At 66.4% G+C, this 395,575-nt stretch carries 360 protein-coding genes, 8 tRNA genes and 6 pseudogenes; 200 read left to right on the top strand and 174 right to left on the bottom strand.

All coding sequences use genetic code 11. The features are described 5' to 3' along the window. Positions 1 to 35 precede the first annotated feature (35 nt). Positions 36 to 635, bottom strand: coding sequence for an NAD(P)H:quinone oxidoreductase type IV (gene wrbA, locus KHC24_RS01850; protein WP_213358797.1), 600 nt, complete (start codon positions 633 to 635; stop codon positions 36 to 38). A gap of 223 nt (positions 636 to 858) precedes the next feature. On the opposite strand from wrbA, the gene KHC24_RS01845 reads away from it, so the two are divergent. The 6 genes and pseudogenes from KHC24_RS01845 to KHC24_RS24910 form a co-directional block, all read left to right on the top strand. Then, positions 859 to 934 (top strand) — tRNA-Lys (locus KHC24_RS01845). A gap of 246 nt (positions 935 to 1,180) precedes the next feature. Then, a complete protein-coding gene (locus tag KHC24_RS01840; RefSeq protein WP_246545988.1) occupies positions 1,181 to 1,846 on the top strand; it encodes a hypothetical protein in 666 nt (221 codons plus the stop codon). A 39-nt stretch (positions 1,847 to 1,885) separates the two neighbouring features. After that, positions 1,886 to 3,421: a type I restriction-modification system subunit M gene (locus KHC24_RS01835; protein WP_213358795.1), complete on the top strand. Its 1,536-nt coding sequence runs from the start codon at positions 1,886 to 1,888 to the stop codon at positions 3,419 to 3,421. Further along, positions 3,418 to 4,629: a restriction endonuclease subunit S gene (locus tag KHC24_RS01830; protein ID WP_309299339.1), complete on the top strand. Its 1,212-nt coding sequence runs from the start codon at positions 3,418 to 3,420 to the stop codon at positions 4,627 to 4,629. The genes KHC24_RS01835 and KHC24_RS01830 overlap by 4 nt, the downstream gene beginning before the upstream one ends. Positions 4,630 to 4,635: 6 nt before the next feature. Beyond that, the gene (locus KHC24_RS01825; protein WP_213358791.1) at positions 4,636 to 8,058 is read left to right on the top strand and encodes a DEAD/DEAH box helicase family protein; all 3,423 of its coding nucleotides are present in this window, start codon (positions 4,636 to 4,638) and stop codon (positions 8,056 to 8,058) included. Positions 8,059 to 8,532: 474 nt separating this feature from the next. Beyond that, a pseudogene (locus KHC24_RS24910) lies at positions 8,533 to 8,741 on the top strand (DoxX family protein); the annotation flags it as partial. Positions 8,742 to 8,932: 191 nt separating this feature from the next. Here KHC24_RS24910 and KHC24_RS01815 read toward each other — a convergent pair. The 3 genes from KHC24_RS01815 to KHC24_RS01805 all read right to left on the bottom strand — a co-directional run bounded on the left by KHC24_RS01815 (position 8,933) and on the right by KHC24_RS01805 (position 10,930). Next, positions 8,933 to 9,565, bottom strand: coding sequence for an FAD binding domain-containing protein (locus KHC24_RS01815; RefSeq protein WP_213358787.1), 633 nt, complete (start codon positions 9,563 to 9,565; stop codon positions 8,933 to 8,935). Positions 9,566 to 9,568: 3 nt separating this feature from the next. Then, positions 9,569 to 10,207 (bottom strand): (2Fe-2S)-binding protein, encoded by a 639-nt coding sequence (locus KHC24_RS01810; RefSeq protein WP_246545987.1) that lies wholly within the window; start codon positions 10,205 to 10,207, stop codon positions 9,569 to 9,571. Between the two features lie 387 nt (positions 10,208 to 10,594). After that, positions 10,595 to 10,930 (bottom strand): hypothetical protein, encoded by a 336-nt coding sequence (locus KHC24_RS01805; RefSeq protein WP_213358785.1) that lies wholly within the window; start codon positions 10,928 to 10,930, stop codon positions 10,595 to 10,597. Positions 10,931 to 11,636: 706 nt separating this feature from the next. Here KHC24_RS01805 and KHC24_RS01800 point away from each other — a divergent pair. From KHC24_RS01800 to KHC24_RS01790, 3 genes are all read left to right on the top strand, one after another. Next, positions 11,637 to 11,885 carry a hypothetical protein gene (locus KHC24_RS01800; RefSeq protein ID WP_213358783.1) on the top strand — a complete coding sequence of 83 codons (249 nt, stop codon included), beginning with the start codon at positions 11,637 to 11,639 and terminating at the stop codon, positions 11,883 to 11,885. A 747-nt stretch (positions 11,886 to 12,632) separates the two neighbouring features. Further along, entirely contained in the window at positions 12,633 to 12,941 is a 309-nt protein-coding gene (locus tag KHC24_RS01795; RefSeq protein ID WP_213358781.1) for a hypothetical protein, read from the top strand. A 96-nt stretch (positions 12,942 to 13,037) separates the two neighbouring features. Next, complete coding sequence (locus KHC24_RS01790) at positions 13,038 to 13,313, top strand: DUF1488 family protein (protein WP_213358887.1); 276 nt, start codon at positions 13,038 to 13,040, stop codon at positions 13,311 to 13,313. 34 nt (positions 13,314 to 13,347) lie between these two features. Here the strand turns inward: KHC24_RS01790 and KHC24_RS01785 are convergent, their stop codons facing one another. Continuing rightward, positions 13,348 to 14,208 carry a transglutaminase family protein gene (locus KHC24_RS01785; RefSeq protein WP_213358885.1) on the bottom strand — a complete coding sequence of 287 codons (861 nt, stop codon included), beginning with the start codon at positions 14,206 to 14,208 and terminating at the stop codon, positions 13,348 to 13,350. A gap of 349 nt (positions 14,209 to 14,557) precedes the next feature. Here KHC24_RS01785 and KHC24_RS01780 point away from each other — a divergent pair, with 349 nt between their 5' ends. The 4 genes from KHC24_RS01780 to KHC24_RS01770 all read left to right on the top strand — a co-directional run bounded on the left by KHC24_RS01780 (position 14,558) and on the right by KHC24_RS01770 (position 24,441). Next, entirely contained in the window at positions 14,558 to 14,770 is a 213-nt protein-coding gene (locus KHC24_RS01780) for a cold-shock protein (RefSeq protein ID WP_213358779.1), read from the top strand. Positions 14,771 to 14,974: 204 nt separating this feature from the next. Beyond that, the gene (locus tag KHC24_RS25375) at positions 14,975 to 15,106 is read left to right on the top strand and encodes a hypothetical protein (RefSeq protein WP_271180591.1); all 132 of its coding nucleotides are present in this window, start codon (positions 14,975 to 14,977) and stop codon (positions 15,104 to 15,106) included. 6 nt (positions 15,107 to 15,112) lie between these two features. Continuing rightward, complete coding sequence (locus KHC24_RS01775) at positions 15,113 to 15,373, top strand: hypothetical protein (protein WP_213358777.1); 261 nt, start codon at positions 15,113 to 15,115, stop codon at positions 15,371 to 15,373. 488 nt (positions 15,374 to 15,861) lie between these two features. Next, on the top strand, positions 15,862 to 24,441 hold the full coding sequence (locus KHC24_RS01770; RefSeq protein WP_213358775.1) for a GH36-type glycosyl hydrolase domain-containing protein: 8,580 nt from the start codon (positions 15,862 to 15,864) through the stop codon (positions 24,439 to 24,441). A gap of 132 nt (positions 24,442 to 24,573) precedes the next feature. Here KHC24_RS01770 and KHC24_RS01765 read toward each other — a convergent pair whose 3' ends face one another. Continuing rightward, positions 24,574 to 25,203 carry a tyrosine-type recombinase/integrase gene (locus KHC24_RS01765; protein WP_213358773.1) on the bottom strand — a complete coding sequence of 210 codons (630 nt, stop codon included), beginning with the start codon at positions 25,201 to 25,203 and terminating at the stop codon, positions 24,574 to 24,576. Positions 25,204 to 25,782: 579 nt separating this feature from the next. On the opposite strand from KHC24_RS01765, the pseudogene KHC24_RS01760 reads away from it, so the two are divergent. Continuing rightward, positions 25,783 to 27,168 (top strand): annotated as a pseudogene (locus tag KHC24_RS01760) (transposase). A 215-nt stretch (positions 27,169 to 27,383) separates the two neighbouring features. Here the strand turns inward: KHC24_RS01760 and KHC24_RS01755 are convergent. The 6 genes and pseudogenes from KHC24_RS01755 to KHC24_RS01735 all read right to left on the bottom strand — a co-directional run bounded on the left by KHC24_RS01755 (position 27,384) and on the right by KHC24_RS01735 (position 30,544). Continuing rightward, positions 27,384 to 27,854, bottom strand: a complete 471-nt coding sequence (locus KHC24_RS01755; protein WP_213358771.1) for an IS5 family transposase — start codon at positions 27,852 to 27,854, stop codon at positions 27,384 to 27,386. 37 nt (positions 27,855 to 27,891) lie between these two features. After that, a pseudogene (locus KHC24_RS25590) lies at positions 27,892 to 28,056 on the bottom strand (DUF3102 domain-containing protein); the annotation flags it as partial. 41 nt (positions 28,057 to 28,097) lie between these two features. After that, a complete protein-coding gene (locus KHC24_RS01750; RefSeq protein ID WP_213358769.1) occupies positions 28,098 to 28,379 on the bottom strand; it encodes a hypothetical protein in 282 nt (93 codons plus the stop codon). Positions 28,380 to 28,964: 585 nt separating this feature from the next. Further along, positions 28,965 to 29,531, bottom strand: a complete 567-nt coding sequence (locus tag KHC24_RS01745; protein WP_213358767.1) for a hypothetical protein — start codon at positions 29,529 to 29,531, stop codon at positions 28,965 to 28,967. Between the two features lie 211 nt (positions 29,532 to 29,742). Further along, entirely contained in the window at positions 29,743 to 30,237 is a 495-nt protein-coding gene (locus KHC24_RS01740; protein ID WP_213358765.1) for a hypothetical protein, read from the bottom strand. Positions 30,238 to 30,307: 70 nt separating this feature from the next. Next, complete coding sequence (locus KHC24_RS01735; protein ID WP_213358883.1) at positions 30,308 to 30,544, bottom strand: helix-turn-helix domain-containing protein; 237 nt, start codon at positions 30,542 to 30,544, stop codon at positions 30,308 to 30,310. Between the two features lie 68 nt (positions 30,545 to 30,612). Between KHC24_RS01735 and KHC24_RS01730 the strand changes: the two genes are divergently transcribed. The 4 genes from KHC24_RS01730 to KHC24_RS01715 all read left to right on the top strand — a co-directional run bounded on the left by KHC24_RS01730 (position 30,613) and on the right by KHC24_RS01715 (position 32,095). Then, entirely contained in the window at positions 30,613 to 30,849 is a 237-nt protein-coding gene (locus tag KHC24_RS01730) for a hypothetical protein (protein WP_213358763.1), read from the top strand. 13 nt (positions 30,850 to 30,862) lie between these two features. After that, a complete protein-coding gene (locus KHC24_RS01725) occupies positions 30,863 to 31,300 on the top strand; it encodes a hypothetical protein (RefSeq protein WP_213358761.1) in 438 nt (145 codons plus the stop codon). Beyond that, the gene (locus KHC24_RS01720; RefSeq protein WP_213358760.1) at positions 31,297 to 31,515 is read left to right on the top strand and encodes a hypothetical protein; all 219 of its coding nucleotides are present in this window, start codon (positions 31,297 to 31,299) and stop codon (positions 31,513 to 31,515) included. Before KHC24_RS01725 ends, KHC24_RS01720 begins: the two co-directional genes overlap by 4 nt. A 97-nt stretch (positions 31,516 to 31,612) precedes the next feature. Next, entirely contained in the window at positions 31,613 to 32,095 is a 483-nt protein-coding gene (locus KHC24_RS01715; RefSeq protein WP_213358758.1) for an NUDIX hydrolase, read from the top strand. Positions 32,096 to 32,182: 87 nt separating this feature from the next. Here the strand turns inward: KHC24_RS01715 and KHC24_RS01710 are convergent. The 6 genes from KHC24_RS01710 to hisD form a co-directional block, all read right to left on the bottom strand. Next, a tRNA-Phe gene (locus KHC24_RS01710) sits at positions 32,183 to 32,258 on the bottom strand. Between the two features lie 356 nt (positions 32,259 to 32,614). Next, positions 32,615 to 32,830: a DNA gyrase inhibitor YacG gene (yacG, locus tag KHC24_RS01705; protein ID WP_213358755.1), complete on the bottom strand. Its 216-nt coding sequence runs from the start codon at positions 32,828 to 32,830 to the stop codon at positions 32,615 to 32,617. Then, entirely contained in the window at positions 32,827 to 33,450 is a 624-nt protein-coding gene (locus KHC24_RS01700) for a Maf-like protein (RefSeq protein ID WP_213358753.1), read from the bottom strand. Before KHC24_RS01700 ends, yacG begins: the two co-directional genes overlap by 4 nt. Before the next feature lie 94 nt (positions 33,451 to 33,544). Beyond that, on the bottom strand, positions 33,545 to 33,949 hold the full coding sequence (locus KHC24_RS01695) for an arsenate-mycothiol transferase ArsC (protein ID WP_213358881.1): 405 nt from the start codon (positions 33,947 to 33,949) through the stop codon (positions 33,545 to 33,547). A gap of 72 nt (positions 33,950 to 34,021) precedes the next feature. Further along, positions 34,022 to 34,519, bottom strand: coding sequence for a UPF0262 family protein (locus KHC24_RS01690; RefSeq protein WP_213358751.1), 498 nt, complete (start codon positions 34,517 to 34,519; stop codon positions 34,022 to 34,024). A gap of 10 nt (positions 34,520 to 34,529) precedes the next feature. Next, entirely contained in the window at positions 34,530 to 35,822 is a 1,293-nt protein-coding gene (gene hisD, locus KHC24_RS01685) for a histidinol dehydrogenase (protein ID WP_213358749.1), read from the bottom strand. A 355-nt stretch (positions 35,823 to 36,177) separates the two neighbouring features. Between hisD and KHC24_RS01680 the strand changes: the two genes are divergently transcribed. Further along, positions 36,178 to 37,077 carry an SHOCT domain-containing protein gene (locus KHC24_RS01680; protein ID WP_213358748.1) on the top strand — a complete coding sequence of 300 codons (900 nt, stop codon included), beginning with the start codon at positions 36,178 to 36,180 and terminating at the stop codon, positions 37,075 to 37,077. A gap of 199 nt (positions 37,078 to 37,276) precedes the next feature. Here the strand turns inward: KHC24_RS01680 and KHC24_RS01675 are convergent, their stop codons facing one another. The 3 genes from KHC24_RS01675 to KHC24_RS01665 form a co-directional block, all read right to left on the bottom strand. Next, positions 37,277 to 37,783 (bottom strand): DUF2948 family protein, encoded by a 507-nt coding sequence (locus KHC24_RS01675; protein WP_213358747.1) that lies wholly within the window; start codon positions 37,781 to 37,783, stop codon positions 37,277 to 37,279. 106 nt (positions 37,784 to 37,889) lie between these two features. Continuing rightward, complete coding sequence (gene murA / locus KHC24_RS01670) at positions 37,890 to 39,179, bottom strand: UDP-N-acetylglucosamine 1-carboxyvinyltransferase (protein ID WP_213358745.1); 1,290 nt, start codon at positions 39,177 to 39,179, stop codon at positions 37,890 to 37,892. 154 nt (positions 39,180 to 39,333) lie between these two features. Beyond that, a complete protein-coding gene (locus tag KHC24_RS01665) occupies positions 39,334 to 39,528 on the bottom strand; it encodes a hypothetical protein (RefSeq protein WP_213358743.1) in 195 nt (64 codons plus the stop codon). A 372-nt stretch (positions 39,529 to 39,900) separates the two neighbouring features. Between KHC24_RS01665 and KHC24_RS01660 the strand changes: the two genes are divergently transcribed. From KHC24_RS01660 to KHC24_RS01640, 5 genes are all read left to right on the top strand, one after another. Continuing rightward, a tRNA-Thr gene (locus KHC24_RS01660) sits at positions 39,901 to 39,975 on the top strand. A 947-nt stretch (positions 39,976 to 40,922) separates the two neighbouring features. Continuing rightward, the gene (locus KHC24_RS01655) at positions 40,923 to 41,915 is read left to right on the top strand and encodes a helix-turn-helix transcriptional regulator (RefSeq protein ID WP_213358741.1); all 993 of its coding nucleotides are present in this window, start codon (positions 40,923 to 40,925) and stop codon (positions 41,913 to 41,915) included. Positions 41,916 to 42,207: 292 nt separating this feature from the next. After that, on the top strand, positions 42,208 to 43,821 hold the full coding sequence (locus KHC24_RS01650; protein ID WP_213358739.1) for a Hint domain-containing protein: 1,614 nt from the start codon (positions 42,208 to 42,210) through the stop codon (positions 43,819 to 43,821). A 217-nt stretch (positions 43,822 to 44,038) separates the two neighbouring features. After that, on the top strand, positions 44,039 to 44,971 hold the full coding sequence (locus KHC24_RS01645) for a cyclase family protein (protein ID WP_246545985.1): 933 nt from the start codon (positions 44,039 to 44,041) through the stop codon (positions 44,969 to 44,971). 156 nt (positions 44,972 to 45,127) lie between these two features. After that, on the top strand, positions 45,128 to 45,421 hold the full coding sequence (locus tag KHC24_RS01640) for a DUF2218 domain-containing protein (protein ID WP_213358737.1): 294 nt from the start codon (positions 45,128 to 45,130) through the stop codon (positions 45,419 to 45,421). A gap of 3 nt (positions 45,422 to 45,424) precedes the next feature. Here KHC24_RS01640 and KHC24_RS01635 read toward each other — a convergent pair whose 3' ends face one another. Beyond that, positions 45,425 to 45,715, bottom strand: a complete 291-nt coding sequence (locus KHC24_RS01635) for a sulfurtransferase TusA family protein (protein ID WP_213358735.1) — start codon at positions 45,713 to 45,715, stop codon at positions 45,425 to 45,427. A 77-nt stretch (positions 45,716 to 45,792) separates the two neighbouring features. On the opposite strand from KHC24_RS01635, the gene mobB reads away from it, so the two are divergent. Continuing rightward, positions 45,793 to 46,314, top strand: coding sequence for a molybdopterin-guanine dinucleotide biosynthesis protein B (gene mobB, locus KHC24_RS01630; protein WP_213358733.1), 522 nt, complete (start codon positions 45,793 to 45,795; stop codon positions 46,312 to 46,314). A 6-nt stretch (positions 46,315 to 46,320) separates the two neighbouring features. On the opposite strand, the gene mobA is transcribed toward mobB, so the two are convergent. The 3 genes from mobA to recG all read right to left on the bottom strand — a co-directional run bounded on the left by mobA (position 46,321) and on the right by recG (position 49,531). Then, positions 46,321 to 46,932, bottom strand: a complete 612-nt coding sequence (gene mobA, locus KHC24_RS01625) for a molybdenum cofactor guanylyltransferase MobA (protein WP_271180590.1) — start codon at positions 46,930 to 46,932, stop codon at positions 46,321 to 46,323. Further along, the gene (locus KHC24_RS01620) at positions 46,929 to 47,324 is read right to left on the bottom strand and encodes a YbaN family protein (RefSeq protein WP_246545984.1); all 396 of its coding nucleotides are present in this window, start codon (positions 47,322 to 47,324) and stop codon (positions 46,929 to 46,931) included. The genes mobA and KHC24_RS01620 overlap by 4 nt, the downstream gene beginning before the upstream one ends. 110 nt (positions 47,325 to 47,434) lie before the next feature. Next, positions 47,435 to 49,531, bottom strand: a complete 2,097-nt coding sequence (gene recG, locus KHC24_RS01615; protein WP_213358731.1) for an ATP-dependent DNA helicase RecG — start codon at positions 49,529 to 49,531, stop codon at positions 47,435 to 47,437. 300 nt (positions 49,532 to 49,831) lie between these two features. Between recG and KHC24_RS01610 the strand changes: the two genes are divergently transcribed. Both KHC24_RS01610 and mfd read left to right on the top strand, forming a co-directional pair. Further along, entirely contained in the window at positions 49,832 to 50,128 is a 297-nt protein-coding gene (locus KHC24_RS01610) for an FAD assembly factor SdhE (protein WP_213358729.1), read from the top strand. Next, positions 50,125 to 53,682 carry a transcription-repair coupling factor gene (mfd, locus tag KHC24_RS01605; RefSeq protein WP_213358727.1) on the top strand — a complete coding sequence of 1,186 codons (3,558 nt, stop codon included), beginning with the start codon at positions 50,125 to 50,127 and terminating at the stop codon, positions 53,680 to 53,682. The genes KHC24_RS01610 and mfd overlap by 4 nt, the downstream gene beginning before the upstream one ends. 257 nt (positions 53,683 to 53,939) lie before the next feature. Here the strand turns inward: mfd and KHC24_RS01600 are convergent, their stop codons facing one another. Together KHC24_RS01600 and KHC24_RS01595 are read right to left on the bottom strand one after the other, a co-directional pair. Then, entirely contained in the window at positions 53,940 to 54,251 is a 312-nt protein-coding gene (locus KHC24_RS01600) for a hypothetical protein (protein WP_213358725.1), read from the bottom strand. Between the two features lie 163 nt (positions 54,252 to 54,414). After that, positions 54,415 to 56,121, bottom strand: coding sequence for an extracellular solute-binding protein (locus KHC24_RS01595; protein ID WP_213358873.1), 1,707 nt, complete (start codon positions 56,119 to 56,121; stop codon positions 54,415 to 54,417). 350 nt (positions 56,122 to 56,471) lie between these two features. On the opposite strand from KHC24_RS01595, the gene KHC24_RS01590 reads away from it, so the two are divergent. Beyond that, positions 56,472 to 57,239 (top strand): invasion associated locus B family protein, encoded by a 768-nt coding sequence (locus KHC24_RS01590; RefSeq protein WP_213358723.1) that lies wholly within the window; start codon positions 56,472 to 56,474, stop codon positions 57,237 to 57,239. 122 nt (positions 57,240 to 57,361) lie between these two features. Here the strand turns inward: KHC24_RS01590 and hspQ are convergent, their stop codons facing one another. Next, positions 57,362 to 57,691, bottom strand: a complete 330-nt coding sequence (gene hspQ / locus KHC24_RS01585; protein WP_213358721.1) for a heat shock protein HspQ — start codon at positions 57,689 to 57,691, stop codon at positions 57,362 to 57,364. Between the two features lie 189 nt (positions 57,692 to 57,880). Between hspQ and KHC24_RS01580 the strand changes: the two genes are divergently transcribed. Continuing rightward, positions 57,881 to 58,837, top strand: a complete 957-nt coding sequence (locus KHC24_RS01580; RefSeq protein WP_213358719.1) for an AEC family transporter — start codon at positions 57,881 to 57,883, stop codon at positions 58,835 to 58,837. A 12-nt stretch (positions 58,838 to 58,849) separates the two neighbouring features. On the opposite strand, the gene KHC24_RS01575 is transcribed toward KHC24_RS01580, so the two are convergent. Beyond that, entirely contained in the window at positions 58,850 to 60,139 is a 1,290-nt protein-coding gene (locus KHC24_RS01575; protein ID WP_213358717.1) for a UbiH/UbiF family hydroxylase, read from the bottom strand. A 167-nt stretch (positions 60,140 to 60,306) separates the two neighbouring features. Here KHC24_RS01575 and KHC24_RS01570 point away from each other — a divergent pair, with 167 nt between their 5' ends. The 9 genes from KHC24_RS01570 (at position 60,307) to KHC24_RS01530 (ending at position 70,584) form a co-directional block, all read left to right on the top strand. Then, positions 60,307 to 61,032, top strand: a complete 726-nt coding sequence (locus KHC24_RS01570; RefSeq protein ID WP_213358715.1) for a CDP-alcohol phosphatidyltransferase family protein — start codon at positions 60,307 to 60,309, stop codon at positions 61,030 to 61,032. Between the two features lie 28 nt (positions 61,033 to 61,060). Continuing rightward, positions 61,061 to 62,038: a quinone oxidoreductase family protein gene (locus KHC24_RS01565; RefSeq protein ID WP_213358713.1), complete on the top strand. Its 978-nt coding sequence runs from the start codon at positions 61,061 to 61,063 to the stop codon at positions 62,036 to 62,038. Positions 62,039 to 62,372: 334 nt separating this feature from the next. Next, the gene (locus tag KHC24_RS01560; RefSeq protein ID WP_213358711.1) at positions 62,373 to 63,950 is read left to right on the top strand and encodes an ABC transporter ATP-binding protein; all 1,578 of its coding nucleotides are present in this window, start codon (positions 62,373 to 62,375) and stop codon (positions 63,948 to 63,950) included. Further along, on the top strand, positions 63,940 to 65,016 hold the full coding sequence (locus KHC24_RS01555; protein ID WP_213358709.1) for an ABC transporter permease: 1,077 nt from the start codon (positions 63,940 to 63,942) through the stop codon (positions 65,014 to 65,016). Before KHC24_RS01560 ends, KHC24_RS01555 begins: the two co-directional genes overlap by 11 nt. Further along, positions 65,009 to 65,932, top strand: a complete 924-nt coding sequence (locus KHC24_RS01550) for an ABC transporter permease (RefSeq protein WP_213358707.1) — start codon at positions 65,009 to 65,011, stop codon at positions 65,930 to 65,932. Before KHC24_RS01555 ends, KHC24_RS01550 begins: the two co-directional genes overlap by 8 nt. A 107-nt stretch (positions 65,933 to 66,039) precedes the next feature. Further along, positions 66,040 to 67,125, top strand: a complete 1,086-nt coding sequence (locus tag KHC24_RS01545) for a BMP family ABC transporter substrate-binding protein (RefSeq protein WP_213358705.1) — start codon at positions 66,040 to 66,042, stop codon at positions 67,123 to 67,125. A 160-nt stretch (positions 67,126 to 67,285) separates the two neighbouring features. Further along, a complete protein-coding gene (locus KHC24_RS01540; protein WP_213358703.1) occupies positions 67,286 to 68,566 on the top strand; it encodes an allantoate amidohydrolase in 1,281 nt (426 codons plus the stop codon). After that, positions 68,563 to 69,801, top strand: coding sequence for an ArgE/DapE family deacylase (locus KHC24_RS01535; protein WP_213358701.1), 1,239 nt, complete (start codon positions 68,563 to 68,565; stop codon positions 69,799 to 69,801). The genes KHC24_RS01540 and KHC24_RS01535 overlap by 4 nt, the downstream gene beginning before the upstream one ends. Positions 69,802 to 69,813: 12 nt before the next feature. Beyond that, entirely contained in the window at positions 69,814 to 70,584 is a 771-nt protein-coding gene (locus tag KHC24_RS01530) for a bestrophin-like domain (RefSeq protein ID WP_246545983.1), read from the top strand. A gap of 54 nt (positions 70,585 to 70,638) precedes the next feature. Here KHC24_RS01530 and rimO read toward each other — a convergent pair whose 3' ends face one another. From rimO to KHC24_RS01515, 3 genes are all read right to left on the bottom strand, one after another. Next, on the bottom strand, positions 70,639 to 71,997 hold the full coding sequence (gene rimO, locus KHC24_RS01525) for a 30S ribosomal protein S12 methylthiotransferase RimO (RefSeq protein ID WP_213358699.1): 1,359 nt from the start codon (positions 71,995 to 71,997) through the stop codon (positions 70,639 to 70,641). A gap of 142 nt (positions 71,998 to 72,139) precedes the next feature. After that, positions 72,140 to 72,466, bottom strand: coding sequence for a heme-degrading protein HmuQ (hmuQ, locus tag KHC24_RS01520; protein ID WP_213358697.1), 327 nt, complete (start codon positions 72,464 to 72,466; stop codon positions 72,140 to 72,142). Positions 72,467 to 72,541: 75 nt separating this feature from the next. Next, complete coding sequence (locus tag KHC24_RS01515; protein WP_246545982.1) at positions 72,542 to 74,692, bottom strand: TonB-dependent receptor domain-containing protein; 2,151 nt, start codon at positions 74,690 to 74,692, stop codon at positions 72,542 to 72,544. A 246-nt stretch (positions 74,693 to 74,938) separates the two neighbouring features. On the opposite strand from KHC24_RS01515, the gene KHC24_RS01510 reads away from it, so the two are divergent. The 3 genes from KHC24_RS01510 to KHC24_RS01500 are packed head-to-tail and all read left to right on the top strand — an operon-like array spanning position 74,939 to position 77,844. After that, positions 74,939 to 75,904: a heme/hemin ABC transporter substrate-binding protein gene (locus tag KHC24_RS01510; RefSeq protein WP_246545981.1), complete on the top strand. Its 966-nt coding sequence runs from the start codon at positions 74,939 to 74,941 to the stop codon at positions 75,902 to 75,904. 17 nt (positions 75,905 to 75,921) lie between these two features. Further along, the gene (locus KHC24_RS01505) at positions 75,922 to 76,998 is read left to right on the top strand and encodes a FecCD family ABC transporter permease (protein WP_213358869.1); all 1,077 of its coding nucleotides are present in this window, start codon (positions 75,922 to 75,924) and stop codon (positions 76,996 to 76,998) included. 6 nt (positions 76,999 to 77,004) lie between these two features. Then, positions 77,005 to 77,844: a heme ABC transporter ATP-binding protein gene (locus tag KHC24_RS01500; protein WP_213358696.1), complete on the top strand. Its 840-nt coding sequence runs from the start codon at positions 77,005 to 77,007 to the stop codon at positions 77,842 to 77,844. Between the two features lie 11 nt (positions 77,845 to 77,855). Here KHC24_RS01500 and KHC24_RS01495 read toward each other — a convergent pair whose 3' ends face one another. Beyond that, positions 77,856 to 78,425: a hypothetical protein gene (locus tag KHC24_RS01495; RefSeq protein ID WP_213358694.1), complete on the bottom strand. Its 570-nt coding sequence runs from the start codon at positions 78,423 to 78,425 to the stop codon at positions 77,856 to 77,858. 524 nt (positions 78,426 to 78,949) lie between these two features. Between KHC24_RS01495 and KHC24_RS01490 the strand changes: the two genes are divergently transcribed. Continuing rightward, positions 78,950 to 79,219, top strand: a complete 270-nt coding sequence (locus tag KHC24_RS01490) for a hypothetical protein (protein ID WP_213358692.1) — start codon at positions 78,950 to 78,952, stop codon at positions 79,217 to 79,219. A gap of 168 nt (positions 79,220 to 79,387) precedes the next feature. Next, positions 79,388 to 80,131 (top strand): alpha/beta hydrolase family protein, encoded by a 744-nt coding sequence (locus KHC24_RS01485; RefSeq protein ID WP_213358690.1) that lies wholly within the window; start codon positions 79,388 to 79,390, stop codon positions 80,129 to 80,131. Positions 80,132 to 80,326: 195 nt separating this feature from the next. On the opposite strand, the gene KHC24_RS01480 is transcribed toward KHC24_RS01485, so the two are convergent. Continuing rightward, on the bottom strand, positions 80,327 to 81,103 hold the full coding sequence (locus KHC24_RS01480; protein WP_213358688.1) for a DeoR/GlpR family DNA-binding transcription regulator: 777 nt from the start codon (positions 81,101 to 81,103) through the stop codon (positions 80,327 to 80,329). A 560-nt stretch (positions 81,104 to 81,663) separates the two neighbouring features. On the opposite strand from KHC24_RS01480, the gene KHC24_RS01475 reads away from it, so the two are divergent. From KHC24_RS01475 to KHC24_RS01405, 15 genes and pseudogenes are all read left to right on the top strand, one after another. Continuing rightward, on the top strand, positions 81,664 to 82,212 hold the full coding sequence (locus tag KHC24_RS01475) for a TRAP transporter small permease subunit (protein ID WP_271180588.1): 549 nt from the start codon (positions 81,664 to 81,666) through the stop codon (positions 82,210 to 82,212). Beyond that, the gene (locus KHC24_RS01470) at positions 82,212 to 83,549 is read left to right on the top strand and encodes a TRAP transporter large permease (protein ID WP_213358686.1); all 1,338 of its coding nucleotides are present in this window, start codon (positions 82,212 to 82,214) and stop codon (positions 83,547 to 83,549) included. The genes KHC24_RS01475 and KHC24_RS01470 overlap by 1 nt, the downstream gene beginning before the upstream one ends. A 40-nt stretch (positions 83,550 to 83,589) precedes the next feature. Next, complete coding sequence (locus tag KHC24_RS01465) at positions 83,590 to 84,684, top strand: twin-arginine translocation signal domain-containing protein (RefSeq protein WP_213358684.1); 1,095 nt, start codon at positions 83,590 to 83,592, stop codon at positions 84,682 to 84,684. Positions 84,685 to 84,816: 132 nt separating this feature from the next. Further along, positions 84,817 to 86,223 (top strand): NAD(P)/FAD-dependent oxidoreductase, encoded by a 1,407-nt coding sequence (locus KHC24_RS01460; RefSeq protein ID WP_213358682.1) that lies wholly within the window; start codon positions 84,817 to 84,819, stop codon positions 86,221 to 86,223. Further along, positions 86,220 to 87,446 carry an NAD(P)/FAD-dependent oxidoreductase gene (locus KHC24_RS01455; RefSeq protein WP_213358680.1) on the top strand — a complete coding sequence of 409 codons (1,227 nt, stop codon included), beginning with the start codon at positions 86,220 to 86,222 and terminating at the stop codon, positions 87,444 to 87,446. The genes KHC24_RS01460 and KHC24_RS01455 overlap by 4 nt, the downstream gene beginning before the upstream one ends. Then, positions 87,446 to 88,843 (top strand): FGGY family carbohydrate kinase, encoded by a 1,398-nt coding sequence (locus KHC24_RS01450; protein WP_213358678.1) that lies wholly within the window; start codon positions 87,446 to 87,448, stop codon positions 88,841 to 88,843. Before KHC24_RS01455 ends, KHC24_RS01450 begins: the two co-directional genes overlap by 1 nt. Positions 88,844 to 89,204: 361 nt before the next feature. Beyond that, positions 89,205 to 89,294, top strand: a tRNA-Ser gene (locus KHC24_RS01445). A 90-nt stretch (positions 89,295 to 89,384) separates the two neighbouring features. Further along, complete coding sequence (locus tag KHC24_RS01440) at positions 89,385 to 89,954, top strand: ABC transporter permease subunit (RefSeq protein ID WP_213358676.1); 570 nt, start codon at positions 89,385 to 89,387, stop codon at positions 89,952 to 89,954. Continuing rightward, a complete protein-coding gene (locus KHC24_RS25365; protein WP_271180587.1) occupies positions 89,849 to 90,109 on the top strand; it encodes an ABC transporter permease subunit in 261 nt (86 codons plus the stop codon). The genes KHC24_RS01440 and KHC24_RS25365 overlap by 106 nt, the downstream gene beginning before the upstream one ends. A 27-nt stretch (positions 90,110 to 90,136) precedes the next feature. After that, a complete protein-coding gene (locus tag KHC24_RS01430; protein ID WP_213358672.1) occupies positions 90,137 to 90,568 on the top strand; it encodes an ATP-binding cassette domain-containing protein in 432 nt (143 codons plus the stop codon). Between the two features lie 78 nt (positions 90,569 to 90,646). Continuing rightward, positions 90,647 to 90,814, top strand: a complete 168-nt coding sequence (locus tag KHC24_RS25360) for an SDR family NAD(P)-dependent oxidoreductase (protein ID WP_271180594.1) — start codon at positions 90,647 to 90,649, stop codon at positions 90,812 to 90,814. Between the two features lie 158 nt (positions 90,815 to 90,972). Next, positions 90,973 to 91,308, top strand: coding sequence for an NAD-dependent epimerase/dehydratase family protein (locus tag KHC24_RS25355; protein WP_213358670.1), 336 nt, complete (start codon positions 90,973 to 90,975; stop codon positions 91,306 to 91,308). Further along, positions 91,296 to 91,610 (top strand): annotated as a pseudogene (locus KHC24_RS25350) (NAD-dependent epimerase/dehydratase family protein); the annotation flags it as partial. The gene KHC24_RS25355 and the pseudogene KHC24_RS25350, both read left to right, overlap by 13 nt. Before the next feature lie 580 nt (positions 91,611 to 92,190). Further along, entirely contained in the window at positions 92,191 to 92,385 is a 195-nt protein-coding gene (locus KHC24_RS01410; protein ID WP_213358666.1) for a hypothetical protein, read from the top strand. A gap of 240 nt (positions 92,386 to 92,625) precedes the next feature. Further along, a pseudogene (locus KHC24_RS01405) lies at positions 92,626 to 92,763 on the top strand (transposase); the annotation flags it as partial. Between the two features lie 9 nt (positions 92,764 to 92,772). Here the strand turns inward: KHC24_RS01405 and KHC24_RS01400 are convergent. Further along, positions 92,773 to 94,539 (bottom strand): cytochrome c biogenesis protein DipZ, encoded by a 1,767-nt coding sequence (locus KHC24_RS01400; protein ID WP_213358664.1) that lies wholly within the window; start codon positions 94,537 to 94,539, stop codon positions 92,773 to 92,775. Positions 94,540 to 94,832: 293 nt separating this feature from the next. On the opposite strand from KHC24_RS01400, the gene KHC24_RS01395 reads away from it, so the two are divergent. Then, positions 94,833 to 95,573, top strand: a complete 741-nt coding sequence (locus KHC24_RS01395; RefSeq protein ID WP_213358662.1) for a response regulator — start codon at positions 94,833 to 94,835, stop codon at positions 95,571 to 95,573. Next, positions 95,570 to 96,889 carry a sensor histidine kinase gene (locus KHC24_RS01390; protein ID WP_213358660.1) on the top strand — a complete coding sequence of 440 codons (1,320 nt, stop codon included), beginning with the start codon at positions 95,570 to 95,572 and terminating at the stop codon, positions 96,887 to 96,889. The genes KHC24_RS01395 and KHC24_RS01390 overlap by 4 nt, the downstream gene beginning before the upstream one ends. Before the next feature lie 64 nt (positions 96,890 to 96,953). On the opposite strand, the gene KHC24_RS01385 is transcribed toward KHC24_RS01390, so the two are convergent. The 6 genes from KHC24_RS01385 to KHC24_RS01360 all read right to left on the bottom strand — a co-directional run bounded on the left by KHC24_RS01385 (position 96,954) and on the right by KHC24_RS01360 (position 101,550). Next, entirely contained in the window at positions 96,954 to 97,694 is a 741-nt protein-coding gene (locus KHC24_RS01385) for an SDR family oxidoreductase (RefSeq protein WP_213358658.1), read from the bottom strand. 35 nt (positions 97,695 to 97,729) lie between these two features. Next, positions 97,730 to 98,698: a quinone oxidoreductase family protein gene (locus KHC24_RS01380; protein WP_213358656.1), complete on the bottom strand. Its 969-nt coding sequence runs from the start codon at positions 98,696 to 98,698 to the stop codon at positions 97,730 to 97,732. A gap of 54 nt (positions 98,699 to 98,752) precedes the next feature. Continuing rightward, positions 98,753 to 99,319 (bottom strand): TetR/AcrR family transcriptional regulator, encoded by a 567-nt coding sequence (locus KHC24_RS01375; RefSeq protein WP_213358653.1) that lies wholly within the window; start codon positions 99,317 to 99,319, stop codon positions 98,753 to 98,755. A gap of 77 nt (positions 99,320 to 99,396) precedes the next feature. Then, entirely contained in the window at positions 99,397 to 100,122 is a 726-nt protein-coding gene (locus tag KHC24_RS01370; RefSeq protein ID WP_271180586.1) for a response regulator, read from the bottom strand. A gap of 159 nt (positions 100,123 to 100,281) precedes the next feature. Further along, positions 100,282 to 100,824 carry a DUF1127 domain-containing protein gene (locus KHC24_RS01365; protein ID WP_213358649.1) on the bottom strand — a complete coding sequence of 181 codons (543 nt, stop codon included), beginning with the start codon at positions 100,822 to 100,824 and terminating at the stop codon, positions 100,282 to 100,284. A 126-nt stretch (positions 100,825 to 100,950) separates the two neighbouring features. Continuing rightward, on the bottom strand, positions 100,951 to 101,550 hold the full coding sequence (locus tag KHC24_RS01360) for a Urease operon accessory protein (RefSeq protein WP_213358647.1): 600 nt from the start codon (positions 101,548 to 101,550) through the stop codon (positions 100,951 to 100,953). Positions 101,551 to 102,050: 500 nt separating this feature from the next. On the opposite strand from KHC24_RS01360, the gene KHC24_RS01355 reads away from it, so the two are divergent. Further along, positions 102,051 to 103,262, top strand: coding sequence for an acyl-CoA dehydrogenase family protein (locus tag KHC24_RS01355; protein WP_213358645.1), 1,212 nt, complete (start codon positions 102,051 to 102,053; stop codon positions 103,260 to 103,262). 168 nt (positions 103,263 to 103,430) lie between these two features. Here the strand turns inward: KHC24_RS01355 and KHC24_RS01350 are convergent, their stop codons facing one another. Both KHC24_RS01350 and KHC24_RS01345 read right to left on the bottom strand, forming a co-directional pair. After that, positions 103,431 to 105,974: a two-component system VirA-like sensor kinase gene (locus tag KHC24_RS01350; RefSeq protein WP_213358643.1), complete on the bottom strand. Its 2,544-nt coding sequence runs from the start codon at positions 105,972 to 105,974 to the stop codon at positions 103,431 to 103,433. Then, positions 105,931 to 106,911, bottom strand: coding sequence for a cytochrome-c peroxidase (locus KHC24_RS01345; RefSeq protein ID WP_246545979.1), 981 nt, complete (start codon positions 106,909 to 106,911; stop codon positions 105,931 to 105,933). Before KHC24_RS01345 ends, KHC24_RS01350 begins: the two co-directional genes overlap by 44 nt. A gap of 643 nt (positions 106,912 to 107,554) precedes the next feature. Here KHC24_RS01345 and KHC24_RS01340 point away from each other — a divergent pair. Further along, on the top strand, positions 107,555 to 108,367 hold the full coding sequence (locus KHC24_RS01340; protein ID WP_213358639.1) for an alpha/beta fold hydrolase: 813 nt from the start codon (positions 107,555 to 107,557) through the stop codon (positions 108,365 to 108,367). Positions 108,368 to 108,474: 107 nt separating this feature from the next. Here KHC24_RS01340 and KHC24_RS01335 read toward each other — a convergent pair whose 3' ends face one another. The 9 genes from KHC24_RS01335 to KHC24_RS01295 all read right to left on the bottom strand — a co-directional run bounded on the left by KHC24_RS01335 (position 108,475) and on the right by KHC24_RS01295 (position 118,226). After that, positions 108,475 to 109,191 (bottom strand): HAD family hydrolase, encoded by a 717-nt coding sequence (locus tag KHC24_RS01335; RefSeq protein WP_213358637.1) that lies wholly within the window; start codon positions 109,189 to 109,191, stop codon positions 108,475 to 108,477. 5 nt (positions 109,192 to 109,196) lie between these two features. After that, a complete protein-coding gene (gene rpe, locus KHC24_RS01330; RefSeq protein WP_213358635.1) occupies positions 109,197 to 109,877 on the bottom strand; it encodes a ribulose-phosphate 3-epimerase in 681 nt (226 codons plus the stop codon). Between the two features lie 90 nt (positions 109,878 to 109,967). Further along, positions 109,968 to 110,900 (bottom strand): CbbX protein, encoded by a 933-nt coding sequence (gene cbbX / locus KHC24_RS01325; RefSeq protein WP_213358632.1) that lies wholly within the window; start codon positions 110,898 to 110,900, stop codon positions 109,968 to 109,970. Between the two features lie 219 nt (positions 110,901 to 111,119). Next, positions 111,120 to 111,539, bottom strand: a complete 420-nt coding sequence (locus tag KHC24_RS01320; protein WP_213358630.1) for a ribulose bisphosphate carboxylase small subunit — start codon at positions 111,537 to 111,539, stop codon at positions 111,120 to 111,122. A gap of 28 nt (positions 111,540 to 111,567) precedes the next feature. Next, on the bottom strand, positions 111,568 to 113,037 hold the full coding sequence (locus KHC24_RS01315; RefSeq protein ID WP_213358629.1) for a form I ribulose bisphosphate carboxylase large subunit: 1,470 nt from the start codon (positions 113,035 to 113,037) through the stop codon (positions 111,568 to 111,570). A 102-nt stretch (positions 113,038 to 113,139) separates the two neighbouring features. Beyond that, complete coding sequence (fba, locus tag KHC24_RS01310) at positions 113,140 to 114,225, bottom strand: class II fructose-bisphosphate aldolase (protein ID WP_213358628.1); 1,086 nt, start codon at positions 114,223 to 114,225, stop codon at positions 113,140 to 113,142. Positions 114,226 to 114,236: 11 nt separating this feature from the next. Beyond that, positions 114,237 to 116,192 carry a transketolase gene (gene tkt, locus KHC24_RS01305; protein ID WP_213358867.1) on the bottom strand — a complete coding sequence of 652 codons (1,956 nt, stop codon included), beginning with the start codon at positions 116,190 to 116,192 and terminating at the stop codon, positions 114,237 to 114,239. A gap of 83 nt (positions 116,193 to 116,275) precedes the next feature. After that, entirely contained in the window at positions 116,276 to 117,151 is an 876-nt protein-coding gene (locus KHC24_RS01300) for a phosphoribulokinase (RefSeq protein WP_213358627.1), read from the bottom strand. A 10-nt stretch (positions 117,152 to 117,161) separates the two neighbouring features. Beyond that, entirely contained in the window at positions 117,162 to 118,226 is a 1,065-nt protein-coding gene (locus KHC24_RS01295) for a class 1 fructose-bisphosphatase (RefSeq protein WP_213358626.1), read from the bottom strand. A gap of 184 nt (positions 118,227 to 118,410) precedes the next feature. Here KHC24_RS01295 and KHC24_RS01290 point away from each other — a divergent pair, with 184 nt between their 5' ends. Further along, entirely contained in the window at positions 118,411 to 119,352 is a 942-nt protein-coding gene (locus KHC24_RS01290) for a LysR family transcriptional regulator (RefSeq protein WP_213358625.1), read from the top strand. Between the two features lie 81 nt (positions 119,353 to 119,433). Here the strand turns inward: KHC24_RS01290 and KHC24_RS01285 are convergent, their stop codons facing one another. The 3 genes from KHC24_RS01285 to KHC24_RS01275 form a co-directional block, all read right to left on the bottom strand. Further along, positions 119,434 to 120,369 carry a RimK family alpha-L-glutamate ligase gene (locus tag KHC24_RS01285; RefSeq protein ID WP_213358624.1) on the bottom strand — a complete coding sequence of 312 codons (936 nt, stop codon included), beginning with the start codon at positions 120,367 to 120,369 and terminating at the stop codon, positions 119,434 to 119,436. Then, positions 120,366 to 121,322: a methenyltetrahydromethanopterin cyclohydrolase gene (gene mch, locus KHC24_RS01280; protein WP_213358623.1), complete on the bottom strand. Its 957-nt coding sequence runs from the start codon at positions 121,320 to 121,322 to the stop codon at positions 120,366 to 120,368. Before mch ends, KHC24_RS01285 begins: the two co-directional genes overlap by 4 nt. An 83-nt stretch (positions 121,323 to 121,405) precedes the next feature. Beyond that, positions 121,406 to 122,302 (bottom strand): NAD(P)-dependent methylenetetrahydromethanopterin dehydrogenase, encoded by an 897-nt coding sequence (locus KHC24_RS01275; protein WP_213358622.1) that lies wholly within the window; start codon positions 122,300 to 122,302, stop codon positions 121,406 to 121,408. 835 nt (positions 122,303 to 123,137) lie between these two features. Here KHC24_RS01275 and KHC24_RS01270 point away from each other — a divergent pair. The 12 genes from KHC24_RS01270 (at position 123,138) to KHC24_RS01215 (ending at position 135,545) form a co-directional block, all read left to right on the top strand. Beyond that, positions 123,138 to 123,518 carry a 4a-hydroxytetrahydrobiopterin dehydratase gene (locus tag KHC24_RS01270; RefSeq protein WP_213358621.1) on the top strand — a complete coding sequence of 127 codons (381 nt, stop codon included), beginning with the start codon at positions 123,138 to 123,140 and terminating at the stop codon, positions 123,516 to 123,518. A gap of 8 nt (positions 123,519 to 123,526) precedes the next feature. Then, a complete protein-coding gene (locus tag KHC24_RS01265; RefSeq protein WP_213358620.1) occupies positions 123,527 to 124,774 on the top strand; it encodes a molybdopterin-binding domain-containing protein in 1,248 nt (415 codons plus the stop codon). An 89-nt stretch (positions 124,775 to 124,863) separates the two neighbouring features. After that, positions 124,864 to 126,534, top strand: coding sequence for a formylmethanofuran dehydrogenase subunit A (locus KHC24_RS01260; RefSeq protein ID WP_213358619.1), 1,671 nt, complete (start codon positions 124,864 to 124,866; stop codon positions 126,532 to 126,534). Beyond that, positions 126,531 to 127,451, top strand: a complete 921-nt coding sequence (gene fhcD / locus KHC24_RS01255; RefSeq protein WP_213358618.1) for a formylmethanofuran--tetrahydromethanopterin N-formyltransferase — start codon at positions 126,531 to 126,533, stop codon at positions 127,449 to 127,451. The genes KHC24_RS01260 and fhcD overlap by 4 nt, the downstream gene beginning before the upstream one ends. Beyond that, on the top strand, positions 127,448 to 128,242 hold the full coding sequence (locus KHC24_RS01250; RefSeq protein ID WP_213358617.1) for a formylmethanofuran dehydrogenase subunit C: 795 nt from the start codon (positions 127,448 to 127,450) through the stop codon (positions 128,240 to 128,242). Before fhcD ends, KHC24_RS01250 begins: the two co-directional genes overlap by 4 nt. A gap of 209 nt (positions 128,243 to 128,451) precedes the next feature. Beyond that, a complete protein-coding gene (locus KHC24_RS01245; RefSeq protein ID WP_213358616.1) occupies positions 128,452 to 128,850 on the top strand; it encodes a c-type cytochrome in 399 nt (132 codons plus the stop codon). 192 nt (positions 128,851 to 129,042) lie between these two features. Beyond that, positions 129,043 to 130,032: a quinoprotein relay system zinc metallohydrolase 2 gene (locus tag KHC24_RS01240; RefSeq protein ID WP_213358615.1), complete on the top strand. Its 990-nt coding sequence runs from the start codon at positions 129,043 to 129,045 to the stop codon at positions 130,030 to 130,032. A 440-nt stretch (positions 130,033 to 130,472) separates the two neighbouring features. Then, complete coding sequence (gene xoxF5 / locus KHC24_RS01235; protein ID WP_213358614.1) at positions 130,473 to 132,278, top strand: lanthanide-dependent methanol dehydrogenase XoxF5; 1,806 nt, start codon at positions 130,473 to 130,475, stop codon at positions 132,276 to 132,278. Positions 132,279 to 132,590: 312 nt separating this feature from the next. Beyond that, entirely contained in the window at positions 132,591 to 133,148 is a 558-nt protein-coding gene (locus KHC24_RS01230) for a c-type cytochrome, methanol metabolism-related (protein WP_213358865.1), read from the top strand. 79 nt (positions 133,149 to 133,227) lie between these two features. Beyond that, positions 133,228 to 134,025: a substrate-binding domain-containing protein gene (locus KHC24_RS01225; RefSeq protein WP_213358863.1), complete on the top strand. Its 798-nt coding sequence runs from the start codon at positions 133,228 to 133,230 to the stop codon at positions 134,023 to 134,025. Positions 134,026 to 134,102: 77 nt separating this feature from the next. Then, positions 134,103 to 134,723 (top strand): PQQ-dependent catabolism-associated CXXCW motif protein, encoded by a 621-nt coding sequence (locus KHC24_RS01220; RefSeq protein ID WP_246546020.1) that lies wholly within the window; start codon positions 134,103 to 134,105, stop codon positions 134,721 to 134,723. Positions 134,724 to 134,945: 222 nt separating this feature from the next. Next, complete coding sequence (locus KHC24_RS01215) at positions 134,946 to 135,545, top strand: HXXEE domain-containing protein (RefSeq protein WP_213358613.1); 600 nt, start codon at positions 134,946 to 134,948, stop codon at positions 135,543 to 135,545. A 17-nt stretch (positions 135,546 to 135,562) separates the two neighbouring features. Here the strand turns inward: KHC24_RS01215 and KHC24_RS01210 are convergent, their stop codons facing one another. From KHC24_RS01210 to KHC24_RS01185, 6 genes are all read right to left on the bottom strand, one after another. Next, on the bottom strand, positions 135,563 to 136,183 hold the full coding sequence (locus tag KHC24_RS01210) for a hypothetical protein (RefSeq protein WP_213358612.1): 621 nt from the start codon (positions 136,181 to 136,183) through the stop codon (positions 135,563 to 135,565). A 56-nt stretch (positions 136,184 to 136,239) separates the two neighbouring features. Continuing rightward, positions 136,240 to 137,088: an ABC transporter permease gene (locus KHC24_RS01205; RefSeq protein WP_213358611.1), complete on the bottom strand. Its 849-nt coding sequence runs from the start codon at positions 137,086 to 137,088 to the stop codon at positions 136,240 to 136,242. Continuing rightward, positions 137,085 to 137,882, bottom strand: a complete 798-nt coding sequence (locus KHC24_RS01200; RefSeq protein ID WP_213358610.1) for an ABC transporter ATP-binding protein — start codon at positions 137,880 to 137,882, stop codon at positions 137,085 to 137,087. Before KHC24_RS01200 ends, KHC24_RS01205 begins: the two co-directional genes overlap by 4 nt. A gap of 106 nt (positions 137,883 to 137,988) precedes the next feature. Continuing rightward, complete coding sequence (locus KHC24_RS01195; RefSeq protein ID WP_213358609.1) at positions 137,989 to 138,420, bottom strand: cupredoxin domain-containing protein; 432 nt, start codon at positions 138,418 to 138,420, stop codon at positions 137,989 to 137,991. A gap of 26 nt (positions 138,421 to 138,446) precedes the next feature. Next, entirely contained in the window at positions 138,447 to 139,451 is a 1,005-nt protein-coding gene (locus KHC24_RS01190; RefSeq protein WP_213358608.1) for a PQQ-dependent catabolism-associated beta-propeller protein, read from the bottom strand. Positions 139,452 to 139,539: 88 nt separating this feature from the next. Beyond that, positions 139,540 to 140,769, bottom strand: a complete 1,230-nt coding sequence (locus tag KHC24_RS01185) for an ABC transporter substrate-binding protein (RefSeq protein ID WP_213358607.1) — start codon at positions 140,767 to 140,769, stop codon at positions 139,540 to 139,542. Between the two features lie 256 nt (positions 140,770 to 141,025). Here KHC24_RS01185 and KHC24_RS01180 point away from each other — a divergent pair, with 256 nt between their 5' ends. The 4 genes from KHC24_RS01180 to KHC24_RS01165 all read left to right on the top strand — a co-directional run bounded on the left by KHC24_RS01180 (position 141,026) and on the right by KHC24_RS01165 (position 144,159). Continuing rightward, a complete protein-coding gene (locus tag KHC24_RS01180) occupies positions 141,026 to 141,583 on the top strand; it encodes a DUF3280 domain-containing protein (RefSeq protein ID WP_213358606.1) in 558 nt (185 codons plus the stop codon). Further along, positions 141,580 to 142,617: an ABC transporter substrate-binding protein gene (locus tag KHC24_RS01175; RefSeq protein WP_271180584.1), complete on the top strand. Its 1,038-nt coding sequence runs from the start codon at positions 141,580 to 141,582 to the stop codon at positions 142,615 to 142,617. Before KHC24_RS01180 ends, KHC24_RS01175 begins: the two co-directional genes overlap by 4 nt. An 85-nt stretch (positions 142,618 to 142,702) precedes the next feature. Continuing rightward, on the top strand, positions 142,703 to 143,428 hold the full coding sequence (locus KHC24_RS01170) for an ABC transporter permease (protein WP_213358859.1): 726 nt from the start codon (positions 142,703 to 142,705) through the stop codon (positions 143,426 to 143,428). Then, a complete protein-coding gene (locus KHC24_RS01165) occupies positions 143,425 to 144,159 on the top strand; it encodes an ABC transporter ATP-binding protein (protein ID WP_309299337.1) in 735 nt (244 codons plus the stop codon). The genes KHC24_RS01170 and KHC24_RS01165 overlap by 4 nt, the downstream gene beginning before the upstream one ends. Before the next feature lie 281 nt (positions 144,160 to 144,440). On the opposite strand, the gene fae is transcribed toward KHC24_RS01165, so the two are convergent. Beyond that, positions 144,441 to 144,947 carry a formaldehyde-activating enzyme gene (gene fae, locus KHC24_RS01160; RefSeq protein ID WP_213358604.1) on the bottom strand — a complete coding sequence of 169 codons (507 nt, stop codon included), beginning with the start codon at positions 144,945 to 144,947 and terminating at the stop codon, positions 144,441 to 144,443. Between the two features lie 519 nt (positions 144,948 to 145,466). Here fae and KHC24_RS01155 point away from each other — a divergent pair. From KHC24_RS01155 to KHC24_RS01105, 12 genes are all read left to right on the top strand, one after another. Then, on the top strand, positions 145,467 to 145,676 hold the full coding sequence (locus tag KHC24_RS01155; protein ID WP_213358603.1) for a hypothetical protein: 210 nt from the start codon (positions 145,467 to 145,469) through the stop codon (positions 145,674 to 145,676). A 235-nt stretch (positions 145,677 to 145,911) separates the two neighbouring features. Continuing rightward, positions 145,912 to 146,379 carry a cupredoxin domain-containing protein gene (locus KHC24_RS01150; protein WP_246545975.1) on the top strand — a complete coding sequence of 156 codons (468 nt, stop codon included), beginning with the start codon at positions 145,912 to 145,914 and terminating at the stop codon, positions 146,377 to 146,379. An 87-nt stretch (positions 146,380 to 146,466) separates the two neighbouring features. After that, positions 146,467 to 146,736, top strand: a complete 270-nt coding sequence (locus KHC24_RS01145) for a histidine kinase (protein WP_246545973.1) — start codon at positions 146,467 to 146,469, stop codon at positions 146,734 to 146,736. A 119-nt stretch (positions 146,737 to 146,855) separates the two neighbouring features. After that, positions 146,856 to 148,586 (top strand): sensor histidine kinase, encoded by a 1,731-nt coding sequence (locus KHC24_RS01140; protein ID WP_246545971.1) that lies wholly within the window; start codon positions 146,856 to 146,858, stop codon positions 148,584 to 148,586. Then, positions 148,583 to 149,284, top strand: coding sequence for a response regulator transcription factor (locus KHC24_RS01135; RefSeq protein WP_213358602.1), 702 nt, complete (start codon positions 148,583 to 148,585; stop codon positions 149,282 to 149,284). Before KHC24_RS01140 ends, KHC24_RS01135 begins: the two co-directional genes overlap by 4 nt. 187 nt (positions 149,285 to 149,471) lie before the next feature. Then, a complete protein-coding gene (pqqA, locus tag KHC24_RS01130; protein WP_246545969.1) occupies positions 149,472 to 149,564 on the top strand; it encodes a pyrroloquinoline quinone precursor peptide PqqA in 93 nt (30 codons plus the stop codon). Between the two features lie 36 nt (positions 149,565 to 149,600). Next, positions 149,601 to 150,566 (top strand): pyrroloquinoline quinone biosynthesis protein PqqB, encoded by a 966-nt coding sequence (gene pqqB, locus KHC24_RS01125; protein WP_213358601.1) that lies wholly within the window; start codon positions 149,601 to 149,603, stop codon positions 150,564 to 150,566. Beyond that, positions 150,563 to 151,315, top strand: coding sequence for a pyrroloquinoline-quinone synthase PqqC (gene pqqC, locus KHC24_RS01120; protein ID WP_246545967.1), 753 nt, complete (start codon positions 150,563 to 150,565; stop codon positions 151,313 to 151,315). Before pqqB ends, pqqC begins: the two co-directional genes overlap by 4 nt. Beyond that, the gene (gene pqqD, locus KHC24_RS24895) at positions 151,316 to 151,618 is read left to right on the top strand and encodes a pyrroloquinoline quinone biosynthesis peptide chaperone PqqD (protein WP_246545966.1); all 303 of its coding nucleotides are present in this window, start codon (positions 151,316 to 151,318) and stop codon (positions 151,616 to 151,618) included. It abuts the gene before it with no gap. After that, positions 151,615 to 152,775: a pyrroloquinoline quinone biosynthesis protein PqqE gene (gene pqqE, locus KHC24_RS01115; protein ID WP_213358600.1), complete on the top strand. Its 1,161-nt coding sequence runs from the start codon at positions 151,615 to 151,617 to the stop codon at positions 152,773 to 152,775. Before pqqD ends, pqqE begins: the two co-directional genes overlap by 4 nt. Before the next feature lie 18 nt (positions 152,776 to 152,793). Then, positions 152,794 to 153,507 carry a hypothetical protein gene (locus KHC24_RS01110; RefSeq protein WP_246545964.1) on the top strand — a complete coding sequence of 238 codons (714 nt, stop codon included), beginning with the start codon at positions 152,794 to 152,796 and terminating at the stop codon, positions 153,505 to 153,507. Between the two features lie 188 nt (positions 153,508 to 153,695). After that, the gene (locus tag KHC24_RS01105; RefSeq protein ID WP_213358853.1) at positions 153,696 to 154,061 is read left to right on the top strand and encodes a hypothetical protein; all 366 of its coding nucleotides are present in this window, start codon (positions 153,696 to 153,698) and stop codon (positions 154,059 to 154,061) included. A 327-nt stretch (positions 154,062 to 154,388) separates the two neighbouring features. Here KHC24_RS01105 and KHC24_RS01100 read toward each other — a convergent pair whose 3' ends face one another. The 7 genes from KHC24_RS01100 to KHC24_RS01070 form a co-directional block, all read right to left on the bottom strand. Next, positions 154,389 to 155,219, bottom strand: a complete 831-nt coding sequence (locus tag KHC24_RS01100) for a quinoprotein dehydrogenase-associated SoxYZ-like carrier (protein ID WP_213358599.1) — start codon at positions 155,217 to 155,219, stop codon at positions 154,389 to 154,391. 129 nt (positions 155,220 to 155,348) lie between these two features. Next, positions 155,349 to 156,557 carry an MFS transporter gene (locus KHC24_RS01095; RefSeq protein WP_213358598.1) on the bottom strand — a complete coding sequence of 403 codons (1,209 nt, stop codon included), beginning with the start codon at positions 156,555 to 156,557 and terminating at the stop codon, positions 155,349 to 155,351. A 27-nt stretch (positions 156,558 to 156,584) separates the two neighbouring features. Beyond that, positions 156,585 to 157,409, bottom strand: a complete 825-nt coding sequence (locus KHC24_RS01090) for an aldo/keto reductase (RefSeq protein WP_213358597.1) — start codon at positions 157,407 to 157,409, stop codon at positions 156,585 to 156,587. Positions 157,410 to 157,430: 21 nt separating this feature from the next. After that, positions 157,431 to 157,658, bottom strand: a complete 228-nt coding sequence (locus KHC24_RS01085; RefSeq protein WP_213358596.1) for a hypothetical protein — start codon at positions 157,656 to 157,658, stop codon at positions 157,431 to 157,433. Between the two features lie 128 nt (positions 157,659 to 157,786). Beyond that, positions 157,787 to 157,948, bottom strand: a complete 162-nt coding sequence (locus KHC24_RS01080; RefSeq protein WP_213358595.1) for a hypothetical protein — start codon at positions 157,946 to 157,948, stop codon at positions 157,787 to 157,789. Positions 157,949 to 158,174: 226 nt separating this feature from the next. Continuing rightward, the gene (locus tag KHC24_RS01075; protein WP_213358594.1) at positions 158,175 to 158,777 is read right to left on the bottom strand and encodes an NADPH-dependent F420 reductase; all 603 of its coding nucleotides are present in this window, start codon (positions 158,775 to 158,777) and stop codon (positions 158,175 to 158,177) included. Between the two features lie 57 nt (positions 158,778 to 158,834). Next, positions 158,835 to 159,584: an SDR family NAD(P)-dependent oxidoreductase gene (locus KHC24_RS01070; protein WP_213358593.1), complete on the bottom strand. Its 750-nt coding sequence runs from the start codon at positions 159,582 to 159,584 to the stop codon at positions 158,835 to 158,837. Positions 159,585 to 159,691: 107 nt separating this feature from the next. On the opposite strand from KHC24_RS01070, the gene KHC24_RS01065 reads away from it, so the two are divergent. Continuing rightward, positions 159,692 to 160,636, top strand: a complete 945-nt coding sequence (locus KHC24_RS01065) for a LysR family transcriptional regulator (protein WP_213358592.1) — start codon at positions 159,692 to 159,694, stop codon at positions 160,634 to 160,636. Between the two features lie 33 nt (positions 160,637 to 160,669). On the opposite strand, the gene KHC24_RS01060 is transcribed toward KHC24_RS01065, so the two are convergent. The 11 genes from KHC24_RS01060 to KHC24_RS01010 form a co-directional block, all read right to left on the bottom strand. Then, positions 160,670 to 161,188: a gluconokinase gene (locus KHC24_RS01060; RefSeq protein ID WP_213358591.1), complete on the bottom strand. Its 519-nt coding sequence runs from the start codon at positions 161,186 to 161,188 to the stop codon at positions 160,670 to 160,672. Positions 161,189 to 161,322: 134 nt separating this feature from the next. Then, positions 161,323 to 162,360, bottom strand: coding sequence for an L-idonate 5-dehydrogenase (locus KHC24_RS01055; RefSeq protein ID WP_213358590.1), 1,038 nt, complete (start codon positions 162,358 to 162,360; stop codon positions 161,323 to 161,325). A gap of 60 nt (positions 162,361 to 162,420) precedes the next feature. Beyond that, entirely contained in the window at positions 162,421 to 163,701 is a 1,281-nt protein-coding gene (locus KHC24_RS01050) for a TRAP transporter large permease (protein ID WP_213358589.1), read from the bottom strand. A gap of 2 nt (positions 163,702 to 163,703) precedes the next feature. Further along, positions 163,704 to 164,279: a TRAP transporter small permease gene (locus tag KHC24_RS01045; protein ID WP_213358588.1), complete on the bottom strand. Its 576-nt coding sequence runs from the start codon at positions 164,277 to 164,279 to the stop codon at positions 163,704 to 163,706. Between the two features lie 154 nt (positions 164,280 to 164,433). Beyond that, a complete protein-coding gene (locus KHC24_RS01040) occupies positions 164,434 to 165,450 on the bottom strand; it encodes a TRAP transporter substrate-binding protein (RefSeq protein WP_213358587.1) in 1,017 nt (338 codons plus the stop codon). A 64-nt stretch (positions 165,451 to 165,514) separates the two neighbouring features. Continuing rightward, entirely contained in the window at positions 165,515 to 166,285 is a 771-nt protein-coding gene (locus KHC24_RS01035) for an SDR family oxidoreductase (protein WP_213358586.1), read from the bottom strand. 11 nt (positions 166,286 to 166,296) lie between these two features. Continuing rightward, a complete protein-coding gene (locus KHC24_RS01030) occupies positions 166,297 to 167,496 on the bottom strand; it encodes a mandelate racemase/muconate lactonizing enzyme family protein (RefSeq protein ID WP_213358585.1) in 1,200 nt (399 codons plus the stop codon). A 69-nt stretch (positions 167,497 to 167,565) separates the two neighbouring features. Beyond that, the gene (locus tag KHC24_RS01025; protein ID WP_213358584.1) at positions 167,566 to 168,591 is read right to left on the bottom strand and encodes a TRAP transporter substrate-binding protein; all 1,026 of its coding nucleotides are present in this window, start codon (positions 168,589 to 168,591) and stop codon (positions 167,566 to 167,568) included. Then, positions 168,569 to 169,396, bottom strand: a complete 828-nt coding sequence (locus KHC24_RS01020) for a FadR/GntR family transcriptional regulator (protein WP_213358583.1) — start codon at positions 169,394 to 169,396, stop codon at positions 168,569 to 168,571. Before KHC24_RS01020 ends, KHC24_RS01025 begins: the two co-directional genes overlap by 23 nt. Positions 169,397 to 169,567: 171 nt before the next feature. Next, the gene (locus KHC24_RS01015) at positions 169,568 to 170,866 is read right to left on the bottom strand and encodes a BNR-4 repeat-containing protein (protein ID WP_213358582.1); all 1,299 of its coding nucleotides are present in this window, start codon (positions 170,864 to 170,866) and stop codon (positions 169,568 to 169,570) included. After that, complete coding sequence (locus KHC24_RS01010) at positions 170,863 to 172,080, bottom strand: polysaccharide pyruvyl transferase family protein (RefSeq protein ID WP_213358581.1); 1,218 nt, start codon at positions 172,078 to 172,080, stop codon at positions 170,863 to 170,865. Before KHC24_RS01010 ends, KHC24_RS01015 begins: the two co-directional genes overlap by 4 nt. A 173-nt stretch (positions 172,081 to 172,253) precedes the next feature. Between KHC24_RS01010 and KHC24_RS01005 the strand changes: the two genes are divergently transcribed. From KHC24_RS01005 to KHC24_RS00985, 5 genes are read left to right on the top strand one after another with little or no spacing between them, the layout of a single operon-like run. Continuing rightward, positions 172,254 to 173,501 carry a polysaccharide pyruvyl transferase family protein gene (locus KHC24_RS01005; protein ID WP_213358580.1) on the top strand — a complete coding sequence of 416 codons (1,248 nt, stop codon included), beginning with the start codon at positions 172,254 to 172,256 and terminating at the stop codon, positions 173,499 to 173,501. Next, positions 173,498 to 175,093: a tetratricopeptide repeat protein gene (locus KHC24_RS01000; protein WP_338078384.1), complete on the top strand. Its 1,596-nt coding sequence runs from the start codon at positions 173,498 to 173,500 to the stop codon at positions 175,091 to 175,093. Before KHC24_RS01005 ends, KHC24_RS01000 begins: the two co-directional genes overlap by 4 nt. 35 nt (positions 175,094 to 175,128) lie before the next feature. Further along, on the top strand, positions 175,129 to 175,386 hold the full coding sequence (locus tag KHC24_RS00995) for an acyl carrier protein (protein WP_213358578.1): 258 nt from the start codon (positions 175,129 to 175,131) through the stop codon (positions 175,384 to 175,386). A 6-nt stretch (positions 175,387 to 175,392) separates the two neighbouring features. Beyond that, positions 175,393 to 176,259: a glycosyltransferase family 2 protein gene (locus KHC24_RS00990; protein ID WP_213358577.1), complete on the top strand. Its 867-nt coding sequence runs from the start codon at positions 175,393 to 175,395 to the stop codon at positions 176,257 to 176,259. Between the two features lie 40 nt (positions 176,260 to 176,299). Then, positions 176,300 to 177,178 (top strand): hypothetical protein, encoded by an 879-nt coding sequence (locus KHC24_RS00985; protein ID WP_213358576.1) that lies wholly within the window; start codon positions 176,300 to 176,302, stop codon positions 177,176 to 177,178. 63 nt (positions 177,179 to 177,241) lie between these two features. On the opposite strand, the gene KHC24_RS00980 is transcribed toward KHC24_RS00985, so the two are convergent. Continuing rightward, positions 177,242 to 180,262 carry a glycosyltransferase gene (locus KHC24_RS00980; protein ID WP_213358575.1) on the bottom strand — a complete coding sequence of 1,007 codons (3,021 nt, stop codon included), beginning with the start codon at positions 180,260 to 180,262 and terminating at the stop codon, positions 177,242 to 177,244. A gap of 308 nt (positions 180,263 to 180,570) precedes the next feature. On the opposite strand from KHC24_RS00980, the gene KHC24_RS00975 reads away from it, so the two are divergent. Both KHC24_RS00975 and KHC24_RS00970 read left to right on the top strand, forming a co-directional pair. Next, positions 180,571 to 181,593 carry an LLM class flavin-dependent oxidoreductase gene (locus KHC24_RS00975; protein WP_213358574.1) on the top strand — a complete coding sequence of 341 codons (1,023 nt, stop codon included), beginning with the start codon at positions 180,571 to 180,573 and terminating at the stop codon, positions 181,591 to 181,593. A 309-nt stretch (positions 181,594 to 181,902) separates the two neighbouring features. Further along, a complete protein-coding gene (locus KHC24_RS00970; protein WP_213358573.1) occupies positions 181,903 to 183,582 on the top strand; it encodes a B12-binding domain-containing radical SAM protein in 1,680 nt (559 codons plus the stop codon). Between the two features lie 30 nt (positions 183,583 to 183,612). Here KHC24_RS00970 and KHC24_RS00965 read toward each other — a convergent pair whose 3' ends face one another. After that, a complete protein-coding gene (locus KHC24_RS00965) occupies positions 183,613 to 184,608 on the bottom strand; it encodes a LacI family DNA-binding transcriptional regulator (protein ID WP_213358572.1) in 996 nt (331 codons plus the stop codon). Positions 184,609 to 184,760: 152 nt separating this feature from the next. Between KHC24_RS00965 and KHC24_RS00960 the strand changes: the two genes are divergently transcribed. From KHC24_RS00960 to KHC24_RS00940, 5 genes are read left to right on the top strand one after another with little or no spacing between them, the layout of a single operon-like run. Then, complete coding sequence (locus KHC24_RS00960) at positions 184,761 to 185,819, top strand: sugar phosphate isomerase/epimerase family protein (RefSeq protein WP_213358571.1); 1,059 nt, start codon at positions 184,761 to 184,763, stop codon at positions 185,817 to 185,819. Next, positions 185,816 to 186,976 (top strand): Gfo/Idh/MocA family protein, encoded by a 1,161-nt coding sequence (locus KHC24_RS00955; protein WP_246545962.1) that lies wholly within the window; start codon positions 185,816 to 185,818, stop codon positions 186,974 to 186,976. The genes KHC24_RS00960 and KHC24_RS00955 overlap by 4 nt, the downstream gene beginning before the upstream one ends. After that, on the top strand, positions 186,973 to 188,490 hold the full coding sequence (locus KHC24_RS00950; RefSeq protein ID WP_213358570.1) for a sugar ABC transporter ATP-binding protein: 1,518 nt from the start codon (positions 186,973 to 186,975) through the stop codon (positions 188,488 to 188,490). The genes KHC24_RS00955 and KHC24_RS00950 overlap by 4 nt, the downstream gene beginning before the upstream one ends. Further along, a complete protein-coding gene (locus KHC24_RS00945; protein ID WP_213358569.1) occupies positions 188,483 to 189,478 on the top strand; it encodes an ABC transporter permease in 996 nt (331 codons plus the stop codon). Before KHC24_RS00950 ends, KHC24_RS00945 begins: the two co-directional genes overlap by 8 nt. Positions 189,479 to 189,506: 28 nt before the next feature. Further along, positions 189,507 to 190,466 (top strand): ABC transporter substrate-binding protein, encoded by a 960-nt coding sequence (locus KHC24_RS00940; protein ID WP_213358568.1) that lies wholly within the window; start codon positions 189,507 to 189,509, stop codon positions 190,464 to 190,466. A gap of 44 nt (positions 190,467 to 190,510) precedes the next feature. On the opposite strand, the gene KHC24_RS00935 is transcribed toward KHC24_RS00940, so the two are convergent. Both KHC24_RS00935 and KHC24_RS00930 read right to left on the bottom strand, forming a co-directional pair. Continuing rightward, the gene (locus KHC24_RS00935; RefSeq protein WP_213358567.1) at positions 190,511 to 191,218 is read right to left on the bottom strand and encodes an LrgB family protein; all 708 of its coding nucleotides are present in this window, start codon (positions 191,216 to 191,218) and stop codon (positions 190,511 to 190,513) included. Beyond that, the gene (locus KHC24_RS00930) at positions 191,196 to 191,612 is read right to left on the bottom strand and encodes a CidA/LrgA family protein (protein WP_373878577.1); all 417 of its coding nucleotides are present in this window, start codon (positions 191,610 to 191,612) and stop codon (positions 191,196 to 191,198) included. The genes KHC24_RS00935 and KHC24_RS00930 overlap by 23 nt, the downstream gene beginning before the upstream one ends. Before the next feature lie 140 nt (positions 191,613 to 191,752). Between KHC24_RS00930 and KHC24_RS00925 the strand changes: the two genes are divergently transcribed. Then, positions 191,753 to 192,640, top strand: a complete 888-nt coding sequence (locus KHC24_RS00925; RefSeq protein WP_213358565.1) for a LysR family transcriptional regulator — start codon at positions 191,753 to 191,755, stop codon at positions 192,638 to 192,640. A 34-nt stretch (positions 192,641 to 192,674) separates the two neighbouring features. On the opposite strand, the gene KHC24_RS00920 is transcribed toward KHC24_RS00925, so the two are convergent. From KHC24_RS00920 to KHC24_RS00895, 6 genes are all read right to left on the bottom strand, one after another. After that, positions 192,675 to 193,499 (bottom strand): lytic murein transglycosylase, encoded by an 825-nt coding sequence (locus KHC24_RS00920; RefSeq protein ID WP_213358564.1) that lies wholly within the window; start codon positions 193,497 to 193,499, stop codon positions 192,675 to 192,677. Positions 193,500 to 193,753: 254 nt separating this feature from the next. After that, the gene (locus tag KHC24_RS00915; protein WP_213358851.1) at positions 193,754 to 195,010 is read right to left on the bottom strand and encodes an RNA polymerase sigma factor; all 1,257 of its coding nucleotides are present in this window, start codon (positions 195,008 to 195,010) and stop codon (positions 193,754 to 193,756) included. Next, a complete protein-coding gene (locus tag KHC24_RS00910; protein WP_213358563.1) occupies positions 195,010 to 195,381 on the bottom strand; it encodes a YciI family protein in 372 nt (123 codons plus the stop codon). The genes KHC24_RS00915 and KHC24_RS00910 overlap by 1 nt, the downstream gene beginning before the upstream one ends. A 26-nt stretch (positions 195,382 to 195,407) precedes the next feature. After that, complete coding sequence (locus KHC24_RS00905) at positions 195,408 to 195,716, bottom strand: ubiquitin family protein (protein WP_213358562.1); 309 nt, start codon at positions 195,714 to 195,716, stop codon at positions 195,408 to 195,410. Positions 195,717 to 195,727: 11 nt separating this feature from the next. Continuing rightward, on the bottom strand, positions 195,728 to 196,813 hold the full coding sequence (locus KHC24_RS00900; RefSeq protein WP_213358561.1) for a WD40/YVTN/BNR-like repeat-containing protein: 1,086 nt from the start codon (positions 196,811 to 196,813) through the stop codon (positions 195,728 to 195,730). A gap of 12 nt (positions 196,814 to 196,825) precedes the next feature. After that, a complete protein-coding gene (locus tag KHC24_RS00895) occupies positions 196,826 to 197,239 on the bottom strand; it encodes a VOC family protein (protein ID WP_213358560.1) in 414 nt (137 codons plus the stop codon). 331 nt (positions 197,240 to 197,570) lie between these two features. Between KHC24_RS00895 and KHC24_RS00890 the strand changes: the two genes are divergently transcribed. The 3 genes from KHC24_RS00890 to KHC24_RS00880 are packed head-to-tail and all read left to right on the top strand — an operon-like array spanning position 197,571 to position 200,848. Then, positions 197,571 to 198,059, top strand: a complete 489-nt coding sequence (locus KHC24_RS00890) for a winged helix-turn-helix transcriptional regulator (protein WP_213358559.1) — start codon at positions 197,571 to 197,573, stop codon at positions 198,057 to 198,059. 12 nt (positions 198,060 to 198,071) lie between these two features. Then, positions 198,072 to 199,250 (top strand): HlyD family secretion protein, encoded by a 1,179-nt coding sequence (locus KHC24_RS00885; RefSeq protein WP_271180583.1) that lies wholly within the window; start codon positions 198,072 to 198,074, stop codon positions 199,248 to 199,250. After that, the gene (locus KHC24_RS00880; RefSeq protein WP_213358558.1) at positions 199,247 to 200,848 is read left to right on the top strand and encodes a DHA2 family efflux MFS transporter permease subunit; all 1,602 of its coding nucleotides are present in this window, start codon (positions 199,247 to 199,249) and stop codon (positions 200,846 to 200,848) included. Before KHC24_RS00885 ends, KHC24_RS00880 begins: the two co-directional genes overlap by 4 nt. Positions 200,849 to 201,021: 173 nt before the next feature. On the opposite strand, the gene KHC24_RS00875 is transcribed toward KHC24_RS00880, so the two are convergent. The 10 genes from KHC24_RS00875 to KHC24_RS00830 all read right to left on the bottom strand — a co-directional run bounded on the left by KHC24_RS00875 (position 201,022) and on the right by KHC24_RS00830 (position 210,873). Further along, positions 201,022 to 201,936 (bottom strand): DUF2950 domain-containing protein, encoded by a 915-nt coding sequence (locus tag KHC24_RS00875; protein ID WP_213358557.1) that lies wholly within the window; start codon positions 201,934 to 201,936, stop codon positions 201,022 to 201,024. An 11-nt stretch (positions 201,937 to 201,947) separates the two neighbouring features. Further along, the gene (locus tag KHC24_RS00870) at positions 201,948 to 203,213 is read right to left on the bottom strand and encodes a DUF3300 domain-containing protein (protein ID WP_271180582.1); all 1,266 of its coding nucleotides are present in this window, start codon (positions 203,211 to 203,213) and stop codon (positions 201,948 to 201,950) included. Between the two features lie 359 nt (positions 203,214 to 203,572). Further along, on the bottom strand, positions 203,573 to 203,929 hold the full coding sequence (locus KHC24_RS00865) for a winged helix-turn-helix domain-containing protein (RefSeq protein ID WP_213358555.1): 357 nt from the start codon (positions 203,927 to 203,929) through the stop codon (positions 203,573 to 203,575). Between the two features lie 249 nt (positions 203,930 to 204,178). Beyond that, positions 204,179 to 205,702 (bottom strand): UxaA family hydrolase, encoded by a 1,524-nt coding sequence (locus KHC24_RS00860; RefSeq protein ID WP_213358554.1) that lies wholly within the window; start codon positions 205,700 to 205,702, stop codon positions 204,179 to 204,181. Positions 205,703 to 205,706: 4 nt separating this feature from the next. After that, a complete protein-coding gene (locus KHC24_RS00855) occupies positions 205,707 to 206,717 on the bottom strand; it encodes a zinc-binding alcohol dehydrogenase family protein (RefSeq protein WP_213358553.1) in 1,011 nt (336 codons plus the stop codon). A 110-nt stretch (positions 206,718 to 206,827) separates the two neighbouring features. Continuing rightward, the gene (locus KHC24_RS00850; protein ID WP_213358552.1) at positions 206,828 to 207,628 is read right to left on the bottom strand and encodes a transporter substrate-binding domain-containing protein; all 801 of its coding nucleotides are present in this window, start codon (positions 207,626 to 207,628) and stop codon (positions 206,828 to 206,830) included. 52 nt (positions 207,629 to 207,680) lie between these two features. Further along, positions 207,681 to 208,409, bottom strand: a complete 729-nt coding sequence (locus KHC24_RS00845; protein WP_213358551.1) for an amino acid ABC transporter ATP-binding protein — start codon at positions 208,407 to 208,409, stop codon at positions 207,681 to 207,683. After that, positions 208,393 to 209,046 carry an amino acid ABC transporter permease gene (locus KHC24_RS00840; protein ID WP_213358550.1) on the bottom strand — a complete coding sequence of 218 codons (654 nt, stop codon included), beginning with the start codon at positions 209,044 to 209,046 and terminating at the stop codon, positions 208,393 to 208,395. Before KHC24_RS00840 ends, KHC24_RS00845 begins: the two co-directional genes overlap by 17 nt. A gap of 10 nt (positions 209,047 to 209,056) precedes the next feature. Beyond that, entirely contained in the window at positions 209,057 to 209,740 is a 684-nt protein-coding gene (locus tag KHC24_RS00835) for an amino acid ABC transporter permease (protein WP_213358549.1), read from the bottom strand. After that, on the bottom strand, positions 209,737 to 210,873 hold the full coding sequence (locus KHC24_RS00830; protein WP_213358548.1) for a mannitol dehydrogenase family protein: 1,137 nt from the start codon (positions 210,871 to 210,873) through the stop codon (positions 209,737 to 209,739). The genes KHC24_RS00835 and KHC24_RS00830 overlap by 4 nt, the downstream gene beginning before the upstream one ends. A gap of 265 nt (positions 210,874 to 211,138) precedes the next feature. Here KHC24_RS00830 and KHC24_RS00825 point away from each other — a divergent pair, with 265 nt between their 5' ends. After that, positions 211,139 to 212,068: a GntR family transcriptional regulator gene (locus tag KHC24_RS00825; protein ID WP_213358547.1), complete on the top strand. Its 930-nt coding sequence runs from the start codon at positions 211,139 to 211,141 to the stop codon at positions 212,066 to 212,068. Beyond that, on the top strand, positions 212,065 to 213,000 hold the full coding sequence (locus KHC24_RS00820; protein WP_213358546.1) for a sugar kinase: 936 nt from the start codon (positions 212,065 to 212,067) through the stop codon (positions 212,998 to 213,000). Before KHC24_RS00825 ends, KHC24_RS00820 begins: the two co-directional genes overlap by 4 nt. A gap of 25 nt (positions 213,001 to 213,025) precedes the next feature. On the opposite strand, the gene KHC24_RS00815 is transcribed toward KHC24_RS00820, so the two are convergent. The 7 genes and pseudogenes from KHC24_RS00815 to KHC24_RS00785 all read right to left on the bottom strand — a co-directional run. Continuing rightward, positions 213,026 to 216,742, bottom strand: a complete 3,717-nt coding sequence (locus KHC24_RS00815) for an error-prone DNA polymerase (RefSeq protein WP_246545960.1) — start codon at positions 216,740 to 216,742, stop codon at positions 213,026 to 213,028. A 10-nt stretch (positions 216,743 to 216,752) separates the two neighbouring features. After that, the gene (locus tag KHC24_RS00810; RefSeq protein WP_271180581.1) at positions 216,753 to 218,354 is read right to left on the bottom strand and encodes a Y-family DNA polymerase; all 1,602 of its coding nucleotides are present in this window, start codon (positions 218,352 to 218,354) and stop codon (positions 216,753 to 216,755) included. Continuing rightward, a complete protein-coding gene (locus KHC24_RS00805; RefSeq protein ID WP_213358545.1) occupies positions 218,239 to 219,045 on the bottom strand; it encodes an ImuA family protein in 807 nt (268 codons plus the stop codon). The genes KHC24_RS00810 and KHC24_RS00805 overlap by 116 nt, the downstream gene beginning before the upstream one ends. Positions 219,046 to 219,177: 132 nt before the next feature. Then, complete coding sequence (locus KHC24_RS00800) at positions 219,178 to 219,729, bottom strand: DUF924 family protein (protein ID WP_213358544.1); 552 nt, start codon at positions 219,727 to 219,729, stop codon at positions 219,178 to 219,180. Continuing rightward, positions 219,726 to 221,555: a monovalent cation:proton antiporter-2 (CPA2) family protein gene (locus tag KHC24_RS00795; protein ID WP_213358543.1), complete on the bottom strand. Its 1,830-nt coding sequence runs from the start codon at positions 221,553 to 221,555 to the stop codon at positions 219,726 to 219,728. Before KHC24_RS00795 ends, KHC24_RS00800 begins: the two co-directional genes overlap by 4 nt. Positions 221,556 to 221,870: 315 nt before the next feature. Beyond that, the gene (locus KHC24_RS00790) at positions 221,871 to 222,827 is read right to left on the bottom strand and encodes a sulfonate ABC transporter substrate-binding protein (protein WP_213358847.1); all 957 of its coding nucleotides are present in this window, start codon (positions 222,825 to 222,827) and stop codon (positions 221,871 to 221,873) included. Positions 222,828 to 223,180: 353 nt separating this feature from the next. Continuing rightward, positions 223,181 to 223,442: pseudogene (locus KHC24_RS00785) on the bottom strand (ABC transporter permease subunit); the annotation flags it as partial. On the opposite strand from KHC24_RS00785, the gene KHC24_RS00780 reads away from it, so the two are divergent. Beyond that, a complete protein-coding gene (locus KHC24_RS00780; protein ID WP_213358891.1) occupies positions 223,360 to 223,545 on the top strand; it encodes a hypothetical protein in 186 nt (61 codons plus the stop codon). The pseudogene KHC24_RS00785 and the gene KHC24_RS00780 sit on opposite strands and share 83 nt — an antisense overlap. A 70-nt stretch (positions 223,546 to 223,615) precedes the next feature. Next, the gene (locus tag KHC24_RS00775) at positions 223,616 to 224,902 is read left to right on the top strand and encodes an aminotransferase family protein (RefSeq protein ID WP_213358542.1); all 1,287 of its coding nucleotides are present in this window, start codon (positions 223,616 to 223,618) and stop codon (positions 224,900 to 224,902) included. A gap of 235 nt (positions 224,903 to 225,137) precedes the next feature. On the opposite strand, the gene KHC24_RS00770 is transcribed toward KHC24_RS00775, so the two are convergent. After that, positions 225,138 to 225,222 (bottom strand) — tRNA-Leu (locus KHC24_RS00770). A 166-nt stretch (positions 225,223 to 225,388) separates the two neighbouring features. On the opposite strand from KHC24_RS00770, the gene lipB reads away from it, so the two are divergent. Continuing rightward, positions 225,389 to 226,117, top strand: a complete 729-nt coding sequence (gene lipB / locus KHC24_RS00765) for a lipoyl(octanoyl) transferase LipB (RefSeq protein ID WP_213358541.1) — start codon at positions 225,389 to 225,391, stop codon at positions 226,115 to 226,117. Positions 226,118 to 226,123: 6 nt separating this feature from the next. On the opposite strand, the gene KHC24_RS00760 is transcribed toward lipB, so the two are convergent. After that, the gene (locus KHC24_RS00760) at positions 226,124 to 226,408 is read right to left on the bottom strand and encodes an acylphosphatase (protein WP_213358540.1); all 285 of its coding nucleotides are present in this window, start codon (positions 226,406 to 226,408) and stop codon (positions 226,124 to 226,126) included. A gap of 133 nt (positions 226,409 to 226,541) precedes the next feature. Between KHC24_RS00760 and mgtE the strand changes: the two genes are divergently transcribed. The 3 genes from mgtE to KHC24_RS00745 all read left to right on the top strand — a co-directional run bounded on the left by mgtE (position 226,542) and on the right by KHC24_RS00745 (position 231,206). After that, positions 226,542 to 227,942, top strand: coding sequence for a magnesium transporter (mgtE, locus tag KHC24_RS00755; RefSeq protein ID WP_213358539.1), 1,401 nt, complete (start codon positions 226,542 to 226,544; stop codon positions 227,940 to 227,942). 223 nt (positions 227,943 to 228,165) lie between these two features. Then, positions 228,166 to 230,388, top strand: coding sequence for a putative bifunctional diguanylate cyclase/phosphodiesterase (locus KHC24_RS00750; RefSeq protein WP_213358538.1), 2,223 nt, complete (start codon positions 228,166 to 228,168; stop codon positions 230,386 to 230,388). Next, a complete protein-coding gene (locus KHC24_RS00745) occupies positions 230,388 to 231,206 on the top strand; it encodes a YdcF family protein (protein ID WP_213358537.1) in 819 nt (272 codons plus the stop codon). The genes KHC24_RS00750 and KHC24_RS00745 overlap by 1 nt, the downstream gene beginning before the upstream one ends. 18 nt (positions 231,207 to 231,224) lie before the next feature. On the opposite strand, the gene KHC24_RS00740 is transcribed toward KHC24_RS00745, so the two are convergent. Continuing rightward, entirely contained in the window at positions 231,225 to 231,518 is a 294-nt protein-coding gene (locus KHC24_RS00740; RefSeq protein WP_213358536.1) for a DUF3253 domain-containing protein, read from the bottom strand. After that, positions 231,515 to 232,228: a DUF599 domain-containing protein gene (locus KHC24_RS00735; protein ID WP_246545959.1), complete on the bottom strand. Its 714-nt coding sequence runs from the start codon at positions 232,226 to 232,228 to the stop codon at positions 231,515 to 231,517. Before KHC24_RS00735 ends, KHC24_RS00740 begins: the two co-directional genes overlap by 4 nt. A gap of 277 nt (positions 232,229 to 232,505) precedes the next feature. Between KHC24_RS00735 and KHC24_RS25345 the strand changes: the two genes are divergently transcribed. From KHC24_RS25345 to KHC24_RS00720, 4 genes are all read left to right on the top strand, one after another. Continuing rightward, positions 232,506 to 232,631, top strand: a complete 126-nt coding sequence (locus tag KHC24_RS25345) for a hypothetical protein (protein WP_271180579.1) — start codon at positions 232,506 to 232,508, stop codon at positions 232,629 to 232,631. A 174-nt stretch (positions 232,632 to 232,805) separates the two neighbouring features. Continuing rightward, complete coding sequence (locus tag KHC24_RS00730) at positions 232,806 to 233,480, top strand: glutathione S-transferase family protein (RefSeq protein ID WP_213358535.1); 675 nt, start codon at positions 232,806 to 232,808, stop codon at positions 233,478 to 233,480. 54 nt (positions 233,481 to 233,534) lie between these two features. Further along, positions 233,535 to 233,966 carry a DUF1489 family protein gene (locus KHC24_RS00725; protein ID WP_213358534.1) on the top strand — a complete coding sequence of 144 codons (432 nt, stop codon included), beginning with the start codon at positions 233,535 to 233,537 and terminating at the stop codon, positions 233,964 to 233,966. Positions 233,967 to 234,034: 68 nt separating this feature from the next. Then, positions 234,035 to 234,238 carry a hypothetical protein gene (locus KHC24_RS00720; RefSeq protein ID WP_213358533.1) on the top strand — a complete coding sequence of 68 codons (204 nt, stop codon included), beginning with the start codon at positions 234,035 to 234,037 and terminating at the stop codon, positions 234,236 to 234,238. Here the strand turns inward: KHC24_RS00720 and panC are convergent. Further along, a complete protein-coding gene (panC, locus tag KHC24_RS00715; RefSeq protein WP_213358532.1) occupies positions 234,235 to 235,086 on the bottom strand; it encodes a pantoate--beta-alanine ligase in 852 nt (283 codons plus the stop codon). The genes KHC24_RS00720 and panC overlap by 4 nt on opposite strands. A gap of 170 nt (positions 235,087 to 235,256) precedes the next feature. Here panC and KHC24_RS00710 point away from each other — a divergent pair, with 170 nt between their 5' ends. Then, positions 235,257 to 236,021, top strand: coding sequence for a vWA domain-containing protein (locus KHC24_RS00710; RefSeq protein ID WP_213358531.1), 765 nt, complete (start codon positions 235,257 to 235,259; stop codon positions 236,019 to 236,021). Then, on the top strand, positions 236,018 to 236,722 hold the full coding sequence (locus KHC24_RS24890) for a DnaJ domain-containing protein (protein ID WP_246545958.1): 705 nt from the start codon (positions 236,018 to 236,020) through the stop codon (positions 236,720 to 236,722). Before KHC24_RS00710 ends, KHC24_RS24890 begins: the two co-directional genes overlap by 4 nt. Positions 236,723 to 236,737: 15 nt before the next feature. Here the strand turns inward: KHC24_RS24890 and KHC24_RS00700 are convergent, their stop codons facing one another. Continuing rightward, the gene (locus KHC24_RS00700) at positions 236,738 to 238,483 is read right to left on the bottom strand and encodes an SPOR domain-containing protein (RefSeq protein WP_213358530.1); all 1,746 of its coding nucleotides are present in this window, start codon (positions 238,481 to 238,483) and stop codon (positions 236,738 to 236,740) included. Between the two features lie 337 nt (positions 238,484 to 238,820). On the opposite strand from KHC24_RS00700, the gene KHC24_RS00695 reads away from it, so the two are divergent. The 5 genes from KHC24_RS00695 (at position 238,821) to KHC24_RS00675 (ending at position 243,550) form a co-directional block, all read left to right on the top strand. After that, complete coding sequence (locus KHC24_RS00695) at positions 238,821 to 239,159, top strand: phasin family protein (protein WP_213358529.1); 339 nt, start codon at positions 238,821 to 238,823, stop codon at positions 239,157 to 239,159. 309 nt (positions 239,160 to 239,468) lie between these two features. Beyond that, the gene (clpS, locus tag KHC24_RS00690; RefSeq protein ID WP_213358842.1) at positions 239,469 to 239,804 is read left to right on the top strand and encodes an ATP-dependent Clp protease adapter ClpS; all 336 of its coding nucleotides are present in this window, start codon (positions 239,469 to 239,471) and stop codon (positions 239,802 to 239,804) included. Between the two features lie 31 nt (positions 239,805 to 239,835). Next, positions 239,836 to 242,283 carry an ATP-dependent Clp protease ATP-binding subunit ClpA gene (gene clpA / locus KHC24_RS00685; RefSeq protein ID WP_213358528.1) on the top strand — a complete coding sequence of 816 codons (2,448 nt, stop codon included), beginning with the start codon at positions 239,836 to 239,838 and terminating at the stop codon, positions 242,281 to 242,283. 170 nt (positions 242,284 to 242,453) lie between these two features. Continuing rightward, entirely contained in the window at positions 242,454 to 243,200 is a 747-nt protein-coding gene (locus KHC24_RS00680; RefSeq protein ID WP_213358527.1) for an AzlC family ABC transporter permease, read from the top strand. Beyond that, on the top strand, positions 243,197 to 243,550 hold the full coding sequence (locus KHC24_RS00675; protein ID WP_213358526.1) for an AzlD domain-containing protein: 354 nt from the start codon (positions 243,197 to 243,199) through the stop codon (positions 243,548 to 243,550). Before KHC24_RS00680 ends, KHC24_RS00675 begins: the two co-directional genes overlap by 4 nt. Before the next feature lie 18 nt (positions 243,551 to 243,568). On the opposite strand, the gene KHC24_RS00670 is transcribed toward KHC24_RS00675, so the two are convergent. From KHC24_RS00670 to KHC24_RS00655, 4 genes are all read right to left on the bottom strand, one after another. Further along, positions 243,569 to 243,991, bottom strand: coding sequence for an HIT family protein (locus KHC24_RS00670; RefSeq protein ID WP_213358525.1), 423 nt, complete (start codon positions 243,989 to 243,991; stop codon positions 243,569 to 243,571). Between the two features lie 47 nt (positions 243,992 to 244,038). Then, positions 244,039 to 245,250, bottom strand: coding sequence for a GNAT family N-acetyltransferase (locus tag KHC24_RS00665; protein WP_213358524.1), 1,212 nt, complete (start codon positions 245,248 to 245,250; stop codon positions 244,039 to 244,041). Between the two features lie 84 nt (positions 245,251 to 245,334). Beyond that, positions 245,335 to 246,096, bottom strand: a complete 762-nt coding sequence (locus KHC24_RS00660) for a glycerophosphodiester phosphodiesterase family protein (RefSeq protein WP_213358523.1) — start codon at positions 246,094 to 246,096, stop codon at positions 245,335 to 245,337. Between the two features lie 7 nt (positions 246,097 to 246,103). After that, a complete protein-coding gene (locus KHC24_RS00655) occupies positions 246,104 to 246,565 on the bottom strand; it encodes a RidA family protein (RefSeq protein WP_213358522.1) in 462 nt (153 codons plus the stop codon). 144 nt (positions 246,566 to 246,709) lie between these two features. Here KHC24_RS00655 and KHC24_RS00650 point away from each other — a divergent pair, with 144 nt between their 5' ends. Then, positions 246,710 to 247,534, top strand: coding sequence for a cell envelope integrity EipB family protein (locus KHC24_RS00650; protein WP_213358521.1), 825 nt, complete (start codon positions 246,710 to 246,712; stop codon positions 247,532 to 247,534). Here the strand turns inward: KHC24_RS00650 and KHC24_RS00645 are convergent. Next, the gene (locus KHC24_RS00645) at positions 247,491 to 248,828 is read right to left on the bottom strand and encodes a DNA polymerase IV (protein ID WP_213358520.1); all 1,338 of its coding nucleotides are present in this window, start codon (positions 248,826 to 248,828) and stop codon (positions 247,491 to 247,493) included. The genes KHC24_RS00650 and KHC24_RS00645 overlap by 44 nt on opposite strands. Before the next feature lie 40 nt (positions 248,829 to 248,868). Next, on the bottom strand, positions 248,869 to 249,168 hold the full coding sequence (locus tag KHC24_RS00640) for a DUF3572 domain-containing protein (RefSeq protein ID WP_213358519.1): 300 nt from the start codon (positions 249,166 to 249,168) through the stop codon (positions 248,869 to 248,871). Between the two features lie 124 nt (positions 249,169 to 249,292). Here KHC24_RS00640 and KHC24_RS00635 point away from each other — a divergent pair, with 124 nt between their 5' ends. From KHC24_RS00635 to KHC24_RS00615, 5 genes are all read left to right on the top strand, one after another. Next, on the top strand, positions 249,293 to 249,664 hold the full coding sequence (locus tag KHC24_RS00635) for a response regulator (protein WP_213358518.1): 372 nt from the start codon (positions 249,293 to 249,295) through the stop codon (positions 249,662 to 249,664). 317 nt (positions 249,665 to 249,981) lie between these two features. Further along, entirely contained in the window at positions 249,982 to 252,747 is a 2,766-nt protein-coding gene (locus tag KHC24_RS00630) for a xanthine dehydrogenase family protein molybdopterin-binding subunit (protein ID WP_213358517.1), read from the top strand. Continuing rightward, a complete protein-coding gene (locus KHC24_RS00625) occupies positions 252,744 to 253,256 on the top strand; it encodes a (2Fe-2S)-binding protein (protein ID WP_213358516.1) in 513 nt (170 codons plus the stop codon). The genes KHC24_RS00630 and KHC24_RS00625 overlap by 4 nt, the downstream gene beginning before the upstream one ends. Before the next feature lie 12 nt (positions 253,257 to 253,268). Beyond that, positions 253,269 to 253,889 carry an Isoquinoline 1-oxidoreductase subunit gene (locus KHC24_RS00620; protein ID WP_213358840.1) on the top strand — a complete coding sequence of 207 codons (621 nt, stop codon included), beginning with the start codon at positions 253,269 to 253,271 and terminating at the stop codon, positions 253,887 to 253,889. Between the two features lie 141 nt (positions 253,890 to 254,030). Continuing rightward, entirely contained in the window at positions 254,031 to 254,954 is a 924-nt protein-coding gene (locus KHC24_RS00615; RefSeq protein ID WP_213358515.1) for a ribokinase, read from the top strand. Positions 254,955 to 254,961: 7 nt separating this feature from the next. Here KHC24_RS00615 and rocF read toward each other — a convergent pair whose 3' ends face one another. Then, entirely contained in the window at positions 254,962 to 255,885 is a 924-nt protein-coding gene (rocF, locus tag KHC24_RS00610) for an arginase (protein ID WP_271180578.1), read from the bottom strand. 307 nt (positions 255,886 to 256,192) lie between these two features. Here rocF and KHC24_RS00605 point away from each other — a divergent pair, with 307 nt between their 5' ends. The 3 genes from KHC24_RS00605 to KHC24_RS25340 are packed head-to-tail and all read left to right on the top strand — an operon-like array spanning position 256,193 to position 257,492. Beyond that, positions 256,193 to 256,423 (top strand): hypothetical protein, encoded by a 231-nt coding sequence (locus KHC24_RS00605; RefSeq protein ID WP_213358513.1) that lies wholly within the window; start codon positions 256,193 to 256,195, stop codon positions 256,421 to 256,423. 15 nt (positions 256,424 to 256,438) lie between these two features. Then, entirely contained in the window at positions 256,439 to 257,356 is a 918-nt protein-coding gene (locus KHC24_RS00600) for a dihydrodipicolinate synthase family protein (RefSeq protein WP_213358512.1), read from the top strand. A 7-nt stretch (positions 257,357 to 257,363) separates the two neighbouring features. Beyond that, on the top strand, positions 257,364 to 257,492 hold the full coding sequence (locus KHC24_RS25340; protein ID WP_271180577.1) for a hypothetical protein: 129 nt from the start codon (positions 257,364 to 257,366) through the stop codon (positions 257,490 to 257,492). A 7-nt stretch (positions 257,493 to 257,499) separates the two neighbouring features. On the opposite strand, the gene KHC24_RS00595 is transcribed toward KHC24_RS25340, so the two are convergent. Both KHC24_RS00595 and KHC24_RS00590 read right to left on the bottom strand, forming a co-directional pair. Continuing rightward, positions 257,500 to 258,420, bottom strand: a complete 921-nt coding sequence (locus KHC24_RS00595; RefSeq protein ID WP_213358511.1) for a LysR family transcriptional regulator — start codon at positions 258,418 to 258,420, stop codon at positions 257,500 to 257,502. Positions 258,421 to 258,555: 135 nt separating this feature from the next. After that, positions 258,556 to 259,479: a LysR family transcriptional regulator gene (locus KHC24_RS00590; protein ID WP_213358510.1), complete on the bottom strand. Its 924-nt coding sequence runs from the start codon at positions 259,477 to 259,479 to the stop codon at positions 258,556 to 258,558. A 177-nt stretch (positions 259,480 to 259,656) separates the two neighbouring features. Between KHC24_RS00590 and KHC24_RS00585 the strand changes: the two genes are divergently transcribed. The 3 genes from KHC24_RS00585 to KHC24_RS00575 are packed head-to-tail and all read left to right on the top strand — an operon-like array spanning position 259,657 to position 265,026. Further along, positions 259,657 to 260,478 (top strand): alpha/beta hydrolase, encoded by an 822-nt coding sequence (locus tag KHC24_RS00585; RefSeq protein WP_213358509.1) that lies wholly within the window; start codon positions 259,657 to 259,659, stop codon positions 260,476 to 260,478. A gap of 18 nt (positions 260,479 to 260,496) precedes the next feature. Beyond that, positions 260,497 to 261,798, top strand: a complete 1,302-nt coding sequence (locus tag KHC24_RS00580) for an efflux RND transporter periplasmic adaptor subunit (protein ID WP_213358508.1) — start codon at positions 260,497 to 260,499, stop codon at positions 261,796 to 261,798. A 45-nt stretch (positions 261,799 to 261,843) separates the two neighbouring features. Then, positions 261,844 to 265,026, top strand: a complete 3,183-nt coding sequence (locus tag KHC24_RS00575; RefSeq protein ID WP_213358507.1) for an efflux RND transporter permease subunit — start codon at positions 261,844 to 261,846, stop codon at positions 265,024 to 265,026. Between the two features lie 114 nt (positions 265,027 to 265,140). Here KHC24_RS00575 and KHC24_RS25505 read toward each other — a convergent pair whose 3' ends face one another. Beyond that, on the bottom strand, positions 265,141 to 266,307 hold the full coding sequence (locus KHC24_RS25505) for a tetratricopeptide repeat protein (RefSeq protein ID WP_309299335.1): 1,167 nt from the start codon (positions 266,305 to 266,307) through the stop codon (positions 265,141 to 265,143). 180 nt (positions 266,308 to 266,487) lie between these two features. On the opposite strand from KHC24_RS25505, the gene KHC24_RS25500 reads away from it, so the two are divergent. From KHC24_RS25500 to KHC24_RS00555, 4 genes are all read left to right on the top strand, one after another. Continuing rightward, a complete protein-coding gene (locus KHC24_RS25500; protein ID WP_309299334.1) occupies positions 266,488 to 266,892 on the top strand; it encodes a hypothetical protein in 405 nt (134 codons plus the stop codon). Positions 266,893 to 267,291: 399 nt separating this feature from the next. Then, positions 267,292 to 268,377: a PLP-dependent cysteine synthase family protein gene (locus KHC24_RS00565; protein WP_213358505.1), complete on the top strand. Its 1,086-nt coding sequence runs from the start codon at positions 267,292 to 267,294 to the stop codon at positions 268,375 to 268,377. Positions 268,378 to 268,397: 20 nt separating this feature from the next. After that, positions 268,398 to 269,879: a pyridoxal phosphate-dependent decarboxylase family protein gene (locus KHC24_RS00560; RefSeq protein WP_213358504.1), complete on the top strand. Its 1,482-nt coding sequence runs from the start codon at positions 268,398 to 268,400 to the stop codon at positions 269,877 to 269,879. Positions 269,880 to 270,083: 204 nt separating this feature from the next. After that, the gene (locus KHC24_RS00555; RefSeq protein ID WP_213358503.1) at positions 270,084 to 270,860 is read left to right on the top strand and encodes an SDR family NAD(P)-dependent oxidoreductase; all 777 of its coding nucleotides are present in this window, start codon (positions 270,084 to 270,086) and stop codon (positions 270,858 to 270,860) included. 95 nt (positions 270,861 to 270,955) lie between these two features. Here KHC24_RS00555 and KHC24_RS00550 read toward each other — a convergent pair whose 3' ends face one another. The 4 genes from KHC24_RS00550 to KHC24_RS00535 all read right to left on the bottom strand — a co-directional run bounded on the left by KHC24_RS00550 (position 270,956) and on the right by KHC24_RS00535 (position 276,268). Then, the gene (locus KHC24_RS00550) at positions 270,956 to 272,590 is read right to left on the bottom strand and encodes an ABC transporter ATP-binding protein (protein ID WP_246545957.1); all 1,635 of its coding nucleotides are present in this window, start codon (positions 272,588 to 272,590) and stop codon (positions 270,956 to 270,958) included. A gap of 1 nt (position 272,591) precedes the next feature. Continuing rightward, positions 272,592 to 273,710 (bottom strand): ABC transporter permease, encoded by a 1,119-nt coding sequence (locus KHC24_RS00545; protein WP_213358501.1) that lies wholly within the window; start codon positions 273,708 to 273,710, stop codon positions 272,592 to 272,594. Next, positions 273,703 to 274,626: an ABC transporter permease subunit gene (locus KHC24_RS00540; RefSeq protein ID WP_213358500.1), complete on the bottom strand. Its 924-nt coding sequence runs from the start codon at positions 274,624 to 274,626 to the stop codon at positions 273,703 to 273,705. The genes KHC24_RS00545 and KHC24_RS00540 overlap by 8 nt, the downstream gene beginning before the upstream one ends. Before the next feature lie 67 nt (positions 274,627 to 274,693). Then, a complete protein-coding gene (locus tag KHC24_RS00535) occupies positions 274,694 to 276,268 on the bottom strand; it encodes a peptide ABC transporter substrate-binding protein (RefSeq protein ID WP_213358499.1) in 1,575 nt (524 codons plus the stop codon). Positions 276,269 to 276,563: 295 nt separating this feature from the next. Here KHC24_RS00535 and gloA2 point away from each other — a divergent pair, with 295 nt between their 5' ends. The 4 genes from gloA2 to KHC24_RS00515 all read left to right on the top strand — a co-directional run bounded on the left by gloA2 (position 276,564) and on the right by KHC24_RS00515 (position 281,290). Continuing rightward, positions 276,564 to 276,986, top strand: a complete 423-nt coding sequence (gene gloA2, locus KHC24_RS00530; RefSeq protein ID WP_213358498.1) for an SMU1112c/YaeR family gloxylase I-like metalloprotein — start codon at positions 276,564 to 276,566, stop codon at positions 276,984 to 276,986. Between the two features lie 90 nt (positions 276,987 to 277,076). Further along, complete coding sequence (chrA, locus tag KHC24_RS00525; protein WP_213358497.1) at positions 277,077 to 278,465, top strand: chromate efflux transporter; 1,389 nt, start codon at positions 277,077 to 277,079, stop codon at positions 278,463 to 278,465. Positions 278,466 to 278,597: 132 nt separating this feature from the next. Then, positions 278,598 to 280,064: a DUF1800 domain-containing protein gene (locus tag KHC24_RS00520; RefSeq protein ID WP_213358496.1), complete on the top strand. Its 1,467-nt coding sequence runs from the start codon at positions 278,598 to 278,600 to the stop codon at positions 280,062 to 280,064. A 2-nt stretch (positions 280,065 to 280,066) separates the two neighbouring features. Beyond that, positions 280,067 to 281,290 carry a DUF1501 domain-containing protein gene (locus tag KHC24_RS00515; RefSeq protein ID WP_213358495.1) on the top strand — a complete coding sequence of 408 codons (1,224 nt, stop codon included), beginning with the start codon at positions 280,067 to 280,069 and terminating at the stop codon, positions 281,288 to 281,290. A 45-nt stretch (positions 281,291 to 281,335) separates the two neighbouring features. On the opposite strand, the gene KHC24_RS00510 is transcribed toward KHC24_RS00515, so the two are convergent. The 4 genes from KHC24_RS00510 to KHC24_RS00495 form a co-directional block, all read right to left on the bottom strand. Then, positions 281,336 to 282,652, bottom strand: a complete 1,317-nt coding sequence (locus tag KHC24_RS00510) for an HlyD family type I secretion periplasmic adaptor subunit (RefSeq protein WP_213358494.1) — start codon at positions 282,650 to 282,652, stop codon at positions 281,336 to 281,338. Continuing rightward, complete coding sequence (locus KHC24_RS00505; protein WP_271180576.1) at positions 282,649 to 284,388, bottom strand: type I secretion system permease/ATPase; 1,740 nt, start codon at positions 284,386 to 284,388, stop codon at positions 282,649 to 282,651. Before KHC24_RS00505 ends, KHC24_RS00510 begins: the two co-directional genes overlap by 4 nt. A gap of 190 nt (positions 284,389 to 284,578) precedes the next feature. After that, positions 284,579 to 289,474: a Calx-beta domain-containing protein gene (locus KHC24_RS00500; RefSeq protein WP_213358493.1), complete on the bottom strand. Its 4,896-nt coding sequence runs from the start codon at positions 289,472 to 289,474 to the stop codon at positions 284,579 to 284,581. A 65-nt stretch (positions 289,475 to 289,539) separates the two neighbouring features. Next, a complete protein-coding gene (locus KHC24_RS00495; RefSeq protein ID WP_213358492.1) occupies positions 289,540 to 289,707 on the bottom strand; it encodes a hypothetical protein in 168 nt (55 codons plus the stop codon). A gap of 41 nt (positions 289,708 to 289,748) precedes the next feature. Between KHC24_RS00495 and KHC24_RS00490 the strand changes: the two genes are divergently transcribed. The 5 genes from KHC24_RS00490 (at position 289,749) to KHC24_RS00470 (ending at position 296,917) form a co-directional block, all read left to right on the top strand. After that, positions 289,749 to 290,855 carry a sensor histidine kinase gene (locus tag KHC24_RS00490; RefSeq protein ID WP_213358491.1) on the top strand — a complete coding sequence of 369 codons (1,107 nt, stop codon included), beginning with the start codon at positions 289,749 to 289,751 and terminating at the stop codon, positions 290,853 to 290,855. Continuing rightward, on the top strand, positions 290,852 to 291,553 hold the full coding sequence (locus KHC24_RS00485; RefSeq protein ID WP_271180575.1) for a LytR/AlgR family response regulator transcription factor: 702 nt from the start codon (positions 290,852 to 290,854) through the stop codon (positions 291,551 to 291,553). Before KHC24_RS00490 ends, KHC24_RS00485 begins: the two co-directional genes overlap by 4 nt. 114 nt (positions 291,554 to 291,667) lie before the next feature. Then, positions 291,668 to 292,744 carry a recombinase RecA gene (gene recA / locus KHC24_RS00480; protein WP_213358489.1) on the top strand — a complete coding sequence of 359 codons (1,077 nt, stop codon included), beginning with the start codon at positions 291,668 to 291,670 and terminating at the stop codon, positions 292,742 to 292,744. Positions 292,745 to 292,953: 209 nt separating this feature from the next. Further along, the gene (gene alaS, locus KHC24_RS00475; RefSeq protein ID WP_213358488.1) at positions 292,954 to 295,605 is read left to right on the top strand and encodes an alanine--tRNA ligase; all 2,652 of its coding nucleotides are present in this window, start codon (positions 292,954 to 292,956) and stop codon (positions 295,603 to 295,605) included. Between the two features lie 61 nt (positions 295,606 to 295,666). Beyond that, complete coding sequence (locus KHC24_RS00470; RefSeq protein ID WP_213358487.1) at positions 295,667 to 296,917, top strand: cyclic nucleotide-gated ion channel; 1,251 nt, start codon at positions 295,667 to 295,669, stop codon at positions 296,915 to 296,917. A 207-nt stretch (positions 296,918 to 297,124) separates the two neighbouring features. On the opposite strand, the gene KHC24_RS00465 is transcribed toward KHC24_RS00470, so the two are convergent. Then, positions 297,125 to 298,336 (bottom strand): NADP-dependent isocitrate dehydrogenase, encoded by a 1,212-nt coding sequence (locus KHC24_RS00465; protein WP_213358486.1) that lies wholly within the window; start codon positions 298,334 to 298,336, stop codon positions 297,125 to 297,127. Between the two features lie 244 nt (positions 298,337 to 298,580). On the opposite strand from KHC24_RS00465, the gene KHC24_RS00460 reads away from it, so the two are divergent. Both KHC24_RS00460 and KHC24_RS00455 read left to right on the top strand, forming a co-directional pair. Next, positions 298,581 to 299,444 (top strand): NHL repeat-containing protein, encoded by an 864-nt coding sequence (locus tag KHC24_RS00460; protein ID WP_246545956.1) that lies wholly within the window; start codon positions 298,581 to 298,583, stop codon positions 299,442 to 299,444. Between the two features lie 152 nt (positions 299,445 to 299,596). Further along, positions 299,597 to 300,394 (top strand): RNA methyltransferase, encoded by a 798-nt coding sequence (locus KHC24_RS00455; protein WP_213358485.1) that lies wholly within the window; start codon positions 299,597 to 299,599, stop codon positions 300,392 to 300,394. A 93-nt stretch (positions 300,395 to 300,487) separates the two neighbouring features. Here the strand turns inward: KHC24_RS00455 and KHC24_RS00450 are convergent, their stop codons facing one another. From KHC24_RS00450 to KHC24_RS00410, 9 genes are all read right to left on the bottom strand, one after another. Continuing rightward, the gene (locus tag KHC24_RS00450; protein WP_213358484.1) at positions 300,488 to 301,798 is read right to left on the bottom strand and encodes an L-fuconate dehydratase; all 1,311 of its coding nucleotides are present in this window, start codon (positions 301,796 to 301,798) and stop codon (positions 300,488 to 300,490) included. 34 nt (positions 301,799 to 301,832) lie between these two features. Beyond that, a complete protein-coding gene (locus tag KHC24_RS00445; protein ID WP_213358483.1) occupies positions 301,833 to 302,678 on the bottom strand; it encodes a fumarylacetoacetate hydrolase family protein in 846 nt (281 codons plus the stop codon). A 24-nt stretch (positions 302,679 to 302,702) separates the two neighbouring features. After that, the gene (locus tag KHC24_RS00440; RefSeq protein ID WP_213358482.1) at positions 302,703 to 303,434 is read right to left on the bottom strand and encodes an SDR family oxidoreductase; all 732 of its coding nucleotides are present in this window, start codon (positions 303,432 to 303,434) and stop codon (positions 302,703 to 302,705) included. Between the two features lie 27 nt (positions 303,435 to 303,461). Then, on the bottom strand, positions 303,462 to 303,791 hold the full coding sequence (locus KHC24_RS00435) for an L-rhamnose mutarotase (RefSeq protein ID WP_213358834.1): 330 nt from the start codon (positions 303,789 to 303,791) through the stop codon (positions 303,462 to 303,464). A gap of 27 nt (positions 303,792 to 303,818) precedes the next feature. Then, positions 303,819 to 304,661, bottom strand: a complete 843-nt coding sequence (locus tag KHC24_RS00430; protein WP_213358481.1) for an amidohydrolase family protein — start codon at positions 304,659 to 304,661, stop codon at positions 303,819 to 303,821. 8 nt (positions 304,662 to 304,669) lie between these two features. Beyond that, positions 304,670 to 305,671: an aldo/keto reductase gene (locus tag KHC24_RS00425; RefSeq protein WP_213358480.1), complete on the bottom strand. Its 1,002-nt coding sequence runs from the start codon at positions 305,669 to 305,671 to the stop codon at positions 304,670 to 304,672. Positions 305,672 to 305,738: 67 nt separating this feature from the next. After that, the gene (locus KHC24_RS00420; protein ID WP_213358479.1) at positions 305,739 to 306,695 is read right to left on the bottom strand and encodes an ABC transporter substrate-binding protein; all 957 of its coding nucleotides are present in this window, start codon (positions 306,693 to 306,695) and stop codon (positions 305,739 to 305,741) included. Between the two features lie 84 nt (positions 306,696 to 306,779). After that, positions 306,780 to 307,823 (bottom strand): ABC transporter permease, encoded by a 1,044-nt coding sequence (locus tag KHC24_RS00415; RefSeq protein WP_213358478.1) that lies wholly within the window; start codon positions 307,821 to 307,823, stop codon positions 306,780 to 306,782. An 11-nt stretch (positions 307,824 to 307,834) separates the two neighbouring features. Continuing rightward, the gene (locus KHC24_RS00410) at positions 307,835 to 309,400 is read right to left on the bottom strand and encodes a sugar ABC transporter ATP-binding protein (protein ID WP_213358477.1); all 1,566 of its coding nucleotides are present in this window, start codon (positions 309,398 to 309,400) and stop codon (positions 307,835 to 307,837) included. 245 nt (positions 309,401 to 309,645) lie between these two features. On the opposite strand from KHC24_RS00410, the gene KHC24_RS00405 reads away from it, so the two are divergent. Further along, a complete protein-coding gene (locus KHC24_RS00405) occupies positions 309,646 to 310,341 on the top strand; it encodes a FadR/GntR family transcriptional regulator (protein WP_213358476.1) in 696 nt (231 codons plus the stop codon). A 15-nt stretch (positions 310,342 to 310,356) separates the two neighbouring features. On the opposite strand, the gene KHC24_RS00400 is transcribed toward KHC24_RS00405, so the two are convergent. Beyond that, the gene (locus KHC24_RS00400) at positions 310,357 to 311,349 is read right to left on the bottom strand and encodes an alginate lyase family protein (protein WP_213358475.1); all 993 of its coding nucleotides are present in this window, start codon (positions 311,347 to 311,349) and stop codon (positions 310,357 to 310,359) included. A gap of 516 nt (positions 311,350 to 311,865) precedes the next feature. On the opposite strand from KHC24_RS00400, the gene KHC24_RS00395 reads away from it, so the two are divergent. Both KHC24_RS00395 and KHC24_RS00390 read left to right on the top strand, forming a co-directional pair. After that, positions 311,866 to 312,591: an FkbM family methyltransferase gene (locus KHC24_RS00395; protein ID WP_213358474.1), complete on the top strand. Its 726-nt coding sequence runs from the start codon at positions 311,866 to 311,868 to the stop codon at positions 312,589 to 312,591. Positions 312,592 to 312,678: 87 nt separating this feature from the next. After that, positions 312,679 to 313,389, top strand: coding sequence for a hypothetical protein (locus tag KHC24_RS00390; protein WP_213358473.1), 711 nt, complete (start codon positions 312,679 to 312,681; stop codon positions 313,387 to 313,389). Between the two features lie 148 nt (positions 313,390 to 313,537). On the opposite strand, the gene KHC24_RS00385 is transcribed toward KHC24_RS00390, so the two are convergent. From KHC24_RS00385 to KHC24_RS00375, 3 genes are read right to left on the bottom strand one after another with little or no spacing between them, the layout of a single operon-like run. Then, positions 313,538 to 314,275, bottom strand: a complete 738-nt coding sequence (locus tag KHC24_RS00385; RefSeq protein ID WP_271180574.1) for a DUF6270 domain-containing protein — start codon at positions 314,273 to 314,275, stop codon at positions 313,538 to 313,540. A gap of 11 nt (positions 314,276 to 314,286) precedes the next feature. Then, the gene (locus KHC24_RS00380; protein ID WP_213358471.1) at positions 314,287 to 317,502 is read right to left on the bottom strand and encodes a glycosyltransferase; all 3,216 of its coding nucleotides are present in this window, start codon (positions 317,500 to 317,502) and stop codon (positions 314,287 to 314,289) included. Between the two features lie 31 nt (positions 317,503 to 317,533). Next, positions 317,534 to 318,271 (bottom strand): hypothetical protein, encoded by a 738-nt coding sequence (locus tag KHC24_RS00375; RefSeq protein ID WP_213358470.1) that lies wholly within the window; start codon positions 318,269 to 318,271, stop codon positions 317,534 to 317,536. A gap of 501 nt (positions 318,272 to 318,772) precedes the next feature. Between KHC24_RS00375 and KHC24_RS00370 the strand changes: the two genes are divergently transcribed. Further along, on the top strand, positions 318,773 to 319,279 hold the full coding sequence (locus KHC24_RS00370) for a hypothetical protein (protein WP_213358469.1): 507 nt from the start codon (positions 318,773 to 318,775) through the stop codon (positions 319,277 to 319,279). A gap of 42 nt (positions 319,280 to 319,321) precedes the next feature. Here the strand turns inward: KHC24_RS00370 and KHC24_RS00365 are convergent, their stop codons facing one another. Beyond that, on the bottom strand, positions 319,322 to 319,744 hold the full coding sequence (locus tag KHC24_RS00365; RefSeq protein WP_213358468.1) for a VOC family protein: 423 nt from the start codon (positions 319,742 to 319,744) through the stop codon (positions 319,322 to 319,324). Between the two features lie 67 nt (positions 319,745 to 319,811). Between KHC24_RS00365 and KHC24_RS00360 the strand changes: the two genes are divergently transcribed. The 11 genes from KHC24_RS00360 to KHC24_RS00310 all read left to right on the top strand — a co-directional run bounded on the left by KHC24_RS00360 (position 319,812) and on the right by KHC24_RS00310 (position 328,618). After that, positions 319,812 to 320,573, top strand: a complete 762-nt coding sequence (locus KHC24_RS00360) for an SIR2 family NAD-dependent protein deacylase (protein WP_213358467.1) — start codon at positions 319,812 to 319,814, stop codon at positions 320,571 to 320,573. Between the two features lie 130 nt (positions 320,574 to 320,703). After that, entirely contained in the window at positions 320,704 to 321,306 is a 603-nt protein-coding gene (locus KHC24_RS00355) for a cold-shock protein (protein ID WP_213358466.1), read from the top strand. A 145-nt stretch (positions 321,307 to 321,451) separates the two neighbouring features. Beyond that, entirely contained in the window at positions 321,452 to 321,928 is a 477-nt protein-coding gene (locus tag KHC24_RS00350) for a DUF192 domain-containing protein (RefSeq protein ID WP_213358465.1), read from the top strand. A gap of 247 nt (positions 321,929 to 322,175) precedes the next feature. Further along, positions 322,176 to 322,252, top strand: a tRNA-Pro gene (locus KHC24_RS00345). Between the two features lie 91 nt (positions 322,253 to 322,343). Continuing rightward, the gene (locus KHC24_RS00340) at positions 322,344 to 322,649 is read left to right on the top strand and encodes an ETC complex I subunit (protein ID WP_213358464.1); all 306 of its coding nucleotides are present in this window, start codon (positions 322,344 to 322,346) and stop codon (positions 322,647 to 322,649) included. 69 nt (positions 322,650 to 322,718) lie between these two features. Then, positions 322,719 to 322,795 (top strand) — tRNA-Arg (locus tag KHC24_RS00335). 637 nt (positions 322,796 to 323,432) lie between these two features. After that, positions 323,433 to 324,824: an aspartate aminotransferase family protein gene (locus tag KHC24_RS00330; protein WP_213358463.1), complete on the top strand. Its 1,392-nt coding sequence runs from the start codon at positions 323,433 to 323,435 to the stop codon at positions 324,822 to 324,824. Positions 324,825 to 324,918: 94 nt separating this feature from the next. Then, complete coding sequence (locus KHC24_RS00325) at positions 324,919 to 325,836, top strand: LLM class F420-dependent oxidoreductase (protein WP_213358462.1); 918 nt, start codon at positions 324,919 to 324,921, stop codon at positions 325,834 to 325,836. Between the two features lie 23 nt (positions 325,837 to 325,859). Next, entirely contained in the window at positions 325,860 to 327,035 is a 1,176-nt protein-coding gene (locus KHC24_RS00320) for a M24 family metallopeptidase (RefSeq protein WP_213358461.1), read from the top strand. Between the two features lie 7 nt (positions 327,036 to 327,042). Beyond that, the gene (gene cofD, locus KHC24_RS00315) at positions 327,043 to 328,014 is read left to right on the top strand and encodes a 2-phospho-L-lactate transferase (protein ID WP_213358460.1); all 972 of its coding nucleotides are present in this window, start codon (positions 327,043 to 327,045) and stop codon (positions 328,012 to 328,014) included. A gap of 127 nt (positions 328,015 to 328,141) precedes the next feature. Beyond that, complete coding sequence (locus tag KHC24_RS00310) at positions 328,142 to 328,618, top strand: cupin domain-containing protein (protein WP_213358459.1); 477 nt, start codon at positions 328,142 to 328,144, stop codon at positions 328,616 to 328,618. 141 nt (positions 328,619 to 328,759) lie between these two features. Here KHC24_RS00310 and KHC24_RS00305 read toward each other — a convergent pair whose 3' ends face one another. Continuing rightward, positions 328,760 to 329,704, bottom strand: coding sequence for a nucleoside hydrolase (locus KHC24_RS00305; protein ID WP_213358458.1), 945 nt, complete (start codon positions 329,702 to 329,704; stop codon positions 328,760 to 328,762). A 245-nt stretch (positions 329,705 to 329,949) separates the two neighbouring features. Between KHC24_RS00305 and KHC24_RS00300 the strand changes: the two genes are divergently transcribed. From KHC24_RS00300 to KHC24_RS00265, 8 genes are all read left to right on the top strand, one after another. Next, on the top strand, positions 329,950 to 331,071 hold the full coding sequence (locus KHC24_RS00300) for an ABC transporter substrate-binding protein (RefSeq protein WP_213358457.1): 1,122 nt from the start codon (positions 329,950 to 329,952) through the stop codon (positions 331,069 to 331,071). Positions 331,072 to 331,180: 109 nt separating this feature from the next. Next, complete coding sequence (locus tag KHC24_RS00295; RefSeq protein ID WP_213358456.1) at positions 331,181 to 332,065, top strand: branched-chain amino acid ABC transporter permease; 885 nt, start codon at positions 331,181 to 331,183, stop codon at positions 332,063 to 332,065. A 4-nt stretch (positions 332,066 to 332,069) separates the two neighbouring features. Continuing rightward, entirely contained in the window at positions 332,070 to 332,942 is an 873-nt protein-coding gene (locus KHC24_RS00290) for a branched-chain amino acid ABC transporter permease (protein ID WP_213358455.1), read from the top strand. Beyond that, the gene (locus tag KHC24_RS00285) at positions 332,926 to 333,681 is read left to right on the top strand and encodes an ABC transporter ATP-binding protein (RefSeq protein ID WP_213358454.1); all 756 of its coding nucleotides are present in this window, start codon (positions 332,926 to 332,928) and stop codon (positions 333,679 to 333,681) included. The genes KHC24_RS00290 and KHC24_RS00285 overlap by 17 nt, the downstream gene beginning before the upstream one ends. A gap of 5 nt (positions 333,682 to 333,686) precedes the next feature. Next, complete coding sequence (locus tag KHC24_RS00280; protein WP_246545993.1) at positions 333,687 to 334,409, top strand: ABC transporter ATP-binding protein; 723 nt, start codon at positions 333,687 to 333,689, stop codon at positions 334,407 to 334,409. Between the two features lie 9 nt (positions 334,410 to 334,418). Further along, positions 334,419 to 335,306 carry a polysaccharide deacetylase family protein gene (locus KHC24_RS00275; protein ID WP_213358452.1) on the top strand — a complete coding sequence of 296 codons (888 nt, stop codon included), beginning with the start codon at positions 334,419 to 334,421 and terminating at the stop codon, positions 335,304 to 335,306. A gap of 84 nt (positions 335,307 to 335,390) precedes the next feature. Continuing rightward, entirely contained in the window at positions 335,391 to 336,500 is a 1,110-nt protein-coding gene (locus tag KHC24_RS00270) for a DmpA family aminopeptidase (protein ID WP_373878574.1), read from the top strand. 33 nt (positions 336,501 to 336,533) lie between these two features. Then, a complete protein-coding gene (locus KHC24_RS00265; RefSeq protein WP_213358450.1) occupies positions 336,534 to 337,061 on the top strand; it encodes an Lrp/AsnC family transcriptional regulator in 528 nt (175 codons plus the stop codon). 76 nt (positions 337,062 to 337,137) lie between these two features. Here the strand turns inward: KHC24_RS00265 and KHC24_RS00260 are convergent, their stop codons facing one another. The 6 genes from KHC24_RS00260 to KHC24_RS00235 form a co-directional block, all read right to left on the bottom strand. Then, positions 337,138 to 337,899 carry an SDR family oxidoreductase gene (locus KHC24_RS00260; RefSeq protein WP_213358449.1) on the bottom strand — a complete coding sequence of 254 codons (762 nt, stop codon included), beginning with the start codon at positions 337,897 to 337,899 and terminating at the stop codon, positions 337,138 to 337,140. A 267-nt stretch (positions 337,900 to 338,166) separates the two neighbouring features. Next, positions 338,167 to 338,904: a proteasome-type protease gene (locus tag KHC24_RS00255; protein ID WP_213358448.1), complete on the bottom strand. Its 738-nt coding sequence runs from the start codon at positions 338,902 to 338,904 to the stop codon at positions 338,167 to 338,169. Between the two features lie 80 nt (positions 338,905 to 338,984). Next, positions 338,985 to 339,821, bottom strand: a complete 837-nt coding sequence (locus KHC24_RS00250; RefSeq protein ID WP_213358447.1) for a transglutaminase family protein — start codon at positions 339,819 to 339,821, stop codon at positions 338,985 to 338,987. 69 nt (positions 339,822 to 339,890) lie between these two features. Then, positions 339,891 to 340,835: an alpha-E domain-containing protein gene (locus KHC24_RS00245; RefSeq protein WP_213358446.1), complete on the bottom strand. Its 945-nt coding sequence runs from the start codon at positions 340,833 to 340,835 to the stop codon at positions 339,891 to 339,893. A gap of 12 nt (positions 340,836 to 340,847) precedes the next feature. Further along, on the bottom strand, positions 340,848 to 341,471 hold the full coding sequence (locus KHC24_RS00240; protein WP_213358445.1) for a LysE family translocator: 624 nt from the start codon (positions 341,469 to 341,471) through the stop codon (positions 340,848 to 340,850). Positions 341,472 to 341,595: 124 nt separating this feature from the next. After that, positions 341,596 to 343,017 carry a circularly permuted type 2 ATP-grasp protein gene (locus KHC24_RS00235; protein ID WP_213358444.1) on the bottom strand — a complete coding sequence of 474 codons (1,422 nt, stop codon included), beginning with the start codon at positions 343,015 to 343,017 and terminating at the stop codon, positions 341,596 to 341,598. Positions 343,018 to 343,223: 206 nt separating this feature from the next. Here KHC24_RS00235 and KHC24_RS00230 point away from each other — a divergent pair, with 206 nt between their 5' ends. Beyond that, complete coding sequence (locus KHC24_RS00230; RefSeq protein ID WP_213358443.1) at positions 343,224 to 343,964, top strand: competence/damage-inducible protein A; 741 nt, start codon at positions 343,224 to 343,226, stop codon at positions 343,962 to 343,964. A gap of 104 nt (positions 343,965 to 344,068) precedes the next feature. Here KHC24_RS00230 and KHC24_RS00225 read toward each other — a convergent pair whose 3' ends face one another. Further along, on the bottom strand, positions 344,069 to 345,511 hold the full coding sequence (locus KHC24_RS00225; RefSeq protein ID WP_213358442.1) for a DUF1254 domain-containing protein: 1,443 nt from the start codon (positions 345,509 to 345,511) through the stop codon (positions 344,069 to 344,071). Positions 345,512 to 345,825: 314 nt separating this feature from the next. Between KHC24_RS00225 and gpt the strand changes: the two genes are divergently transcribed. The 6 genes from gpt (at position 345,826) to KHC24_RS00195 (ending at position 350,074) form a co-directional block, all read left to right on the top strand. Then, positions 345,826 to 346,329 (top strand): xanthine phosphoribosyltransferase, encoded by a 504-nt coding sequence (gpt, locus tag KHC24_RS00220; protein ID WP_213358441.1) that lies wholly within the window; start codon positions 345,826 to 345,828, stop codon positions 346,327 to 346,329. 11 nt (positions 346,330 to 346,340) lie between these two features. Further along, entirely contained in the window at positions 346,341 to 346,868 is a 528-nt protein-coding gene (locus KHC24_RS24885) for a hypothetical protein (RefSeq protein WP_246545955.1), read from the top strand. Between the two features lie 80 nt (positions 346,869 to 346,948). Next, positions 346,949 to 347,359: a DoxX family protein gene (locus tag KHC24_RS00210; RefSeq protein WP_213358440.1), complete on the top strand. Its 411-nt coding sequence runs from the start codon at positions 346,949 to 346,951 to the stop codon at positions 347,357 to 347,359. Positions 347,360 to 347,469: 110 nt separating this feature from the next. Further along, positions 347,470 to 349,179 carry a formate--tetrahydrofolate ligase gene (locus tag KHC24_RS00205; RefSeq protein WP_373878573.1) on the top strand — a complete coding sequence of 570 codons (1,710 nt, stop codon included), beginning with the start codon at positions 347,470 to 347,472 and terminating at the stop codon, positions 349,177 to 349,179. Between the two features lie 38 nt (positions 349,180 to 349,217). Beyond that, a tRNA-Leu gene (locus KHC24_RS00200) sits at positions 349,218 to 349,304 on the top strand. 74 nt (positions 349,305 to 349,378) lie between these two features. After that, positions 349,379 to 350,074, top strand: coding sequence for an HAD-IA family hydrolase (locus KHC24_RS00195; protein WP_271180572.1), 696 nt, complete (start codon positions 349,379 to 349,381; stop codon positions 350,072 to 350,074). A gap of 23 nt (positions 350,075 to 350,097) precedes the next feature. Here the strand turns inward: KHC24_RS00195 and KHC24_RS00190 are convergent, their stop codons facing one another. Then, positions 350,098 to 351,000, bottom strand: coding sequence for a LysR family transcriptional regulator (locus KHC24_RS00190; protein WP_213358439.1), 903 nt, complete (start codon positions 350,998 to 351,000; stop codon positions 350,098 to 350,100). A gap of 121 nt (positions 351,001 to 351,121) precedes the next feature. On the opposite strand from KHC24_RS00190, the gene KHC24_RS00185 reads away from it, so the two are divergent. The 13 genes from KHC24_RS00185 to KHC24_RS00125 all read left to right on the top strand — a co-directional run bounded on the left by KHC24_RS00185 (position 351,122) and on the right by KHC24_RS00125 (position 366,529). Next, complete coding sequence (locus tag KHC24_RS00185) at positions 351,122 to 351,799, top strand: L,D-transpeptidase (protein WP_213358438.1); 678 nt, start codon at positions 351,122 to 351,124, stop codon at positions 351,797 to 351,799. Positions 351,800 to 352,216: 417 nt separating this feature from the next. Continuing rightward, the gene (locus KHC24_RS24880; protein WP_213358437.1) at positions 352,217 to 353,404 is read left to right on the top strand and encodes a septal ring lytic transglycosylase RlpA family protein; all 1,188 of its coding nucleotides are present in this window, start codon (positions 352,217 to 352,219) and stop codon (positions 353,402 to 353,404) included. 101 nt (positions 353,405 to 353,505) lie between these two features. After that, complete coding sequence (locus KHC24_RS00175; protein ID WP_213358436.1) at positions 353,506 to 354,783, top strand: D-alanyl-D-alanine carboxypeptidase family protein; 1,278 nt, start codon at positions 353,506 to 353,508, stop codon at positions 354,781 to 354,783. Beyond that, positions 354,767 to 355,483 carry a dTMP kinase gene (gene tmk, locus KHC24_RS00170; RefSeq protein ID WP_213358435.1) on the top strand — a complete coding sequence of 239 codons (717 nt, stop codon included), beginning with the start codon at positions 354,767 to 354,769 and terminating at the stop codon, positions 355,481 to 355,483. Before KHC24_RS00175 ends, tmk begins: the two co-directional genes overlap by 17 nt. Next, positions 355,480 to 356,514 carry a DNA polymerase III subunit delta' gene (locus tag KHC24_RS00165; RefSeq protein WP_213358434.1) on the top strand — a complete coding sequence of 345 codons (1,035 nt, stop codon included), beginning with the start codon at positions 355,480 to 355,482 and terminating at the stop codon, positions 356,512 to 356,514. Before tmk ends, KHC24_RS00165 begins: the two co-directional genes overlap by 4 nt. 58 nt (positions 356,515 to 356,572) lie before the next feature. After that, positions 356,573 to 358,126 (top strand): methionine--tRNA ligase, encoded by a 1,554-nt coding sequence (gene metG / locus KHC24_RS00160; RefSeq protein WP_213358433.1) that lies wholly within the window; start codon positions 356,573 to 356,575, stop codon positions 358,124 to 358,126. Next, positions 358,123 to 358,896, top strand: a complete 774-nt coding sequence (locus KHC24_RS00155) for a TatD family hydrolase (protein WP_213358432.1) — start codon at positions 358,123 to 358,125, stop codon at positions 358,894 to 358,896. The genes metG and KHC24_RS00155 overlap by 4 nt, the downstream gene beginning before the upstream one ends. 19 nt (positions 358,897 to 358,915) lie before the next feature. Further along, positions 358,916 to 359,719 carry an MBL fold metallo-hydrolase gene (locus KHC24_RS00150; RefSeq protein ID WP_213358431.1) on the top strand — a complete coding sequence of 268 codons (804 nt, stop codon included), beginning with the start codon at positions 358,916 to 358,918 and terminating at the stop codon, positions 359,717 to 359,719. A 97-nt stretch (positions 359,720 to 359,816) separates the two neighbouring features. Continuing rightward, on the top strand, positions 359,817 to 360,641 hold the full coding sequence (gene mazG, locus KHC24_RS00145; protein WP_213358430.1) for a nucleoside triphosphate pyrophosphohydrolase: 825 nt from the start codon (positions 359,817 to 359,819) through the stop codon (positions 360,639 to 360,641). A gap of 241 nt (positions 360,642 to 360,882) precedes the next feature. After that, positions 360,883 to 362,163, top strand: coding sequence for a glycosyltransferase family protein (locus KHC24_RS00140; protein ID WP_246545953.1), 1,281 nt, complete (start codon positions 360,883 to 360,885; stop codon positions 362,161 to 362,163). Positions 362,164 to 362,166: 3 nt separating this feature from the next. Continuing rightward, on the top strand, positions 362,167 to 363,480 hold the full coding sequence (locus KHC24_RS00135; protein ID WP_213358429.1) for a glycosyltransferase family 4 protein: 1,314 nt from the start codon (positions 362,167 to 362,169) through the stop codon (positions 363,478 to 363,480). Further along, on the top strand, positions 363,477 to 364,613 hold the full coding sequence (locus tag KHC24_RS00130; RefSeq protein ID WP_213358428.1) for a glycosyltransferase family 4 protein: 1,137 nt from the start codon (positions 363,477 to 363,479) through the stop codon (positions 364,611 to 364,613). The genes KHC24_RS00135 and KHC24_RS00130 overlap by 4 nt, the downstream gene beginning before the upstream one ends. Then, the gene (locus KHC24_RS00125; protein WP_213358427.1) at positions 364,610 to 366,529 is read left to right on the top strand and encodes a glycosyltransferase; all 1,920 of its coding nucleotides are present in this window, start codon (positions 364,610 to 364,612) and stop codon (positions 366,527 to 366,529) included. Before KHC24_RS00130 ends, KHC24_RS00125 begins: the two co-directional genes overlap by 4 nt. A 12-nt stretch (positions 366,530 to 366,541) precedes the next feature. Here KHC24_RS00125 and KHC24_RS00120 read toward each other — a convergent pair whose 3' ends face one another. The 8 genes from KHC24_RS00120 to KHC24_RS00085 all read right to left on the bottom strand — a co-directional run bounded on the left by KHC24_RS00120 (position 366,542) and on the right by KHC24_RS00085 (position 378,009). After that, positions 366,542 to 367,042 carry a class I SAM-dependent methyltransferase gene (locus KHC24_RS00120; RefSeq protein WP_213358426.1) on the bottom strand — a complete coding sequence of 167 codons (501 nt, stop codon included), beginning with the start codon at positions 367,040 to 367,042 and terminating at the stop codon, positions 366,542 to 366,544. Between the two features lie 8 nt (positions 367,043 to 367,050). Then, on the bottom strand, positions 367,051 to 368,232 hold the full coding sequence (locus KHC24_RS00115) for an ABC transporter permease (RefSeq protein WP_213358425.1): 1,182 nt from the start codon (positions 368,230 to 368,232) through the stop codon (positions 367,051 to 367,053). Then, positions 368,229 to 369,227 (bottom strand): ABC transporter permease, encoded by a 999-nt coding sequence (locus KHC24_RS00110; RefSeq protein WP_213358424.1) that lies wholly within the window; start codon positions 369,225 to 369,227, stop codon positions 368,229 to 368,231. Before KHC24_RS00110 ends, KHC24_RS00115 begins: the two co-directional genes overlap by 4 nt. Positions 369,228 to 369,230: 3 nt before the next feature. Continuing rightward, a complete protein-coding gene (locus tag KHC24_RS00105; RefSeq protein WP_373878576.1) occupies positions 369,231 to 371,150 on the bottom strand; it encodes an ABC transporter substrate-binding protein in 1,920 nt (639 codons plus the stop codon). Beyond that, positions 371,134 to 372,966, bottom strand: a complete 1,833-nt coding sequence (locus KHC24_RS00100; protein ID WP_213358826.1) for an ABC transporter ATP-binding protein — start codon at positions 372,964 to 372,966, stop codon at positions 371,134 to 371,136. Before KHC24_RS00100 ends, KHC24_RS00105 begins: the two co-directional genes overlap by 17 nt. 64 nt (positions 372,967 to 373,030) lie before the next feature. Next, positions 373,031 to 374,653 (bottom strand): adenylate/guanylate cyclase domain-containing protein, encoded by a 1,623-nt coding sequence (locus tag KHC24_RS00095; RefSeq protein WP_213358422.1) that lies wholly within the window; start codon positions 374,651 to 374,653, stop codon positions 373,031 to 373,033. A gap of 128 nt (positions 374,654 to 374,781) precedes the next feature. Further along, positions 374,782 to 375,291, bottom strand: a complete 510-nt coding sequence (locus tag KHC24_RS00090; RefSeq protein WP_213358421.1) for a cyclic nucleotide-binding domain-containing protein — start codon at positions 375,289 to 375,291, stop codon at positions 374,782 to 374,784. Positions 375,292 to 375,321: 30 nt separating this feature from the next. Further along, the gene (locus KHC24_RS00085) at positions 375,322 to 378,009 is read right to left on the bottom strand and encodes an ABC transporter ATP-binding protein (protein ID WP_213358420.1); all 2,688 of its coding nucleotides are present in this window, start codon (positions 378,007 to 378,009) and stop codon (positions 375,322 to 375,324) included. Positions 378,010 to 378,214: 205 nt separating this feature from the next. On the opposite strand from KHC24_RS00085, the gene KHC24_RS00080 reads away from it, so the two are divergent. Continuing rightward, positions 378,215 to 379,120, top strand: coding sequence for a polysaccharide lyase family 20 protein (locus KHC24_RS00080; RefSeq protein ID WP_246545951.1), 906 nt, complete (start codon positions 378,215 to 378,217; stop codon positions 379,118 to 379,120). Positions 379,121 to 379,134: 14 nt separating this feature from the next. On the opposite strand, the gene KHC24_RS00075 is transcribed toward KHC24_RS00080, so the two are convergent. The 11 genes from KHC24_RS00075 to dusB form a co-directional block, all read right to left on the bottom strand. Continuing rightward, positions 379,135 to 380,472 carry a nucleotide sugar dehydrogenase gene (locus tag KHC24_RS00075; RefSeq protein WP_213358418.1) on the bottom strand — a complete coding sequence of 446 codons (1,338 nt, stop codon included), beginning with the start codon at positions 380,470 to 380,472 and terminating at the stop codon, positions 379,135 to 379,137. A 46-nt stretch (positions 380,473 to 380,518) separates the two neighbouring features. Continuing rightward, complete coding sequence (hflX, locus tag KHC24_RS00070) at positions 380,519 to 381,919, bottom strand: GTPase HflX (RefSeq protein ID WP_373878572.1); 1,401 nt, start codon at positions 381,917 to 381,919, stop codon at positions 380,519 to 380,521. Positions 381,920 to 381,921: 2 nt separating this feature from the next. Further along, the gene (gene hfq, locus KHC24_RS00065) at positions 381,922 to 382,173 is read right to left on the bottom strand and encodes an RNA chaperone Hfq (protein WP_213351732.1); all 252 of its coding nucleotides are present in this window, start codon (positions 382,171 to 382,173) and stop codon (positions 381,922 to 381,924) included. Between the two features lie 149 nt (positions 382,174 to 382,322). Further along, positions 382,323 to 383,183, bottom strand: coding sequence for a D-amino-acid transaminase (locus KHC24_RS00060; RefSeq protein ID WP_213358416.1), 861 nt, complete (start codon positions 383,181 to 383,183; stop codon positions 382,323 to 382,325). 13 nt (positions 383,184 to 383,196) lie between these two features. Continuing rightward, the gene (locus tag KHC24_RS00055; protein ID WP_213358415.1) at positions 383,197 to 384,645 is read right to left on the bottom strand and encodes a TrkH family potassium uptake protein; all 1,449 of its coding nucleotides are present in this window, start codon (positions 384,643 to 384,645) and stop codon (positions 383,197 to 383,199) included. A 13-nt stretch (positions 384,646 to 384,658) separates the two neighbouring features. Continuing rightward, the gene (gene trkA, locus KHC24_RS00050) at positions 384,659 to 386,035 is read right to left on the bottom strand and encodes a Trk system potassium transporter TrkA (RefSeq protein WP_213358414.1); all 1,377 of its coding nucleotides are present in this window, start codon (positions 386,033 to 386,035) and stop codon (positions 384,659 to 384,661) included. Between the two features lie 75 nt (positions 386,036 to 386,110). Then, entirely contained in the window at positions 386,111 to 387,478 is a 1,368-nt protein-coding gene (gene ntrX / locus KHC24_RS00045; RefSeq protein WP_213358413.1) for a nitrogen assimilation response regulator NtrX, read from the bottom strand. 13 nt (positions 387,479 to 387,491) lie between these two features. Beyond that, positions 387,492 to 389,696: a sensor histidine kinase NtrY-like gene (locus KHC24_RS00040; RefSeq protein ID WP_213358412.1), complete on the bottom strand. Its 2,205-nt coding sequence runs from the start codon at positions 389,694 to 389,696 to the stop codon at positions 387,492 to 387,494. A 202-nt stretch (positions 389,697 to 389,898) separates the two neighbouring features. Continuing rightward, complete coding sequence (ntrC, locus tag KHC24_RS00035; RefSeq protein WP_213358411.1) at positions 389,899 to 391,341, bottom strand: nitrogen regulation protein NR(I); 1,443 nt, start codon at positions 391,339 to 391,341, stop codon at positions 389,899 to 389,901. Between the two features lie 7 nt (positions 391,342 to 391,348). After that, entirely contained in the window at positions 391,349 to 392,434 is a 1,086-nt protein-coding gene (locus KHC24_RS00030; RefSeq protein ID WP_213358823.1) for a two-component system sensor histidine kinase NtrB, read from the bottom strand. Between the two features lie 122 nt (positions 392,435 to 392,556). Next, complete coding sequence (dusB, locus tag KHC24_RS00025) at positions 392,557 to 393,600, bottom strand: tRNA dihydrouridine synthase DusB (RefSeq protein ID WP_271180571.1); 1,044 nt, start codon at positions 393,598 to 393,600, stop codon at positions 392,557 to 392,559. A 225-nt stretch (positions 393,601 to 393,825) separates the two neighbouring features. On the opposite strand from dusB, the gene KHC24_RS00020 reads away from it, so the two are divergent. Further along, positions 393,826 to 395,040 (top strand): bifunctional 2-C-methyl-D-erythritol 4-phosphate cytidylyltransferase/2-C-methyl-D-erythritol 2,4-cyclodiphosphate synthase, encoded by a 1,215-nt coding sequence (locus tag KHC24_RS00020; protein WP_373878575.1) that lies wholly within the window; start codon positions 393,826 to 393,828, stop codon positions 395,038 to 395,040. Continuing rightward, a complete protein-coding gene (locus tag KHC24_RS00015) occupies positions 395,037 to 395,525 on the top strand; it encodes a CinA family protein (RefSeq protein WP_213358410.1) in 489 nt (162 codons plus the stop codon). Before KHC24_RS00020 ends, KHC24_RS00015 begins: the two co-directional genes overlap by 4 nt. Positions 395,526 to 395,575 lie beyond the last annotated feature (50 nt).

Below are 395,575 nucleotides of genomic sequence, written 5' to 3'. Positions count from 1 at the left end.
GTCGCGTCGTTAATTCCTGTCGCGTCGGCGGTCGATCACCCGTGCAGTTTGCCGGCGATGGTGGCAACATGCTTGCCCTGATAGCGGGCGGCGTCCAGCTCGATCTTGGAGGGCTGGCGCGAGCCGTCGCCATCGGTGATGGTGGAGGCGCCATAGGGCGAGCCGCCCTTGATCTCGTCCAGACCCATCTGACCCTGGAAAGCATAGGGCAGGCCGACGACCACCATGCCGTGGTGGAGCAAGGTCGGCACGAAGCCGAGAATGGTGGATTCCTGGCCGCCATGCTGCGTGGCCGAAGAGGTGAACACCGAACCGACCTTGCCGACGAGGCCGCCGGTGAACCACAGGCCGCCGGTCTGGTCGATGAAGGCGCGCATCTGCGAGGCCACGGTGCCGAAGCGGGTGCCAGCGCCGAAGATGATGGCGTCATAGTCCTTCAACTCGTCGACAGTGGCGACCGGCGCCTTCTGGTCGAGCTTGAAATGGTTCGCCTTGGCGATTTCTTCCGGCACGGTTTCGGGAACGCGCTTCACCACCACATCGGCGCCGGTCTCGCGGGCGCCTTCGGCGACGGCCTCGGCCATCGTCTCGATGTGGCCATAGCTCGAATAGTAGAGAACGAGAACCTTCGCCATATTCGTATGCTCCTTGCATCCTGGCTTTGCCGGCGGGCCGGCTGAGGTGTTGCCAGAAGCTAGCCGCTCGGGTGGTGCATCGGAAGCGCGATGATTGACAGCGTGCCCTTGCAGAATTGCAATGCAGAAGGGTGGTGTTGTCAGCAGGGTGTCGACGGCGGGGTGTATGCTGGTTCAGCTTCTTGCCATCCGGCGCCGAAACCCTTAAGCCCCATCCTCGTGGGAGCCCGTAGCTCAGCCGGTAGAGCACGTGACTTTTAATCATGGGGTCTCGGGTTCGAATCCCGACGGGCTCACCACTCAAATTCATGAAAATGCTCATGTTTCCATTTCGTCTCGGTTGAACGAAATGAGAGCGTGAGACGTTTTGAGGGCATCTTACGTCTCAGGTGAGACGAATCTGTTTTCCGATCCGTGCCACCTACAGTGTTCCATCGCCGATGTCGGTGCCCTGCGTGACAGACAGGGGCACGACTGCCTCGGGCGATTCGAAGCGGCTTGAGTTCATCGCCGGTGTCACGGCTCAGCGCTGAAGGAGCCCTTGGGTGACCGGCACGACGCGTGCCGGCTATCAGCGCGTTTTCGACTATCTCCAGCCGATCGAGGACACACCGCTTACCCGGTTCACATCGCCTTTTGTCGTGAAGCTGCGCGACAAGGTCGAGGCCAAGCACAAGCGCTGGTTCGCCAACTACCTCAAGACCGTGCTGTCCCTGCTGTTCGCCTGGGGCAAGGAGCGCGGCCATATGAAGGAGAATCCGGCCGAGGACATCCGAAGCATCCGCCGGCCGAAGGGCTTGCCCAAGCAGAATCGTCGCTGGACCGACGCTGAGCGCCATGCGGTGCTGGATGCGGCTCCCGCCCATATGCGGCTCGTCATCGCGCTGATGATGTTCACCGGCCTCGGGCCGAAAGATGCGCTGACACTGCCGCGCACGGCCTATGCCGATGGTCGAATCAATACCAGCCGCTCCAAGACCGACGAGGGCGTCATTTGGCCGGTGATCGGAGCGCTGCGCGACATCATCGAGGCGACGCCGGCACACTCCGCCATCACGCTCTGCGCCAACTCCCGTGGCCGCCCATGGACGGTGTCCGGCTTCAACTCGTCATGGATGAAGCTGCAACGCAGGCGCATGGAGGAACTGAGGCGGCGGATCGCGTCCGATCAACCCTCTCCATCGCTTCCGCGCGACCAGCGTGCTCGCTAGTGTGGGCCGATCCTTACGAGTCGAAGTGGAATTACGCGCGTGCTGACGGGTGAATTGAGAGCCAAGATAGATGCCATCTGGGACGCTTTCTGGGCGGGCGGCATCGCCAATCCCATCGAAGTGATCGAGCAGCTGACCTATCTCCTGTTCATCCGCGGGCTCGACGAGGAGCAGATCCGCGAGGAGAACAAGGCCAACACGCTCGGCCGGCCGATCGAGCGGCGCATCTTTCCCGAGGGGGTGGACGCCAGGGGCATGGCCTATGAGCGGATGCGCTGGTCGCGCTTCCATAACGCCGACCCGGCCGCCATGTTCACCATCGTCGGCGAGCATGTCTTTCCCTTCCTGCGCGAAATGGCGGAGGAAGGCAGCGCCCATGCCGAGCACATGAAGGGGGCGCGCTTCACCATCCCGACGCCGGGCCTGCTGGCCAAGGTGGTCGACATGCTGGCGAAGATCCCGCTGGAGGATCGCGACACCAAGGGCGACCTCTACGAATACATGCTCGGCAAGATCGCCTCCGCCGGCCAGAACGGCCAGTTCCGCACGCCGCGCCACATCATCAAGCTGATGGTGCAACTGACGGCGCCGACACCGCAGGACGTGATCTGCGATCCGGCCAGCGGCACCTGCGGCTTCCTGGTCGCCGCCGGTGAATATCTGCGCGAACACCACAAAGGGCTGTTCCGCGATGCCGCGCTCAACCGGCATTTCCATGACGGCATGTTCCACGGCTATGATTTCGACCAGACCATGCTGCGCATCGGCTCGATGAACATGCAGCTGCACGGTGTCGAGGGCGCCGACATCCGCTACCGGGATTCGCTCTCCTCCAGCCATGGCGACGACGCCGACCGCTATTCGCTGATCCTCGCCAACCCGCCCTTCGCCGGCTCGCTGGATTACGAGACGACGGCCAGCGACCTGCTCGCCATCGTCAAGACCAAGAAGACCGAGCTGCTATTCGTGGCGCTGTTACTCAAGCTCTTGAAGCCCGGCGGGCGGGCGGCGGTGATCGTGCCGGATGGCGTGCTGTTCGGCTCGTCGACGGCGCACAAGGCGATCCGCCGGATGCTGGTGGACGACCACAAGCTCGACGCCATCGTCAAGCTGCCCTCCGGCGTGTTCCGGCCCTATGCCGGCGTCTCGACCGCCATCGTGTTCTTCACCAAGACCAATTCCGGCGGTACCGACCACGTCTGGTTCTACGATGTGCAGGCCGACGGCATGAGCCTCGACGACAAACGCCAGATGCTGGTGGCAGAAGAGAAGTTCGGCCCGGTGCCGAAGGCGACGCTGGGCGAAGGCGAGCACGCGAAGAACAACCTGCCGGATGTTGTCGCCCGCTGGAAGGAGAGGGCAGGCACCGAGCGCGAACGGCCGCGCACCGGCCAGAGCTTCACCGTGACCCGCGAGGAGATCGCGGCGGCGGATTACGACCTGTCGCTCAACCGTTACCGCGAAGTGGTGCACGAGGCGGCGGAGCACCGGCCGCCCAAGGAGATCATCGCCGAGCTGCTGGCGCTGGAGGACGAGATTGCGGCGGGGTTGCGTGAGTTGGAGGCGATGCTGTGAGCCTCTCGTTACTCGTCCCTAAAAGTTCAATCAGATGGCCTCGCGTGCGCCTTGGTGATCTTGCGGATCATCGCTTGGGCAAGATGCTGGATAAGCAGAAAAATACCGGCTTACCGAGAAAATATCTCAGGAACCCGAATATCAGGTGGTTCGATGTTGATTTGTCGGACCTTCAGGAAATCCTCGTCGAAGAGAAGGACATTCACAAGTATGAGCTTCGGGACGGTGATATCCTCATTTGCGAAGGTGGAGAGGCTGGCCGCGCCGCCATTTGGAAAGGGGATAGCCGAGGCATAATATTCCAAAAGGCCTGCCACCGAGTGAGGGTCGGACCAAACCTGGATGCACGCTTCTTCGTGCATCGTCTCATGTTCGACTATTTCAATGGAGGACTTGAGGATTACTACACCGGCGCGACGATCAAGCATTTCACCGGGCAAGACCTGGCTCGTTATGAAATCCCTCTCCCGCCCCTCGACGAGCAGAAGCGGATTGCGGCGATCCTGGATAAGGCCGATCAGCTGCGCCAGAAGCGCCGCCAAGCCATCGCGCTGCTCGACAGCCTCACCCAGTCGATCTTTCTGGAGATGTTCGGGGACTTGGTTCAGAAAGGAAAGCGGTCGTCATCGTCACTGACTGTCGCGGATGTAGGGCGTGTCCAGTTGGGACGGCAGCGCGCTCCGAAGTATCAAACAGGAAAGTTCACGCGACCGTATGTTCGAGTGGCGAACGTATATGAAGATCGGATCGATCTTTCGGACGTCCTGTCCATGGATTTCGACGATCGTGATTTTCGCGACTACAGGCTTCAGAGCGGGGATATCCTTCTGAATGAAGGGCAAAGCACGGAGCTCGTCGGGAGGCCGGCCATGTGGCGGAATGAGATCCCGGATTGCTGCTTCCAGAATACCTTGGTGAGATTTCAATCCGATACGACCAAGCTGCTACCTGAATTTGCATTGGCGGTATTTTTGCACTATTTTCGAACAGGGGAATTTTCAAAGATCAGCAGTAAGACCTCAAGTGTAGCGCATTTGGGTGCAAGCAGGTTTGGTCGAATGCCATTTCCGTTGCCGCCTGTCAGCGAGCAAACAGACTTTGTGAAAAGAGCAAAACGGGTGAGAGAGGCAAAAGCTGCTTCCACACTTGGCGATGCTGGCTCCCTCTTCTCCTCCCTCCAGCACCGCGCCTTCTCCGGCCAGCTCTGAGGCGTCATGTCGAACTTCGCCTTCCTCGCCGCCGAGTTCCCGGAGATCTTCGACAGCGCGAAGCGGGCGGAGGCTTTGGCGGAGGGGGATCCGCGGGCGGCTGCCTTCTATGCAAGGCGCACGGTGGAACTCGCCGTGCAATGGGCCTACCAGCACGATCCAGGCCTCAAATTTCCCTATCAGAGCAACATCTCGGCGCTGATCCACGAGCCGAGCTTCCAGAAGCTCGCCGGCGAGGCGGTGTTCGCCAAGGCCCGCGTCATCATCAAGATCGGCAACCAGGCCGTCCATGAGAGCCGCGAGACCAGGGCTCCCGAAGCGGCCAATGCCGTGCGCGAGCTGTTCCATCTCTGCTTCTGGCTGGCCCGCACCTATGCCCGCCGGGATCGGCCGGCCGACGGGCTGGCTTTCGATCCCGCCCAGCTCAGCCGCAAGACCGACGTGGTGCGGCGGGCCTTCGCCGAACTCACCCGCATGAAGGGCGAGATGGAGGCGCGGGACGCCGCCTTCGAGACCATGCTGCGCGACAAGGCCGAGCTCGACGCCGAACTGCAGCGCCTGCGCACCGAGATCGCCGCCGCCCGCCGCGCCAACGAAGCGCGGCCCGACCGTCATGATTATTCCGAGGCCGAGACCCGCGACCTCTATATCGACCTGCTGCTGAAGGAAGCCGGCTGGACGCTCGACAGCCCGCGCGACCGCGAATTCCCGGTCGAGGGCATGCCGAACACTGAGGGCAGGGGCTTCGTCGACTATGTGCTGTGGGGCGACGACGGCAAGCCCTTGGGCCTGATCGAGGCCAAGCGCACCAAGCGCGATCCGCGCGCCGGCCAGCAGCAGGCAAAACTCTATGCCGATTGCCTGGAACGGCAATTCGGCCAGCGGCCGGTCATCTTCACCTCCAATGGCTACGAGCACTGGATCTGGGACGATACCGCCTATCCGCAGCGCGCCGTCTCCGGCTTCTACAAGAAGGACGAACTGGCCCTGCTGATCCAGCGCCGCACCAGCCGCCAGCCGATCGCCGGGCTCGCCGTCAACAGGAAGATCGCCGGCCGCTACTACCAGACCCGCGCCATCTCCCGCGTCGCCGAGACCTTCGAAGCGAACAGGCAGCGCAAAAGCCTGCTGGTCATGGCCACCGGCTCCGGCAAGACGCGCACGGTGATCGCGCTGGTCGATCTGCTGATGCGCGCCGGCTGGGTGAAGCGCGTGCTGTTCCTCGCCGACCGCGTGGCGCTGGTCAACCAGGCGGTCAGAGCCTTCAAGGCACACCTGCCGGACGCCTCGCCGGTCAATCTGGTGACGGAGAAGAATGCCGAAGGCCGCGTCTTCCTCTCCACCTATCCGACGATGATGAATCTGATCGACGAGCGGTCCGGCGGCGCGGCACGTTTCGGCCCCGGTCATTTCGATCTCGTCATCATCGACGAGGCGCACCGCTCGGTCTATCAGCGCTACGGCGCGATCTTCGACTATTTCGACAGCCTGCTCGTCGGGCTCACCGCAACGCCGAAGGATGAGATCGACCGCAATACTTATGGCCTGTTCGATCTCGAGGCCGGCGTGCCGACCGATGCCTATTCGCTCGAAAAGGCGGTGGAGGACGAATATCTGGTGCCGCCGCATTCGGTCTCGGTGCCGCTCAAATTCCAGCGCGAGGGCATCCGCTACGACGATCTCTCCGAGACCGAGAAAGAGCAGTGGGACATGCTCGAATGGGACGAGGAGGATGGCGACCCGCCCGACAGCGTCGATGCCCAGGCCGTCAACAAATGGCTGTTCAATGCCGACACCGTCGACAAGGTGCTGGCCCATGTGATGACGGAAGGCCTGAAGGTCGCCGGCGGCGACAGGCTCGGCAAGACGATCATCTTCGCCAAGAACCAGCAGCATGCGGAGTTCATCGAGGAGCGCTTCAATCGCGCCTATCCGCATCTCTCCGGCCATTTCGCCCGCATCATCACCTTCAAGACCGAATACGCGCAGAGCCTGATCGACGATTTTTCCAAGAAGGACGGCAATCCCCACATCGCCATCTCCGTCGACATGCTCGACACCGGCATCGACGTACCGGAAGTGATCAATCTCGTCCTGTTCAAGCTGATCCGTTCGAAGACGAAATTCTGGCAGATCATCGGGCGCGGCACGCGGCTCTGCCCTGACCTGTTCGGCCCCGGCCAGGACAAGGAATTCTTCCGGGTCTTCGACTATTGCCAGAACCTCGAATTCTTCCGCCAGAACCCCCAACCCGACGAAGGCCGCAACGCAAGGAGCCTCAACGAGCGCCTGTTTGCTGCCCGTTTCGATCTCGTCCGCGCGCTGGACGAGAAGCACAGGCTCGACGCGACCGGCATGGCCGAGCCGGAGCGGGATGGTTACGACGCTGGCGACGGCAAGCCGCTCGACGAGAAGGCCATCCGCAACGATGCGCTGGATGCCTTGCGGACCTACGTCGCCGGCATGAACCTCGACAACTTCATCGTGCGCGGCAAGCGGCGAGCGGTGGAGAAATACAAATCCGCGGACGCCTGGAACGAACTGACGGACGCGGTGCGCGGCGAATTGCTCGACGAGGTCGCGCCATTGCCGAGCGAAGTGAAGGGCGAACCGGAGGAGGCAAAGCGCTTCGATCTTTTGATTTTCGGCTTGGAGCTGGCGCTCCTCAAGGGTTCGAAAAGCTTCGACCGGTTGAAGAAGCAGTTGATTGAAATCGCCTCGGCGCTGGACGAGCAGACGGCGATCCCGATCATCGCCGCGCAGCATCCGCTGATCCTCGACATCCTCTCCGATCCCTGGTGGGAAGGCATCACCGTCCCGCTGCTCGAACTGGTGCGGCTGAGGCTTCGCGGCCTTGTGCAGCATATCGAGAGGGGCAAGCGCAAGATCGTCTATACGGATTTCGAGGACGAACTTGGCCAGAGTGCTGAGATCGATCTGCCGGAAGTGGGTGAGGTGGATTTCGCCCGCTTCAAGCGCAAGGCGCGGCACTTCCTGCGCGAGCATGAGGACCACATCGCTATCGCCAAGCTGCGGCACGGCAAGCCGCTGACGTCCAGCGATATCGTGCAATTGGAGCAGATGCTGCTCGATGCGGGTGTCGGGGGGCGTGAGCATGTCGAGAAAGCGGCAGAACTGGCTCACGGATTCGGCGCGTTCATCCGCTCGTTGGTCGGCCTCGATCGTGGGGCCGTGGCGGCGGCCTTCGGGGAGTTTCTCGGCGACAACGCCGTTACGCCACAGCAGATCGAGTTTCTCGAAATGGTCATCGAGCACCTGACCGATAAGGGCGTCATGGATCCGGCGCTGCTCTATGAAAGCCCCTTCACCGATCTGGCACCAAGCGGGCCGGAGCAGGTTTTCACCTTCGATCGGGCAAAGCGCCTGGTGGCCGTAATCAAGGAGATAAACGCCAGTGCGGTTGGCTGATCTGGATTGCAAGAGTCTGCCGCCTTCATGGCGTTGCGCGAGATGGCGGACGTACCGGCGACTGAGCATCACCGGTAGACGGGCTTGATACCTTACGATGGTATGCGGGAAGAGGCGCTATTCCGCAGGCTCCTTAGAACTCTCGGCCACTCCGATGTCCATTTTGAGGAGGTATGGCGTGAGGTCGAGGATGCTTTCGGATTTGGGCAAGAGGAGTGCGAGTTGGCCGTCACGTTCGACCGGGTGGATGTGCCAATGCATCTTCCCGCTGTCGCGCCGAACGGTGGTGTTCAGAGAGGGAAGCTGAAACCGGAGGATGTCGCGCAGAATAGCGATACCAAGTTCCTTATCCATGCACCCGAACACGACAAAGCCATGCTCAGTGGCGCCGAGGTACTCGTCCCGTTCGGGATGGTAGGCGTACCAATAAGGGAATGCGCCGCGCTCCTCATGGCGCTTAGACACGGTGACTGTAGCGCGCATGCCGAGCGCTTCTTCCCGGTGCTGCTCGTCATCGGGCTCGGCAGTCGCCTTTCTGCGCTGGCGCTTCTCGGCATGACGCTGGTGGTCGAGGTTTTCGTTTATCCGGATGCCTGGCCGACCCACGGTACCTGGCCACCTGCCTGCTCATCATCATCGCGCGTGGACCGGGGCGGGCGTCGCTCGATTACCTGGCCGCCAAGAGTCCACGATCCAGGCTCACGACCGTCGTGAATCGAGGATCCGCAACCACGCGGGGTGCTTCGCGAAGGCCTTCCCCCGCGATGCACATGCCCGCTGTCGCCGGATGATCAACACCGAGCCCGTCGGGCGGTCGGCCAGCTGGGCGAGGGGCGTCCGCCGAAGGTCGGTCCGAGCCACCTCGTCCACGAGGTCAGCGGCAGACATCCAGCGCCGTCACGGTCAGCACCCGCGCGACCTTCTCCATCTCGCTCAGCACCACATAGGCGCCCTCGGGCCCACCGGCGGCGAAGGCGGCGGTCGGAGCGTAGTTCACGGCGGTAATACCGGCCCTGCACAGCCACGAGGTGTCACAGGCGGAATAGGCCGTGGGCAGGATGGCGCCGATCGCGTGGCCCGCCTTGAGACCGCCGAGCGCAGAACACCCGGATCCTAGCGTGCGCTTGTTACAGGCGGCGTCGAGCATGCGGAAATAGGGGCAACGCACACGCTGAAGCAGGTTGCCGCCGATTGACGCCATGTTGCGGAGCTGCGGCGAGGCGCCTTCGAGGAGGCTTTCGGCTATCAACGGCTGACGGCGCCGAACTTCCGGATGCGCGGCGATCTCTGACATCCGAGTCAGCGCGCCGAACACCAGCGTATCGCTGTCGCTGCGCACGCCTCGCAGCGGCAAGCCGTTAATGTCGATGAGGCGCTCTGGCCTCTCGACCTCCTCGCGCATCAGGTCGATCAGGGTAGTGCCGCCAGCAATATAGCGTGCGCCCCGTGCGGCGGCAGCGATGGCCTGATCTGCGCTGCTGGGCTTTTCCAGTGCGAAGGAATGCATGGTTCAGCCTCGCTTTGCGGTTTCAGAGATGGCAGCGACGATGCCGGGATAAGCTCCGCAGCGGCAGATGTTGCCGCTCATCCAGCGTTGGATCTCTTCGGGTGTGCCTGCGTGCCCCTCGGAAATGCAGGCGACCCCGGACATGATCTGCCCTGGCGTGCAGTACCCGCACTGCAAGCCGTCATGCTCTATGAAGGCCGCCTGCAACGGATGGAGTTCGTTGCCCTTGGCGATGCCCTCAATGGTCGTGATCTCGGCGCCTTCGTGCATCGCTGCCAGCGTGAGGCAGGACACGATGCGCTGTCCGTTGACGTGTACGGTGCAGGCGCCGCAGGCTCCCGTGTTGCAGCCCTTCTTCGTTCCGGTCAGGTCGAGACGCTCGCGCAGGACGTCCAGTAGTGACTGCCGAGGGTCGACCGCGAGCCGTTGTTCCGCGCTGTTGACCTTGAAGTGCAGCGAGATCACGTCTGTTGCTGCCGGCGCAGATGCGCTGGATGTGTGGGCGTGCGCGAATGCGTTTGGAATGGCGACGGTTGCTGTCGCTGCCCCCGCCATTTGCAGCACCGAGCGCCGGGCAAGCGCTTCGCTTCCCGAGAGCGGAACGCTGGTAGGCTTGGTGTAGAACTGATCCTCTTCAGACATGCTGCACATGTCTCACCTGAGTTCGGTGATGAGCACTACGACGTGCCCATCAAAAGCGCTGCTGTCGCCATGGCTGCGACTGCTATCACAACCATTTTTATGCACTCGCCTGAAGGAGTGCCGTCCTAGTCGAACCAGCATTTCCCGGCTTGTCATCGCGCGCAATTCTGGTGGACGCGTCCACGTTTTCCGTCGCGATCCACAGTTTAGTGGGTCGGAACTTGGGAACCTGAATCCAACGCGTCTACCCGACCGCCCACCAAACCACTAACAACGTGACCATAGCGGCGAGCACGACGCAGACGATGTAGGTTGACGCCAATCCGTTTCGCGCAATCATGCTCAGCTCTCCAGCCCGCTCGGCCCGACGCCCAAAATACGAACTGCTCACTGAGGCTGCGTCAGACCAGATTTGTAGTAGACGGTAGTGATTTGGGAGCGCTTAGGAAGTGCGTGCTGATCTAAAAAGGTGACTACAATAAACGCCTCTGGCGGTTTGCCCGACGCAATAAATGAACTGCAGATTATCTGGGTAGCAGCGAGCCAATCCGTTTTGTCTCGTTCGACGACCGCCCACAGGCTAACTGACTGCGTCCAGAACGCTTGCTTTATCTTGGTAAAATTCATCGGCAGGTCTTGCGCGACCCGAGCTTGCCAAACAAGCGGTCGATGAATTTCGGCGGTGGCGGCGCCGCTGAACAAAACAATCGCGGTCGCGAGCACGTGGGTCACCCTCACCGTTTTGCTCGCCGACTTGCAGATACACGTATCGCCGCAACCTCTTCGCCATACTCATCGGTTACCGCGAACTCCATGTCCGAGCCGCTAGGGGTTGAAGAGTGCGTCCGGCCGAGATTGTCGAAGCACAGCCGGACAAGAGTTGCCCATGCGGCGTCGTCATTGGTCAAGGAGAGAGGGGGCCCCCTCATCCTCCCCTGTGCGCCTGAACAGATACGTCGTCATCACGCCTCCTAGTAGCGTCGGTAGAGGGAAGAATATGTTTTCTGGAGATTTTATCTGCCTCGCGACGATCTAGTGTCATGCATTCGCGCGACGTAGCGCCAATATCGTCAGAAATAAGTTGCCAATAAACATCAACGGCATTGAGATTATATATTTCAGATACGACGCCCCCTAAACGCAGATCAGGCTCACAAATCCGTCACGCTTTAATTTCATTTCCATTTTTCATTCCGAATAATAGCGCGGCGAAGGATAGGTGGCGGGGTTTAAGGCACGACATCATCGGCTTCGTGCCGATGATGTCGTCACTTGTTCTTATCCATGGCGGGTCTCCATGGCTCATGGAGCCATAACAATCTTGTTCTGGGACAATGTGCTGCAATGCATTGAGGGACGTCGATGGCTTAGCGATAGTTCTTTCTTTGTTCTCTCTGACAGCCCATGATGCCAACAACAAGGAGTCGTGATGGCCAAGAAAACCTTCTACGTCGTGCAGCCTTTCGAGGCCGGCAAGCGAGGCGCGATAAAGGCGGGCATTCCCATGGAGGTTCGAAACGCCGCCGACGCGGAACGCATCGCCAGGCGAATAAGCCTCGTAAAGCTCGGCGCTATTGCATTCTCGACTGAAGTTGAGCCTGAGAGCGGCGACGCCGACCCACCAGTGCTGATCGCTTCCTTCGGACAGGTCCCGGAGGGACTTCTCGACGCCATCTAGGCGGCAGTGCGCGGCATAGCGCATGGGCGGGAGGGAGACGGCTAGCCATCTCCATCATAGGCGAAGACTGATCCGCCTGAGGTGCTGACAGTTGCCTCGCCCGCTCCGTTTCAGACTGTGACGTTGTTAATCAGCATCAATTGCCATTCCACATTTGGAGGCAATTCGTTGACAGCAAGCTACGTCGGACAAGTGATCTGCGGGGCGCATACAAGGCTCTATGTGGAAGATATTCAGTTCGCCTCAGTGGCCTAAAATGTAGAATTAACCGGAGATAACATGAGTTAATTCGTGCATCCTCATCCGTTTTGTTTTTAAAAAGTGCGCAAAAAACGATCAAGTTTTCATTTATTTTCTAGAGTTGGCTTGCTTAAAATCCAGCGTAGGCATATTGGTAAAAGTCGTTGATTTGGCCAAACTGGCTTACGCGGCGCCGAAAACCTAGGCGCGTCATACACCACCAAGTTCTCAGCAACGAATGCGTGGCGCCGCTCAGGCGCGTTACGTGTAGTTCGATCTGGAATGAACCTTACGCTGACCACGGATGTACTGGCAGTGTAGGGGGCATTTCGGCTCGAACAATGCGGAAGGCGCGATCGAGCACCTGCCACGGTTTAATCCGCAGTTCATAGCGCGGTCCACCCGCTCAGAATCCAAGGGCGATCGCTCCGCAGCGTTCACTGCAGATGCCGGCGCCGAACAATCGGACGTGCCGCCATTCCACAATAGAAGAAGGGCCATAGTCATATGTCCACTACCAATGCACTTCGAAACAAGATGCCTACCGGGCGCGATGAGGCGACACATCTGTTTGCGATCGGACAGATCGTTCGGTTGAGAGGTGGATACGGGGTCTATCCCGCAAAGTCTGGCGACATTTACAGGGTGACCGGCACGCTGCCGCCGCGAGGAGGTTCACCGCAGTACCGCATCCGCAACGAGGGCGAGCACTTTGAACGGGTGACGACGGAGGACGACCTCGAACCGATCGTCGCCGCGCAGCCTGGCGAGGGCGCGACACTTCTTGCAAAGACCTTCGGTCATGGCCGTGGATGAGCTCGGCACCCGGACGCAGCGCGCGGCTGACGTTGATGCGGTCGAAAACCACGGCCAGTTCCGGCGCGATGCGCCTGAAATTCTGATGTGGCTGTCGTGACCTTAGCGTTTCCTAATCCGAGCCGCAGCTTCGACAAGGCGCGCAACGCTGTACGCTTTACCGGCTATGATGGCATGTTCGAGGTGCCGTTCTTTGTCGACGTCGGCGTACTCGCGATGTCGGATAATGAGCTGTGCAAGGCGGAAGCTTCGGAGACGAGTTTTCTAGCCGCCTTCGACGCCCTCCGAACCTCGATTCACGCTGCGGCCCACAAAGTCTATTCTAAAGGAAGCCACACCTCATACATGCTGACTGTCGCCGAGTTCCGTTAGGCAGGTAGTTCCTGGGCGGCACTTTTGCCCATGCCTATGACCGGACGGAGACCTCGACCGTCATCGCCTCGAAGGCGTCGCTCATCCCAATGAATTCGCCGACCACCGGCATGACCTGCCGGATATCGCGGCCTACCGCCACCGGAATCAGATTGGCCCCGCCAACGCTACGGTTGGTTGGATCGAAGGTGATCCAGCCGGCACCGGGTACATAGACCTCCGCCCAGGCATGGGTTGTTCCCGCACCGGCAGAACCCACGATCTCCCGGCCGGGATTTTGGAGATAGCCCGACACGATACGCGCTCCAAGGCCGAGCGTTCGCATCGCCTCGATAAAAAGCACGGCCATGTCGCGGCACGACCCCCAGCCACGCTCCAGGGTTTCAACCGGCGATTGCGTACCCTCGTCGTCGCGTTCCTGATAGGAGACCCAGGCCGCAACGCCGGCATTGATGTCCTTCAGCAGTGCGAGCGTGTCCGTCGGCGTGCTTCGAACAAAGGCTTGGCTCCAGTTCCGCAGGCGTTCCGCCGGATCGGCATATTGCGGCGCCGTCAGGCCTCCGAGATCGATCCGCTCATCCGTGCTGTATGAGAAGGGATGGAAGATCGCCGAAGCCGCGACATCGAAGACCGGCCATGCCACGGCATCGAGCTCGAGCTCGGCAAGGCTTTCAATGACTAGTCTGTCGGTCATGGCCTGGAAGGTCGCTGTTGCCACTATGTTGCCGGCAACGTCGTGCGCCCATGTCACGGTCGCCTGCGGCTCAACCGCCAGTTCCATCGAGCGCAGGCGAAGCTCGCGGCTCTCGCGTGGGCGCAGCATGAGGCGGTGCGGGCGCAGGCTCACCAGCCCGTTGTAGCTGTAGGTTGTCCGGTGGCGAATTCGCAACGTGATCCCCTATATCTTCCACACCGCTCGCCCGCACCGCCCATGCGTCGCGCCGCGTCTCTTGTCCGGGTTTCCCGAAAGCGCCGGCGTCGCAGAGCGCGAAGGTATCCGGGCCGCTTTCTTCAATGAACGAGATATCAGATTTAGAAATTCCGGGAGCAAATTATTTAATAATTCAGCGTTCTTGTAATATCCATATTAGAGGTGCATATTAATATGGTCGATAAATGGCAAGATGAACGTCTGTCTCGCGAATGCTTTTTCGGGTCAATATGTTCTTTTTTCCTGAAAATGCGATTTCGACGGCCTGCATTTGTGTAGGCAAGCCAGAATTATGATCACGAGAGGGTTGCCCATGACCACGGGAACCGTAAAATGGTTCAACTCCCAGAAGGGTTTTGGATTCATCGCCCCAGATGACGGCGGTAGCGACGCCTTCGTTCACATCAGTGCTGTGGAGCGTGCCGGCATGAGCGACTTGCGCGAAGGTCAGAAAGTGGGCTTCGAGCTCGTCACTGACCAGAGAAGCGGCAAGGTGTCCGCTGATAAGCTCCAGTCTCTGAGTTGATTGCCTAATTCGGCGGTCTCGGACTTCGGGGCCGCCGATAGCGCATTGCCTGATCGGTCGACCACGGATGTACTGGCGGCTTGAGCGGACGATGTGGATGCGGTCAGAAGGCGCCCGGCGCCTATTAGCCCCGCGCCTCGACGAGGACGCGGGGTTTTTATTTTCACCAGCGACGCAATCAACGCAACAGACAAGGACGAGGTCATGGCCAAAGGTCAGTTACGCGGCAATCGCGAAGCCAAGAAGCCGAAGAAGGTCAAGCCACCCATTGAAGCGACACCGGTCTTTGCCAAGGGAACGCCGGTGTCAACCGCAGCACCCAAGAAGAAGGGCTGAAGTGTCATGAATAGCCGGACCACGGAAACCACGGTTACCTTCTGGCATCCGTTCAAGCTGAAATCGCTTGATCGTCCGCACCCCGCAGGGACCTACCGGCTGGTGATCGACGAAGAAGAGATTCCAAACATCTCGTTTCTCGCTTACCGGCGTGCCGCGACAATGCTTCACACGCCCGCCATCGCCACGCCCGGCGGCTCAAGCCAGGTTTTCAAGATCAGTTCGGAAGAACTGGCCAAAGCACTGGAGGCGGACCTTCGAACTTAATCACCCGCTCGATACTTAGTGTCACGCGTAGCAAGGACACACAGGCCATGGACTATCTCGGCGGACTCCGCGGGACCGGCCTTCTCCTATGCGGGAACGCCTCGGTGGCTCCGGCACAGTATGATTTCGATGGCTACATCTCAAATTCAGGCCAAGTGACGAGTTGCGGTGAAATCCGCCTCCAGGCATCAACGCTCAGAGAGGTGTTTGGCCGAGACGATCTTCACCTCCGAACTGCCGAGGGACGTCTGCTCAGCGTCCGCTTCTCAGAAAAGCGTGTGTCGCAAGGCGGTGGCGCCGCGCATGTCGATGTGAATGGCGAGTTGCCGGCAGCGGCCGACTGGCGCCGGCGATCGGGAGCGCGCTCCCCCAAGTCCGCGCCGGGACCGAACCGGCTGCCAATCCTCCCCCTGCAGCCGCGCACCGCACAGGGGTAGACGGCGATCGGCAGGTCATGCCTCTCGCGCCACTCCGGACCGGAAGGCATTATGAATCTGATTGCTGATCTTCGCCGTCGCCATGGATCGCAGTTCTCCTCATGGAGACGTCGTGCGTGGAAAGGCTCGGTCTGGGATGATGCCTCGCCGATCCGCGAGGAGCTCTTCGGTGCAGAGCGGCTGGAACAGCATGCGAGAAGTCTGGCGACCGCGCAGCCCATCACGACGCGACCACCGCCCGTCCCCATGTTGCATGCGCGGCTGAAAGACAATGCAAGTGTCCTGCTCGCCGCCTATCGGGCGGCGGCTGCAGATGCAGAGGCTGGCTGCACCGTGGTTCCAGCCGCCGAGTGGCTGCTCGACAATTATCATCTCATCGAGGAGCAGGTCCGCGAGATTCGAGATGACCTGCCACCGGGCTACTACCGGCAATTGCCGAAGCTCGGTGATGGCCCATTTGCCGGTTATCCCCGCGTGCTGGGTCTCGCCTGGGCCTATGTCGCCCATACGGACAGCCACTTCGATCCCGAGATGCTGCAGCGTTTCATTAGGGCCTACCAGCAGGTCGAACCGCTCACGATCGGCGAGCTATGGGCGGTGGCGATCACGCTGCGCATCGTGCTGATCGAAAATCTGCGCCGGCTCGCCGACCAGATCACCGCTGGGCGCGAATGGCGTCGCGAGGCCGATGTGCTGGCCGATCGGCTGCTCGTCGCCGGTGACGCCCGCACCGCGCTCGACGCTGACATTCTCACCCGCTCGCCGATTCCGCTCGATGAGGTATTCGCCGCGCAATTGGTCAAACGGCTCAGGGATCAGGATCCCCGTACCACACCAGCGCTGGGATGGTTGGAGGCACGGCTCGGCGTACAGGGAGCCTCGGTCGACGGCGTTGTCCAGCATGCCCAGCAGAGGCTTGGCGCATCCAATGTCAGCGTACGCAACGTCATTACCAGCATGCGGCTGATCTCCGACATCGACTGGGCCGATCTGTTCGAAAGCGTCAGTCTGGTCGATGATAGGTTGCGCGCCGGCAGCGACTTCGCTCTGATGGATTTTCCCACGCGCAATCTCTATCGGAGCGGCATTGAGCAGCTCGCCCGCGGCTCCTCAACGTCCGAGCTCGATATCGCCCGGCTGGCGCTGCAATCCGCGGCAACGGCGGCACCGGTCGTCGAGCGCGGTCTACAGGCCGATCCAGCCGAAGATCCCGGTTATTATCTTGTCGGTGACGGACGGCACGCGTTCGAGCGGACGATTCATTTCCGGCCCCCAGCCCGGCTGCGCCTTAGCCGTATCAGCACCCGGCTTGGCATTGGCGGCTACATCGGCACAATTATAGGCTTCACTGCCTGCTTTATCGCGCTAGCGCTGTGGGCCCTTTCCACGGCTGGCTTGTCGGGCGGCTGGCTCGCATTACTCGCGCTCGTCGGCTTCAGTCCGGCAAGCGAGGTGGCGACCGCCCTGGTGAACCGCGGTGTGGCATGGATGTTCGGCGCCACCGGCCTGCCCGGTCTCGAACTTGCGGAGGGTGTTCCAAGCACCTTACGCACCCTTGTCGCAGTGCCGACGCTGCTCACCAGCGAAGCCGATCTTCGGGAGCAGATCGAACGGCTTGAGGTTCACTTCCTCTCGGGCGTCGGCGGCGACCTCATTTTCGCTTGGCTGTCTGACGGCATCGATGCCGACGTAGAGACCCTGCCGGGCGACGCCACGCTGCTGGAACTCGCCGCGGCAGAAATAGGGTTGCTAAACAAGCGCCACGGTCCAGGTCTTTCCGGCGACCGCTTCCTTCTGCTGCACCGCCATCGCCGGTTCAATTCGGGTGAAGGCAAATGGATGGGGTGGGAGCGCAAGCGCGGCAAGCTGCACGAACTCAACCGGCTGCTGCGCGGCGCAGACGACACCTCCTTCATGGCCATCGCCGGGCGGGCGCCGCAGGTCCCGGCGGATGTACGTTACGTCATAACGCTCGACGCCGATACGCGGCTGCCGCGCGACGCCGCATTGCGGCTGGTCGGCAAGATGGCGCATCCGCTGAACCGGCCGAAATTCAGTGCCGCCCAGCAGCGCGTGGTTGGCGGTTACGGTATTCTCCAGCCGCGCGTCACTCCTTCGCTGCCGATCGGGCGCGAAGGGTCTTTCTACCAGCGGGTCATTTCCGGCGGTGGCGGCATGGATCCCTATGCGGCGGCGGTGTCTGATGTCTATCAAGACCTGTTCGGCGAAGGCTCCTACACCGGTAAGGGCATCTATGAGATCGATGCCTTCGAAGCTTCGCTCGCCGGCCGCATCCCGGAAAACACCCTGCTCAGCCACGATCTTTTGGAAGGTGTGTTTGCCCGGGCGGGCCTTGCTTCCGATGTCGAGCTCATCGAAGAGTTCCCATCGCGCTACGACGTCGTCGCCAAACGCCAGCATCGCTGGATGCGCGGCGACTGGCAGTTGCTGCCGTGGATCATCGGTGTGGATACGGGGCAGCGCGGGCTCACCCGGGTCGGCCGCGGCAAGATGCTCGATAATCTGCGCCGCTCCACCCTCGGCCCGCTCACCCTGCTCACGCTCGGTCTGTGCTGGCTTCTTCCCATGCCAACGGCACTGATCGGGACGCTGCTGACGATCTCGACCCTAGCGATTCCCGCCTTCCTGCCGATCCTGTTCTCCCTGCTTCCTCGCCGTCCCGACATACGGATGCGCAGCCATTTCGGCCAAGTGCTCGCCGATATCCGGCTCGCTGCAGCCCAAACCTGGCTATCTCTCACCTTTCTTCCCGATCGGGCTTGGCGGGCCGGGGATGCTGCAATCCGCACACTGCTGCGGCTGCTGGTAACCCGCCGCCATCTCCTTGAGTGGACGACTGCCGCGACTTCCTCGGCGGCACCGCGTCTGGATCGCTTCGGCTTCTACCGACAGATGGCGGGCGGGACTGCCCTCGCACTCGTCGTCACCGCAACGGCGCTTGCGCTGGAGCGGTCCTCTTGGCCGCTTGTCCTGCCCTTCGCTTTGCTTTGGTTGGGCGCTCCGGCGATAGCGCAGTGGGTCAGCCGTTCGCCCAAAGTACCGGTACGCCTCGCCGTCGGCGAGCGGGAGGCACGCGATCTGCGGCTGATCGCACGACGCACCTGGCGATTTTTCGAGACTTTCGTCACGCCGGCCGAGAACATGCTGCCACCGGACAATTTTCAGGAGGTGCCGAAGCCGGTCGTCGCGCACCGCACCTCGCCGACCAATATCGGCCTTTATCTGCTTTCGGCCGTCACCGCTCGCGACTTCGGCTGGGCCGGCACGATCGAAACCATCACGCGGCTCGAAGCGACCTTCGCCACGTTGAAGAGATTGCCGCGTTTTCGCGGGCATTTTCTTAACTGGTACGGCACGCAGGATCTGGCGGCCTTGTCTCCTGCCTATGTCTCGTCGGTCGACAGCGGCAATCTCGCCGGCCATCTCATCGCGCTCGCAAATGCCTGCGAGGAATGGATCGATGCCCCCGTCGGCGTGAACGCGCGCGCCGGCGTCTCCGACGCTTTTGCACTCGCGCGCGAGGCGATGTCGGCGCTGCCCAGTGCCGGAGGCACGCAAGGGCAGGCGCTGGCGGCAATCCTTGACGAGATTGACGCCCAGCTGAACGGTGTGCAGACGCTCGAAGCGATAACCCCGGTTCTGAAGCGGCTCGCCGAAAGGGCCGGCCGGCATGCGCACGAGATCGTCCCGGCGACCACGGACGACAGCTCGCCGGACATCGCGTTCTGGATCCAAGCGATTGGCCGGGCAGTGAACGAGCATGAGCGCGACCGGCTCCAGCTTCTGGCCGCGCCGACAACCACGAAGACCCGGCTGCGCATGCTGGCAGATGCGGCGCGGACCATGGCAATGGAGATGAACTTTGCCTTTCTGCTCGATCCCGAGCGGAAACTGCTCTCCATCGGCTATTCGCTTGCCGATAACGGTCTAGACCCGAGCTGCTACGACCTGCTGGCATCGGAAGCCCGCCTTGCCAGCCTGTTCGCCATCGCCAAGGGCGATGCGCCGACCCGCCACTGGTTCCGGCTCGGGCGGCTCGCGACGCCGCTCGGCAGCGGCTCGGCGCTGATCTCGTGGTCGGGGTCGATGTTCGAGTATCTCATGCCGTCGCTGGTGATGCGCGCCCCAGCCGGCAGCGTGCTCGAACAGACCAACCGCCTCGTTGTCGAGCGGCAGCGATCCTATGCCCGCTCGCTCGGCATTCCCTGGGGTATGTCGGAATCCGCCTATAATGCGCGCGATATCGAACTCACCTATCAATATGCCAATTTCGGCGTGCCGGGCCTCGGCCTCAAGCGCGGCCTGTCGGACAATGTTGTCGTTGCCCCTTATGCGACTGGCCTCGCCAGCATGGTGGACCCCGAACAGGCGCGGCATAACTATGCCCGCCTCGCCGGACTGGGTGCGCAGGGGCGCTACGGCTTTTATGAAGCGCTGGACTTCACGCGTTCGCGTGTTCCGGAAGACGAAGACGTCGCCATCGTCCGCAACTTCATGGCCCATCATCAGGGCATGACCATCGTCGCCATCGCCAACACTTTGCGAGATGGCGAGATGCGTGCCCGCTTCCACCGCGAGCCTATGATAAAGGCAAGCGAGCTGCTGCTGCAGGAACGCTCGCCGCGAGACGTGATTGTCGCCCGTCCCCGCGCCGAGGAGGTGCGAGCGGCGGCCGGCGATGCCTTGAGTGATGGCGCGACGGTGCGTCGCCTCATCTCGCCCGCGCCGGGAGCGCCGATCACGCATCTGCTCTCCAATGGCAGCTATGCCGTGATGATGACTGCGGCGGGCGGCGGCTACAGCCATTGGCGCGACATTGCCGTGACGCGCTGGCGCGAGGATGCCACCCGCGACGACGGGGGGTCGTTCATCTTCCTGCGCGACACAAAGAGCGGGAACGTCTGGTCGGCAACCACCCAGCCGATGGCGGATGTCGCCGGCGAGACCGATGTCCTGTTCAGCGAGGACCACGCGGAATTCATCCGTCAAGATATCGGCCTGACGACGATGATGGATGTCGTCATCTCCGGCGAGCACGATGGCGAGGTTCGCCGCGTCTCGCTCACCAATAGCGGCCGGCGCGCCCGGGAGATCGAACTCACCTCCTATGCCGAGCTGGTGCTGACGACGTCGGCCGCCGACAATGCTCATCCGGCCTTTGCCAAGATGTTCGTCGAGACCGAGCACCTGCCGGAATTCGGCGCTGTTATCGCCACGCGGCGCCCCCGCTCGCCGGGCGAGCCACAGATATGGGCAGCACATTTCACGGTCGTGGAAGGCGAGATCACCGCTGATCCGCAATATGAGACCGCCCGTGAACGCTTTGTCGGTCGCGGCCGTAACATCGGCACGGCTCAGGCCATGTCGAGCGGTGCGTTGTCGAACACCGTCGGCACCGTGCTGGACCCGATCTTCTCGCTGCGCCAGAGCGTGCGCATCGCGCCGGGTAGAATCGCCCGTATCGCGTTCTGGACCGTGGTGGCGTCGTCGCGCGACGAACTCGTCGACCTCATCGACACTCATCACGACCGCAATGCCTTCGACCGTGCCCGGACGCTGGCGTGGACGCAGGCCCAAGTCCAGCTCCGCCACATCGACGTGAACATGGAGGAGGCTGCTGATTTCCAGCGGCTGGCCGCCCCGCTGCTCTACGCGGACCGGCGCCTTCGTGCGCCCTCCGAAGCCATCCTGCGAGGCGCCGGCCCACAATCGGGCCTCTGGCAGCATTCCATTTCCGGCGACCTGCCGATCGTTCTGCTGCGCATCGACGATATCGAGGACATCGCCCAGATGCGCCAGTTGCTGCGGGCCTGGGAATATTGGCGGATGAAGCGGCTCGCGGTCGACCTCGTCATCGTCAATGAGCGCGCCTCCTCCTATGCGCAGGATCTTCAGATTGCTATTGAGACGGCGGTACGCACGAGTGCATCCCGCCCGATTCCCCACGACGAGCCAGCCAAGGGATCGGTCCACGTGCTGCGCGCCGACCTCATGAGCGTGGACTCGCGCGCGATGCTGCAGTCCGTCGCCCGCATCGTATTGGTGGCGCGGCGCGGCACCATCGCCGACCAGCTCGCCCGCATGCGCCGCATGCCGGAGCTACCTGTTGTCCGTCGGCGCAGCCGTCCCCTCGCCACGCTGCCGAACCCCGCGCCGCCGCGCCAGCCGCCATCGCTTGAATTCTTTAACGGCCTCGGCGGGTTCGACAAGGATGGGCGTGAGTATGTGACCGTTCTCGACAGGGGTCGCACGACCCCGGCGCCCTGGATCAACGTGATCGCCAATTCCGGCTTCGGCTTTCAGATCTCGGCGGAGGGCAGCGGCTATAGCTGGGCGCAGAACAGCCGCGAGAACCAGCTTACCCAATGGTCGAACGATGCCGTTGTCGACCCTGCGGGCGAGGCGATCTATGTGCGGGACGAGGAGAGCGGTGAGCTCTGGAGCCCGACCGCGCAGCCGATCCGTGATGACGGCATTTATGTTGCGCGGCACGGCTTTGGCTATAGCCGCTTTGAGCATGAGGCGCACGGCATCGCCCTCGACCTCGTGCACTTCGTGCCGCTCGACAATCCGATCAAGATCTCGCGCCTGAAGCTCACCAACCTGTCCGGCCGGCCGCGCCGGTTCTCGGTGACCGCCTATGCGGAATGGGTACTCGGCAGGTCGCGTGGGGCCGCCGCCCCGTTCATCACCACCGAGATCGACGAACCAAGCGGCGCGCTGCTGGCGCGCAATCGCTGGAGCACCACTTTTGGCTCCCGCGTCGCCTTCGCCGATCTCGCCGGCCGCCAGACTTCCTGGACCGCGGACCGTACCGAGTTCCTCGGCCGACATGGCGGGCCCGCGTCGCCGCTCGGCCTCGCGGCCATCGAACCACTTTCCGGCCGGACCGGCGCCGGTCTCGACCCGTGCGCCGCCCTGCAAACGGTGATCGAGCTCGGCATAGGCGAGAGCGTCGAGGTCGTGTCATTCCTCGGCCAGTGTGATTCGGTGGACGAGGTGCGGGCGTTGATCGCTCGCTATCGCGAAGCGGACCTAGACGCTGTTCTCGGCGCCGTGACGGATCGCTGGAACACGATCCTCGGCACCGTGCAGGTGAAGACGCCGGACCGGGCAATGGACATCATGCTGAACGGTTGGCTGCTGTATCAGACGCTGGCCTGCCGCATCACCGCGCGCTCTGCCTTCTATCAGGCCAGCGGAGCGTATGGCTTCCGTGACCAGTTGCAGGACGGCATGGCGCTGATACTGGCGCTGCCGGCAGAGACGCGCGGCCATATATTGCACGCCGCCGGGCGGCAGTTCGCCGAGGGTGACGTCCAGCATTGGTGGCTGCCGCAATCGGGCCAGGGCGTGCGCACCCGCATATCCGACGACCACGTCTGGCTCGCCTTCGCCACCGCAACCTATATCGCCAGTTCCGGCGACGCGGCGATCCTCGACGAGCCCGTGCCCTATCTCGACGGTCCGCAATTGCGGCCGGAGGAGCACGAGCACTTCTTCCAGCCGATGCCGGCAGACGCGACGGGGCCGCTGTTCGAGCATTGCGCCAGCGGCCTCGACCATGCTGTTGCGCTCTCCGGCGCGCTCGGACTGCCGCTGATCGGCACTGGCGACTGGAATGACGGCATGAACCGCGTCGGCGAGGCTGGCAAAGGCGAAAGTGTCTGGCTCGGCTGGCTGCTGATCCGCACCATCGAGATGTTTGCTCCCTTCGCCGACGAACGCGATCCCGAGCGTGCCCGCCGCTGGCGGGCTCATGCCGCCTCGGTGCGGCGGGCGCTGGAGCGCTCAGCATGGGACGGCGAGTGGTATCGGCGGGCGACGTTCGATGACGGCACCTGGCTCGGCTCGAAGGACAGCGGCGAATGCCGCATCGACTCTATCGCGCAGTCCTGGGCAGTGCTGTCCGGTGCTGCCGACAGCCTGCGTGCCGCGAAGGCGATGGCCTCGCTGGAGCGTCATCTCATCCGCACCGACGACAAGCTGGCACTGCTGTTCACCCCGCCCTTCGATCGCACGCCCCTCGATCCCGGATACATCAAGGGATATCCGCCGGGCCTGCGCGAGAATGGCGGGCAATACAGCCACGCCGCCATGTGGGCGGTGCTCGCCTTCGCCAAGCTGGGCGCTGGCGACAAGGCGCATGATCTGTTCGCACTGCTCAACCCGATCAATCACGCCCGCACGATGGATGAAGCCGAACGTTACAAGGTCGAGCCCTATGTGGTTGCCGCCGATATCTATTCGGTCGCCCCCCATGCCGGACGCGGCGGCTGGACCTGGTACACGGGGTCCGCCGGCTGGATGCATCGGGCTGGCGTCGAAGGCATTCTCGGCATTCGCCGGGAAGGCGATTTCCTGCTCGTCACCCCCTGCATCCCCTTCGCATGGCTGGGATTCGAGGCGACGGTGACCTTAGGCAAAACCATTTGCAGGATCGAGGTTCGGGCTGATGGCGAGGCCGGCAAATCCTATTCCGTGCTCGACGGCGTTCGTCTGGCATCGTCCGGCAGGTCCGCCACTATCAGAATCGACAGCAGGGCTCACGACTTGCTGATTGTATTGGGCTGCCAGCGCGCGACACCTCCAGATCTCGCAACATCGTAATCTGGTTCACGAAGACAGGGCTGCGAAGCACATAGCACTTGAGCATTGCGTGCTTCTTCTAGCAGCGGATCTCCGGAATGTTGGCATTGGGTCAGCGGCACCGGCAGTCCCTAGAATAGCCAGTGCTAAACCTCAGATCTCCGTTTGCTCCGATAAGCTCAGGGCGTCGTCCACTTCGATCCCGAGATAGCGCACGGTGCTTTCGAGCTTCGTATGACCAAGCAGGAGCTGACAGGCACGCAGATTTCCGGTCCGCTTGTAGAGGATGGAGACCTTTGTTCGTCGCAGGCTGTGCGTCCCGTTATCAGCCGGATTTAGGCCGATCAGGCTTACCCATTGATCGACGAGACGTCCATACTGCCTAATCACATGTACTCCACTATGGCTGCGGCTCGGCAAAAGCCAATCGCTTCCCTTTGCGCGCCGGATTGCGAGCCACGCAGCGAGTGCACCCTTCGTCGGTTCGGTGATCTCGAAGGGAACCGGCTGTCCGGTCTTGTGCTGGACGACCACCGATCTCGTGCGAATACCGCTGCCGGAGAAAACATCGCCGACCTTCAGTGTGACCAGATCGCAGCCACGCAGCTTGCTGTCGATGGCAAGGTTGAACATGGCGAGATCGCGCACCCGATTGGCAATCTGCAGCCGCGTGCGCAGCGCCCAGATATGCTTGGGCTTATGGGGAGGTTTGGCACCGACGGATCCGGCCGGCGTTTCAAGGCTCGTGCTGTGGGTTGGTCTCTTGATTGACGTGCATGGCATCCTCCTTCCGAGAAGCAACCCCGTCTAAGCTAATGCCATAAGAGCTGGTCGCGAAGAGGTCGGTGTTGGCATGCCGGCGCCAAGAAGAGACATTAGATCGCTTCTTGGCAGCGGACATTCGGTTTCGCCTTCATCTGGTGGCCAAAGCGAGGTTTGCCAACCTCAAAAACCGGACTCAGGTCTCGTCCGGACGCTGGTCGACTATTTCGGTGTACGCGTTCGAATCTCAATCAGTCCGTCAAACACCGCTGATTTCCAGACAAAATCCCTTTATTCTTCTACTATTAGATAGATAGCATCTTGCTGTTGCGCTTCGGGCTGAGGTTCGCGCACGCCCCCCGAGCGAGATTCGAACTGCATGTGGACCTGGAACGTATATGGGACGTCGGCTTTCCCAGCCTTACTCTCCAGAAGCCGCCACTTTACCTTTGGCCCCATGCCGATCGGAAAAACCGACGCGACGAACGTGCCCAAACCAGACATCGCCAGCGTCGGTTAAGGGTCGATGTCGTTGAAAAAGTCGCGGTTGCTGGGGCAATGAAGTCCTGATTCAGTTGTCCTTGGTCGGAGAGCGGCGCGATGATGGGCGAACGGCGAGTGGCGCAAGAGGCGCTGTTTTACGAGTTTAGCCTTGAGCGTCATGTGCCGGACGATCATTGGGTGCGCGCCATCGATCGCTTGTCGATCTCTCCGATATCCGCGCGCATCTGCGACCGTTCTACAGCGAGATGGGGCGGCCCTCGATCGATCCGGAGCTGATGATCCGGATTCTGCTCATCGGCTATTGCTTCGGCATCCGCTCGGAGCGGCGCCTTTGCGAGGAAGTTCATCTCAACCTGGCCTATCGCTGATTATGCCGGCTCGGGCTGGAGGGCGATGTGCCCGACCACTCGACCTTCTCGAAGAACCGGCATGGCCGCTTCCGTGACAGTGATCTCCTGCGCGAACTGTTCGAGACGACCGTCCGGCGCTGCATCGCGGAAGGGCTCGTCGGCGGCGAAGGCTTCGCGGCCGATGCCAGCCTGATCAAGGCCGACGCCAACAAGCAACGCTCGGCTGAAGCGTCCGAGGCGGTCGATTGGGATGATCTCGCCCGAACACGGCGCTCGGTGCGCGAGTATCTCGAAACGCTCGACGAGGCCGCCTGGGGCGCTGCCAGCGAAGCCAAGCCGAAGTTCGTCTCCCGCTCTGATCCGGCGGCGCAATGGACCGGAGCCCTGAAGGGCCACGCCTTCTTCGCTTACGCCACCAACTATCTGATCGACCTCGATCACTCCGTCATCGTCGATGTCGAGGCCAGCCGCGCTATCCGGCAGGCCGAAGTCGGCTCGGCCCGAACCATGCTCGACCGGACGCAGGAGCGCTTCGGCCTCTGGCCGGCCCGGCTCGCCGCCGATAGCGCATACGGCTCGGCCGAGAACCTCGCCTGGCTGGTGCATGAGCGTGGGATCGAGCCGAATATCCCGGTCTTCGACAAATCCCAGCGCAGCGACGGCACCTTCAGCTGCTCCGACTTCGGCTATGACCACGACCGCGATCTCTTACATCTGCCCGGGCGGGAAGGAGCTGAGGCAGCGCCAGAAGGTCTATCGAACAGAGCGCCCGCTTGTCGATGAGAAGGGCCTGATGCGCTACCACGCCAGCAAATTTGCCTGCGATGCCTGCTCGCTGAAGCCGCAGTGCTGCCCCAACACGCCGGCCCGCAAAATCCTACGCTCGATCCACGAGGGTGCCCGCGACATGGCCAGAGACATCGTGCAGACCGACGCCTATGTCGTCTCGCGGCGGGAGCGGAAGAAGGTCGAGATGCTCTTCGCCCATCTCAAGCGCATCCTGAGGCTCGACCGGCTGCGCCTGCGCGAACCGAACGGCGCCAGAGACGAGTTCCATCTCGCCGCAGCAGCCCAGAATCTCAGAAAACTCGCCAAGCTTCTGCCAAACGGGCCGCAGATCAGGCCCGCATGAGAGGGCGAGCCTCGATCGGCTAAATTCGCTGCCCGGCGGCTGCGCTACAATGGCCGACTTTTTCAACGGTATCGGTCAACTCCGGCGGTTGGAGTTCGCGATTTCAATCGGTGCCACCAAAGGCGGAAGCTCCAAAAAGCCTGTGGTGCACGACATCGCCGGGAGGGGCGCCGGCCAACCAATCCACAGAGGGATCCCCTAGGTCGGATCGACATTCATTTGAGCCAGATCATGGCGCCAGCGAGATGAACGAAGCCTGTGAAGTGGATTGTTCGGCGGTCGTAGCGGGTGGCGAAGCGGCGGAAGTGCTTGAGCCTTGAGAAGCATCGCTCGATCCGGTTGCGATGCTTGTAGGTGTCGACGTCGTGGGGAATGACGATCTTGCGGCACCGGTTGGAGGGAATGACGGCCGCGGCGTTCATTCCGGCGATTGTCGCGCGCAAGGCGCCACTGTCATAGGCTTTGTCGGCGAGTACGGCCTGCCCCGGCTGCCCCTCGAGCAGCGCTGCCGCTTGCGGGGCATCGCCGGCCTGGCCGGCGGTGACGATGAAACGCAGCGGGCGGCCGAGCGCGTCGGCGAGCATGTGTATCTTGGTCGTCAGTCCACCTCGGGAACGCCCCAACGCCTGATCCTGGGCCCCCCTTTTCCGCAGGCTGCCTGCTGGTGGAGGGGGAAGAAAGTGCATAAAGTGTTGACGCCGGCAAATTCCAACTAGATTGGAATTTGTCACCTATTTCAGAAGCAACGCGCATCCATTTGCGCGCGGTTTCGTCGCTCATCCCGAACTCAGCTTCAATCCATGCCAAGAAATTCCCGTGCCCTAGGTCTTTCTTCTGCTGGATAAGCTCGCGGCCGACTTCAATGATGCTCTCGGCGGCAAGTTGCATCCGTCCCCGGATGCGCTCGGCAGCAGCCCGCGCAGAAGCGGCTAGATCCACTCCGCCGGGGGGATGGGCGGGCCGTCATACCGAGCCAGTGTGCGCTTGATGTCTGCGTACCCGTCCGCTTCGAGGGCGTGGGCAATGGCGCTCTTCTTCTCCTCCCACATGCCATGACCTTCAAGGTCGAACGGCGATCGCTCTTCGACCGTTCCCTGAGCGCGCCAGAAATCTGGGAATCCTCCACCCGCCGGGACGATCAAGGCATCGACCATGTACTCGACGCTACGGTGTGGCGAAATGTTCCTGAACTCGACAAGCTCCAGCTGCATGGCGCGCGCCTCCGACTAGCTGCAGGAACCACATCATACACTAGGTATGGTGGCGAAGCGAGAAGTGTGTGCGATATGTGGAGGTCACCCCAACTCCCCGCCGCCCTCACCTCGGCCTTGGCGGCCTCTGGCAGCGACGCAACCTGCGTGGCCCGGTACGCCGCATCCTTCGGCATCCCGAGTTCGCGGGCGGCTGCACGCGTACCGCCTTCCGGGCGGCCACCCTTGGGTTTTGCGTCAGGTTGACGCAAAACCTCCTTCGCTTTCTTCGCCGCCCCTCCCAACGGCTTTTCGGTCAGGAATATCCAGCGATCAACCTGCTCGTCGTGTTCCAGGGCGGTCAGCTCGGCGCGGTGCAGCCGACATGGCGGCGGTGAATGGTAGCGCATGCTTGCGGCCAATTTGGCCGTTAGCATCCTCGTCCCATCTCGCTGCTGCTCCGCTCCACCCGCCCCTTGGCCGTGGCGACAGTGAAGCGGTCTGGCTTGGCAGAGTCGCCATTATGGCGACTCTGGTCATGTCCGCCGCCTATAGCCCCGTGTTCCGTCTCCGGGTGCAGCAGCTCGTTCAGCGTCTTGGCGCGCTTTACGGCGTAGGCCTCTTCAGCGGGTGAGACGCCAGAGCTCTGTCAGAATCCGGAACGACAACGCCCAATTTTTTGGCGCGACTAACCAAATCGGCATAACGGGCGCCGGAATCCCTCCCGATCCAACCAAAATGGCGACACCATGCTGCGAGAAACGACATCTCCAAGTCGCTCTCTTTCGACTTGCGCAGGATGACGCAGATACGGAAGGGATAGTGAGGCGCTGGCAAGTCCCCAGTGACCACATATCGTGAGAACGACTTCTCAACGATTGAGATTTGTGCGCTCAGGTAATTCTCAATGGAATGCAGCATTTCGAGCGCATCCGGTTTTTTGAGAAAAGCTAATGGATCTGCAGTATCCTCAACGAGGATCGGATCCGGCCATGTCTCCTCTTCGGTTCCCTCCTCCGAAAAGATATGATCAAAATATTTCTGTCGCTCCTCGTCGCGCTTCTTTTGATGCTCTTGCCATAGCGCCCAGTGATCCACTATCGGATGAGCGAGCATAAGCGCAGAAAGAAGAGACAGTTCGGTTGCCAAAGTTGCGTCAACTGCAGTCCCCATGCTTCGCCCCTGGAATATGTCTTCAGCTCTCGCCGCCCGCGGCCTTAACCGGCACTCACTGCCTACTCCAGATGAGAAGCCTATAGGTTACGCGAGCGCCAGAAAACACGCCCAGTGTCAGATTGCGCATCCGCCGCCAATCCGACTTGGTCATGAGGTCTCCTCCGCCTGCATATCCCCATCCCCCCGCAGATTCTCGCCGCCGATGGCCCTATTCTAGGTCGCAATCCTTGATGAGCTTCGTGATCGCCTTCCCGCCGCCTCGCGCGTTGAAGGTAGTCTCATGGAAGTTCTGGCCCAACACTGTCACGACGGTCGAAACTGACGATTTGGCGTCTCGAATTTTCTTGAACAGATCAAGATCGCCGTCGGCCACGACCAATAGCTTCTCTTCGACATCGTCCACTGTCGCATCCAACTCCAATATCTCGCCCTTATCCACGCGGAGACGGAGTTTAGGCCCTGCGGCATTCATGATCGAAATCGTGCCGCTGTCATCGACCTTCTCGGGTGTCATGAAGACGATCTTGATCTCGCCCGGCTGGCAACGAAGACCAAGGCCGTAACGTCCCTTGGCGGTTAGAGCAATGTGCATCGCCCCGTCGTCAAACGCTCCGCCCTGGCTTCGAGTGATCCATTGTGCCGAGGCTGCAGTGCCTAGCAATGGGACCAAGATCGCCGCGACTACAAGTTTGGAAGCCGTCATGTGTCACCCCGCCCTAAGGTGACATGGTAGTGGCAACTGACACGAGCGCAAGGGGGAGATCGCAACCGATCTAGCGCACCTTCCTCAGCCGCACTCCCGGCCCCTCGCCATTCTCGTCGACGAAGATGACGCCAGCGGATTCGAGGGCTCGCCTCATGGTCGCGATGGCATCGGGGGAAACTCTCGCGCCTGTTCCGGTTTCAAATCGCTTGACGGTTGGCAACGACATGCCCGCGGCTTGCGCGAGTTCGGTCTGAGACCAGCCGATAAGCCCTCTGGCGGCGCGAGACTGAGCGGGTGAAATCATGCTTGACCAATTTTGGATCATTTCATATGATCCTTTTTGTATCACGCATCTCCCGCCGGAGCAAAGCCATGACCGCCGACACTGTTAACGAACCCCTAACCCCCGACAACGACGACGCCGACCACCGCTGGCAGCTCAACGACAAGCTCGTCACGACGGCGAGTCAGCTGCACGCCATGATTCGCTTCACCCAGGTGGCGTGGCAGCAGGGCCACGAGTGCGACCGGGCGATGATGGACACGGCGCTGGACGTGCTGCTGTCCATGGCGATCGACCTCGAGACGACTGCCTATGAAATCTACTGAGGGGGAGAAGCAGATGAACGCCCAACCGAACATCGACCGCATCGTCGACGAGGCCGTTGCCCTCGCTGACCTCACCGGCCCGCAGACCGGCACCGCACCCACGCCAAGGGTGCCGCGCTTCGTCGCGCCCGCCGATCACCCGCCGGTGGAATTTGCCGGCGAGGATGACGACAGAGGCGAGGTGACGCCGGCTCGGGCTCGCGTCCTCCTCGGGGAGTTCTTCAACGAGTTTCCCAAGGACCTACTTGCCGCAATGGCGATTGAACAGGTCGTAGGGAAGCGCTCCGCGACAATCAACGTGATGCTCGGAGAATGGGGCGAGGCCTATGCCAAGGGACTCGTTTCCCAGCCGATGAGCCCCGCGGCCTTCGCTCGTTTCGCGTCAGACCAGTACGATTGCGGTTTCGATGACGGCGCCACTGATCGTGCGCTGACCGGGAGGGCGTCATGAACATCGTCGAGAAGCCCGACATGGAAGCAACCGCCCGTCGAGCGGTTCTCGCGGCCAGGCTCGCCGAATTGGCACTCTCCGAGTTCATGGACAACCAAGAGCCCGGCACGCTCTCAGTGCTCCACTATGCGATAGAGAACTGCATCGAGGCCGCTGGACGAGCGCTGGAAGAGGCGATGGCGGTCCCGCTCGCGCCTTCGCGGCAACCCTGCTGATCGGCCGCCAGCCCCGTCGCGCTTCGGTGCGGCGGGACAACTGTGGATGCTCGGATTGAAAAGTCGCGGGCCCCGGCCGGTCCGCTAACATCGCCTGATGGCGAAGAAGAAAAAGAAGCTCACGAAACTGGCCGCCAGTGGCCGTACGCTGGAGCAGATCGCCGCGCTGCCGTTTCGGGTATCGCCGGAAGGGCAGTTGGAGATCCTTCTGCTGACGTCCCGCGAGACACACCGCGCGGTTATCCCAAAGGGCTGGCCGATCAAGAACCACAAGGACTGGAAGTCCGCACAGGTGGAGGCACGGCAGGAGGCGGGTGTGATCGGTGAGATCGGCCGCAAGCCGTTCGGCGAATATCGCTACTGGAAGCGGCTCGACCAGCACTTCGCACTGATCAAGGTCGAGGTGTTTCCGTTGGCGGTAACGCGCCAGCTAGCCGATTGGCCGGAACGACACGAGCGAGTTCAGCGCTGGTTCCAGGCAGAAGGCGCCGCCCTGCTGATCGATGAGCCGGAGCTCGGCGACCTGATTCGCGATTTCGCCGAATCCAAGGTCTGGCGGAAGCCTGCCGAGCGGAAGTGAGCGGCGGGGCATCACCACAAGGCGTTATGGCAAATTGCACATTGAACGGCTAAAAGCGCCGGAAAACCCAATGAAATCAAGGGTTGATGGTGCCCAGGGACGGAGTCGAACCGCCGACACTGCGATTTTCAGTCGCATGCTCTACCAACTGAGCTACCTGGGCGTAGCCGACAACGGCGTCAAACCGTGCGGATCGGGGCGGTTTATAGAGTCTCGCTCTCGGCATGTCCATAAGGGGCGAAGGAAAAATGACGCTATCCCCAATTCACGCTCGCCGTTAGCTAACCTCAATTTTTGAAAAGGCTTTTTGCAACGTTCGCGGAGGCCGGTCGCCTTGTGCAACGCCCATAGATGGGCTGCGGGTCGGTTTCGCCGTGCGGAAAGCGCAGCGGAGCCGCATCAATGTGAGGTAGGCGCCGTTCGCGGAAAACGGCATTGGGCCTGCTCACGTGGCAGGCATCGCCGGATGAACACCGCGCTTTTCCGCCGTAGCTGGCGCTTTCGTCGGATGGGCGAGGCTCAGCGCGCCTTCGGCGGCCTGGGTGCCAGCGGTATTTCCTCGCCGTCCTCGTCCTCAGCGTCGCCGCCGGGTATCGAATAGCTGCCGGATAGCCAGCGATGCAGATCGACATCTGCGCAGCGGCTCGAACAGAATGGCCGATAGCGGGTAACGGGCGGCTTGTCGCAGATGGGGCACGGCCGAGCTCCGGCCTTGTCGTTCGGCTCGTCCGTCACTTCGGGTTCCCCCAGCGCTCATGGACCGGGAAGCGCTCGCCGGCGAGCAAAGCGACCGTCTCGGCGAGCGGCAGGCCGACGACATTGGTGTAGGAGCCGACCATCTTGACCACGAAGGTGCCGGCGAGGCCCTGGATGGCATAGCCGCCCGCCTTGCCGAGCCATTCACGCGAGGCGATGTAAGCGGCAATCTCCTCGCCCGCCAGGCGCTTGAACCGCACCCGCGTTTCCACTAGCCGGGTGCGAACGCCGCCTTTCGGCGTCATCAGCGCCACGCCGGTATAGACGCGATGCGCGCGGCCCGAGAGCAGGTGCAGGCAGTCTTCCGCCTCCTCGCCGAGTTCGGGCTTGGGCAGGATGCGCCGCCCGACGCCGACCACCGTATCGGCCGCCAGCAGAAAGGCGCCGTCATATTCACTGGTTGCGCGACGCCGGGCATCGGCCGCGTCCAGTTTCTGGCGGGCCAGGCGCAGGGCCAGCCGGCGCGGCAACTCGGCGCGCTCGGGGGTCTCGTCGATGTCGGCCGGCAACAGCGCGTCGGGCTCGATGCCGGCCTGGGCGAGCAGGGCCAGACGACGCGGCGAGGCGGAGGCCAGGACCAAAGCGGGGCGGGGACTCACGCAGGAACTCCTTGTTCCGCCGGAGAATCCGACGGTCCGAACGGCCGGCACGCTACTGGAAACCCGCGCCGCTGTGAACGCCCGCCAGCGCCTCTCATGGTCGGAAACGCGCACGGATGCGGGTTTCCAGCTCGTCGCGCACCGTGCGGTAGGCATCGAGGCATTGCTCGCGATTGCCGGTGACGAGGGTCGGATCCGGCGTCGGCCAATATTCGACGTCGAGGGCGTTGCTGCGGGTCAATTCCAGCGCCCGGTGATGCGCGTCGGGAGAAAGGGTGATGACGAGATCGAAGGCAAGTCCTTCATTCTCCTCGAGTTCTTCGAGAGTCTGCGGCCGGTGCCGGCTGATGTCCAGCCCGATCTCCTCGATGGCGGCGGTGACGAACGGGTCGGGCTCACCTTTGATCACCCCGGCCGAGCCGATATAAATGGAGCGCCCGAACAGATGGCGGGCCAGTGCCGCGGCCATGGGCGAGCGCACGCTGTTCTGTCCGCACATGAACAATACCGCCTGCGGGCGCGCCTTGCTGCGAGCCGGGCCGAACGAGGGGTGAACGGTTTCCACCACCGCTCAGCCCTTCCAGTGCAAGGCGCAGACGAGGGTGAACAGCCGCCGCGCGGTGGTGAAGTCGCAGGCGACCTTGTCCTTCAACCGCTCGCGCAGAAGCTCGGAGCCTTCATTGTGAAGGCCGCGGCGGCCCATGTCGATCGCCTCGATCTGCGAGGGGCTCGCACGGCGGATGGCGTCGTAATAGCTTTCGCAGACAAGGAAATAGTCCTTCACCACCCGCCGCAGCGGGCTCAGCGACAGGTGGTGCGACACCACCGGCTCGCCGTCCTGGCGGGTGATGTCCAGCACCAGCCGGTTGTCGGCAAGCGACACCACCAGAGCGTAGGGGCCGGGGTGCGGATCGCCGAGCGGCGCGAAGCTGTTCTCGTCGATCAGATCGTAGATGGCGATGGCGCGCTCGTGCTCGATGTCGCGGGTGGAGCGACCGATCGAGGCGGGATCGAGCCGCACCGCCACCAGGCGGCGCGTATCGGCATGAGGGTCTTCGCCGTCCGCCATGCCTGATATCTCAAAGGTTTAGGCGGATGGCGACCGAGCGGGCATGGGCGCCTAACCCTTCCGCCTCGCCAATGGCGATGGCGGCTGGGCCGAGGGCGCGCAGCTGGTCGGGTCCGCATTTGAGGATGGAGGTGCGCTTCATGAAATCGAGCACGCCGAGCCCTGAGGAGAAGCGGGCGGAGCGGGCGGTGGGCAGCACGTGGTTGGAGCCGCCGACATAATCGCCAATGGCTTCCGGCGTGTGGGCGCCGAGGAAGATCGCTCCGGCGTGACGGATCTTCGCCGCCAGTCCCTCGTCATCGGCGCACAGGATCTCGAGATGCTCGGGGGCGATCCGGTCGACCAGCGCCGGGGCGTCGGCGAGTGCAGTGAGGTGGATGATGAGGCCGAAATCGGCCCAGCTGGCGGCGGCGATGTCGCGCCGGGGCAGGGTGGCAAGCTGGCGCTCCACCGCCGCCTCCACCGCGCGTGCCAGCGCCGGGCTGTCGGTGAGCAGGATCGACTGCGCGGCGGTATCGTGTTCCGCCTGTGCCAGCAGGTCGGCAGCGATCCAATCCGGGTTCTGCTCGCCATCGGCGATCACCAGCACTTCCGAGGGGCCGGCGATCATATCGATGCCCACCGTGCCGAACACCTGCCGCTTGGCGGCGGCGACATAGGCATTGCCCGGCCCGACGATCTTGGCCACCGGGGCGATGGTCTGCGTCCCATAGGCGAGGGCGGCCACCGCCTGCGCGCCGCCGACGCGGTAGACCTCGTCGACGCCGGCGAGGCGGGCGGCCGCCAGCACCAGAGGGTTCAGCACCCCATCCGGCGCCGGCACCACCATGGCGAGGCGATCGACGCCGGCGACCTTGGCCGGCACCGCGTTCATCAGCACCGAGGAGGGGTAGGCGGCGGTGCCGCCCGGCACATAGAGCCCGACCGCATCCACCGGGGTCCAGCGATGGCCGAGCTCGACGCCGATGGCATCGACATAGCGGCCGCTCTCCGGCAGCTGGCGGGCATGATGCGAACGGATGCGCTCATGGGCGAGGGTAAGCGCTTCCAGCGTCTTCGGGTCGGCGATGGCGACGGCGGCGTCGATCTCGCCCTCCGTGACGCGGATGCCGGCATCAGTGAGGTCGATACGGTCGAAACGCCGCGAATAGTCGATCAGTGCCGCGTCGCCACGGGCCCGCACCTCGGCGACGATGTCGGCGACCGCCCGGCTCACATCCTCCGACACCTCCCGTTTGGTGCCGAGGAAGGCCTCGAAGCGTTCGGCAAAGTCGGGCGAGCGAATGTCGAGGTGGAGCGGCATGAGCGAGGTCCTGCAAGCGTGGGCCGGAGGATCGTCCCGGCCGTGGGCATGGCGATGAGCGCCGGCTCCGGTATCGCAACCGTCTCGCCGGATGACAAGAGCGTCCGCGTCGGTTGGCGATCCCCAGCGAATACCGTTTCCATGCGGGCAGCCGCTGAAACGCTCCGGTGGCAGAAGGATAGGCCGGGAATGTGTCCGCCAAAGCCTGCGGGACCGGGTTCTGCTGCCTTCCTCGGCGCGCGATGCGCCGGTTGCATGGTTCCGCCGTCGTAAAAGTGGGATAACGTCAAACGCGTGATTGCTCGGGCGTTGCCGCCGGCGCTTCGCCTCCTCTTGATCGGGAACGAACACGACCATGACCGACGCCTCGTCGACCGAGCAGCAGCTGAACCAGATCGCCGACGCCAATGGAGTGAGCACGGACGCGGCGCGCACGCTGTTCAACGCCATATGCGCCGGCGGCGGCCGCATGGCGCAATTCAGCCATCCCGAACTCGGCGGCATGGGACAGTGGTCGTTCGGCGGCATGCTGATGATTGGCGACATGTTCAATAACGGGCTCAAGGCCAAGGTCGACCGGCTTTGCCATGAGCTGTCCGATCTCGCCGCCCGGCAGCCGCCACCGGTGGTGGGAGGCGGAGGCGGTCCCGGCGGCGGCTACCGCTGGTGGCCCGAGGGGCTCGGCAATCCCAGCACCACCGGCGCGCAGAACGACATGCGCTACGCCTTCTTCCCGTCCGATCGTCGGCTGGTGATCAGCCAGCATGGCGTGCTGACCGTCTACGACACCGACCAGCACATGATTTCCGGCGTGTCCCAGCAGCAGGGTGGTAGCTATAATCTGAGCTTTTCCAGCCAGTTCGGGCAGGTCGATCTCGCCTCGCTCCGGCGGGTGCCCGCGACGGTGGACGCAACGGAGTGGATGCCTGCGCCAACCGATGTGCCGGCCCCCGAAGCCGCCGGCGTCGCGGCGCCCGAGATAACCGCCATCGCGGTATCCGACATGGCCGGTGCATCGGTGGCTCCCGAAAGCACCGATACGGCGCCCCCGGCGGCCAGCATGCCGACATCCGAGACGCGGAGCGCACCTGCGACGTCCGAAGCCGCGGTTGCGGCCCCGTCGCGGCCGGCGTCGCCTGCCGGCCATGACGATATTTTCGACAAGCTGGAACGGCTGGGAGAGCTGCGGAAGAGGGACATCCTCACCGAAGCGGAGTTCCTGGCCAAGAAGACCGAGCTGCTGGCGCGCCTGTAAGGGCTGCCGAAGGCGGTGTCGCCAGACGATGTGTGAAGGCCAGTCGGCGTGATGGCAGGGTGTGGCCGCCCTGTCGTGTTCGCGGCAATTTGTCGGCGCTTCGGGCGCGGCGCGGCCGAGCGCAGGGACGGGCAGAGGGGCGAGTGAATTTCGGTGCCGGGCCGCCCCCGCCGGCCTCGTCGCCAAGGGGGCGTCAGCCTCAGGCGTCGTGGCAGGGGGTGCCCTTGGCGTCCCAGGCGGGGCCGAGATCCTCGACGCCGGCTTCCAGGCAATCCACCGTGAGCTGAAGCTGGCCGCCACCGGAGAAGGTGAAGGTCACGGTGCCGGACGGCGAGTTGCTGGGCTCGAAGGTGACGAGCAGCAGGTTCAGCACGTCGCGCTTGCGCTTCAGATCGATGCCGCGCACCCGTGCCGCCAGCACATGCTCGAAGCGGATGCCGGCGCGGCGGCGCACGCAACCCGACGGCGCCTTGCCGGAGGGGCCGAGATCGAGCGGGCCGGAGCCCTCGCCCGCTCCCGCGCCTTCCGCCAGCAACTCCTTCTGCACCGCGGTTTCCCAGTCGAACCGGCTGGCGAGCATGACGAAACGATGGTCGCCGGGCTGGAAGGTCATGTCGCCGACCGTCACCACCGCATCCTGGAGATGCACCGACAGGACGGCGAGATCTTCGTCGTCGAGCGCAATCAGCTTGAGGCCGCTGCCCATTTCTCGTTCTCCGTGTGGCTCACGGCGCACAGATGGCGCCGCCGCCCGCCGGCTTCAAGTGGGCATCGGCCGCAACCGGCGCCGCCGGGACGGCGCGGCTAACGGCTCAGCCGGCGATCCGCTCGATCTGCGCCCCGCAGGCGGAGAGCTTCTCCTCCAGCCGCTCGAAGCCGCGGTCGAGATGGTAGACGCGGTGGATCATGCTCTCGCCCTCGGCCGCCAGCGCGCCGATGACCAGCGACACCGAGGCGCGCAGGTCGGTCGCCATCACCGGGGCGCCGGTGAGGCGCTCCACGCCCTCGATGGTGGCGGTGTCGCCGTCGAGGTGGATCCTGGCGCCGAAGCGGGCCAGTTCCTGCACATGCATGAAGCGGTTCTCGAAGATGGTCTCGGTGATCTTCGAGGTGCCGGCGGCGCGGGTGGTGAGCGCCATCAGCTGCGCCTGAAGGTCGGTGGGGAAGCCGGGGAACGGCGCCGTCGAGACCTCGACCGGCGAAATGCCGGCGCCGTTGCGCTTCACCCGCAGGCCCTCATTGGAGACCGTGAGCTCCGCCCCGGCCTGGCGCAGCGTGTCGAGCGCCGAATCGAGCAGATCGGCGCGGGCGCCGGACAGCAGCACGTCGCCGCCGGTCATCGCCACCGCCATCGCATAGGTGCCGGTCTCTATGCGGTCGGGCAGCACGGCGTGGCGGGCGCCCTTCAGGCGCGGCACGCCGAGGATGCGCACGGTGGGGCTGCCCTGGCCCTCGATGCGCCCGCCCATGGCGTTGATGCAGTCGGCGAGGTCGACGACTTCCGGCTCGCAGGCGGCGTTCTCGAGGATGGTCTCGCCATCGGCGAGGCTCGCCGCCATGATGGCGGTGTGGGTGGCGCCGACCGACACTTTGGGGAACACGATGCGCGCGCCCTTCAGCCCCTTCGGCGCGCGGGCGAGCACATAGCCGGCGTCGATCTCGATCTCGGCGCCGAGCGCGCGCAGCGCGTCGAGATGGAAATCCACCGGCCTCGTGCCGATGGCGCAGCCGCCCGGCAGCGACACCTTGGCCTGGCCCATGCGGGCCAGCAGCGGGCCGATGACCCAGAAGCTCGCCCGCATCCGCGAGACGAGATCATAGGGGGCGGTGGTGTCGACGATGACGCGGGCGTCGATCTCCAGCGTCTGGCCGGCATAGGCATCGTCGCCACGGCGCTTGCCGTTCACCGTGATGTCGATGCCGTGATTGCCGAGGATACGCTGCAGCAGCGCGACATCGGCGAGGCGCGGCACGTTCTCCAGCACCAGCTTCTCGTCGGTGAGCAGGCCGGCGATCATCAGCGGCAGCGCGGCGTTCTTGGCGCCGGAGATCGGAATCGATCCGTTGAGCGGATTGCCGCCGACGATGCGGATGCGGTCCATCTATGTCGTGCTCCTCGCCGGGCGACGCAAAGGGAGCGCTCGCGGCGGCAGTGGTTCTCATGAGGGAGAGCGCGCGATTCACGCTGCGGCCCCCCGCGTTGACCGTCAGCCATAGCGCGTGCCGGGCGGCGAGACAATTCGCCGGAGGCCGGCGTCAGTCCTCGGCCTCGCCGGCGGGGGATAGCGGGGAGGGCGCCTCGGCGGTGGCGGGGGTATCGGAGGGGGGCGGCGGCGTGCCGGCGGCGTCGCGGCCGCGCGACTGCGCCTTGCGACGCTTGAGGTTTTCCCGCAGCGCGGCGGCGAGGCGCCGGGCGCGCTCCTCGGCTTCGGCATCGTCCTTGCGGCGCATCGGCGGCATTCCCACGGCAATGGATCGCCCTGGTGTTTCGCATCGCCGGGGCGGCGCTGTCCAGTCGGCGCTGGGGCGGGGCATGCGCGATCGAGGGGGATGTGGCGGCGGAGGCCGACGCGGCAGCGCGGGGGCAAGGGAGCGGACGGGTTGGTCCGCTGAAGGCGTGGGGAACAGCGGCCATGGTCGGGGAGGGGCGTTGGGCCGAGGCATGGGGGCGAGGCAGGGGGGCGAGGTGTCGGGAGCTGGTGGCGGGTGGGTGAATTGGGGAGGGGCGGCGAAGGGAGTGTGAATGACTGCACACCGGGCTTGCGCCCCGGGGCCGGCTGTGGCAAACGTCGCCCCGCTTTCGGGGAGCCACCTCCCCGGCGGGCTGCGGTAGCTCAGTGGTAGAGCACTCCCTTGGTAAGGGAGAGGTCGAGAGTTCAATCCTCTCTCGCAGCACCAGTCATTTGAAGCGAAGTTCGAAGCTTTAAAATATCTTCTCAATCGTCAGACCAGCTCTGGTTCTGCGCGAAGCGACGGATCGTGGTGCGAAATCATGCTGCGTGGGGACAAAATCCCACGGCGTAGCTCGTCTTTATCCATCCACGATTCCCTGTGTCGTTTCTCGCTCCGGGTTCGGCCTCCATCGTGATTCTTGCGCCGTCGCGCGTGGAGGGGCTGTGCGCCGCGTGAATATGCGCCGCCGCCGCGCAAGCCCAGTGCGTCGTCGTCCGGCGGTCCTCGTCGCGCATGTTGAAGAGGCTGGCACCTCCGGCTGATCGGCCCTGCACATGCGGGCCATTCAGCGAGCCGGCCGGAGCGGGCGGATCTTCAATGTGGGAGCGCGGCGGGCTGGAGGGTGGCGTCTTCTCGCAGCCCCATGCATGGAGGTCTTGAGCTAAGCCGAGACCGTGCGTGCCGGCCGCGGGCGCCGACCAGGCGCGGCGCGTGCGACGCTGATGCCAGGTCCGACGTCGCCGGCAAGCGGCGAGCACAAGAATGCGAGGCGAAGGCCAGCCGCAAGAATCAAGCTGCATTCCCGCGTCAGCCCTGCAATATTACCTCTCCATGCAAATCGTCGGCGATGCGGCCGGTGGTTGTCGGGCGTCGAAATCGGCACAGGCGCGTGAAGCTCGCTTTCCCGCCTTGCTGATCGGTCGCCCCGAAGGAGAAGTGGTGCGTACGGTGCCTCATCCGACGCGGCTCCCCGCAAGGAGTGGACAGCGCCGGTCCCTGCCGCAACGGCGCGGCAGCGGTCGTGATCCTGATCGCCTGGCGACCGCGGATGCGTTCGTCAGGCTGGAGCGGAGCGATCTGCGGTTCCCGAAGAACCGTGGCTGGCGTCGCGGTCGTGCCATACCGGCGCGGGAGGGCGCGCGGGCGACAGGCCGGCGCACCGGAGGGCGGGCATGACCGCAGCCGACGCCGACGCGCAGCACATTTCCGGCCTTGATCCGGTGAGCGACGCCCTCGACACGCTGTTCCCCTGGGAAACGCGGCATATCGAGCCGGCCGACGGCGAGCCGGTGAGCATGACCCTGCTGGCGCGGCAGGTCGGCGCCATCCGCCTGATCGAGACCGAGCGCCACTACAATGGCTGGTCGCGTACCGATCACCAGCCGGGGGCGGCGCCGCAGGCGCTGGCGGTGATCGGCTTCACCCTCGCCAAGGGGCTGGTGCTGGAGCCGCCCGGCAGCCGGCGGATGGTGATGGCCGAAAACGAGATGCTGGTCACTCCCTACCGGCCGGGCAGCCTGATCTGGCGCGGCTCCGGCTCGTCGACGCTGTTCCTGAGCTTCCCGGCGGAGCTGGTCGTCGACGTGCTCGGCCGGCATTTCCACCTGCCGGCCGATGGGCCGAGCTTCGATGCGCAATTGCTGTCGGAATTGCATCCCGGCCATGGCCTGCGCCATTTGGCCCAGCGGGTGATCGAGGATATCGGCGCCTTGCCGGAGACTACCCCGCCGCCGGTACGCGATCTGCTGATGCGGCAATATCAGGATGTGATGACCAGCCTGCTGCTGCTGCATGTGCCGCATTCGCTGAGCGACCAGCTGCGGCAGGCCAGCCAGGGCGGGCAGCCGCAGCATGTCAATCGTGCGCTGGATTACATACACGCCAATCTGGAGCAGCCGCTGACGCTGGAGGCCATCGCCATCGGTGCCGGCTGCAGCCCGCGCCAGCTGCAGCTGGTGTTCCGCAAGCATCTCGGCACCACGCCGATGGGCATGGCGAAGAAGCTGCGCCTGGAGGCGGCGGAAGCGCGGCTGCGCTCCGGCCATTACCGCAATGTGACGGAAGCGGCGGTGGCGCTGCATTTCAGCAATCTCGGCCGCTTCGCCGCCGAGTTTCGCGCGCTGTTCGGCTATGCGCCGCACCAGGTGCTGCCTTCGGCGGACTGACGACGTCGTCCGCAGGAGCCGACATTCCGCCACCGGCCGAGGCTCGCCACCGACTCAGGCGCTCGATTGCGCTGCCGCCCTTTCCGGCCAGTTTCATCACCCGATCATGCCGGAGCCGACGCTCAAAAAGCGTGTGGGGCGACCGTGCGGGTTAACCGCGCGGAAATAATTTCAAATTAAAATCAATTCATGCGTATTTTGTCTGCGTTTCTTCGCGATTTGGACGGCGATCACCCCGCGCGGCTTCTAAGACGGCGGTGGGTGACGAATTCCAGAAACGTGGGCGAGGAAAATGGCCGACCTGAATGTAGCCAGTGGCGCGACGACAACCGTCAACACCAATGCCTCCTACGGAGGTATTTTCCTTGGAAGCAGCTCGACGCTGATCGTTGATGGCGCTTCCATATCGACCGCTTATCTTGATCCAGGCAGCAATTCACTGATCAAGGTCACGGGTGGAGCGACCTTTACGAACACCGGCTGGACCGGCGGCTCGAATGTCACCTTCCAGATCGACGGCGCCTCGACGCTGGACTTCTCCATCGCCGCGGGCGGCGGCGGCGGCATCGACGGCCAGAAGGTCATTTTCACCGGCACCGGCGATGGCACCCTGCGGCTGCCCGGCGGCATAACCAGCCTCGACATCCAGGGCTTCGCCACGGGCGACGTGCTGCATTTCAGCGATGCCGACATTACCGAATTCCGCACCATCGATAATGGCGACGGCACCTTCACCCTTCAGGCGGTGCAGGTGCAGAGCGAGTGGTACACCGCGATCCTGTCCTCGGTGACGCTGTCGGGCAGCTTCAATCCCGCCGATTTCATCTTCGATCCCGAGACCGGCACCGTCGGCTATGCCTGCTTCCTGCGCGGCACCATGATCGCCACGCCGGAAGGAGAGACCGCGGTCGAGAACCTCAAGGCCGGCGACCTCGTGCTCACCCATGACGGCCGCAGCGTCGCGGTGAAGTGGATCGGCCATCGTACGCTGCGCGTCCGTGCCATCCCCGAGGCCAAGCGCATCGAGGCGATGCCGATCCGTATCCGCAAGGGCGCGCTCGGCAAGGGACAGCCGCATCGCGAGCTGGTGGTCTCGCCGCAGCACCACATGTATCTCGACGGTGCCCTGGTGCCGGCGGTGCTGCTGGTGAACGGCAAGACCATCGTGCAGGACTTCTCGATGGAGAAGATCGAGTATTTCCACGTCGAACTCGACCGCTTCGACGTCATCCTGGCCGAAGGCACGCCGACCGAATCCTATCTGGACACCGGCAACCGCGCCATGTTCGACGGCGAGAGCCGGGTCGTCACCCAGCTGCGCCCCAGCTTCCAGGAGGAGCGCCGGGAACTGACCCGGCAGGCCCGCGCCGCATGCGGCTTCGAGGTGCTGCGCAACGGCCCCCGGCTGAACAAGCTGCGCCGCCGCCTCTTCGCCCGCGCGGAAAGCCTGACCGGCCTGGTGCGCAAGACCGACAGCGGCCTGCGCCTGCTGTGCAACGGTGGCGAGATCCGGCCGGACGTGTCGTCCGAGGGGCGCTACAGCTTCACCCTGGAGACGCTGCCGGCCGGTGGCCTGCTGCTGCTGTCACGCACCACCGTGCTGCGCGACGGCGTCGACAATGCGACGCGCAGCCTTGACGTGGTCGGGGTCGGGGTTACCGGCATCGAACTGCGCGCCGGCGCTTCGGTCCGCGACATCCCGCTCGACCATGCCGCGCTTACCGGCTTCCACCCCATGCATCGGCATCAGGGCGGCCAGCGCCGCTGGACCTCGCAGGCGGCCCTGATGCCAGCCTCGCTGTTCACCGGGCTGAACGGGCCGGTGACGGTGACCCTCACCATCGATAGCGGTTCGCTGCGCTACTGGTCGAAGGCTGCGGCGAAGCGGATCGCCCGCGCCGCCTGAAAACGCTGACCATGCGAGCCGGCGGGGTCGTGACCGATCCCGCCGGCTTTTGCGTTTGGACGTGGGCGTTTGGACGTGGGGGTTTGGGCGCGGCGCCGGATTCGGCGCGCGCCCCACACATGGCAGGCCGCCCATGTCGCGCCGGCATGTCTTGTGCGCCGCGGCAAAAGGCCGGAGGTTGGGCGCGTCGATCGACGCTGACCGCTGGAGGCTGGACATGACGTGCATGAAGACCGCGGCATTGGTCGCGCTGGTCGTGCTGACCGGGGGCATCGCCGCCCGCGCCGAGGAGCCGCCGCTGTGGAAGCTCTACGAGCAATCGCTGAAGGGCGCCAAATATATCGACCTCACCCATGCCTTCGAGCCGGTGCAGCCGGTGTGGCCGGGCTTCGGCAATGCGGTGTTCAAGCCGGCGGTCGCCGGGCAGGACATCGAGGGCTATGTGAAGAAGGGCGAGGAATTCACCTATGAGAAGCACGGCTTCGTCGCCTCGGCCTATGAGCTGACCACCGACCAGTACGGCACCCAGCTCGACCCGCCCTCGCACTGGAACCCCAAGGGCGCCACCATCTCCGACCTGCCGGCGAGCTTCGCCATCCGGCCGCTGGCGGTGATCGACATCTCCGGCAAGGTGGCGAAGGACGAGGGCTACCACCTCGGCGTGGCGGATATCGAGGAATGGGAGAAGACCCATGGCCGCATCCCGGAAGGCGCGGTCGTGTTCGTGCGCTCGGACTGGTACAAGAAATGGGCGGACCGCGAGCGCTTCAACAAGAAGCCGTTTCCGGGCGTCGGCCTTGCGGCGCTGAAATTCCTGCATCTCGAGCGCAAGATCCTGTTCCACGGCCACGAGCCGCTGGACACCGACACCACGCCGACGCTCGAGGGCGAGCACTGGCTGATGCACAATAATTTCGCTCAGGCCGAGGGCGTCGCCAATCTCGACAAGGTGCCGGAGAGCGGGGCGCTGGTGACCATCGGCTTCGCCAAGCCGCTCGGCGGCTCGGGCGGCTATGCCCGCTACGTCGCCATCGCGCCGGCGGACTGGAAGGAGGGCGTCTCGGTGCTCGACGCGCCCGGCGCGCCGCTGCCGACGCAGGCGGCACCGCTGAAGCGCGACGCCAACGGGGTGTTCCGGCCGACGCCGTGAGCGGAGGGGCCGGAAGGCGGGCGCTGGCCGGCCCTCGCTTCCCGACCGCGCCGAGGTCGGCGCGGTCACGGTCCGGTGAGGGCGGTCCGTGCCAGTGGCTCATTTGGAATCAGCGTATTAGAGAGTTGCCTTCGATCCATATGTGAGCCGAAAGCCATGTCGATCAGTTCCGCCACCGTGCCGACCGCCCATGCCAGCCGCTATCTGCAGCAGCTCTGCAAGCACTGGGCGCACAAGTTCGAGGTCAGCTTCACCCCGGAGGACGGGCGGATCGTGCTGCCGGAAAACACCGTCGCCACCTTGCATGCCGATGCGGCGGGGCTCGGCGTGCGGCTGGAGGCGGTCGATGCGGAGACGCTGGAGCGGATGAAGGGCGTGGTCGCCCGCCATCTCGACCGCTTCGCCTTCCGCGAGGCGCCGCTGCCCTTCGACTGGCGCGACGCGGGCTGAACCTCAGGCCTTGCGGATGCGGAAGACCAGCTCGACGGCGCGGCGTTCGCTGGATTCCACGATATCGCCGAGCTGGCGGACCAGATGCGGGATGTCGATCACCGCCATCGGATCGGTGCAGACCACCTCGAAGCGCTGGCCCGGCGTGGCGCGCTCCAGCGCCCGGCGGGTGTGCAGCGCCGGCAGCGGGCATTTCAGCCCCTTCAGGTCGAGGAGCCGGGGCAGATCGGAATCAGGCTGATCGGAATCAGGCTGTTCGGAACCGGGCTTGCCGGGATCGGCATCGACAGGCATCAAGGTCACTCCTGCGGCTTCGCTTAAGGCGGGGGCGCGAACCCGGCAAGACTGAAGGCCGGGAAACGGAGGAAATCATGCGCGTAATGGGTTTCGCCGGCTGGAGCGGCGCGGGCAAAACGACGCTGCTCGCCCGGCTGATTCCGGTGCTGGTCGGACGGGGGCTGAAGGTCTCGACCATCAAGCACGCGCATCACGAATTCGACGTCGACACGCCGGGCAAGGATTCGCACACGCATCGCGTCGTGGGCGCCAGCGAGGTGCTTGTCGCCTCCTCGGTGCGCTGGGCGCTGATGCATGAGCTGCGCGGCGCGCCGGAGCCGGAGCTGCCGGAGCTGATCGCCCATCTCGCCCCGGTCGACCTGGTGCTGGTGGAGGGCTTCAAGCGCGACCGGCACCCGAAGATCGAGATCCACCGCGCGGAGGTGGACCGGCCGTTCCTGCATCCGGACGACCCGTTCATCGCCGCCATCGCCTCGGACGAGCCGCTGCCCGGTGTGAATCTGCCGGTGATCGAGCTCGATGCCACCGACACCATCGCCGATTTCGTCGAGGCCCATGCGGCAGCGGTGACGCTGGTGGACTGGCGCACCCGCTGAGCGCGGTCAGCCGACCGAGGCGATCAGCCGCTCGGCGGTCGCGAGGTCGTCGGGGGTGTTGATGTTGAGGAACGGGTCGTAGGGCTCGACCGGCCAGTCGACGGAGACGGTGCCGACGCGGGCAGTGAAGGCGCGCACGCGGCGCTCGCCCTCATCCAGCAGCAGCGCGCGCAGCCGCGGCGCGAGCGAGACATCCCACAGGCCGATCACCGGATGGTCGCGCCCGCCGGAGGCGGCGATGGCGGCAGCGGCTTCGCCTTTCTCCGCCAGCAGCCGGGCGACGAGATCGGGCGGCAGCAGCGGGCAATCGGCGGAGACGGTGAGGATGTGCCGCGCCCACGGCGCATGGGCGTGCGCGTACTCGAAGCCGGCAAGCAGGCCGGCAAGCGGGCCGGGGAAGTCCGGCAGCGGGTCCGCCACCACCGGCAAAGCGAGGCCGAAGCGCTGCGGGTCGCCATTGGCATTGAGGATGAGGGCATCGACCTGCGGCGCGAGGCGGGTGATCACCCGGTCGATGAGGCGGTGGCCGGCGACCGGGCGCAGGGCCTTGTCGCCGCCGCCCATGCGGCGCGACAGGCCGCCGGCGAGAATGACGCCGAGAATGCGGTTCCCGGTCACGCCGCCGGCCTTGTCAGCAGGAAGGCGGCGACGGCGAGCATCATCGCGCCGATGCCGGCCAGCACCAGGCCCGGGATGGCGGTGAAAGTCAGGATCATGAAGCTCGCCGCCATCGAGCCGGTGGCGACGAATTGCGCCCAGCGCGGCACCACACCCCGCGCGCGCCAGGCGATCACCGCCGGGCCGAGCTTGGGATGCGCCAGCAGCCAGCGCTCGAAGCGCGGCGAGGAGCGGGTGAACAGCCAGGCGGCGAGAATGAGGAAGGGCGTGCCCGGCAGCAGCGGCGCCACCAGCCCGACCACGCCGAGGCCGACGCAGACCCAGGCGAGGGCGAACAGCACCCAGCGTATGGGGGCGGCGGCGGTCGGGAAGGTGCGGTGCTCGTCGTTCATGGCGGCGGAGCTGGAGCCTCGTGGGTCTGGCGTCTCATTCCGGCCGGGGCGGGTGATCATCGTGGATCGATCATCCCGCGCTCCCGTCTGTGCGGGTGCAGCATAGCGGCTTATCCGGCGTCGAGCAGCCTCACCGCGACATCGCGCTCGAAAATGTGCAGCAGCAGGCGCAAGGCCCGGCCGCGCTCGCCTTCGAGATTGGGATCGGCGGCGACGAGGGTGCGCGCCTCGGAGCGGGCGCGCTCCAGCAGGTCGCCATGCACCTCCAGCCGGGCGACGCGGAAGCCGGGCAGGCCGCTCTGGCGGGTGCCGAGCAGGTCGCCCTCGCCGCGCAGTTCGAGATCCTTCTCGGCGAGATAGAAGCCGTCATCGGATTCGCGCAGCGCTTCCAGCCGGGCGCGGGCGATCTCGCCGAGCGGGCGGCGATAGACCAGCAGGCAGATCGAGGCGACGTCGCCGCGCCCGACCCGGCCGCGCAGCTGGTGCAGCTGGGCGAGGCCGAAGCGCTCGGCGTGCTCGATGACGATGATGCTGGCCTCCGGCACATCGACGCCGACCTCGACCACGGTGGTGGCGACCAGGATGCGGGTCTCGCCGCGCGCGAAGGCGCCCATGGCGGCGTCCTTCTCGGTCCCCTTCATCTTGCCGTGCACGAGGCCGACGGCGTCGCCGAAATGCTGCTTGAGGTCGGCGAAGCGTTCCTCGGCGGCGGCGAGGTCGGAGGTCTCGGATTCCTCCACCAGCGGGCAGATCCAGTAGACGCGCCGGCCCTCGGTGAGGGCGTGGCCGAGGCGGGCGATCACCTCGTCGAGCCGGTCCATCGCCACCATGCGGGTATCGATCGGCTTGCGGCCCTTCGGCTTTTCCCTGAGCTCGCTCGAATCCATGTCGCCGAAATAGGTGAGCACCAGCGTGCGCGGGATCGGGGTGGCGGTCATCACCAGCACGTCGACCGCCTCGCCCTTGGAGGCGAGGGCGAGGCGCTGGTGCACGCCGAAGCGGTGCTGCTCGTCGACCACCGCGAGGGCGAGGTCGGCGAAGCCGACGCCCTCCTGGAACAACGCATGGGTGCCGATGACCAGATCGACGTCGCCAGCGGCGAGGGCGCTGCGGATCGCCTCCCGCGCCTTGCCCTTCTCGCGGCCGGTGAGCAGGGCGACGCGGATGCCGGCGGCCTCGGCGAGCGGGGAGATGGTCTTCAGATGCTGGCGGGCGAGGATTTCGGTGGGCGCCATGATCGCCGCCTGATGGCCGGCCTCGATGACGGTGGCGGCGGCGAGCAGGGCGACGACGGTCTTGCCGGAGCCGACATCGCCCTGCAGCAGCCGCAGCATGCGGTTGCCCGAGCCGAGATCGGCGCGGATCGCGGCGAGCGCCGTCTCCTGCGAGCCGGTGAGGGCGAAGGGCAGGGCGGCGAGGATCTTCGCCGCGAGGGCGCCGGTGCCGACCACCGGGCGGCCGGTCTTGCGCACGGTGCGGGCCCGCACCAGGGCCAGCGCCAACTGGCCGGCGAGCAGTTCGTCATAGGCGAGGCGACGCCAGGCGGTGCCGGCGGGGGTGGCGTCGGCAGTGTCCTGCGGCTGATGGACCTTCGCGAGCGCGGCGTGGAACTCCGGCCCGCCGGGCAGGGAGCCCCAATCGGGCAGCAGGGGCGCATGTTCGGCGCCGGTACGCTGGACGGCGGCGGCAATGGCGCGGCGGAGGTGCCCCTGCCCGAGACCCTCGACCAGCGGATAGACCGGCTCGACGGGGGGCAGGCGGGCAAGGCCGGCATCGTCGAGCACGCGGTCGGGATGCACGATCTGCGGGATGCCGTCATAGAGCTGCACGGTGCCGGACACCCAGCGATCCTCGCCGACCGGCAGCATGTGCTCCATGCGGCCACGGTCGGCGGCGAAGAACACCAGCACCATGTCGCCGGTGTCGTCATGGGCGTAGACGCGGTAGGGCGCGCGCGAGCCGGGCGGCGTCGGCTGGTGGCGGTCGATATGGACGCGGACGGTGCCGATCTCGCCGGGCACCAGCTCGGCCACGGTCGGGCGGGCGCGACGATCCAGGGTGGAGGAGGGCAGGTGCAGCAGCAGGTCGAGCACCCGCGCGCCTTCCGGCTTGCCGAGCAGCCGGCCGAACGGGCGGGCGAGCTTCGGCCCGATGCCCGGCAGGTCGGTGAGGGCGGCGAAATAGGCGTTCAGGACGTCGGGGCGCATGGCGCGGCGAATGTGGACGAAGCCCGCGCGGGGTGCAATCCGCGACGCCCGGCTCTCCCCATCCGGGAGCGGCCAGGGGCAAGAACTTCCCGGCGTCCTGCCATCGGCGGGCCGTGCACCGGCCGGTTCTCGCGCCACCCTCGCCATCATGCGGGAAATTTCTCGCGCCGCCGGGCCGGACGGATGGGACGCCTCTTCCCGAAACCCCTCCCATTGCCTACCTGACAGCGGGACGGCGGCGCGCTAAGAGGTGCGCTTTCCTTTCGGGTCGCGCATGGCGACCCTAACGAGGCGCATTCGATGACCGGAACCACGCGGTCGAGCGCGGGGCTCGACCCTCGCCGACGGCGGCTTCTCTTCCGCTCCTGGCATCGCGGCACGCGCGAGATGGACCTGCTGATGGGCCGCTTCGCCGACGCCCTGCTGCCCGAAATGAGCGAAGAAGAGGTCGATGCTTTCGAGATCCTGATCGAGATCGAAGACCCGGACCTGCTGGGCTGGGTCAATAGCGGCGCCGCCCCGGCGCCGTTCGACACGCCGATGTTCCAGCGGTTCTGCCGCTTCCACCTCTCCGGGGAAGGCCTTCCCGAAATATGACCAAAGCCCATTCCGCCCCGATCGCCCGCGGCCTGATCGAAAATCTTGCTCCCGGCCGGACGGTGACCCTCGCCAATGTGCCGGCCGGCATGGAAGGTCTGGTCATCGGCGACCTCGCCCGCGCGCTCGCCGCCAAGGACGATGCCGCCTGGCCGACGCTCACCGTGATCTGCCGCGATGTCGAGCGCATGGCGGAGCTGGAGCGGGCGCTCGCCTTCTTCGCCCCCGAGGTCGAGCGGCTGTCGCTGCCGGGCTGGGACTGCCTGCCCTATGACCGTGCCTCGCCGCATGGCGACATCGTCGCCCGGCGCATGACCACGCTGGCCCGGCTGGCGCGGGTGAAGGGGCGCGAGGGCGGCTCGGTGGTGCTCACCACCGTGGACGCCGCCCTGCAGCGGGTGCCGAAGCGGGCGCTGATCGGCACGCATTCCTTCTCGGCAGCGCCGGGCAATGCGCTCTCCCTCGACGACGTCACCGGCTGGGCGGAGGTGAACGGCTTCATCCGCACCCCGACCGTGCGCGACACCGGCGAATATGCGGTGCGCGGCGGCATCGTCGACCTGTTCCCACCCGGCCTGCCGCTGCCGGTGCGGCTCGATTTCTTCGGCGACACGCTGGAATCCATCCGCTCCTTCGATCCGGAGACCCAGCGCACCGCGGCGCAGATGCGCGCGCTCGACCTGGTGCCGATGAGCGAATTGCAGCTCACCAGCGAGACGATGCGCCGCTTCCGCATGGCCTATGTGGCGCAGTTCGGCGCCGCCCAGCGCGGCGACATGCTCTATGAGGCGGTGAGCGAAGGCCGGCGCTATCCCGGCATGGAGCACTGGCTGCCGCTGTTCCATGACGGGCTCGACACGCTGTTCGACTATACCGGCGACAGCCCGGTGGTGATGGAGGCGCAGAGCGTCGAGGCGGCGGGCGAGCGGCTCGCGCAGATCCGCGACTATTACGACGCCCGCCGCGAGAGCCAGGACCTGGCGCATGCGCATTCCGGCCAGGGCATGCTGGGGAGCGGGGCGCCCTATAAGCCGCTGCCGCCGGAGGCGCTCTACCTCACCGAGGCCGAATGGGCGAAGCGTCGCGAGGCGGCTCCCGCCGTGGCGCTGACCGCCTTTGCGGTGCCGCCCTCCAAGCAGGTGATCGACCTCGGCGGCCGCGCCGCGCGCTCCTTCGCCCCCGAGCGCGCCGATCCGGAAGCCAACCTGTTCGAGGCCGCCGTCGGCTATCTGCGCGAGCTGTCGCCGCAGAAGCGCACCGTGGTGACCGCGTGGTCGGAGGGGTCGCTCGACCGGCTTACCACCGTGCTCGGCGACCATGGCCTCAGGGGCGGCCAGCGCGTCGGCACCCGCGATGCCGCCGAGACGCTGCCCAAGGGCGCCATCGGCTTCTCGGTGCTCGGCATCGAGAGCGGTTTCGAGACCGATACGCTGGTGGTGATCGGCGAGCAGGACATCCTCGGCGACCGCCTGGTGCGGCCCAAGCGCAAGGCGCGCCGGCCACAGGACGTGATCTCCGAGCTTTCGGCGCTGACCGCCGGCGATCTCGTGGTGCATGTCGACCACGGCATCGGCCGGTTCGTGGGCTTGAAGACCATCGAGGCGATGGGCGCGCCGCATGACTGCCTGGAAATCCACTACGCGGAAGGCTCCAAGCTGTTCCTGCCGGTGGAGAATCTCGAACTGCTGTCGCGCTACGGCTCGGAGGATACCGAGGCGCAGCTCGACCGGCTGGGCGGCGGCGGCTGGCAGGCGCGCAAGGCCAAGATGCGCTCGCGCATCCGCGAGATGGCGGCGGAGCTGATCAAGGTGGCGGCCGAGCGCCAGCTCAAGGAAGCGCCGCGGCTGGTGCCGGCGGAGGGCGTCTATGACGAATTCCGCGCCCGCTTCCCCTATGAGGAGACCGAGGACCAGGAAGCCTCGATCGAGGCGGTGTTCGACGATCTCGGCTCCGGCCACCCGATGGACCGCCTCGTCTGCGGCGATGTCGGCTTCGGCAAGACCGAGGTCGCGCTGCGCGCTGCCTTCGCGGTGGCGCTGAACGGCAAGCAGGTGGCGGTGGTGGTGCCGACCACGCTGTTGGCGCGCCAGCATTTCAAGACCTTCTCCGAGCGCTTCAAGGGCTTGCCGGTTGTGGTGCGGCAGCTTTCGCGGCTGGTGCCGTCCAAAGAGGTGAGCGAGACCAAGAAGGGGTTGGCCGACGGCACGGTCGATATCGTCGTCGGCACCCATGCGCTGCTTGGAAAAGCGATCTCCTTCAAGGATCTCGGCCTCGTCATCGTCGACGAGGAGCAGCATTTCGGCGTCGGCCACAAGGAGAAGCTGAAGCAGCTGCGCGCCGAGGTGCATGTGCTGACGCTGACGGCCACGCCGATCCCCCGTACGCTGCAACTGGCGATGACCGGGGTGCGCGAACTGTCCATCATCGCCTCGCCGCCGGTGGACCGGCTGGCGGTGCGCAGCTTCGTGACGCCGTTCGATCCGCTGATCGTGCGCGAGGCGCTGCTGCGCGAGCGCTATCGCGGCGGCCAGAGCTTCTATGTGTGCCCGCGCATCGAAGACCTCGGCGAGGTGAAGGAGTTCCTCGACAAGAACGTGCCGGAGGTGAAGGTCACCATCGCGCATGGCCAGATGGCGGCGACGCAGCTCGAAGAGATCATGACCGCCTTTTATGACGGGCAGTTCGACGTGCTGCTGTCGACCACCATCGTGGAGTCCGGCCTCGACGTGCCGAACGCCAACACGCTGATCATCCACCGCTCCGACATGTTCGGCCTCGCCCAGCTCTATCAGCTGCGCGGACGGGTCGGGCGCTCGAAGACCCGAGCCTATGCGATCTTCACCCTGCCGGCCGAGAAGCAGATCACCCAGCAGGCGGAGAAGCGGCTGAAGGTACTGCAATCACTCGACACGCTGGGGGCCGGCTTCCAGCTGGCCAGCCACGATCTCGACATTCGCGGCGCCGGCAATCTGCTCGGCGACGAGCAGTCCGGGCATATCAAGGAGGTCGGCTACGAACTTTATCAGGAGATGCTGGAGGAGGCGATTGCCAACCTCAAGGCCGGCATCACCGCGCCGGTGGCTGAGAAATGGTCGCCGCAGATCTCCATCGGCGCGCCGGTGCTGATCCCGGAAGACTATGTCGCCGATCTGCATGTGCGGCTGAACCTCTATCGCCGGCTCGCCGATCTGGAGACAGAGGAGGAGATCGAGGAGGTCGGCACCGAACTGATCGACCGCTTCGGCCCGGCGCCGGAGGAGGTCAAGCAGTTCCTCAAGCTGGTGGCGATCAAGGCGATGTGCCGTCGCGCCAATGTCGAGAAGGTCGATGCCGGCCCGCGTGGCGCGGTGCTCACCTTCCGCGAAAACCAGTTCCCCAATACCGCCGGGCTGGTCGCCTATCTTGGCAAGCCGCATGTGATCGCCAAGGTGCGACCGGATCTGAAGGTGGTGTTCTCCGACGACTGGCCGGAAGCCAATGCGCGGCTCAAGGGCGTCGGGGCGATCCTGAAGGAGCTGGCGAAGATCGCCGGCGGCACCGCCAAGGCGGCGTGACGGGCCGGTTGGGGCGTCTGGCGGTTAGGGCGGGGTAGGTGAGGCGGCGCGGGCCTGCGTCCTTCGAGGCTCGCTCCGCTCGCATCTCAGGATGAGGGTGTCCTGTGGGAAAGCACCGAAAGGCCGGCGACCACGCCTCGTCATTCCAGCTCGAGCGCAACTTCGCGCGGGAACCGCTCTCTCAATCTGCGCAATCCCGAATGCCCTTCGGCCGTCTAGGACGACGGAGCAAAGGCGGAGCGGAAGTCTCCCGTCTGCTACGGATCGGAATCGTAGGCGCCGTCGCCATCGGGCAGGTCGTCGGCGTCCACGTCGTTGCCGATGCCGACGCCCACGCCGCCCAGCTCATTGCCGCCGGCCTGGTTCATGTAGTCCATCGACTTGTCCGAACCGGGCCGATCCGGCATCGGGCCGGGATCGAGATAGTTCGGGTTGTTCAGCGGCGGAATGACGATTTCCTCGCCCTGCGCGCGCGGCTGGGGATGCACGGTGATGGACTGCTGGGCCCACGCAGGACCGGCAGCAAAGGTCGCGGCGGCAAGGCCGGCGGCGAGAAGCGCGTAACGCATGGTCGAACTCCGAAGGACAGCCAATCTCCGCGCCGCCCGCCCCCTAAGGAGCCGTTTCCGCCCGGCATGTCCAGCGTCAGGGCGTCGCTAGGTTAAGGAAATCGGCGGGTGTGGCCGCGGCGACCCGTCGCGGGTGCGGCGATGGTAACCGCGTCATGCCGCTTCAGCGCGTGCGTTCGCCCTGCCACCAGGTTTCGGCCAGCGTGCCGCGCAGCGACAGCGTCGCCGGCCGCTCGACATCGCGCCAGCGCGCCAGCCATTCGCCCGGCGTGTGGAACAAGGGCAGCGAGAAGCGGGCCGAGATCAGCACCCGGTCGAGCGCCCGCACGGCGGTGACGAACTCCTCGCGCGGGCGGGCGGCGAGCAGCGCCTCGATCATCGCATCCGCCGCCGGGCTCCTCAGCCCCATGAAGTTGCGGGTGCCCGGCGTGTCGGCGGCGGCCGAGCCGAAATAGAAGCTCTGCTCATTGCCGGGCGACAGCGACTGGTCCCAGATATAGGGCACGATATCGTAATCGTAGTTCATCTTGCGCGCCTCGAACTGGGCACCGTCGACGAGGCGGATCGACAGCTCGATGCCGGCGCGCTTCAGCATGCGCTGCCAGGCCAGCGCCAGACGCTCCTGATCATAGGTGCCGACCAGCACCTCGGGAGCGAGCGGGCGGCCATCGGCGCGCGAGACCAGCCGGCCGGCCCTGAGCCCGTAGCCGGCGGCCTCGAAATGCTCCAGCGCCCTTCTGAGTCCGGCGCGGTCGCGGCCGGAGCCGTCGGAGGCTGGCGGCTGCCAGGAGCCGGCCATTACCTCGGGCAGCACCGCGTCGGGATAGGGGGCCAGCAGCTTTCGCTCGTCGGCGGAGGCGGGGCGGCCGCGGGCGGAAAGCTCGGAGCCGTCGAAGAAGCTGCCGCAGCGCCGGTACAGGCCGAAATACAGCTTGGCGTTCGCCCATTCGGCGTCGAACAGTTCGGCCATGCCGGCGCGGATGCGCACGTCGTCGAAGGGCTTGCGGCGCATGTTGAAGATCAGCGCCGAATAGGGCTTGGGAACGCGGGTAGCGATGTCCTCGCGCAGGATGCGCCCGTCGCGCACCGCCGGGATGTCGTAGCCCGCGCTCCAGCGGCCGGGGTCGGTCTCGAAGCGGATATCGGTGAGGCCGCGCTTGAAGGCTTCGAACAGGCCGTTGACCTCGCGGTAATAATCGTAGCGCAGCTCGTTGAAATTATAGAGCCCGCGATTGACCGGCAGCGCGTCGCCCCAATAGTCGGCGCGCCGGCGCAGGGTGACGCTCTCGCCGGGGCGCACGGCGGCGACCTCGTAGGGGCCGGAGCCCAAAGGCGCCTTGAAGCTGGTCTGCTCGAAGGTCGCGGGATCGGTGGCGTGGCGGGCGAGGATCGGCATCAGGCCGAGGATCAGCGGCAATTCGCGGTCGGCGCCGGCGAAGTCGAAGCGGACCGACCGCTCCCCGGTGGCTTCGGCCTTGGCGACCTTGCCGTAAAAGCTGCGCAGATTGGGGCGCCCGCGGGTACGCAGCAGCTCGAAGGAGAACAGCACGTCGGCGGCGGTGACCGGGACGCCGTCGGCGAATCGGGCGCGCTCGTCGATCTCGAAGGCGACATAGGCGCGGGCGTCGTCGGTCTCGATCGAGCGGGCGAGGAGGCCGTAGACGGTGAAGGCCTCGTCGGGCGAGCGCGCCATCAGGCTCTCGACGAGGTTCCATCGCACGAACGGCGCCGGCGAGCCGCGCACGATGAACGGATTGAGGCTGTCAAAGGCGCCGACCGCGCCCTGCACCAGCCGCCCGCCGCGCGGCGCGGCGGGATTGACGCTGGCATAGTGAGCAAAATCAGCGGGATAGAGCGGGTCGCCATGCATGGCGAGGCCATGGCGCGCGGCGGTTTTTGCCGATGAGGCGGCGGCTGCCACGGTTTCGGCATGCCCGCGGGTCACAATGAGCGGCAGGCAGGCGGCGGTCCAGACTGCGCCTTTCGCGGCCACGAGGCCGTTGCGCAGGACGGCGCGACGGGTGATATCGGTCACGCTTGCTGTTTCCTTGCGACGGATTCGCTCCGGATTGGTCGCGCCACTGATAACAGAATGGACGCCGGCCGCGCCATGAGCCACTGTCTTGCCGCATTTGAACGGGAGACAGCCTCGTCTTCCCAGAGGCGCCAAGGCGTCCGTCGCCGTAGCCTATGCCGCGGTTCGCACGACAGGAACTTGATATGATCAGACGCTCGTTTCCCGCGCCGCAGTCGCGCCTCGCGCGCAAGGTCGCCGGAGCTGCCCTGCTGCTCGCTCTTGCCGGCGCCGGCCCGGCCTTCGCCCAGGCGCAGCAGAAGCCGGCGGCCAAGCCCGCCGCTCCGGCCGCCAATGCCCAGGCGCCGGCACCGCAGCAGCAGGCCGCCCCGCAGATCCCCGCCATCCCGATCCCGTGGGTGAAGCGCTGCGAGGACAATCCGCAGATCAACAAGAAGGTCTGCAACTACGAGCAGAGCATCATCACCGACACCGGGCAATTCCTGGTCCGCTTCGGCATCTTCGAAGTGAAGGACGACCCGAAGAAGTTCTTCACCGTCTCCTTCCCGACCGGCGTGCTGCTGCGCCAGGGCTTCCGCGTGGCGCTGGCCAACGAGCAGCCGATCCTCGGCACCTACATCATGTGCGACGAGCGCACCTGCCGCGGCGACCTGCAGGTTGACGACGAGTTCATCGCCCGCATGAAGAAGGCTCCGGGCCTGACCATCCAGGCCGCCAACGCGGTCGGCCGGCTGATCAATTACCCGATCGGCCTCGGCGATTTCGCCAAGGTCTATGACGGCGGCGATACCGATCCGAAGGTCTTCGAAGAGCAGGTCAAGAAGATCCAGGACCAGGTAAAGGCCCGCCAAGAGCAGCTGAAGGCCCAGGCGGATGCGCGCGAGCAGGCCACCAAGCAGGGGCTGGAGAAGCTCGGCGCCGAGAAGCTGAAGGGCGCCCAGCCGGCGCAGTGACGCCGGCGCTTCCGCACCCGGAAGGCGCGACGCCAACGAAAATGCCCGGCCTCTCGCGAGGACCGGGCATTTTTCATTGTCGAGGCATTCTTCGGCGAGGCGACCCCTGGGGAGGGGCGGGGCTATTGCAGCCGGTCGCTCTTCACCCGCCAGCCGCCATCGCCATCGGCGGCGAGCATTTCCTCGACCTGGGGATGGCGCACCGGCTCGCCGGAGGTGTCGGGTTCGAGATTCTGCTCGGAGACATAGGCGACATATTCGGTGTCGGCGTTCTCGGCCAGCAGGTGGTAGAAGGGCTGGTCCTTGGACGGGCGCATGTGCTCGGGGATCGATTCCCACCACTCGTCGGTGTTGGCGAACTCCGGGTCCACATCGAACACCACGCCGCGAAACGGGAAGTGGCGGTGGCGTACCACCTGGCCGATGCGGTACTTGGCGCTGCGTTCCTTCATATCCATATCGTTCGCCTTTCCGCGCGGGTGAGCCCTAAGCGCCGGGTGCGATGATGTCAACTTTAGCAGTACTCGTGCTGCGGAAGAGGATGCTACCTTAGGCCTAGTTCTGCTGTGGATGAGCAAGCAACCGGCGTGCCGGACGTTGTGGCGATTGACCGCGCCGCGGTGAGCCGATAGCCAACGCGCATGGCCGACGTCCTCGCGCTTGCGCTTCCCTTCTTCGGAGTGATCTTCCTCGGCCTCGGCTGCGGCAAGATCGCGCGCATCCCGGAGAGCGGGCTCGCCTGGCTGAGCTTCTTCATCATCTATGTGGCGCTGCCGGCGCTGTTCTACTCGCTGGTGGCGCGCACGCCGTTCCACGAACTGGCCAATGGCCGCTTCATTCTGGTGACGACGCTTTCTACCGCGACCTGCTTCGCGCTGTCGCTCGCCGTCGGGCTCTGGCTGCGCCGCAACCTGCCGGAAGCGACGATCTCGGCCATCGTCGGCTCCTATTCCAATGTCGGCTATATGGGGCCGGGGCTGACTCTCGGCGCCCTGGGGGCGGCCGCCTCGGTGCCTACCGCGCTGATCTTCGTGTTCGACAGCCTGTTCTTCTTCACCGTGGTGCCGCTGCTGATGGCACTGGGCGGGCGCGACAAGCGCTCGCTGGGAGCGACGCTCAGGTATGTGGTGCGGCGGGTGGTGACGCATCCTTTCAACGTCGCCACCTTTCTCGGCGTGCTTTCTGCCGCCATCGAGTTCCACCCGCCGGCGGCGATCGACCGCATGCTGGAATTCCTGAAGAACGCGGCGGCGCCCTGCGCGTTGTTCACCCTCGGCGTCTCGGTGGCGCTGCGCCCGATGGGCAAGGTCTCCGGCGAGGTGCCGTTCCTCATCGCCATCAAACTGCTGGTTCACCCGCTGCTGGTGTTCACCGTGCTGATGCTGGTGGGCGGCTTCTCTCCGGTATGGGTGGCGACCGCGGTGCTGATGGCCGGGCTGCCGCCGGCGCTCAATGCCTTCATCATGGCCAAGCAGTACGAGACCTATGTCGAAGGCGCCTCCGGTGGCGTGCTGATCGGCACCGTGGTGTCGGTGGCGACCGTCACCGCGCTGCTCTATGCGGTGCAGCACGACATGCTGCCGCATGGGTTCAACTGATAAATCAGCTTATTAAGCGACGTTGTTCGTGCCCGATGTCAGGCCGGAGGCAGCAGCGCGCATCAGCGGCGGCACGTCGCGGCTGGGGCCGACCCCCTCGCGCATGACGAGGCGGCGCAGCGTCGCCGACCGGCCGAGCGCCCACAGTCCCAGCCCGCGCACCCCCTGGACGGGCAGAAAATCGGTGAGCAGCGAGCGGTTGAACAGGTCGACGGCGAGGCTGCGGCTTTCCACATCCGCCGTGCGGCGGCGCTCATAGGCGGTGGCGACGTCGGCGCCGGCGATGTCATGCCCGGCGCGGCGGGCCTGGCCGGCGAGCTCGGCGAGGGTGGCGGCGTCGCGGATGCCGAGATTCAGCCCCTGGGCGCCGATCGGCGGGATGATGTGTGCCGCCTCGCCAAGCAGGAAGATGCGGCCGCTGGCGAAGCGCTCGGCGGTGCGGGAGCCGAGCGGGAAGGCGCCGCGCCGGCCGTCGAGCCGCATCTTGCCGAGCAGCGAATGGGCGCGGCGCTCCATTTCGCGCGAGAAACCGGCCTCGTCGAGCGCCATCAGCGCCTCGGCATCCTTCGGCGCGACGACGCAGACGATGCTGGTGCGGTTGCCGGGCAGCGGCACCAGCGTGAACGGGCCGGTCGGGGTGTGGAACTCGGTGGAGATGTCGCGATGCGGGCGGTCATGCGACAGCGTCGCGGTCACCGCGACCTGCGGGTAGTCCCGCGCGCGTAGGCCGATGCCGGCGGCGGCGCGGCAGGGCGAGTCGCGCCCATCGGCGGCGACCACCAGGGCGGCGACCAGCGAGCGGCCATCGTCGAGGGCAAGCGTCGCCGCGTCGGCGGCATCCGACACGGCTGTGACGCTGGCCTCGACGCGGGTGATTCGCGGCGCGGCGGCGACGCTCGCCTCCAGCGCCGTCAGCAGCGGCTCGTTCTCGACGTTCCAGGCGAAGGCCGGCAGGCCGAGCTCGCCCGCCTCGAAGCTCACCTCCGGGGCGCGCCACAGGCGGTGGGTATCATCGACGAGGCGCATGACCCGCAGCGGCGAGACCTTTTGCGCCGAGCCCCGGCCGGCGAGGCGCGGCCATACGCCGAGCGCATCGAGCGCGCGCACCGAGCCATCCATCAGCGCGGTGGTGCGGGCGTCGCGCCGGCGCGGCGGGCCGATCAGCGCCACGTCGAGCCCTTCGCCGGCAAGGGCGAGGGCGGCGATCATCCCCGCGGCGCCGGCGCCGACCACCGCCACCGGTGAACCTTCGACCAATGCGGGCGTTGGGTTTTGCGGCGCGGATGCGAGGTGCGGCTCCATCGAGGCCTCCATCTTGTGTTGTGCGGGGCTATAAGGCCGGGCATGAGTGTGGGATAAGCGAGGGCAACGCGGTCTGTCCATGCGGATCGGTACGGGCGTGATATATGCGCGACGTCGACGAAGAACATGCCGGCCGGTCTCGCGTCGCGGCCTTGGGAGAACCACCAGTGGCGGTGTCCGCTAAACCTTTTGCCGAGAGGCCGACGCGTCAGCAGACGCTGGCCTTCGCGGTTCATGTCTTCACCGCCACCGGCGCGGTGCTCGGCCTGCTGGCCCTGATCGCCGCCGTCGAGGGCAATTGGGCGCTGATGTTCGCCTGGCTCGGCGCCGCCTTGTTCGTCGACGGCATCGACGGCTCGATCGCCCGCAAGGTGCGGGTGGTGGAGGTGCTGCCGCGCTGGTCGGGCGAGACGCTCGACCTCGTGGTCGACTACCTCACCTATGTGCTGGTCCCGGCCTTCGCGGTGGCGACCGGCGGGCTGATGCCGACCTGGCTCGCCGTGCCGGCCAGCGCGGCGATCCTGCTCACCAGCGCGCTGTATTTCGCCGACACCAACATGAAGACCGAGGACAAGTATTTCCAGGGCTTCCCGGCGGTGTGGAACCTGGTGGTGTTCTACTTCTTCCTGCTGCCGATGAACGGCTACGTCATCGCCGCCCTCATCGCCTTCCTGTCGGCGGCAACCTTCCTGCCGATCAAGTTCGTGCACCCGTTCCGGGTGGTGCGGGGGCGGCTGCTGACCATCGGGCTGCTGGCGCTGTGGGCGCTGCTTGCGGCGACGGCGGTGATCGAGCGGCTGGCGCCGCCGACCTTCGTCAGCGTCGGCCTCTGCCTCGTCGGCCTGTATTTCCTGCTGTTCGGGCTGGTGCCGTCGCGGCGCCGGGCTTCGTGACCTTCTCGATCTTTCCGGAGTGAGTTCCATGGTGTTGGCGGTGCGCGTGCACGAGGTCGGCGGACCCGAGGTGCTGAAGGTCGAGGACGTGGAAGTCGGCGCGCCGGGGCCGGGCGAGGTGCGGCTGCGCCACACCGCCATCGGGCTGAACTTCATCGATACCTATTTCCGCTCCGGCCTGTATGCGCCGGCGGGCGGGCTGCCGTTCACGCCCGGCAACGAGGCGGCCGGCGTGATCGAGGCGGTGGGCGAGGGCGTCACCGGCTTCAAGCGCGGCGACCGCGTGGCCTATGGCACCGCGCTGGGCGCCTATTGCGCCGAGCGGGTGATGCCGACGACGACGCTGGTGAAGCTGCCCGACGGCATCGACGATGCCACCGCCGCCGCCATGATGCTCAAGGGCATGACCGCCCGCTACCTGCTGCGCCAGACCTACCCGGTGAAGGCCGGCGACGTGGTGCTGGTGCAGGCGGCCGCCGGCGGCGTCGGGCAGATTCTCTGCCAATGGGCGAACCATCTCGGCGCCACGGTGATCGGCACTGCCGGCTCGCCGGAGAAATGCGCCATCGCCCGCGAGGCGGGCGCCGCCTACACCATCGACTACACCAAGGAGGACTTCGCGGCGCGGGTGAAGGAGATCACCGAAGGTGCGCTGTGCGACGTGGTCTATGACGGCGTCGGGCAGGCGACCTATCCGGCGTCGCTGGACTGCCTGCGCCCGCGCGGCATGTGGGTGAGCTTCGGCAACGCCTCCGGCGCCATCCAGAACTTCTCGCTGTTCGCGCTGTCGCAGAAGGGCTCGCTCTATGCGAGCCGCCCGACGCTGTTTACCCATGTGGCGACCCGCGAGGCGCTGGAAGCCAACGCCGCCGATCTCTTCGACGTCGTGCTGAAGGGCGTGGTGAAGATCCCGGTCAACCAGCGCTACAAGCTCGCCGATGCCGCCGAGGCGCATCGCGAGCTCGAAGGGCGCAAGACCACGGGATCGAGCGTGCTGATTCCCTGAGGCGGTCTCCTTGCGGGCCAGCTCTTCCCGATGGGGAGAGGAAAACGGCGTGGAAACGTCTGATGGCGACGTCCTGCTGAAAAATACGAAATTGCCGTGAATTGGAGCAGATTCACGCAAGCCGCGATCAGACTTTGGACTTGCTCCGCTTACCCGGCATGCGATGCTTGTTAAAAGTGCATCTGCCGTGGAGCCCGGATGAGACATCGCTGCCCGCTCCGACCGGTTCCGCCAGGGATGGCTGCCGCGCGTTCGTCGACGCGGGGTGACAGCCGCCGGGACACGCGCCATGCCCGGTGAAGTGATCTCCGGTAAAGCTTTGTCCGGTGAAGCCATGCCCGATATCGCCACCTCCGATCCTGCCGCTTCTGGAGCCGTGCCGCCGGCGGTGCTGGAGGCGATCGGGCTCACCAAGCGCTTCGGCGCCCTTGTGGCGAACGACCATGTGAGCCTCGCCATCCGTGCCGGCGAGACGCATGCGCTGCTCGGCGAGAACGGCGCCGGCAAGTCGACGCTGGTGAAGATGATGTGCGGCCTGTTGCAGGCCGATTCCGGCGAGCTGCGCTTCGCGGGCGAGCCGATCACCTTTCCCGACCCGGCCGCCTCCCGCGCCAAGGGCATCGGCGTGGTGTTCCAGCATTTCGCGCTGTTCGACGCGCTCACCGTGGTGGAGAACGTCGCGCTCGGGCTGCCCGGCAGGGAGCCGCTGGCGGCGCTCGCCGCCCGTATCGAGGACTGCGTCGGCCGCTACGGGCTGGAGGTCGAGCCGCATCGGCGGGTCGGCGAGCTTTCCGTCGGCGAGCGGCAGCGGGTGGAGATCGTGCGCTGCCTGCTTGGCGATCCGCGGGTGCTGATCCTCGACGAGCCGACCTCGGTGCTCACCCCGGACGAATCCGAGAGCCTGTTCCGCACCGTGGACCTGCTCACCGCCGAGGGACGGGCGGTGCTGTTCATCTCGCACAAGCTCGACGAGGTGCGCCGCCTGTGCCAGCGCGCCACGGTGCTGCGCGGCGGTAAATTCATCGCCGAGGTCGATCCGCGCCGCGAGAGCTCGGCCAGCCTCGCGCGGTTGATGGTGGGTGCCGAGGTGCCGCGCACGCCGCGCGTGGCGACGCATGAGCTCGGCGAGCCGCGCCTGCTGATCAAGAACCTCACCCTCAAGGGCGACGGCTCGCGCGGCTCGGCGCTGCACGCCATCAACCTCGAGATCCGCGCCGGCGAGATCGTCGGCATCGCCGGGGTGGCGGGCAACGGCCAGACGACGCTGTTCGAGGCGCTGTCCGGCGAGCGGCGGGGCGAGGATGCGGAGGCGATCGTCATCGACCGCACGCCGGCCGGCGCGCTGGGGCCGACCGAGCGGCGGGCGCTCAAGGCCGGCTTCGTGCCGGAGGAGCGGCTCGGCCACGCGGCGGCGCCGGACATGCGGCTCTCCGACAACGTGCTGCTGACCACCCATGGCGACGGGCGGATCGTGCGCCACGGCGTCGTTCGCCACTCGGTGCTGAATGCGATGTTCGCCGACATCGTCAAGCGCTTCGACGTGCGCTTCGGCGGCAAGGACCCGAAGGCGCGGCGGCTGTCCGGCGGCAATCTGCAGAAATTCGTCATCGGCCGCGAGGTGCTGCGCGAGCCGGTGCTGCTGGTGGTCGACCAGCCGACCTGGGGCGTCGACGCGGCGGCGGCCGGCTTCATCCGCACCACGCTGCGGCGGAAGGCGGCGGAAGGCTGCGCGGTGCTGGTGATCAGCCAGGACCTCGACGAATTGCTGGAATTCACCGACCGCATCGCGGTGATGAGCGAGGGGCGGCTCACCCAGCCGGTGCCGGTGGAGGAAACCTCGCGCGAGGCGATCGGCCTCGCCATGGGCGGCGCGCACGGGGCTCCGGCGCAGGAGGATGCCGATGCCGCTTAAGCTCGAACGGCAGGAAAACGTCCCGCTCGCCGGCCTGGTGGCGGCGCCGTTCGTGGCGCTGGCCTTCACGCTCATCGTCGGCGCGGCCATGTTCCTCGCCATGGGCCACGACCCGATCGAGGCGTTCCGCATCTATTTCATCGAGCCGCTGGGCGATGCCTATACCTTGCAGGAGCTGGTGGTGAAAACCTGCCCGCTGCTGCTGATCGGCGTCGGGCTCGCCTTCTGCTACCGCGCCAATCGCTGGAACATCGGCGCCGAGGGGCAGTATGTCGCCGGCGCGCTGCTCGGCTCCTGGCTGGCGCTGGCGACGCACGGCACCGGTGCCGGGCCGTGGGTGCTGCCGGCGATGCTGGTGCTCGGTGCCCTGGGCGGTGCCGCCTACGGGCTGATCCCGGCCTTGCTGCGGGTACGCTTCGGCGCCAGCGAGATCCTGACCTCGCTGATGCTGGTCTATGTCGCCGAGCTGTTTCTCGACTATCTGGTGCGCGGGCCGTGGCGCGACCCGGCCGGCTTCAACTTTCCCCAAAGCGTGACCTTCGACGCGGTGGCGACCATGCCGCTGCTGCTCGACGAGGGGCGCCTCCATGGCGGCATCGTCATCGCGCTGATCGTGGTGGTGGCGGCGACCTTCGTGCTGGGGCGCACGCTGGTCGGCTTCTCCATCGAGCTGGGCGGTTCCGCCCCGCGCGCGGCCGCCTTCGCCGGCTTCGACGAGAAGCGGGTGACCTATGGCGTGTTCGCCGTCTCCGGCGCGCTGGCGGGGCTCGCCGGCATCATCGAGGTGGCGGGGCCGATCGGCAACATGCAGCCGTCGATCTCGCCGGGCTACGGCTTCACCGCCATCATCGCCGCCATGCTCGGGCGGCTGCATCCGGTGGGCATACTCGTCTCCAGCTTCGTGCTGGCGCTGACCTATATTGGCGGCGAGGCGGCGCAGATCTCGCTGCGCATGCCGTTCGACGTCACCCGCGTGTTCCAGGGCACGCTGCTCATCGCCATCCTGGCGGCCGACGTGCTGGTGCGCTACCGCATCCGCCGGGTGGAGGGCGTGCGCCATGCTTGACACGGTGATGATCGGCGCGGTTCTCGCAAGCGTGGTGGCGGCGGCGACCACGCTGCTGATCGCCTCGCTCGGCGAATTGGTGGCAGAGCGGGCGGGGACGCTCAATCTCGGCGTCGAGGGCATGATGATCATCGGCGCGGCGGTCGGCTACGCCACCGCCTACTCGTCCGGCAGCCTGCTGCTCGGCACGCTGGCGGCGGTGCTGGCCGGGGTGGCGCTGTCGCTGGTGTTCGCGGTGCTCACCGTGTGGCTGGCGGCGAACCAGGTGGCGTCGGGGCTGGCGACCACCATACTCGGGCTCGGCCTTGCCGGGCTGATCGGCGCGCCCTTCGTCGGCACCCGGATCGACGCCGCGCCGGAACTGCGCATTCCCGGCCTCACCGACCTGCCGATCATCGGCAAGGCGGTGTTCGGGCAGGACGCCTTCGTCTATGCCTCGATCGCGCTGCTGGTGCTGGTGACGTGGGGGCTGGCGCGCACCCGCACCGGCCTGGTGATCCGCGCGGTGGGCGAGAGCCATGTCGCCGCCCATGCGCTCGGCCATCCGGTGCGCCGGATCCGCACGCTGGCGGTGATGTTCGGCGGCGCCTGCGCCGGGCTGGCCGGAGCGCAGCTGTCGCTGGCCTACACGCCGTTCTGGGCCAGCGACATGACTGCCGGCCGCGGCTGGATCGCGCTGGCTCTGGTGGTGTTCTCCGCCTGGAAGCCGCTCTGGCTGCTGGCCGGCGCCTATCTGTTCGGTGCAGTGTCGATCCTGCAGCTGCATGTGCAGGGCTTCGGGCTCGGCATTCCCTCGCAGCTTTTGTCCTCGCTGCCCTATCTGGCGACGGTGGCGGCGCTGGTGCTGATTTCGGCGCTGAAGCGCGGGCAGGGCGCTCCCGCCTCGCTCGGCGTGCCCTTCGTGCCGGATCGCTGAGGCGCGACATTCATTCCGGCCGCGCCCAGCGGCCTCAAGCCCCCGCGGCAGCGGCCACGCGGGGGCGGACATCCAGGCCGCGACGGACAGGAAGAGCGGAGACGTTCATGCGGAAGATTCTCTCATTGGCGCTGGGCCTCGCCGCGGGCGCGGCCCTTGCCGGCGCCGGCGCGTTGCCGGCCTCCGCCGCCGAGAAGCTGAAGGCGGCGTGGGTCTATATCGGCCCGGTGGGCGATTTCGGCTGGACCTACCAGCACGACCAGGGCCGCAAGGCGGTCGAGGCGGCCTTCGGCGACAAGGTGGAGACCACCTATGTCGAGAGCGTGCCGGAAGGCCCGGACGCCGAGCGCGTGATCGAGCAGCTGGCCCGCGCCGGCAACAAGATCATCTTCACCACCTCCTTCGGCTATATGGAGCCGACGCTGAAGGTGGCGAAGCGCCATCCCAAGGTGATGTTCGAGCACGCCACCGGCTTCAAGCGCGACAAGAACGTCGCCACCTACAACTCGAAGTTCCACGAGGGCCGCTACATCCTCGGCCAGATCGCCGCCAAGATGTCGAAGACCGGCACCATCGGCTATATCGGCTCCTTCCCGATCCCGGAGGTCATCTCCGGCATCAATGCGATGATGCTCGGCGCCCAGTCGGTCAATCCCGACATGAAGATCAAGATCGTCTGGGTGAACTCCTGGTTCGACCCGGCCAAGGAGGCCGATGCCGCCAAGGCGCTGATGGACCAGGGCGCCGACATCATCACCCAGCACACCGACAGCCCCGCCGCCATGCAGGCCGCCGAGGCGCGCGGCGTGAAGGCGTTCGGCCAAGCCTCCGACATGATCAGCTTCGGCCCCAAATCGCAGCTGACCTCCATCGTCGACAATTGGGCGCCCTATTACGTCAAGCGCGTCAAGGAGGTGATGGACGGCACCTGGACCTCCACCGATACCTGGGCCGGCATCAAGGACGGCGAGGTGGTGATGGCGCCCTACACCAATATGCCCGACGACGTGAGGGCGATGGCTGAGGCGACCGAAGCCAAGATCAAGTCCGGCGAGCTGAACCCGTTCAAGGGCCCGGTCTATAAGCAGGACGGCACGCTGGCCGCCAAGGAAGGCGAGGCAGTGCCGGACAAGGATATCCTGTCGATGAACTGGTACGTGAAGGGCATCGACGACAAGGTGCCGGGGCAGTAAGCCCTGCCGCCTGACCGCGCTTATGCTGATGGCGGCGGCCCCTAGGCCGCCGCCGCGATTGCCAAAGCCGCGCCCATATGCGATGGCGCCAGACGATGCCGGGCCCGGTCACTGAAAGCAGCCATGCCGGCCGGCGGCAATTGGGGACGGCGACGCGCAGATGAGAATACCGGTGGACATTGCCGCGACAGGCGAACGGGCGGCGGCGATGCTCGAGGCGCTCGGCGCCATCTCGCAGTCCAGCGACAACCTCACCCGCTTTTTCCTGACGCCGGAACACCGCCGCGCCGCCGATCTGGTCGGCGATTTCATGCGCGCCGCCGGGCTCGACGTCTCCGAGGACGCGCTCGGCACGGTGCGCGGCCACTGGCAGCCAGCCGGCCCCGACGCGCCGCGGCTGCTGATCGGCTCGCATATCGATACCGTCGCCAATGCCGGGAAATATGACGGCACCATGGGGGTGGTCGTCGCCCTGCTGGCGCTGGAGGCGGTGGTGAAGGCGGGGCTGAAGCGGCCCTACGGCATCGACGTGCTGGCCTTCGGCGACGAGGAAGGCACGCGCTTCCCGACCACGCTGTCCACCTCCGCCGCCGCGGCCGGGCATTTCCTGCCTTCCTGGCTCGGCGCGCGCGACGCCGACGGCCTCTCGCTCGACGAGGCCATCCGCGCCTATGGCAAGGACCCTGCCGCGATCCCGGCGGCCGCCTACGACCCCGACAAGGTCATCGCCTATGTCGAGGCCCATATCGAGCAGGGGCCGGTGCTGGAGGCCGAGGGCGAGCCGCTCGGCATCGTTTCCGCCATTGCCGGCGCCTCGCGGCTGTCGATCACCGTCACCGGGGAGGCCGGCCACGCTGGCACCGTGCCGATGCGGATGCGCCGTGACGCCTTCGCCGGCGCCGCAGAAATGGCGCTGGTGGCCGAGAAGATCGCCCGCGCCGACCGCCACGGCATGGTGGCGACGGTGGGGCGCCTGCATGTCGAGCCCGGCTCGGTCAATGTGATTCCCTCGCGCGTTGTCTTCACCCTCGACCTGCGCTCCGGCTCCGACATCTCCCGCCGCGAGGCGCTAACCGAGTTCGAGCGTGAGGCGCACCGCATCGCCGATGCGCGCGGGTTGGGGGTGGTGATCTCCGCCTTCCACGAGGTCGGCACCGTGCCATGCTACCGCGACCTGCAGCTGCGGTTGCGCAACGCCGTCGCCGATCTCGGCCATCGCGCGCCGACGCTGCCATCCGGCGCCGGCCATGACGGACAGGCCATGTCGCGCCTGTGCCCGATCGGCATGCTGTTCGTGCGCTGCCGCGGCGGTATCAGCCATAATCCAGCGGAATATGCGGCGCGTGAGGACATCGGGCTTGCGGTGGCGGCGCTGGTGCGTTTCATCGAGCGGTTCGAGCTGCCGCAACTGACCGGCAGCGTCCAGGGAGCAGAGCAGTGAGCCAAGTCGAAGCGGGCGTCGCAGGTCACGACGGAGAGCGGCTCGAACGCGAAGTGGCGTTCCTGAAGGCGGTGGTCCGCGTGCCGAGCGACAATCCGCCCGGCGACTGCGCAGCGCATGCCGAGGTGACCGGGCAATTGCTGGAGGAACTCGGCTTCGTGGTGGAACGCCACCCGGTGCCGGAACCTTTCGTGAAGACCTACGGCATGAAGTCGGTGGTCAACCTGGTGGTGCGCGAGCGCTTCGGCGATGCCAAGGGGCCGGTGATCGCCCTCAACGCCCATGGCGACGTGGTACCGCCCGGCGAGGGCTGGACCTTCGATCCCTATGGCGCGGAAGAGAAGGGCGGCGCGATCTATGGCCGCGGCGCGGCGGTGTCGAAGTCGGACTTCGCCACCTACGCCTTCGCGCTGCTGGCGCTGAAGCAGCGGCCCGAGGGGCTCGACGGCACCGTCGAGCTGCATTTCACGTATGACGAGGAGGCCGGCGGCTTCGTCGGGCCGAAATGGCTGCTGGAGCACGGGCTTTCCAAGCCGGACTACGCGCTGTCGGCCGGCTTCTCCTATGCCGTCGTCGTGGCGCATAACGGCGCGCTGCACCTTGAGATCGTGGTGCGCGGCAAGCAGGCGCATGCAGCGATGCCGGAGACCGGCGCCGACGCGCTGGAGGCGACCACCGCCATCCTCACCGCCATCTATGCCGAGCGCAAGCGGCTCTACGGCATCACCAGCCCGACGCCGGGCATCGGCTCGCCGAAGATCACCGTCGGCCTGATCTCCGGCGGCATCAACACCAATGTAGTGCCGGACCGCATCTCCCTGCGCGTCGATCGCCGCCTGACGCCGGAGGAGGATGGCGAGGCGGTCGAGGCCGCGCTCACCGCGCTGGTGGAGAAGGCGGTGGAGGGCTGGGACGGCATCGACATCGAGTGTCGCCGCATCATCCTCGCCGAGCCGCTGCGCACGCTGCCGGGCACCGAGAAGCTGGTGGAGACCCTCCAGAAGCATGCTGCCGACGTGCTGGGCGAGGTGCCGCCGGCCACCGCCGTGCCGCTCTATACCGATGCCCGCCACTACACCGCTGCCGGGGTGCCGACCGTGCTCTATGGCGCCGGGCCGCGCTCGATCCTCGAGGCCAATGCCCATGCCGCCGACGAGCATGTGCGCATCTCCGACCTCGACAAGGCGACGCGGATCGTAGAGGGCGCGCTGCGGGACCTTTTGAAGGCCGGGTGATCGGAGCGTCGGATGATCACGCTCTTCGTGAACATGTTCATCAACGACTATTTCCCACTCTTCGTCGCGGCCGTCGGACTTGTTCCGCTGCTTACCGGCTGCCTCTGCTACTGGTGGGCGATGCGCCCGAAGCTGGTCGCGACCTTCCATCCACGCGACCTGCAAACCTCCTATCTCGGGGCGCTGACGCTGCCTTTCGCGCTGTTCCTCGCCTTCATGGTCAGCGACATCTGGAACCGCGAGACGCGCTACGCCCAGACCGTGCTGCAAGAGGTGCAGCGGCTCGACGCCATGCTCGACATCGCCAAGGTGTGCGGGCCTACCTGCGCGCCGGTCGACGATGCGGTCGGGGTCTACGCCCGTGCGCTGTCGAAATATGAATGGGACGAGGGCTGGGTCTACCCGGACACACAGGTTTCCAGGAGCTTTGACGGGGTGGTCGCGGCCGTCGCGGCCGCCGAGGCGGACACGACGGTGGCAGCCCACATGCGCAGCGCCCTGCTGAACGGGCAGATCGAGCTGCGGCGCCTGCGCACCGACCGCTATTTCATCCTGCATGCCGATCTCGCGCCGCATCGCTGGATCGTGGTGCTGCTGCTCGGGGTGCTGTCGCAGATCGGGCTGGCGGCGCTGCATGTCGGCAAGAAGCCGCAGCTCGTCCTTGGTCTGGCGACCTTCTCTGTCGCCTTCTCGGTAACGCTCGCCTACACCATCGCGCTCGCCTGGCCGACCGTCGACGAGAGCATCATCCCCTCCGAGGAGCTGCGGCGGATCCTCGAATGAAAACGGCCGGGTCGCGATGCCCGGCCGTCGGTCTGCTTGCTTGCCTGGAGTGGTTCAGAAACCCACCGCCGTGCCGTGCAGGTCGTAGGCGTCGGCGCGCTCGATCTTCACCGTGGCGATCTCGCCGACGCGCAGCGGGCGGCGCGAGGCGACATGCACGACGCCGTCAATCTCCGGCGCATCCGCCTTGGAGCGGCCGATCGCCACCGTCAGGCCGACGGAATCGATGATCACCTGCTGGCGGGTGCCGACCTTGCGCTTCAGGCGGCGGGCGGAGACGCGCTGCTGCACCTCCATGAAGCGGTTCCAGCGTTCCTGCTTCACCTCGTCCGGGACGGCGACGCCGAGGTCGTTGGCCGGGGCGCCGGCGACCGGCTCATATTTGAAGCAGCCGACGCGATCGAGCTCGGCCTCCTCCAGGAAGGCGACCAGTTCCTCGAACTCCGCCTCGGTCTCGCCGGGGAAGCCGACGATGAAGGTGGAGCGCAGGGTGAGGTCCGGGCAGGCGGCACGCCAGGCCTGGACGCGCGCCAGCGTCTTCTCCTGCGCCGCCGGGCGCTTCATGCGCTTCAGCACCGTCGGGGAGGCGTGCTGGAAGGGAATGTCGAGATAGGGAAGGATCACCCCGTCGGCCATCAGGCCGATCACCTCGTCGACATGCGGGTAGGGATAGACATAGTGCATGCGCACCCAGGCGCCGAGCGAACCCAGCTCGCGCGACAGGTCGAGGAAGCGGGCGCGGACCTGCCGGTCCTTCCATTGGCTCTCGGCATATTTCAGATCGACGCCATAGGCCGAGGTGTCCTGCGAGATGACGAGGAGTTCCTTCACCCCGGCATTCACCAGCTTCTCGGCCTCGCGCAGCACCTCGGAAGCCGGGCGGCTGACCAGATCGCCGCGCAGCTTGGGGATGATGCAGAAGGTACAACGATTGTTGCAACCCTCGGAAATCTTTAGATAAGCGTAGTGGCGCGGGGTGAGCTTCACCCCCTGCGGCGGCACCAGATCCAGGAACGGATCGTGCCGCGGCGGCACCGCGGCATGCACCGCGTTGACCACGCTCTCATATTGCTGCGGGCCGGTGACGGCCAGCACGCCGGGATGCACGTTGCGGATCTGCTCGGGCTCGGCACCCATGCAGCCGGTGACGATGACCTTGCCGTTCTCCTTCAGCGCGTCGCCGATGGCGGCGAGGCTTTCCGCCTTGGCGCTGTCGAGGAAACCGCAGGTGTTGACGATGACGAGATCGGCGCCCTCATGCTGGCGCGAGAGCTCGTAGCCCTCGGCGCGCAGCCGGGTGACGATGCGTTCGGAATCGACGAGCGCCTTGGGGCAGCCCAGCGAGACGAAAGAGATGCGGGGCGCCTCGCCGGCGGTGCTGTGCGAGGCGTCGAGCGACGCGTGGTCGGCCATGGATGTCGGGCTCAGGTTCGAAACCAAGCGCGAGCCGTTAATCGAGGTGGGGTCCGCCGTCAACTCACGAAGACGCCGGGCCGCCGCGCGCACGGCGCAGGACAACCCGGCGTTAAGGTGGTCAGACGGTCAGTCCGGGCCGTCAGGCGGCCTTCTCGGTGCTGCCGAGATCGATGGCTTCGAACAGTTCGACCTCGGGATGGCCGAGATAGAGCGGCTTGTTGCCGCCGGCATTCCGGTGCGCGGCGCGGAAGGCTTCCGACTTGGTCCAGGCCTCGAAATCGGCGCGGCTGCCCCAGATGGTGTGCGAGGCATAGAGCGTGTGGTCGTCGCGCAGCGGGCCGCGCAGCAGCTCGAACTGCTTGAAGCCGGGCACGGTGGACAGGTGGCTGTCGCGCTCGCGCCAGACGCGCTCGAACTCGGCTTCCGAGCCGAGCTGCACCTTGAAGCGGTTCATCGCGATGAACATGGAGAGTCCCTCATTGGTCCGAATGGGTGATGCCGGACGATAGCGCCCGGCATCGGGAGATGGAAACCGTCGCGCTCAGAAATGCGCGCGCAGGCTCATCAGCACGGTGCGGCCCTGGCCGGTGTTACCGGTGAAGCCGGTCGGATTGACCGACAGCGCCGGAGTGTAATCCTCGTCGAGCAGGTTGGTGGCATCGACGCGGAAGATCAGCTTGTCGTTGATCTGGTAGCTGCCGAACAGGTCGAACAGATTGTAGCTCGGCGAGGGCTCCGACTGGATTACGCTGGCTGTGAACGTCGGGTTGAAGCCGATCAGCGTCGATTGCGAGTAGAAGGAATAGCGGCCGCCGATGGTCAGCTTCTCGTCGAGGAAGCGCAGGCCTGCGGTCATCGAGAAGATATTGTCCGGCACATATTGGTTGGTGCCGAAGCCCTGGGTCTGCGGCGGCAGGTCGTTGTCGTTGTGGGTGTAGCTCGCCGAGGCGAAGAAGGTGCGCGCATCGTAGCTGGCCTCCAACTCGACGCCGCTGACCGTCGAGGTGCCTTCGACATTGCTGAAGTAGGTCTGGGTGCCACGACCGCCAAGTGTGGTGACGATGTAGTCCGAAATGTCGTTGTAGAAGTAGTCGGCTTTCAGGCGGAACTGGTCGTTGGCGGTGAACAAGCCATCCTTGCGGATGTTGACGCCGAACTCCCAGCCCTTCGAGATTTCCGGTTGCAGGTAGGGGTTGGCCGAGTAGTTGCCGGTGCCGCCTGGATGCTCGCCGCCGACCATGGTCTCGCTCGCGGTAGGCGCGCGCATGGTCTCGGCATAGGTCACATAAGGCTGCAGCCAGTCGTAGGGGTTGATGGCCAGAGTGAACTTCGGATCGAAGCGGCCGTCATTCTGGTCTACATCCCAAGGACCAACTGGCACCGCGCCACCGACGGCGGTCTCCACGCCGGAGCCATCCAGCGTATAGAAGTCGTAACGCAGGCCGAGGATGAAATCGAAGATGTTGTAGCTGAAGGTGGTCTCGGAGAAGACGCCGCCGACGCTGCTTTCACCTGCCGGATTGACGCCACCATACAGCGAGGGATTTACGCTGTTGGATGTGCTGACATCGTCGTAGAAATACTCGAAGCCGTTGATGGTCGAGACCGCAACCTCGCCCCACATGAAGTTCGAGGTGTTGGAGGTGTCGAAGCCCCAGCCATTGTCCTCGATGACGCGGCCACGCGAGCTCGACGTCGTGCGCGGCGTGTTGAGGTAGGTCATCGTCAGGTCGTTGTAATAGGCGTTGAGCCGGAAATCGATCAGTTCGCTGTCCGGGTCGTAGTGGTACTTCGCCGTGAAGGTGTTGTTGGTGATCTGCTGGTCGGCGGAGTTGGCGTAAAAGAAGTTGTTGTAGAACACCGCGCCGAGCTTCAGCGTCGAGTCGTCGGTGAGCTTGATGTCGCTCTTGAGCAGGCCGGAGGAGAGGTTCTGCCACGTATAGGGCACCATCTGGCCGGCGCCGTTCTCATAGTTCGACGGGCTGGAATTGGCGATGGCGCCCGCCACCGAGACGCGGTCGTTCAGCTTGGCGGCGCCGGCGAACATTTCCTGCCAGCCCTGGCCGTTGCTGCCCCAGGTCAGGTTGCCGATGGCGCCCCAGTTGTTGCCGGGCTTGATGATGTCGTCGACGCCGAGCGTGCGCATGTCCGCCGCACCGGCCAGCGCGCCGGCACCGCCGGCGGTGGAGACGGCGCCGCGGGCGATGTCGACGCCGGCCAGCAACTGCTCGTCGACATAGGCGAAGCCGCTCGCCTCATGGCCGACGAAGCGGAAATTCTGCCGCACGCCGTCGATCATCATGTTGACGCGGCCGAAGCCCTGGAAGCCGCGGATATTGATCGCAACGCCGGGATTTGAGGTGCTCTGCTCGGTGAAGGTGCCGGGCACGGTGCGCAGCACCGTGTCGAGGCGGCTCGACTGGTTCAGATTGTTCAGCATGTTGACGGTGCTCACCGCCGAAGGGGTGGAGTAGGGATCGCTCACCAGCCGCCCGTCGGCCCCCTGCACTGTAACCACCGGCAGCGTCTCGGCCTCGGCAACGGCGGGCGCAGCGGTCGCGGCGGTGGAGGCCGCCTGCTGCGCCAGTGCCGGCGTGGCGACGACGAGCGCCGCCATCGAAATGCCCAGCAAGGCGGAGTGGTGGGAGAGCGGGCGGCGGCTGGCGCCGGCGCGCGGGAAAGTCGCGGCCATGATCATCCTCGATGCGTAAGCCGCGAGGCCGGAGAGCTGTCAGTTCCGACAGCCGACTCCGCCTCGCATCTGCGTCACATCGGTCATATTTTCAGGTAAATATCGGAGTCAACAAAGTTTAGTTGCACTTTATAATAATTACATTTAAGGAATGTAGCCTCGTATTCGCTCCATCAATCTTTCGAAAATGAATTGAATCAACGCGATCATTGGTTCACATAGGCGCCATCACTGAGAGGTATCGCCATGGCCAATACGATTTATAATAGTTTAAAACTCGTGTTTCTGCTGTGCGTGACCATTTTACCACATGAATACATCCGTGCTGCCGAGGTTGCGCCGGTGGAAATGGTCGACAGCGCCGGCCGGCACATTGCGGTGAAGGACACCAGCCGCGTGGTCGCCATCGGTGGGTCGATCACCGAGATTCTCTATGCGCTCGGGCTTGAGGATCGCATCGTCGCGGTCGACACCACGAGCGTGTTCCCGCCGCAGGCGCTGAAGGACAAGCCGGATGTCGGCTATATGCGCGCGCTCTCGGCCGAGGGCGTGTTGGCGCTGGGCCCCAGCCTGGTGCTGGCGATGGAGGGCTCCGGGCCGCCTACCACCATCAATGTGCTGCAGCAGGCCTCGGTGCCGTTCGTCTCGGTGCCGGAGGGGCATGACGCCGCCGGCGTCGTCGCCAAGATCCGTTTCGTCGCACACGCCATGGGCGTGGACGAGAAGGGCGACGCGCTCGCCCGCGCCGTGGCCGAGGATTTCGCGGCGCTGGCGGCGATGCGCGAGCGCATCGAGCAGCCGCGTGGCGCGCTGTTCGTGATGTCGATGGGCGGCGGCTCGCCCATGGTGGGCGGGCAGGGCACCGGCGCCGATGCCGCCTTCAAGCTCGCCGGCGTCACCAATGTGATGAGCGCCATTACCGGCTACAAGCCGGCGGTGGGGGAGGCGGTGCTGGCCGTCGAGCCCTACGCCATCGTCAAGATGGGCCGCGGCGGGAGCGCCGATGACGCCATCCTCCAGCTGCCGGCCTTCGCGATGACGCCGGCGGCGCGCGACAAGCGGCTCATTCCCATTGATGGCGCCTATCTGCTCGGTTTCGGTCCGCGTACCCCGCAGGCGGCACGCGATCTCGCTGCGGCGATCTACCCGGAGCTCGATCTGCCGAAACTGCCCGAGCGGCCGTGGACGAAAGCGCAGGGGGCTGCGCCGTGAGCGCCGAGGCCATCATCATGGAAGCAGGGGCGGGGCCGACCGCGCGCGAGCGGCGGGCACGGCTGGGGCTGCTCGCCTGCGCGGCGCTCGCCTTCGCTGCGGCGCTCGCCTCACTGGCGATTGGCCCGGTCACCATCCCGGTCGAGCATGTGCTGACCATCCTCTGGCGGGCCGTCGGCGGCAGCGTGGCGGGCCCGGAGATCGGTTTGCGCGAGAGCGTCGTGGTGCTCGACATCCGGCTGCCGCGCACGCTGCTCGGGCTGATGGTCGGCGCGGCGACGGCGACCGCGGGAGCTATGATGCAAGGCATCTTCCGCAATCCGCTCGCCGATCCCGGGTTGATCGGCGTGTCGAGCGGGGCGGCGCTGGCAGCGGTGCTTTGGATCGTGCTCGCCGCGCCGCTGGCGGCGGCGCTGCCGGCGGCGATCGGCGAATTCGGCCTGCCGGCTTCCGCCTTTGCCGGGGCGCTGATGGTAACGATGGTGCTGCACGTGGTGGCGACCCGCGACGGCCGCACCTCGGTGGCGACGCTGCTGTTCGCCGGCATCGCCTTCGGCGCGATGGCGGGAGCGGGCACCGGCATTCTGGTGTTCATGGCGTCCGACCAGCAGTTGCGCGACCTGACCTTCTGGACCATGGGCAGCCTCGGCGGAGCCACCTGGGCGAAGATTGCGGCGGCGGCGCCCTTCGTGCTGGTGCTGCTCGCCCTGGCGCCGCTATTGGCGCGGGCGTTCGACGCGCTGGCGCTGGGCGAGGCCGCCGCCTTCCATGTCGGCATCGACGTCGAGCGGGCGAAACGTCTCGCCATCGCCGGCGTCGCGGCCGGAGCGGGGGCCGCCGTGGCCGCCGCGGGAGTGATCGGCTTCGTCGGGCTGGTGGTGCCGCATTTGCTGCGGCTGCTCATCGGGCCGGGGCACCGGCTGCTGCTGCCGGCCTCGGCGCTTGCCGGCGGGGCGCTGCTGCTGGGCGCCGATCTGGTGGCGCGCACCATCGCCGCGCCGGCGGAACTGCCGCTCGGCATCGTCACCGCCGCCATCGGCGCGCCGTTCTTCCTGTGGCTGCTACTGCGCCGCCGTGCCGAACTGTTCGGGTGACGTCCCATGTATGAAGCGAAAGACATCGACTACGCGGTCTCCGGCCGGCTCCTGCTCGACGGCGCCGACCTCGCGGTACGGCCCGGCCGGGTGACGGCGCTGATCGGCCCCAATGGCGCCGGCAAGTCGACGCTGCTGAAGGTGCTGTCCGGCGAGCTTCGTCCCAGGCGGGGCAGGGTGCTGGTCGACGGCCGCGACATCGCCGCGCTCGGCCCCGCCCGGCTGGCGCAGCGGCGGGCGGTGCTGCCGCAGGACGTGCAGGTGGCGTTTCCCTTCACCGTCGCCGAGGTGGCGGCAATCGGTCTGCCGTCGGGCGAACGGGCGCCGTCCCGCATTGCCGAGGCGCTGGCGCGGGTCGATCTCGCCGGGTTTCGCGACCGTCCCTATGCGGCGCTGTCCGGCGGCGAGCAGCAGCGGGTGCAGATCGCCCGCGCCCTCACCCAGCTGGCGGGCTGCGACGGGCCGGGCTATCTGCTGCTCGACGAGCCGACCTCCAGCCTCGACCTGTCGCACCAGTTGATGGTGGTCGATCTCGCCCGCCAGGTGGCGCGCGCCGGTGGCGGGGTGGCGGCGGTGCTGCACGACCTCAACCTCGCGGCGATGATCGCCGACGAGATCGTGGCGCTCAAGAACGGGCAGGTGGCCGCGCGCGGCGCGCCGGCCGAGGTGCTGACCGACGCCATCGTCGCCGATCTCTACGCGGTGACGGCGCGAATCGGCACGGCGCCGCCCTCCGGGCCGTTCCTGCTGCCGCAGGCGATGACGCGCCTGAGGGGCGGCCTCGCGAAAGCCGCCGAGGGAGGCGGGGGGCCTCCCTCGGCGGTGCATGAACCGACGCGCCAATAAGGCGCGGCGACTCACTTCAGCTTGTCGATATCGATGCCGAACGTGACGGCGCCGATCGCCTGCCCCTTGTCGGAAATGGTCACGCTGGCCTGGGCGATCTTCTTGCCGCCGTCCTCCTCGACCTTGTCGACGAAGATGGCGCCGGAACCCGCCGCATAGGTCTTCTGCCACTTGGCCTCGTCGGCCTGCCACATGTCGGACGTGCCGTCGGTCTGGCCGACATTGAGGCCGCGATCGTCCATGACGAAGGCCTCGGTGATGACGCCGCCGGAGGCTTCCTTCTTCTTGGTCAGGAACTCGGCCAGCTTGTTCTTCATGGTGCTGTCGCGCAGCGCCTGATCCTTGGCCTTCCACTTGTTGTCGAGTTCGTCGATGTCGGACTGCATGAGCTTGGCGTGCGCCTTGTTGGAGGCCGCGACGGCGGAGATGACGGCCTTGTCGCTGAGCCAGGGCTCGATGTTCTTTTTCACATAGGCCGTGACGGCCGCCGCATGGGACATCTCGTCCTGCGCGAGGGCAGGAGCGAAGCCGAGCAGGACCGTCGCCGCGGCCAGCGCGGCGATCTTCGTGCGGATAGACATTGGCGTTTCCTCTTTGAAGGGACGATCTTGCTGTCGTCCGATCGCAACGTAACATGAAGTAAAATTCAAAATACAGAGGATATTTCAGGTAAGATTGGCGATGTATATACGTTTATTCGGCGTCATATAAGTATGTTTATGTAATAATGGGCGTCACTTAATCATCGAGTTATGTCAGTATGTCTGTGATGAGTTTGTTCGGCCTGTCGTTCAACTCCGCACGAGCGTTGGAAATGGCCGGCGGTTAATTTCGCAGGTTGCTTTCACCACCCGTCGGCCGGCTTGTGCCCGAGGTCGGATGGACTGATCGCCCGCCTGGTATCCCAGATTCCATGTATTATGTTCTGTATTCTTCATGCCGAAGCGCGGCGGGCGTCGATCGCCGGATAAAAATCTGCCCGATCACCGAATGGTGTCGCGCCAATGATGCAAATTCGCGTTATACTTTAGGCAAAGGCGGTGGGCTGCAGCGGCTCCAGCCGGCCGACCAATAATAAGGGCCGCGCTTTGGGAGGATCAGCACCATGACGCTTACCGTAGCCGAGTTCCGACCCGACCCCATTCATGTCCATGTCGGCCGCGAGACGATCGAGGTCCGCTCGCTGGCTTGCGCGATCCATCTTCTGCGTTCGCTGCGCCATGACAGGCTCGGGCGCTACGCGGAAATGCTGCTCACTCAGCTTGAGCAGGCGCGGGAGCCCTCGCAGCAGGCTCATGCCTGGGCGGCGTTCCGCAGTTGGGCAATGGCCTGCGGACTACATGCCGGCGATGAGGGTCAATCGCACGCCGCCTGACGGTATCTGCCTTCGCCCGTACTCCTTCATGGATCAGGAAACGACACGCCGGGTTGGCGTGCCGCGATGACATTTCATGTCGGCGCGCCACGTCAGCGCACCGGTGGATGGTGTGCGCCGCAAAATCGCCGTTAGCCAGGCTTCATCCTGTCGGCTATCAGTCCGCGGATGAGCGGTTCCGCCGAGGGACCGGCAGGAGGCGCATTGTCGAGCGTAGGCGTGAGATTCAATGGCTTTGGTCTGGGTGCTCGGGCGGTGGCCGGTGCGCTGTGTGGTTGGCTTTGCCTGGCCGGGCCGGCAATTGCCCAGCAGTCTCCGCTCTGGTCGCCGTGGTCCAGCCAGCCTTCGCCGGCACGCCCGCCATTCGGGCCATCCCCGGCACCGCCCCCGCTTCAGCCTCCGCTGGTCCTGCTGCTGGATGGACTCGGCGTCTATGTCGAGAACGACTATGTCGGGGTTTCCGCCCTGTCGCGCCCGTTGCGGCAGCAGGGGTTCCGCACGCGGAGCGACACGCATTTCCTCAACAAGCAGGTGGGGGCGGTGCCGAATGTGGTCATCGGCCATTCGTTGGGCGGCTCGACCGCGCTGCGTTTCGCCGGCGACCTAGTGAGGCGAGGGAAACCCGCGCCGCTGGTGATCACCATCGACGCGGCGCCCGGATCGCCGTCCTGCCCGGTGGTCCGCTGCATCAACATTCATGGCCCGGGCTTCCCGGATGTGCGCGGTGCCCGCAACATCGACGCCTGGGCGGCGGGCGCCCGGTTCGTCGCCCATGCGCAACTGCCGACGCATCCGGCGGTAGAAGCGATGATCCTCGACCTCACTGCGACTTACATGACGCAGTGGTCGTCGGCGCAGGCGTCGCGGATGCCGGAGGCCGGCACCGCAGCGCCGCGGCCCAAGGGTGGATAATCGGCAGTCCCGATAGTCGTCGTCGCCGGTATGGGGCGAGCGGCCACTCATGCGCGGGAAACATTGGCCGAGTAGCTCAAGGCAGTGGTCTTGGCGTTCCGCCGCGGTGTCGTGCCTTGCCGCGGATATCACCGGGCAGGATCGGTTTTCCTTCAGCCATGCCGATGATCCGAAATGCTTCGGCCGGATGACGGATCAGGCGCTGGCGACGATCAGCTCAATGCCGGCAGCGGCGATCGCTCGTGCCATCGACTCGGTCGGGGCAAGGTCGGTCACCAGCGTGTCGATGCGGGCGAGGGGGGCGACCTCGAACACCGCGCGACGATCGAATTTGGAGTGATCGGCGAGCACGGTGACGCGGTCGGCGCGTTCGATCATCGCCTTGGCAACCTCGGCCTCCTGGACGTCGAAATCCATGACGCTGGCCTGGTCGATGGCGCCGATGGTGAGTACGGCATGGCGGGCGCGGAACTTGCCGATCTGCTCCAGGGCGAGCGGGCCGAGGCTCTCGCCGGCATCCACGCCATAGGCACCGCCGATAAGGAACACCTTGTGGCTGTGGCCGGCGGCCAGCGTCGCAGCGATGCGCGGCGAATTGGTGATCGTTACCAGCGCCTGGCTGGAGGCCAGCGCCTCGGCGAAGGCGATGGTGGTGCTGCCGGTGTCGATGAACAGTGAATCGTCGGGCTCGAACAACGGGGCGGCTGCGGCGGCGATGGCTTTCTTGGCCATCGCGTTCTGCGCCATGCGCTGGGCGAAGGGCCACTCGTTTTCCATCACCGCGGCAGGCACCGCGATGGTCTTGGCGCCGCCATGGAACCTCCGCAGGCGACCGTCGGTATCGAGCCGAGCGAGGTCACGGCGAACCGTTTCGCGGGAGACGTTGAGACGATCCGCCAGCGCCTCGACGGTCATTTCCCCGGAGTGGGCGAGCAGCGCAATGATCTCTTCAAAGCGCGAGGAAGGCTGCACGGTGTGTCCTCAACAGCATTCGCGGCAAAGCCACGACGGAAGGAATCGGTAAGTCAGTCCGCCTGAGCGGTCAATCATTGCGGGGCGGGGCGGATGGTTGCGCATCCGGGCTCTCGATGCCGCATCGTCATTCCACTCAGCACAGCATATGATGACCATATGGTCAAATACGCAAAGATAAATCGGTCATTCGGTCATATATGGATCTGATCGATTGCCCAAACGGTCAATAATGTCAAAAATCGGGCTTCCCTTCAGATGGAAACTCGGTACAGTGCGGAATATGCGAAGAAAGAAGGCATGCACAATGGTGGTGCATAGCCTGCGAGGGGAAGGCAGATGACCGGTTTCAGCAGGTGCATTGCGGGGTGCAGGCGCGCGAAATAGCCCGCGCCGGAGGGCTTTCCAGGCCCAGCCGTGCAGCTTCAAAGCATAGTCATCGTAAGCGCGCGGGCGTGACCCGATCGCGGGAGGGGTGCTGTGTGCCTGTGTCCGTGCCGCCTCGCGGCGGTGCGGCGGTTTCCCGGGCGGGATCTGCCCGGCGAGCAACGGAGCGATGTGTGACTTCGGAAGATGTGGTGAAGCGAAAGGGCGGTGGCGTCTGGGGTGTCATCGCCCGCTATGTGCGTGTGACCGACGCGATCTCCGATTATGTCGGCTACCTCGCGGCCTCGCTGGTGTTCTTCATGGGCGCGGCACTGATCTTCGATGCCATTACCCGCAACCTGATCAAGATGCCGGTGCACTGGGCGGTGGAGCTGACCCAGTTCCTGCTCGCGGCCTATTACTTCATGGGCGGGCCTTTCACGCTGAGGAATGGCGAGCATGTCCGCATGGATCTCTGGTATGCGACGCTCTCCGAGCGCGGCAAGGCCAAGATCGACCTCGCGACCATCGGCTGCCTGATCTTCTATCTCGGCGTAATGCTCGCCGGGTCGATCTCCAGCCTGCAATACGCCATCGCCACGAATGAGAAGCGCTTCTCGATCTGGAACCCCTCGGTGATCCCGATCAAGGCGCTGCTGACCGTCTGCCTCGTGCTGATGCTGATGCAGTCTTTCTCGCTCGTCTTCAAGCATATCGCCACGCTGCGCGGGGAGAAGCTCTGATGAGCTATGAGATGATCGCGCTCCTTATGTTCGCGTCGATGATCCTGGCGCTTCTCTCGGGGCAGCTCGTCTTCGCCGGCATCGGCTTTGTCGCGTCCGCTGCGGGCCTCCTGCTCTATGGTCCGGGCGCGATGGACCTGCCGTTCAACCAGGTCTTCAAGCTGTTCAACTGGTACGCGATGCTGACGCTGCCCATGTTCATCTACATGGGCTACATCCTGGCGGAGGCCGGGATCGCGGAGGATCTCTACAGAGCCCTGCATGTCTGGTTCGGCCGCTTCACCGGCGGTCTGGCCATTGGCACGATCTTCCTGATGGTCATCATCTCCGCCATGAACGGGCTTTCCGTGGCCGGCATGGCGATCGGCGCCACCATCGCGCTACCGGAAATGATCCGTCGCGGCTACGACAAGGTGCTGATTTCGGGCGTGGTGCAGGGCGGATCCTCGCTCGGCATCCTTATCCCGCCATCGGTCGTGCTGGTACTCTACGGCATGATCGCCCGCCAGCCGGTGTCGAAGCTGTGGTTCGCCGGCGTGTTCCCCGGCCTGCTCATGGCGGCGATGTTCATTCTCTACATCTATGTCCGTGTGAAGCTGAATCCCAAACTTGCGCCCGAGCTGACGGACGATGAACTGAACATGCCGCTTCGCGAGAAGTTGGCCCTGGCGCGGGCGGGCATCATTCCCTTCGCCATCTTTTTCTTCATGACCGGGCTTTTTGTCTTCGGCTACACGAGCCTCGTGGAAAGCTCGGCGGTTGGTGCCACCGCGGCTACACTTGCGGCCATTGCCAAGGGTCGGTTCAACTGGCCGGTGATCCGCGACACTTCGCTGAAGACGCTGAACGTCTCCTGCATGTTCATGTGGCTCATCCTCGCCGCGCTTGCCTTCGGCGCGATCTTCGACGGACTCGGCGCGGTGAAGGCGATCGAGTTCCTGTTCATCCGCCAGTGGGACCTCAATCCCTGGACCATCATCATCATGATGCAGCTCAGCTTCATCGTCATGGGGATGTTCCTCGACGATACCGCGATGCTGGTCATCGTGGCGCCGCTCTACATCCCGCTGGTGAAGGCGCTCGACCTCGGCTTCGACAACCAGCTGATCTGGTATGGCATTCTCTACACGATCACCTGCCAGATCGCCTACATCACCCCTCCATTCGGCTACAACCTGTTCCTCATGCGCTCGCTGGCGCCGAAGGAGATCACCCTCGTCGACATCTACAGGTCGATCTGGCCCTTCTCCGCGATCATGATGCTGACGATCATCATCCTGATGATATTCCCGCAGATCGCGCTGTGGCTTCCTGAGCAGATCAGGGTCAAAGGCTGATCAGTGCAGCAATAAAACCATCAAACCAGAGGAGAAGCAGATGACTGACGACGCAAAGAAGCAGAGTCCTTCGGATAAGATCCTTGCCACGCGCCGGAATTTCCTTGGAAAGGCAGGTCTCGGTGCGGGCGCCGCGCTCGTCAGCTCGACTGTCGCCGCGCCTTACGTGAATGCCCAGACCGGCCCGATCAAATGGCGTCTGCAGACCTATTCCGGGGCGCCGCTCGGCGCCCATGTCATCAAGCCGCAGATCGACGCGTTCAATGCGGCGGCCAATGGCGAGATGGTGATCGAGCTCTATTACGCCGACCAGCTGGTGCCAACCGCCGACCTGTTCCGTGCGCTGCAGGCCGGCACGCTCGATGCGGTGCAGTCGGACGAAGCGACCATGGCCTCGCCGGTCGATATCGCCGTGTTCGGTGGCTACTTCCCCTTTGCCACCCGCTACAGCCTCGATGTGCCGGCGCTGTTCCGCTATTACGGCCTCAAGGAGATCTGGGAAGAGGCCTATGCCGACGTTCCCAACGTCACCTGGCTGTCGACCGGCGCCTGGGACCCGCTGCACATCTTCACCGTCAACAAGCCGATCAAGAGCCTCGCGGACATGAACGGCCTGCGGGTGTTCGGCGTGCCGACCGCCGGCAAGTTCCTCTCGCGCTACGGCCTCGTGCCGGTGACGATCCCGTGGGACAATGTCGAGGTCGCCCTGCAGACCGGCGAACTCGACGGCGTCGCCTGGTGCGGTTTCACCGAAGCCTATGAGGTGGGTTGGGCGGACGTGTGCAACTACGCGCTGTCCAACTCCGTCACCGGCGCCTGGTTCGGCAGCTACTTCGCCAATTCGCCGAGCTGGGCGAAGGTGCCGCCGCATCTGAAGGAGCTGTTCCTGATGAGCATCGACCAGTCGCATTATTATCGCGACGTCTGGTACTGGGGTGGCGAGGCCAAGCTGCGCGTGGAAGGCGAGAAGATGGAGCTGACCGCGCTGCCGGCCGAGGACTGGAACAAGGTCGTGACCGATTCCAAGGGCTTCTGGGACGAGATCGCCGCTTCCAGCCCGCGTGCCGGACGGGTGGTGCAGGCGTTCAAGAAATACGACGAGACCATGCAGAAGGCCGGCTACCCTTATCGCTGAGCGATTTCGGGCAGACTCGCGCCCCACCCCGGAATCCGGGGTGGGGCTTTGACGACCGCCGCCCGGTGCGGCCGACAGGATGTGACGCGGCCGGAGTTCCCGGCCGCGGGATGACGACAGGAAGGGAGCGCCATGCTCCACACAACAACCCCGCCATCACCGGATCTGTTCGACGTCGCCATCATCGGTGCCGGCGTGGTGGGCTGTGCGGTCGCCCGGCGTTTCGCGCTGGAAGGCGCACGTGTGGTGGTGATCGAGAAGGGCAGCGATCTGCTGTCCGGCGCCTCCAAGGCCAACAGCGCCATCTTGCACACCGGCTTCGACGCGCCGCCGGGTAGCCTTGAGCTGGAGCTGGTGAAGGCCGGGCGGGCGGAATACCTCGCCATCCGCCATCGTTTGGGCCTGCCGCTGGTGGAGACCGGCGCGCTGGTCTGTGCCTGGAACGCGCTCGAGGCGGACAAGCTGGAAGCGATCGCCGCGCAAGGGCGGGATAACGGCATCGACGAATTGCGCCTGCTGTCCGGTGCCGAGGCGCGGGCGACCATGCCGGGGCTCTCCGGCAGGCTGGTGGCGGCCGTCGAGGTATCGGGCGAGCACATCATCGACCCCTGGTCGGCGCCGCTGGCCTATCTTGCCCAGGCGGTGGCGCTCGGCGCGGTGTTCCTGCGCGAGGCGGAGCTCATCGACGGCCGCTTCGAGGGAGAGTGGCAGCTCGCCACCTCTGCCGGCAAGGTGCGGGCGTCGAGCGTGGTGAACGCGGCCGGGCTGTTTGGCGATATCGTCGACCGGCGGCTCGGCTTTACACCGGAATTCACGATAAGGCCGCGCAAGGGCCAGTTCGTCGTGCTCGACAAGGCGGCATTCCGCCATGTGCCCCGCATCGTGCTGCCGGTGCCGACCGAGATCACCAAGGGCGTCGTCGTGTGCCCGACCGCTTTCGGCAATGTATTGATCGGCCCGACCGCCGAAGAGCAGGACGATCGCGAACGCGCCACGGTGGAGACGGAGACGCTGCAAGCGCTGCTGGCGCGCGGCGCCGAGATCGTGCCGGCGCTTGCCGGCATGCCGGTGACGGCGGTCTATGCCGGGCTGCGGCCGGCGAGCGAGCAAAAGGCGTATCGCATCTTTTCGCGCCCCGAACAGCGGGCGATCACGCTGGGCGGCATCCGCTCGACGGGCCTCTCGGCGGCGCTCGGGCTGGCGCAGTACGCGATGAAGCTGCATGCCGGCTTCAAGCTGCCGGCATTTGCGCCGGTGGCAGAACCGGACATCGCGCTGCCCAACCTTGCCGAGACGCGCGAGCGCGACTGGCAGCGGCCCGACCATGGCGAGATCGTCTGCCATTGCGAACTGGTGACTCGGCGCGAGATCGAGGCGGCGCTCGCCAGCAGCGTGCCGCCCGGCGACTATGGCGGGCTCCGGCGCCGCACGCGCGCCGGCATGGGCCGCTGCCAGGGGTTCTATTGCAATGCCCGCCTCGCCGAGATGACTAGGGGCCGCCTCTCGACCCCGCTGGCCGTCGAGGAGGAGAAGGCGTGAGCGCGGCGGCGGATGTGATCGTCGTCGGCGGCGGTCCGGCCGGGGTCGCGGCGGCGGTGGAACTGCGCCGGCACGGGGTTTCCCGGGTGATGCTGCTTGATCGGGAGCCCGAACTGGGCGGTGCGACGCGCCATTGCGGTCATTCGCCCTTCGGCATGCGGGAATTCGGCCGTGTGTATGTCGGCGCCGCCTATGGACGCCGGCTGGCGGCGGAGGCGGCGCGCGCCGGCGTCGACGTGCGGATCGCGCATTCGGTGGTGCGGCTGGAGGCGGGCGGCCGGCTCCTCGTCACCTCGCCGCGTGGCGTGGAGGACATGGCGGCACGGCGGATCCTGATCGCTACCGGCGCGCGCGAGACGCCGCGTTCGGCCCGGCTGATTTCCGGCGACCGGCCGGTGGGCGTCATCACCACTGGCACGCTGCAATCCTACGTCGCCTTTCATGGGCTAATGCCGTTCCGGCGCCCGGTAGTCATCGGCTCGGAGCTGGTGAGTCTGTCGGCGGTGCTGACCTGCCTCGTCCACCGGGCAAGGCCGGTGGCGATGCTGGAGACGGCCCCATATGCGCTGGTGCCGATGGCATTCCGATGGTTCCCGAAACTGGTCGGGGTATCTTTCCATTGTGGAGTGCAGATCCTCGACATTCGCGGTGCCGCGCGGGTGGAGGAGGTGAGCTTCCGGCGCGCCGACGGCATGGTGGAGACGCTGGCCTGCGACGGCGTCTTGCTCACCGGCGGTTTCACGCCGGAAGCGGCGCTGATGCGGCAGTCGGCTCTGGGCGTCGATGCGGGAAGCGCCGGGCCGGCCATCGACCAGGACGGTCGCAGCGGCGATCCGCGGGTGTTTGCGGGTGGCAACGTGCTGCGCGCCGTGGAAACCGGCGGCTGGGCCTTTCGCGAGGGCAGGGCGGTCGGCGCCGCCATCGCCGAAGATCTGTCGCGGGATGACGAGCCGGGCGAGCCGGTTGCCGTGACCTTCGAGGCGCCGGTGAAGCTGGTGGTGCCGAGCCTGCTGCGGCGTCGCGGCAATGCCACGCCGGCGTTCCATGATTTCCAGCTGCGGTTCGAGCGGCGCGCGCGGGGGCGGCTGGCACTGGAGCTCGACGGGCGCGAGGTGTGGGCAACCGAGCGAAGCTTTATGCCCGAGCGGCGCATATTGGTGCCGCTCCCGCCCGCCGCCCTCTCGGCCGAACGGGTGCGTTTCCGCTTCCGGGAGCGGACGTGATGCGCGTGGCGGCGATCGATCAGGGCACGACCTCGACACGCTGTCTCGTCGTGGAGAGCGGCGGCGCGGCGCGGCTTGTCGCCAGCCGGCGGCACGCGCAGCACCATCCGGCGCCCGGATGGGTGGAGCACGAGCCGGAGGAATTGCTCCGCAACATTCGCGAGGTGCTTGCGGCGGCGGGGCCGGTGGACGCTATCGGCATCGCCAACCAGGGCGAGAGCTGCCTCGCCTGGGACGCGGTGAGCGGCCGGGCGCTGTCGCCGGTGATCGTCTGGCAGGACGCCCGCACCGCCGGGGAGCTGGCGGCGCTGGGAGCGGAGGCTGAGGCGCGCTCGAAGGCGATTTGCGGCCTGCCGCTCGACGCCTATTTCTCGGCGAGCAAGCTCGGCTGGCTCCTCAGGAACCTGCCGGAGGTGGAAGATGCGCGGGCGGCCGGGCGGCTCCGGCTCGGCACCACCGATGCCTTCTTTCTCGACCGGCTGTGCGGCAGCTTCGCCACCGACCTCGCCACCGCCTCGCGCACCGGGCTGCTCGATCTGGCCAGCGGCAGCTGGAGCGAGCCGCTGTGCGCGCTGCACCGTGTACCGATGGAATGCCTGCCGGAGATCCGGCCGGTGGATGCCGGCTTCGGCGCGATCGAAGGCGTGCCGGTGCAGGTCTCCATCGTCGACCAGCAGGCCGCTCTGTACGGCCATGGCTGCCGCCGTCCCGGCGACGCCAAGATCACCTTCGGCACCGGCGCCTTTCTGCTGGCGGTCACGGGGGCGGAGCGACCGGCCAGTGCCGATCTGCTGCCGACGGTCGCCTGGCAATTGCGCGGTGAAGGGGTGGCGTTCGCTCTCGAGGGCGGCGTCTATGACGCCGGAGCGGCCCTGGAATGGCTGCGGAGCCTGGGCCTCTATGCCGAACCGAAGGAGCTGGACGGCTTCGCGGGGCCTTCGGCACTGAGCCGGGGGGTGGTGTTCGTGCCGGCGCTGTCGGGGCTGGCGGCGCCCTATTGGGACCGCAAGGCGGCCTCGATCTTCATCGGCATGGAGGCCGCCACCGACAAGCGCGACATGGTGCGGGCGGCTCTCGAAGGCATTGCCATGCTCACAGTGGGCCTGATCGACGCCGCGGCCGCGCAGGTCGGGGCTATCAGCGAGATTTCCATCGATGGGGGCCTGTCGCAGAGCGATTATTTCGCCCGATTCCTCGCGGCGGCCAGCGGGCGCGCGGTGCGGGTGCCGGCGACACATGAGATGACCTCGCTCGGCCTTGCCGAGCTGTGCGGCGCGAATACCCGTATCGCGCGCGGAGCGGATCGTCGTTTCGAACCTGACGGCTCCGTGGCGCCGGCGGATCATCGGCGTTTCGCCGACGCTGTCGCCCGTAGCCGCTTCTGGAGAGATAGGTGACGGTCGGTCATGTTTCCCGGCTGACAAGAAGCGCGGGTACCGGAGCGCTGATCGCAGCGGGTGAGCCAATGGCGACATGGTATCCGCTCGTGCCGAACCGCGGCGCGCTATCCGGACCAGCTCGCATGGAAGGTTGCGGCATAGGGGAACGCCCGTCGCGCCGATGTGGATGTCTTGACTATTCGTCGCCGGTTGGGGCATGGCTCGCCGGCGATCACGCTTGCGACGCACCGGTCTCGCTTCACGAGGGATGATGCGACAGCCTCAATATTGGTTGCCGTATCATCGGTATCAACGTCCGGTGCCGGGTCTTGGAAAATGATCGCCGACGATAGAAGCCGAGTGGCCGCTATTGTCAGACGGAAGGGTGGCCGAGTGGTTTAAGGCAGCGGTCTTGAAAACCGCCGTGGGTGCAAGCCCACCGTGGGTTCGAATCCCACCTCTTCCGCCATTTCAGTCCCAAACTGGGCACGCCGATGCCCGGCGACGATCGTGGGGGGTACTGATCGCCGTCGGGGCTTGGTATGCCGCCTCGGCGGCGATGGGCGCGCGCCTGCTGCCACCGCCACATGCTGTCGTCGCCAACGCGTTCGGCAACCTGTTCTCCAGCGCATGGCTTCCCGGCATCGGCCTGCCACGGGGCGGATATCTGCCACATATCCTGTTCACCGCCGCCAATGTGCTGATAGGCGGCGGCGCAGGGGCGCTGATCGGCATCGCCAGCGGCCTTGCCAGCGCCGGGAGCCGGACGGTGGCCGAGGCGCTAGATCCGTTGATGTCGCTGCTCGGCACAATCCCAATCGTCATTATGGCCCCGTTCTTCCTGATGTGGTTCGGATTGTCGGGCCTCGCGCAGATCGCGCTGGTGACGCTCTATACCGCCACCGTGCTGCATCTCTTCGCTCTGCGCGGGGTGCGGAACCTGCCGCCTGCCTTCATGGATTATGCTGCCACACTCGGCCCTCGCCGATGCAGCGCTTCTTTTCCGTGCGATTGCCGGGCGCGATGCCAGAGATCTTCGGAGGGCTGCGCATCGCTTTCGCGGCGGCTTGGGGGCTCGCCGCCGTCACCGAGATGCTCGGCGGCCAGTACGGCTCCGGGCGCGTCCTGATCGCGTTACGCTCGGTCTATGACCTCACCGGCATCATGGCCATCGTGCTGCTGCTCGCCCTGCTCGCCATCCTGCTCGACGGCGTCATCGTCGCGGCTCGGTTCGTCGCACTGGACTGGGCGCGGGCCTCCGCCTTTGGAGACGCGGCGTCATGAAGGCGGCGACCGGCATCGAGTTTAGGGATGGAAGCGGTTGGCCTCGCCGAGGCGTCCGGCTCCTGGCCGCGGGAGCTTTCCGGCGGCATGCGCAAGCGGGTGGCGCTCGCCATCGTGTTCGCGACCGGCGCCAGCATCCTGATGATGGACGAACCGTTCGGCGCGCTCGACTTCGTCACTCGCGCGACGTTGCAGGGCGTGCTGCTCGATCTGTGGCGCCGCACCGGCATTACGATCGTCTTCGTGACCCACGACATCGAGGAGGCGCTGGTGCTTGGTGACCGCATCCTCGTCGTGTCGGATGGGCGCATACTCGACGACATCGCCTGCGACCTGCCGCGGCCGCGGCCGCGGCCGCGGGGCGAGGATGAGCGCGTCTCACCCCACGCCGTCGCCATCACCAAGGCCATTATCGGCCAGCTCGGGCTTCCCGGCAGCAACGGGGCGGAGGCGCCATGAGCACGATCGCCGTTTTCCTACGACAGCATGGCGTCCGGCTAACGGTCGTCGTGCTGATGGTCATGGGATGGGAGGTCGCTGCATAAGGGCGCGCCGGGACTGGTGCACTATTGCGCCGCCAAGGCCGGCATCATCGGCATGACACGGGCGCTCGCCGCCGAGCTGGCGGCGGACGGCGTGCTCGTCAATGCCATCGCACCGGGAATGGTGGATACGCGGCTCGGCGACGATCTTTCGGCGGAGTGAAAGGCCTGGAAGATCGGCCAGCTACCGATCGGTCGCGTCGGGCAGGCGCGGGAAATCGCCCCGACCGCCGTGCTACTGGCCTCTGCCGATGGCGACTTCTATGTCGGTCAGACGCTCTCGCCCAACGGCGACGTCTTCCTCTGAGCACGGACAATTCGATGGCGGAAACTGCGGTCTTGGTGACAGGAGCCTACGGGCTGATCGGACATGCCGCCGTGCTGTCGCTGTGCCGCGCCGGTTGGCCGGTCGTTGCCACCGACCGCAACGAGACGCGTCCGAGCGACGCGTTGTTCGAGGCACTGCCGTTGACGGTGAATGGCGTCGACAAATTATCGAACGTTCTGGCCGAGCATGGCATCGGCACCATCGTGCACGCGGCCGGAATATTCAGGTCGATGCTGGCGCAGGGGATTCTGCACGAGGTCTTCCGCGTGAATGCCGGCGGCACGCTCGACCTGTTTGAAGCCCGCGGCGTATTGGCGTGCGGCGCGTAGTGCTGCTGTCGAGCCCATCGGTCTATGGACGCACGGAACATGTCATTGTCGACGAAGCGACACCGCTTCGAGCGATCGGCACCTACGGCGCATCCAAGATCGCCGGTGAATGCGCGGCGCGGGCCTATGCCGCCGAGCATGGTGTCGAAGTGGTCATCCTTCGGCCGTGCTGGGTTTGCGGACCGCGCCGACGCACGGCCTGCATGATCCGCACCATGATCGACAACGCGCTGCAGGGCCGGCCGACGCGACTCGGCTATGGGCGGGGCTTTCCACGCCAGTTCGTCCATGTGGACGATGTCGCCGAAGCTGTGCTGTCTTCCATATCCGCGCCTGCCGCCGTCGGGCATGCCATCAACCTGTCGGACGGCTCATGGCGAACGCTCGACGAGGTGGCGGGGCTCGTCGGTGCGGTGCAGCCCGCGGCTCGGATCTTGCTCGCCGACGTGCCTGCACCGACGACGAGTTTCTCGGCCCGCTTTCGCTCACCCGTGCGGCCCTGTCGCTTGATTGGCAGCCTCGAACCGATCTCGAGACAGGCATCCGCTCCTATAAACAACATCTTTCGGCTGACATTGCCGAGGGCTTGCGCCCTGCCACATAGCTGGCCGAACCACCAGTCACCCGTAACGAAGCCAAATCGGCATGCCCAATATTTTGGCGAAGCACTACGGGCGTTTCCTGCCTCAGGACAAGGCGGCACTCGCCGCGCGGATCCTCAATCAGGTGTGGGAGGCGGCGTGAGCCGGTCTCGGCCGGCGAGGGGAGGGCGGTGCCGCTCGCCCGTCTTCTACGCGCTCAACTATCGCTAGGGCCACAAGTAGAGCCGGAGTACTTTAATTCATAAAAATGTAATATATTTCAATTTGTTGGCGATATTTTATGGGGGACACCTCTAAGCTTTACAGCAAGATCGAGACCGAAGCCGCCGGCTGGAAGGGTTCGATCCGCGAGTTTCGAACCGAGTTAAGGGCTCGCGAGAAGGAGGCACGGACGATCTCCACCGATACCATGATAGCCAAGGGCAGCGATGACGTGTTGGAGCGTGCCATCCACGCCATGGTGTCGTCCCGCTAAGACATGTCCGATGACGAACTTATGGGACAGGCCTCCCAGATTGCGGATCGATGCATCATCCCGCGCGTCGGTCGGCTACCCTACGAGGCTGGCGGTGGTCGCACCGGGGCTCCGAAGGCAGGCGACGTCCGCGGCCGCTGGCGCAAAGGTCCTTCGCCATCCCGGATGCGCTGATAGAGCCGTGGTTGAAGAACGACATCGAGGTGCTCGCGCGCCTACCGGCTCAACCGCGCAGCCTAACGCCGTCGCAACCTCATCGAACGCATGTTCGGCAGGCTCAAGAACTGGCGACGCATTGCAACACGATACGACAGGCTCGCCGTCAACTTCCTCGCAGCTATAGTCCTCGTCGCCTTGATCACTCAATGGGTTGAGTGAGACCCCTACCTAGCCGAAGGTGAAGGCATAGGTATCGACGCCGGGGTCGAGGAAGCGGATCTCGAAGCGGCGCTCGCGCACCTCGCTCGTTTGGCGGACCAGCTGGTAGAGCCGCGTTTCCGAGACGGTGCCGGTGCCGTCCGCCGCGATATCGGTACCGTGGTCCGCCCCCGGCGGTTCGCCGTCAAGGCTCACGCGGAAGCGAACCGGGCGGCCGTCGGTGCCGGGGCCGAGCACGAGGTGCAGGTCGCGCGCGCTGAAGCGGAGTGTGATGCCACCACCCGGCGCATTCAGCGTTGCGCGCTCGGCGCCCACGGTCCAGTTGCCGGAGAGCCCCCATTGATCGAGGCGCGGCGTTCCCGGCGTGTAGTCGCGAGGTTGGTTCGCGCCGACCTTTTCCGGCGAGACGAAGCCGGTAGCCTGTGCATAGCCGAGATAGGTCTCGCGCGAGCGAAGCCGGGCAAGATCCGGCGCCGCCTGGGCGCCGGGAGCCTGCGGGGACACCAGCCCGCCATCGGCGCGGCGATTGCCCGCGGCCTCGGCCAGCAGGTCCTGGATCACACGCTCCGAGCGTGCATAGCCGCCCTCGCCGAACTGGTGGTGCCGGATGCGGCCTTCGCTGTCGACAAAGTAGAGCGCCGGCCAATATAAGTTGCGGAAGGCGTTCCAGATCCGATGGTTGCTATCCACTGCCACCGGGTAGGAAATGTCGAAGTCCCGGACGGCCGCCTTCACATTGTCGAGCTGCTTCTCGAAGGCGAATTCCGGCGAATGCACGCCGATGACGACCAGTCCCTGATCCTTGTACTTCTCGGCCCAGGCCCGGATGTAGGGCAGGGTGCGGATGCAGTTGACGCAGGAATAGGTCCAGAAATCGATCAGCACCACCTTGCCGCGCAGGGTCGCCGCAGTTAGCGGCTCGGAGTTCAGCCATGCCACGGCGCCGTCGAGCGGCGGTAGCTCTCCCTCGACCGGCAGGGAGCTGCGATAGGCCAGAGGCGCCCCCGCCGGGGCATTGGTGTCGCTGCTGGCGAGGCGGGTGGTGTCGCGGGAAGGCGAGGTGCTGAAACCGTCGAGCAATGCCTGCTCGATCCCGGCCGTGCTGGCATAGGACAATCGCGCCAGCGCGCCGGTATCGAGGCCGAGGGCGATGATGGCCACGCCGGCCAGCACCGCAACGCCCAATGCCCGCCGGATGTGTTCGCCGGTGCCGAGTGCGCGCTTCATCGCCGCCAGTACGCGCCCGCCCGCCAGCACGGCGAGAGCGAGCGAGGTGGCGGCGCCCATGGCGTAGGCGGCCAGCAGCAGCGTGGTTTCGAGGTTCGCCCCCTTTAGCGCGGCGCCGGTGAGGATCAGCCCAAGGATCGGTCCGGCGCAGGGCGTCCACAGCAGGCCGGTCGCGGCGCCCAGCAGCAGCGAAGCGCCGACGCCCGCTCCATCTGCCGGCACCTTCCGCGACAATCGGTCACCGAGCCCGACGAGCGGAGCCGAGACGATGGCCGCCACCGCCGGCGAGATCAGCGTCAGGCCGAACAGTGCCAGCAGCGCCACCGCCGCGGCGCGGCCGATCTCATTGGCCTGGATCGCCCAGCTGCCACCGACATAGGCGAGCGTGGCGATCGCTGCGAAGGTCGCCGCCATGCCGATCAGCATCGGCAGCACACCACGCAGGAAGGGCGTGCCCACGCGTGCAAATATGAAAGGCAGGACGGGCAGGATGCAGGGGCTGACGATGGTCAGCACACCCGCGAGATAGGAAACGATGAGCAGGGTCATGGCCGATCCTCTCGAACACGGCCAGCGCCGGGGAGGCGTTAGCCGGTTGGAATGCCGGGCATCTGAGAGGCGCGACGTATCTGCGATGTGTTGCGGCCGGCAGGAAATGTATCGGTGTGTAGGGGCGATTCAGCGAGGCAGGCTCTGTCATCCGCCAGCATCCGACGTTGGCACCCGGTCATCCTGTCGGGCTGCGTATCGGCAAGCGCGCCTGATACATTGGGGTACAAATCGGCAAGCGCTCGCCGTCATGCGTCTCGCTATAACGGTGCGAAACAATCCGGCGGATCGCGATGGACCATATAGACCACATATTGATCGTCGACGACGACCGCGAGATCAGGGATCTGGTCTCCGGTTATCTGAAGAAGAACGGCCTGCGCGTCACCGTCGCGGCGGATGGGCGGCAGATGCGGAGCTTCCTCGAGGCCGACCGTGTCGATCTCGTCGTGCTCGATGTCATGATGCCGGGGGATGACGGGCTGGTGCTCTGCCGGGAACTGCGCGCCGGCAGGCACAAGGCCACTCCGGTGCTGATGCTCACCGCCCGCACCGACGAAACCGACCGCATCGTTGGCCTCGAAATGGGTGCCGACGACTATCTCGCCAAGCCCTTTGCCGCGCGTGAGCTGCTCGCCCGCATCAAGGCCGTGCTTCGTCGCACGCGGATGCTGCCGCCGAACCTGACCGTGACCGAAGTTGGACAACTGCTCACCTTCGGCGACTGGCAACTCGACACCACCGCCCGCCATCTGCTCGACAAGGAAGGCACCGTGGTGGCACTGAGCGGCGCCGAGTATCGGCTGCTGCGGGTGTTTCTCGACCACCCCCAGCGGGTGCTGTCGCGCGACCAGTTGCTCAACCTCACGCAGGGGCGGGAGGCAGAACTGTTCGAGCGCTCCATCGACCTTTTGGTCAGCCGGGTGCGCCAGCGCCTGCGGGACGATGCCCGCGAGCCGGGCTATATCAAGACCGTGCGCAGCGAGGGCTATGTGCTGGCCATGCCGGTCGAGATAACCACGGCGCGGCAATGAGCTGGCTGCACCGCCTGCGCGCGCTGCTGCACCTGCCGCGCACGCTGCGCTGGCGGCTGTTTCTGATCCTGTATGCCGGCCTGGCGGCGGCGCATGTGCTGTCTTTCGCCGTGCTGTTCGCCGAGCGCACCATGAGCGCCAAGGCGACGATGCTGACGACTCTGGAATATGACGTCGCGACCTCGATCGCCCTGCTCGATCGCCTGCCGGAGGCGGAGCGTGCGCAATGGTTGCCGATGCTCGCGCGGCGGAACTATCGCTACGAGCTCGGCCCCGGTCTGCCCGGCCGGCCGGAGCTCAGCGCCCGCGCCACCGAGATCGCGGACACCATCAACGCCGCGGTGGGGAGCCGCTTTCCGGTCCGCGTCGACAACATTCCCGGCGAACGCGAGCATCTTCAGGCGCATGTCACCCTGAGCGACGGATCGCAGGTGACGATCGACATCCTGCCGCAATTGATGCCGCTGGCGAGCTGGCTGCCTTATGTGCTTGCCGCCCAGCTTCTGTTGCTGCTGCTGTTCACCTGGCTCGCCGTTCGCCTTGCCATCCGGCCCTTGCTGCGTTTTGCCAATGCGGCGGAAGCGCTGGATCCGAGCGGGAAAGCCAGCCGGCTTGCCGAAGGCGGCCCGACGGAAGTGGCCTATGCCGCACGCGCCTTCAACGCCATGCGCGACCGGATCGCTCACTATCTGGAGGAGCGGGTGCAGATCCTCGCCGCCATCTCGCACGATCTTCAGACACCGATCACCCGCATGAAGCTGCGGGCGGAGATGGCCGAGGAAAGCCCGGAGAAGGACAAGCTGATCGCCGACCTCTCCGAGATCGAGCTACTGGTGCGCGAAGGCGTCGCCTATGCACGCAGCGCCCATGGCGATGCCGAGAAGCCGGCTCGGATCGATATCGGCTCCTTCGTCGAGAGTCTGGCTTTCGACTATCAGGACACAGGGAAGTCGGTGCGCTGCGCCGGCCTCGCCGATACCGTGGTGACGACGCGGCCGCATGCCTTGCGACGCATCCTTACCAACCTCGTCGACAACGCGCTGAAATTCGCCGGCGCGGCGGAGATCGAAGTGCGGCGGACCGCGGAGGGCGGCATCGCCATCGCGGTATTGGACGAGGGCCCCGGCATTCCGCCGGATCAGCTGGAGGCGGTTCTTCAGCCATTCTACCGGCTCGAACAGTCCCGCAATCGCGATACCGGCGGCACCGGCCTTGGGCTGGCCATTGCCCACCAGCTGGCGCTGGCGATCGGCGGAACGTTGACCCTCGGCAATCGGCCGCAGGGAGGCCTGCGAGCCGAGGTGAGGTTCGGCTGACGGCGGGAGCCGCCGCGACTTTTCCGGGTTGGATCGAGCGCTGGACGCTGTTCGCCGCGTCTTCTCACAGCACGTAGCCGCCGTCGATGGTCAGGCTGGCGCCGGTCATGTAACCCGCCTCCGGGCCGGCGAGATAGGAAGCGAGCGCGGCGATCTCCTCAGGTTGCGCGATGCGCCGGAGCGGGACGACCTCCTTAAGCTGAGCGGCCATGGACGCCGTCATGTCGGTCTCGGTCGGTCCGGGCTGGATGTTGTTCACCGTGATGCCGCGCGGTGCCAGATCGAGAGCCACGCCCTTCGCCAGTGCCGCCACCGCCGCCTTGCTCATAGTATAGACGCTGCCGCCCGCTGAGCCGGTGCGGAGCGCGACATTGCTGCCGATGGTGATGATGCGTCCGCCGTTCTGCATCTGCGCTGCCGCTGCCTGCACGGCGAGGAAAACGCCACGGATGTTCACGTCGAGCGTGAGATCGAGGTCCTCCAGGCTGACGGCCTCGACTGGTCCGAGGCGCAGGACGCCGGCAGCGACCACCGCGACGCGAAGCGGCCCGAACCGCTCGACGGTCTGCCGGACGGCGGCTCGAATCGCGTCGGGATCGGCGCTGTCGGCGCGGATTGCCATTGCCGTGCCGCCCTGCGCCTCGATCGCGGCAACCACTTCTCCGGCCTTGTCGGGACGTGAGACATAGGTCAGGGCAACGCGGTAGCCGTCACGTGCCAGACGCGCGGCGATGGCGGCGCCGATGCCGCGGGATCCGCCGAAGACGAGGGCGGCATCGCCGCCTCGGGGAAGGGCTTCGTTCATCGTAGCATTCCGATCTGGATTCGGTTGGGAATAGCTCAGGGAAGCAGCAGCAGCTTGCCGGTGGTTGTCCGGCTCTCCATGTCCCGATGCGCCTGCTCGGCGTCGGCGAGTGGATAGGTTCCGCCGATCCTCACTTTCAGCGCTCCGGTGGCGATCCACTCGAAGAGTCGCCCAGCGCGGGCGCGCAGAAATTCGGGAGTATGGATGTGGTCGAAGAAGATCGCGTAGCCGATCTTGATGCTCTTCGGCAGGCTCATAATGTCGAGTGGCCCCGGGCCGCCCAACACCGGGCCGTACCAGCAAAAGGTGCCGCTCCGGCGCAGGGCCTCGAGCGAGCCGCTGAAGGTCTTGGGGCCCGAGCCGTCATAGACGACATGCACCCCTTCGCCGCCGGAGAGGCGGATGGCCTCGTCGGCGAAATAGCCATCGGCATCGACGATGACATGATCGGCTCCGGCCTCACGAGCCACCGCGACCTTGTCGGCGGAGGAGACCCGGCCAATGACGCGGCCGCCGCGCAGCTTGATGATCTGGGTGAGCAGCAGGCCCAGCCCGCCAGCCGCCGCATGCACGAGTGCTACGTCACCGGGCTGCACGGGATAGAAATCGGTCGCGAAATGACTGGCGGTCAGCCCTTGCATCATGACGGCAGCGGCAGTGCGATCGTCGATGGCGTCCGGCACCGCGACCAGTGAATCCTGAGGGATGGCGATGCGTTCCGCATAGCTGCCGGGCGCATAGACCCAGGCCACCCGGTCGCCCGGCTGGAACTGGCTGACGCCATCGCCGACGGCAACAACCCGCCCCGCACCTTCGACGCCGAGCACCTTGGGATTGGGCTGAGGTGCCCAGGCAAGACCCCGGCGCACGCCGGTGTCCATGAAGTTCACCCCGGCGGCGGCGACGTCCACCAGCACGTGCCCGGCGGCCGGCGCGGGTTCGGGTTGCTCTACCGCCTGCAGAACTTCGGGTTCGCCGGCGCGGGTCATGACGATAGCTCTCATGTCGTCTTTTCCATTATTGACTGTTTGTTCCATAATTCGGCAAAAAAATGAGTCTCAGCGCAGGGCACGCAAAGCGAGCCGGCCAAGCCCGGCCAGATGGGCATCATCGGCCCCGCCGCGCGCGGCGAGGCGAATGGCGGCGATGTTGGAAAGCAGGAAGCCGGTCGTCTCCAGCGGATCGAGATCCGGCGAAACGTCGCCCTCTGCCTGCGCTTCGCTCACCCGCCGGGCGATCGCGGTCTGGAGAGTGGCGGCGGCGGCATCATGGATTGCCGATAGCTCCCCGCTGCGCCGGCCGAACTCGCAGACCGAGCCGATCCCCAGGCAGGCCTGCCGTGCTTCCGCAACCACCCGCTCCATCATGGATTTGAGACCGTCAACGGCCCTCGGTCCGCTGCGTAGGGCGGCAAGATGGGCACGCGTCTCGGCCTCGGCGTAGCGATGCACCGAGGCACAATAGAGCCGCCATTTGTCACCGAAGGTGTCATACAGGCTCTGGCGGCCGATCTTCATCGCCCCGGTCAGCATGCTGGCCGAGCTGCCTTCAAAGCCGCGTTCGCGGAACACGGCGATCGCCGCATCCAGTGCCTGCTCCTTGTCGAATTCTCTCGGTCTGGCCATGGTCAATAGATACTTTTTGTGGAACGATCAGTCAATAATAAATTGGCCAGATCCCGACACCGTGATGCGCTCTTGCCTCATGGCTTCCCGCGTCGACGCTCCTCGACGCTGACGTCGGCGTTGAACATGTATCCCGCTCCGCGCTCGGTCAGGATCAGCTTCGGCTCCGAGGCGTCGATCTCGATCTTCCGCCTCAGCCGCAGGATCAGCACGTCGATGCTGCGGTCGTAGATTTCCTCGGCATGCACGCGACTGGCGGCGAGCAGTTGCTCGCGTGACAGCACTTGGCGCGGGGACCGCAGGAAGGCGACCAGAAGATTGAATTCCGCCGCCGTCAGCTTGCTTTCCTCCGATCCCTCGAAGACGAGCTGCCGCCGCTTGACGTTCAGCGTCCATCCGTTGAACGAGTAGATCTTGCGATCATTATGCTCGGTGGAGATGGGCTTGATGCGCAGGGCGGCGCGAATGCGCGCCAGAAATTCGCGCAATCCGAACGGCTTGGTCACATAGTCCGACGCGCCGAGTTCGAGCCCGACCACCTTGTCGGTCTCGTCCAACCGATCGCCACTGATGACGATGATCGGAGTATCCGACTTCGACGACAGCGTGCGGACGATCTCCAGCCCGTCCTCATGGCCGAGATTGAGATCGACCACAACGAGATCGACCTCATCAGTCGCCAGCACTTGCGAGAGCTGGCGGCTGTCCTTCACGCCGGTGACCCGGAAGGCATGCTGGGACAGATAGTCGATCAGCAGACTGCGAAGCTGGGTATCGTCATCAACAACGAGAAGATGTTTCACGGTTCGGCTCTCGGGCGGCGCGGCCGGCAGTGGAGAGCGCCGGACAGGCATCGATCAATAAATGAGACATGCTTGTCTGCGGCATGTGTCGGAAGAGGAGAGGAAATGTATCGTGATGTAGTCGGCTTTATCGCGCTCGCCCGCCGACTGATGGTGCCGTCAGAAATGCTCTGGCAGCCACTGCGAACGAACCTTCGTCGCAATCATGTCGCTGTTCTCGATCCCGATATCTTTCAAACAGGCAGGATCCAACGCCTCCAGAATACGAATCGTGTGTCGGATGGAGAGCTCTCTATGCAGGGCACGCCAGCGGGCCTTGAGCCAGGGGAGAAGAACCCTTCGCCGCGCCGATGCCATGGCGGTGCGGTATGCCTGCGGCGTCGACTGTACCTGGGACGCAGCAAACTCATGCGCGTAAAGCAGGGAGGCGGAAAGCTCTAGCGTCTCGGCAATATATGACCAGATCGATAAGGCCGTCGGGCGTGGACAGAGGGCGCCCGGTCGGGTGTTCTCCAGATGCCCCAACTCCAGACTCCGATGATGCCGGGGCAATGGAGGATAATAGCACTGGCTTCCGAACAGCTTGCCGTAGTCGACCATGCCCGATCCATCTGCACGAAAGCGGATCGGCACGAGTTTCGGGGTGCCGCTTTTCGATCGCTCACTACTGATCTTAAGGAAAATTACTTCTTTAAAATTCATGAAACCCTCCATTCCGTCGATGTTGTCAGCATGGAGGCTGGGAATTTCGCCGGGGTGTCACGCCGCACAAAGATCATGACAACGATAATGCTCGGCATGATCGAGTTGGCGAGGCGGCGCAGGGCGTCAGACGTGCCGTTCGAGACGCATGACGAGGCCGCGGCGGACATAGGCGTCAATCAGCCGGTGCTCGGCCGCGAAAGGATGTCCGGCCCAGCCTGCGTGATCGAAGCCGGCAAGGCAGATATCCGCTTGCGGCCATTCGCGCAGCACATGCTCGACGACGATCAGTCCACTGCTCGGAGTCACATAGGGCTGTGGCGCGTAGGTCGACAAGGAGATGGCGGCGCGGCGATGTGTTGTTTCATCGATGACAAGACAACGCCTGCCCGTGTTGTCGCAGAGCGTCACGAACGAGCCGGTGTAGTCGTCGCATAGGTCATCGAGTTCCGGATGGTCGCGCACGATCCGGGCTCGTTCTGCTGCGAACAGGCGGGCAGGGCGCACGCACCAGATCTCCGGCGCGTCCCTCACTGCGGGATGGCGGTGCCACGCGGCGCTTCCCAGCATTTCCCGCGCCGGGCGGCCAGTATTGCAGACCGCGATCACATCGGTTCGCGACGGAGCTTGAGCGAACGAGCCGCACAGATTGAAGCGAATGACGAGGTCGTGCGCGTCGATGTGGGAGGCGAGGCGTCGATCGACAGCCCCATTGCCGACTATCATGATCCGTGTGGCCAAAGGTCGGTCGCCCCGCTTCAACTAGATGAGTGACAGCGCAAGGCTGACCGCAGGCCGGAAACGCGGCGCGGAAACGGAGATTGCAATCGACGCGTTCTGGAGGTGTTTCAGATTTTCAGTCGGTCGTGCGGTTTGACGCGCGATCGGATGAAAATGAAATAATGGCGTAATGCGCTCTTTCAGCCTCGTGCCATTTCTCAGGTACTTCGCGTCTCCAGCTTCCCGAACAAGTTGATCCTCACCCTGGTCGGGCTCGGGCGATGCCTCCCTCGGGGCACACGGTTCCGATTAGCTGCACGGCAGACCGGTGGATCGCGCTTTCAACGTCTCCACACCGGGGGGCGGACGATGGCATCCGGCATGCCGATCGTTGCGATCGTAAGCCGGCGTGGCGAAACGGTAACCGAGCCGCATTGCATCGCGCCCAGCTTTGATCGCGACGAGACGGCGCGAGGACAGCCCCGCGCGCTCAGAAACCGAGGTGCATGATGGATGCGATCAATACGGGCTCTTCCACGGAACGCGACGAGCAGTTGCTCGCTGCCGCCAGGAGGCTGGCGCCCTTTCTTCGTGCGCAGGCGTCGGAGGCACGTGAATTGCGCCGACTGCCGACGTTGACGGTCGACGAATTGGACAAGGCCGGGCTGTTCAAGCTGTCAGTCCCGCAGATGTTCGGTGGCGATGAGGTCTCCCTCTCGACGCTGCTGGACCTCACTCTCGAGCTTGGTGCCGCCGATGGTTCGGTCGCCTGGACGCACGGGATTCTCTCCGGAGGGATCTGGATGGCGGCTGCGCTTTATTCTCGGGAAGTGGGTGAGGAGGTCTTCGCGGATGGCGGCAACTTCCGCACGGCCTCGGTGATGTCCCCCTCCCAAGCGCGGACCCGGCGCGTCGCGGAGGGCCTTGTCATCGAGGAGGCGCGTTGGGCGTTCAACAGCGGCATTCACCACGCCGGATGGGATGTCCTGTGCGTACCCGTCATGGACGACCAGGGAAATGTGACGGATATCGCCGCCGCCCTTGTGCCTGCTCGCGAGCTTACTTTGCTCGACGATTGGGACACGATCGGCTTGCGTGGCACCGGAAGCGTCAGCGTGGCGGCCCGGGATCTGTTCGTCCCCGAGCGGCGTCTGGCCATGTTCAGCAAGGTGCTGGCCGATGATTACGCGTCCAGCCATCTGAGCGACAGGACACATTACAATCTGCCGATCTTGCCGATGTTGGCTGTGAAGCTGGCTTTTCCATGCCTCGCCATCGCCAGGGAGGCGCTCAGATTGTTTCTCGCTCGTGCGGTGGGACGGCCGATGGCGCTGACCTTTCACACAGATCGGAGCAAGCAGGCGGTTACCCATCTTCAAGCCGCGGAGGCCTCGGTCAAGATCGATGCTGCCGAGACCATCATCCGCCGGTCCATCGACGAGATCGAGACCGCTGCCGCATGCGGCTATCACCTCACCCGCGAGCAGCGCGGACGCATCTGGCGCGATGCCAGCTTCTGCGCCCAATTGACCTGGCAGGCTGCCAGCCTGCTGGCCGACGCCTCGGGCGGTGGTTTCGCCCGCGTCGCCGATCCGATGAACCGGTGCTGGCACGATCTGCGGGTCGCCACGCTGCATGCGGGATTGTCCGCGACCACTACCTTGGAGGCGACCGGCCGGCTGATGTTTGGCCTTCCCTCGAACACGCCGTTCCTGTGAGACGTCCGATGGCCGGCTCTGCCGTTCCGCATGTGGGCTGAGACGGAGGGGCTGGCCATCGTCGCGGCGAAGGTGATGTTGCCATCCGGGGGCCGCATCGGCTCTCGGTATGGCCGTGCGCCGCGGTGTTTCAGCAGTTTCCGCTTGTTCAGCAGATGCGAAGCGTGATTACGCCAGAGTCTCGATCCTGGAGGCCGGATCTATCGACATGATGCGGGCGGACATCGCCGAGGCGAGGCGCATTGAGCTGACCGGCTTCCGCAGCAAGGTCAGGTGATCGGGAACTTGCCGCTCCGTCATCATTCGCATGGCGTCAGCCAGCAGGAGAATGGGAATCGGCTTCAGGCTCTCCACGATTCCGGCAAGGTTCGGAGCTGTGTCCCAGATGTCGAGATCGAGCAGGATCAGATCCGGCGTGCGGGAGTCACGCGCCAGCCAGTGCTTCAGGCTCGCAAAGCTTGAAAACCCTACGGGCTCGTAGCCCAGTGCCGCGATCTTTTCTTCATACATCAGGCGAAGCGCAGCGTCGCGCTGGGCCACTAGCACGGTCTGCCCGCTGCCGAGCGGCACCGCCCGCTCGTCGAAGAAGTGCCGGAGCGGCACCGCCGCCTGCTGAACGACGGGAAAGTGGAGATCAAAGCGCGTGCCGTGGCTGGGGCGGCTCTCAACATGGATATGCCCCGACATTTCCGTGACGATGCCGTGCACGGCGGCGAGGCCGAGGCCGGTGCCGCCGCTGCCGGCCCTTGTGGTGAAGAAGGGTTCGAAGATGTGCGGCAACACGCTTTCGGCAATCCCGCTTCCGCGGTCGCTGAGGCTGAGAACGACGTAGGAACCGATCGGCAAGTTCCCGTGGGACAACTGCGCGCGCTTGCGCTGCTCGACGGCTCTTACGTCGATGTGGACGGCTCCCTCATCGAGGCAGGCATGGGCGGCATTGGTGCAGAGGTTCATCACCACCTGCTGGATCTCGATCGGATTGCCGAGCACGGCCGGCAGCCCGTTCTGGATGCAAACGTCGATGCGGATGCGCTCGAGCACCGACATCTTCAGCAGCGGCAGGATATCTTCGACCGCCTCGCCAAGGTCGAAAGGTTTGGCGGCCCGCTCGCGCTTGCGGCCGAAAGTCAGGATTTGGTCGGTCACATACTTCGCGCGCTTGGCACTCGTCACGATCTCCTGAAGATATTGCCGGACCGGCATTGGACCGCGCCTCAGCTGCAGTGCCATTTCAGCGTAGCCAAGGATGGCGGCCAGCGCGTTATTGAATTCATGGGCGATACCTCCGGCCAGCGTGCCAACAGCTTCAAGGCGCTGGGCATGATCGAGGCGTGCTTCAAGTGTCCTTTTTTCCTCACATGCGCGATAGGCGGTGAGGTGCTGCGACAGGACCAGAGCAGCATGCGCGTATAGCCGGTATTCATGATCGTTGGCTCGGGAACTCGGCTTGCGGCGTTTGACGAAGAACAGCCCGATCGACCGCTCATCGATCCTTCCCAGGACGACGCCGCCATCGCGGGTGGCTAGGCGGCCGAATATGCCTCCGCCTGTGTTGTCCAGGCTGTCTTGCCGAAAGCCCAGATAGTCCGTGGCATTGCCTTCCGTAGATGTGGTGAAACGCGGACCGAACTGTCGCGCGATCGACTGGACAAGCGCCTCCTCCGCATCGCCATAAGCGCGTTCCACCTCGAAATCGGCGCTGTTCACAATGGCGAAGGCATAGCAGCGGGCGTCGAAGAAGTCGGCGAACAGGCCAGCCGATTGGTCGAGTGCCGTCGAGACGTCGTCGCAGCCCTCGCCAAAGCGGCGGGCTACTTCGGTCACGATGTTCTCGAACTCCAATTGTCGGCGCAGACGATGCGTCTGTCTGCGCAGCCGGTAGATAAGGACGGCGATATAGCCCCAGAGCAGCACCGAAACCGAGCCGAGCAGGGCGCGACTCCAGGCCGCTTGCACGCTGACTTCGCCGAAGGCCTCAAGATAATCCTGCTGTAGTGCTTGGGCTTCCAGGGAGGTCCGCGACAGCTGGATGGCCTCGATCGTCCGATCGACCTCGGGAAGTGCCGACAATAACGTTCTTATATGAGCGGCGAACGACCTGGCCTCACCGGCGTTGTCCGGCAACGATGCTTCGAGCGTTCGCAGCCGCTCGCGGATCGATTGATCCAGCTGTGGACTGGGCTGGGTGGTGAACCGTACCAGCAGCAGCCCGAGGTCGTTGGCGACCGCAAGGGCCTCCCGCACCGGCCGGTTGGAATCCTCGTCGAGCGTGCCGAGCGTCTGGAGCGAGATGGCGAGTGAGTTTTGCAACAGCGCATTGCCGGTTTTGAACTGCTCGACCAGCGCTTCATCGGCATCGATGCTGTCGGCGAGCGTCGCGAGCTTGCGGTCAAGCCTCGCCGTAGCACCTAGCCCGGCATCGCCGAACAGCATTCGCAACCTAGTAACGGAAGCCCCCAGCCGCTGGACCGAGTCGACCAGGGGGTCGTAATTGAGCAGCAGCCCGGCACGGGCCTGCAGCACATCGCGTTGCAAAGAAGCGTGATCGATATCGATCGCCCGCAGTGATGTCAGGATAGCTTCGTGCAGTTCGCGCGACGGCATGCGGCCGATGGCGAGCAGGGCGAAGATGATGGCGCCGGCGAGAAGCAGCCCGGCTCGCCACGGCTCAATCGTGGTCCGTATCGGGAAGGGCCTGGAGTTTTTTGCCATTGTACTCGCCGGTCAGTGATTCGAGGAAGGCGACGAGGGACTGGACGTCGGTCGGGTTGAGACGCCGCCCGAGCTGGCTCTCGCCCATGATGGCGACCGCCTCCGGCAGCGTCGCGACCCGGCCGTCGTGGAGATAGGGGCCGGTGACCGCGACGTTGCGCAGGCCCGGTACCCGGAACACGCCCTTGTCCTGTTCCCTGCCGGTCAGGGTGAAGCGTCCGAGATCGCCGTCATTATCGGGATCAGTCAGGGGCAGCGGGACGTAGATGCCGAACCTCTGGAACAGATTGCCGCCGAGATTAGTGCCTTGGTGACAGGAGGCGCATCCATAGTCGCGAAACAGCCGGTATCCCCTTAACGCCTCGCCGCCCAAGGCGCTGCGGTCGCCTTTGAGATAGCGGTCGAAGGCTGAGTTCGGCGTCACCAGCGACCGCTGAAACGTGGCGAGCGCATCGAGCACCGTCGGCCGGTCCGGAGGATGGCCATAGGCCTGAGCGAACATCAGCGAATATTTCTCGCTCGCCTCCAGACGACCGAGGACCAAGGGCCAGCGGGCCGCCATGAGGTTGTCGTCGAGCAGCACCCTTTCGTTCTGATCCACCAGCGAGGTGAAATCGCCCCTCCAGCCGAGCCGGTAATTATTGCCGACATTGAAGATGGTTGGGGCGTTGAACCGATGGATACGCCCCTCATAACCTATGGTGCGTTTCATATTGGTAGTCCCGCCGGCCGAAAGAACGTGGCAGCTGGCGCAGGAAAGCTTGTTCTTGCTGGACAGGATCGGGTCGGCGAACAGCGCGGCGCCAAGGGCAACCCGGGCCGGATCTAGATTGGCCGGCACGAGGATCGGCGCGAAAGGCTCGCGATTGCCCGACACCAAGGGGGCCGCGGTATCGGCGGATATCGATGTGGAAAGCGCGCCGCTGACGATCAACATTAACAGCGCATGTCGGATTCCGAAGGCACGGCTGTGCCGTCGCAGGGCACTTTTCCTCCTGCTCCCCCGGCGTTCATCCCTCGATGCCCGCATAGTCCACGGCACTCCTAGAACGATGAAGCTGCATCTCGCTCCGTCGTCGCATTTTTGGCGGCCGGACGATGTTGCGCGCATGTCAGCTGTGCCATTCGGCTTACGGTTGTCATTGAAGCGTCCGCGGTGCTGTCGCAGACCTCTGCCGCTCCTCGGGGCGGATGAAACCGCCGCCATGTATCCCGGATGTGTCGCTGCAAGACCATGAGGAAACGGGGCGAGCCGTCACGGGCTCGGGTCACCCCGTAACAAGGTCGCTGCAATTGTCATCCGGCGGCGCTCCATGGAAACAGGCCGGGAAGATTGGTGGCACCATCTTCCTGTCTTCGGGCGCAGGCCATCCCGGCCAGACGATCCGATCAACCGCCGGCGATCCCACCGGGCCGGGTGCTTCCGACCGGCGATTTCACTGTCGAAGCCATCCGGGAGCGGCATCAGGAAAGGAACCTGCTCCGGTGTCGTTAGAGCTGCCAGCGATCGACCCGTTTCCCTTAGATCCGTGCGCGACGGTCCCATTCTGCCGGGCGCTGACCGGAGAGGATGACCGATAATGACGCCTCGCCTTTGCCATGACGTCGCCATCTCCCATGGCAGGATCGCCGTCGAGGAGAGGCCCGGACCCGGCATCCCAATCCTGTTCATTCACGGCAACTCCCTTTGCCGGTCGGTGTTTCGCAAGCAATTGGAAGGCCCGCTGGCCGAACATCACCGCCTCATTGCCTTCGATCTGCCGGGCCATGGCGATTCCGGCGACGCGCTGGAGCCGTCGCGGACGTATTCCCGCCCCGGGCTTGCGGATACCACCAGCGAGCTATTGGACAAGCTCGGGATCGACAGGGTCGTGCTTGCCGGCTGGTCGCTGGGTGGCCATGTGGCCATCGAGATGCTTCCCGGCGATGAGCGGGTGGTTGGGCTGTTTCTCAGCGGCGCGCCACCGGTCGGCCAGGATATCGCGGTGGGGTTCCGGCGGCCGCCTTTTGCCATCCTCCTGAAACAGGACCGTTTTGCACCCGTGGATGTCCAAACCTTCGTGGACAGCATGTTCGACGGCCCCGAGGCTTCGACCCTGTATGCCGCCGCGCGCCGCACCGATGCGCGGTTTCGCGCCGAACTGTTCGCCCGCATGCGGGAAGGTGCAGGAAGGAATCAGCGCCAGGTTCTCACTCATACCGGCATTCCGACGGCCATCGTGAATGGCGCCGATGATGCCGTGGTCAATCTGGATTACTTCGATACGGTGCCCTATGGCCATCTCTGGAAAGGTCGATGCTTTCGGCTGGAGAAGGCCGGCCACGCCCCCTTTTGGGATGCGCCGGAACGTTATGATGCGTTGCTGCTCCAGTTTCTGGCCGATCTGCTTTAGGCAACCGGGCTTCCGCCGCACGGCGAGATTATCGACGGCTGTCCGTACGCATATCCTTTGGGACGACGCTGGAGACTTCTGGCCGGCCTGACTACCCTTTTCGACGCCTACCAGCCGGCGTCGGCGGCGCGCCATTTGGCGATGGTATCCAGCGAAACCGGCGGCGTATCGAGGTCCGGTACCACCGCCAACGCGCCAGGAAAGGACTGATGGCTGGTATAGATGCTGGGGGTCACCAATGTCGGCAGACCCGCGGCCCGCGCGGAATCGAGCCCGTTGCGCGAATCTTCGATGGCGATGCAGGCAAAGGTCGGCATGCGCAGTTCGTCCAGCACGTGCCGGTAAATGTCCGGCGCCGGCTTTTTCGCCGCTACGATGTCGCCGGCGCCGATCACCTCGAAAATGCTCGACGACGGCATCCCGAATGCGGCTTGCAGCAGCGCTTCCACATTGGGGAGGCTGGTCGTGGTGGCGATGGCGAGGCGCACGCCCTTGTCTTTTGCCTCGGTGATGAGCCGGAGCACGCCGGGCCGTAGGCGCGCGGCGCCTTCCGCAACGAGCTGCGTGTAGATCTCCGTCTTCGCCGCATGCATCTCGGCTACCTGCTCGAGGGCGCGGGGGCCGTCGGGTGCCCGGTGGTTTGCGACGAAGGCGCGGATACGCTCCTTGCCGCCGGTGATGTCGAGCAACTGGCGATAGAGCGGGCGGTTCCAATACCAGTCGAGGCCGAAGTGGGTGAAGGTTTCGTTGAAGGCCAGCCGATGGATCTCCTCCGTCTCCGCCAGCGTCCCATCGACATCGAAGATGATCGCCTCGGCGCGCATCGCCTTCACGCCGCCTTCGCGCGGGCCTGTTCGCCGGCCGAGCGGATGGCAGCGATGTTGGCGCGGTAGCCCTCGATCCCACCCTTGAACACCGCGGAGCCGGCCACCAGCACATCGGCACCGGCCGCGACGCAGCGGGCGCCGGTCTCGGGATTGACGCCGCCGTCGATCTCCAGATGGATCGGGCGGTCGCCGATCATCGCGCGCAGCCTTTTCACCTTCGGCAGCACGTCGGCGATGAAGGCCTGACCGCCGAATCCGGGATTGACCGTCATCGGCAGAATGAGGTCGACCTTGTCGAGGATGTACTGCACCACGCTCTCCGGCGTCGCCGGGTTGAGCGCGACGCCGGCCTTCTTGCCCAGCGAGCGGATCACCTGGAGGCAGCGGTCGAGATGGTCGGTCGCCTCTGCCTGGACGGTGATGATATCGGCGCCGGCTTTGGCGAAGGCTTCGAGATAGGGCTCGACCGGCGCGATCATCAGATGCACGTCGAATGGCTTGTCGGTGTGCGGGCGCATCGCCTTGATGACGTCGGGCCCGAAGGTGATGTTGGGCACGAAATGACCGTCCATCACGTCGAGGTGGATCCAGTCGGCGCCGGCCGAGACGACATCGCGCACTTCCTCGCCAAGGCGGGAGAAGTCGCTGGCGAGCATGGAGGGGGCGATCAGCGGAGACGTCATGGCGATTTCCTCGTCCCCCGCCATGAAGAAGGCAGGGAGGTTTTGAAGGGTGAAGCAGCTTCGCGCCGACGCGTCCGCCGGAGCGGGCGTTCAGGTCTTGAGCGGCGGATAGCTGTCGATGCCGCCGGAAAAGACACGGCTTGCCAGGATGTCGCCGGCCTCGATGGTCACGAGATCCTTGGCAGTGACCGGCTTGCCGGCGGCGAACAGGCGATTGGCCTGGCGCAGCCGGGCACGATCGAGCGCATTGCGCACCGAGCGGCCATTGGCGAAATGAGGTTGTGCTGCCCGAAGCTCGATATAGCGGGCGAAGGCCTCGCTGGCCTCGGGAGCGAGCTTGTAGCTCATACCGGCGAGAATTCGGTCGCCGATCGCAAAGAGCTCTCCATGCGAATAGTCGGGAAAGTCGATGTGGTGGGCGACGCGCGAGCGGAAGCCCGGATTGGCCATGAAGAAGCGCTCCATGCGGTCGGCATAGCCGGCGAGGATGACGACGAGGTCGTCGCGCTGGTTTTCCATCACCTGCAGCAGGATCTCGATGGCCTCCTGGCCGTAGTCGCGCTCGTTCTCGGGACGGTAGAGGTAATAGGCCTCATCGATGAACAGCACGCCGCCCATGGCGCGCTTGAGGATTTCCTTGGTCTTCGGCGCGGTGTGGCCGATGTATTGGCCGACCAGATCGTCGCGGGTGACGGTGACGAGATGGCCTTTGCGGACATAGCCGAGCCGGTGGAGGATTTCCGCCATGCGCAGGGCGACGGTGGTCTTGCCGGTTCCCGGGTTGCCGGTGAAGCTCATATGCAGCGTCGGGCTTACCGCGTTGAGCCCGAAGCGGGCGCGGGCGCGATCCACCAGCAGCAGCGCGGCGATCTCGCGCAGGCGCTGCTTCACCGGCACGAGGCCGATGAGGTCGCGGTCGAGCTCGTCGAACACCTCGGCGAGGCCGGAATTGTTGAACTCTGCCGCAAGATCCACGGCCTCGTTCGCGTTGGTCGTCTTAACGTCGTCGATCAGGGCATCCATGGACATTTCTCCGTTCCGCTTGGTCCGGACGGGGCAACCGCGTCTCAGGGGCCGAAGGCCAGTGCCGCCCGACGCTGCGCCGGATCGGCGGCGGGCCCGCGACGGAAGAAAAAGAGACCGGCCCGGGAGCGCGGGATCCCGGACCGGTCGGTTCGCTGCCGTGGGAGGAACGGATCAATCAGCGAACCAGTTGGTCATGAAGACAACCGGAGGTCGTCTTCAGTAACGAGTGCCCTCGGGGCGCAGGGCGGCATAGGAGCGGGTGGTGTAGCGGATGGCGCGGCCATCCACTTCCTGGCGCTCCAGCGCGAAGCCGGGTTCCTCGGCCGGCCGGTCCGTGATGAAGGACAGCCGGAGGGATTCCCACGTATGGGTCGAGTCGAAGGCGCTGACGCGGATGTAGTTGTGGCCGGCATGCGCCTTGCGGCATTCGTTCAGCTCGAACAGAACGCCGGCGGCGTCCCTCACATCGAACATCGGCATGCCCCACATCTCCCAATAGGTGTTGCGGGGGTGGGGGTCGTCGGTGAACTCGATGTTCACCGCCCAGCCCTTGTCGATGCAGTACTGGACCTGCTTGGCGATCTGCTCGTCGGTCAGATCGGGCAGGAAGGAGAAGGCTCCCTGGGTCAGTCGCATGGTGGTCTCCTGCTGTCTCGTGTTGTCGTCACTCGGCCGCGGTGACCTGCGGGACGAAGTCCGGGGTATCGGTGGAGGTGTAGTTGAAGGTGACGTCCTTCCAGGTATCCAGCGCCTGCTTCAGCGGCAGACAGTGGCGGGAGGCGGTCTTCAGGATTTCTGGGCCTTCGTTGACGATGTCGCGGCCCTCGTTGCGGGCGAGGATCATCGCTTCCAGCGCGACGCGGTTGGCGATGGCACCGGCCTGGATGCCCATCGGGTGACCGATGGTACCGCCACCGAACTGCAGCACGACGTCTTCGCCGAGCAGGTCGATCAGCTGGTGCATCTGGCCGGCATGGATGCCGCCGGAGGCCACCGGCATCAGCTTGCGGGTCGAGGCCCAGTCCTGGTCGAAGAAGATGCCGTGCGCCAGGTTCTGCGGCACGAAATCCTCACGGCACAGGTCGTAATAGCCCTTGGTGGTGTGGGGGTCGCCCTCCAGCTTGCCCACCACGGTGCCGGCGTGGATGTGGTCGACGCCGGCGAGGCGCATCCACTTGGTGATGACGCGGAACGACACGCCGTGGCTCTTCTGCCGCGTGTAGGTCGAGTGGCCGGCGCGGTGCAGATGCAGGATCATGTCGTTGCGCCGCGCCCACTTCGCCATGGACTGGATCGCGGTGTAGCCGATGATCAGGTCGATCATGACGATGGTCGAGCCGAGCTGCTTGGCGAATTCGGCGCGTTCGTACATCTCCTCCATGGTGCCGGCGGTGATGTTGAGATAGGTGCCCTTTATCTCGCCGGTGGAGGCCTGCGCCTTGTTCACCGCCTCCATGCAGTAGAGGAAGCGGTCACGCCAGTGCATGAAGGGCTGCGAGTTGATGTTCTCGTCGTCCTTGGTGAAGTCGAGGCCGCCCTTGAGCGCCTCATAGACCACGCGGCCATAGTTGCGGCCGGAGAGGCCGAGCTTCGGCTTCACGGTGGCGCCGAGCAGCGGGCGGCCGAACTTGTCGAGGCGCTCGCGTTCGACGACGATGCCGGTCGCCGGGCCGTCGAAGGTCTTCACATAGGCCACCGGCAGGCGCATGTCCTCGAGGCGCAGGGCCTTGAGCGGCTTGAAGCCGAACACATTGCCGATGATCGAGGCCGAGAGGTTGGCGATCGAGCCGTTCTCGAACAGGTCGAGATCGTAGGCGATGTAGGCGAACCAGGAGCCGGGGGTGTTCGGCACCGGATCGACCCGGTAGCACTTCGCCCGGTACTTGTCGCAGGCGGTGAGACGGTCGGTCCACACCACCGTCCAGGTGGCGGTGGAGCTTTCGCCGGCGACCGCCGCCGAGGCCTCGATCGGGTCGACGCCGTCCTGGGGTGTCACCCGGAACAGGGCGATGACATCGGTGTCCTTCGGCTCGTAATCGGGCTGCCAGTAGCCCATCTTACGGTATTCCATGACGCCGGCGCTGTAACGGTCGCGCTTCTTCTCGGCGGGCTTGGTGGTTTCGAGCGTGGTCATCGGGCTACTCCCATGGCTCTCCCGTGGACGCGCAGCGGTGCTGGCGCCTGGGGTCACTTCGTCATTCGTTCGTTGTTGCCGTTCCCTCCGTAGAGGGGTGGTTCACTCCGCCGCCACTCGTGCGCCGCCGATCACCGGATCGAGGGAGCCGCTGGCATAGCGCTTGGCCATTGCCGCGAGCGGCAGGACCTTGATTTTCGAAGCGTGCCCGGCGGTGCCGAACTGCTCGAAACGTTCCCGGCACAGGTCGCGCATGGCGTCCATTGCCGGTTTAAGGAATTTCCGCGGGTCGAACTCCGACTTGTTGGCCTGGGCGACTTTGCGGAACTGGGCGGTCATGGCGAGGCGGCAGTCGGTGTCGATGTTCACCTTGCGCACGCCGTGGCGGATGCCGCGAACGATTTCCTCCACCGGCACCCCCCAGGTCTGGGGCATCTCGCCACCGGAAGCGTTGAACAGGTCTTGCAGCTCCTGCGGTACCGAAGAAGAGCCGTGCATCACCAGATGGATGCTCGGCAGGCGGCGGTGGATCTCTTCGATCACGTTCATGGCGAGGATGTCGCCGTCCGGCTTGCGCGAGAATTTGTAGGCGCCGTGCGAGGTGCCCATGGCGATGGCCAGAGCGTCCACCTTGGTGCGGGCGACGAAATCCACCGCCTGGTCGGGATCGGTCAGCAGCTGGTCGTGCGACAGCGCACCTTCCGCGCCGTGGCCGTCCTCCTGCTCGCCGGCGCCATGCTCCAGAGAGCCGAGCACGCCGAGTTCGCCTTCCACCGAGGCGCCGACCCAATGCGCCGCATCGACGACGCGGCGGGTGATGGCGACGTTGTAGTCGTAGTCCGCCGGTGTCTTGGCGTCCTCCTTCAACGAACCGTCCATCATCACCGAGGTGAAGCCGTGCTGGATCGCAGAGAGGCAGGTCGCCTCGTTGTTTCCGTGATCCTGATGCATGCAGAGCGGGATCGAGGGGTACATCTCGGTCAGCGCGTCGATCATGCGCGAGAGCATGATGTCGCCGGCATAGGAGCGGGCACCGCGGCTCGCCTGCATGATGACGGGGGCATCGACGGCCTGTGCCGCCTCCATGATGGCGATGCCCTGCTCCATGTTGTTGATGTTGAAGGCGGGCACGCCGTAACCATGCTCGGCTGCGTGGTCGAGAAGCTGGCGAAGGGTGATGCGGGCCATTTTCCGTCTCCTCAGGCGCAGGTCAGGAGGTCACAGGCGGCGGCAACCACCCCCTCGGGCGTAATGCCGAAATGCTCGTAGAGGGCCGGGGCGGGGGCGGAGGCGCCGAAGCCCTCCATGCCGACGAAGCGGCCGCGGTCGCCGATCCAACGGTCCCAGCCGAGCCGGGCGGCGGCCTCGATGGCGACGCGCGGTGCCGTGCCGAGAACCTGGCGCCGGTAGTCCTCGCTCTGCTTCTCGAACAGCTCCCAGCACGGCATCGACACGATGGCGGCGTCGACACCCTTGGCGGCGAGCAGCTCGGCCGCCTTGAAGGCGATGTCGAGCTCCGAGCCGGTGGCCAGCAGCGTGACGTCCCGCCACTTTTGCGGCTTGCGCACGACATAGGCGCCGCGTGCGCTCAGATTGTCGTCGGTGTGCTCGGTGCGGAAGGTCGGCAGGTTCTGGCGCGAGAGAGCGAGAACCGTCGGGGTGCCCTCCGAGGCAAGCGCGATCTGCCAGGCTTCCAGCGTTTCCACCGCGTCGGCCGGCCGGAACACCTGCAAATTCGGCGTTGCCCGCAGCATGGCGAGATGTTCGATCGGCTGGTGCGTCGGGCCGTCCTCGCCGAGGCCGATCGAGTCGTGGGTCAGCACATAGATGACGCGCTGGCCCATCAGGGCGGAGAGCCTTATGCCGCCGCGGGCATAGTCGGCGAAGACCAGGAAGGTGCCGCCATAGGGAATGAAGCCCTTATGCAGTGCGATCCCGTTCATCACCGCGCTCATCGCGTGCTCACGGATGCCGTAGTGAATATAGCGGCCGGCATATTTGCAGGGAGCGACGGAGGCGAGCCCCTTGGTGAGGGTGAGGTTGGAGTGGGTAAGGTCGGCCGAGCCGCCCACCGTCAGCTCGGTGGCCTCGTTGATCACCGCCAGCGCCATTTCGGACGCCTTGCGGCTCGCCACATTCGGCGCGCTTTCGGAAAGGCCGCGCTTATAGGTGAGCAGCTTCTCCTCGAAATCGGCCGGCAGCTGGCCGGCGATGGCGGTCTCGAACGCCTGCGCCTTCTCGGACGCCCGCAGCCGGTCGTCCCACGCCTCGCGCGCCTCGCGGCCGCGGTCGGCGATTTGTTCCCAGGCGGAGCGGATGCCTGCCGGGATTTCGAAGGGAGCATGCGGCCAGCCGAGCCGGTCGCGGGCGCCTTCGATTTCGGCGGCGCCGAGCGGCGCGCCGTGCACCGCCTCGGTGCCGGCCTTGTTCGGGGCGCCGTAGCCGATGGTGGTGCGGCAGGCGATGAGCGAGGGCCGCTTCGAGTTGCGCGCCTTGGCGATGGCGTCGATCAGCGCGTGATGGGAGTGGCCGTCGACGCGGAACACGTCCCAGCCCGCCGCCTCGAAGCGCGCCAACTGGTCGGTCGAGGTCGACAGCGAGGTCGAGCCGTCGATCGAGATGCCATTATCGTCCCACAGCAGGATCAGCTTGCCGAGTTTCAGATGCCCGGCGAGGTCGATGGCCTCATGGGAGATGCCTTCCATCAGGCAGCCGTCGCCGGCGATCACATAGGTGTAGTGATCGACCAGGTCATCGCCGAAACGGGCATTCATCATGCGTTCGGCCAACGCCATGCCGACGGCGGTGGTGAGGCCCTGCCCGAGCGGGCCGGTCGTGGTCTCGACGCCGAGCGTGTGGCCGTATTCGGGATGGCCGGCGGTGGTCGAGCCGAACTGGCGGAACCGCTTGATCGCCTCGATGTCCATGTCGGCATAGCCGAGCAGATGGTTGATCGAATAGAGCAGCATCGAGCCATGGCCGGCCGAGAGCACGAAGCGGTCGCGATCCGGCCAATGCGGCCGCATCGGATCGATCTTCATGAACCGGGTGAAGAGTACGGTCGCCGCATCGGCCATGCCCATCGGCATGCCGGGATGGCCGGACTTCGCCTTTTCGACGGCGTCCATGGTGAGCGCACGCAGCGCATTTGCCATGTCGGCGTAGGGGATCTCGGTTGCCCCTTCCTGCGGGCACAGGACCGGAACGGTGGTCTTGGTCAGCATGGTATCCTCCGGGGTCACGCGGCGCGCCGCTTCTTGTCGACGAGGTTGAGGATCATCGGTGTCAGGATCAGCTGCATCGCGATGTCGAGCTTGCCGCCCGGGATCACGATGGAGTTGGCGCGGCTCATCCAACTGCCCTGGATCATCGAGAGCAGGTAGGGGAAGTCGATGCCGCGCGGGCTCTTGAAGCGGATGACGACGATCGATTCGTCGGCCGTGGGGATCCAGCGGGCGATGAACGGGTTCGAGGTGTCGACCGTCGGCACGCGCTGGAAGTTGATGTCGGTGTAAGTGAACTGCGGGCAGATATAGTTCACGTAGTCCGGCATGCGCCGCAGAATGGTGTCGGTCACCGCCTCCGTCGAATAGCCACGATGCGAGCGATCGCGGTGGATCTTCTGGATCCACTCCAGGTTGATCACTGGCACCACGCCGATCTTGAGATCGGCATAGCGGGCGACGTCGATATTGCCGCTGACGACCGCGCCATGCAGGCCCTCATAGAAGAGAAGGTCGGTCGGTCGGGGAATGTCTTCCCAGGCGGTGAAGGTGCCGGGCGGGCCGCCGAATTCCTCCGCTTCCTTGGCGTCGTGCACATAGTGGCGGGTCTTGCCGGTGCCGGTGTGCGAATAGCTGCGGAAGGTCTCCTCCAGCTCCTCGAACAGGTTCGAATCCGGCCCGAAATGGCTGTAGTGGTGATTACCGCGCGAGGCTTCTTCGCCCATGACGCGCTTCATCTCGGCGCGGTCGTAGCGGTGGAAGGCGTCGCCCTCGATATAGGCGGCCTCGACCTCTTCCCGCCGGAAGATCTGCTCGAAGATGCGCCGCACGGAGGTCGTGCCCGCGCCCGAAGAGCCGGTGACGGAGATGATGGGATGATGCATCGACATGCCGTACTCCTCACGCCCGCAGAAGGCCGCGCCGTCCGAAGAGCGGCGAGCGTTCGGGAAGCTGGCTGGGGTCGCAGTGGTAGCGGGCGATGCGATCGACTTCCGCCCGCGAGCCGAACACCAGCGGGATGCGCTGATGCAGCTCGGAGGGAATGATGTCGAGGATGCGCCGCCGTCCGTCGGTGGCGCCGCCGCGTGCCTGCTCCATCAGGAAGGCGATCGGATTGGCCTCGTAGACCAGCCGGAGGCGCCCATTCGCGTATCCCTTGCGGGCATCGCCCGGATAGAGATAGACGCCGCCGCGGGTGAGGATGCGGTACGCCTCGGCGACCATGGAGGCCGTCCAGCGCGTGTTGAAATCCTTGCCGCGCGGGCCTTCGGTGCCGGCCTGGCAATCCTCGACATAGTAGCGGATCGCATTGTCCCAGTGGCGGGCGTTGGACCCGTTGATGGCGTATTCCGTCGTCTCCGGCGGGACGACGATGCTGTCGCGCACCTTGAGGAACACGGGATTGCGCAAGACCGGATCCTGCACTTTCACGAAGCGATAGGAGGTCGGGTCGAGAATGAAGATGTGGGTGCCGGCGCCGAGCGTGAGCACCAGCGCCACCTGCGGCCCGTAGACCAGGAAGCCGGCGGCGAGCTGGCGGGATCCCGGCTGCAGCAGCGCGTTGGGGCCGGTGAAGGGCAGGATCGAGAAGATCGTGCCGACCGAGATGTTGATGTCGATGTTGGACGAGCCGTCGAGCGGATCGACCGCGACAGCGAGCGTGCCGCGCGGGTCGAGCTCCACCGGCTCCGGCAACTCCTCCGAGCCCAGCACCGCGACCGGCGCCGTGCGCAGGGCGTCCATCACCAGCTGGTCGGCGAGGACGTCGAGCTCCTTCTGGCTGTCGCCGTCCTCGTGATAGCCGCGCACGGCGGCCATGGCGCCGGCGAGCGGCCCGGCAGCGATGAGTTCGGATATGGCGATGCCTGCGCCTGCCAGGGCAAGCACGGTGGCAGCGACTCCCTGACGCAGGGAATCGGTCTCGGCCCACCTCTCAAGGTGGTCCTGCAATGTCTCGTGTGTCACGGCGTTTCCCCAGTGCTCGATTGGTCTTCGGACCTTTTTGGCGTGTCGTTTCCGTATGACCTTCGAGGGGGGACCCGAAGCGGCGGACGCCTTTTATTGAGGCTACCTTGCCCGACTTTTCAGCGTAAGGAAATTCGAATATTCTTTCTTGTGTGTTTAGTACTTCTGAATGCTGGAATACATCATGCGAAATATCACGCTGAAGCAGCTGCGGGCTTTGGCGGCGGTGATCGATACCGGCACCGTCACCGCCGCGGCGCGCCAGCTCAACGTCACTCCACCGGCGGTCACGATGCAGGTCCAATTGCTGGAGGAGCAGCTCGGCCTGCCGCTGCTCGATCGTGCCGGCGAGCGTTTCCAGCCGAGCGATGCCGGCCGCGAGGTGCTTGCCGCCGTGGCGCGCATAGAGCGGGCATTGGCTGATTGCGGCGCGTCGCTCGATGCGATGAAGGGGCTGGACGCCGGCCGCGTCTGCGTCGGCATTGTCTCGACCGCCAAATATTTCGCGCCGAATGCGCTCGGCGTCTTCGCCCGCTCCCACCCTGGCATCGACGTGGCGCTGGTGGTCGGCAACCGGGAGGAGATCATCGCCGCGCTCAGGGGCGACGTCATCGACGTCGCGATCATGGGGCGGCCGCCGCTCGACATCGAGGTCGACAAGACGCTGCTCGGCCCGCATCCGCATGTCATGATCGCCCCCACCGATCACCCGCTGCTCGGACGCAGAATCACTCCGGACCGGCTCGCGGGCCTGACCTTCCTGGTTCGTGAGCCGGGCTCGGGTACGCGCACCCTGATGGAGCGCTACTTCCAGGATGCGGGGGTAGAGCCGCGAATCGGCATGGAAATCGGGTCGAACGAGACCATCAAGCAGGCGGTGATGGCGGGGCTCGGACTTTCCTTCATCTCCGCCCATACCATCGCGGCGGAGGTGGCCGACGGGCGTCTCGCGGTGCTGGATGTGGAAGGCATGCCGGTGGTGCGGCAGTGGTTCGTCGTCAAACGCTCGGCCAAGCGGCTGACGCCGCCGGCCGCCGCATTGAACGAATTTCTCGCCAACCGCGGCTCGGAATTCCTGCCGAGACCGATTGCGCCGTCTTCGGCCCTGATCCCGGCTGGCGGCTAGGTCCGGCCGCCTTCGCGCATCATTAACTCGCTTCGCCGACCGGCTCCCGCATCCGGCGGCGCGATGGCCGTTCGCGGGCCTTCAGGCCGCCGGCGCGGGTTGCAGGCAGTCGACGAGATGGCAGGCCATCGCGGCGGCGACGTTGGTATCGGTGGTCTTCTGCAGGCCTTTCCAGGCCGGCATGGAATTGACCTCCAGCACGGTGAAGACTCCGTCCGCCTCCTGGATGAGGTCGACACCGGCGTAATCGGCGCCGACCGCGGCGGTCGCCGCGACGGCCATCTCGGCCGCCGGCCCCTCGAGCGAAGCCGGTTCGCCGTCGGCCCCCTGATGAATGTTGGTGATCCACCGTTCCGAGCGGCGCACCATCGCGGCCACCGCGCGGCTGCCGACGACGAAGACCCGCCAATCCTGATAAAGGCCGTCATGTTGCAGCCCCTCGACGAACTCCTGCAGGTAATAGACGCCGCCGACCTTGGCCGCGTCGGGGAGGAGCTCGCGCGGGCCGAGGCGGCGCAGCCCCTTGCCCTGGGCGCCGAAAAGTGGCTTCAGCACCGTATCGCCCGGCGCCGAATCGATCAGCGCCTGCATCGCCGCCGGGTCTTCCCGCACGAAAGTGCGCGGCGTCGGCAACCCGGCCCTGGCGATGAGGAAGCTGGTCATGCTCTTGTCGACGCAGCGCTCTATGGCGCGGGCGTCGTTCATCACCTTGACGCCGAGCTCGCGCAGCGCGTGCAGCACCCCGAGCCGCATGGTGATCTGCTCGGTCGTGCCCTTGGCGATTACCCGCACGAAGGCGGCAGCCGGCAGTCTTCCGTCAAGACCGGGCAGCAACAGCCCGTGCGGTGTCTCGCCGATGGCGAAGCCGCAGTCATTGAGCGAGAGCACCAGCACCCGCAGGCCTTCGCGCTCCAGCGCGCGGCGCAGCGTGCGGGTGTGCCAGTCGGCATCTTCGGTGAAGACGACCACCAGGTCCCGTACGATGTCCCGCGCTACGTCCGGCACGTCCCACCTCATGCGAAGGAGCGCTCCAGTATCTCGTCGTGGAAGGCGCCGAAGGTGAAGCTTCGGCCGGTTTCCAGCGCGGTGACGGTGACGCGGGCCGGCGAGAACAGCATCGGGTCCATGGCGTAGAAATCGCCCTTATAGGCGGTGAAGATCTCGGCGAAGGTGCGTCCGTGGTCACGCGAGGAAGAGGAGGGCAGGCCTTCGGCGAGGTCGCGCGCCTCGTTCTCCGGCCCCGTCACGAAGAGCTGCACATCGCCGCCATAAAGCGTGGCGTCGTTGGTGCGGCCCATGGCGGCGACGAAGTCGGGTGCGGGTGGCGGCAGTGGCGAGGAGCCGATGCCGTCCACCACCCGGTCCAACGGAAAATGCAGCGCATGGGTCTTGTGAAGCGCGACTTCCAGTACCCGTGCGACGATCTGCACCGTGCCGGCGAGGCTGGAGGTTGGCGTCAGGATGAGGGTGAGCCGATCGGCGGAGATGCCGCACTCCTCCGCGATACGGGCGACGAGGCTGTCGGGCGGAGTCCGGTCGACCTCCAGCACCAGCGCGGCGTGGTCGGCGCTGTCGCGGTAGCCGAGCTCCTCATAGAGTTTCTCCCGGGCCCACAATGCGCGGCCGGGGCCGGAGCCGAGGGCGAAGAAATCGCCTTCCGCGAGGCTCCAGCCGGCATATTGGCTGCCGAGGCAGGCGGTAACGGGATCCAGGGTGGTCACCGTGATCATGGTGCCCCAGCGCGGGAACCTCCCGCTGGTGGCGATGCCGACACGCCCGAGGCCGCCGAGGCAGATTTCGGCGATCCGCCGGCCTGCCTCGATGCCACCGCGTGCGGCAATGCCGCCGTCGATGATGCGGGCGCCGCAGGGGCTGCGACTTACGCCCAGCCTCAATATCTCGGCATCGGCGACAAGCGCCTCGACCAGGGGCGCGGATAGCGCAGCTACGCTTGGGCGGCGCTCGCTCATGTTTCTCTCCCTCTTAGGCGACGCTTCGGCTCGTTTATTTGTGTGTCCGCCTGCTGGCCCAGCGAGGCGGCAATGTCCAATCGCTAGATGGCGAGCGACCGGGCGAGCTCGAAGGCATCTTCAAATCCAATGGTCAGTGCCGTGTCGGTCGCGCGCATCCGCTTCAGCAACTCATGCTGCACGCGGTATTTCAGGTGACCGATGGCAAGAGCGCCGATGCCGAGCGCGCCGCCGCCGATCGGCTTGCCATCGTCGAGCGCGTCGATGCCGGCGATGCCCGAGGGCGGCACGGCGTTGACATCGGCCGCCACCAGCAGCCCATGCGCCTCGGCGAGATGATCGGCGGTGAGGATCTGCACGCCGGCCTTGCCGCAGGCGAGCACCACCTCCGCCTCGGGGAGCAGCTTCAGCTTCTCGCTGTCGTCCCGCGCCACGGCGCTCAGGAGATCGACGTTGAAGCGGACCTTGAAATCCGCCGCCTTCAAGCGGACGGTATCGATGTCGCGATGGCTGACGAGCGTCACCTCGGCGCCCGCCTGGGCGGCGATGACCGCGGCGATGCCACCCACGACGCCGGTGGCGCCGTAGACCTGCACCTTGGCTCCCTTGAGGCCGCCCGACCGCCGCCCGCGCAGCTTGCGCTCGACCTCGGCGATCATCGCCGCCGCGGTGGTGAAGGAGCCGGCCGGATCGACGAAGACGGAGATCTGGAACGGCGGGAACAGCGCCGAGCGGACTTCCTTGGCCATGTCGAGCGCGAGGCTGGCGTCCTTGCCGCCGATGAACAGGCCGGTGCGGGAGGCATGATCCGGCGGACGCGAGAACATCATGTCCTGCGTCAGATCGACGATCTCCTCCAGCTTCACCCCGGAATAGGGCAGGATGGTCGTATAACCGGCATCGACGGCCATGTTCACGTCGAAGGGGCTGACGTGCCGGAGCGGCGAGACGATGTGAAGAATCGGCGCTATGTCCGCCATGGCGTTTCATTCTCCTAGGTAGAATCGGGCCGTTGCGGCCTCTGATCGGGAGAGAGGAATAGCGACGCGGGCTTCTGCCAATCCGCCGCTCAGCGCTGCTCGTCGCAGGCAAGCCGTTCGATCCGCGCCCCGGCATTGCTGCCGCGCAAGCAGTCGAAGGCCAAAGGAGGCGACGCGCGGTGCCGCGCGAGCCTCGGTCGTCAGTCTCTCGGCCGCTTCCGGCGTGCCGATGAAGGCAAAGCCGGTGGGGTCCCAGGAGCCCAGGCCGACGCCGGCAATTCCGGTATCGGCGAGACATGGCACCAGCTTGGCGAGCCGACGTTTCCTATAGCGGCGACCGTGTATAGCTGCCTAGTGCTCGCCAAGAATTCTCTGCATTTCTCCAGCGGCTTTGCCGAAATGCCGCAGGTTTTCTTGTCGAACGGCGCCCGACGGCACGGGCTGAGCCGACGTGCGGCATTTTCGACCGTCACCTGCGCCCGAGCGGCATCCGGTCCGCAGGTGCGGGGCTTGAGGCCGGCCGGGAGCGCAGGCCGTTCGGGTGTGATGCCGAACCGCCGGTCCAGCCTTCCCGCGACGGCGACGAATCCAAGGCGCAGACGGGTCGGCGCGGTGACGCGCACCGCTGTATTCCGACCGGTCTCGTGTGCCGCCTCGAAGCTGAGCGTTGTGCCGTTCACGAGCGTTTCCTCACAGCCATGGTAAAACCAGCCGGCTTTCGCCGACAAGCGGAACTGAGTGGAAGAAGGTTTGCGGCGACGGCCTCCGGCATGGTACCGAATCGGAAAATCGGTTCGCGACAGAACGGACCGGAAGACCGGGAGGACGAGACGCGATGGCGGTCGATCCTAAAAAGACATTCTCCGACAAGGAGATAGAGGAGCGTCTGAAGATCGAGCTGCCCAAGTGGCGGCTGGAGAACGGATGGATCCGGCGGACCTATCGCACTTCGAGCTGGAAGGGCACGCTGATGGTGATCAATGCCGTCGGCCACCTTGCCGAGGCGGCGTGGCATCATCCGGACCTCACCGCCTCCTATGCCTGGGTGGAGGTGCGGCTGATGAGCCATGACGCCAAGGGCGTGACCGAACGTGACTTCCAACTGGCTAGGAAGATTGAGGAATTCCTCTCCTGGCGTCCGGGTTCGGAAGAGGGGAGCGCCCTGGCGGGAACGCCGGAGGGCGATCTCCGTTTTGCTTACATCAAGCATGATTGAGCGCAGCGATGAACGGTGAAATCAGCGCGGGTGCTCCGCTTGTTGTGAACGACGTGGTCTGCGGCTTTTGCGGGCTCGGCTGCGACGACCTGGTGGTCGAGGTGACGGGACGCGACGTGCGGCCGACGGCTTCGGTATGCCCGGAAGCGGCGCGTCTTTTGCGGCGCCTGGATACCGGCGCCGGCATCGGTCCGGCGTCCGGTGAGGTGTACGATCAGGCCAGAATCCTCCTCGGATCGGCGCGGGCGCCGGTGTTCGCCGGACTCGGTGCCGATGTCGAGGGTGGTCGCGCCATTCTCGACCTCGCCGCCCGTACCGGCGGGGTGCTGGATCACGCGGCATCCGGTGGATTGTTTGCCAACTATGCGGCGGCGCAGCGCACCGGCTGGCTGTCGACGACACTGGCGGAGGTCCGCAACCGCTGCGACGTGCTGCTGGTGATCGGCGAGGATCCCACGGCGGCTTTCGGCCGCTTCTTCGAGCGGGCCCTGCCGGGGCAGGCGCTGTTCGCGGCCTCCCGCCACGTGATCGTCCTCGGCGGCGCCCTCGGGGCGCAGGCCCGCCGGCAGCTCGGCGCGGCCCGGGTGACGGAACTGGCGGCGGGGGACGCGGACGGGGATCCGGTCGCAGCGCTGTCGGCGCTGGCGCAGCTGGTGGCCGGCCCGCCGCCGCGCGGCTCCTCCTTCGGCGGGGTGGCGGCGGAGGCGCTGGCGGAAGCGGCGGCGGCGCTGAAAGGCGCGGCCTATGCGGTGGCGACCTGGAACGCCGCGTCGCTCGAGCGGGCCGACCTGGTGGCGGAGCGGGCGACGCGGCTCATCGACGCGCTGAACGCGACGACGCGGGCGGGGGTGTTCCCGCTGGGCGGCCGTGACAACATCATCGGGATCAACCAGCTGCTGCTGTGGCGGCTCGGCTATCCGCTGCGCACGGCGATCCGCGGCGATGGCTCCGAGCACGACCCGGCGCTCTACGCCACCGAGGCGGCGCTGGGCGATGCCGACCTGCTGGTCTGGGTGTCGGCGTTCCGGCCGGAGCCGCCGCCGGAATTCGACGGACCGGTGATCGTCATCGGCCATCCGGATACCGAATTCGCCACGCCGCCGGATGTCTTCATCCCGGTGGGCACGCCGGGTGTTGACCACGCCGGTACCGTGTTCAGAATGGATTCAATTGTAAGCCTGCCGCTCGGCGCCTTGCGCGTCGCGACGCTCCCCAGCGTCGCCGAGGCTGTGCGCCGGCTGGTGCCCGCCCGCTAGGGGCTGGTCCCGGCCGTTCAACCGAGAGTCCCGCTTTCCGCCCGGCGTTCGCGCCGGCGGGGCAGGGACTCCGAGCGGGAGGGGATGAAATGCGTATCAGGCTGAGAGGCGGGCGGGTGCTCGACCCGGCGAACGGCGAGAACGCCGTGGCGCGCGACGTCGAGTTTCTCGACGGACGCGTCGTCGCGGCGACGCGCGAGAAGGCCGATGCCGAATACGATCTCGGCGGCGCCATCGTGATGGCGGGCGGCATCGACCTGCACAGCCACATCGCCGGCGGCAAGATGAACCTCGCCCGGCTGCTGATGCAGGAGGACCGGCGGGCCTATCCCGAGCCGGCCTTGCCGCAGTTTTCCGGCAGCTTTTGCGGCTGCGGCGGTGGGCGGGCGGTGCCGACCGCCCACGCCACCGGCTGCCGTTATGCCGAACTCGGCTACACCACGGTGTTCGAGCCGGCGATGCTGGGTTCGAATGCGCGCTCCGCGCATCTGGAGATGGCGGATATCCCCAATCTCGACACCGGCGCCTATCTGGTGCTCGGCAATGACGACTTCATCCTGCGGCTGATCGCGGCCGGCGCGCCGCAGGAGGAGATCAACGCCTATGTCGGCTGGATGCTGAAGGCGACGCAGGCCTTCGCGATCAAGATCGTCAATCCGGGCGGCATCAACGCCTTCAAGTTCAACGCCCGCTCGCTCAACCTTGACGAGGCGAACCCGCACTATCCTGTGACGCCGCGCAACGTGCTGACCACGCTGATCCGCGCGGTGACCGAGCTCGGCGTGCCGCACCCGATCCATCTGCATGGCTGCAATCTCGGCGTGCCCGGCAATGACGAGACCACGCTCGCCACCATCGCCGCCACCGAGGGCCGGCGGCTGCATCTGACGCATCTGCAGTTCCATTCCTACGGCACCGAGGGCGACCGCCGCTTCTCCTCCTCGGCGGCGCGCATCGCCGCGATGGTCAACGCCAACCCGAACATCTCGGTGGATGTCGGGCAGGTGATGTTCGGCCAGACGGTGACCGCTTCGGCCGACTACATGGCGCAGTATCGCAATCGCGGCTTCGCCTCGCCGAAGAAGTCGATCGGCATGGACATCGAGCTCGATGCCGGCTGCGGCGTGGTGCCGTTCGAGTATCGCGACAAGAATTTCGTCAATGCGCTGCAATGGGCGATCGGGCTGGAGCTGTTCCTGCTGGTGGAAGATCCGTGGCGGATCTTCCTGACCACCGACCATCCCAATGGCGGGCCGTTCACCACCTATCCGCACCTGATCCGGCTGCTGATGGACCGCGACTTCCGCAACGCCCAGCTGGCGACGCTGAACAAGGCGGCGCAGGCGCACACGCTGCTGGCGCAGATCACCCGCGAATATTCGCTGGAGGAGATCGCCATACTGACGCGGGCGGCGCCGGCGCGCATTCTCGGGCTGACCGACAAGGGGCATCTGGCGCCGGGCGCGGTGGCCGACATCGCCGTGCATGACGAGGATGCCGACCGCGAGGCGATGTTCTCCAGGGCCCGGCTGGTGTTCAAGGATGGCCGGCTGATCGTCAGGGATGGCGAGGTGGTCGATCTGGCGCCGGGCACCACCCATGTGGTGCGCACCGATTTCGACAGCGCGATCGAGGGCAAGCTCGACGCCTGGTTCGACCAGACGGTGGGGCTGAAGGCCAAGCATTTCGCCATTGCCGACGGCGAGCTTCGCGGCGGGCGCGGGCCGAGCGTGCTGAATTGCGTGGGAGGTGCGTCGTGATCATCAACGGCGTCGAGATCCGCGACAGTTTCGCCGAGGCCTTCCCGATGGTGGGCACAAGGCTGATCATCACCGCCGACACCCCGGACTGGGCGATGACGGCGGCACGCGTCACCACCGGCTTCGCCACCTCGGTGATCGGCTGCGGTTGCGAGGCCGGGGTGGAGCGGGTGATCGCGCCCGAGGACACGCCGGACGGGCGGCCGGGGGTGGCGATCCTGATTTTCGCCATGGATTTCAAAGGGCTGAAGACCGTGGTGCCGCTGCGGCTCGGCCAATGCATCCTCACCTGCCCGACCACCGCCTGCTATGCCGGCGTGGAGGGCGGCAAAAGGGTGCCGCTGGCCAAGACCATCCGCTACTTCGCCGATGGCTACCAGATATCGAAGAAGTTCGCGGGGGCCGATGGCAGGGCGGAGCGCTTCTGGCGGCTGCCGGTGATGGATGGCGAGTTCGTCTGCGACGAGGACACCGGCTCGGTGGAAGGCGTCGGCGGCGGCAACATCCTGATTCTCGCCCGCTCGCGGCCGCAGGCGCTTTATGCCGCCGAGCAGGCGGTGAAGGCGATGAGCGCGGTGGAAGGCGTCATCCTGCCGTTCCCCGGCGGGGTGGTGCGCTCAGGCTCCAAGGTCGGCTCGAAATACAAGGCGCTGTTCGCCTCCAGCAACGATGCCTATTGCCCGACCCTGCGCGGGGTGGCGGCCTCGGCGCTGCCCGACGAGGTCGGCAGCGTGATGGAGATCGTCATCGATGGCGTGAGCTTCGACGCGGTGGCCGCGGCGACCAAGGTCGGCATCGAGGCGGTGTGCGCGGTCGGCGGCGCCGGCGGGGTGGTCGCGATCGATGCCGGCAATTACGGCGGCAATCTCGGCCCGTTCCACTTCAAGCTGCGCGACATCATGGGAGGCGGCGCATGAGCATGGTGCTGCGGCTGAAGACGCCGCTCGCCGCGCGGCTCGACCTTGGCGGGCTGACGCCCTCCGCCCTCGCCGGCAAGGCGCCGGGCGAGGTGGAGGCGATCGAGCGGCCCCATGGCGGCCGCCTCGTGGCGCTGGGCGAACTGTTCGCGGTGCGCGCCGGCGGCGAGGGACGGCTGGTGATCGAGGCCGGCGATGCCCGGCTCGACGGCGTCGGCGCCGGCTTGGACGCCGGCGAGATCGTCGTCGAGGGCGCGGTCGGCGCCCATGCCGGGCGCGGCATGGCGGGCGGATTGCTGCGAATCGCCGGTGATGCCGGCGACGAGCTGGCGGCCGGCATGACCGGCGGCCGGATCGAGCTCGGCGGCAATGCCGGGGCGCGGCTGGGCGCGGCGCCTTCCGGCGCGCGGCGCGGCATGGCCGGCGGCGTCGTGGTCATCCGTGGCAATGCCGGGGCGCGTGCCGGCGAGCGGCAGCGCGGCGGGCTGATCCTCGTTGAAGGTGCCGTCGGTGCCGAGGCGGCGACCGACATGATCGCCGGCACGCTGGCGGTGGCCGGCGGGTTCGGCGCGGGGGCCGGGCGGGGCATGAAGCGCGGCACGCTGATCGTGCGCGCGGTGCCCGCGCTCGCCGAGGGATTCGCCGATACCGGCACCCATGATCTGGTGGCGCTGCGGCTGATGGCCCGCCGCGTCCCCGACCTCGCGGCGCTTATCGGCACCGCCGTCCGGGCGCGCCGGCTGGTCGGCGACCGGCTCCAGGGCGGGCTGGGCGAGGTGCTGGTGCTCTAGGAAACGCCGCCGCATCCACCTGCGTGACGCCGTGCCGCACCTAGGTGCAACCGGCTGACGGAGGGATATGCGGCGAATTGTCGAGTGCCTGCCGGCGACGTGAACCATCCTTAGTCTAGGATCGTTCCAGGCAAGGCGCTAAGCTGCAACCGGGTCAAGTGCCGCATCTGACGGCGCCGTTCAATGACAAGCACTTAGGAAGGAATCCGATGAACCGTCTTCTCGCCGCTGCCGTCCTTGCCGCCCTCGGCTCCACCGCCGCGCTCGCCGATGGCGACGCCACCAAGGGCGCCAATGTTTTCAAGAAATGCATGGCCTGCCATGCGGTGGGCGAGGGCGCCAAGAACAAGGTGGGCCCCGAGCTGAATGGCATCGTCGGCCGCAAGATGGGCGCGGTGGAAGGGTTCAACTATTCCGACACGCTCAAGGAGCACGGCGCCAAGGGCGACACCTGGACCGCCGAGCAGCTCAGCACCTATCTCGCCAATCCGCGCCAGGCCATGCCGGGGGTGAAGATGGTGTTCGCTGGCCTGCCGAAGGAAGACGATCGCAACGACCTGATCGCCTTTCTCTCGCAGTTCGACGCCAGCGGCGCCAAGAAGCCCTGACGGGAGCCGCCCCGATCGGCGCTGCCGGCCGGGGGGTATACCTTGTGAAGCCGTGATGGCGGCTCCGCGACCCTTGCGGGCTGCCTGATCTGCCGTAACCGACCCGTCGGGCCGGTGCGGATGGCTGGCGCCCGTGGGTTGCCTCCCGGAGCGGGCGCGCGGCGAGGACAGGGGAGGCGAGGTGGCAAGCCGATGGCCACGGTGATCCCGCCGAGGTTTCTTGCGCCGAACCGCCGTACCGCGCTCGCCTTCGGGGCGTTCGCGGCCGGCGGCATCGTCGCGGGCGGGCTGACGCTGACGTGCGGCTGCGCCTTCGCCGCGCCGGCCGGGGACATCTCGCTCGAAGAGATCACGCCCGGCGTCTTCGTCCACCGTGCTCCCTATGCGCTGATGGCGCCGGACAATGACGGCGCCATCGCCAATGTCGGCCTCGTCGTCGGCGACGCGGCGGCGGCGGTGATCGACACCGGCAACAGCCATATCGCCGGCATGAGGCTGCGCGAGGCGGCGCGGCGCGTCACCGACCGGCCGCTGCGCTATGTCATCAACACCCACATGCATCCCGACCACGTGCTCGGCAATTCCGCGTTCGAGGCGGAAGGCGTGCGATTCGTCGGCCACCGCAAGCTGCCGCGGGCGCTTTCCATGCGGGCCGAGACCTATCTCGACCAGGTGAAGCGCCTGCTCGGGCCGGCGGCGGAGGGCACGCGGATCGTGCTGCCGGATCTGCTGGTGGAGAGCCGGCTCACCATCGACCTCGGCGGACGGGCGCTCGAACTCGAGGCGCACCCGACCGCCCATACCGACAACGACCTGACGATCCGCGATTCGGCGAGCGGCACCTGGTTTCTCGGCGACCTGCTGTTCGTCGGCCATGTCCCGACGCTCGACGGCAGCCTGAAGGGCTGGCTGGCGGTGCTCGACGAGCTCGCCGCCCGCCCGGCCGCCCGCGCCGTGCCCGGCCACGGGCCAGCCGGCGTCGATTGGCCCGCCGCGGCGGCGGCCGAGCGCGGCTATCTCGAGGTGCTGCGCGCCGACGTGCGGCGCTTCATCGCAGATGGTGTCCCGATGGGGGATGCCGCCGAGCGGGCGGGGCAATCGGAGCGGCATTCCTGGGCGCTGTTCGACGAATTCAACGCCCGCAACGCCATCGCCGCCTATCACGAATTCGAGTGGGAGTGACCCGCCGGCGGGGTGGCTCAGGGCTGCCGAGGGCATTGCGGGGCTGGATTTTCCGCAGGAATCCGACGAAATCGACGGAAAATTCAAGTATTCCTCTCTGGTATACAGTACATCAATTCGCACATGCAGCATAAGATAAGCGGCTGCAGCAAAATCATAATAAGAGAGTTTTGGCGGCGCGGTTCTTATTGCGCGTTGTTCAAAATCGGTCTAGGGTCGTGACATCTCCGGCTTCAATGAATTTTCGGGGCCCAAAACCTCGGAATTCACTTCGTAGGCCAGCTTGGGGCGAGGGCCCCCGTGATTTCCGGCTGTTCTCCCCCCAGCCGGTCGTGACACGCTGTCGGAGACGAACGTAAAACGAGAATAATAAACCGATCGCAGCACGGCTGAATACAGCCCCTGTGGCCGGAGGAACGCGTTGAGGAGGAGATTTACGCATGCGCAAGCTCGCCTGTGCGGCGCTGCTATTGGGTGTTGCCGTCTATGCTTGGCCTGCCGCGGCCAATGACGGACTGACAAAGATCATTAAGGACCCCAAGCAATGGGGTATTCAGACCGGTGATTACGCCAACACCCGGTATTCCAAGCTCGATCAGATCAACGCCGGCAATGTCGGCAAGATGCAGGTGGCGTGGAGCTTCTCCACGGGCGTGCTGCGCGGCCACGAAGGCGGCCCGCTGGTGATTGGCGACGTGATGTACGTCCACACGCCGTTCCCGAACATCGTCTATGCGCTCGACCTCAATGATGATGGCAAGATCATCTGGAAATACGAGCCCAAGCAGGATCCCAACGTCATTCCGGTGATGTGCTGCGACACGGTCAACCGTGGTCTCGCCTTCTCCGACGGCATGATCTACCTGCACCAGGCCGACACCACGCTCGTCGCGCTCGATGCCAAGACCGGCGAGAAGAAGTGGTCGGTGGTGAATGGCGATCCCAAGAAGGGTGAGACCAACACCGCTACCGTCATGCCGGTGAAGGACAAGGTCATCGTCGGTATTTCCGGTGGTGAATTCGGCGTGCGCTGCCATGTGACCGCCTATGACAGCAAGACCGGCAAGCAGGTGTGGCGCGGCTTCTCGATGGGCCCCGACAACGAGATGCTGGTGGACCCCCAGAAGACCACCGCGCTCGGCAAGCCGATTGGCCCCGACTCGTCGCTGAAGAGCTGGGAAGGCGATCAGTGGAAGATCGGCGGCGGCTGCACCTGGGGCTGGTATTCCTACGATCCCGAGACCAACCTGGTCTATTACGGCTCGGGCAACCCCTCGACCTGGAACCCGAAGCAGCGTCCCGGCGACAACAAGTGGTCGATGACCATCTGGGCGCGTGACGCCGACACCGGCATGGCCAAGTGGGTCTACCAGATGACCCCCCACGACGAGTGGGACTATGACGGCGTCAACGAGATGATCCTCACGGATCAGCAGTTCAACGGCGCGCCGCGCAAGCTGCTCACCCATTTCGACCGTAACGGCTTCGGCTATACGCTCGACCGCGTGACCGGCGAGCTCCTGGTCGCCGAGAAGTATGACCCGTCGGTGAACTGGGCCACCAAGGTCGACATGGACAAGGCGAGCCCGACCTTCGGTCGTCCGCTGGTCGTTGCCCAGTATTCGACCGAGCAGAACGGTGAAGACGTCAACTCGAAGGGCATCTGCCCGGCGGCGCTCGGCACCAAGGACCAGCAGCCGGCGGCGTTCTCGCCCAAGACCAACCTCTTCTACGTGCCCACCAACCATGTCTGCATGGACTACGAGCCGTTCCGCGTCAGCTACACTGCGGGCCAGCCCTATGTCGGTGCGACCCTGTCGATGTTCCCGGCTCCCAACAGCCATGGCGGCATGGGCAACTTCATCGCCTGGGACAACACCAAGGGCAAGATCGTTTGGTCGCTGAAGGAGCCCTTCTCGGTGTGGTCGGGTGCGCTCGCCACTGCCGGCGACGTGGTCTTCTACGGCACGCTCGAAGGCTACCTGAAGGCGGTCGACTCGAAGACGGGCAAGGAACTGTACAAGTTCAAGACCCCGTCGGGCATCATCGGCAACGTCACCACCTATGAGCATGGCGGCAAGCAGTACATCGCCGTCCTCTCGGGTGTCGGCGGCTGGGCGGGTATCGGCCTTGCGGCCGGCCTGACCGATCCGAATGCCGGCCTCGGCGCCGTGGGCGGCTATGCCGCGCTGAGCAGCTACACCAATCTGGGTGGCCAGCTCACCGTGTTCGCCCTTCCCAACTGATGGAGTGCGCCGTCCCCTCGCGGGGCGGCGCCTCTACCCGACTGACGGCAATGGGGCCTGGCCATCGTCGAAGCGATGCGCCAGGCCCCGGCGTCTCGGGCGTTCGAATCTTATTAGATATTTAGAATCATCCCAGGTCGTGTGCCGGCTGCCGTCCGCATCACGGCGCGTTCCGCCCCTCCATTCTGGCCTGGTGCCTTCGGGAGTGACTCCATGACGAATTACGCTTTCGGACGGTCGAACCCCAGCCCGGCGCAGGCGCGCCCTGTCGGGTTCAAGCCGTCCGCGCTGCTGGCCACCGGCTTGCTTGTCATGAGCCTTGCGCTCGCCTGCCTCGTGCTGCCGTCCGCCGGCGCCGTGGCACAGGAACAGCCCGCCGTGGCCAACACCGTCGGCACCGCGCCCGATGGCTCCAAGACCCATGGCGGCCAGGAGGCGACCAAGGACGACATGGGCAAATACACCATGTCCGACGGCACACCGACCTACCGCATCGCCCCCGACGGCACGATGGACTGGTTCGCCTATTCCGGCTACCGCCGCTACCATGCCGAATGCCATGTCTGCCACGGCCCGGACGGCATGGGCTCGAGCTATGCGCCGGCGCTGGCCAACTCGCTGAAGACGCTGAGCTACGAGCAGTTCACCGAGGTGGTGGTGAACGGCAAGAAGACGGTCGGCGTCGGTACGGCGGATCAGGTGATGCCGGCCTTCGGCGAGAACCTCAACGTCATGTGCTATCTCGACGACCTCTACGTCTATCTCAAGGCCCGCGCCGACGGGGCGCTCGACCGTACGCGCCCCAGCAAGCGCGAGGACAAGACGAAGGCCTATGGCGACAATGAGAACCAGTGCTTTGGCCGGAAATAGCCCGGCGACGGGCGCCGCCGGCCGGATCTGCCGCGCCGGTGGCCTGAGGGCGGCGGCACTTGCGGGCCTCGTTCTCGCAATGCTGCTGCCGGGCGCGGCGCGGCCGGCGCTGGCGCAGGTCTCCGACCTCGTCGACCGCTCGACGCTGAGGGTGTGCGCCGATCCGGCCAACATGCCCTTCACCAACGAGAAGGGCGAGGGATTCGAAAACCGGATCGCCGAGTTGCTCGCCAAGAAGCTCGACATCCCGCTCGATTACACCTGGTTTCCGCAGGCGACCGGCTTCTACCGCATGACGCTCGCCGCCAAGCGCTGCGACATCGTCATGGGTTATGTCGCCGGCGGCGACCCGGTGCTCAACACCAATCCGTATTACCGCTCCGCCTGGGTGCTGATCACCCGCAAGGGCGGGCCGCTCGACGGGGTGGACACGCTGGCCGATCCGCGCCTCAAGGGGCTGCATATCGGCGTCATCGCCGGCTCGCCGCCGGGCGACCATCTGCAGCGCAACGGACTGATGGGCTTCGCCCGGCCCTATGCGCTGATGGTCGACCGGCGCTATGAGAGCCCGGCCGAGCAGATGATCGCCGACATCAATGCCGGCACCATCGACGCCGGCATATTGTGGGGCCCGATCGGCGGCTATTATGCCCGCCGCTCCGAGGCGCCGCTCTCGGTGGTGCCGCTCACCAAGGAGCGCGGCGACCCGCAGATGGTCTACCGCATCACCTTCGGCATCCGCCCCGGCGAGCTGAACTGGAAGCACCAGCTCAACCAGTTCATCACCGCCGAGCAGCCGGAGATCAACCGCATCCTGCTGGATTTCGGCGTGCCGCTGCTGGATGAGCGCAACCAGCCGATCGAGGCTGGCAAATGACCGTGCATGCGGCCCGGGGAGAGGAGCCGGCCCGAGGGACGGCGTCGCTCCCCGGCTGCCTGCTTCCCCGCTCGCCGATGGTGCGGATCGCCTGGCTCGGCATGGCCGGGCTGGCGGTGGCGCTGATCGCCTTCACTCCCGCCAAGGCGCAGAATCCGGCCGGTCCATCGCCGACCGGACAGGCCGGCGGGCAAAAGGGCGGGCCGGCGGATGAGCCGACGGCGGTCGCCGAGCCGGAAGGCTACCGCATGGACGCCTACCGCGCGCCGACCCCGGCGGCGCTGAAGGGCGCCCGGGTGATCGACACCGGCGAGGCGGAGCGGCTGTGGCGGGCAAAGGCGGCGCTGTTCGTCGACGTGCTGCCGCGTGACGTCAAGCCGGCCAATCTCGCTCCCGGCACGGTCTGGCGCGACAAGCCGCGCGACCATCTGCCCGGCAGCGCCTGGCTGCCCAATGTCGGCTATGGCGCGCTGAGCGAGCCGGTGGACGGCTATTTCCGCCGCAACCTGGAGGCGCTGACCGCCGGCCGTCGCGAGGCGCCGCTGGTGTTCTATTGCCTCACCGATTGCTGGATGTCGTGGAACGCCGCCAAACGGGCGATGGCCTATGGCTATTCCGACGTCGCCTGGTACCCGCAGGGCAGCGACGGCTGGGCCAAGGCCGGCCTGCCGCTGGAGAGGGCGATGCCGCTCGAGTGAGCGGGCCGCAGCCGACCGGATCCTCGGCCTTCCCCGGCGCGCCGACGCTTTTCATCTCCCTCCACCACGCTAGACTGGGACTTCCGTCCGGTCCGCCGGATCGTGGAACGGCCAACGGCTCGACTTGCGGGGTCCCGCTTGCGGCGCCCGACAGGCGCGGGCCGCCGCCGGCCCGCGGGCGGGGTGGGGTATGGCCGGGGCGGGCAAGGTGCGGGTGTGCGCATGAATCGGCATCTTGGTGGCTTTGTCGTCATCGCCTGGCTGGCGCGCCACTGGGTGGCCGGGGCCGGCTTCATGGCCGCCGCACTGCTGGCGCTGGCACCGGCGCTGGCGCGCGGCCTCGATCTGCCGACGCTGCTGATCCTGCTGCACAGCCCGGTCTACATGGTGCATCAGGTGGAAGAGCATGCCGGCGACCGCTTCCGCCGCTTCGTCAACGGTCGGCTGCTGCACGGGCGGGACGGGCTGAGCGTCGCGGTGGTTCTGGTGGTCAACCTGCCGCTGGTGTGGGGGGTGAATCTCTCAGCCCTTTACGCTGCCGTTCTGTGCGGTCCGGCGGCCGGGCTGGTGGCGCCCTATGCGATGCTGGTCAATGCCGTCATCCACCTGGGGGCCGCCCTGCGGCTGCGCGCCTACAATCCCGGTCTCGCCACCGCCGTCCTCCTGTTCCTGCCGCTCGGCTTCGCGACGCTAGCGGCCGCCGACGCGCCGGCGGGGGCACATGTTTTCGGGCTGGGCCTGACGGTGCTGCTGCACGCGCTCATCGTCCTATATATTGGCTGGCGCCTTGTCACCCGCCGGGGCCGGGCCGTCTCCGGCTGACCGGCGGGCGTGCCGCGTCACTCCATCTGCGCGCGTATCGCCCGGGCGAGGGCGAAGGCGCGCTGCTCGAGGATGACCGGGCTCTCGCACACCGCCGTCACCGCCTGGGTGCGAGTGTCGTAGATTCGGGTGTCCCACAGCAACTGCTTCTCGGCATCGGCCGCCTTGGCCTTGTCGGCCTCGCTGGTGGCCGCCTTCTTCAGCCGGGCGAGTTCGAGGCTCTCCTGCCGGATGCGGTCGGAAAGATCGATCTGGTGCTTCGAATAGCGCTCGATTCCGGTGAGGATACGCGAGCGCAGGCTGTTGATCTGGTCGAACACGCCGGCGAAGAGCAGCGTCAGCCGGGCGTCCTTGTTGGCGCCGGCCTGCCTGGCGAAGGCCTCGACCTTCGCGTCGGCCTCCTCGATCGGGGTGCGCCGGGCGGCGAGTACCGGCACCAGCTCGGCCACGGCCGTGTCGTCGCGCCAGTCGAGCCCGTCGATCGCCGGGCCGTCCCACATCTGCGCCGCGGCGAGACTGGCCACGCGCGGCTGGATGCACGGCCACAGGCCGGAGGGACTGGCGGCCTGCGCCGCCGGGATAGCGGCGAGGAGGAGGGCGGCGGCGGCAAGGCCGGCGCGCAGGGACGGGGAAGGCATTCCCTTCAGGGGCATCCGCGTCGAAATCATGGGCGTCTCCCGGACATTCATTCTTGTCATTTGGCGGCCTCCGGTCCGCCGCGGCGGGCCATCAGTCCGGCAGAGGGATCATAGGCGACAATGGCGGCGAGAAGGAATGCGGCCGCGCAGCCCGCGACCACCATCGCCGAGAACGGCTCGAACTGGCCGTAGAGCGCGAAGCGGATCAGCTCCACTGCATAGGTGAACGGGTTGAACAGGCAGATGTAATAGAGCGGCAGGCTGCTCTCCTGCACCTTCCACAGCGGGTAGAGTGCCGACGAGGTGAAGAACATCGGGAAGATCACAAAGTTCATCACGCTGGCAAAGTTCTCCAGCTGCCGGAATAGCGACGACATCAGCAGCCCCATCGCGCCGAGCATCAGGCCGGAGAGGATGAGCGCCGGCAATATGGTGAGATAGCCGATGGGCGGCGCCTCCACCTCCCAGAACCAGGCTATGGCAAGGAAGGCATAGGCCTGCAACAGCGCCACGCAGATGCCGGCGACCAGCTTGGAGAGCAGCAGGTACCAGCGCGGGTAAGGGCTGACGAGCAGGATGCGCATGGCGCCGACCTCGCGGTCATAGACCATGGAAAGCGAGGATTGCAGCCCGTTGAACAGCAGGATCATCGCCACCAGCCCCGGCGCGACATAGACCTCGTAGAGGATGTAGGTCTCGTAGGGCGGGATGATCGACACGCCGAGCACCGAGCGGAAGCCGGCGGCGAAGATGAACAGCCACACCAGCGGGCGCACCAAAGCGGAGAGGAAGCGGCCGCGCTGCTGGATGAAGCGCAGTGCCTCGCGGCCGCAGATGCCGGCCATGCAGATGGCATAGCCGGAGAGCGGCAGGCGAGTGCGCTGGCGGCGGTCGGAGGGGTTCATGGATGCGCCTCCGATTGCGGCGCCGTATCGTGGGTGAGGGCGAGGAAGGCGGCAGGCAGGTCGGGCGCGCCGGCGGTGGCGAGCACCTCTGCATGCGCTCCCTGCGCCTGAATGCGTCCCTTGTGCAGCACCACAACCCGATCGGTCGGGGCGATCTCCTCGATGATGTGGGTCGCCCACAGCACGCCGATGCCCTCGCTCGCCACCAGCCGGCGTACCTCGGCGACGATGCCGGCGCGCGACGCGATGTCGAGGCCGACGGTCGGCTCGTCGAGCAGCAGGAGATCGGGCCGGTGCATCAGCGCGCGGGCGATCTCGACGCGGCGCATCTGGCCGCCGGAAAGCTGGCGCACCTTGTCGCGGGCGCGGTCGCTCAAGCCCACGCTCTCCAGCACCTCGGCGGCGCGCTGCTTCGCCGCCGAGCGGCCGATGCCGTGCAGCGCCGCGTGATAAAGCAGGTTCTGCATCACGCTGAGATCGAGATCGAGCGTGCGGGCCTGAAACACCACGCCGAGCCGTGACAGCGCGGCGGCCGGCTGGCGGCGCACATCGTGGCCGAGCACGCGGATCGCGCCGCTGCGATTGTGGTAAAGGCGGGTGACGAGCGAGAACAGCGTCGTCTTGCCGGCGCCGTTCGGGCCGAGCAGGGCGGTGAAGTTGCCGCGGGGGACAGCAAGGCTCACATCGTCCAGCGCCTTGCGGGGACCGAAGGCGTGGGTGACGCGCTCGACCGACAGCGCCGGCGGCTCGGCGGCCAGATCAGGCGCGGGATGGTCTGCGAAATGGATCGGCATCGATGTTCCGTAGCGGAAATGCGCTTTCCCGAAATGGCATCCCCGGCGCGCGGCCGGGGATGATGTCGACGGTGGCTGTCCGCTGTCCTGCGCAGGAGGGGGCCATCTACTTTACGACGAACTCGCCTTCCATGCCGCGCGCTTCCATGCCCTTGCAGAACCATTTGAAGGTTCCGGTCCGCACCGGCACGAAGAAGATCTCGGCTTCGCCGGCGTCCTCGAATTCGAGCTCGATCAGATGCGCGGCCTTGATCTCCATGCCGCCGGCCTCGATCTTGCGCAGCCAGATGTTGGAGGCGAGGCCGGGCGACTGCCAGGCGCATTCCTTGTTGCCGGTCGACTTCACCAGCAACTGGTAGGCCTTGCCGGTCTCCATCTCATAGGTCTTCTGCGAGACGCCGAACCCGGCCTCGCCAAGACCGACCTCGAGGTCGGGCAGCTTGGTGGCCTTGAGGGCGAGATCGCCGGCGGCGAGCGCAACGCCCGAACCGAGCAGGCTGATGGTCACGGCGGCGGCAATGGCATTGGCGTAAGTCATGTCGTCCTCCCCTTGGCTGCGTTGATTTACTGCACCACGACCACGCCCCACGGGGCACGGCCGACCGCGACCGACTTTGTCACCTTCTCGCTCTCGACATCGATGATCGAGATGTCGTTGGAATTGCCGTTGGTGGAGATCAGCAGCTTCTCGTCCGGCGTGAAGGCGAGCTGCCAGACGCGCTGGCCGACCAAGAGATATTTCTCCACCTCCAGCGTGCCGGTATCGATCACCGCGACGCGGTTGGCCGGGCCGAGGGCGACGAAGGCCTTCTTGCCGTCCTTGGTGATGCGCACCCCGACCGGTTGGATGGCGTCCTTGTTCACGCCGGGAATGTCGAAGGAGATCTTCTTGACGATCTGCCAGTTGGCCGGGTCGATCACCGAGACGGTGCCGCCCACCTCGGCCGATACCCAGAGCTGCTTGCCGTCCTTGCGGAACTCGGCGATGCGCGGGCGGGAATCCACCAGGATGTTCTCGATCACCTCATTGGTCTTGGTATCGACCACATGCGCCATGTTGGTGGTCTCGGACGTGTTGACCATGTAGCGACCGTCCGGGCTGACGCCCATGCCTTCCGGCTCGACACCGACCGGGATCTCGGCGATCAGCTCGTTGTTCTCCACATTGACGACGGTAACCATGTTGTCGTCTTCATTGGCGATGTAGAGCGGGTTGCCGGAGGGGGCGAGCACGAACAGCTCCGGGTCCGGCCCGGAGCGCAGCGTCTTCACCAGCTTGAAGGTCTTGGAATCATAGACCTCGACGCGGCTGTCGTCGGAGGCGGCGACATAGATCAGCTTGCCGTCCGGGCTGGCGGTGACGCCGCGCGGCCGGCGGCCGGTCTTGATGGTCTCGATGACCTTCAGGCTGTCCATGTCGACGACGCTGAGCGTGTGGTCGCGTTCGTTCGAGATGAAGGCGCGCGGGGAGGTTTGCGCCGATTGCGCCCGCGCCGGCAGGCTCTCTCCCAGCACCATCAGGCCCGCCATCGAGGCGAGGCCGGCGCTCAGCAAGATACGGCGTGTCATCGTTTCCTCCTTTGGGCGGCGGGCGCTCTCAACGGCGCCTCGTCCGGTGGTTCTTCAGTTGAAGGCGAGTATCAGTCCAGCCGCGTTCTCAGTTGAGCTTGCATTTGCTCTCGGGCTTGTCGAAGCCGAGCGTATCCAGCGGCGTATGCTGGTGCAGATAGGCCTGCTGCGGCGACAGCGTGACCGTGTTGGTGGCGTGGGTGAGCAGGATCGGCTGGCGCAGCTGGTGGTCCCAGGGGCGGAAGCTCGCCGCCACGCCCTTGAATACCGGCAGGTCGTATTCCGGCGACAGGATCTGCGCGCGGATCTTCTCCACCTCGCTGGAGCGGGTCTTCATGCCGGCGGAGGCGATGGAGAACACGCCCTCCCACATCTGGAAGTCCAGCGGCAGCATCATCCGCTGGTGCTGTTTGAAGAACCGGCTCTGCAGCTGCGAGGCGCCCCAGTTTTCCATGGTCGGGTGCCAGGCGAGCGGCATCAGCCCCTGGGTGCCGGCGGTCGGGCGGGCGAGCCAGGTATTGTAGGGCAGGATGTCGCCGAACTCGCCCTGCTCGTCGGCGATGACGAGGATGTCGTACTCGCCGACCTGGGTGGCGCGCGGCACTTCCGACTGTGCGGTGGCGCGAGCATCCGGGCCGTAGTCCCAGACCTTTTCGGCGACGATCTTGGCGCCGAACTTCCGCGCCGAGTTGCGCACCGCCTCGGCATAGAGCTTGTCGCCATCGGTGCGGCCGACGAACAGGAACCAGTTGCGCCAGCGCTTGGTCATCAGGAACTGCGCCAGCGCATCGGTGAGCATGGCGCGGTTGGGGGCGACGTGGAACACATTGGCGCGGCAGTCGGCCTGGCGCAGGCTGTCGTCCGGCGCGCCGACATTGACCAGCAGGACGTCCTTGCCCTTCAGCGCGTCGGCGATGCGCAGGAGCTGATCGGCCGGGACGTCGAGCAGGATGTAGTTGTTGCCGGCGTCGGCGAGCTTCTGCGCCGCGGGGAGGGGATCGCCGTCGGTCGGCACCACTTCGGTGGCGAGCGTGTAGTCGAGCTTGAGGAAACGCCCGGAGGTGAGCGCATCGCGAATGCCGAGCTCGGCGCCGGCAACGCCGAGATTTTCCGGCGGCGCGGTGAGCGGCGCAATCCACGGCGGCTGCGGCGGCATCTGCCTGACGAGGCCGATGCGGAAGGTCTGGGCGGCGGGAATAGCGGCCGCCGGCTTCGGGGCGGCGGGCGCGGGCGATTCCTGCTGTGCCGAGGCGGGCAGGGTCATGCCCGCCATCGCCAGCACGGCTGCGGCCGCCGCGGCGTGGACCATCCGTCTCATGAGCGTCCGTCCCGATTATGCTGGCCGGGCGTTCGAGCACCTGACCTTTGGTTATGTTTGAAAGAAGACTATCAAACACATCGAAGTCTTCAACAGTTTAAGTTCCATAAGAAATTAATAAGCGGGAAGTTTTTCCGTGCTCTATTAGGAAGTTTAGCGCCAGACTGACGGAAAAGTGAAGCGGATGTCTTGCCGCCGGTCGGCGCCGGGATATGATCGCCGCCACAACAGGCGCAGCAGAACGGGAGGTCGCCCGATGACCCGTCAACGACCATCCAGCCGCCGCCGATGGCACCCCGCCAGATTGGCAGGGGCGGCTGTCGCTCTCCTGCCGTTCTGGTTTGCCGCGCCCGCCGAGGCGGCGACCCGCGTCGCGGTGTTCGGCTTCGAACTGCTCGACACCAGCGGCGAGGCCAGCCTGGGCGGGCCGAAGCCGGCGGAGCAGCACCGGCTCGACCTGATCACCGGGGAGGTGCGCCAGCGGCTCACCGCCGCCGGCTATGAGGTGATCGACCTCGCCCCGGAGGCGGCGCGCATCGAGGAGGCGACGCCGTTCCGCAACTGCAACAGCTGCGAACTGCCGATCGCCCGCGCGCTCGGGGCGCAGATCGAGGTGATCGGGCTGGTGCAGAAGGTGTCGAACCTCATCCTGAACATCAATTTCCAGCTGCGCGACGTCGAGACCGGCAAGGTGCTGCGCGCCGGCAGCGCCGATATCCGCAACAACACCGATGAATCCTGGCTGCGCGGCATCTCCTATCTGGTGCGCAACCGCCTGCTGGATCCGCCGCTGACCGGGAAGGCGGCGCCGTGAGCAACACAGGCATGAAAGGCGAGGGCAGCGCCATGGAAGGCCTGCGACCGAACCGTCGCGCCATGCTGGCGGCCCCGCTGCTGCTGGCGCTGGTGCCCTCGGAGAGCTACGCGGCCGAGGCGCCGCTGCGGATCGGCTCGCTGAAATTCGGCACCCTCAACTGGCTCACCGAGACCATCCGCGCCGAAGGCCTGGCCGCACGCGAGGGGCTCAGCTTCGAATCGATCGACTTCGCCGGCGGGCAGGCGACCACGGTCGCCTTGCAGGCCGGCGATATCGACCTGATCGTCAGCGACTGGCTATGGGCGATGCGCCGTCGCCAGGAGGGCGAGGATTTCCGTTTCGCGCCGTTCTCCAGCGCGCTGGGCGCGCTGATGGTGGCATCGGGCGGGCCGGTGCGCGCCGTCGCCGATCTCAAGGGGCGCAAGCTCGGCGTCGCCGGCGGGGCATTGGACAAGAGCTGGCTGCTCCTGCGCGCCTATGCCCAGCAGACGGCGGGAATCGACCTCACCAAGGACGCCGAGCCGGTCTACGGCGCGCCGCCGCTGATCAACCAGCAATTGTCGCTCGGGCGGATCGACGCGGCGCTTACCTTCTGGCCGTTCGCCGCCCGATTGGACGCGCAGGGCTTTGCGCGGCTGCTCGACATGAAGGAGGTGGTGGCCGGGCTCGGCATCGCACCGCCGCCGCCGCTGGTCGGCTTCGTCTGGCGCGAGCGCACCGCCGCGACCAAGGGCGCGCAGCTCGCCGCGTTCTTCCGCGCCGCGGCGGCGGCGAACCGCCTGCTCGCCGGCTCCGATGCCGCGGCGGCCAGCGCCTGGGAACGGCTGCGCCCGCTGATGCAGGCGGCGGACGCGGCGGAATTCGGCAAGCTGCGGGATTATTACCGCGTCGGCATTCCCGGACCGTTCGACGCGGCGGGCGTCGCCGCCTGTGCCAAGCTCTATGACGTGCTGGCGCGGATTGGCGGGGCCGAACTGGTGGGGCCGAAGCCTGGCTTCGATCCCGGCCTGTTCGCCTTGTCGAGGGGCTGACGCGGTGGCCTTCCTGCGCAGCGGCACCGCGACCACCGGCGGCTCAGGCGGGGAGGCGGCCCGGTCCGGCCTCGCCGGCGCGACGATGACGCTGATCTCGCTGGCGCTGCTGGCGCTCGCCTGGCAGGCGGCGGCGTGGCTTATCGACTCGCCGCTGCTGCCGGGCCCGCCCGAGGTCGCCGCGGCGCTGATGCGCGCCAGCGCCGACTTTGCCTTACCGCGCAACATCCTGATCACGCTGGGACGGGTGGCGGCGAGCTTCCTGGTCGCCATGGTGGTCGGCGCGGCAATCGGCATCGTGCTCGGTCGCTCCAAGGCGCTCGACCGGGTGTTCGGGCCGTGGCTGATCGTGCTGTTGAACCTGCCGGCGCTGGTGGTGATCATCCTCTGTTATGTCTGGTTCGGCCTCACCGAGGCGGCGGCGATCACCGCGGTGGCGGTGAACAAGATCCCCAATGTCGCGGTGACGCTGCGCGAGGGCGCGGCCGCGCTGTCGCGCGAGCTCGACGAGATGGCGCTGGTGTATCGCTTCGGGCCGCTGCGCACGCTGCGCCATGTGGTGCTGCCGCAACTGGCGCCATTCTTCGCCGCCGCCGCCCGCTCCGGCCTCGCGCTGACCTGGAAGATCGTGCTGGTGGTGGAACTGCTCGGCCGCTCCAACGGCGTCGGCTTCGAATTGCAGACGGCGTTCCAGCTGTTCGACGTCGCCACCGTGCTTGCCTATGCGCTGGCCTTCACCCTGGTGGTGCAGATCATCGAACTGGTGCTGCTCCAGCCCCTGGAACGCCGCGCCGGCCGGTGGCGCCGGTGACCGGCATCACGATCGATATCGGCGAGAAACGCTTCCCGGCGGTGGCCGGCGCGCCGGCGCGGCTGATCTACCGGGATTTCCGGCTGGAGGTGGCGCCGTTCGCCTTCGTGGTGCTGCTGGCGCCATCCGGCCTCGGCAAGACGACGCTGCTCAACATGGTCGCCGGCCTCGACCGGGATTTTTCCGGCACCATCCGCTTCGAGCCGGCGGCGGGCGCGGCTGCCCGTCCCGAGGGGCCGCGCCTCGCCTATGCGTTCCAGAGCCCGCGGCTGCTGCCGTGGCGCAGCGTGCTGGATAATGTGGCGCTGCCGCTCGGGCGCGACCCGGCGGCCGCCGAGAAGGCGCTGGCGATGCTGCGGCAGGTCGGGCTCGAGGAGCAGGCGGATGCCTATCCCGAGCGGCTGTCGCTCGGCCAGCAGCGGCGGGTGGCGCTGGCGCGAGCCTTCGCCATCGATCCCGACGTGCTGCTGATGGACGAGCCCTTCGTCTCGCTCGACGAGGCCGGCGCGGCGCGGCTGCGCGACCTGCTGCGCCGGCTGCTGGTGGCACGGCCGGCGACGGTGATGTTCGTCACTCATGACAGCCGGGAGGCGGTGGAGCTCGGCTCGCGCATCGTGCGGCTCGACGGCGCGCCGGCGCAGATCGTCGCCGATGTCGCGGTGGGGTTGAGCCCGCAGCAGCGCCGCGCGCCCGACGCCGTCGAGGCGCTGCGCCGGCAGGTGATCGGCTGAAAGCGCACCGGCCGCGCCGGAATGCAGCGGTCTATTCTAAAATTTCAGATGAAGTTCCGGATTTTATATATTGATCTACATAGGAAAAAGACCCGAGGCGGTGGCCTCGGGTCTCGGGAGTCGGCGGTCACTGAAGCGGCATTGCCGCTTCGGTCTGCACGAGCACGAGAACGGACGCGCCGTCCTCACTTGTCGAGGAAGATTGCCGCCAACCGCTGGAGCAGGCCCTTCGGCAAAGGTGCCGCGGGCGGTGGTATTTTCTGCTCCGGGTTGCTTCCGATCTAAGCCGCGAAGGGGTGCTTGGCGCTGGCAGCGCCGGCGACGACCTCTTTCACGGTGGGCTGGCCGTTGATGGCGCGGGCGAGCGCCTCCTTGGTGGCCTGGTAGTTGTACTGCTGGATCTTGGCGTCGTCAGCGGCTTCCCAATGGATGAACACGCCGACCGAGATGAACAGGTCGTCGGCTTCGTCCTCGGGGATGACACCCTCGGCGACACTATCCACCACCGCCTTGGCGACGGCGTACTGGGCGGGGCCGAACATCTGGACGGCTTGGCGGGCGTCCTTGATGGTGACCTTGTTGAACAGGATGGTGTTCGGCTTGGCCAGCAGGTTGGGGGTCACCACCGCGAGCAGCGAGGTGAAGCCATCCTTGTTGTTGGTGAGTGCGTTGACGAAGGCACTTTCCGCCGCGCTGCCGCGCGGGCCGATGATCAGGTCGATGTGGGCCACTTCATTGCCGTCGCCGACAAGTGATTCACCGATCAGAACCTTGTTGATCTTGGCCATCTTAATCCTCCCAAACGGGGTTGCTCATCAAAAGGGCGGGGTGCCCCTCTCCGATGTCCCGGCTATCTTTGTTGCAGCGTTTGAAACACCAAACCGGTTGGCCCGATAGCACGACCACACGGGCGTGAGACTAGTTCCGCTTCGCGACTCCCCGCAAGGGGGACGTCGTTGCAATCGTTGCTTTTGCGACGGTTTCGCGCCACTCCCGACGGCGTTTCGCCGTGGCCGGGCGAAGTGAGCGGCTTCCTCGCGACCATCGGCCGCGCATTTCGGCCGTGATCAGCCTTTAGTCATGAGCGGATCGGCCGCGCCCAATCCTTGACCGCTCCGGACCGGGCGGGATCCGGGCCCGGCCGATGCGGCAGGAGCGGGACGCACGAGCAGGCCGAAACGCCGGACGCGGACAATATAGCGCAACTCCCCGAAGGTGGGTTTCCATCTGGCATGCCATTTGCTGGCAAAGGGGCGTCTAAGGGGAAACGCTCGGGTAGCTCAGGTCCACACTCAAAGGGTCCCGCTATGGAGCTCATTTTATCTATCTGCCTGATCGCCTCGCCCGGCGTGTGCAAGGAAGAAGCCGTGTCCTTGAATGTCGAGCAAGTGTCTCTCCCCACCCAGTGCATGATGGGCGCCCAGCCCGTGATCGCCGAATGGTCGGAAACCCACCCCAAATGGCGCGTGACCAAATGGCGCTGCGGTCGCCCGGGTATCGCCGGCAAGGATATCTGACGCCGAGGGCTTCACTCCACCCGGTGCCATGGTGCCGGGAGGAGTGGCGCGCCTTCCTCCGGGCCTCCCTTCCGGCCGGTGCTTCAGAATCATAAAATATTCATAAGAATCAATGTTCTAGACAGGAAGAATTGCCGCACATAGGCTCCCCGACGGGAAGAAATCCCGGCTTGGATCGCCGTTGCCGCCTGGCGATGGCGCGCCGAAGCCAAGAAACAACGTCAGGAGGAAACCTATGAGGGACGGGCATCGCCGCCGCATCGGCACGGGCTTGATTCTCGCCACCTTGCTGGGCGCCGCCGCCGCCCTGTTGCCGGCGGGCACCGGCGCGCGGGCGGGGGATCTCGCCAAGGGCCGGCAGGATCTGCCGGAGATCGTGCTGGGCGACACCAACGGCAACGACTTCGCCGTGCCGGTGAAGGAAATCACCATGGAAGGCGGCAAGTCCTACCGCCTCAACGTGACGTCCAACGGCGGCAAGGAATACAAGTTCATGGCGCCGGAATTCTTCCGGAACATCTGGATGAACCAGATCGTCATCAACCACCTCGAAATTCATCCCTACGGCGCGCCGCACCACATCGAGTTCGACGATGCGGGCACGATCGCGCTCGAATTCGTGCCGATCCGCACCGGCACCTTTGAATGGTGGATCGAGGGGCTGAAGGACAAGGGCATGCACGGCACGCTGACGGTGAAGTAGCCGCGGGTGCCGTCGTGCCGGCACGTTCCGCCAATTCCGCTTGAGCAACGAAAGCGCCGGCACAGACCGGCGATCGGGGAGGATACCATGCAGAAATTCACGCGCAGCGTCGCCGCCGGTGCCATATTGGCGGCGGCCTTCGGCCTCGGGCTGATGCTGCCGGCTTCGGCCGACGAGGCCAAGGATTGCACCGCCGGCATCGCGCTGCTCAAGGCCGAGGCGGCCAAGAGCCCGCCCAAGGCCACGCTCGACAAGATCAACAAGGCACTCAAGGGCGCCGAGCGCGAACTCGGCGAAAAGGAATATGACGAGTGCCTCGACTTCGTGAACGACGGCAAGAAGGCCGTGAAGAGCTGAGGCTGCCAGCCCGGATGAGGTGAAGGCGCGCGTGCTGCGTCGCAGCGTGCGTTGCCTCGCCGGACATGAAATCATCGGGTCTCTTCGCAAGAGGAGCGTCGATCCGGGAAGCCGCCTGAATGCTGCGCCTGTCTTTCTTTCCGCTGCGGAAACGCCTCGCCGCGCTGCGCGGGCGGATGTCCTCGCTGCGCGCGCGGATGGCGCTGCTGCTCGCGGTGGCGGTGCTGGTGACGGCGGTTTCGGCCGCCTCGCTGGTGACGGCGCTCGGCGTGGTCAATGCCGAGGTCGACCGGCTGGTTTCCGCCCAGCAGCGGCTGGAGCTGCTCTCCGGCCTCTCCGGCCGCATCGGTGACTATGCGCTGGTGGCGCTCCAGGCCGCGCAGGCGCCGGACGGCCTCGGCAACCTGCCGGCGGCGGGCGATCGTGCGCGCGAAGCATTCCGCCGTTTCGAGACCGCGCTGGGCGAGGACGTGGCGCGGCTGACCGACGAGGAGCAGCGCACCCTGATGGCGGCCCGCAGCCGCACCATTGCGCGCCTCAGGGCGCAGTTCGAGATGCTCGACCAGCGGGTGAAGGTGGCGATGATCACCCCGCAGCGCGCCGTAGGGGTGCGCCTCGCTCTCGACGTGTTCGCCGCCGGCTTCGGCGCACCGCTCGGCCAGGCGATCGAGGAGGAGCGGGCCAGCGCCCAGGCGGCGCAGGAGGCGGTGCGTGCGCTGCGCGCCCGGACCCTGCGCTGGGGCATCGCCAGCGTCGTGTTCGCGCTCGCCCTGGCGGCATTGATCTATCACCGGCTCGGACGCTCGCTCATCCGCCGCGTGGCCGACGTCTCCGCCGCCGCCGCCGCCGTGGCGCGGGGGCACACCGATACGCGCCTGACGGTGACCGGCCATGACGAGCTCAGCCTCGCCATGGCGCGCTTCAACCGCATGGCGATGCAACTCGCCCGCCGCGAGGCCCGCCTCGTCGCCGACCAGCAGCACCTGCAGGAAATCGTCGATGCGCGTACCGCCGAGCTGCGCGCCGCCAATGAGCGGCTGGAGAATGTCGACCAGGCGCGCCGGCGCTTCTTCACCGATGTGAGCCATGAATTGCGTACCCCGCTGACCGTCATTCTCGGCGAGGCCGAGGTCACGCTGCGCCCGGCGGCCCCCAGGCCCGACGACATGCGCGCGGCGCTGCTGGTGATCCAGGCGCGGGCACGCCGGCTGCACCGGCGGGTCGAGGACCTGTTGCGCATCGCCCGCTCCGAGACCGGGCAGATCGAGCTGGAACGCCGGCCGGTCGCGGTCGCCGATCTGTTCGCCGAGGTGGCGGAGAGCATGCGGCCGGTTGCTGCGGCCCGCCGGCTGACGCTGGAGAGCGGGGAGGCGGCAGGGGTGACCGTGGAAGCCGACCGCGAATGGCTGCGGCAGGTGATCGAGGGGCTGGTCGCCAATGCGGTCCGGCATTCGTTCCCCGGCGGATCGATTCGGCTGGAAGCGGCCGTGGAGGCCGGCGAGATCGTCCTGCGGGTGCGCGACCGCGGCGAAGGCATCCCCCGCGACGAGCTGCCGCACGTCTTCGAGCGGTTCTGGCGCGGCGCGCGCGGCGGCGGGGAAGGCAGCGGTTTCGGCATCGGTCTCGCACTTGCGAAATGGGTCGTCGAGCGGCATGGCGGCACGATCGGCATCGAGAGTGCCGGCGGCGCGCCGGTGCGCGACCCGCATGCCGACGGCGAGACGCCGCTGCTGGCGCCGTTGTCGCCGGAGGCAGGGAGTGCTGGCGCCGGTGGCGATCTTCCGGGAACCTGCGTCGCCATCCGCCTGCCCGCCGTCCTGCCGCATGTCACGCTGGAGCCTGCCCAATGACTATCCTGATCGTCGAGGACGATGCCGATATCGGCTCCCTGCTGCGGCGGGGCTTCGCCTCGGAGGGCTACCAGGTGGAGCTGGTGGGCGATGGCGACCTGGCGCTGCGCGCGGCCAACGGCAAGGTGCCGGAGGCGATCATCCTCGACGTGATGCTGCCGGGCCGCTCCGGCATCGAGGTGTGCAAGGCGTTGCGGGCTGCCGGCCAGACGGCGCCGATCATCATGCTTTCCGCCCGCTCCAGCGTGAACGAGCGTACCGAGGGGCTGCTCGCCGGGGCGGACGACTACATCATCAAGCCGTTCGCCTTCGAGGAGCTGCTGGCGCGGGTGAAGGTGCAGGCGCTGCGGCGCAGCTCCGGCGAGGAGGAGCCGCGGGTGCTGACCGCCGGCCCGCTCACGCTCGATCTCGAGGTGCGGCAGGTCCAGGCGGGGGAGGCGCGGGTGCGGCTGACCGAGCGCGAAGTGGAATTGCTCGCCCTGCTGATGCGCCATGAAGGCGAGCCGCTCGCCCGTGCCGATATCTTCGCCGCGCTGTGGGCCGGCCATGGCGGCGCTTCGCTGAATGTCGTCGACGTCTATGTCGGCTATCTCCGGCACAAGCTCGGCGAGGTGCTGGCCAGCGGCGAGCAACTCATCGTGACGGTGCGCGGCCGCGGCTTCATGTTCGATCCCAGATCGGAGCTCAAGCCCGGCTGATCATTGGTTCGATATCGGATGTGCTGCGCTGCAATGCGACTGGTATACAGTCGACCCGAGAATAATTCCGGACTTCTTCTTGACGTTGAATGTCGGAGTGATCAGAGTAATAGTGTCGTCGTCACAGTATGATGTGGCGAATGCCTCTTATAAACTTCTTATGAAAGTATAAAGAGGCGACCATAACATGGAGGAAGTGAAAATGGCCTGGACGACCCCGCGTATCGTCGAAGTCTGCGTCGGCCTGGAAGTCAACGCCTACATGCCGGCTGATTTCTGACGTCCGGAGGCGGGACGCGTATCGGAAGGCATCGAGATGCCAGAGGGCACGTCCCGCCTACGGCTTAAGGTTCTGGGCTCTGCGGCCGGCGGGGGCTTCCCGCAATGGAATTGCAGATGCCCGGTCTGCGCTCTCGCCTGGGAGGGCGATCCGCGCGTCAGGCGGCGGACACAGGCCTCCATAGCGGTCAGCGCCGATGGCGAGCAGTGGGCGCTGATCAATTGCGCGCCCGAAATACTGTCGCAGATCCAGTCCTTGCCGGCCCTGCAGCCGCAACATGGCCGCCGGCACACGCCGGTGGCATCCGTGCTGCTCACCAATGCCGACATCGACCATGTCGCCGGCCTGCTCAGTCTTCGCGAGGGGCAGGCCTTCACCCTCAACGCGACGGCGGCCATCCATGACGTGTTGCGCGCCAATCCGGTATTCGACGTGCTGGCCGCGGGGCTGGTCGAGCGCCGCCATATCGGGCTCGATGCGCCGTTCGAACTGGTCGCGGGCGTGACGGCGTCGCTCTTTCCGGTCCCCGGCAAGATCGCGCTCTATCTGGAGGCCGGCGAGATCGCCGCACACGGCGAGGTCGCCACCGCGCTGGAGGGCGAGCAGACCGTGGGAGTCGAGCTCAGCGACGGTATCTCGCGCCTCCTGTTCATTCCCGGTTGCGCGCGGATGACCGAGGCGCTCGCCGCCCGGATCGCCGGCGCCGACGCGGTGCTGTTCGACGGCACGGTGTGGCAGGACGACGAGATGATCCGCGCCGGGGTCGGCAGCAAGACCGGCGCCCGCATGGGCCACATGGCGATGTCCGGCGCGGCCGGCTCGATTGCCGCCTTCGCCGACCTGGATGTCGGCCGCAAGATCTACGTGCACATCAATAATACCAACCCGGTGCTGATCGAGGGCTCGGCCGAGCGTCGCGCCGCCGAGGCGGCAGGGTGGGAAATCGCCGAGGACGGCATGGACGTCGTGCCGGCGGGCGCGACGATGGAGACCGCATCATGACGACGCTGCTCTCGCCGGAGGAACTCGAGGCGCGGCTGCGCGACGTCGGCCGCCGCCGCTATCACAGCCTGCATCCGTTCCATAAGCTGTTGCATGGCGGCGAACTGAATTTCGGCCAGGTACAGGCCTGGGCGCTCAACCGCTATTTTTACCAGGCGATGATCCCGGTGAAGGATTCGTCCATCCTGGCTCGGATGGAGGAGCCGGAACTGCGCCGGGCCTGGCGCCAGCGCATCATCGATCATGACGGCGACAGGGAAGGCGAGGGCGGCATTGCCCGCTGGCTGAAGCTGACCGACGGGCTCGGCCTCGACCGCGACTATGTCACGTCGCTGCGCGGGCTGCTGCCCGCCACCCGCTTCGCCGTCGAGGCCTATGTGCATTTCGTGCGCGACAAGTCGCTGCTGGAGGCCATCGCCTCCTCGCTCACGGAGATGTTCTCGCCGGGCATCATCGGCGAGCGTGTCGCCGGCATGCTGAAGAACTATGATTTCGTCTCCAAGGAGACGCTGGCCTATTTCGACAAGCGCCTCACCGAAGCGCCGCGCGATGCCGATTTCGCGCTCGACTACGTCAAACGCAACGCCCGCACGCCGGAGCAGCAGCAGGCGGCGATCCGGGCGCTGGAATTCAAATGCGACGTGCTGTGGGTTCAGCTCGACGCGCTGTATTTCGCCTATGTCGATCCGGCCATGCCCTATCCCGGCGCCTTCGTGCCGGAAGCGGCACGCGCCAGGCAGGAGGCCTGAATGACCGCGGAGACCGCCAGCACCCGGCTTCCCGCCACCGGCGTGCCGAGGCTCGCCCGCGGCGTGCGGCTGCGCCATGACGAGGCGCGCGGGCAATGGGTGCTGCTGGCGCCCGAGCGGGTATTGCAGCCCGATCCGGTGGCGGTGGAGATCCTGAAGCGCGTCGACGGCGAGCGCAGCATCGATGCCATCATCGACGACCTGATCGCCGCCTTTTCGGTGGAGCGCGGGCGTGTCGCGGCCGATGTCGACGCCTTCCTCGCCGGCCTCGCCGAAAAGGGAATGGTGGAGGTGGGGCCATGAACGAAGTGGTGAATGTCCTGGCCCGTACGGTGGCGGAGGCCGCGGCGCTGGTTCCCCAGCCGCTGCCGGTGCCCTATGGCATGCTGGCGGAGCTGACGCATCGCTGCCCGCTGATGTGCCCCTATTGCTCCAATCCGGTCGAACTCGACCGCCGCAATGCCGAGCTGGACACCCAGACCTGGCTGCGCGTCTTCGAGGAGGCCGCCCGGCTCGGCGTGTTGCAGGTCCACCTGTCCGGCGGCGAGCCGACCGCCCGCCGCGATCTCGAGGAGATGATCCGCCATTGCGTGAAGGTGGGGCTGTACACCAACCTCATCACCGCCGGCGTCGGCGTCACGCCCGAGCGGCTGCAGGCGATCTCGGAGGCCGGCATCGACCACGTGCAGCTGTCCTTCCAGGGCGCGACGGCGGAGGTGACCGACCATGTCTCCAACTTCAAGGGCGCGCATGAGCGCAAGCTGGCGGTGGCCGGCGAGGTGCGCCGGCTGGGCATCCCGCTGACCGTCAATTCGGTGGTGCACCGCGCCAACATCCACCAGATCCCCGATTTCATCGAGCTGGCGCTGAAGCTGGGCGCCCGGCGCATCGAGATCGCCCATGCGCAATATTATGGCTGGGCGCTGCGCAATCGCGGCGCGCTGATGCCGACGCGCGATCAGGTGTTCCTCGCCCTCGACGTGGTGGAGGCGGCGCGCGAAAGGCTTAAGGGCGTGCTGACCATCGACGCGGTGGTGCCGGACTATTACGCGAAATATCCGAAGCCCTGCATGAATGGCTGGGGCCGGCAATCGCTGAACGTCACCCCCTCCGGCAAGGTGCTGCCCTGCCACGCCGCCGAGACCATTCCCGATCTCGATTTCTGGAACGTGCGCGAGCATTCCCTCGCCGAGATCTGGCAGGCCTCGCCGGCCTTCAACGCCTTTCGCGGCACCGACTGGATGCCGGAGCTTTGCCAAAGCTGCGAGCGCAAGGAAAAGGACTGGGGCGGCTGCCGCTGCCAGGCGATGGCGATTGCCGGCGACGCGGCGGCGACCGATCCCGCCTGCCACAAATCACCGCTGCACGCCCACCTGCTGGCGCTGGCGGAAGCCGACGCCGCCGCCGGCGTGGTGGACTACGACTATCGCCGCTTTTCGACCCCCGACCGGGCGCAGTGACGCCTTCCGGAGCCCCGCATGCGCCTGATGTCTCCTCGCCTTCTGCTTCGCCGCCTCGCCGTTCTCGCGGTCCTGCCGGCGCTTGCCGGTGCCGCCGTGCTGCCGGCTGGTGCGGCCATCGCCCAGCCGGGCCCGGTCGAGCTGTTTTTCGAGACGCCCTATCTCGCCAAGCTGCCGAACGGCACCCGCCTCTCCTACAACTATACCCACACCACGGCGCGCAAGGATCTCGGCGACAGCTTCGACGAGACCATGCAGCTCACCGTGGCGCCGGCGGAGGAGGATGCCTCCAAGCAGGTCGCCAAGGTGGATATCCGTCGCGGTGAGGTGGAGCGCGGCGCCGGCCCATTTCCGGCGATCAGCAATCCGCTGACGCTGGTGCTGCTGGAGCGCGAGGCGAAGGAGATCACCGATCTCAGCAAGGGCAGCCCGTACTATATCCGCAACCGCCTGCGCGATGCGCTGGCCAAAGCGACGGTGGAGCCGACCCGCTTCGACTATGGCGGCAAGCCGGTGGCCGGCTGGAAGATGAGCATGACGCCCTTCGCCGACGACCCGCACAAGCAGCAGCTGGTGGAGATCATCAACCGCCGCTACGAATTCCTGTTTTCGGACGAGGTGCCGGGCGGCCTCTACGCGATGCGGGTGGTGACGCCGCAGGCGGATGGCAAGGCCATCATCGAGACCAATGTGACGCTTTCCGACCCGGCCGCCCCCGCGGCGGTGAAATGAGCAGCGGGCCCGCGCGCCGCCATGCGGGGCCGGAAGACGCAGAACGCCGGCCAACGGCGACGAAAGGGAGCAAGGCCATGCGCATTATGACCGGGGCCGCGATCGGCCTTTGCCTGTGTCTCGTCACCGGCGCCGCCTTCGCCCAGGAAGGTGCGCCAGCGCCGGCCGCGGCGCGCGCGCCGGGAGCGATGGCGGTCGGCGATCCCGCCGGCGCTCTCGTCGGCCCCGCCGGGGTGAGCCGGCCGGCGCCGTCCGCCAACGTGCCGCCCGGCTTCATCAGCGATTATCCCACCGTCGCGCGGGCCGACTATGTGTTCGGCTGCATGGCGGCGAACGGCCAGACCAGGCCGGCGCTGGAGAAATGCTCCTGCTCGATCGACACCATCGCGACCATCCTGCCCTATGAGAAATATGTCGAAGCGGAGACGATCCTCAGCGTCGGCCAGGTGGCCGGGCAGCAGGCCGAGGTCTTCCGCACGACCGGCATGTTCCGCGACATGGTCGCCGATCTGCGCCGCGCCCAGGCCGAGGCCGAGGTGACCTGCTTCTATTGAAGCCGGCACCGGCGGCTTTCATCGGTGAGCCGAAACGACGCGGCCGGCTGGTGTCGGTCTGGCGGGTGTCGCCGGTCGGCGGGTGCCCGATAGCGAGCGTGAGCGCCGGCCTGCGCTCGTCTCGTCCAATATCGGAAAGGTGACCCGCGAGGCGGGTCAGCAGGGTGGCATCGAGCGGCCACGCTCGCCCGGAGCCCTCGCGGCATCCCGTTCCCATCGCAAGACCATGGATGACCGTGGTCATCGCGCCGTCATGCCGCCCGGCGAGCCACCGCACGGGCGCATAGGCGCACAGGCAATCGGTTCAACTTCGGATGCGGGCGCGCCTCAGCCGGCGGGCTTCAATTCGCCTTCGAAGGTACGCCCGTCGGTGTCGCCGGCATCGACGTGAATCTGCTGCCCGGTCGGCTCGAAGGAGAATTGCAGATTGGGATCCTCGCTCAGCGAGATGCCGCCTTCCATCGAGAGGATGAGCGCGTCGCCCTGCTTGACCTCGATGCGGTCGACATATTTCGCCGGGATGTACAGCCGGGTGATCTGGTCCATCTGCAGCCCGGAATAGTTGGGATGCCGGATCATCAGCTGGACGCGGGCGAACCGGTTCGCCTTGGTGGCGTCGCCCAGCTGGCCCGGCTGGACCAGCCGCATCTTCATCTGGCCGATATTCCTCAGCGCCGCTTCCTCGTCCTTCATCGCCGGCGCCGAGCAGCCGCCCGATGCCTTGACGTAGCGCTGCGCCATTTGCAGCGAGCCGTCCGAAAGCTGGGCCACCGCCCGCACATAGCTGTAGGAGTTCACCCGGATGCGGGTGGCGAGAGCGAGGTCGTGACGCTCGCCGCCAAAGGTGAAGGTCGCGGCGACAGGGGCGGGGTTCTCGTCGACGATGAGGGTGAGCTTCTCCACCGTGCGGGAATCACCCGGCGGCAGCGCCACGGCGATCTCGATCGGCACCATGGCGGCGTCCTCGGCACGGATCGGCGCGGTGAGCGTCACCAGCGGGCCGGCATCGGCCACCGGGCGCTCGCCGAATATATCCGGCTTCAGCGCCTGCCAGGTGGCGTCGGCTCCCGCCTCCTGCGCCGAGCCGGCGGCGGAAAGGGCGACCAGCAGCGTGGCCGCCATGATGGAGGTGGCGAGCACCGCCTTGGCAAGGCGCATGAGAACTCTCCCGGTTTGTCCGCCCGGTCGTTTTCCGCCCGGCAGTTCAGGAGCCGATCATACGCCTGCTCGGCGCGCCGGATAGGTCAAATCATCGTTTGACCCATCCGGCAGGTCACGTCGTGCATCTCACGCCCGGCAGGGCTGCGTTGCGGGCCGGGCGCGGCCGAGCCATGCCAGCGCCAGTCCGCCGGCCGCCAGCAGGCCGCCGGCGACCGGCACCGCCTGATAGCCGAGGTCGAGGCTGATCACGACGCCGCCCACCGCGGCGCCGAGCGCATTGCCGAGATTGAAGGCGCCGACATTGATCGAGGAGGCGAGGCCGGGCGCTTCGGCGGCAGCCTGCATCACCCGCATCTGTACCGGCGGGACGATGGCGAAGGCGGCAGCGCCCCAGACCAGCAGCCCGATCGCCGCGCCGACATGGCTGGTCAGCAGCAGCGGCAGCGTCGCCATGATGGCGGCGAGCGCGGCGAGGAAGATCATCGTCGCGCCGTCGAGCGACCAGTCCGCCAACCGGCCGCCGAGGCCGTTGCCGAGGGTGAAGCCGACGCCGATCAGCACCAAAGCGAGGGTGACGAAGGCGTTCGAGGCGCCGGTCAGCTCCGCCAGCACCGGGGCGACATAGGTGTAGAGCGTGAACATGGCGCCGGCGCCCAGCACCGTGGTCGCCATGGCGAGCAGCACGGTCGGATGCGTCAGCACGCGGAGCTCGCGCCGCACGTCGGGCAGCTTGCCGGCCGTTCCCCGCGGCAGCGCCAGCCACAGCGAGGCGATGGCGACCAGGCCCAGCACGGCCGTGCCGGCAAACGCCATGCGCCAGCCGATCTGCTGGCCGACCCAGGTCGCCGCCGGCACGCCGCCAATATTGGCGATGGTCAGCCCCATGAACATGGCGGCGACCGCGCTGGCCTGCTTCTCCTTCGGCACCACGCTTGCCGCGACGATGGCGCCGAGGCCGAAGAAGGCGCCATGGTTGAGGCTGGTGACGAGGCGGGCAAGCAGCAGCGTCGTGTAGCCCGGCGCCAGCGCCGAGAGCAGGTTGCCGACGGTGAAGATGCCCATCAGCAGCATCAGCGCGGTCCGCTTGCCGAACCGGCTGAAGGCCAGCGTCATCACCGGCGCGCCGACCATCACGCCGATGGCGTAGGCGCTGACCAGCAGCCCGGCGGTCGGGATCGAGACGTCGACGCCCTCGGCGATGACCGGCAGCAGCCCCATCGGGGCGAATTCCGTGGTGCCGATGCCGAAGGCGCCGATGGCGAGGGCGAGGAGCGGCCAGTTGATGCCGCCGCTCCGGCGCGCTCGCGCCGGTGCGTCCGATGCTATGGCGTCCATGTCGTGCTTCCTGCTTCTATGCCGCGTTCACGCGTCCCAGGCCGGCGCCAGGCCGGGCGGGCTGACCAGCCGGCCATCGGGGCGGGCGAGCTTCCCGATCGCCGCCATGTCCTCGTCGCTGAGGACGAAGTCGAAGATGGCGATGTTTTCGGCCACCCGCTCGGGCTTCGCCGTCTTGGACAGCGCGATGAAGCCCTGCTGGATCAGCCAGCGCAGCCCGACCTGCGCGGCGCTCTTGCCGTGCCTGGCGCCGATGGCGCACAGCTGTTCATCGCGCGGCACGGCGCCATCGGCCATGCCGAAATAGGCGGTGAGGCTGACACCCGAGGCGGCGGCGGCTTTCACCATCGCCTGCTGATCGAGATAGGGGTGAAGCTCGATCTGGTTGGTGACGATCGGCGCGGCGCTCAGCGCCACGGATTCGCGCAGCTGGGCGACGTTCTGGTTGCTGACGCCGATGAAGCGGGTGCGGCCGGCGGCCTGCACCGCGTTCAGCATGGCGATCTGGTCGGCAATCGCCACCTTGTCGCCGGGCCAGTGCAGCAGCAGCAGATCCACCTGGTCGACCTTCAGCTTGTCGAGGCTCTCGGTCACGGAGGCCGCGAACGGCTCGGGGCTGTACTTGTCGACCCAGACCTTGGTGGTCAGGAACAGGTTCTCGCGGCGCGCGCCGGCGGCGTGCAGCGCACGGCCGAGCGCGGCTTCGTTGCCATAGATCTGCGCGGTGTCGAAATGGGTGAAGCCGGCTTCGAGTGCTGCCGGGACGACCCGTTCCACTTCATCGTCCGACATGCGGAAGACGCCGAAGCCGAGGGCGGGGATCTCGGCGCCCTTGACGGACACGGTCTGCATGCAAGTGCTCCTGATGGATGGTTACGCGGCAATCGCCGCCTTGTCCGTGTCACACGCCGGGACGATCTCGAACAGCGCTTCGTCGATCATGGCGAAGGCCGGCCGATTGCCGGGCATTGCCTCGATGGAAGCGACGGCCCTTCGCGGTGCGGGCACGCTGCGTGCGCCCGTCATCGTCGAGTGGGTGCTCGACGCGGGCTTGAGGCGGTGCGGCTGCACGATGGCACCAATGGCGGGACGGTTCTGCATGGACATCAGATAAGGCGGCGGGCCCGTCGTGATAATGGGCCTGAGGTCCACATCATCTGTGAAATGATTTCATAGGCGGTATATCGGTGGACGCCGGCCGACACGGGCCGTCCCCACGCATCGCGCGATCAGGGGTGCGGCGCCGATATCTGCGAGAGCACGATTTCCGTCATCGTCCTCGAATGTCCGGCGCTCGACATTTCACCACGCCCATCGGGTGATCGCGCGGTAAGCGCGCAGATGGCCACGACACAGGAAAAGGCAACGACGGTCAGCATCCGCGCATTCATGGCTCATTCCTCCCTCGCGCCGGGACTTGCAGGCGTGAGGGGCAGGTTAAGCAGCCGGGGACCGATACCCCATTATCCGCTGGCTTCGATGCCTCATCGAGGGATATCGCCCGATCATCCCTTGGTTTGCATTGGAAGGCCGTTCTGCCTCTTGAAGGCCGAGGGCTGCCGGGCGGGGGCGGGCCGAATCCACCCCGGCGAGGCGTCGCCGGAGTGGATCGGCTTCTCAGCCGAACCGGACGAGGTTCAGCGCCGGCAGCGGGCCGCCGGGAAACTGCACCAGCCGGCCGCCCACCGCGAGCGAGCCGAGATCGATGCCGAAAAAGCCGAGCTGGCCGATCAGCGTACCGACCTCGGCCTTGGCGTTGGCGTCGTCGCCCGAATAGAACAGCACCCGCCGGCCACCCTCCGCCTGCGGGTCGCCGGTCAGCAGCGACGGCGGCAGATGGTTGAACGCATTCACCACGCGGGCCCCCGGAACAAGGTCGGCAAAGACTTCCGAGGAGGCGCGGCCATAGAGCTCGGCCGGCTTGAACAGCGGCATCTCGATCGGGTTATTGGCATCCAGCACGATCCGCCCGCCGAAGTCGGGCAAGCCGGCAAGGGCTGCGGGAAGTTTCGACCAGTTGACGGCGACCAGGACGATGTCCTTGGACGCCGCTTCTTCCCGTGTGCCGGCCGCGATGGCCGGACCGATGGCGGCGACGATCTGTTGCAGGCTGGCAGGGCCGCGGCTGTTGGCGAGGGTGGCGGCAATGCCGTGGCGGGCGAGGACCGTGGCGAAGGCCTGGCCGATCTGGCCGGCGCCGATGATGCCGATGCTGGGCATGGGGGTGATCCTTTGGCTTGGGGGCGAATGTCTTAGGGGCGATTGTCTTGGGGGCGATCAGGCGGTGAGGCCGCCATCGGCGACGATGTCGGCGCCGGTGACGAAGGCGGCGTCCGGGCTCGCCAGGAAGGCGACGACCGCGGCGATCTCATGCGGCTGGCCGTAGCGGCCGACCGCCATGCCGGGACCGACGATCCGGGCGACCGGGCCGTCTGCCGGGTTCATGTCGGTATCGGTCGGGCCGGGATGCACGGTGTTGACGGTGATGCCCTTCGGCCCGAGATCGCGCACCAGCGAGCGGTTGAAGCCGGTGATGGCGCCCTTGGTCAGCGTGTAGAGCGAGGCGGTGGGGAAGGCGGCATAGCGTGTCATCGACGAGCCGATCTGGATGATGCGCCCACCGGCTTTCATGTGGCGGGCGGCTTCCTGCGTGGCGACGAAGACGCCGGTGACGTTCACCGCGATCATGCGTTCATAGGTCTCGAAGGAGACCTCCTCGATCGGCCCGCCGAGGCCGAGCCCGGCATTGTTGACGAGGATGTCGATGCCGCCGAACGCTTCGATGGCGCGGGTCACCGCCGCGCGTACCGCTTCCGGCGCGCCGGCGTCAGCCGCGATGGCGATGGCGCGGCCGCCGGCCGCTTCGATGTCGGCGACCACCTGCCGGGCCTTCTCCGGCGAGGCATTGTAGGTGATGGCGACGGACGCGCCGTCGGCGGCGAGCCGGCGGGCGATGGCGGCGCCGATCGAGCGTGAGCCGCCGGTGACGAGGGCGGCCTTGCCGGCGAGGGGGAGGGAGATGGTCATGAGCTTCGCTCCGGTTCGAATGTCGTTGGAGAGAAGATCGGCGGTTTATTTCGTTTGGATTAGACGGTATTCAGTTGTTTCATTTTCAATGAAACATTGAAGGCGAGATGGAAACGCTGGCCAATCTGGAGAGCTTCGTGCGCAGCGCGGAGGCTGGCAGCTTCTCCTCGGCGGCGCGCCGGCTGGCGCTCACCCCGGCCGCGGTGAGCCGCAACGTGGCGATGCTGGAGCGCAATCTCGGTGTCCGCCTGTTCCAGCGTTCCACCCGCAAGCTGACGCTGACCGAGGCCGGGGAGCGCTTCCTGCTTGCCATCGGCGGCAATCTGGATGCCTTGCAGGCGGCCGTCGCCGATGCGGGGGCCGGCACCGCCGAGCCGGCCGGCGTGCTCAAGGTGAGCCTGCCGCCGACCTTCGGCGTAACCCATATCCTGCCGCTGCTGCCGGAGTTCCTCGCCCGCCATCCCCGCATTCGCCCCGAATGGCATTTCGAGAACCGACAGGTCGATCTGGTGCTCGAAGGCTACGACGCCGCGATCGGCGGCGGCTTCGATCTCGCGCCCGGCATCGTCGCCCGGACGCTGGCGCCGGCGCATGTCGTCGCCGTGGCCTCGCCGGGCTACATGTCCGGCCGGGTGGCGCCGACGGATCCGGCCGGGCTCGCCGCGCTGGACGGCATCGCCATGCGCTCGCTGCGCACCGGCCGCATACGCCGCTGGACGATGCGCCATGTCGACGGCACGGAAATGGGAGCCCTGCCGGGCGAGAAGGTGGTGGTGAACGATCCGGCGGCCATGCGCGAGGCGGCGCGGCTCGGGCTCGGCGTCGCCCTGCTCGCGGTGCCCGACGTGCTGCCGGATCTCGAGAGCGGCGCGCTTATCCGCCTGCTGCCGTATTGGTATGCCGATGCGGGAGCGATCTCGCTCTATTACGCGTCGCGTTCGCTGCTGCCGGCGAAGACCCGCGCCTTCGCGGAATTCCTGGTGGAAGCTTTCAAGCGGGAGCGGCTGGCGGCACGCTTCGCGGGAAGCCTCGGTCCGGCCTTCGGCGCGTAGCCTCGCGGCGGCGGTGGCGCGGCGTGCGCGGCGTCAGCCCGGCAAACCTTGCGGGTGAAGCAGGGACTTGCACGCCTCGGCGACGATGTCGGACAGCGACAGGGTGATAGAGAGCCGCACCGCGTCCTCGTCCGGTGCCGGCGGCTCCAGGGTGGCAATCTGGCTGTCGAGCAGCGAGACGGTGGCGAAGTGGCCGGGGCGGGCGCGCATGCGCTCGGCGATGACCTCGCGCGAGCCGTCGAGGAAGACGAAACGCACCGCGCCCAGCCGCTCGCGCAGAAAATCGCGATAGCTCCTCTTCAGCGCCGAACAGGCGATCACCACCGGACGCTTCGGCTCGGCCCTGGCCGTCTCGCATACGGTCGCGAGCCACGGCCAGCGCATCTCGTCGGTGAGGCCTATCCCCTGTCGCATCCGTTCGACGTTGTCCGCGCTATGCAGGCGGTCCGCCTCGATGAAGGTGCCGGCAAGCGCGGTGGCGAGCCCCTCGGCGACCGCGCTCTTGCCGCAGCCGGACACGCCCATCACCACGATGAAGTCGGGGGCCGCCATACGCGCATCCTCAAGAGGGCCGGGACCAACGTCGCGGCCGGGGTGTGAATCGGCATCCTATAGCAGCGTCGCTGCTGCGGCGGCGAGCGGCGTAACGGTCGCCGTCAGCCGGTGGTCCGGCGGGCGTGAGCCGGTCAGGCCCCGAAGCGGAACTGCACCTTCATCGCCCGCCGGCGGTCGGAGGCGAGGGCGAAGGCGGCCTCGGCCTCCTCGATCGGGAAGCTGCCGGTCAGCAGCGGGCTCAGGTCGACCGCGCCGGTCGAGACGAGCTCGGCGGCGCGGGCGAACTCCGTGTCGAAACGGAAGCTGCCCTTTATGTCGAGTTCCTTGGCAACGATGCTGTTCATCGGCAGCGGCAGGTCGCCGCCGAGGCCGACCAGCACGATGGTGCCGCGCGGGCGCACCAGCTCGATGGCGGTCGACAGCGCGGCGGCATTGCCGGAGCATTCCAGGGCGGCGTCCACACGGCCCTTGTCGCGGGCGAGGTCGGCCAGCGCCCCGGTGCCGCCCGACACGTCGACGCAGCGCGTCGCGCCAAGACGCGCGGCGATCGCCAAGGCCTCGGGCGCGATGTCGGTGGCGATGATCTCGGCGGCCCCGGCCAGCTTTACGCCGGCGATCACCAGGCAGCCGATCGGGCCGCAGCCGGAGACCAGCACCGTCTTGCCCTCGAGCGCGCCGGCCTGGGCCACGGCGTGCAGCGCCACCGCGAAAGGCTCGCACAGGGCGGCGAGGGCGAGATCGACCTCCGGGCCGAGCTTCACCGCCTGGGCCTCCGGCACGGTCATCTCCTCGCGGAAGGCGCCCTGCACATGCGGAAAGCGCATCGCGCTGCCGTAGAAGCGCATGTCGAGGCACTGGTTGCGCAAGCCCTGACGGCAATACTCGCAGGCGCCGCAGGGACCGGAGGGATTGACCGCCACCCGATCGCCCACCGCGACGCGGCTGACCGCCGATCCGACCGCGGCCACCGTGCCGGCAACTTCGTGGCCGAGCACCATGGGCTGCTTCAGCCGGACGGTGCCGAAGCCGCCATTATGGAAGTAATGCAGGTCCGAGCCGCAGATGCCGCCCGCGCCCATGCGCACCAGCACCTCGTTTGGGCTTGGCGCCGGCGCCGGCATGGGCTCGATGCGCAGATCGTGCGGGGCGTGGATGACGATGGCGCGCATGGGGTGGGTCCTTCGGTCGAAAGTTGCCGGGAGTGTAGGGGAGAGGTGGAGGACCCGCGCTCAGCGGGTCATCCATTGCAGCGGCCACATGACGATCTGCGGGAACACCACCAGCAGGAACATCACGATGGTTTGGGCGATCAGGAACGGCAGCACCCCGCGGATCACCCCGCTCATCGGCACCTTGGCGACGCCGCACACCACGTTGAGCACCGTGCCGACGGGCGGCGTCACCAGCCCCAGCGCGTTGTTCATGATGAACAGCACGCCGAAATAGACCGGATCGATGCCCGCCTGCTTGATCACCGGCATCAGCACCGGGGTGAGGATCAACACCGTCGGGGTGAAGTCGAGCGCCGTGCCGACGATGAGCACCAGGATCATCAAGATCGCCGTCAGCAGCATCGGGCTGTCCATGAACGGGGCAACCATCTCGGCGAGCTGCTGGGGAATATCGGCGGTGGTGATCAGCCAGGCCGACACGCCGGCGGCGGCGACCAGGAACATGATGACGGCGGTGGTTTCCGCCGCGCGGTAGATCAGGTGGAACAGATCGCGGATCTTGATCTCGCGATAGATCACCACGCCGACGAACAGCGAGTAGACGGCGGCGATGACCGCGGCCTCGGTGGGAGTGAAGATGCCGAACTTCAGTCCGCCGATGATCACCACCGGCAGCAGCAGCGCCCAGAACGCATCACGCGTCTCCGTGAGGCGCTCCTTCATGCTGCGCTTGGGCTCCGTACGCGGATTGTCCCGCTGGATGCACCACCGCCAGGCCAGCATGATAGCCAGGCCCATCAGTGCGCCCGGCACGATGCCGGCGATGAACAACTTGGTGATCGACACCCCGCCGGTGACGCCGAAGATGATCAGGCCGATGGAGGGCGGGATCACCGGCGCGATGATGCCGCCGCAGGCGATGAGGCCGCAGGAACGGTTGACGTCGTAGCCGGCGTTGCGCATCAGCGGCACCAGCACCGAGGCGAGTGCGGCGGTATCGGCGACCGCCGAGCCCGACAGCGACGCCATGATCACCGCCGCCATCACCGCCACATAGCCAAGGCCGCCGCGAATGTGCCCGACCCAGGCCATCGCCATGGTGATGATGCGCCGGGTCATGCCGCCGGCATTCATGAACTCGCCGGCCAGCATGAAGAAGGGCACGGCGAGCAGCGGGAACGAGTTGGCGCCGTCCCACATGTTCTGGATGATGATCTGCGGGTCGGTGAAGCCCATGTAGAACATCATGACCAGGCCGCAGCCGATCAGCGCGAAGGCGACCGGCATGCCGAGCGCCATGAGCGCGAGCAGGGAGCCGACAAAAATGAAGACGATCATGATCAGCTCCCCTTGCGCGCGATCTGTTCGGCGAGCTCATGCTCAACTTCCTGGATCTCCGACATCCCCTCTTCGTTGACGTCGATGAGTTCGTGCTCCTCGACCATCCCGAGGAGCAGCCGGACCAGGTTGGCGATGCAGATGATGGCGATGGCGGTGCCGGTGACGTAGCTCACGCCATAGACCCAGAGCGTGGAGATCTGGGCGACCGGGGAGGCGTTGCCGGCGATGATCTCGTGCTGCAGCCAGGTGCCGTAGAGAATGTAGCCGGCGCAGATGAGCATGATGGCCTGGCTGATGCCCCAGCAGACCTTGCGCCCGATGAGCGGCAGCGCCCGCACCACCATGTCGACGCCGAGATGCGCCCGCCGGTGCAGTCCGACGATGGCACCGAGAAAGGTCAGCCAGATAAAGGCGAAGCGCGGCATTTCCTCGGAAAGATCGATGCCGCTGTTGAGGAACAGCCTGAGCATCACGTTGCCGAAGACCATGATCAGCATGACCACCATGCAAAGGACCATGATGACTTCGAGCAGCCGGTAGAACGCGGCGATCGCCGACTTCAGCAGCTGATTCATCGGAACACCTTGGGAGACGGGAGGCGGCTTTGGCGGTCAGGACGCGCCGGCGCAGAACGGCCGACGATGCCGATGGCATCGCGCCGCCACTTCATGCGGTCGGGAAGCCGGTGGAAGCGGACGGCCGGGGAAGGGCCGCCCGCTCCGCAACCGCTCAGTTGCCGGCGCGCACCTTGGCAATCTCGGCATAGAAGCCGTCGACGAACTCGTCGCCGATCTGGCCCTTGAACTTGGCGACCACCGGCTTCACCTGCTCCTGGATGCGAGCGAGCTGCTCCGGCGGCACGGCATCGACCTCGACGCCGGCTTCCTTGAACTTGCCGATCACCTCGCGGTCGCCGGCGTCGAGCAGCTGGCGCTGCAGCAGGCCGGCCTCGACCGCCGCCTTGCGGACGCCGTCCTGCTCGGCCGGCGTCAGCTTGTCCCAGAACTTCTTCGAGGCGACCAGAGCCACCGGTGTATAGACGTGGTTGGTCAGCGAGATGTACTTCTGCACTTCCTGCATCTTGTTGGCGTACATATGCAGCAGCGGGTTCTCCTGGCCGTCGATGGCCTTGACCTCCAGCGCCGGGAACACCTCGGAGAACGGCATCGGCGTCGCATTGGCGCCAATGGTCTTCCAGGTGTCGAGCGCCACCGGATTGGCCATGACACGCAGCTTAAGCCCGGAAATGTCGTCGAGCTTGGTCACCGGGTGCCGGCTGTTCGACAGGTTGCGGAAGCCCATGCCGGTCCAGGTGAGGCCGACGAGGCCGGTGGGCTCGATCTTCTCGAAGATCTTCTTGGAAGAGGGACCGTCGAGGACCGCATAGACCTCCTTGGTGTTCTGGAACATGAAGGGCAGATCCCAGACCTGCACTTCCTTCACGCGGGTCGACAGCGGCGCCAGCGTACCGATGTAGAATTCCTGAGTGCCGGCCTGGGTCGCCTGCAGCTGCTTCTCATCGCTGCCGAGCACGGCGCCGTGATAGGGCTGAACCTTGACGTTGCCGTTGGTGTAGGTGCCGACCAGTTCGGCGAACTTGATCATCGCCGCCGCCTGCGGGTGCGAATCCGGCATGGCATGGCCGATCTTCGCCTTGATCTCTGCCGAAGCGGGGCCTGCGGCGAAGAGAGCGGTGGCGGCGAAGAGGGCGGCGTAGGCGACGCGCATTCCAAGATGGGACTTCATGGGGGTTCTCCTTGGTAATATTGGTGTTTTCTTCTTGATGACTCCGCGGCGGCTGCCGCGGATGTCACAGGACGGCCAGCATGCCTCCATCGACATAGATGATCTGGCCGTTCACATAGTTGGAGGCGGGGGAGGCGAGGAATACCGCCGCTCCCACGAGTTCGTCCGGCAGGCCCCAGCGCCGCGTGGGCGTGCGGCCTTTTACGAAGCTGTCGAACTTCGGATCGTTCATCAGCGCCTCGTTCATGTCGGTCGCCATGTAGCCGGGCCCGATGGCATTCGACTGGATGCCGTGCTCGGCCCACTCCGCGGCCATGGAGCGGGTGAGCAGTTTGATCCCTCCCTTGGCGGCCGTATAGGGCGCGACCGTCGGGCGGGCGACTTCGCTCATCAGCGAGCCGATATTGACGATCTTGCCGCCGGTGCCGCGGGCGATCATGCGCTTCGCCGCCTCCCGGCCGATCAGGAAGGCGCTGGTGAGGTTGGTGTCCACCACCCGCCGCCAGTCGGCCGGATCGAGCTCCAGCATCGGCTTGCGGAACTGGATGCCGGCATTGTTGACCAGAATGTCGACGGCGACGCCCTCGGCGTCGAGGCGTTCGAAGGCGGCGAGCACCGCCGCGTCGTCGGCGACGTCGAAGGCGAGCGCCGTTGCGCTGAGGCCTTCGGCGGTGAGGGCCTCCGCCGCCGCGGCCGTGCGTCCGGCATTGGTGCCGTTGAGGATGAGGCGGGCGCCGGCCTGGCCGAGGCCGCGGGCGATGGCATAGCCGAGGCCGCGGGCGGAGCCGGTGACGAGGGCGGTGCGGCCTTCAAGGGAAAACAGTGCGAGCGACATGATCATCTCCCTCAGAGCGCGCTGCGACGGACGGTGAGGTCGTCGCGCTTGAATACCTCCGGCCTCAGCTCGAGGCCGAGGCCGGGGCCCTCCATCGGGTAGGCGTAGCCGTTTTCGATGCGCGGCATGGCGGTGACGAGCTCATTGTACCAGCCGCGATAGAAGGCGCGCACCGATTCCTGGATCAGCGTGTTGGGCTGGCTGAACGAGCAATGGATCGCCGCCACGAAGGCGACCGGGCCGGTGCAATCATGCGGCGCGAAGGGGCGGTGATAGGTGTCGGCCTGCGCGGCGATCTTGCGGCCCTCGGTGAGTCCGCCGGTCCAGCACAGATCGACCATGACGACCCCGATGGCATCGACATTCAGGAAGTCCTGATAGGCGAAGCGCGACCCCAGCGTCTCGCTGGCGCAGACCCACACATCGGTCGAGCGGGCATATTCCGCCAGCGCCTGCGGCGAGTTCATGCGGATCGGGTCCTCGTACCAGGTCGGTGCATAGGGCTCGAGGGCGCGGGCGATCTTCTTGGCGGTCGGCAGGTTCCACAGCGAGTGGAACTCGACCATGATCTCCATCTTGTCGCCGACCGCCTTGCGGATCTTCTCGAACGGGACGATGGCCGCCTTCATCTGCTCGGCGCTGATGTGGTTGCCGCCGGTCTCGATCGCCGCGGGGTCGAACGGCCAGATCTTCATCGCCGTGATGCCTTCGTCGAGCAGGCTCTCGGCCAGCTCGTCGGCGCGGTTCATGAAGGCGTCGAGATCCTCATAGGGACCTTCGCTCTCGCCGATGCCCCATGTCGAGACCGGCTTGATGCTCATGGAGCGGACATATTTGTAGCCGGCACAGGTGTTGTAGAGCCGCAGCTTGTCATGGGCGAGGCCGCCGAGCATCTGGTGGACCGGCTGGTTGCAGACCTTGCCGAAAATGTCCCACAGCGCGAAGTCGATCGCCGAGGCCGCGCGATATTCCACACCGGTCGACGCCTGTGCCAGCGGCAGGTTGACCATTTCCCGGTTCAGCGCCTCGATGCGCAGCGGGTCGCGTCCGAGCAGGCGCCCGGCCAGCGTGTCGTGGATATGCGCCTCGACGGCGCCGGCACCGTAGAAGGTCTCGCCCAGGCCGACCACGCCCTCGTCGGTGTGGACATGGACCCAGAGCAGATTGGCGAATTCCGCGACGCGGATGGTCTCGATGGCGGTGATTTTCATGGGATGCACAAGGGTTCATGGCGGTGCCGCCGGCCGGAATTCGGCCGGCCGGCGCGCACCGGCCGCGTTTCAGTTGGGCTGACGGAACTTGCGGATGTCGGCGTAGAATGCCTCGACGAAGTCGCGGCCGATGGTGTCGGTGTTCTTGTCGAGCACCGGCTGGATCGCGGCGCGGATCTTGTCGAGCTCGGCAGGCGGCATCTCGGTAATCTGCATGCCGCTGTCCTTGAGTTCGTCGATGGCCTGTCCCGCCTGGCGCAGCTCCGCGGCGCGCTGGAAGCCGCGGGTCTCCTCGGCGGCCTTCTCGACGGCCGCCTGCTGCTCGGGTGTCAGGCTGTTCCAGAACTTGGCGGAGGTGACCAGCACCACCGGGGTGTACACATGGTTGGTGATGGTGAGGTACTTCTGCACCTCGTACATCTTGTTGGCGTACATATCGACGACGGGATGCTCGTAGCCGTCGAGCGCCCGGGTCTCCAGCGCGGTGTAGACCTCGGTGAAGGCCATCGGCACCGCGTTCATGCCCATGGCATTGAAGCTCGCCAGCGCCATCGGGCTCTGCATCACCCGAACCTTGAGGCCCTTCATGTCCGCGAGGGCATTCAGCGGGCGGCGGCTATTGGACATGTTGCGGAACGCGCCGCCCGACCAGACCAGGCCGTGCAGGTTCAGCGGCGACAGATCGTCGAGCAACTGGCGGCCCCTCGGGCCGTCCAGCACCGCGGCGGCCTCCGCGTCTGTCGCGAACAGGAAGGGGAAGTCGAAGATCTGCAGCTTCTTCTGCCGGGCGGCGAGAGGCGACAGGGCGCCCATGTAGAAATCGACCGTGCCCGACTGGGCGGCGATCAGCATCTTCTCTTCCGAGCCCAGCACGGCGTTGCCGTACACCGCGACCTTGATCTTGCCGTCGGTCCGCTTCTCGACCTCGGCGGCGAAGAACTTCATGGCCTCCGCGCGCGGATGGCTGTCGGCGAAGGAATGGCCGAGGCGGGTGGTTTTCACCTCCTGGGCATCGCCGGGTGTGATGGCGACGGCCGAAAGCACGGTGAAGGCGGCAAGCGCCGCAGCGAGGCTACGGCGAGAATAGTTTGCCATGGCGTTTCTCCTCATGACTTTTTTGAGTTTCCTGGCCGAGCTCTTGAATGGCTCGTTGCGCGGAAGATGGTTTGTCCGTCGCATCAGGCAGGTTGGGGGTCGCGAGCGTCCGGTTGTCGACGCGAAGCACGGCGCGCAGGTCGCGCTGCGCGTCGTCGAGCAGTGCGATCACCGCCTTCTCCGCGTCAGACGGGCGGCGCTGTTCGATCGCCTCGCAGACATGGCGATGCAGCGGCAGCGAACGCACCCGGCCGCCCGGCAGGGCCGCCACACGCTCGAAGCAGATGTGCAGCACCGTGGACATCACGCTCTGCAACTGGGTCACGAACGGATTGGCGCAGGCGCGGATGATGGATTTGTGGAAGGCGACGTCGGCGGTCGCGTAATCGCCTTCGCCGGCGACCGCCGCCGCCATGACCTCATAGGCGGCCCGGATGGCGGCGACTTCCTCCGCATTCGCCCGTTCGGCGGCCAGCCGGGCTGCCGCCGGCTCGACGATGCGGCGCAGTTCCATGATGTCGGTGCCGAGCGTCAGGTCGACGCCGGTGACGTCGGCGCGCCAGATCATGACTTCCGGGTCGAGCAGGCTCCAGCGGCTCTGCTCCAGGACCACGGTGCCGGTGCGGCGGCGCACCTCGACCATGCCCTTCGATGCCAGCCCCTTGATTGCCTCGCGGAGCACGATGCGGCTGACGCCGAGCTGGACACACAAGACCGGCTCGGCAGGAATCACCTGACCGGGAGGGTAGATCCCGGCGCAGATGTCCTTGCCCAGTCGAGCAAGCGTATCGTGGTAAAGTGTCATGGCAAACATCATACGTATGATGTTTGAAGAGTCAAAATCATTTGCGCCGGGTCGATCGATCAAGCGGCGGCGTGGGGAATGCCGTGAGCAGGCGACAATGCCGGTCGCTGCGATCCCGGTGTCAGTGTGCTCGGTGTCAGTGATCTCGGCGCGTGCGTGCCGACCCGCCTGTCACCAGGCGTCGACCAGGTTGGCCGGCCAGCGAAACAGTCGCGCCGGGGCCGAACTGAGCGCCTGTTCGCCGTCGCCCTGACCCTGGCGGCAGGCCTGCACATACAGCAGCACGCTGCCGTCGCGGCGAAAGCTCTGCTCGTCGATCACCGGCTCATATTGCCCGAGATCCTCGTTCACCAGCACGCGCGGTTCGGCAGAGGACGGCCCATAGGGCGGCCGGTGCACGCTCAGCATCAGGCGGTTGCCATATTCGAGGCTGCGGAAGAAGCAGAGCACGGTACCGTCCGCGCGTGCCAGCATTTCCGGCCGGCTGTGCGGCAGCGGCAGCGTGCCCCGGCCCGCCAGGGCGAAGCGGGTGCGGAACGCCGAGACCGCCTGCGCCTGCCAGGCCGAATCGGCCTGCCACACCAGGTGATATTGCGGGATGCCGGCGGCGTCGTTCCAATAGGTCAACGCCATCGGGCGGCCGTCCGGCCCGAGAGCGGCGGTCGCCTGATTGATCAGATTGCGTCCCGGCGGCACCGGCCAGATGCGGGCACCATGGAACGGCGTCACCGGCGCGCGCAGCTCCACGCCGTCCGCGCTCGTCACTGTCGTCAACTCGGCATCGACGAAGACGAGGTCGATGCCGACATTCGCCACATCGCCCGCGGAGGTGAGGTCGGGTGCCAGCCGCCAGACCACGAACAGGGCGGTGCGCCCGTCCGGCAGCTTGACGGGACGATTGAGATAAGGCCCGGCGCCGAGCGTGCCGGCGATGCCGGACAGCAGCGGCCGTTCGTCGGGCACGAAGGCATCGCGTTCGGCGTTCCAGCGGCTGACACGGATCTCGCCGCGCCAGGGCCCGCCATCCCGATACAGCAGGGCAAGCGCCGGCGGCTCGGAGCGGCGGAGCAGCATCGGGTAGGTTAGCCGCTGCGCATGGTCATGCTGCAACGCGCGAGGCGGTTGAAGATGGCCGGCGAGATCGGGCGCGAGGCGCATATGCCACGCCGTCGAGGCATGCGCGCCGAACACCGCGTGGATATCGCCGGCGGGCCCGCATTCGAGGCTGATACAGGCATGGGCGTCGTGCGGGAGCACGGGTGAGGGGGTGACGCAGCGGGCGACGACCCGGAAGTCGGCATCGATCCGGCATAGCACGACGGCACCGGCATCGTCGTAGAAGGAGGCGATCCACCCTCCCTCGACCGGCAGCACGGCCTGATGGCGGAACGGCACGCAATTGACGCTGCTGCTGGCCCAGGCATCTCCGAGCGCTGCGATGTGCGGTGAGCCGGTCATGTCGGTGGTCACGGCGTTTCATGCTCCCCGGCGCAGTGGCGCGCGGCGCCTCGCCGTGTGGAATAGCCATCCGCCTTGAACGGACGCAAGGCCCAGTCGGCGCCGAGATGGCTGCTGCCGAGGGCGGCGGCCAGGCGCAGCAGCGCCAGCACGCCGGGGCGCGGCGTCCGGCGCGCCTCCAGCACCGCCGCGGTCTGCTCCCAATGGTCGTCAAGCGCTGTCGTGACGTGATCGGGAAGCGGCAGCTTGTCCGGCATTGCTGCCAGCCTTGCGAACCCCTCCGGCCAGTCCGCGACCAGCGCCTCGGGCGTTTCCCGATGCGCCAGGAAACCGCGGAACCGCCGCGCCGGCGGCCGCGCCACCAGCACGCCCGGCACCGCATAGGCCGCCGCGGCGATGCAGCCATGCAGCGACTGGCCGACATAGCCGCGCGCGAAGGCGAGGGCCGCCGCGATCTCCCGCAGCGAGCGGGGGGCGTCGACGAGCACATGCGGGGTACGCAGGTGCCGGGACAGATGGCGCAGGTCGTCATCGTCCTTCACCGCCGGCCCGATCGCCAGCAGCAGCGGAACCCAGCCGTCGCGCGCGGCGAACCTGTCGATTGCCGCGGCGATGAGCGGAAAGTCGGCATCCTCGTCCCGCGCCCGGAGATGGATGGCGACGAACGGCCGATCGGTCGGCGCCGACGTCCGGGCGAGAAGCTCGCGAAATACCGGCGCGAGGTCCACCGACGGCCATAGCGAGGCGAGGTCGTTCGCGGTGTCGGGCACCAGGTGGATATCCGGCCGTAGCGGCTGCAGGAAGCCAATGCTGGCGGCATCGCGCACCGCCACCCGGTCGGCCGCCGCCAGCGCCGCGCCGGCGAGCTTTCCCAGCGGATGCCGGGTGAACGGGCGTGGTACGCCCGGCGCGTTCCACACCAGCGGCAGGTCGTGCACCGCCGCATGCCAGCTGGCGCCCATCCAGAGCGAGGCGAGCGCACTCTCGCTGAGGGAGGTGGGCCGCCCGACGATGAGATTACCGCCGCCGATCAGGATGCCGGCGCTCGCCGGCGCCTGGCCGACCAGCTCCCGCAGGCTCACGGAGGCGGGGGCATCCGGCCAGATCGACGCGCGCCCGGTCAATGTGACGCCGGCAACGCGATAGCCGCGCCGGCGCAGCCGATGCTCGGCGAGCAGGGGAAACAGCGCGTCGCCGAAATTGGCCACATCGCACAGGCATGCCACGTGAAGCGTGCGCGGGTCCTGCGTCGAATCTGGCCGAACGTCTTCAAATCGCATCACAAAATACGCCGACAGATGGGGATGGAGCAGGGGCTGGGCGTTGTGTCCGCCCGTGCGCGCGGCTAGGCTAACCACAGTGAGAGACCACGACAATCGGGCTAGGGTAGGCGGCTCACATGATGGACCGTCAGGTCGTTGCTTTGTGCGGAACGTTCGACGTCGCGAATTTCGGCGACCTGATGTTTCCCATCGTCGCGGCCGCGCGGCTGGAGCCCTTCGGCTGGAACGTGCTGCCGGTTTCGCCAACGAACGGTGCCACCAGCTTCGCCGACGCCATGCCGACCCGCTCGATGTCGGAACTGCTGCGCGGCGAGTGTCCGTCCGATGCGGTGATGATCGGCGGCGGCGAAATCATCCATGCCTGGCGCGGCGACTTCCTGCGCGAATATCAGTCCGGCGATCTGGGCGAGCTCGCTTATATGTCGCTCTGGTATGGCGCGTCGCTGGCGGCGAGCGTCGCCGACGTGCCGCTGGCGTGGAACACGCCGGGCGTACCGGCACCGTTCGAGCGGCCGTTGCGCCGGGAGGCGCTGGATCCGGCCGTGGCCGCCGCCGACTATGTCTCGGTGCGCGATGCCACCAGCCGCATCTTTCTCGGACGTAGCCATGCGGCGACCGTGGTGCCCGACACCGTGGCCGGCATCGCCTCGGTCTGGCCGAAGCCGGGGCTGGAGCCGGCCTTCCGGGCGCTGGTGCAACGGGCGGGCATCGCGGCCGATGCCCGGCTGATGGCGGTGCATCTGCGTCCCGAGCGCATCGAGCCCGGCATGATTCCCGAGCTCGGCGCTCGGCTCAGCGGCTTTGCCGAGACGCATGGGGTGACGCCGGCGCTGGTCGCCATCGGCCCCAGCCTGAACGACGGCGAAGGCGCCCGCGCCCTGGCCGCCTGCCTCACCGTCGACCACCTCGTCCTCGATGCGCCGCAGAGCCTGCGGGAGGTGGCGGCCCTGCTCGCCCATGCGGCGCTCTATGTCGGCAATTCGATGCATGGCTATGTGACGGCGGCGGCCTACGACGTGCCCGGCGTGATTGTCGCCCGCTCGGGGTTCCGCAAATATCAGGGCTTCGCCGGCCATATCGGGCGCGACGAGGACGTGGCCCGGAGCTGGGAGCGTGCCTTGCTGCGCGCGGCAGTGCTGGCGACCGAGCCGCAGGGACAGCTGATTCCCGCCGGCGTTCATGAGGCGCTGGAGCGGCACTGGGCGCAGATCGCCCGCATCATTGCCGACCGGGAGGCCGGCACGGCGCGCCGGGCGGCATTTCTGCGCCACGTGCTGGCGGGTGGCCTGCGCCATGGCGGGCTGGCCGGCATTGCGCGCACCCTTCCCATGGCGGGGATGCCGTCCCCGAAGCTGTCGGTATGAGCGGGGTGACGCTGGCGACGCCGGCCGAATTCCGGGCTGCCGTTCAGCAATGCCTCGACGGCAACGATCTTGCCGGCGCACACCGCCTGGCGCGCGAGGCAGCCATGGCTCATCCACGCGACATCGACTGCCAGCTTCAGCTGGGACGGCTTCTCGATCAGTCCGGGCGCCATGGCGAGGCCGCCGCGCACTACCAGGCCTTGCGCACGGCGTTCCCGAACAATGCATGGGTGGCGGCGCGCCTGGCAACCTCTCTCGCCAAACAGGGGCGCGGCGAGGAAGCGCTGGCGCTCTATCACGCGGCGGTCGCCGGGGCCGGGCTGACCGAGGCGCAACGCACCCAGATCGCGCGCCAGATCGCCGCGCCGCTGCGCCGCAACCACGCCGCCGCGGCGCTACTGGCGTCACGCGTCGCGGTTACTCCCGACGATGCGGCGCTGCTGCGGGAGGCCGGAAGCGCCGCCGCCTCCACCAACAATCTCACCGAGGCGATCGGTTTTCTCGACCGCTCCGCCGCGCTCCAGCCGCTGCCGGCCTGGGCGCATGCCATCCGCATCGACGCCCGGCAGAAGCTCGCCCGCCGCGCGGGCCAGTGGCCGCCCGTCGATGCCGGGCTCGAGGCAGCGCTCGAGGCCGCGCTGGCGCAGCCGCCGCTTGCCGCGACCTATGTCCGGTTCCTCAATCGCCTGCCGCTGAGGCGGGAGGCATGGACGCGGCTCTACCGGCAGGTGAGGACGGCGGCCGATCCCGGCACCAAGGACGGCTTCCTGCTCTACGAGATCCTGCTGGCGGCGCTGCAGGCGGATGATCGCGGCTTTGCCGACGAGGTGGCGGCGGCGCTGGTTTCCGGTTCGGAATGGGCGGAGCGGGCGGCACCGCTCATCGAGGCGCTGCACGCGGCATCCTCGGCCGTATGGTCGCGCTCGCGCCTCGAGGACGACAAGGCGGCGGAACTGCAAATCGTGCGCGTCCCCGGTGCGCAGGCGACGCTGCTGGTGTTCGCGACGCTGACCGGCAACTTCATGATGCTGCCGCTGGCGATGCTCGATGCGCTGCTGGCCGCGCTTCCGGTCAATGTCGTCTATCTGCGCGATACCATGTCCTATGCGCCCGGGCTGCGCGGCTTCCGCTCGTTCGGCCCGCACCTCGACGACACGCTCGTGCGCCTGCGGCAGGAGATCGCCACGCTCGGCGCGCCGCGCCTGCTGACGCTCGGCGCTTCCGCCAGCGGGCTGTCGGCCATCCGCTATGGCGCCCGGCTCGGTGCCGAGCGCGCCGTCACCTTCGGCGCGCTGACCTCGCTGGGGCCGGAGTTCGGCCACGCCGCGATCCGCTCCGGCCGGCTGACCATGGCCGCGGTCACCGAGGCGCAAACGCGCTTCCGCGACGTGGCGTCCGAACTTGCCGCGGCGCCGACGATGCGCGTGGAATTCCACTATGGCGCGGAATACAAGCTCGATGTCGATCATGCGTTTCGCGTAAAGGATCTGCCCGGCATTTCCATCCATCCGTCTGCCGGCGTGGATCACCACTATGTCGTCCTGTCCATGATCGCGGCCGGCACCTTCACCGGCGCGATCTGGCACGATTGACGCCCCACCCGCTCGCCATTGTTTCTGAGGATTCGATGCTTCCGACCCACACTGCCGTCACCGAATGGATGCTGCAATACATCGCCTCGACCCTGGAGCTGGACCGGAGTGCCGTGGCGCTGGACGCGCGGTTCGATTCCTACGGGCTCGATTCCCTGGAGGTCGCGGTGATGGTCGGGCTGCTGGAGGACGAGTTCAGCCTCGAAATGATGGAGGAGGAAAAGCAGGCGGTTCCCAGCATCGAGGGCATAGTCGTCGCGCTGGTGAATGGCGGCAAGGTCCAGGAGGGCTGAGGCCGCATGACCCCCGCCGTCAGCCTGGTCATCGGCAGCTACCGCATGACCCGCCAGCTCCGTCGCACGCTGCTGTCGCTGGCGCCGGCCCATCAGCGACTGGAAGGGATCGGGCCGGTCGAGGTCATCGTGGTCGACAATGGCTCCGACCCGGCGCCGACCGCGGACGATCTGGCGGTCGACGGGTTGGAGGTGAGGCTGCACCACTGGCCGAACCCCACCCACTCGCCGGTGCCGGCGATGAATTTCGGCCTGTCGCAGGCACGCGCGCCGATCATCGCCGCGATGATCGACGGCGCGCGCATGGCGACGCCGGGACTGGTGGCGGCGGGGGTGAAAGGCTGCGCGCTGCACCCGCAGGCGGTGGTGGCGACCTATAATTACCATCTCGGCCCGAAGCCGCAGCAGCACAGCATTCACGAAGGCTACGACGCGGCCGTCGAGGAGGCACTGTTGCGCGACATCGCGTGGCCGGATGACGGCTACCGGCTGTTCGATATCGGGGTGCCCGGCAATGGCGAGGGCTTCCCCGGTCCGCTCATCGAAAGCAACGCGCTGTTCATGCGCCGTGAGATGTGGGACGCCCTCGGCGGCTATGATGTCCGCTTCGCCGGCCCCGGCGGCGGCGCGGCGAACCCGGATCTGTTCCGACGCGCCTGCGAGCGGCCGGGCGCGCAGCTGATCAAGGTGGTGAACGAGGCCACCTTCCATCAGATTCACGGCGGCACCATCACCAACATGCAGAGCCGCGAGGCATTGCGCGGCCTGCTGCTGGAATATGCCCGGCTGCGCCGCCGCAAGCTGGCCCCGGTGACCGAACCCGGATGGCTGCTTGACGGCCGCACCGGACAGGTGAGCCACCCGCATGCATGAGGCAGGCCCGGCGGTCAGTCTGGTGATCGTGAGTTACCGGATGACGCGTCAGCTGCGGCGGACGCTGCTGTCGCTGGCGCCGCCCTATCAGCAATTGGAGGGGGTCGGGCCGGTCGAGGTCATTGTGGTCGATAACGGCTCCAACCCGGCGCCGACCACGGACGATCTGGCGGTCGACGGGTTGGACGTGAGGCTGCACCATTGGCCGAATCCTACCCACTCGCCGGTGCCGGCGATGAATTTCGGCCTGTCGCAGGCAGGCGCCCCGATTATCGCCGCGATGATCGACGGCGCGCGCATGGCGACGCCGGGGCTGATCGCGGCCGGGGTGAAAGGCTGCGCGCTGCACCCGCAGGCGGTGGTCGCGACCTATAATTACCATCTCGGTCCCAAGCCGCAGAACCAGAGCGTGCACGAGGGCTATGATTCCGCCGTCGAGGACGCGCTCCTGCAGCGGATCGGCTGGCCGGACCATGGCTACCGGCTGTTCGAGATCGGCGTGCCGGAGGTCGGCGAGGGCTGGCCCGGCCCTCTGCTGGAGAGCAACGCGCCGTTCATGCATCGGGCGATGTGGGACCGGGTCGGCGGCTACGATGCCGGGTTTGTCAGCATCGGCGGCGGGGCGGCGAATCCGGACGTGTTCCGGCGCGCCTGCGAACTGCCCGGGGCGCAGCTGATCAAGGTCGCCGGAGAGGGCACCTTCCACCAGATCCATGGCGGCACAGTCACCAATGCGCTCGATCAGAAGGCCTTGCGGGTCGCCGGCATCGAATATCGCCGGATCCGAGGCCGCCCGCTTGCGCTGGTGCGGCAGCGGGGCTGGCTGTTCGATCCGGGGACCGGCGCGGTGACGGCGGAGGCCGATTCCTCGCCGACGGCAACGCCCGGTGGCGTGCGCTCGTCCCGGCAGGATTCCTGAAGACAGGATCCTGAAGATAAGATCCCGGACGGCCGACATCGCCGCCGGAGTGGTGCGCTTTCGTCAGGCATTCATGCGCGCAACGAGCGCGTCGACGATGGCGTCCACGCGGGCTTCCCAGGTCAGACGCCGCGGCAGGGTGGCCGGCTTGCGGCCATTGCCCGACAGCACCTTCTCGATGGCGGTAATGAAGCCGTCGGCGTCGGGGGCGAGGGCGATACGCTTTGCGACCTCCTCGATATTGGCGACCGGCGTCGAGACGACGGGCACGCCGACCGAGAGATAGACGTAGAGCTTCAACGGGTTCATCGACTGGCTGAGCCCGTTGTCGAGATGCGGCATGATCGCCACGTCGAACATCCGCATATAGTCGAGCGCTTCCTCGTAGCGCCGGACGCCGAGGAAATGCACGTTCGGGCGGCCGCGCAGCCGCAGCACCTCGGGTTTGCCATGTGGCGAGCCGATGAGCACAATCTGCCATTCGGGCCGGCGTTGGGCGAGTTCTTCCAGCAGATCGACATCGATCCGCGCGCGCAGATTGCCGACATAGCCGAGGATCGGCCCGGTCAGGCCCGCCAGCTCGCCCGCCCGCGGCTGGTGCCGGGCCGCGAGCCGCTCGCCGGCATTCGGCACCACCAGAATATCCGGGCGGAAGGCGGCAAATCCCCGCCGCTGGGCTTCGCAATTGGCGAAGACCACGTCGACCCGCTTCAGGGTCTCGGCATAAGCGGCGGCGACATCGTCCCGCTTGGCTTCGTCTACCATCTGCCGGTGGTCATCGATGAGATCGGCGGCGGAAACCGGGAAGCCGATTTCGTCGTGCAGCCGCGGATAGTCGTCCACGATGGGCGCCACCAGGCTGATGGCGCTGCCGGCGATCCCGGCCTCGCGCAGCGTGCCCCGCAGCCAGCCGGGATAATCCTCGGCGGGCGGCAGGGTGTGCCCCAGCAGGCGCAGCGCCGAATCCTGCCCCCGATGGACGAAGACCCGCCGCAAGATGCGGGAATCGTCCTGCGTCCGCAGGAAACGCCCGATCGTGTTGACCACCGTCAGATTGGACTGGTCCTCGATCCCCTGCACCGGATTGGCCCGCGAATGGATCTGGCGCGCGCTCACCGGCGCATCGAACTGCACGATGCGGCCGATCCGATCGTGCCGCGCCAGATAGCGCAGCAGCATGTCGTGGCGGCGGCCATAGATGCCGGTGTCGTTCTGCTTCCAGAAATAGGCGATGTCGATCGGGCGTTGCCGCAGGACCGCCGGGGCGAGCATCTCGTCGCGCAGCCAGGTCGGCCGCCCCTTGGGCAAGGCGACGTCGAAGCGCCGCGACAGATCGTCGAAGAGATCGCTTGCCGCATCCGGCCAGACGCGCGGCGCCGCTTCCGCCGTCTCGACCACCTCCAGCAGGCGGGCCCGGTTCGCCGCATAGCTGTATTCCTGCAGGAAATAGTCGCGGCCCGCCCGATCCTGGCCGGAGATGCGGCCTTCGGCGACGTCGACGAGAAAGCGGCGCAGGTCGTCATCGGCATAAAGGCGTGTGACCGCCGAGGACGGCAGATCGGCAAAGGGCGGAACCTCGTTCACCGCGGCCGGCACCCCGGCGGCGAGCGCGTCGGAGAGCTTGGCGGGAATCTGGTAGCCGGAGATCGCCGAGGCGGGGTTCTGGATGAGGCAGACGGCGTCCGCCATCGACATCAGCTCCGGCAGCAGCTTCCACGGCTGCGGCGGATGGACGTCGATGCGGGCGGTGGAGTTCTGGCGCAGGCCGTCGATCCAGTTATCGCCGGGCGGCACGCCGATGATGCACAGCACCAGCCGTTCGTCGTCCGCCGCCTCGATCCCCTTGATGAGCTCGACGACCCCCTTGTGGGCGCGCGGCGTACCGAGGAAGAGCACCACCCGGTCGGTGGGGCCATAGCCATATTGACGGCGCAGTTCCTCGCGGCGGGCCCGGGCGCGCTCGAACTGCGTCTCGTCGCGGGCATGGCGGATGATCGTGCCGCCGAAGCGCTGCTGCAAGGCGATGTTCGAGACCGTCACGCCGTCGAAAAGCGGTACCAGCGTCTCGGCAACCCTAGTCCACGTCTCGCCGAACGGCACCCGGAGATCGGTTGCCTGCGGGGGAACATCCTGCCGGGCCATCGGCTCCCCGCCGCCGACGAAGGAGAGCTCGTGGTCGTCGCTGTCGAGGATCACCGGGCAGCCGAAGCTGTGCTTCGCCAAGAGGCCGAGCAGCAGGCCCGGCAGGCGCGGCTTGCAGACGATGACCACATCCGGCCGCAGTTTCGCCACCTCCGCCTTCGCCCGGGCGAGGAAATCCGCCATGTCGCCGCCGGGAAAGGTGCGAATGCGCATCGGGACGCCCCGCAACGGCTCCCAGAGCTGGGTGCCGAAGCGGGGAAACAGCGCGCCGAGCAGCTGGACGTCATAGTGCTCGGAGAGCAGGTCGGCGACGAGATAGGCGCGGCCGGCGCAGTTGTGGGCGAGATCCCAGCAAATGACGACCGCCGTCTTGCGGCCCTGCGCACCGTCACGCGCGGCGGCGCTCGCCGGAGGAGGGACCACCGTGAAGTCGATTTCCGCGAGCGCGGCGCGCCTTGCCTGCGGCTGGAGCTGCACGGCGAGGCGATATTCCTTGGCAGGGTCGAACGGCGGCAGCTGCACCGCGCGCTTCAGAACATTGCCGGTGAAGTGCTTGCCGGAGGCGATCCTGGCGATGATCCGCGTGGATTTGTTGGCGTCCACCTCGATGATGGCGACCCATTCTATCGCCCGTTCCGCCGAGGTTCCCGGAGCGAGCCGCATGATCAGGCGCGCCCGGTGTTCTCCTTCCGGCAACTGGGCGGCGTCGAGGCGAAGCGGCAGTCCGAGCCGCATCCGCGTCGCCGTCTTGGACCAGTCCAGCTTCAGTTCACCGTCTGGCGACAGGCTAAGGGTCGCCTTGTTGGGTTTCGTGTCGTCGTCGGCCGTCCAGCATTCGGCGACCCAGCCATTCGCAAGAACGTGGCGCCGCTTTCGCACGGTGACGGAGAAGGCGTCCTGCGGGAGCGGTTCGACGAGGCGAAAGGGGGAGCCAACGGACATGCCCGACAACCTTTTGATTCGGTAGGCGAATTTATCCCGCCTCCGCGCCGGATTCGAAAGGGCCGAACGATCGGAAATCGCGTGATTTTCGATCGTTTTGTCGCGCGAGCGATCCTGTGCGATGCACGCCGCTGCCTTGCGCCGCATCATGTGCGACGGTCCGTCGTGATCCAGAATGATTGCCGATTTGCCCGCTTGCTTGCGTTGCTGCCGGACCCGCATTGCAGTCGTGCGGGGTGTTTCGAGATGCGTTCGCGGGCATGAGGGCCTAGCCTGCAGCCTCCATTCACCAGCGTTGCGGATATGTCGTGAAGAAGATCGGTTTCCTGTCGTTCGGCCACTGGTCGCCCTCGGTCCACTCGCAGACCCGCTCGGCGGCCGATACGCTGCTGCAATCCATCGAGTTGGCGGTCGCCGCCGAGGAACTGGGGGCGGACGGCGCCTATTTCCGCGTGCATCACTTCGCCCGCCAGCTGGCCTCGCCGTTTCCGCTGCTGGCGGCGGTCGGCGCCCGGACCTCGCGCATCGAGATCGGTACCGCCGTCATCGACATGCGCTATGAGAACCCGATGTACATGGCCGAGGATGCCGGCGCGGCGGATCTGATCGCCGGCGGGCGGCTTCAGCTTGGCATCAGCCGGGGCTCGCCCGAGCAGGTCATCGATGGCTGGCGCTATTTCGGCTATGCGCCGCCCGAGGGCGAGAGCGACGCCGATATGGGACGCCATCATGCCGAAGCGCTGCTGGAGGTGCTGAAGGGCGAGGGCTTCGCCAAGCCCAATCCGCGGCCGATGTTTCCCAATCCGCCCGGGCTGCTGCGGCTGGAGCCGCATTCGGAGGGGCTGCGCGAGCGCATCTGGTGGGGCGCCAGCTCCAACGCCACCGCCATATGGGCGGCCAAGCGCGGCATGAATCTGCAAAGCTCGACATTGAAGGACGACGAGACCGGCGAGCCGTTCCATGTGCAGCAGGCGGCGCAGATCCGCGCCTACCGGGAGGCGTGGCAGCAGGCCGGACACACGCGCGTGCCGCGGGTTTCGGTGAGTCGCAGCATCTTCGCGCTGGTGAGCGAGCAGGACCGCATCTATTTCGGGCGCTCGGGTCAGGAGGCGGATTCGATCGGCTTCATCGACGAGAGGACGCGGGCCGTTTTCGGCCGCAGCTACGCCGCCGAGCCGGACGCGCTTATCGAGCAGCTCAGGGCGGACGAAGCCATCGCCGAGGCGGACACGCTGCTGCTCACCGTGCCGAACCAGCTCGGCGTCGCGTACAATGCCCATGTCATCGAGGCGATCCTGAAGCATGTGGCGCCGGCGCTCGGCTGGCGCTGAACGGGCGACGGCGACGCCGGAACCGCGGGCCGCCACGGCTCAGGCTGTCCGCGCCTGCCGGCGGCTCGGATCACAGGTGCGGCCGGTGGTTGTATGTCGGCACAGTAGTGGAGGTATTCGAGGCGGCGGAAGAGGGGACCGACTCTTCCACCATGGTTGCGAAACCCGGACGGGCGCTGACGTGCGGCGCCATTCTCCGGCCAGTCACTTATTTCTGCATAGAAGATGAGGGAACGTCTGCTAAGCTCATGATGAAACCTGCGATTGGGGCGGGTGGCGTAAGTCCGTGTTTCCCACCAGGGGCATCATATGCACGAACGCGACGCATCCAGTACGGCTCGATTACGTCCTCGGGTTCTGCTTGTCTTTCCGCTCTTCAATCCGAACTCCTTCTGGAACTTCAAGGAAGCGTGCGAGCTGTACGGCGCCAAGTGCGTCGCGCCACCGCTCGGCCTGACCACGCTCGCCGCGCTGCTGCCGGAGAGCTGGAACCTTCGCCTCATCGATCGCAACGCGCAGGAACTGAAGGACGAGGACATATTGTGGGCGGACCTCGTGCTGACCGGCGGCATGCTTCCGCAGCAATATGACACGCTCGCCGTCATCGACCGCTGCCACCGGCTCGGCCGGCCGGTCTGCCTCGGTGGACCCGATCCGACCTCCAATCCGGACGTCTATGGCGAGGCGGATTTTCTGGTTCTGGGCGAGGCCGAGGGCATCATCGGCCGCTTCGTCGAGGCCTGGGAAGCGGGCGAGCGAAGCGGTCGCTTCGATGCCGAGAAGTTCAAGGCCAATGTCGCGGAAAGCCCGATACCGCGTTTCGACCTGATCCGCTTCAAGGACTATCTCTATGTCGGCGTGCAGTTCTCGCGCGGCTGCCCGTTCACCTGCGAATTCTGCGACATCATTGAACTCTACGGCCGGGTTCCCCGCACCAAGACCAATGAGCAGATGCTGGCGGAACTCGATCGGCTGCTGTCGCTCGGCTATCGCGGCCATGTCGACTTTGTCGACGACAATCTGATCGGCAACAAGAAGGCGATCAAGAAGTTCCTGCCCGAGCTGATCCGCTGGCAGCTGCGGAACGGCTATCCGTTCCAGTTCTCGACGGAGGCCTCTCTCAACCTCGCTGATGATGCCGAGCTGCTCACCATGATGAGCGAGGCGAATTTCTTCGTCGTGTTCACCGGCATCGAGAGCCCCGACCAGGAGACGCTGGTCGCGATGCAGAAAAAGCAGAACACCCGGCGCAGCATCACCGAGAGCGTCGAGCGCATCTATGCGGCCGGGATCTATGTCACCGCCGGCTTCATCGTCGGCTTCGACACCGAGCGGGGCGACATGGCCGCGCCGATGATCGATTGCGTGCAGGACAGCAATATTCCCGTCGCCATGGTCGGCCTGCTGCATGCGCTGCCGAATACCCAGCTGATGCGGCGGCTGAAGCGCGAAGGCCGGCTATTCGAGGGGTATAATGTCGCGCCGGCCGAGGCGGGCGACCAGTGCACAGGCGGCCTCAACTTCACCACGCTGCGGCCGCGGGCGGAGATTTTGAAGGACTATCGGCGCGTCATCGAGGAAATCTACGCCCCGAAGGCGTTTTTCGAGCGCGCGCGCACCATGGCGCGCAAGCTGAAGCGGCGCCCATTAGGGGTGCAGCCGCCACCGCGCGTCATCATGCAGGAGCTCAAGGTGCTGCTCAGCGCCTGCCGGCGCATGACCCTCCAGCGCCCGGAGATCGCCCGCTATTTCTGGGCCACCCTCATCGATTGCTTTCGCCACAATCCCGCGGCGCTTGAGGCGGCGATGATGAACATGGTGCTGTATCTGCACCTGTATCCGTTCTCGCGCCATGTGATCGCCGAGCTCGACGCCCGCATCGCCGAGATCGAGCGGGGGACATGGCGCGCGCCCGCCACCATGCCGGCGGAAGCCGAGGCGCCGCCGGTCGGCCTCGCCTCGTTGCTGCCGCAGGCGGCCAACGCCTGACGCGTTGCCGCGCCCGGCCCGTCGAGCGTGTCACCCGCGCGGCGGCGCCGTGCTTCCCCGCAGCACCAGCTCCACCGGCAGCACCGTGTCTTCCGAGCCCTCATCGCCGCCGATGCGGTCGAGCAGGCGCTGGGCGGCATGGCGGCCGATGGCGTTGCGCGGCTGGTGGATGGTGGAGAGCGCGGGGGTCATGTGCGCCACCAGTTCGATGTCGTCGAAGCCCATGACGGAGACATCGCGCGGCACCGTCAGCCCGCTATGCTGCACCTCGCCGATGAAGCCGCACGCCATTTCGTCGCTGGCGAGAAAGACCGCGGTCGGGCGCTCGCCCGGTGGCAGCGCCAGCCATGCCGCGCCGGCGCGCTGCCCTGACGCCAGGGTGAAATCGCCGGGGAAGACGCGTGGCGGCGGCAGGCCGTGCGCCTTGAGCGCCAGCTCCGTCCCCGCCAGCCGCGCATCGGTCAGCACATTGCCGACCGGGCCGGCGACATGGGCGATCTGCCGGTGGCCGAGCGCGATGAGATGTTCCACCGCCATCTGGGCGGCCTGCCGGTTGTCGATCTTGACGCGCGGCGCGGCGAAGCCGGGAATCCATTCGCAGGCCAGCACCACCGGCACCCGGCGCGCCAGTCCCTCGGCCGGCAGCGACCCGTCGAGCACGATCAGCCCGTCGGCCCGGCTCGGCTCGGCATAGCGCAGGATCGAGGCGCCGCCCTCGGCGCGGGTATCGGCGACCAGGAGATTATAGCCGGCCGGCGCCAACACCGCCGCCATGCCGGCCAGGATCTGCGAGAAGAACGAGTTGGACAGGTTCGGCACCAGCGCCACCACGCCGCCGGTGCGCCGATGCCGCAGGTTGCGCGCCGCGTGATTGAGTCGATAGCCGGTCTGGCGGATCGCCTCCTCGACGAGCCGGCGCGTTTCGGCATTGACGATCTGCGGGTTGGAAAGCACGCGGCTGACCGTGGCGGTGGAAACGCCGGCCAGCCGTGCGACATCCACGATTTTCGGTCGCTGGTGCTGCATTGCCTCTCCATAGACGCAGCGCGGACGGCTCCGCAAGCCGAATGAAATTCCGCCGGGGCAACCCCCTTGAAATCGATTACATAACTCCGCTAGGCTGTTTGCAACCGATTACAAAAACAAGCGGTGGGCCGGAGCATCGGTCGGGAGGATATATGCGCACCATCAAGGGGCCGGGCCTGTTTCTGGCCCAGTTCATCGGCGCCGACGCGCCTTTCGACGGCTGGGATTCGATCACCCGCTGGGCGGCCGGATGCGGCTATAGCGGCGTGCAGGTTCCCACCAACGATCCCCGCATTCTCGATCTCGACCGTGCCGCCGCCTCGCGCGACTGGTGTGCGGAATGGGCGGGGCAGGGGGCGGCGAACGGGGTGACCGTCACCGAGCTTTCCACCCATCTGCAAGGCCAGCTGGTGGCGGTGCATCCGGCCTATGACGCGATGTTCGATGCTTTCGCGCCGCCGGCGGTGCACGGCAATCCGGCGGCGCGGCAGGAATGGGCGGTCGATCAGGTGAAGAAGGCGCTCACCGCTTCGAAGCATCTCGGCCTCACCGCCATGGCGAGCTTCTCCGGCGCCTTGGCCTGGCCCTATGTCTATCCCTGGCCGCAGCGGCCGGCCGGCCTGATCGAGGAAGCCTTCGACGAGCTGGCGCGCCGCTGGTGGCCGCTGCTCGACCATGCCGACGAATGCGGCGTCGATATCTGCTTCGAGATCCACCCCGGCGAGGACCTGCACGACGGCGACAGCTTCGAGATGTTCCTCGCGCGCGTCGGCAACCATCCGCGTGCGAAGATGCTCTACGACCCGTCGCATTATGTGCTGCAACAGCTCGATTATCTCGATCATCTCGACATCTATGCCGAGCGGATCGGCATGTTCCACGTCAAGGATGCCGAGTTCAATCCGACCGGCCGCAAGGGCGTCTATGGCGGCTACCAGCCCTGGCTGGGGCGCGCCGGCCGCTTCCGCAGCCCCGGCGACGGGCAGGTCGATTTCGGCGCCATCTTCTCGAAATTCGCGGCGATGGATTTCGACGGCTGGGCGGTGGTCGAGTGGGAGTGCTGTCTGAAGCACCCCGAAGACGGCGCCCGCGAGGGGGCCGCGTTCGTCAGGAACCACATCATCCGCGTCACCGAGCGCGCCTTCGACGATTTCGCCGCCGCGGGTACCGACCGTGCCGCCAATCGTCGCCTGCTGGGGCTGGACCGATGATCGCCGCCGCGCCGTCGTCGACCCACCTTCCGATCCGGCTCGGCATGGTGGGCGGCGGCTCGGGCGCCTTCATCGGCGCGGTGCACCGCATCGCCGCGCGGCTGGACGACGAGTTCCGCCTCGTCGCCGGGGCCTTGTCCTCGACGCCGGAAAAGGCGCGGGCTTCGGCCGAGGCCCTCGGCCTTGCCCGTTCCTATGACGATTTCGCTGCCATGGCGCGCGGCGAGGCGCGGCGCAAGGACGGCATCGAGGCGGTCGCCATCGTCACGCCGAACCATATGCACGCCGGCCCGGCCATCGAGTTCCTGAAGCGCGGCATCCATGTCATCTGCGACAAGCCGCTGACCGCGACCATGGCCGAGGCGAAGAAGCTGGCCAAGGCGGCCGAGCAGTCGAAGGCGCTGTTCATCCTCACCCATAATTACACCGGCTACCCGATGGTGCGGCAGGCCCGTGCCATGGTTGAGGCTGGAGAGCTCGGCCGCCTCCGCCTGGTGCAGGTGGAATATGTGCAGGAGTGGCTCACCGAGGCGGCGGAGAGATTCGGCTCCAAGCAGGCGGAATGGCGCACCGATCCGGCGCGCTCCGGCGCCGGCGGTGCCACCGGCGACATCGGCACCCATGCCTACAACCTCGCCTGCTTCGTCTCCGGCCTGACGCCGGAGGCCTTGGCCGCCGACCTCTCCAGCTTCGTGCCGGGCCGGGCGCTCGACGACAACGCCCATGTGCTGCTGCGCTTTCCCGCCGGCGCCAGGGGCATGCTGTGGGCGAGCCAGGTGGCGCCGGGCAATGAGAACGGCCTGCGCCTGCGCATCTATGGCGACAAAGGCGGCATCGAATGGGCGCAGGAGGACCCGAACCGGCTGTGGTTCACCCCCTTCGGCGAGCCCAAGCGGCTGATCACCCGCAACGGCGCCGGCGCCGGGCCGGAGGCGGCGCGGGTCTCGCGTATCCCGCCCGGCCATCCGGAGGGCTATCTCGAAGCCTTCGCCAATATCTATGCCGAGGCGGCGCGGGCGATCCGCGCGCACCGGAGCGGCGAGGCGCCACCGGCCGGCACGCTGTATCCGACGCTGGCGGATGGCTTGGCCGGCATGCGCTTCGTCGCCGCCTGCGTGCAGTCCTCCAAGCGCAACGCCGCCTGGGTGGCGCTATGAGCACCGAGGCGGCGCCGGTGCTGGAGCTTCGTGACGTCCGCAAGAGCTTCGGGCCGATCGAGATCCTGCATGGCATCGACTTCGCGCTGCGAGCCGGCGAGGTGCATGCGCTGATCGGCGAGAACGGCGCCGGCAAGTCGACGATCATGAAGATCCTCGGCGGTTTCATCGCGCCGACTTCCGGCGAGGTGCGGCTCGACGGCCGCCCGGCCCCCTATGCCAGCGGCGCCGAGGCGGAGGCGGCGGGGGTGGTGGTGATCCACCAGGAGTTCAACCTCGCGCCCGATCTCACGGTGAGCGAGAACATCTGGCTCGGCCGCGAGCTCGGGCGGGTGTTCCTCGATCACCGGGCGATGCGGGCCGGCACCCAGGCCCTGCTCGACCAGCTCGACAGCCATGTCCGCCCGGAGGCGCGCATCCGCGACCTGCCGGTGTCGGACCGCCAGATGGTGGAGATCGCCAAGGCGCTGGCGCGCAAGGCGCGGGTGCTGATCATGGACGAGCCCTCGGCGGTGCTGACCAATCGCGAGGTCGAGGTGCTGTTCCGCCAGATCGACCGGCTGCGGGCGCAGGGCGTCGCCCTGCTCTACACTTCGCACCGGCTGGAGGAAGTGACCCGCCTTGCCGACCGCGTCACCGTGCTGCGCGATGGTGCGGTGGTGCGCCGGGCGCTGCGCGGCGAGCTCACCGAGGACGGCATGGCCACCGCCATGGTCGGCCGCGACCTGCAGGACATCTATCCCGCCAAGCGCCATCATGCCGGCGAACTGGCGCTGGAGGTGCGCGGCTTCAGCGTGCCGCCGCTGGTGGAGGATGTGTCCTTCACGCTGAAGCGCGGCGAGGTGCTGGGCATTTCCGGGCTGGTCGGCTCCGGCCGCACCGAGCTGGCGGAAGGGCTGGTCGGGCTGCGGCCCGCCAGCGGCGAGATGCGTCGCGGCGGGGTGCCGGTGCGCATCCACACCGTGCGGGAGGCCGCCGCCCACGGCATGGCCTACCTGACCGAGGACCGCAAGGAGCGTGGCCTGCTGCTCGACAAGACGCTGCGGGAGAACCTCACCCTGTCCACCTTGCCGCGCTTCGGCGCGCCCTTCCTCTCCACGGAGCGGGAGGAGGCGGCGCTGACCCGGGCCATCGCCGATTTCGACATAAGGGCGCCGCGCCGCGACATGCGGGTGGGCAACCTCTCCGGCGGCAACCAGCAGAAGCTGCTGCTCGCCAAGACGCTGCTCTCCGATCCCGAGATCGTCATCATCGACGAGCCGACGCGCGGCATCGACGTCGGCACCAAGAGCCAGATCTACGCCTTCATCGACGCGCTCGCCGCCAGGGGCAAAAGCGTCATCGTCATTTCCTCCGACATGCCGGAGATCCTCGGCTTGTCCGACCGCGTGCTGGTGATGCGCCATGGCCGTCTCGCCGGCGAGCTGGCGGGCGAGCGCATCTCCGAGACCGCCATCGTCCGGCTGGTCATGGGCACGGCCGAGGAGGCTGCCAAGGAGCCGACCCATGTCTGATGCCGCCCTTCGCCCCGCGACCGGCTTCCGGCTGCCCGGCCTCTCGGCGCTGGGACCGCTGCTGGCGCTGATCCTGCTGATCGTCCTCGGCGCCTTCCTGAACGACAATTTCCTGTCGCAGGGCAACGTCACCAATGTGCTCGCCCGCTCCGCCTTCATCGGCATGATCGCGGTGGGCATGACCTTCGTCATCACCTCCGGCGGGCTCGATCTCTCGGTCGGCTCGATGGCCGCCTTCATCGCCGGGGTGATGATCCTCGCCATGAACGCGCTGCTGCCGGCGATGGGCGTCGGCGTGCCGCTGATCCTCCTGGGGATGGCGATCGCGCTGGCGGTCGGCCTGCTCGCCGGGCTGACCAACGGCCTGCTGGTCACCCGCGCCGGCATCGAGCCGTTCATCGTCACGCTCGGCACCATGGGCATATTCCGCTCGCTGGTAACCTGGCTTGCCGATGGCGGCACCATCAGCCTCGACTTCGCGGTGCGCCAGCTCTACCGGCCGGTATATTATTCCGGGCTGTTCGGCGTCGCCTGGCCGATCCTGGCGTTCGCTCTCGTCGCCATCGCCGGGCAGGTGGCGATGCGCCACACCCGCTTCGGCCGCTATTGCGAGGCCATCGGCTCCAACGACAAGGTGGCGCTCTATTCGGCTGTCAATGTCGACCGCATCCGGCTGCTCACCTATGTGCTGCTCGGGCTGCTGGTCGGCCTCGCCACCATCATGTACGTGCCGCGCCTCGGCTCGGCCTCCGGCTCCACCGGCATGCTGTGGGAGCTGGAAGCCATCGCCGCCGTCATCATCGGCGGCACCGCGCTCAAGGGCGGCTATGGCCGTGTCTGGGGCACGGTGGTCGGCGTGCTGATCCTCAGCCTCATCGACAACATCCTGAATCTGGCCGACCTGGTCTCGCCCTATCTCAACGGGGCGATCCAGGGGGTGATCATCGTGCTCGCTGTGGTGCTGCAGCGTGGGAAATCAGCCGCCTGAGAGCGGCGATAATGGGAGGAAACACAAGATGGAACGCAGGACATTTCTCGCCGGAACCGCTACAGCCGCGCTCGCCGCCGGCTTCGCCGCGCCCGCCTCGGCGCAGGCGAAGAAAGCGGTGATCGGCGTCTCGATCCCCTCGGCGACGCATGGCTTCATGGGCGGGCTGAACTGGCACGCGCAGGAAACCATCAAGCGGCTGAAGGCCACCTATCCCAACCTCGATTTCGTGCTCGCCACCGCCGGTGCGGTCGGCAAGCAGGTCAACGACATCGAGGACATGATCGCGACGCGCAATATCGACGCGCTGGTGGTGCTGCCCTTCGAATCCGAGCCGCTGACCAGCCCGGTCAAGGCGGTGAAGGAGGCCGGCAAATGGGTGACGGTGGTCGATCGCGGCCTCGCCCAGGCCGGCATCGAGGACCTCTACGTCGCCGGTGACAACACCGCCTTCGGCCGCGTGGCGGGCGAGTATTTCAAGGCCAACCTGAAATCCGGTGCCAAGATCGTGGTGCTGCGCGGCATCCCGACCACGCTCGACAATGAGCGGGTGGATGCCTTCAAGAAGGCGATCGACGGCTCGGGCATCGAGATCCTCGATGCGCAGCACGGCAACTGGAACCGCGACAAGGCCTTCTCGGTGATGCAGGACTATTTGTCCAAGCACAAGAAGATCGACGCGGTATGGGCGGCCGACGACGACATGGCCATTGGCGTGCTGGAGGCGATCTCCCAGGCCGGCCGCCAGAAGGAGATGTGGGTGGTCGGCGGCGCCGGCATGAAGGAGATCGTCAAGCGGATCATGGACAAGGACCCACAGCTGCCGGTCGACGTCACCTATCCGCCGGCGCTGATCTCGACCGCGCTGGAGATCACCGCGCTGCGCTTCGTCTCCGATACGCCGGTCTATGGCCGCTTCATCATCGGCTCGACGCTGATCACCCCGGAGAACGCCGCGCAGTTCTACTTCCCCAACAGCCCGTTCTGACGCGGACGGCGGCGGCGCCGGGGCCTCGTCCCGGCGTTGGGGGCCTATCGCAGCAGATGGGCGACGAGCGGGGCGGCCAGCACGTTGAGCAGGCCGACCAGCACCATCACCAGCCCGGCTACGGCGCCCTCGGTTTCGCCGATCTGGTGCGCCCGCGCGGTGCCGGCGCCATGGGCGCCAAGGCCGAACAAGGCGCCACGGGCGAGCGCGGTGGCGATCGGCATCCGCGCCAGGATGATGTCGCCGATCGCCGCGCCGGCGATGCCGGTGACCACGACGAAGACGGCGGTGAGATCGGGAATGCCGCCAATGCCGCCGGACACTTCCATCGCGAATGGCGTGCTGATGGAGCGCGGCAGCAGGCTGAGCCGCAGCGCCCCGTCGAGCCCCACCAGCGTCGCCAGCCCCCAGCTGGTCAGCACCGAGGTGCCGCTGCCGACGATCATGCCGGTCAGCAGCACCGGCCAGTGCCGGCGGATGAGGTCGCGCTGTTGGTAGATCGGGATCGCGAAGGCGACGGTGGCCGGGCCGAGCAGCAGGACCAGCCAGCGCGTGCCGCCAATATAGTCGCGATAGCTGGCGTGCAGCGCCAGCACCACGAGGGCGATCAGCGCCGGCGTCACCGCCAGCGGCGACAGCCACCAGTGCGGCCAGCGGCGATAAAGCCGCTTGGCGCCCCAGTAGAAGCCGATGGTGACGACCGACCAGAGCAGGATACGGCCGGCCGGTTCAGCGAGGAGCGGATGCACCATGTGCGGCCCTCCAGCGATAGCAGCGGTCGACGGTGAAGGCCGTCGCGATCATCACGCTGACTGTGCTGAGCAGGATGACGAACAGGATCTTCAGCCCGGTCAGCCCCAGCAATTCGTGATGGTCGAGCACGGCGAGCACCGCCGGCACGAAAAACAGCAGCATGTCCGCCAGCAGCCACTGCGCCCCGCGCCGCATGCTCTGGGTCTTGAGGCGCCGGCTGGCGAGCAGTGCCAGCACGATCACCAATCCGACGATGCCGCCGGGCAGCGGCAGGCCGAACAGCCGCACCAGCGCTTCGCCGGCCAGCCAGTAGCCGATCACCAGCCCGACCTGCAGCGGTGCGCTGTGGCGCACGGTGCGGATGACGTGGGCGGTAATGGTGCGGGCGGTAATGGTGCGGGCGGCGACGGTGGCGGTGCGGGCGATGACGGCTCGGGGCGACATGACATACCTCTCGCCCGTCTATGTAGGGTGCGCCACACTATGATGAAAATGAATTGACTGACTGATATCTATTCCTTCAAAGAATAGTCATGGATTTCCGCACGCTGCGCGCCTTTGTCGAAGTCGTCAGGCAGGGAGGCTTCTCCCAGGCTGCCAAGACGGTATTCGCCACCCAGTCCACCGTGAGCAAGGCGGTGAAGCAGCTGGAGGACGAGATCGGTGCGCCGCTGCTCGACCGGATCGGTCATCGCAGCCTGCTGACGCCGGTGGGCGAGGTGGTCTATCGCCGCGGCGTCAAGCTGCTGGCGGACCGCGACGATCTCCTCGCCGAGCTCGACGAGATGCGGGGCCTGAAGCGCGGCGTGCTGAAGCTGGGCCTGCCGCCGGTCGGCAGCGCGACGCTGTTCGCGCCGCTCTTCGCCGTCTATCGCCGCCGCTATCCGGGCATCGAGGTGCGGCTCACCGAGCATGGCAGCGATCAGCTGGAGGAGAGCCTGCGGGCCGGCGAGATCGATTTCGCCGGCATATTGCTGCCCGCCGCGCCGGAATTCGAGTGGCAGGAAGTCGGCAGCGAGCCGCTGGTGGCGCTGCTGCCGGCAGCACATCCGCTGGGTACGCGCCGCAGCCTGACCATGGGCGATCTCAGGGAAACGCCGCTGATCCTGTTCGACAGCGGCTTCACGTTGAACCGCATCATCCTTCATGCCGCTCGCCGGGCCGGGTTCGAGCCCGACGTGGTGGCGCGCAGCAGCCAGATCGACTTCATGGTGCAACTGGTCGCGGCGGGGCTCGGCGTCGCCTTCCTGCCGCGCCTGATCGCCGAACAGCGCTCCAGCCCGGCGGTGCGGCAGGTGCCGCTCGACGAGCCGGGCACGGATTGGGTGATGGCGATGGTCTGGCGCCGTGGTGCGTTTCTCTCCGAGGCGGCGAAGGCCTGGCTCGCTCTGGTGCGCGAGGTGCACGGCCGCGCCTCCTGAGCGGAGGCCGGCCGGCGCCGCGTGCACGGCCGGTTCAGTTGGCCAGCTTGGTGGCGAAGTAGGCGATGGCCTTCTGGTAGACGCCGGCCCTGTTCCAGCCAGCGAGCGCCCCGGCATTGGCACCGTTCTCCCACGATTTGCCGCTCCAGCCATAGCCGCGCAGATAGTTCGCGGTGGAGGCCAGCACGTCGGCGGGGCTGCGGATCAGGTCGGCACGGCCGTTGCCGTCGAAATCCACCGCGAAGCGCACATAGGAAGTGGGCATGAACTGGGTCTGGCCGAGTTCGCCGGCCCAGGCCCCGCGCATCTCGCCGATGGAGAGATCGCCACGCTGGGCGATGCGCAGCGCGTCGAGCAACTGGCCGGTGAAGAATTCCGAGCGCCGGCAGTCATAGGCCAGCGTCGCCAGCGACTGGAACACCGGCTTCTTGCCCTGGTTGGCGCCGTAGTCGGTCTCCATGCCCCAGATCGCCACGAGGATCGGGGCGGGAACGCCGTACCGGCTTTCGATGCGGGCGAGGAGATCGGCATGCTGCTTCAGCTTGGCCTTGCCCTGCGAGATCCGCCCCCCGCTCACCCTCTTGGCGATGAACTCCTCGAAACTGACCGAGAAATGCCGCTGGTTGCGGTCGAGCCGGATGACGCTGGTGTCATACTGCACGCCGTCGAGTGCCGCGAGCCCGCGGGCCGAGATGCCCTGCGCCGCGGCGGCCTTGCGGAAGTCGCTCAACCAGGCCGCGAAGCCGGCGCCGTCATTGCCGCAGGAGGCGGCCAGAGCCGGCGCCGCCAGCGCCGAGAGCAGCGTGAAAACAAGAGAACCGCGGGTCAGTGCGGCCTGCCAGTCGAAGCGCGGGAACATGCAGCCACCCCATTGGTTTGCCGAACCTATCTAGGCAGGGCCGGCGCATGCACGCAAGACGGGTAGGCGGTCCGTCGGCACGCAATTGCGCGACAAGGTGAACGCCGACAGGCGCGCGATTGCCGATGCCGCCCAAGTCGGGGAGGGGACAGATGCTGGTTTCCCTGCGCGGCAGGGTGGCGGGCGGCGGCGCCGGCGCGGATATGGGGTGACATCTGTCGGGGCACGGCATTCTCCGCCCTGCGCCGGCGGGCTTAGCCCTTGTCCATCCCGTCCAGATGGATGCGGATATGGTCGGCCTCGGCCGCCGTGCTGGCGAGGCCGATGGCGGTCATGAAGCCCTCGCGCGCCTCCCTCGCCCGGCCGAGCTGCATCAGCAGCGCGCCGCGCAGGCCGTGATAGTGGAAATAGCCCGAGAGCGTGTCGCCGAGCGGTTCCACCATGGCCAGCGCCGCCTGCGGCCCGCGCAGCTTCGCCACCGCCACCGCGCGGTTGAGCGTCACCACCGGCGAGGGCTGCATGATTTCCAGCATGCCGTAGAGCAGGTCGATCTGCGCCCAGTCGGTATCCTCGGGCGTCGGCGCGCGTGCATGCAGCGCCGCGATCGCCGCCTGCACCTGATAGGGGCCGGGCTGGCGGTGGCGCACCGCCTTGTCGAGCAAAGCGAGCCCTTCGGCGATCATCGCCGCGTTCCACAGCTGGCGGTCCTGATGGTCGAGCAGGATCACCGCGCCATCCGCGCCGAAGCGGGCGCCGGCGCGGGCGTGCTGGAGCAGCATGAGCGCGGCCAGCCCCATGATCTCCGGCTCGGCCGGAAACAGGCGCAGCAGCAGGCGGGCGAGGCGGATAGCCTCCTCGCACAGCGGCTCGCGCGCGCCGGAAGTGTCGCCGGCGGCGGAATAGCCCTCGTTGAAGACCAGATAGATCATCGCGGCGACGGCGCCGAGCCGTTCGGCCCGCTCCACCGCGCCCGGCGCCTCGAACGGCACGCCGGTGCCGTTCGCCTGGGCCTTGCCGATGCGCGCCTTGGCACGGGTGATGCGCTGCTCCATCGCCGCCTCGGTGACCAGGAAGGCGCGGGCGATCTGCCGTACCGACAGCCCGGAGACGATGCGCAGCGCCAGCGCGATCTGCTGCGTCGCCGGCAGGTCGGGATGGCAGCAGATGAACAGCAGCCGCAGCACGTCGTCGCGGTAATGCGAGCCGTCGATGCGCTCGGCGATCTCGGCCTCGGCGTCATCGGTGTCGGAGAGCGCGTCTTCCGGCGGCAGGTCGGTCTGCCTGGCGCGCCGCCGCACCGAATCGAGCGCGACGTTGCGGCCGACGAGGATCAGCCAGGCGGCCGCGTCGCGCGGCGGCCCGTTCTGCGGCCAGCTCCGCAGCGCCCGCAGGCAGGCTTCCTGGAACGCCTCCTCGGCGAGATCGAGGTCGCGGAAATAGCGCAGCAGCGCGGCGAGCGCCTGCGGGCGCGCGGCGGCAAGCGTGGTGCCGATCCAGCGCGCCTCGTCCATCACGGCCGCGCGCCGCCATCATGGAAGATGCCGACCGGGCGGATCTCGTAGGAACCGCCGGGATTTGCGGCGCCGAGCTCGCGGGCGATGCCGAGCGCTTCCTCGAGGTCGGCGCAGTCGAGGAGATAGAAGCCGAGCAACTGCTCCTTGGTCTCGGCGAACGGACCGTCCAGCACCAGCGGGGGGTCCTGGTCCTTGCGCAGCGTGGTGGCGGCAGTTGTCGGCAGCAGCCGCGCCACCGGACCGAGCTTGCCTTCCCTGGCGAGCCGTTCCTGCACCACGGCGAGCTTGCGCATCACCGCGTCGTCCTCCTCCTTGGTCCAGGCGCAGACGACGTCTTCCTGATGGTAGCAAAGCAGGGCGTAGAACATGTGTGGCCTTTCGATTTCCTAGGAGGTCAGCCGCCGCTGATCGCGGTGAGCACGAAGACGTCCGCGCCCGGGGCAAGCGGCGTCGACAGGCGGGCGCGGCGCCCGTCGACGAACACGTTGATATGCCGCCTTATCGCCGGCGTCTCGTCGCAGATGCGTTCGCGCATGCCGGGCCAGCGCGCATCGAGCCCGTCCACCATCTCCGCGACGCTGCCGGCGACCAGCGGCACCAGCCGCGGCGCGCCGGGGAACAGCACCACGAGATGCGGCGGCAGGCGCACCAGCACCGGCGCCGTCTGATCCGCCGGCGGATCCCGCAGCGCGTCCTCGCTCATGGCAACGCTCCCTAGCGCTCGATCACCAGCGTCTCGACCGAGGTGATGGTCGGCAGATGCGGGGCGACGCAGTCCCAGCTTTCGCCCTCGTCGATGCTGGCATAGAGCCCGCCGGCATTGGTGCCGAAATACACCCCGGCCGGCTCCATCGTGTCGGTCGCCATCGCCTGGCGCAAGACGTTGAAATAGGCGCCGCCCTGCGGCAGGCCGGCGCGCATGGCCTGCCAGCTTCGCCCGGCATCGCGGGTGCGCCACACCGCGGTGTTGCCCTCCGGCATGAAGCGGCCCTTGATGTCGCCGTTCAGCGGGATGAGGTAGAGGCTGTCCGGGTCGCGTGGATGCGCGGCGGCGGGGAAGCCGAAGGAGGAGGGCAGGCCGGTCTCGATGCTCTCCCACGCGCGCCCGCCATCGTCCGAGCGGTACATGCCGCAATGGTTCTGCTGGTAGAGCCGCTCGCCGCCGCCCGGCGCCATGACGAGGCAATGCACGCACTGGCCGAATTCGGGATAGTTCTGCCCCTCGGGCATGAAGTCGGCGCGGGTGCCGCGGTTGCGGGTCTCCCAGCTGGCGCCGCCATCCTGCGTGGCGAACACGCCGGCGGCGGAGATGCCGATCCAGATCCTGCCGTCGTCGGTGGGGTCGAGCACCAGCGAATGCAGGATCAGCCCGGCGCCGCCGGGGTTCCACTCCGGTCGCGTCGGATGTTTTTGCAGCCCGTCGAGGTGAGCCCAGCTCTCGCCGCCATCGAGGCTGCGGAACAGCCCGGCCGGTTCGACGCCGGCATAGAGGCTGCCATCGCCGCCGGCGGCGAGGCTCCACACCGCCTTCACCGGCGCCTGCCCCGCCTCATAGGCAAGGCCCTGGCTCGAATGCGTCCAGCTGGCGCCGAAGTCGGTGGACTTCCACACCGCTGGGCCGAACCACTCATTGCCGCCGCCGGCATAGATGATGCCGCTCGCCGGGTCGGCGACGACATGGTTGGTCGGCCAGGTCTCGCAGAACGGGCCGCGCACCTCCCATGAGCGGCGCGCGGCGTCGCTCTCGAGGATGAACGCGCCCTTGCGGGTGCCGACCAGAATGAAGACCTGCTTCGCCATGGCACCCTCCCGCTACTCGTTGGTGACGATCATCCACGACACGCCGAAACGGTCGGTCAGCGTGCCGAAGGCCGGCGAGAAGAAGGTCTTGGCCAGCGGCATGGTCACCTCGCCGCCTTCGGAAAGGGCGGTGAACTTCGCCTGCGCCTCCTCGGGAGACGCGACCGAAAGCGCCAGCGAGATGCCGCTGAAGCCGGCCTCGTCGGACTGGCAGCCATCGGACGCCATCAGCTCGGCGTCGCCGACCCTGAAGCTCGAATGCATGATCTTGTCGCCCCAGCCCTCCGGGACCATGCCGGGCGGCGGCGGCTCCGGCGCGTCGCTGAACCGCATCAGTGCGGTAACCTGCGCACCGACAGCGGTCTTGTAGAACGCGATGGCCTCTTCGGTGAGGCCGTTGAACATCAGATAAGCCTGTACGTTCATGATTTTCGCTCCCTGGACGATCCCCTTGCATCGGCGCCGCGGCCAAGCGAGCCGGCACCGATGATGCGAGGACGAACCGGCACAGGCTATTCCGACATCACGGCAGGAATTTTTCTGCGCGCGGCTCGCCGTTCATGACCTTAGGGAAGTCGGCGCCGTCGGGAAATCTCCATCGGCGCTCGAATAGCGCGGCCGGCTGCATGTGCCGGGTGAAGCTTGCCGGAGCCCCGATCGCCATCCCGGCATGCGCACGGATCACATTGGCGAGGTCGACGTGTCCCGTGGCATCCAGTAACTTGCATTATGAAAGTTACTGGATTACAAGCGCGCCATGGAACGTACGAGCTTCGGCCACATGCAGTGCCCCATCGCCCGCAGCCTTGAGCATGTGGGGGAGTGGTGGAGCATCCTCATCCTGCGCGACGCCTTCTATGGCCTGTCCCGCTTCGATGAATTCCAGGCGAGCCTGGGCGTCGCCACCAACACGCTGTCGCGGCGTCTTGCCGCGCTGGTGGAGGCCGGGTTGCTGGAGAAGCGGCGCTATATGGAGCGGCCGCCCCGCTACGAATATGTGCTGACCGATCGGGGGCGGGATTTCCGTCCGGTGCTGCTCAGCCTGCTCGCCTGGGGCAATCGGCAGTTCGCGACGGAAGGCCGAAGCGTCGAGCTGATCGACCGCGAAAGCGGCGAGGCGGTCGAGCCGGTCCTCTGCGACCGGGCGACCGGGCGGCCGATCGCGGAGATGCGGGTTCGCGCCGTCGCCGGTCCGGCCGCCGACGAGCGGATGCGCCGCCGCCTCTCCGACCCTCCGGTCCTCTAGGGAGCACCCGTCGTGAGCGAGGTTGCCGAACGAAATAGCGGATTGACCGAAATCGACCGTCCCGGCTCGCTGCCCGCGACCAGGCGCCGCTTCAATCTCAAGCGGCTGCTCATGGGCGTGGCCCTGGGAGCGCTGGTCTTGGCAGGCGCCACCTATGGGCGCCATTGGTGGACCATGGCACGGTTCCTGGAGAGCACCGACGACGCCTATGTCGGCGGCGAAGTGACCGTCATCGCCCCGAAGGTGCCGGGCTTCATCGATCAGGTGGCGGTGGGCGACAATCAGGCGGTGCATGCCGGCGACCTGCTGGTGCGCATCGACGACCGCGACTATCGCGCCGCCCTGGCCCGCGCCGAGGCGAGCGTCGCCGCGCAGCAGGCCGCCATCGGCAATCTCGATGCGACGCGGGCGCTGCAGCAGGCGCTGGTGATGCAGGCCGAGGCGGAGCTCGTCTCGGCGCAGGCGGAGACCGCCCGCACCCGCGCGGACTTTGACCGCTATCACCAGCTGTCCTCGGCGCAATATGCCTCGCAGCAGCGCTTCGAGCAGGCCGATGCCGATCTGAAGAAGGCCAAGGCCGGCGAGCAGCGCGCCGAAGCCGCCCTCGAGGCGGCGCGGCGGCAGATCGAGGTGATCGACAGCCAGAAGCGGCAGGCCGAGGCGGCGCTGGATCAGGCAAGGGCGGACCGCGACATCGCCCGGCTCAATGTCGGCTTCACGCAGTTGCGCGCACCCATTGACGGGGTGGTGGGGAACCGCAGCGCCCGCGTCGGCGCCTATGCCGATGCCGGTGCGGCGCTGCTGTCGGTGGTGCCGGCCCGCGGCCTGTGGGTGGACGCCAATTTCAAGGAGAGCCAGCTGGCCGGACTGCATCCGGGTCAGGAGGCGCTCATCACCGCCGACGTGCTGCCCGGCGAGGTCTTCCGCGGACGGGTGGAGAGCCTCGCGCCGGCCACCGGCGCCCAGTTCAGCGTGCTGCCGCCGGAAAACGCGACCGGCAACTTCACCAAGATCGTGCAGCGCGTCCCGGTCCGCATCCTGCTGGACGGCGATGCCGCGCATCTGGCGGTGCTGCGGCCCGGCCTCTCGGTCACGGCGGAAGTCGACCGGCGTGGCGGAGCGGCGGGCAAGGCGCAAGTGGGCGAGGCACAGGCCGGCACGGCGGCCGTGGTGGCGGCCGAACACCCATGAGCACGGCGAGCGTCGTGGCGGGAGCGGCGGCCCGCCCCGGCGGAAACCAGCTTTCCGACGGCGCCAAGGTGTTCGCCTTCGCGGTGATGTGTGTCGGCTTCTTTATCGCCCTGCTCGACATCCAGATCGTCTCCGCCTCGCTGCGCGATATTGGCGGCGGGCTGTCGGCAAGCCAGGACGAGGTCGCCTGGGTGCAGACCAGCTATCTGATCGCCGAGATCATCGTCATCCCGCTGTCGGGCTTCCTGGCGCGGGTGATGTCGACGCGCTGGCTATTCTGCGCCTCGGCCGCGGGTTTCACCTTCACCAGCCTGCTGTGCGGCTGGGCGTGGAACATCGAGAGCATGATCGCCTTCCGGGCGCTGCAGGGCTTCCTCGGCGGCTCGATGATCCCGACCGTCTTCACCACCGCCTTCGCCTTCTTTCCCGGCAAGAAAGTCGTGGTGGCCGCGGCGACCATCGGCGCATTGTCGTCGCTGGCGCCGACGCTCGGCCCCACCGTCGGCGGATGGATCACCGACAACTATTCCTGGCACTGGCTGTTCTTCGTCAATCTGGTTCCCGGCGTATTCGTCGCCGTGGTGGTGCCGCTGATGGTGCGGATCGACACGGCGGAGCCGGCGCTGCTCAGGACCGCCGACTATCCCGGCATCGTGTTGATGGTGCTGTTCCTCGGATGCCTGCAGTACACGCTGGAGGAGGGGCCGCGCTGGAACTGGATGGAGGACGCCACCCTGCGCGCCACCGCGCTGATCGCGGTGGTCGCCGGCATCGGCTTCGTCTGGCGCACCCTGACTTCTGCGCACCCGATCGTCGACCTGACGGCGCTGAAGAGCCGGAACTTCGCGCTGGGCTGCTTCTTCTCTTTCGTCACCGGCGTCGGCATCTTCTCCACCATCTATCTGACGCCGGTCTTCCTCGGCCGGGTGCGCGGCTTCAGCGCATTGGAGATCGGCCTTGCCGTGTTCTCCACCGGCATCTTCCAGGTGCTGTCGATCCCGGTCTACACCTTCTGCGCCCGGCGCTTCGATCTGCGCTGGCTGATGATGCTCGGCTTGGCGCTGTTCGGGCTCAGCATGTGGAGCTTCACCCCGATCACCCATGATTGGGGCTGGCGCGAGCTCCTGTTCCCGCAGGCGCTGCGCGGCTTCGCCCAGCAATTCGCCGTCGCACCCACGGTGACGCTGACGCTCGGCGGGCTGGCGCCGAACAAGCTCAAGCTGGCCTCCGGCCTGTTCAATCTCATGCGCAATCTTGGTGGCGCCATCGGCATCGCCGCCTGCGGTACCATCCTCAACGATCGCACCAACCTGCATTTCCTGCGCATCGCCGAGCGTCTGACACCGGCGAACGACGCCTTGGCGGCCTTCCTCGACAAGGTGGGGCGCCATCACGCCCTTGTTCTCGGCGGCGATGCGACGCGCGGGCAGGAGGCGGCATTGAAGCAGCTATGGTCGCTCGCCTATCGTGAGGCGCTGGTGATGACCTTTTCGGATGCCTTCGCGGTCATCTTCGTCTGCTTCGTGCTGGCCACCGCCATGGTGCCGCTCATGCGCAAGGTGGCGCCGCCCAAAGGGCCGTCCCGCGACGCGCATTGATCGACCGCGCCGCCGCATGAGCGTCGATGCCGGCATCGATGCCGGTGCCGGTATCCGGTCGGCGCGCTGCCTCCCGCTCATATCCCTGCGAGACATGCGAAACCGGCAGGGCGGGCAGGGCGCTCCGTTCCGCATCGCTCCGCCTCACGGCTGGTCGGGAAACGAAGGAGACGCTAGTCGCCGACGCGGGTCCACTCCTTGCCGGGATCGAACACGTCGATCTTCGCCGCCACGCTTGCGGTCTGCCGGCCGAGATTCCGCTCATAGACCTGACCGCGCTGGTCGCACAGGAAGGTCATGATGCCGGTCTCCTGCCAGCGCTCGGGATAGGCCAGCATGGCGAAGCCGGCCAGCAGCCGGCCATTGACCATATAGCTGTAGGCGCCGCCGGGTGCCTCCCGCCCCTGCCGGGTCAGGATGCGGTAGATGTAGCCATTATAGGCGCGCGGCTTGCCGGTCTCGGCGACACGCTCCAGGGCCGCCGCGGCGATGCGGTCGCCGAGCGGGCTGCGGTCGTCGGGCGTCTCGGGCGCCCAGTACAGCCCGTCATGCCGGCCCGGCGTGCTGATGAAGCGGCGGGCATATTGCTGCACCGGCTGGTCGTCGTGCAGCGAGGCGAAATACTCCTTCTGCGCGGCGACATAGTCGGCGCAGGCGCCGATGGCGGTGATCTCGTTGCGGCCGATCTCGCGGTCGAGGACCTCCTGCCGCCCGGCGGCGAGATCGAAGGACCACGCCCCGCCGGTCTGCTTGAGCGGGATCGGGAAACGCCAGCCCACCGTGCCGAAGGCCAGGACCTTCTCGCCATCGGGGCCGTCGACGACGCTGACGCCCTTGGTGGCGAGGTCGAGGAACGCGTCGAGACGCTGGCGGTCGGCTTTCTCGTCGCCGGAGACCAGCAGGTCGCTCGCGCCGGATCCGAAGATATTGTCGAGTTGCTCGTGTCCGGATTGGCGTGCGGTCTCCACCAGCGCCGCCGCCGCGGCTTCCGGCGTGGGAAAGCTCTGCTGCGCCGCGAGTGGCTGTGTCAGGGCGAGCACGGCGCCGAAGAGGGAGCCTGCGAGCAGCGACGTCCGATAATGTCTCATGGCACCCTCCCTCACCGTCTGTGACCGCCGCCGCCGGGACCGCCTCCGCCTCCGCCGCCGTGGCGGCCGCCACCACCGCGCGCCGGCGGCCGCGCCACCGACTGGCGGCTGACGCTGCCGCGCTGCGCATAGCCGTGCGCGCCGCCACCGGCGCGCACATCGCCAAAGGCGTTTGGCCGCGCCGCCGCCTTCGGCGAGGGACGGCTCGCGGCGCTCGGCCTCTGGGTCGGTGCGGGGCGCGCCGGGCGGGCGGAAGGCGCGGAAGGTCTTCCTGCCGCGTCGGGGCGCCCTGCGGCCGGCCGTTCCGGGCCGCCGGGCCGGCCGATGTCGGCTCGGCCGCCATCGGGGCGTCCCGGCCCGCCGATATTCGGCCGGTCGCCTCCGCCCGGTCCGACACCGCCGCCAGGGCGGTTGCCCGCGCCGGGGCGATCGATCCCACCCGGTCGATCAATCCCGCCCACCTCCGGCCGCGATCCCGCGCCGGGTCGGTTGCCTGGGCGGTTGCCGGGCTTGGCGAGCCCCGGCTTGCTTCCCTGGCCGGGGCGGTAGCGGTCCGCGTCCGGCCGCCACGGCCGGGTATTGCCGTTGCCGATATTGATGTCGTTGCCGATGTTGATGTTGCCGCCGGGCCGGTAGCCGGGATAGCCGGGCCAGCGCGGCGGATAGACCCACCCGCGTCCCCAGTCCCAGGCATTGTCGACCACCGCGCCGACCGCGACGCCGAGGCCGAAGCCGATCACGCCGGAGGCGAGGGGGGATACACCGGTTTCATACACCACGGCGGGATCGTAGCTCGGCACATAGATCACGCCGGGTTCGGTCGGCTCGATGACGATGTAGTCGGTGCCGCCCTGGGCCTCGACGGTGACGCGCTGCTGCGGCGTGCTGGTGAGGGCGCCGCTCTTCTGCGCTTCGCCGCGCAGCGCCTGGATGGTGGCGGCCACATCCTCCGGCTGGTTGACGAACGCGTCGCCGAGGTCGGTGGTGGCGTCGAGATCCTCGTTGAGCTTGGCGATCACCTGGGGAAACCGCGTCAATGCGATGACGGAGGGTTGCCATGATTGGGTATCGAGACCGCTGAAGTCGCCCTTCGCCACGGCGTCCTTGTTTTTGTCGAGCCAGCGTGCCGACTGGACGATCTCTATGGGATAGGCGCAGGACGGCAGCAACTGGGCGAGAAGGTCATCGGGATAAAGCGCGTAGGGCGCGAGCAGCTTGCGCAGCTCTTCCTGGGTGAAGCTCGCATCCGGTGCGGTGGCCGCGGGTGCAGCCGGCACGGCCGGTGCGGTTGATGAGGCGTCCTGGGCCCGCGCTTCGTGCGGGATGCCTGAACAGAGAAGGATTGAAGCGAGAAATGCCACCGGGACGGCGGACCTCAGCAGACCCTTCGAATCCCAATTCATGCCAACCTCTCGGAACGCCAGACTTGCCGCAGCTCACGCCTACAGACGACATTACTTATCTTGGAGGTAGATCGGCGTAGTGAAAAGAAGAAAAAAGGAGAGTTCTCAGCCGGCCAACAAAATTTTTTCATGCGGCGCAACATAAAGTGCGGATCGACAGCGGTTGTTCGTGTGTGGTTCGCGTGATGTCTGCGCGCCGTCGGCCGTTGCCGCACGTTCGTCCCGCGTTCCGATCAGTCGGCGTCGGCCGGTCTTTTCGCCGCATGCTCCTGCAGCGCGTCGAGATGCGGCTGCGCGGCGGCGGTGGCGAGCCGTTCGATCAGCCGGTAGCTTTCGATGAGTTGTTCGCCGAACGGGGTGAGCCGGGCGCCGCCGCCATGCTTGCCGCCGGTCTGCGAGACGATGACCGGCTCGCCGAAGAGCCGGCCGAGTTCGTCGACCAGGTCCCAGGCCCGGCGATAGGACATTTCCATGGCGCGGCCGCCGGCGGAGATCGAGCCGGTGCGGACGATGGCCTCCAGCAGGGCGATCTTGCCGGGCCCGATGCGGCCGTCGGGATCGAGGTCGATACGGATGGAGAGCGAGGCCATGGTTTCGGCGGTCCAGCGGGTCGAACGGTTCGCGGCGATGCGCGTGCCACCATCGACAGCTCCGTCGGGCGCGGCGCCGGACCAGCATGCCCGTCAGCGCGGCGGCGTCAAATGCCGTATCCGCTGAGACGATATCGCGACCGCGGGGCGTATGGGCGTTATCGGCGCATGGCACGCCTGGATGCCGAGGGGTCTGGAGAACCGGATAGGCGGGCCCGCGGCGGCGCGTCGGCCGCCGCGGAGCCGGCGCTACATCACCGCGCCGATCTGCCAGGGCACGAACTCGTTGCGGCCATAGCCGAGCATCTCCGATTTCGAGCGGCGGCCCGAAGCGATGTCCAGCACCAGCTGGAAAATCTCCCGGCCCTTTTCCTCGATGGAGACGCCATCGATGATGTCGCCGCAGTTGATGTCCATGTCCTCTTCCATCCGGGCGAAGAGGTCGGAGTTCGTCGCGAGCTTCACAGAGGGGGTCGGCTTGCAGCCATAGGCCGAGCCGCGCCCGGTGGTGAAGCACAACATATTGGCCCCACCGGCCACCTGACCGGTCGCGGCGACCGGGTCGTAGCCGGGGGTGTCCATGTAGACGAAACCCTTGCGATCGATCTTCTCGGCATAGCGATAGACGCCGCGCAGCGTCGAGGTGCCGCCCTTGGCCACCGCGCCCAGCGACTTCTCCAGAATGGTGGTAAGCCCGCCCGCCTTGTTGCCGGGGGAGGGGTTGTTGTTCAATTCGCCGCCGGTGCGCGCGGCATATTCCGTCCACCAATCAATGAGATCGACGATCTTGCGACCGACTTCCTCGCTCTCGGCGCGGCGGGTGAGCAGGTGTTCGGCGCCGAAGATCTCCGGCGTCTCCGAGAGGATGGCGGTGCCGCCGTGGCGCACCAAGAGGTCGACCGCCGCCCCCAGCGCCGGATTGGCGGTGAGGCCGGAATAGCCGTCCGAGCCGCCGCATTGCAGGGCGAGCGTCAGCTCGGAAGCGGGTACCGTGGTACGGCCGACCGCATTAGCATCGGTCAGCATCTCTTTGATTTTGCTGACACCAGCCTCTATCGACTTGCGGGTGCCGCCGCTCTCCTGAATGGTCAGGGTCTGGAAATGCGGCCCCTCGACGATGCCGTATTCCTTCATCATCCGCGGGATCTGGAACACTTCGCAACCGAGACCCACGACCAGTATCGAGGCGAAGTTCGGGTGGCTGGCATAACCCCACTGGGTGCGGGCCAGTATGTCGAACTCCTCGCCCTTCGAGGCCATGCCGCAGCCGGTGCCGTGGGTGAAGGCGACCACGCCGTCGATGTTCGGGTAATCGGCGAGAATGCCTGAGCGGGTCACGGCGTCGGCGATGAAGTCGGCCACCGTCGCCGAGCAGTTCACCGAGGAGAGGATGCCGATATAGTTGCGGGTGCCGACCCGCCCGTCGGCGCGGCGGAAGCCCTCGAAGGTGGCCGGCATCTCGCCGGGCAGCAGGCCGGTATCCGGCTTGGCTTCTGTGGCGAAGGCGTAGTCGCGCTCGAAATCGTGCAGCACGACATTGTGCTCGTGCACCCACTCGCCGGCCGGGATGTCGATGCCGGCAAAGCCGATGACCTGGCCGAACTTGCGGATCGCCTCGCCCTTGGGAATGGGGCGCGAGGCGACCTTGTGGCCCTTGGGGATCGTTCGGCCAGCCATGACGCCTTCGGGCAGCTCCGCACCCGCGGCGAGCTTGTCGACCGCGATGATGACGTTGTCGGCGTCGTTGAGACGAAGGATGCGCGGGGCGATCATCGGTTCAGACTTCCAATATCGCCTTGATGACGCCGGCTTCCGGCTTCAGCCAGGCGTCGAACAGCGCCGGGCCATCTGTGAGCGGGCCGCGATGGGTGTTGAGCGCGCGGGTCGGCACCTTGCCGGCCTCCATCTGCCGCACCACCTCGGCGAAATCGTCCGCCTGGGCGTTGCGGCTGGCGAAGAGGGTCGCCTCGCGCTTGTGGAATTCCGGGTCGGAGAAGGTGATGTCGGTGCGTACCACGCTCACCAGCACATAGCGGCCGGCATGGGCGAGGAAGCCGAAGCCCCGCTGCATCGCCGCCGCATTGCCGGTGGCGTCGATCACCACGTCGTAGAAATCGCCGCTGGTCAGGCGCTTGGCGGTCTCTTCGGCCTGCGCGTCGGCGATCAGCATCTGGTCGGCGCCGAGCTCGTTGATGGTGAAGGCGATGCGGTCCTCGCGCAGGTCCATCACCGTGACATGAGCGCCGCGCGCCTTGGCGAAGATGATCGCCGACATGCCGATCGGGCCGGAGCCGACCACCAGCACGCGGTCGTCGGCGGTGATGCCGCCGCGCTTCACGCCATGGGCGCCGATGGCGAGGAACTCGATCATCGCCGCCTCATCGAGTGAGGCGGTGCCGGCGGGCACGACATTGCCGACCGGCACGCAGAGGAATTCCGCCATGCCGCCGTCGCGATGCACGCCGAGCACATTGATGTTCATGCAGGCATTGTTCACGCCCTTGCGGCAGGCGTGGCAGGTGCCGCAGGACAGGTACGGCACGATGTAGACGTTCTGGCCATTGGTCAGTCCGCTGCCTTCCGGTGCGCTCTCCACCGTGCCGGAGAGCTCGTGGCCCATGACGCGCGGATAGGCGAGGAAAGGGTGCTGGCCCTTGTATATGTGAAAGTCCGTGCCGCAGATGCCGACACGACGGATGCGGATCAGCGCCTCGCCCGGACCCGGCACCGGCTCGGGACGGCTGATGACCGACAGGCGGCCGGGTTCATCGCAGATCAGGGCTTTCATCGCAGCACGCTTTCCAGAGCAGGCATTTGCCAAAGAGAAGGCTAGAAGAAGATGCGGCCCGGCTTGGGGAGCTCGTCGCCCGGGTCGCCGGGCCGCAGTCGGGAGGCTCGTCAGTTGGTCGCCGGCAGGGTATCCGGCAGCGGCACGCCGTTGTACTTCACGTAGATCTCGCGCAGCTTGCCGCTGGCGAGGTCCTTGGCGATCCACTCGTTCAAACGGGTGCGCAGCGCCTCGTCGCCCTTGCGCAGGCCGATGGCGTAAGGATTGGTCTTCAGGATGATCTTGGTCTCAAGCGGATCGTTCGGGCGGCGCTGGTTCACCGCCGCCATCACCTGCGGCGAGGAACCCATCACGTCGACCTGGCCGGAGACCAGCGCGGTGATCAGGGTGGCGTCGTCGTCATAGCGGACGATTTCGGCGTTCTTGATCTGCGAGGTGACTTCCTTGTCGTTGGTCGAGCCGCGCGTGGTGCCGATGCGCTTGCCGGCGAGGTCGTCAATGGTCTTGATCGCGGTGCCCTTGGGGGCGGCGACGACGATCTGGATCACGCCATAGGCGTTGGAGAAGTCGATCACCTTCTTGCGCTCCTCGTTCACCGAGAAGGAGGCCATGACGATGTCGGCCTTGCCAGTGAGCAGGAAGGGCACGCGGTTGGGGCTGGTCACCTGCACGATTTCCAGCGGCACGCCGAGATCGGCGGCGAGCAGCCGGGCGCTCTCGACGTCGGAGCCGGTCGGCTGCATCTGCGCGTCGGCGAGGCCGAAGGGCGGCGAGCCGAGATCGATGGCGACCAGAAGCTTGCCGCGCTTCTTGATGTCGTCGAGCGTATCGGCGGCGGCCGGCCCCGCGAGGCTGAAGGAGCCGGCGAGGCCGGCAAGTGCGGTGGCGGTCAGGAATGTGCGGCGGTTCATGGTTTCCTCCCTGGAATTGCTGATGCGGCCGTGGCGTCGGCAGCGGTGAATGTCAGAGGCCGCTGCCGACGAAGTCGGCGAGCTCGGCAGTGTTGGGTTTGTCCAGCATGGCGCCGGGTCCGGTCTCCCAGACCTTGCCCTTGTGCATGTAGACGACCTGGCTCGCGACCTTGCGGGCGAAGGCCATCTCGTGGGTGACGAGGATCATCGTCATGCCGCCGCGCGCGAGGTCTTCCATCACCTTCAGCACTTCGCCGGTGAGCTGCGGGTCGAGCGCCGAGGTCACTTCGTCGAACAGCATCAGCTTCGGCTGCATGGCGAGCGAGCGGGCGATGGCCACGCGCTGCTGCTGGCCGCCGGAGAGCTGCTCGGGAAAGTGATCGGCCTTCTCGGCGAGGCCGACGCGGCGCAGCACGTCGTGGGCGAGGTCGCGTGCCTCCGCCTTCGACTTGTTCTTCACGCAGGTCGGGGCGAGCATGATGTTCTGCTCGGCGGTGAGATGCGGGAACAAATTGTAGCTCTGGAACACGATGCCGACGTCGCGGCGCAGCGAGCGGCGGTCGAGCTTGGCGTCGTGGACGGCATGGCCGCACACGTCGATGGTGCCGCCATCGATGGTCTCCAGCGCGTTGATGCAGCGCAGGGCGGTGGACTTGCCGGAGCCCGACTGGCCGATGACGGCGGCGACTTCGCCGCGGCCAACTTCGAAGGAGACGCCGTCCAGCACCTTGTTGGTGCCGAAGCTCTTGTGAACATTGGACAGTTTAACGACGGCTGACATTGAGCTTCCTTTCCAGCCGCCGGCTCCAGGTCGAGAGCGGGAAGCAGATCGCGAAATAGATCGCCGCCACGACCATGAAGACGGTGAAGGGCTCGAAGATCGAGTTGTTGATGAGCTTGCCGGCCTGGGCGAGCTCGACGAAGCCGACCACCGAGGCGAGCGAGGTGTTCTTGACGATCTGGACCAGGAACCCCACCGTCGGAGGGGTGGCGATGCGTATCGCCTGCGGCAGGATCACCCGCGTCATGCGCTGCCATGGCGTCAGCGCCAGGCATTCGGCGGCTTCCCACTGGGTCTTCGGCACCGACTCCAGGCAACCGCGCCAGATTTCGGCGAGGAATCCGGAGGAATAGATCGTCAGGCCGATGCCGGCAGCGATCAGCGCCGGTACTTCCTGGAAGCCGACGATGGCGATGCCGAAATAGATCAGGAACAGCAGGATCAGCAGCGGCGTGCCCTGCACGACCTGGATGTAGACGATGGCGGCATAGCGCACCCCACGGAACGGCGAGATTCGCATCAGCGCCACGGCGAAGCCGACGAGGCCGCCGCCAACGAAGGCGATGGCGGACAGGCCGAGCGTCCACATGGCCGCCCAACCGAGGAATTCGAGATGTACGAGGCTGAAACTCGGCATGATCAGACCCTCACAGCGCCGTGCCGAGCTTGCGTTTGCGCACGAAGACCGCGAGGCCGAACAGCCAGAGCGCGATGCGCACAACGAAAGACAAAGCGAGATAGATGATGCCGACGACGATGTAGGTCTCGAAGGAGCGGAAGGTGTCGGACTGGATACGGTTGGCGACCGCCGTCAGCTCTTCCGCGGAGATTTGTGAGGTGATCGATGAGGCCAGCATCAGCAGCACATACTGGCTGGTGAGCGCCGGATAGACCCGTTCGATGGCCGGGCGGATGACGACGTGCCAGTAGATCTGCGGCTTGGAGAGCCCGAGACAATCGGCGGCCTCCAGCTGCGACTTGTGCACGGATTCGAGGCCGGCGCGCACGATCTCGCAGGTATAGGCGCCGACATTGACCACCAGCGCGACCACCGCCGCGGTGTTCGCCGAGACGCGCACGCCGAGGGTGGCGATGCCGAAATAGACGATGAACACCTGCACAAGCAGCGGGGTGTTGCGGATGATCTCGACATAGCTCCCCACCAGGAACTTCACCCAGGGCGGGCCGTCGGAGCGGCCGATGGCGCACAGCGTGCCGACGATGAAGCCCGCGACGGTCGATACCGCCGAGAGTTGCAGCGTGAGCCAGGCGCCCTGCAGGAATTCCGGCCAGTAGGCCAGCAGCGAGGAGAAGTCGAACTGATAGGTCATGCCGGAACCTGCTGCGCGTGCCGCGCCACCAGGGCGTCGAGCACCGGCGTGGCGGGCGCGCCGGGTTGGCCGGCGAGCCAGTCGAGGAAGGCCTTGATCCGCCGCTCGACCTTCACTGCATGGTTCTGCGCAATGTCGGCGATGCGGTGGTCGAGGAAGGGATTGCGGAAGCGGTCGAGCGTCACCGCGACATAGCTGTCTGCCTCCCCGCCCATTCCCCTGGCCTTGAAGCCGGGAACGACCTCCTGCGCGTAAAGCGCATCGAGCCGGGCGCGGACGGCCTCGTCCGCCAGGATGGCACGCACCGTCTCGCCGGCCGGGCGGCCTTCGCTCGCCCAGATGTCGGCGAGGAAGGTGTGGCCGAGATTGAGGATATGCAGCTTCAGCCGCTCGAAGGGGTCGAGATCGCCGGTGAGCACGACGTTCGGGTGCGAGAAGGGCAAGGCGAGGCCGGGCTGCGCCTCGATCGCCCACAGCGCATAGGGCTCGGCGACGGCGCCGACCGGCTCGATGGGCTCGGAGACGATGCGGTCGACCAGGGTGTTGGCGAAGATCACCTCACGGTCGAGCCACTCCGCGAAGGCGGCCGGGGCGCCGCTGGCGATGGCGAGTTCCTTCACCGCCGCCTTAAGCACTTCGCCGTTGCGGTTTATCAGCTCGCAGGGCAGCACGGTCACCGGTGCGCCGCCTTCGCTCCAGCGGTGATGGAGCAGGGCGGCCAGCTTGCCGGGAAACGAGAGCGGCGCGCCGCCGGCGAGCAGCGTCGGGCTGCGATCCTCAGCGGCGATCTCATAGCCGGCGTCACCCATATTGGAAACGACAATGCCGGCCTCGTCGGCGAACAGCGCCTTCAGCGCTTCCCAATCGGTCGCCGCCGACAGGCCGCGATCAACCGCGCGCACCGTAACCTGGCGCTCGACGGGGAGACCCTCCACCATGCCGCGTATGATCACCGGATAGCCTTCCGGTCGGCCGAAGGCAGAGACGCGCCCGGCGCGGGCAGCGGAACCGGAGGCCTGCACCACGGCGATGGGGCCGATATCCTGACCAGCCTCGCGCGCTTCATGGACGAAGAGATCCACATGCGCCTGGAGGAAGCGGCTGGTGCCGAACTGGACGATACGCGTGCTCACGAACGGCGCGCTCCCAAGAGGCAAACGACAGGCGCCGCAATGGAGGCGTGAGCCTCATGCGGTGCAATCCATTGAAAGGAAATATGATTCTTGCAGCCGCTCGCGCGCCACATGTCGTGCTCCCTCACCTGACGTCATTATTGTTTTTTGTCTCTTATATATAAAAATCCACGGTAGACGCGGCGTGTCAATCTGTTTTTAATGTAAAAAAAACGACGCTGCGGAAAGAGCGGCGCTTGGGAGAAAACGACAAGCTAGAGGCCGCATGAAGGGCAATACCGTCTTCAAACGTAGCTATAACCAGTGCTTGCGCCAGCTGGCGGGGCACCCGATCGGCGCTGCGCTGCCCTCGGAGAGCGAGTTCTCACAATTGCTCGATGTCAGCCGCACGACGGTGCGCGCGGTGCTGGCGTCATTGGCCAAGGCCGGAATTGCCAGTGGCGGCGTGGGCGGGCGCGTCCTGCAGCGCCATCCGCTGGCGACCGACTATTTCCCCGACATGCAGACGCTTTCCGCGGGTGCCGCGGTCGAGCGGCGCTTCATGGAGTGGATTCTCCAGGGCGATTTCCGCGCCGGCCAATTGCTGAACGCCGCCGAACTTGCCCGCCAGTTCGGCACCTCGACCACCACCATTCGCGAGCATCTGGCGCAGTTCCAGCATTTTGGCCTGCTCGAGCGCCGGCCGAACAGTGCGTGGCTCTATAAGGGCGTGACACCGGACTTCGCGGCCGAAATCTATGATGTGCGCGAGATGTTCGAGCTGCGCGCGACCCGGAACTTCATCGAATTGGCGAATGATTCGCCGCCCTGGCGGGAACTCGACGTCATCGAGGCGGAGCACCGTGCGCTGCTGGCGAATATCGACACGGAATATCAGTCGTTTCCCCAGCTCGACGAACGGCTGCATCGCCTCATTCATGAAACCTCAGGTAATCGATTCATTATCGATTTCTACGATATCGTCTCGACATTCTTTCACTATACCTATCGTTGGAACAGGTCGGACGAGAAACAACGTAATACCATCGCACTTCTTGAGCATCTCGACTATATCGAGGCGCTGCGCAGCCGGGACCAGCGCGCCATTGACGCGCGCTGCCGTAAACATCTGCGCACCGCCCGCGCCACGCTGGCGCGCTCGATCGCGTTCGGTCCCTTTCGCGTCCCGTCCAGCCCTGTCGGAGTTTCTTCGTGACCAAGGTTTTTGCCAGCATCGGCGAGTGCATGATCGAATTGGCCGATGCCGGCGGCGGGCTCTACCGTCGCGGCTTCGCCGGCGACACGCTGAACACGGCGTGGGGCGTGCGCGGGCTGACCGATCCCGCGCAAGTGTCGGTGCGTTATGTCACGCGGGTGGGCGATGACGCCGCGTCGGAGGAGATGCTGGGTTTCTTTTCCAGAGCAGGGATCGACACCAGCCATGTCGGCCGCGTGCCGGGCCGGCCGGTCGGGCTCTACATGATCGCGCTGCAGGGTTTCGAACGCAGCTTCACCTATTGGCGCGACAGCTCGGCGGCAAGGCTGCTCGCGGCCGACCTCGGCGCCTTGCGGGCGGCGCTCGCCGATGCGGATTGCGTCTATCTTTCCGGCATCACGCTGGCGATCCTGCCGCCGGAACATCGCGGCAATCTGTTCGCCGCGCTCGCCGAGGTGAGGGAACGTGGCGCCATGATCGCCTTCGACGCCAATGTCAGATTGCGGCTGTGGCCGAGCTTGGACGCGTTGCGGGTCGGGTTGGAGGAGGGCTATCGCGCGGCGACCATTGCGCTGCCGACCTTCCCTGATGAGAGCGAGCTGTTCGGTGATGCCTCTGCCGAGGAGATGGTCGTTCGAATAGCTGGCTATGGAGTGCCGGAAATCGTGGTGAAGGACGGTGCGGAACCCTGCACGCTGCAAGCGGAGGGCCGCATCGAGGCCATACCGGCGGTGCGGGTGGCCGAACCTCTCGATACCACCGGCGCCGGCGACAGTTTCAATGCCGGCTATCTTGCCGCGCGCCTTGCCGGACAGAACCCGGCGGAAGCGGTGCGGCTGGCGCATAAGGTGGCGGCCCGCGTGATTTGCAGCCGTGGCGCGCTGATCGACATGACGGCGCTGCGGCAGGTCACGCAGGCCGAGCCGGCCTGAGGGGCGCCGAGCCGGGGAGGGCGGCTCAATGAAAGTCGCGTGACTTCGGCAGAAGCCGCACATTCCGCGGATGCCCGCGGGTGGAATTGCGGCCGCCGAGAACGTGTTCCTCCGGCGGTTCGCCGCTTCCCGGATTGACATCCGGCCCGGCTCGCCCGCGTGGAGCCTCGAACAGGCGGGCGAGTTCGGCGGTGCGGTCGAGTATCCGTTCGCCCATCAGATGCACCACGCCATCCTTGCTCTTCTGCACCCGCCCCTCCACCACCACGAGGCGGGCACCCATCACCTGTGCGCGGTAGCGCTCGAACAAGCGTGCCCAGATGAGCACGTTGACGATGCCGGTCTCGTCCTCCAGCGTCATGAAGATGGCGTTGCCCTTGCCGGGCCGCTGGCGCACCAGCACGATGCCGGCGGTACGCAGGAAGGCGCCGTCGCGGCTCGCGGCCACCTCGGCACTGGACAGCACCCGCTCGGCCGCGAAGACGGGCCGCAGCATGCCCATGGGATGCCCCTTCAGTGACAGGCGGGTCGTCTGGTAGTCGATGGCGATCTGCTCCGGGAGCGGCATGACGGGCAGCGGCGTATCGTGCTCCTCGCCGAGTTCGCGGGCATCGGCGGCGGCGAACAGCGGCATCGGCGCATCGTCCGGCAGCCGTCGTACCGCCCAGGCCGCGTCGCGGCGGGAAAGGCCCATGGAGCCGAAGGCGTCGGCCTCGGCGAGCTTCGTCAGCGTGGCGGTCGGTAAACCGGTGCGACGGGCGAGGGTCTCGATGTCCGGATAGCCACCGCCGCGGGCTTTGGCGAGTTGTTCGCCGGCGGTTTCACCGACGCCATCGACCTGGCGGAAGCCGAGGCGCAGCGCCAGCGCACCGTCGACCCGCTCCTCCAGCGTGCAATCATGGTCGCTGTGATTGACATCGACGGGGCGGATTTCCACGCCGTGTTCGCGGGCGTCGCGCACGATCTGCGCCGGGGCGTAGAAGCCCATGGGCTGGGCGTTGAGCAGCGCGCAGGCGAAGGCGGCCGGGTGCCGGCATTTGATGTAGGCGGAGATGTAGACCAGCTTGGCGAAGGAGGCGGCATGGCTCTCCGGAAAGCCATATTCGCCGAACCCCTTGATCTGCTCGAAGCAGCGCGCGGCGAAGGCGGGCTCGTAGCCGCGCGCCGTCATGCCGTGGATCAGCTTGTGCTGGAATTCGCCGATCGTGCCGATATTGCGGAAGGTCGCCATGGCGCGGCGCAGCTGGTTGGCCTCCACATCGGAGAATTTGGCGGCGACCATGGCAAGATGCATGGCCTGTTCCTGGAACAGGGGGACGCCTTCGGTGCGGAACAGCACGTCTTTCAGCTCATCCGGATCGTGCGGAGGTGCGGGTGAAGGGTAAGTGACGGCTTCCGACCCTTCCCGCCGGCGCAGATAGGGATGCACCATGTTGCCCTGGATCGGCCCCGGCCGGACGATCGCCACCTGGATCACGAGGTCGTAGAGTTTTCGCGGCTTCAGCCGCGGCAGCATGTTGATCTGCGCCCGGCTCTCCACCTGGAACACGCCGATGGAATCGCCACGGCACAGCATGTCGTAGACGTCGTCCTGTTCCTTCGGCACCTCGGCGAGGCCGTAATCGAGGCCCTCATGTTCTCTCAACAGGTCGAGCGCCTTGCGGATGCAGGTGAGCATGCCGAGCGCCAATACATCGACCTTCATCAGGCCGAGTTCATCGATATCGTCCTTGTTCCACTCGATGAAGGTCCGGTTTTCCATGACCGCCGGGCCGATGGGCACGATCTCGTCGAGCCGGCCGCGGGCCAGCACGAAGCCGCCGACATGCTGGGAGAGGTGGCGCGGAAAACCGATGAGGCGCTGGGCGAGGCCGATCACCCGAGCGACGGTCGGGTTGTCCGGATCGAGGCCGGCCTCGCGGGCGCGGCGGGTTTCGATCTTGCCCCAGCTGCCCCAGATCGTGCCGGCGAGCTGGGCGGTGACATCCTCGGTGAGGCCGAGCACCTTGCCGACATCGCGGAAGGCGCTGCGTGGGCGATAGGAGATGACGGTGGCGACGATGCCGGCGCGGTCGCGCCCATAGCGCCTGTAGACATACTGCATCACCTCCTCGCGCCGCTCATGCTCGAAATCGACGTCGATGTCCGGCGGCTCGCGGCGTTCGCGGGCGATGAAGCGGGAGAAAAGCAGATTGCTGGTTGCCGGATCGACGGCGGTGATGCCGAGCACATAGCAGACGGCGGAGTTCGCCGCCGAGCCGCGCCCCTGGCACAGGATGCGGTTGCTCTCGGCGAAATCGACGATGTCGCGGATGGTGAGGAAATACGGCGCATAGCCGAGCTCGGCGATCAGAGAAAGCTCGGTCTTCAGCTGCGCCTCGACCTTCTCCGGCACCCCGGCCGGATAGCGGATGGCGGCGCGGCGCCAGGTGAACTCCTCCAGCCAGCCCTGCGGCGTGTAGCCGGGCGGCACCGGTTCCTCGGGGTATTCATATTTCAATTCGCCGAGAGAGAACTCGATGCGGTCGAGGAAATCGCGTGTCTCGGCAATGGCTTCCGGCGCCTCGCGGAACAGGCGGGCCATCTCCTCGGGCGATTTCAGGTGCCGCTCGGCATTGGCCTCGAGCAGCCGGCCGGCGGCCTCGATGGTGGTGCCGTGACGTATGCAGGTGAGCACGTCCTGCAGGTCGCGCTGGTCGGGGTGGTGGTAGAGCACGTCGTTGACGGCGAGCAGCGGCACGCCGGCACGGATGGCGCAGGCCTTCAGCCCGACGAGGCGACGGCGGTCATCGCCTCGTCGCGGCATGTCGGCGGCGAGCCACAGCGAGCCGGGCGCCGCCGCGTGGAGGCGGGCGAGGATGTCGTCCAGCCCGTCGATCCGGCGCGGCGGCATCAGGATGAGCGACAGGCCGCCGGCATCGGCGAGGAGATCGTCGAGAAGAAGCCGGCATTCGCCCTTGATGCCGGAGCGCATGTTGCCGGCCGTGAGCAGGCGGCAGAGCCGCCCCCAGCCGATACGGCTCTGGGCATAGGCGAGGATGTCCGGCGTGCCGTCGGCGAAGGCTAGCCGGGCGCCGACGGCGAGCTTGAAGGGCAGGGGAGGCAGCGACGCATCGGCAGCGCCGGGGGATGACGGCCCGGCACCCGCCATGTCGTCAGCAATGCCCGTTGCTGTCTGGAGGGGAAGGGACGGGAAGAGGGCGACATTGTCGGCCGGTGCGATATCCGTGGGGCCGGTACCGATGGGGTCCACATGGGTCCCGCGCCGCTTGACCGGGAGCGCGGCGATGGGCTGGCCGTCTTCCGGCGTCGGACCTTCCTCGTGCCGCTCGCCATGTCCGCCGCCTCTGGGATGCGTGCCGTCCCTGTCATCGGGGACGTGTTCGAGCCGGATGGCCGCCTGCCCATTTTGCTGACCGCGCGCGTCCTCGTTGCCGCGCGCGTCCTTCTCGCCGTTGCCTTTCCCGGCCTCTTCGATATCGGCGCGGTTTGGCGATGCCTTCCCATGCTCGGCCTTCCATTTCTCCTGCTTCCACTTCTCTTGCCTGATCTCCTCGGCGTGCCTCACCGCCGCATAGGCACGCACCACGCCGGCCACGGTGTTGCGGTCGGCAATGCCGATGCCGCCATGGCCGAGCGCGAGCGCTTCCTCCACCAGTTCCGCCGCGTGCGACGCCCCGCGCAGGAAGGAGAAATTGCTGGTGACCGCGAGTTCCGCATAAAAGCCAACCGCCTTGCTCATGCGCGCCTCCTCACGGAAACAACCCATGCAGGAACCAGCGTGGCGTACCGCCGCCGCGCTCATAGAGACCGGCGCGGAAGAGCCAGAAGCGCCGGCCCTCGTGATTCTCCACCCGGTAGTAATCCCGCGTGCGCGGGCTTTCCTGCACCGTTTGTGCCGTGAGGGTGCGCCACCATTCCGGCGCGATGCGTTCCGGTCCCTCGGAGCGCACCACCTCATGCGTGACGCGTCGCCAGCGAAAGCGCAGGGGCGGGCCGTCCGGCACTTCCGCCAGGGCCTCGACCGGCTGCGGCGGCTCGAACAGGGTGATCGGGCGGGGCAACTCCTCCTCCGGTACGGCAAGAGGGGGCGAGGCAGGGCCATCGATCGCCGGCACCAGCGCACCGGCGCGGGTGGGGGCGTGGGTATCCCGCAGAACGAAGCGCAGCACGCGCTCGCGCCCCAGCCGGGTGGTCAGCCGGTCGATGAGAGCGGCGACCTCCTCCTCCTCGTTGATGCGGCCGTCAAGGCCGATTTGTGCCGCGGCGAGCGGTTCGGCGCGCAGCACGGCGAGGCGGACGAGATCGAAGCCAAAACCGGGATCGAGCGGATCGGCGAGGCTGTCCAACCGCTCATGAAACAGCCGGGCGAGAGCAGGGCCGTCGCGCAAGGGGCGGGCGGTTTCCACCGAGAGCCGGCGCACCGCACCGTCGGTGCGGAAAAACGAAGCCTCGAAGGCGCGGCCGCCCTCGCCGCGCCCCTCCAGCATCCGTCCGACATCCTCGACGAGCAGGGCGAGCGCGCCTTCGATGTCGGCGGCATGCGCGATCGGTTCGGCGAAGCGCCGCTCGACGATGCAATCGGGCAGCGGCCGGCGCGGCACGATGCGCGCATCCTCATAGCCGAGAGTGCGGCGCAGCCGTACCAGCAATTCTTCGCCGAAACGTGCCGCCAGCGGGGTGGCGGGACGTTGCGCCAGATCGCCCAGCGTCTTCAGTCCGGCGCGGGAGAGGCCGCTCGCGATCGCCGGCGACAGGCCGAGCGCCGCGACGGGCAGGCCGGCGAGCCGGGCCGCTTCCTCGCCGGGCGGGATGAGGCCGCCGAGCCCGCAGCGCGCCGGGGCGCGGGCGGCCTCCGGCGTGTTCGCCACCACGGAGAAGGCCGTGAGGCCGTGCGCCTTCAGATGCGCGAGCAGCCGCGCGCGCATCGCCACCTCGCCACCGAACAGATGCGCGCAGCCGGTGATGTCCAGCACGAGCCCGTCCGGCGCATCGAGGGCCACCAGCGGCGTCCAGCGGTCACAATCATCCGCCACGCGGTTAAGGAAGGCGGCGTCGGCAGCCGGATCGAAGGCGACGACGTCGAGATCGGGCCGGCGCGCCCGTGCATCGGCGAGCGTGAGGCCTGCCTCCAGTCCCGCCGCGCGCGCCGCCCGCGACAGGGCGGCGAGCCGCAATCCGCCGGTCGTGCGCTCGACGAAGACGAGCAGGCTGGAAGCGCCCGATGACGGGCCGGCTTCAGCCGGTGCGGCGGAAGGGGAGCGGCGTTGCTGCCTCTCCAGCCGTTCGGCGGCCAGGAACGGAAACCACAAAGCGAGGTAGCGCGACGATGTCGCGGAAGGAACAGGTCTCACGATCCCACTCCAGATGCCAGGAGACGCCGGCATGGCCGGCCCGGTGACGCAAAAGCTCGACGAGGAAGGAGGGCGCGCCCGGCGCATCGCCGGCCAATGGGCGGGACGGTGCCCCCCGGACCTGCCAGCGGGTCACGCCGGCACTGGGCCCCGGTCGGCCGGTCGGGCGCAGCAACAGCACGGTGACGCCGGAATCGCCGGCCCGCAGCGACAGGCGGCGCGTGGCGGTGAGATCGAGCGCTTTCGGCTCGCCCCAGGGCTCCAGGATCACCGCGCCGAGCGCGGAACAGCGCACCGCATCGTCCGCCGCCCGCAGTGCCGCTTCGGCGCCGGGCGCACGCACCAGCAGCAGTCGGGCCGGATCGATGCCCAGCGTGTGCAAGCCCGTCGCGGCGAGACGGCCGGCTTCGGTATCGACGGTCTCCTGCCGCACCCACAGCAGCGGGCGCGCTCCTCCCGCTGAACGGGCCGAGCTGGCGCGCTGCGCCAGCGCCAGCGTGAAACCGGCGGCGGCGGCCATGTCGCCGGCCGCGGCGGCGAACACCTCATGCAGGGCGCCGCAGGCGAGCGGACCGCCGAGCGCGCCGTCTGCTCCCGGCGCGCCGAGATGGAAGAACTGGGTGTTGCCGGGGAGCCGCTCCGCCTCAAGGCCGGCGAGCACTCCCCGCAGCGCGGAGACAGCCGGTGTCATACTCATTTCGTTCCTCTTTTGTTCTCTATGAGCCGCCGTTCCGGTCCATGAGTCAAGAGAGAACAGAGGTCACGAGCGAAGGGGGAAGTTCATAGTGGCCCTATCGGTGAGGCAGTACCGATAGGGCGGCTTTCAGCCCGCGAAACCGCCCGCGGCGAGGAAGGCGGCCTCTTCGGGCGTCGTTTCGCGGGCGAGAAGGCGGTTGCGATGCGGGAAGCGACCGAAGCGGCGGATGATGTCGCGATGGCCCTGCGCATGGGTCAGCCACGGCTCGCCGAACGGCGTGTTGAGCGCGATGGAAATATCCTGATCCAGCTCATCTTCCGAATGCGCGAAGGGCAGGATGAAGAACAGCTGCAACGCCGGCTCCACCCGCCACATGTGGCCGGCGGTCCGTGCCTGCCGCGCATAATGCCGCGCCAGCGGATCGGTGGCGTACATGTGGCCGGTGCCGCGGAAGGCGTTGCGCGGAAACTGGTCGGTGAGGATCAGCAGCGCCAGAGCGCCATCGGGGCTCGCCAGCCAGTCATCGTGGCGGCGGGCGGCGGCCTGCATGTGCAGGTCGAGGAAACGTGCGCGAAAATCCGCGTCGAAGGCGGCGTCCTTCTCAAACCACCGCGCCTCGCCGGCTCGTCGCCAGAAATGCAGGACCGAAGCGATCTCCGCTTCGTCGGCAGGCGTCATCCCGCCACCTCGCCGGCAGTGGCCGCCTGCAGCGGCATCTTCGCTTCGGGGGCGGGCGGCTTCAGCGGCAGATTGCTCAGGATGAGGCTTCTGGCGGAGGTGTCGTAGAGGCCGCCGGTAAGTTCGATGTCGAGGCGCTCGGCGTCACGGCGGCGGACACTGGCGATGATGTCCGTGCGACGGGCTTCTTCCACGTCCATCATGGCGAGCGCGTGCTCGCCGAGCGCGAGAGCGGATTCGAAGGTCTCGCGGATCTGGAAATCCGCGCCGACATGGATCAACTCGGCGGCGTTCTCGCGGTCGATGGCGCGGGCCAGCACCGGCACCAGCGGGAACTCGGCCTTGATCAACTCGGTGATCTTCACCGCCGTGTCGCCATCGTTCACCGCCACCACGATCAGCCGCGCCTCGTGGGCGCCGGCCGCGTGCAGGATGTCGAGGCGCGTCCCGTCGCCGTAATAGACCTTGAAGCCAAAATCCTGCGAAATACGGATCAGTTCCGGATCCGTCTCGATCAGCGTGACCGAGAGGCCGCCTGCCAGCAGCGGCTGGCTGACGATCTGGCCGAAGCGGCCGAAGCCGATCATCAGCACATTCGCCGACAGATCCGCCGCCGCCTCGATGCCCTCCATCGAGGCTTGCTGCTTCGGCATCAGCCGGTCATGGGCGATGATCATCAGCGGGGTCAGCGCCATCGAGACGATGATGGTGGCGGTGAGGATGGCGTTTTCCTCGATGGTGAGGATGCCGACGGTGGTCGCCGAGGCATAGAGCACGAAGGCGAACTCGCCCCCCTGCGCCATCAGCACCGCCCGCTCGACCGCCTCGTGGTGATCGGCGCGGAACAGCCGGGCCACCGCGTAGATGGCCACCATCTTGAGGATCATGTAGCCGACGACGCAGATCGCGATGAGCTGCCAGTTGGCGGCAATCACCGCGAGATCGAGGGCCATGCCTACGCCGAGGAAGAACAGGCCGAGCAATACGCCGCGGAACGGCTCGATGTCGGCTTCCAGCTGATGGCGGAAAGAGGATTCGGACAGCAGCACCCCGGCGAGGAAGGCGCCCATCGCCATGGACAGCCCGCCGAGTTGCATGGCGAGCGCCGCGCCGAGCACCACGAACAGCGCCGCCGCCGTCATCACCTCGCGGGCCTTCGCCTTGCCGAGGATGCGGAACATCGGGTCGAGCAGATAACGACCGGCCAGCACCAAGGCCAGAACCGAGCCGAGGCCAATGGCGATGCCGGTAAGCCGCTCGCCGAGCGTGACTTCGCCGGCACCGGGCGCCAGAAAGGCGACCAGCGCCAGCAGCGGCACGATGGCGAGATCTTCCAGCAGCAGGATGGCGACGATGCGCCGGCCCTTCGGCAAGGCGAGGGAACGTCGCTCCTCCAGCATCTGCATGACAATGGCGGTGGAGGTCAGCACGAAGCCGGTGCCGGCGACGAAGCTCGGCACCAGCGGATAGCCGAGCGCGAGGCCGACACAGGCGAGCAGGACGATGCAACTGCCGACCTGGGCGAGGCCGAGGCCGAAGATCTCGCCGCGCATCGCCCACAACCGTGAGGGCTGCATTTCCAGCCCGATGATGAACAGGAACATGACGACGCCGAGCTCGGCGACGTGGAGGATCGACTGCGGGTCGGAAAACAGGCCGAGGCCGAACGGGCCGATGGCGAGGCCGGCCGCGAGATAACCGAGTACCGAACCAAGGCCGAGGCGTTTGAACAGGGGCACCGCCACAACGGCAGCTCCCAGAAGGATGACGACCGGCAACAAGTTGAAGCCATGGGCGGCAGCGTCGGATGCGGCTTCGGCGGCCATCAATTGTCCCTCTCGCACGGTGCCGGCATCCCAGAGCCGGCTTTCGCGGGGACCGTAAAGGCGCTGGCGGGCCAGGGCAATTATCGAACCGAGAAAGCGGCTGCGATCATCGTGCTAAGTGGCATCCAGAGCGCAGCCCTTGGCGACCAATATGGCGGCAGGTCCCTGATGTTGCTTTCCGCATGCAGCATCGGCGACCACGCGCCGCGCCGGCGGCGGCCAGTGTCTTGCTGCGCCGTGATACTGCCCGACCGATGGAACGTGCCAGCGTCCAACGAATCGGGCGCGGGTTTCTTTGTCGTGGTTCTCGCCGGATCAGAGCCCGCGGCGCAGCACCGCGTCGGCGACGACGATCTTCTTCGGCAGCAGGCCGAGCTGGAAAAACGTATCCGCCACCGCCTGCTGATCGGCGATCACCTTGTCGGTGAGCGGAGCGATGCCGAAGCTCTGCCGGCCGATGGCGATGGCCAACACCGGCGCCGGAATGCCGGTCGAGGGGGCAAGCTCGGCCACTGCCGCCGCCGGGTCTTTCTGGATCCAGTCATTGGTTTCGCCGATGGCGGCGACGAGGGCCTCGAGCACCTTCGGACTGGCGTCGGCGAATTTCCGCGAGCCGAGATAGAACTGGTAGTTCGGCACGATGCCCTCGGCGGTGGTGAGGGTGCGCGCCTTGACGGCGACTTCGGCCGCCGCCTGGAAGGGATCCCAGATCGCCCAGGCGTCGATGGCGCCCTTCTCGAAGGCGGCTCGGGCATCGGCCGGCGGCAGGAACTTCACCGTGATGTCGGAATAGGCGAGACCGCTCTTTTCCAGCGCCTTCACCACCAGGAAATGCACGTTGGATCCCTTGTTGAGGCCGACGATCTTGCCCTTCAGCTCCTTCACCGACTGGATCGGGCTGTCCTGCGGCACCAGGATTGCCTCGCCCTTCGGCGCCGGCGGCTCGTTGGCGATATAGGCGAGGTTGTCGCTGGCAGCCTGGGCGAAGATCGGCGGCGCCTCGCCGGTCTGGCCGATGTCGATGGCGCCGGCGTTGAGCGCCTCCAGAATCTGCGGTCCGGCGGCGAACTCCGCCCATTTTACCGAGACGCCGAGCGGCTCCAGCTTCCTCTCGAGAATGCCGCGGCCCTTCAGCAGTACCAGCGTGCCGTATTTCTGGAAGCCGACGCGCACTTCGCCGGCGGCGAAGGCGGGGCGCAGCCCTGGCGCGGCGAGGGGGGAGGCGAGGCCGGCGGCGCCGGCCAGCAGGGTACGGCGGGTAAGGGTTGTCATGTCTGCCCCTTCAGGGTTGGCGTCGCGCAGTGTCAGGATGAGAACAGCGTGTCGAGGATGCGGCAGCTCGACAGCAAGGTCGGGCGCCAGCGCCTCCGACACGTCGAGCGCGCCCAGCGGCGCGTCGAAGGCGAGCAGGCGCTGGCCACCCGAGAGCACCGCAGGCCATTCGTCGGCGCGCTCGGCGGGGATGGCGCGGGCGCGCTCGCGACGCTCCTCGCCTTTCACGCTCGGCGGCAGGCCGACCTCGACATTGGCGAGCACCCGCTCCCAGGGCAGCAGACGCGGCTCCTGGAACAGGATGATGGGCCGGAAGAGGGGCAAGTGCGCTCATGGCATCAGGGCTCATGGCATCAGTCCCGCATGATCTGGAAAGCGGGATGCCATTGCAGGCACAGCCGCTCGAGCCAGCGCGTCAGCACATCGGCGAGCTTGCCGAGCAGAGCATAGATGAGGATGGCCTGCACCACCACATCGACCAGCAGGAACTCGCGCCTGCATCGCCATGTAGCCAAGGCCGGAGGCGGCGGCGATGGTCTCGGCGACGATCAGCGTCAGCCACATGATGCCGAGCGCGAAGCGCAGCCCGACGAAGATCGACGGCAGGGCGCCGGGCGCAGGCGGCGCGTGCCGTGCATCTCCGGCCGATGCCTGTTGGCGGGCTGATCTCGGGCTGCGCTCCGAGGGTGCCAAATCGTCGCTTGGCGGCGATCCCTGACCGGGTATGTTCCTGCGGGCGCCGGCGTGCGCCTTGATTGGGAGCGGCTGTCGGGATGATGGATCGGCCAGTGCAGAACATTGACCAGGACGGGTACTGGAACGACGAAGCCCTGCTCCCCGACCATGCCGAGCTTTCGGTGCTTTCCGGCGCCGGCGCTTGGATCACCACCGAGGCAGGACAGCGGCTCCTGGATGCCGCATCGGGGCATAGCTGCGTCAATCTCGGCTACGCCAACGCGGAACTGATCGAAGCGGCGGCCCAGAGCTATCGGCGTCTCGCCTATTGCTCGCCGGAGCATCGCTGCCGGCCGGTCACCGAGCTTTCCGGCAAGCTGAACCAACTGCTCGGCGGCGGCTATCGCCTGCGATACGCAGCGACCGGCGGCGGCGCCAACGAACTGGCGATCGAGATCGCCCGCCGCTACTGGCTGCATCTCGGCCAGCCGTCCCGGCGCAACATCCTCGCGCTGGACCGCAGCTATCACGGCTCGACCGGCACCGCGAGCTTCGCCAGCGGGCCGGGCATCCTCCAGTCGCCGCATATCGACCGCAGCCCGGAATTCCTCCACGCCGCCAGTGCGCGCGACGTCATCCATGGGACCTCCAGGGACCTCTCCACCCTGCAGCAGGGGCTGGAGGCCCGGATCGCCGCCGCGGGGCCCGAGACCGTCGCCGCGATCATCGTCGAGCCGGTGGCGTTTGCCGGCGGTGTGGTGGTGCCGCCGCCCGGCTTTCTGGAGATGGTCGCCGCCTTCGCCCGCCGCCACGGCATCCTGCTGATCGTCGACGAGGTGATCACCGGCTTCGGGCGCAGCGGCCGGTGGTTCGGCTTCCAGCATGCCGACAATGTGCGCCCGGACATCGTCACCATGGGCAAGGGGATCACCTCGGCCTATTTCCCGCTTGCCGCCGCCGCGGTCTCGGAGCCGATCTACACGACCTTTCTTCAGCCGGGCAACGCGATGAGCAAGGTGATCACCATGGCGGGCCATCCGGTCGGCTGCGACGTGGCGCTGAAGGTCATCGAGATCATGCAGCGCGATGGTCTCGTCGAGCGCGTCCGACGCAATGAGGAGCGGCATCTGTCGCGGCTGCGCCGGCTCATCGAACTGCCGAGCGTACGGGACGTCCGCGGCCTCGGCCACATGTGGGGTCTGGAGTTCGACGGATCCTATGCCGGCCGGGGCACCGAGAGCGCGGGCGATGTCGAGTGCCGTTGCCTCGCCGCGGGCCTGCTGGTGCTGCGCGCCAACAACATGATCCGCATCAACCCGCCGCTCACCGCGACCGATGAGGACATCGCCTTCGTCGTCGAGACGCTGGATGCGGCGGTGCGGGATCTGGCTGCCGCCTGATTGCGGCCTCGGTGGATTGGCCGGACGAAAGCGGCCCTTCGTCATGCCGTCACGCCAACGCGGCGTTCGAGACCTCTCCACGATGTCCGCGTTGCCGATGCCGTAGGTCGGCGAAAGCGCGGATCGGCCCAGGCTATATTCGGTGCCCCGCAAAGGGGAAGAGCTATCGATTTTCTGAGGAGTTTCGGTCGGCGAAGGAGCGCCCTGGGCGCGAAGCCGACCTGAAGCTGATGAATGGTGCGGTCGAGAGGACTCGAACCTCCACGGTGTTACCCACTGCCACCTCAAGGCAGCGCGTCTACCAATTCCGCCACGACCGCAACCAAAATCACCAGAGGGCCGAACCATCGGCTGGCCCCGCGGCGCGGCATCGTCTAACAGATCGGTTCGGGCTTCACAAGAGCCGCGCGCAGCTGTGGACAGGCTGGTTCGTCCGACGCCCCGCTCCTAGAGACAGATGCGCTCCCGATCACTATCTGTCCGGTCATGCAACACGCCGCACCACCCGCCCGCGACGACCTTACCGCCTCCATGCTGCCGGGCGCCGGCATGTCGCCGGTGCGCTGGCGCATCGCCGCCGCGCCCGTCGCCTATCCCGACGCACTGGCCGAAATGGATGCGCTCGCCCAGGCGATCGCCGCCGGGGACGCGCCGGAGACAGTGTGGCTGCTGGAGCATCCGCCGCTCTACACCGCCGGTACCAGCGCCCGGCCGGAGGATATCGTCGAGCCCGACCGCTTCCCGATCTTCCAGACCGGACGCGGCGGCCAGTTCACCTATCACGGCCCCGGCCAGCGGGTGGCCTATGTGATGCTCGACCTCAAGCGGCGCGCCCCCGATGTGCGGCGCTACGTGGCGACGCTCGAGGAGTGGCTGATTCGCACCTTGTGGAACTTCCATGTCCGCGGCGAACGGCGGGAGGACCGCGTCGGCGTCTGGGTGCGGCGGCGGGACCGTGCCGGCTCGGGCGAGGACAAGATCGCCGCGCTCGGCATCCGGGTGCGACGCTGGGTGACGATGCACGGCGTGGCGCTCAACGTCGATCCCGACCTGGCGCATTTCGGCGGCATCGTGCCTTGCGGCGTACGCGAGCACGGCGTCACCAGCCTCGTCGATCTCGGCTTGCCGGTGACGATGGGGGATGTCGACCTGGCGCTGCGGCGCGAGTTCGAGGCCTTGTTCGGCCCGACCGTCGACGACGTGCCGCCACGCTGAGGCGCCTTACAGCGTCGGGCACACCTCGAAGTCATCCGGCACCGGCTCATCGGTCTCGAACAGCTCGATGTCGCGCACGCTGGCGGCGGGTGGACCGCGCCGGCAGGCGGCGATCAGCGCCTCGCGCGTTGCCGCGTCGGCATGGATCAGCGCTTCCACCGTGCCGGCGCGGCGGTTGCGGACCCAGCCGCGGACGCCCAGGCGCCGGGCCTGCTCGACCACCCAGGCGCGATAGCCGACGCCCTGCACCCGGCCATGGACGACCAGCCGCACGCTTGCCGCTCCGCTCATGATTCTCTCCACACACGCATTCGCGATGTGCCGCAGGCGAGGCTGGTTGGCGGCACGAGGCGGCCTATTTGCCTTCCATGGCGATGCTTCATAAGAACAGCTCCATCTCGAATCCGCGACCTGGGAGAGCGGCATGAACGACGATACCGAGCTCGCCGTTCGCCCGCATGAGCGCGATCCCGAGGACGGGCTTGCCTTGATCGACGATCCCGCCTTCATCGAGCGCGTCGCCGACGCCATCGAAGCCGGGCGCGACGACGAATTGCGGGTGCTAATCGCCGATTTCCACGAGACCGACATGGCCCGGCTGCTCGAGGCGCTGCCGGCGCCGGCGCGGCCGAAGCTGATCGAACTGCTCGGCTCCGATTTCGACTTCACCGCGCTTACCGAACTCGACGAGACCGTCCGTGTCCAGATCCTTGAGGAACTGGAGACCAAGACCGTGGTCGAGGGCATGCGCGACCTCGATTCCGACGATGCGGTCTATATTCTCGAAGATCTCGACGACGCCGACAAGCAGGAGATCCTCGGCCAGCTGCCGCTCACCGAGCGGGCGGCGTTGCAGCGCAGCCTCGACTACCCTGAAGAAAGCGCCGGCCGGCGCATGCAGACCGAGTTCATCGCGCTGCCGCCCTTCTGGACCGTCGGCCAGACGCTGGACTATATCGGCGAGACCGAAGGATTGCCGGAAACCTTCTTCGAGCTGTTCGTCGTCGATCCCACCTATCGGCTCACCGGATCGGTGCCGCTCGACCGTCTGCTGCGCACCAAGCGGGGGGTGAAGCTCGGCGACGTGGTGACGCCCGACCGGCACGTGGTGCAGGCGACCGACGACCAGGAAGACGTCGCCCGCGTCTTCGAGCGCTACAATTTGATCTCCGCCCCGGTGGTCGACGGCGCCGGCCGCCTCGTCGGCGTGCTGACCGTCGACGACATCGTCGACGTCATCCAGGAAGAGGCCGACGAGGACGTGAAGGCGCTCGGCGGCGTCGCCGCCGACGAAGAGCTTTCCGACAGCTTCTGGTACATCGCCAAGAGCCGCTTCTCCTGGCTGCTGGTCAATCTCATCGCCGCCAATCTCGCCTCTTTCGTCATTGCGCTCTTCGAGGACGAATTGCAGCGGCTGGTCGCATTGGCGGTGCTGATGCCGATCGTCGCCAGCCAGGGCGGCAACGCCGCCACCCAGACCATGACGGTGGCGGTGCGTGCCATCGCCACCCGCGAATTGCGCGCCAGCAACGCCCGCCGGGTGATCGCCCGCGAGCTGCTGGTCGGCCTGTTCAACGGCGTTGTCTTCGCGGTGATCATGGCGGCGGTGGTGTTTGCCCGCTTCGGCGTCGCCGATCTCGGCTTCATCATCGCGCTGGCAATGATCATCAATCTCGTCGCTGCCGCGCTCGGTGGCATCCTGGTGCCGCTGACGCTCAACAAGATGGGGGTGGATCCGGCGGTGTCGTCCGGACCCTTCGTGACCACCATCACCGATGTGATCGGGTTCTTCGCCTTTTTGGGTATCGCGTCGCTCTGGTTCTGATCCGCAATTGCGTCAAGCGCCGCGATGATGTCACATGGGTGGGATCGGCCGCGCGAGCGATCCGTCCAATGCTTTCAAACCACATTAAGTTTCGCCCGTTAAGGTCGCGCAACATCGAAGATCGACGTTAAGGGGGCGCTTCGACACCGGCGCTTGTGCTCTCTGATCGGATATCGCGGCGGATAAGGCGGCAATGCGCATTCCGATCCACAGCGGAGCCGGCATGGCTTCGGCAAGGGCGAGCGACCGGACCATCTTGGCGGTGGCGCTGGTGGTGTTCGCGGCGATCGTCGCCATGGGTGCCTTCGCGCTGCTGGCGGCGGAGCGCGTCGATGCCGCGGCGCGCCAGCGATGGACCGAACTCGTCTCCCGCGCTCTGGAGAGCAAGGCCGGATTGCTGCAACGCGATCTCGCCAGCTTCGCGCATTGGGACGAATCCGTGCTGCGGACCGCCTATTTTCTCGATGTCGACTGGGTCCACCGCAATTTCGGCAAGTGGCTGCGCGACCAGGATCATCACGACCGTTCCTATATCGTGCTGAATACCGCGGTCGCCTATGCCGCGATCGATGGCGAGCAGGTTCCTGGCGAGCAGGCGCCCTTCGACGAACCAGCGCTGTTTCCCTTCGTGCTCGATGTCCAGAAGGCCGTCGTCGAGCGGAGCAACCATAAGGATGTGGATGCCGGCGCCGGGACCGGAACCCCTTCGGCTTTCCGTGCCGGCTATGTCCGCGTCGAAGGGCGGCCGGCGTTGGTCGGCGCCATCAGCATCACGCCCGACTATGGCCGGGTGATCGCCCCGGAGCAGATGCCACCGGTGGCGGTCACGGTGCTGTTCATCGACGATCATTTCCTGAACGAGCTGGCTCGTGAATTGCGGATCGCCGAGCCGGCCGTCAGCCTCAATCCGCCCGAAACCGGACAGCACGGGGTGGCGATCCCGTTCGCCGCCGGCGAGGCCGAGCCGGCCTGGCTGGTGTGGAAGCCCGACATGCCCGGTACGGCGTTGCTGCACGCCCTGCTGCCGGCACTGATCGCGACGACGGTGCTGCTGCTGGCCGCGGCGGCCTGCGTGCTGTGGTATGCGCGCCGGGCCACGCAAAACCTCGCCGCCAGCGAGGCCTATGCCTCGCGGCTCGCCTATGTCGATCCGCTCTGCGGCCTGGCCAATCGCGCCATGCTGATGCGGGTGCTCGGCGACCGGCTTCTCCAGCTCGACGGCACCGGACACCGGCTGGCGGTTTTCTTCCTCGATCTCGATGGCTTCAAGGACATCAACGACACGCTCGGCCATCACGTCGGTGACGTGCTGCTGGCGGAGATCGGGACGCGATTGAAGGAACTGTCGATTCCCGGCCTGCTGGCATCACGGTTCGGCGGCGACGAATTCGTCATCCTGGTGCCCATCGGGGATGCGCCGGGCGAGGTCGAGACCATCGGCAACGCCATATTGGAGGCGGTGCGCAAGCCGACCGCCGTCGGCGGCCAGTTTCTAGCCGTTGGCGGCTCGATCGGCGCGACGATCGCTCCGACCCACAGCACCGAGGCCAGCGAACTCATCCGGCTCGCCGACATCGCGGTCTATCGGGCGAAGGCCGACGGGCGCGGCTTGTTGCGGCAGTTCGAGCCGCGCATGGAGCACGAGGTTCGCCAGCGGCGCGACACCGAGACCGACCTGCAGCGGGCGCTGAAGGACAACGAACTGACGCTGTTCTACCAGCCGCAATTTGCCGCCGACGGTCGCACGGTGATCGGCTTCGAGGCGCTGCTGCGCTGGATCCACCCCTCGCGCGGCCTGGTCTCGCCTGCCGAGTTCGTGCCGATAGCCGAACAGTCCGGGCTGATCACCGAGCTCGACCTGTGGGCGGTGCGCCGGGCCTGCGAGCAGTCCGTCGACTGGGGCGCGGCGCGGATGGCGGTCAATCTGTCGCCGGTGGATTTCCGCATGCGCGACCTCGTCGGGGCGATCCGGCGGATCCTGGACGAGACCGGCTTTCCCGCCGAGCGGCTGGAGATCGAGATCACCGAGAACCTGCTGCTCGGCAACCAGCCGGAAGCCTTCGCCTCGCTTACGGCGCTGCGCGCCATGGGCGTGCGGGTCGCCCTCGACGATTTCGGCTCCGGCTATTCCTCGCTCGGCTATCTGCGGCGCTTCCGCGTCGACACCATCAAGATCGACCGCAGCTTCATCCAGAACATCGGCCAGACCGACGACGCCGCGGCCATCATCGACTGCGTGGTACGGCTGGCGCGGGCTCTCGCCATCACCGTCACCGCCGAGGGCGTGGAGACGCGCGAGCAGCTACGCTATCTCCAGTCGGTCGGCTGCCATCATGTGCAGGGTTATCTGCTGGCCAGCCCGATGCCGCCGAGCAGCCTCAGCCGCTATATCGAGCAGGTGAAGCACACCCACGAACACAGTGCCGCGCGTCACGCGGAGGCCTGATGGACGGCGTATCGGGCACGGCCTTCTTCTATGCCGCCAAGCTGGTGTGGATGCTGGCGGTGCCTTCGAGCGCGCTGACCCTTCTGGCCGGCCTCGGCATGCTGATGGGGCTGCGCTATCCGCAGGCCGGATGCTGGATGACGCTGATCGGTGTCCTCGGCCTGCTGATCTGCGGGCTGGGTCCGGTGGGGCGGGCGCTGGCGGTGCCGCTGGAGAACCGTTTTCCGGTCTTCGTCGACGATGGCCAACCCATCACCGGCGTGGTGGTGCTGGGGGGCAGTGAACGGCCGGATGTCACCGCGGCGCGCGGGCAACCGGCCCTCACCCAGGCGGGGGAGCGGCTGATGGCACTCGCCGACCTGTCGCGACGCTATCCGCAGGCCCGCATCGTGTTCTCCGGCGGTAGCGGCGATTTCGAGCGGCCGTCGCTGTCGGAAGCCGATGTCGTGCGCATGGTGCTGCCGCAGATCGGCGTCGACCCGGCACGGGTCGCGTTCGAGGCCGCCTCGCGCAACACCGCTGAAAACGCCGCCCTGTCACGCGCGCTGGCACGGCCGGGGCCCGGCGAGCGCTGGCTGCTCGTCACCTCCGCCCTGCACATGCCGCGCGCCATGGGCAGCTTCGTGGCGGCGGGCTTCCCGGTGATCGCCTATCCGGTGGACTACCGCACGGCCGGGACGGTGCAATGGACCCGGCCCTTCGCACGGGTCAGCGAGGGGCTGGAAATGACCGATGCGGCGCTGCGCGAGTGGATCGGCCTTGCCGCCTATCGCCTTACCGGACGCATCGATGCCCTGTTTCCCGGCCCGGCCAGCTAGCGCCTGTGGAAGTAAGGCTTACTCCGACAACGGGGAGGCGGAGGGGGGCGGGCCGAGACGGTAGACGCCACGGAAATCGGCCGGATCGACGGGCTTGCCCTTGCGGTAGATGCCGAGCGTGCCCTCCTGCGCCAGACGTATCGCGACGCGCCGCACCAGCGGCAGCACGGCCTGCCACTTGCCCTCCGGCATCAGGGCGCGGGCCGGCTTTGCCGGATCTATGGTGCGTGCGGTATCGCTGAGCGCGGCGCGGATCGCCGCCTCGACATCGGTTTCGGAGGGCAGGGGGGTGGAATGGACGGAGGCGGTCATGAGTTCTCCAGGGTCGCGGTCTCGTCGAGCACCCAATGCGAATCGCGCCCGAACTGGCGGTTCAGCATCACCACGAAGATCGCGACGGTTCCGATGATGAGCGCCCAGCCGTTGATGTACCAGCCCAGATAGGCGATGGCGAAGAAGAAGCCGCGCTGGCCGCGGTTGAAATGCCGGCCGGCGAGGGTCGCCATGCGGGCGAGCTTGGCGACGTGCGCCTGTGCCTGCCGCGTCGCCGCCTCGGACGGGGGCGGCGTCGAACCCAGCATGATCGCGGTGTAGTTGAACAGCCGGTAGGCCCAGGCGAATTTGAAGAAGACATGGGCGAAGATGATGGTGATGCCCAGCGTCTTGATCTCCCAGCCGGCACGGTCGATCTGCACATAGGGCAGGTGGGAGAAGATGGCGAGCACCTCCTCGGTCGAGCGCAGGATGGCCAGCGAGGCGCCGACCGCGAGCAGCGAGGTCGAGGCAAAGAAGGCGGTGCCGTTTTGCAGCGCGGCGACGATCTGCGTGTCGACGATGCGATTCTCGCGCGCCAGCATCCGCTGCATCCACTCGTGGCGGAAGGCGTCCATGCGCTGGTTGAGCGTGCGCCCCTCGGCCCAGTGCCCTTCCATCATCTGGTGATAGGCGAACCAGGCCAATGCGAAGACCGTCAGCGCCGCATAGTCCAGATAGGAAAAGCCGATCATGGAGTTGGCTTCCATTCTTGGCTCCATTTCCCTCGCGCTGATTCGGCGATCGTGCCGCGCCGCGATTCTGATGTAGGCCGGCGTCGGAGGGGCTTTCAAGCTTGCCGGAGAGGCGGCTGTGTAAAAAGCGGGCATGCGTTATTCGCGCATCAGATCTGTGCATAACGCAGTGCAGCGTTTCCCTAACGCGATTGCGCGCGGAGTAACGATTCATTAAATATCGTAACAATCCGCAAGTGGCCGATGTGTTATTCCGGTCTTGGCGGTGAAACGGGATTGTCCGGAGTTCACCATGAATTCGCTTACCGAGCGCTCCTGCTGGGGAGTCGCACGCTGGGCTGTCGTCGCCATTCTTGCTGGCGTCGCTCTTGTCTATCTGTTCGGCGGCTTCGGCAGTGCGCCGGCGGTTGTCGGCTGATCGAGCCGGAGCCGAACATAAAAGCCATTCCGGCCGAAGGGTCGAGGCTTGGCGCGTGATGCTCACGTGATGCATCATCGACGCTGATGGTCCCCATGATAGCTCTTCGCTTGTCCATCGCTGCGCGCCGATTCACTCTGGCGCCGGGCGCGATGTGAGCGCGAGGAGGGGGCCATGGCACTGAAGCTGTTGATCGCGAACAAGAATTATTCGTCCTGGTCGCTGCGGCCGTGGCTGCTTCTCAAGGCGTTCGACATCGCCTTCGAGGAACAGACGGTGCTGCTCGGGGATGGCGACTTCAAGGCACGGATCGGCGCGCATTCCCCGGCGCTGCGGGTGCCGGTGCTGGTCGATGGGGAGGCCGTCGTCTGGGAATCGCTGGCCATCATCGAACACATCGCCGAACGCTTTCCCGACAAGGCGATCTGGCCGTCCGCGCCGGTGGCGCGGGCCCATGCGCGGGCGATCGCCACGGAAATGCATGGCGGCTTCGGCGCCTTGCGTTCGGCCGTGCCGATGAATCTGTGGCGCCCGATCGAGTCGCGCCCGCTCTCCGACAAGGCCACCGCCGATCTGGCCGGCATCGCCGGTCGCTGGCGTGCGGCACGCGAACGTTTCGGCGCCGGCGGGGACTTCCTGTTCGGCGCCTTCAGCGCCGCCGACGCCATGTATGCGCCGGTAGCCACGCGGATCCGCACCTATGACCTGCCGGTCGACGACCTCACCGCCGCTTATGTGGAGGCGGTTCACGCGCATCCGGCCTTCGTCGAATGGAAGGCGGCGGCGTTGAAGGAGGAGCAGGTTCTGCCGGAGGACGAGGTCGACTGGCCGGTGGTGAAGCGCGTATAGGAGGCGCTCCGCCGGCCTGTTGCCGCGCGGCGTCCGCTTTTCGGGCCTGCCTTCATGCCGCTGCACCTTCTCAAGCTCTGCGTCGGAGCCGAATCGATCAAGGACCTCGAGGACTGGATCGGCGAGACGCTGGCCGCGCGCGATGCGCGCGGTCTTCCCGTCGAGCAGACCCACACTACCCGCATGGTGCCGACCCGGACCGACGAGATTCTCGACGGCGGCTCGCTCTACTGGGTGATCAAGGGCGAGGTGGCCTGTCGCCAGCGGCTGACCGCCATTCGGCCCTTCGTCGATTCCGACGGGATTCGACGTTGCCATCTAGTGCTGGAGCCGATGGTGCACCGGGTGGAGCCGCGGCCGAACCGCCCCTTCCAGGGCTGGCGTTATCTTGCCGCCAAGGATGCGCCGCCCGATCTCGCCGGAGAGCCGGCCGCCGCCATGCCGGATCAGCTGCGGCGGGAGCTGAGGTCGCTCGGCCTGCTCTGAGGCCGGATGGAACCGAATCGGCCATCCCCGGCGTTGTCCCTGCGGAAATCCTTCGACAGGAGGCAGAGATGACCAAGAATATCGACGATGCCGGACTAAAGGAAGGACAGGCGGTCACCGAAGAGCGTCAGGTGGTCGAAAGCGGAAATGTCGTCGTCCAGGCAAAGCCGGTGGAACGACAGGCAACAGAGGTCCGTCCCATGCGCTATGTGCTGGGAATCGGCCTGCTTCTCGTCATCATCGGCATGATGGTGACGTATATGAGCGTCTAGTCGGGGACGGCAATATTATCGATGAGCCGCGTCGCCCCCAATCGCGCGGCGACGAGGAGGCGCAGCGGTCCGTCACCGCGCCCGGCCACCGGCGCCAGCGTCTCGGCGTGGCGGGCGTCGAGATAATCCAGCGCAAAGCCGGCGCTGCGGACATCGTCGCGGGCCGATTCGACCGCCTCGGCGACGGGCGCGCCCGACCGGATCGCCTGTGCCGCAACGCCAAGCGCCCGGTACAGTACCGGGGCGATGCGGCGCTCCTCGGCGCTCAGATAGACGTTGCGGGAGGAGAGGGCGAGGCCGTCCGGCTCGCGCACCGTGGGCACGCCGATCACCTTCACCGGCAGATCGAGATCGCGCGCCATGCGGGTGACCACCGCGAGCTGCTGATAGTCCTTCTCGCCGAACAGAGCGACATCCGGCGCGACCTGGCTGAACAGCTTGGCGACCACGGTGGCCACGCCGGCGAAATGGGTCGGGCGGAAATCCGTCTCCAGCCCGAGGGCCGGCCCGTCCAGCGAGACGGTGGTCGCAAAGCCCTGCGGATACATCTCGGCGACATCCGGCGCGAAGGCCACATCCACGCCGGCCAGCCCCGCCTTCTCGCGGTCCGCATCGAGGGTGCGGGGATAGCGCGCGAGATCCTCGGTGGGAGCGAACTGGGTCGGGTTGACGAAGATCGACACCACGATCCGCTCGGCGTGCTGGTGCGCGGCTTGCATCAGCGCGACATGCCCGGCATGGAGAGCCCCCATGGTGGGCACCAGCGCGACACGCTGGCCGGCGGCCCGCCAGATGCGCACGCGGGCGCGCAGTTCGGCAACGGTGTGGATGGTTTCTATGTCGGCCACGGCGGAACCCGTCCCTGCGATGCGAAAGGCGATGCGAAAAGCGGGCGGGAACCTAGCAGCGGTTCCCGGGCGGTCAACTGCCTGTCATCCGTGTCTTGCCCGCCGGAGGCCGGTCTCCCACTTAACCCAGGGGCCGGTCTAGTATCGGTGCCGAATCGCGATCGAATGTCATGGCTGCCGACCGACCCACATCTCTGAAACCGCCGGTCACCGGGCCGAAACTATCCTCGCCCGCCGTTTCGGCGGATTCGGAGGTGGCGGCCTTCCTTGCCGAGGTGTCGGCGCGCGCGCCGACGTCGGTGGCTGGAGAGGTGCGCGGCCGGCTGATTTTCGCGCTCGACGCCACCATGAGCCGCCAGCCGACCTGGGATCTCGCCTGCGCGCTGCAGGCCGGCATGTTCGAGGAGGTCGCGGCGATTGGCGGGCTCGACATGCAACTGGTCTATTATCGCGGCATCCATGAGTGCCGGGCCTCGGGCTGGGTCGGCGACGGCCGCCGGCTGGGCGCGTTGATGGCGCAGATCGATTGCCGCGGTGGCCGCACGCAGATCGGCCGGGTGCTGGCGCATGCCGGCTCGGAGGCCGAGCGGGCGAGGGTCGGTGCGGTGGTGTTCGTCGGCGACGCGATGGAGGAGGCGCTGGACGACCTCTGCGCCAAGGCGGGTCCGCTTGCCCTGCGTGGCGTGCCGGTGTTCCTGTTTCAGGAAGGTCGCGATCCGGTCGCCGAGCGCGGCTTCCGGGAAATCGCGCGATTGACCGGCGGTGCCTGGTGCCGTTTCGACGCCGGCGCGGCGGAGCAGCTCAGCGCGCTGCTGCGCGCGGCGGCGCGCTACGCGGCGGGCGGGCGGCAGGCGCTGACCGCGCTGGCGAACTCGTCGCCGGGAGCCAAGCAGTTGCTGGCGGCCATGTCCGGGCCGAAATCGGGGGCGGGATGATCAATCTTCTGGCCGGTGCGGCCATCGTCGCGCTGCTCTATTACGGACTTAAGTTCTTCGCGCGCACCGATCCCCAGCGTCTCGCCCGCCTCGCCCGCAGCGTCGGCGGATGGATCGCAATATTGCTGGCCGGCTTTCTGGGCGCGCGTGGGCATATCGAGACCGCGCTGCCACTTGGCATCTTCGGCCTGTCGCTGCTTGGCTGGAACATTGGTACCAGCGGCAAGTCGCCCTGGTCGCGGCTGCGCCGCAGCGCCGGCCGCTCCTCGACGGTGCGGACCGCCAGTCTCGAAATGGTGTTGAACCATGACAGCGGGCAGCTCGCCGGCCGGGTTCTCGCCGGCCCTCTGGCCGGACGGGAACTCGACACCCTGGCAACGGGCGAGGTGGCGCGGCTGGCACTGACGCTCGATGCGGAAAGCCGGCAGCTACTCGAAGCTTATCTGGACCGCCGGGCGCCCGGTTGGCGTGAACACGCTGAGGGCGAAGCGGGCCGGCGGAGCGCTGCGCCGCCGCAGAGCGGTGCGATGACGGAACAGCAGGCCTACGAAGTGCTGGGGCTTCAGCCGGGGGCGGGGACGGACGAGATCCGAAAAGCTCACCGCACTCTTATGAAGAAACTCCATCCCGACCAGGGCGGGTCGAACTATCTCGCCGCCCGGGTGAACGAGGCTAAGGACATCCTGCTCCGCAGCCATTGAACGCCCCGTTTCCAATCAGTTGCGGAAGATCATGCAGCCGAACTGGCCCTTCAGCGCCTTGCACGCCTTCTGGGCCGCGGACTGCTCGTCGAAGCCGGCGAAGCGGGCCCGTACGATGGTGCTCGAACCCTTGGTCGCCTGCTCGGTATAGGGGTCGACCTTGGCAAGGGCGGAGCCGGCCTTGGCCTTGGCCTTGGCGAGCTGGGCACGGGCATCGGCCTCGCTGCCGAAAGCGCCGATCTGGATGGCCCAGCCCGAACGCGGGGCCGCCGTGGCGCGCGAGGTGGTCTCGGCGATCTGACGCGGGATTTCCGCCGGATCGGCGCTGGCGAGACGCACCGGCTTGGCGGTCGGCGTCGGCTTGGGCGCCTGGGCGATCTGCGGCGGCAGGGCGCGGCCGGAAGGGGCGGACTGGGTGAAGGCCAGCGTGCCGAGGATGCCGGGCTGGTTCGAGAACCCAGCCACGGGGGCGGACGGCTTGGCGACCGCCACAGTCTTCACAGCGGTGGGGACGATGGGCTCGACCGAACCGACCGAGGGGGCCGGTGGCGGCAGGGGCGCCGTGCGGGCCGGGGCCGGCTCCGGCATGGCCTGGGAGACCATGGCGATGCGCTGGGGCGGCAGGGCGCCGGTGGTGACGGGATCGGCTTCGCTGGCCCGCTCGGCGGTGTCCTCGTCGACCTCGTCCGGCGCGGGGGCATCGACCACCGAGGCCATGGCGAGATTCGGCCGCCCCGAGGGGATCGGGATAACCGCGGGCGCCGGCGCTGCCATCGGGGTGGGGATCGGCGCCGCCTGCGCGACCGCCACTTCCTCGATAGCGCCGCCGCCCGCGGGAGGCGAGGACATGCGCGCCACCATCTGACGGCCGGCATAGGCGCGATCGAAGGTCCCGGAGATCAGCTGCGCCATGCGATTGTCGCGCGAGGCGCCGCTGGTTCCGCCGAGCACTACGCCGATTACGTAGCGGCCATCGTTCTTGACGCTGGTCAGCAGGTTGAAGCCGGAGGCGTTGGTGTAGCCGGTCTTGATGCCGTCCACGCCTTCGAGGCGCCCGAACATGCGGTTGTGGTTGCGGATCGCGACGCCCTGGTAATTGAACGAACGGATCGAGAAATACGCGTAATAGCGTGGGAACCGCTCCTGGATCGCGCGCCCGAGGATGGCCAGGTCGCGTGCGGTGGTGACCTGCTGCGGGTTGGGCAGACCGTTCGGGTTCTTGAAGGTTGTGCGGGACATGCCGAGCTGGCGGGCCCGACGGGTCATGAGCGCCGCGAACGTATCGGAATCGCCGGCGATCGCCTCGGCGATCACCACGGCCGCGTCGTTGGCCGAACGGGTGATCAGGCCTTGGAGCGCATCCTCGACCGAAATGGTCGAGCCGGCTCTCAACCCCAGCTTGGTGGGCGACTGCCGCGAGGCATAGGCGGAGACGGGGAGGCGGGAATCGAGTCGGAGCCGCTTGGCGTCAAGCTGCTCGAAAAGCAGATAGAGCGTCATCACCTTGGTCAGCGATGCAGGATGACGCAGCGCGTCGGCATTGTCCTCGTGCAGGACGCGACCGGTATTGGCGTCGATCACGATGTCGGCATGACCGCGATGCCATCGGGTATCCACCACCTGGGCGGCAACCGGTTTCTTCCGGCTGACCTTCTTTTTTCTGGCTGCGGCGTCGGCAATGCCGGTGCCCGCGATCGATAGCACCAGAATGGCCACCCCAGCGCGCAGAAGTTGCGTGCCCACAGTTCCCGGAAGCCGCATGAACCCGTCCCGTCACTCAATTTGCCGGCCCGCGCCGGTCACTCGCATGAGGCCGGCAGGCGCTGATGCGGCGCCCTGAGGCGACCCGTACCGAGCTGACCGTTGCCGGACGATCACTCCCGCAATGATAAAGAGAGCGCGGTTACGAACTCGTAAATCCCGGCGTAAGCGAGGCAATTGCAGGCGCTTGGCAAAACTGGGTCAGTCATGCTGTCTTGTTGCGTCGCACAAAAATTATTGACGTTGATGCTGCGGCGCATTATTTCTGATGTCAGCGACGTTCATGCTGGCGGCGCGCGGTCAACGTTGGCGCATGAGAAAAGTGAGGAACGACCCGATGATTCAGAACATCGACGAAATTCAGAAGCTGGGCAAAGATAATCTCGACCTGGCCATGAAGAGCTTCGGCACCGTGTCGAAGGGTGTGCAGGCCATCGCCGTGGAAGTGGCCGACTACTCGAAGAAGTCCTTTGAGGAAGGCACCGCAGCGGCCGAGAAGCTGTTCGGCGCCAAGACCCTCGACAAGGCGGTCGAGATCCAGTCCGACTATTTCAAGAATTCCTATGAGAGCTTCGTTGCCCAGGCGACCAAGATCGGCGAGCTCTATGCCGATCTCGCCAAGGAATCCTACAAGCCCTACGAAGGCATTCTCGGCAAGCTGCCGATCGGCAAGTGACGCCTGGCCGATAACCGTCGCTGTTCGGTCCGCTCGATGGTGGGCCGCGTAGATTTGTCTCATGCGCCCGAAAGGCCCGGTGAAAGCCGGGCCTTTTTTATTTGGTGTCTTTGCTTTTCAGGGTTTTTCCCGCTTCGCACGGTGCCGAGCGGTGCCGCGCGCCGGTCAACTCATTGCGACCGGCGCGCGCTCTCGCTACTCTGGCGGAGTGAGCCGGGCATACCTATTATATCGTGCAGCCCGGCCAGCTTAGCCGCGCGAGGTGAGCCTTTCATGTCAGTGACCACGCCTTCCCGATTTGTCGATACCATGATGGGCGACGATGAGCGTCGCCGCCGCGGCGATGGCATGCCCGGGACAGCGGTGATCACGCGCACCAAGCCGCAGGTGAAGCGGCCAAGTCTGTATCGGGTGCTGCTCCTGAACGACGACTACACGCCAATGGAGTTCGTCGTGCACGTGCTGGAGCAGTTCTTCAACAAGAACCGGGAGGAGGCCACCCACGTCATGCTGCATGTGCATCAGCACGGCGTGGGGGAGTGCGGCGTCTTCACCTATGAGGTGGCCGAAACAAAGGTCACGCAGGTGATGGACTTCGCACGAAAGCACCAGCATCCTTTGCAGTGCGTCATGGAGAAGAAGTGACGCTCTGCAGCGGCTAAACGAAGAGGTACCCATGCCGACCTTCTCCCGCAGCCTCGAGCAATCGCTTCACCGAGCCCTGGCGCTCGCCAACGAACGTCACCACGAGTACGCGACCCTCGAGCACCTGCTGCTGTCCCTCGTGGACGACCAGGATGCCGCGGCGGTGATGCGGGCCTGTAACGTCGATCTTGAAAAGCTTCGCCGCAACCTTGTCGAGTATATCGATACCGAGCTCGACAACCTGGTGCAGGACGGTGGCGAGGATTCCAAGCCGACGGCCGGCTTCCAGCGCGTGATCCAGCGCGCGGTGATCCATGTCCAGTCGTCCGGGCGCGAGGAAGTGACCGGCGCCAATGTTCTCGTCGCGGTTTTTGCCGAGCGCGAGAGCCATGCGGCCTATTTCCTGCAAGAACAGGACATGACCCGTTACGACGCGGTGAACTACATCAGCCACGGCATTGCCAAGCGCGCGGGCATGTCGGAAAGCCGGCCGGTGCGCGGTGCCGAAGAGGAGACCGAGACGAAGACCGGGGAAGAGACCAAGAAGAAGGCCGATGCGCTCGACGCCTACTGCGTGAACCTCAACAAGAAGGCACGTGATGGCAAGATCGACCCGCTCATCGGCCGCGACAGCGAGATTCAGCGGACCATCCAGGTGCTCTGCCGCCGGTCCAAGAACAACCCGCTTTTCGTTGGTGACCCCGGCGTTGGCAAGACCGCCATCGCCGAGGGGCTGGCCCGTCGCATCGTCGACGGCGATGTGCCCGAGGTACTGGCCACCGCCACGGTCTTCTCGCTCGACATGGGCTCTTTGCTCGCCGGCACCCGCTACCGCGGCGATTTCGAGGAGCGCCTCAAGCAGGTCGTCAAGGAGATCGAGGCCTATCCCAACGCCATCATGTTCATCGACGAGATCCACACCGTAATCGGTGCCGGGGCCACGTCGGGCGGCGCGATGGATGCCTCGAATCTGCTCAAGCCGGCCCTTGCCTCCGGCTCGCTGCGCTGCATCGGCTCTACCACCTATAAGGAGTATCGCCAGTACTTCGAAAAGGACCGCGCCTTGGTGCGTCGCTTCCAGAAGATCGATGTCGCCGAGCCGACCGTCCCGGACGCGATCGAGATCCTCAAGGGCCTGAAGCCCTATTTCGAGGATTATCACCGGCTGCGCTACACCAACGACGCCATCAAGGCGGCGGTGGAACTCTCCGCCCGTTACATCCACGACCGCAAGCTGCCCGACAAGGCGATCGACATTATCGACGAGTCGGGCGCCGCGCAGATGCTGCTGCCGGAGGCCAAGCGCAAGAAGACCATCGGCGTGAAGGAGATCGAGGCGACCGTCGCCACCATCGCCCGCATCCCGCCCAAGACGGTCTCCAAGGACGATGCCGAGGTGCTCGCCACGCTGGAGACGACGCTCAAGCGGGTCGTCTACGGTCAGGACAAGGCTATCGAGGCGCTGTCCTCGGCGATCAAGCTGGCCCGTGCCGGTCTGCGTGAACCGGAGAAGCCGATCGGCTCCTACCTGTTCTCCGGCCCAACCGGCGTCGGCAAGACCGAAGTGGCCAAGCAGCTTGCCTCCTCGCTCGGTGTCGAGCTGCTGCGCTTCGACATGTCGGAATATATGGAACGTCACACCGTCTCGCGGCTGATCGGCGCGCCTCCCGGCTATGTCGGCTTCGACCAGGGCGGGCTGCTTACCGATGGCGTCGACCAGCATCCGCATTGCGTGCTGCTGCTCGACGAGATCGAGAAGGCGCATCCCGACCTGTTCAACATCCTGTTGCAGGTGATGGATCACGGCCAGCTGACCGACCACAATGGCAAGCAGGTGAGCTTCCGCAACGTCATATTGATCATGACGACCAATGCGGGCGCTGCGGATCTGTCGAAGTCGGCCTTCGGCTTCACCCGCTCCAAGCGGGAAGGCGACGACGTCGAGGCGATCAACCGGCTGTTCGCGCCGGAATTCCGCAACCGGCTTGACGCCATCATCGGCTTCGCTCACCTCGCCAGCGACGTTATCGGCCTGGTGGTGGAGAAGTTCGTGCTGCAGCTGGAAGCGCAGCTCGCCGACCGCAACGTCACCATCGAGCTGTCGGACGATGCAACGGCCTGGCTGGTGGAACGCGGCTATGACCAGCAGATGGGAGCCCGCCCGATGGGCCGGGTGATCCAGGAGCACATCAAGAAGCCGCTGGCCGACGAGGTGCTGTTCGGCAAGCTGAAGAATGGCGGCCATGTCCGCGTCATCGTTGTCACGGACGAGGCCGGCGAGAGCACGCTCGGCTTTGAGTTCCCGGAAGGCCCGGTCACCCCGAAGCCGGAGAAGATCGAACCGCCCAAGGCCAAGCGGGCTCCACGCCGCAAGCCCGCCGCCCCCAAGGCCAAGAAGGCGGGGCCGGGTGAAGGCGGCAGCCGCGGCCGTCCATCCGGTGGCTCGCGCGTGCCGAAGGTGCCGCTGGTCAAGGCCTAAGCCTTCTCGTCGCAATCACAGCCCGCCCGCCGGACATGCCCGGCGGGCGGGTTTTCTTTTGCCGTCGCGCTTTAGGGGCTCCGGTTTCACCGCATCGATGCGAATCTTCCGAAGGTCGAGCTTGACCGCGACGGCGCACCGGTCAATCAACGGCCGACATGAGTGCGCCGATGCAGCCATCAGATCCAGCCGCCACCGAGGCCGGCCCCACCTTTCGTGCCAGCTACTTCCTGCGAGGTGTCGCCGGGGCCTTCTCGGTGCCCGGCGTCGTGCTGATGGCGACCTTTGTCGGCTTCGGCGGCCTGCTGCACGATGTCGGTTTCCCGATCGGCGCCGGGTTGCTGTCGACGTTGCTGATATGGGCGCTGCCGGCTCAGGTGATCCTGGTTGGCGGCATCGCTTCGGGCGCGGCGCTACCGGCGCTGGCGGTCGCGGTCTGCCTCTCCGGCGTACGGTTGATGCCAATGGTGGTGGCGCTGATGCCGCTGATGCGCGGCAGGCGTCCGAATTTGTGGCTGGAACTGATCGCGGCGCATTTCGTCGCCGTCACCATGTGGGTGGAAGGTTTCCGGCTACTGCCCAAGGTGGCGGTGGAGGGACGTCCATCCTATGCCATTGGGCTGGGTGCGGGGCTGGCGTCGGTTAGCATGATCGCCACAGGCGCCGGCTTCTATCTCACCAGCTTGCTGCCGGGTCCGCTGGCTGTCGCTCTGCTGCTGCTCACCCCGATCTCCTTCACCATTCTTCTGGTGCGCAATGCGCGCGAGCGGGTGGACTGGCTCGCCATCGGGTTCGGCGCGGCGCTCTCGCCGCTGGTCGCCAATACGCCGGGTGGCCTCGACCTGTTCTGGAGCGGGGTCGGCGGCGGAACGCTGGCTTTCTTCATCGCCCGGATTTGGAAGGCCGACCGGGCATGACGCCGTTCTCCAATGAGATGACCGCAATTCTCGTGGTGATCGTCGTCGGCTTTCTGCCGAACGAGATATGGCGGCTGCTCGGTGTGCTGCTGGGGCGCGGGCTCGACGAGAACAGCGCCTGGATGCAATGGGTGCGAGCGGTGGCGACTGCGCTGCTCGCCGCCGTCGTCGCGCGTCTCCTCATCACCCCGAGCGGCGCGCTGGTTGCGTTGCCGTTCCTGCTGCGCGCCGGTGCGGTCGGCGCCGGCGTCGCCGGCTTCCTGCTGGTGCGGCGCTCGGTGCTCGCCGGCGTGCTGACCGCCGAAGCGGTGCTGATCGCCGGCGCCTGGTGGCTCGGCGTCGCGAACTGACGCCGAGGCGGGCACGGCTCAGCCCTGCAGCGCCGCCTTCAGCTTTGCCGCCTGTTCGGCGAGGATCTCGGGCGCTTCCTTGTAGGACAGCGGCGGCCGAAGCTCGACGCCGAGCCGGCGCGGAATCACATGAACGTGCAGGTGGAACACTTCCTGCCCGCCGGCATGCTCATTGTGCTGGGTCAAGGTGATGCCTTCCGCCTCGAAGACGCCGAGCTGGGCCCGGGCGATGCGCTGGGCGGCCGCCATCACCGCGGCGAGATCGTCGGCCTCGACGTCCAGCAAGTTGCGGCTCGGCGCCTTCGGGACCACCAGCGTATGACCGGTCGCCCGCGGCATGATGTCGAGGAAGGCGAGCACCTTGTCGTCTTCATAAACCCGGTGCGACGGGATCTCGCCGCGCAGGATCTTCGCGAAGATGTTGTTCGGATCGTAGGCCATCTCACCCTCCATATGCCCGGCTTGGATGGCAAGCCGGGAGGCGCGGGTCAAGGCTCGTCGTGCTCCCGACGAAAGGGCGCCTGCGCGGCGAGTTCCGTCTGCGCCTCCTGCGAATAGCTGCGCTCGCGCGCCAGATAGGCGGCAACCGCCTCGCGGAAGCCGGGATCGGCGATGAAATGCGCCGAGCGGGTGGTCACCGGCAGATAACCGCGCGCCAACTTGTGTTCGCCCTGGGCGCCGGCCTCGACCGTGGAGAGGCCTCTGGCGATGGCGAAATCGATAGCCTGATGGTAGCAGACCTCGAAATGCAGGAAGGGATGCTCCTCGATGCAGCCCCAGTGCCGGCCGTACAGCGTGTCCGAACCGATGAAGTTGATCGCGCCGGCGATCGAGCGGCCGCCACGCCGTGCCATGACCAGCAGGATGCGGTCGGCCATGCGTTCGCCGATCAGCGAATAAAAGCGGCGGTTGAGATAGGGCCGGCCCCATTTGCGCGAGCCGGTCTCCATGTAGAAGGCGAAGAAGGCGTCCCAATCCGCCTCGGTGATGTCCCGGCCGGTGAGCCACTTGATTTCGATGCCGTCCGCCAGCGCGTCGCGGCGCTCGCGGCGGATCATCTTGCGCTTGCGGGAGGCAAGCTCGCCGAGGAAGTCGTCGAAACCGCCATAGCCCCGATTGGTCCAGTGGAACTGTTGATCGATGCGCGGCAGCCAGCCCTCGGCATCGAAGACGGCGGCATCGGTTTCGGTGAGGAAGGTGGCGTGCACCGAGGAGGCGCCGCGCATGTCGCACAGCGTGGCGAGGCCCTGCGCCAGCGCCCGCCGCGCCGCGGCGGCATGGGTCCCGGGGCGCACCAGCAGCCGCGGGCCGGTCGCCGGGGTGAAGGGCACGCTGACCTGGAGCTTCGGATAATACTGGCCGCCGGCTCGCTCATAGGCATCGGCCCAGCCATGATCGAAGACGTATTCGCCCTGCGAATGCGACTTCAGATAGGCCGGACAGATGGCCAGCGGCTGACCGCCCTCGCTCTCCAGAACCAGATGCTGCGGGTGCCAGCCGGTGCGGGCGCTGACGGCGCCCGATTCTTCCAGCGCCGATAGAAACTCGTGCGAAACGAAGGGGTTGTAGGAAGAATTCTCAACTTTTGCATCAGAAATGCCGTCCAACACATTGGAGGGGTTGGCGCAGGCGTTCCACTGTGCGGCGGGGAGGGCGGTGATGTCGCTCTCGACGCGCAGGCGGATGGTGTCGGAACTCATGAGCGTCGCGGAACCTCGGGCCGGGCGCGGCGGAGGCGCCGCACCGCACAATGTGCGCCTTCATCCCGCGTCCTTAAAGAGCCCTCACGCCGATTCGATATCGGGCAGGAAACCCTCGAAGATGATCTGATCGGCGTGCCGTGCCGCGATCGCCCGATCAGCCGGCGTGCGCACCGTCCAGCTCAGCACCGGCAGTCCGGTGGTGCGCCGAGCGAGCGATACCGCCGGCGACGGCAGGTCCTTCACATAGTGGGCCAGGAAATCCGGTCGCATGCGCGGGAAATGCAGCAGATTGCCCCAGGCGAACCGGGTCGCCGGACTGAGGAGGTCCCATTCCGGGTCGTCGTAGCGGCGTTCCATGGTGAAGCCGCGCGGAATGGCGGGGGCGAGCGTCCGCACCGCCGCCACCAGATCGGGATCGAACGACATCAGTGCTATCGGGCCGGCATAGGTGGCCAGCACGTCGGCGGCGCGGATGGCGATGGCCGTATTGCCGTCGTAGCGGCTCTTGAGCTCGACCACCAGCGGCACGCGGCCGCCGACGCGCTCCAGAAGCTCGGCGAGCGTCATGATGCGATCGGCGGTGCCGCGCATGGCGATGCCCTTGAGCTGTCGAAGGGTGAGCGCCTCGGTCGGTCCGGTCGCTTCCGTCAGCCGGTCGAGATCGTCGTCATGGAACACCACCGCCTCGCCATCGGCCGAGAGCTGGATGTCGACCTCGATGGCGTAGCCGCACGCCAGCGCGGCATCGACCGCCGAGGCCGTGTTCTCGATGATGCCGCGCGCCGCATCATGCAGCGCGCGGTGAGCGACGGGACGCGCGGTCAGCCAGATGGGGGCGCTCATGACGCGCTCAGGCGAATTCGATCACCGCATCGATTTCCACGGCAACGCCCAGCGGCAGCGCCGCCACTCCGACCGCCGAGCGCGCATGCCGGCCGGCATCGCCGAACACCTCGACGAACAGATCGGAGGCGCCGTTCACCACCTTGGGCTGATCGATAAAATCCGGCGCCGAGTTCACGAAGGCGTTCAGCTTCACCACCCGCTTCACCCGGTCGAGATCGCCGAGCGCCGCCTTGATCTGGGCGAAGATGTTGATCGCGCACTGGCGCGCCGCGGCCTTGCCGGCTTCGACATCGGCATCGACACCGAGCTTGCCGGTGATCGGCTTGCCGTCGGCGATGGAAACCTGGCCGGAAATCCAGAGCTGGTTGCCGCTGATCACCGTCGGTACATAATTGGCGACCGGCGCGGTGGCGGCCGGCACCGAGATACCGAGGGAGGCGAGCTTGGATTCGACGGTGCCGGACATCTGTGTCTCCATTGGCGACGCATGCGGGGCGACGAGGCGGGCACTCAAAATTTTGCCCATCTTGTCGCCTTCGTTGGGGTAGCGATGTTTGGCCTATCGATCCGACGCGCGCAAGCCGCGCCCTTCCGGAAGGAGCTGGAACTGATGACTGTGCCTGCCACTCTCAGGATCTACGCGTTCGCCGGAGTTTCTTTCCTGGCTTTCGTCCTGCCGGCTTCGGCGACGATCCGGCTGGAGCCGCACCGCGCGACCTACGAATTGTCGCTCGACGCCGCCAAGCCGGCGAAGAACGTCAACGCCGCCGAGGGGACGATCGTCTACGAGCTGCGCGGCAATGCCTGCGACGGCTATTCGGTACAACTGCGCCAGAGCACCAGCTTGGAGACCGAGGGCGGCCGCTTGAGCAGCGCCATCACCACGGCCACCTGGGAGGATGGCGAGGGCAACGCCTATCGCTTCCGCGTGGAGAACACGGTGAATGACGATCGCCCGGAGGAGGCGGACGGTGTCGCCGAGCGCAAGGACGGCCGGCTGATCGTGAAGGCCACCAAGCCGGAGGCGTCCACCATCGAGCTCGCCAAGGGCGTGCTGCTGCCGACCCAGCACATGATCCGCGTGCTCGCCGCCGCCGAGCAGGGGGATTCGGTGTTGGAGGCGCCGGTTTATGATGGCTCGCCGGACGCCCGGAAGATCTACGACACGCTGTCGGTCATCGGTCGCGCCGTCACCGGCGGTGCCGGGCTGGAGAAGACGGCCAGCGACGGCGTTCTTGCCGGGCGTGCCCGCTATCCGGTGGTGATCAGCTATTACGAGCGCGGTTCGGCGGAGCAGGCGCCGGACTACACGATCAGCTTCGACCTCTATGACAATGGCGTCAGCCGGGCGCTGAAGCTGGACTATGGCGACTTCGCCCTGCGCGGCACGCTCACTTCCTATGAGGCGCTGCCGCAGGAGAACTGCTCGAAGTAGCAGGCTTCTCCTCGCGCCGGCCCGGCCGGCCGGCATCGATGAGGATGCCGCGCTCGATGATGCCGCGGCCGAATCGCTCGCGCAGGCGATCGGCGGCGATTTCGGCGTGGGCGGCCTTGGTGCCCGTCGTGTCGATCAGGTCGTCGGGATCGGCGGTCGCGGGATCGGCGAGATCGGAGACGCCGATGCCGATCAGCCGAAAGCGCCGCCCATCCGTCTCGTGGCGCAGCAGATCGCGGCCGTGGTCGAACAGCCGGTTGGCGAGGCGGGTCGGGTTGTCGAGCGAGCGGGCGCGGGTAATCAGCCGGAAATCGGCGGTCTTCAGCTTCAGCGTGACGGTGCGGCCGGCATGACTGCCGGCCTTGAGCCGGTCCGACAGCTTGCGGCACAGCGCGTAAAGCGCCTGTTCGAGCTCGCGGAAGTCGGAAATGTCGGTATCGAAGGTGGTCTCGGTGGAGACGCTCTTGGTCTCGCGCTCCGGATTGACCTTGCGCTCGTCGCGGCCGAAGGCGAGGCGGGCGAGCCGTAGCCCCTCATTGCCGAAGCGGCGGGCCAGTGACGTCTCGCCGGCCGCTTGCAGATCGGCAATGGTGCGGAAGCCCTCCTTGGCGAGGCGCTCCTGCGTCACCTTGCCGACGCCCCAGATCGTGCCCACCGGCCGCGAGGCGAGAAAGCCGGCCGCCTCCTCCTTGCCGATCACCGCGAAGCCGCGCGGCTTGTCGAGTTCGGACGCGATCTTGGCGAGAAACTTGTTGGGCGCGAGGCCGATGGAGAGGCTGATGCCGATCTCCGCCTCGACGTCGCGCGCCAGCCGGGCGAGGCTGCGCGCCGGGCTCTCGCCATGCAGGCGCTCGGTGCCGGACAGGTCGAGAAAGGCCTCGTCGATCGACAGCGGCTCGACCAGCGGGGTCAGCCGGCGCATGCGCTCGCGAACCTCGCGACCCACCGTCACATATTTCGCCATGTTCGGCTTCACCACCACCGCCTCGGGGCACAGGGCCAGCGCCTTGAACATCGGCATGGCCGAGCGCACGCCCTGCACGCGGGCCAGATAGCAGGCGGTGGAGACCACGCCGCGCTTGCCGCCGCCGATGATCACCGGCACGTCGCGCAGGCTGGGGTCGTCCCGCTTCTCGACCGCCGCGTAGAAGGCGTCGCAGTCGATATGGCCGATGGTCAGCAGGTCGAGCTCGGCATGGCGGATGACGCGCGGGCTGCCGCAATGCCCGCAGCGCAGCCCGATCGACCCGCCGGGGCGCGCGTCGGCCAGGCAATCGCGGCAGAAGGCGGCCATGGTCCTCAACCCTCTCGGTTCGCGGCGTCAGTCCTCCGCGTCAGTCCTCACTGCCGGCATGAGCAAGGATGTCGCGCGCGACCACCACGTGGCCGGGATCGATCTTCGCCTGCGCGGCATAGTCGATGAGCAGATCCTGCCGGTTGATCAGGTGATCGAGCAGCGCCACATGGAAGGCGGGCGAGCCGGCCACCCCGCGCAGATCGGCGGGCGAGAGGCCGGTTTCGGCGAGGAACGCGCCGATTCGCTCCGGGTCTCCGGCCATGAAGCCGAGGACGCCGATGGCGACTTCCTGCGCGGCCTGTCGGGTGGAGAGTGGCTTGGATTTGAGGCTTCGCATTTGTGGTTCCGTAAGGAATGGCAGGCTAGGTTGAGTCTGGCTGAAAGTTCGCTTCGGCCAAGAGCTTCTCGACAATTCGCTCGAGCGCCGTCGCACCCGCCCAGAATCGCATATCGAGCGCCACATGCCCAAGACCGTTTTGATCGTGGAAGATAATGAGCTCAACATGAAGCTCTTTCGCGATCTGCTGGAAGCTCACGGCTACGCGACGCTCGCCACCCGCCACGGCGTGGAGGCGATGGAGCTTGCCCGCAGGCACCGGCCGGACCTTATCCTGATGGATATCCAGCTGCCGGAAGTTTCCGGTCTTCAGGTCACCGCCTGGCTGAAGGCGGATCCAGAGCTTAAGGCGATTCCGGTGGTGGCTGTGACGGCCTTCGCCATGAAGGGCGACGAGGAGCGCATCCGGCAGGGGGGGTGCGAAGCCTATCTTTCGAAGCCGATCTCGGTGGCGAAGTTCCTGGAAACGGTTCGCCATTTCGTGCCGCTGGACTGAACAGCCGGCCGATGTCGCGCCAGTGCCCGATATTATAGGCGCGAAGCCAAAATAATTTCGGAATATTACCGCCGCCAGGTCTGGTGCGCTTTCGAGAACTCATCTAAATTCCAGTCAATAGCTGCCTGGCGGGCAGTTCGCTTGAAAACAAGCGGTGGCGGGGGCTCGCTACATTTCCTTCTTTGTGCGTGCAGCAAGCGTAAAGGAGCGCGACAGCGAAAGCTGAGCGCCCGAATACTGTCTCGTGTGTGCCTGTGGTTTCTGTGCGTAGCGGTGCGATGGTCCGAACGCCGGAACTCCGTTATGGAAATGGTATAATGTTGCCGTCTCGACGAGAATTCATGAAGTGGAGCGCGGCCGGCGGCATCGTGCTCAGCCTGTCTCGTTTCGCCGGTGCGCAAACGCCCGACTTCCTGGAGCGCGAGACGCTGCCGGGCAGGGGCGTTCCCCATCCGGCGGTCGGCCGCGTCGATGGGGTGGCGAAAGTCACCGGCGCCAAGCTCTATGCCTCGGATTTTCGCGCCGTCGACCTGCCGGGCTGGCCGGCGCAAACCCATCACGCGCTGCTGCTGCGCACGCCCGACGCCAGCCACGTCTATGAAGGGCTTGCACTCGATGGTCTCGGGGCCGATGCGAAGCCGGTGGTCATCGTCACCGCCGAGGACGTCGCCAAGATCGGCTTGCGGGTGCCTTCCTTCTATACGGGCGACCTGTTCTGCCCGGTCGGCACGACGCCGCTCTATCTCGGCCAGCCTGTGGCGCTGCTCATCTTCGACCGCTTCGACGCCTATGATCGGGCTCGCACCTTCCTCCGTGACAATCCACATCTGAAGTTCGGCGCCGAGACCGGGCCTCTTGCCCGGCCGAATTACGGCGCCTTCCGCTTCACCCGTGTCGCCGGTGCGACCCCGGATGCGCCGGACCTGTATTCGCCGATCCAGGAGGGCTGGATCAGCCCCGGTTTCGTCGAGAGCAGCGGCCGACCGGTCTGGCAGGTGCTGCCGGATGCCAAGGGCGCCGACTACGTCAAGGGCGCCACCTATGGCACCGCGATCCGCGACGAACTGGCCAAGCCCGCAGCCGGCACACTGGTGCTCGACCGCTCCTTCGCGACCCAGTCCATCGACCCGATGTTCCTCGAACCGGAAGCCGGGCTCGGCTTCTACGAGCCGGGCGTCAAGAAGCTCGATCTCGTGCTCGGCGTGCAGTCTCCCTTCGAGGCGGCTGAGGCCATCGCCTACATGCTCGGCGAGGCGATGCCGGACTTCAAGCCGGCGAGCATTGACGGCAAGTTCTGCTATGTCGGTGGCGGCTTCGGCGGGCGCGACCACACGCCGTTCCCGCTCTATCTGGCGCTGGCGGCGCTGTTCTTCCCCGGCCGTCCGGTGCGACTGGCGCATGACCGCTACCAGCAGTTCCAGGGCGGCATCAAGCGCCACGCCTTCAAGATGCGCAGCCAGATCGCGGTTGACCGCGCCAGCGGTACGATCGCCGCCTTCGCCGCCGACCATGTGCTCGATGGCGGCGGGCTGATGAACTATTCGGTCAGCGTCGCGGTGGTCGCGGGGACCGGCGCCATCGGCATGTACAGCGTGCCGAAGGTCGACGTGACCACGGTCGCCGAACACACCCGCGGCGTTACCGCCGGGTCGATGCGCGGCTATGGAACCGTGCAGTGCCTCACGGCGCTGGAAACGCTGGTCGACGAGGTGTGCACGACGCTGCCGCTCGACCCGATCGAATTTCGTCGTCGCAATGCGCTCAAGGTCGGCGGGCGCACCCTGACCGGCAATCCCTATTCGGTTTCCGTCCGGGCGCCGGAAATCCTCGACAAGCTCGACGGACACCCGATCTGGCGTAATCGTATGGCGGAGAAGGCGAAGGCGCGGGCCGGCGTGCTGGTGGGCACAGGCGTCGCCTGCGCGGCCAAGGATTACGGCACCGGCGCCGATTGCTCGCTCGGCACGGTGGAGGTCGATGCCGAAGGCCGTATCTCGATCCATAGCGACGCGGTCGAGATGGGCAACGGCATCGGCACCGCGCTGGCAAACCGGGTGGCCGGCCATATTGGCGGCATCGCCGATCAGGTCACGGTGGCGCAGGTCGACGTGTTCGACGCGCTCGGTCTCGTCAAATCCGGCGATCCCTATTCGATCACCCAGGCGGAGCAGGACAAGGCGGCGGCCAATCCGCGCTGGGTGCCGGAAATTTCCTCGGCGACCAGCGCGTCGATCGGCGCCCATGTCGGCACGCAGGCAGCCTCCGAGGCGGCGCGCGTAGTGTTTCGCTTCGGCCTGTGGCCGGCCGCGCTGGCCATCTGGGGCATCCCGGCCGCCGATCCGCGCGTCAACCAGTGGGACCAGGCGTTCTGGCAGGGCGAGACGCTGATCTTTTCCGGCCTGCCGCCGCTGGCGCTCAAGGCGATTGCCGCCAAGGCGCACCAGCAGGGCGGCGTCACCGGCGCCATGACGCATGCCTTCTCGCGCTGGGCGTGGTCCGAGGCGACCTTTGCGCTGCCCGGCGGCGACTGGTCCGCCGATATCGACGCGCTGGCGGTGCGTCGCGGCAGCGGCGAGTTCCAGGTGCTGGACCGCAAGGCGGTCGCCTTCCCGCCCACCGACTACAACCGCATCGGCACCTCCTTTGCCTCCATGTGCGGCACGACGGTGCGGGTGGAGATCGAGAGAGCCACCGGCAAGCTCACCATCGCCAAGGCCTATAGTGTCGTCGAATGCGGCCAGGCGCTGGTGCCGGAGATCGTTCTGGGGCAGGCACAAGGCGGCTTCGCCATGGGCGTCGGCCAGGCCCTGCTGGAGGACCTGCCGCCCTTCGAGGAGGGACCCGGCAACGGCCAGTGGAATCTCGGCCGCTACGTGGTGGCGCGCGCCTCCGACCTGCCGCTGCACGACCTCGAGATCGAGATCCTGCCGCCGCTGTCGCCGCGCGAACCGCCCAAGGGCATGGCTGAGGTGGTGATGATTCCGGTCATACCGGCGTTGCTGAATGCCATCTTCGATGCCACCGGCCATCGCTTCCAGTCGCTGCCGGTGACGCCGCAGATGATCAAGGGAGTTATCGGGTGACCGCGCTCAGCCTCACCATCAACGGTCGCGCCATCGGCCCCATCGAGGTGCGCGACGACCTTTCGATGAACGATTTCCTGCGCGAGGTGCTGGGTATGACCGGCACCAAGTTCGGCTGCGGCGCCGCCCAGTGCCTCAGCTGCGCGGTGATCGTCGACGAGGACGGCGCCAGCTCCACCCGGCCGACCTGCATCGCCCCGGCAGTCGATTTCAATGGCCTGACCATCCGCACCGTCGAGGGGCATGCCGCCGGCGGCGCGCTCACTCCGCTGCAGGTGAGTTTCATCGAGCATTTCGCCTTCCAGTGCGGCTATTGCACGCCGGGCTTCCTCAATGAGGGGCAGGTGTTTCTGGAGCGGCTGGCGCGCGATCCGATCCCGCGCGCGGAGCTGGAGCGCACCATTACCGAGGCGCTGGACGGGCATCTGTGCCGCTGCTCCGGCTATGTGAAGTACCATGAGGCGGTGCGCGCGGTCGTCCTGGCCGATGCCGGCCGCTATCTGACCTGAGAAGGTGCCATGATGATCCGCGAATGGCGCTTTCCCGCCCTGATGGTGGCCGCCGTGCTGGCGAGCGCGCTGGCGACCGGTTTCAGCGGTACCGGCGTCTCGGCGACCGGGGCGGGGACGCTGGCGGCGCCGGCCGACTTCGCCCATATCGCCGACCCCAAGGCCCGCTCGGCCGCCTATTTCACCGAGCTTGGCAAGGTGTTGACCAATCCGCGCTGCACCAACTGCCACCCGGCGACCGACCGGCCGCGCCAAGGCGACGAGGCCCGGCTGCACCAGCCGCCGGTGTTTCGCGGCCTCGACGGCTTCGGCCTCGATTCGATGCGCTGCAGCAGCTGCCATCGCGCCGCCAATTTCGATCCCGCTCGCATGCCGGGGCACGAAGCCTGGCATCTCGCGCCGCCGGAAATGGCCTGGGAAGGCAAGACGGTTTCGCAGATCTGCGAGCAGATCAAGGACCCGAAGCGCAACGGCAACCGGACGCTGGCCGATCTCATCGAGCATATCGGCAAGGACACGCTGGTCGGCTGGGCGTGGCATCCGGGACCCGGACGCACTCCGGTGCCGGGCACCCAGGCCGAGGCCGGCGCGCTGGTCGAGGCATGGGCCTTGTCCGGTGCGGCCTGCCCCTGACAGGTGCCCAGTATTCCTGACGGATTGGCCGCAGGAGATCCTCCGGCGACTTTCCCCTCAAAGGGGCTTCCCTTTCCGCACCAACAAGCGGCATCACAGGCTGGCCGAGGATGCCTCGGCACAGCGTGGGAGAGGGCAGCCGTGATCGTCGTATTCGGATCCATCAACATGGACCTCGTCGCGACGGTCGTCGCCATTCCGCGGCCGGGGGAGACGGTGCTGTCGCCGGGCTACCGCACGCTGTTCGGCGGCAAGGGGGCCAACCAGGCCGTGGCTGCCGCCCGGGTCCATGACGGCAGGGTCGCCATGGTCGGGCGGATCGGCCGCGACGGTTTCGGCGAGGCGTGCCGCGGCAATCTCGCCGCGAACGGGGTGACGATCGATCACCTCACGGTCGACGACGCGCCCACCGGCTGCGCCTTCATCACCGTCGATGCGCGCGGCGAGAACGCCATAACCGTCGCCAGCGGCGCCAATGGCAATGTCTCGGCGGCCGATCTGCCGGAGGCGCTGCTGGGACCGGACACCATGGCGGTGATGCAGATGGAGGTGCCGCTGGCCGCAAGCCTTGCCGCCGCGCGGCGGGTGAAGGCCGCGGGTGGGAGCGTGATCTGGAACTTCGCGCCGGCTCCCTCCGCCGTCGCGGCGGCGGACCTCGCGGCGCTGCTGGCGCACACCGATATCTTTGTCGTCAATGAACTGGAGGCCTGTGCCGCGGCTGCGCTCATGGAGGAGCCGGCCGATGATTGGGACGCGGCGGCGCGCACCGTCGCCCGGCTCGGCCATACCACCTGTGTCGTCACCGCCGGGGCGTTGGGCGCCGTGGCTTATGCGCCCGACGGCACACGCCTCCATGCGCCGGCGCTGAAGGTGACGCCGGTCGACACCACCGGCGCCGGCGACACCTTCGTCGGCATATTGGCGGCGGAGATGGTGGCCCATGGCCAGCTGGCCGATGCGTTGCATCGGGCATGCCTCGGCGCATCGCTGGCCTGCCTTGCCGAAGGTGCGCAGACCGCCATGCCCACCCGCGCCGCTCTTGCCGCGGCCGATACGACCCGCTGATTAAGAGTCAGTGGCTCCGAGTCGGGCGGTCGAGCACGCGCCGGCCCATCAGGCTGGCCACCAGATCGACGATCAGCCGCGCGGTGCGGCCGCGCTCATCCAGAAACGGGTTGAGTTCGACGAGATCGAGGCTGGTGACGAGGTCGCTGTCGTGCAGCATCTCCATCACCAGATGCGCCTCGCGGAAGGTGGCTCCGCCCGGCACGGTGGTGCCGACGCCGGGCGCGATGTCGGGATCGAGAAAGTCGACATCGAGACTGACATGCAGCAGGCCGTCGGCGGCGGCGACCTTTTCGAGGAATCCACGCAGCAGGACGGCGACGCCGTGCTCGTCGATGGCGCGCATGTCATGCACGGTGACGTCGCCGGCAGCGAGCCGCGCCCGCTCGGCGGGGTCGACGCTGCGTATGCCCATCATGCAGATGCGGGCCATGTCCAGCGGGGCGGCGAGGGGCGGGAAGATGCCCTCGAAACCCGGCTGACCCGTGGCATAGGCCATCGGCACGCCATGGAGATTTCCACTCTCGGTGCTGTCGAGCGTGTGCAGGTCGGGATGGGCGTCGAGCCAGAGCACGAAGAGCGGCCGTTCGAGATCGGCGGCGCGACGGCTGAGGCCGGACAGGGTGCCGGCGGCGAGGCTGTGATCACCGCCCAGGGTGATGGGCATGCCCTCGGCGCTGGCGTCATAGATCGTCGCGGCCAGCAGCTCGGTCCAGGCGACGATCTCCGGCAGGGATTTGATGGCGGCATTGCCGTGCCGGACCTCGGGCTGGCTGGTCGGCGCCAGATTGCCGCGATCGACGACGACATGACCGAGTTCGCGCAGCGCGCCGGCGAGGCCTGCCGCGCGGAAGGCGCTCGGCCCCATGTCGCAGCCAAGCCGGCCGGTTCCCTCCTGCACCGGAGCCCCCAGCAAGATGCATGTCGTCACAGCAGCCTCCCCATTTCGAGGCGGAGAGACTAGCAAGCCTCCGCGGCGGTGCGAACAGCCGACTTCGGCGGGGAAGCGGCTCCGGTCCGCGTAGCGATGCTGGCGGGTTGCATCGCGCATGGACGATGCATGCGCACGCCTTTTCCCCGCCGCGTCACCAGGGGCGCGCCTCGTTCCCATCATACGTCGGACCGGTCTTTATGCCGGCCTTATGGAGCGCGGTTCAGATCGCAATCGCTTCCTGAGGTTGACCTACCTAGCTTGACGTTGCGGCGCACACGACGCGCCGGCAAGGTGATGATACGCCATGAAACGTCTCAAGCATGCGCTGGCGGCACGGATCGTTCCGATCGCCAATACGTTGCGCTTCGCCGTCGGGAGGGACCGGCTCGGCCATTGGATAGCCCTTGAACTTCAAGGGCGTGGCGGCGGTTTCTTCCGCAGCAGGGAAGCGGCCCTCCACTATGCCGTCACCGAGTGCGGCGGCCGGCGAAGCGCCGTGCGCCTCGTGCGGCGTCCGCTGCTCTTGTCCCTGTAAGGCGGGGAAATCTCAATGCTCAATGGAACATTGGTGCCGTTGGTCACGCCGTTTCTCGGCGCGGCGGTCGATGAGGATGCCTACGCCCATCACATCGAGGGGCTGTTGGCCGCCGGCGTCGGCGGGCTGATCGCTGGGGCCATCGCCGGCGAGGGGCCGACGCTGGCGTCTGCGGAAGCGCTCCGGCTGGTGCGTATCGCCACCCGCATCGCCGGAAGGCGCGTGCCGGTGATCGCGGCAACCGGCACCCATTGCACGGCGACGACGATCCGCGCGACACGGGATGCCGCCGAGGCCGGGGCCGCGGCGGCGATGCTGGTCACGCCCTATTACAACAAGCCGTCGCAGGAAGGCCTCCGCCGGCATTTCGAGGCGGTGGCACGGAACTGCGAACTGCCGCTGATCCTTCACAACGCTCCGCAGCGAACCAATGTCTCGTTGGCGCCCGAGACGATGCGCCGGCTCCTGGAGCAGCCGGGACTGTTCGCGCTGTTCGACGAGGACGAGAATTCCGCTCGCAGCGCGGCCTTGGCACAGAGTTGCGCCGAGCGGCTCTGGAGGATCGCGCCGGGCTGCCAGGCAGCGTTCGCTCCCGGCATCCGGGCGCCGCGCGCCTGCATCGCTACGCTGGCCAACGTCGTGCCGCATCTGTGCGCACGGCTTTGGCAGAAGCGGATGAGCGGACAGGTGGAGGAGGAGGCGCGACTGGCGGCGCCGCTGATCCGGTTGCAGCAGGCCGTCGATCTCGAACCGGAGCCGACCGGCATCAAATATGCCGTCTCGCTGCTCAACCCGGCCTTCTCGCCCATCCCCCGCCTGCCGCTCGTGGAGCCGGCGCCGGCATCGGCTGCGGCCATCCGCGTCGCCCTGGCCGGGCTGACGATCGCGGATGAGCGTGTCCGCGGCGCCTGCCAAGGGCTGCTTCATGCCTGAGCGGAACATGCATCGCCCTAGCGGCGGCCGGATCAGCCGCCAGCGCAGGCGCCACGCCGCCGTGGCACGCATCGCGCTCATCATGAGCGCGGTGCTCGCCCTCGCCATGTTGCTGAGCCGGCTCTCGCCTTTCTGACCCGCCTTCAGGCGGGAGACGGCCGATGCTCCCATGTCGAGCGGATGATCTCCACCAGCTGGCGCAGCGCGGCGTGGTTCTGCCGTCGGCTCGGATAGTACATGGCGAAGCCGGCGCCGGTGGAGGCCCAGTCCGGCAGCACGATCTCGAGCCGCCCATCAGCGAGGTGCGCCCGCACCCGCTCCTCCAGCACATAGCCGATGCCGAGCCCCCGGACGGCAGCATCGATGGTGGTCGCGGTGTCGTTGAAGGTCAGGGTGCCGGGCAGGTCGAGGCGGATCAGTCGTTCGCCGTCGCCGAGCTCCCAGCGAAAGACCGCGTTGTTGCCAAGCATCAGCCGGAGGCAGCGATGATCGCCGAGTTCTTCGGGGAGACGCGGCCGGCCGAAGCGGGCCAGATAGCTCGGCGACGCCACCGTCACCCAGCGCAGCGGCGGGGTTAGCGTCATCGCCACCATGTCTTCCGGTATGGTGTCGCCATAGCGTATGCCGGCGTCGAAGCCTTCCGCGACGATGTCGACCGGTCGATCCTCGACGGCGACAGAAAGCCGGGTCTGCGGAAAGCGCTCGACGAAATCGGGCAGCGCCGGACGCAGCAACAGCATCGCGGCATCGGCCGGCACATTGAGGCGGATCTCGCCGAGCGAGGCGGCGCGTTCGCCGGCCGCCTCGTCCAGCGCGGCGGCGATGGTATCGAAGCCTTCCCCCAGCCGCTCGGCAAGGGTGAGGCCGAGCGTCGTCGGCGCCACCGACCGGCTGGTGCGGTTGAGCAGCCGCGCACCCAGGCGGGTCTCCAGCCGGCGGATCGCATGGCTGAGCGCGGAGGTGGTGACGCCGATCTCGATGGCCGCGCCGGTGAAGCTGCGATGCCGGACGATGGTGGCGAAGGTGCTGAGATCAGCGAGGTCGGAACGCGAAAAGGCGGCCATGCGTGAACTGAGATCCGAGTTTCCTTGAAGCAGGTTCATCAAATCCCGGCCGACCGGTTGGGGCAAGTCCAAGCACAAGTCCAAGCTCGAGCTCAAGCCAGCTTGATGCATGCTCCGCGTGAGGCCCCGACGGCGTCAGCGCGCCGGCCGACGGCGCAGCATGTTCGAGGTGGCGAACAACTCCGCCACCCAGTCGACGAACACCCGCAATCGGCTGCTCAGATGCCGGTTGGGCGAGTAGACCACATGCAGCACGATGGGCTCGGAGTGCCACTCCGGCAGCACCCGCACCAGCCGGCCGCCCTCCAGATGCGGTTCGATCAGCGAGTAGATGGACTGTGCGATGCCGAGCCCGGTCAGGCAGGCGGCGAGATAGGCGGTAGAATCGTTTACCGCCAGCACATACGGCGGATCGAGTTCATAGACTTCCTTGCCGCGCACGACGTCGAAGGACATACGCCGGCCGGTGCGCGGGCTGAAATAGGCGATGGTCTGGTGGCCGCTTTCCAGATCGCGCGGATGCTCCGGCATGCCGTGGCGCTGGATGTAGCCCGGCGTCGCGCACAGCACGAGCTCGATCTCGCCGACCCGTCGGGCGATCAGGCCGGGATCCAGCACGTCGCCGCCGCGGATGGCACAGTCGATGTTCTCCGCCACCAGGTCGGCCGGGCGGTCGGACACGCCGAGATCGAGCTGGATGTCGGGATAGCGCGCATGGAAGTCCGGCAGGGCGGGGATCAGCACGTGCAGCGCCAGCGAGGTGCTGGTGTCCACGCGCAGCCGCCCGGCCGGGCTTGCCTGCGAACGCATCATCGAGCCGTCGAGCTCCTCGAGGTCGGACAGCAGCGTCACCGCGCGCTCGTAATAGGCGGCACCGTCGGGCGTCACCCCGACCCGGCGGGTGGTGCGGTTGAGCAGCTTGGTGCGAAGATGCGCTTCAAGCTGCTGGATCAGCTTGGTGACCGTCGGTTTCGGCATGTCGAGGAGGTCGGCGGCGCGGGTGAAGTTCCCGGCCTCGACCACTCGGACGAAGGCCCGCATTGCCGCGATCTGGTCCATGCCCTGGCTTCTCCCCACCCCGGCGTGACGAATGAAACCCGATATTGTTTCCCTGTATGAATAATGAAATCCCGAATCCGATATTTTTTCATCCTTGCTGAAGGACTAAATCTCGCTGCACTGCAGCAGGGGTGAAATCGGGTGGTTGTCGTGGCCCCCATTTCCCAAGGTGATTTCATGTCGGCTCAATGGACCGAGGACAGGCTGGAACTGGATGGAACGGCGTTGCCGGTTCGCGTCTATCGCGCCGGCACGTCGTTGCGGCCGGTGCCGCTTGTCCTGCATCTTCATGGCGGCACCTTCACCTGCGGCGATTTCGATTGCAGTGCCATGATCTGCCGGGCGATGGCCGAGGCCGGGGCCGTCGTGGTTTCCCTCGATTATCCGCTGGCGCCACAGCATCCGTTTCCCGCCGCGCTCAATATCAGCTTCGCCGCACTCGGCCTGCTCTATCGCCAGCGCGCCCAATGGGCGGGGCGGGGCGCCAAATTGTTCGTTGCCGGTGAGGAGGCAGGTGCCAACATCGCCGCCGCGCTCACCCTGATGGCCCGCGACCAGCATCATCCGCCGGTCGCCGGCCAGATCCTGATTTCGCCCATGCTCGACCCGAGCCTGGCTTCCGGCTCCATCCACGCCGCCGAGGCGGGCGCTGCCGGCTGCAAATGGGCGGATGGCTGGCACTCCTATCTCGGCTCGGCCGATAAGGGCGCGCATCCCTATGCCGCACCGCTCGGCTCGCGCCGCCTCGGTGGAGTCGCGCCGGCCCTCATCATCACCTCGGACGACTGCCCGATGCGCGACGAGAGTCTCGACTATGTCCATCGCCTCCAGGGTTGTGGCGTGCCGGTCGAGAGCCATGTCGTCGCCGATGCCTCCGACTGGCCCGAGGACAACCCAAATGCCGCCGGCCTGCCGCCCTGGGCGCAGGAACTGCGGCCCTTGTTCGCTTCCTTTCTGGCGGGGCGCTCTGTCGCCATCGCCGATACCGTTCAGGCCTGAGGGCCGGGAGATCCTCGCATGAGCACCGAAAACGCTCGCAGTCACGCCGCCGTTCCGGAAATCGTCCAGGCCGAACTCGCGCGCATCGAAACGCAGACGCCACGCCGCCGCTGGCGCGATGCCAGCCTCGCCTTCGGCCTCGCCGGTGTGGCGACGGCTGCCGCGGTCTGGTTCGCCTGGCCGATCAGCACCGCCCTCGCCACCGATCCGCCAGCACAGGCCCAGGCGCCGCAGGCGACGCCGGTCTCGGTCGCGGTGCTGAAGACCCGCGACACCATGGAGTGGGACGAATTCTCCGGCCGCCTTCAGGCGGTAGAGCGCGTCGAGGTGCGCCCGCGCGTCGCCGGCGCGGTGCAGACGGTTCATTTCCGCGAGGGCGCGCTGGTGAAGCAGGGCGATCTTCTCGTCACCATCGATCCCGAGCCCTTCCAGGCGGCCCTGGACCGCGCCGATGCGTTGCGCGAGGCACTCGTCGCGCAGGTCGAATTCTCCCGCAGCGAGGTCGATCGCGGCAAGCAGCTGGTCGACAACCGTGTCGTCTCGGTCCGCGATCTCGACCAGCGCACCAATGTCTTCCGCGAGGCGCAGGCCAATCTGAAGGCGGCGGAGGCCGCGGTGCAGACGGCCAAGCTCGATCTCGGCTACACCGAGGTGCGCGCGCCGGTGGATGGCCGCGTCGGCCGGCTGAACGTCACCGTCGGCAATCTGGTCGCGGCCGGCCCCACCTCGCCGGTACTGACGACGCTGGTCTCCGTCGATCCCATCTATGTCGGCTTCGACGCCGACGAGAATGTGGTCAGCGAAGTGCTCGCCACGATCGGCGACGGCGACGTTCTCAGCCAGATCGATCGCATTCCGGTGGAGATCGCCACGGCGACCACCGGTGCCGACCCGATGCGCGGCCATCTTCAGCTGGTCGACAACCAGGTCGATGCATCGACCGGCACCTTCCGGTTGCGCGCGGTGTTCGACAATCCGCAGGGCCGCCTGGTGCCGGGCCAGTTCGCGCGGGTGAAGATGGGCCGCGCAAAGACCGAGCCGGCGCTGGTCATCAATGAGCGTGCCATCGGCACCGATCAGGACAAGAAGTTCGTCTTTGTCGTCGATGCCGACAGCAAGGCCTCCTATCGCGAGGTGAAGCTCGGGCCGCCGACCGAGGGGCTGCGCGTGGTCACCAGCGGCCTGAAGGATGGCGAACGCGTCGTCGTCAACGGCCTGCAGCGGGTGCGCCCTGGCGCGCTGCTGGCGCCGGAAATCGTGCCCATGGAAACCGCCTCCGCCGCCAAGGCGACGGACTCCGCCACCGTCGCCGCCCAGTAAGGCTCACAGCCTTGGTCTGCTGACCTCCTTTGGGGGGAGGACGCTATGAATCTATCCAAATTCTTCATCGACCGGCCGATTTTCGCCGGCGTCATCTCGGTTCTGATCTTCGTCGCCGGCCTGCTGGCGCTGCGGGTGATGCCGATCTCGGAATATCCCGAGGTTGTGCCGCCGCAGGTCATCGTGCGTGCGCAATATCCCGGCGCCAGCCCCAAGGTCATCGCGGCCACAGTGGCGACGCCGATCGAGGAGCAGATCAACGGCGTCGAGGACATGCTGTACATGTCCTCGCAGGCGACGACCGATGGCGTGATGACGCTCACCGTTACCTTCAAGCTGGGTACCGATCCCGACAAGGCGACGCAGCTGGTGCAGAACCGCGTCAGCCAGGCCGAACCGCGCCTGCCCGAGGAGGTGCGCAGCCTCGGCGTGACGACCACAAAAAGCTCGCCCAACTTCATCATGGTGGTGCATCTGGTCTCGCCGAACGACCGCTATGACATCACCTATCTGCGCAATTACGGCGTCTTGAACGTCAAGGATCGGCTGGCGCGCATCGCCGGCGTCGGTCAGGTCGACATGTTCGGTGCTGGCGACTACTCGATGCGGGTCTGGTTGGACCCGCAAAGGATCGCCGAGCACGGTCTGTCGGCCGGGGACGTCGTCAACGAGATCCGTGCGCAGAATATCCAGGCGGCGGCCGGCATCGTCGGCGCCTCGCCCACCGTTCCGGGCGTCGATCTCCAGTTGTCGGTGAACGCCGCCGGTCGCCTCGAGACCGAGGAGGAATTCGGCGACATCGTGGTGAAGACCGGCGATGACGGGCAGGTGGTGCGCCTGCGCGACGTCGCCCGTCTCGAACTCGGTGCCGCCGACTATGCGCTGCGCTCGCTGCTCGACAACAAGCAGGCGGTTGGCATCGGCATCTTCCAGGCGCCGGGCTCCAATGCGCTGGAGATCGCCGACAACGTCCGCAAGACGATGGAAGAGGTGAAGAAGACGATGCCGGAAGGCGTCGACTATGCCATCGTCTATGACACCACCCGCTTCGTCGATGCCTCGATCGAGGCGGTGATCCACACGCTGTTCGAAGCGGTGCTGCTGGTCGTCATCGTCGTGGTGGTGTTCCTGCAGACCTGGCGCGCCTCGATCATCCCGCTGCTCGCCGTGCCGGTGTCGATTGTCGGCACCTTCGCGGTGATGTATGTCTTCGGCTTCTCGATCAACGCCCTCAGCCTGTTCGGCCTGGTGCTCGCCATCGGCATCGTCGTCGACGACGCCATCGTCGTGGTCGAGAATGTCGAGCGCAACATTGAGGAGGGGCTGTCCCCGCGCGACGCCGCCTATCGGGCGATGAGTGAGGTGTCCGGTCCGATCATCGCCATCGCGCTGGTGCTGGTGGCGGTGTTCGTGCCGCTCGCCTTTATCTCCGGCCTGTCCGGCCAGTTCTACCGGCAGTTCGCGCTGACCGTCGCCATCTCGACGGTGATCTCGGCGATCAACTCGCTGACGCTGTCGCCGGCGCTCGCCGCGCTGCTGCTCAAGGGCCACCACGCCGAGCCGGACTTCCTGCAACGCATAATCAACGCGCTGCTTGGCTGGTTCTTCCGCGGCTTCAACTGGGTGTTCTCGCGCAGCTCCAATGGCTATGGCCGCGGCGTGCGTGGCGTGCTCACCGTGAAGAGCGTGGTGATGCTCTTCTATGCCGTGATGCTCGGTGCCACCTGGTGGCTGTTCCAGACCGTGCCTTCGGGCTTCGTGCCGGCGCAGGACAAGCAGTATCTGGTCGGCTTCGCCCAGCTGCCCGACGGCGCCACGCTCGACCGCACCGAGGAGGTCATCCGCAAGATGACCGAGATCACGCTGGCCGAGCCGGGCGTGGAGAGCGCGGTGGCGTTCCCCGGCCTGTCGATCGCCGGCTTCTCCAACTCGTCCAATGCCGGCATCGTGTTCTCGACGCTCAAGCCGTTCGAGGAGCGCACGACGCCCAACCTCAGCGCCGGCGCCATCGCCATGTCGCTGAACCAGAAATACGGGGTGATCCAGGAGGCGTTCATCGCCATGTTCCCGCCGCCGCCGGTGCAGGGCCTCGGCGTGGTGGGCGGCTTCAAGATGCAGATCGAGGATCGCGCCGGCCGCGGCTTCGAGGAACTGGCGCGGGTGACCAACGCCTTCATGGCCAAAGCGATGCAGGCGCCGGAGCTCGTTGGCCAGTTCACCACCTTCCAGGTGAACGTGCCGCAGCTGTTTGCGAATGTGGACCGGACCAAGGCCCGCCAGCTCGGCGTGCCGATCCAGTCAGTGTTCGAGACGCTGCAAGTCTATCTCGGCTCGCTCTATGTCAACGACTTCAACAAGTTCGGCCGCACCTACTCGGTGCGCGTTCAGGCCGATGCGCCCTATCGCGCCAAGCCGGAGGACATCGGCAAGCTGAAGGTGCGCTCGAATTCGGGTGAGATGATCCCGCTCTCGGCGCTGCTGAGAGTGGAGACCACCGCCGGGCCGGAACGCGCCATGCGTTACAACGGCTTCCTGTCCGCCGACTTCAATGCCGGACCGGCGCCGGGCTTTTCCTCCGGCCAGGCGCAGGATGCCGCGGCGCGTATCGCTGCCGAGGTGCTGCCGCCCGGCTTCGACTTCGAATGGACCGACCTGACGTATCAGGAAATCCTCGCCGGCAACTCCGCGGTGCTGGTGTTCCCGATCGCGCTGCTGCTCGTCTTCCTGGTGCTGGCGGCGCAGTATGAGAGCCTGACCTTGCCGATCGCCATCATCATGATCGTGCCGATGGGTATTCTCGCGGCGCTGTTCGGCGTGTGGCTGGGGGGAGGGGACAACAACATCTTCACCCAGATCGGGTTGGTGGTGCTGGTCGGCCTGTCGGCGAAGAACGCGATCCTGATCGTCGAGTTCGCCCGCGAGCTGGAGTTCACCGGCAGCAATCCGGTGGATGCGGCGGTGGAGGCGGCGCGGCTTCGGTTGCGGCCGATCCTGATGACCTCCTTCGCCTTCATCATGGGCGTGCTGCCGCTGGTCCTGTCGACCGGTGCCGGCGCCGAGATGCGCCATGCCATGGGCGTGGCGGTGTTCGCCGGCATGATCGGCGTCACCTTCTTCGGCCTGTTCCTGACGCCGGTGTTCTACGTGCTGCTGCGCGCACTGACCGGCAACCGGCCGCTGCGCCAGCATGGACAAGGCATCGCCGCGCTGCCGCACGCAGCGGAGTGAGGCAGCCGAGCTGACGACGGATGAAGCCCGCCCGGTCCCAGGACCTGGCGGGCTTCATGCTGTCGGAGCTCGATGATGAGGACGGCGACGGCGCTCGCCGGGCATCGATCGGGTCTAGCCGGCCAGCCCGATCAGGGACGCGGCGCCCCGGTAGCGGGCCTTCTCGTCGGCGGCGAAGTGGAAGGTGTCGAGAAGGTCATCGCCCCGGTAATACGGGTTCTGGCGACGGATCCGCGCGACAAGGGCGCGGGCTTCTTCGATGCGGCCGGCAAGGGCGAGGCAATGCGCGGCGATCGCCAGTATATGCACATGGGCATTGGGGCGGGCCGCGGCCTTGACGGCCCATCCGGCGGCTTCCTGGAAGGCCCCGAGCCGGACGAGTGCCATGGCGCGAGTCCCCAGCATGCCGAACAGCAGCGGATCATAGGGACTGAGCAGGCGCGAATGATCGGATGAGGCGATCGCGAGCGCCGGATCGCCAGTCTGGCAGTGCACGAAAGCCAGGGCATAGTGGCCGAGGGCGAAGTTCGGGCTGAGATCGACGGACCGTTCCAGCTCGCGCACCGCCTCCTCATGCTCGCCCATCAGCCACAAGGCGCGTCCCATCGACCAATGGGCGGCCGGGTTCTGGTCGTCGACCAGCAGGCTGTGGCCCGCCGTTTCCAGCGCCTGCCGGGCTTCGATGCCCCGGTCGCCCCAGCGCTGAAAGGCGCTCTGCCAATGGGTGAAGGACAGCCCGGCATAGGCGCGTGAGAATGTGGGATCCTGCGCCATCGAACGCCGGAAGAAGGCCGCGGCGCGGGCATTCTCCTCCGCGGTGAAGCGGTACATGTGCCAGAGGCCGCGATGATAGGCCTCCCATGCGTCCAGCGAATCCGGTGGCTTCAGCAGTGCACGGTTGCGTTCGGCATTCTCGATCTCGGCGGCGATGGAGGAGACGATGCCGTTGCCGATCGCGTCGAGAAAATCCAGATGCTGGCCGACGCTGGCCTCCAGCCGTTCGGTCCATATGATCCAGGAGGTGGCGGCCTCGGCGATCTCCACCGCCACCAGCACAACGTCCTGCCGCCGCTCGATGAAGCCTGTCGCGACATAATCGACATTGAGGCGGCGACCGATCTCCTGCACGCTCAATTGCTCTTCCGCCAGGGCGAAGACGGAGCCGCGGGAGATGATGAAGAGGCTGCGCAGCCGGGCGAGACGGCTGATGACGTCGTGGGTGACGGCATTGCCGAGTTCGCTCGGTCCGCTGCTTCCCTCGCGCAGTTCGCGAAAAGGCATGACGGCGATGGAAGCCCGCCTTGGTCCGGTCGGTTGCGACTGAGGCGGTGGCGATGCAGCAGGGCCGTCGGTTCGCGGCAGGGCGGGCATGGCGAGCGTTCGCCTGATGCGGTCCCACGCCTCCCGCACCGGCGCGAAATCCACCCCCTCCCGGATGAAGGCTTTTTCGGTCCTCTCCAGATGCCGGGCGCAATCCTCGATCATGCCCCGGTGCAGCAGTTCGAGGAGGAAGCGCTCATGCCCGCGGGCATCGCACGGGGCCAGGTCGATCCAGTGGCGCGCGGCGGACAGCCCTTCTGCGGTACCGACCAGTGTTCGCCGGGCCACTTCCGCGAGCAAGTCGATATGGAGCGAGCGAAACTCGCTGCGCCGGCCGGCCAGCCAGTGTTCGAACTCGACATGATGGTCGAACGCGACGCCTTCGAGGAAGTCGCCGTCGCAGGAGGCGACCAGAGTCAGCAAGGCGGCGAGATCCAGCTGGTCGAGGCCGGCACGGGCAGAATCGAGGAGATGCGTGGTGTCGATTTCACAGCCGTCGAGATCCAGCCAGACGCGATCCGCCGCCGTCCGCACGCGGGGCCGTGAAGGATCGTCCAGCAGGGCACGGAGCTTGCTCAGGCACCACCGAAGCTCGCCCCGCGGGTCGTTCGGGACGTCCCAGAGCAGCGTGCAAAGCCTTTCCCGCGAGACCGGATGCGGGGCGAGGGAAAGATAGGCCAACAAGGCGCGAAGCTTTCGCGACGGTGGCAATTGCAGGGCCACGCCGTCGCGAAACAAGACAAGCGGCCCGACAAAGCGCAAGCTCCGTTGCGGGAGCGAGGACGACATGGCGTTCCGTGTCGATTCCATGGGCACTCCCACGTGGCCTCCCACGCCCGATGACCCGTGGCGAGACTACCACTTGCGCCTCAAATTGGCATCTGACAGCTCGTTCCGCAGAAGCGCATCACGCCCGGGAAGCGAGCCGACATCGGAGGGAAGGCAATGCTCGAGCGGACCGAAGCGCGGACAACCACTGGGCGGGGCAGGCTGTTCGACAGCGTGCTCGAAACGATCGGCGACACACCGGTCATCCGCATCAACAATCTCGGCGTCGATCATGCGACGATCTACGTCAAGGCGGAGTTCTTCAATCCGGCTTCCTCGGTCAAGGACCGGCTCGCCATCGCCATCATCGAGGATGCCGAACGCAGCGGGGCGCTGAAGCCGGGCCAGACGGTCGTCGAGGCGACCAGCGGCAATACCGGCATTGGGCTGGCGATGGTTTGCGCCCAGAAGGGCTATCCGCTGGTGGTGACCATGGCGGACAGCTTTTCGGTCGAGCGGCGCCGGCTGATGCGCATGCTCGGCGCCAAGGTGGTGCTCACCCCGCGCGCCCAGAAGGGTCTCGGCATGTACCGCAAGGCGGTCGAACTCGCCGAGAAGAATGGCTGGTTCCTCGCCCACCAGTTCGAGACGGCGGCCAATGCCGCGATCCACGAGACGACGACCGCGCGCGAGATCGTCAACGATTTCGCCGGCTCGCGGCTGGATTACTTCGTCACCGGCTACGGCACCGGCGGCACCGTGGTCGGCGTCTCGCGCGTGCTGCGGCGCGAGCGGCCCGAGACGAAGATCATCCTCAGCGAGCCGGCCAATGCGCAACTGCTGGGCTCGGGCCATGCGCAGCCGCGCGAGGGCGACGGTGCCCCGGCGGCAAGCCACCCCGCCTTCGAGCCGCACCCGATCCAGGGATGGACGCCGGACTTCATTCCCAAAGTGCTGCAGGAGGCCATCGACGAGCACTATTATGATCAGATCGTCCCCATCGCCGGACCCAAGGCGATGGAATGGACCAAGGCGCTGGCGCAGAAGGAAGGCATCTTCACCGGCATTTCCGGTGGCGCCACCTTCGGCGTGGCGCGGCAGATCGCCGAGGCCGCTCCGGCCGGCTCGGTGCTGCTGTGCATGCTGCCCGATACCGGCGAGCGCTATCTGTCGACCCCGCTCTACGAGTCGATCCCGGCGGAGATGGACGCCGCAGAGCTCGAGCTGTCGCTTTCGACGCCCGGATTTCAGCTTCCTGCCTGAACCTTGCGAGGACGACCGCCGTGGATACGCGTACCCCGCCGCAAAACCTCCCCGAGGAAACCCTCGACCCGCCGGACTGGTCGTCCGTCGCCACGCTGGCTCACCGGATCGTCGACGACGCCGTCGATCATGTCGCCCGCCTGCGCGAACGGCCGGTGTGGCAGCCGATGCCGGACGATGTCCGCGCCGCCTTCCAGACGGGGCTTCCGCAGGAGCCGACGCCCGTCGAAGCCGTCTATGGGCTGGTGCGGGATCGCGTGATGGCCTACCCGATGGGCAACATCCATCCGCGCTTCTGGTCCTGGTTCATGGGAGCGGGCAATTTTACCGGCGCGCTCGGAGATTTTCTGGCGGCAGTCCAGGGATCCAATCTCGGCGGCGGCAGCCATGCCGCCGCTCTGCTCGATCAACAGGTGGTCGACTGGCTTCGCGACATGGTCGGCTTCCCGGAGGGTGCGAGCGGCGCGCTGGTCAGCGGCGGCTCGGTCGCCAACCTGCTGGCACTGACGGTCGCACGCAACGCCATGGCGGGCGTCGACCTGCGCGAGGAGGGGCTCGCGGCGCTGGAGCGGCCGTTGCGGTTCTATGCCTCCGATCAGGTGCACTCCTGCCACCGCAAGGCCGTCGAGACCCTCGGTCTCGGCAACAAGGCCCTGCGCCGCATTCCGACCGATGACGAAGGCCGGATCGACATCGCCGCATTGCGCGAGGCGATCGCCGAAGACCGCGCGCACGGCCTCGCACCGGCCTGCATCATCGGTACCGCCGGCACGGTCAATTCCGGCGCGGTGGACGATCTCGACGCGCTGGCCGATCTCGCGGCCGAGCAAGGGCTCTGGTTCCATGTCGACGGCTGCATCGGGGCGCTGGTCGCCATCGCGCCGGAGAATGGCTGGCGGGTGAAAGGCATCGGCCGCGCACATTCCGTCGCGCTCGATCCGCACAAATGGCTGCATGCCCCTTTCGAGGTGGGATGCGTCGTGATCCGCAACCGGGCGATCCACCGGCAGACCTTCGCGGTCTCGCCGGAATATCTGCAGGCGACGCCGCGCGGCATCGCTTCGGGTACATGGCTGCACGAGTTCGGCCTGCAGACGAGCCGCGGCTTCGCGGCACTGAAGGTCTGGATGGCGCTGATGGAGCATGGGCGGGCGAAGTTCGGGGGGCTCATCGACCAGAACATCGGTCAGGCCCGATATCTCGCCTCCCTTATCGAGGACGAGGAGCAGTTGTCGTTGCAGATGCCGGTCGAGCTCAACATCGTGTGCTTCCGCTTCGATCCCGGCGGGTTGGACGAGGAACGGCTCAAGGCGGTGAATGTCGAGATCATGCTGCGGCTTCAGGAGACCGGCGTGGCTGCACTCTCCGACACGACGATCCACGGCCGGCATTGCCTGCGCGCCGCGATCTGCAATCACCGCACGCGCCGGGACGACCTCGATCTGCTCGTTGCCGAGGTCTTGCGGCTCGGCAGGCAACTGGCGGCGCCGCAACCCGCCTAGACAAGGCGGGTGCACTCGGCCGGCTTTCTTCGACAGGATTCTTGCGTCGCGGGAGACCTTTGCTGTCGCGAACGAGAGCGGGCGCATCACATTGCGGCGGGCGTGCCTTTTCGCCGTCGCCCGGAGCGGTATTCTCCGGTCCATCTCCGGCGAGCGGGCAGGCCCGAGCGGTCTCCTCGGCTCGCGCAAACAAGGACATGGATCGTGAAGATTGATCTTTCAGGCAAGAGCGCTCTTGTCACCGGCTCGACCGAGGGCATCGGTTTCGCCATCGCCAAGGGGTTGCACGATGCGGGCGCCGCTGTCGTCATCAACGGGCGTACCCAGGCCAAGGTCGACGCCGCCGTGGCGCGACTGGGCGGGTCGGCGCGCGGCAGGGCGGTCGACCTTGCGACGGCGGAAGGCGTGACGGCCCTCGTCGCCGCCGAACCGGCCTTCGATATCGTGGTCAACAATCTCGGCATCTTCCAGCCGGTTGATTTCTTCGAGGCTGACGACGAGGTGTGGGAACGCCACTGGCAGGTGAACGTGATGGCGTCCGTGCGGGTGGCGCGGGCCTATCTGCCGGGCATGGCGGAGAAGGGGTGGGGGCGCCTGCTGTTCCTCAGTTCGGAATCCGGCTTCAACATTCCGGTGGAGATGATCCATTACGGCGTCAGCAAGACCGCCGATATCGCCGTGGCGCGCGGACTGGCCAAGCGCATGGCCGGCACCGGCGTGACGGTCAATTCGATCCTCCCCGGCCCCACGCTGTCGGAAGGCGTGGCGGCGATGCTCAAGGAAGAGGTGGCCGCCGGCAAGACGCTGGAGCAGGCCGGCGCCGATTTCGTCAAGGCGCATCGGCCGGGTTCGCTCATCGGCCGCCCGGCCACTGTGGAGGAGGTGGCGAACATGGCGGTCTATATCGCCTCGCCGCTGGCCTCCGCCACCACCGGCGCCGCGCTGCGCGTCGATGGCGGCCTGGTCGACTTCATCGTGTGACAACCGGCTGTAGCGAGGAGGCCGGCGGCGGGATGTTTCCCGCCCGGCGTCTCCCTGCTCCTGAAGACCGGACGGGCAGGGGAGTTCCCTGCCCGTCAATTTCCGGCCGAGGCGGCGCCCTCCTGGGCGTCGGTCAGCCCGTAGGCGGCGGCGATCAGTTCGCGCGTATAGGCGGCGGCCGGCGCGCCATAGACCTCCTCGGTGGGGCCGGCCTCGACCAGCTGCCCGCGCCGCATCACCATGATCCAGTCCGAAAGCGCTCGCACCACCGACAGGTCGTGGCTGATGAACAGATAGGAGAGGCCGTATTCCCTCTGCAGCCGGCGCAGCAATTCGACGATGCCCTTCTGTACCGAGCGGTCCAGCGCCGAGGTGGGTTCGTCCAGCACCAGCACCCGCGGCTTCAGGACGATGGCGCGGGCGATGGCGATGCGCTGGCGCTGGCCGCCGGAGAATTCGTGCGGATAACGGTTGCGCAGCGATGGATCGAGGGTGACGTCCTCCAGCGCCGCGATCACCTGCTGTTCGCGGGTACGGGCGTCGAGCTGGGGCTCATGAACCCGCAGGCCCTCGCTGACGATCTCGCCGACCGTCATCCGTGGCGACAGCGAGCCGTAGGGGTCCTGGAACACGATCTGCACCTGCCGACGCAGTGCGCGCAGGCCAGCGGCGTCGAGGCCGCCAATTGGCTGGCCGAACAGGCGAATATCGCCCTCGCTGTGGATCAGCCGGATCAGCGCCCGGCCCAGCGTCGACTTGCCGGAGCCGGACTCGCCGACGATACCGATGGTCTGTCCCTGTTTCAGCGTCACGCTGACCTTGTCGACGGCGCGAATCTCCAGAGGCGGCCCGGCCAGCAGCCCGCCGCCGATCTGGAAGGTCACGTCGATGGCGCGCGCCTCCAGCACGATGGGGGCGTCGTCGGGCGGCGGTGCCTTAGTGCCCGTCGGTTCGGCGGCCAGCAGCATGCGGGTATAGTCGTGCTCCGGTCGCGTGAGCACGCGCAACGCCGGGCCTTCCTCAACCACCTGGCCGTACCGCATCACCGCCACCCGGTCGGCGAAGTGGCGGGCGAGGCCGAGATCGTGGGTGATGAACACGATGCCCATGTGGAAACGTTGCTGCAGCGAGCGAAGCAATTCGAGGATCTGCGCCTGCACGGTGACGTCGAGCGCGGTGGTCGGCTCGTCGGCGATCAGCACGTCCGGCTCGGCGGCCAGTGCCATGGCGATCATCACCCGCTGGCGCTGGCCGCCGGAGAGCTCGTGCGGATAGGCCCGGAGCCGCCGTTCCGGGTCGGGAATGCCGACCAGGGTGAGCAGTTCCACCGCCCGCTGCCGTGCCGCCTTCGCACCGAGGCGCTTGTGGCGCATCAGCGGTTCGGCGAGCTGGTTGCCGATAGTGTAGAGCGGGTCCAGCGAGGTCATCGGCTCCTGGAAGATCATGGCGATCTTGGCGCCGCGGATCTCGTCGAGCGCCCGCGCCGGCAGGCCGAGGATCTCGCGGCCGCGATAGCGCACGCTTCCCGTGGCCCGGCCGTTCTTGGCGAGCAGGCCCATGGCCGCCATCATGGCCTGGCTCTTGCCGGAACCGGATTCGCCGACGACGGCGAGGGTCTCGCCGGGGGCCACCGTGAGATTGATGCCGCGCACGGCATGGACCTCGCCATCCGCCGTGTCGAAACGCACGTCGAGATTGGCGAGTTCGAGCAGGGGTGTCGTCTCGCCCATGTCAGCGGTCCTTCGGGTCGAGCGCATCGCGCAGGCCGTCGCCGAGGAAGTTCAGTGCGAACAGCGTCGAGGTCAGGAAGATCGACGGGAAGATCAGCAGCCAGGTGGCGGAGGGAATGTTCTTCGCCCCCTGCGCGATCAGCACGCCCCAGCTGGTGAGCGGCTCCTGCACGCCGAGGCCGAGATAGGAGAGGAAGCTCTCCAGGAGGATCACCTGCGGCACCAGCAGCGTCATGTAGACCGCCACCGGGCCGAGCGTGTTCGGCACCACGTGCCGCCACAATATGCCGAGCGGGGAAACGCCGAGGGCGAGGGCGGCCTGCACATATTCCTGCCGGCGGATCGACAGCGCCTGCCCGCGCACGATGCGGGCCATGTCGAGCCATTGCACCGCGCCGACGGCGATGAACATCAGCACGAAGTTGCGGCCGAAGAACACCACCAGCATGATGACGAGGAAGATGAAGGGCAGCGAATAGAGCACGTCGACGATGCGCATCATGATGTCGTCGATGCGCCCGCCGAGATAGCCGGCGGTGGCGCCGTAAATCACCCCGATGACCACGGCGGTGAGCCCGGCGAGCAGGCCGATCGCCAGCGACACCCGACCGGCGATGAGGGTGCGGGTAAGCAGGTCGCGGCCGGTATTGTCGGTGCCGAACAGGAAGTAGTGCTTGGCCACCGCGGTGCTGAGCGTCAGGGTCAGCCCGTCGGGCGAGGTGGTCTCCACCTTTGGGTCGGCGAAGCTCGACGAACGGTCGAAATAGCGCACCACCCGCGGATCGATCGGCCGAGAGGAGCGGATGGTCAGGCTGATGCGATCATCCTGATCGTTCCACGCGACGAGGTCGACCCGCATGCGGCGGATCAGTTCGTCCAGCATGCCGGAGATCTGGTCCGGCTTGGGATAGGCCGTCAGGCTTGGCGGCACCCGAACATAGTCCGTGTAGATGGTGGTGTAGTGATGGCCCGTCAGCAGCGGGCCGACGAGGCAGGCAACGCCCATCAGCAGGAGATAGACCACGCTCACCACGGCAGCGCGGTTGGCGGTGAGGCGCCGCCAGGCGTCGATCCACAGCGACCGTCCCTTGACGGGCCGGGAGAGGACAAGCTCAGTCATAACGCACCCGCGGATCGACCAGCGCGTAAAGCAGATCGACGATCAGATTGAACATGATGACGAAGACCGCGATCACCACCACGGTGCCCATCACCAGCGTGTAGTCGCGATTGAGCGCGGCATCGACGAAGTAACGGCCGACGCCGGGAATCGCGAACACCGTCTCCACCACCACCGAGCCGGTGAGCAGCGCCGCCGCGGCCGGGCCGGCATAGGAGATGATCGGGAGCAGGGCGCCCCGCAAAGCGTGCTTCACCACCACCGACCAGCTACCGAGCCCGAGCGCGCGGGCGGTGCGGATGTGGTTGGCGCGCAAGGCTTCGATCATCGCCCCGCGCATGAGGCGGGCGACGATGGCGATCTGCGGCAAAGCCAGCGTCAGCGCCGGGCCGATCTTGTTGACGAGCGCCCCGCCGCCCCAGCCGGCCACCGGCACCCAGGCGAGGGTAAGCGCGAAGACGAGCTGGTAGAGCGGGGCGATGACGAAGGTCGGAATGGTGGAGCCGGCGGTGGCGAGCGCGACCACGGCGTAATCGACGCCGCGGTTCTGCCGCAGGGCGGCGACGATGCCCAGTATCGAGCCGAGGATCAGCGCCAGCACCAGGGCGGAGGCGCCGAGCTGTACCGAGACCGGCAGGCCGACGCGGAATAGGTCCGCCACGGTGAAATCCGGCAGATTGTAGCTGGGGCCGAAATCGCCGTGCAGGAGATTGCCGAGATAGGAGAGGTATTGCCGCCACAGCGGCGCATCGAGCTGGTAGACGCGCTCGAGATTGGCCCTCACCTCCGGGCTCAGCCCGCGCTCCTGGCTGAACGGCCCGCCCGGGGCGACGCGCAGCAGGAAGAACGAGAGGGTGACGATGAGGAACAGCGTCGGGATGGCGGTCAGGAGCCGCCGCAGGACATAGCGTAGCACTTGAATCGTCCCCGTAGCCGGGAGGTGGAGCCGGCGGCGCGCGGAGCGCCGCCGCCGGCGGGCCGGCTCACTTGCTGATGAAGCGCGAGGGATGGACGGCCATCACATTCGGCTCCCATCCCTTGAGCTTGGGCGAGACGATCTCGTGATAGCTGTAATAAAGCAGCGGCATGTTGCCGAGCTCGTCGACGAGCACCTTCTCGGCCTCGGCGAGCTTCTTCATGCGGGCCGCCGGATCGGCGCCGGCCGCTGCTGCCTCGTCCATTAACGTCTCGAAGCCGGCATTGTCGAAGTTCGAGTAATTGTTGCCGCTCGCCTTGCGGGAGATGCCGAGGAAAGATTCGGGATCCTTGTAGTCGGCGATCCAACCACCGCGGGCATAGTCGTAATCGCCCTTCTGCTCCAGATGGCCGTAATGGGTCTTGGTATCGGTGTTGATCAGCGATACTTCGATGCCGAACGGCTTGAGCTGTTCCTGGATCGCCACCGCGGTGTTCTTGTGATTTTCCGAGGTGTTGTAGCGGATCTCCAGCTTCAGCGGCTTGCCGGGGCCGTAGCCGAGATCGGTAAGGATCTTCTTGGCCTCGTCCTCGCGGTCGAACTGGGACGTTTTGGCGTAGTCTGCCTCGGCCGGCGTATAGCCGTCGATGCCCGGGGGCACCATGGAATAGGCCGGCAGCATCGAGTTCTGCCACACCTTCTCGGCCAGGAAGTCGCGGTCGATGATCAGCGAGATCGCGCGGCGCAGCTTCGGGTTGTTCCACGGCGCCTTGTCGGTCTTGATGGCGTAGTAATAGGTGCCGAGATAGGGGCCGAGCTTCACCTGATCGCCGAATTTCTTCTTGAGATCGGCGAGCTGCTCGGTGGGCAGGTCGTCATTGGAATCCAGCTCGCCGGCCTCGTAGCGCTTGATGGCGGTGGAGCGATCCTCGGTCGGGATGTAGTTCACCACGTCGAGCTTCACCTCACCGGCGGCATGAAACTTCGGGTTCTTCACCAGCTTGATGTGGTCGTTGGGAATGAATTCGGTGAGCGTGAAGGCGCCGTTCGAGACCAGATTGCCGGGCTTGATCCAATCGGCGCCGAATTTTTCGATCGACGCCTTGTTCACCGGATAGGCGGCCTGATGGGTCAGCATTTCCAGGAAATAGGGGGTGGGCGACTTGAGCGTCACCTCGAATGTCTTGGCATCGACGGCACGTATGCCGAGTTCCTCCGGCTTCGCCTTGCCGGTGTTCACCTCCTCGCCATTCTTGATGACGTAGAGCATGGAGGCGTATTCGGCGCCGGTGGCGGGATCCTCGAGCCGGCGGAACGAATAGACGAAATCCTCCGCCGTAACCGGGTCGCCATTCGACCAGACCGCATCCGGCCGCAGCTTGAAAGTGTAGGTCTTGCCGTCGGGTGAAACCGTCCAGCTCTCCGCCACGCCGGGAATAAGGTCGGAGGTGGCATTCTGCATCACCAGCCCCTCGAAGACGTCGCGCAGGATATGCGCCTCGTAGACGGTCGAGGTCTTGTGCGGATCGAGTGATTCCGGATCGGCGGAGTTGCCGCGGTTGTAGATGCTCTCGGCGGCGGCCGGCAGAGCGGCGGTACCGAGCAGGAGCGTGGCGATGAGAAGAGATCGGAAGCGGCTCATGTGAACATTCCTTTCACGCGAGATTGGCGTCGCACATGCACAGTTCTAGTGCACGGCGACGATTTGTGCGAAGTCATCCGTTGCCAATTCGCACGGAGCGGTTTCACCGATGCACGCATCGGTGGATAATCCGGCCCATGACCGCTGGCGACGCCTGCGATTCAGCTGGCGAGTCCGGTCGGTGAGAAATGATCTTCTCTCCGGGAGAGTGGGCGGGAAAGCCCCCTTCCACAGACAGTCCGTTACAGTTGTAAGCTTGCTGTCCCGAGCATCCGACTCCGGATAAGGTCGCCTCATGCGGGGCATTCACCACATCGCGATCATCTGTTCGGACTATCAACGTTCCCGGCGCTTCTATTGCGAAACGCTGGGATTTCCGGTGCTGCACGAGGTGTTTCGCGCGGAGCGGTCCTCGTGGAAATGCGACCTCGACGCCGGCAATGCGCGGCTGGAGCTGTTCTCGTTTCCGGCGCCCGCGCCGCGTCCGAGCCGCCCGGAAGCCTGCGGACTGCGCCACCTCGCCTTCGCCACGGCCGACCTCGACGAGGAGATTGCGCGCCTCTCCCGACTCGGCATCGATGTCGAGCCGGTGCGAACCGATCCCTATACGGGCAGGCGGTTCACCTTCTTCGCCGATCCGGACGGGCTGCCGCTCGAACTCTATGAGGACAGGCCGGAAGCGAGCGGGGAGGCGCGGGAAATTGGCTCGGCCGGCTGACTTCCGGCTGTCGCGTTTCCATGGTTTTGATCCCGGCTATTTGCCACCCGGCGGAAGCCGCGTCCCTGATTCCAGTCGGATCCGATCGCCATGACCGTGCTCCCCGCCCGTGTCCCCCTCCCGACCGCCCCGACCCTGGCCGAAGCCTTCCGGGTGTGGGCGAAGATCGGTCTGCTCGGCTTTGGCGGCCCGGCGGGGCAGATCGCGCTCATGCACAAGGAGCTGGTGGAGGACCGCCGCTGGATCGGGGAACAGCGTTTCCTGCACGCGCTCAACTACTGCATGCTTCTGCCCGGCCCCGAAGCGCAGCAGCTTGCCACCTATATCGGCTGGCTGTTGCACCGCACCGCGGGCGGACTGATCGCCGGACTGCTGTTCGTGCTACCCGGCGCCCTGATCATGCTGGGTCTGAGTGCCCTCTATGCCCTGTATCGTCACGTGCCGCTGGTCGATGCGCTATTCTTCGGCGTGAAGGCGGCGGTGCTCGCCATCGTGGTGCAGGCGGTGGTGCGGATCGGGCGACGCGCGCTCCGGAACCGGCTGATGATCGGCATCGCCGTCGCAGCCTTCCTGGCCATCTATCTGCTCCGCCTGCCTTTTCCGCTTATCATCGCATTGGCCGGGCTCACAGGCTGGATCGGCAATCGCTACGCGCCGTCGCTGTTCGTCCCGGCCGGGCAGGGCGCGAAAGGGGATGTGCCGGAAGCGCCCGGCGTAGTCGATGCGATGTTCGAGCGTGGTGAGCTCGCCCATGCCGCTCCTTCGTGGGGCCGGGCGTTGCGGGTGGCGGCGATATGGCTACCGCTATGGCTGGGGCCGGTGCTGCTGCTATGGGCGATGACCGGATCTTCCAGCGTGTGGACCCAGATCGGGGCGTTCTTCAGCGTCATGGCGGTGGTGACCTTCGGCGGCGCCTATGCGGTGCTCGCCTATGTGGCGCAGGCAGCGGTGGACAGCTTCGGCTGGATGGCGCCGGGCGATATGGTCGATGGCCTCGGTCTCGCCGAGACCACGCCCGGCCCGTTGATCCTGGTGGTGCAGTTCGTCGGCTTCCTGGCGGCGTTCCGCAATCCGGGGCCGCTCGACCCGCTGCTGGCCGGCGCCCTCGGCGCATTGCTGACCCTATGGGTGACCTTCGCGCCCTGCTTCTTCTGGATATTCCTCGGTGCCCCCTTCGTAGAATCGCTGCGCGGCAACCGCGCGCTGTCGGCCTCGCTGTCGGCGATCACCGCGGCGGTGGTCGGCGTCATCCTGAACCTCGCTTTGTGGTTCTCGCTGCATGTGCTGTTCCGGCAGGTGGAGAGCGTGGAGATTCTCGGCCTGCGGCCGGATCTGCCGGTTCTGGGCTCGGTGGATTGGCGTGCCGCACTGCTGGCGGCTGCCGCCATGGTGGCTATGCTGTGGTTCCGGCTCGGCATGTTCACGACGCTCGCCGGCTGCGCTTTCGCCGGCATCGTGTTGCGGCTGCTGCTTTCGTAGCCGAAGGTCGCCAAATCGCCCCAAATGGCTTTCACCGTCTCGTTCGGGGGAGAGACGCCGCGCGTCGGCTTGCCGTGACGCCTGTTTGCGCGGCGCGGCAGAGGCGATGCGCTTGCATGCAGGGCCGTTCGCATGTCCGACGACCTCGCCGCGCTCACCGCCCTTCGCCGTTTCGGGCTCGGTCCTCGTCCCGGCGACCTCGCCCATATCCGGTCCGACCCGCGCGGGGCGCTCGTCGAAGATCTGGCACGGCCCGCCACCGCCCGGTTGGACATTCCCGAGCTGCCGACCAGCCAGCAGGCGCTTGCCCGCAACGCCGCCTATCAGCGCGCAGTAACCCGCGCCCGCCAGCAGCGGCAGACGGGGCCGGAGGCCGCCGGGCCGATGGCGGTGGCGTTGCCTGCGGATGCGCGGCCAGGGCAGGGCATGGAGCGATCGACCGGCTCGGCGATGGACGCGGCGGCCCCGTCGATGGCCGGCGGCGGCGCCGGCCGGTCGTCGGACACTCCGGTCTACGAGCAGGAGGTGGCGGCACGGCTCGTCCGCATGCACGATGCGCCGGTGGGCTTCACCGAACGTCTTGTCCTGTTCTGGGCCAATCACTTCGCCATCGCGCTCAAGGATGCGCCGATGCGCATCACCGCCGGTGCCTTCGAACGCGAGGCCATCCGCCCGCATGTGCTCGGTCGCTTCGCCGACATGCTGAAGGCGGTGGAGCAGCACCCGGCGATGCTGTTCTACCTCGACAACAACCAGTCCATCGGCCCGACCTCCAACACGGCGCTGAAGAACAAGCGCGGCCTCAACGAGAATCTGGCGCGCGAGATGCTGGAGCTGCACACGCTCGGCGTCAATGGCGGCTATACGCAGGCCGATGTCACGTCGCTGGCCCGTATCCTCACCGGCTGGACGGTGGCGTCGGCGGATGAGGACGCCTTCCATGGCGGGAGCTTCACCTTTGCACCGATCCGCCACGAGCCCGGCGACCAGACGCTGCTCGGCCGCGTCTATCCGGAAGGCGGCGTCGAGCAGGGGGAGGCGGCGCTGCTGGCGCTGGCGGCGCATCCAGCCACCGCCCGCCATATCGCCGGCAAGTTCGCCACGTATTTCGTCGCCGACGATCCGCCGCCAGCTCTGGTCGCCCGGCTGGCGGCGAGCTTCCGCACCAGCGGCGGCGACCTGAAGCAACTCGCCCGGGCGCTGGTGGAATCTCCCGAGGCATGGGACGCAACTGCCGGCAAGCTGCGCTCGCCGCAGGAGTTCCTGTTTGCCGCGCTGCGGCTGACCGGCAAGCCGGACCAGGTGAAGATGGCGCTGGGCCAGCTCATCGCCATGGGGCAGCCGATGTGGAATCCCGGCAGTCCGAAGGGTTTCACCGACCGCAGCGACGAATGGCTGTCGCCGACCGGCATCAAGACGCGCCTCGATGTCGCCGACCAGATCGGCCGGGCCGCCGGCGCCACCGATCCGCTGGCGCTCGCCGAAGCCGCCTTCGGCGCCACGATTTCGGACGAGACGTTGCGGGCGGTGCGTCGTGCCGAGAGCCGGCCGCAGGCTATCGCGCTGCTGCTGATGTCGCCCGAATTCCAGAGGAGATAGCCATGGACCTCTGCGAGACCTCGCTCTCCCGTCGCGCGTTGCTGGGCACCTCCGGCGCCCTGTTCGCCTGGGCCTTCATGCCGCGCATAGCCCGTGCGGCGGGTGGGCGGGATGCGCGTTTCGTCTGCATCGTGCTGCGTGGCGCGCTGGACGGGCTCGCCGCCGTGGCGCCGGTGGGCGATCCTGCCTATGCCGGTCTGCATGGCGACCTCGCGCTTTCGCTCGATGGCGAGATCCCGGCGCTGCCGCTCGACGGCTTTTTCGCGCTCCATCCTTCGATGCCGAACTTTGCCCGGCTCTACAAGGCAGGGCAGGCCAGCGTCGTGCACGCGGCGGCAACCGGCTATCGCGAGCGCTCGCATTTCGACGGCCAGGACGTGTTGGAAAGCGGCCAGCCGGCGCCGGGGAAGATCGAGACCGGCTGGCTGAACCGCTTCCTTGCCGGCCTGCCAGCCGGCGATCGCATCGCCCCGGCCGGGGCGCTCGGCGTCGGGCCGGTGGCGCCGCTGGTGGTGCGCGGGCCGGCGCCGGTGCTTGGCTGGAGCCCGGCGGTATTGCCCCCGGCCGGCGACGACCTCGCCGACCGTCTCGCCGCGCTCTATGCCGAGCGGGACCCCGCTTTGCATCGGATGTTGATCGAGGGTTTGAAGACCGAGGATCTCATCGCCATGAACGGGCCGGCGATCCGGCGCCAGGGCGGCCTGTCGGACCCGAAGGGCATGAGCCGGACCGCGCTCGGCGCCGCTCGCCTGCTGGCGCAGGAGGACGGTCCGCGCATTGCCGGCCTCGCCTTCGAAGGCTGGGACACCCACGCCAATGAGGGGGGTGTGAAAGGGCAACTCGCCAACCGCCTGCGCGGGCTCGACGACGCCATCGGCGTTTTCGCCGAGACGCTGGGGCCGACATGGAAGGATACCGCGCTGATGGTGGTGACGGAATTCGGCCGCACCGCCCGAATCAACGGCACGCGGGGGACCGACCACGGCACCGGCACCGTGGTGCTGCTGGCGGGCGGCGCCATTCGCGGCGGCCGGGTGATCGCCGACTGGCCGGGCCTGTCCGACGCGGCGCTGCTGGACGGGCGTGACCTTCGTCCGACCACCGATGTGCGCAGCGTAGCCAAGGGCATTCTCGCCGACCTGTTCGGCGCTCCGGCCGGCTATCTCGCGCGCGACGTGTTCCCCGACACTGCCGGGCTGGCACCGCTCAAGGACCTGGTGGCCTGAGGCTCGGCGCCGGGCCGCTTTCCGGCCATTGCTGTCGGCGCAGGATCATCTTTCGCGGAACGCTTTGGCGACCTGATCGAGCAGCGGCTTGACGACATATTCGAGCGGCGTGCGGTCGACAGTTCTCACGAAGACATCGGCCTGCATGCCGGCGGCGACCCGCTGCGGGGCGATGCGCGCGAGTTCGTCGGCCGGAAGCCTGACGCGGATCGTATAGAACGGTGCGCCGGTGCGCTCGTCCCTGCTGGTGTCGGCTGCGATGCGCGAAACGGTGCCCGCCAGTTCGGGAGTGGTGCGCTGGTTGAAGGCATGGATCTTCACATGCGCACTTTGGCCCGGGGCGATCTGGTCGATATCGGGAGGGTTCACGCGGGCCTCGATCTCCAGCGTGTCCTCGACGGGGACGATCAGCATCGCGGGTTCGGCCGGCGTGAGCACGCCGCCGACGGTATGGACCACAAGCTGATGCACATAGCCGGAAGCCGGTGCGCGGATTTCCACGCGGCGCAGCTCTTCCTCGGCCGCGATGCGGCGTTCCATGAGCTCGGCCGCCTTGCTCTCCGCCTCCTGCAACTGCTTCATCACCTCTTCGCGCACCGCGTCGTCGATCTGGATCATCTGCAGTTCGGTCTCGGCGATCTTGCCTTCTGCCTGCGCTATCGCCGCCTGAAGCTGGCCCTTCTGGCCGTCGAGCTCGGCGGCTTCACGCTCCAGCACGGATTTGCGGCTGATCGAGATCAGCTTCTGCCGATAGAGGTCCCGCACACCGCTCAATTCCTCCCGTATCAGCTCGGCCTGTTGACCGTTGGCGATCTGCTGGGCGCGCAGGCCGGTGATCTCGTCTCGCAGCTGGCCGACGCGCCGGGTGAGCTGAGCCTTCTGTCCGCTGCGCGCGGCTCGCCTTGCGTCGAACAGGCGCTGTTCCGCGGCGATCAGTTCGGCAATGTTCGCCTGCCCGGTATGGTCGGCCAGTTCGGCCGCGATGGAAATGACCTGCTGGTCATCGCGCTCCGCCCTCAGGCGCCCACGCCGCGCCGCCAGCTCGTCGAGTTGCTTGGTGACGACCTGGAGATTGGCATGAGTGACCGTGTCGTCGAGACGGATGACGACGGCGCCGCTTTCGACCTTGTCGCCCTCGCGGACATTGAGCTGCCCGACGATGCCGCCGGTGGGATGCTGGACTTTCTTGACGCTGCCGGTGACGACGAACTGGCCGGAAGCGACCACGGCACCGGACAGGGTCGTGGTGATGGCCCACACGCCGACGGTGCCGGCAAAGAGCAGGACCGCTCCCCCGCCTGTCACGGCGAGACGTTTGAGCGAGCGGCAGACATCGTGTTCCACGCGGAGTTCGGCCGTCATGATGCCACCGCCGGGCGTCGGATGCTCGGCAGGCCACCCTGCTTGGCCATTCTCTGAAGGATCTGGTCCTTTGGCCCGATCGCTTGAAGGCGCCCGTCCGCCATCATGGCGATCTGTTCGACCCCGGCGATCGCCGCCTGCCGGTGAGTGACCACCACCACGATGCCGCCCCGCGCACGGATGCCGGTAATGGCGGTGGTCAACGCCTCGTCGCCATCGGTGTCGAGATTGGAGTTCGGTTCGTCGAGCACGACCAGAAACGGATCGCGATAGAGTGCCCGTGCCAGCCCGATGCGCTGGCGCTGGCCGGCGGAAAGCATGGCGCCATTCTCGCCGATGCGGGTGTGGTAGCCCTTTTCCAACCGAAGGATCAATTCATGCGCCCCTGCCGCCAACGCCGCCGCGACGAGGGCCTCGTCGGTTGCGTCGGGGGCAAAACGGGCGATGTTCTCGGCGACGGTGCCGTCGAGCAATTCGACGTCCTGCGGCAGATAGCCGATATGGCGGCCCAGCTCGGCGGGGTCCCAATGGTCGAGGGCGGCGCCGTCGATACGCACCTCCCCCTTGAGCGGCTGCCAGACGCCGACCAGCGCGCGCGCCAGCGTCGACTTGCCGGATGCGCTGGGGCCGATGATGCCGAGGCCCTGCCCGGATTCCAGCCGAAGCGCGACCCCTTGCAGGATCGGCGCCTGGCGTCCGGGCGCCGCGACGACGACATTCTCCACAGTCACCTGGCGGCACGGCGCCGGCAGGGTTGTGCGCTCGCGTCGCGCGAAGGCGGGCATGTCCAGAATCTGCCGTAGCCGTGCGACGCCCTGCCGGGCGCCGACGAAGCCCTTCCAGTTGGCGACGGCGATCTCGATCGGCGCCAAGGCGCGTGAGGTCATGATCGAGGCGGCGATCATGGCACCGCCGGAAATCTCGCCCCGTATGGCGAGATAGGCGCCGAGCCCGAGCACCGCCGATTGCAATGCCATGCGCAGGATCTTCGCCACCGCGCCGGCAGAACCGGTGAGATCGGCGCCGGCGAGCCAGTCGCGCACGTGGTGCCGATTGGCGTCTTGCCATTTGTCCCGGAAGGACGCGGCCATGCCCATGGCGGCGAGCGCCTCGGCATTGCGCCAGCTGGCTTCCACCACCGCATCACGGCTGAGGCGGCTTGACAGCTGCGCCTTCGTGGCGGCGCGACTGCCGAACTCGGTCAGCGCGGTCAGCAGGAGGATGAGCGCCCCGCCCGACAGCGCCAGCCAGCCCAGCCAGGGATGCAGCAAAAAGCAGCCGGCAAAGAACAGCGGCATCCACGGCATGTCGAACAGTGCCGTCGGCCCCAGCGACGAGAGAAAGCCGCGTATCTGATCGAGGTCACGGATGGGCTGGAGCGATTGATCGGACCGCCAACCGAGCAGGGGAAGCCGCTGCACCGCATCGAAGGCGGCAGGCGACACCTGCTCGTCGAAGCGGGCGCCGATGCGCGCCAGCATCCTGACGCGGATCGCATCCAGAACCCCCTGAAGCGCGTAGGCGGCCAGAAGCAGCAGAGAGAGCCCGATCAGGGTCTCGACGCTGCGCGAGCTCAGCACCCGGTCGTAGACCTGCAACATGTACAGTGAGCCCGACAGCATCAGCACGTTGATGACGGCGGAGAACATTCCGACCACCGCGAAGGCACCGCGGCAGGTCGACAAAGCCCGTCCGACGATGGAGGCCGAGGAGGGGGTGGCGGATCGGTGCGTCACGGGAGACCTTACGGCTGCGAGCCGGCAGCGGAAAGCGGGACGCGGCTCGCGCCGGTCGCGGAGGCGGGCGGGGCAGGGCGGAGGCGGGCGGGGCAGGGCGGATGCGGGGGCGTTACGGCCGTCGGCATCTGGCGACCATCGAGCGGGCAATGTGACCGATCGATGGGAATTGAAGCGGTTCGGGCAGGCTCTAGATCAGAAGGTCGAACTGCGATGCGGTGAACACGCCGTGGCCGGCGATCTCGAAGGTAATGTCGTCCTTCCCGCCGACTGCGCTGCTCTCGCCGATGCCGCCGATGATGTAGCCATCCTCTGTGCGAGCAATGATCTCGGCGTTGCTCACCTCGGTGATCTCGAAGGGCGTGCCGATCTCGACCGTCCAGCCCTTGGCGGCGTCGCCGTCGTTGTGGATCGTCACTTCAACATTGAAGCCGTCCTCGGAGGTCGTGACATCCGACAGCATCGGGGTCAGCACGTCGTCGAATAACAGGCCGGCCCCGCTCTCCAGCGAGGCCTCGTCGTCAGCCGGTTCGGCGAGCGCCACCATCCGCGCCAGCGGCTCAGAGCCGCCCACCGGTTCGCCATTTACGACGAAATCCGACGCCGTCGTGCTGGCGCCGCCCGGCGAGGCCTGGAAGCCGAACGACACTTGGCCATCCGCCGCCACCTTGCCGTTCCAGCTCGCATTGCGGATGACATAATGATCGCCGACATGGCTGACGATCTCGGCGTTCCAGATGTTGGTGATGTCGAATGGCGCCTCGAATTCCACCACCCAGCCGTTCAAGGCGTCGTCGGCGTTCAGGGTCATCGCGCCGGTGAAGCCGGATGTCCAGTCGTCGGTCACGGTGTAGACGAGTTCATCGCCGCCGCCGGAGGGCGGAGGCACGGCGGCATCGTCATTGACGAGGGTGCCGATCGCCTGAGCATCGCCGAGGGTCGCCCCGACCGCGTTTGTGAGCACGACGGTGAGGCGCTCGTCGGTTTCCACCGCGTTTTCGCCGATGATCGGCACATGGATGGTCGCGGTGGTCTGCCCGGCGGCGATGGTGAGGGACCCTGTAGTCGGCGTGTAGTCCTGCCCGGCGACCGCGGTGCCGTCCACCGTGCGATAGCCGACCGTTACCGTCTCGGTGGCCGGCGCTGACAGCGTCACGGTAAAGGCGAGCTGTCCGCTCTGTCCGGCATGGCCTTCCTCCACCCGCGCATCGGCGATGCTGAGGCTGGGCATGATCGGCACCGCCTTGTCGTCGTCGACGATGGTCGCGACGCCCTCCGCGACACCGATCACCGCGCCGTCGGCATCGGTGAGCATCAGGGTGAATTGCTCGTCCGGCTCGCCCTGCGTTTCGGGAGTGACGGGAACGCGAATGAGCTTCGAGGTTTCGCCCGGCTGGAAGGTAAGCGTGCCGCTGACCGCTGTGAAATCGCTGGCGTCGGCGGAGCCGGCCATGGTGTGGAAGCCCACCGTGACGGCTTCGGTGGAAGCCTCCGAGAGGGCCACCATGAACACCGCGTAGGTTGCGTCGGTGGAGACGCCATCGTCGAAATCGAACTGGATCGGCTCGAGATAGGCGAGCTTGTCGGTGTGAACCGTGCGCCAGTCATCCTTGAGGATGCCGCCGGTATCGGTGGAGTTGGGATTCCACGACCAGTAGGTCCAGCTCATCCCCTCTTCGTCCGCCGGGATGTCGAGGGCGCCGTCATTGTCGAAGTCGCCGGACATGTAGGAAGTGAGCGCCTCCAGCCAGGGCGCGTCCTTCGGGTCCTGCAGCCGGGTGCCGAACTCGCCGATGTAGACCGGCGCGATGCCCTCCCGGTAGATGTAGCCCCACATCTCGTCGAACTTCGCCGGCAGATCCGCGGCGAAGTCCGAGCCCTGGAACCAGGGCTGCGCATATACCGAATTGCCGTAGTCATGCGGCGAGTAGACGAGCTTGTTCGGCACGTCGAGCTCGATGGGGCGGTCGCGCACACCCATGAGGTTGCCGCCCCACCAGTAATTCTCGCCCTGATAGGAACCGACGCCTTCGACGAAGATCAGCCAGTTGTCATTCACCGCGCCGATGGCATTGCCGGCGCGCTCGGCTGCCGCCGCCCAATCATTGGCGCCGCCGCCGCCCCAGGTGCCGGCATGCGGCTCATTGTGCAGATCGGCGCCGATGACGGTGGGGTCGTCGGCATAGCGCTCGGCCAGCATCTGCCAATCGGCGATCCACTGAGATTCCGGATGGGCGCTGTCGTACCACAGGCCATTCTCCGACGCGCCGGCGCCGAAGCCGGAGCGATGATGGTCGAGGATCACCTTCAGGCCGATATCGCCGGCATATTCGACCACCTTGTCCATGATCTGCAGCGGCGTCAGGCCCTGGAATTCCGGATTCTGGCCGTAGTCGATGCCGGCGGCGCTGCTGGCGTGCAGCGTGTCGGTGGAGAAGGGCAGGCGGACGGTGTTGAAGCCCAGATCCTTCATCTGGTCCATCATGTCCTGATAGCCGCGCGTCCACACGCCATGCGGCGAGGCATTGGTGGATTCGAAGCCGAACCAGTTCACGCCGGCGATCTTCACCGGATTGCCGGCGGAATCGACGATCTGGTTGCCGGAGGTGGAGAACCAGCCATCTGCGGCCGAGCCGGTTCCCGGATCGCCTTCGGTCACCGACACATTGGACACCGACACGACCGGCTTCGGCACCGGCGCCGCCACGTCGTCGTTGCGGATGGTGCCGGTGGCCCGCGCGTCGGCGATGGTGGCGCCGGTCGCATCGGAGAGGGTGAGCGCCAGGGTCTCGTTGGCCTCGACAAGCGTGTCACCATTGACCATCACATGGATTGTCTTGGTGAATTCGCCCGGCGCAAAGGTGAGGCTGCCGGAGAGCGGGGAATAGTCGCTGCCGGCCGTCGCGCTGGCGTTGGCCGTGGCGTAGCGGACGGTCACTGCCGAGGTCGAGGCTTCCGACAAGCTGACGGTAAAGGTGAGATGCGCCATGCCGCTGTCGCCCTCGCTCACCTGCGTATCGGCGACGGCAAGCATGGGTAGTTCCGGCTCCGGTTTTGGCTCGCCGGTGGAAACGCCGTTGACGATGAAGCCAGTGGCCGCCGTGCTGGCGCCGCCGGGCGCGGCCTGGAAGCCGAATGTCACAGCGCCATCCGCCGCGACCTTGCCGTTCCAGGAAGCGTTGCGGACCACATAGTGATCGCCGACATGGCTGACGATCTCGGCGTTCCAGATGTTGCCGATGGCGAATGGCGCGTCGAATTCGACCGTCCAGCCGTTGAGCGTGTCCTCCGGCATCAAGGTCATCGCGCCGGTGAAGCCGGATGTCCAGTCGTCGGTCACCGTGAAAATCACCTCGTCGCCGCTGCCGGAGGGAGGAGGCGTGACGGCGTCGTCATTGGTGATGAACCCCTGCCCGATGCCATCGACGATCGTACCGCCATTGGCATGGCCGAGCAGGAGATAGAAGCGCTCGTCGGCTTCGACCGTCCGGTTGCCGATCAGTGGCACGTGGACATGGGCCACGGTCTGTCCCGGCGCGAAGGTCACCGTGCCGGACATCGCCTCATAGTCGCTGCCGGCTTTCGCGGCATCGTCGCGCGTCAAATAGCGTACGCTGACCGGCGTATCGGACGCGAAGGAAAGCGTGATGGGGAACATCATGTGCGGTTCGCCATCGTCCCCCTCTGCGACCGTGACGTCGCCCACGCGGATCAGTGGCCGGCCGGCCGGCGTGGCGTCGTCATTACGGATGGTGCCGGCCGCGCTGCCGTCGCCGAGCGCGGCGCCGGCCGGCGAGGAGAGCACAAGCTGGAATGTTTCATCGCTTTCGAACGTCGTGTCGCCATTGATGGCGACATGCACCATCTTCGAGGTCTCGCCGGGCTGGAAGGTGAGGGTGCCGAGCGCCGCCTGGTAGTCCGAGCCCGCCTGTGCGGTGCCGTTCAGCGTCGCATAGTCCACCGTCACCACGCCGGCCGCCGCCGCCGACAGGCTCACCGTGAACATCAGCATGCCTGCGCCAGACTGGCCTTCGGTGACCTGTGCATCGGCGACCGACAAGACGGGGATCGCCGCCTGTGGCGCATCGTTGCGCGCCTCGTCGATGAGCGCGAGCCAGGTCTGGTAGGTCGCGTCCTCGACGGCAACGATGTTGTTGTAATCGAGCTCCGCCAACGCCACGCCATCCAGCGTATAGCTCTGGTTCTGCCCGACGATGGCGATCACCACCGAGCCGCCGGCCTCGGCAACGGTGAATCCGTTCGGGCGAAAATAGTTGAAGTCGAGCCGGTCGGTGGCCGGGTCGAAGTCCAGCACGACGTGGCTGCTGTGGTCCCAGTCGATCAGAAAGGTGGTGCCGGCCTCCCCCGAGGGCGGATCGCCGGGACCGGCTTCGGTCGGCCACGCATTGGTGCCAGCGGTGGGAATGTCGGCACGGCTGCGGATCTGCGACTCCGGGATCGCGGTGAAGCCGAGCTGCAACCACAGGCAGTCTTCTTTCGCCTGCGCGTTGTGGAACACGAAATTGTCGATCGACAGCTCCGCCACCTTAGCGTTGAGCAGGATCAGCGCCTGGCCGGTGGTGTAGTTGCCGATGACCACGCCTTCGGCGCTGTCGACCATGAAGATCTGTTCGCGCGTGCCGTAGATGGTGTCGGTTTGCGGATCGAAGGCGACACGGTCGATCTGGCCGATTTCGTGCGAACGGGCATAGACGGTGTGCGGCGCGGCTTGGATGCCGTGCTCCCAGGCCAGGGCGCCGCTCAGATCCTGGCGGAGATGGTCGTTTTCCACCGGCACGAAGCTGTCCACCGTGAGCTGGCCCAGCGAGATCCCGGCGATCAGCACCTCCCGGCCGCTCCACGGATCCCGGAACGCCACCCCTTCCGGCGTGTCGACCACGATGAAGGCATGGACCGAGTTGGCGCCAAGGTCGAGCTTGTCGCGGGTCGGATCGAAGTCCTGGATGATGCGCTGCGTCCCGCTCGTGGGCAGGTCGGCGGAGAGGATGCGTCCCGCTGCGGCGATGCCGGGTGCGGCGGCGTGCGTGACAAGCCGTTCCGTCTCGGATGGGGAAATGCCTGCCATGCCCTTCTCTCCGTGCCCGCTGCCTATTGCGCTGGGGAAAGGGATGGCATGAGGCCACGACAAGGTCAGCGGTCGGCGTGCGGCCACTCGACGAGCACGGCAGAAAAATCGATGATCGTGGCATAGTGCGGGCTTGCCCGCTGCCGACGACCCTTTCCATCATGCTTCGCGGCTCCCGGTTCGAGGAAGTGATGCGCCATCTTGCCGTTCGTCATCCCTGCGACGCGGAGCATGTCCGGCCGCCTCGGCAGCGCCTGGCAGGTCGAGCGTGCCGGTGAGGCTGTGGCGCCTCTGCGCCGGCCTGGCGTCCCGCTGGTCCTCATGGTCGCCGGTCTGGCGCGGTCAGGTGATCGGATGGGGGCTGTTCGCGCTGGTGGACCTTGTCGACCGTCAGCTCATCTACCGAAATATCATCGCCGCTCTCGTGCTGACCGCGATCAGCTATCCGCTGCTTCTGCTGCTGTCGGTGGCGCTGCGCCGGATCTATGACCGGATCTGTCCCGATACCCGTCTGACCCTGGCCAAGGTCGGGATCGTGCTTGGATTTTCCGGCGGGGCGGCGGCTATAGCGGTGGGCATTCTCGCTACGGTGCGGATAGCGGTGGGCTGGACTATCCCGGACTGGCTGCCGCTGCAGGAACTGGTCATGCCGTTCAGCCATTACACGCTGGCGTTCATCGCCTGGAGCATCCTGTATTTCTGGATCGGAGCCGAACTCGACAGGCAACGCGAGCGTCAGCATGCGGTCGAGGCGCAGATGGATGCGTTGCGGGCCGAGATCCGGCAGTTGCAGCTCCAGCTCGACCCGCACTTCCTTTTCAACGCGCTCAATGGGGTCGCCGAGGAGGTTCCCGAGCATCCCGAGGCGGCACTCGCCATGATCCGCGATCTCACCCAGCATCTGCGGCATCTTCTGGCGGGGATAAGGTCGCCGGTGGTGACGGTGGCGTCGGAGGTGGAGGGGCTCTCCGCCTATCTGCGCATCCAGCAGTCGCGGTTCGGCGCCCGGGTACGATCCAGTCTCAAGGTCGATCCGATGGCGGCCGAGCGGTCCATTGTCAATCTGCTGTTGCAGCCGCTGGTGGAGAATGCCTTCGAGCATGGCGACCGTGCCGCTCGGCTCGATGTCGACATCCGCATCGGCGTCCTCGGCGAGGCGCTGAAGATCGAGATCGAGAATACCGGCCACCTCGTTGAAAACCCCAAGCGGCGGCCCGATCATGGACTGGGTCTCCAGAATGTGAGGCGGCGGCTCGACGTGCATTATCCCGATCGCCACAGCTTCGCGATCCAACAGGCCGAGAACCCTGACGGCCGCCCCGATGATGCGCATGTGATTGCAACCTTGCTGCTGGAAGGTGAGCCGTGCTCCGTGTTGTGATCGCCGATGACGAGCCGCTGGCGCGCCGTGCCATGCGCCGCCTGCTCGCCGCGCGTCCGCGGATCGAGATCGTCGGCGAGGCGGAAAGCGTCAGCGAAACCCTGGAGGTGATCGGTCGCGCCCGCCCGGATCTGATCTTTCTCGACATCAGGCTGAATGGCGGCGACGGCTTCGAACTGCTGGCGGCCATGGCCAACGCGCCGAAAGTGATCTTCGTGACGGCCTATGCCGAATATGCGGTCGAGGCTTTCGCGGTCGATGCCGTCGACTACCTTTTGAAGCCGGTGACGCCGGAACGGCTCGACGCCGCGATCGATCGGGTTGAACGCCTGCTGGAGGCGGAAACGACGAAGGTCGGCACCACAATGGAACTCCGCTCCTCCAGCAGGGTCGTCTTTGCCGCGCCGGCGGACATCGTGGCGGTGCGGGCGGAAGGCGATTTCAGCCATTTTTTCCTTGCGCAACAGCCGTCGCTGATGGTGCTGGGCAGCGTGGGGCAGTTCCAGGCCATGCTGCCGTCGCCGCCGTTCTTCCGCATCGGGCGGTCGATCATCATCAACCGTGACCGCCTCCGGCGCGTGGACACCCGTTCGCGCGACGAGGTTCGGCTGACGTTGCTCGGTATGGCCGATCCGCTCATCATCGGTCGCGCCGCGGCGGCACGGCTGCGCGAAGCGATGGGCTTCCGCGAGGTTTAAACGGTGCAATTCGGCGATCCCGGCGCGGCTCGAGAACATATTGCGAACACGGAACAAACAGAGTACGTTCGCGAAATCACAGCAAAATGCTTGCTTGCGACACGGAGCCCGGCAATGACTCAATCTACGTTGCGACTCGTCGAAGGATCTTCCATGGACAAGGCCAAGGCGCTGGACGCGGCGCTTTCACAGATTGAGCGGCATTTCGGCAAAGGCTCGATCATGCGGCTCGGCAAAAACGACAAGATCATGGAGGTCGAAACGGTCTCCACTGGATCGCTGGGGCTCGATATCGCGCTCGGCATCGGTGGCCTGCCGCGCGGGCGCGTGGTCGAGATCTTCGGGCCGGAATCGTCCGGCAAGACCACGCTGGCGCTCCATACCATCGCCGAGGCGCAGAAGAAGGGTGGCGTCTGCGCCTTCATCGATGCCGAGCATGCGCTCGACCCCATCTATGCCCGCAAGCTCGGGGTTGATCTCGATAATCTGCTGATCTCCCAGCCCGATGCCGGCGAGCAGGCGCTGGAGATTGCCGATACGCTGGTGCGTTCGGGGGCGGTCGACGTGCTGGTGGTGGATTCGGTGGCGGCGCTGACGCCGCGGGCCGAGCTCGACGGCGAGATGGGAGACAACCAGCCGGGCATGCAGGCACGGTTGATGAGCCAGGCGTTGCGCAAGCTCACCGGCTCGATCAGCCGTTCAAATACCATGGTGATCTTCATCAACCAGATCCGCATGAAGATCGGCGTGATGTATGGCAGCCCGGAGACCACCACGGGCGGCAACGCGCTGAAGTTCTATGCCTCGGTTCGCCTCGACATTCGCCGCATCGGCTCCATCAAGGAGCGCGAGGAGGTGGTCGGCAACCAGACCCGCGTGAAAGTGGTGAAGAACAAGCTCGCTCCGCCTTTCAAGCAGGTCGAGTTCGACATCATGTATGGCGAGGGCGTCTCGAAGATGGGCGAGCTCATCGACCTTGGCATAAAGGCGGGGGTCGTCGAGAAGTCCGGTGCCTGGTTCTCCTATGACAGTCAGCGGCTCGGGCAGGGGCGCGAGAACGCCAAGAACTTCCTGCGCCAGAATCCGGATGCCGCTGGCCGTATCGAGGCGACCATCCGGCAGAATGCCGGGCTTATCGCCGAGCAGATCCTTGCCGGCGAACCGGAGAGCGAGGACGACGCCGACGCCTGAGGGTGTCCATCTGAAGACGGTCGGGGCGGTTTCGCGCATCGGGTGGTCGTCTGCCTTCCCGGTAGATGACGGCCTGGTCGTTGACAAGGCGGGCTTGGCGCGCGGCCTTTCTGGACAAGCTATTGCGGCGTCGTTAGAACCGGGGCTCGCGCTGTTCCGGCGCGGGCCGGCGGAACTGCCGGTGGTCTATTTTCTACAGGCAGTGTTCGATGAGCGGCGTCAACGAGATCAGGTCGGCCTTCCTCGATTATTTCGCGAAGAACGGTCATCAGGTAGTGGACTCGTCGCCGCTCGTACCGCGCAACGACCCGACATTGATGTTCACCAATGCCGGAATGGTGCAGTTCAAGAACGTCTTCACCGGGATGGAGAAGCGGCCCTATTCGCGGGCGGCGACGTCGCAGAAATGCGTGCGTGCCGGCGGCAAGCACAACGATCTCGATAATGTCGGCTACACCGCCCGGCACCATACCTTCTTCGAGATGCTCGGCAATTTCTCCTTCGGCGATTACTTCAAGGAGAATGCCATCGAGTTCGCCTGGAACCTGATCACCCGCGAGTTCGAGCTCCCCGTCGAGAAGCTGCTGGTGACGGTGTACCACGAGGACGACGAGGCGTTCGACCTGTGGAAGAAGATTGCCGGCCTGCCGGACAGCAAGATCATCCGCATCCCGACCTCGGACAATTTCTGGCAGATGGGCGATACCGGCCCCTGCGGTCCCTGTTCCGAGATATTCTACGACCACGGTTCGCACATTGCGGGCGGTCCGCCCGGCTCGGCGGATGCGGATGGCGACCGCTTCATCGAGATCTGGAACCTCGTCTTCATGCAGTTCGAGCAACTGCCGGGCGGCGAGCGGATCAACCTGCCACGGCCCTCGATCGATACCGGCATGGGGCTGGAGCGCATCTCGGCGGTGCTGCAGGGCACGCATGACAATTATGAGATCGACCTGATGCGCGCGCTGACCGGCGCGGTCGAGGATCTCACGGACGTCACCGCCGACGGTCCGCAGAAGGCGAGCCATCGGGTCATCGCCGATCATTTGCGCGCCTCGACCTTCCTGGTAGCCGATGGCGTGCTGCCCTCGAATGAGGGGCGTGGCTATGTTCTGCGCCGCATCATGCGCCGGGCGATGCGCCATGCCCAGCTGCTTGGTGCCCGCGATCCGCTGATGCATCGGCTGGTGCCGGTGCTGGTGCGCGAGATGGGGCGCGCCTATCCCGAGATCGTGCGCGCCGAGGCGCTGGTCACCGAAACCCTGCGCCTCGAGGAGACACGCTTCCGCAAGACGCTGGAACGTGGCCTGTCGATCCTGGAGGCGGAGAGCGAGGGACTGGGCGACGGTGCCAAGTTCTCCGGCGAGACCGCCTTCAAGCTTTACGACACCTTTGGCTTTCCGCTCGACCTGACCGAGGACGCGCTGCGCGCCCGCGGCATAAGCGTCGATACGGCGGCGTTCGACACCGCCATGGAGCGCCAGCGGGCCGACGCACGGGCCTCGTGGTCGGGTTCGGGCGAGGCGGCGACCGATGCCGTCTGGTTCGGCATCCGCGAGAAGGTGGGGGCTACCGAATTTCTCGGCTATGGCACCGAGATCGCTGAAGGATCGGTCGTCGCCTTGCTGGCCGATGGCATCGAGGTCTCGGAAATCGGTGCCGGCGGGCGCGGCCTTTTGGTTCTCAACCAGACGCCGTTCTACGGCGAATCCGGCGGACAGCTCGGCGATACCGGCCTCCTCACCGGCGAGGGCGGCGTGAAGGCGCGGGTGCTCGACACGCAGAAGAAGCTTGGCGACGTGTTCGTCCATGAGGTGGAGGTGGAGAGCGGTACGCTGACGCTCGGCATGGCGCTGGCGCTGGAGGTCGATCACGCCCGCCGCCGCGCCATTCGCGCCAACCATTCGGCGACTCATCTGCTCCATGAGGCGCTGCGGCGGGTGCTCGGCGACCATGTCGCGCAGAAGGGCTCGATGGTGGGGCCGGATCGCCTGCGTTTCGACTTCAGCCATCCCAAGCCAATGAGCGAAGCGGAGATCGCGGAGGTCTCCGACATCGCCAATGCGGTGATCCTGCGCAACGAGCCGGTCGAGACGCGGCTGATGGCGGTCGACGATGCGATCGCCTCCGGCGCCCGCGCGCTGTTCGGCGAAAAATACGGCGATGAGGTGCGGGTGGTCTCGATGGGGACCGATCCCGGCAATGGCGCGCCCTATTCGATCGAATTGTGTGGCGGCATCCATGTCGGCCGCACCGGCGATGTCGGCCTTGTCACCGTGCTGGGTGAGAGCGCGGTTGGCGCGGGCGTGCGGCGCCTCGAGGCGATGACCGCGGATGCGGCGCGCCACCATCTCGATGCGCAGGGCAAGGCGCTGCAGGCCACGGCGGCGGTGCTGAAGGCGCCGGTCGGCGAGGTCGAGGCGCGTGTCGCCCAGCTTGTCGAGGAGCGGCGCAAGCTGGAGCGCGAGCTTGCCGAGGCGCGCCGTCGCCTGGCGATGGGGGGCGGCGAGGCGGCCGAGGAGCCGGCCCGCACGGTCGGCTCCGTCAAGCTGCTGGCCAGGCAGGTCTCCGGCATCGATCTCAAGGATCTCAAGAGCCTCGCCGACGAAGGCAAGAAGCGGCTCGGCTCCGGCATCGTGGCGATCGTCGCTGTCACCGAGGAAGGGCGCGCCGGGTTGGTGGTCGGGGTGACGCCGGATCTGACCGATCGCTACGACGCGGTGGCCCTGGTGCGCCGGGGCGCCGAGGCGCTGGGCGGCAAGGGCGGCGGCGGCCGGGCCGACATGGCGCAGGCCGGCGGACCGGACGGGGCCAATGCGTCGGCGGCGCTGGAGGCCATCGAGGCGGCGCTCGCCGGCTGACGGGTGCCCACCGCCTCGGCGCGGTGGTTCAAACAGTCTCTCGGGGAGTGGACCTGACATCATGGCATCCCGCGGGCAGCATGGCGGCTGGTTGTCGAGCGCCGGGCGCCGCGGCTTGCGGCGTCGGCTTTACGAGGTGCTGGAAGGGAACGCCTCGGAGGATCGGATAGGTCGCTGGGTCAATGCAGCGCTGATCGGCCTAGTGCTGGCCAATGTGGTCGCGGCGGTGCTGGAAACCGTGCCGAGCCTGTTGTTACGCGACACCGTGCTGTTGCACGGCTTCGAGACCTTTTCCCTGATAGCTTTCGCGGCGGAGTACGGGCTGCGGCTATGGATCGCGCCGGAGGACCCCCGCTATCGCGGCCTGCGCCATCGCACGGCCCGCCTGCGCTATGCACGCTCCCTGCCGGCACTGGTCGACCTGGCGGCGTGGCTGCCCTTCGTCCTTTCAGCATTGTGGGGCGTCAATCTGCGCACGCTGGCGATCCTGCGCTTGATGAGATTTGTGAAGCTCGCCCGCTATTCATCTGGCATGCAATCTCTTTTCGAAGTGCTGCGCTCGGAGCGGCAATCGCTGCTCGCCTGCCTGTGGCTGTTGGTGGCGGCGGTTCTCATCGCCGCCTCGGCGATGTATGTCGCCGAGGGCAGCGTCCAGCCGGACCATATGGGGTCGATCCCCCAGGCGATGTGGTGGGCCATGTCGACGGTAACGACGGTCGGTTATGGCGACGTTTATCCCATCACGCCAGCCGGGCGCATGATAGCGGGGCTTACCATGCTCACCGGCATCATCATGATCGCGCTGCCGGTCGGTATCATCGCCACCGCCTTCGTCGACGTCATCAAGCGGCGGGATTTCGTGATCACCTGGGGCATGGTGGCACGCGTGCCCCTGTTCGCCGATCTCGACGCCGCCGCCATTGGCGAGATTCATAAGGCGCTGTCCGCACACACGGCGCAGCCGGGGGAGATCATCGCCCGGCGCGGCGAGCCGGCCCGCTCGATGTATTTCATCGCTTCGGGCGAGGTGGAGCTGGAATTCGGCGACGAGACGGCGGTGCTCGGCACCGGGCAGTTCTTCGGCGAAATGGCGCTGCTGCACAATGCCCGCCGCGCCGCCACCGCCCGTGCCCGGCGACGCTGCATGCTGCTGGCGCTCGATGCCGAGGATCTGGCCGAGGTTATTCGTCATCACCCGGACATCGGCCAACGTATCCGCAGCATGGCTAAGGACGAGGATGGTCCGCACGCTGTCGGCCGGCGCAGCGATATCGCCGCCGGTGAAGTGCCGGAGAAAGACGAGAGGGACTGAGGTCTCTCGGGATGTGGCTTGGAGCGCGCCGGTTTGAACGCTTGGTAAGCGTTTCCGGCTTTGATCCCTCCACATCTGTGGAGCAGTTTTCTACCCGTGCCGCCGCTCGGGTCTCTGTGGCTCGGTGGCGGCGTTCGCCTGCGGCTTGAGCGGGGCAGGAACGTGCGAGATGGGAGAGACCCCCACCCCGCTGTATGAATATCTGCGTCAAGCCAGGGCTTTGCGCAGATTATCGGAAATCTTGTCGAGGAAACCGGTGGTGGAGAGCCACTTCTGGTCCGGCCCGATCAGCAAGGCGAGGTCCTTGGTCATGTCGCCAGCCTCGACGGTGTCGACGCATACCTTCTCCAGCGTGGCGGCAAAGGTGGCGAGCTCGGCATTGTCGTCGAGCTTGGCGCGATGGGCGAGACCGCGCGTCCAGGCGAAGATCGAGGCGATGGAATTGGTCGAGGTCTCCTTGCCCTTCTGGTGCTCGCGATAGTGGCGGGTCACCGTGCCGTGGGCCGCCTCGGCTTCCACCGTCTTGCCGTCCGGCGTCATCAGCACCGAGGTCATCAGGCCGAGCGAGCCAAAGCCCTGCGCCACGATGTCGGACTGCACGTCGCCATCGTAGTTCTTGCAGGCCCAGACATAACCGCCGGACCACTTGAGCGCCGAGGCGACCATGTCGTCGATCAGGCGGTGCTCGTACCAGATCTTCCGCTTCTCGAACTCGGCCTTGAACTCGGCCTCGTAGATGTCCTGGAAGATCTTGCGGAAGCGGCCGTCATACTGCTTCAGGATGGTGTCCTTGGTGGAGAGGTACACCGGATAGTTGCGCATCAGGCCGTAATTCAGCGAGGCGCGAGCGAATTCGACGATCGATTCGTCGATGTTGTACATGGCCATGGCGACGCCCGAGCCCGGGAACTTGTAGACCTCGTGCTCGATGGTGGTGCCGTCTTCGCCGACGAACTTGACCGTCAGCGTGCCCTTGCCGGGGACCACGAAGTCGGTGGCGCGGTACTGGTCGCCGAAGGCATGGCGGCCGACGATGATCGGCTGGGTCCAGCCGGGAACGAGGCGCGGCACGTTCTTGCAGATGATCGGCTCGCGGAAGATCACGCCGCCGAGAATGTTGCGGATGGTGCCGTTGGGCGACCGCCACATCTTCTTGAGGTTGTATTCCTTCACCCGGCCGACATCGGGGGTGATGGTCGCGCACTTCACGCCGACGCCGACCCGCTTGATCGCCTCCGCCGCATCGATCGTCACCTGATCCTCGGTGCGGTCGCGGTTCTCGACGCCGAGATCGTAATATTCCAGGTCGATGTCGAGATAGGGGTGGATCAGCTTGTCTTTGATGTACTGCCAGATGATGCGGGTCATCTCGTCGCCGTCGAGTTCGACGACGGGATTCGCGACTTTGATCTTCGCCATGGGTTCTACCTCGCGCGGAAGCAGCTTCGTAATGGGGCCTCGGCGCCAGTCCGCGCGGCAGGCGCCGGTGCGAGCGTGATACCGCGACCTTGGGTCAAACGAAAGCCGTTCGGACACCGACTTTCTGGCAAGTCGTCGGTAACCGGGCAGGGGATTGTCGCCTGAGGTTCATGTGCCGCTGCTAGGCGGCGGACGTCACACAGGCTTGGCGGTCGCGTACGCGAAGCCGCCATGGGAGACGTCCATGTTCAATCGATCCGTTTTCACCACGAGGCGCCGGACAGTCGTTGCCGGTGCGCTGCTGGCTGCCGCCCTCGCGGTGCCCGCGCTTGCCCAGGAGCAACGGCCGGCGGCCGAGACGATCCGGCGCCTGCAGGTGCCGGAGGCCCGTCAGGCCGTCGCCGTCGCCGAGCGCTCCTTCTATGCGATCGACAACCGGACCATTGCCAAGTTCGACAAGGAGACCGGCAAGCAGGTCGCCAAGTGGGAGGGGCCGAAGGGTGGGCCGATCCTGCATCTCGACAGCGGCGTGGTGCGCGACGGCAAGCTCTACACCGCCCATTCCAACTATCCGGACTGGCCGATGGTGAGCTCGGTGGAGGTGTGGGACGCCGAGACGCTGAAGCATCTGGAAACCCATAGCTTCGGCATCGAGCGCGGCTCGTTCACCTGGCTTGACCGCGACCAGCAGGGCCGCTGGTGGGGCGCCTTCGCCAATTACAACCGGGTGTTCGACAAGAGCCCGCTCGCCTATGGCAACAAGTTCAACACCCAGATCGTGCGCTTCAATCCCGATTGGAGCATTGCCGAGGCGTGGGTCTATCCCGATGCGCTGGTGGCGCGCTTCCAGGACATGAGCAATTCCGGCGGCGCCTTCGGGCCGGACGGGCGGCTCTATATTACCGGCCACGACAATGCCGAGCTCTATGTCGTCGCCCCGCCGGAGATGGGATCGGTCATGCAGTGGATCGAGACCATTCCGATCGAGATCGGCGGGCAGGGCTTCGCCTTCGATCCTGCCGAGCGCGGCGTGGTGTGGGGGCTCATCCGCAACAAGACCGGCGGGCCAAACGACGTGACGGTGAGCCGCCTGCCGCCGCGGCCGTGAGATCCTTGGAATAGACGTCCCGGAGCGGGCCTGACGGGCGCCAAGCCCGTTCAAATTTGCTCGGACATGCTCTAGGAGGAGCGCATGTCCGAGCTTCTTTGCATCATCACGCCCGCCATCCGCCCCCTTCCGCTTTCGAGGGAGGCCCGCTGATGCCCGGCGCGGGAACCGACAGCACCAAGCCCTGGCACGAGGGCGGGCCGGTGGTGATCCTCGTCGAGCCGCAGCTCGGCGAGAACGTCGGCGCGGCGGCGCGCGCCATGGGCAATTTCGGCCTGTCGCGGCTGCGGCTGGTCAATCCGCGCGAGGGGTGGCCGAATCCGAAGGCGGTGACCTTCGCCTCGGGCGCCGACCGCATCCTGGAGCAGGCGACGGTGTTCCCGGATGTGCGCTCGGCGGTGTCGGACCTGAAGTTCATCGCCGCCACCACGGCGCGCGAGCGCGGCATGGCTAAGCCGGTGATGGGCGCCGATGCCATGGCCGCCGAACTCGCCGGCCGCCTCGCTGCGAATGAGGATGTCGGCCTGCTGTTCGGGCGCGAGCGCACCGGCCTCTATACCGAGGAGGTGTCGCTTGCCGACGCCATCCTCACCTTGCCGGTGAACCCGGCCTTCGCCTCGCTCAATCTCGGCACTGCCGTCGCGATCGTCGGCTATGAATGGTACAAGCTCGCCTCCGGCGGCGCACTGCCGTTCCAGCCGCCGGAGCGCTCGCCGCTCGCCGACAAGGCCGACCTGTTCGCCTTCTTCGATCATGTCGAGCAGGAGCTGGAATCCGCCGAATTCTTTCGCTCGCCGGAGAAGCAGCCTTCCACCACCCGCAACATCCGCAACATCTTCCATCGCGTCGGCCTGACCCGGCAGGATCTGGCTACGCTGCACGGCATGATCACCGCATTGGTCGAGGGGCGGGAGGGCCGTGCCGCCCGCCGGGCCAAGCGCGAGGGCTGACCGCCGGAGCCTAACGTCCTGCCCCCAACATGGCCGTCGTCTCTGCTCGGCTTGCCTTCTCCCCGATGGGGGAGAGGGAGGGAAGCGCGCACCTCAGGCCGTGCGAGCCAGCGGCGCGGCTTCCACCACCGGCGCATAGGCGAAGGCCTCCAGCGTTTCCGGCTTCATCTCGATGGAGAAGCCCGGCCGCTGGGGCGGCATATAGGCGGCGTTCTCGATCACGCAGGGATCGAGGAAGTGCTCGTGCAGATGGTCGACATACTCGATCACCCGCCCGTCCTTGGTGCCGGACACGGCGATATAGTCGATCATCGACAAATGCTGCACATATTCGCACAGGCCGACGCCGCCGGCATGCGGCCACACCGGCAGGCCGAACTTCGCCGCCACCAGCAGCACCGCCAGCACCTCGTTGAGCCCGCCCATGCGACAACTGTCGATCTGCACCACGTCGATGGCGCCTTCGGCGATGAACTGCTTGAACATGATGCGGTTCTGGCACATCTCGCCGGTAGCGACCTTCACCGGGGCGATGGCCTCGCGGATCTTGCGGTGGCCGGCGACATCGTCCGGGCTGGTCGGCTCCTCGATGAAGAAGGGATTGGCGAAGGAGAGCTGCTTCACCCAGTCGATGGCCTCGTCCACCTCCCACACCTGATTGGCGTCGATCATCAAATAGCGGTCCGGCCCGATCACCTCGCGGGCGATGGTGAGGCGCCGGATGTCGTCTTGGAGGTCGCGCCCGACCTTCATCTTCACATGGTTGAAGCCGGCATCGATGGCTTCCTGGCACAGGCGCCGCAGTTTGGCGTCGTCATAGCCGAGCCAGCCGGCCGAGGTGGTGTAGCAGGCATAGCCCTCGGCTTCGAGGGTGGCGATGCGCGCCGCCTTGCCGCTTTCGGCCTGCCGCAGGATGGCGAGGGCGTCGTCGCGGTCGAGCACGTCGGTGAGGTAGCGATAGTCGACGATGTCGGCGATCTCCTCCGGCGACATGTCGGCCACCAGGCGCCACACCGGCTTGCCGGCCTGCTTGGCGAGCAGGTCCCAGAAGGCATTGACCACCGCGCCGGTCGCAAGGTGCATCGCCCCCTTCTCCGGGCCGATCCAGCGCAGCTGGCTGTCGCTGGTGAGGTGGCGCCAGAACTTGCCGGGCGCCGCGCGCACCGTGTCGAGCTCGGTGCCGACCACGAGATGGCGCATGGCGGAGATCGCCATGCAGCAAATATCGTTGCCACGGCCGATGGTGAAGGTCAGCCCGTGGCCTTCGAGGCCGGGAACATCGGTTTCCAGGATGACATAGGCAGCGGAATAATCCGGGTCCGGATTCATCGCATCCGAACCGTCGAGCGACAGCGAGGTGGGAAAGCGCAGGTCGACGATGCGCATATCGGTGATTTTCGCCATGGCGGAGCCTCCGGCAGGATCGGTGGAGCGAGGATCAGAGGTCGGGAACGAAGGTCTGCTTCTGCGAGCCAAGGCCCTCAATGCCGAGTTCGACGACATCGCCGGCCTTGAGATAGCGCGGCGGCTTGAAGCCGAGGCCGACGCCGGGCGGCGTGCCGGTCGAGATGATGTCGCCGGGATGCAGCGACATGAACTGGCTGAGATAGGAGACCAGATAGGCGACGCCGTAGACCATGGTCTTGGTCGAGCCGTTCTGCATGGTCGCGCCGTTCACCTTCAGCCACATGCCGAGATTGTGCGGGTCGGGAATGGCTTGCTTGGTCGCCAGCCACGGGCCGATCGGGCCGAAGCCGTCGCAGGACTTGCCCTTGGTCCACTGCCCGACGCGTTCGAGCTGGAACTCCCGCTCGGAGACGTCGTGGCAGACGCAATAGCCGGCGACATAGTCCATCGCCTCGTCCTGCGAGACGTATTTCGCGCTCCTGCCGATGACCACGGCAAGCTCGACCTCCCAGTCGGTCTTGGTGGAGCCGCGCGGGATCGGCACGTTGTCATAGGGCCCGGCGATCGCCGAGGTCGCCTTCATGAACACCACCGGCTCGGGCGGCATTTCCATGCCGGATTCCGCCGCGTGGTCGGAGAAGTTCAGGCCGATGCAGATGAACTTGCCGACACCGGCGACACAGGGGCCGAGGCGGGTGCCCTCGGCGACCAGCGGCAGCGCGGTGGCATCGAGACCGGACAGCTTGGCGAGGGCGGCAGGGTCCAGCGTCGCGCCGGCGATGTCCGGTACATGGGCCGAGAGGTCGCGGATGCGGCCCTCGGAATCGATCAGGCCCGGCTTTTCCTGGCCCGCCTCGCCGTAACGCACGAATTTCATGGAACTATCCCTTCCGTGCGTGGCTCAGAGCGACCAGCCGCCATCGATGGCGATGGCCTGGCCGGTGGTGTAGGTGGCGCCGGCGAGATAGACGGCGAGATCGGCGATCTCCTCCGGCGTGCCGATGCGGCCGATCGGCTGGCGGGCGATGAAGGCGGCGCGGGTCTGCTCGTAGTCGCCCTGGGCGCGCAGCCGGTCCTGCAGCGAGGGGCTCTCCACCGTGCCGGGGCAGATGGCGTTGCAGCGGATGTTGTGCGCGACATAGTCGGCGGCGACCGATTTGGTCAGGCCGATCACCGCCGCCTTGGTGACGCTGTAGGCGAAGCGGTTCGGCACGCCTTTGATGGACGAGGCGACGGAGGCCATGTTGATGATGGCGCCCTCGCGGCGCTCCAGCATGCCGGGCAGCACGGCGCGGATGGTGCGCACCATCGACTTGATGTTGAGGTCGACCGCGAAGTCGAGATCGCCGTCCTTCATCTCCAGGATGCTGCCGGGATGCACCACGCCGGCGCAGTTGAACAGTATGTCGACCGCGCCGATGTCGGCGACGAAATCCGCCACCGCCTTGTCGTCGAGCACGTTCAGCTTGGCGGTGATCAGCCGGTCCGAGGCCGGCAGCTCGGCGAGCAGCGCCTCGTTGATATCCGTCGCATACACCCTGGCGCCGGCGGCGAGATAGGCGAGGGCGCTCGCCCGGCCGATGCCCTGCCCGCTGGCGGTGACGAGGACGGTCTTGCCCTCAAGATTGGCCATGGCCACTTCTCCGTTGTTCGCTATCGGTCAATCGAGGTGGAAGACTTCTTCCGCCATCGCCCACCATTCGCCGTCCTTGCGGGTGGCGAGCGGGCGCTGGCAGGGAATGGTCAGCTGCCACCACTCCTGGTTCTTCGGGTCGGCGGCCATTCGGGCCATGTCGGCCGCGAAATCGCTGCCGTGATACTCCCAGGTGCCGAACAGGATGTTCTCCGGCTCGCGCAGGAAGATGGTGTAGTTGCGGATGTTGCAGCGGCTGATCAGCTCCAGCACCTCCGGCCATACGGCGGCGTGCAGCTGCTTGTAGGTGTCGACCATGTCGGGCTCGAGCCCGATCATCATGCCCATGCGTTGCATTGGCTCGCCTTGCATCGGGTTCTCCGCTCAGGCCGCGACCGACGCCGAGGTGGCGCCGGCGAGCCGGTAGAAGGTGATGGCATTGCCGCCGAACACCGCGTCGTGGTGCTCGCTCGGCACGAAGGTCTGGCACTGCTCCACCCAGCTGACATAGTCGCCGGCCAGTCGCAGCACCGGCCAGTCGCTGCCGAAGATCAGCCGCTCGGGACCGAACAGTTCCAGCAGCGTCTCGGCATAGGGGCGCACTGCCGCCGGCCCGCGCCCGCCGGCCTCGGTCAGCAGGCCGGAAAGCTTGCACCAGACATTCGGCAGCGCCACCAGCCGTGCCATGGCCTGACGCCAGGCGGTGATGGTGCCCGAGGCGATCGGCGGCTTGGCGCCGTGATCGATGACGATCCGAAGCTGCGGGTGGCGGGTGGCGAAGGCCAGGAGCGGGCGGAGATGGCGCGGCAGCACCAGAGCGTCGAGGGCGAGATCATGGGCGATCATCGCCCCGATCGCCGGGTCGAGCGCGGGATCATCGATCCAGTCATTCTCGGCGATGTCCTGCAGCATCGGGCGGATGCCCTTCAGCTTCGGATCGGCGGCGAGCCGCGCGACGGCGTCCGCCGCGTCCGCCGCCTTGAGATCGGTCCAGCCGACCACCGCCTTGATGAAGTCGTGCCGGGCAGCGAGCCCGAGCATGTAGGCGGTGTCCGCCTCCCGCTCCATGGTCTGCACGAGCACCGTGCCATCGAAACCATTGGCGGTGAGCAGTGGTTCAAGGTCCTCCGGTCCGAAGTCGCGATGGATCGGCGCGAGCTCGGCTGGCGGCCATTGGCCAGCCCGGTCGGCGATGCGCCAGAAGTGCTGGTGGGCGTCTATCCGCATCGGGGGCCTCACGCCGGGACCGCAGCGCTGTCGGCGATCAGCCCGCGCTCCTTCAGCCGGCTCCAGAACGAAGCCGGGATCGTCTCCTCGAACCAGCCGATATTGGCGGTGATCTGCTCGGCGTTGCGGGCGCCGGACACCACGGTGAGCGTAGCGGGGTGGGCGAGCGGGAATTGCAGCGCCGCCGCCTGAAGCGTCACGCCTTCGTCGGCGCAGGCGGCGCGCAGCGCCTCGACGCGGGCGACGATCTCGGCCGGCGCGTCGCCATAGTTGAACTTGTTGCTGCCGGCGAGAATGCCGGAATTGAACACGCCGGCGGCGACGATGCCGACGCCGCGCCGGGCGCACTCGTCCATGAAGCCGAGGCTCTGCTGCTCCAGCAGCGTGTAGCGGCCGGCCAACATGCAGATATCGATGTCGGCGACCGTGAGCGCCTCCTCGATCACCTCGAACTCGTTGACGCCAAGGCCGAACGCCTTGATGGCGCCCTGCTCGCGCAGGCTCGTGAGGGCGCGGAAGCCGCCACCAGTCAGCTGGCTCCAGTAGTGCTCGTGCCGGTCGCCATGGGTGAGGCGGCCAATGTCATGCACATACAGGATGTCGGGCGTGAGCAGGCCGAGCCGCTGCTGGCTGGCCTCGAAGGAGCGCATGATGCCGTCATGGGAGTAGTCGAACACCGGGCGGAACGGCAGCGGCTCGGCATAGCCGTCTTCCATCGCGCCGACGGTCGGGTCCGGCGTCATCACCCGCCCGACCTTGGTCGAGACGGCGTAGCTGTCGCGCGGCAGGTCGGTGAGCATGGTGCCGAGGCGGCGCTCGGAGCGGGTGAAGCCGTAGAAGGGCGCGGTATCGAAATAGCGGATGCCCGCCTCCCACGACGCCCGGAAGGCGCCGGCGGATTCCGCGTAGCTGGTGACGCGGTAGAGGTTGCCCATCTGCGCGCAGCCGAGGCCCATCGCGGTGACGGCGACCTGGGTGCGGGCGTGAATGCGGGTAGCGCCGGCCTTCATGATGATCCGTATCCGTTCGGAAAGGGCGGGACGCAGGATTCCCCCGCGCCCCGCAGGCGGGAGGCAATCAGTAGAGGACGTTCTTGGCGTCCGGCTGCTCGATATTCGCCTTCGTCACCACGACGGCGCCGGTGTCGACGAACTTGTCGACCTTCTGCTTGTCGATCAGCTTGGAGACGGTCTTCACGCCGAGATCGCCCATCTGGAACGAGCCCTGCACCACGATGGCGGTGAGGGTGCCGTCCTTGACGAATTCCTGCAGGTCCTGGTTGCCGTCGAAGCCGACGGCGACCAGCTTGCCGGACTTGCCGGCCTGCTTGATGGCGCGGGCCATGCCGATCGCGGTCGGCTCGTTGGCGCCGAAGATGCCCTTCAGGTCGGCATTGGCGGCCAGCACGTCGGTGGTCTGGTTCAGCGCCGTCGCCATCTGCGACTGCGAGTAGAACGGTCCGACGATCTGGAGCTTCGAATTGGCCTTTATGTAGTCGGTAAAGCCGCCCACGCGCCCGATTTCCGAGCCGGCGCCGGCGACATAGCTCATCACCGCGATCTTGCCCTCGGTGCCGGTCTTCTCGATCAGCGCCTTCGCGGCCAGCTCGCCGGCCTTGCGGTTATCGGTGGCGAGGAAGGACTGGTAGTACTGCTCGGCGCCCTTGGCGAGCTGGCTGTCGATGATCACCACCGGGATGCGGGCCTCCCATGCCTTCTTCACCGCCGGCACCAGCGCGTCGGGATCGGAGGGGGCGAGCACGATGCCCGACACGCCGCGGTTCACCGCGTTCTCCACCATGTTCACCTGATCGGCGATGGCGGATTCCGAGGCCGGGCCCTGGAAGGTGAGGGTGTTCTTGCCGCCGGCTTCCTTCAGCGCGGCGTCGGCGCCCTTCTGCACGTTCTGCCAGAAGGTGGAGTTTACCGTCTTGACGATGACGGCGATTTCGCCTGCATGGGCGGCGGTCTGCGCCGTGGCGGCGGCGCCGATGAGCACTGCCGAGGCAAGCAGGGCGGAGACGAGCTTCTTCATGGTTTCCTCCAGATTCAGGCGTTCGTCAGGGATCGGCGCCGGTTTTCCGGTTGCCGGGCGGTTGGAGAGGCGAGGGCGCCGCCGTCAGCGGCGGTTGCGAAGCTGGTCGATCCACACCGTGAGCAGGATCACCAGGCCGATGATGATCTGCTGGGTGAAGGCGGAGACGCCGTTCATGTTCAGCCCGTTGCGCAGGATGCCGATCACGAAGGAGCCGATGAACGTTCCCGAGATCGTGCCGACGCCGCCGATCAGCGAGGTGCCGCCGATCACCGCCGAGGCGATGGCGTCGAGCTCGTACATCACGCCTTCGTTCGGCTGGGCGGTGACGAGGCGGCTCATCAGCACGCAGCCGGTGAGGCCGGCGAGGCTGCCGGACAGGATGTAGGTGAAGCAGGTGACGCCGGAGACGTTGACGCCGGAGAGCCGCGCCGCCTCGGCGTTGGAGCCCACCGCATAGATGTGGCGGCCGAGCACCGAGCGGTTGAGCATCAGCGCGACGGCGAGCGCGATCACCACCATGAGGATCACCGGGTAGGGGATGCCGGGGAACGCCACGTTCGGGAAGCCGTCATCGCCGATGGTGACGACGCGGAACAAGGCGCCGTTGCCGAGTTCGCCAAAGGATTCGCCGAGGCCCGACACCGCCCGGGCGCCGGTGATCTGCAGCGCGACGCCGCGGGCGATCAGCATCATGCCGAGAGTGGCGATGAAGGGCGGCAGCCGCATCTTGGTCACCAGCACGCCGTTTATAACGCCGCACAGCGAGCCGGTGAGGATGCCGATCATCATGGCAATCGGCACCGGCATGCCGAGCTCCTTCACCGCTAGCGCCGCCACCACGCCGGCCAGCGCCAGCACCGAGCCGACCGAAAGATCGATGCCGCCGGTGATGATCACGCAGGTGGCGCCGATGCCGAGCAGGGCGATGGAGGTCACCTGCAAGGCGATGGTCATGCCGTTATTGACGGTGAAGAAGGCGCTGCTGGTCAGCGAGAACACCACGATCAGCACCAGGAGGCTGCCGAGGGCGGCGAATTTCTGCAGCAGGTCCTTCTGCCGGTCGGACAGGCGGCCGCCAGACCGAGCGGGCGACTTGGCGGGCGGGGTGGTGACGGTCATGGTCATTCTCGGCTCCGTCAATGGCGGCTGTCCGGCCGTCCATAGCCGGATGCGTAATGCATGATTTCTTCCTGGCTGGTGCGGGCGGTCTCCAGGACACCGGTGATGCGGCCGTGATGGAAAACGCAGACGCGGTCGGTCATGCCGAGAATCTCCGGCAATTCCGACGAGATCAGCACCACGCCGATGCCCTCGGCGGCCAGCTCGTCCATGATCTTGTAGATGGCGAACTTGGCGCCGACATCGATGCCGCGGGTCGGTTCGTCGAAGAACAGTACCCGCGACTTGCGGAACAGCCACTTGCCGATGATGATCTTCTGCTGGTTGCCGCCGGAGAGCAGACGGACCGGCTGCTTGATCGACGGCGTCTTGATGCTGAGCAGGTCGATATATTCCCTGGCGGCCTTGGCATGCTTGGCAAAGTCGATCAGGCCGAAGCGGTTCGACACCTCGTCCATGTTGGCGAGCGTCATATTGGCGTCGACCGGCATTTTCACCGCCAGCCCCTGCGCCTTGCGGTCCTCGGAGAGATAGGCGAGGCCGGCGGCGATGGCGTCGCGGGGCGAGCGGATAACCAGTTGCCGGCCTTCCAGCGTCACGGTGCCGGCGTCGATGGCGTCGGCGCCGAAGATGGCGCGGGCGACCTCGGTGCGGCCGGCGCCCATCAGCCCGGCAAAGCCGAGGATCTCGCCCCGCCGCAGCTCGAAATCAATGTCGGAGAACACGCCGTTGCGGGTGAGCCCCCGCACCGCGAGGATAACGTCGCTGGTCGGGCGGGAGGTGCGCTCGGGAAATTTCTCCTCCAGCGACCGGCCGACCATGCGGGCGACGATCTCGTCGACCGAGGTCATGGCGAAATCGTCGGTGGCGACATAGCGCCCGTCGCGCAGCACGGTGACGCGATCGACGATCTCCGCCATCTCGTCGAGCCGGTGCGAGATGTAGATGATGCCGACGCCGGCGGCCTTGAGGTCGTGAATGACCTTGAACAGAAGCCGCGTTTCCTGCTCGGTGAGCGAGGAGGTCGGCTCGTCCATGATCAGCACTTCGGCGTTGAGCGACAGCGCCTTGGCGATCTCGACCATCTGGCACTGGGCGACCGAGAGCTCGCGCACCAGCCGGTCCGGGTCGACGGCGACGCCAAGCCGGTCGAGGCAGGCCTTGGCATCGGCACGCAGCTTGCGGCGGTCGATCAGGAAGCCGCGACGGGGCTCGCGGGCGAGGTAGATGTTCTCCGCTACCGAGAGGTGCGGCACCAGGTTGAGTTCCTGGTGGATGATGGCGATGCCGACCGCCTCGGCCTCCAGTGGCGAGGCGAACTGTCGCGGCTGGCCCTTGTAGACGATGCGCCCGGAGGTCGGCGGGAACACGCCGCTGATGATCTTCATCAGCGTCGACTTACCGGCGCCGTTCTCACCGCAAACCGCGTGCACTTCGTGGCGCCGCAGGTTGAAGCTGACGCCCTGCAGCGCTTTGACGCCGGGAAATTCCTTGGTGATGTTCTCCAGCGCGAGCAACGGCTCGCCCTGCGCAGCACTCTGCGGCGCCCGCGGCTGTTCGCCGGCGGTCTGGCCGTACCCCATGGCGTCCTCCCATGTCGCGATCGCGACGTAATGCCCGCTTGCAGCAGGTCTTGTCGGCTCGTTGGCCGGTTACCGATCTATGGTGGCATTTTGCCGTAACTGGTCAAGCCAATTTTTGCCGTATTGAGAAGATTTGGTCAGGCCAGATCGAAATTATGTTTCGAAACAGTTGGTTATTGACTGGAAGGCTCTTGCTTGCCCCTGCCGGCCGCGGCTCCTATGGTAAGGCCAAACGAGGCTTGTCCATGAACATCATTCGCACCGCCGAGCGCCGACTCTACCAGCAGGTGGCCGATCAGATCCGCGGGCTGATCCAGAGCGGGCATTTCTCGGCTGGTAGCCGTCTGCCGGCGGAGCGTGATCTCGCCCAGCAGCTCGGCGTGTCGCGCCCCTCGCTGCGCGAGGCGCTGATCGCGCTCGAGATCGACGGCACGGTCGAGATTCGCATGGGCTCGGGCATCTATGTGATTGGTGCGGGGGAGCGCCGCGCTCTGACCCCGGCGGCGACCGGCGAGAGCCCGGTGGAGCTCATGGAGGCGCGCGCGACGGTGGAGAGCGCGGTCGCCGCACTGGCCGCCACCCGCGTGACGCCGATCATGCTGCAGGCGCTGCGCCTCGCTCTGGACGCCATGCGGTCGGATATTGAGGAGGGGCGCAAGCCGCTCGATCACGACCGGCAGTTCCATCTCGCCATTGCCGGCCAGACCGGAAACAGCGTCATCGTTCGACTGGTCGCCGAGCTGTTCGACGAGCGGCACAGCCCGATGTCCTCGCAGTTTCGCGCGCATTTCGACACACCGGCGAACTGGCGCTCGGCATTGGCCGAGCATGAGGCGATCCTGGCGGCACTGGAAGCGCGCGACGGCCCGCTTGCCGAAGCGCTGATGCGCGTGCATCTGGCCGAATCGAAGCGCCGTTGGGTGGAGAGCGAGCCGCGCTGATTTCTGTGAGCCGCACTACCGCGCGCAGCTCAATGCGGCGACGAGAGTGGACAGGCGACCGCCAAGGCGGCTCGACCCCTTGCCGTTCTGTAGGCTCGCCGGCACCTTTCCGGTTTCCAGCGCGTCGAGCCAGATAGTGTTGCCGACATCTGCCTGCCGCGCACCGGCGTGGGCGGCGAGCCATTGCGGGTCGGCCAGGATGTGGCGCAGGACGCCGTCGAGCTTGGTCACGATCGCCTGTTCCTGCGCGGGCATCGGGTCGCCGAAGCACGCACGGATATCGCCATAGAGCATGACCGGCTGCGCCGCGAAGAAGTGGTAGTGCGAGGCCTTGGCGCCGCGGCTCATTTCCCGCGGCAGCGTGCCGTCGGGCAGGGCGGTGGCCAGCGAAAGACCCACTTTGGTGTTGGCCCATTGCACCAGATCGGCCTGGCCGCTGAGATAGCCGGTGGTGCCGACGCCAAGCGCCGCCCAGAGGACGTGATTGTTCAATTGGCCATGCTGGTCGTGAAACGCCATCACCTGGTGCGCGATGTCGACCAGCCATGCGAGGGCCGGGGCGGGCAGTGGTTTTCCGGCGCGCTGCAGCTTGAACGCGGCCAGCGACATGCCGGCGAGCGCCCAATGCTGCTCATAGCCCGATTGCATCGCGTCGGTCTTTCTGAGCAGCCGGCGGTCGCGCCGTTCCCGCTCGAAGGCCTGGCCGAGGCAGTCGACGCCGGAACCGTTCGAGGCGGCGATGGCCGCATCGGAAGCCTGCGCCACGAAAGACAGGAATCGCCGGACGTCGCGGATGCTGTCCCGATACTCCGACAGCTCCTTGTCGAATTCCTCTGAGCCTGGGCGCGCTGCCGCGTCGGGACGCCGCACGTCGATGACCGACGGCAAGGGCGGAGGATTTTCGCAGGACTGGGCCTGGGCGGCACCCAGCTCGCCGAGAAGCGTGCAGACGACGACCAGCACGGCGGCCAGGCACGTGAAGTGACGAAAACGTCCGGATTCCAGCATGAATATCTAATCCAATACCACTACAAAGGAGATCCAGCGCACGGCGCTTCCCCGCGCCGGAGACATTTGACAGAAAAGAATGCGGAATAATGGCGAAAAATGAGGTATTATTTTCCGAGTGTTTTGCCTGTTCCTCTGCTCAGCCCGATGCGCTTGACGTCGAGGAGAACTGATGTTCAGGTAACATAAGGGACCAAATGGAGACGAGTGGACATTTCAAGAAAGTCATCCACTTCATCCGTTCTTCTCTCAATGTCTTAACGGGAAGGTATCTTGGCACTTACCGTGCCGGGCCGAAATGGTTGTGGCTGCGCTGGGCACTCGGCCGAATGGCAGGGTGCTCCGGCTCCGGCGGCGGCAGTCACGAACGCTCAAAGGTCGGATATCGAAAAACTCTGATGATAGAGTAGCATGGATTCTGGTACTGCGCTTGCACTTGTGCTTTAGGGTGTCTCAAATGGCCGAGAGACTGCGAGGTTGCGGTTCCGTACGAGTCGGGTTTGGGAGACGAGGCGCATGCTGAAAGCTGACGATAGACATCGCGTCGCACACGATGTCGAGGCGGGCGGATCAGTCCAGATTTTGAACGATATTGCGACCCATCTCCCCAATCTGAAGCTGGAAACCATCGTCGAAACCGGTGCGAATCTCGGGACATCATTGTCCCGCTTCCTGCACCTGACAAGTGCGCGGGTGATCGGGTTCGAGCTCTCCGGTTCCAGTTTCGCCAAAATCGAGAAAAAGCAAGCTGGGGTCGCGCGCGCGCGCGTCCTCAATGTCGCGCTAGGCTCGAAGTCCGGTCATGCGCAGCTGAACGACAAGCAGAACACCATCCTCAACCTGTCGCCGGCCAAGACCCAGGGAACCGACGTCATCGAGCTGGTGACTGGTGACGAGTTCTGCCAGCGCGAGAAAATCGACCGGGTGTCGCTTCTCAAGATCGGCACGGAAGGCTTCGACTTTCACGTGGTCGAGGGCTTCAGTTCAATGTGGGATCAACAGAAGATCGACATCGTACAGGTCGGGTGTTCTATGAACATCACGAACCGGAAGTGGGTACCTTTCGCTGCCTTCTTCAATTATTTTTCGGCACGTGATTATCATTTGTTCAGTCTCTATGATATTGCGTTCGAATTGGACGGAAGGCCGATCATTCGTCGCAGCAACCCTGTTTTCATCTCTTCATCTGTTATTATGAACAATAAAAAATCCAACAGCCGTTCTGCTGTTGCGCAAAAGTGAAGATGGGAGAGAACGTTGGGAATTGGTCGCGTCATAGTTGTCATCTCGATTGGCAATCGGCCTTGGTTCGCTTCGTGTTTGAGTTGGATGGAACGCTATGCGAAACGGTGCAAGGCGGATTTGCGGATAGTCGAGACCACTCCGTCGCGCAGCGAATTCCCTTTTCCCGATCTCCCTGACAAGCCGGGGCGCCCGCATAAGTTCGAGTATGCTCTCAAGCAGTATTGCGTCGGCAAGCTGATGGACGAGGGCTACACCAACGTGCTGATGCTGGACGACACCTGCATCATCTCGCCCACCGCGCCGGATCTCTTTTCCGTCGTCGAGCCGGGGCGGTGTGGCTATACCCATACCAGCCGGGATCACGCCGAGGATTCCTTTCGAGTGATTCAGGCCGAAGCGGCAAAGAACGGCTGGGAGGAGGTGGTCTATGACCCCGCTCTCTACGCCAATACCGGCGTCATGCTGTATGATGCGGTATATTCTCCGGCCTTCCTCGCGAAGAACATCATCGAGGCGGCGCCGCTGCTGTTCGCCCGCTATCCGCACCAGACGCTATCCTATTACCTGCTTCGGAAGTACGATGTTTCGATGCAGCGAATTGACAAGCGTTTCAACAACAGCACGCTCTTCATGAACGAGCCTGGAACGGACTGGCGCGATTCCGAGCTGACCGACTCCTTCATTTACCACGTGACCGGCTTCTGGAAAGAAGACCGGGAAGAAGTGGTGAACGTGGTGCTGAACAAGCTGGCCGAGAAATTCGTGTCGGAGACCGGCGCGATGCCCTCGGTCTGAGCAGGACCGCATCGTCCTGGGTCGGTAGCCAAGCCTGTGTTACCCCGGTGACACCCTCGAGGTTGTCGCGAGGTTTCGCCGATCGAGGCGGCGGGGCGCGCGGAAAAGTCCGCCGCTCGTCGTCGGGTACGGCACCGGCAGTTGGCGGTCAATCCTGCTGCGAATGCGCTTCGGCGGGGAAACGGGCAGCGATGGCCGCCCAGACGTTCTTGTAATACGGATCTATGTAGTGATAGGGGGCGGGGCCCCATTGATGTTCCGTCGCGGCGTACTGGAAGGCGTCGTCGGCGCGTACCGCCACCGCCTCCGGCAGCGTCGCGCAGAGAATGTCGTAAAGCTGGTTGAGGAAGGCGTTCTGATCACGCACGGCGTCATCGTCGGCGCCGCCACCGGGCGCCCACACCGCGCGATGGATCACGATCGGCATGGCTCCGACCGCTTCCTTCAGCTTGGTGGCCCAAAGGGGCGCCCGCTCCAAGGTCTCCGCGCGTATCGCCGACGGGGAACGGTACTTCCAGGGCGGCGGCAGCTTGCCCACCGCCACTTCGAAGCCCTTGGAATTCACCAGAATGGTATCGCCATTGTTCCAGGTGGCGAGCCGCTCGTCGATCATGTCGACGATGCAGATATCGGCCTCGACATTGCTCAGCTGCTTGAAGGCGGATTTGGCGATGTCGGTTTCGAAATTCCGCCGCTCGAAGCCCGGTAGATCAGCCGGATCGCCGTAAGACAAATTACCCGGCGATTTGGCGAGTATCGAGCGCACCGTGCCGCGGGCGAGATATTTCTTCACCTGCACGGCTTCGTCAGTCGCGATACGAATCATATCGCGACTGACGCATGTACCGAGAATGGCGACGCGCCTGATGCGCGTCTCTATGGGCACGGCGGTTTCCGTCAAGATGCCGTTCCCAGAATGCCGGACATGCGGTTTTGCAGCGAGGTCACGTGGCAGTTCTGCGCCACGAAATCACGCCCGGCACGCGCATAGTGCATATAGAGATCCTGATCAGTCCATATCCGTCGTATGGTTTCGCCGACCTCTTGCGGCTCGCAATAGATGGCGGCGTCGTGGAATGTCTCGCGGAACACCGGCGGCAACACGGCCGGCACGCCGCGAGCCATGGCCTCGGCAACGTTGCGACCGAATTCCTCGATATATTGCGTGTGCGGGAAATGCACGAGGAAGTCGAGGGAATCGATGAAGTCGAGCACGGGGATGCTGTCGAACTCCAGCACTTCCCAATTTTCCGGGATGCCGCTCAGCAGGCGTTCCGGCGTGTTGGCGCCGCCCAGCAGCCTAACCGGCACATCGGTTCCCACCATATAGGCCGCCGAGAGCAAGGCGGTCTGCTCCGGCCATTTGGTCCAGTGGTCGCGGGCATGGCGGCCGATGACCGGCGGCCGGCCGGAGGCGTCGCGCGGCGGCGGGTCTCGCAGCGGGACGTTGATCGGCGGCAGCCAGTCGGTGCCGGTCATTGCCAGGCCGCTGTCCTGCTCGTCGAGATGGCGCCGCACTAAGGTTGAAATCGGCGCCCAGAGCGGCCGCACCCCGAACAGACGCCGGAAATCGCGTTCAGCGATCAAGGGCTCGTAGAAGACGTTCTGTCCGCCCAGCACCTGATAGGGCAGCTGGTTCACCAGGATCACCCCGTGCTTGGTGGTGATCCGCGGGAAACGGTCCAGCATGTACTTCATCACCGGCGGGTGATGCAGGATCAGCAGGTTGCACTCAGCTTCTTCTTCGCAGGTGATGATGTCCACCTGCTCGAGCTGGTTGCGGTCGCGATAGGCGGGGTCGATGTCCGGCAGCAGGCGTAGATCGCCACGCGGCCAGTGGAACAGGCCGACACGCTGTCCCGCCGCCACCGCGGCATCGATATAGCCGAGATTGCAGCCGCGCGTGCCGCCGAGCAGCGACAGATCCGAGACCAGGATCATGTCGTATTTCGGTTCCGGCCGCATATGATAGGGCAGCAGCAGCTGCGGCGAGGCGAAGGGTTCCTTCTTGCTCGCACGCTCGCCGGGGATGACACCTTCGGCCTCCCACTTGCGCCGCATGTACTCGACCTGGCGGTCATATTCATGGCGCACGCCGAAGGTGAGGCTGAGCAGGCTGGTCTCGCCCTGCTCGGTCAGCGATTCCGGACGGACCAGGAAGAACGACATCGGCGTGTTGGGCAGGGCGTCGACCAGCCGCTCGGGGCCGAACTTGTTGCGCAGGCGCGCGACCATCTCTGCGTCGGCATTGGCGCGCACGCCGTCCCACACGCCGACCTGATCGAGGTCGCTGCGGCGCACCAGCAGCGAGGGATAGCTGCGATGCACGGTTTCAAGATTGCGGCGGCTCGGGCGGATTCCGAAGCGCAGATCCGGCGTCACGCGGCACATCATGGTGAAGGTGGCCTTCACCTCCTCCGGGTCGCGTTCGAGGAACGGCTTCATCTGCGCCGCCAGCATCTCGGGATGCGACCAGTCGTCACTATCATGGACGGTGATGTACTCGCCGGTGGCATAGCCCAGCGCGTTGTTGCGGGTGATGTACGCGCCCTGGTTCTCGCTGTTGCGGAAGATACGCACGCGATCGTCGAGGGCGGCGAAATGCTGCATCCGCTCCCAAGTGCCGTCCGGGCTGCAATCCTCGACGATGACCAGTTCGAGGTTGCGCCAGGTCTGGGCGAGGATCGATTCCACCGCGAGGTGCAGATGTTCTTCCGCGCCGTAGGCGGCCATGAGCACGCTGATCTTCGGACCGTCGGTGATCCAGCGGTCGGTCGCGTCGCAGCGCAGGCTGTTGATATTCAGCTCTTCCTTGTCGAGATCGACGATGAGCGTCGCCAGTCCGTCCTGCGCGAACATCGCGTTGAACGCCGCGAGGCGCTCCGCGCTCATCTCCTTCAGCCGCTCGGGATTGTTGACCGCGCGCAGATAGGCGACGTTGGTACCCATCAGCCGGTAATCATTGTCGTCGGGTCGTCCCTTCGCCGCATCCTCGACGCGCTTGGCGGCGGTGTCGAGGTCGCCGATCTGCAACAACGCATTGATCTCGACGAGCCGGAAGGTCTTGCGACGGGCGAAGGGTTTGGAAAGCGTGCGCACTTCGCCGAGCAGTTCCGCCACTTGGCGAAAATCGCCCTTCACCGAGAACCAGCGCGACAGCTCCCAGCTGGCCCGCACCCGTGCTTCCGGGTGCGATAGGCGCGACTTGGCGATGCGCAGCAGGCTTTCCTGCGCCACCTGCGAATAGCCGCCCCACAATGCCCGCTCGAGGTGCCCGATCTCGTTGTCGATCGCCTTGAGATCCTTGGAGGCGATGCTCGGAGCCGGCGGCGGAGGGGGAGCAGGCGCGGTGACGGCCGCCGGGGCCGCTTCCACGGCCGCGGCCTCGACCGTCGGCTTAGTCGCGACGGCGGGGGAGAACAGCGGCAGCACCGTGGCCATCGCCGGTGCCGCGACAGCCGGGGCGCCTTCTTCGCGCAGCGATCCGATGGAGGGGAGCGGAACGCCATTATATTGCGTACCGTTCTGCAGATCGCCTTCCTTGACGACCGTCGCCAATCCGAGGCGCACCGCGACACGCGGCGAGCGGATCACGAAATCCAGATGCAGCGTATCGCTGACGCCACCCGGAATCCGGTTGGTGGCGATGTCGTCATAGGCTTCCTTGAGCGCTTCCTGATCCTCCGGCCGGAGAGCGATCTCATGGCCGACGGCGTAGGGAGTCACATCGATATTGTTGTCGACGGCGACGACGATAGACACCAGCTTGCCGCCCTTGCCGCGCCGGACGATCTCGATCGCATCGATGATACCGGCTTCCTCGCCGTCGGCGCCGCCGATGACGAAAGCGACCGCAATCGGAAAACGATGATCCTGGGGATCGACGGGAATCTCCGCTTCGATGCGGAGAAACCCATCATCCTGGATGCCCAGCACGCGCAGGCCGGGCACCACGACGCCGCCGCCGTCACCGATCAACGGCATCGAGACGGTGCTATACGCCGCCTTGGTCGCTCCCTGCTTGAGGACGATCGACCATCCGCCCCGTACGAAAGCCCGCGCGCCGGAAACCCGCACGCCATCAAGGGAGGATTCGGCCAGATTCGTCTTCATGCGCGACCTTCAACTACAGCGGCGTCAACCCTCAAGCCGCCGCGGTTGCCTCGACGACGACCTCGCTAAACGACGGGGCTACGTAATAGAACACGGTATTGCTATTGATGTCACGGAACTCACTCGGCGGAATGCGCCAGCGATCGAGGTCCGAATCCGAGAAGCGCGCCGCGAAATTGAAGCGGGGGTTGCTCTGGCGACGCACGGTGGCCAGGGCGCGCGGGAAGTCGGCGGCACCGAACAGCCGGTTGCGATCGCCGCGACCGAACCGCTTCGAACGCTCGGCTTCGTCGAGCATGAGCCCGCCGCCTTCGTCGGTGCGCGGCCCGCGCACGGTCACGGTGAACAGGTGAATGCCGTTCGGCTTGAGAAGGCCGTCGAGCTTCGTCACGGCGTCCATCGGCAGACCGCTCAGAATTTCGAGCGCATTGTTGTGCAGGATGATGTCGTACTTGTCGTTGGCCGATTCAATCAGCGCGTCGAGATCAGGATACGACTCGCACTCGACGAAATCGACGGCCATGCTGTCGATCGTCTTGGCAGTGTAGCCCTTGCCGTAGGTTTTGCTCAGAAACCGCGCTGCCGCCCGATCCGGCAGGATATGCAGGATCTTTTTCTTCTTGCTCTCGAAATATCCGAGGCATTTCAGGGCAAGAATCTCGGCACGCTCTCGGGCTTTCGACTTGCACTTCTTACACTCTTCCAGAGTGCGTCCCCGGAAGTCGACAAACTTGTCGCCCCCGCAAATCGGACAAGAGAAATCAGCCACCTTCTTATCCCCATAATAAAATACAAAAAGGCCCAAGTGAGCAATCGCAGCATAAAGCTAACCCAGCTTCGATCCCCTTGGCAAGACGGAAGAAAATGAATTGAGCGCTCTCTGCCAGGTTGAGGGAGAGTAATTTCTGCAACGTACGGCGGAAGATGGGCGCGACAAATGCCGGAGTGGCGCTAAACCGGCCCTCCTCTGGGGACGGCGTTCCAGGAAGTCGTATATTGCATCGCGGCATGAATGGCGCGCGTTGCCATTGGGAGCCTGCCCCGCATTGGTGCGCCGATGCGCGACGGCACCCAAGCCCTGCGGCATCTCGTCTGAGCGGATGGCGGTGGCTCGCGGCGTCTCCGCCGCTGCCGTTGAAACCGCCTGACCCTGACGCTCCGCTCTTGCAGGCAACGACCGGGCAGGCGGGCTTCCGGGCGAAGCCGATAGCGCCGGTCGTGCCTCGGGCTTAATCTCGCCGCCTTAGCGCTGCTGATTGTCACGCCTGCCATGCTGAAACTGTTGAAATCGCTTCCGCGCCTTCTCTTCGAAGCCGTCATCGTGCTGATCGTCGTTCTCGACGAGCTGGCGCGCCCGATCTATCGCCCGCTGATCGCGACGGTGGCGCGGTGGCGGCCGATGCAGCGCTTCGAGGCCTGGGTGGCCGGGCACGGGCGTTTTGCCATCCTCATCCTGCTGGCGGTGCCGCTGGCGATCGTCGAGCCGATGAAGTTCCTGGCGCTGGTCTGGGCGGCGCGCGGCCACTACGCGTCCGGCACCCTCGCGCTCGGGCTGGCCTATCTCGCCAGTTTCATAGTGGTGGAGCGCATCTACAGCGCCGGCAAGCCGAAGCTGATGACCTTCCCCTGGTTCGCCTGGGGCGTCGGGTTGATGCTGAAGATGCGCGGCGCGGTGCTTGAGGTGCTGCGCACCAGCGCGCTCTGGCAGGGCGGCACCCGGTTGGCGGCGCGGTTGCGCGCCGCCTTCGCGCGGTTCAGGACCGGGCCGGAGCGCTGAGGGCGAGAGGCTCGTCCGCCCCGCCAGCCGGGCGAGGGGACCTCACCACTTGCCGGTATTGGGCAGGGAGGTCCAGGGCTCCTGCGGCTCCTTGGCGCCGCCCTTCTGCAGCAGCTCGATGGAGACGTTGTCGGGCGAGCGGATGAACGCCATGTAGCCGTCGCGCGGCGGGCGGTTGATGGTGACGCCGGCGTCCATCAGCTTCTGGCAGGTAGCGTAGATGTCATCCACCTCATAGGCGAGGTGGCCGAAATTGCGACCTTCGCCATAGGCCTCCGGGTCCCAATTATAGGTCAGCTCGACCTCGGCGACGCCGGCCTGGCCGGGGGCGGCGAGAAAGATCAGCGTATAGCGCCCCTGCGGAACCTCCTTGCGACGCACCTCCTCGAGGCCGAGCTTGTTGACGTAGAAGTCGAGCGAGGCATCGATGTCGGTGACGCGCACCATGGTGTGCAGATATTTCATGGCTTCCTCGGCTGAATCAGCGGATGTCGGGCCTGCGGGCCGGACAATGAACAGGCGGCAGCAACATATGGTCCTCGACGACGACATCAAGTCCGGGCGGGAGGCGCTGGCCGATATCCTCGCCGGCATGCGCGCCGGTGTCGCGTTTACCGGCGCCGGCATCTCCACCGAATGCGGCATTCCCGATTTCCGCTCGCCCGGCGGGCTGTGGACCCGCAACCGGCCGATCGATTTCGAGACCTTCCTGTCGAGCCAGCCGATGCGCGACGAGGCCTGGCGTCGGCGCTTCGCCATGGAGGAGGCGTTCGGCGGCGCCCGGCCCGGCCGCGGCCATCGCTCGCTCGCCCGCATGGTCGGCGACGGACGTCTCGCCGCCGTGGTCACGCAGAACATAGACGGGCTGCACCAGGCGTCCGGCGTGCCGGAGGAGCGGCTCGTCGAACTGCACGGCAATTCCACCTACGCCACCTGCCTCGCCTGCGGGTTGCGGCACGAGCTTTCCTGGGTGCGGACGCGATTCGATGCGCTGGGCGGGCGGGCGCCGGATTGCCCGGCGTGCGATGGGCCGGTCAAGACCGCGACGATTTCCTTCGGTCAGGCGATGCCGGCCGAGGCGATGCTGCGGGCCCGCCAGTTTACACAGGGTTGCGATGTGTTTCTGGCCATCGGTTCCTCGCTCGTGGTATATCCCGCGGCCGGATTTCCCTTGGAAGCCAAGAGGAACGGGGCGACGCTGGTGATCATCAACCGCGAGCCGACCAAGTTCGACACGCTCGCCGATCTGGCGATCCATGCCGATATCGGCGACATCTTGGATGAAATCCAATAGCCACAGTGCGGCTTTTTGAATCGATTGGGGTGTTTTCGTGGCGGAATCGGGTGCTATGCTCGCCGCTGCTGGAATCGCGGGCTATGCTGAAACTCGGCGGCGGGGGCGCTGCCGCAAGTGGGGTGGGTCGATGGTGTCCGACGGATCTTCGCCACGTTACGGTCTGGACGCGCGTGGCGGGCCGGCTGGAGATCTCGACGAGGCGTCCGGTGCGGATGCCGCCGTCATCCAGGTCGCCGGCTCCATCAAATGGTTCGACGTCTCCAAGGGCTACGGCTTCATCATTCCCGATCAGGGCGGCGGCGACATACTGCTGCACGTGACCTGTCTGCGCCGGGGCGGTTTCCAGACCGCGCAGGAGGGCGCCCGCGTCGTCTGCGAGGTGGTGGCGCGCGAGCGCGGCTTCCAGGCGCTGCGCGTCATATCCATGGACGAGACGACGGCGCTGCATCATTCGCAGCTGCCGCCGGCGCGTACCCATGTCGCGGTGCAGCCCACCGGCGGCTTCGAGCGGGCCACGGTGAAGTGGTTCAACCGCCTGCGCGGCTTCGGCTTCCTCAGCCGCGGTGACGGCACGCCCGACATTTTCGTCCACATGGAAACGCTGCGCCGCCACGGCCTCACCGAATTGCGCCCCGGCCAGGTGGTGCTGGTGCGCTTCGGGCCGGGGCCGAAGGGGCTGATGGCCGCCGAAGTTCGGCCGGACGGTTCCTCAATGCCGTCCTCGCACTGAATTCCCGACCCTTGAACGATCACCGGCCGCCGGGCCGGTCATATCGGCGCCATGTTGCGCTGGTGCCTTCCCGGTTCTCCGTCCGAGCATGCGAGGCGCCTCCTGCGCCTCGCCTTGCAGGCTGCCACAGCAAGACCATCACGCCATGATCGCTCCCTTCCGCCTCTCCGCCCTGCCGGCCGCTGTGCTGGCGCTCGGTATCCTCCTCGTTGCGCTGGCGCCGCAGGCCGCTCGCGCGGCCAGCTTCGAGAAGGCGACCATCATCACCCGTTCGGGGCCGGTCACCTTCGACGTCGAGATCGCGGTAAACGCCGAGGAGCGTGCCAAGGGGCTGATGTACCGCACCGAGCTTGCCGCCAATACAGGCATGCTGTTCGATTTCGCGGTGTCGCAGCCGGTCTATATGTGGATGAAGAACACCTATATTCCGCTCGACATGCTGTTCATCCGCGCCGATGGGCGCATCGCCCGCATCGCCGCCGACACAACGCCGCTTTCCACCCAGACCATCGAATCCGGCGAGCCGGTGCGTGGCGTGCTCGAACTGCCGGCCGGCACCGCGAAGGCGCGCGGCATTGCGGTCGGCGACCACGTCCAGCACCGCTTCTTCACCGCGAAATAGCGTGCCGGCCGATTCCGCCGGAATCGCCGCTCTGGCCGCGGGGTGCCGATCGGCCGGCAGGCGAGGGCGCTGCCGCTTGCGGCCAGGGGCGCTGCATTCGGAGCGGCATATCCGAAACACAGCGTCTCGGTTTGTCGGGAGTTTTGGTTCATGCCCTTGCCATTGCCGGCGTCTCTGTGCCATTTCATGTCCCCGACGGTGGCGCTGCTGCCGTCGGATTTCGTTGGAGCACAACGGTTTCGGTCGGCGGGGTATAGCGCAGCCCGGTAGCGCGGAAGTTTTGGGAACTTCAGGTCGCAGGTTCGAATCCTGCTGCCCCGACCAGACCGGACACGCGCCGCGCTTCGTCGTCTTCGCCGCTGGAGAGAACGGGGTCGCGGGCCTTGGGTTCGCGGGGATTTGGGAGCGCAGGTCTATGGTTGCACGCATCTACAAGCCGAGCCGCAACGCGATGCAATCGGGCACCGCCAAGACCAAGCTGTGGGTGCTGGATTACGAGCCTGAGCAGCCCCGCCAAGTGGAGCCGCTGATGGGCTACACCAGCTCCGGCGACATGAAGAGCCAGCTGCGGCTGGGCTTCGACAGCAAGGAAGAGGCGGTTGCCTATGCCGAGCGGCACGGCATCGCCTTCCAGCTGCAGGAGCCGAAGGAGCCGAACCGGCGCCGCATCGCCTATTCCGACAATTTCAGCTTTCGCCGCGTCGGTCAGTGGACGCATTGAAGCCTATTCCGGTCGCGCCGCCGGCGCGGAATGATGCGTCCTGCGCCCTCTGCATCGCCAGCGGTGTGTGGCCCCGTAGCTCAGCTGGATAGAGCAGCCGCCTTCTAAGCGGCAGGTCCCTGGTTCGAGCCCAGGCGGGGTCGCCATTCAACTCATTGATAATTATAGCGATTGTTGGGTTGAATGGGGTGGGTATGTGGGAGCATACTGATCCCTTTCAGGCTCGAAGCCGGCGATTCTAGACAAAAGCTCCCCGCGCAGATTCCAAGAGAAAGATGCGCGATCGGCTCCATATTTTCCGCAGCGCGTGGGACCATGCAGGCCTGTATGGGCGATCAACGGGCAGGCGCCGGACAGGATCGTTCCCAGGTGGACGTGCTAACGTCGGCCCAATGCTTCCACAGAAGCGGGCGCTTATCGCATCGAGCTGTGAGCCGGCGTGCTGAAATTCTTCGGCGACACCCGCAAGATCATATGGATCTACGCCAGTCCCCCCGGTCTTCCTGCTACTTCGGGACGCCGTTTCAACCCGCCGCCCATGACCGGAAATGCCGGCGACACGCCCGTTGAGCTGTGTCCGGGTCCTTTTTCCGGGCTGCCGCCGGCAACGGTAGCCAACGGGTCGGCGGGCCGAAAAAAATTAGCTGCTTTTAAGTATTATCCGAAATGTCACCGGCAGATGCTCCGGCTTGGCGGGACTGTCTCGTCGCGGCGGCGCCTATCATCGGGCCGCATGACGCCGGCCCCACGGGCCGTGCGCCGCAGATGTGACGGGAGAAGACCATGCTCGACCATTCCGGCCCCACCGACAACCACCTCCACGCCTGGGACCGGGATCACTTCTTCCACCCCTCGACCCATATGGCGCAGCATGCGCGCGGCGAGACGCCGAACCGCATCGTCACCGGCGGCGAGGGGGTCTATATCGTCGATCGCGACGGTCGCCGCAGCCTCGATGCCTTCGGCGGACTTTATTGCGTAAATGTCGGCTATGGCCGGAAATCCATCGCCGACGCCATCGCCGACCAGGCGCACAAGCTCGCCTATTATCATGCCTATGCCGGCCACGGCTCCGAGCCGTCGATCGAGCTGGCCAAGATGGTCATCGATCGCGCGCCGAAGGGCATGAGCCGGGTGTTCTTCGGCCTGTCGGGCTCGGACGCCAACGAGACCAACATCAAGCTGATCTGGTACGTCAACAACGTGCTCGGCCGGCCGGAGAAGAAGAAGATCATCTCGCGCTGGCGCGGCTATCACGGCTCCGGCCTGATGACCGGCAGCCTCACCGGCCTTGCCGGCTTCCACAACCTGTTCGACCTGCCGCTCGGGCCGATCCTGCACACCGAGGCGCCGTATTATTTCCGCCGCGCCGACCGCAGCCTCACCGAGGAACAGTTCGCCGATTTCTGCGCCGCCCGGCTGGAGGAGATGATCCTCGCCGAGGGCCCGGACACCATCGCCGCCTTTGTCGGCGAGCCGCTGCTCGGCACCGGCGGCATCGTGCCGCCGCCGGCCGGCTACTGGCCGAAGATCCAGGCGGTGCTGAAGAAATACGACATCCTGCTGGTGGTCGACGAGGTGATCACCGGCTTCGGCCGCCTCGGCACCATGTTCGGCTCGGATTTCTACGGGCTGGAGCCGGACCTGATCACCATCGCCAAGGGCCTCACCTCGGCCTATGCGCCGCTCTCCGGCGTCATCGTGTCGGAGAAGCTGTGGAAGATCCTCGTCGAGGGCTCGGACAAATTCGGGCCCATCGGCCATGGCTGGACCTATTCCTCGCACCCGCTCTGCGCCGCCGCCGGCGTCGCCAACCTGCAACTGATCGACGAGCTCGACCTGCTCGCCAATGTCCGCGAGGTCGGGCCCTATCTGCGCGGCGCGCTCGCCGAGGCGCTGGCCGATCATCCCCTGGTCGGCGAGGTGCGCGGCGAAGGCATGCTCGCCGCCGTCGAACTGGTGAAGGACAAGGCGGATCGGGTGTTCTTCGATCCGCCGAACAAGGTGAGCGTGCGTGTCGCCAGCGCGATGCTGGAGCGCGGGGTCATCGCCCGCGCCATGCCGCAGGGCGACATTATCGGCTTCGCCCCGCCGCTATGCCTCACCCGCGAGGAGGCCGACATCGTCGTCGACGCCACACGGCAGGCGATCGAGGCCGTCGCGGCCAGCCTTTGAGTGGTTCCCCCGACTTTTGCCGGCGCCTGCCACGTCCTAAACACATGAAAGCGGCGGGGCCTCTCGCGACCCGCCACCCGCTTGGAGAAGCCTTATGAAGATCGGCGCCCTGTTCCCGCAATTCGAGATCGGCACCGATCCGAAGACCATCAAGGAATTCGCCGTCGTCGCCGAGGAGCTCGGCTACACCCACCTCACCGCCTTCGACCAGATCATCGGTCTCAACAAGGCCAGCCGGCCGGGCTGGACCTATGTGCACGACGCCGAGGACATGTTCCACGAGCTGTTCGTGCTGTTCGGCTATCTGGCAGCGGTCACCAGCAAGATCGATTTCGTCACCGGCGTGCTGGTGCTGCCGATGCGCGGCACCGCTTTGGTCGCCAAGCAGGCGGCGGAGGTGGACCTGCTTTCCGGCGGCCGGCTGCGGCTCGGCGTCGGGGTCGGGGTGAAGCCGGAGGAATTCGAGGCTTGCGGCGAGGAATTCGGCAATCGCGGTAAGCGGATGGACGAACAGATTGATGTTCTGCGCAAGCTCTGGTGCGCCGATCTGATCACTTATGAGGGCAAGTATCACCGCATCGAGGATGGCGGCATCAACCCGCTGCCGGTGCAGCGGCCGATCCCGATCTGGATCGGCGGCGTCTCGGACGCTGCCATCCGCCGCGTCGCCCGGCTCGGCGATGGCTGGCTGCCGAACTTCCAGGCCGACGATACCGGCCGGCGCGGCATCGAGACCATGCGCGAGCTGGCCCGCTCCTATGGCCGCGACCCGGACGCCATCGGCATCGAGGCGACCATGACCATCATCGACCGCACCCCGGCGGAGCTGAAGGAGGAGGTGGAAGCCTGGCGCGCCATCGGTGCCACCCACATCACCGTCAACACCATGCCGGAGCGCTGGGTCGAGGAAGAGAAGCGCTGGAACAAGGCGGCCATCGGCGGCCTGTCGGATCCGCAGGCGCATGTCGAGGCGATCCGGCACTTCCGCGCCGCGCTGCCGCATCTGTTCTGAGCGGCGGGCAAGGAGAAAGGCGGATGCCGGTTTTCGCGCGTGAGGAGTATCTCGGCCGCCTCGAACGGGTGAAGGCGCGCATGCGCGAGCGCGGCCTCGACATACTCATCTGCGCCGATCCGGCGAGCATGAACTACCTCACCGGCTATGACGGCTGGTCGTTCTACGTGCACCAATATGTGGTGGTCGGCCTCGACCGCGAGGAGCCGCTCTGGGTCGGCCGGGCGATGGATGCGCCCGGCGCCCGCCTCACCAGCTTCCTCGCCGCGGAGTCCATCCGGGCCTACCCCGAGACCCATGTCGATTCCCCGACCCTGCACCCGGCGCAGTTCCTCGCCGGCGTGATCGCCGATCTGGGGTGGGACCGCGCCACCATCGGCGTCGACCTCGACGCCTTCTATTTCACCGCCCGCGCCTATCTCGAGCTCGGCAAGGCGCTGCCGGCCGCCCGCCTGGTCGATACCGAGCTGCTGGTCGCCTGGGTCCGGCTGGTGAAATCCGAGGCGGAGGTCGCCTTGATGCGCGGCGCCGCCGCCATCGTCTCCCATGCGATGAAGGTCGGCATGGAAACCGTGGCGTCGGGGGTGCGCGAATGCGACGCGGTGGCCGAGATCACTGCCGCGCAGTTTCGCGGTACCGCCGGCTTCTGGGGCGATTATCCCGCCGCCCTCGCCAATGTGCCGCATGGCGAGAAGACCGCCGCGCCGCATCTCACCTGGACCGGCGAGCGCTACCGGCAGGGCGAGGTCGCCTATCTCGAGCTTGGCGGCTGCCATGCCCGCTATCACGCCGCACTGGCCCGCACGCTGTATATGGGCACCCCGCCGGCGCAACTGCTGGATGTGGTGAAGGTGGTCGCCGAGGGCATGGACGTGGCGCTCGATGCCGCCCGCGCCGGCACCACCGCGCATGAGGTGGCGAGCGCCTGGAACCGCGTCATCGCCCGCGCCGGCTACGAGAAGCCCTCGCGCATCGGCTATTCCATCGGCCTCAACTATCCGCCGGACTGGGGCGAGCGCACGCTAAGCCTGCGCGAAGGCGAGCGGGCGGTTCTGGAAGAAAATATGTGCTTCCACATGATCCTCGGCATGTGGATGGACGATTGGGGCTATGAGCTCAGCGAGACCTTCCGCATCACCGCCTCCGGCGCGCCGGAGGTGCTGACGAATTTTCCGCGTGAACTGGTGATCAAGCCCTGACGGTGGAATGATGGCGAGACCGGACGAGAATTCACGTGCCCAGGTATTGGCGTTGTGCGGCGGCATTGGCGGCGCCAAGCTGGCGCTTGGCCTTTACCGTACGCTGGCGCCCGGCCATCTCACCGTCGCCGTCAACACCGGCGACGACTTCACCCATCTCGGCCTGCATGTCTCGCCCGATATCGACACCGTCGCCTACACGCTGGCCGGGCTGAACGATACCGAGCGCGGCTGGGGTCTCGCCGGCGAGAGCTGGCATTTCATGGAGGCGCTGGGCCGGCTCGGCGGCGAGACCTGGTTCCAGCTCGGCGACCACGACCTCGCCACCCATGTCCTGCGCACCCAGCGGCTGGCGGCGGGCGAGACGCTGTCGCAGGTCACCGCCGCGCTCGCCGCCCGGCTTGGCCTGCACGGCCGGCTGCTGCCGATGAGCGATGATCCGGTCCGTACCCTCGTCGATACGGACGAGGGCCGGCTCGCCTTCCAGAACTATTTCGTCGCGCAGCGCTGCCGTCCGCGCGTCACCGCGATCTCCTTCGCCGGCGCCAAGGAGGCGAAGGTGCAGGAGGACGTGCTGGCGCTGCTCGCCGACGGCACGCTCGCCGCCATCGTCATCTGCCCGTCCAACCCCTATCTGTCGGTCGATCCGATGCTGGCGATCCCCGGCCTGCGCGCGGCGCTGAAGGCCTCGCCGGCGCCGGTCATCGCGGTGTCGCCGATCGTCGCCGGCAAGGCGGTCAAGGGGCCTACCGCCAAGATCATGGAGGAACTCGGCCTGCCGGTGTCGAGCCGCGCCGTCGCCGAGCACTATGGCGACCTGCTCGACGGCTTCATCCTCGACGATTCCGATGCGGTGGAGACCGCCCGTCTCGGAGTGCCGACGGTGGCGACGCGCACATTGATGGAGACACTGGAGGACCGCGAGCGACTCGCCCGCTCGGTGCTCAACTTTGCCTCCGGCCTGCGCCGCCATGGCTGAGACTCCCGCGCTTCTGCGGGTTCGGGGTGACTTCCCCTAGGGAATATCCAGCTGTACCTCCGGGCGTTTCGCGGCATGATGCGGCGAGGCCCGGGCGCGACATGCGGGCTTCCGGGGGAGCTTCGCCATGCCGGATATCTCTACCGACACCTATTATCTCTTCGGCGTCCTCGTGCGCTTCCTGCAACGCAGCCGCGAGACCGGCGGCGCCTATTGCCTCGCCGAGGCGTTGGTCGCCCCCGGCGCCGGCGCGCCGCCCAATCGCCATCCCGGCGATGACGAGGCGTTCTATGTGCTCGATGGCCGTTTCGAGTTCATGATCGACGGCGCCGTTGTCCCCGCTGCTGCCGGCAGCTTCGTCAAGGTGCCGCCGGGTGCGCCGCACGCCTTCCGCAATGTCGGCACCGAGCCGGCGCGGCTTCTGGTGCTCAACACGCCCGGCCTGGTGCATGACGGCTTTTTCAGCGAGGTCGGCCAGCCGATGCCTCCCGGCACCACGACGCTGCCGCCGCCCTCCGATGCGCCGCCGGATATCCCCCGCCTCGTCGAGATCGCCCGCCGCAACGGCCTCGAACTGCTCATCGGCGACGCGCCGCATTCCTAGGACCGGGAACCTCCTCGCCTCGAAGGCCCGCCCGGCACGTCAGTCCCGCCGCCGCTCCCTCTCCCCGTCGGGGAGAGGGCTGGGGTGAGGGGTCTTCACCGCCGGCAATCGACTGGACCTTGGCATAACCGCGCACGCCGGTCACGGCAGTCGCGCAATGCGCTCCAGCATCAGCTCGTAGAAGGGCGGATTGTCGAGGTCGCGCAGCACCAGGCAGTTGGCCGGCTTCTTGGTGACGTTCCACCAGTCCACCACCGTCATCCCGGAGGTGACCGGCGAATGGATCTCCACCTCGACATGGCATTTGCGGCCCTGGAACAGGTCCGGGCGCAGCAGGTAGCCGATCACGCAGGGGTCGTGCAGCGGGTAGCTGTCGGTGCCGAATTTCTTGTTGCCGTAGTCCTGGTAGAACTCGGCCATGCCGGCCGCCTCGACGGCGGTGCGCTTGCCGACGGCGCGCAGGCGCCGCAGCCATTCCGGCGTCATCACCGCCTTGTAGGTGAGGTCGATCGGCACCATCGTCACCGGCGCGCCGGAGGCCAGCACCACATGCGCGGCATGCGGATCGACATAGATGTTGAACTCGGCCGCCGGGGTGGTGTTGCCGCCCTCGAAGAAGCCGCCGCCCATGAACACCACCTCGGCGAGACGCGGGATGATCGCCGGTTCCTTGATCATCGCCACCGCGAGATTGGTCATCGGTCCGAGCGTGCAGACCGAAATTTCTCCGGGCGCCGCCGCCATCACCGTGTCGATGATGAAGTCGACGCCGTGGCGGTCGCCGAGCGGTGCCGAGGGCGGCGGCAGCTCGCAGCCGTCGAGGCCGCTCGGCCCGTGCACATATTCGGCGGTGAAGCCGGGCTTCACCATCGGCCGCGGGCAGCCGGGATAGACCGGGATATCGGCGCGTCCGGCCAGCTCGATCACCATCTGCGCGTTGATGGTGGTGCGGGCGAGCGGCACATTGCCGTGCACGGCGGTGACGCCGACCACCTCCAGCTCGTCGGGCGAGCCGAGCGCCAGCAGCAGCGCGAAGGCGTCGTCCTGGCCGGGGTCGGTGTCGATGATGATCTTGCGCCGCGTCATGAAACGTCCCTTGTTGCCGAGCTGGCACGATAGGCCGCCTCCGCGAGGAAAAGCCGGAGACCGGGCGCCCGCCTGCCCGAAATTCCTTCGGCCAATCTCCGGTCATTCGGGATGTTTCTTCCTACGGCTCGTCGTTAACGTGATGGCATCCTGCGCCAGGGCGGTTTTCCGCGTCGAATGCGACGGCAAACCACCCTTGCGCCAAAGAATAATCCGCAAGCGACCTCACCAGAGAGCACATCGTCATGAAGAAGATTCTGTCTTTGGCCTTTTGCAGTGCACTCGCTCTCGCAGCGGTGCAGGGCCCGGCCCGCGCCGCCGACCCCATTGAAATCGGCGTCATCGCCAATCTCACCGGCTCGGCGGTGAAGACCAGCGTGCAGATGACCCGCGGCGTCGAGCTCGCCGCCGACGCCATCAACGCCGCCGGCGGCATCGATGGCCGGCCGGTGAAGCTGATCGTCGAGGATTCGGAGAATCGCGCCCAGGAGGCGCTGAACGCCGCCAACAAGCTCTACAATGTCGACAAGGTACCGGCCGCCATCATGTTCGGCGGTTCCGGCCTGATGATCCCGGTGGCGGAGCTGGCCAAGGAGAAGGGCAGGGTGCTCGTCAATACCTCCTCCTCCTCGCCCAAGCTCGGCAACTATCCCGGCACGCTGTTCTCGATCCTGCCGCTGGACGACATTGTCGGCAAGGAACTCGGCCTGCTGATGGCCGATAGCGGCGCCAAGACCGCCGCCATCGTGGTACCGAACTCCACCTTCGGCCTCGGCGTCGCCGAAGCTGCCGCCGCGGCGTTCGAAGCCAAGGGCGGCAAGATCGTCAAGAAGGTCGCCTTCACCGAGGGCCAGCCGGACTATCGCGCCGACATCCAGCCGGTGGTGCCGGCCAAGCCGGACGTGATCATCACCGCCGGCTATGGCGACGATTCCCGCGCCATGCTGAAGGCCGCCCGCGAGCTCGGCCTCACCGCCAAATGGTATGCCGCCTATCCCTCGATCCTGGAGATCGAGAACAAGGACTTCCTCGACGGCAAGCTGTTCGGCGTCGACAATGGCGGTTATTCGCAGCCGGCCGGCAAGGCGGTCGCCGACAAGTACGGCGCCAAGTTCAACGGCACCGCCGACCTGATGGCGCATGTCTATTACGGCTATGACGCGCTGATGGTCGTCGCCGCGGCGATCAAGAAGGCCGGCAGCGCCGAGCCCGCGGCCATCGCCAAGGCGCTGCCCGACGTGGTGAAGGCCTATGACGGCGCCACCGGCAAGATCGCCTGGGACGCGCGCGGCCAGCGCATCGCCCCGCCGATCGACGTCATCGAGTACAAGGCCGGCGACTTCGTCACCACCGCCACCCGCAACTGACGCGAAAGCCCATGCCGTCCGGCGTGCCGCGGCGCGCCGGACGGTTTCGTCTGTCCCCCCTGTCCGTCCGCTCCTCGTCTGTTCTGCTCTTGGGAAGCCGTCCCCGCCCGTGCTCCAGGTTCTGTTAAATTCCCTCGTCTATGCCAGCATGATCGCGGTGATCGCGGTCGGGGTGGCGCTGTGCTACTCGATCCTGCGTTTCGCCAATTTCGCGCATATCCAGTTCGCGGTGGTCGGCGGCTATCTCACCTATAGCTTCGCCGCCATTCCCGGCATGCCGCTGCCCGCCGCTTTGGCGTTGAGCGCGGTGGCGACCGGCCTCATCGCCATCCTCGTCGATTTCCTGGTCTTCAGCCGCCTGCGCGACATCACGCCCGAGGGCAAGATGATCGTGTCCTGGGGCGTGGCGCTGTTCCTGCGCTCGGTGGTGGCGATCATCTATGGCGGCGGCGCGCGGGTGTTCGATCTCTCCTATGATGTCGTCGCTGTCGGCGACGCCGTGTTCACCACCCTCGATGCGCTGGTGGTGGTGGTGGCGGCGGTGCTGATGCTGCTGCTGCATCTGTTCCTGAATTTCACCCGTGTCGGCTCCGGCCTGCGCGCGCTTGCCTCCAATGCCGATCTCGCGGTGACGCGCGGCATTCCCGGCGACCGGCTGATCAAGCTGATGTGGTTCCTCTCCGGCGCGCTCGCCGCCATCGGCGGTACGCTGCTCGCCTTCGAGACGCGGCTGCAGCCGAACATGGACCTGATCATTCTCCTGCCGGTGTTCGCCGCCGTCACCATTGGCGGCCTGTCCAACGTGTTCGGCGCGGTGCTCGGCGCGCTGATCCTCTCGCTCGCGCAGAACCTGCTGATCTACATCGATTTCGGCGCCTTGCTCGGCGGCGAGAGCTGGCAGATCCCCACCCAGTTCCGCGACTATGTCGCCGTGCTGGCGCTGGTCGTGGTGCTGCTGCTGCGCCCGCGCCTGTCGCCGCTGGCGGGGAGGTGAGGGCATGCTCGATTTCGCCATCTACTGCCTCACCATCGTCGCCGTCTGGTCGGTGCTCGGCCTCAGCCTGAACATCCAGTTCGGCCTTACCGGCCTGGTCAATTTCGGCCAGATCCTGCCCTTCGGCCTCGGCGCCTATGCCGCTGCGCTCGCCGCGCAGGCGGGCATGCCGTGGCCGGCCGGCGCCGCGCTCGGCCTCGCCTTCGCGGTGGTCGTCTCGCTGCTGGTGCTGTTGCCGGCGCGCCGGCTGTCGCAGGACTACTGGGCGCTGATCACGCTGGGCGCCGGCGAGCTGTTCCGCCTCACCGCGCTGAACGCGCCGGCCCTCGGCGGCGCCGACGGCCTCACCGTGCCGCGCTTCGCCGATCCGCATCTGGCGCTCGCCTGCGCGCTGGCGCTGATGGCCGCCGCCTGGTTTATGGCGCACCGCATCGCCCGCTCGCCGTTCGGGCGCATGCTGAAGGTGCTGCGCGAGGACGAGGTGCTCGCCGCCACCCTCGGGCGCAACCCGGTCACCTACCAGCGGACGGTGTCGATCATCGGCTGGGCGATGGCGGCGGCGGCCGGCGTGCTCTACGCCCACATCGTCGGCTATGTGTCGCCCAGCAGCTTCACCGTCACCGAGACCTTCATCGTCTGGACGGCGCTGATCCTCGGTGGGCCGGGCAGCACTCTCGGCGTGGTCATCGGCGCGGCGGCGGTGCAGCTGCTCAGCGTCTCCTCGCGCTTCGTCGCCGGCTGGATCGACCTGCCGGCCGACGTGCTGGCCAATGGCCGGCTGGCGCTGTTCGGCCTGGTGCTGGTGCTGATGTTCCTGTTCCGCCCGCAGGGTCTCATTCCCGAGACCAAGGAGGTCCGCGATGCTGAGCGTCACTGACGTCTCGCTGTCCTTCGGCGGCTTCCAGGCGCTGCGCGCGGTGTCGCTCGAAGCGGCGCCGGCCAGCATCACCGGCATCATCGGGCCGAACGGTTCCGGCAAGTCGACGCTGCTCAACATCGTCGCCGGCGTCTATGTGCCGGATGCTGGCGCGGTGACGCTGAACGGCCGCCCGCTCGCCTATGGCAGGCCGGAGCTGGTGGCGGCGGCCGGCATCGGCCGCACCTTCCAGGTGCCGCGGCTGGCGCACCGGCTCACCGTGTTTCAGAACATGATGGCCGGCGAGCGCGACCAGGCCGGGGAGGGGGTGTTCAACCTGTTCCTGCGCCCCGCCGCGGTGGCCTCCCGCGAGGCGGAGATCGCCACCCGCGCCGAGGCGATGCTGAAGCGCCTCGGCCTCGCCCACAAGGCAAACGATTATGCCGGCAGCCTCTCCGGCGGCCAGCAGAAGCTGCTCACCATGGGCATGCTGCTGATGTCCGATCCCGCCGTGCTGCTGCTCGACGAGCCGGCGGCCGGCGTCAACCCGGTGCTCATCGAGCAGCAGGCGGCGCTGCTGCACGAGCTGAAGGCGGAAGGGCGCATCGTGCTGCTGATCGAGCACAATATGGAGATGATCGCCAATGTCTGCGACCGGGTGTTCGTGCTCGACGCCGGCGAGTTGATCGCCTCCGGCACTCCCGCGGAGATCCGCGCCAATGAGCGGGTGGTGCGCTCCTATCTCGGCATGCCGGCGTGACCGCGATGACCGATGTGCTGATCCTCTCCAATCTCACCGCCGGCTACGGCCCGGTCACCGTGCTGGACGACCTCTCGCTCACCCTGCGCGCCGGAGAGGTGGTCGCCGTGCTCGGCGCCAACGGTTCCGGCAAGTCGACGGTGCTAAAGACCGCGATGGGGCTGACCAAGGTCCGCTCCGGTTCGATCACCCTCGCCGGCCGCGACGTCACCCGCTTGCCGGCGCATGGCCGCGCGAGCGCCGGCCTCGGCTATGTGCCGCAGACGCGCAACGTCTTCGCCGATATGAGCGTCGCCGATAATCTGCGCATGGGTGCCTATCTGCGCCCCAGGACCTTCGAGCAGGAGGTGGAGAAGGTCTTCGCCCTGTTCCCGCGCCTGAAGGAGCGTCGCCGCGCGCTTGCCGGCAACCTCTCCGGCGGCGAGCGCCGCATGCTCGCCATCGGCTCGACCCTGCTGCTCAATCCCTCGGTGCTGCTGCTCGACGAACCCAGCAGCGATCTCGCCCCGGCCACCGTCGACCTCGTCTTCGAGGCGATCGCCGATGTGCACAAGCGGCTTGCCATCCCGATCCTGCTGGTCGAGCAGAACGTCACCAAGGCGCTCACTCTGGCCAATCGCGTCTGCGTGCTGGTGCGCGGGCGCGAGGCGCTGGACGCGCCGGTCGCCGAGGTGGATACCCATGACCTGCATGCGCTGTTCCTCGACGGTGGCGTGCGCACCAGCTGAGGAGCCGCGATGATCGCCAATCCGCCCCCCTGGCCGAATGGCGCCCGCTGCGCCGTCGCCTTCAGCTTCGATGTCGACGCCGACAGCGTCGTGCATGCCGCGCACCGCGCCGGCGCGCGCGATCTGCCGCAGGCGCTGGCGCATATGCGCTACGACCCCTTCGTCGGTACGCCGCGTCTCGCCGACATGTTCGCCCGCGCCGGCGTGCCGCTGACCGCCTTCGTGCCGGGCTGGGTGATCGAAACCTATCCGGCTGCCATCGAGACGCTGCTGAAGGCCGGTGCCGAGCTCGGCCATCACGGCCATTTCCACGAATGGCCGAGCAAGCAGACGCGGGACGAGGAGCTTGCCACGCTGCGGCGCGGCAGCGAGGCCATCGAGCGCTTTTGCGGTGCAAAGCCGAAGGGCTACCGCGCGCCCTATTACGGCCTGTCCCGCGCGACCTTCGATCTCCTGATCGAGGAGGGATTCGCCTATGATTCCTCGCTGTTCGCCGACGATATCCCGATCCTGCTCGACAATGGCCGGGGTAGCCTCGTCGAGCTGCCGGTGCCCGCTTCGGTCGACGATTACAACCAGTACGTTTCTGCCCGTGCCTTCGATTATCTGATGAAGATCTCGCCGCCCTCGCAGGCGCTGGCGGTGTTCCGTGAGGAGTTCGACGCGTTCTGGGAGCTCGGCGGCCTGTTTGTGACGGTCTGGCACCCGGCGGTCAGCGGTCGCCCGGCGCAGGCGCTCGCCATCCGCGCCCTCATCGAGCACATGCAGGCCAAGGGGGACGTCTGGTTCGCGACACTCGCGGAGGTTGCCGGCCACGTTCGCGCGCTGGAAGCCGCCGGCACATGGTCGCCCCGCATCGAGAAAACCCCATTTCACATTAGAAACATTCTTGAATAATTTAGGTCTATCCTATTGATTGCATAGGAGTTTCTTATGCTGCGGCGCATTTCATATTGCGTAGATTTCGTCTACTAGTTGTCTATGAATTCATACCATTTCACCCCCTCGGGTCGGCCGCGCGCGCGCGGCTACGCCATAGCTTTCGATGGCGTGCCGGGGACGAACAACGCCATCACCGATGTGCCCGGCGTTTCCGTCGGTTACGCGACGCTGATCGAGGGCGAGGGACCGTTATCGGTCGGGCAAGGGCCGGTGCGGACCGGCGTGACCGCTATTCTGCCGCGTTCCCGCGATCAATTGGCGCTGCCGGTATTTGCCGGAGTGTTCAGTGCCAATGGCAATGGCGAGATGACGGGGGCGCACATCATCGAGGAGATCGGCGCCTTCAGCTTTCCGCTCACCATCACCAACACCCATAGCTGCGGTCTCACCCGCGACGCTACCCTTGCCTGGATGAATGCCCGCGCGCCGGGCGTGATGGAGGAGGCCTGGGGTCTGCCGGTCGCTGCCGAAACCTATGATGGTTTCCTTAACGACATCAATGGCTTCCATGTGAAGCAGGAGCACGTCTTCGCCGCCATCGACAGCGCCGTCGAGGGGCCGATCGAAGAGGGCAGTGTCGGCGGCGGCACCGGCATGATCGCTTTCGGTTTCAAGGGCGGTTCCGGCACCGCTTCGCGCCGCGTCGAATGGGCGGGGGAGATCTTCACGGTCGGTGCCTTCGTGCAGGCGAATTTCGGCCAGCGCCGCAATCTGATGATTCGCGGCCGCCGCGTCGGTGACGAACTGGCCGAGCCGGCCATGGTCGAGCGCACGCCGCGCATGGAGAAGGGCTCGATCATCGCGGTGGTCGCCACCGATGCGCCCTTCCTGCCGCACCAGCTCAAGCGCCTGGCCCGCCGGGTGCCGCTCGGCGTCGCCTGGACCGGCGGGCTGGGCTACCACTCTTCCGGCGACATTTTCCTCGCCTTCTCCACTGCCAATGGCGCGGCGGCCGCCGGCGCGCGCGGGCGGCGGCTCACAGTGGATTTCGTGCCGGAATCCGACATCGATCCGTTTTTTGACGCATTGGTGCAGAGCATTGAAGAAGCGATCCTCAACGCGATGGTCGCCAACGACGATATGACGGGGCGCGACGGTAATTTTGTACCGGCTTTGCCGAAGGATTGGTTGAAACGTAGTTACGGTTGATTGCGGCGCTGGGCGCCAAAGAAAGGGGAAGCCATGGCGAGCGACAAGCTGGACGCGGTGGATGTACGTATCCTCGCCTTGCTTCAGAAGAATGGGCGAATCAAGAAGGTCGAGCTCGCCTCCGCCATCGGCCTCTCGCTGAGTTCCTGCTGGGACCGGCTCCAGAAGATGGAGCAGGCCGGCTATGTGCGCGGCTATCGCGGCGAGATCGATCTCGGCCGATTGGTCAAGACAGAACTCATCTTCACCACCCTCACATTGCAGCACCATACCAGCGCGCACTTTGCCCGCTTCGAGCAGGTGGTGAAGACCATCCCCGAGGTCCTGGCCTGTCACGCGGTGGGCGGCGGTATCGACTACATCCTACACGTCATCGCGCTTAACATAACCCATTACCAGGAAATAATAGACGATTTGCTAACCCGCGAGATCGGCATCTCCGTCTATTTCACCTATGTGGTGACCAAGACGGTGAAGCGCTTCGAGGGCTACCCGATTGCCGAGCTTCTCGATGTCTCCCTGGAGGCGGAAGAGCCGCCGCGCCAGCGTCGCGGCGGCTGACGCCCAGGTCAGTCGCGCTCCCAGGTCAGTCGCGCTCCCAGGTCAGTCGCGCTCCCAGGTCAGTCGCGCTCCCAGGTCAGCCGCGCCCGACGAAGGGAGCGGCGCTCGCCATGACCGTCATGGTCAGCACGTTGGCGTCGAGCGGCAGGCTCGCCATATAGGCGACCGCCCGCCCGGCATGGACGGGATCGAATACCGGCTCGACCATGATCTGGCCGTTGGCCTGCAGGATGCCCGACTTCATCTTCGCCGCCATGTCGGTGTCGGCATTGCCGATGTCGATCTGGCCGCAGGCGATGTTGTGGGTACGTCCCTCCAGCGCCACCTGCTTGGTGAGGCCGCTCACCGCATGCTTGGTGGCGGTGTAGGGCGCGGTCAGCGGCCGAGGCGCATGCGCCGAGATCGAGCCGTTATTGATGACGCGCCCGCCCTTCGGCTGCTGTGCCTTCATCAGCCGGATCGCCGCCTGGGTGCACAGGAACACCCCGGTGAGGTTGACGTTCACCACCCGCTGCCAGTCCTCGAACGGCACGTCCTCGATCGGCGCCCCCGGCGACCAGCCGCCGGCATTGTTGAACAGCAGGTCGAGCCGGCCGAAGCGCGCCGCCACCTCGGCGAACAGCGCGTCGACCGCTGGCTTGTCGCTGATGTCGGCGGGAAGCACGTGGGCGGCCGCGCCGATCTCCGCGGCCAGCGCCTCCAGCGGCTCGCGCCGGCGCCCGGTCAGCGCCAGCGTCCAGCCATCGGCGGCGAGCGCCAGGGCCGCGGCCTTGCCGATGCCGGTGCCGGCGCCGGTGACGAGGGCGATCTTCTGGGGAGCGGCGGGGATGGCGATCATGGCTTTCCTCGTTCAACCGGACGTCGGGCCTGTTTCTCTACAGGAGACATGGAACCCTAAGGCTTCCGTGGTCGTTATTACGGCAAGACGGGTTAAATTTTACGGAGGACGCAAGCAATGCCTGCTATTCTGATGTGGTTGATCGGCATTCCGATCCCGATCATCATCCTTCTCTATCTTCTCACCTGATCGTAGACGATCGGTACACTTTACATCGCGTCAGAAAGGCCCGGCTGGCACCAAATGTCGCCGGGCCTTTCCATGTGGTCAGCGGTAGGGCGGGCGCGGAATATTGTTATGCGCCGCCCGCAACGCCGCCGACCAGCGCTCGCGCAGATCGTGGAAATACGGCTCGCCCGGCTCGATGCGGTAATTGAGTTCCGACTGCCCGGCGTCGCGGCGCGCCAGCAGGATGTCGATCGGCATGCCGACCCCGAGATTCGAGCGCATGGTCGAATCCATCGATATCAGCCCGAGCTTCAGCGCATCATAGAGATCGGTGTTGTAGGTGACCGAGCGGTCGAGCACCGGCTTGCCGTATTTGTGCTCGCCGATCTGCAGGAACGGCGTGTCCGCGGTGCATTCGATGAAATTGCCGGCGGCGTAGATCATGAACAGCCGCAGCCGCCCGCCATTCACCTGGCCGCCGAACAGGAACGACACGTCGAAGCGCACATCGGCTTCCTTCAGGCCCTCGGCATAGAGGTCGTGGACATGGCGGATGGCGCGGCCGACCAGCTGCGTCGCGCGGAACATGCTGGAGGCGCCGACCAGTGTGTCCTTCTCGCCGGTCTCCGGATTCTCGAGCCCTTCCTGCAGCGTCGAGATCACCGCCTGCGAGATCGAGAGATTGCCGGCGGTCGACAGCGCCATCACGTGCCGGCCCGGCTCCTCGAAAATGTGCAGCTTGCGAAAGGTCGAGACATTGTCGAGCCCCGCATTGGTGCGGGTGTCGGCGATCATGACGAGACCGTCGCGCACCAGGATTCCGCAGCAATAGGTCATTTCAGGCACGTCCCCCGGCGCACGCGCGGCGCATGTTTATGGCGCGTCCTTATAGCGGGACGCTTCATGGGCGGGCAATATCAGCCCTGGATCTGGCGGCTGGATTGATCGACGGTGAGCGCTACCGACAACACCTCGTCGCCGCCGCCATAGCGGTTTCCGCGTACCGGCGCGGCGCTCAGATAATCGAGGCCGACGGCGACGCGGACATAGGCGTCGGTCGGGCAGAGATCGTTGGCGGCGTCGAATCCTACCCAGCCCAGCCCCTCGATATGCACCTCCGCCCAGGCGTGGCCGGCCTGGTGCCCGGCGCCCTGCTCGGCATGGGCGCCGTCGCCGACCAGGTAGCCGCTGACGTAGCGGGCCGGAATGCCGAGATGGCGGGCGCAGCCGATGAACACATGCGCGAAGTCCTGGCAGACGCCGCGCTTCAGCGCGAAGGCCTCGGCCGCCTTGGTGGAGACGATGGTCGGATCGGGATCGTAGGCCATCTCCTGCGCCAGCCCGCTCATCAGCTTGTGCAGCCGGGTGAGGCGATCCGGCTCGTCGCCGGTTGCCGCCTCGGCGAATTTCCGCATCTCGGCACTGGAGGCGGTGAGCTCGCTGTCGCGCAGGAACAGGCTGGGCGGGAAGCGTTCCACCGTGCCGCGTACCACGCCGGAGGTGTCCTGCGTCTCGATCTCGCCGTCCACCGTCACCCGCAATTCGGAGAGCGGCCCATCGATGGCGAAGGTATGGGTGAGGTTGCCGAAGGCGTCCTCATGCGCCTGCAACCGGCAGCTTTCCGAGACGTCGATGCGCCAGGCGACGACATATTGCCCGTCATGGCTGCGCGGGGTCAGCCGCAGGATCTGGATGGCGCCGTTGGCCGGCGGATCATAACGATAGACGGTTGCATGGCTGACATGGATACGCATGGAAACACCGTTGCGGCGCGGAAGGCGAGCACAGAAGGCGGCAGGCACGGGCGGGGCGGGCGGCCTCCGCTACAGCAGATACTGCTCGGTCACCGTCGCGCCGAGGCGGTTGTTCTCGGAAACGAAGATCTCGATATATTCGTGCAGGCCGGTCTGGAACACGTCGTCCATCCGGCTGTTGGACAGGCGGGTAAACGTGGAACGGGCGAGCCGCTGCGCGGTTCCCTGCCGTCCATAATAGGCGGCTATGTCGTCGAGATAACGCGAAATATTCTGGTAGCAGCTGGTCAGCGAGCGCGGCATCTGCGCGTTGAGGATCAAGAGGTCCGCCACCAGCCACGGCTTCACGCTCTCGCGGTACACCCAGTGGAACGAGGTCAGCGCCGAGACCGAGCGCAGGATCGACGACCACTGGAAGTAGTCGAGCGGCCCGCCGACATGCTCGCTGTCCGGCAGCAGCACGTGATACTTCACGTCGAGGATGCGGGCGGTGTTGTCGGCGCGCTCGACATACATGCCGACGCGCGAGAACCAGAAGGCGTCGTTGCGCAGCATGGTGCGGTAGGCGGCGCCGTCGAAGCGTAGCGAGGTCTCCTTCACGAAGGAGAGGAAGCGCGCCAGCTCCTCGCGGGTCATGTCCTTGGTGGAATAGCGCTTCAGCTCCAGCCAGGCGGTGTTGATGGTCTCCCACATCTCGATGGTCAGCGCGGTGCGCACCGAGCGGGCATTGGTCCGGGCGATCTCGAAGCAGTTGCGGATCGAGGAGGGGTTTTCCGGCGCGAAGGCGAGGAAGTTGATGACGTTCTGCTCCGTCGCATCCTCGCCGTGCAGCTGCTTGAACTGCTCGGCGCAGCCGGCGGTGAGCAGCGCCGAGCGCCACTCATTGGTCGAGCCGCCATAGGCGACGGGCAGCTGGGCGAGGCGCTGGGTGACGTCGAGCAGGCGGGCAAGGCAGTCGGCGCGCTCCATGTAGCGGGCGAGCCAGTAAAGATTGTCGGCGGTACGTGACAGCATGAGACCCGCGCCTTATTTGGCGTTGCGCCAGGCGAGCGTGGCAAGGCCCGCCCCGATGAGAAGGGAGCCGCCGATGCGGTTGACCGCGACGACGACCGAGGAATTGGAGATGGCGCCGCGCAGTTTCCCGGCCACCAGTGCGTAGCCGAAGGCGTTCGCCGCCGCCAGCACCAGGAAGGTGGTCTCGAAGACCAGCATCTGGCCGAGCATCGGCCGCGAGGTGTCGAGGAACTGCGGCAGGAACGCCACGAAGAAGGTGATGCTCTTGGGGTTGAGCGCGGTCACCAGCCAGGCATGGGCGAGCATTTTCAGCGCGCGGCCGCCGCCTTGCGCCGGAGCGACCAGCGGGCTGGCGCCGGCGCGCCACAGCTTGATGCCGAGCCAGATCAGATAAAGCGCGCCGATCCATTTCAGCACGGTGAACAGCGTCGCCGAGGTGGCGAGCAGCGCGCCGAGGCCGAACATCGACAGCGTCATCGCGGTGAAGTCGCCGAGCGCCACGCCGGCGGCGACGGGAAGGGCGACCTTGCGCCCTTGCCCGAGCGCATAGGAGACGACGAGCAGTATGGTCGGCCCGGGAATGAGCAGCAGCACCGCCGAAGCGGCGACGAAGGCTAGCCAGGTCTCGATGCTCATATCCGTGCCTCCCCGATCCGTCTTGCCTTCTACCCCTCTCCCCGACGGGGAGAGGGGTAGGGTAAGGGGGCTCACCGTTCGCCGATCCGGCCGAACCCCTTACCGCGATGGGCCTGCCGCCGTCTCAGCTCTCCTCCAGCACCCAGGTGTCCTTGGTCCCGCCGCCCTGGCTGGAATTCACCACCAGCGAGCCGGCCTGCAGCGCCACCCGCGTCAGCCCGCCCGGCACGATGCGAACCCGGTCCGAGCCGGTCAGCACGAAGGGGCGCAGGTCGACATGGCGCGGCGCGATGCCTTCCTCGACCAGGGTCGGGCAGGTGGACAGCGCCAGCGTCGGCTGGGCGATGAAGTTGTTCGGATCCTGCTTCAGCTTGGCGCGGAACAGCTCGATCTGCGCCTTGTCCGCGCGCGGGCCGATCAGCATGCCGTAGCCGCCTGAGCCGTGCACTTCCTTCACCACCAGCTCGTGGAGGTTGTCGAGCACGTATTTCAGGTGGTCGGCCTCGCGGCAGCGCCAGGTCGGCACGTTCTTCAATATCGGCTCCTCGCCGAGATAGAAGCGCACGATCTCCGGCATGTAGCTGTAGACCGCCTTGTCGTCGGCCACCCCGGTGCCTACCGCATTGGTCAGCGTGACGTTGCCGGCGTGATAGGCGCTCATCAGGCCGGGCACGCCGAGCACGCTGTCGGGGCGGAAGGCGAGGGGGTCGATGAAATCGTCGTCGAGCCGGCGATAGATCACGTCGACGCGCTTGGGCCCCTCGGTGGTGCGCATATAGACGATGTCGTTCTTGATGAAGAGATCGCGCCCCTCCACCAGCTCGACGCCCAGCTTGTCGGCGAGGAAGGAGTGCTCGTAATAGGCCGAGTTGAAGATGCCCGGCGTCAGCACTGCCACCACCGGGTCGCTGGTGGCGGTCGTCGGCGCCAGCGATTTCAGCGTCGCGAGCAGCTCGTCGGCATAGTTCTCCACCGGCGCGACGCGGTTCTCCGCGAACAGCTCGGGGAACAGCCGCATCATGATCTCGCGGTTCTCCAGCATGTAGGAGACGCCGGAGGGCGTGCGGGCATTGTCCTCGAGCACGTAGAAGGTTTCGGCGTCTATACGGACCACGTCGATGCCGGCGATGTGCACATAGAGATCGTGCGGCACCTTCTGGCCGTTCATCTCCGGGCGGAACACCGGGTTCTGGTAGACGAGGTCCTCCGGCACGATGCCGGCGCGCAGGATCTCGCGCTTGGAATAGACGTCCTTGATGTAGAGGTTCAGCGCCTTGGTGCGCTGCTCCAGCCCCTTGGAGAGCCGGGCCCATTCGCCGCCGGTCAGCACGCGCGGGATGATGTCGAAGGGGATCAGCCGCTCCTGGGCATCGCTGTCGCCATAGACGGCGAAGGTGATGCCGATCTTGCGGAAGATGAACTCCGCTTCCTTGCGGCGATGGTCCAGCACGTCGGGCGGAACGTTGCTCAGCCAGCGGGCGAGGGCGGTGTAGGCGGCGCGGACTGAGCCGTCCGCATTGGTCATTTCGTCGAACGCGACGGTCATCGTGAAAGCTTCACTCCCCAACTCAGGCAAGTTAGCTACAAACGCCGTGCCAGCGGAAGAGGGGGTGAAGTCGCTATGGCGATATTGCGCGGAATGGTTTCCTTTTGCCCAAAACGCAGGCGTCGTGCCCTTGCCTCAAGCGAGCTTTGCGCGCATGTGCGGCAATGGCGACGCCCGCTGCGGCGCGAGGGACGGGGAATCGGTGGATGAGCACGCAGGAAGCGGTCACGGCGAGCATTCTGGTCATTGGCGACGAGATCCTGTCCGGGCGCACCAAGGACAAGAACATCGGCTACATCGCCGAATATCTCACCGCCATCGGCGTCGACGTCGCCGAGGTGCGGGTGGTGCCGGACATCGAGGACGAGATCGTCGCCGCCCTGAACGCGCTGCGCGCGCGCTACACCTATGTGTTCACCACCGGCGGAATCGGGCCGACCCATGACGACATCACCGCCGATGCGGTGGCGAAGGCGTTCGGCGTCGAGATTTCCGTGAATGCGCAGGCGCGCGCCATGCTGCTGGAGCGTATCCCCGAGGCCGACCTCAACGAGGCGCGGCTGCGCATGGCGCGCATCCCGCACGGCGCGGCTCTGGTCGCCAACAAGATCTCCAAGGCGCCGGGATTCTGGATCGGCAATGTCATCGTCATGGCCGGGGTGCCCTCGATCATGCAGGCGATGCTGGACGAAGTGGCGCCGCAGCTGAAGACCGGCCAGGTGATGCTGTCGGAGACGGTGCGGGCGGATGCCAAGGAAGGCGATGTCGGCGGCCCGCTCGGCGAGATCGCCAAGGCGCATCCCGGCGTGTCGATCGGCTCCTACCCCTTCGCCGACGAACTCGGCCGGCCGAACACCAACCTGGTGGTGCGCGCCCGCGAGCCCGCTCTGCTGGCGGCGGCGATGGCGGACGTGCAGGCGATGCTGGCGGCACGGAAGGCCGGGTGAGGGGATGCCCGCAGTGGCTTTTCGACCGACTGCGGACATCAGCGGAACCAGCGACGTTCCCGCCTCGACCACGCGAGGGGTGAGGCGCACGCAACCTGCCTCTGCTACGACGCCTGCTTCACGCCCGGCGGTTGCCATGTCCCTTCGCCCGGCGGCAGGATCGAAGGCGGCGTAGGCTTTGGCCAGTATAGTCGCATCACGAGATAGATTTTGTCATCCGGCGCCGGCAGCCAGTTTGCTTCCTTATCCGCGCCGGGGCTGTCTTTTTGAATGTACAGCGTCAGCGAGCCGTCGGCGTCCTGCTTCATCGCCGGCAGCATCGGAGAGTTGATCAGGTAGCGATTGATCGGATTCTTGACCAGGAACTGGCTCTTGGCATCGTACATCGTGACCGACCAGAACGCATTCACCGGCGGCAACTGACCAGGCGCGAAGGTGATGGTGTATTTGTGCTTGCTGCCATCGAGAGGTTCGCCGGTCGCGTCCGTTCGGGTATAGGGGTACATGGCCTCCACGGCATCGTTCCCCAGAAGGCCGCCCTTTGCAGCACCGGCCCGCATCAGCCAATCGCCGTTGTAGAAGGCCTCGTCACCAAAGAACGAGCCGACATTCCAGCCGTTAATGTTCTTGTTTCCGCTGTCCAGCCATTTTACGACCTTCTCGTCACCTTGCTTCATCCCCACCAGGATTTCGGCCTTGTGTTCCAGCGGCAGATCCTTGAACGCGAAGGTCTTGCCGGGACCGATGCCGATCTTCGCAAGTTTCGCGCGAACGGGCTCGTCCCTCGCGGTCGCCGGGACGAATTGCAGGGCTGCGTCGAGATACTGGAAGAAGTTATCCTTGATCCCGGCGGTGGTGGCAGGAAGAAACTCGATCTTCGGCGCGGCGGGGGGTGCCGAATGCTTAAGAAAGCCGGAGAGCGGCTGCGCCTTGTAGCCGGCCTGAATTTTCTCGACGTTGGACATGTCGTCGGGATTGAAGAGCTGAGTGCGGATAAGAGCGAGCGCGAACGGCGTCGTCGATCGGAAGGCCTTCCGGATTCCCGTGGGGATTTCACCTTTCCAATCGGGGCCGGCCACCAGATAATCGCCCGGCTCGGTGCCGGTGGCGCGCGTGCCGATATAGCCAAAATTATAGGTGTTGCCGTCGATGAGCTGGACGGCGTAGTAGCGGCCCTTTTCGACCGTCGGCACCGAGACGACCATAGGTTCGGCGCGCAAATCCAGCCAGACGAACGAGTACGGAGTGTCGCTGTTCGGCGTGATGACGGCCGTATCTTCGGGGGTGGCGACGTGGTGCTGGTTGTTGATTTCGTTGAACGGAGCCTTGAACTGCCCGGAATTCCTGTCGACGGCGAATTCTTGCATAACCGCATAGTTCATCACCAGCGGCAGGCCATAGATGAACCCTTCCTCGGCGATATTCTTGGCCTCCAGCAGGTTGGGCCATTCAGCCTTGTCCTGCGCCATTGCCGGGGCGGACTTCGCCGCCGTGGCGGCGAGTGCAGCCACCGCGGCAGACCGCAGCAGATCGCGCTTTGTAAGCATTTGAACAACTTCCTTGGATTGGCAGCTTGTGATCGAGCGCTGGTAGTGTGGTAGCAGAAGAGTACCCGGCCTCTCCGAGGATTGACACTGCAGCGGCCGAGAGAGCCCCGCTTGAATGTCCGCCATCCACCGATGTCGTCGACCGGGGGCACGGCTTGATGACCGTCCTCGGATCGGCTTCGCCGGCGATACCGTCCGCCTCTGCCCTCCTATCCTGTTGAGCTCCCCACGATTCCCCCTTCATCCCCGCCTCCGCACCGGCTATTGATCGCGCCGAGGCGGCGGACAGGCGGTCCGCCTCAGGAGGCACGATCATGTCCGATGAGCGCCAGAAGGCGTTTCCCGTCTCGTGGGACCAGTTCCACCGCGACGCCCGCGCACTCGCCTGGCGTCTGTCCGGCTTCGGCCCGTATGAAGGACTGGTCTGCATCACCCGCGGCGGGCTGGTGCCGGCGGCCATCGTCGCTCGCGAGCTGGGGTTGCGGCTGATCGAGACCGTCTCAATCGCCTCCTATCACGACTACAAGAACCAGGGTGAAACGCTGGTGCTGAAGCCCATCGCCCAGTCGGTGCTGGATGCGGCGGGCGAGGGCGGCAAGGGCCTGCTGGTCATCGACGATCTTGTCGATACCGGCTCGACCGCGCGGCTGGTGCGCGCCATGCTGCCCAAGGCGCATTTCGCCACCGTCTACGCCAAGCCACTCGGGCGCGACGTCATCGATACCTTTATCACCGAAGTGAGCCAGGATACCTGGATCTACTTCCCCTGGGACATGGGTCTGTCCTTCCAGCCGCCCATCCGCGACGGCGTCGCCTGAGGAGAACTGCGATGAGCGGCAATGATTTCCACGGAAACCCGCCGGAGGACGGCGACGAGGGCTATGACGAGGCCTATGAGGCCCATCGTGCCGCGTTGTGGGACATGCTGATGGCCTATGCCGACCAGCACGACCTCGCCGACGGCTTCCTGTCCGATCTCGTCTCCGATCTCGGCCTGTCGCTGCGCATGGTCGCCTATGCGGCCGAGACCGAGCGCCCCTCGGTCGGCGGGCTGCGGCTCGACCTCGATCGCTATGCCCGCGAGATGGGCGAATCCGTGCGAGAGGCCAAGAAGGGCGCCGGTGAGTTCATCGCCGAGGCCAAGGCCGCCCGCGATGCGGAGGCCGCGGCGGAAGGCGAGGCTGCGGAAGGCGAGGTTGCGGAAGGCCTGGCGGCGGAAGGCGAGACCACCGTGCCGGAGCCCGAGGCCGACGCCGAGGAGGTCCCCGAGGTCGCGGCGGAGAGCGCCGAGACGGCCGCTTCGCCGGAGAAGACCGCGGCACTCACCGGCGCGCGCGCCTTTCCCCGTCGCCAATAAAGCCGGCGTGGCATCTCGCAAACCGCGGGTGGTTGCGGTATGCGGAGGTGTTTCACAACCTATGCCATAGAGCCTCTCCCATGACGCCTGCCCTCGTTTCCGCGATCCTCCGGTCGCCGGCCACCTTCCTGTTCGCGCGCGTGCTGCTGGTGGTGCCCTTCCTCGGCAGCGGCATCGCCAAACTGGTCGATTTTCCCGGCGCGGTGGCGGAGATGGCGCATTTCGGCCTCAACCCGCCCTGGCTCTATGCCGTGGCCACCATAATCACCCAGCTGGGCGGCTCGGTACTGATCCTGCTCAACCGCGCGACCTGGCTCGGCGCCGGTGCGTTCGGCATCTTCACCGCGCTCACCATCCCGATCGCCCATCATTTCTGGACGATGGAAGGCATGCAGGCGCAGATGGAGTTCTTCTTCGTGGTGGAGCACATCGCCCTCATCGGCGGCATGATCCTCGTCGCCATCCTCGGCGAGCGCACCCGTGCCGCCTAGGCGGTGCCGGCGATCGCGGAGCAGGAACCGGGCGGCCTTTCGTTCGACGGCCTTGAGCCGGCCGGCCTGGACATGCTCTAAGGCGCGGAACTGAGTGAGCAGGAACGGTGATGGCAGGAACGGCGATGGAGCGCGGCGCACGTAAGGTCGATCCCAAAAGCGACGCGGCGATCGCCGCTTCGGTGACCCCACAGCCGATCGAGGAGGTCGGCGCCCGGCTGGGGCTCGATCCGCGCGTCCTGTTCCGCTACGGGCACATCAAGGCCAAGATCGCGCTGGAGGCGGTGCATCCCGCCGAGGCGAAGGCCGACGGCAAGCTCATTCTGGTCACCGCCATCAATCCGACCCCCGCCGGCGAGGGCAAGACCACCACCACCATCGGCCTGGGCGACGCGCTGGCGCGCATCGGCAAGAACGTCGCCATCGCGCTGCGCGAGCCGAGCCTCGGCCCGGTGTTCGGCTCCAAGGGCGGCGCCACCGGCGGCGGGCGGGCGCAGATCATCCCGATGCAGGACATCAACCTGCATTTCACCGGCGACTTCCATGCCATCAGCGCCGCCCACAATCTGCTCGCCGCGACAATCGACAACCATATCTACTGGGGCAACGCCCTCGATATCGACGCCCGCCGCATCAACTGGCGCCGCGTCGTCGATCTCAACGACCGCGCGCTGCGCCATGTGACGGTGGGCCTCGGCGGCCCGCCCAACGGCTTCCCGCGCGAGGATGGCTTCGACATCACCGTCGCCTCCGAGGTGATGGCGATCTTCTGCCTCGCCCGCTCCTTCGACGATCTGGAGGAGCGGCTCGGCCGCATGGTGGTGGCGCACACCCGCGCCCGCCACCCGGTCACCGCTGCCCAGCTGAAGGTGACCGGCTCGATGGTGGCGCTGCTGCGCGACGCCTTCCAGCCCAATCTGGTGCAGACGCTGGAGGGCACGCCCGCGCTCGTGCATGGCGGCCCGTTCGCCAATATCGCCCATGGCTGCAACTCGGTGGTCGCCACCCGCACCGCGCTCGGCCTCGCCGACTATGTGGTGACCGAGGCCGGCTTCGGCGCCGATCTCGGGGCGGAGAAGTTCCTCGACATCAAGTGCCGCCAGGGCGAGATCGCCCCATCAGTGGTGGTGATCGTCGCCACCGTGCGGGCGCTGAAGATGCATGGCGGCATCGCCCAGAAGGACCTCGGCCCGGAAAACCCGGCGGCGGTCCGGGCCGGGGCCGGCAATCTGGTGCGCCATATCGAGAACATGAAGTCCTACGGCCTGCCGGTGGTGGTGGCGATCAACCGCTTCACCTCCGATACCCCGGCCGAGATCGCCGAGATCGAGCATGCCTGCGCCGCCGTCGGCGCCGAGGTGCATCTGTGCAGCCATTGGGCGGAAGGCTCGGCCGGCGCCGTCGGCCTCGCCGAGGCGGTGGTGCGGCTCGCCGACGGCCCGTCCGATTTCAAGGTGCTGTACAAGGACGACCTGCCGCTGGTGCAGAAGATCGAGACCATCGCCCGGCGCATCTACCGCGCCGGCTCGGTCGCCTTCGAATCCACCGCGCTGAAGAAGCTGGCCGATTTCGAGGGCATGGGCTATGGCGACCTGCCGGTGTGCATGGCGAAGACGCCCTACAGCTTCTCTGCCGATCCGGGCCTGCGCGGCACCCCGTCCGGCTTCGTGCTGCCGGTGCGCGACGTGCGGTTGTCGGCCGGCGCCGGCTTCGTCGTCGCCCTGTGCGGCGATGTGATGACCATGCCCGGCTTGCCGTCGCATCCAGCGGCGGAGAACATCTATGTCGACGAGACCGGCTTCATCGCCGGCCTGAGCTAGGGCCGGCCCGGCGCAGCGATGCCGGGCTGGCGTTTTCGGCGGACGTGGCGAAACTGGTAGACGCACGAGACTTAAAATCTTGCGCCCTTAAAGGCTTACGGGTTCGAGTCCCGTCGTCCGCACCACTCATCGCGCCGGCGCCGTCCGGCGGGTGTCCCCATTTTGATCGCGCGCTGCGGCCCGCACAGGAGTGCCTGGAGTGTTCGACCGGAATTTCGGCGCCTTCCTTTTCGACATGGACGGGACCGTGCTCACCTCCATCGCCGCGGCCGAGCGGGTGTGGACGCGCTGGGCGCAGCGCCATGGCCTCGACGTCGCGCGCTTCCTGCCGACCATTCACGGCGTGCAGGCGGTCGACACCGTCCGCCGGCAGGCGCCGAACCTTCCCGGCATCGACATCGCGGCCGAGACCGCCTGGGTGACGCAGGCCGAGATCGAGGATGTCGACGGCATCGCGCCGATCCCCGGCGCCGTCGCCTTCCTGGCCGCGCTGCCGCCGGAACGCTGGACCATCGTCACCTCGGCGACGCGCGAACTGGCGGCAGCCCGGCTCAGGGCGGCCGGCCTGCCGCCGCCGGCACGGATGGTGTGTGCCGAGGACATCACGCGCGGCAAGCCGGAGCCGGACGGCTATCTGCTCGCCGCCGAGCGGCTCGGCGTCCGCCCCGAGGATTGCCTGATCTTCGAGGATGCCCCGGCGGGCATCGCCGCGGGGGAGGCGGCCGGCGGCACGGTGCTGGTGATCACCCAGACCCATCACCAGCCGCTCGAGACCACACACGCGACGGTGCACGACTATCTCGGCCTCGCCGCGACCGTCGCCGCCGACGGCTCCCTGCGCCTCACCTGCCACACCGCAGGCGACCGGGCAGGGAAGGGGCCGGCCTCGCGCTGAACAGCCGGGAGCCGGCGAGGGGCTCAGTCGATCCCGTCCACCGCCTTCAGCCGCGGCACGATGAAGTCGATGAAGGCGCGCACCGCCGGGCGCAGGAAGCGGGTCGAGGGAAAGCTGATGAACAGCTCGCTCGGCCTCGCCTCATAGTCCGGCAGGATGCGGACCAGCTCGCCGCGCGCGAGTTCGTCGGGCACCAGCAGCGTCTGCACCGGCCCGGGCCCGTGCCCGGCCTTGAGGCTGCTCACCAGCACCTGCGCCACATTGGTGCGCAGCAGCAGGCGCACGGCCAGCTCCTGGATATGGCCGTCCTTGATCAGCATCAGCTGGTCGCGTTCCGACAGCGCACCGGCCGTTGCCACCAGCGGCCGCGCCGCCAGTTCCTCCGGCGTGTCGATCGGGCCGGCCGCCGCGAGATAGGCGGGGGAGGCGACCAGCACCCGACGAACCGTGCCGATCCGGCGGGCCACGATGTCCGTTCCCTCCGGCCGGCCATAGCGCAAAGCGAGGTCGAAATTCTCGTAGACGAGGTCGACCGTCCGGCCGTCCAGCACCAGGTCGGCGCCGATGCCGGGATGCGCGCGCTGGAATTCGAGCAGCAGCGGATGCAGGCACTGGGCGCCGATGCAGGCGGGCGCGAACAGCCGCAGCGTGCCCTCGATCCGGCCGCTGTCACGCTGCACGCCCTCCAGCGCGGCGTCGATGGAGGCCAGCGCCGCGCGCGAGACCTCGAACAGTGCCTGTCCCTGCGCCGTCGGGCGCACGGCCCGCGCCGAGCGTTCAAGCAATCGTGCGTTCACATGTCGTTCGAGATTGCGCAGATGCTTGGTCACCGCCGGCTGCGATATGTCGAGATCGCGTGCCGCGCCGGTTACCGATCCCTTCTCGACGGTGCGGATGAAGGCGCGCAGGGCCAGAGACAGGTCCATCGTTCTCCCGGGGAGTGTCATATCCGAAAGTTATGATCACAATCGCATCATAGCATATGGACATGGCTGCGACCATGAGGCTTTCTGCCTCGCATCAGCTCAGTCGAGGTTCTCGAGAATCATGCCGCTTACCCGTCGTGCCGCGCTCATTGGTGCCCCCCTGTTTCTCGCCGGCTGCGCGACGCAGGGTCGTCTGCCGGCCCCGACCGCCGCGACCCCTTCCATCGATCCGCGCTGGGCGGCCATGTATGGCCCGGTGGAGGGAGAGCCCTTCCCGGTGCCGGCGGTGGACATTTCCGAGATCGATCCGCAGTTCCTGCGGCAGGAGGTGGCCTATCGCGGCGCCGAGCCGGCCGGTACGCTGGTGGTCGATCCCAACCGGCGCTTCCTCTATCTGGTGCGCGAGGGCAACCGGGCGATCCGCTACGGCGTCGGCGTCGGCAAGCAGGAAGGCTTCAACTTCCAGGGCGAGGCGACCATTGCCCGCAAGGCCCAGTGGCCGCGCTGGACGCCGACCCCGGCGATGATCGCCCGCGAGCCGGAGCGCTACGGCCCCTATCGCGACGGCCTGGCCGGCGGGCCGACCAACCCGCTCGGTCCGCGTGCGCTCTACCTCTACAAGGACGGCCGCGACACGCTGTATCGCCTGCATGGCACCACCGAGCCGTGGTCGATCGGCACCATGGTCTCCTCCGGCTGCATCCGGCTGCTCAACCAGGACATCATCGATCTCTACCGCCGGGTGCCTACCGGCTCGCGGGTAATCGTGCTGCCGGCCGGAGCCGCCGGCGTCGCCTGACCTGAACGAGACAGGACAAGGGGGGAGGGTGGTGCGGACTGTGCCCTGCCATCCCTGCCTCTCCGTAGCGTGCAGTTCCCCGCTGCCCACGGCGCGTGTCCGCTGTGGATACGCGCGAAACGCCATTGGCAACGCCCGGCGGCTCTTTCACGATGTTGCCGCGTTCCTGCCGTCAGCCTGTCAGCTGGTGGCCGCTCAGCCTTGAAAACACAAGGCTTCCCTGAACGGCAGCTTACCGTTTGTTTACCATATTGTAATGTGCGCCGCATTTCCGCCGTACTCGGACAGCCTCCTGTGGCATAAGGAGTGGGGGATCGGGTGAATGGCCCGGTGTCCCGAATGTGGGTTTGCATCCGCGAGTATTCGGCGCCCGCCTCAATCGGTGTCGCCGCGGCTGCCAACAGAACGGTCGGGTGCATGGGGCAGGAATCGGCTCTGGATCGAGTTGCCGGCAAGTCGTCGGTGCGGGTGGTTTCATCGGGCCTTTCGGGGGTCTGCCGCGTCGCGGTGCTTGTCGGGGCCGGCCTGCTGGTCGCGAACTGCACGGCTGAGAACAAGCTCACCAGCAAGATCGATCCCAAATATGGCGTGGCCGCCAGCCCGCGCGTGGTGAAGCCGGGTGATCCGGTTCCCAAGGGTGGCGGTGCCTATCGCGTCGGCAAGCCCTACACCGTCGCCGGGCGCGTCTATACCCCCGCCGAGAACAGCAAATACCGCTCCGAGGGTCTCGCCTCTTGGTATGGCGACGATTTCCACGGTCGCCTGACCGCGAATGGCGAAGTGTTCGACATGCACTCCATCGCCGCGGCGCATCCCACGCTGCCGATGCCGAGCTATGTGAAGGTCACCAATCTCGCCAATAGCCGCTCGATGGTGGTGCGCGTGAACGATCGCGGCCCCTATCACGGCAACCGCGTCATCGACGTTTCCTCGCGTGCTGCCGACCTGCTCGGCTTCAAGCGTTCCGGCACCGCCCGCGTGCGGGTGGAATATGTCGGCCGCGCGCCGCTCGAAGGCTCCGACGACATCCAGCTGGCGTCGACGCTGCGCGAGAACGGCAAGCAGGTCATCCCCACCACCATGCTGGCCTCGGCTGGTTCTGTGCTGCCCCGCATGGCCGCGCCGGCGCCGACCCGTGTGGCGGTCGCCAATGTTCCGCTGCCGCCGAGCCGTCCGTTCGAGCTCGGCGAGCCGAGCGCCGAGGATGTCGCCGAAGCCCCGGTCGCCGGGCCGGTGGTGGCCAGCGCCTATTCCGTCAATCCGGTGCGCGTCGCCGCCCGCCCGGCGCAGCAGGCGGCGGCCGTGGTGGCCCCGCCCGTTCCGGCGCCGCAGCAGGTTGCCTTCGCGCCGCTACCTCCGAAGCCGGCAGCCAGGCCGGTGGCGGCTGCCCCGGTTGCGGCTCAGCGGCCGGTCGCCGCGGCGGCTCCCGTCGCCAAGCCGGCTCCCGTCCGTGCCGCTCCCGCCACCGCTCCGGCGGCGGTCGCCCAGATGGCGCCGCAGCCGACCCGGCAGCAGTCGCTCGCCGCTGCCGGCTGGGTGGTCGGCGCGCAGCCGGCGATGAGCTACTCCTCCCAGGGCGCGACCAGCGGCCAGGGCCTCTACTGATCTCCTTTGCGGTTGGGTTGCCGCGCGTCGCCGCAAGGGTCTGATTGCCCCTGGCGGCGACGGCTGCTAACTGTTCCGACATGCGCGGAGGGTCGTCGAGCATGTCTTCGGGCAAGCGGTCATCACATATCGCCGCCAGACCCGGCCGGATCGAACGGATCTGGCCCCGCATCGGTCTCACCGTACACCTCATCGTACCGGCGGTGACGCTGCTTTTCGGCCTTTCGCCGCTGCCCGCCCATGCCCAGATCCAGCCGCCGGCCATTGCCTCGCCGCAGGCGATTCTGGTCGATTATGAGAGCGGCACCGTGCTGTTCGAGCGCGCGGCGGACACCCCGTCCGCTCCCGGCAGCATCGCCAAGATGATGACCACAGCCGTGGTTTTTCAAGAGCTTACGGAGGGGCGTCTGACGCCCGATACCGAATTCAAGGTCAGCGAATATGCCTGGCGGCGCGGCGGTGCGCCGTCCGGCGGCGCTACCATGTTCGCCGGCATCAACACCTCGATCAAGGTCTCCGACCTGTTGCGCGGCGCCATTATCCCCTCCGGCAACGACGCGACCATCATTCTGTCGGAAGGTATTTCCGGAAACGAACTGGCCTTCGTCCAGAAAATGAATGAAGAGGCGAAGAAAATCGGCTTGACCGACTCTGTCTTCGCCAATGCAAGCGGCCTTTCCGATCCGACTCAGCAGACCACGGCGCGCGATATGATGCGGCTGGCAACGCACATCATTCGCAAGTATCCACAATATTACACGATCTATGCCGAGAGCGACTTTCTCTGGAACAAGATCCGCCAGAACAATCGCAACCCCTTGCTCGGCATGAGCCTGGGTGCCGACGGCTTCCAGACCGGCTATCTGAAGGAATCCGGCTTCAACCTCGTCGGTTCGGCGGTTCAGAATAACCAGCGCCTGATCCTGGCGCTGCTGGGCGCCAAGAGCGACAAGGAACGCGCCGACGACGCGCGCAAGCTGCTTGAATGGGGCTTCCGCGCCTTCGAGTCGAAGCTACTGTTCGATAAGGGCCAAGTGGTTGGCGAAGCAACGCTTTATGGCGGTGCGCGCGGCGGTGTGCCGCTGGTCGGCACGTCTTCTATACGCCTTCTGGTACCGCGCAACGGTACCGAGCGGATCAATGCCCGCATCCTTTACGAAGGCCCGATCGACGCGCCGGTGACCGCCGGCACCGAGCTTGCCCGGCTGCGGGTGATGCGGGGCGATCAGCTGGCGCTGGAAGTGCCCCTCGTCGCGGCGGAGGATGTTGGCAAGGGGCCGCTCTGGCGCCGGGCGCTCGACGGCGCCTATGAACTGGTCGTGGGCCTCGCCCGCGAGGGTTTCAGCAAGCTGAAGAATGCTTATGCCCGAGCCACTTAAGCGGCGGGCGCCGCGGCGACGCAGCGTCCTCCCGGTAACGCCGGGGCGCTTCATCACCTTCGAGGGCGGGGAGGGCGCCGGCAAGTCGACCCAGGTCCGCCTGCTCGCCGAGCATCTGCGGCAGGACGGCATCGCGGTTGTCACCACCCGCGAGCCGGGCGGCTCGGCGGGCGCGGAAATCCTGCGCCACGTCATCCTCTCCGGCGCGGCCAAGCCCTTGGGACCATTGGCGGAAGCGACCTTGTTCGCCGCTGCCCGCGTCGATCATCTCGATGCCACCATCCGTCCGGCTCTCGCAGCCGGGCAATGGGTGATCTGCGACCGCTTCGCCGATTCCACCCGCGTCTATCAGGGTGCGCTCGGCCAGATCGATACCGGTCTGCTGCGGGAACTTGAGGCGGTGACGGTGGGTGAGACCCGGCCTGACCTCACCATCATTCTCGACGTGCCGGCGGATGAGGGCCTTGGCCGTGCCGCGGCGCGATCGGGTGTCGGGGCCGACCGCTTTGAGCGCGAAGGTTTGAGCTTTCACAAGCACTTGCGTGACGCATTTCTCGCTCTCGCATGCGAGGAGCCGGAGCGCTGCGTGGTGATCGACGGACAGCGCGACATCGAGACCGTTGCCGCCGATGTATGGCGCGTGGTGGGTGAGCGGCTGGAACGATCGGCGAACCAAGGCCCGTCAAGGAGTGTGCGATGAGCGAAGCTATCGCTGAAGCGGATCGCTTCGGCACCGCGCCCACCCCGCGCGCCAATCATCTTCTCATCGGCCATACCGAGGCAGAAACCTCGGTCCGCGAGGCATGGGACGCCGGTCGCCTGCCGCATGCGTTGCTGATCGGCGGGCCCGAGGGCATCGGCAAGGCGACTTTCGCCTATCGCCTCGCCCGTTTCGCGCTGTCCGGCGGCCGCGCCCCTGCCGGAACGCTGGAGATCGGCGTCGATCATCCGGTTTCGCGACAGGTGACCGCGCTCTCGCACCCCGATCTCCTCGTGCTGCGGCGGGTGCCGAACGATGCCGGCAAGCTGCCAACGGCGATTCCCGCCGAGGTGGTGCGCAAGGTCCGCAGCTTTTTTGGCTCGACGGCGGCGCTGGGGGGCTGGCGGGTCTGCGTGGTCGACACGCTCGACGAGATGAACGCGCAGGGCGCCAATGCTTTGCTGAAGACGCTTGAGGAGCCGCCGGAAAATGCGCTTTTCCTGTTGATCAGCCACGCGCCGGGCCGTCTTTTGCCGACGATCCGCTCGCGCTGTCGCGCCCTGCCATTACGTGCGTTGTCGCAGGAGCAGGTGATGCAGGCGCTCGATCATCTCGCCGGTCACATGCCGGATCTCGCGCGCGCACGCTTCGCCGAGGCAGCGGAGGCCTGCGAGGGCAGCGTCCGCGAGGCGCTGGCCCTGCTCTCGGCTGATCGCCTCGCCGTGCGTCGCGCCACCAACGACCTGCTGGCGCAGCTTCCCCATATCGACCCGAAGGCTCTGCACAGCCTCGGCGACAAGCTGCAGGCGGACCGCGAGGGCGGTGCCGAGAGCTTCATGGCCGCGGTGGAAAACTGGATATCCGACCGCGCGACCGGCAGGGTGCAAAGCCCGGGCGTGCGCCTTGCACGCCTGCCGGAGGTGTGGGAGAAGGTTCGCCGCGCCGCGATCGACGCGGATGTCTATAATCTCGATCGCAAGACGTTCGTCTTCCGGATCTTCGCGTCGCTTCACGAGGCGGTAAGGCCCTGACCGCGCGAGGCAGCCCGCTGGGTCCGGCCGCCGCAGGATCGTGCCAGGATTGCGCCTTGTGAAACCCGCCTTCTACATCACCACGGCCATCGACTACCCCAACGGCTCGCCGCATATCGGCCACGCCTATGAGAAGATTGCCACCGACGCCATTGCCCGCTTCAAGAAGCTGGATGGCTACGACGTGCGCTTCCTCACCGGCACCGATGAGCACGGGCTCAAGATGGCGCAGACGGCGGAAAAGCAGGGGCTGACGCCGTTCGAGTGGGCGACGAAGAACTCCAATCGCTTCAAGGCGATGGACGGTCTTTTGCGTGTTGAATATGATCGTTTCATCCGCACAACCGACGATGACCACATCGCGGCGAGCCAGGAAATCTGGCGGCGCATGGCGGTCAATGGCGACATCTATCTCAGCGCCTATACCGGCTGGTACTCGGTGCGCGACGAGGCCTATTACGCCGAGGACGAGACCACGGTGAATGCCGACGGCGTCCGCCTCGGCCCGCAGGGCACGCCTGTCGAGTGGACCGAGGAGAACAGCTATTTCTTCCGCCTCTCGGCCTATCAGGAAAAGCTGCTCGCCTGGTACGAGGCGCATCCGGACTTCATCCGTCCCGAAAGCCGGCGCAACGAGGTGCTGAGCTTCGTGAAGGGTGGGCTTCAGGATCTTTCGATCAGCCGCACCACCTTCTCCTGGGGCGTGCCAGTGCCGGACGATCCGACGCATGTGATGTATGTTTGGGTCGATGCGCTCACCAACTACATCACCGGCGTCGGCTTCCCGGACGATGCCAGCCAAACCTTCGAGCGCTTCTGGCCAGCGGATTTGCACGTCATCGGCAAGGACATCATCCGCTTCCATGCCGTCTACTGGCCAGCCTTCCTGATGTCTGCCGGCCTGCCGGTGCCGAAGACTGTGTTCGCGCACGGCTTCATCCATAATCGCGGGGAGAAAATGTCGAAGTCGGTCGGCAACGTGATCGACCCCTTCGACCTCGCCCAGGCCTATGGCGTCGATGCGCTGCGCTATTTCCTGCTGCGCGAGATCCCGTTCGGCCAGGACGGCTCCTACAGCCACGAGGCGATCGTCAACCGCACCAATGCCGATCTCGCCAATGATCTCGGCAACCTCGCCCAACGGTCGCTATCGATGATCGCCAAGAATCTCGGCGGTGTGCTGCCGGAGCGCGGCGTGCTGTCGCCGGAGGACGCCACCATACTGGCGAGCGCCGATGCCATGCTGTCGGCGGCCCGTAATGCGATGGATGAGCAGCAACTCCACCAGGCGCTGGCAGTGATCTGGGCGGTGGTGGCCGATGCCAACCGCTATTTCGCCGCCTCGGCGCCGTGGGAACTGCGCAAGAGCGCGCCAGACCGCTTTGGTACCGTGCTGTGGACCACTGCCGAAGTAATCCGGCAGGTGGCGGTGCTTGCGCAGGCCTTCGTTCCCGATAGCGCCGGCAAACTGCTGGATCTGCTGGCGGTGCCGGCTGACCGGCGAGATTTCACCACTCTGGGGGAGGGCGGCCGCCTGGTGGCTGGTACCCTCCTGCCCGCTCCGGTGCCGGTTTTCCCGCGCTATGTCGAGCCTGAAACGCCGAACGCATGATCATCGACAGCCACTGCCATCTCGACTTCCCGGACTTCGCTTCCGAGCTCGATGCGGTGGTCGCGCGCGCTCGTGCGGCGGGCGTCGGCCGCATGGTGACCATCGGCACCCGCGTGCGTCGCGCTGGCGAGGTGAGGGCGATCGCCGAGCGTTTCGACGATATCTTCTGCTCGGTAGGCACCCATCCGCACAATGCCGGCGAGGAGCGTGACGTCACCCTCCCCGAACTGCTCGCAGCGGCCGATCACCCCAAGGTGGTCGCCATCGGCGAAGCCGGGCTCGATTATCACTACGACACGGCTCCGCGTGATGATCAGATGCATGGCTTCCGGCTGCACATCGCGGCGGCAAGGCAGACCGGCCTGCCGCTGGTGATTCACGCCCGCGAGGCGGATGGCGATGTCGCCCAGCTTCTCGAGGAAGAATACGCCAAGGGCGCCTTTTCTTTCGTGCTGCACTGTTTCACCGCCGGTGCCGAGCTGGCGCGCCGGGCGGTGGCCATTGGCGGCTATGTGTCGTTCTCGGGCATCCTGACCTTCAAGAGCGGTGCGCCGTTGCGCGAGATCGCCGCGACGCTGCCGGCCGAGCGGCTGCTGGTGGAGACGGATGCGCCCTATCTCGCGCCCAACCCATGGCGGGGGAAGCGCAATGAGCCTTCATATGTCGTCGAGACGGCGCGTATATTGGCGGAAACGCGTGGTATCACTGCCGAGACCGTCGCCGAGTTGACCACCGAGAACTTCTTCCGCCTGTTCTCCCGCGCCCACTGAAAGCGAGCCGCCCGCGCCCATGGTCCTGACCTTCACCATCCTCGGCTGCGGCTCTTCCGGCGGCGTGCCGCGGGTGGGGCAGGGCTGGGGAGCCTGTGACCCTGCCGAGCCGCGCAACCGGCGCCGACGCTGCTCGCTACTGGTGGAGCGCTCCGACGGGGAGGGCAAGCCGGTGACCCGGCTGCTGGTGGACACCTCCCCTGACCTGCGCGAGCAACTGATCGATGCCCGGATCGACCGGCTGGATGGTGTGCTGTTCACTCATGAGCATGCGGACCATACCCACGGCATCGACGATCTACGTCCGCTCACCATCCTGCACCGCAAGCGGATGAAGGTGTTTCTGGATGCCGAGACCTCGGCGATCCTCAATGCCCGCTTCAGCTATTGCTTCCAGTCGCCGCCCGGCAGCGATTACCCGCCGATCCTCGACGAGCACCGTTTCGAGCATGGCGACACGATCCGCGTTGACGGCCCCGGCGGGCCGATCGAGGCCACGGCGTTCCGCATGTTTCACGGGGGGATCATTGCCTATGGCTTCCGCTTCGGCGACCTGGCCTATTGCCCGGACCTGCACGACCTCCCGGCGGAAAGCCTGCCTTATCTCGAAGGGCTCGACACCTGGATCATCGATGCCCTGCGCTATACGCCGCATCCGACACATCTGTCCGTGAGCGAGGCGCTAGGCTGGATTGAGCGAATGAAGCCGCGTCACGCTGTGCTGACCAATTTGCATACCGACCTTGACTATCACCGGCTCGCCGCCGAACTGCCCGTCGACATCGTGCCGGCCTATGATGGCATGCAAATATCGCTGCCTTGATAGGAGGTTGGGCCCGGGTGCTCAGCCGATCTTGAGTTTGTATTTTCCATAATATGTCTTCTGCGACTTGCTGCGCAATGACGGAGCTATCGAAACCGTGACCCCCTCCCGCGACATTGAACGTCTCCTCGAGATCATGGCAGCGCTCCGCACGCCGGGTTCCGGTTGCCCGTGGGACCTGGAGCAGGACTTCGCCTCCATCGCTCCCTATACGATCGAAGAGGCTTACGAAGTCGCCGACGCCATTGCGCGTGAGGATGTCGAGGATCTGTGCGACGAGCTTGGCGATCTGCTGCTGCAGGTCGTGTTCCATGCGCAGATGGCGCGCGAACGTGAGCTGTTCGATTTTGGCGACGTGGTCACCGCGATCACCTCGAAGATGATCCGTCGTCACCCGCATGTGTTTGGAACCGAAGGTGGCCGCGACGTCGTGGCAGTCAACCAGGCCTGGGCCGAGATCAAGGCGGAGGAAAAGCGCCTCCGCGCCGAGCGGCGAGCGAAGCACGGCCTTGCGCCCGAAGGCAAGGGTGAACGCATTCTGTCGGGCGTGCCGGTTGGGGCACCTGCCCTCACCCGCGCGGTGAAGCTGCAACAGAAGGCTGCCACGGTTGGGTTCGACTGGCCAGATGCCGGCCCGGTAATTGCCAAGATCCGTGAGGAAATCGGCGAGGTCGAAGCCGAGATCGCTATCGGGGATCGTGCGGCGGCGGGTGCCGAGGTTGGCGATCTGCTGTTTGCCGTCGCCAATCTCGCGCGCCATCTCGGCGTGGATCCTGAAGCGGCGCTGCGCGGCACCAACGACAAGTTTATTCACCGGTTTGCCCATATAGAGGATGCGCTGGCGCAACAGGATCGACGACCGTCGGATGCCAGCCTCGACGAGATGGAAGCCTTGTGGCAGGAAGCCAAGTCGTTTCGCTAAGTCATTCCGTTATGGCGTTCTTTCGCATCCAAACCAACGATGCGCCTGTGGCTGATATGAAAGAGGAAGCCGTGCTTTTCGGCATCTACTTTTGATCGAATCTCGGCTAGGCACATTGAAGTCCGCTCGACAGAGCGGATATCTCGGCTTTACGATTTCTCCGGTAGGCCACCCGGGGATGGCGCAGGGCGAAGGCCTCGCCTAGCATGAGTCTGGCGGACGTTCGCAAGTGGATGATTTGATGGAATTTCCTCGTATGCCGGCGCCGTCGATCGCGGAGGCTAGCCGGCCGGGCAGGGCCACGCCCCGCATCCTGATGTACAGCCACGACACCTACGGGCTGGGTCATATCCGTCGCACCCGCGCAATCGCCAATGCGCTGGTCGGGGCCCACGACGACCTGTCGGTACTGATTATCTGCGGCTCCGCCCTCGCCGGCAGCTTCAATTTCGCCCCCGGCATCGATTTCGTTCACGTGCCGAGCGTCGCCAAGAGCGAGGACGGCGAGTATGCCAGCGCGAATCTGCGCCTGAGCCTACCCCAGGTCACCACTATCCGCGAGGCGCTGATCCGCCAGACCGCGGAAGCCTTCCGCCCCGATATCTTCATCGCCGACAAGGAGCCGGCCGGATTTCGCGGCGAGTTGCTGCCGACGCTCAAGCTGATGGGCCATATGGGCACGCGGCGCGTGGTCGGCATCCGGGACGTGCTCGACGGGCCGGAGGCGATCCGTACGGAATGGCACGACAAGGGTGCGATCCGTGCCCTGACCGAACACTATGACGACGTGCTGGTCTATGGTCTCGAGGAGTTCTACCGCCCGCTGGACGGCATTCCACTGCCGGCCGAACTGCGTTCCCGCCTCGTCTATACCGGCTATCTGCGCCGCTCGGTTCCCGGTGGGCTCGCCACAATGCGCTACCCCCGCGCGACCAAGGGGCCGTTCATCCTGGTCACCACGGGCGGCGGTGCCGATGGCGCCGGGCTGATCGACTGGGTGATATCGGCCTATGAGGCGGACCCCTATATTCCCCTGCCCGCGGTGGTCGCCTTCGGGCCGTTCCTGTCGAACACCCAGCGTGGCCATTTCCTGGAGCGTATCGACCGCCTCGCCAAGGTGGATGCCATCGTGTTCGATCCCAAGATCGAACGGCTGATGAGCCGGGCGTCCGCCGTGGTCGCCATGGGCGGCTACAACACCTTCTGCGAGATATTGTCCTTCGACAAACCGGGACTGCTGGTGCCGCGCTCGCGCCCGCGTCTCGAACAGACCATTCGGGCTGCCCGCGCCGCCGAACTGGGACTGATGCGGATGCTGGAGGACCCGATGGAGCACGGCGGGACCTCTCGCGACCCTCTGCAAATGGCTGAGGCGCTGACTGCCCTGTGCGACCAGCCCTCCCCCTCCAGCGTGCAAATGCCGGGGCTGCTCGATGGGCTGGGACGAATTACCCGGCACCTGGAGCCGCATATCCGCAAACCGGAGCGCGACAGCGAGCCGGCTCTCGGCATCGGGATCTGACGCATGCAGGCACGGTTGCGTGAAGACGGCGCTGGCCTGGCGCCGGTTTCGCACGGGGAGGGCACCTCCCCTCGCCTAGCCATCGTTCTCAAGGGGTATCCGCGTCTGTCGGAAACTTTTATCGCCCAGGAAATTCTAGCGCTGGAACAGGCCGGTTATGTCTTCGACATCTGGTCGCTGCGGCGTCCGACCGATCGCTACCGTCATCCCATGCACGAGCAGATCACGGCGCGACTGTTCTATCTGCCGGAATATCTGCGCGACGATCCGCGCCGGGTGATGCGCGGGCTTGGCCATGTTCTGTGGCGGCTGAACTGGCGGGCGTTGCTGCCGGTGTTCCTGCGTGATCTTGCCCGCGATTTTTCGGCAAGCCGTGTCCGTCGCCTCGGCCAGGCGCTGGTGCTGGCGCGCGAGGTCGATCCCGCCATCCGCCACCTGCATGTACATTTCCTGCACACGCCTGCTTCGGTGACCCGCTACGCGGCCATCCTGACCGACCGCTCCTTCTCGTTTTCCGCGCATGCCAAGGATATTTGGACGACGCCCGATTGGGAGCGTCGCGAGAAGATCGCCGGCGCGCGGTGGGGGGTGACCTGCACCCGTGACGGCTGGTCGGAGCTGCGACGCGTGGCCGAGCCCGGCACTCGTGAGCGGGTGGAACTCGTCTATCACGGCCTCGACCTCGCGCGCTTTCCCCAGCCGCCGGATAGCCGCGAGCCGGTTGATGGCAGCGACCCCACGCGGCCGGTTCAACTGCTGGCGGTTGGCCGTGCGGTGGAAAAGAAGGGGTTCGACGACCTTCTCGCTGCATTGGGGCGATTGCCCCCTGCCCTGCACTGGCAGCTCGTTCACATCGGCGGCGGCGAATTGCTTGACACGCTGAAGGCGCGGGCTGCCGAGCTTGGTCTCACCGAGCGCATCGAGTGGCGCGGCAGCCAGGCGCAGGGTGCCGTCGTCGAGGCGATGCGGCAAGCCGACCTTTTCGTGCTGCCTAGCCGTCCGGCCGGCGATGGTGATCGGGATGGCCTGCCCAACGTGCTGATGGAGGCGGCGACGCAGGCCTTGCCGGCGATCTCTACCGATTTCGCCGGCGTACCGGAATTCATCGAGAACGGCGTCAATGGTGTGCTGGTGCAGCCCAAGGCCCCGGTGGAACTAGCCGAGGCTCTCGCGACGCTCATCGCCGATCCCGCCGAGCGGCAGCGATTGGGACAGGCGGCCTATCAACGCCTGATCTCCGCTTTTTCCTTCGAGGCCGGCATTTCGCGGCTGGACGAGTTAATGGGGCCGTTCGCCGCCGCTCGCCCGCGGTCATGAGGATCCTGTTCCTCGCGCCGCTGAAGCCGCCCGATCATCTGGTTCCGTCGGGCGAGCGGACGGTGGCGCGGCTATTCCTGAAGCTGCTGGGACGGCTGGGCTATGAGGTGCAGTTGGCTTCCGGCCTCCGAACTCTCACAGTACCCCCATCATCGGTTGCCTGGGATAGCCTGCGCAAGAAGGCCGGCCGTGAGGTCGAGCGCATTCTCGCAGAACAAACCGGCGCCGACCCGGTCGCCTGCGTCTTTACCTACCACGTCTACTACAAGGCGCCGGACCTGATCGGCCCTGCCCTCGCCGAGACACTCGGCGTGCCCTATGTCATCGCAGAAGCCTCGCGGGCCCCGAAAAGGGCCGATGGGCTCTATGCCGAGGGGCATCGGCTCAGCGAGGCGGCGATTGATCGCGCCGATCTCGTACTTACCCCGACCCGACATGATCGTGCGATGCTCGAGGCCCTGCGGCCGTCGCATCAACGCCTCGTCGATCTACGCCCCTTTCTTGATCTCGATGAGTGGCCGCTGGCTGGGGCTCCACGTCCGACAGCGTCTTCGCAAGAAATTCGTTTGATCACCGTGGCGATGATGCGCGAGGGCGACAAACTCGCCTCCTATCGCCAGCTTGCCGATGCGCTGGCGCGGGTGGCGGATCGTCCATGGCGCCTGGCCGTGGTCGGCGATGGACCAGCGCGCGGCGAGGTCGAGGCTCTCTTCGCGGCCTTCGGCGACCGCGTGCGCTTCCTAGGGGCGGTTTCCGAGCGGCCGGTGCTCAGCCGCTTGCTGGCCGAGTCGGATCTCTTCATCTGGCCGGGAGTGAACGAGGCCTTTGGTGCCGTCTATCTGGAAGCGCAGGCGCATGGTCTGCCCTGCGTAGCCGCCAGCTATGGCGGCATTCCCGACGTGATAAGCGACGGCAAGACCGGCCGCCTCGCGCCGCCGGGCGATATTGCGGCGCTGGCGGCCTGCTTCATCGAACTGATCGATGATCCGGGGCGTCGTACCTTGATGGGAGTTGCCGCCGCGCATTTCGTCGCGAATGAGCGCAACCTCGCCCCGGCAATGACAGCGGTTCGGCAGGCCTTCATCGAGGTCGGAATTTCCCTGCCTGCTTCCCCGTCCGGAGTTCCGTCATGACCGGCCGCACGGCGTTCATCGTGGTCACCCACCTGCTCGGCGTCGGTCATTTGGCGCGGATGGCGGCGCTCGGCCGGGCGCTGGCGGCGGAGGGATGGCGGACAGTGGTGGCGTCGGGCGGGCGACCTAATTCGACGGTGCGCATCGATGGCTGCGATGTCGTCCAGTTGCCGCCTCTACATTGCATCGGTGCCGATTTCGGTAGGTTGCTGATGCCGGACGGCCGACCGGTCGACGACGCCTATCTTGCCCGCCGCACCGAGGTACTGATCGATGCGTTTGACCGGGCGCGTCCGGATGTGTTGATCACCGAGCTGTTTCCGTTCGGTCGCCGCAGCCTGACGGCCGAATTCGAAGCGGTGTTGCAAAGGGCCCAGGGACAGCTTCCGCGTCCGGCGGTGCTCTGCTCGATCCGTGACGTGCTCAACCCGCCATCGAAGCCGGAAAAGGCGCAAAGCGCGCTGACGAGGCTGACGGCCTACTATGACGGTGTGCTGTTCCATGGCGACGGCGATATCGTGCCACTTTCGGCCTCGTGGCCTGCCACGAAGGACCTGATGCGACGCGTCACAGATACTGGTTATCTCCATGATGTAGGCCGTCTTTCTGAAGATGAAGGCACGGATGGCTGCGACGAAATCCTGGTATCCGGCGGCGGTTCGACGGCCGGCCTGCCGCTGGCACGGGCCACGCTCGCCGGCGCCGCCAAGCTGCCGGCACGGCGCTGGCGCCTGCTGGTCGGACAAGGTGTTCCCGAGGTGGATTTCACCGAACTCAGGGCCGCAGCGCCGGCCAATCTGATCGTCGAGCGTGCGCGCCCGGATTTTCCGTTGCTGCTGCGCCGGGCGGCGCTATCGATCAGCCAGGCCGGCTACAACACGGTGCTGGACCTTGCGGCTGCCGGGGCTCGCGCATTGTTGGTGCCCTTTGCCGAAGGGGGCGAACGCGAGCAGACATTGCGCGCTTCCGAACTGGAGCGGCGCGGCCTTGCGCGTGTCATTCCAACCGAAGAGATCGACGGCGATCGCTTGGCGGCGACGGCCGCGGATTTGCTGGGGCAACCCCGCCCGGATTGGTCCGGAATCGCGCGTCATGGCGCCACCCGCGCAGTGGAGCTGGTCGACGAATTCGCCGGGCGCGCGACCGCCCGCAGCAAGGCGCTTGATCGACTCGACGCCGCATTGCTTCGTGCCGAGACGATGAAGCGGCAGTTGCGCTTCTGGTGGCGCGACGACGATGCCGGTGTGCCCAGCGCCGCGCTGGATCGCCTGCTCGGCCGCGCGATCGACCTCAACATACCCATTGCGCTGGCAACGATACCGACGCGCGCAACGCTGGAACTGGTGCGTCATGTCGAGCCCCTCGGCATGGTCGATGTGCTGGTGCATGGCTGGAGCCACAGGAGCTACGCTCCCGCCGGTGAGAAAAAGGCGGAGTTCGGCGGGCATCGCCCGGTCGCCGTAATGGCGGCGCAGGTGGGAGAAAGTTTGAAGCGCGTGGAAGCGCTGTTCGGCAGCAAGGCGGCACCGGTCTTCGTGCCGCCTTGGAACCGGGTGGATCCAGGCTTCGTGACCGCCCTGCCCGGCTGTGGCTTTCGCGCGCTATCGACCTATCAAAGACGGAAGGCACGCTATGCGCGCCCTCAGCTGCTGCAGATCAATACCCATTTCGATCCGATCGCCTGGCGGGATGGCGGCGGCCTCGTGGACGAGGGCATTCTGCTGGATCGTCTGGCGAGCCTGGTCGAGGAGGAACTGGCCGCCGAAGCGGGAACATTGGAGCCGATCGGGTTGCTTACCCATCATCTGGTGCATGAGGGCTGGATCGAGCGCTTCCTCGACGAGATCGTCGGCCGGCTGCTCGCTTCCGGCACGGTCCGCTTCGTCGGCATGCCGGAGATGCTTGCCGAGGGCTGAAGTTGCTGTGCCTCAGCCGGCCCGGCGGTAGAGATAGTAGCAGCCCTGTTGAGCCCCGGGTGGAAGGTCCACCTCTTCGAAACCACCAAGATTCAGCGGCAGGTCGGACATGATGATGCCCCCGGGCGCCATGACCGACGGCAGCAAGCGCCCGGACATGTCGGCGACGCGGTGGTTTGATTCCCTGTCGAAGGAACCAAGGTCGGAATTGGCCAGCACAACCTTGCCCGCCAGGCTTTGGTGCAGGGCTGGAAGGGTCTCCTCGATCTCCCCGAGGAAGAGGAGAGCAGGATCAGGCTGGCACTCCGGATAGGCCGCATTGACCCGATCGAACACGTAGATGGCTCGGTCGCCAAGGTTTCTGCGTAAGTGATCGAAGGTCCGTCCGAGGCCGAGGCCGAGCTCGATCACCGGGCCTGCGCGCCCGGAAATTTCCTCGAAAGCCCAGGCAAGGCAGGCGTGCTGCGACTGCAGCCGAAAAAGGGTTTTCTCCAGGCGAGACGGTCCAGCCATAGGCCGACTTACCGGTAAGGATCTGCGGCATCACGCAACCCGTCGCCCAGAAAGTTGAAGGCGAGGATCACGGCGATCACCGGCACCACCGGCAGTATGAGCCAAGGATACAGCACGACGATATTGATGTTCTGCGCCTCGTTCAGCATCACGCCCCAGCTGGTGATCGGCGGCCGCAGGCCGAGGCCGAGAAAGCTGAGGGCGGTTTCGCCGAGGATCATGCTGGGGATCGCAATGGTGGCCGATGCGATCAGGTGGCTCATGAAGCCAGGCACGAGATGGCGGAACACGACGCGCGGCGTACCCGCTCCCATCAATTGGGCGGCGACGACATAGTCATCCTCGCGCAGCGACAGCAGCTTGGAGCGGACGGCGCGGGCAAGGCCGGTCCAGTCCATCAGGCCGAGGATCACAGTGATGCCGAAATAGACCAGGATCGGGCTCCAGCTCGGTGGCATGATGGCGGAGAGCGCCAGCCAGAGCGGAATGGTTGGCAGCGACTGTACGACCTCGATGGTCCGCTGCACCAGGAGATCGAACAGGCCGCCATAATAACCGGCAAGGCCGCCAATCACGATGCCGAGCGTGAAGCTGACCGCTATGCCGATCAGCCCGATTGTGAGCGAGATTCGGGCACCAAAGATGATGCGCGAGAGCATGTCTCGCCCCAACCGATCGGTGCCGAGCAGGAACAGGGTGCCGCCCTCGCTCGGACAGACGAGGTGGAGATTTCCTTCGAACAAGCCCCAGAAGCGATAGCTGTCACCGCGACAGAAAAAGCGAACCGGAAAAATCTGTTGCGTGTTTTCGCTGTAGTTGCGCTTCAGGTTGCTCATATCGAGCGTGGCGTTCAATCCATAGGTGAACGGCCCGATGAACTGTCCCTCGTGAAACAGGTGCACGCTTTGCGGCGGCGTGCGGATGAAGTCGGTATGCCGCGTCTGGTAGTTATACGGCGCCAGAAATTCGCTGATCAGGATCGAGGCATAGAGCAGTATCAGGAAGATGCCGGAAGCGAGCGCCAGCCGGTGCTTGCGGAACTTCCACCACATCAGCGTCAGCTGCGAGGCGAGATAGACCCGCTCCTGCGCCTTGGTCAGCTTGTCGGCCTGTTGGGGATCGAAGACACCCTCGGCGACGAAATGCGGCAGTGGCGCGCCGGCCGGCGGCAGGGAGACCGACTGATTCATTTCGTGCGACCTCCCTGCAGGCGGATGCGGGGATCAAGGAAACCGAGCAGGATGTCGGAGATCAGCACCCCGACCACAGTGAGGCAGGAGAGGAACAGCAGGAACGAGCCGGCGAGATACATGTCCTGGCTTTGCAGGGCGCGCAGCAGCAGCGGGCCGGTAGTCTGGAGCGACAGCACCACGGCCGTGAGTTCCGAGCCCGAGACGATGGAGGGCAACACGTCGCCGATGTGGGAGACGAAGAAGTTCAGCGACATCCGCAGCGGGTACTTCACCAAGGCCTTGCCCGGCGGCAGCCCCTTGGCTTTCGCAGTAATATAATACTGCTTTTGCAGCTCATCCAGCAGATTGGCCCGGATCGCGCGTACCATCGAGCCGGTGCCGCCGGCACCGATGATCAGCACCGGGATCCACAGATGGGCGAGGATTGACTGCGCCTTGGCCCAGCTCATCGGCTGGTTGAAATAGACCGGGTCCATCAGGCCGCCAATAGACAGGCCGAACCACACATTGGCGAAATACATGAAGATCAGCGCCAGCAGGAAATGCGGCACGGCGATGCCGATCAGGCCGATGAAGGTCAGTCCGTAGTCGCCCCAGCTGTACTGATGCGTCGCCGAATAGATGCCGATCGGGAAGGCGATGACCCAAGTCATAAGGATGGTGCAGAACGACACCAGCACGGTGAGCGCGAGACGCTCGCCCACGACATCGCTCACCGGCATTTCATATTCGAACGAATAGCCGAAATCGCCCTGCACGAAGCCGGTCACCCAGAGAAAATAGCGTTCTATCAAAGGCTTGTCGAAGCCGTACTCCTTCTTCAGGAATTCGACGCGGCTCATGTCGGCCTTTTCGCCCTGCGCCGCCATTTCCGCGACATAGGTCTCGAAATAGTCGCTGGGCGGTAGTTGCATCACCGTGAAGATCAACGCGCTGGTGATCAGCAGCGTCGGTATCATGATCAGGATGCGGCGAGCGATATAGCGCAGCATCGCTTATTCCTTACCGGCATTGTCGAACCAGAAGGTGTCCGGCATGTAGACTCCGAAATAGGCGCCGGGCTCGAAACTGAAGATACCGACTTCGGGAACGTTCTTCAGATGGTTCGACACCACCACCGGCTGCGAGGCGCGGTTGACGATGCCAATGGTGAATACCTCGTCGGCATTGATCTGTAGCATGCGCTGCCAGATGGCCTGCCGCTCCTCGGTCGTCACCGATTGACGCCAGCGCTGCTGCAGGTCGATCAATTCCTGCGCCGCCGGGAGGTCGGGCTTCTCGCCCACCTGGCCGCCGGTTTCGACGAACTGGCCCCATTGCGGCCACTGAAACTGCATGGAGTTCGAAGGAGAGAGGCCGTCGGGCGCCATGTCCGGCCCCGGAATGGCGTTATCAATGCCAGGCCACACCGACATCATCGCATTGCCGGAGCTGACGCTACGCCTCAAGAGATCGGTCTGCGTCGCGCGCACGAACAGCTTGATGCCGATCTTTTCCCAATCATAGGCAACGAGCTCGAGAATGTCGGTCTCTTCGGTGCTGTTGCCGGCGGTCTCGATGGTGATCTCGGCGCGTCGGCCGTCCGGCAGCAGGCGAATGCCGTCATCATCGCGCTTGGCCAGCCCCGCGGCATCGAGAAGCTGATTAGCGAGCGCCGGATCATATTGCGCCCAGGCGCCGTCGTATTTTGAATCATACAACGCACTGCCAGGGATGATGGTGTTGGCCCCCTCGTGGGCGAGCCCGAAGAAGATCACCTGATTGATGTCGCGCCGATTGATGCCGACCGACAATGCGCGCCGGACATTAACGTCGCGCAATACGGCCCGCCAGCTCGGATCCTTCACGTTGAGATTGGGGAAGATGGCGACATAGGAGCCCTCCCCGCGCTCCCACAGGCGAACGGTGTAGTTGCCGCGTTCTTCGCCCTCTTTCAGGAAGGTGTAATTGTCGAACCGCAGATAGCGCGCCTGAAGGTCCGATCCGCCCGCGCCGACTTTCGCCGGGATAAGCGAGGAGGTGCCGATGGAGATAGTGATCCGATCCACATAGGGCAGCTGCCATCCGCGCTCGTCGACGCGATGGAAATAGGGATTGCGGTCGAAGACGAAGAATTCTGCCGGTGGCTTGGTGCGCGGGATCCAGGGACCTAGCATCGGCAGCTCCGGGTTCTCCGGCCGGTAGGAGCGTGCCATACGATCATGCAGTGCCCCCCAGTCCTTTACCCGCTCCTGCCGAATGATGGCGCCGAGACGTATCGGGTCGGCGTACCGCTGGTGGAACTGGCGCAGATAATGCGCCGGCACGAAGATTTCGAGCGGCTGCGCACCGGCAAGTGCCGGCAGAAACGAGGGATTGGGCTTGCTCCAGCTGAAGCGCACGGTCGTCTCGTCGACAACCTCGAACTTGGCGATCTCCCCGTCGACATAGAGCTGCATAGGCGGGCCGCCCGGACTCAGCCGCTCGTTATTCGCCATGTCCTCCCAGAAATAGCGGAAATCCTCGCTGGTGAAGGGCCAGCCATCCGACCATTTGTGCCCCTTGCGCAGATGCAGGGTGAATATACGGCCATCCTCGACGTCGACCTTCTCCAAGATATCGGGGACGATCTTGCCGGCGGTGTCGAACACTACCAGCCGGGTGTAGCCGTAGATGCTGATGGCGCGGATGTCGCGCTGGTCGCCCATCAGCATGCGCATGGTGCCGCCGTAACGGCCGGGCTCGCGGCCCATGCCGGCGACGTCGATGACCCGCGGATGATCCGGCAACCGGTCGGCAAGGGCCGGCATCTGGTTGATGTCGACATCGGTACGCAGCAAAGGCGGTTCCGGCGGATACCGCCCCGGTGCCGCCACAGCGACGCTGCTACAAACCAAGAGCAGCATCAGAGCCAGTATGTTACTGCGCCGCATGATGCCCCCTATGCACAGCGATATCGTGGGCGGTGCAGCGCTCCGCTGCCAGCACGCTGTGTCCGTTGCCGAGATCGATCATGCGAAGGGAGCCGCCCTCGACGTCCCGGAACTCGGCTGGCCAGCTCGCCGGATCTGAAGCGGTGCCGCCGGCCATGGCGACATCGAAATCGAGCCTCCGGTCGAGATCCGGGAGCGGCACAGCCTTCAGCAGGCACCGCGTATAGGGATGTGCCGGGTTGCGGAACAGTTCCTGCCGCGGCCCGATCTCGACGATGCGGCCGCGCGCCATCACAGCGATGCGCTCGGCCATATAGTGCACTACGGCGAGATTGTGCGAAACGAACAGGTACGTCAGCCCAAGAGATGCTTGCAAGTCTTTGAGAAGATTCAGGATCTGTGCCTGCACGGAGACGTCAAGCGCCGAGACCGGCTCGTCGCAGATGATGAGGTCCGGGTCGAGCGCCAGAGCACGGGCGATGCCGATGCGCTGACGCTGGCCGCCGGAAAAACTGTGCGGATAACGGTTGAGAAAACGGGGGTCGAGACCGACGGCGTGCATGAGTTCGACCGCTCGCTGCTTCTGGGTAGCGGCGTCGCCCTTGCCCTGGATGATCATCGGTTCGCGGATGATGTCGAGCACGGTCATGCGTGGCGACAGCGAGCTGACCGGGTCCTGGAAGATCATCTGCATATGTGGGCGGAAGGCCTTCAGCGTATGGGAATCCAGACCCAGCACATCCACCGGAGCCTTCTCGCCATGGAAGACGATCTCGCCGGCATCCGCCTTGCGCGCCCGCATGATCATGTTGCCGACGGTGGTCTTGCCAGATCCGCTCTCCCCGACAAGGCCGAGGCATTCCCCGCGGCCGATGTCGAAGCTCACATCGTCGACCGCCAACACGCTGCCGCCGCTCTTGGAGCCATAGGTCTTGCGCAGATGGCGCACGCTCAGCAACGGCGCACTGTTGCCTTCGTAGCTCGGCTTCTTCCGGGTCGGAACCACTGGCGCGACCTCGCGCAGCGCCACCAGGCGCTCGCCTTCCTTCATGTCGAAGTCCGGCGACGCCTTCAGAAGGGCTTTGAGATAGGGGTGCGATGGCCGACGGAAGATGTCGTCGACCGTTCCGGCCTCCATCAGTTCGCCGCGATAGACCACCACCACCTCATCGGCCATGTTGGCGACCACGCCGAGATCATGGGTGATCAACAGGATCGCCATGCCGATATCGCGCTGAAGCTCCTTCATCAGCTTGAGCACCTGCGCCTGAATGGTGACATCAAGCGCGGTGGTGGGTTCGTCGGCGATGAGCAGGGCCGGATGGCAGATGAGCGCCATGGCGAGCATGGCACGCTGGCGCAGGCCGCCGGAAAGCTCGAACGAGTAGCGGTCATAGGAGCGCGACGGGTCACGGAAACCGACCAGGCCGAGCATCTTCTCGGTGACCGCCCTCGCCTCCTTGCGCGGATGCGGGCGATGAAGTTGAAGCGCCTCCTCGATCTGGCTGCCGACGGTGTGCACCGGCGAAAGCGACGACATCGGCTCCTGGAAGATCATGCCGATGCGCCCGCCGCGAAGCTTGCGCATCTTGGTGCCGTCGGCCGGCAATTGGGCAATATCAAGGGTCTTGCCGTCCTTGATCGGATCGCTGAACAGGATACGACCCTGCGTGATGACGCCGTTGCGCGGCAGCAGCCCCATAATGGCCTGAGAAATGACGGTCTTGCCGGATCCCGATTCCCCGACGAGAGCGACCGTTCGTCCGGCCGGCACGCGCAGCGAGACGCCCTTCACCACCTCGTTGAGATGGCCATGCATCTCGAAGGAGATGCGTAGATCTTCGATGCGCAGGACATCGGAAGGCGTCGTAGGCGCCACGCGTCTATACTCCGGCCTTGTTCAATACCCTCAGCATAGCAGGGCGCGCCATGATCTTGTCCAGCGCCGCGCGGTCGGAAATGGCATAGGCCGGCACTGTCGTGTTGTGCGTGTCGACCACCACGTCGCGAACGCTGTGATCGGTAAAGTCATAGCCGGACGCTTCAGCGGTCGAGGTCGAGATCACGTAATCCGCCAGGAATTCCTTGGAAGCCGCCTCCAGCCCGACGGAGAAGGCGACGGTCGAGCCGATGGCACGCATGACCGAGTTCTGCAAACCGTCGCCGATGCGAGCAAGGACAACCGGTCCGGTATGGATGCCGATGCCGGCCCGGATCGGAATCGGCAGGGCCCCGCGCATTTCCGAGTTGAGCAGGTCGAGCACCCGGCTCATGTCGCGCGCCGCACTCAAGGCGGCCCGCGCACCGGCGCCGACGTGATGCTCGTCGGCATCGAACACCGCTAGCAGCCCGTCGCCATACATCAAGTCCACATGTCCGTCATGGCTCTCCACCGCCTGGGTCATTTCGGCAGCGAATCGATTGATCAGCACGGCGATTTCATAGGGAAGCCGGTTCTGTGTCAGCGTGCTGAACGCCCTCAGGTCGAGGCACAGGACCGTGGCACTCCGTTCCAGTGCCCATTCGTTCGCATCGCCATCGACGTCGGCGGTGGGGCGACCGAGCACCGGCATCAACACCCTCACGCCGATGTCGTGATCGGGGCGCAACTGGCAGCCGAGCCGTACATTCTCGGGTGCACCGATATGGGAAAGCAGAAGCCGCTCCGGCCCCGACATATCCGGCAGGCCCTTCGCACCCGACAGGATATGCACCCGGCAAGTCGAGCATCGCCCCCGCCCGCGGCAGGTCGAAGGATGCGGAATGCCATGCATACGGCTCGCCTCCAGCACGGAGACCCCGCGCGGCACCTGCACGGGCCCGAAGCCGCGATAGGTGATGGTCACCGTGGCACGCGAGCGCCGCCGCACATAAGCGAAGCTGATCAGGCCGGCGAGCCCGATGCCAAACGCTCCGAGACCGCTGTCGAGCATCATCCGTGCGCGATCGAGGCCGGCTCGCTGTTCGGCGCTCATCGGGGTCGGGTTCACGAATTTCGCCGCCGCCTCGCGCCCCGAAGCAACAAAACCGGCCAGCGCCAGCAAGGGCACGATGATAGCGGCGATCAGGGCCGTGCCCCGCCAGTGCGGATACCAGCTCTGATAGCGCAGGGAATGATGGATTCCGACCACGCCATGCGTCCAGGCGACCAGCAGCAGCATGGTCTGCCACAGGGCCAGCGTGGGCCACATCCGTGACAGGACGGCGCGATACGTTTCATCCGCGCCAAACCAGGTGCCGCCCACCCGGGTTTCCAGCACATGGCCGGCCGCCAGCAGCGGAATCGCCAGACCCGAGACGATCTGCCAGGCCTCGTCGCGCGGCATGCGCCAGGTGTGGCGACGCAGAATGCGCTGGCTGGCGAGGACCATATGGGTCAGAAAGCAGCCATAGAGAAGGACGCTGCCGGGAAGCGACTTCCACAGCAGCCATCGCCATTGCTGCCCGACCTCCATCGCCTCAAGCCCGAATATGCCGAGCGCATGGTTGACGAGATGGGTCAGCACGAAAGTGAAAAGGATGATCCCCGACCACAACCGCGCATGGCACGCCCAAGGATGGTCGCGGAATTCCCGCTGCACCTTCTCGGGTGCCGGCTTGCCGGTGGTCGTGGTGAGGGAGGCCATCTGAGGGGTCAGTGCGTGTGCTGCGGCTCGGCAACGCTACGTCCGGCATCCACTGCCGGCGCTCCCGGCGGGAGTTGCTGCACGAGCTGGGCGCAGATGTTGTTGAGGTCCATGATCTGCCGTCCCAGCTCACGCATGACGGCGAAATTGAACGGCGGGGATTCTTTCAGCAGCTGAAGGAAGATGTCGCGGTCGATGCGCAGGGCCACCACCGGGGTTTCGGCGGTGATCGTCACCATGCGCACCTGATCGCATAGTACGCCCGCCTCGCCGAGAATGGCGCCTCGCACATGCTGGGCAAAGTTGATCACCCCGGCCGGCGTGCGCAGCGATACCGTGAACTGGCCTTCGAGCACGATATAGACCGCATCGGACTCGGCGCCCTGCTCGTAAATCACCTCGTCGCGCTGGAAGGTGATCCGGTCGCTGACCATGGCCAGCAGCTTCAGCTTGGACGCTTCCACATGATGGAACATGCGAAATTTCTGCAGCGACCTGACTTCGTCCTCGATGGTCATTTTCCAACCTCCTGAGGAACACGATCCCCTTTATGCAGATGCCACCGCCGGCACCGGCTCCACCGCTTCGGAAGCGGCCTGAGCACTGTCTTTTCGCTGCAGGCCAGTGAACTTAGCACCCTCGAACTTCAGTACCATGTCGAAGCTCGACAGTTCGTCTTCGCTCGATTGGGTCACGATGATGGTCCGCCCCGGCATGGCATCCATGATGTTCTGAAGGATCATATGGCCTTCCGACGGCGCGAAGCTAGATAGAGCATCGTCTAGAATGAGAATATCCGGCTGGCGCAGCATCGCGCGGGCCAATTGCACCGTCACGCGCTGCTGCACCGAGATCAAACGCCCGCCCGGCCCGACCTCCTGGTCCAGGCCCTTCGAGACCACGAAGCTCTCCAGGCCGTGCTGGTTCAGCACTTCGGCCACCTCGGCGAGCAGCTTGTCGCGCATATGCGCCTTCCCGTAACGCATGCGGCCGAATATCAAATTGTCGCGGATCGACGCCGCTGGCATCAGCCGCCCCTCGTCGTAGAACTCCACGTCCTTGGCGTCCGATGCCGGCAAGAATTGCCGGAAGCTGGTGCGCGCCCGCAATATGCGGGCGACCAGCCGATCGTCGATCAGGTTCAGGCGGTGCCGCGGCTCGACATACATCAGCGCATAGCCGATCAGCTTGTCGCGCACCTGTGCGCTCAGATGCCGCCGCTGGCCGCGATTCCAGGCCGAACGCACCTCCGGCCACACCGCCTCGATCTCGGCATTGTCGATGAAGGAGTAGCGCTCGCGCAGCGGGTTGTCAGGGGCCAGATCCTGAAAGACATCCGCCACTGTCTCCACCATCTTGATACCGATCGTGGTGAGCGGTGCCGTAAGAGCTTCTGCCGCGATGATCGAACGCATGAAGGGTTCGGCGGCCATGTTTTCCGGCGCGAAGCGGTTGCCGACCGCCACGCCGTAAAGCAGGTTTTCGCCAATGCTCGCGCTGGTGTTGAAGGTGTCGGGCTGGAAAGCCTCCACATACTGCGCGAGGCCCTGTTCCCTGAAGCGCTCGATCATTGCCGGCCGTGCCGCCAGCAGTTGCTCCGCGATTTCGGGCGGCACATTGTCGCCGAGGCGGCTCGACATGCCGACGCGAAAGATCTCGTCATAGCCGCGCACGACGCGCAACGCATTGCTGATGGCAGTATCGACTTCGGCGGGACTTGAGACGCCGATGGCAGCATAGTCGATCCAGTCGGCGTCGGGCGACACCAGCGGATTGTCGGTCATGCGCGCTTCTTCGAGCCAGTAGCGCTGCTTGGCGGAGAGCTGCGCCCGCTCATCCAGCCGCGGCGTTGCGCGGCGCAAGGCCAGGGTCAGGTTGTCGCGGATCGAGCCCGACATGATGAATGGCTCGCTGGATACGTAAAGCATGAGGCTGCTGGCCTCGCGGTCGGACATCGCGGCGAGCTCGTGCCTGCCGATCGTCACGCTGCCCTGATAGTCGGTAACCTGACGTCCGATCACCTTTGCCAGAACGTCGCGTCCGCCTCCGGTGGGACCGGCGAAGGCGATCCGGCCGGGCCTGTCGAGGGCGACCGACATCCGATCCAGCTGGACCAGGCCGCGGCCATTGACCACCCGCAGGCCGACCACGGTAATCGGCGCATCGGCAGGGATCACCGGCGGCGGCTCTGTGGTTTCCTTCGGCAGCAGGGTGTCCTTGGAGAACTGGCTGACCACCTGCTCATATTTGACGGTGACGTCTGCCCGCTGCTGGTCCCAGTCGATCAGCTCCTTGATCGGCGTGGGCAGGTCGCGATAGGCGGCGATGACAGCTACCAGCTGGCCGATGTCAAGCTGGCCCTGGAGGGCGAGATAGCCGCCAAGCGTGTAGAAGACGAAGGGGGTGAGCTGGGCGAGCAGGTTGTTGAGGTACTTGACCGCAAATTTGCGGCGATAGAGCCGCAACCGGATATCGAACAGCGTGCCGAGCCGGTGGCCGATCTCTGCTGAAGAGTGGCCGGTGACACCAAAATTGTGCAGCGCCGGTGCCGCCTCGATCATCTCGCCGATACGTCCCGCCAGGATACGCGATTCGATCTGCCGCTCCCGCCCAAGGCGGATCTGTTCGCGGCGCAGATGCGGGATGACGACGCCCTGCACCAGAATCAGGCCGATGGCCAGCGTGCCGAGCCACAGGTTCTGGGCCAGGATGAACGCCATGGCGGTAAGCGCCTGGGTGCCGAGAAACGCCGGCGTGATGAAGGCCTCGCCGAAGAAGCCGCCGATCGGCTCGACCTCGTCCTTGATCATGCTGGTGACTTCTGCCGACTTGGTCGTGCGGATGTCCTCGGGACGGAAGCGCATCACCAGGCCGAACAGGTCGAAGCGCAACCGCCGCAGCATGCGCTCGCCGAGCACGCCCTTGCGGATATTGATGACGTATTTGAACCAGCCGCTGATCAGCGTGAGGGCGAGGAAGACCAGGCTCAGCGCGAAGAGGTAGGGCAGCTGGGCCAGCATCAGCCCGTCGGAGATCACATAGCTGCCGCCGCCGAGAAAATCGGGCAGCGAGATCGTGAAGGCGAACAGGCGGGCCTGGGTTACGCCATGCTCGAAGACACTGCCCTGAATGCCCTCATTGACGATGCGTTTTGGGACGTCGAGCGACCACCAATAGAAGGGCAGCGACGCCACCACGTAGAACAGCACAATGAGCTGCTCACGCCGGCTGTACATCCAGACGTAACGAAAAAAATTTACCGACAACGCGCTTGGCGCCTTCTCTCGCTGAAGGGTACTCTGACGGCTACAAATGGTGTGCTCGCCGCCCGCTTGCCGAGGGCCTCACCACTTTATGATCTTAGCATGACAATTGAGTCCGAGTGACATGCGCACTGCCACGACCCTTGCCCTGCTCGCAACCCTGCTCACCTCGCAGGGCATGGCCGACCCGGCCAGGAATGTTCCCCTCATCGACGGGTTCGAAGGACAGGACTTCACGCCGGCAGGAGGCCTCTACTACAAGCACAACCGCGAGCAGAGCGCCGGAACCGTGGTGTTCCAGTCTCAGGTGGTTCGCAGCGGCCAGCAGGCGCTCGACCTATCGGTGCGGCCGTTGTGCAAGCCAGAGAACGAGCTGTGCAGCGAGCGCGCAGAGATCTGGGAGAAGCCCGAGGTGCTGGTGCCCTACGGCCAGCCGACATGGTACGGGCTGTCGATGCAGCTTGCCCAGCCGATTTCAACCGAGCGCCACCGCTACGTGATGATGCAGTGGAAACGCGAGATCGATCCTGGCGCGATGGGCGACTACAGCCCGTTGCTTGCCCTGCGCCTTATGGAGGGGCGAGTCGCGATCACCGTCGACACCGACACCGGCGAGTTTGCTCCCATCGGCACGCCGGAGCGGCCGACCGGCTGCAAGCCCGGCGAGGCGATCGCCGCGCCGCCGGACGAGTTCAATCAATTCCGCACCTTGATCGCCATCGAGCCGGGGGCGATGGGACCGGAAGAGGCCGGCTTTACCGGCTGCACGCCGGATATCAGAGTAACGCCGCGCGGTATGCTGCCGGCAGCCGGGTCGGGCTGGATCGACTACGTCTTCATGGTGAAGCCCGGCCCCAAGGGTGACGGACGGATCGACGTCGTTGCCAATGGCGAATGGATCGTCACGATCGAAGGCAAGATCGGCCATGAGGGGCCACAGCTCGGCGACCACATGTATTTCAAGTTCGGTCCTTATCGCGGCGGCGACGGCAATGTCTGGCGGCTCTATTACGACGATTTCCGCCGGGGGCCTGCCTGCACGGATGTCGCCGATCCCGCGATCTGCGCGAAGATCGGCGGCTGAGCGGCCAAACCGCTTCAGGCCTTGACCAGCCGCTGCGGCGAAAGACCAAGCCGCGCGAAGACGTTGCGGGTATCGACCACCAGCTTGGCCTGCGCCGCCACCAGCGCATAGTCGACGCCGTCATGATCGGTCGCGACCAGCACCGCGTCGAATCCGGCAAGCGTCGAGGCGTCGAGCGGGATCGATTGCTTGCCGCTGAGGCGCGGATGCCGGCGGGTCGGCGGCAGCGCCGCCACTTGTGGATCATGGAATTCGCACAGCCCGCCGCGCTCGTCGATCAGCTCCATCAGCTTCAGTGCCGGGCTCTCGCGGACGTCGTCGACGTTCTTCTTGTAGGCGACGCCAAGCACCAGGATGTGCGCGCCGGCAAGGCCATGGCCGAAATAGCGGTCCAGCGCCTCGGCGAGCTGGTCGACCACCAGATAGGGCATGCGGGTATTGATCTGGCCGGCGAGCTCGATGAAGCGGGTTTCGATGTCGAACTCCCGCGCCTTCCAGGTCAGGTAGAACGGGTCGATCGGGATGCAATGCCCGCCGAGGCCGGGGCCGGGATAGAAGGGCATGAAGCCGAACGGCTTGCTGCTTGCCGCTTCGATCACCTCCCAGATATCGACGCCCATGGCGGCGTAGACGGTCTTCAGCTCGTTCACCAGAGCGATGTTGACCGAGCGGAAGATGTTCTCCGTGAGCTTAACCGCCTCGGCGGCCTGGGTCGACGAAACCGGCACCACGGCGCTGATAAACTGGCCGTAGAGCAATTGCGCCAGCGTGCCCGCCTCCGGCCCGTCGCCGCCGACCACCTTGGGGATGGTGGCGGTGGAGTAGCTGGGATTGCCGGGATCCTCGCGCTCCGGCGAGAAGGCGAGGAAGAAATCCCGGCCGGAGACAAGGCCGGTTGCTTCCAGGATCGGCTTTACCAGCTCGACGGTCGTGCCGGGCCAGGTCGTCGATTCCAGCACCACGAGCTGGCCCTGCCTAAGGGTGATCGCGATGGTCCTGGTCGTGTCGGCAACGAAGGAGAGGTCGGGCTCGCGCTGGCGCGTCAGCGGCGTCGGCACGCAGATGATGATGGCGTCGCAGTCGCCGAGCCCGGAGAAGTCGGTGGCGGCCTTGAAACGCCCGCCGGCCAGCGCCGCCTCCATGCGCGTCGCCGGGATATAGCGGATCACCTGCTCGCCGGCGTTGATCGCGTCGACGCGGCGCGAATTGATGTCGAAGCCGATCACGGAGAAGCCTGCCTCGGCGGCAACCAGCGCCAAAGGCAGGCCGACATAGCCGAGGCCGATGATGCCGATGGTCGCCCGGCGCGTATGGAACAGCGTTTCGAGCTCGGCGAGGGTGGGCGTCGTCATCTCTGGGGATCTCGGGCGGAGGTATCGGTGAAGAAGGGGGCGGCTCTCAGGCGGCACCGCGCCGCCCGGCGATGCGGCGGGCGCCGAAGCGGCGTTCGATATTCTCGGCCCGGTCCGGCGCAACCCGTACAACCAGATGCAGCGTGCCGCTCTCGCCGTTTCGGCGGTCCAGCACTTCGCTGTGGCGGTAGAGCCAGCTGAGCCCCTCCCCGTCCGCCGGGTCGAGATCGAGCGTCAGCGTCACCCGATCGCGCGAGAGCCGGTGGGCAATGGCCAGCTTGAGCTCATCAAGTCCCTCGCCGGTCAGTGCCGAAACCGGAATCGGATGCGCATCGCCTGTGAGGCGGGCGGCGGAATTGAAGATCTGGGTACGCCCGTCCTCGTCGAGGCGATCGATCTTGTTCCATACTTCGATCAGCCGCTGGTCGTCCTCAGGATCGACGCCGAGGCCACGCAGCACATCGGCGACGTCGGCGGCTTGCGCCTGTGTGTCCTCATGCGAGACGTCGCGTACATGCAGGATGATGTCGGCTTCGATCACCTCTTCCAGCGTCGCCCGGAAGGCCGCCACCAGCTGTGTCGGCAGGTCGGAGATGAAGCCCACCGTGTCGGAAAGGATGATCTGGTCGCCGGTATCGAGCTTCACCGAGCGCAGCGTCGGGTCGAGCGTCGCGAAGAGCAGGTCCTGCGCCATGACGCTGGCGGCCGTGAGCCGGTTGAACAGCGTCGACTTGCCGGCATTGGTATAGCCGACCAAGGCAACCACCGGGTAAGGCACCTTCTTGCGGCTGGCACGGTGCAGCGCGCGGGTGCGCTTCACCTGCTCGAGCTCGCGCTCGATCTTGTAGATGCGCTCGCCGATGACGCGGCGGTCGGCTTCGATCTGGGTCTCGCCGGGACCGCCGAGGAAGCCGAAGCCGCCGCGCTGGCGTTCGAGATGGGTCCAGGAGCGGACCAGCCGGCTCTTCTGATAATTCAAATGCGCGAGCTCGACCTGGAGCACGCCTTCCTTGGTGCGGGCACGCTGGCCGAAAATCTCCAGGATCAGAGCCGTCCGGTCGATCACCTTGGCGGACCAGGCCTTTTCGAGGTTGCGTTGCTGCACCGGGCTGAGCGGCGCATCGACAAAGACGAGGCCCGCCTCGTGCGCCTTCACGTCTTCTGCGATTTCCTCGACCTTGCCGCTGCCCAGATAGGTAGCGGGCCGCACGGCGGAAAGGCCGACGATATGAGCAGAGACGACATCGAGGTCGATGGCGCCGGCGAGGCCGACCGCCTCGTCGAGCCGGGCGTCAGGCGAGCGCCTGCGCTCCCCCTCCTCGCCCGGCCGTCGCGAGACATGAGGCACCAGCACGACGACGCGGGTGGCGTTGCCGTTGTGGTCGTCGGTCGGTACGGGGCCCTCGCCGGAACCGGCGGGCGAGCGCCGGGAGTTCCTGCTTTCCAAGCTCAACCCTTCTCGCCGGTCTCGTCAGGCTCGAAAAGTTGGACGGGATGACCGGGCATGATGGTGGAGATCGCGTGCTTGTAGACCAGCTGCGAGTGTCCATCCCGCCGCAGCAGGACGCAGAAATTGTCGAACCAGGTGACAACTCCCTGCAGCTTCACGCCATTAACGAGGAAGATCGTAAGTGGCGTCTTGTTCTTGCGGACGTGGTTGAGAAAAGTGTCCTGAAGGTTTTGGGTACGTTCCGCGGCCATGATTTTTTGATCCGTTGTTTGTGTGGTGCGCCGGCGCGGCTGCCGCCTTTACCTCTCCCGTCCGGGGATCGGCAATGGCAGCATGCTCTTTTAACATCGCACACCAAGCCTATCGCGCAAGATGCATTCGTCTGTGAAGGGGTCTTGCGCTATTTCCGGGCAAATTCCGCAACATCGTAGAAAGAATCGCGCAACGAACGCGCGACGGGCCCCGGTTTGCCGTCACCAATGGTCTTTCCGTCGATGCTGACGATCGGCACCACCACATTGCTGGCCGAGGAAATGAAAGCCTCTCGGGCGGCGAAAGCCTCGTCGAGCGTGAAATCGCGCTCATCCACTGTCAGGCCAAGTCGATTCGCGACTTCCAGCAGCACGGTGCGGGTGATTCCGCGCAGAATGCCGGATTCCGCCGGTCGGGTGACGATGGCGCCGGCCTGAGTGACGATCCAGGCATTGGTCGACCCACCCTCCATGACCACGCCATCCCGCACGAACCACGCCTCTCGCGCGCCGGCCTCCTTGGCCGCCTGCTTGGCGAGCACGTTCGGCAGCAGGCCGACGGTCTTGATGTCCACGCGATCCCAGCGGTTGTCGGGAACCGTGATGACGGCTGCTCCGCTGATTGCCGGTGCCGGTACCTTCGCCGGAATCGACGCGCGGGCGGTGACGACGATCGACGGCGGCGTATCGGGCGCAGGGAAATAGTGATCGCGCCGGGCGACGCCGCGCGTCACCTGCAGATAGACGATGCCGTCGCGCACGCGGTTGCGCCGGATGGTCTCGCGCAGCACCACGCCGAGCGCGCCGAGCGACATCGGCATCACGATCCGCAACTCGCGCAGCGAGCGTTGCAAGCGGCCCATGTGGCGGCGCTCGTCGATCATCCGGCCGCCACGCACTTCGCAGACCTCGTAGACGCCATCGGCGAACTGGTAGCCGCGATCCTCCACATGCACGGCGGCTTCGGCATGCGGGACATACAGACCGTTTACATAAGCCACGCGCGACATGATTTCCTCAAGGTTACCGCCGCCAAAAGGCGAAATGCGCCAATCCCACGACGACGAGGATCTCCAGCCGTCCGAGAATCATGGCGATCGCCAGTATAAGCTGGGCGTAGGTCGGCAGCGCGATCCAATCCGGCCAGACGACGCCTTCCGTCCAGCCGGCAGAATAAATCGGTCCGGCATTGCTGATCGCGGCGACGATGGCGACGAGAGCCGACTCGAAGCTCGGCATTGCCGGCGCGATGGCCGCGGTCAACATCACGACCACACAGCAAGCCACGCCGAAGCACAGCCAGATTGCCTTCATCATCTGCATGGTGATGCTCTGCTGCCCGAGGCGGCGCGGATGCACCGCATTGGGGTGCACCAGCCGTTCCAGCTCCAGCGAGCTCTGCACGGCCATGGCGGCGGCACGGTACATCTTGATGCCGCCCGCCGAGGAAAAGCTCGCGCCGCCGACAAAAACGACCACCAGCACCAGGACCAGTGGCAGGACCGCGAAAGCGCCGGCATGCGGCTCGATGGCGGTGGTGGTCACCAGCGCGATGCCGGTGAACAGGCCGTCCTCCAGTGCCAGCGGTAGCGACTGGTGGCCGATCGGCGTCGCGTACCAGCCGGCGGCGGCGAGGATGCCGATAACGAGGCTCGCCAGCACCACGCCGAGATTTTCCTGCTGGCCGAGCGCCAGGCGAAATCGCCGGGTGAGGAGCATGCGATGCCAGAGAATGCTGGTGCCGCCGACCAGCATGAACAGCATCATCACCAGCTTGACGGCGAAATGCCCATAGGCCGCCATGCCGTCGGCATCCGGCAGCACGCTGCCGGTCGATAGCGCGGCACCGGCAAGGCCGAGGGCGTCGAACACCCGCAGACCGACCGCATAGAGCATCACCGTGCAGACCACCGTGGCGCCAAAATAGAAAGGAAGAACCTGCCGCAGGGCGTCGGAAAGGGAGGTCGCCCCGCTCCGACGCAGCAGATGGCTGCGCTCGGCGTGATCCGGCAATCCGCCGACGCCGGCCGGCCCCAGCACCGCGACAAAGCCGACCAGGGTCAGCAACCCGCCGGTCCATTGCAGGGTCAGCAACCAGCCCAGCGTCGCCCGCGGCAGCGCATCCACGTCGTGGATCGCTCCGCCACCGGTAGTCGTGAAGGTTAAGATCGCCTCGAACCAGGACTGGGCGAAAGTGAACGGCGTGGTCGCGTAGATGGGAAAGGCGGCAATCGCCGGAATGCCCAGCCAGAGCACGAGCAGCAGCGCGAAGGACGACAGGCGGCCGAGCTGGGCCTTGACGTTGCGCAGTCCCAGATAGACGGCGCCGGCGCCGAATACGGTGAGCAGGGCAGTCGCCAGGAACGCCGCCGCACCGTCCTCGTGCCGCAGCAGCGCGCCCATCGCTGCGGCGAGCAAGAACACCGTCACCACGCAGGCGGCGGCGGCTCCGTAGCGGGCGAGCGCGATCATCTGTCTGCGCCTCTCAAAAGAATTCCAGGCTGACCCGGAACATCTGCTCCACCCGCTTTACCCGGTCGGCGAGCGCAAACAGAATCACCCGATCGCGCGCGTGGATGACGACATCGCCACGCGGCAATATCAGCTGCCCACCGCGCATGATGGCGCCGATGCGCATGCCATCGAACAGATCCAGTTTGCGCAGTGGCTTGCCGACCAAAGGCGAGGTTTCCAGCGCTTCCGCCTCGATCACCTCCCCGGCGCCGTTCAGTAGCGAATGCACGCCGCGTATACGTCCCTTGCGGACATATTGCAGGATCTTGGAGACGGTGATCTGCCGCGGATTGACGTAAGCGTCGATACCGAGCCCGCGGGCGAAGGCCGGGTAGTTCGGATCGTTCAACAGCGAGAGCATGCCATGAGCCCCGAGCTCGCGCGAAAGCAGGCAGGACAGGATGTTGACGCGGTCGTCATTGGTGACGGCGATCATCATGTCGGCATCGCCGACTGCGGCCTCCTCGAGGATCAAGCGGTCGAGCGCGCTGCCGCGCAGCACCACCGTCTTGGACAGCTCCTGTGCAATAGCCTCGGCGCGCTCGGCATTCTCCTCAATGAGCTTCACCCGGGCGCGGGGATTCCGCCGCTCCAGTTCCCGCGCCACGTAGAGGCCGATATTGCCGCCGCCGCCGATGACGACCCGCTGCGCGGGTGGTTCGTCATGGCCAAAGATCGACAGGGTACGGGTCACCTGGTCGGTGCCGGCGACAAAATAGACCAGGTCGCCGGCAATCAGCGCATCGGCGCTGCGAGGCACGAACACCCTCCCCTTCCGGTTAACGGCCACCACCACAGCGCGCAGATCCGGAAACAGGTCGGTGAGCTGGCGCAACGGCGTGTCGAGCACCGGGCAATCGTCGGCACAGCGCACGCCCACCACCACGGCGGCACCTTCGGCAAAGCTCACCGTGTCGACCGCGCCGGGCAGCGACAGGCGGCGCAGCACCATCTCCCCGACCTCAATCTCCGGCGAGATGACGACGTCGATCGGCAGGTGGTCGCGCGAAAACAGGTCGCGCCAGTGGCCGTGGAGGTAGCTCTGGGCGCGCACGCGGGCGATTTTGGTCGGCACGTCGAACAATGCATGGCCGACCTGGCAGGCGACCATGTTGACCTCGTCGTGCAGCGTCACCGCGATGAGCATGTCGGCGGCTTCCAGACCGGCACGCTCCAGCACGTCGGGATGCGAGCCGTGGCCGACGAAGCCGCGCACATCCAGCGTATCGGTCACCGCCTGGATAAGGCGTGGCGACGTGTCGATGATCGACACGTCGTTCTGCTCGGCCGCCAAACGTTCGGCGATGCCGAAACCTACCTGGCCCGCACCGCAGATGACGACCTTCATCGCTCCCCCCAAACTCTCACGCCGGACACTATATCATTCCACCCGCCGCGCCATCGGCGCTTCGCGCGGAACAGCTTAGCCGATGCCGAGCGCCTTCAGCTTTCGGTGCAGCGCCGAGCGCTCCATGCCGACGAACTCGGCGGTCCGTGAAATATTGCCGCCGAAACGGCTGATCTGCGCCACCAGATATTCGCGCTCGAACACCTCGCGGGCGTCGCGCAGCGGCAGGCCCATCAGGTGCTCGCCGCCGCTGCCATTGGGCAGGTTCGGCACCAGGGAGCCGACATCCGGCGGCAACATGCCCGCCGTCACCGGTGCGTCGGGCTCGCCGGTCGCGAGAATCAGCAGCCGCTCGATGTTGTTGCGCAGCTGGCGCACATTGCCCGGCCAATCATGTGATTGCAGCACGGCGAGTGCGTCGTCGGCGATGCGCCGGCGCGGCAGTCCGGTGCCCTGGGAGATCTGCTCGAGGAAGAATTCCACCAGCTCCGGCACATCATCGCGGCGTTCGGCCAGCGGCGGTACCCGGATCGGCACGACGCCGAGGCGATGATAAAGATCCTCGCGGAAGCGGCCCTCGGCGATTTCCTTCTCCAGATTACGAGCGGTGGAGGAGATGATCCGCACATCCACCGAGACGCGCGTAGTGCCGCCGACGCGCATGAAGTTCTGGTCGACCAGCACCCGCAGGATGCGGTTCTGCGTCTCGCGCGGCATGTCGGCTATCTCGTCGATGAACAGCGTGCCGCCATGCGCCTCTTCCAGCGCGCCGACCTGCCGTCCCTGTCCCGACATCGCTTCGACGCCGAACAGCTCCACCTCCATGCGCTCGGGCGTGATGGCGGCGGCGTTGATCACCACAAAGGGACCGTTGGCGCGGGCCGAGGCGGCGTGCAGCATGCGCGCGGTCAGCTCCTTGCCGGAGCCGGAGGGGCCGACGATCATGATGCGGCTGTTGGTCGGCGCCACCCGCTCGATGGTCTGGCGCAACTGGTTCATTACCGAGGACTTGCCTATCAACTGCTGGGCAACCGGAGCGCGCTGCTTGAGGTCGCGCACCTCGCGCTTCAGCCGCAGCGTTTCCATGGCCCGGTTGGCGACGAGGATCAGTCGGTCGGAATTGAACGGCTTCTCGATGAAGTCGTAGGCCCCCTGCTTGATCGCGGCTACCGCGGTTTCGACGGTGCCGTGGCCGGAGATCATCACCACCGGCACATCCGGGTGCTGGCGCTTGATCACCTCGAGCAGTTGCAGGCCGTCGAGCTTCGAGCGCTCGATCCAGATGTCGAGGAAGATGAGGTGCGGGCGGCGTGCCTCGATAGCGGCAAGCGCCTCGTCGCTGTCCTTGGCGGTGCGTGCGCCGTAGCCCTCGTCCTCGAGAATGCCGGCAACCAGCCCGCGGATGTCGGCCTCGTCGTCGACAATCAGAATGTCGGTCGCCATGGTCGGGTCTCCTTCAGCCGGCCTGCGGTGCAGGCGCGGTCTTATCGCTGGTTACGAGGTGGGGAAGGCCGGCGCCCGAGCGCAGGAAGCGCAGGCGAATCCAGGCGCCGCGGCCTTCGGGGGCGTCGGCAAGCTCGATGCCGCCGCCATGTTCTTCCATGATCTTGCCGACGATGGCGAGGCCTAGGCCGGTGCCCTTTTCGCGTGTCGTCACATAAGGTTCGAGTAGTCTTGCGCGGTTCTCGGTCGGCAGACCCTTGCCGTTGTCTATCACGTCGATGGTGACATTGCGCTCGTCGGATGCAAGTTCGACCTTGATTCGCGGTGGCTCTACCCGATCTTCCGGCGTAATGCCTTCAAGGGCTTCGGTCGCGTTCTTCACGATATTTGTAAGCGCCTGCGAGATAAGTCGCCGATCGAAGCGCGCCGATACCGGGCCTTCGGGCGCATCGAAGCGGATGTCGATCTCGGGATTGCCAACCCGCATCAGGAACACCACCTGCCGCACCGTCTCGGCGACGTCATGCTCCTCGACGACCGGCTTGGGCATGCGGGCAAAGGACGAGAACTCGTCCACCATACGGCCGATGTCGCCCACCTGGCGGATGATTGTGTCGGTGCACTGGTCGAACACCTCCCGGTCCTCGCCGATCACCTTGCCGTAGCGCCGGCGCAGCCGCTCGGCGGAAAGCTGGATCGGGGTGAGCGGGTTCTTGATTTCATGCGCGATGCGGCGGGCGATGTCCGCCCAGGCAGAGGAGCGCTGGGCGACGACGAGTTCGGTGATGTCGTCGAGGGTGACGACCCAGCCGTGATCGGCCTCGCGCGATTGCTCGGTGGTGAAGCGCACGGCGATCACCCGGTCACGGCCGTCGCGCGACAGCGAAGTGTTGCCCTGGACGGTGCGCGGGCCGGCGCCCATCGCTTCGACGAGCATCGGCGCGATCTCCGGCACGATGTCGCCGAGCGGCTTGCCGAGAGCGTCATCCTCGCTCACGCCCAGCATCTTCTCGGCGGGACGGTTGATGATGGTGATGGATCCGGAGGAATCGACGCCGATGACGCCGGCACCCACTCCCGATAGCACCGCCTCGGTGAAGCGCCGGCGGGTATCGATCTGGTCGCGGGCCTGCACCAGGTCGTTCTGCTGGGTGCGCAGCTCCTGCGTCATCTTGTTGAAGGTTTCGGCGAGGCTCGACAGGTCGCCTTCGGTCCGGCGCACCGGCACCTCGACATAGAGATTGCCGGCCGCCACGAGGTCGGCGGCGCCGATCAGCCGGCGGATCGGGGCGACGAGGCGGTTGGCGAAATGGATGCCGAGCCAGACCGCGCAGAGCAGCACGGTAAGCGAGATCACCGCATAGAGCAGCGCGAAGGCGACCTGCACGCCGATGCGTTGCTGCTCAAGGTTGCGGTAGTCGGCAACTGCGGCCTGCGTCTCCTTGAGATAATTGATTACGCGCGGATCGATAGGCCGCGCCACGTAAAGGAACAAATCACCGAATTCTTTCAAAGGGATAACCGCGCCGACGAAGTCGGCATCGGTCGGCAGGTAGATCAGCGGCTGCTCATCGGTGGCGTCCTTCACCGCGAGATTGGACGGCACGACGAACTCGCGGCCGGTGCGGATCGTGGTGCGGTCGACCACCGCGAGATCACGCTGGATCACCATCGCCACCGGTAGGCCGCGCACCACCGCTTGCGCCGTCATCGCCTGGCGGAAGCGGCTGCGGTCGGTGTCCCAGAGCGGGCGGATGCGCTGGAGATCGCGCGCCATGCCCATGACGTCGCCACGGATCGAATAGGCATGCTCGCGAACATAGGTTTGCGCCACCGATACCGCGTTGTCGACGATGGCGCGGGTGCGCACCGAGAACCAACGATCCAGCCCACGATCTAGTGTGATGCTCGCCAAAAGCGCTACTAATAGTGCAGGAACCACGGCGACGATGCCGAACAGGCCGACGATCCGCACATGCAGGCGCGCCGCCGCCCGGCCTCTGCGGCGGGCCTTGACGATGCGCCAGACCTCGCGGCCGATGATCCCCAGCAGGATCAGCGACATCACGCCGTTGATGCAGAGGACGACGACCACGATCTCCTGCGACGGCACCAGCGGGGTGATGCCGATCAGGATGATGAAGCTGACCAGTGAGGTGACCAGTGCGGTCAGAACCGCCAGCGGCGCCAGGCCCCAGAGCGAGAATCGAAAGCCCATACCCCCGAGGTCGGGGATATCGCGGCTTTCCGTGTCTCGTGCTCTGTCTGTGTCCGTCATGCCTCACCGTGGCGACGGACGGTTCGATTCGGTCCGACGCGACTGATGCAATGAAACGACACTGGTGCAAAAATGTGACATGCGCCAGAGCCGGCCGCATTTAATCGGCCGGCATCCACATCACTTGAAGGTCAGCACGCCACTAACGACTCGTGCGGATTATCTGGATATCGAGGTCGCGGATCTTCTTGCGCAGGGTGTTGCGGTTGAGTCCCAGCAGTTCGGCGGCCTTGATCTGGTTGCCGCGTGTTGCCGCCAGGGCGGCGGAAAGCAGCGGGTATTCCACATCCTTCAAGATGCGGTGATAGAGGCCCGGCGGCGGCAGGTTTTCGCCGAAGCCGCCAAAATAGGTGTTGAGGTGGCGCTCTACCGAGGAGGACAGCGTCTCGTCCTGGCCAGTCTCCTCCGGCGTCGCGGTCGAGATCGGGGTGGCGAGCTCGGCCTCGATGATCGAGGCGGTGATGATCTCCTGCGGGTACAGCGCGGCGAGGCGGCGGATCAGGTTCTCCAGCTCGCGCACATTGCCCGGCCAGCGATAGCGCTTCAGCCGGTCGAGGGCGGCGATGTCGATCTGCTTGCGTGGCAGACCTTCGCGCTCGGCCTGCAGGAAGAAGTGGCGCACCAGATCGGGAATATCCTCGGTGCGCTCGCGCAGCGGCGGCAGCCGCAGCGGCACGACGTTCAACCGGAAGAACAGGTCCTCGCGGAACAGGCCCTGCTGGATGAGGATGCGCAGGTCCTTGTTGCTGGCGGCGACGATGCGCACGTCGGTCTTGATCGCGGTGCGCCCGCCTACCGTGGTGTATTCGCCCTGCTGCAGCACGCGCAGCAGCCGAGTCTGCGCCTCCATCGGCATGTCGCCGATCTCGTCGAGGAACAGCGTGCCGCTCTCGGCCTGCTCGAAGCGGCCGGCGGATCGGGCGTTGGCGCCGGTGAACGCCCCCTTCTCATGGCCGAACAGCTCGCTCTCGATGAGGTCGCGCGGGATCGCCGCCATGTTGATGGCGACGAAGGGACCGTTGCGGCGCTTGCCGTAGTCGTGCAGCGCCCGTGCCACCAGCTCCTTGCCGGTGCCGCTCTCGCCGGCGATCATCACCGTGAGGTCGGTCTGCATCAGCCGCGCCAGCACGCGGTAGATGTCCTGCATCGCCGGCGAGCGGCCGACCAGCGGGATGGCATCGACCTCGTCGCCGCCCTTCGGCGCCAGATCGTGCTTCTTCGGCTCCGACAAAGCCCGGCCGACAATGGCGATCAGCTCCTTCAGGTCGAAGGGCTTGGGCAGATATTCGTAGGCGCCCCGCTCGGAGGCGCGGATGGCGGTCATGAAGGTGTTCTGCGCGCTCATGACGATGACCGGCAGATCGGGGCGCACCTTCTTGATGCGCGGCAGCAGGTCGAAGGCGTTCTCGTCCGGCATCACCACATCGGTGATGACGAGATCGCCGTCGCCCTGGCTCACCCAGCGCCACAGCGTGGCGGCATTGCCGCAGGAACGCACCTCATAGCCGGCCCGCGACAGCGCCTGATTGAGCACGGTGCGGATGGCGGCATCGTCATCGGCGACCAGAATACTTCCCGTGGGCATGGCGCTCTCAATTCTTCTCAGTGCCGCGGGCGGCACCGCGATACATAGGCATGAGGACTCGGAAGGTGGTGCGGCGCGGCTGGCTGTCGCATTCGATGATGCCGCCATGGTCGCCGACGATCTTGGCGACCAAAGCGAGGCCGAGGCCGGTGCCGGTGGGCTTGGTGGTCACGAACGGGTCGAACAGGTGCTGCATCAGGTCCTCGGGCACGCCGGGGCCGTTGTCGCGGACGCAGAATTCCAGCGGCAGGCTGACCCGCGTCGCCGAGCCGGGCACGGTGAGCCGTACGCCGGGGCGGAAGGCGGTGGTGAGCATGATCTCGCCATCCGGGCTGTCGCCAATGGCTTCGGCGGCGTTCTTCACCAGATTGAGGAACACCTGGATCAGCTGGTCGCGATTGGCGAGCACCGGCGGCAGCGACGGGTCGTACTCCTCGACGAAACGGATGCCGCGGGCGAAGCCGTTGGAGGCGAGCGTGCGCACATGCTCCAGCACCGCATGGATGTTCACCGGCTCGCGCTCGATCGGCCGCTCGTCGGAGAACACCTCCATGCGGTCGACCAGCTTGACGATGCGGTCGGCCTCGTCGGTGATCAACCGGGTCAGCGAGCGGTCGTCGTCGCTGGCGTTGAGCTCCAGCAGCTGGGCCGCGCCGCGAATGCCGGACAGCGGGTTCTTGATTTCGTGCGCCAGCATCGAGGCGAGCGCGGTGACCGAGCGGGCGGCGCCGCGATGGGTGAGCTGGCGGTCCATCTTGTCGGCAATGGTGCGCTCCTGCAGCATCACCACCACATGGCCGGCGGCCTCCGTCAGCGGCGCGACATGGATGTCGACGATGCGCTCGCCACCGTTGCGCGGGGTTCCGAGATCGACGCGATACTCGTTCACCGCCGAATTGGTCGCCCTCACCTGCTCGACCAGCGCCAGCAGCGGGCTGCCGAAAGGAATGAATTCCTGCAGCCGATGGCGAGCAAGCACGGCGTGCCCGGCCTCGAAGAACGCCTCGGCCGCCACATTCGCATCGACCAGGCGGTCGTCGTCGGCGACGGTGAACACCGGGTGCGGCAACGCATTGACCACCGCATCCGACATCGCCGGGCTGCCGGCTTCCAGCGCCGGGGAAGACTGGCCAGACGGTGGCTTGCCCGCCGTGGTTTTGGCCCCTGCAGAAGTGGCCCCTGCAGACTTGGCCCCTGCATCGGGCTTGAGCGTCTTCATGCTGCGGCACTCCATGACAATTCGTCGAAGGCGGCGCGAATGCCGGTGCGGACCTCACGCGGCGCATCCTGCGTGAGGATGCGCTTGCGCCAATGGGCGAGCGCATCCGGTGCCCGGCCGGCAGCGACCGCGGCCGCCTCCAGTGCCCAACCGATATGCTTGCGCGCCTGCCGGCGCCCGAGATCGACGCCGTAATGCGACAGCCAGTCCTCATAGAGTTCCAGGAGCACATCGCACTGCTCGGCGAGGCTCGGATCGGCCGGCACGTGGCGGGCGTCGGGAGATTGGGCGAGATAGGCGGCCACCTGCCCCGGGAACCACGGACGCCCCTGGGCGCCGCGCCCGATCATCACCCCCGCCCCGCCCGAGGCCGCCAGCATGGCCGGCACCTGCTCCGCCGCCACCAGATCGCCATTGGCGAGCACCGGAAGATCGACGGCCGACGCGATGCTGGCGATCGCGCGCCAATCGGCGCTGCCGGTGTAGAACTGGCAGCGGGTGCGGCCGTGAATGGTGACCAGCTGGACGCCGATATCCGCCGCCCTTCGCGCCAGCTCCGGCGCGATCAGGCCGCTATCGTCCCAGCCGAGGCGGGTCTTCAGCGTCACCGGCACCTTCACCGCGCCGACCACCGCCGCGATGATGGCGGTGGCGAGATCGAGGTCGCGCAGCAGCGCCGCCCCGGCGAGGCCGGTGGTGACGCGCTTGGCGGGGCAGCCCATATTGATGTCGATCAATGCCGCGCCGGATGCCTCCGCCATCATGGCGGCGCGGGCCATGGACGCCGGCTGGTTGCCGGCGAGCTGTACCGCATGCACGGGCACGCCGGCCGCCTCGGCCCGCAGCGTGGTCTCGGCATGGCCGGATTCCAGTGCCTCCGACGCCACCATTTCCGATATGACCAGCCCGGCGCCGTAGCGATGCGCCATGCGCCGCAACGGCGCATCGGTGATGCCCGCCATCGGCGCCAGCACGACGCGATTCGGCAGCGTCAGTGGCCCGACGGTCAGAGTGGCGTTCGGAAAGGCAGCAACGATCAAGCGATGATCACTCGGTGCACAGGAAATGAGCCCAGCGGGCGGTGCCTACATAATAGACAGACGGCGCCCGTCATCAAGTCTCCTGCATGGGATAGTTCGAAACTTTTGCACCGCCGCGCCGCTTTTGCGCTAAACGGGGGGCTGGGGCAAGACCCTGGGGCAGTACCCTGGGAGAGGCGGCGCCGGGTGCCGGCGGGTTTCGGGAGAGCGGAAGTGCAGGCGGATGTGCGGGCCGACATGCGCGCCGACGTGATCGTGGTCGCCGCCGGGCGCGGAACCCGTGCCGGCGACGGATTGCCGAAGCAGTATCGCCCGGTGGGGGGACGCCCGCTGCTGCGCCATACGCTGGAGCGCTTCCTTGGCCAGCCCGGCATCCGCCGGGTGGTGACGGTGATCGATCCTGCCCATGCCGCGCTCTACGCCGACGCCACGCAAGGCCTCGCCGACAGCTTCGGCGCGGACCGGCTGGCGGCGCCGGTGGCCGGCGGGGCGACGCGCCAAGCCTCGGTGCGCGCCGGGCTGGAGGCGCTGGCGGACGCTCCCCCGGAGCTGGTCCTGATCCACGACGCCGCCCGCCCCTTCGTCACCGCGCGCCTCGTCGCCGACGCGCTGGCGGCCGCAGCGCAGCATGGGGCGGCGGTGCCGGTGCTGCGGCTGGTCGACACGGTAAAGCGCTGCGAGGCGGAAGGCTTCGTGATCTCCGGTCCCGACCGCGACCTGCTGCGCAGCGTGCAGACGCCGCAGAGCTTCCGATACGCGCTGATTCGCGAGGCGCATCGCGCGCTCGCCGGGCGCGACGACCTCACCGACGACGCCGCCGTGGCCGATGCCGCCGGGCACCGGGTGGCGAGCTTCGCCGGCGATGCCGCCAATCTCAAACTGACGACGCCGGAGGATTTCGTGAGCGCCGAACGGGTTTTCGCACGCGAGCTTCAGGATCTGGCCGATGTGCGCACCGCCACCGGCTATGACGTGCACGCCTTTGGCGAGGGCGACCATGTGATGCTCGGCGGCATCGCCATTCCGCATGGGCGCGGCCTCGCCGGCCATTCCGACGCCGATGTGGTGCTGCACGCGCTGACCGACGCGCTGCTCGGCACCATCGGCGCGCAGGATATCGGCTTTCATTTCCCGCCTTCCAAGACTGAGTGGAAAGGCGCCGCCTCCGACCAGTTCCTGCGCCATGCGGTGGAACTGGTGGCGGCCAAGGGCGGGCGCGTGGCGCATCTCGATGCCACCATCGTCTGCGAGGAGCCGAAGATCGGCCCGCACCGCGAGGCGATGCGCGCGAGCATCGCCGCCATAGCCGGCCTGCCACTGGCTCGGGTGAGCGTGAAGGCGACCACCAGCGAGCGGCTCGGCTTCACCGGCCGGCGCGAGGGCATCGCCGCGCTGGCCACCGCCACGGTGCGGCTGCCCTGGAGCGAGGACGAACAATGAGCGCGCGCGACGAACTCGCCACCCGCGTATTGGCGCTGTGCCGGGCGCGCGGCCTCACCGTGGCGACGGCGGAATCCTGCACCGGCGGCCTGGTCTGCGGCGCGCTGACCGAGATCGCCGGCTCCTCCGACGTGGTCGACCGGGCCTTCGTCACCTATGCCAATCAGGCCAAGATGGATCTGCTCGGGGTCTCCGAGGCGACGCTCGATGCCCATGGCGCGGTAAGCGAGGAGACGGCGCGGGAAATGGTCACCGGGCTGCTGCGCGTTGCCGGCACCTCGCTCGGCGTGTCGGTGACCGGCATTGCCGGGCCGGGCGGCGGTTCGGCTTCAAAGCCGGTCGGGCTGGTGCATTTCGCCGCCGCGCAGGCCGATGGGCGGGTGATCGTGCGGCGCGAGGTGTTCGCCGGCGAGGACCGCTCCGGCGTGCGGGCGCGGGCGGTGATGACGGCGCTGGAGATGCTGGCCGAACTGGCGGAAGCCTAGGTCGGATCGACATTCATTTGAGCCAGATCATGGCGCCAGCGAGATGAACG

It is taken from the genome of Ancylobacter defluvii (assembly GCF_018390605.1).
In the GTDB taxonomy this organism is placed as follows: domain Bacteria; phylum Pseudomonadota; class Alphaproteobacteria; order Rhizobiales; family Xanthobacteraceae; genus Ancylobacter; species Ancylobacter defluvii.
This window is presented reverse-complemented; position numbering and strand designations above follow the sequence as displayed.

Coding starts and splice junctions, on each gene's coding strand:
- KHC24_RS01450 (WP_213358678.1), top strand. CDS start 87,446: ATGCGCGTGGCGGCGATCGATCAGGGCACGACCTCGACACGCTGTCTC.
- KHC24_RS24880 (WP_213358437.1), top strand. CDS start 352,217: ATGGGGCAGGAATCGGCTCTGGATCGAGTTGCCGGCAAGTCGTCGGTG.
- KHC24_RS00550 (WP_246545957.1), bottom strand. CDS start 272,590: ATGGGCGAGACGACACCCCTGCTCGAACTCGCCAATCTCGACGTGCGT.
- KHC24_RS00780 (WP_213358891.1), top strand. CDS start 223,360: ATGGTCTCGGCGACGATCAGCGTCAGCCACATGATGCCGAGCGCGAAG.
- chrA (WP_213358497.1), top strand. CDS start 277,077: ATGACCGTGCTCCCCGCCCGTGTCCCCCTCCCGACCGCCCCGACCCTG.
- KHC24_RS00365 (WP_213358468.1), bottom strand. CDS start 319,744: ATGAAATATCTGCACACCATGGTGCGCGTCACCGACATCGATGCCTCG.
- KHC24_RS00855 (WP_213358553.1), bottom strand. CDS start 206,717: ATGAAAGCCCTGATCTGCGATGAACCCGGCCGCCTGTCGGTCATCAGC.
- KHC24_RS00590 (WP_213358510.1), bottom strand. CDS start 259,479: ATGGACCAGATCGCGGCAATGCGGGCCTTCGTCCGAGTGGTCGAGGCC.
- KHC24_RS00910 (WP_213358563.1), bottom strand. CDS start 195,381: ATGTTCTACGCCCTGCTTTGCTACCATCAGGAAGACGTCGTCTGCGCC.
- KHC24_RS00735 (WP_246545959.1), bottom strand. CDS start 232,228: ATGGAAGCCAACTCCATGATCGGCTTTTCCTATCTGGACTATGCGGCG.
- recG (WP_213358731.1), bottom strand. CDS start 49,531: ATGCGCCCCGACGTCCTGAACGCCTATTTCGCCGCCCTCACCGACCTG.
- KHC24_RS00630 (WP_213358517.1), top strand. CDS start 249,982: ATGTTGCCGTCTCGACGAGAATTCATGAAGTGGAGCGCGGCCGGCGGC.
- KHC24_RS00875 (WP_213358557.1), bottom strand. CDS start 201,936: ATGAGACATTATCGGACGTCGCTGCTCGCAGGCTCCCTCTTCGGCGCC.
- KHC24_RS00455 (WP_213358485.1), top strand. CDS start 299,597: ATGCCCGGCGCGGGAACCGACAGCACCAAGCCCTGGCACGAGGGCGGG.
- tkt (WP_213358867.1), bottom strand. CDS start 116,192: ATGGCAAATGCGCTGCGTGCGCTCACCATGGACGCCGTCGAAAAGGCG.
- KHC24_RS00935 (WP_213358567.1), bottom strand. CDS start 191,218: ATGGTGCATCCGCTCCTCGCTGAACCGGCCGGCCGTATCCTGCTCTGG.
- KHC24_RS00635 (WP_213358518.1), top strand. CDS start 249,293: ATGCCCAAGACCGTTTTGATCGTGGAAGATAATGAGCTCAACATGAAG.
- KHC24_RS00325 (WP_213358462.1), top strand. CDS start 324,919: ATGAAGATCGGCGCCCTGTTCCCGCAATTCGAGATCGGCACCGATCCG.
- KHC24_RS01775 (WP_213358777.1), top strand. CDS start 15,113: ATGAATAGCCGGACCACGGAAACCACGGTTACCTTCTGGCATCCGTTC.
- KHC24_RS01695 (WP_213358881.1), bottom strand. CDS start 33,949: ATGTGCGGACAGAACAGCGTGCGCTCGCCCATGGCCGCGGCACTGGCC.
- KHC24_RS01575 (WP_213358717.1), bottom strand. CDS start 60,139: ATGGAGCCGCACCTCGCATCCGCGCCGCAAAACCCAACGCCCGCATTG.
- KHC24_RS01080 (WP_213358595.1), bottom strand. CDS start 157,948: ATGAATGCGCGGATGCTGACCGTCGTTGCCTTTTCCTGTGTCGTGGCC.
- KHC24_RS01485 (WP_213358690.1), top strand. CDS start 79,388: ATGAGCGGTTCCGCCGAGGGACCGGCAGGAGGCGCATTGTCGAGCGTA.
- KHC24_RS00710 (WP_213358531.1), top strand. CDS start 235,257: ATGGCTGCCGACCGACCCACATCTCTGAAACCGCCGGTCACCGGGCCG.
- xoxF5 (WP_213358614.1), top strand. CDS start 130,473: ATGCGCAAGCTCGCCTGTGCGGCGCTGCTATTGGGTGTTGCCGTCTAT.
- trkA (WP_213358414.1), bottom strand. CDS start 386,035: ATGAAGGTCGTCATCTGCGGTGCGGGCCAGGTAGGTTTCGGCATCGCC.
- KHC24_RS00680 (WP_213358527.1), top strand. CDS start 242,454: ATGCAGCCATCAGATCCAGCCGCCACCGAGGCCGGCCCCACCTTTCGT.
- KHC24_RS00825 (WP_213358547.1), top strand. CDS start 211,139: ATGAAGGGCAATACCGTCTTCAAACGTAGCTATAACCAGTGCTTGCGC.
- KHC24_RS00110 (WP_213358424.1), bottom strand. CDS start 369,227: ATGCTGCGCTATATCGCTCGCCGCATCCTGATCATGATACCGACGCTG.
- KHC24_RS00640 (WP_213358519.1), bottom strand. CDS start 249,168: ATGCGAAGCCTCAAATCCAAGCCACTCTCCACCCGACAGGCCGCGCAG.
- KHC24_RS00260 (WP_213358449.1), bottom strand. CDS start 337,899: ATGATCGCCATCCCCGCCGCTCCCCAGAAGATCGCCCTCGTCACCGGC.
- pqqE (WP_213358600.1), top strand. CDS start 151,615: ATGAACGAAGTGGTGAATGTCCTGGCCCGTACGGTGGCGGAGGCCGCG.
- KHC24_RS00140 (WP_246545953.1), top strand. CDS start 360,883: ATGGAATTTCCTCGTATGCCGGCGCCGTCGATCGCGGAGGCTAGCCGG.
- KHC24_RS00465 (WP_213358486.1), bottom strand. CDS start 298,336: ATGGCGAAGATCAAAGTCGCGAATCCCGTCGTCGAACTCGACGGCGAC.
- KHC24_RS00270 (WP_373878574.1), top strand. CDS start 335,391: ATGAATTCATACCATTTCACCCCCTCGGGTCGGCCGCGCGCGCGCGGC.
- KHC24_RS01365 (WP_213358649.1), bottom strand. CDS start 100,824: ATGAATTTTAAAGAAGTAATTTTCCTTAAGATCAGTAGTGAGCGATCG.
- KHC24_RS01085 (WP_213358596.1), bottom strand. CDS start 157,658: ATGCAGAACCGTCCCGCCATTGGTGCCATCGTGCAGCCGCACCGCCTC.
- KHC24_RS00165 (WP_213358434.1), top strand. CDS start 355,480: ATGAGCGAAGCTATCGCTGAAGCGGATCGCTTCGGCACCGCGCCCACC.
- KHC24_RS00320 (WP_213358461.1), top strand. CDS start 325,860: ATGCCGGTTTTCGCGCGTGAGGAGTATCTCGGCCGCCTCGAACGGGTG.
- ntrC (WP_213358411.1), bottom strand. CDS start 391,341: ATGCCCACGGGAAGTATTCTGGTCGCCGATGACGATGCCGCCATCCGC.
- KHC24_RS01360 (WP_213358647.1), bottom strand. CDS start 101,550: ATGATAGTCGGCAATGGGGCTGTCGATCGACGCCTCGCCTCCCACATC.
- KHC24_RS00950 (WP_213358570.1), top strand. CDS start 186,973: ATGAGCACCGAGGCGGCGCCGGTGCTGGAGCTTCGTGACGTCCGCAAG.
- KHC24_RS00985 (WP_213358576.1), top strand. CDS start 176,300: ATGACGCGTCAGCTGCGGCGGACGCTGCTGTCGCTGGCGCCGCCCTAT.
- KHC24_RS01505 (WP_213358869.1), top strand. CDS start 75,922: ATGGAAGCAGGGGCGGGGCCGACCGCGCGCGAGCGGCGGGCACGGCTG.
- KHC24_RS01680 (WP_213358748.1), top strand. CDS start 36,178: ATGACCGACGCCTCGTCGACCGAGCAGCAGCTGAACCAGATCGCCGAC.
- KHC24_RS00545 (WP_213358501.1), bottom strand. CDS start 273,710: ATGACTGAGCTTGTCCTCTCCCGGCCCGTCAAGGGACGGTCGCTGTGG.
- KHC24_RS00865 (WP_213358555.1), bottom strand. CDS start 203,929: ATGGCCTCGCTCTCCATCCGTATCGACCTCGATCCCGACGGCCGCATC.
- KHC24_RS00120 (WP_213358426.1), bottom strand. CDS start 367,042: ATGGCTGGACCGTCTCGCCTGGAGAAAACCCTTTTTCGGCTGCAGTCG.
- KHC24_RS01740 (WP_213358765.1), bottom strand. CDS start 30,237: ATGACGGCTTCCAAACTTGTAGTCGCGGCGATCTTGGTCCCATTGCTA.
- KHC24_RS01800 (WP_213358783.1), top strand. CDS start 11,637: ATGGCCAAGAAAACCTTCTACGTCGTGCAGCCTTTCGAGGCCGGCAAG.
- KHC24_RS01075 (WP_213358594.1), bottom strand. CDS start 158,777: ATGCCCAGCATCGGCATCATCGGCGCCGGCCAGATCGGCCAGGCCTTC.
- KHC24_RS00600 (WP_213358512.1), top strand. CDS start 256,439: ATGCTCAATGGAACATTGGTGCCGTTGGTCACGCCGTTTCTCGGCGCG.
- KHC24_RS01390 (WP_213358660.1), top strand. CDS start 95,570: ATGAGCTGGCTGCACCGCCTGCGCGCGCTGCTGCACCTGCCGCGCACG.
- clpS (WP_213358842.1), top strand. CDS start 239,469: ATGATGGGCGACGATGAGCGTCGCCGCCGCGGCGATGGCATGCCCGGG.
- KHC24_RS00425 (WP_213358480.1), bottom strand. CDS start 305,671: ATGAAGGCCGGCGCTACCCGCATTCACGCCCGCACCCAGGTCGCCGTC.
- recA (WP_213358489.1), top strand. CDS start 291,668: ATGACTCAATCTACGTTGCGACTCGTCGAAGGATCTTCCATGGACAAG.
- KHC24_RS00135 (WP_213358429.1), top strand. CDS start 362,167: ATGCAGGCACGGTTGCGTGAAGACGGCGCTGGCCTGGCGCCGGTTTCG.
- KHC24_RS01250 (WP_213358617.1), top strand. CDS start 127,448: ATGAGCATGGTGCTGCGGCTGAAGACGCCGCTCGCCGCGCGGCTCGAC.
- KHC24_RS01065 (WP_213358592.1), top strand. CDS start 159,692: ATGGAAACGCTGGCCAATCTGGAGAGCTTCGTGCGCAGCGCGGAGGCT.
- KHC24_RS00535 (WP_213358499.1), bottom strand. CDS start 276,268: ATGAGCCGCTTCCGATCTCTTCTCATCGCCACGCTCCTGCTCGGTACC.
- KHC24_RS01610 (WP_213358729.1), top strand. CDS start 49,832: ATGACCGGAACCACGCGGTCGAGCGCGGGGCTCGACCCTCGCCGACGG.
- KHC24_RS00210 (WP_213358440.1), top strand. CDS start 346,949: ATGACGCCTGCCCTCGTTTCCGCGATCCTCCGGTCGCCGGCCACCTTC.
- KHC24_RS01720 (WP_213358760.1), top strand. CDS start 31,297: ATGAACATCGTCGAGAAGCCCGACATGGAAGCAACCGCCCGTCGAGCG.
- KHC24_RS01470 (WP_213358686.1), top strand. CDS start 82,212: ATGAGCTATGAGATGATCGCGCTCCTTATGTTCGCGTCGATGATCCTG.
- KHC24_RS01290 (WP_213358625.1), top strand. CDS start 118,411: ATGCGAAATATCACGCTGAAGCAGCTGCGGGCTTTGGCGGCGGTGATC.
- KHC24_RS01230 (WP_213358865.1), top strand. CDS start 132,591: ATGAGCCTTGCGCTCGCCTGCCTCGTGCTGCCGTCCGCCGGCGCCGTG.
- KHC24_RS01045 (WP_213358588.1), bottom strand. CDS start 164,279: ATGAATCAGCTGCTGAAGTCGGCGATCGCCGCGTTCTACCGGCTGCTC.
- KHC24_RS01180 (WP_213358606.1), top strand. CDS start 141,026: ATGACCCGTCAACGACCATCCAGCCGCCGCCGATGGCACCCCGCCAGA.
- KHC24_RS00740 (WP_213358536.1), bottom strand. CDS start 231,518: ATGACCGCCTCCGTCCATTCCACCCCCCTGCCCTCCGAAACCGATGTC.
- KHC24_RS01620 (WP_246545984.1), bottom strand. CDS start 47,324: ATGAACGACGAGCACCGCACCTTCCCGACCGCCGCCGCCCCCATACGC.
- KHC24_RS00205 (WP_373878573.1), top strand. CDS start 347,470: ATGGCAGGAACGGCGATGGAGCGCGGCGCACGTAAGGTCGATCCCAAA.
- KHC24_RS00395 (WP_213358474.1), top strand. CDS start 311,866: ATGCTGAAAGCTGACGATAGACATCGCGTCGCACACGATGTCGAGGCG.
- KHC24_RS00835 (WP_213358549.1), bottom strand. CDS start 209,740: ATGACCTATCAGTTCGACTTCTCCTCGCTGCTGGCCTACTGGCCGGAA.
- KHC24_RS01465 (WP_213358684.1), top strand. CDS start 83,590: ATGACTGACGACGCAAAGAAGCAGAGTCCTTCGGATAAGATCCTTGCC.
- hspQ (WP_213358721.1), bottom strand. CDS start 57,691: ATGAAGGAACGCAGCGCCAAGTACCGCATCGGCCAGGTGGTACGCCAC.
- KHC24_RS01690 (WP_213358751.1), bottom strand. CDS start 34,519: ATGGCGGACGGCGAAGACCCTCATGCCGATACGCGCCGCCTGGTGGCG.
- KHC24_RS01240 (WP_213358615.1), top strand. CDS start 129,043: ATGGCCACGGTGATCCCGCCGAGGTTTCTTGCGCCGAACCGCCGTACC.
- KHC24_RS00185 (WP_213358438.1), top strand. CDS start 351,122: ATGCCGCTTACCCGTCGTGCCGCGCTCATTGGTGCCCCCCTGTTTCTC.
- KHC24_RS01190 (WP_213358608.1), bottom strand. CDS start 139,451: ATGACACGCCGTATCTTGCTGAGCGCCGGCCTCGCCTCGATGGCGGGC.
- KHC24_RS00925 (WP_213358565.1), top strand. CDS start 191,753: ATGGATTTCCGCACGCTGCGCGCCTTTGTCGAAGTCGTCAGGCAGGGA.
- KHC24_RS01780 (WP_213358779.1), top strand. CDS start 14,558: ATGACCACGGGAACCGTAAAATGGTTCAACTCCCAGAAGGGTTTTGGA.
- KHC24_RS00030 (WP_213358823.1), bottom strand. CDS start 392,434: ATGTCGGATGCGGTGGTCAATGCGTTGCCGCACCCGGTGTTCACCGTC.
- KHC24_RS00075 (WP_213358418.1), bottom strand. CDS start 380,472: ATGACGACGCCCACCCTCGCCGAGCTCGAAACGCTGTTCCATACGCGC.
- KHC24_RS01090 (WP_213358597.1), bottom strand. CDS start 157,409: ATGCAGACCGTGTCCGTCAAGGGCGCCGAGATCCCCGCCCTCGGCTTC.
- pqqB (WP_213358601.1), top strand. CDS start 149,601: ATGCCAGAGGGCACGTCCCGCCTACGGCTTAAGGTTCTGGGCTCTGCG.
- KHC24_RS25345 (WP_271180579.1), top strand. CDS start 232,506: ATGAATTCGCTTACCGAGCGCTCCTGCTGGGGAGTCGCACGCTGGGCT.
- KHC24_RS00225 (WP_213358442.1), bottom strand. CDS start 345,511: ATGCTTACAAAGCGCGATCTGCTGCGGTCTGCCGCGGTGGCTGCACTC.
- KHC24_RS01035 (WP_213358586.1), bottom strand. CDS start 166,285: ATGTCGCTCGCACTGTTTTCCCTTGAAGGCCGCACCGCCCTCGTCACC.
- KHC24_RS01395 (WP_213358662.1), top strand. CDS start 94,833: ATGGACCATATAGACCACATATTGATCGTCGACGACGACCGCGAGATC.
- KHC24_RS00370 (WP_213358469.1), top strand. CDS start 318,773: ATGCTGAAACTGTTGAAATCGCTTCCGCGCCTTCTCTTCGAAGCCGTC.
- KHC24_RS00965 (WP_213358572.1), bottom strand. CDS start 184,608: ATGCAGCACCAGCGACCGAAAATCGTGGATGTCGCACGGCTGGCCGGC.
- KHC24_RS00695 (WP_213358529.1), top strand. CDS start 238,821: ATGATTCAGAACATCGACGAAATTCAGAAGCTGGGCAAAGATAATCTC.
- KHC24_RS01715 (WP_213358758.1), top strand. CDS start 31,613: ATGGCGAAGAAGAAAAAGAAGCTCACGAAACTGGCCGCCAGTGGCCGT.
- KHC24_RS00995 (WP_213358578.1), top strand. CDS start 175,129: ATGCTTCCGACCCACACTGCCGTCACCGAATGGATGCTGCAATACATC.
- KHC24_RS00055 (WP_213358415.1), bottom strand. CDS start 384,645: ATGATCGCGCTCGCCCGCTACGGAGCCGCCGCCGCCTGCGTGGTGACG.
- KHC24_RS01040 (WP_213358587.1), bottom strand. CDS start 165,450: ATGAAGTCCCATCTTGGAATGCGCGTCGCCTACGCCGCCCTCTTCGCC.
- KHC24_RS00305 (WP_213358458.1), bottom strand. CDS start 329,704: ATGACGCGGCGCAAGATCATCATCGACACCGACCCCGGCCAGGACGAC.
- KHC24_RS01095 (WP_213358598.1), bottom strand. CDS start 156,557: ATGGACGCCATAGCATCGGACGCACCGGCGCGAGCGCGCCGGAGCGGC.
- KHC24_RS00230 (WP_213358443.1), top strand. CDS start 343,224: ATGAGCACGCAGGAAGCGGTCACGGCGAGCATTCTGGTCATTGGCGAC.
- KHC24_RS00300 (WP_213358457.1), top strand. CDS start 329,950: ATGAAGAAGATTCTGTCTTTGGCCTTTTGCAGTGCACTCGCTCTCGCA.
- KHC24_RS00190 (WP_213358439.1), bottom strand. CDS start 351,000: ATGGACCTGTCTCTGGCCCTGCGCGCCTTCATCCGCACCGTCGAGAAG.
- gpt (WP_213358441.1), top strand. CDS start 345,826: ATGTCCGATGAGCGCCAGAAGGCGTTTCCCGTCTCGTGGGACCAGTTC.
- KHC24_RS00415 (WP_213358478.1), bottom strand. CDS start 307,823: ATGACCATGACCGTCACCACCCCGCCCGCCAAGTCGCCCGCTCGGTCT.
- KHC24_RS00380 (WP_213358471.1), bottom strand. CDS start 317,502: ATGAAGACGAATCTGGCCGAATCCTCCCTTGATGGCGTGCGGGTTTCC.
- KHC24_RS00400 (WP_213358475.1), bottom strand. CDS start 311,349: ATGCTGGAATCCGGACGTTTTCGTCACTTCACGTGCCTGGCCGCCGTG.
- KHC24_RS01270 (WP_213358621.1), top strand. CDS start 123,138: ATGGCGGTCGATCCTAAAAAGACATTCTCCGACAAGGAGATAGAGGAG.
- KHC24_RS00420 (WP_213358479.1), bottom strand. CDS start 306,695: ATGAAGAAGCTCGTCTCCGCCCTGCTTGCCTCGGCAGTGCTCATCGGC.
- KHC24_RS00115 (WP_213358425.1), bottom strand. CDS start 368,232: ATGAATCAGTCGGTCTCCCTGCCGCCGGCCGGCGCGCCACTGCCGCAT.
- KHC24_RS00980 (WP_213358575.1), bottom strand. CDS start 180,262: ATGTCCGTTGGCTCCCCCTTTCGCCTCGTCGAACCGCTCCCGCAGGAC.
- KHC24_RS01560 (WP_213358711.1), top strand. CDS start 62,373: ATGCCCGATATCGCCACCTCCGATCCTGCCGCTTCTGGAGCCGTGCCG.
- KHC24_RS00390 (WP_213358473.1), top strand. CDS start 312,679: ATGGAACGCTATGCGAAACGGTGCAAGGCGGATTTGCGGATAGTCGAG.
- pqqC (WP_246545967.1), top strand. CDS start 150,563: ATGACGACGCTGCTCTCGCCGGAGGAACTCGAGGCGCGGCTGCGCGAC.
- KHC24_RS00970 (WP_213358573.1), top strand. CDS start 181,903: ATGCACGAACGCGACGCATCCAGTACGGCTCGATTACGTCCTCGGGTT.
- KHC24_RS00280 (WP_246545993.1), top strand. CDS start 333,687: ATGACCGATGTGCTGATCCTCTCCAATCTCACCGCCGGCTACGGCCCG.
- KHC24_RS01100 (WP_213358599.1), bottom strand. CDS start 155,219: ATGCGCCTTGCCAAGGCGGTGCTCGCCACCTCCATCATGGCGGCCACG.
- KHC24_RS01635 (WP_213358735.1), bottom strand. CDS start 45,715: ATGCCTGTCGATGCCGATCCCGGCAAGCCCGGTTCCGAACAGCCTGAT.
- KHC24_RS00620 (WP_213358840.1), top strand. CDS start 253,269: ATGATCCGCGAATGGCGCTTTCCCGCCCTGATGGTGGCCGCCGTGCTG.
- KHC24_RS00510 (WP_213358494.1), bottom strand. CDS start 282,652: ATGACGGCCGAACTCCGCGTGGAACACGATGTCTGCCGCTCGCTCAAA.
- KHC24_RS01195 (WP_213358609.1), bottom strand. CDS start 138,420: ATGACTTACGCCAATGCCATTGCCGCCGCCGTGACCATCAGCCTGCTC.
- KHC24_RS00905 (WP_213358562.1), bottom strand. CDS start 195,716: ATGAGCGAGGACGCGCTGCGGGATCCGCCGGCGGATCAGACGGCGCCG.
- KHC24_RS01260 (WP_213358619.1), top strand. CDS start 124,864: ATGCGTATCAGGCTGAGAGGCGGGCGGGTGCTCGACCCGGCGAACGGC.
- alaS (WP_213358488.1), top strand. CDS start 292,954: ATGAGCGGCGTCAACGAGATCAGGTCGGCCTTCCTCGATTATTTCGCG.
- KHC24_RS01460 (WP_213358682.1), top strand. CDS start 84,817: ATGCTCCACACAACAACCCCGCCATCACCGGATCTGTTCGACGTCGCC.
- KHC24_RS01565 (WP_213358713.1), top strand. CDS start 61,061: ATGGTGTTGGCGGTGCGCGTGCACGAGGTCGGCGGACCCGAGGTGCTG.
- KHC24_RS00945 (WP_213358569.1), top strand. CDS start 188,483: ATGTCTGATGCCGCCCTTCGCCCCGCGACCGGCTTCCGGCTGCCCGGC.
- KHC24_RS01055 (WP_213358590.1), bottom strand. CDS start 162,360: ATGCGCGCCATCGTCATCCACGCCCCGCACGATCTGCGCATCGAGCCC.
- KHC24_RS00435 (WP_213358834.1), bottom strand. CDS start 303,791: ATGCAACGCATGGGCATGATGATCGGGCTCGAGCCCGACATGGTCGAC.
- pqqD (WP_246545966.1), top strand. CDS start 151,316: ATGACCGCGGAGACCGCCAGCACCCGGCTTCCCGCCACCGGCGTGCCG.
- KHC24_RS00515 (WP_213358495.1), top strand. CDS start 280,067: ATGGACCTCTGCGAGACCTCGCTCTCCCGTCGCGCGTTGCTGGGCACC.
- cbbX (WP_213358632.1), bottom strand. CDS start 110,900: ATGGATGCCCTGATCGACGACGTTAAGACGACCAACGCGAACGAGGCC.
- KHC24_RS00235 (WP_213358444.1), bottom strand. CDS start 343,017: ATGACCGTCGCGTTCGACGAAATGACCAATGCGGACGGCTCAGTCCGC.
- KHC24_RS01600 (WP_213358725.1), bottom strand. CDS start 54,251: ATGCGTTACGCGCTTCTCGCCGCCGGCCTTGCCGCCGCGACCTTTGCT.
- KHC24_RS00130 (WP_213358428.1), top strand. CDS start 363,477: ATGAGGATCCTGTTCCTCGCGCCGCTGAAGCCGCCCGATCATCTGGTT.
- KHC24_RS01135 (WP_213358602.1), top strand. CDS start 148,583: ATGACTATCCTGATCGTCGAGGACGATGCCGATATCGGCTCCCTGCTG.
- KHC24_RS00815 (WP_246545960.1), bottom strand. CDS start 216,742: ATGAGCAAGGCGGTTGGCTTTTATGCGGAACTCGCGGTCACCAGCAAT.
- KHC24_RS00895 (WP_213358560.1), bottom strand. CDS start 197,239: ATGAACGTACAGGCTTATCTGATGTTCAACGGCCTCACCGAAGAGGCC.
- KHC24_RS01030 (WP_213358585.1), bottom strand. CDS start 167,496: ATGAAAATCACCGCCATCGAGACCATCCGCGTCGCGGAATTCGCCAAT.
- KHC24_RS00700 (WP_213358530.1), bottom strand. CDS start 238,483: ATGCGGCTTCCGGGAACTGTGGGCACGCAACTTCTGCGCGCTGGGGTG.
- KHC24_RS01355 (WP_213358645.1), top strand. CDS start 102,051: ATGATGGATGCGATCAATACGGGCTCTTCCACGGAACGCGACGAGCAG.
- KHC24_RS00500 (WP_213358493.1), bottom strand. CDS start 289,474: ATGGCAGGCATTTCCCCATCCGAGACGGAACGGCTTGTCACGCACGCC.
- KHC24_RS00670 (WP_213358525.1), bottom strand. CDS start 243,991: ATGGCCTACGATCCGAACAACATCTTCGCGAAGATCCTGCGCGGCGAG.
- KHC24_RS01345 (WP_246545979.1), bottom strand. CDS start 106,911: ATGTTGATCGTCAGCGGCGCGCTTTCCACATCGATATCCGCCGATACC.
- KHC24_RS00795 (WP_213358543.1), bottom strand. CDS start 221,555: ATGGCCGCCGAAGCCGCATCCGACGCTGCCGCCCATGGCTTCAACTTG.
- KHC24_RS01265 (WP_213358620.1), top strand. CDS start 123,527: ATGAACGGTGAAATCAGCGCGGGTGCTCCGCTTGTTGTGAACGACGTG.
- KHC24_RS00805 (WP_213358545.1), bottom strand. CDS start 219,045: ATGACACCGGCTGTCTCCGCGCTGCGGGGAGTGCTCGCCGGCCTTGAG.
- KHC24_RS01300 (WP_213358627.1), bottom strand. CDS start 117,151: ATGTCGATGCATCATCCCATCATCTCCGTCACCGGCTCTTCGGGCGCG.
- KHC24_RS00565 (WP_213358505.1), top strand. CDS start 267,292: ATGCTCGAGCGGACCGAAGCGCGGACAACCACTGGGCGGGGCAGGCTG.
- KHC24_RS01070 (WP_213358593.1), bottom strand. CDS start 159,584: ATGACCATCTCCCTCCCCCTCGCCGGCAAGGCCGCCCTCGTCACCGGC.
- KHC24_RS00275 (WP_213358452.1), top strand. CDS start 334,419: ATGATCGCCAATCCGCCCCCCTGGCCGAATGGCGCCCGCTGCGCCGTC.
- KHC24_RS00645 (WP_213358520.1), bottom strand. CDS start 248,828: ATGGCCGCCTTCTGCCGCGATTGCCTGGCCGACGCGCGCCCCGGCGGG.
- KHC24_RS00350 (WP_213358465.1), top strand. CDS start 321,452: ATGATCGCTCCCTTCCGCCTCTCCGCCCTGCCGGCCGCTGTGCTGGCG.
- KHC24_RS00730 (WP_213358535.1), top strand. CDS start 232,806: ATGGCACTGAAGCTGTTGATCGCGAACAAGAATTATTCGTCCTGGTCG.
- KHC24_RS01655 (WP_213358741.1), top strand. CDS start 40,923: ATGACCGCAGCCGACGCCGACGCGCAGCACATTTCCGGCCTTGATCCG.
- KHC24_RS00595 (WP_213358511.1), bottom strand. CDS start 258,420: ATGGCCGCCTTTTCGCGTTCCGACCTCGCTGATCTCAGCACCTTCGCC.
- KHC24_RS01550 (WP_213358707.1), top strand. CDS start 65,009: ATGCTTGACACGGTGATGATCGGCGCGGTTCTCGCAAGCGTGGTGGCG.
- KHC24_RS00090 (WP_213358421.1), bottom strand. CDS start 375,291: ATGACCATCGAGGACGAAGTCAGGTCGCTGCAGAAATTTCGCATGTTC.
- pqqA (WP_246545969.1), top strand. CDS start 149,472: ATGGAGGAAGTGAAAATGGCCTGGACGACCCCGCGTATCGTCGAAGTC.
- KHC24_RS01315 (WP_213358629.1), bottom strand. CDS start 113,037: ATGACCACGCTCGAAACCACCAAGCCCGCCGAGAAGAAGCGCGACCGT.
- cofD (WP_213358460.1), top strand. CDS start 327,043: ATGATGGCGAGACCGGACGAGAATTCACGTGCCCAGGTATTGGCGTTG.
- KHC24_RS01005 (WP_213358580.1), top strand. CDS start 172,254: ATGATGGACCGTCAGGTCGTTGCTTTGTGCGGAACGTTCGACGTCGCG.
- KHC24_RS01000 (WP_338078384.1), top strand. CDS start 173,498: ATGAGCGGGGTGACGCTGGCGACGCCGGCCGAATTCCGGGCTGCCGTT.
- KHC24_RS01380 (WP_213358656.1), bottom strand. CDS start 98,698: ATGAGAGCTATCGTCATGACCCGCGCCGGCGAACCCGAAGTTCTGCAG.
- KHC24_RS01225 (WP_213358863.1), top strand. CDS start 133,228: ATGCTGCTGCCGGGCGCGGCGCGGCCGGCGCTGGCGCAGGTCTCCGAC.
- mgtE (WP_213358539.1), top strand. CDS start 226,542: ATGAACGACGATACCGAGCTCGCCGTTCGCCCGCATGAGCGCGATCCC.
- KHC24_RS00890 (WP_213358559.1), top strand. CDS start 197,571: ATGGAACGTACGAGCTTCGGCCACATGCAGTGCCCCATCGCCCGCAGC.
- KHC24_RS00445 (WP_213358483.1), bottom strand. CDS start 302,678: ATGAAATTCGTGCGTTACGGCGAGGCGGGCCAGGAAAAGCCGGGCCTG.
- KHC24_RS01490 (WP_213358692.1), top strand. CDS start 78,950: ATGACGCTTACCGTAGCCGAGTTCCGACCCGACCCCATTCATGTCCAT.
- KHC24_RS01205 (WP_213358611.1), bottom strand. CDS start 137,088: ATGAACCCCTCCGACCGCCGCCAGCGCACTCGCCTGCCGCTCTCCGGC.
- KHC24_RS01400 (WP_213358664.1), bottom strand. CDS start 94,539: ATGACCCTGCTCATCGTTTCCTATCTCGCGGGTGTGCTGACCATCGTC.
- KHC24_RS00355 (WP_213358466.1), top strand. CDS start 320,704: ATGGTGTCCGACGGATCTTCGCCACGTTACGGTCTGGACGCGCGTGGC.
- KHC24_RS00960 (WP_213358571.1), top strand. CDS start 184,761: ATGCGCACCATCAAGGGGCCGGGCCTGTTTCTGGCCCAGTTCATCGGC.
- KHC24_RS01675 (WP_213358747.1), bottom strand. CDS start 37,783: ATGGGCAGCGGCCTCAAGCTGATTGCGCTCGACGACGAAGATCTCGCC.
- KHC24_RS01335 (WP_213358637.1), bottom strand. CDS start 109,191: ATGCGCGCCGAGGCGATCATCTTCGATGTCGATGGGACGCTGGCGGAG.
- KHC24_RS00245 (WP_213358446.1), bottom strand. CDS start 340,835: ATGCTGTCACGTACCGCCGACAATCTTTACTGGCTCGCCCGCTACATG.
- KHC24_RS01825 (WP_213358791.1), top strand. CDS start 4,636: ATGTCGAACTTCGCCTTCCTCGCCGCCGAGTTCCCGGAGATCTTCGAC.
- KHC24_RS00920 (WP_213358564.1), bottom strand. CDS start 193,499: ATGTTCCCGCGCTTCGACTGGCAGGCCGCACTGACCCGCGGTTCTCTT.
- KHC24_RS01645 (WP_246545985.1), top strand. CDS start 44,039: ATGACGTGCATGAAGACCGCGGCATTGGTCGCGCTGGTCGTGCTGACC.
- KHC24_RS00360 (WP_213358467.1), top strand. CDS start 319,812: ATGGTCCTCGACGACGACATCAAGTCCGGGCGGGAGGCGCTGGCCGAT.
- KHC24_RS01590 (WP_213358723.1), top strand. CDS start 56,472: ATGATCAGACGCTCGTTTCCCGCGCCGCAGTCGCGCCTCGCGCGCAAG.
- KHC24_RS01555 (WP_213358709.1), top strand. CDS start 63,940: ATGCCGCTTAAGCTCGAACGGCAGGAAAACGTCCCGCTCGCCGGCCTG.
- mobB (WP_213358733.1), top strand. CDS start 45,793: ATGCGCGTAATGGGTTTCGCCGGCTGGAGCGGCGCGGGCAAAACGACG.
- KHC24_RS00060 (WP_213358416.1), bottom strand. CDS start 383,183: ATGTCGCGCGTGGCTTATGTAAACGGTCTGTATGTCCCGCATGCCGAA.
- KHC24_RS00015 (WP_213358410.1), top strand. CDS start 395,037: ATGAGCGCGCGCGACGAACTCGCCACCCGCGTATTGGCGCTGTGCCGG.
- KHC24_RS01140 (WP_246545971.1), top strand. CDS start 146,856: ATGCTGCGCCTGTCTTTCTTTCCGCTGCGGAAACGCCTCGCCGCGCTG.
- KHC24_RS01410 (WP_213358666.1), top strand. CDS start 92,191: ATGGGGGACACCTCTAAGCTTTACAGCAAGATCGAGACCGAAGCCGCC.
- KHC24_RS25375 (WP_271180591.1), top strand. CDS start 14,975: ATGGCCAAAGGTCAGTTACGCGGCAATCGCGAAGCCAAGAAGCCGAAG.
- KHC24_RS01110 (WP_246545964.1), top strand. CDS start 152,794: ATGCGCCTGATGTCTCCTCGCCTTCTGCTTCGCCGCCTCGCCGTTCTC.
- wrbA (WP_213358797.1), bottom strand. CDS start 635: ATGGCGAAGGTTCTCGTTCTCTACTATTCGAGCTATGGCCACATCGAG.
- KHC24_RS00650 (WP_213358521.1), top strand. CDS start 246,710: ATGACTGTGCCTGCCACTCTCAGGATCTACGCGTTCGCCGGAGTTTCT.
- KHC24_RS00860 (WP_213358554.1), bottom strand. CDS start 205,702: ATGATCGCCCCGCGCATCCTTCGTCTCAACGACGCCGACAACGTCATC.
- KHC24_RS00750 (WP_213358538.1), top strand. CDS start 228,166: ATGGCTTCGGCAAGGGCGAGCGACCGGACCATCTTGGCGGTGGCGCTG.
- KHC24_RS01215 (WP_213358613.1), top strand. CDS start 134,946: ATGAATCGGCATCTTGGTGGCTTTGTCGTCATCGCCTGGCTGGCGCGC.
- KHC24_RS01495 (WP_213358694.1), bottom strand. CDS start 78,425: ATGTCTATCCGCACGAAGATCGCCGCGCTGGCCGCGGCGACGGTCCTG.
- KHC24_RS00840 (WP_213358550.1), bottom strand. CDS start 209,046: ATGCCGAGTTTCAGCCTCGTACATCTCGAATTCCTCGGTTGGGCGGCC.
- KHC24_RS01580 (WP_213358719.1), top strand. CDS start 57,881: ATGGCCGACGTCCTCGCGCTTGCGCTTCCCTTCTTCGGAGTGATCTTC.
- KHC24_RS00575 (WP_213358507.1), top strand. CDS start 261,844: ATGAATCTATCCAAATTCTTCATCGACCGGCCGATTTTCGCCGGCGTC.
- KHC24_RS00410 (WP_213358477.1), bottom strand. CDS start 309,400: ATGGGGTACGGCCAGACCGCCGGCGAACAGCCGCGGGCGCCGCAGAGT.
- KHC24_RS00175 (WP_213358436.1), top strand. CDS start 353,506: ATGTCTTCGGGCAAGCGGTCATCACATATCGCCGCCAGACCCGGCCGG.
- KHC24_RS00845 (WP_213358551.1), bottom strand. CDS start 208,409: ATGTCAGCCGTCGTTAAACTGTCCAATGTTCACAAGAGCTTCGGCACC.
- rpe (WP_213358635.1), bottom strand. CDS start 109,877: ATGACGTCTCCGCTGATCGCCCCCTCCATGCTCGCCAGCGACTTCTCC.
- murA (WP_213358745.1), bottom strand. CDS start 39,179: ATGGACCGCATCCGCATCGTCGGCGGCAATCCGCTCAACGGATCGATT.
- tmk (WP_213358435.1), top strand. CDS start 354,767: ATGCCCGAGCCACTTAAGCGGCGGGCGCCGCGGCGACGCAGCGTCCTC.
- KHC24_RS01640 (WP_213358737.1), top strand. CDS start 45,128: ATGTCGATCAGTTCCGCCACCGTGCCGACCGCCCATGCCAGCCGCTAT.
- fae (WP_213358604.1), bottom strand. CDS start 144,947: ATGGCCAAGATCAACAAGGTTCTGATCGGTGAATCACTTGTCGGCGAC.
- KHC24_RS00660 (WP_213358523.1), bottom strand. CDS start 246,096: ATGAGCGCCCCCATCTGGCTGACCGCGCGTCCCGTCGCTCACCGCGCG.
- KHC24_RS01500 (WP_213358696.1), top strand. CDS start 77,005: ATGTATGAAGCGAAAGACATCGACTACGCGGTCTCCGGCCGGCTCCTG.
- KHC24_RS01540 (WP_213358703.1), top strand. CDS start 67,286: ATGAGAATACCGGTGGACATTGCCGCGACAGGCGAACGGGCGGCGGCG.
- KHC24_RS00290 (WP_213358455.1), top strand. CDS start 332,070: ATGCTCGATTTCGCCATCTACTGCCTCACCATCGTCGCCGTCTGGTCG.
- KHC24_RS01275 (WP_213358622.1), bottom strand. CDS start 122,302: ATGGCGGACATAGCGCCGATTCTTCACATCGTCTCGCCGCTCCGGCAC.
- KHC24_RS24885 (WP_246545955.1), top strand. CDS start 346,341: ATGAGCGGCAATGATTTCCACGGAAACCCGCCGGAGGACGGCGACGAG.
- KHC24_RS25355 (WP_213358670.1), top strand. CDS start 90,973: ATGGCGGAAACTGCGGTCTTGGTGACAGGAGCCTACGGGCTGATCGGA.
- KHC24_RS01145 (WP_246545973.1), top strand. CDS start 146,467: ATGCAGAAATTCACGCGCAGCGTCGCCGCCGGTGCCATATTGGCGGCG.
- KHC24_RS01810 (WP_246545987.1), bottom strand. CDS start 10,207: ATGTCTGAAGAGGATCAGTTCTACACCAAGCCTACCAGCGTTCCGCTC.
- KHC24_RS01050 (WP_213358589.1), bottom strand. CDS start 163,701: ATGATCGTCTTCATTTTTGTCGGCTCCCTGCTCGCGCTCATGGCGCTC.
- KHC24_RS00340 (WP_213358464.1), top strand. CDS start 322,344: ATGGTTGCACGCATCTACAAGCCGAGCCGCAACGCGATGCAATCGGGC.
- KHC24_RS01210 (WP_213358612.1), bottom strand. CDS start 136,183: ATGCCTTCCCCGTCCCTGCGCGCCGGCCTTGCCGCCGCCGCCCTCCTC.
- KHC24_RS01515 (WP_246545982.1), bottom strand. CDS start 74,692: ATGGCCGCGACTTTCCCGCGCGCCGGCGCCAGCCGCCGCCCGCTCTCC.
- KHC24_RS00585 (WP_213358509.1), top strand. CDS start 259,657: ATGTCGGCTCAATGGACCGAGGACAGGCTGGAACTGGATGGAACGGCG.
- KHC24_RS00470 (WP_213358487.1), top strand. CDS start 295,667: ATGGCATCCCGCGGGCAGCATGGCGGCTGGTTGTCGAGCGCCGGGCGC.
- KHC24_RS00155 (WP_213358432.1), top strand. CDS start 358,123: ATGATCATCGACAGCCACTGCCATCTCGACTTCCCGGACTTCGCTTCC.
- KHC24_RS01350 (WP_213358643.1), bottom strand. CDS start 105,974: ATGGCAAAAAACTCCAGGCCCTTCCCGATACGGACCACGATTGAGCCG.
- KHC24_RS00520 (WP_213358496.1), top strand. CDS start 278,598: ATGTCCGACGACCTCGCCGCGCTCACCGCCCTTCGCCGTTTCGGGCTC.
- gloA2 (WP_213358498.1), top strand. CDS start 276,564: ATGCGGGGCATTCACCACATCGCGATCATCTGTTCGGACTATCAACGT.
- KHC24_RS00440 (WP_213358482.1), bottom strand. CDS start 303,434: ATGGCCAATCTTGAGGGCAAGACCGTCCTCGTCACCGCCAGCGGGCAG.
- KHC24_RS24890 (WP_246545958.1), top strand. CDS start 236,018: ATGATCAATCTTCTGGCCGGTGCGGCCATCGTCGCGCTGCTCTATTAC.
- KHC24_RS00655 (WP_213358522.1), bottom strand. CDS start 246,565: ATGTCCGGCACCGTCGAATCCAAGCTCGCCTCCCTCGGTATCTCGGTG.
- KHC24_RS00450 (WP_213358484.1), bottom strand. CDS start 301,798: ATGGCGAAAATCACCGATATGCGCATCGTCGACCTGCGCTTTCCCACC.
- KHC24_RS00125 (WP_213358427.1), top strand. CDS start 364,610: ATGACCGGCCGCACGGCGTTCATCGTGGTCACCCACCTGCTCGGCGTC.
- KHC24_RS00495 (WP_213358492.1), bottom strand. CDS start 289,707: ATGCTCCGCGTCGCAGGGATGACGAACGGCAAGATGGCGCATCACTTC.
- KHC24_RS01510 (WP_246545981.1), top strand. CDS start 74,939: ATGGCCAATACGATTTATAATAGTTTAAAACTCGTGTTTCTGCTGTGC.
- KHC24_RS00085 (WP_213358420.1), bottom strand. CDS start 378,009: ATGTACAGCCGGCGTGAGCAGCTCATTGTGCTGTTCTACGTGGTGGCG.
- KHC24_RS01285 (WP_213358624.1), bottom strand. CDS start 120,369: ATGAGGTGGGACGTGCCGGACGTAGCGCGGGACATCGTACGGGACCTG.
- KHC24_RS01105 (WP_213358853.1), top strand. CDS start 153,696: ATGGCGGTCGGCGATCCCGCCGGCGCTCTCGTCGGCCCCGCCGGGGTG.
- KHC24_RS00915 (WP_213358851.1), bottom strand. CDS start 195,010: ATGGACGAGGCGCGCTGGATCGGCACCACGCTTGCCGCCGCGCGCCCG.
- fba (WP_213358628.1), bottom strand. CDS start 114,225: ATGGCCCGCATCACCCTTCGCCAGCTTCTCGACCACGCAGCCGAGCAT.
- KHC24_RS00725 (WP_213358534.1), top strand. CDS start 233,535: ATGCCGCTGCACCTTCTCAAGCTCTGCGTCGGAGCCGAATCGATCAAG.
- KHC24_RS01770 (WP_213358775.1), top strand. CDS start 15,862: ATGAATCTGATTGCTGATCTTCGCCGTCGCCATGGATCGCAGTTCTCC.
- clpA (WP_213358528.1), top strand. CDS start 239,836: ATGCCGACCTTCTCCCGCAGCCTCGAGCAATCGCTTCACCGAGCCCTG.
- KHC24_RS00240 (WP_213358445.1), bottom strand. CDS start 341,471: ATGAGCATCGAGACCTGGCTAGCCTTCGTCGCCGCTTCGGCGGTGCTG.
- KHC24_RS00675 (WP_213358526.1), top strand. CDS start 243,197: ATGACGCCGTTCTCCAATGAGATGACCGCAATTCTCGTGGTGATCGTC.
- KHC24_RS01385 (WP_213358658.1), bottom strand. CDS start 97,694: ATGAACGAAGCCCTTCCCCGAGGCGGCGATGCCGCCCTCGTCTTCGGC.
- KHC24_RS00255 (WP_213358448.1), bottom strand. CDS start 338,904: ATGACCTATTGCTGCGGAATCCTGGTGCGCGACGGTCTCGTCATGATC.
- KHC24_RS00310 (WP_213358459.1), top strand. CDS start 328,142: ATGCCGGATATCTCTACCGACACCTATTATCTCTTCGGCGTCCTCGTG.
- KHC24_RS01795 (WP_213358781.1), top strand. CDS start 12,633: ATGTCCACTACCAATGCACTTCGAAACAAGATGCCTACCGGGCGCGAT.
- KHC24_RS00790 (WP_213358847.1), bottom strand. CDS start 222,827: ATGACAACCCTTACCCGCCGTACCCTGCTGGCCGGCGCCGCCGGCCTC.
- KHC24_RS00080 (WP_246545951.1), top strand. CDS start 378,215: ATGGCCGACCCGGCCAGGAATGTTCCCCTCATCGACGGGTTCGAAGGA.
- KHC24_RS00040 (WP_213358412.1), bottom strand. CDS start 389,696: ATGGGCTTTCGATTCTCGCTCTGGGGCCTGGCGCCGCTGGCGGTTCTG.
- KHC24_RS00430 (WP_213358481.1), bottom strand. CDS start 304,661: ATGCGGATAGACGCCCACCAGCACTTCTGGCGCATCGCCGACCGGGCT.
- rimO (WP_213358699.1), bottom strand. CDS start 71,997: ATGGCCGACCACGCGTCGCTCGACGCCTCGCACAGCACCGCCGGCGAG.
- KHC24_RS01755 (WP_213358771.1), bottom strand. CDS start 27,854: ATGCACTTTCTTCCCCCTCCACCAGCAGGCAGCCTGCGGAAAAGGGGG.
- KHC24_RS00250 (WP_213358447.1), bottom strand. CDS start 339,821: ATGCGTATCCATGTCAGCCATGCAACCGTCTATCGTTATGATCCGCCG.
- KHC24_RS01220 (WP_246546020.1), top strand. CDS start 134,103: ATGGTGCGGATCGCCTGGCTCGGCATGGCCGGGCTGGCGGTGGCGCTG.
- KHC24_RS00880 (WP_213358558.1), top strand. CDS start 199,247: ATGAGCACGGCGAGCGTCGTGGCGGGAGCGGCGGCCCGCCCCGGCGGA.
- KHC24_RS00460 (WP_246545956.1), top strand. CDS start 298,581: ATGTTCAATCGATCCGTTTTCACCACGAGGCGCCGGACAGTCGTTGCC.
- KHC24_RS00720 (WP_213358533.1), top strand. CDS start 234,035: ATGACCAAGAATATCGACGATGCCGGACTAAAGGAAGGACAGGCGGTC.
- KHC24_RS01155 (WP_213358603.1), top strand. CDS start 145,467: ATGGAGCTCATTTTATCTATCTGCCTGATCGCCTCGCCCGGCGTGTGC.
- KHC24_RS00665 (WP_213358524.1), bottom strand. CDS start 245,250: ATGAGTTCCGACACCATCCGCCTGCGCGTCGAGAGCGACATCACCGCC.
- KHC24_RS01765 (WP_213358773.1), bottom strand. CDS start 25,203: ATGCCATGCACGTCAATCAAGAGACCAACCCACAGCACGAGCCTTGAA.
- KHC24_RS01545 (WP_213358705.1), top strand. CDS start 66,040: ATGCGGAAGATTCTCTCATTGGCGCTGGGCCTCGCCGCGGGCGCGGCC.
- KHC24_RS00900 (WP_213358561.1), bottom strand. CDS start 196,813: ATGGCGAAGCAGGTCTTCATTCTGGTCGGCACCCGCAAGGGCGCGTTC.
- hfq (WP_213351732.1), bottom strand. CDS start 382,173: ATGGCCGCGGAACGTACCCAAAACCTTCAGGACACTTTTCTCAACCAC.
- KHC24_RS01020 (WP_213358583.1), bottom strand. CDS start 169,396: ATGACACTTTACCACGATACGCTTGCTCGACTGGGCAAGGACATCTGC.
- KHC24_RS01665 (WP_213358743.1), bottom strand. CDS start 39,528: ATGCGCCGCAAGGACGATGCCGAAGCCGAGGAGCGCGCCCGGCGCCTC.
- KHC24_RS00150 (WP_213358431.1), top strand. CDS start 358,916: ATGGTCCTGACCTTCACCATCCTCGGCTGCGGCTCTTCCGGCGGCGTG.
- KHC24_RS25500 (WP_309299334.1), top strand. CDS start 266,488: ATGCCGGGCGCAATCCTCGATCATGCCCCGGTGCAGCAGTTCGAGGAG.
- KHC24_RS00285 (WP_213358454.1), top strand. CDS start 332,926: ATGCTGAGCGTCACTGACGTCTCGCTGTCCTTCGGCGGCTTCCAGGCG.
- KHC24_RS01200 (WP_213358610.1), bottom strand. CDS start 137,882: ATGCCGATCCATTTCGCAGACCATCCCGCGCCTGATCTGGCCGCCGAG.
- KHC24_RS01060 (WP_213358591.1), bottom strand. CDS start 161,188: ATGGCGGCCCCCGACTTCATCGTGGTGATGGGCGTGTCCGGCTGCGGC.
- KHC24_RS00850 (WP_213358552.1), bottom strand. CDS start 207,628: ATGAACCGCCGCACATTCCTGACCGCCACCGCACTTGCCGGCCTCGCC.
- KHC24_RS00405 (WP_213358476.1), top strand. CDS start 309,646: ATGAACATCATTCGCACCGCCGAGCGCCGACTCTACCAGCAGGTGGCC.
- KHC24_RS00100 (WP_213358826.1), bottom strand. CDS start 372,966: ATGCATGGCCATCTCAACGAGGTGGTGAAGGGCGTCTCGCTGCGCGTG.
- KHC24_RS01245 (WP_213358616.1), top strand. CDS start 128,452: ATGAACCGTCTTCTCGCCGCTGCCGTCCTTGCCGCCCTCGGCTCCACC.
- KHC24_RS01185 (WP_213358607.1), bottom strand. CDS start 140,769: ATGAGACGGATGGTCCACGCCGCGGCGGCCGCAGCCGTGCTGGCGATG.
- KHC24_RS00990 (WP_213358577.1), top strand. CDS start 175,393: ATGACCCCCGCCGTCAGCCTGGTCATCGGCAGCTACCGCATGACCCGC.
- KHC24_RS01745 (WP_213358767.1), bottom strand. CDS start 29,531: ATGGGGACTGCAGTTGACGCAACTTTGGCAACCGAACTGTCTCTTCTT.
- hmuQ (WP_213358697.1), bottom strand. CDS start 72,466: ATGTTCATCGCGATGAACCGCTTCAAGGTGCAGCTCGGCTCGGAAGCC.
- KHC24_RS01530 (WP_246545983.1), top strand. CDS start 69,814: ATGATCACGCTCTTCGTGAACATGTTCATCAACGACTATTTCCCACTC.
- KHC24_RS01025 (WP_213358584.1), bottom strand. CDS start 168,591: ATGGCAAACTATTCTCGCCGTAGCCTCGCTGCGGCGCTTGCCGCCTTC.
- KHC24_RS01725 (WP_213358761.1), top strand. CDS start 30,863: ATGAACGCCCAACCGAACATCGACCGCATCGTCGACGAGGCCGTTGCC.
- KHC24_RS00580 (WP_213358508.1), top strand. CDS start 260,497: ATGAGCACCGAAAACGCTCGCAGTCACGCCGCCGTTCCGGAAATCGTC.
- KHC24_RS01730 (WP_213358763.1), top strand. CDS start 30,613: ATGACCGCCGACACTGTTAACGAACCCCTAACCCCCGACAACGACGAC.
- KHC24_RS00745 (WP_213358537.1), top strand. CDS start 230,388: ATGGACGGCGTATCGGGCACGGCCTTCTTCTATGCCGCCAAGCTGGTG.
- KHC24_RS01340 (WP_213358639.1), top strand. CDS start 107,555: ATGACGCCTCGCCTTTGCCATGACGTCGCCATCTCCCATGGCAGGATC.
- KHC24_RS01375 (WP_213358653.1), bottom strand. CDS start 99,319: ATGGCCAGACCGAGAGAATTCGACAAGGAGCAGGCACTGGATGCGGCG.
- KHC24_RS25340 (WP_271180577.1), top strand. CDS start 257,364: ATGCATCGCCCTAGCGGCGGCCGGATCAGCCGCCAGCGCAGGCGCCAC.
- lipB (WP_213358541.1), top strand. CDS start 225,389: ATGCAACACGCCGCACCACCCGCCCGCGACGACCTTACCGCCTCCATG.
- KHC24_RS01150 (WP_246545975.1), top strand. CDS start 145,912: ATGAGGGACGGGCATCGCCGCCGCATCGGCACGGGCTTGATTCTCGCC.
- KHC24_RS00760 (WP_213358540.1), bottom strand. CDS start 226,408: ATGAGCGGAGCGGCAAGCGTGCGGCTGGTCGTCCATGGCCGGGTGCAG.
- KHC24_RS01440 (WP_213358676.1), top strand. CDS start 89,385: ATGGGCGCGCGCCTGCTGCCACCGCCACATGCTGTCGTCGCCAACGCG.
- KHC24_RS01815 (WP_213358787.1), bottom strand. CDS start 9,565: ATGCATTCCTTCGCACTGGAAAAGCCCAGCAGCGCAGATCAGGCCATC.
- KHC24_RS01750 (WP_213358769.1), bottom strand. CDS start 28,379: ATGCAGCTGGAGCTTGTCGAGTTCAGGAACATTTCGCCACACCGTAGC.
- hisD (WP_213358749.1), bottom strand. CDS start 35,822: ATGCCGCTCCACCTCGACATTCGCTCGCCCGACTTTGCCGAACGCTTC.
- KHC24_RS00265 (WP_213358450.1), top strand. CDS start 336,534: ATGGCGAGCGACAAGCTGGACGCGGTGGATGTACGTATCCTCGCCTTG.
- mfd (WP_213358727.1), top strand. CDS start 50,125: ATGACCAAAGCCCATTCCGCCCCGATCGCCCGCGGCCTGATCGAAAAT.
- mch (WP_213358623.1), bottom strand. CDS start 121,322: ATGAGCGAGCGCCGCCCAAGCGTAGCTGCGCTATCCGCGCCCCTGGTC.
- ntrX (WP_213358413.1), bottom strand. CDS start 387,478: ATGGCGACCGACATTCTGATTGTCGACGACGAGGCCGACATCCGCGGG.
- KHC24_RS25505 (WP_309299335.1), bottom strand. CDS start 266,307: ATGCCTTTTCGCGAACTGCGCGAGGGAAGCAGCGGACCGAGCGAACTC.
- KHC24_RS01595 (WP_213358873.1), bottom strand. CDS start 56,121: ATGCATGGCGACCCGCTCTATCCCGCTGATTTTGCTCACTATGCCAGC.
- KHC24_RS00940 (WP_213358568.1), top strand. CDS start 189,507: ATGGAACGCAGGACATTTCTCGCCGGAACCGCTACAGCCGCGCTCGCC.
- KHC24_RS01735 (WP_213358883.1), bottom strand. CDS start 30,544: ATGATTTCACCCGCTCAGTCTCGCGCCGCCAGAGGGCTTATCGGCTGG.
- KHC24_RS01320 (WP_213358630.1), bottom strand. CDS start 111,539: ATGCGACTGACCCAGGGAGCCTTCTCCTTCCTGCCCGATCTGACCGAC.
- KHC24_RS00955 (WP_246545962.1), top strand. CDS start 185,816: ATGATCGCCGCCGCGCCGTCGTCGACCCACCTTCCGATCCGGCTCGGC.
- KHC24_RS01650 (WP_213358739.1), top strand. CDS start 42,208: ATGGCCGACCTGAATGTAGCCAGTGGCGCGACGACAACCGTCAACACC.
- KHC24_RS01430 (WP_213358672.1), top strand. CDS start 90,137: ATGGAAGCGGTTGGCCTCGCCGAGGCGTCCGGCTCCTGGCCGCGGGAG.
- KHC24_RS25365 (WP_271180587.1), top strand. CDS start 89,849: ATGCCAGAGATCTTCGGAGGGCTGCGCATCGCTTTCGCGGCGGCTTGG.
- KHC24_RS00330 (WP_213358463.1), top strand. CDS start 323,433: ATGCTCGACCATTCCGGCCCCACCGACAACCACCTCCACGCCTGGGAC.
- KHC24_RS01170 (WP_213358859.1), top strand. CDS start 142,703: ATGACGCTGATCTCGCTGGCGCTGCTGGCGCTCGCCTGGCAGGCGGCG.
- KHC24_RS00800 (WP_213358544.1), bottom strand. CDS start 219,729: ATGACGCCTGCCGACGAAGCGGAGATCGCTTCGGTCCTGCATTTCTGG.
- KHC24_RS00605 (WP_213358513.1), top strand. CDS start 256,193: ATGAAACGTCTCAAGCATGCGCTGGCGGCACGGATCGTTCCGATCGCC.